The organism is Flavobacterium sp. LM4 (assembly GCF_002017935.1).
GTDB classification, from domain to species: domain Bacteria; phylum Bacteroidota; class Bacteroidia; order Flavobacteriales; family Flavobacteriaceae; genus Flavobacterium; species Flavobacterium chungangense.
On record NZ_MUFW01000003.1, the window covers coordinates 230,687 to 579,337 of the forward strand.

The 348,651-nt window shown below is 33.8% G+C and carries 301 protein-coding genes, 4 tRNA genes, 3 rRNA genes and 3 pseudogenes (1 of these 311 running past the window's edge); 196 read left to right on the plus strand and 115 right to left on the minus strand.

The genetic code is table 11. From position 1 onward, the window contains the following. The 5 genes from BXU10_RS18380 to BXU10_RS18400 form a co-directional block, all read left to right on the plus strand. Positions 1-1,184, plus strand: partial view of a type VI secretion system Vgr family protein gene (locus BXU10_RS18380; protein WP_078229006.1) — the 3' portion only. 619 nt of this gene lie to the left of the window's left edge; 1,184 of the gene's 1,803 nt are visible here — the last part of the coding sequence; its start codon lies beyond the left edge, outside the window; its stop codon occupies positions 1,182-1,184. Between the two features lie 2 nt (positions 1,185-1,186). Continuing rightward, positions 1,187-3,094 carry a hypothetical protein gene (locus BXU10_RS18385; protein ID WP_078229007.1) on the plus strand — a complete coding sequence of 636 codons (1,908 nt, stop codon included), beginning with the start codon at positions 1,187-1,189 and terminating at the stop codon, positions 3,092-3,094. Between the two features lie 12 nt (positions 3,095-3,106). Further along, the gene (locus tag BXU10_RS18390; protein ID WP_078229008.1) at positions 3,107-3,865 is read left to right on the plus strand and encodes a toxin-antitoxin system YwqK family antitoxin; all 759 of its coding nucleotides are present in this window, start codon (positions 3,107-3,109) and stop codon (positions 3,863-3,865) included. A 127-nt stretch (positions 3,866-3,992) separates the two neighbouring features. After that, on the plus strand, positions 3,993-4,595 hold the full coding sequence (locus BXU10_RS18395; protein WP_078229009.1) for a toxin-antitoxin system YwqK family antitoxin: 603 nt from the start codon (positions 3,993-3,995) through the stop codon (positions 4,593-4,595). A gap of 65 nt (positions 4,596-4,660) precedes the next feature. Beyond that, entirely contained in the window at positions 4,661-5,338 is a 678-nt protein-coding gene (locus tag BXU10_RS18400; protein WP_078229010.1) for a hypothetical protein, read from the plus strand. A 245-nt stretch (positions 5,339-5,583) separates the two neighbouring features. Here the strand turns inward: BXU10_RS18400 and BXU10_RS18405 are convergent, their stop codons facing one another. Next, positions 5,584-7,971: an outer membrane beta-barrel family protein gene (locus tag BXU10_RS18405; protein ID WP_078229011.1), complete on the minus strand. Its 2,388-nt coding sequence runs from the start codon at positions 7,969-7,971 to the stop codon at positions 5,584-5,586. Positions 7,972-8,208: 237 nt separating this feature from the next. On the opposite strand from BXU10_RS18405, the gene BXU10_RS18410 reads away from it, so the two are divergent. The 3 genes from BXU10_RS18410 to BXU10_RS18420 are packed head-to-tail and all read left to right on the plus strand — an operon-like array spanning position 8,209 to position 10,690. Further along, the gene (locus BXU10_RS18410; protein ID WP_078229012.1) at positions 8,209-9,573 is read left to right on the plus strand and encodes a sensor histidine kinase KdpD; all 1,365 of its coding nucleotides are present in this window, start codon (positions 8,209-8,211) and stop codon (positions 9,571-9,573) included. Next, a complete protein-coding gene (locus BXU10_RS18415) occupies positions 9,570-10,259 on the plus strand; it encodes a response regulator transcription factor (RefSeq protein ID WP_078229013.1) in 690 nt (229 codons plus the stop codon). The genes BXU10_RS18410 and BXU10_RS18415 overlap by 4 nt, the downstream gene beginning before the upstream one ends. 11 nt (positions 10,260-10,270) lie before the next feature. Beyond that, a complete protein-coding gene (locus tag BXU10_RS18420; RefSeq protein ID WP_078229014.1) occupies positions 10,271-10,690 on the plus strand; it encodes a hypothetical protein in 420 nt (139 codons plus the stop codon). Positions 10,691-10,748: 58 nt separating this feature from the next. On the opposite strand, the gene bioB is transcribed toward BXU10_RS18420, so the two are convergent. The 3 genes from bioB to BXU10_RS18435 form a co-directional block, all read right to left on the minus strand. Beyond that, on the minus strand, positions 10,749-11,837 hold the full coding sequence (bioB, locus tag BXU10_RS18425; RefSeq protein ID WP_078229015.1) for a biotin synthase BioB: 1,089 nt from the start codon (positions 11,835-11,837) through the stop codon (positions 10,749-10,751). Between the two features lie 172 nt (positions 11,838-12,009). After that, positions 12,010-12,447 carry a hypothetical protein gene (locus BXU10_RS18430; RefSeq protein WP_078229016.1) on the minus strand — a complete coding sequence of 146 codons (438 nt, stop codon included), beginning with the start codon at positions 12,445-12,447 and terminating at the stop codon, positions 12,010-12,012. Positions 12,448-12,650: 203 nt separating this feature from the next. Next, positions 12,651-13,580, minus strand: coding sequence for a bifunctional riboflavin kinase/FAD synthetase (locus tag BXU10_RS18435; protein WP_078229017.1), 930 nt, complete (start codon positions 13,578-13,580; stop codon positions 12,651-12,653). Between the two features lie 196 nt (positions 13,581-13,776). On the opposite strand from BXU10_RS18435, the gene BXU10_RS18440 reads away from it, so the two are divergent. Then, positions 13,777-16,446 (plus strand): reprolysin-like metallopeptidase, encoded by a 2,670-nt coding sequence (locus BXU10_RS18440; protein ID WP_078229018.1) that lies wholly within the window; start codon positions 13,777-13,779, stop codon positions 16,444-16,446. 4 nt (positions 16,447-16,450) lie between these two features. Here the strand turns inward: BXU10_RS18440 and BXU10_RS18445 are convergent, their stop codons facing one another. Continuing rightward, entirely contained in the window at positions 16,451-17,134 is a 684-nt protein-coding gene (locus tag BXU10_RS18445; RefSeq protein WP_223255508.1) for a ComF family protein, read from the minus strand. 233 nt (positions 17,135-17,367) lie between these two features. On the opposite strand from BXU10_RS18445, the gene BXU10_RS18450 reads away from it, so the two are divergent. Continuing rightward, on the plus strand, positions 17,368-18,564 hold the full coding sequence (locus BXU10_RS18450; protein WP_078225708.1) for an IS256 family transposase: 1,197 nt from the start codon (positions 17,368-17,370) through the stop codon (positions 18,562-18,564). Positions 18,565-19,116: 552 nt separating this feature from the next. On the opposite strand, the gene BXU10_RS18455 is transcribed toward BXU10_RS18450, so the two are convergent. Continuing rightward, positions 19,117-19,776 (minus strand): hypothetical protein, encoded by a 660-nt coding sequence (locus BXU10_RS18455; protein ID WP_123922049.1) that lies wholly within the window; start codon positions 19,774-19,776, stop codon positions 19,117-19,119. Between the two features lie 4 nt (positions 19,777-19,780). Continuing rightward, complete coding sequence (locus BXU10_RS18460; RefSeq protein ID WP_078229021.1) at positions 19,781-20,482, minus strand: hypothetical protein; 702 nt, start codon at positions 20,480-20,482, stop codon at positions 19,781-19,783. A 621-nt stretch (positions 20,483-21,103) separates the two neighbouring features. Here BXU10_RS18460 and BXU10_RS18465 point away from each other — a divergent pair. The 5 genes from BXU10_RS18465 to BXU10_RS18485 all read left to right on the plus strand — a co-directional run bounded on the left by BXU10_RS18465 (position 21,104) and on the right by BXU10_RS18485 (position 26,885). Next, positions 21,104-22,642, plus strand: a complete 1,539-nt coding sequence (locus BXU10_RS18465) for a glycine--tRNA ligase (protein WP_078229022.1) — start codon at positions 21,104-21,106, stop codon at positions 22,640-22,642. A gap of 187 nt (positions 22,643-22,829) precedes the next feature. Next, the gene (locus BXU10_RS18470) at positions 22,830-23,639 is read left to right on the plus strand and encodes a LytTR family DNA-binding domain-containing protein (RefSeq protein ID WP_078229257.1); all 810 of its coding nucleotides are present in this window, start codon (positions 22,830-22,832) and stop codon (positions 23,637-23,639) included. Positions 23,640-23,813: 174 nt separating this feature from the next. Beyond that, positions 23,814-24,047, plus strand: a complete 234-nt coding sequence (locus BXU10_RS18475; RefSeq protein WP_031455012.1) for a hypothetical protein — start codon at positions 23,814-23,816, stop codon at positions 24,045-24,047. 107 nt (positions 24,048-24,154) lie between these two features. Next, positions 24,155-26,200 (plus strand): ATP-binding protein, encoded by a 2,046-nt coding sequence (locus BXU10_RS18480; protein ID WP_078229023.1) that lies wholly within the window; start codon positions 24,155-24,157, stop codon positions 26,198-26,200. Continuing rightward, positions 26,190-26,885 (plus strand): response regulator transcription factor, encoded by a 696-nt coding sequence (locus BXU10_RS18485; protein ID WP_078229024.1) that lies wholly within the window; start codon positions 26,190-26,192, stop codon positions 26,883-26,885. Before BXU10_RS18480 ends, BXU10_RS18485 begins: the two co-directional genes overlap by 11 nt. Before the next feature lie 81 nt (positions 26,886-26,966). On the opposite strand, the gene thiL is transcribed toward BXU10_RS18485, so the two are convergent. The 11 genes from thiL to BXU10_RS18540 form a co-directional block, all read right to left on the minus strand. Next, entirely contained in the window at positions 26,967-28,013 is a 1,047-nt protein-coding gene (gene thiL, locus BXU10_RS18490; RefSeq protein ID WP_078229025.1) for a thiamine-phosphate kinase, read from the minus strand. Between the two features lie 239 nt (positions 28,014-28,252). Then, positions 28,253-28,798 (minus strand): hypothetical protein, encoded by a 546-nt coding sequence (locus BXU10_RS18495; RefSeq protein ID WP_078229026.1) that lies wholly within the window; start codon positions 28,796-28,798, stop codon positions 28,253-28,255. A 203-nt stretch (positions 28,799-29,001) separates the two neighbouring features. Continuing rightward, positions 29,002-29,712 (minus strand): hypothetical protein, encoded by a 711-nt coding sequence (locus BXU10_RS18500; protein WP_078229027.1) that lies wholly within the window; start codon positions 29,710-29,712, stop codon positions 29,002-29,004. A 176-nt stretch (positions 29,713-29,888) separates the two neighbouring features. Continuing rightward, entirely contained in the window at positions 29,889-30,260 is a 372-nt protein-coding gene (locus BXU10_RS18505) for a DUF1801 domain-containing protein (RefSeq protein ID WP_078229028.1), read from the minus strand. A 129-nt stretch (positions 30,261-30,389) separates the two neighbouring features. Beyond that, positions 30,390-30,902 (minus strand): DUF6210 family protein, encoded by a 513-nt coding sequence (locus tag BXU10_RS18510; protein ID WP_123922051.1) that lies wholly within the window; start codon positions 30,900-30,902, stop codon positions 30,390-30,392. 81 nt (positions 30,903-30,983) lie between these two features. After that, positions 30,984-31,430, minus strand: a complete 447-nt coding sequence (locus tag BXU10_RS18515) for a hypothetical protein (protein WP_078229030.1) — start codon at positions 31,428-31,430, stop codon at positions 30,984-30,986. 212 nt (positions 31,431-31,642) lie between these two features. Continuing rightward, positions 31,643-31,870: a hypothetical protein gene (locus tag BXU10_RS18520; RefSeq protein ID WP_123922052.1), complete on the minus strand. Its 228-nt coding sequence runs from the start codon at positions 31,868-31,870 to the stop codon at positions 31,643-31,645. Between the two features lie 229 nt (positions 31,871-32,099). Continuing rightward, positions 32,100-32,369 (minus strand): hypothetical protein, encoded by a 270-nt coding sequence (locus BXU10_RS24850; protein ID WP_123922053.1) that lies wholly within the window; start codon positions 32,367-32,369, stop codon positions 32,100-32,102. A 323-nt stretch (positions 32,370-32,692) separates the two neighbouring features. Next, positions 32,693-33,349 carry a hypothetical protein gene (locus BXU10_RS18530; protein ID WP_123922054.1) on the minus strand — a complete coding sequence of 219 codons (657 nt, stop codon included), beginning with the start codon at positions 33,347-33,349 and terminating at the stop codon, positions 32,693-32,695. Further along, positions 33,346-33,834, minus strand: coding sequence for a hypothetical protein (locus BXU10_RS18535; protein ID WP_078229034.1), 489 nt, complete (start codon positions 33,832-33,834; stop codon positions 33,346-33,348). The genes BXU10_RS18530 and BXU10_RS18535 overlap by 4 nt, the downstream gene beginning before the upstream one ends. Before the next feature lie 282 nt (positions 33,835-34,116). After that, complete coding sequence (locus BXU10_RS18540; protein ID WP_078229035.1) at positions 34,117-38,163, minus strand: T9SS type B sorting domain-containing protein; 4,047 nt, start codon at positions 38,161-38,163, stop codon at positions 34,117-34,119. 170 nt (positions 38,164-38,333) lie between these two features. Between BXU10_RS18540 and BXU10_RS18545 the strand changes: the two genes are divergently transcribed. Continuing rightward, on the plus strand, positions 38,334-39,266 hold the full coding sequence (locus BXU10_RS18545) for a 1-phosphofructokinase family hexose kinase (RefSeq protein ID WP_078229036.1): 933 nt from the start codon (positions 38,334-38,336) through the stop codon (positions 39,264-39,266). A 203-nt stretch (positions 39,267-39,469) separates the two neighbouring features. Beyond that, entirely contained in the window at positions 39,470-39,949 is a 480-nt protein-coding gene (locus BXU10_RS18550) for a DinB family protein (RefSeq protein WP_078229037.1), read from the plus strand. 53 nt (positions 39,950-40,002) lie between these two features. Here BXU10_RS18550 and BXU10_RS18555 read toward each other — a convergent pair whose 3' ends face one another. Further along, positions 40,003-40,959 carry a YafY family protein gene (locus BXU10_RS18555; RefSeq protein ID WP_078229038.1) on the minus strand — a complete coding sequence of 319 codons (957 nt, stop codon included), beginning with the start codon at positions 40,957-40,959 and terminating at the stop codon, positions 40,003-40,005. Between the two features lie 109 nt (positions 40,960-41,068). On the opposite strand from BXU10_RS18555, the gene BXU10_RS25340 reads away from it, so the two are divergent. From BXU10_RS25340 to BXU10_RS18570, 4 genes are read left to right on the plus strand one after another with little or no spacing between them, the layout of a single operon-like run. After that, positions 41,069-41,527, plus strand: coding sequence for a hypothetical protein (locus BXU10_RS25340; protein ID WP_223255509.1), 459 nt, complete (start codon positions 41,069-41,071; stop codon positions 41,525-41,527). Continuing rightward, the gene (locus tag BXU10_RS25345; protein WP_223255513.1) at positions 41,458-41,811 is read left to right on the plus strand and encodes a prolipoprotein diacylglyceryl transferase family protein; all 354 of its coding nucleotides are present in this window, start codon (positions 41,458-41,460) and stop codon (positions 41,809-41,811) included. Before BXU10_RS25340 ends, BXU10_RS25345 begins: the two co-directional genes overlap by 70 nt. After that, a complete protein-coding gene (locus BXU10_RS18565) occupies positions 41,801-43,192 on the plus strand; it encodes a radical SAM protein (protein ID WP_078229039.1) in 1,392 nt (463 codons plus the stop codon). The genes BXU10_RS25345 and BXU10_RS18565 overlap by 11 nt, the downstream gene beginning before the upstream one ends. A gap of 1 nt (position 43,193) precedes the next feature. Then, entirely contained in the window at positions 43,194-43,394 is a 201-nt protein-coding gene (locus BXU10_RS18570) for a hypothetical protein (protein WP_078229040.1), read from the plus strand. 61 nt (positions 43,395-43,455) lie between these two features. Here the strand turns inward: BXU10_RS18570 and BXU10_RS25640 are convergent, their stop codons facing one another. From BXU10_RS25640 to BXU10_RS18590, 5 genes are all read right to left on the minus strand, one after another. Beyond that, positions 43,456-43,590: a hypothetical protein gene (locus BXU10_RS25640; protein WP_255406176.1), complete on the minus strand. Its 135-nt coding sequence runs from the start codon at positions 43,588-43,590 to the stop codon at positions 43,456-43,458. A 26-nt stretch (positions 43,591-43,616) separates the two neighbouring features. After that, positions 43,617-45,071 (minus strand): hypothetical protein, encoded by a 1,455-nt coding sequence (locus BXU10_RS18575; protein WP_031455037.1) that lies wholly within the window; start codon positions 45,069-45,071, stop codon positions 43,617-43,619. A 96-nt stretch (positions 45,072-45,167) separates the two neighbouring features. After that, positions 45,168-46,964 (minus strand): translation elongation factor 4, encoded by a 1,797-nt coding sequence (lepA, locus tag BXU10_RS18580; protein ID WP_078229041.1) that lies wholly within the window; start codon positions 46,962-46,964, stop codon positions 45,168-45,170. A gap of 162 nt (positions 46,965-47,126) precedes the next feature. Next, positions 47,127-47,864, minus strand: coding sequence for an NUDIX domain-containing protein (locus tag BXU10_RS18585; RefSeq protein WP_078229042.1), 738 nt, complete (start codon positions 47,862-47,864; stop codon positions 47,127-47,129). A gap of 22 nt (positions 47,865-47,886) precedes the next feature. Next, complete coding sequence (locus BXU10_RS18590) at positions 47,887-48,603, minus strand: NUDIX domain-containing protein (protein ID WP_078229043.1); 717 nt, start codon at positions 48,601-48,603, stop codon at positions 47,887-47,889. 639 nt (positions 48,604-49,242) lie between these two features. Between BXU10_RS18590 and BXU10_RS18595 the strand changes: the two genes are divergently transcribed. From BXU10_RS18595 to BXU10_RS18660, 14 genes are all read left to right on the plus strand, one after another. Next, entirely contained in the window at positions 49,243-52,374 is a 3,132-nt protein-coding gene (locus BXU10_RS18595; protein ID WP_078229044.1) for a TonB-dependent receptor, read from the plus strand. An 11-nt stretch (positions 52,375-52,385) separates the two neighbouring features. Further along, positions 52,386-53,960, plus strand: a complete 1,575-nt coding sequence (locus BXU10_RS18600) for a RagB/SusD family nutrient uptake outer membrane protein (protein ID WP_078229045.1) — start codon at positions 52,386-52,388, stop codon at positions 53,958-53,960. 22 nt (positions 53,961-53,982) lie between these two features. Then, positions 53,983-55,392 (plus strand): hypothetical protein, encoded by a 1,410-nt coding sequence (locus BXU10_RS18605; RefSeq protein WP_078229046.1) that lies wholly within the window; start codon positions 53,983-53,985, stop codon positions 55,390-55,392. Between the two features lie 234 nt (positions 55,393-55,626). Next, the gene (locus BXU10_RS18610; RefSeq protein ID WP_078229047.1) at positions 55,627-58,101 is read left to right on the plus strand and encodes a glycoside hydrolase family 2 TIM barrel-domain containing protein; all 2,475 of its coding nucleotides are present in this window, start codon (positions 55,627-55,629) and stop codon (positions 58,099-58,101) included. 123 nt (positions 58,102-58,224) lie between these two features. Next, positions 58,225-60,624: an alpha-xylosidase gene (locus BXU10_RS18615; RefSeq protein ID WP_078229048.1), complete on the plus strand. Its 2,400-nt coding sequence runs from the start codon at positions 58,225-58,227 to the stop codon at positions 60,622-60,624. A gap of 78 nt (positions 60,625-60,702) precedes the next feature. Next, the gene (locus BXU10_RS18620) at positions 60,703-62,709 is read left to right on the plus strand and encodes a glycoside hydrolase family 97 protein (RefSeq protein WP_078229049.1); all 2,007 of its coding nucleotides are present in this window, start codon (positions 60,703-60,705) and stop codon (positions 62,707-62,709) included. 79 nt (positions 62,710-62,788) lie between these two features. After that, complete coding sequence (locus BXU10_RS18625; protein ID WP_078229050.1) at positions 62,789-64,345, plus strand: glycoside hydrolase; 1,557 nt, start codon at positions 62,789-62,791, stop codon at positions 64,343-64,345. A gap of 102 nt (positions 64,346-64,447) precedes the next feature. Beyond that, the gene (locus BXU10_RS18630) at positions 64,448-66,676 is read left to right on the plus strand and encodes a glycoside hydrolase family 3 C-terminal domain-containing protein (protein ID WP_078229051.1); all 2,229 of its coding nucleotides are present in this window, start codon (positions 64,448-64,450) and stop codon (positions 66,674-66,676) included. Between the two features lie 47 nt (positions 66,677-66,723). After that, a complete protein-coding gene (locus tag BXU10_RS18635; protein ID WP_078229052.1) occupies positions 66,724-68,220 on the plus strand; it encodes a cellulase family glycosylhydrolase in 1,497 nt (498 codons plus the stop codon). 206 nt (positions 68,221-68,426) lie between these two features. Then, positions 68,427-69,680, plus strand: a complete 1,254-nt coding sequence (locus BXU10_RS18640; protein WP_223255510.1) for a glycoside hydrolase family 5 protein — start codon at positions 68,427-68,429, stop codon at positions 69,678-69,680. A 23-nt stretch (positions 69,681-69,703) separates the two neighbouring features. Then, entirely contained in the window at positions 69,704-71,650 is a 1,947-nt protein-coding gene (locus BXU10_RS18645) for a sialate O-acetylesterase (protein ID WP_078229053.1), read from the plus strand. 404 nt (positions 71,651-72,054) lie between these two features. Then, positions 72,055-74,466: a glycoside hydrolase N-terminal domain-containing protein gene (locus tag BXU10_RS18650; RefSeq protein WP_078229054.1), complete on the plus strand. Its 2,412-nt coding sequence runs from the start codon at positions 72,055-72,057 to the stop codon at positions 74,464-74,466. A 129-nt stretch (positions 74,467-74,595) separates the two neighbouring features. Further along, positions 74,596-75,057 (plus strand): Panacea domain-containing protein, encoded by a 462-nt coding sequence (locus BXU10_RS18655; RefSeq protein WP_078229055.1) that lies wholly within the window; start codon positions 74,596-74,598, stop codon positions 75,055-75,057. Between the two features lies 1 nt (position 75,058). Beyond that, complete coding sequence (locus BXU10_RS18660) at positions 75,059-75,418, plus strand: hypothetical protein (protein ID WP_031455056.1); 360 nt, start codon at positions 75,059-75,061, stop codon at positions 75,416-75,418. A gap of 101 nt (positions 75,419-75,519) precedes the next feature. Here the strand turns inward: BXU10_RS18660 and BXU10_RS18665 are convergent, their stop codons facing one another. Continuing rightward, on the minus strand, positions 75,520-76,050 hold the full coding sequence (locus tag BXU10_RS18665; RefSeq protein ID WP_078229056.1) for a CvpA family protein: 531 nt from the start codon (positions 76,048-76,050) through the stop codon (positions 75,520-75,522). Positions 76,051-76,214: 164 nt separating this feature from the next. Here BXU10_RS18665 and BXU10_RS18670 point away from each other — a divergent pair, with 164 nt between their 5' ends. The 4 genes from BXU10_RS18670 (at position 76,215) to BXU10_RS18685 (ending at position 78,771) form a co-directional block, all read left to right on the plus strand. After that, complete coding sequence (locus BXU10_RS18670) at positions 76,215-76,571, plus strand: hypothetical protein (protein WP_031455058.1); 357 nt, start codon at positions 76,215-76,217, stop codon at positions 76,569-76,571. A 22-nt stretch (positions 76,572-76,593) separates the two neighbouring features. Then, positions 76,594-77,145: a hypothetical protein gene (locus BXU10_RS18675; protein WP_369803420.1), complete on the plus strand. Its 552-nt coding sequence runs from the start codon at positions 76,594-76,596 to the stop codon at positions 77,143-77,145. Between the two features lie 123 nt (positions 77,146-77,268). After that, entirely contained in the window at positions 77,269-78,288 is a 1,020-nt protein-coding gene (locus tag BXU10_RS18680) for a phenylalanine--tRNA ligase subunit alpha (RefSeq protein ID WP_078229259.1), read from the plus strand. A 75-nt stretch (positions 78,289-78,363) separates the two neighbouring features. After that, positions 78,364-78,771, plus strand: coding sequence for a hypothetical protein (locus BXU10_RS18685; RefSeq protein ID WP_078229058.1), 408 nt, complete (start codon positions 78,364-78,366; stop codon positions 78,769-78,771). Between the two features lie 14 nt (positions 78,772-78,785). Here BXU10_RS18685 and BXU10_RS18690 read toward each other — a convergent pair whose 3' ends face one another. From BXU10_RS18690 to BXU10_RS18700, 3 genes are read right to left on the minus strand one after another with little or no spacing between them, the layout of a single operon-like run. Then, positions 78,786-79,346 (minus strand): hypothetical protein, encoded by a 561-nt coding sequence (locus tag BXU10_RS18690; RefSeq protein ID WP_078229059.1) that lies wholly within the window; start codon positions 79,344-79,346, stop codon positions 78,786-78,788. A 43-nt stretch (positions 79,347-79,389) separates the two neighbouring features. Then, positions 79,390-79,959 (minus strand): 5-formyltetrahydrofolate cyclo-ligase, encoded by a 570-nt coding sequence (locus BXU10_RS18695; protein WP_078229260.1) that lies wholly within the window; start codon positions 79,957-79,959, stop codon positions 79,390-79,392. After that, positions 79,946-80,926, minus strand: a complete 981-nt coding sequence (locus BXU10_RS18700; protein ID WP_078229060.1) for a succinylglutamate desuccinylase/aspartoacylase family protein — start codon at positions 80,924-80,926, stop codon at positions 79,946-79,948. The genes BXU10_RS18695 and BXU10_RS18700 overlap by 14 nt, the downstream gene beginning before the upstream one ends. 134 nt (positions 80,927-81,060) lie before the next feature. Here BXU10_RS18700 and uvrC point away from each other — a divergent pair, with 134 nt between their 5' ends. The 14 genes and pseudogenes from uvrC (at position 81,061) to BXU10_RS18770 (ending at position 98,869) form a co-directional block, all read left to right on the plus strand. Then, a complete protein-coding gene (gene uvrC / locus BXU10_RS18705; RefSeq protein WP_078229061.1) occupies positions 81,061-82,854 on the plus strand; it encodes an excinuclease ABC subunit UvrC in 1,794 nt (597 codons plus the stop codon). A gap of 85 nt (positions 82,855-82,939) precedes the next feature. Beyond that, positions 82,940-85,219, plus strand: coding sequence for a patatin-like phospholipase family protein (locus tag BXU10_RS18710; protein ID WP_078229261.1), 2,280 nt, complete (start codon positions 82,940-82,942; stop codon positions 85,217-85,219). A gap of 215 nt (positions 85,220-85,434) precedes the next feature. Next, the gene (locus tag BXU10_RS18715; protein WP_078229062.1) at positions 85,435-86,595 is read left to right on the plus strand and encodes a homogentisate 1,2-dioxygenase; all 1,161 of its coding nucleotides are present in this window, start codon (positions 85,435-85,437) and stop codon (positions 86,593-86,595) included. A 139-nt stretch (positions 86,596-86,734) separates the two neighbouring features. Beyond that, positions 86,735-87,031: pseudogene (locus BXU10_RS18720) on the plus strand (four helix bundle protein). Positions 87,032-87,182: 151 nt separating this feature from the next. Then, positions 87,183-88,343, plus strand: coding sequence for a 4-hydroxyphenylpyruvate dioxygenase (gene hppD / locus BXU10_RS18725; RefSeq protein WP_078229063.1), 1,161 nt, complete (start codon positions 87,183-87,185; stop codon positions 88,341-88,343). A 294-nt stretch (positions 88,344-88,637) separates the two neighbouring features. After that, a complete protein-coding gene (locus tag BXU10_RS18730) occupies positions 88,638-89,408 on the plus strand; it encodes a DUF3108 domain-containing protein (RefSeq protein WP_031455070.1) in 771 nt (256 codons plus the stop codon). Continuing rightward, positions 89,408-90,349, plus strand: a complete 942-nt coding sequence (locus BXU10_RS18735; RefSeq protein WP_078229064.1) for a tryptophan 2,3-dioxygenase family protein — start codon at positions 89,408-89,410, stop codon at positions 90,347-90,349. The genes BXU10_RS18730 and BXU10_RS18735 overlap by 1 nt, the downstream gene beginning before the upstream one ends. Positions 90,350-90,370: 21 nt before the next feature. Further along, entirely contained in the window at positions 90,371-91,591 is a 1,221-nt protein-coding gene (locus tag BXU10_RS18740) for a peptidoglycan DD-metalloendopeptidase family protein (protein ID WP_078229065.1), read from the plus strand. Between the two features lie 24 nt (positions 91,592-91,615). Beyond that, positions 91,616-92,236: a hypothetical protein gene (locus BXU10_RS18745; RefSeq protein WP_078229066.1), complete on the plus strand. Its 621-nt coding sequence runs from the start codon at positions 91,616-91,618 to the stop codon at positions 92,234-92,236. A gap of 37 nt (positions 92,237-92,273) precedes the next feature. Further along, positions 92,274-92,930 carry a hypothetical protein gene (locus BXU10_RS18750; RefSeq protein ID WP_078229067.1) on the plus strand — a complete coding sequence of 219 codons (657 nt, stop codon included), beginning with the start codon at positions 92,274-92,276 and terminating at the stop codon, positions 92,928-92,930. A 92-nt stretch (positions 92,931-93,022) separates the two neighbouring features. After that, positions 93,023-94,660: a glucose-6-phosphate isomerase gene (gene pgi / locus BXU10_RS18755; protein ID WP_078229068.1), complete on the plus strand. Its 1,638-nt coding sequence runs from the start codon at positions 93,023-93,025 to the stop codon at positions 94,658-94,660. A 320-nt stretch (positions 94,661-94,980) separates the two neighbouring features. Further along, positions 94,981-97,767 (plus strand): TonB-dependent receptor domain-containing protein, encoded by a 2,787-nt coding sequence (locus tag BXU10_RS18760; protein WP_078229069.1) that lies wholly within the window; start codon positions 94,981-94,983, stop codon positions 97,765-97,767. A gap of 106 nt (positions 97,768-97,873) precedes the next feature. Then, positions 97,874-98,296: a hypothetical protein gene (locus BXU10_RS18765; RefSeq protein ID WP_078229070.1), complete on the plus strand. Its 423-nt coding sequence runs from the start codon at positions 97,874-97,876 to the stop codon at positions 98,294-98,296. Between the two features lie 87 nt (positions 98,297-98,383). Then, positions 98,384-98,869, plus strand: coding sequence for a septal ring lytic transglycosylase RlpA family protein (locus BXU10_RS18770; RefSeq protein WP_078229071.1), 486 nt, complete (start codon positions 98,384-98,386; stop codon positions 98,867-98,869). A 15-nt stretch (positions 98,870-98,884) separates the two neighbouring features. Here BXU10_RS18770 and BXU10_RS18775 read toward each other — a convergent pair whose 3' ends face one another. Continuing rightward, positions 98,885-99,340, minus strand: coding sequence for a DinB family protein (locus BXU10_RS18775; protein ID WP_078229072.1), 456 nt, complete (start codon positions 99,338-99,340; stop codon positions 98,885-98,887). Positions 99,341-99,413: 73 nt separating this feature from the next. Here BXU10_RS18775 and BXU10_RS18780 point away from each other — a divergent pair, with 73 nt between their 5' ends. After that, positions 99,414-99,770: an arsenate reductase family protein gene (locus BXU10_RS18780; RefSeq protein WP_078229073.1), complete on the plus strand. Its 357-nt coding sequence runs from the start codon at positions 99,414-99,416 to the stop codon at positions 99,768-99,770. Between the two features lie 332 nt (positions 99,771-100,102). Here BXU10_RS18780 and BXU10_RS18785 read toward each other — a convergent pair whose 3' ends face one another. Then, positions 100,103-101,005: an IS982 family transposase gene (locus BXU10_RS18785; protein WP_078227759.1), complete on the minus strand. Its 903-nt coding sequence runs from the start codon at positions 101,003-101,005 to the stop codon at positions 100,103-100,105. A 241-nt stretch (positions 101,006-101,246) separates the two neighbouring features. Here BXU10_RS18785 and BXU10_RS18790 point away from each other — a divergent pair, with 241 nt between their 5' ends. The 4 genes from BXU10_RS18790 to nadD all read left to right on the plus strand — a co-directional run bounded on the left by BXU10_RS18790 (position 101,247) and on the right by nadD (position 103,905). Then, on the plus strand, positions 101,247-102,107 hold the full coding sequence (locus BXU10_RS18790; RefSeq protein ID WP_078229074.1) for a YicC/YloC family endoribonuclease: 861 nt from the start codon (positions 101,247-101,249) through the stop codon (positions 102,105-102,107). Between the two features lie 64 nt (positions 102,108-102,171). Further along, on the plus strand, positions 102,172-102,744 hold the full coding sequence (gmk, locus tag BXU10_RS18795; RefSeq protein WP_078229075.1) for a guanylate kinase: 573 nt from the start codon (positions 102,172-102,174) through the stop codon (positions 102,742-102,744). Between the two features lie 121 nt (positions 102,745-102,865). Further along, complete coding sequence (locus tag BXU10_RS18800) at positions 102,866-103,231, plus strand: four helix bundle protein (RefSeq protein ID WP_078229076.1); 366 nt, start codon at positions 102,866-102,868, stop codon at positions 103,229-103,231. A gap of 92 nt (positions 103,232-103,323) precedes the next feature. Next, entirely contained in the window at positions 103,324-103,905 is a 582-nt protein-coding gene (gene nadD / locus BXU10_RS18805) for a nicotinate (nicotinamide) nucleotide adenylyltransferase (protein WP_078229077.1), read from the plus strand. Positions 103,906-104,103: 198 nt separating this feature from the next. Here nadD and BXU10_RS18815 read toward each other — a convergent pair whose 3' ends face one another. From BXU10_RS18815 to BXU10_RS18890, 16 genes are all read right to left on the minus strand, one after another. Next, positions 104,104-104,700: a rhodanese-like domain-containing protein gene (locus tag BXU10_RS18815; protein WP_078229079.1), complete on the minus strand. Its 597-nt coding sequence runs from the start codon at positions 104,698-104,700 to the stop codon at positions 104,104-104,106. A 47-nt stretch (positions 104,701-104,747) separates the two neighbouring features. After that, positions 104,748-106,217, minus strand: coding sequence for a nicotinate phosphoribosyltransferase (locus BXU10_RS18820; RefSeq protein WP_078229080.1), 1,470 nt, complete (start codon positions 106,215-106,217; stop codon positions 104,748-104,750). Positions 106,218-106,222: 5 nt separating this feature from the next. Continuing rightward, positions 106,223-106,537 carry a hypothetical protein gene (locus tag BXU10_RS18825; RefSeq protein WP_078229081.1) on the minus strand — a complete coding sequence of 105 codons (315 nt, stop codon included), beginning with the start codon at positions 106,535-106,537 and terminating at the stop codon, positions 106,223-106,225. Between the two features lie 24 nt (positions 106,538-106,561). Further along, positions 106,562-107,500 carry an ADP-ribosylglycohydrolase family protein gene (locus BXU10_RS18830; RefSeq protein WP_078229262.1) on the minus strand — a complete coding sequence of 313 codons (939 nt, stop codon included), beginning with the start codon at positions 107,498-107,500 and terminating at the stop codon, positions 106,562-106,564. A 1-nt stretch (position 107,501) separates the two neighbouring features. Then, on the minus strand, positions 107,502-108,233 hold the full coding sequence (locus BXU10_RS18835; protein ID WP_078229082.1) for a metallophosphoesterase family protein: 732 nt from the start codon (positions 108,231-108,233) through the stop codon (positions 107,502-107,504). 34 nt (positions 108,234-108,267) lie between these two features. Next, positions 108,268-108,870, minus strand: coding sequence for a macro domain-containing protein (locus BXU10_RS18840; protein ID WP_031455087.1), 603 nt, complete (start codon positions 108,868-108,870; stop codon positions 108,268-108,270). Between the two features lie 9 nt (positions 108,871-108,879). Continuing rightward, on the minus strand, positions 108,880-109,428 hold the full coding sequence (locus BXU10_RS18845) for an RNA 2'-phosphotransferase (protein WP_078229263.1): 549 nt from the start codon (positions 109,426-109,428) through the stop codon (positions 108,880-108,882). A gap of 1 nt (position 109,429) precedes the next feature. Beyond that, entirely contained in the window at positions 109,430-110,275 is an 846-nt protein-coding gene (locus BXU10_RS18850) for an RES domain-containing protein (protein WP_078229083.1), read from the minus strand. Positions 110,276-110,278: 3 nt separating this feature from the next. Beyond that, positions 110,279-110,812: an NADAR family protein gene (locus tag BXU10_RS18855; RefSeq protein ID WP_078229084.1), complete on the minus strand. Its 534-nt coding sequence runs from the start codon at positions 110,810-110,812 to the stop codon at positions 110,279-110,281. A 10-nt stretch (positions 110,813-110,822) separates the two neighbouring features. Continuing rightward, complete coding sequence (locus BXU10_RS18860) at positions 110,823-111,905, minus strand: adenylosuccinate synthetase (RefSeq protein WP_078229085.1); 1,083 nt, start codon at positions 111,903-111,905, stop codon at positions 110,823-110,825. A 149-nt stretch (positions 111,906-112,054) separates the two neighbouring features. After that, the gene (locus BXU10_RS18865; protein ID WP_078229086.1) at positions 112,055-112,924 is read right to left on the minus strand and encodes a hypothetical protein; all 870 of its coding nucleotides are present in this window, start codon (positions 112,922-112,924) and stop codon (positions 112,055-112,057) included. 2 nt (positions 112,925-112,926) lie between these two features. Then, positions 112,927-113,262, minus strand: coding sequence for a hypothetical protein (locus BXU10_RS18870; RefSeq protein ID WP_031455095.1), 336 nt, complete (start codon positions 113,260-113,262; stop codon positions 112,927-112,929). A gap of 90 nt (positions 113,263-113,352) precedes the next feature. Further along, positions 113,353-114,171 (minus strand): TIGR02452 family protein, encoded by an 819-nt coding sequence (locus BXU10_RS18875; protein WP_078229087.1) that lies wholly within the window; start codon positions 114,169-114,171, stop codon positions 113,353-113,355. Beyond that, positions 114,168-114,995, minus strand: coding sequence for a ribose-phosphate diphosphokinase (prs, locus tag BXU10_RS18880; protein ID WP_078229088.1), 828 nt, complete (start codon positions 114,993-114,995; stop codon positions 114,168-114,170). The genes BXU10_RS18875 and prs overlap by 4 nt, the downstream gene beginning before the upstream one ends. Before the next feature lie 74 nt (positions 114,996-115,069). Further along, complete coding sequence (locus tag BXU10_RS18885) at positions 115,070-115,762, minus strand: NUDIX domain-containing protein (RefSeq protein ID WP_078229089.1); 693 nt, start codon at positions 115,760-115,762, stop codon at positions 115,070-115,072. Positions 115,763-115,939: 177 nt separating this feature from the next. Further along, positions 115,940-116,839, minus strand: coding sequence for a LysR family transcriptional regulator (locus BXU10_RS18890; protein ID WP_078229090.1), 900 nt, complete (start codon positions 116,837-116,839; stop codon positions 115,940-115,942). 84 nt (positions 116,840-116,923) lie between these two features. On the opposite strand from BXU10_RS18890, the gene BXU10_RS18895 reads away from it, so the two are divergent. From BXU10_RS18895 to BXU10_RS18905, 3 genes are all read left to right on the plus strand, one after another. After that, positions 116,924-117,688 (plus strand): type 1 glutamine amidotransferase domain-containing protein, encoded by a 765-nt coding sequence (locus BXU10_RS18895; RefSeq protein ID WP_078229091.1) that lies wholly within the window; start codon positions 116,924-116,926, stop codon positions 117,686-117,688. A gap of 4 nt (positions 117,689-117,692) precedes the next feature. Next, positions 117,693-118,850 carry an iron-containing alcohol dehydrogenase gene (locus tag BXU10_RS18900; RefSeq protein ID WP_078229092.1) on the plus strand — a complete coding sequence of 386 codons (1,158 nt, stop codon included), beginning with the start codon at positions 117,693-117,695 and terminating at the stop codon, positions 118,848-118,850. Between the two features lie 411 nt (positions 118,851-119,261). Then, positions 119,262-120,257, plus strand: coding sequence for an NAD(P)H-dependent glycerol-3-phosphate dehydrogenase (locus BXU10_RS18905; RefSeq protein WP_078229093.1), 996 nt, complete (start codon positions 119,262-119,264; stop codon positions 120,255-120,257). A gap of 69 nt (positions 120,258-120,326) precedes the next feature. Here the strand turns inward: BXU10_RS18905 and BXU10_RS18910 are convergent, their stop codons facing one another. The 8 genes from BXU10_RS18910 to BXU10_RS18945 form a co-directional block, all read right to left on the minus strand. Continuing rightward, positions 120,327-121,073, minus strand: coding sequence for a tetratricopeptide repeat protein (locus tag BXU10_RS18910; RefSeq protein WP_078229094.1), 747 nt, complete (start codon positions 121,071-121,073; stop codon positions 120,327-120,329). An 84-nt stretch (positions 121,074-121,157) separates the two neighbouring features. Beyond that, a complete protein-coding gene (locus BXU10_RS18915) occupies positions 121,158-122,912 on the minus strand; it encodes a BatD family protein (protein WP_078229095.1) in 1,755 nt (584 codons plus the stop codon). 124 nt (positions 122,913-123,036) lie between these two features. After that, entirely contained in the window at positions 123,037-123,801 is a 765-nt protein-coding gene (locus BXU10_RS18920) for a tetratricopeptide repeat protein (RefSeq protein WP_078229096.1), read from the minus strand. 41 nt (positions 123,802-123,842) lie between these two features. Next, entirely contained in the window at positions 123,843-124,877 is a 1,035-nt protein-coding gene (locus BXU10_RS18925) for a VWA domain-containing protein (RefSeq protein ID WP_078229097.1), read from the minus strand. Between the two features lie 150 nt (positions 124,878-125,027). Further along, positions 125,028-126,029, minus strand: a complete 1,002-nt coding sequence (locus BXU10_RS18930; RefSeq protein ID WP_078229098.1) for a VWA domain-containing protein — start codon at positions 126,027-126,029, stop codon at positions 125,028-125,030. Further along, positions 126,029-127,663 (minus strand): hypothetical protein, encoded by a 1,635-nt coding sequence (locus BXU10_RS18935; RefSeq protein WP_078229099.1) that lies wholly within the window; start codon positions 127,661-127,663, stop codon positions 126,029-126,031. The genes BXU10_RS18930 and BXU10_RS18935 overlap by 1 nt, the downstream gene beginning before the upstream one ends. Positions 127,664-127,793: 130 nt before the next feature. Then, positions 127,794-128,657 carry a DUF58 domain-containing protein gene (locus BXU10_RS18940; protein ID WP_078229100.1) on the minus strand — a complete coding sequence of 288 codons (864 nt, stop codon included), beginning with the start codon at positions 128,655-128,657 and terminating at the stop codon, positions 127,794-127,796. An 80-nt stretch (positions 128,658-128,737) separates the two neighbouring features. Beyond that, positions 128,738-129,742, minus strand: coding sequence for a MoxR family ATPase (locus tag BXU10_RS18945; RefSeq protein WP_017497457.1), 1,005 nt, complete (start codon positions 129,740-129,742; stop codon positions 128,738-128,740). Between the two features lie 224 nt (positions 129,743-129,966). On the opposite strand from BXU10_RS18945, the gene BXU10_RS18950 reads away from it, so the two are divergent. The 3 genes from BXU10_RS18950 to BXU10_RS18960 all read left to right on the plus strand — a co-directional run bounded on the left by BXU10_RS18950 (position 129,967) and on the right by BXU10_RS18960 (position 132,989). Then, positions 129,967-130,839: an aldo/keto reductase family oxidoreductase gene (locus BXU10_RS18950; protein ID WP_078229101.1), complete on the plus strand. Its 873-nt coding sequence runs from the start codon at positions 129,967-129,969 to the stop codon at positions 130,837-130,839. A 128-nt stretch (positions 130,840-130,967) separates the two neighbouring features. Continuing rightward, the gene (locus BXU10_RS18955) at positions 130,968-131,720 is read left to right on the plus strand and encodes an SDR family NAD(P)-dependent oxidoreductase (protein WP_078229102.1); all 753 of its coding nucleotides are present in this window, start codon (positions 130,968-130,970) and stop codon (positions 131,718-131,720) included. 129 nt (positions 131,721-131,849) lie between these two features. Beyond that, the gene (locus BXU10_RS18960; protein ID WP_078229103.1) at positions 131,850-132,989 is read left to right on the plus strand and encodes an ATP-binding protein; all 1,140 of its coding nucleotides are present in this window, start codon (positions 131,850-131,852) and stop codon (positions 132,987-132,989) included. Between the two features lie 51 nt (positions 132,990-133,040). On the opposite strand, the gene BXU10_RS18965 is transcribed toward BXU10_RS18960, so the two are convergent. After that, positions 133,041-133,784: a DUF3298 and DUF4163 domain-containing protein gene (locus BXU10_RS18965; RefSeq protein ID WP_078229104.1), complete on the minus strand. Its 744-nt coding sequence runs from the start codon at positions 133,782-133,784 to the stop codon at positions 133,041-133,043. A gap of 105 nt (positions 133,785-133,889) precedes the next feature. Here BXU10_RS18965 and BXU10_RS18970 point away from each other — a divergent pair, with 105 nt between their 5' ends. Continuing rightward, complete coding sequence (locus BXU10_RS18970; RefSeq protein WP_078229105.1) at positions 133,890-135,032, plus strand: cystathionine gamma-synthase; 1,143 nt, start codon at positions 133,890-133,892, stop codon at positions 135,030-135,032. Between the two features lie 45 nt (positions 135,033-135,077). Here the strand turns inward: BXU10_RS18970 and BXU10_RS18975 are convergent, their stop codons facing one another. Continuing rightward, positions 135,078-135,863: a glutamate dehydrogenase gene (locus BXU10_RS18975; protein ID WP_078229106.1), complete on the minus strand. Its 786-nt coding sequence runs from the start codon at positions 135,861-135,863 to the stop codon at positions 135,078-135,080. A 323-nt stretch (positions 135,864-136,186) separates the two neighbouring features. Here BXU10_RS18975 and gdhA point away from each other — a divergent pair, with 323 nt between their 5' ends. From gdhA to BXU10_RS19030, 11 genes are all read left to right on the plus strand, one after another. After that, positions 136,187-137,530: an NADP-specific glutamate dehydrogenase gene (gene gdhA, locus BXU10_RS18980; protein ID WP_031455116.1), complete on the plus strand. Its 1,344-nt coding sequence runs from the start codon at positions 136,187-136,189 to the stop codon at positions 137,528-137,530. A gap of 158 nt (positions 137,531-137,688) precedes the next feature. Beyond that, positions 137,689-139,959 carry a T9SS type A sorting domain-containing protein gene (locus BXU10_RS18985; RefSeq protein WP_078229107.1) on the plus strand — a complete coding sequence of 757 codons (2,271 nt, stop codon included), beginning with the start codon at positions 137,689-137,691 and terminating at the stop codon, positions 139,957-139,959. A gap of 17 nt (positions 139,960-139,976) precedes the next feature. Beyond that, entirely contained in the window at positions 139,977-141,011 is a 1,035-nt protein-coding gene (locus BXU10_RS18990) for an acyltransferase (RefSeq protein WP_078229108.1), read from the plus strand. Then, a complete protein-coding gene (gene recO / locus BXU10_RS18995; protein ID WP_078229109.1) occupies positions 141,001-141,714 on the plus strand; it encodes a DNA repair protein RecO in 714 nt (237 codons plus the stop codon). Before BXU10_RS18990 ends, recO begins: the two co-directional genes overlap by 11 nt. A 78-nt stretch (positions 141,715-141,792) precedes the next feature. Next, the gene (gene ileS, locus BXU10_RS19000; RefSeq protein ID WP_078229110.1) at positions 141,793-145,194 is read left to right on the plus strand and encodes an isoleucine--tRNA ligase; all 3,402 of its coding nucleotides are present in this window, start codon (positions 141,793-141,795) and stop codon (positions 145,192-145,194) included. Positions 145,195-145,203: 9 nt separating this feature from the next. After that, positions 145,204-145,584: a TraR/DksA C4-type zinc finger protein gene (locus BXU10_RS19005; protein WP_031455121.1), complete on the plus strand. Its 381-nt coding sequence runs from the start codon at positions 145,204-145,206 to the stop codon at positions 145,582-145,584. A gap of 89 nt (positions 145,585-145,673) precedes the next feature. Continuing rightward, on the plus strand, positions 145,674-146,270 hold the full coding sequence (locus BXU10_RS19010; RefSeq protein ID WP_078229111.1) for a lipoprotein signal peptidase: 597 nt from the start codon (positions 145,674-145,676) through the stop codon (positions 146,268-146,270). An 83-nt stretch (positions 146,271-146,353) separates the two neighbouring features. Continuing rightward, positions 146,354-149,512 (plus strand): exodeoxyribonuclease V subunit beta, encoded by a 3,159-nt coding sequence (locus tag BXU10_RS19015; RefSeq protein WP_078229112.1) that lies wholly within the window; start codon positions 146,354-146,356, stop codon positions 149,510-149,512. Between the two features lie 81 nt (positions 149,513-149,593). Further along, positions 149,594-150,787 (plus strand): glycine C-acetyltransferase, encoded by a 1,194-nt coding sequence (gene kbl / locus BXU10_RS19020; protein WP_078229113.1) that lies wholly within the window; start codon positions 149,594-149,596, stop codon positions 150,785-150,787. A gap of 112 nt (positions 150,788-150,899) precedes the next feature. Continuing rightward, on the plus strand, positions 150,900-152,360 hold the full coding sequence (locus BXU10_RS19025) for an OmpA family protein (protein ID WP_078229114.1): 1,461 nt from the start codon (positions 150,900-150,902) through the stop codon (positions 152,358-152,360). 84 nt (positions 152,361-152,444) lie between these two features. Then, a complete protein-coding gene (locus tag BXU10_RS19030; protein WP_078229115.1) occupies positions 152,445-155,210 on the plus strand; it encodes a PD-(D/E)XK nuclease family protein in 2,766 nt (921 codons plus the stop codon). A gap of 547 nt (positions 155,211-155,757) precedes the next feature. Here BXU10_RS19030 and BXU10_RS19035 read toward each other — a convergent pair. Then, on the minus strand, positions 155,758-156,537 hold the full coding sequence (locus BXU10_RS19035) for an alpha/beta fold hydrolase (RefSeq protein ID WP_078229116.1): 780 nt from the start codon (positions 156,535-156,537) through the stop codon (positions 155,758-155,760). 524 nt (positions 156,538-157,061) lie between these two features. Between BXU10_RS19035 and BXU10_RS19040 the strand changes: the two genes are divergently transcribed. After that, positions 157,062-157,418 (plus strand): hypothetical protein, encoded by a 357-nt coding sequence (locus tag BXU10_RS19040; protein WP_031455128.1) that lies wholly within the window; start codon positions 157,062-157,064, stop codon positions 157,416-157,418. 89 nt (positions 157,419-157,507) lie between these two features. Then, the gene (locus BXU10_RS19045; RefSeq protein WP_031455129.1) at positions 157,508-158,026 is read left to right on the plus strand and encodes a ferritin; all 519 of its coding nucleotides are present in this window, start codon (positions 157,508-157,510) and stop codon (positions 158,024-158,026) included. A 62-nt stretch (positions 158,027-158,088) separates the two neighbouring features. On the opposite strand, the gene BXU10_RS19050 is transcribed toward BXU10_RS19045, so the two are convergent. The 3 genes from BXU10_RS19050 to BXU10_RS19060 form a co-directional block, all read right to left on the minus strand. Then, on the minus strand, positions 158,089-159,381 hold the full coding sequence (locus BXU10_RS19050) for an aminopeptidase P family protein (RefSeq protein WP_078229117.1): 1,293 nt from the start codon (positions 159,379-159,381) through the stop codon (positions 158,089-158,091). Positions 159,382-159,479: 98 nt separating this feature from the next. Continuing rightward, positions 159,480-159,878: a hypothetical protein gene (locus BXU10_RS19055; protein ID WP_078229118.1), complete on the minus strand. Its 399-nt coding sequence runs from the start codon at positions 159,876-159,878 to the stop codon at positions 159,480-159,482. A gap of 6 nt (positions 159,879-159,884) precedes the next feature. Continuing rightward, positions 159,885-160,778, minus strand: coding sequence for a hypothetical protein (locus tag BXU10_RS19060; protein WP_123922055.1), 894 nt, complete (start codon positions 160,776-160,778; stop codon positions 159,885-159,887). Between the two features lie 305 nt (positions 160,779-161,083). On the opposite strand from BXU10_RS19060, the gene BXU10_RS19065 reads away from it, so the two are divergent. The 9 genes from BXU10_RS19065 (at position 161,084) to BXU10_RS19105 (ending at position 166,967) form a co-directional block, all read left to right on the plus strand. Further along, on the plus strand, positions 161,084-161,689 hold the full coding sequence (locus tag BXU10_RS19065; protein WP_078229120.1) for a hypothetical protein: 606 nt from the start codon (positions 161,084-161,086) through the stop codon (positions 161,687-161,689). A 393-nt stretch (positions 161,690-162,082) separates the two neighbouring features. Beyond that, a complete protein-coding gene (locus BXU10_RS19070; protein WP_078229121.1) occupies positions 162,083-162,640 on the plus strand; it encodes a hypothetical protein in 558 nt (185 codons plus the stop codon). Between the two features lie 56 nt (positions 162,641-162,696). Further along, complete coding sequence (locus BXU10_RS19075; RefSeq protein ID WP_123922056.1) at positions 162,697-163,542, plus strand: tetratricopeptide repeat protein; 846 nt, start codon at positions 162,697-162,699, stop codon at positions 163,540-163,542. Positions 163,543-163,551: 9 nt separating this feature from the next. Next, positions 163,552-163,923: a hypothetical protein gene (locus BXU10_RS19080; protein WP_123922057.1), complete on the plus strand. Its 372-nt coding sequence runs from the start codon at positions 163,552-163,554 to the stop codon at positions 163,921-163,923. Between the two features lie 75 nt (positions 163,924-163,998). Beyond that, positions 163,999-164,178, plus strand: a complete 180-nt coding sequence (locus tag BXU10_RS19085) for a hypothetical protein (RefSeq protein WP_078229124.1) — start codon at positions 163,999-164,001, stop codon at positions 164,176-164,178. A 92-nt stretch (positions 164,179-164,270) separates the two neighbouring features. Continuing rightward, positions 164,271-165,044 carry an alpha/beta hydrolase gene (locus BXU10_RS19090; protein WP_123922058.1) on the plus strand — a complete coding sequence of 258 codons (774 nt, stop codon included), beginning with the start codon at positions 164,271-164,273 and terminating at the stop codon, positions 165,042-165,044. Between the two features lie 27 nt (positions 165,045-165,071). Next, positions 165,072-165,530, plus strand: coding sequence for an SRPBCC family protein (locus tag BXU10_RS19095; RefSeq protein ID WP_078229126.1), 459 nt, complete (start codon positions 165,072-165,074; stop codon positions 165,528-165,530). Between the two features lie 52 nt (positions 165,531-165,582). Beyond that, on the plus strand, positions 165,583-166,152 hold the full coding sequence (locus BXU10_RS19100; protein ID WP_078229127.1) for a Crp/Fnr family transcriptional regulator: 570 nt from the start codon (positions 165,583-165,585) through the stop codon (positions 166,150-166,152). 77 nt (positions 166,153-166,229) lie between these two features. Continuing rightward, entirely contained in the window at positions 166,230-166,967 is a 738-nt protein-coding gene (locus tag BXU10_RS19105; RefSeq protein ID WP_078229128.1) for an SDR family oxidoreductase, read from the plus strand. 80 nt (positions 166,968-167,047) lie between these two features. Here the strand turns inward: BXU10_RS19105 and BXU10_RS19110 are convergent, their stop codons facing one another. Beyond that, positions 167,048-168,409 carry a hydroxymethylglutaryl-CoA synthase family protein gene (locus BXU10_RS19110; protein ID WP_078229129.1) on the minus strand — a complete coding sequence of 454 codons (1,362 nt, stop codon included), beginning with the start codon at positions 168,407-168,409 and terminating at the stop codon, positions 167,048-167,050. A 362-nt stretch (positions 168,410-168,771) separates the two neighbouring features. Here BXU10_RS19110 and BXU10_RS19115 point away from each other — a divergent pair, with 362 nt between their 5' ends. From BXU10_RS19115 to BXU10_RS19145, 6 genes are all read left to right on the plus strand, one after another. Next, complete coding sequence (locus BXU10_RS19115; protein ID WP_078229130.1) at positions 168,772-169,437, plus strand: succinate dehydrogenase cytochrome b subunit; 666 nt, start codon at positions 168,772-168,774, stop codon at positions 169,435-169,437. Positions 169,438-169,448: 11 nt separating this feature from the next. Then, positions 169,449-171,449, plus strand: a complete 2,001-nt coding sequence (locus tag BXU10_RS19120) for a fumarate reductase/succinate dehydrogenase flavoprotein subunit (RefSeq protein ID WP_078229131.1) — start codon at positions 169,449-169,451, stop codon at positions 171,447-171,449. 91 nt (positions 171,450-171,540) lie between these two features. Continuing rightward, complete coding sequence (locus BXU10_RS19125; protein WP_031455145.1) at positions 171,541-172,287, plus strand: succinate dehydrogenase/fumarate reductase iron-sulfur subunit; 747 nt, start codon at positions 171,541-171,543, stop codon at positions 172,285-172,287. A 399-nt stretch (positions 172,288-172,686) separates the two neighbouring features. Next, complete coding sequence (locus tag BXU10_RS19135) at positions 172,687-173,289, plus strand: hypothetical protein (protein ID WP_078229133.1); 603 nt, start codon at positions 172,687-172,689, stop codon at positions 173,287-173,289. A gap of 131 nt (positions 173,290-173,420) precedes the next feature. Next, complete coding sequence (locus BXU10_RS19140) at positions 173,421-174,458, plus strand: hypothetical protein (protein ID WP_078229134.1); 1,038 nt, start codon at positions 173,421-173,423, stop codon at positions 174,456-174,458. Positions 174,459-174,528: 70 nt separating this feature from the next. Next, positions 174,529-175,296 (plus strand): amidohydrolase, encoded by a 768-nt coding sequence (locus tag BXU10_RS19145; RefSeq protein WP_078229135.1) that lies wholly within the window; start codon positions 174,529-174,531, stop codon positions 175,294-175,296. Here BXU10_RS19145 and BXU10_RS19150 read toward each other — a convergent pair. Beyond that, positions 175,293-176,984 carry an Ig-like domain-containing protein gene (locus BXU10_RS19150; RefSeq protein WP_078229136.1) on the minus strand — a complete coding sequence of 564 codons (1,692 nt, stop codon included), beginning with the start codon at positions 176,982-176,984 and terminating at the stop codon, positions 175,293-175,295. The two genes, BXU10_RS19145 and BXU10_RS19150, sit on opposite strands and share 4 nt — an antisense overlap. 183 nt (positions 176,985-177,167) lie before the next feature. Between BXU10_RS19150 and BXU10_RS19155 the strand changes: the two genes are divergently transcribed. From BXU10_RS19155 to BXU10_RS19175, 5 genes are all read left to right on the plus strand, one after another. After that, positions 177,168-178,172, plus strand: coding sequence for a hypothetical protein (locus BXU10_RS19155; protein ID WP_078229264.1), 1,005 nt, complete (start codon positions 177,168-177,170; stop codon positions 178,170-178,172). Continuing rightward, positions 178,132-180,453, plus strand: coding sequence for a hypothetical protein (locus BXU10_RS19160; protein ID WP_078229137.1), 2,322 nt, complete (start codon positions 178,132-178,134; stop codon positions 180,451-180,453). Before BXU10_RS19155 ends, BXU10_RS19160 begins: the two co-directional genes overlap by 41 nt. 33 nt (positions 180,454-180,486) lie before the next feature. Next, complete coding sequence (gene mce, locus BXU10_RS19165; protein ID WP_078229138.1) at positions 180,487-180,891, plus strand: methylmalonyl-CoA epimerase; 405 nt, start codon at positions 180,487-180,489, stop codon at positions 180,889-180,891. A 135-nt stretch (positions 180,892-181,026) separates the two neighbouring features. Next, positions 181,027-181,100, plus strand: a tRNA-Ile gene (locus BXU10_RS19170). A 164-nt stretch (positions 181,101-181,264) separates the two neighbouring features. Then, positions 181,265-181,501, plus strand: coding sequence for a hypothetical protein (locus tag BXU10_RS19175; RefSeq protein WP_078229139.1), 237 nt, complete (start codon positions 181,265-181,267; stop codon positions 181,499-181,501). A gap of 33 nt (positions 181,502-181,534) precedes the next feature. Here BXU10_RS19175 and BXU10_RS19180 read toward each other — a convergent pair whose 3' ends face one another. After that, complete coding sequence (locus tag BXU10_RS19180) at positions 181,535-182,125, minus strand: riboflavin synthase (protein ID WP_078229140.1); 591 nt, start codon at positions 182,123-182,125, stop codon at positions 181,535-181,537. A gap of 417 nt (positions 182,126-182,542) precedes the next feature. Here BXU10_RS19180 and BXU10_RS19185 point away from each other — a divergent pair, with 417 nt between their 5' ends. The 19 genes from BXU10_RS19185 to accC all read left to right on the plus strand — a co-directional run bounded on the left by BXU10_RS19185 (position 182,543) and on the right by accC (position 199,745). Further along, a complete protein-coding gene (locus BXU10_RS19185) occupies positions 182,543-183,208 on the plus strand; it encodes an HAD family hydrolase (RefSeq protein WP_078229141.1) in 666 nt (221 codons plus the stop codon). A gap of 2 nt (positions 183,209-183,210) precedes the next feature. Further along, positions 183,211-184,017 carry a phosphoribosyltransferase family protein gene (locus BXU10_RS19190; RefSeq protein ID WP_078229142.1) on the plus strand — a complete coding sequence of 269 codons (807 nt, stop codon included), beginning with the start codon at positions 183,211-183,213 and terminating at the stop codon, positions 184,015-184,017. 3 nt (positions 184,018-184,020) lie between these two features. After that, positions 184,021-184,575, plus strand: a complete 555-nt coding sequence (locus BXU10_RS19195) for a TerD family protein (RefSeq protein ID WP_031455157.1) — start codon at positions 184,021-184,023, stop codon at positions 184,573-184,575. A 3-nt stretch (positions 184,576-184,578) separates the two neighbouring features. After that, positions 184,579-185,187, plus strand: a complete 609-nt coding sequence (locus BXU10_RS19200; RefSeq protein ID WP_031455158.1) for a TerD family protein — start codon at positions 184,579-184,581, stop codon at positions 185,185-185,187. A gap of 2 nt (positions 185,188-185,189) precedes the next feature. Then, on the plus strand, positions 185,190-186,278 hold the full coding sequence (locus BXU10_RS19205) for a toxic anion resistance protein (protein WP_031455159.1): 1,089 nt from the start codon (positions 185,190-185,192) through the stop codon (positions 186,276-186,278). Positions 186,279-186,313: 35 nt separating this feature from the next. Further along, positions 186,314-187,282: a hypothetical protein gene (locus BXU10_RS19210; RefSeq protein ID WP_031455160.1), complete on the plus strand. Its 969-nt coding sequence runs from the start codon at positions 186,314-186,316 to the stop codon at positions 187,280-187,282. A gap of 9 nt (positions 187,283-187,291) precedes the next feature. Then, a complete protein-coding gene (locus BXU10_RS19215; protein ID WP_031455161.1) occupies positions 187,292-187,843 on the plus strand; it encodes a TerD family protein in 552 nt (183 codons plus the stop codon). 19 nt (positions 187,844-187,862) lie between these two features. Continuing rightward, positions 187,863-188,522, plus strand: coding sequence for a TerD family protein (locus BXU10_RS19220; RefSeq protein WP_078229143.1), 660 nt, complete (start codon positions 187,863-187,865; stop codon positions 188,520-188,522). A gap of 125 nt (positions 188,523-188,647) precedes the next feature. After that, a complete protein-coding gene (locus tag BXU10_RS19225) occupies positions 188,648-189,283 on the plus strand; it encodes a VWA domain-containing protein (protein WP_031455163.1) in 636 nt (211 codons plus the stop codon). A gap of 216 nt (positions 189,284-189,499) precedes the next feature. Continuing rightward, a complete protein-coding gene (locus BXU10_RS19230; RefSeq protein WP_078229144.1) occupies positions 189,500-190,552 on the plus strand; it encodes a TerY-C metal binding domain-containing protein in 1,053 nt (350 codons plus the stop codon). Positions 190,553-190,555: 3 nt separating this feature from the next. Next, entirely contained in the window at positions 190,556-191,965 is a 1,410-nt protein-coding gene (locus BXU10_RS19235) for a PP2C family serine/threonine-protein phosphatase (protein WP_078229145.1), read from the plus strand. Between the two features lie 2 nt (positions 191,966-191,967). Then, positions 191,968-193,479, plus strand: a complete 1,512-nt coding sequence (locus BXU10_RS19240) for a helix-hairpin-helix domain-containing protein (RefSeq protein WP_078229146.1) — start codon at positions 191,968-191,970, stop codon at positions 193,477-193,479. Positions 193,480-193,508: 29 nt separating this feature from the next. After that, positions 193,509-194,507: a TerC/Alx family metal homeostasis membrane protein gene (locus BXU10_RS19245; RefSeq protein ID WP_078229147.1), complete on the plus strand. Its 999-nt coding sequence runs from the start codon at positions 193,509-193,511 to the stop codon at positions 194,505-194,507. 186 nt (positions 194,508-194,693) lie between these two features. Continuing rightward, entirely contained in the window at positions 194,694-195,743 is a 1,050-nt protein-coding gene (gene pdxA, locus BXU10_RS19250; RefSeq protein WP_078229148.1) for a 4-hydroxythreonine-4-phosphate dehydrogenase PdxA, read from the plus strand. 106 nt (positions 195,744-195,849) lie between these two features. Further along, positions 195,850-196,419 (plus strand): DUF177 domain-containing protein, encoded by a 570-nt coding sequence (locus tag BXU10_RS19255; protein ID WP_078229149.1) that lies wholly within the window; start codon positions 195,850-195,852, stop codon positions 196,417-196,419. Between the two features lie 9 nt (positions 196,420-196,428). Beyond that, positions 196,429-196,623, plus strand: a complete 195-nt coding sequence (rpmF, locus tag BXU10_RS19260; RefSeq protein ID WP_031455170.1) for a 50S ribosomal protein L32 — start codon at positions 196,429-196,431, stop codon at positions 196,621-196,623. Between the two features lie 172 nt (positions 196,624-196,795). Continuing rightward, positions 196,796-197,794: a beta-ketoacyl-ACP synthase III gene (locus tag BXU10_RS19265; RefSeq protein WP_031455171.1), complete on the plus strand. Its 999-nt coding sequence runs from the start codon at positions 196,796-196,798 to the stop codon at positions 197,792-197,794. Positions 197,795-197,817: 23 nt separating this feature from the next. Further along, positions 197,818-198,303 (plus strand): acetyl-CoA carboxylase biotin carboxyl carrier protein, encoded by a 486-nt coding sequence (accB, locus tag BXU10_RS19270; RefSeq protein ID WP_031455172.1) that lies wholly within the window; start codon positions 197,818-197,820, stop codon positions 198,301-198,303. 95 nt (positions 198,304-198,398) lie between these two features. Continuing rightward, on the plus strand, positions 198,399-199,745 hold the full coding sequence (gene accC, locus BXU10_RS19275) for an acetyl-CoA carboxylase biotin carboxylase subunit (RefSeq protein WP_078229150.1): 1,347 nt from the start codon (positions 198,399-198,401) through the stop codon (positions 199,743-199,745). 361 nt (positions 199,746-200,106) lie between these two features. On the opposite strand, the gene BXU10_RS19280 is transcribed toward accC, so the two are convergent. Next, positions 200,107-201,363 carry an OmpA family protein gene (locus BXU10_RS19280; protein WP_031455174.1) on the minus strand — a complete coding sequence of 419 codons (1,257 nt, stop codon included), beginning with the start codon at positions 201,361-201,363 and terminating at the stop codon, positions 200,107-200,109. A gap of 558 nt (positions 201,364-201,921) precedes the next feature. Here BXU10_RS19280 and BXU10_RS19285 point away from each other — a divergent pair. The 5 genes from BXU10_RS19285 (at position 201,922) to BXU10_RS19305 (ending at position 204,628) form a co-directional block, all read left to right on the plus strand. After that, positions 201,922-202,218, plus strand: coding sequence for a hypothetical protein (locus BXU10_RS19285; RefSeq protein WP_078229151.1), 297 nt, complete (start codon positions 201,922-201,924; stop codon positions 202,216-202,218). A 26-nt stretch (positions 202,219-202,244) separates the two neighbouring features. Then, positions 202,245-202,535, plus strand: coding sequence for a hypothetical protein (locus BXU10_RS19290; RefSeq protein WP_078229152.1), 291 nt, complete (start codon positions 202,245-202,247; stop codon positions 202,533-202,535). A gap of 18 nt (positions 202,536-202,553) precedes the next feature. Continuing rightward, on the plus strand, positions 202,554-202,844 hold the full coding sequence (locus tag BXU10_RS19295) for a PepSY-like domain-containing protein (protein WP_078229153.1): 291 nt from the start codon (positions 202,554-202,556) through the stop codon (positions 202,842-202,844). Positions 202,845-202,865: 21 nt separating this feature from the next. Next, on the plus strand, positions 202,866-203,162 hold the full coding sequence (locus BXU10_RS19300; protein ID WP_078229154.1) for a hypothetical protein: 297 nt from the start codon (positions 202,866-202,868) through the stop codon (positions 203,160-203,162). Between the two features lie 125 nt (positions 203,163-203,287). Next, complete coding sequence (locus BXU10_RS19305; RefSeq protein ID WP_078229155.1) at positions 203,288-204,628, plus strand: sigma-54 dependent transcriptional regulator; 1,341 nt, start codon at positions 203,288-203,290, stop codon at positions 204,626-204,628. On the opposite strand, the gene BXU10_RS19310 is transcribed toward BXU10_RS19305, so the two are convergent. Together BXU10_RS19310 and BXU10_RS19315 are read right to left on the minus strand one after the other, a co-directional pair. Then, on the minus strand, positions 204,625-207,063 hold the full coding sequence (locus BXU10_RS19310; protein WP_078229156.1) for an ATP-binding protein: 2,439 nt from the start codon (positions 207,061-207,063) through the stop codon (positions 204,625-204,627). The genes BXU10_RS19305 and BXU10_RS19310 overlap by 4 nt on opposite strands. A 133-nt stretch (positions 207,064-207,196) precedes the next feature. Beyond that, the gene (locus BXU10_RS19315; RefSeq protein ID WP_078229157.1) at positions 207,197-209,098 is read right to left on the minus strand and encodes a S9 family peptidase; all 1,902 of its coding nucleotides are present in this window, start codon (positions 209,096-209,098) and stop codon (positions 207,197-207,199) included. Positions 209,099-209,348: 250 nt separating this feature from the next. Here BXU10_RS19315 and BXU10_RS19320 point away from each other — a divergent pair. The 5 genes and pseudogenes from BXU10_RS19320 to BXU10_RS19340 all read left to right on the plus strand — a co-directional run bounded on the left by BXU10_RS19320 (position 209,349) and on the right by BXU10_RS19340 (position 217,586). Beyond that, positions 209,349-210,461, plus strand: a pseudogene (locus tag BXU10_RS19320) (NAD(P)/FAD-dependent oxidoreductase). 40 nt (positions 210,462-210,501) lie between these two features. Next, positions 210,502-215,385, plus strand: coding sequence for a choice-of-anchor J domain-containing protein (locus BXU10_RS19325; RefSeq protein WP_078229158.1), 4,884 nt, complete (start codon positions 210,502-210,504; stop codon positions 215,383-215,385). 49 nt (positions 215,386-215,434) lie between these two features. Then, the gene (mtgA, locus tag BXU10_RS19330) at positions 215,435-216,202 is read left to right on the plus strand and encodes a monofunctional biosynthetic peptidoglycan transglycosylase (protein WP_078229159.1); all 768 of its coding nucleotides are present in this window, start codon (positions 215,435-215,437) and stop codon (positions 216,200-216,202) included. Beyond that, positions 216,168-217,148 (plus strand): lipid A deacylase LpxR family protein, encoded by a 981-nt coding sequence (locus BXU10_RS19335; protein ID WP_369803421.1) that lies wholly within the window; start codon positions 216,168-216,170, stop codon positions 217,146-217,148. Before mtgA ends, BXU10_RS19335 begins: the two co-directional genes overlap by 35 nt. A 108-nt stretch (positions 217,149-217,256) precedes the next feature. Then, positions 217,257-217,586: a YegP family protein gene (locus BXU10_RS19340; protein ID WP_078229160.1), complete on the plus strand. Its 330-nt coding sequence runs from the start codon at positions 217,257-217,259 to the stop codon at positions 217,584-217,586. Between the two features lie 210 nt (positions 217,587-217,796). On the opposite strand, the gene BXU10_RS19345 is transcribed toward BXU10_RS19340, so the two are convergent. Beyond that, entirely contained in the window at positions 217,797-218,360 is a 564-nt protein-coding gene (locus BXU10_RS19345; RefSeq protein ID WP_078229161.1) for a DUF6642 family protein, read from the minus strand. A 177-nt stretch (positions 218,361-218,537) separates the two neighbouring features. On the opposite strand from BXU10_RS19345, the gene BXU10_RS25065 reads away from it, so the two are divergent. Beyond that, on the plus strand, positions 218,538-218,711 hold the full coding sequence (locus tag BXU10_RS25065; protein ID WP_180908582.1) for a hypothetical protein: 174 nt from the start codon (positions 218,538-218,540) through the stop codon (positions 218,709-218,711). Positions 218,712-218,762: 51 nt separating this feature from the next. On the opposite strand, the gene BXU10_RS19350 is transcribed toward BXU10_RS25065, so the two are convergent. After that, positions 218,763-218,836, minus strand: a tRNA-Ala gene (locus BXU10_RS19350). Positions 218,837-218,940: 104 nt separating this feature from the next. On the opposite strand from BXU10_RS19350, the gene BXU10_RS19355 reads away from it, so the two are divergent. The 3 genes from BXU10_RS19355 to BXU10_RS19365 all read left to right on the plus strand — a co-directional run bounded on the left by BXU10_RS19355 (position 218,941) and on the right by BXU10_RS19365 (position 221,183). Continuing rightward, complete coding sequence (locus tag BXU10_RS19355; RefSeq protein ID WP_078229162.1) at positions 218,941-219,705, plus strand: enoyl-CoA hydratase/isomerase family protein; 765 nt, start codon at positions 218,941-218,943, stop codon at positions 219,703-219,705. Positions 219,706-219,877: 172 nt separating this feature from the next. After that, a complete protein-coding gene (locus BXU10_RS19360) occupies positions 219,878-220,330 on the plus strand; it encodes a 6-carboxytetrahydropterin synthase (protein ID WP_031455188.1) in 453 nt (150 codons plus the stop codon). 109 nt (positions 220,331-220,439) lie between these two features. Continuing rightward, positions 220,440-221,183, plus strand: a complete 744-nt coding sequence (locus BXU10_RS19365; RefSeq protein ID WP_078229163.1) for a UDP-2,3-diacylglucosamine diphosphatase — start codon at positions 220,440-220,442, stop codon at positions 221,181-221,183. Here the strand turns inward: BXU10_RS19365 and BXU10_RS19370 are convergent, their stop codons facing one another. The 5 genes from BXU10_RS19370 to recJ all read right to left on the minus strand — a co-directional run bounded on the left by BXU10_RS19370 (position 221,184) and on the right by recJ (position 226,869). Beyond that, positions 221,184-222,158: a cytochrome c3 family protein gene (locus BXU10_RS19370; protein ID WP_223255512.1), complete on the minus strand. Its 975-nt coding sequence runs from the start codon at positions 222,156-222,158 to the stop codon at positions 221,184-221,186. It lies immediately after the preceding gene. Positions 222,159-222,471: 313 nt separating this feature from the next. Further along, positions 222,472-222,828 (minus strand): hypothetical protein, encoded by a 357-nt coding sequence (locus BXU10_RS19375; RefSeq protein WP_078229165.1) that lies wholly within the window; start codon positions 222,826-222,828, stop codon positions 222,472-222,474. A 156-nt stretch (positions 222,829-222,984) separates the two neighbouring features. Then, the gene (locus BXU10_RS19380) at positions 222,985-223,899 is read right to left on the minus strand and encodes an alpha/beta fold hydrolase (RefSeq protein ID WP_078229166.1); all 915 of its coding nucleotides are present in this window, start codon (positions 223,897-223,899) and stop codon (positions 222,985-222,987) included. Next, positions 223,899-225,179, minus strand: coding sequence for an MFS transporter (locus BXU10_RS19385; RefSeq protein WP_031455193.1), 1,281 nt, complete (start codon positions 225,177-225,179; stop codon positions 223,899-223,901). Before BXU10_RS19385 ends, BXU10_RS19380 begins: the two co-directional genes overlap by 1 nt. Next, positions 225,169-226,869, minus strand: a complete 1,701-nt coding sequence (gene recJ / locus BXU10_RS19390; protein WP_078229167.1) for a single-stranded-DNA-specific exonuclease RecJ — start codon at positions 226,867-226,869, stop codon at positions 225,169-225,171. The genes BXU10_RS19385 and recJ overlap by 11 nt, the downstream gene beginning before the upstream one ends. Before the next feature lie 231 nt (positions 226,870-227,100). Here recJ and ade point away from each other — a divergent pair, with 231 nt between their 5' ends. Beyond that, positions 227,101-228,723: an adenine deaminase gene (gene ade, locus BXU10_RS19395; RefSeq protein ID WP_078229168.1), complete on the plus strand. Its 1,623-nt coding sequence runs from the start codon at positions 227,101-227,103 to the stop codon at positions 228,721-228,723. A 70-nt stretch (positions 228,724-228,793) separates the two neighbouring features. Here the strand turns inward: ade and BXU10_RS19400 are convergent, their stop codons facing one another. The 3 genes from BXU10_RS19400 to BXU10_RS19410 form a co-directional block, all read right to left on the minus strand. After that, on the minus strand, positions 228,794-229,141 hold the full coding sequence (locus tag BXU10_RS19400; protein ID WP_078229169.1) for a HopJ type III effector protein: 348 nt from the start codon (positions 229,139-229,141) through the stop codon (positions 228,794-228,796). 93 nt (positions 229,142-229,234) lie between these two features. Next, positions 229,235-229,954, minus strand: coding sequence for a 16S rRNA (cytidine(1402)-2'-O)-methyltransferase (gene rsmI / locus BXU10_RS19405; RefSeq protein WP_078229170.1), 720 nt, complete (start codon positions 229,952-229,954; stop codon positions 229,235-229,237). A gap of 38 nt (positions 229,955-229,992) precedes the next feature. Then, entirely contained in the window at positions 229,993-231,012 is a 1,020-nt protein-coding gene (locus tag BXU10_RS19410; RefSeq protein ID WP_078229171.1) for a hypothetical protein, read from the minus strand. A 229-nt stretch (positions 231,013-231,241) separates the two neighbouring features. On the opposite strand from BXU10_RS19410, the gene BXU10_RS19415 reads away from it, so the two are divergent. Further along, positions 231,242-231,832: a thymidine kinase gene (locus BXU10_RS19415; RefSeq protein WP_031455200.1), complete on the plus strand. Its 591-nt coding sequence runs from the start codon at positions 231,242-231,244 to the stop codon at positions 231,830-231,832. A 36-nt stretch (positions 231,833-231,868) separates the two neighbouring features. Then, on the plus strand, positions 231,869-232,288 hold the full coding sequence (locus BXU10_RS19420; RefSeq protein WP_078229172.1) for a hypothetical protein: 420 nt from the start codon (positions 231,869-231,871) through the stop codon (positions 232,286-232,288). 66 nt (positions 232,289-232,354) lie between these two features. Here the strand turns inward: BXU10_RS19420 and rpoN are convergent. The 4 genes and pseudogenes from rpoN to BXU10_RS19440 all read right to left on the minus strand — a co-directional run bounded on the left by rpoN (position 232,355) and on the right by BXU10_RS19440 (position 238,390). Beyond that, positions 232,355-233,814, minus strand: a pseudogene (rpoN, locus tag BXU10_RS19425) (RNA polymerase factor sigma-54). Between the two features lie 94 nt (positions 233,815-233,908). Next, the gene (gene asnS, locus BXU10_RS19430) at positions 233,909-235,354 is read right to left on the minus strand and encodes an asparagine--tRNA ligase (protein WP_078229266.1); all 1,446 of its coding nucleotides are present in this window, start codon (positions 235,352-235,354) and stop codon (positions 233,909-233,911) included. A 207-nt stretch (positions 235,355-235,561) separates the two neighbouring features. Then, positions 235,562-235,978 carry a hypothetical protein gene (locus BXU10_RS19435; RefSeq protein ID WP_078229173.1) on the minus strand — a complete coding sequence of 139 codons (417 nt, stop codon included), beginning with the start codon at positions 235,976-235,978 and terminating at the stop codon, positions 235,562-235,564. Between the two features lie 27 nt (positions 235,979-236,005). Continuing rightward, a complete protein-coding gene (locus tag BXU10_RS19440) occupies positions 236,006-238,390 on the minus strand; it encodes an RND family transporter (RefSeq protein WP_078229174.1) in 2,385 nt (794 codons plus the stop codon). Between the two features lie 178 nt (positions 238,391-238,568). On the opposite strand from BXU10_RS19440, the gene BXU10_RS19445 reads away from it, so the two are divergent. The 4 genes from BXU10_RS19445 to BXU10_RS19460 all read left to right on the plus strand — a co-directional run bounded on the left by BXU10_RS19445 (position 238,569) and on the right by BXU10_RS19460 (position 242,759). Then, positions 238,569-238,898, plus strand: coding sequence for a multidrug efflux SMR transporter (locus tag BXU10_RS19445; protein WP_078229175.1), 330 nt, complete (start codon positions 238,569-238,571; stop codon positions 238,896-238,898). A 35-nt stretch (positions 238,899-238,933) separates the two neighbouring features. Continuing rightward, the gene (locus BXU10_RS19450) at positions 238,934-239,695 is read left to right on the plus strand and encodes a sensor histidine kinase (protein WP_078229176.1); all 762 of its coding nucleotides are present in this window, start codon (positions 238,934-238,936) and stop codon (positions 239,693-239,695) included. Then, positions 239,658-240,377 (plus strand): LytTR family DNA-binding domain-containing protein, encoded by a 720-nt coding sequence (locus BXU10_RS19455; protein ID WP_078229177.1) that lies wholly within the window; start codon positions 239,658-239,660, stop codon positions 240,375-240,377. Before BXU10_RS19450 ends, BXU10_RS19455 begins: the two co-directional genes overlap by 38 nt. Positions 240,378-240,488: 111 nt before the next feature. Next, entirely contained in the window at positions 240,489-242,759 is a 2,271-nt protein-coding gene (locus BXU10_RS19460) for a cation:proton antiporter (protein WP_078229178.1), read from the plus strand. Positions 242,760-242,913: 154 nt separating this feature from the next. Here BXU10_RS19460 and BXU10_RS19465 read toward each other — a convergent pair whose 3' ends face one another. The 3 genes from BXU10_RS19465 to pyrH all read right to left on the minus strand — a co-directional run bounded on the left by BXU10_RS19465 (position 242,914) and on the right by pyrH (position 246,949). Further along, complete coding sequence (locus BXU10_RS19465; protein WP_078229179.1) at positions 242,914-245,409, minus strand: DUF5686 family protein; 2,496 nt, start codon at positions 245,407-245,409, stop codon at positions 242,914-242,916. Between the two features lie 118 nt (positions 245,410-245,527). Then, positions 245,528-246,091, minus strand: coding sequence for a ribosome recycling factor (gene frr / locus BXU10_RS19470; RefSeq protein ID WP_078229180.1), 564 nt, complete (start codon positions 246,089-246,091; stop codon positions 245,528-245,530). Between the two features lie 150 nt (positions 246,092-246,241). Continuing rightward, positions 246,242-246,949, minus strand: coding sequence for a UMP kinase (gene pyrH, locus BXU10_RS19475; RefSeq protein WP_026983543.1), 708 nt, complete (start codon positions 246,947-246,949; stop codon positions 246,242-246,244). A 205-nt stretch (positions 246,950-247,154) separates the two neighbouring features. Between pyrH and BXU10_RS19480 the strand changes: the two genes are divergently transcribed. Then, a complete protein-coding gene (locus tag BXU10_RS19480) occupies positions 247,155-248,378 on the plus strand; it encodes a DUF4272 domain-containing protein (protein ID WP_078229181.1) in 1,224 nt (407 codons plus the stop codon). A 139-nt stretch (positions 248,379-248,517) separates the two neighbouring features. Beyond that, positions 248,518-249,135 carry a thioredoxin family protein gene (locus BXU10_RS19485; protein WP_078229182.1) on the plus strand — a complete coding sequence of 206 codons (618 nt, stop codon included), beginning with the start codon at positions 248,518-248,520 and terminating at the stop codon, positions 249,133-249,135. Positions 249,136-249,503: 368 nt separating this feature from the next. Here BXU10_RS19485 and truB read toward each other — a convergent pair whose 3' ends face one another. From truB to BXU10_RS19505, 4 genes are all read right to left on the minus strand, one after another. Further along, positions 249,504-250,196 carry a tRNA pseudouridine(55) synthase TruB gene (gene truB / locus BXU10_RS19490; protein WP_189328110.1) on the minus strand — a complete coding sequence of 231 codons (693 nt, stop codon included), beginning with the start codon at positions 250,194-250,196 and terminating at the stop codon, positions 249,504-249,506. Next, entirely contained in the window at positions 250,196-251,005 is an 810-nt protein-coding gene (locus tag BXU10_RS19495; RefSeq protein ID WP_078229184.1) for an undecaprenyl-diphosphate phosphatase, read from the minus strand. The genes truB and BXU10_RS19495 overlap by 1 nt, the downstream gene beginning before the upstream one ends. A 102-nt stretch (positions 251,006-251,107) precedes the next feature. Then, positions 251,108-251,365: a DUF3098 domain-containing protein gene (locus BXU10_RS19500; protein ID WP_031455218.1), complete on the minus strand. Its 258-nt coding sequence runs from the start codon at positions 251,363-251,365 to the stop codon at positions 251,108-251,110. A gap of 58 nt (positions 251,366-251,423) precedes the next feature. Further along, positions 251,424-252,299, minus strand: coding sequence for an ABC transporter permease (locus BXU10_RS19505; protein WP_031455219.1), 876 nt, complete (start codon positions 252,297-252,299; stop codon positions 251,424-251,426). A 408-nt stretch (positions 252,300-252,707) separates the two neighbouring features. Here BXU10_RS19505 and BXU10_RS19510 point away from each other — a divergent pair, with 408 nt between their 5' ends. The 5 genes from BXU10_RS19510 to BXU10_RS19530 all read left to right on the plus strand — a co-directional run bounded on the left by BXU10_RS19510 (position 252,708) and on the right by BXU10_RS19530 (position 259,066). Then, positions 252,708-255,722: a leucine--tRNA ligase gene (locus BXU10_RS19510; RefSeq protein ID WP_078229185.1), complete on the plus strand. Its 3,015-nt coding sequence runs from the start codon at positions 252,708-252,710 to the stop codon at positions 255,720-255,722. 468 nt (positions 255,723-256,190) lie between these two features. After that, positions 256,191-257,036, plus strand: a complete 846-nt coding sequence (locus BXU10_RS19515) for an alpha/beta fold hydrolase (protein ID WP_078229186.1) — start codon at positions 256,191-256,193, stop codon at positions 257,034-257,036. Between the two features lies 1 nt (position 257,037). Beyond that, positions 257,038-257,511, plus strand: coding sequence for an RNA polymerase sigma factor (locus BXU10_RS19520; RefSeq protein ID WP_078229187.1), 474 nt, complete (start codon positions 257,038-257,040; stop codon positions 257,509-257,511). Continuing rightward, complete coding sequence (locus BXU10_RS19525) at positions 257,498-258,088, plus strand: hypothetical protein (RefSeq protein WP_078229188.1); 591 nt, start codon at positions 257,498-257,500, stop codon at positions 258,086-258,088. Before BXU10_RS19520 ends, BXU10_RS19525 begins: the two co-directional genes overlap by 14 nt. 291 nt (positions 258,089-258,379) lie before the next feature. Continuing rightward, positions 258,380-259,066: a zinc metallopeptidase gene (locus tag BXU10_RS19530; RefSeq protein ID WP_078229189.1), complete on the plus strand. Its 687-nt coding sequence runs from the start codon at positions 258,380-258,382 to the stop codon at positions 259,064-259,066. A gap of 117 nt (positions 259,067-259,183) precedes the next feature. On the opposite strand, the gene BXU10_RS19535 is transcribed toward BXU10_RS19530, so the two are convergent. The 3 genes from BXU10_RS19535 to BXU10_RS19545 all read right to left on the minus strand — a co-directional run bounded on the left by BXU10_RS19535 (position 259,184) and on the right by BXU10_RS19545 (position 261,235). Continuing rightward, positions 259,184-259,654 carry an Lrp/AsnC family transcriptional regulator gene (locus BXU10_RS19535; RefSeq protein ID WP_007811264.1) on the minus strand — a complete coding sequence of 157 codons (471 nt, stop codon included), beginning with the start codon at positions 259,652-259,654 and terminating at the stop codon, positions 259,184-259,186. 136 nt (positions 259,655-259,790) lie between these two features. Then, positions 259,791-260,537: a uroporphyrinogen-III synthase gene (locus BXU10_RS19540; protein WP_078229267.1), complete on the minus strand. Its 747-nt coding sequence runs from the start codon at positions 260,535-260,537 to the stop codon at positions 259,791-259,793. A 14-nt stretch (positions 260,538-260,551) separates the two neighbouring features. Then, positions 260,552-261,235 carry a DUF4271 domain-containing protein gene (locus BXU10_RS19545; RefSeq protein ID WP_078229190.1) on the minus strand — a complete coding sequence of 228 codons (684 nt, stop codon included), beginning with the start codon at positions 261,233-261,235 and terminating at the stop codon, positions 260,552-260,554. A 106-nt stretch (positions 261,236-261,341) separates the two neighbouring features. Here BXU10_RS19545 and BXU10_RS19550 point away from each other — a divergent pair, with 106 nt between their 5' ends. Genes BXU10_RS19550 through BXU10_RS19560 form a run of 3 tightly spaced genes read left to right on the plus strand, consistent with a single transcriptional unit; the run spans position 261,342 to position 263,940 of the window. After that, on the plus strand, positions 261,342-262,067 hold the full coding sequence (locus BXU10_RS19550) for a polyprenol monophosphomannose synthase (protein ID WP_031455230.1): 726 nt from the start codon (positions 261,342-261,344) through the stop codon (positions 262,065-262,067). A gap of 10 nt (positions 262,068-262,077) precedes the next feature. Beyond that, positions 262,078-263,418 carry a dihydroorotase gene (locus BXU10_RS19555; RefSeq protein ID WP_078229191.1) on the plus strand — a complete coding sequence of 447 codons (1,341 nt, stop codon included), beginning with the start codon at positions 262,078-262,080 and terminating at the stop codon, positions 263,416-263,418. 6 nt (positions 263,419-263,424) lie between these two features. Then, positions 263,425-263,940 (plus strand): DUF4296 domain-containing protein, encoded by a 516-nt coding sequence (locus BXU10_RS19560; protein ID WP_078229192.1) that lies wholly within the window; start codon positions 263,425-263,427, stop codon positions 263,938-263,940. Here the strand turns inward: BXU10_RS19560 and BXU10_RS19565 are convergent. Then, on the minus strand, positions 263,935-264,936 hold the full coding sequence (locus tag BXU10_RS19565; protein WP_078229193.1) for an NAD-dependent epimerase/dehydratase family protein: 1,002 nt from the start codon (positions 264,934-264,936) through the stop codon (positions 263,935-263,937). The two genes, BXU10_RS19560 and BXU10_RS19565, sit on opposite strands and share 6 nt — an antisense overlap. Before the next feature lie 186 nt (positions 264,937-265,122). Between BXU10_RS19565 and tyrS the strand changes: the two genes are divergently transcribed. Continuing rightward, on the plus strand, positions 265,123-266,418 hold the full coding sequence (gene tyrS / locus BXU10_RS19570; RefSeq protein WP_078229194.1) for a tyrosine--tRNA ligase: 1,296 nt from the start codon (positions 265,123-265,125) through the stop codon (positions 266,416-266,418). Positions 266,419-266,549: 131 nt separating this feature from the next. Further along, the gene (locus BXU10_RS19575) at positions 266,550-266,894 is read left to right on the plus strand and encodes a hypothetical protein (protein ID WP_078229195.1); all 345 of its coding nucleotides are present in this window, start codon (positions 266,550-266,552) and stop codon (positions 266,892-266,894) included. On the opposite strand, the gene BXU10_RS19580 is transcribed toward BXU10_RS19575, so the two are convergent. The 4 genes from BXU10_RS19580 to BXU10_RS19595 all read right to left on the minus strand — a co-directional run bounded on the left by BXU10_RS19580 (position 266,891) and on the right by BXU10_RS19595 (position 272,579). After that, positions 266,891-267,871, minus strand: a complete 981-nt coding sequence (locus BXU10_RS19580; RefSeq protein WP_078229196.1) for an acyl transferase — start codon at positions 267,869-267,871, stop codon at positions 266,891-266,893. The genes BXU10_RS19575 and BXU10_RS19580 overlap by 4 nt on opposite strands. 92 nt (positions 267,872-267,963) lie before the next feature. Beyond that, complete coding sequence (locus BXU10_RS19585; protein ID WP_078229197.1) at positions 267,964-268,302, minus strand: T9SS type A sorting domain-containing protein; 339 nt, start codon at positions 268,300-268,302, stop codon at positions 267,964-267,966. Between the two features lie 109 nt (positions 268,303-268,411). Next, positions 268,412-269,629 (minus strand): hypothetical protein, encoded by a 1,218-nt coding sequence (locus BXU10_RS19590; RefSeq protein WP_078229198.1) that lies wholly within the window; start codon positions 269,627-269,629, stop codon positions 268,412-268,414. Positions 269,630-269,762: 133 nt separating this feature from the next. Further along, the gene (locus tag BXU10_RS19595; RefSeq protein WP_078229199.1) at positions 269,763-272,579 is read right to left on the minus strand and encodes a TonB-dependent receptor; all 2,817 of its coding nucleotides are present in this window, start codon (positions 272,577-272,579) and stop codon (positions 269,763-269,765) included. A gap of 233 nt (positions 272,580-272,812) precedes the next feature. On the opposite strand from BXU10_RS19595, the gene BXU10_RS19600 reads away from it, so the two are divergent. From BXU10_RS19600 to BXU10_RS19610, 3 genes are all read left to right on the plus strand, one after another. After that, positions 272,813-273,496 carry a response regulator transcription factor gene (locus tag BXU10_RS19600; protein ID WP_031455240.1) on the plus strand — a complete coding sequence of 228 codons (684 nt, stop codon included), beginning with the start codon at positions 272,813-272,815 and terminating at the stop codon, positions 273,494-273,496. A gap of 127 nt (positions 273,497-273,623) precedes the next feature. Beyond that, the gene (locus BXU10_RS19605) at positions 273,624-274,703 is read left to right on the plus strand and encodes a cell wall metabolism sensor histidine kinase WalK (protein ID WP_078229200.1); all 1,080 of its coding nucleotides are present in this window, start codon (positions 273,624-273,626) and stop codon (positions 274,701-274,703) included. A 168-nt stretch (positions 274,704-274,871) separates the two neighbouring features. Next, positions 274,872-276,167: a porin gene (locus tag BXU10_RS19610; protein ID WP_078229201.1), complete on the plus strand. Its 1,296-nt coding sequence runs from the start codon at positions 274,872-274,874 to the stop codon at positions 276,165-276,167. Positions 276,168-276,169: 2 nt separating this feature from the next. Here the strand turns inward: BXU10_RS19610 and BXU10_RS19615 are convergent, their stop codons facing one another. The 6 genes from BXU10_RS19615 to BXU10_RS19640 all read right to left on the minus strand — a co-directional run bounded on the left by BXU10_RS19615 (position 276,170) and on the right by BXU10_RS19640 (position 283,844). After that, a complete protein-coding gene (locus BXU10_RS19615) occupies positions 276,170-277,240 on the minus strand; it encodes a glycosyltransferase (protein ID WP_078229202.1) in 1,071 nt (356 codons plus the stop codon). A gap of 271 nt (positions 277,241-277,511) precedes the next feature. Further along, positions 277,512-278,039, minus strand: coding sequence for a hypothetical protein (locus BXU10_RS19620; RefSeq protein WP_078229203.1), 528 nt, complete (start codon positions 278,037-278,039; stop codon positions 277,512-277,514). Between the two features lie 63 nt (positions 278,040-278,102). Continuing rightward, the gene (locus tag BXU10_RS19625) at positions 278,103-281,534 is read right to left on the minus strand and encodes a hypothetical protein (protein ID WP_078229204.1); all 3,432 of its coding nucleotides are present in this window, start codon (positions 281,532-281,534) and stop codon (positions 278,103-278,105) included. Positions 281,535-281,621: 87 nt separating this feature from the next. Continuing rightward, a complete protein-coding gene (locus BXU10_RS19630) occupies positions 281,622-281,849 on the minus strand; it encodes a DUF5808 domain-containing protein (protein WP_078229205.1) in 228 nt (75 codons plus the stop codon). Positions 281,850-282,001: 152 nt separating this feature from the next. After that, positions 282,002-283,261 (minus strand): aspartate kinase, encoded by a 1,260-nt coding sequence (locus BXU10_RS19635; RefSeq protein ID WP_078229206.1) that lies wholly within the window; start codon positions 283,259-283,261, stop codon positions 282,002-282,004. 106 nt (positions 283,262-283,367) lie between these two features. After that, entirely contained in the window at positions 283,368-283,844 is a 477-nt protein-coding gene (locus tag BXU10_RS19640) for a GNAT family N-acetyltransferase (protein ID WP_078229207.1), read from the minus strand. 172 nt (positions 283,845-284,016) lie between these two features. Here BXU10_RS19640 and fbp point away from each other — a divergent pair, with 172 nt between their 5' ends. Then, the gene (gene fbp / locus BXU10_RS19645; protein WP_031455249.1) at positions 284,017-285,024 is read left to right on the plus strand and encodes a class 1 fructose-bisphosphatase; all 1,008 of its coding nucleotides are present in this window, start codon (positions 284,017-284,019) and stop codon (positions 285,022-285,024) included. 64 nt (positions 285,025-285,088) lie between these two features. Beyond that, positions 285,089-285,463, plus strand: coding sequence for a hypothetical protein (locus BXU10_RS19650; RefSeq protein WP_078229208.1), 375 nt, complete (start codon positions 285,089-285,091; stop codon positions 285,461-285,463). Positions 285,464-285,612: 149 nt separating this feature from the next. Here the strand turns inward: BXU10_RS19650 and BXU10_RS19655 are convergent, their stop codons facing one another. Next, on the minus strand, positions 285,613-286,044 hold the full coding sequence (locus BXU10_RS19655) for a TerB family tellurite resistance protein (RefSeq protein ID WP_078229209.1): 432 nt from the start codon (positions 286,042-286,044) through the stop codon (positions 285,613-285,615). Positions 286,045-286,212: 168 nt separating this feature from the next. On the opposite strand from BXU10_RS19655, the gene BXU10_RS19660 reads away from it, so the two are divergent. From BXU10_RS19660 to BXU10_RS19680, 5 genes are read left to right on the plus strand one after another with little or no spacing between them, the layout of a single operon-like run. Further along, the gene (locus BXU10_RS19660) at positions 286,213-286,806 is read left to right on the plus strand and encodes a HupE/UreJ family protein (RefSeq protein WP_078229210.1); all 594 of its coding nucleotides are present in this window, start codon (positions 286,213-286,215) and stop codon (positions 286,804-286,806) included. 4 nt (positions 286,807-286,810) lie between these two features. Continuing rightward, positions 286,811-287,242, plus strand: coding sequence for a dCMP deaminase family protein (locus BXU10_RS19665; RefSeq protein ID WP_078229211.1), 432 nt, complete (start codon positions 286,811-286,813; stop codon positions 287,240-287,242). Next, positions 287,242-288,819 (plus strand): S41 family peptidase, encoded by a 1,578-nt coding sequence (locus tag BXU10_RS19670; protein WP_078229212.1) that lies wholly within the window; start codon positions 287,242-287,244, stop codon positions 288,817-288,819. The genes BXU10_RS19665 and BXU10_RS19670 overlap by 1 nt, the downstream gene beginning before the upstream one ends. A gap of 18 nt (positions 288,820-288,837) precedes the next feature. Further along, positions 288,838-289,203, plus strand: a complete 366-nt coding sequence (locus BXU10_RS19675; RefSeq protein ID WP_078229213.1) for a nuclear transport factor 2 family protein — start codon at positions 288,838-288,840, stop codon at positions 289,201-289,203. Positions 289,204-289,220: 17 nt separating this feature from the next. Beyond that, positions 289,221-289,532 carry a hypothetical protein gene (locus BXU10_RS19680; RefSeq protein WP_078229214.1) on the plus strand — a complete coding sequence of 104 codons (312 nt, stop codon included), beginning with the start codon at positions 289,221-289,223 and terminating at the stop codon, positions 289,530-289,532. 123 nt (positions 289,533-289,655) lie between these two features. Here BXU10_RS19680 and BXU10_RS19685 read toward each other — a convergent pair whose 3' ends face one another. The 3 genes from BXU10_RS19685 to BXU10_RS19695 all read right to left on the minus strand — a co-directional run bounded on the left by BXU10_RS19685 (position 289,656) and on the right by BXU10_RS19695 (position 291,144). Next, positions 289,656-290,261 (minus strand): FAD-dependent oxidoreductase, encoded by a 606-nt coding sequence (locus BXU10_RS19685; RefSeq protein WP_078229215.1) that lies wholly within the window; start codon positions 290,259-290,261, stop codon positions 289,656-289,658. Between the two features lies 1 nt (position 290,262). Next, a complete protein-coding gene (locus BXU10_RS19690) occupies positions 290,263-290,463 on the minus strand; it encodes a hypothetical protein (protein ID WP_031455258.1) in 201 nt (66 codons plus the stop codon). A 102-nt stretch (positions 290,464-290,565) separates the two neighbouring features. Next, positions 290,566-291,144, minus strand: a complete 579-nt coding sequence (locus tag BXU10_RS19695; protein ID WP_078229268.1) for a MarC family protein — start codon at positions 291,142-291,144, stop codon at positions 290,566-290,568. Positions 291,145-291,458: 314 nt separating this feature from the next. Here BXU10_RS19695 and BXU10_RS19700 point away from each other — a divergent pair, with 314 nt between their 5' ends. The 3 genes from BXU10_RS19700 (at position 291,459) to BXU10_RS19710 (ending at position 296,038) form a co-directional block, all read left to right on the plus strand. Beyond that, the gene (locus tag BXU10_RS19700) at positions 291,459-292,028 is read left to right on the plus strand and encodes a DUF3109 family protein (RefSeq protein ID WP_078229216.1); all 570 of its coding nucleotides are present in this window, start codon (positions 291,459-291,461) and stop codon (positions 292,026-292,028) included. Positions 292,029-292,409: 381 nt separating this feature from the next. Continuing rightward, a complete protein-coding gene (locus BXU10_RS19705; RefSeq protein ID WP_031455261.1) occupies positions 292,410-293,387 on the plus strand; it encodes a ribonucleotide-diphosphate reductase subunit beta in 978 nt (325 codons plus the stop codon). A gap of 260 nt (positions 293,388-293,647) precedes the next feature. Continuing rightward, on the plus strand, positions 293,648-296,038 hold the full coding sequence (locus BXU10_RS19710; RefSeq protein ID WP_078229217.1) for a ribonucleoside-diphosphate reductase subunit alpha: 2,391 nt from the start codon (positions 293,648-293,650) through the stop codon (positions 296,036-296,038). A 307-nt stretch (positions 296,039-296,345) separates the two neighbouring features. Here BXU10_RS19710 and BXU10_RS19715 read toward each other — a convergent pair whose 3' ends face one another. Continuing rightward, positions 296,346-296,660, minus strand: a complete 315-nt coding sequence (locus tag BXU10_RS19715) for a GIY-YIG nuclease family protein (protein WP_078229218.1) — start codon at positions 296,658-296,660, stop codon at positions 296,346-296,348. Positions 296,661-296,905: 245 nt separating this feature from the next. Here BXU10_RS19715 and BXU10_RS19720 point away from each other — a divergent pair, with 245 nt between their 5' ends. The 17 genes from BXU10_RS19720 (at position 296,906) to BXU10_RS19800 (ending at position 320,525) form a co-directional block, all read left to right on the plus strand. Then, the gene (locus tag BXU10_RS19720; protein WP_078229219.1) at positions 296,906-298,303 is read left to right on the plus strand and encodes a DUF1800 domain-containing protein; all 1,398 of its coding nucleotides are present in this window, start codon (positions 296,906-296,908) and stop codon (positions 298,301-298,303) included. Positions 298,304-298,315: 12 nt separating this feature from the next. Then, positions 298,316-299,479, plus strand: coding sequence for a DUF1501 domain-containing protein (locus BXU10_RS19725; RefSeq protein ID WP_078229220.1), 1,164 nt, complete (start codon positions 298,316-298,318; stop codon positions 299,477-299,479). A 384-nt stretch (positions 299,480-299,863) separates the two neighbouring features. Next, positions 299,864-300,703, plus strand: coding sequence for a prephenate dehydratase (locus BXU10_RS19730; RefSeq protein WP_078229221.1), 840 nt, complete (start codon positions 299,864-299,866; stop codon positions 300,701-300,703). 78 nt (positions 300,704-300,781) lie between these two features. Then, positions 300,782-301,927, plus strand: a complete 1,146-nt coding sequence (locus BXU10_RS19735) for a pyridoxal phosphate-dependent aminotransferase (RefSeq protein ID WP_078229222.1) — start codon at positions 300,782-300,784, stop codon at positions 301,925-301,927. Between the two features lie 181 nt (positions 301,928-302,108). Further along, positions 302,109-302,966: a prephenate dehydrogenase gene (locus BXU10_RS19740; protein ID WP_031455270.1), complete on the plus strand. Its 858-nt coding sequence runs from the start codon at positions 302,109-302,111 to the stop codon at positions 302,964-302,966. An 11-nt stretch (positions 302,967-302,977) separates the two neighbouring features. Beyond that, a complete protein-coding gene (locus tag BXU10_RS19745) occupies positions 302,978-304,060 on the plus strand; it encodes a bifunctional 3-deoxy-7-phosphoheptulonate synthase/chorismate mutase type II (protein ID WP_078229223.1) in 1,083 nt (360 codons plus the stop codon). A 221-nt stretch (positions 304,061-304,281) separates the two neighbouring features. Next, positions 304,282-307,620, plus strand: coding sequence for a VIT domain-containing protein (locus tag BXU10_RS19750; protein WP_078229224.1), 3,339 nt, complete (start codon positions 304,282-304,284; stop codon positions 307,618-307,620). Between the two features lie 117 nt (positions 307,621-307,737). Next, positions 307,738-308,721: a ribosome small subunit-dependent GTPase A gene (gene rsgA / locus BXU10_RS19755; protein WP_078229225.1), complete on the plus strand. Its 984-nt coding sequence runs from the start codon at positions 307,738-307,740 to the stop codon at positions 308,719-308,721. An 84-nt stretch (positions 308,722-308,805) separates the two neighbouring features. Beyond that, entirely contained in the window at positions 308,806-309,258 is a 453-nt protein-coding gene (gene dtd / locus BXU10_RS19760; RefSeq protein ID WP_078229226.1) for a D-aminoacyl-tRNA deacylase, read from the plus strand. Between the two features lie 62 nt (positions 309,259-309,320). Next, a complete protein-coding gene (locus BXU10_RS19765; RefSeq protein ID WP_078229227.1) occupies positions 309,321-311,228 on the plus strand; it encodes a DUF3857 domain-containing protein in 1,908 nt (635 codons plus the stop codon). Positions 311,229-311,253: 25 nt separating this feature from the next. After that, the gene (locus BXU10_RS19770) at positions 311,254-313,263 is read left to right on the plus strand and encodes a DUF3857 domain-containing protein (protein WP_078229228.1); all 2,010 of its coding nucleotides are present in this window, start codon (positions 311,254-311,256) and stop codon (positions 313,261-313,263) included. 2 nt (positions 313,264-313,265) lie between these two features. Further along, the gene (locus BXU10_RS19775) at positions 313,266-315,257 is read left to right on the plus strand and encodes a DUF3857 domain-containing protein (protein ID WP_078229229.1); all 1,992 of its coding nucleotides are present in this window, start codon (positions 313,266-313,268) and stop codon (positions 315,255-315,257) included. Positions 315,258-315,259: 2 nt separating this feature from the next. Next, a complete protein-coding gene (locus BXU10_RS19780) occupies positions 315,260-315,586 on the plus strand; it encodes a nucleotide pyrophosphohydrolase (RefSeq protein WP_078229230.1) in 327 nt (108 codons plus the stop codon). Between the two features lie 134 nt (positions 315,587-315,720). Next, positions 315,721-316,944, plus strand: a complete 1,224-nt coding sequence (gene aroA, locus BXU10_RS19785) for a 3-phosphoshikimate 1-carboxyvinyltransferase (RefSeq protein WP_078229231.1) — start codon at positions 315,721-315,723, stop codon at positions 316,942-316,944. 342 nt (positions 316,945-317,286) lie between these two features. Further along, positions 317,287-318,336: a tRNA preQ1(34) S-adenosylmethionine ribosyltransferase-isomerase QueA gene (gene queA, locus BXU10_RS19790; protein WP_078229232.1), complete on the plus strand. Its 1,050-nt coding sequence runs from the start codon at positions 317,287-317,289 to the stop codon at positions 318,334-318,336. A gap of 380 nt (positions 318,337-318,716) precedes the next feature. Continuing rightward, the gene (gene kynU / locus BXU10_RS19795) at positions 318,717-319,991 is read left to right on the plus strand and encodes a kynureninase (protein ID WP_078229269.1); all 1,275 of its coding nucleotides are present in this window, start codon (positions 318,717-318,719) and stop codon (positions 319,989-319,991) included. Between the two features lie 99 nt (positions 319,992-320,090). Further along, on the plus strand, positions 320,091-320,525 hold the full coding sequence (locus BXU10_RS19800; RefSeq protein WP_078229233.1) for a glycine zipper family protein: 435 nt from the start codon (positions 320,091-320,093) through the stop codon (positions 320,523-320,525). A 64-nt stretch (positions 320,526-320,589) separates the two neighbouring features. Here the strand turns inward: BXU10_RS19800 and BXU10_RS19805 are convergent, their stop codons facing one another. Together BXU10_RS19805 and BXU10_RS19810 are read right to left on the minus strand one after the other, a co-directional pair. After that, positions 320,590-322,401, minus strand: a complete 1,812-nt coding sequence (locus BXU10_RS19805; RefSeq protein ID WP_078229270.1) for a hypothetical protein — start codon at positions 322,399-322,401, stop codon at positions 320,590-320,592. A gap of 86 nt (positions 322,402-322,487) precedes the next feature. Then, entirely contained in the window at positions 322,488-324,044 is a 1,557-nt protein-coding gene (locus tag BXU10_RS19810) for a hypothetical protein (protein WP_078229234.1), read from the minus strand. A gap of 103 nt (positions 324,045-324,147) precedes the next feature. Between BXU10_RS19810 and BXU10_RS19815 the strand changes: the two genes are divergently transcribed. After that, a complete protein-coding gene (locus tag BXU10_RS19815) occupies positions 324,148-326,532 on the plus strand; it encodes a penicillin acylase family protein (protein WP_078229235.1) in 2,385 nt (794 codons plus the stop codon). A 47-nt stretch (positions 326,533-326,579) separates the two neighbouring features. On the opposite strand, the gene BXU10_RS19820 is transcribed toward BXU10_RS19815, so the two are convergent. The 4 genes from BXU10_RS19820 to BXU10_RS19835 form a co-directional block, all read right to left on the minus strand. Continuing rightward, on the minus strand, positions 326,580-327,005 hold the full coding sequence (locus BXU10_RS19820) for a VOC family protein (protein WP_078229236.1): 426 nt from the start codon (positions 327,003-327,005) through the stop codon (positions 326,580-326,582). A gap of 30 nt (positions 327,006-327,035) precedes the next feature. Continuing rightward, positions 327,036-327,776, minus strand: a complete 741-nt coding sequence (locus tag BXU10_RS19825; protein ID WP_078229237.1) for a DUF6597 domain-containing transcriptional factor — start codon at positions 327,774-327,776, stop codon at positions 327,036-327,038. A gap of 43 nt (positions 327,777-327,819) precedes the next feature. Next, positions 327,820-328,275, minus strand: coding sequence for a hypothetical protein (locus BXU10_RS19830; RefSeq protein WP_078229238.1), 456 nt, complete (start codon positions 328,273-328,275; stop codon positions 327,820-327,822). Between the two features lie 196 nt (positions 328,276-328,471). Beyond that, positions 328,472-328,888, minus strand: a complete 417-nt coding sequence (locus BXU10_RS19835; RefSeq protein ID WP_078229239.1) for a DUF6157 family protein — start codon at positions 328,886-328,888, stop codon at positions 328,472-328,474. A 529-nt stretch (positions 328,889-329,417) separates the two neighbouring features. Here BXU10_RS19835 and BXU10_RS19840 point away from each other — a divergent pair. Then, on the plus strand, positions 329,418-330,758 hold the full coding sequence (locus BXU10_RS19840; RefSeq protein ID WP_078229240.1) for an NAD(P)/FAD-dependent oxidoreductase: 1,341 nt from the start codon (positions 329,418-329,420) through the stop codon (positions 330,756-330,758). Between the two features lie 58 nt (positions 330,759-330,816). Here the strand turns inward: BXU10_RS19840 and BXU10_RS19845 are convergent, their stop codons facing one another. Continuing rightward, positions 330,817-332,334 carry a helicase HerA-like domain-containing protein gene (locus BXU10_RS19845; RefSeq protein ID WP_078229241.1) on the minus strand — a complete coding sequence of 506 codons (1,518 nt, stop codon included), beginning with the start codon at positions 332,332-332,334 and terminating at the stop codon, positions 330,817-330,819. A 388-nt stretch (positions 332,335-332,722) separates the two neighbouring features. Here BXU10_RS19845 and BXU10_RS19850 point away from each other — a divergent pair, with 388 nt between their 5' ends. From BXU10_RS19850 to BXU10_RS19885, 7 genes are all read left to right on the plus strand, one after another. Continuing rightward, a complete protein-coding gene (locus BXU10_RS19850; RefSeq protein WP_078229242.1) occupies positions 332,723-333,553 on the plus strand; it encodes a MotA/TolQ/ExbB proton channel family protein in 831 nt (276 codons plus the stop codon). Between the two features lie 57 nt (positions 333,554-333,610). Beyond that, a complete protein-coding gene (locus BXU10_RS19855; RefSeq protein WP_078229243.1) occupies positions 333,611-334,243 on the plus strand; it encodes a biopolymer transporter ExbD in 633 nt (210 codons plus the stop codon). An 18-nt stretch (positions 334,244-334,261) separates the two neighbouring features. Next, complete coding sequence (locus tag BXU10_RS19860; RefSeq protein ID WP_078229244.1) at positions 334,262-334,807, plus strand: biopolymer transporter ExbD; 546 nt, start codon at positions 334,262-334,264, stop codon at positions 334,805-334,807. Between the two features lie 35 nt (positions 334,808-334,842). Then, a complete protein-coding gene (locus BXU10_RS19865; protein ID WP_078229245.1) occupies positions 334,843-335,646 on the plus strand; it encodes an energy transducer TonB in 804 nt (267 codons plus the stop codon). Positions 335,647-335,878: 232 nt separating this feature from the next. Further along, positions 335,879-336,805, plus strand: coding sequence for a PstS family phosphate ABC transporter substrate-binding protein (locus BXU10_RS19875; protein ID WP_078229247.1), 927 nt, complete (start codon positions 335,879-335,881; stop codon positions 336,803-336,805). Between the two features lie 11 nt (positions 336,806-336,816). Beyond that, positions 336,817-338,484, plus strand: coding sequence for a tetratricopeptide repeat protein (locus tag BXU10_RS19880; RefSeq protein ID WP_078229248.1), 1,668 nt, complete (start codon positions 336,817-336,819; stop codon positions 338,482-338,484). 102 nt (positions 338,485-338,586) lie between these two features. Beyond that, positions 338,587-339,219, plus strand: coding sequence for a 7-carboxy-7-deazaguanine synthase QueE (locus tag BXU10_RS19885; RefSeq protein WP_078229249.1), 633 nt, complete (start codon positions 338,587-338,589; stop codon positions 339,217-339,219). 57 nt (positions 339,220-339,276) lie between these two features. Here BXU10_RS19885 and BXU10_RS19890 read toward each other — a convergent pair whose 3' ends face one another. Both BXU10_RS19890 and BXU10_RS19895 read right to left on the minus strand, forming a co-directional pair. Continuing rightward, positions 339,277-339,822, minus strand: a complete 546-nt coding sequence (locus BXU10_RS19890) for a YfiT family bacillithiol transferase (RefSeq protein ID WP_078229250.1) — start codon at positions 339,820-339,822, stop codon at positions 339,277-339,279. Positions 339,823-339,837: 15 nt separating this feature from the next. After that, positions 339,838-340,545, minus strand: coding sequence for a bifunctional 2-polyprenyl-6-hydroxyphenol methylase/3-demethylubiquinol 3-O-methyltransferase UbiG (locus BXU10_RS19895; protein ID WP_078229251.1), 708 nt, complete (start codon positions 340,543-340,545; stop codon positions 339,838-339,840). A gap of 74 nt (positions 340,546-340,619) precedes the next feature. Here BXU10_RS19895 and BXU10_RS19900 point away from each other — a divergent pair, with 74 nt between their 5' ends. From BXU10_RS19900 to rrf, 7 genes are all read left to right on the plus strand, one after another. Continuing rightward, a complete protein-coding gene (locus tag BXU10_RS19900; protein WP_031455300.1) occupies positions 340,620-341,114 on the plus strand; it encodes a YkgJ family cysteine cluster protein in 495 nt (164 codons plus the stop codon). Between the two features lie 112 nt (positions 341,115-341,226). Then, positions 341,227-342,462: an ABC transporter permease gene (locus tag BXU10_RS19905; protein ID WP_078229252.1), complete on the plus strand. Its 1,236-nt coding sequence runs from the start codon at positions 341,227-341,229 to the stop codon at positions 342,460-342,462. A gap of 905 nt (positions 342,463-343,367) precedes the next feature. Further along, positions 343,368-344,881: ribosomal RNA gene (locus BXU10_RS19910) — 16S ribosomal RNA — on the plus strand. 126 nt (positions 344,882-345,007) lie between these two features. After that, positions 345,008-345,081 (plus strand) — tRNA-Ile (locus BXU10_RS19915). A gap of 142 nt (positions 345,082-345,223) precedes the next feature. Further along, positions 345,224-345,297: transfer RNA gene (locus BXU10_RS19920), tRNA-Ala, on the plus strand. Between the two features lie 159 nt (positions 345,298-345,456). Beyond that, positions 345,457-348,331: ribosomal RNA gene (locus BXU10_RS19925) — 23S ribosomal RNA — on the plus strand. A gap of 181 nt (positions 348,332-348,512) precedes the next feature. Then, positions 348,513-348,622 (plus strand): 5S ribosomal RNA (gene rrf / locus BXU10_RS19930). Together the 16S, 23S and 5S rRNA genes with 2 tRNA genes alongside form the textbook arrangement of a ribosomal RNA operon. Positions 348,623-348,651: the final 29 nt, after the last annotated feature.

A 348,651-nucleotide genomic window follows, 5' to 3' on the forward strand; every position in this document is an offset into this window, starting at 1 on the left:
TCCAGACCAATATGGCTTCCCATAAAATTTCTTTGGGAGGGTATGATTACAATGGTGCATCCAATATTCGTAATTCGGCAGCAAGAACATCCTCAGGAAGTAAAGACAGTTTCTCTGCCGTTGTAGGACACAATCAGGGAACCGTTACCCAAAACGACTTAAGCAATGGAGCTTATACAACCAATGCTCAAAGCAGCGAAGAAATCGAAGAAATGGTCAAACTGCAAACAGCAGGAAGTGACGCCAATAGTGTGTATTACAGTGGAACCTCTTATTTTCCGTTAGGGCTTGGACAGGTTTTCAGCATCGTAAACCAGACTGTAGAGCACGAACTGATTGTGACAGAAGTGACACACCTTTCGCAAGTTCATGGAAACTATGCCTGTAATTTCAAAGCCATTCCGGCAGACGTTGCAGCACCACATTTTACAGACGTCAATGTATTTGCCAAAGCCGAAACACAGCCAGCCAAAGTAAAAGACAACAATGATCCGGAAGGATTGGGACGTGTAAAAGTGCAGTTCAACTGGGCAGGCGGAAACAATTCAAGTGAGTGGCTACGAATGATTCAGCCACACTCAGGTTCAGGAAAAGGATTTTATTTTATTCCCGAAATTGGTGAAGAGGTTTTAGTAGGCTTTGAAGGAAGCAATGCACAGAATCCGTATGTTTTGGGAGCACAATATAATGGCAGTGAAACCAGCGGTTATGCAGACGGTCAGAATAATGTTAAGGCGATTCACACGCGTTCAGGAATCAAATTTATTTTGAATGACGGAGATGGAAGTATTTTAATCGAAGACCCGAGTGGCAATACATGGAAAATGGATGGTCAGGGAAATATTGATGTGAATGCGCCAAAAACTTTTTCTGTGAATGCTGCAGATATTAATTTGTCAGCAAGTAAAAATATTAGTGTGAACGCCGGAATGAATATTTCTGAAAGTGCCGGAGGTGATAAATCTACCACTGTAGGTCTGATGCATACACTATCCATTGGAGTTGATTATATGGTAAATGTGACCGGTAAATTATTTGAAAATGTGATCGGAGAAAGAAAATCTCAATCTAAAAAAATTATAAATAACCACGAAAGCCACGAAATGAATATTGAGAAAAATAAAAATGTCCATACAGAAGGTGAGTTCAAAATCAATTCAACTGAAAAATCTAACATGTTTTAATTATGACCATCTACAGATCATCAGTCAAGAATACAGAAATTTGCGAGGAATATGTACTGTACACCAGAAACTATGTCGAAAATGTAGGCGGGAAATCGACTATTACAGCTAAGGGAGGTACAACTTTTGGTGATAAACCAGAAACTGCAAAACCTTTGGAAATAACAAATCTATATGTAAAAGTAAGATTAAATGACAATTACAATGGAGAATTCGGTTTTGATTGGGTCGATGTAGATCCAGAAACCAAACAGATAGAGAAAATACAAGGTGTACCTTTTTCAGAGGTAGAATATTTCTATAAAAAAGATCCAGCTAATCCAGATTTAGGAGATATTGTTGCAACAAGTACAGATCCGATAGGAGCAAAACATGCTATTCAGGATCATTATAATTTCAATCCTGTAAGTAAGCATATTGATATTCCATTTGCTTTAATTAAGTGTGATCAGGAAATAACATTAAGTGCCGAAATCATCCTTTGGCAAGGCGAGATAAAGGATGATGTAATTACGATAACCGGTGATGAATTTTATGAATTTGAAATCATTGGCGGAGAGAAAGAAGGTAAGACTGCCAAGATAAAAGTAACTAAGGCAGGAAAGATTGATTTCAAAGTAAAATGTTTGGAGGAAGGAAGTGAAAAAAAATATGAATTTAAACATAGTAATCCGGTTACAGGTTCTCACTCCGTGGGAGGTTTAACAATGATGGAAAACAACGAACTGAAATTGAAATTCAGGGTGATTGCTTTAGTATCCTCAGATGGCAACCCAAATGAAAAAGCGAAGGGTTTGTTTAGAAAGTTTAAAGATAACGATATTAAAAAATACCTGAATGAAAATTCTTTAAATCAGGCAGGTTATGAAGTGGAAATTGAGAATTTTGATACTATGGATAGTGCTGATGTAGATGATTATTTCTATGCTTTTGATAAAACAGATTGGACAAAAAAAGAGTTATTTAAAGTGGATCATGTTAAAACCAAAAAACATATCCTAATTTCATACTCACCTGATGGAAAAGAAATTAGCACCGAAACGGAAACAAAAGAAGTAAAAGACGTCGTAAGTGAGGGTACAATTGATTATAAAACAGTTGATTTTTATAATGAAAAATTGAAGTTAAAATCTAAAAGTTATAAGGGAGGGATTATCATTTTATCTGAGTATGAATCTCCTTCTGAAACTGGAGCTTTTAGTAGAACATCTCCCCTAAATCATTCTATTTTATTTATCTATTCAAATTCTGTTGAAAAAAAAGAAGACTATGCACACGAAATAGGACATATGCTTGGATTACCACACATTTTCTATAATCAAAAAGAAAAAAATGCGTTTAAGAATGCTAAAGAAAGTATTTTAGGTAATGGTGAATTAGAATTTATTTTTCAAAATTCTGTAAAAGTAAAAAACCCAAATTATAAATCAGGTATTAATAAAGATATTAGCGATGCAAATAATTACAACTATTATGATATGAATATTTTTAATTCTGATAAGAACACATTAACAAAATATCTAAATAATTTTATTAATGTATATCAAGTAAAATTGAATACTCTTAATTATTCAGAATTAAGTAAAAAAAATATTCAAAAACATATACTAGAAAATAAAAATGCATTAAAAATTATAGAAAACATTACAGATATTAGTTATAGAGAATACAATTTAACATGTCATTTTTTAACAACTGATTTCATTCTTCATTTGAAAAGATACAAAATGTATCTTACGGATATAATAGAACAAATTAAATCAAATTATTTGACTTTTAAACAAGGAAGTACTAACAACATAATGGATTACGATAATACAAAATTATACTATTTGCATAATCAAATAAAAACATTGAGAGATGACTCTAAAAATTATGTATCGGATATTTTGTCTACGAAAACCATTTAAAAATAATAAATAATGAAAAAAGCAATAATTTATACAGTCTTATTCTTACTTCTTATTTCTTGTCATTTATTTAAAAAGGGGTTTGAAGAAGCGCCAAGGGTAGGTCAAGGAATGGGACTTACTGAGACATCTAATGACACCTATGTATTTGAAGATTTTCCTAATGAAAATCTTGAGTCGGGAGTAAATTATGTTGAAGAAAATTTTATAGGACGTACCGTATATCCAAGATATGGAAGAGTATATAGCAGTGAGGAAGGTAATTTCAAAGAAGGGAAATGGTTAAGCGGGTACGCTGGATTTGATAAAAAAGGGGATGTATATGCAAAAGGGGGGATTAATAAAGAAGAATATTTTAAACAAGGACTACGAGATAGTGTTTTTAGATTATTTGATTCAAATCAAAAAGTTATTTATGAAACCACATTCAAAATGGGGACAGGTTTATGGAAAGAATTTCATTATAATGGTAAACTTTATTTTGAAGCATACACTAGAGATGGCTATTTTACAGATACATTAAAGTTATACAATCCGAAGGGAGAGTTAACACAAAAAAGGTTATATCAAAAAGATACTCTAATTTATATTATAGATTCCATTCGGTGTTTGAAATTTAGATATAAACCAAATAAAGCAAAATATCTTGAAATTGATAGTTTTAAACCTATTGCTTTAAAACAGGGCGAATTTATTGGTACCATAGACTTTAAAACTAAACAGGAATATGAAAATGATGTTTATACAAAATATACTTTAAAAAATCTTTAAATGAAATTATTGTTCATATATCTAGTTTCTACTGTTAGGGAAAAGAAAAACCAACTAAACATAATAGATTACTTTAATACGAAAGTATTTTTTTTAAGTCATCAAATTAAAATAATGAGAAACGATTATGAAAATTATTAGGAAAGTTTTGTGCTTATTTGTTTTATCTTTTTTTAGTTGTAAAATTAACAAAATTGATATTTCGGATACACCAGATAAAGGGATCTTTCTTGCTGGGAACTCAAATGTTTACAAAAATGGAGTTTATTTAAAGAATAATAAAGATTCATATTTTATCAGTCAAGATTTAATAATAAATAGAGAATTAATTGATGAGGATAATCCAAGTGAATATTTTATTTATCATGGTAAAAGAGAAGGATATGTTCACAATGGTAAACAAGAAGGGTTATGGAAATCTAAACGCAATTATTTTTTGAAAGACAAAGAAAACAAAGAATATATATTTCGTGAAGAATATTTCAAAAATGGTTTACGCGATAGTATTTATAAAATCTATGATAAGGAGGGAAAGATTATTTATTCTACTTATTTCAAAAATGGTACTGGCAAAGAAAAAGATTTTCATGAAAATGGGAAGCTCTATTATGAAATAGAAACAAAAGATGGGTATTTTGTAGATACTTTAAAGCTTTATAATGATAAAGGAGTTTTAATTGAAAAATTATTATACAAAAAGGATTCTCTGGTATATCGTAAAGTTTTTTAATCAATTATAAATATGGTAAGTGTTAGATTTTTTAAGCATCAAATTAGAATAATGAGAAAAGGATTATGAGAATTATTACTTGTACATCCATCGTAATTGCTTTAATTATATTGTTAGGGTGTAGATCGAGTCACCCAACTAAAATTTCAAAAATTGATTCTAAATTTCAAAAACATGATAGTTTAAAACAAGTTATTTATCAGGGAATAAACGCCGAGGTAAGTATTGAAAAAGTTATTTATGATTTACCTGATCAAACTAATTACTATATAAAATTTATGATTAAAAATATTAGCAAAAAGAAAATAGGAATTGATCTGACAAATTCGATAAAACAATTCTATCCAAATTATTGGTGCTTTTATTGTTCTACTAGCGAAGGTGTCAATGAAGGTGGTCGTGTTATTCAGTCAAATAATAATTATGAACAATTAAAAAATGATTTCAAGAAGGCTAAGATTACTATTATTAATGCAAATGAAGAATTTCACTACTATAGAAACATTTGTAAATACGATGATGAAATAATAAATTTTAGTGACATCAATGTACCCGAGAATTTTTTCAGAATTCGTTTAGATGGACAACTAATTATTACAAATGGCAAAGAAATAGAAGAATACAGATTAGACGATAAATCTGTAGAAAAAAGACTTATAATATTTAATTCCCCAATTTTAAAGAAACAAATATCAAAAGATGAAAAACAATTTGTATATAAAGTAATAGAATTAAGACCTTAGGGAATGGACCGATACTGTTCTATGTTTTTAAATTGACCTCAAAAACTTGATGGATTATTGTATTAAAAGAGAGTTTTTTTTTTAAGTAATCAAATTAAAGTAATGCGAAGTGATATTCAAAATTACATGGACATTGAAGTTTCAAAACCTACAGCTAAAAAAAAATGAAGCATTTAAAAATCTTATTTAAATTTTTAACTTGATTAAAACTTCAATACCTACATATATATAGAAATTGTCTTAAACTATAGTCTTTTTTGCTCTTCTGTTTGTTCTTTGTTTTTTTCGCTCAGTTTTTGATTTCCAATATTATATTTAAAACCTATTCTGAAATTTTGGCTATCACTGTAATCAGTAAAATAATTATACTGATTTGCATATTTACTGGTAACCGTTTGTTTTTCCCCGCGATAAACATCTGAAAAAATCGCAAAAAGCTCCCATTTGTCCTGAAATACCTTTTTTCGAAATGCAAAGTCTAAACTTGTAGATTGGCTAATAGTAAAAGTGCCCTGTACAGATCGGGAGTTGTAATAAAAATTGGCTTCGGCAGTAAAATCTTTTTTCTTGTTGAATGTAAATCGGTTATTAGTACTTCCATTATACTGCAAAAGTTTGTTTTGGTACAATTTTTCATCAACTCCCAAAAAAGTATCCTGAGTATAATTGACCCCGGTTTGAATTCCGGATTCCCACCAGTCAAAGAAAACCAGATTAGCATTGAATTCTAATCCTAAAGCAGTATTTTTTTCGATGTTGGTAAGATGATAGACAACCGTAGTCGTTTCATAATCCTGATATGAGATTTCCATTGAAGGATTTTTTTCGTGTCTGTAATACAAATCAAAATTGTATTTGTCTTTTAAAGTATAAGTCAAATCCAAATTATGAATGATGGTGGGTTGCAGTTTTGGATCCCCAACAAAATACGAATAGGAATTGTAATAAGATCGAAATGGGTTCATCCAGCTGTATTGCGGACGGCTAATTCGTTTTCCGTACGAAAATCCGATTTGATGATTTTCATTGGCTTTGTAAAGTGCATAGAAAGTGGGGAAAAATTTAAAATATTTTTGCTGGTTTATTTCAGTCACCGTAACCGAATTTCCTTTTAGCTGAGTATATTCTCCTCTTAATCCGGTTTTCAGCGTCCATTTTTCTATTTCTTTGTTATAGCTTGCGTAACCTGCAAAAATGGTTTCATCATATAAAAACTGGTTAGTTCTGGCTGTGTTTTCAATTAATTCGCCATTAATTTCATCTTTAAAAATGAGCTGGCTGTCTGCTTTTACTTTTCCAAATTTCATTCCCATCTCAATTCCGTTATTTTCATTCGCATAATCAGATTGTGCGGAAAAAAGCTGAATTTTTTGCGTGTTGTCGCTTACAAATCGAGTTTGTCGGTAAGGAGCATTGTCGGGTAATGAAAATGAAGAGAAAATATCCTGATTTTCATTGTAATAGTAATGTGTATAATCTGAAGAAAAAGAAAGTTTCTCTTTCTCCTTAAATTTATGATCGTAAGAGAAATTGTAATCATTATTTCGGGATGTTTTTTTTCTGTTGTTTTGAGTCACATACAGAGAATCCAGATTTCTGTTACGATCATAAATATAAGTTGGGACATTATAAAAACCATGAACATTTGGAGTCATAGAACCAGTGACCCCAAAAGAGATTGTATTTGAACTGTTTATTTCATATTCTGAATCCAGACGAAATGAATTTTGTGATGCCGATTTGTTTTTTCTTCTCATGATGCTTTCCCAAATCGAGTTGGTTTCGCCTGAATTATCCAAATAATGAATGAAATCTTCTCCTTCTCTTACATAAGTACCGCAGCCAAAAGTATAACGTCCCGACAATGAAAGTTTTTCTCCTTTGTAAATATGGCTTGTAGAAATATTTGCTTTTGCATAAATAGATTGTGTGTAAGAACCGCTCACCGTTCCTTTATAACCTAATTTTACATTTTTTTTCAACCTGATATTTAAAACTACTGCCCCTTGTGCCTCATATTTAGCAGGGGGATTTGTAATCACTTCAATTGATTTGACATCTTCACCGTTTGTGTTTTCTAAAAATTGCTTTAATTCATCACCCGTTAAATAGACTTTTTTGTCATTAATAGTGACCAGAATACTGTTGCTTCCACGAACAGTCAGATTGCCGTTGCTCATGGTAGTCACGCCTGGTGTTTTGCCCAGTATTTCCCAGGCATTATTAGTAGAAAGTGAAGAGTTTTCTACAGTAAATTCTATTCGGTCGATTTTTCTTTTTAGAATTGGTTTTGATGTTGTGATGGTAACATCATTTAGTATTTCCACATTTTGCTCCAGTGTAATCGGGGAGAGTTGGAGATCTGACTGTACATCAATATTGAGATATTTTTCAGGATATCCATAAGAGCTGATTTTCAAAATGTATTTTTCTTTTTCAACATTTATTATTTCAAAAAAACCTTTTTCATCTGTTTGAGTACTTTTATAAAATACAGAATCTTTTTGTTTTAATAGAGACACAGAGTTAAATTCTACGGGATTATTCTTAGAGTCCAAAATCGTTCCTGAAATTTTGTGCTGACCAATTCCGATAAGTGGAAGTAATACGATTAAAAAAATATAATGTTTCATGGTGTGATGATTTGTTAGGAGCAAATCTCTGAAACCTCTCTGGAGTATAGGGTTAATAGAGGGTTAATGATGGGTTAACGGGTTTTGTGTTATTTAGTTTCGAAAAAATGAAATAAGCTGAGCTCCCTATTTTTAAGACATTCATTTCAGCATTCGGTTAATAAAGGGTTAATCGGTTGTTTACTAAAAGCCGTAAAGAATTATTAAGGTAAATTTGTTTTTGTTAATTGTTACATCATGCAAAAAAAAAAGAAAATTGCGTATTTAATCGGGGCATGTATTTTTACGGTAATCGCATTGGCGGCTATTCAGGGTTATTTTATATACAATACTTATAAACTAAACGAAAGGGAAGTAAACACCAAAATCAGAAAGCAAATAACCGAGTTGGAAGACCATGCTGAATTCGATGCTATAAAAGACAGCTGGATGGGGCAAACAGGGAAATTGTCTGAAGGATATGTTTATAAAAAAATAGCAAAAAAAGAATATTTAAGACTTATTCAGAAAAATCAGGATTCCCTTTCCGATGCGATGAAACGATATATGGAAAAGTCTAAAAAACCGGGAGATTTTGAAATTGGTTACAGCGATTATTTAACGTCTCTGGTCATTATAAACAACAATAAAACGGATTCGGTTTACAATGGCAAGTTGTTGATTTTTGATAACAAAGTAAAAAGTAACAATGAAATTTCTTCTTCGACCGGAAAGTGGCAAAACACTAATGAATCAGAATCGGATAATCCGGGTGCTGTAAAAAGTAAATATGTGCTATCGTTAAAAACAGAACAATATTACAGTTTTGCAAGCTGGCAAAAAACGATTTTGGGTCAAATGGCAGGGTTGTTATTGTTTTCTCTGATCTTAATGTTTTTTGTTGTGTATCTGTATTATCTCTCTATTAAAAATTTAATTAACCAAAAACGGATTGCCGATATAAAAACAGATTTTGTAAACAACATTACACATGAATTTCAGACTCCTTTGGCCACAATGGATATTGCTGTAAAAACATTACAGCGAAAGGAAGATCAAATGTCGAAAGAAGAATATAAAACTACTTTATCTTTATTGGAAAGACAAAACAACAGGCTTCAGAAATTGTTTCAGCAGGTTGCGAATGTTTCAGTTAATCCAGTTGCTGATACAAGTTCTTCCATTGAAATAAGTTGTAAGGAAATTAAAGAAATAATAGACGATTTCAGACTTTCTAAACCTGATATTTTAATCTCCTGTCAGCAAATCAAAGAAATGATCACTTTAAAAATAGATCGTTTTCATCTCAATACAATTTTGATTAATTTTTTGGATAATGCTGTAAAATATGGTGCAACGCAAATAAATATTGAACTAAAAAGTATTGATAATAAATTTTTACTCAGTATAAAAGACAACGGAAAAGGGATTTCTCCAAAAGAACACATAGCTATTTTTGATAAGTTTTACAGAGTAGAAAAAGGAAATCTTCACAATACCAAAGGCCTTGGCTTGGGATTGTTTTATGTAAAACAATTAGTGGAAGCTTATCGTGGAGATGTAAAAGTAATTAGTGAAGAAAATAAAGGAGCTTTGTTTTTAATATCAATTCCGTTACAATGAAACATATTTTATTAGTTGAAGATGATTTTGATTACGCTTCAATTTTGAAACAGTATTTGGAGTTTTCAGGTTTTAAAGTATCCTGGAAAAAGAACGGTAAAGAAGCTTTGGAATCTCTTTTTTTGACTAAACCTGATATTTGTATTTTGGATGTAATGATGCCGCAAATGGATGGTTTTACTTTAGCAGAAAAGATAGTGGATCAATTTCCTGATACTCCTTTTGTTTTTTTAACGGCAAAATCACTGCAGCAAGACAAAATCAAAGGGTTGAAATTGGGAGCGGATGATTATATCGTAAAACCTTTTGAAGTAGAAGAATTAATTTTGAGAATAGGTAATATTTTAAAACGTTCTCAGAAAATTGAAGAAAAAATTGTTTTACAACAGAATTTCGCAATTGGCAGTTACATTTTTGATTATGAAAACTACTTACTCAAACACGAGACCATAACACATCGGATTACTGAGAAAGAAGCGCAATTAATCATTTTTTTACATGCGAACCGAAATAAACTTATTAAAAGGGAAGAAATTTTAAGGGAAATCTGGGGTAACGAAGATTTCTTTTCAGGCAGAAGCATGGATGTTTTTATCAGCAGGTTACGGAAATATTTTAGAGAAGATTCGACTATAAGTATTTCTAGTGTAAGAGGCCTGGGTTTTGAATTTAAGATTAACAATTAAATCAGAAGATTATGAAAATTATTATAGTACTTATATTTATGGCTATTAGTTTTTTAGCCAATTGCCAAAGTAAACCGACAGTGCCAAGTCCTCCAAAAATAAAAAAATCAGAAACAAAAACTACGAGTTCCAGTTCATCAGTATCGGTTCAGAATTCAGATTCATCTTATAGTTTTAAAGCCTCTTTTGGTTCTGATAAAAATGATAAAGTAAAAAGAATACTAATGGATCACCTGGATGAGAAATACTTGATTTCTAAAGGAGAAGTTTTGATTTGGAAAAAAATGGATGCAGATGAAATTGTCTATAGCGTCACTTTTAAAAAAGGCAGTTTAAAAATGCATGTTGACAAAGAATTAAGTTCCGGAAATGCGGTTAAAGAATTTGAAAAACTCGGAAATAAACTAAGAGAAACGATTTCAAATGATTAAAATAAAAAAATGCTTTTGACTCTTGTCAAAAGCATTTTTTTATGGATTAGAAGAAGTCTTAAACTTTTAGTTTTCCCGAAGCTTCAACGTTTCTTTCAATTGTATGCCCTGGTCTTGACCATTTTGGTTTTTCACCTAACGGAGCAAATTGAGAATCTGCTGCCTCAACCGTTTTAGGCTGTGATACTTTTGTAAAAGGTTTTTGCGGATTTAACCCCAATAACTCAAACATTTTCATGTCTTCATGTACATCAGGATTTGGCGTGGTAAGTAATTTGTCTCCTGCAAAAATAGAATTTGCACCGGCAAAAAAGCACATTGCCTGTCCTTCACGGCTCATATTGGTTCTTCCTGCTGATAAACGTACCTGTGTTTCCGGCATTACGATTCTGGTAGTGGCTACCATACGAATCATCTCCCAGATTTCAACCGGTTTTTCATCTTCCATAGGAGTTCCTTCTACAGCAACCAAAGCATTAATTGGCACAGATTCCGGTTGTGGGTTTAAAGTAGAAAGGGCAACAAGCATTCCGGCCCTGTCTTCGATGCTTTCTCCCATTCCGATAATTCCACCGCTGCAAACCGTAACATTGGTTTTACGAACATTTTCGATAGTATTTAAACGGTCTTCAAAAGCACGCGTAGAAATAACATCTTTATAATAATCTTCAGAAGTATCTAAATTGTGATTGTAAGCATATAATCCTGCTTCTGCCAGACGCTGCGCCTGATTTTCGGTAATCATACCCAAAGTACAGCAAACCTCCATATCCAGTTTGTTGATGGTACGAACCATTTCTAAAACCTGATCGAATTCTTCACCGTCTTTTACATTTCTCCAGGCAGCTCCCATACAAACACGCGATGATCCGCTTGATTTCGCACGCAAAGCCTGAGCTTTTACCTGACTTACACTCATTAAATCATTTCCTTCAACGCCTGTATTGTAACGGGCAGCCTGTGGGCAATAACCACAGTCCTCAGGACATCCTCCGGTTTTGATAGATAGTAATGTTGATACCTGAACTACGTTCGGATCATGTTTTTGTCTGTGAATGGTTGCTGCTTCATACAGCAAGTCCATCATAGGTTTATTATATATGGCGATTATTTCGTCTTTGGTCCAGTTGTGTTTTGTAATGCTCATTGCTACATTGTTTTTGAAGCTTCAAAAGTAGTTAAATTGTTCTAATCAACCAATGCTGATTTCTGTAAATGAATATTTGACAGTTATTTTCAAAAAAGAAACACCCTAAAATCATAGAATTGTACTTTTTTATGATTTTAGAGTGCTTAATGGCTCCTTTTATTTTCAAAAATTAATCGGCTATGTATTTGTTATTCCAGTATAACATCATCATCAAAGTAACAATTACAGAAGATGCCAGTCCTTCAAACAATAAACAAATACAATAAGTAGGTACCGAAGGGTTTCCTCCAAACATAAAAGTTTGTGATAAAGTTTCTACATAAGCGTCTCCGCCTCGTGCATAACTGTAAACCAGTAATCCAAAAACGCTCATCGATACTCCAACCACAGAGGTTGCCATAGCCGAAACAGCATTGGATACAAAATTAGTTTCTCCTTCGTGAAGGTTCATTTGCATGGTTCTGTTTACGCCATAAAAGATAAAAAATACATTTAGAGTACGTAAATAAAATAAATCTGCTAAGCCCAAAACATTCATGAGTAAAAAATAAATGCCTATTCCGAGGAATATTAAAGCCCCATTGGTTATTTCTTTAGGTAATTTCATGGTGGTTATTTTTAAAGAAGTTAATAGTAAATATTTGATAGACAGTAAAGTGTATTAAATTTACTAAAAATATAAATACGATGACTTAAAAATAACGAAAAGTATTTTTTTGAGTTTTCTGTATTTAGCAGAGTAATTTATGAATGGTTGTAAAAGAGGCTTTAAATGTTCTTGATTTATATTTAACTATTTGAAAAAACAGGCTATAAATTTTCTACAAATTCCAAGGCAGTTTTTTTGTCGAGATTCAATTGCTCTTTCAACAAATCAACCGAGCCAAATTTTTGTTCTTCGCGAAGATATTTTAACAATGAAATTTGAAGCTTTTCTCCATAAATAGCAGCATCGAAATCAAAAAGATTTACCTCGATTGTTTGTTTTTGCCCGTTTACAGTTGGATTGAAACCAATATTCATCATTCCGAAAACTTCTTTTTGATTAATAACAGTCTTTACAACATAAACACCATTTTTTGGAATCAGCTTGTAATCTTCTTCAATTTGAATGTTTGCCGTTGGGAAACCAATCGTTCTTCCTAATTGTTTTCCTTTTACCACTTCTCCGGTTAAAAAATAGGTGTATCCCAAATATTCATTGGCGAGAGCCATATTGCCATCCAGTAATGCTTTTCTGATTTTGGTTGAACTTACCGAAACATCCTGAATTTCCTGAGCAGAAATTTGTTCCACCTCAAAACCGTACTGAGCTCCAAAAGCAATTAAATTGTCAATATTAGCGGTTCTGTTTCGTCCAAAACGATGATCATAACCGATGATTATTTTTTGAATATGAAATTGATCTACTAAAATTGTGCTTACAAATTCTTCAGCAGTTAATCTCGAAAAACCTTCGTCAAAAGGGTGAATTACAAGATTTTCGATTTCTGTTTCTTTTAGAAGTCTCGATTTTTCAGAAATAGTATTTAAAAGTTTTATTTCTGATTTTTCCTGTAAAACCATTCTGGGATGCGGGAAAAAAGTCAGGACAAGACTTTCATATTTTCCGTTTTCAGTGTTTTGAGTAATTCTTTCCAGAATTTTTTTATGGCCAATGTGTACACCATCAAAAGTGCCAAGAGTTAAAATTGTTTTCTTGGTCGAGTGGAAATCGGTTATAGAATGAAAGAGCTTCAAAACAAATTATTTAAGATGCTGCAAATTTATACTATCTATTTGAAATCTGATAATAACCTGAATTGATTTTTTGAATTGATTTGGCTTGTTTTGTGAAAAAGGCCCACTTTGTCGATGTAAAATAAATATCTGTCGATAATAGATAAGATTCTGACTTAATTAATTTAATTTTGATTTCTTTAATAACTTTTTGATTATGAAAAAACAACTATCTTGTTTGCTGTTTCTTTTTTGTAGTATTACTATTCACGCTCAGACAAATATGCTTTGGGAGAAAGTTAATTCGCTTTCAGCTAAAAAAACAGATAATACTTCTTATCAGAATAAATTATATTATAAACTCAACATAAGCTTTCTGTCACAAAAGCTAGAAACCACTACGAATAAATCTTCAAAAAATGCAAATTCTGAGATCACTATCCCAAATGCAGATGGTGTTTTAGAACGCTTTATGGTTTGGGAGTCTTCTAATTTTGATCCTGTATTGCAGGCAAAATATCCAGATATAAGAGCTTACGAAGGAGCCGGATTAGATGATAAAACAGCAAAAATCCATTTTAGTGTGTCGCCAATAGGAGTTCAGACAATGGTACTTCGACCAGACAAGGCATCTGAATTTATAGAGCAAAATCCAGAAAATAAATCAGAATATGTTTTGTTTACATCAAAAAATAAGGATACTTCAAAATCGCTTATTTGTAAAACAAAAGAAGGAAATACCAACCGCATTTCTGTAAAAACTGCAAAAACAGCCTCTAATAATAAAGTATTCAAAACCCTTCGGCTGGCACTATCATGTACATGGGAGTATGCTGCTTTTTATGGAGGCACAAAAGCCGGGGCATTAGCCGGGATGAATGCCACTATGACAAGGGTTAATGCGGTTTTTAATAATGATTTGGCTGTAAAATTAATGATAATAGCGAATAATGAAGATGTTATTTATATCGATTCATCAGACCCTTATTCTCCAGCTGCAGCAGGTGCTAATGGAGCTTGGAACGTTGAGGTTCAAAAGACATTAACAAATGTTATTGGAAGCAATAATTATGATATTGGGCATTTATTTGGACGTTCAGGCGGTGGAGGAGATGCCGGATGTATTGGCTGTGTGTGCCAGGATCCTGTTTCATTGACTGATGAAAATGCAAAAGGGAGTGCTTTTTCATCTCCTTCAAATGCAATTCCACAAGGAGATACATTTGATATCGATTATGTAGCGCATGAAATGGGACATCAGTTAGGGGCAACCCATACTTTTTCTTACTCAATTGAAGGAACGGGGACAAATGTTGAGCCAGGCAGCGGCTCTACCATTATGGCGTATGCCGGAGTTACTGAGGATTATGATGTTCAAAGTAGTTCTGATGACTATTTCGCCTATGCCAGTATCCTGCAAATCCAGGATAATCTTGCTACCAAGACATGTCCCATAAGTACACCTGTAATTAATAATAATCCTCCAATTATAGCTGCCGGACAAGATTACACGATTCCATTGAGTACACCGTTTATTTTAACCGGAACAGGTTCTGATCCTGAGGGCGATAGCGTTACTTATTGTTGGGAACAAAATGACAGTGCTACGACAGCATCCGGAGATAATAGTATTGCCAAACCAACAAAAACAGATGGGCCATTGTTTCGTTCTCTTCCGCCAACCAGCTCAGCCGTTCGATATATGCCGAGTTTAAGTACAGTTCTTCAAAATAAATTAACTACAACATGGGAGTCGGTTTCATCTGTAGGAAGAAATCTGAATTTTTCTTTAACAGGAAGGGATAATGCTGCTTTAGCACCACCTCAGACTTATACAGATAATATGATTGTTACAGTTAACCCAACGATTGGGCCATTTGCAGTAACATCCCAAAATACAAGTGATATTGGATGGCAAAAAGGTTCTTTTCAGCCTGTCACTTGGAATGTTAACAGTACTAATACGTTGTCAGGCTCTGCAAATGTAAATATTAAATTGTCTATTGATGGAGGATTGACTTATCCAATTGTTTTGGCAGCTAATACTCCAAATGATGGTTCGCAGACAATTACTGTTCCATCAGATATTACCGCTACAAATTGCAGAATTTTAATTGAGCCAACGGGTAATATTTATTATGCAATAAATACAACTCCCTTCGCAGTAGGTTATACATCGGCTACGACTTGCACTTCTTATAATTTTGCCACTTCTTCTTTTAATATTCCTTTTGGGACAACTTTTACAACAAAAGCAGTAGTAGTACCAGCTTCATCAGGAATAGTTTCAGATGTAAATGTTGCAATAAACGTAACACATGCCCGCTTTTCAGATTTAGAAATTCAAATAGAGAATCCACAAGGCACAGTTGTGAAATTGTTTGATAAAGAATGTGCTTCCACTAATTCAACTTTAATACTTGGATATGATGATTCCGGAGCTAGTTTAGATTGTTCTCAAACAACGAGTCAGATTGTTTTACCGGCTGAATCATTAAGTGTTTTTAATGGGCAGAATCCACAGGGGACCTGGATTTTCAAAGTTCGTGATGCTGTTTCAGGAAGTTTCGGAACTATAAATTCAGCATCAGTAAATATTTGCACACAAACATTTACTTTAGACACATCTGAATTTGAAAAGACAGATTTTGCATTATATCCTAATCCAAACCAGGGTAATTTTACGATTGAATTTGATTGTGACTCTACTAAGGTCGTAGATGTAACTGTTCATAACATATTGGGTAAAAAAGTTTATAATAAAACGTTTGATAAAACAACTTATTTTTACCAAAATATTCAATTGCAAAATACGGTAGCAGGGTTATATTTGGTGACAGTAACAAATGGAGATAAAAAAATTGTTAAAAAGATAATCGTAAACTAAAAATTTACGAATTTGCCATCGCCATACAAACAATACTAATTTTTACTCCCGGAATTTTGAGCAAAGCTCTTGAGCAGGCTTCAAGTGTAGCACCTGTAGTAAGAACATCGTCAACGAGTAAAAAATGCTTGTTGCGATTTTGTTCTGAATAATTTACATCAAATACATTTTCTATCCCTTCTGACCGGCCCAGTAGATTTTTTTTGGATTGTGTTTTAGAATATTTTTTGCGAAACAAAATGGTATCATCATAGCCTATATTCAGCCCTTTAGCCAAAGCATTTCCAAAAGTGGTTACCTGATTGTAACCCCGTTCTCTGAATTTCTTTTGATGTAAAGGGACTGGTATTACAGCACTAAAAGGAGTTTTGAGTTGTATGTTTTTTAAGTCTTCAACATACCAGTTTCCCAGAACTGTTCCAATTTCTTCATTTCCTTTGTATTTCAAATTATGTATCAGTTCCTGAACCATTCCCTTTTTGTTAAAATATAAAAAAGCGGATGCATGTTCTATTTCAATTTTACCATAAAATTTCTTGACCGCTTCATTATTAGGGTCCAAATAATATTGTGTAAGAGGCATTTCATGGCGGCAGTTAGTACACAAAACGATTTCATTAGTCATTAAAAGAGAATGACATCCTGCACAAACTTTAGGGAAAAAAAGATTAATAAGGTAATTAAGCACTGTTGAATGATTTAGTTAAAAAACAGGAATACTATCATTTAAAGTCAGAGTATTATTATAGCGATAAAATACTATTGCCTTTTGAATAAATATAATTAAAATATTAGTTTTAATCAAAATATTTTTACAAGAAATGATTTTTTAGGTAGTGTCTCACTAACTGTGTAAGTAAAAAATAATGGGGTTTAATACCTCATTATTTTTTTGTTTAATTTTAAATTTTACACAGTCTTATGAAAAAAGAAGATTTATTATCCGCTGAATTTTTAAAACAATTCAAAACAGGTGAAGACCTAAATGGTTTTCTTGCAGAACTTCAAAAAAGAGGATTAGAAGCCATTCTTAATGGTGAATTAGATTCTCATTTAGGTTATGACAAACATGAAAAATCTAGTTCATCCAATTCTCGAAATGGTTTTTCCAATAAGAAAATAAAAACTTCATTTGGTGAGTCTCAGATTCAAATTCCCAGAGATAGGGAAGCTTCATTTAATCCTCTTATCGTTCCAAAACGTCATAGTATGATTGATGGTTTAGAGAATGTAATTGTTTCTCTTTATGCCAAAGGGATGAGCGTTAGTGATATTGAAGAACAGATTAAAGAAGTTTATAATTTTGATGTTTCTACATCTACTATTTCAAGAATCACTGAATCGGTTTCTAATGATATTATAGCCTGGCAAAATCGTCCTTTAGATGCTGTTTATTTAATAGTTTGGATGGATGGAATTGTCTTTAAAGTTCGAGAGAACTCAAAAGTGATTAACAAAACTATTTATCTGGCTGTTGGTCTGAACAGAGAAGGCAAGAAAGAAGTTTTAGGAATGTGGCTGGGTAAGAATGAAAGTGCCAGTTTTTGGTTAGGAGTTTTAACAGATTTAAAAGCCAGAGGTGTTGAAGATATATTAATTACAGCTACTGACAACTTAAATGGCTTTACTCAAACTATCAAAAATGTATTTCCAGAATCACAAACTCAAATCTGTGTAGTACATCAAATACGCAACTCAGCTCGTTATGTAGTCTGGAAAGATAAAAAAGAATTTTCCAAAGATATGAAGCAAATTTATGATGCTCCAACAAAAGATTCAGCTAAAGCTGCTCTTGAAGATTTTGCATCTAAGTGGAATCAGAAATATCCTTATGCCGTCAAATCTTGGCAGGAAAACTGGGAAGAACTCACTATCTTTTTTGACTTTCCGTTAGAAATTAGAAAAATCATTTACACAACAAATTTGATTGAAAATCTTAATGGAAAGATTAGAAAATACACTAAAAATAAATTGTCTTTCCCCACGGACGAAGCTGTTTTAAAATCGGTATATTTGGCTTTAAGAGAAGCTACTAAAAAATGGACAATGCCAATCCATAATTGGGGATTAATACTTAATCAGTTCTTAACTATATTTGAAAAAAGGGTTCAACTTTAATTAAAAAGCCAAACCCCGTTATTTTTAAACTTACACACTTTTTAGGACAGTGTCGATTTTTATTTTATAAGAACGTATCTAAAAACTTATTTCAAGTCAAAATTTATATGAAAAATATTTATAGGAGGAATTTCCAGATTTTGGGGTAATTGTTTTTTTTTAAATGTACGAATTGCAATAGAATTCTATTTCGGATCAAATGTTATAGTATTAAGACCTATCATATTTGTCTTGGGGGTAGATGAAAGATTTTAAGTTTGAAATTTATAATTTAAAAGGTTCTTCAACGTATTTCACTAATAAAAATATCAAAGTTTTCCGAGTCGCTTTGGGATTAGATATTCTTAATATTTCAAAAAAGATGAGCAATACTGCTTATCCTTAAATTATTTTACACTAATATTTACTCTATCTGACATGTTAGAAATGTAAAATCTCATATCACTAACGCTGAAACACTGTTAAAAAGGTGAATAATTTTGTTCACCTTTTTAATTTATTTTAGTTTCATGAATTGTTTAAAAGCCTTTTGAATGACAATGTTTTTTTAGATCATTGAAACTTATTCATTGCGCTTAATATTTCGTGGCTTTTAAGTGGTATAAATTTTTTTGTATAAATAAAAGATCCTTTATTCTCAGGATAAGTTATTATCATTTTGATGACTTCTGCTTTAAACTTGTCTTCAATCCCGGCAAACAAGACCAACGGTTTATTCTCTGTCACATTTTGGCGTAGAAATATCTCATACCTCTCGCCGTTTTTACTATTAGATATAACTTTTTTGATATTTTCCCCATTGTAAATGGTGTCTTTCATTTTATAATTTTCATTTTCAAGCCATTTATTGTGAAAATTAAATCCTAATTCTTTCTTTGCAAGCTGTATCCATGGAATATTTTTAGGATCTTTTTCTAGATTCTTTCCAATATCCTTATATTGTCTTTTTTTGAAGTCAATAAAATAATATGTGTCAACAGATTCTTTTACATCACTTTTATCATCAACAATAAATTCATCTAATCTCATTATTTTTTCAACAGCCAATTCCTTGTCAACAAAAATGCTGTCGTCGGGAAATGTGAAAGATTGAGCTCCTTGGCTTACAAGAGAGATCACATATACACCTTTTGTCTTTTCTCCGCTACGGCGATTTACAAAAAAAAGTACTAGGAGAATAACTGACACGATAGAGCAAGAAAATAATTTCATAGTATTAGTAATTTGTATATGCACCATTAGTATTTATCATCATGCTTACATTCACGTATTTGTTTGTACCATATTGAAATGATGATCCGTTCGGTATGCTTATGCGTCCGTTTACAAAAAAATAGGCACCCTCACTGCCTGCTACTACATTATGGTTGGTTTCTGTCCAGCTCAGAGGTCCTGAATTACCGCTCATATAACTAAAGCCGTGATATACACTTTTTATGCTGTACAACGTAAGATATTGTGTACTTGGACCAAGATTATAAACTTCAAAGTTTTCAAGCGAATACACACTAAACAATCCATTAATGTTGTATAGCATCGTCCATTGGAACTTCACTCTTGTAACGCTGGTCTGCCAATCTGATAATTCTACACTTGCGCCAAAATCAGCACTGTTTGTTGGAAATGGCGCAATTTGCATATAATCGCTCATTGTGTAGTCAGCCGTTTTAGCACTATTTTTAGAATTTACTACCGGCTCCTTTTTCGAAATATCTTCCCCCTTCAAATATTTGGAATCTTCAGGTTTTTCATCCAGATATTTCACAATTTTTTTCACCTGAGAAAGACTTAAAGTGCTTTTGTCAGGAACTTTCATAAGCCTGATAGCTTCAGCCTCTGCGGATTTGTTAGATTGCTCTCCGTCACTTGTACAGGATAAAAGCATACCTAAAATAAAAATAGAAATAATTTTCTTCATAGTTTTTAAATTAATTGGTTATTCAATAATTACACGATGTAATTTGTAAGTAAAAGTCTAATAACATCAAAATGGGTGGAAATATTTTTGTTAAAAAAAAACATAATTTCATAAGTTTTTATCTAATCATTTGTTTCCCAGTGAGTTGTTAGAGTTATAATTTTTAGCACTTTAAAATAAGTCAATATCAGATTGAAATTAAGAGATTCTTGGAGTACTGCTTTTACCGGAAGATAAATTTTAAGGCTACTTAAATAAAAATAAATATCTTAGAATTATAAAAAAACGAATTACAGTACTGAATTTAAATCATTAGCTGTCGATTAAGTTACCAGCGAGAAATGTATTCTGGTAGAGCGTATTTAAATGAAGTAACAAGGACGAGTCAAAAACTCATTCGCGCACAAATATCTGGGTATATTGTATGATGATTTGAATAAAAAAGATAAAGCCTTTTAATAATAATTAACTTTGAAAAGAAGTAATATTCGTGTAACAAGTGGAATAATTTCATTTATATTCGCCAAAAAATGTATTTATTAATAAAAAACTTCAAATAAAGGTTTCAATCTTAGTTGATTTTCTTTTTTTTAAACCTACTTTTTATATTTTTGCATCATTATGGCAAAACAAGAAGATTTATTTAAGAATGTGGTTTCGCACGCAAAGGAGTACGGATTTATTTTTCCGTCAAGCGAAGTATACGACGGATTAAGTGCAGTGTATGACTATGCACAAAATGGAGTCGAGTTAAAAAAGAATATCCGTGAATATTGGTGGAAATCAATGGTTCAGATGAATGAAAATATTGTAGGATTAGATGCTGCAATATTGATGCATCCAACAACCTGGAAAGCTTCAGGCCACGTTGATGCTTTCAACGATCCGTTAATTGATAATAAAGATTCAAAGAAAAGATACAGAGCTGATGTTTTAGTAGAAGATTATGCTGAAAAGTTAAATCAGAAAGCTCAAAAAGAAATCGAAAAAGCAAGAGCCCGATTTGGAGACGCTTTTAATGAAGAAGAATTTGTTAGTACAAATGCACGTGTTGTTGAATATCTTTCAAAAAAGAAAGAAATTTTAGCAAGGCTTGCAAAAGGTATGAGCGAAGATCTTCAGGATGTAAAAGCGCTGATTGATGAACTTGAAATTGCTGATCCTGAAACCGGATCAAGAAACTGGACAGATGTAAAGCAGTTCAATTTAATGTTCGGAACAAAACTTGGAGCTTCTGCAGATTCTGCAATGGATTTATATTTGCGTCCGGAAACGGCACAGGGTATTTTCGTTAACTTTTTAAATGTTCAGAAGTCTGGACGTATGAAAGTTCCTTTTGGAATTGCCCAAACCGGTAAGGCATTTAGAAATGAAATAGTTGCAAGACAATTCATTTTCCGTATGCGTGAATTTGAACAAATGGAAATGCAGTTTTTTGTACGTCCGGGTGAAGAAATGCAATGGTATGAACACTGGAAAACAACCCGTTTAAACTGGCATTTGTCTTTAGGATTAGGAAAAGAAAATTACCGTTTTCACGATCACGAAAAATTAGCGCATTACGCAAATGCAGCTGCCGATATTGAGTTTAACTTCCCATTCGGATTCAAAGAACTGGAAGGAATTCATTCCCGTACCGATTTTGATTTAAAAGCACACGAACAATACTCAGGTAGAAAACTACAATATTTTGATCCTGAACTGAATGAAAACTACGTGCCATACGTGGTTGAAACCTCTGTAGGTCTTGATCGTATGTTTCTGGCTGTTTTTGCAACATCGTTGCAGGAAGAAGTTTTAGAAGATGGATCAACAAGAACGGTGTTGAAATTACCGGCAGTTCTGGCGCCAACAAAAGCAGCTGTTTTACCCTTGATTAAAAGAGACGGATTGCCTGAAATTTCCAAAAAAATCATTGATGATTTAAAATGGGATTTCAATGTTTCTTATGATGAAAAAGATGCAGTTGGCCGTCGTTACAGAAGACAGGATGCTCTTGGAACTCCATTTTGTATCACTGTAGATCATCAGACTATCGAAGATCAAACGGTAACCATCCGTCATAGAGATACTATGAAGCAGGACCGTGTTGCGATAGCTGATTTAAAATCAATTATTGAAAACGAAGTTTCAATGAAAAATTGGTTAATGAAAATGTAATTTTTTCAATTTCAATATATTAAATCCCAAATTCTAAATTAAGAGTTTGGGATTTTTTTATACCCTACTTTAGGCTGTTTTTTTTGCAAATGAAGATATGGGTTTAGATATTTTTTATAACTTTAGATGTTTTATTTTGAAAAAAATCCCCGCAAATTAATTGATTAACCCCAAAATTAATCCAAAAATGAATTACACCTACATTATTTTAGATGATGACCCGGACAGTGTTGAAAAAACAAAGGCAATTGCAAAGGAGTTTTCAGAGTTAAATTTTATAGCCTCTGCTAATAACTACACAGATGGATTGAACCTGGTATTAAAACATATGCCAGATTTGGTTTTTTTAGAAATTGACCCCAAAGATAAGGCCAGTGGGCTTGCTTTGAATTTAATTAATGGATTATTAATGTATCTGAAAGAACTGCCTAAAATTATTGTTACAACAAAAAGCAAGGAGTTGGCGTTTGATTGTATACAATATGAAGTAAATGATTATTTCCTAAAACCCCTGGCGGCTATAGATTTTGTAAAATTGATTCATAAATTAAATAAATTGTCTAATGAAGATGAAGTGCTTTTGGTTCAGAAATTAAAACCAAAAGAAAAACAAGATGTTGAGGGTATTCAGATTAATAAAAATCGGAAATCTTTCATTCTGTGTGTAAAATCATATGGAGATCATCGTTACATAGATTCAAGTGAAATATGTTACTTTCAGGCCGATAATAATTCAACAGATATTCATTTGAAAAACGGTGAGATGATTACCGCTTTTAAGACTTTGAAACATTTTGAAACCGTTTTGTCAAATCCTTTTATCAGAATACACAACAGTTATATAGTAAACAGGAATTATATTTCGAGAATACATACTGGAAACTCTTTATGTTATATAAAAAAAACGACTATCAAACTGCCGTTTTCTAAATCTTATAAAGCAAATGTTGATTTTATAATTAGTGAGTTTGCCAATGAAAATTACATAGAAACTTAAAATAAAACCATCTGCCCTGATTTGCTATCCATTCACTCATGAACGGGTAGCATTGACCATAAACGCCTTTTTTTAAGGTGATTGTTGAGGTTTACTACTTAGTTTTACAAAAGAATTCCGAACGAAACGGAATCAAAAAATGTAAAAAAGTATAACAATATAAACTCAACAATCATGAAAAAATTAGCTTTAACAACAGGATTATTCTCTTTAGTAATGGTATTAACTTCATTTAATACAGCTGAAGCTTCAAATGATATTTTAGTAAACAATACAACAGTTGGAATTGATGGAAATCAATCAGCAGGACAAAGTAGAAAAGTAGATATGATGGGAACTGATTTATCAAACCAAAAAGTAAGTATTGATGGAAATCAGTCAGCAGGACAAAGTAGAAAAGTGGATTAATTAGCTGCAATTCATTTCAATATACAGAAGGTCGTCTAAATTAGACGGCCTTTTTGTTTATGCCTAATGTATAGTTTTGTATTTTTGAGTAAATTTTTAAGACAAAATTGAAAAAAAACTATCTGATATTACTTATATTTTTTATTGGTTGTACGAAGCAAAATGAAGGCACTCGTGTATCCAGTCAATCAAGAGATAGCCTGGATTTGTACTTGTCACTGGCTAATGAATACAAATTGCCGGTAGAGATAAAGCAAAAGTACAATCAAAAAGCTTTTGAAGTGATTATGAGCCAGCCCGATGATTCACTCAAAAGGGTAAATCTTTTTAAAGTTGCCAATCGTTATTTTAATATGAGGGATTGGAACAATTATAATAAAACGGTTAAAATTGTCTTAGAAAAGGCCCAAAAGGCAAAGGATTCGGTTTCAATGTCGAAAGCTTACATTTATTTAGGGGATTATTACAGTTCTCAGACTTCTTCAGACAGTGCATTTGCATTTTATTATAAAGCTGAAAAATTATATTTAGCTACTGATGATTTTTATAATTTAGCAAAGACAAGACTTAGCAAAGCATTATTGCAGTATAATGAAGGCGATTTTTATGGAAGTGAAAAAGCTATTTTTAATGCACTCAGAGTTGTTAAGGGCAAAAATAATAATGATATTTTATACGAAGCCTATAACCTGCTTGGAATTTTGTACAATGAATTAGGTGAATATGAAAAGGCAATCGAGTTTCATAACAAAGCAATTACCAGTATCGATGACAAAATTATTCCTGTTGAGTTCCAATCAAAAGCAACCTCATTAAATAATATAGGATTTGTTTATCAAAATCTCAGTGATTACAAAAAAGCTAATTTTTATTTTCAGGAAGGATTAAAGGAGAAAAACCTGTTTAACCAAAAGCCCGAATTATATGCCATTTTGCTGGATAATTTAGCTTATTCTCAGTTTAAGTTAAACGAGACCAGTCAACTTCCAAATTTATTTTACAAAGCACTTAAAATAAGGGATAGTTTGCAGTTAACTGCAGGTATAACAGCTAGTAAAATGCATTTGTCTGAGTATTTTGCGTCGGTAAAAGATACTGCGAAGGCGCTGCATTATTCAAATCAGGCATTGATAGTTTCAAGACGGACTAAAAATTTCCGTAATGTATTGGTGGCTTTGAAGCAGTTATCGTTAATTCAGCCTGAAAAAGCTTCAAAATTTTCAGAAGATTATATTAAGCTTAACGACAGTCTGCAAAAGGCTGAGCGTAAAATGGGAGACAAATTTACGCGGATAGAATATGAAACAAATGAAATAAAAAGCGAAAATTCGAGTTTAGAAATACAGAACAGGACTTTGGTATATGTTTTTAGTTTCTTTTTACTGATAGTTTTGTTTTTTTATATCTATAAAACACAACAGGCAAGAAACAGGGAATTGCTTTTTAAGCAGCAACAGCAAATTGCAAACGAGGATATTTATAATTTAATGATTTCGCAGCAAAATGCAATTGAAACCATGCGAATCAGAGAAAAGAAAAAAGTTGCACAGGAACTGCACGATGGCGTTTTAGGAAGGATGTTTGGTGTGAGGATAAGTTTGGACAGTCTTGATAAATTAGACGAAGAAACTGCAGCCGATAAGCGAAAAAAATATCTGCTCGAATTAAAGGAGATTGAACAGGATATTCGTGAAATTTCACATGATTTAAATAAAGAAAAATCAGGATTGATCAATAATTTTGTTGCGATTTTAGAAAAATTGTTTCAAAATCAAATCAATACATTTAGTGCTAAATTGATTTATAACATTGATTCAAATATCAAGTGGGATTTGGTAAGCAATGTTGTAAAAATTAATTTATACAGGATAATTCAGGAGGCCCTCCAAAACGCGAATAAATATGCAGAAGCAAAAACAATTACAGTTGAGTTTAAGAGTGAGATTAATTATTTAGTTTTATCAATATCTGATGATGGAGTAGGATTTAATACTCATAAAACAAAAAAAGGCATTGGGCTGCAAAATATTGTACAGAGAACGGCAGAGTGTAACGGAAATGTTGATATACATTCGGCTAAAAGTGAAGGGACATCTATTATCGTAAAGATACCAATTGACCAAAAAATAAATAAAATTCATAATGAAAGCTGATTCAACAACATCGTCGCTTAAACAAACAAGCAACATATTAATTGTAGACGACCATCCGTTTATTATTGAAGGTTATAAAAATGCTATAACACGTTATAATCCTGAAAGCCATGAGTTTTTGATCTCACAGGCAAAAGATTGCAAATCTGCTTATGAGATTATAACGAATCCTGAAATCTTACCTTTTGATATTGCCTTTTTAGATATAAGTATGCCTGCCTATGATGAAAAAGAAATTTTTTCAGGAGAAGATTTGGCAAAATTAATTCTCGAATACATGCCAAACTGCAAAATTATTTTGCTGACCATGTATACCGAATTACTAAAAATTAAAACCATCATCCGGACTATACAGCCCAATGGACTGATTATTAAAAATGATTTGACATTTGATGAATTGCTTTTTGCTTTTGATAAAGTGATAAAAAGCGATAAATATTACAGTCAGTCAGTTCAGAAAATGCTGAATCAATCACCTCATCATTCAATTGAAATCGATGAATTTGACAAACAGATTTTATTTCATTTGTCTAAAGGAACTTCTGAAGAAGAAATGCCGCATTATATTCCTATTTCTGTAAACGCAATAAAAAGACGAAAAAAAGGTCTTAAAGAACTGCTCAAAATAAAAACAGATTTAGATGATGATTTGGTAAAAGAAGCAAAAAGCAAAGGACTTTTTTGAGTTAAAACTCCAAAACAAAAAATCCAAATTCCAACGATATGATGAAGGGAATTTGGATTTTTTGTTTAGTTTTTTTAAAAATTATTCACTCAGGGCATCCCAGCCACGAGCTCTTAAGGCAATCTTAGTATTGGCGCGTGTTACGAGATGAATTCCTTCACTTTCATCAGCCATATGACCAATTATAGAAAAGTTTGGATTTCCTTTTATTTTGTCAAAATCGTTAATGTCAATGGTAAATAGCAATTCGTAATCTTCTCCGCCATTAATCGCAACGGTTGTACCGTCGATATTAAACTCTTCGCAAGTCGAAATAAATTGTGGGTCTAAAGGTAATTTATCTTCGTACAGATTACAACCCACCTTTGACTGCTTGCATAAATGAATAATTTCTGAAGAGAGTCCGTCAGAGATGTCAATCATCGAAGTTGGTTTTATTTCAAGAGCGTGTAGCAAAGTACGAACATCTTTTCTGGCTTCAGGTTTCAGTTGGCGTTCAATCAAATAAGTGTAAAGATCCAAATCCGGCTGATTATTTGGGTTTACCTGAAAAACTTGTTTTTCGCGTTCTAAAACTTGTAATCCCATGTAAGCGGCACCAATATCGCCGGTTACAACCAATAAATCAGTTTGTTTGGCTCCGTTTCTGTATACAATTTCATCAGCGTCGGCTTCACCAATTGCAGTAATACTGATGATTAACCCTTTTTGAGATGAAGTGGTGTCACCGCCAATAACATCTACTTTATACTCATTTGCAGCATGTGTAATTCCTTCAAATAATTCTTCTAAGGCTTCCAGAGGAAAACGATTAGAAACGGCTACAGAAACCGTTATTTGCGTTGGTTTAGCATTCATGGCGCAAATGTCAGAAACATTTACTACTACAGATTTGTATCCTAAATGTTTCAAAGGCATATAAGCCAGGTCAAAATGGACACCTTCAATTAATAAATCGGTCGAAACGACTACTTTTTTATCCTTAAAATCAAGAACAGCAGCATCATCGCCAATACTTTTTAAAGTCGATTCCTGTTTAACATCGAAATTTTTGGTTAAATGTTCTATTAAACCAAATTCGCCTAATTGCGCTATACTCGTACGTTGTGGGTTTTTATCTTCGATCATTTTGTCTCTTTATTGCTTTTTGGTTTTTACCAAGTTTGCAAAGGTACGAAGTTGAAGGTTTAATAACTATAAACGGAGTTCGATTATTATTTTGTAGCAGCATTTGGCAACATTGGTTCCACTTTCCGTTGCAAACAAAGTTTCCTGAACTCGATTAAAATCAAAAGGATTTTTACTTCAATCCGGGCTAATGCAAAAATATTTTTTATTTTGTCTTAAAATTTTTACAAGGTAAAACATTATGCTTGGTTTAATAAATTGACATACTTAATGTTTCTGGCCAGTAATTTATTAAAATAATCGTTTACACTATCTTTGAATTCTCTTTTAGGCTTATCTTTTTCATAGGCTTCTAAAAGTCCCTTCTCTTTTAATCTTTTAGTCAATGCCTTACTTTTAAACTTTTTAACAGGGCCTGAGATAGTTTCTGAATAATATTCAGGAGAGCTTGAAAATCCGGGAGTAACATAGAAACAAAATTCGCCATGTGCTAAAATTATGTAGCTTTTATTTTTATATCTTCTCCATAATTGATCCTCTTCAGGAGAGTAAAAATCAGCACAAAAATGAGAAATTCCAACTCTTTCTGTTCCATTTTCGGTTTTTATCAACAGGCTTTCTCCTGCAAAAATGACATAAAGAAAAGAATTTTGAACTATTTTATATCCAGGTATAAATTTATCGTTGGAGTAATCTTCAATGGTTTTGTAAAATCTAAAATTTGTTTGACTAAAGGAAAGATTGCTAATGAAAACTAATAAAAATACAAATTGAATTTTCTTCATTTTTTTGGATGGTTAATTGAGCTTAATAAATTAGGGGTAGTTTTTTATTTTAGAGTCCTTTTAAATTTATTATCATAAAATAAGGCAATTTTTTTAGAATAGTAGTCCTTAATTCTAAAAAATACGAGTTTATAGTCGAAAATCATCATAAAGCCAATAAATTTTAAAAAGACACTCTTTGGAAACAACACCCAGAGTTGATTTTATTGTTCGATATAGAGAATTTTCTCATCGGAATTGTAGTTTGTTTTGAGATTAAAGTATCGGCCAATTTTAGACAAATTAACGACAATGAAATCTTTGGAGGAAAAAACCGTTTTGCCAGGATATGGATTCGATTTAAAATAAAAAGCATGTTTCTCACAATTTTTCACGGCTGTTTTTTCCCCGGTACTTGAATTGACTGACCAAATAATTGGAAATTTTTTCTTCCCGTTTTCCAAAACCAATGAATTTTCAATTAGTTGAATTCCAATTTGTTTTGTTGATCTAATCCGTGTTTTTAAGTTGTTGGTGCTCATTGAATCTTGCGTAACGTATCCATCGACGCTAATGTCTTTGTAATCGTAGTATTTACAATTACCTGATAGCACACTACTGAAATTGCTGAGGTTCATTGGATCAAGGAAAATTTCGTCTCCATCTTTGTAGATCAATGTTGTTGCGATTACTGCCGGACTTCGTTTGTTTTTAATTGCATTTTCAACGATAAATTTACCCATGTTGGAATGGATGTACGATTTTCCATTCTTTTTCACAACGATATTTGCCATTTGGGGCGATGAATCGCTTAGTAGACTTTTTACCAAGAAAAAGATTCCAAAACCAAGTGGGATAATGGCGAAAAAAGGAATCCAGCCAACGATTTTACTTCTTTTCTTAATTTTTTTTTGACTTGTAGTAGCGTTTTGCATGCGAGTAATAATTGAAAACTTAGTGTAAATCTATAAAAGTTTATAGAATAATAGGATAATTAAGGAAATATTGCCTATGAACAATAAATTTAAGTGTTTAAAAAAATATTTAGTTTTCAGCACATGTGTACTAAGTTGAAGGTTTTGTTCTCGTTACTTATGTACTTTTCTCGTTGTTATTCTTTGATTTTTATTGTTCCGTTTCTGTATAAGTCTAACGCTTTTTGCAAAATGGTTTCTATTGTTTTTAACGGTAAGTCTTTGTTTGGATTAATTCTGAAAATCTTCATTCGGGAACGCGTACCTTCTTCCAGTTCAGGGTGATCAAGATATTTGCCTTCTACCATGAGAATATAAGGTTCGTTTGTTTTTTTATCTGTCCACAAATAGCAAAACATTTTCTTCTTATAACAAAAACAGGGCATTCCCCACTTTTTCGTTTCGGTAATATTTGTGTCCTGATCAAGAATAATGCTTCGCAATGCAAGCAGACAACTCCTGTTTGGTTCTTCCTTTTTCAGATAGTAATTATAAAGTTCGTCTAACATTGGTTACCTGTTTTACGGCAATTAAAAAGTCAATTTTTGCATCTTCTGTATTTTGAGTTTTTGCTTTAAAAACTTCAAAGTGTCTTGTAAATGTTTGTAAATTAGTTATTTGATTTTAGTTGAAGTAATTTAGTCACTATTATTCCACGTAATAACTCCGTTTAAAGAAGTTTTGTCGAAATTTTTTAAAAGTGAATTATTTTGTGAATCTACATTTATTTTTACCCATATCCAAGCTTCATGTGATTCACATAGTTTTGTATTATCAATACTTATAAAATCTTTTAAATTATACTTTTCGAGTATTGATTCAATTGCGTATACATCTTCAGGATCAATTCCATTCGTTGCACCAGTTCCTTGATATTTTGAAGAGAGAAAATATTTTGTTAGTTCGGTTTCTGGGCTATGAAGGATATTCGATTCAATAATAACTTCATTCCCAACAGGAATATAAATACCTTCCAGTTCTGCTTGTAAACATTTATTTCCTCCTGTTTGATTAGAGAAAGTTATACCAGTTGGTAAGTTAACTATCATCCCAAATCCAAGGCTATCATAAAGAGATATTCGCTTCATTATTTTTGTTGTTTTTAGCAGTTGGTTTTTTGCGATAGTCAACAGGCCCAGTAAATTATCCAAATACAAAACATTTTGCATTAAGCTAATTGCACAAATCGATTGTAGCTGTTAGAAGGTTTTTTTTTATTCAAGAAAAACAATTTATTTTTTGTAGTCATAAATTTCTAACGAACTAATACTGGTTTTCGGTTTTACTTTTATGCTTTTCAAAGTTGAATTTGGTATAAGTTTATTGTCCACATTTACATATCCATCTCCATTTTTTGAACGTTTTTTATTTTGATTGGTAGCCATAATCTTTAATCCGTCCATAAAAGATTTTGTCAATTTGGTGTTCAAGTTATCTGTTCCAATATAGAAAGCGTGTTCGCCTTCTTTTCCTAAACCGTGTTCTACAAAGATTTCAAATGGCTTCAATTTGTTTTTCTTTTCAAAATTTTTGACATAATCCATTATCGGTTTTTCTGATGGTGATCCGCAACAAATGCTGGAATAACCAACAATAATATAATTTTTGTCCTTTTGAGAAAAAGCAAAAACTGGAATAATTACTAAAGCAATAGTTATAAGTTTGAGTAGTTGTTTCACTTTTTATGGTTTTCTTTTGTGGTGGTAGGTTCAGTAAAATTACCGTCAACATTCTTCTTTTTGGTACTACAGTGAGCTTGCGACTAAAAGCACATTATTGTGCCTGGCCAGCGATAGCGAACAGGAGAAGCAATCATAAGAAATACAAAACCCAACTTTCCATAAGCCAATTACCTAAATTCGTTCTGGCTGTTATAAGGATTTTTCTATTGTCAGTCATCATTTTTTATAAACTTTCTTATACTTCCTTTTTTTAATTTATGACTTAAATTTCCGCATTCTATCTTAATCATTTCGTCATTGTATTTAGTTTTTCCAAATTCAATGAGAAAACAACCTGTTTCGCCTGAAACTACTAAAGAATCATTATTCCAATAAGCTTCTGTAACGTTACTAACAAAACCTTGGTGTTCATTATGCAAAGAAACTGAAGAATACATTTCCAAGTATTCAATTTTAAATTCATCATTGATTATCACTGAGTTCGTACACGATACCAATGTCATTAAAGTAAATAGTACTGAATATTTAAAAATTTTCATTTTAGACACTGTGTTTTAAAATTGCTTATAACGTTCTGTTGTTACAGAGAATTTGAAACTAAATTGAAAACCATTTTTTTATTAAGCTAATTTTCCAAATTCTTATTAGTGGCTTTGTGCGATTTTTTTATTTAAATACAGAGGAAATTTCTTTTTTCTCATTTAACTTAAACATATAAAGTATTTCAATATCATTTTTTTTAATTTCAGTTAAAAAAAAATCTTGTGCACCTTCTTTAGTTATTTCCATATATTTCATTTCTTCGGTTGAATAATCAAAATTCTTTGATAATATTAACGAATTGTTTGTTTTTGAAATACACTCAATTTCGTTACTAATTGTGTTTTCTTTGTTTTTTTGAACGAAATCAGAAAAAGACATAAAAGAGTTTTGCATCGATACACATTTGAAAATCAATACAGTTTTGTCATTTTCAATTTTTAGACTAACATTTTTTGCGTAAATAGTTGATTCTGTTTTTAAATCTGCTTCACAGTCGCAGGAGTTGTTGTTTTCAGAAATTTTAGCTTCGTTACAGCTTAAGAAACAGATAAAAAATATTAAAGAATAAAGTGTTTTCATTTTGTCTTTGCAAAATATCTCGTAACGTCTCGCCTGTAACCGTCAGTAGCGGATCAAAGCGGTCTGAGTTTTCTCTGCCAAGATAAACTTTCTTCGCGAAACGGCAACTTCCCGTTACCGAAATCTCGCGATTGCGGTTACCAGCTGTTTATTCGTTTTTTTTCTAATGTTTTAAAGAAATCAATGTATTCCTCTGATGGTACAAATGTTACTTCTTGAACAGTTGGAATGTTATACTCTTTTTTTGCTTTTTCACAATAATTGAAACCAAGATCACTAATGAAATGCAAAGCGGTATTAAAATTTGAGGAATTTGCTGTTTTAAAAATTACTTCCCCATTATCTAGTTTACCAAAGTTGTAAAATATTCCCGCAAGAAAGGATAATTTTTGATAGTTATAAATAAATTTATGCTCATCCAAAATAAGTTTGTGTACTTTGTAGGATTGCTGTGTCTTTTCATTATAATAATCCATTCCCTCGTCTAAATATTTCAAATAAAAATTATTGATTTGAGTTGCAATTTTTTCATTGAAGAATGAATTTTGCTTTTCTGTAATTTCTGATTTAGAAATTTTATAAACTTTACAAATCGAGTCTGAAAACATTCTGCTTAGTTCTGGTTTTGTACTTCCAATGTAACTTGCAGAGTCTTTGCTTTCAAAAGCTACAGTTCGCCCATTATAATCGTCCATTAAGCCTAATATAAAACTGTTTGTGTCAAATCTAAAATTAATCTGGCAATTTGCTTTTTCAAAGAGAATGAATGTCGCTATTAGAATGATTTTCTTCATAAAAATCGTATAAAGTAAAATAGGAGTAATGAGATTGTAAAAATCAATGTAATCGAATAAGAAATTATAAAAGCTCTAAAATGAAATTTTCCATCGGCTTCTTTTTGAAAACCAATTTTTAAATTGGACATATCGAAATTTGTGCTGTCGATATAGTAAGTTGCTTCTCTTAATGGTTTTACTGATCCGATGTAGTTATAGCTTTTATCATAAATTCTCATTGTCAAAGTTGGTCCTACTATGATGTCGTTTTCCACAGTTTTAAGAAATATTGTGTCATTTTGATAGTGAACATTATAAATGCCGGGTTTTTTATTATTTACAGTAAATATCGAGTAGCGTTCTGCTTCAAGAAATATTTTTGATTTTTTATATAAATCAAGTTCTACAATAGGCTCTTCATAAATGAACGTTATGAGTATCGAAAACAATAACGAAATCAAGGTTGCTGAGAGCAATATTTTTGAAGCAATATTTTTTTTCATTTAGGATTATGTCGTAATGTACAGTTTGAAATTGCAACTAATCGTATAACGCTGCTACAAAATAGCATTAACTGTTGATATAGGATGTATACACGAAGTTTTTACTTTTTCCAAATATAAAAAAATAATAATCTCAAACTTACAAAAATGTTCTTGTGTCCGCGTGAAGGATGGGAGCAGGTTACCGAAGTAACGCGGACAGCCTGACAGCATCTCGGTAAGAGGGCGAATAACCGTAAAGTAGTTTAGCCCTTTTGCCGGGATGGTGACACGCCCAAATGATTATCGTTTCATGCTAAAATGTGCCTTAAATACTTGTGTTGCCCCGTTTTTTGTGTAGGTTGCGTGAAACCAATAATCGGTGGTGGGAAGCGGGCTTCCGTTGTAATTTCCATCCCAACCCGGACCGGAAGGCTTGATCTGTATTAGTAATTTACCATAGCGATCGTAGATATTGATAACGGCATCTGGCTGAAAAGCAAGATCGGGGATATTCCACCTGTCATTAAAGCCGTCATTGTTTGGAGTGAAAAATTTGGGATATTTGAGCACATTAGCCGTTAAGGATAGATTTTGGCAATTTCCTTTGGTATCTCTTATTGTAACAATATGTTCTCCTGAATCAACATTGGAGAAGACATTACTGGTTTGAAAATCGCCACCATCCATTTGATATTCGTAGGTTCCAAAACCATTTGTGTTTACTATGATGTCTATATTTTCCTCAAAGTCATCCTCTACAGTTAATGAAGCAACCGCTGGGCTCGATTTGTCTACAATTATTGTTGCCGGTTTGTAACCACATTCATCAATTGTGGGTATTTTTTTGGTACTGACGACTGTGTAAGTTCCGTTTTTGGTTGCTGTATAATTGACTCCTGTACTTACTTTGTCTCCGTTCAGAAACCAGTCAATGGTGTAATCAGCAGAATTAAGTCCTGAACTCAATTGTACTGAATTGAGTGCTGTTCCTGTTTCGTAATCGACACAGATTATGGCATTTTTTAGTGTGAGATTTTTTAGTGGATAAATAGTAATATCAAAATCATCCTGTGCAGCACAATTGAAATTGGCAGGAGCCGAGGCATGGATGTACATTTTTTGGCTAAAGGTTATTTGTTCTCCCGCAAAATGAGGAGTTCCGGTTGCATTTGGGCCGCTATAATATTTTCCAACAGCTAAGGCAGGCAGTGTGTAGCTTTGACAAATGGCAACGTCTGCAGTACTGGCCAGTATAGGTGTAACAGAAATAGTAACTGTAAAACTTTTTTCGCTGGTACAAATCAATCGATTCCCTACAACAGCATATACATAAATAGTTTGTGAGGTTCGCAATATAGTCCCGCCCGGAATAACAGGGCCTTTTCCTCCGGGCTGTGAATAATAATTTCCTAAAGTTAAATTGGGGAGCGTATAGCTCTCGCAAACATTTATATTTTCGAAGTTTCCAACATCTATTCCGTTATAATTCACTTTAAAAAAAGTTTCATTACTGCAGTTTGCAAAATCAGCCCATTCATTATAGATATAAATAGTCTGGGTTGTGTTTATGAGTGTTCCTTCGGTAATTTGTATTCCCTGACCATGCGGGCCTCCGGTTGCCGTGTAGTATTTTCCGTTTTTCAATACAGGAAGTTTAAAAGCTGTACAGGTAACTACATCTGTAAAACTATCTACCAAAGGGCGTTTCCTGATTTCTACAATAAAACTATGTTCGTTGGTACACTCTGGTCCAACGGCATACACATAAATGGTCTGTGTTGTAGTGATGACCTCTCCGGCTTTTAATTGTTTTCCGCCGCCGTTGGTTTTGGTAAAATACTTTCCGTTTACTAAAGGAGGCAGGAAATAGCGCTCGCATTCCAATCTATTGGCAGGGGTACCTACCAAGGGCAGCGTTTTTATGGTAATTTCATATTTTAAGTTATCGGTACAATTAGGAGAAGTTGTGGTGACAGCATAATAGTAAACAGTCTGTGAAGCAGTAATGCTGGTTCCGGCAGTAATGTTTTGACCCTGTCCGGCCGGGGCAGTATAATAGCCCCCTACAGCAACAGGCGGTAAAATATAGTTTCCGCATTTTGAAATGGGAACAAAACCTGATACATTAATAATGTTAATTCTGAAAGAATGTTCATTGGTACATCTTCCATCATCTGCAAAAACATATAGCGTTCGATTGGTAGTGATATTGGCTCCTGCATTTAAACGGGTACCTAAGCCGCCAGATGAAGTATAATAATTTCCGTTTGTCAAAGGAGGAAGTGTGTAGGAATTGCAAGTCACTACATTAGCAGGCTTCTCTATTAGTGGTAATGGGTATACTACAAATGGCACAGCAATGTCACGACAAACTGCTCCGTTTATTGTGGCATAATAGTAAATAGTCTGATCTGTTATAAATATAGTCCCTGCCGCAATTGCCTTTCCTTTTCCACCAGCGGCAGTAAAAAAACCACCTGCAGGTACACGTGGAACTATATATTGTCCACAGGCTTCTTTTTTAAAAGTAATTTCATAAATCAGGACTACATTAAAGGAATTCTCATTGGTACAACTGTTTGTATTAGATTTATTAAAAATATAATAAACACCACTTTTGGTGATAATATCCCCGGCATTCAATTTGGTTCCTGTTCCGTTTGGTCCTGTATTGTATTCGCCAAATGTAATGGGGGGCAATGTGTAGCTGTAGCAGGCAACAACATTTGGAATATCATCTACTTGCGGGAGAGCGTAAATAATTATATTGAAATTTACTGTTGCATAACAAGTCGAACTTGAAATGTTTTCGACTCTTAACCAGATAGTTTGTGGTGATTGAGACAAGGAAGTGTTGAAAGCTTTTGGATTTGTTATGCTATTTGTCGCACTGTTTGCTTCTGTTTGGGTTTTGTAATATCTGATTTTATAGTCTAAAGGATTTAATCCATTAAGTATGGCGGTTTCCTGAAGAGTTAAATCAATACTTACTCCGGAATTATTATCACAAACACTCAGATCCGGTGGTTTTACAATGTTGATTGGAGCCGTCACAAGCAAATCAAATGCAAGTATAGTATTGCAATAGGTATTATTGTTGGAAACATGTACCACTTTTATGTATATCGTCTCATTACCGGCACTAGTGTAAGAAGTTAATTGATTATCAGGAATAGCCGGTCCGTTTGCATTGGCTGCTTGTAACGAATTGTAATAAAAAAGAGCATATTCTGCCGGATTCAGTTTCAATGCCGCCAAATTATTCTGAGTTAAGTTGTATTGATAAGCAGAGTTTCCGTTATAACATGTAGTTAGGTTTTTGGGAGCTGCAATGACTAAATTGCCAATACTAACTTCGTCTTTTATCACACAACCAGATAGTGTTGCTGTAACACCATAAGTTCCAGCTTTATTAAGTGTGAGAGAGCTGTTTGTTTCTCCGGGAATTACAGCTCCATCCAGAGTCCAGATATAATCGTAATTTCCCACAAGCCCCGACTGCAATGTAACATTTTCTCCCTCACAAATGATTCTGTCCGGTCCTAAATCCATTGTGGTTATAAAACTGCCTCCTTTTATAAAAACTGCCGAATCATAATTACTGTCGTTATAATCACCAATAGCCAGCTTTATACTATAAGTCCTGTTCGGGATTACGGTTGAAGAAGCTGTTAAAATTTTAGTTTCTCCTCTCATATTGATTGCTGAGCCTCCCGGATTGGTTACATTATAACGGTCAAATAAATTGGAATTGGCAGATAAGCAGGCAGAATTGTACTGCTGATCCCGAATATTTTTAACCGAAACAGGTGTTGTTGTTCCCGGAACTACGGCAAGATTTTTAGAAACCCCGGTCGTTAAATCCGTCAGAATAAAGGCAAAAACATCACTGAAACCACACTGAAATTCTCCATATTCATTGGAAGCAAAAAGAAAATCAAAACTAAAATTTCTCGACAAAGGCGTAAAATCAAACTGAAGATAACTCACATCAGTAATGGGTACAATTTGCCCGTTTTCATTACTTATATTCTGTAAATCATTGTCACTCGAGGTGTTTAACCGACTGCTTTCATTAATGCCGGTATAAGAACCTTCAGTATGTTTGGCAATACCATTCCGGATAATAATTCCGTGTGTAATTGGGAAATTAGGATTGGTATTGGTGAATTTTCCAATGCCCAGTCGTGATGAAAATTTAAAATTGCTTTCATTGGCACAGGCATTTTGCATTAACTCTTGTCGAACTAGTTCGGGTATGGCCAAAGTTGTAGTGTCAACTATGATTTCTTGTGATGAAGATATAGCCGAATAAAATAATAAAAGGAAAAATAGAGCAGATCTCATAATCCGGATTTTATTTGGGTACTTAAAGATACGAATGATTTTTATTTAATTCAATGGTTTTCAGTATTTTATGATTTAGTCTATTGTTTAAAGAAACGCGATTAGTAAAATTAATTTTTGTTAAATTGCATAAACAGTTTGATTTTAACCATTAATCCCAGTTTAGAAAAATGAAAACATTTGATATAATAACAGTAACAGTAAATCCTTCTGTAGATAAAAGCACACATTTTTCAGGATTGATTGCAGAACAAAAAATAAGATGTAAAGATCCATTGTTTGATGCCGGTGGTGGCGGAATAAATGTTTCTAAAGCTATTTCCCGTATGCACGGAAGCTCACTGGCAGTGTTTACAGCCGGTGGACCTGTTGGAGAAATGTTAAAGGATTTAGTAACCAAAGAAAAAATAGACTTTGAAGCCATTGAAACTAAAACCGCAACTCGAGAAAATTTCATCGCTGTTGATGATAATACCAATTCGCAATATCGTTTTGGATTTACAGGAGATATTTTAGCGGATTCAGAAGTTGAAAAGCTTTTGGAAACCATTTCGAATTTTAAACCAAAATACTTGGTAGCAAGCGGAAGTTTAAATGAAGGCCTATCATCCGATTTTTATCAGAAAGTAGCTGAAATTGCCAAAACATCCAATTCTAAATTAATCGTTGATACTTCGGGAGAGGCTTTAAAAAAAGTTTTAGAAACAGGTGCGTACCTGATCAAGCCCAATGTTGGAGAATTGGCCAAATTAGTTGGTGTAGAACGCTTAGAAATTGATGAGGTAAACGAAGCTGCTAAAAAAATTATAGCTGATCGAGGAGCTGAAATTGTTGTAGTTTCACTTGGGCCTCAAGGAGCCGTTTTGGTTACAAAAGACGAGTACGAATTTGTTCCGGCACCAAACGTTGCCAAAAAAAGTACCGTAGGAGCAGGTGATAGCATGGTGGGAGGAATGGTTTGGGCATTATCACAGAATAAAAGCCTGAAAGAAGTGATTCGATGGGGAGTAGCCTGCGGGTCAGCAGCGACTATGAACGAAGGAACTCAATTGTTTAAATTTGAAGATGCTAATCGTTTATTCGAATGGTTAAAAAACAAATAAAATTACAATATAGATTTTCTGTAGAGACACAGCAGTGTGTATAGCCTTAGGTGAATTGTCTGGTATTACTGGCTGTTAGATGCACAGCTGTGCATCTAACAGCAGGAAATAAAAATATATTTATTTTTTTATTTCCTGCTGACAAACTGTTGTCACCGACCCTCAATAATTTTGAAGTATCAACAAATTAAAACTTTAAAATCATGAAAACATTAGAAGCACAAGTAATCACTTCAGAAGATTTATTGAAACACTGGCAGGGGCACCGAGCATTAACGCGTCGTTTGATTGAACTTTTTCCGGAAAAAGATTTCTTCGAATTTTCAATTGGAGGAATGCGGCCTTTTGCAAAATTAGTCGATGAGCTTTTGGCAATTGCTGCTCCAGGGCTTAAAGCAATTGTAAACCGTGAAAGCCAGCCTTATAATGAAGCAGAAGAAAAATTGATTTTTAAAGCGCAATATCTTGAAAAATGGGACGAAGCGACAGCAGAAATCAATAAATACTGGGAACAATTAGCAGTCGAAGATTTCAGCGAAACTTTTAACCTTTTCGGGCAATATGAATTTCCGATTATTCAGAATATCTTATACTTTATAGATAATGAGGTCCACCATCGCGGTCAGGCTTATGTATATTTAAGAGCTTTAAATATTGAGCCGCCATTTTTTTGGGAAAGATAATTACTCATAAACAAAAAACTCCTAATGCAACTTAGTTTCTTTAGGAGTTTTTTCTATAAAAGCCTTTGTTTGTTGATTTCTAATAGTTCCAAAACTCTTGTTTTAAGACTTTCAGGCTCGAGAATTGTGGCGTAATCTCCAAACATCAAAAACCAACGAGAGAAACCATTATTGATATCACGACACATAAAAGTCATTTCGATTTGTCCGTCGACTTCTCTCTCAGAGATAAAGCCATGATATTTTCTTTCAGTAGATAAATAGCGCCCTATTTTTTTATCAATTAAGATTCGGACTTTTGTAGTCGGGCAGGTTTCTGTTTTAGTCAGATAGGTTTCCAGCGAATCATGTTCTATGGTAAAATCAGAATCAGTTTTTTTAATACACTGAATTCGGTCAGTTCTAAACTGTCGGTAATCTTTTCGTAAATGACAATATCCCAGAAAATACCAATTGTTATTGTCGTGAAATACACCTACAGGTTCTAAATTCCGTTGTGTAGTTTCGTCCTTGGCAAAAGTTTTGTACGTTAGCAGTATTTGCTTTTTCTCGGCAATTCCTTCAAAAAGAACGGCTAAAGTATTTGGGGAATTGTCGTTAAACAGCGGTTCGGCAGTTTGCATCATCACCCTCGATTCAATATTCGAAAGATAATCTTTATCGGTACTTCTCAAAACCGATTTCAATTTATACATCGCCGATGCATAGTGACTTCCCAAAGACGGATCGGTAAACTTCTGCATCAGTTTTTCGGCAGCGATGAAACTGCTCACTTCCTCGCGTGTAAACATCACCGGAGGTAATCGGTAACCTTCCATCAAAGCATAACCAACTCCGGCTTCACTGTAAATAGGAACTCCCGAAGCTTCAAGCGTTCTGATGTCCCGGTAAATGGTCCTCAGACTACATTCAAAACGATCCGCCAGTTCCTGCGCTTTTACAATTTTCTTAGATTGCAATTGAATCAGGATGGCGACAATTCGGTCAAATCGTTTTGGGGTTTCGTCCATTTTAAGCTTTTTTTCAAAGATAGTATTTATCGTAAAGAGTTAAAAACAATAAATTTTCGCATCTTTACAGAATTGTATTATTAAATCAAAATCCGAATAATAATTATAAATGAAGATTCCGTTTGAGCCCGTATGGTTTGGTTATGAAATTAATATTCATTTAGTTTTAGAATATTTAGCCTTTTTTATCGGGTATCGATACTATGCTTTTTTAAGAAAAAGAACTGCTGACAGGATCATCACAATCAATCGGTTATCTATTATTTTAGGAGCAGCTATCGGGGCTTTTCTGGGTTCCAGAATTATGGGTTTTTTAGAGAATCCTGTTTTTGTTTCAGATCTCAAATCCTTGCTTGATCTTTTCAACGTAAAAACGATTATGGGAGGTCTCTTTGGCGGACTTTTAGGCGTAGAAATCGCTAAAAAAATTATTGGTGAAAAAGAATCTTCCGGTGATTTGTTTACGTTTCCAATTATCCTGGGAATTTTTATCGGAGAATTGGATGCTTTTTATCCGGAACAAATGAATTCACATATGGAGAAGCTACTTCTTTTTTCCTGGGAATGAATCTTGGCGATAACCTAAAGCGGCATCCAATTGCTTTGTATGAATTGGTTTTTTTAGCTGTTCTGTTTTATTTCCTGAAGAAACTCCAAAGCAAAAATCTACCAAATGGCTTGTTATTTCAGTATTTTATGATTTCTTATTTTGCATTCCGATTTTTTATAGAATTTATAAAACCCAATCATTTTTTCGTGGCAGGAATAAGTTCCATCCAGATTTTATGTTTAATTTGTCTATTATATTATCACAAAACAATTTTAAATCTATTCGTAAAAAATGCCAGTTAGAAAGTATACTTATTATGATTTTACCTTAAGCCTTTGTCCCGAATGCTTAAAGCGTATTGATGCAAAAATTGTTTTTGAAGATGAGCATGTTTACATGCTCAAAAGATGTCCGGAACACGGAAGTTCAAAGGTATTAATTGCGGATGATATTCAATATTATAAAAATATCCGAAACTACAATAAGCCATCAGAGATGCCTTATACCTTTAATACCAAAACCCATTATGGCTGTCCGTATGATTGCGGTTTATGCCCGGATCACGAACAGCATTCCTGTCTGACTGTTGTTGAAGTTACAGACCGGTGTAATCTGACATGTCCGACTTGTTATGCGGGATCATCTCCTTCATACGGAAGACACAGAACGCTGGAAGAAATAAAAAGAATGCTGGATACGGTTGTTAAAAATGAAAAGGAACCTGATGTTGTGCAGATTAGCGGTGGCGAACCTACTATTCATCCTCAGTTTTTTGAGATTTTAGACTACGCAAAATCCCTTCCGATAAAGCATTTAATGTTGAATACCAATGGAATTAAAATTGCCAAAGACAAGGAATTTGCCAGACAGCTGAAAACCTATTCACCTGATTTTGAAATTTATCTTCAGTTTGACTCCTTCGAAGATCACGTGTTGCAGGAGTTACGCGGTGCCGATTTAAGCGAGATAAGAAAACAAGCGTTGGAGAATCTGAACGAAGTAAATTTGTCTACAACATTGGTGGTTACGCTTCAGAAAGGACTCAATGATAATGAAATTGGAAAAATAATTGAATTTGCGTTAAAACAAAAATGCATCAGAGGGGTTACTTTTCAGCCAACACAAATTGCCGGAAGACTGGAAAATTTTGACCCGGAAAAAGACAGGATGACATTAACCGAGGTCAGAAGGAAAATTTTGGAACAAACTTCCATTTTCAATTCAGATGATTTGCTACCCGTTCCTTGTAATCCTGATGCTTTGGTAATGGGATATGCCTTGAAATTGGGTGATGAGGTATTTCCGCTTACACGGTACATCAATCCAAATGACTTGTTAGACAATAGTAAAAACACCATCATTTACGAACAGGATGAAGTGCTTCGCGGAAAAATGATAGAATTATTCAGTACAGGAAATTCAGTAGAAGTCGCTGAAGAAAACCTGAAATCAATTCTCTGCTGCCTGCCCAATATTGATGCACCCAATTTGGGTTATGATAATTTGTTTCGCATCATCATTATGCAATTTATAGATGCCTATAATTTTGATGTAAGAGCTATAAAAAAATCATGTGTGCATATTGTCAATAAGGATAATAAAATAATTCCTTTTGAAACCATGAATTTGTTTTACAGAGACGATAAAATAGAAAGATTAGAACAACTTAGAACTAATATATAAAATGATGACAGCATTAGAAGTAGGGAATTTAGACGGATTGGTTGCATTTTTTGTTTCGATTATGCTGGGGCCACCTGTTTTATTTACAATCATTGGATTTGCGGTAAAAAGAAACAATCCAAGAACAGCAAAAGTGCTTTTTATTATGGGAGCGGTATACTTAATCGTAGGACTGGGAATTTGTGGAGGTCTTATTTCGTAAAAAAGGAAAACCCAATAGCTTGTAGGTTATTGGGTTAGTATTAATTACAAATCTGATTCAATTATAAATTTTTAGAAACTTCATCCCAGTCTAAAAGTCTTTCAGGGTTTATTTTGGCTTTTTCCATTCTGTCTAAAACAATTTCCTGATGCTCAATCGGGATTTCAGTACTAATGTTGAATTTTTTAGTTTCCATAATTATAAGGTTAATGAAAAAATGATTTACGCTTTAAATTTTCTGAAGGATTGGATCATTTCATAAATGCCGAAAGCAATTACAATTTTTCCAATTATAAAAATAAACCAACTTAATGGATTTGTTAGGTAAGTTCGATCATTTTCTAATGGGGTGTAAAAATCTGTAACTAAAAAGAATCTAAATGCACCGGAGATGAAGCGTTTCCAATTATTCCAGTCACATAATGTAATTTCATGATCATAATTTTCACAAATAAAGAAAAGAATGTAAATTATTGAACCAACTAGCAAAGTAAATTTCATTGCTCTTTTCCAGTCTGTTCCATATTCAGAAACAATATCACTGATATTTAAAATAAATAAATCTCTATTTAGTTGTTTTGGTTCTCTTGCTCTATGATTTAAATGATCTTTGTCTTTTTCAAATTCTTTTAATTTCTTTTTTATATCATCTCTGAAAGCGTTGAATTCATAAATTCTAAAGCGATTATAATCAATTTTATTTTCAGCTTTTTGCAATTGCAATTTAATGGTTCTAATAGTTCTTATATTGCATTTATATATTTGTTTAATTTGAATATCATCAAAATATACTTGCTTTTCAAAAATAGTTCTATCAATATCTACAATATCAAAATATGTTTCTTGTAAAGAAATGATATCAAAGAATTTTAAATTATTAAATGAGATTTTGTGGATTCTTGATTTATTGAAGCTTACTTGTTTTAAAAATTCACAGTCATCAAATTTCAATGTTGTTTTTATTTCATCACCAGTAGCTTCAAATTTTGCAATATTTAGAAATTTGCAATCAGAAAATTTTGTGTCAGAATTAAAAGTTGTTTTGAAAAAACTAGAATGATTGAACACACAATGATTAAATAATGCAGAATTTAAACTTGATGCGGTTTTGTTGCCAAAATATTCGAAATGACTTTTAAAATTACAGTGAGAAATAATGATGGAATTAAGAGTTGAACGAATAATTGAACAATTTTCTATAGAATCTAAATTTACAATTTTAAGATTTCCTTTTTCAAAATTTATATTTTCAATGTCAATAGAATTAATTTTACCTCCATTTATCTCAATTTCACCATTCTTTATGTTATTCGTTTTTACATTACGAATGTCATTAGTATTTTCCTTAAATGAAAGATAATTTATATTCGAATTTACAATAACTAAATATTTGCGTTGTATATCGCAGGAAATGAATGTTAGATCCTCAAATTCACAGGTGTCAAATTCTAACTCACAATTGAAAGTACAATCATAGAAATGAACATATAAATCTTCATGGGTGTAATTTTCAAAAATTAATTTTGAACAATTAAAAGTTTTATTTTTGAAAACCACAGATTGACCTCCTAAATCACCATTGTCAAAAACAATAATATCTCCAGAGAATGTAATTTCTGATTTGTCTTTTAGATCAGTATATTTTAATTTATTTAGGCTAATTCGATATTGATCCATTTAGTGTGATTTTTTGATTATAAATAAACAAAAAACCTGATAATTTTCATCATCAGGTTTTCTCTATATTCTTTTTTATTCTATTTTCTAAAAAAACTAGTCGTTAAGCTTCAAAACAGCCATAAACGCCTCTTGTGGAATCTCAACGTTTCCTACCTGGCGCATACGTTTTTTACCTTTTTTCTGTTTCTCCAAAAGTTTACGCTTACGCGAAATATCTCCACCGTAACATTTTGCGGTAACGTCTTTACGAAGTGCTTTAATCGTTTCACGAGCGATAATTTTTGCTCCAATTGCCGCCTGAATCGGAATGTCGAATTGTTGTCTTGGAATCAATTCACGCAGTTTTTCGGTCATTTTTTTACCGATGTTATATGCGTTGTCTTCGTGAATCAGAGCAGAAAGTGCATCAACTGTCTGAGCATTTAAAAGAACGTCAAGTTTTACCAATTTCGAAGTACGCATTCCAATTGGAGAATAGTCGAAAGAAGCATACCCTTTAGAAACTGTTTTCAAACGATCGTAAAAATCGAATACAATTTCGGCCAAAGGCATATCAAAATTCAATTCCACTCTTTCTGTTGTCAAGTACGTTTGATTGGTAATTTGGCCACGTTTTTCAATACAAAGACTCATTACGTTTCCAACAAAGTCAGCTTTTGTAATAATGGTTGCTTTAATATAAGGTTCTTCAACTCTGTCTAAACGTGAAGGTTCAGGCAAGTCAGAAGGATTGTTGACAACAAATGCAGTTTCAGGATCTTTTTTGGTGTAAGCCAAATACGAAACGTTAGGAACTGTAGTAATTACAGTCATATCGAACTCACGTTCAAGACGTTCCTGAATGATTTCCATGTGAAGCATTCCTAAGAATCCACAACGGAAACCAAATCCTAAAGCAGCAGAACTTTCAGGTGTAAAAACTAACGAAGCATCATTTAGTTGCAATTTCTCCATCGAAGAACGCAAATCTTCATAATCTTCTGTATCAACAGGATAAATTCCCGCAAATACCATTGGTTTTACGTCCTCGAAACCTGTAATCATATTGGTTGTTGGTGTCTTGGCATCTGTTAGAGTATCTCCCACTTTTACCTCTTTGGCTTCTTTAATTCCTGAAATCAAATATCCAACATCACCTGTAGAAATTACATTTTTCGGAACCTGATTTAGTTTTAAAGTTCCCACTTCATCGGCAAAATATTCATTGCCGGTAGCCATGAATTTAATTTTCTGCCCTTTTTTGATTTCACCATTCATCACTCTGAAGATTACCTCAATTCCACGAAATGGGTTGTAATGTGAATCAAAAATCAATGCCTGTAACGGTTCATCCACATTTCCTTTTGGAGCTGGTATTTTTTCGATAATAGCTGCAAGAATGTTCTCTACACCAAAACCTGTTTTTCCTGAAGCATGAATAATATCTTCTAATTTACATCCAAGTAAATCGATAATATCATCACTAACCTCTTCAGGATTAGCACTTGGTAAATCTACTTTATTTAAAACCGGAATAATTTCCAGGTCATTTTCTAAAGCCAAATATAAGTTTGAAATCGTTTGTGCCTGAATACTTTGTGCTGCATCCACAATCAAAAGTGCCCCTTCGCAGGCAGCAATCGAACGTGAAACTTCGTATGAAAAGTCAACGTGACCGGGAGTGTCAATTAAATTTAAAATATATTCTTCTCCTTTATAAGTGTATTCCATCTGAATGGCGTGACTTTTAATGGTGATTCCACGCTCACGTTCCAGATCCATGTTGTCAAGCAATTGTGCTTTTTCTTCACGTGCTGTAACGGTTTGTGTAGCGCCCAGTAATCGGTCTGCCAGTGTACTTTTACCGTGGTCAATGTGTGCAATAATGCAAAAGTTACGTATCTTCTTCATTTTAATATATCAATTCTCTAATTGAGTTTTAGTCTTTTTCGGGTATAAATTGCACTGCAGCAATTGCTTTAGCGCATAATATTAAGGCGCAAAGATAGCGCAAAGTTTTGGATTCTGGAATGTAGTTGTTGGATAGTTAGTTTTTGAAAACCAATTTCAGTCTTAAAATTCAAAATTGAACCCTTTTTCCGTCAGTTTTTTGTAGATTTCTGAATCAAATTTGTACAATTTAGCGGCTCTGTGGGACACGTCCTGCTGTTTTTCATCTAAGGCAACGAGCAGTTTCATATGCAGAATTTTTCTTCGGAAATTCGATTTATCCAGTTCAATTCCTAATATTTCTTCGTAGAGATGCATTAACTGCAATAAAGTGAACTTTTCAGGCAAAAGATTGAATCCGATGGGGGCCTGACGCACTCTGTTACGAAGTTGCATTAAGCTGAATTGTAAAATTTCCCTATGGTCAAAAATCAAATCCGGCAGTTCGTTAATTTTATGCCAGGTCGCTTCCATTAAGGTAAGGCCGGCTTTTACATTATAATCTTCGCGATTAACCAATGTGTAATAACCAATGGTCACAACTCTTCTTCCGGGTACACGATTGGGATCTGTAAATGCTTTTAACTGCTCCAGATAAATGTTGTCCAGACTGGTTAGTTCATACAAAATTCGTTGTGCTGCATAATCAGAACTTTCTTCTTTTTTGAGCCAGCCTCCAAGAAGCCCCCATTTTCCAATACTTTCTCCTTCGGCATGATGGGCTAGCAGCACTTCGATGTTTCCTTTGTTGAATCCAAATATGACACAGTCGATCGTAACTCCGTCGATGACCGGGTTTTGAATTGCAGGAGGTTCTCCGCTATACGTTTTGGAAGTTTTTTTAGAGTGTAAAAATGCCATTTGTTTGCTTTATAAGCTGATTTTAAAATTCAAAATTAAATCCTTTTTCAGTAAGTTTTGTATAAATCTCCGAATCAAATTTGTATAGTTTGGCTGCCCTGTGCGAAACATCCTGTTGTTTTTCATCCAATGCAACAAGTAATTTCATATGAAGAATTTTTCGTCTGAAATTTGATTTGTCCATTTCGATTCCTAATATTTCTTCATACAAATGCATCAATTGCAACAGTGTAAACTTTTCCGGCAAAAGATTAAATCCAATTGGCGCCTGACGAACTCTGTCCCGCAAATGTTTCAGACTATAAGTCAATATTTCATTGTGATCATAAATCAAGTCCGGAATTTCATTGATCTTATACCATTTGGCATCAGATGCCGTAAAACCAGCCTGAATATTGTAATCTTCTCTTTTAATTAAGGCATAGTAGCCAATTGTAATAACACGTCTCAGCGGAAATCGATCCGGATTTCCAAATGCTTTCAGTTGTTCGAGATAGATGTGATCTAATGCGGTCAGTTCATTTAACAGGCGGTGAGCAGCATTATCAGTGCTTTCTTTTTTATTAATCCATCCTCCCGGGAGTCCCCATCTTCCTTTGCTTATTCCTTCTGCGTGTTGAATTAGAAGTATTTCAAGGCTTCCCTTGTCAAAACCAAATATAACACAGTCAATAGTAATGGCATTCATCACTGAAGAATCATTTTTTACGATAATATCATCATCTAAATTATCAGCCATGCTTGTTAAAATTTTGACAAATTAAATAAATAAAAAGAATAGATGCTCTTAAAACTCAACATATTTTTAAAATGATTACAAAAAGATTAAAATTTTTAAACTTAATGATGTAAAAATGAATAAGTGGTTTTAAAATAGTAATAATATAATGTATTAAATGAATATTTATCAATAATTATTGCTTCTATTAAATTAAATAATGTGGTTATTCAATAAAAATAACTTCAAAATTATCTGAATAGTAAAAAAATGATGCTAATTTTTTGTTAATATAGAAAAATTGCGCTACACTTGTAGTCAAATTAACCATAAGATAAATTCTTTTTGACTATAAGTAAGCTGGTAACAAAAAACTATTAATTAAACCTCAAATTTTTTTTACAGGAAGTAATTCGGAAAGTCTCATGAAAACATCATTTAGATACCATATCAAAAAAAATTCTGCCTAAGAATTAATTGTTACAACATATTTAAATTAAGAATATAAAATTTCGGTCCATTGACGTAAAAACAGAACGTGCAAGCGGAGAACTTCATTGCTTAGAGGCAGACTAAAAATAGTGGAACAAATTATTTAGAAGATTCATTAATCAGATTAAAAACAACTAACAACAAAATTTAACCAAATTATTAATTATTATGAAAAGCAATTATTGTATTAAACCAACAATGCTCCAGTTTTACCTGATGCTGTTGCTTAGCGTACTTACGATGCAGTCGGGTTTTGCACAAGAGCAATCCCAATTTGTAATCGGAAATGTAAAATCGGCAGACGATGGTATGGGAATTCCCGGTGCTAGTGTAACAATTGAAGGAACAAAAAGAGGAACCTCTACAGATTTTGATGGAAATTTCAGGTTGGAAGCAAAAACAGGTGATGTCATTGCAATCAGTTTTATGGGATTTAAAACACAGCGTGTCACGGTTGGAACTCAAAAAACAATTAATGTAACCTTACAAACCGAAGCGGCAGATCTTAAAGAAGTTGTTGTTATTGGTTATGGTACTCAAAAAAGAACAGCCGTAATGACTGCTATTACGCAGGTTTCTGGTGAAAGTCTGGCTAAAACAAATACTATAAATGCACTCCAGGGACTGCAAGGGCAGGCAGCCGGACTTCAAATTACATCTACTTCCGGACAGCCGGGAGAAAAAATGAATGTGGTTATCAGAGGTTTGGGGACTACTGGAGGCAGCAACCCGCTTTATGTGGTAGATGGCATACTTACCGGAGATATTACCTATCTAAACAACTCTGATATTGAGTCAATTTCGGTTTTAAAAGATGCCGCTTCGTCTGCTATTTATGGATCACAAGCTGCGAACGGAGTCGTTTTGGTAACTACCAAAAAGGGAAAAAGAGGTTCTCCGGGAAAAATTACTTTTGATCAGTATTATGGCGTACAGTCTGTAGCCAGAAAAGTTGATTTGTTAGATGCTAAAGAATATGCTGTTATTTTAAATGAAGCTGCTGTAAACTCCGGTAAAAATCCTTATTTCACTAACGACCAGATTGCCGGATTAGGAAAAGGCACCAACTGGATGGATAAAATGCTCACGGATAATGCAGCTACTAAAAACTTTTCATTTGGTGCTTCGGGAGGTTCTGATACTTCTGTTTATTCTACTTCATTATCTTATCTGGGGCAGGAAGGAATTGTTGGAGGTAAAGACTTATCAAATTATGATCGTTACAATTTCAGATTTAATTCAGAACACAAACTGTATAAAGATGTGCTTACTTTGGGACAGAATTTAAGTTTTGCTTATGTAGATAAAAACGGTATTGGAGTTGGAAACCAATACAATAATTCTTTAAGAAGTGCATTTCAGACCACTCCATTATTACCAATGTATGATGCCGATGGTAATTATTTTGATACTACAAAGAGTACCGAACTATGGCTGTCAGGTGTAGCAAATCCTTATGCGATTATGGATTATAACAATCAAAACGAAAGTAATAATCAAAAGTTATTAGGGAATGTTTATTTACAGGTTGAACCAATAAAAAACCTAACATTTAAAACAACTTTAGGACTTGATTATTATGTGTCCGAAGGCCATTCTTACAAGCCTGTATATCACTTATCAATTTATGCAAATAATAATTATGATACGGTGAACCAAAATATGAGTAAAAACAGAAGTATTACCTGGGATAATTTATTAGGCTATAAATTTAATGTTGCCGAAAATCATCATTTTGAAGCCATGGCAGGAACATCTTATATTAATTACGCAGAAACTTCTGTAGAAGCAAACAATGCAGATTCTGTTTTTAATGATTTAGAACATGCCTGGATAGATACTACGACTAATAAGGACGGAACAAAAATAACCATTAAAGGTAAAAAAGAAGAAAATAGACTGATGTCTTATTTTGGAAGAGCAAACTATAATTATAAAGATACCTATTTCTTCAATGGAACTCTTAGGGCAGATGGTTCGTCAAAATTTGCTCAAGGAAATCAATGGGGATATTTTCCATCAGTATCTGCCGGTTGGGTTGCTTCAAATGAAGCATTTTTAAAAGATTCACAAGCTATAAATTTCCTTAAAGTAAGAGCGAGCTGGGGTCAGGTTGGTAATCAGAGTATTAGGTCATTCCAATATTTAGCCGAAATGAGATCCAAAAATACAAACTATATTTTCGGAGATAAAGAAGGCTCTCTTACACCAGGAACCTATCCGTATAGAGTTGCAAATCCTGATGCAAAATGGGAAACCTCAGAGCAGATAAACCTTGGTTTAGATGCCAGATTTTTAAGTAATGCCTTAAGTGTGACTTTTGATGTTTATCAAAAAACAAATAAGGACTGGTTAATTTTAGCACCTGTTTTTGCAACATTAGGAGCAGAGCCAGCTTATATTAATGGTGGTGATGTAGTAAATAAAGGGGTAGAATTGAGTTTGAATTATCAAAACAAAATTGGCGATTTCAATTATAGTGTGAGTGCAAACGGTGCTTATAATAAAAATACTGTTGGTAAGATACCAAGTAATGATGGTATAATTCATGGATTGAGTAATGAACTGTATGACAATGCAGGTGAATTTTACAGAGCAGAAAACGGATTTCCATTGGGTTATTTCTGGGGTTATAAAACAGGAGGCGTTTTCCAGAACCAGGAACAAATTAATAATTATAAATCGGCGAGTGGTGTAGTATTACAGCCAGGTGCAGCTCCGGGGGATATTATTTATCAAAACGTGAACGGAGATGATAAAATTGATGCCTCTGATAAAACCAGTATCGGAAATCCTAATCCGGACTTTACTTTTGGTTTCTCTTTATCTGCTAATTATAAAGCTTTTGACTTTTCAGTGATGGCAAATGGTGTTGCCGGAAACCAAATTGTACAATCGTATAGAAATCAATCAGGAGCTTTCGGAAACTATACATCTGCTATTTTAAACCGTTGGCATGGCGAGGGTTCTTCGAACTCAGTGCCAAGGGTAACGGAAGACAACAGAAACTTTACACAATTTTCTGATTTGTATGTTCAAAATGGTGATTTCTTAAGAATTAATACGGTTACATTAGGATTTGATTTAGCAAAAATGAATAAATCTAAAACATTCTTCGCAAGTCAGTTCAGACTTTACTTTTCAGTACTAAATCTTTACACGTTTACGAAATACAACGGTATGGATCCTGAGATTGGATTTGGTTCTTCAAATGATGATCAAAAATTTTCATCAGGAGTAGATGTAGGATACTATCCAAGACCAAGAACCTATATGTTGGGTTTAAATGTTAAACTTTAATAAATAAAACAATGAAAAATACCTATTTATATATTTTCTGTTTGAGTTTATTGTCTCTGGGTTCTTGTAGTTTAGAAACAGAACCATTGATAAATCAAACGGATACAAATTTTTACAAAACTACTGAGGATGCTTACAGTGCATTAGTTGGTTGTTATGATGGTTTACAGGTAGCTACGGGTGCTTCCGGATTGGGTGTTCCTGTAATAAGTGAAGTGATGTCAGATGATTGTTTTGGAGGAACCGGTGCTTCAGATGGGTACAATTATGCATTAATAGACGAATTTGATAAAAGTCGTTCCCCAGCAGACGTGGATCTTCTAAATGAAAACTGGAAAAATTATTATAAAGGAGTTCTACGATGCAATCTCTTTCTGTCTAAAATGGATCAGATTGAATGGAAAGGAGATACTGCTTTAAGAAATACCTATGAATCTGAAACTAAATTTATCAGAGCTTATTTGTATTTTGAAATGGTACGTTTGTGGGGGAATATACCACTATTAACAGCACCTTCTGAAGAGAATATCCCACAGGCAACTCCTGAAGAAGTTTATAAAGTAATAGCTGAAGATTTGGTTTTTGCAGCAAACAATTTACCAACAGCGGCATATAATTCTGTACCAAATGGAAGAATCACTAAATGGGCAGCAAAATCTTTACTAGGACGTGTTTATTTATATTACACCGGATATTATGGAAAAACAGATTTAGCCGGAGTAGTAACTAAAACACAGGCTTTAGGTCATTTAGAAGATGTTATTGCAGGAAGTGGTCACGGTTTGGTTGATGATTTTTCTACTTTATGGCCAGCCGCTTCGGTTGATCAATATGCAGGAGAGAGTAATAAAGAGTTCGTATTTTCTATAAAATATACTTACACCAGTGATTATAATGGAAATACGGATGGTAATGCCTGGTTAGTAATGTTTGGAATGAGAGAGTTTTCATCTTACCCTTATGCGCATGGATGGGGAGTAACGGTAAACTCAAAATTATGGGATGATTACGCTGCAAATGATACTAGACGCGGAGCAACTATAATTGGAATTGAAGAAGAAGATATAGCGTTCAACAAAATAAACAGTCAAAGAGAATATACAGGTTACTACAATAAAAAATACTGTCCAATGATTGATAAGGACGGAAAAGAACTTCCTATTGTTTTAGGTAGCCAGTTTTGGGACATTAGCCAGTTTCAGGATTATGTGGTATTGAGATATGCTGATGTTTTATTAATGGCAGCAGAATTAGGAAGCGGGAGCGCTCAGTCTTATTTTGACCAGGTGAGACAAAGAGCGTACAAAGCAAACTTTGCTTCATTACCCCCAACTCAGAAAAATATCATGGAAGAAAGACGTTTAGAATTTGCTCTTGAAGGTGTAAGATATTGGGATTTATTACGTCAGGGAATTGGTATAGCTTCGTTAAAAATTGCAGGAAATACAACTTTGTTAAGCGGTGGAGTTGCCACAACAAAAACAATATCGGCTGCTAAAATTCAGGAAACAAAAGGATTATCTCAAATTCCTAATACGCAGATTACATTGTCAGGAAATGTTTTAAAACAAAATGCCGGCTGGTAATTTTAACTAAAAACTAAAGAAAATGAAAAATATTAAAATAGTAATTACAACATTTTTGACGCTGGTACTCCTAATGTCATCTTGTTCACCAGATACCTATTCGTTAGATGCTGTGACTGATAAGTCGGATATTAATTATGAAATTACACAGGATTTTGCAGTAGATCCGGGAGGGAATACTGTAAAATTAACTAATAAAACTCCTGGAGTTGTGCTGACCTGGGATTACGTTACAGGAAAATCAAACAAAGCTACTGAAACGGTAAAATATGCCTTTAAAGGAAATTATACTATAAAAATTATAGCAGTAACAGGTGGTGGTATTGTAGAGTTGGATCCCTATACTGTGACCGTTACTCAGGATAATTTAAATTATGTAAACGACCCACTTTGGAATTTACTTACAGGTGGCGTTGGAAAATCTAAAACCTGGCTTTTGGATTTAAATGCAGATGGGGTTTCGAAATATTTTATTGGTCCAATGTACTTTTATGGTGCAGATAACGGATGGCTGGAAGGTGGAGATAATGGATGTTATGGTGCTAGTTGTTGGAATTGGCTTCCGGAATGGAAAGGAAACACATGGATTGCAGCTAAAGGTGATTACGGAAGCATGACATTTAGTTTGGAAGGTGGTCCATTTTTAAAAACAGATCACAAAATGATGCCAGGTTATGGTCAGGAATCAGGTACGTTTTTTTTAGATGCTGATGCAAAAACGTTAACTACCTCTAATGCTACCATTTTACATACCAATGAAAATGAAAATTGTGTGGATAATTGGCACTCTATGAAAATTATGTCACTAACAGAAAACACATTACAAGTTGGTGTTTTAAGAAAAGGAAGTTGTGATGGTGCTGCAACATTGGTTTTTAATTTTATCTCAAAAGACTATAGCGATAATTGGGTACCGAAAGATGTTCCGGATCCAAACCCGGCAATTGATTTAAATGGTGGAAGTGTCGATGATTTATTATCAACTACAACTACAACCACTAAGACATGGGCCTTAAGCAAAGACAGCCCTTTTAACTGGACAGATTTAACTGGAGCATTTTTAAATCCTTGGAATACTGTAGCTGATTATCCGGACTGGGCAGCATTTACAGCAGCAGATCAGGCAACTGTAGTGAAAAATAAAATCTCTTTTTCTGATGATGGAACTGTTAAAACCGTAAAGAGCGATGGTACTACAACTTCAGGGACTTATACAACAAGTACTGATGGAACAAATATTATCACTTTTGGCGGAATAAATCCTTCATTTGCGATAGGCAATTCCTGGGCAAGTGTATCTACTACTGCAAAAAACCAATGGAAAATTGTTAAAACAGCAAAAACGGGTAATGTAGTTACTGACATTTGGTTTGGAAAACGTGATGAGGTGAAAAGTGAGTATATGGTTTTCCACTTTGTATTAAGTAATTAATCATCTAAAACCACTTTTTTAAATAATAAAGTCATCTCTAAATACAATCTTATGTACTATTTTTTTGAAAGAGAGTGTTTAGGGATGTCTTATTATTTGTTGCTCTTTTTGACAAAATCAAATCGGTTTAAGATTAAAAAGTACAAGAATAAATACATGAAAAATAATAATTTACCCTCCAGTAATTAGTTGAAATAATTATCGGTAAATTTATTTGAACTAATCTAAAGAAAGATGAAATATTTGAATTTTTTAAAGACATTTACAATTTTGGGACTGTTTACAGTTTGTAGCTGTAATAAGAAAAATACTGATTTTGAAAACCGAAAAGTCTCTTTTAATTCAGATTGGAGTTTTCATCTAAATGACAGCCTTGTTGATAAAGATACTATAGGAACTTCTACAAAATGGAGAACTTTAGATGTTCCTCACGACTGGAGCATCGAAGGAAAATTTGATGAAAAAAGCCCGGCCGGATATGGAGGCGGATCGCTTACCGGAGGTTTAGGCTGGTACAAAAAAATATTTAAAGTCGCTGCAGAAGACAGCACAAAAATAACTTCAATCACTTTTGACGGTGTTTACAGAAACAGCGAAGTCTGGGTAAACGGACATTTTTTAGGAAAACGTCCAAACGGATATATTGGTTTTCAATATGAAATGACTCCATACTTAAATTACGGAGACAAAAACAACGAAATAATTGTTAAGGTTGACAATTCAAAACAACCCAATTCACGTTGGTATTCGGGTTCAGGAATTTTTAGAAATGTGTGGATCGAAACAACAGACAAACTTCGCGTTGGACAATGGGGAACTTACATTACAACTCCAAAAGTTACGTCTGAAAAAGCTTCAGTAAATATTGAAACAACGATTAAAAATCAATATAAAGAAGGTAAAAAGGTAAAATTAACGACAACTATTTTTAAAGAAGATACCAAAGTAACATCGGTTACTCAAGATATAACAATCAGTGCAAACGGAAATCAAATTGTAAAGCAATCGGCTGAAGTTGAAAATCCTGCATTATGGTCAGATCAAAAACCTGAACTGTACACAGCAGTTACCGAAATTTCGTCCGATGATAAAATCATTGATCAATATAAAACCACTTTCGGAATCAGAGATTTTAAATTCGATCTTAAGAAAGGTTTTATTCTCAATGGAAAACAAGTCAAAATAAAAGGAGTCTGTATGCACCATGATTTAGGGCCGTTAGGTGCTGCAATCAATACGCGTGCAATCGAACGTCAGTTAGAAATCCTGAAAGAAATGGGTGTTAATGGAATCAGAACTTCTCATAATCCTCCCGCTCCGGAACTTCTGGATCTTTGCGATAAAATGGGTTTCATTGTCATGGATGAAGCATTTGATATGTGGAAACAAAACAAAACCAAATACGATTATGCAAATGATTGGGACAAGTGGCACGAAAGAGATTTAGTTGATCAATTGCTTCGCGACCGTAATCATCCAAGTATTTTTATGTGGAGTATCGGAAACGAAATTCCGGAACAATGGAACGAAACCGGAATTGAAATTGCGAAGGAATTAGAAGCAATAGTACGTTTAAATGATAAAACACGACCGCTTACAGCAGGAATGAATCCGCCGGTAAATATGAATATTGATGCAGTGACTTTGCAATTCGAGAAAAAGAATGTTTCGATTAATCCGCTTGCCGGATCTGGTGTTTTAGATTTGATAGGATACAATTATGCGCATCAGACTTTCGAACATCATCAAAAAAACTTTCCAAATACACCTTTCATTGCAACAGAAACAACTTCAGGTTTACAGACAAGAGGATATTATGATGCGGTTTCAGATACCATCAAAAAATGGCCGGTTAGCTGGGATAAAAAATTTGAAGGAGGAAATCCGGGAAATACCGTTTCAGCTTACGATCAGGTGCAAACGCCTTGGGGATCTACGCATGAAGCAACCTGGAAAATTATAAAAAAACATGATTTCTTAGCCGGAATGTATGTTTGGACAGGTTTCGATTACATCGGAGAGCCAACTCCGTACGAATGGCCATCGGTAAGTTCGTATTTCGGAATTGTAGATTTAGCCGGTTTTCCGAAAGACGTGTATTATATGTACCAAAGCGAATGGACTAACAAAACGGTTCTTCACATTTTCCCACATTGGAACTGGAAAGCCGGACAAACTGTTGACGTTTGGGCCTACTACAATAATGCTGATGAGGTAGAACTTTTTGTAAACGGAAAATCAGTTGGAAAAAGAAGCAAAAAAGGAGATGATTTACATGTAATGTGGAGAATACCATTCGAAGCAGGAACGCTTAAAGCAGTTTCCCGTAAAGGTGGAAAAGTGGTTTTAGAAAAAGAAATCAAAACTGCCGGAAATCCTTCGCAATTAAAATTAACTGCCGACAGAAGCACCATCAAAGCAGATAAAAATGATTTGTCATTTGTAAACGTTGATATTTTGGATGCGAATAGAACTCTGGCTTCAAATGCCAATAACGAAATCCATTTTTCATTAAAAGGAAACGGAAAAATCGTAGGCGTTTGTAGTGGTGATCCGGTTAGTCATGAATCTTATAAAGGAACAAAACATACTGCTTTAGCCGGAAAATGTCTGGTCATTGTTCAGTCTGGAGATAAATCGGGAAGACTGGAACTGACCGCTAAAGCGAATGGATTAAAAAAAGCCACAATTGTAATTACAACTGAATAACGAGTCACCACTCCTGCAAGGTTTTTAAAACCTTGTAGGTATAAATTATAAGTTTCAAATAAATAAAAACCTACGAGGTTTTCAAAACCTCGCAGGAAAACTAACATCTAGAATTATTAACCAATGAAAAACTTACAACTAACCGCATTGTTTTCGGCCTTTATGTTTGGATGTGTTCTGACGCCAAAAGCATCAGCTCAAATTCAGAACGCAGACGTACTAAATGCACCAATAGATATCAGCAAAGATTTTCAGAATTATCTGAATACCTTTTATTTTGCGGATGAATTGGCCTCTTTTGATCCTGCAACTGGAAAAGGAACGATAAAATATTTGAGATACAACTACAAAACGCGTCAGGCTTTCAACAACATGATGATGAAACCTGATACAGAAAAACCAAATGAATTCCCGACAACAGAATATGAGGTTTCTCCGGTTTTGCCGTTCGAAATTCAGTTTGTTTCAGACAGAACAATTCGTATCAAAACGACTTCTGGTCCACAGTTTCACCCGCAAAAAGAATCTTTGATGCTGATTGACGGCGTTGCGCCGAATCATCCTGAATTATGGAAATATTCTAAAATCGAAGGCGGTCACAAATACACCAGCAAACATGGAGTTGTCGAAATTTTGACAAAACCATGGCACGTAAAAATTTACGATGAAAAAGGAAAATTGCTCACTAGCACACTTCACGATACCGACTTTAAAAATACGTACACACCAACACTTCCGTTTTCTTATGTTCGCAGAAACAGTGATTACTCCAGAAGTATGGGTGCAGCGTTCAGTTTAGAACCTGATGAAAAAATATTTGGTTGTGGAGAATCTTTCACGCAGTTCAATAAACGCGGTCAAAAAGTAGTTTTATGGACAGATGACGCCAACGGAATCCAAAATGAAACGATGTACAAACCGGTTCCTTTTTATATGAGCAGCCGTGGTTACGGAGTTTTCATGCATCATTCAACACCCATTACAGTTGATTTTGGAAAATACTTTGGAAGTGCCAACGAAATGTACATTGGCGATGACGAAGCTGATTTGTTTTTCTTCATCGGCGAACCAAAAGATATTTTAGATCAATACACCGATTTGACCGGAAAAGCTGCTATGCCGCCACTTTGGTCGTTTGGTTTCTGGATGAGCCGAATCACTTATTTCTCAGAAAAAGAAGGACGTCAAGTTGCTCAAGACTTACGTAAATATAAAATTCCAACCGATGTTATTCACTTTGATACCGGCTGGTTTGATGTAGACTGGAGAAACAATTACGAGTTTGCAAAATCCCGTTTTCCGGATGCTACAAAAATGATGTCTGATTTAAAAGACGATGGTTTTCATGTATGCCTTTGGCAATTGCCTTATTTCACTCCAAAAAACACATTGTTCAATGAAATCATGGACAAAAATCTGGCAGTAAAAGACCGTAAAGGAAATCTTCCGTATGAAGATGCTGTATTGGATTTCTCAAATCCGGAAACTATTTCATGGTATCAGGGAAAATTGAAAAAATTATTTGATGAAGGTGTTTCGGTTTTCAAAGTAGATTTTGGAGAAGCCGCTCCGCCGGACGGAATTTATCATTCAGGAAGAACAGGTTTCTACGAACACAATTTATATCCGTTACGTTATAATAAGGCTGTCGCCGAAATCACACAGAAAGAAAAAGGATACACTTTAATCTGGGCGAGAAGTACTTGGGCAGGAAGTCAGCGTTATCCTTTGCATTGGGGTGGTGATGCTGAAACAACAAACGGTGCCATGTCGGCAGAATTACGTGGCGGACTTTCATTAGGTCTTTCCGGTTTTAGTTTCTGGAGTCATGATGTGGGAGGATTTGCAACAAAATCTCCTGAAAATTTATACAGAAGATGGGCACCCTTCGGAATGTTTACTTCACATGTAAGAAGCCACGGTGAACCTCCTCGCGAACCTTGGTTATACAGTAAAGATTTTCTGGAAGGATTTAGAAAAGCAGATAATATGCGTTACGAATTAATGCCCTATATCTACGCTCAGGCAAAAGAAAGTTCTCAAAAAGGATTGCCAATGATGCGCGCTTTGTTCGTAGAATATCCAAATGACCCGGGAGCATGGTTGGTTGACAATGAATATTTATTCGGATCAAGTATGCTGGTTGCGCCTCTTTTTGAAGAAGTTGGAGAAAGAGACGTTTACCTTCCAGCAGGGACATGGATTGATTACCAGACAAAAAAAGTATATGAAGGTGGATGGCACAAAATTAAAGCAGGCGAAGTACCAATTGTAGTTTTGGTTAGAGACGGTGCAGCTATTCCACATATTGCACTGGCACAATCAACAAAAGATATGGATTGGAGCAAATTGACTCTGAAAGTATTCGCAAGTGACAAAACCACTTCGGCGAAAGCCCAAGTATTTTTACCAGATGGAGATACTGTTCAGGAAATTACAGTTACTAAAAAAGGAAATACTTTTGATGTAACACCAAATACCTTAAACGGAAAAACCACTTTTAAAACCGAGTGGCTAAAATAGGTTTTGTTAGAGTTAGTTTTATAAATCGGGTGAAATCTGCGTCACCCGATTTATTTATAAAAGATTAAATAAAATACCATGAAAAAATACCTTTTCCTTCCCGCTGTACTACTTTCAATAACTTTTGGATATAGTCAGAAAAATAAAAATGCTTACGAACTGGCATCGCCAAACGGAAAAAACAAAATCAAATTTGAGCTGGTAAAAAATGCTCCGAAATATGCCGTTTCTCACGGAAAAACAGAAGTGATTTCTCCATCTGAAATGGGATTTGTATTAAAAGGAAACGAAGACTTAAGTTCGAACTTTGAAATTAAAGGCGTCAATACATCTACGTTTGATGAAACCTGGGAACAGGTTTGGGGAGAAAAGAAAAACATCAGAAATCACTACAATCAGTTAATTGTTGATTTACAGCAAAAAACAGGAAACAAAAGAAAGTTGCAAATTCAGTTTCGTGCTTTTGATGACGGGGTTGCTTTTAGATATGTTTATCCAAAACAAAATGTAAAAGACAGTATTTTCATCACGGATGAAAAAACGACTTTCAACTTAAAAGAAGACGGAAAAGCATGGTGGATTCCGGCTAACAGAGAAAACCGCGACGAATATTTGTTTGAAGCGGCACTGGTCAGTAAATTAGATACGGTTCTGACACCGCTTACAATCGAAAGTAAAAGTGGATTGTCCTTAAGTTTTCATGAAGCAAATCTCATCGATTTTGCCAGTATGACTTTGGTAAATAATAAAGGAACAGAACTAAAATCAGATTTAGTGCCTTGGCCTGATGGCGTAAAAGTTCGTGTAAAAGATACCTTTACTTCATCCTGGAGAACGATCCAGATTGGAGAAAATCCTGGAGATTTAATTACTTCTTATTTGGTTTTAAATCTGAATGAACCAAACAAATTAAAAAATACAAACAGCTATTTCAAGCCGTATAAATATTTAGGAATCTGGTGGGGAATGCATATTGGGAAATATACGTTCTGGGAAAGCGACAAACAAGGCGCAACGACAAAACATGCTGAAGAATACATTGATTTTACAGCAAAAGAAGGTTTTAATCATTTACTAATAGAAGGCTGGAACAAAGGATGGACGCCGGGCTGGTACGAAAACCGTATGCACATGTTCAGCTTCACAAAAAATGCCGATAATTTCGACCTTGAAAAAGTGGTTGAATACGGAAAGAAAAAGAACATAGAATTAATCGGATATCACGAAACAGGTTCAAATTTAATTAACTATTTAAAAGAAGTTGACGAAGGTTTTGCTTTGTACAAAAAATTAGGAATCCACACCGTAAAAATTGGTCATGTAGGTTCTAAATTAAACATGAAACAAATGCACTTCGGACAATTTGGAGTGAACTATTTCAGATATATTTTAGAAAAAGCAGCACAATATGATCTAGCGGTTTTATATCATGAATCAATTAAAGATACCGGAGAAAGAAGAACTTTTCCAAACATGGTTTCAAGAGAAGCGGCAAGAGGTCAGGAATACAATGCCTGGAGTGAAGGAAATCCGCCAAATCACTTAAGCATTATTCCGTTTACAAGATTACTTTCCGGACCAATGGATTTTACACCTGGAATTTTCGATGTTGAGGTAAAACAAGGTTATCCGGGAAAAAGAATTCAGGGAACGGTGGGGCAGCAATTGGCATTGTATGTAGTACTTTATTCTCCAATTCAAATGCTAGCCGATCTTCCTGAAAATTACGAAGGAAAACCAGCTTTACAATTCCTAAAAGACGTTCCGACAGATTGGGAAGATACCAAAATCATAGAAGGTAAAATTGGTGAATACATTACCACAGCAAGAAAAGACAGAAACAGTGCCGACTGGTATTTAGGAACTTTAACAAATGAAAATCCAAGAAACGTAAATGTTTCATTATCATTTTTAGATCCAAATGCAACTTACGAAGCACAGATTTATGTTGATGCTGAAGGGACAGATCAAAAACACAATCCGGAAGCAGTAGCAATTTCGAAGAAAACAGTAAAATCTACAGACTCGCTGAAATTAAATTTAGGAGGAGCTGGAGGAGGTGTGGTGAGATTTAAAAAGTTGTAATCAATTCATTTTTCGTTATAGATACACAGCTAGAGACGCACAGCAGTGGGTCTAACATTCAGAATTAAAATATTTTTAGATGAAAAAGCTTCTTATAATAGCGGTTCTTATTAGTTCAATCCATTTGTTTGGACAAGACCGAACCATAAAAGTAGATTTCAACAAATCTTCGGGAAAAATAAACACCATGTTCAAAGAATGTATTGGTGCCGGAAGAGCAAATGAAGGATTACGTGCAGATTGGCAGCAGCAATTGGCAATGGCAAAAAAAGAATGTGATTTTAAATACATTCGTTTTCATGGTTTATTGTCTGATGACATGGCGGTTTACCGAGAAGATTCAAAAGGAAATCCGGAATACAACTATCAATATGTAGATGTTTTGTTTGATTTTATCGTGAGTCTTAAAATGAAACCTTTTGTTGAATTGGGTTTTATGCCTAACGCACTGGCAAGCGGAAGTGAAACGATTTTCTGGTGGAAAGGAAATGTGACACCTCCAAAAGATTATAAAAAATGGGAAGATTTGATTCGGAATCTAACAGCACATTTTACAGAAAGATACGGAGTCGAAGAAGTAAAGACCTGGTACTTTGAAGTTTGGAATGAACCGAATCTAACGCCCGGTTTCTGGACAGGTACACAGGCAGAATATTTTAAATTATACGATTATGCAGCCAGGGGTATCAAAGATGTAAATAAAGATTATAAAGTAGGCGGTCCGGCAACAGCCGGTGCTGGGTGGGTTCCGGAGACAATTGAATTTGCGGCTAAAAATAATGTTCCACTGGATTTTATTTCGACACATACTTATGGAGTAAATCAGGGTTATCTGGACGAATTTGGAACCTACGGAACTGTTTTGAGTCCAGACGTAAACAGCATTAGCGGAGATGTCATCAATTCGCGTAAGCAGATCACCAATTCGGTTAAACCAAATCTGGAATTACATTACACAGAATGGAGTTCATCTTATACACCGTCAGACCCTATTCACGACAGCTACCATTCGGCAGCGTATATTTTACAGAAATTAAAACAGGTTGGCAATGCGGCGAACTCAATGTCGTACTGGGTTTTTACGGATATTTTTGAAGAAGCAGGCCCTAGATTTACGCCTTTTCACGGAGGTTTTGGTTTGCTAAATACACAGGGGATTAAAAAACCGGCCTACTTCTCTTATTTATTATTAAACAAATTAGGAGAAACAGAACTTCAAAATACGGATAAAGCTTCATGGGCAGCTAAAAATGCAAAAGGAGATTTTCAGCTTTTATTTTGGGATTTTACCAATACACATCCGGGTGACAAAGTTTGGAATCAGACTTATTACGTCAAAGATTTGCCTTCAAAAGAAAAAGGAAAAGTAAAAATTGAAATTGAAGGACTGCAAAAAGGGAAATACATTCTGGAAATCTACAAAGTAGGCTATAAATCAAATGATGCTTATGCAGATTATTTGGCTATGAATAAACCAAATAAGCTGACACGTGATCAGGTAAATTCAATCAAAGTAAAAAATAACGGAGCCCCTGTTGCCACAGAAAAAATAAGCATCGATTCTAAAGGAACTTTCAGTAAAGAAATTAAAATCAATGAGAATGATGTTTTCCTGATGAATTTTGTAAAACAATAATTTGAAAATAAACATACAGCAAAAACATAAAAATAAATTTAAACACCACGATTTTAAAATTTTAGTAAGGATGAGATTTTAAATCTAATAATGAAATGATCTATGAAAAACAAAATTTTACAACTGTCAGCATTGATCGTATTTGCGGTTTTTACTACCGGTAAAAACTACGGACAGAATTTAACCCCTGCTCAAAAAGCATATGTTGGAAAAGAAATAGGGACAGGATTTGATGCAAAAATTGATAAGTTAATTTCTCAAATGACACTTGAGGAAAAAATTGGGATGCTGCATGGCAATAGTATGTTCACGTCCGGCGGTGTAAAGCGTTTGGGGATTCCGGAACTAAAAATGGCTGATGGACCGTTAGGGGTTCGTGAAGAAATTTCCCGTGATAATTGGTCTCCGGCTGGGTTAACCAATGATTTTGCAACCTATTATCCGGCCGGAGGCGGTTTGGCTGCAACGTGGAATGTAGAGATGGCGCACAAATTCGGAGCCAGTTTAGGTGAAGAATTGCGTGCCAGGGATAAAGACATGCTGCTTTCTCCAGCCATTAATATTGTAAGAACACCACTTGGCGGAAGGACTTATGAATACATGTCTGAAGATCCATTTTTAAATAAAAAAATTGCGGTGCCTTTAATCGTAGGTTTACAGGAAAAAGATGTTATGGCGTGTGTCAAACACTATGCAGCTAATAATCAGGAAACCAACCGTGATTTTGTAGATGTACAAATCGATGAACGAACACTTCGTGAAATTTATCTTCCGGCTTTTGAAGCTTCTGTAAAAGAAGGAAAAGCCTATAGTATAATGGGGGCTTACAACAAATTCAGAGGAGAATATTTGTGCGAGAATGATTATATGCTCAATAAAATCCTTCGCGATGAATGGGGATTCAAAGGTGTTGTAGTTTCAGATTGGGCTGCGGTACATTCTACCGCAAAAACTTTAAAAAATGGTTTAGATATTGAAATGGGAACACCAAAACCATTCAACGAATTTTTTCTTGCTGATAAATTAATTGCAGCAGTAAAGTCCGGAGAAGTTTCGGAAACAGAAATTAACCTGCATGTAAAACGTATTTTAAGAACCTTATTTCAGGTAAAAGCGATAGATGGGGGAAATCGTGCTAAAGGAAGTATTGCCACTGAGGCACATTATCAGGATGCATACAAAATTGCGGCTGAAGCAATAGTTTTACTTAAAAACGAAAACAATGCACTGCCTTTAAAATTAGACGGACTTAAATCTGTTGCCGTAATTGGAAACAATGCAACCAAGAAAAATGCACTGGGCGGATTTGGCGCAGGTGTAAAAACCAAAAGAGAAGTTACTCCTCTTGAGGGATTGCAAAACCGTCTGCCTTCATCAGTTAAAATTAATTATGCTGAAGGATACTTAGAACGTTACGAAGAAAAAAATAAAGGAAATTTAGGAAATATTACATCTAGTGGTCCGGTAACAATAGATCAATTAGATGAAGCTAAATTACAGGAAGCGGTAGAAGCTGCTAAAAATTCTGATGTGGCTATCATTTTTGCAGGTTCAAATCGTGATTATGAAACCGAAGCTTCAGACCGAAGCGATTTACACTTACCATTCGGACAAGAAGAATTAATCAAAAAAGTATTAGCCGTTAATCCTAAAACCATTGTGGTTATGATTGCCGGAGCTCCCTTTGATATTAATGAAGTAAGCAAAAAAACTTCGGCTTTAGTCTGGAGCTGGTTTAATGGTTCTGAAGGTGGAAATGCTTTGGCTGATGTACTGTTGGGGAAAGTAAATCCATCAGGAAAATTACCATGGACAATGCCCAAAAATCTTATGGACTCTCCTGCGCATGCAACAAACAGTTTTCCGGGTGACAAAGCAGTAAACTATGCTGAAGGAATTTTGGTAGGATATCGTTGGTTTGATACTAAAAAAATTGAACCGTTATATCCTTTTGGATACGGATTATCATATACCAGTTTTGCTTTTGAAAATGCTAAAGCAAATAAAACAGTATATGCTTCAGGTGAAACGATTTCTGTTTCAATTAATGTTAAAAATACGGGTAAGACAGATGGAAAAGAAGTTGTTCAGTTATATGCTTCAAAATCTGATTCAAAAGTAACGCGAGCTGCAAAAGAATTAAAAGGATTCAGAAAAGTATTTGTAAAAGTCGGCAGTTCTCAACCGGTAACGATTCAGGTTCCGGTTAAGGAACTTGCCTACTATGATGTCGCTTCAAATAAATGGATAGTAGAACCGGGAAAATATACACTGAGTCTGGGGAATTCTTCAAGAGACATCAAAAAAGAAATTGTAGTAAACATTAAATAAAAATTCAAATAACCGCCACTTTATTAACTTAAACAACCAAATTAACAATGAAAAAAATAATAAAAATGTACTTATTAAACACGATTTTGTGTTTATCTTTTTTGGGTATCCTCGCCTGTAGTTCCGATAAGGAAACTTCGGAGGAAACAGATCCAATAGTAAAAACCCTGACCGTAAATGTCAATAAAGTTGAGCTTGACAGTAAAGCTAACAGTGCAGATGTAATTGTTGCCACAAACAGCACAGGATGGTCAGTAAGTACATCAGATGCAACCTGGATAAAATTTTCTCCAGCTACGGGTGTAGCGGGCAGAACAACAGTTACGATTTCTGTTTTAGAAAACACCAGTTCTGTAACAAGAACGGCAGATGTTACTATCAGTTCCAGCGAAGTAGCTTCGGTAAAAATAACCGTTTCGCAAGCAGGAAAGACAGGTTTATATCCGAGCTATAATACGAATCCAATTGCAGCAGATGCTACAGGTATGAGCAGTACTGCTGTACAATTGGCCGCTAAAATGAAATTGGGCTGGAATATCGGAAACACTTTAGAAGCGACTGGAAGTGAAACGGCCTGGGGAAATCCAAAAGTTACAAAAGCACTAATCGATCTGGTTAAAGCAAACGGTTTTAATGCTATTAGAATTCCGTGTTCATGGAATCAATATGCTAATGCTACAACAGCAAAAATTAATACAATATGGCTGGACAGAGTTAAAGAAGTTGTTCAGTATTGTGTTGATAATGATATGTATGTAATTGTAAACATCCACTGGGATGGCGGATGGCTGGAAAGAAATGTTACCGAAGCCAAGCAATTAGAAAACAACGCTAAACAAAAAGCTTTTTGGGAGCAAATTGCAACACACCTACGCGGATTTGATGAGCATTTACTTTTTGCAAGCGCTAATGAACCAGATGTTGCGAATGCCACAGAAATGGCTGTACTTAAGTCCTATCATCAGACTTTTATTGATGCTGTTCGTTCAACAGGAGGGAAAAATGCATATCGTAATTTAATTGTTCAGGGGCCATCGACAGATATTGAAAAAACAAACCAATTGATGACTTCATTGCCTACAGATCCTGCTGCAAACCGTATGATGGCTGAGGTTCATTTTTATCCGTATCAGTTTACCCTGATGACCGAAGATGCTGACTGGGGTAAAATGTTTTATTATTGGGGAGCAGGAAACCATTCCACTACGGATACTTCACACAATCCAACCTGGGGAGAAGAAGCGGATGTAGATAAATTTTTTCTATTAATGAAAAACCAGTTTGTAGACAAAGGGATTCCGGTAATTTTAGGAGAGTTTGGAGCAATCAGACGTAATTTAACCGGTGAGGCATTAACCTTACATCTAAAATCAAGAGCAGCTTTTTATAAATATGTTGTTAAACAATCAAAAGCAAATGGTTTAGTTCCTTTTTACTGGGATGCAGGAAATCTGGGAGTAAACACAATGTCTTTATTTGACAGAAGCAATAATACCGTATACGATTCACAGGCATTAACAGCCTTACAGGACGGGTTGAAATAAAAAATTATTAAAAGCTCTACAGTTATTTACAAAACTAATGACTAATTAACTGTAGATTTCTTTTATCAATTTTAAAGGTTATTTTCTACACCAGATTTTTTTAAGCCATTATTTCTTTTTCTTTCAGATTGAAATAATGGCTTTTACTCCTTTAATAAAAAAATATTATACTTTAACTTATTCATTTAACGAAAAAATTAAATATCATGAAAAAAACATTTATGAATTGCCAAATTACATTTTTATTGTGTTTGGGGTTATTAGCAAATCTTTCCTGTAGTAATGATGTTCCTGAGCAAAAAATTACTGCAGAAACGAATTCAGCTGTATCAGTTTCAACTTCAAAATTACCAAATTATAATACAAATCCATTACCGGCTGATGCTTCAGGCATGGGGAGTGATGCCAAAACAATTGCTTCAAAAATTAAAATAGGCTGGAATATCGGTAATACGATGGAAGCTACCGGCGGTGAAACGGCTTGGGGAAACCCAAAAGTGACCAAAGCATTAATAGATTTAGTAAAAGCGAAAGGGTTTAATGCTGTAAGGATTCCATGTTCATGGAACCAATATTTGGCTAATTCGACAACTGCTCAAATAAAATCAGATTGGATGAACAGGGTTAAGGAAGTGGTAAAATATTGTAATGATAACGGAATGTATTGTATTGTAAACGTGCATTGGGACGGCGGATGGCTGGAGAACAACATTACAGTAGCAAAACAAGCAGAAAACAACGAAAAACAAAAAGCATTCTGGGAGCAAATTGCTACCAGTCTTAGAGATTTCAACGGATTATTACTTTTTGCAAGTGCTAACGAACCAAATGTAGACAATGCAGAACAAATGGCCGTACTTAAATCTTATCATCAGACTTTTATTGATGCGGTGCGTTCTACAGGAGGAAAAAATGCTTACAGAACCTTAATCATTCAGGGACCGGGAACAGATATTACAAAAACAAACCAATTAATGACTTCTTTACCTACAGATAAATTAGCAGGTCGAATGATGGTAGAAGTACATTATTATGCGCCATGGCAATTTGCCGGTCTGACTCAGGATGAGAGCTGGGGCAAAATGTTTTATTATTGGGGAAATGGATTTAAATCTACAACCGATACCGGCAGAAATGCAACCTGGGGAGAGGAATCTGCAGTAACAGCCGATTTTAAACTAATGAAAACACAGTTCGTAGACAAAGGAATTCCGGTAATTCTAGGAGAATTTGGAGCCATTAGACGTTCTACACTAACAGGGGATAATCTCACGAAACATTTGGCATCACGTGCTTATTATTTAAAATATGTAGTGCAACAGGCAAAGGCTAATGGTTTAGTACCTTTTTACTGGGATGAGGGAAGCATGACAAATAATGGTTTTGGAATCATCAACAGAACGAACAATACCGTTTTTGACACTAAAGCACTCAATGCTTTAATGGATGGTTTAAAGTAGAATCTGATTTATAAAAAATCAAAATGAAAAAAAACATAGTAACCTTTATATTGTTTTTTTCTTTGTTTGCAAGCGCCAATGTCAGAATGCCTTTGTTGTTTTCTGACGGAATGGTGCTGCAGCGCAATAAGGAAATTCCGGTTTGGGGCTGGGCAGATGCCAACGAAAAAGTAACGATTCATTTTAACAAACAAACCAAAACCATACAGGCTGATACAAACGGAAAATGGATGGTTAAACTAGCTGCAGAAAAAGCCGGAGGTCCTTTTGAATTATCCATTACAGGAAAAAATAAAATTACTATTAAAGATATTTTGGTGGGCGAAGTCTGGATTTGCAGCGGACAATCCAACATGGAATTCCAGATGTATAAATTGCCTGATTTTGAAACTCAAAAGAATCAGACTAATTATCCGATGATTCGTCAGTTTGTTGTGAATCAGGATTTAAGCGGAACTCCAAAAGAAGATTTAAAAGCAGGAAAATGGGCAGTTTCGAACAAAGAAAATATTCGCGATTTTACGGCAGCAGGTTTCTTTTTTGCTAAAAAGTTATATACCGAATTAAAAATTCCAATCGGAATTATCAATACATCATGGGGCGGAACCAATGTAGAAACCTGGACAAGTCACGAAGCATTTCAAAATAGTGATGAATTCAAATCGATAATTGCCGAAGTTCCAACTGTTGATATGGATGCTATTTTCGAAAGCTATAAGAAATCCATTTTGCAAAATCTCAAAAAAGTTCAGGGTTTTGATGTTTCCATGGAAAATGAAAACCAGTTTAAGGAATTCGGTTTTGATGATAAAAATTGGCCCGAAATAAAAGTCCCTTCACTTTGGGAAAATCAGCAAATAGGCAATATCGACGGAATTGTCTGGATGCGAAAAACGATTGTTTTAACTGCTGAACAAGCCAAAAATGAAGCCGTTTTACATCTGGCAAAAGTCGATGATGAAGATCAGACTTTTGTAAACGGAATCGAGATTGGTACTAACAAGATTTGGGACAAGCAAAGAATTTACAAAATTCCGGCAAATGTCTTAAAAGCAGGAACAAACGTAATCGCAGTCAGGATTACAGATTACAGTGGCGGCGGCGGAATTTACGGAGATCCTGCCGATTTGAAAATTCAATTTAAGGACAGTAATTTACCTCTCGAAGGATTCTGGAAATTCAATGTTGTTCAGGTAAAAATATCCGTTTCGCCAAACAGTTACCCTTCATTATTATACAATGCTATGGTAAATCCGCTGGTTCCGTATGCGATTCAGGGGGTTTTATGGTATCAGGGTGAAGCGAATGTCTGGAGAGCAAATCAATACAAAAAAGCATTTCCGTTAATGATTCAGGACTGGAGAACAAAATGGAATCAGGGCAATTTTCCTTTTTACTATGTACAGTTGTCAACTTTTGATGAATTTGGAGGGAATAGTAAAAAAGGAAGCCGTTGGGCAGAACTTCGCGAAGCACAATCGGAAACTTTAAAAGTACCCAATACCGGAATGGCCGTTACTACAGATATCGGAAACGCAAAAGACATTCACCCAACCAACAAACAAGATGTGGGACTTCGATTGGCAGCAATTGCACTGAATAATGTTTACGGTAAAAAGCAAGTTTTTAGCGGTCCTACTTATAAATCTCAGGAAATAAAAGAGAATCAGATTATTGTGACTTTCGAAAACATAGGAGGCGGATTATCAAAACCAAATAATTCCGAATTAAAAGGTTTCGAAATCGCCGGTGCCGACAAAGTTTTTTATTCTGCGAAAGCAATAATCAAAGACAACAAAATTATCGTTTCAAGTACTGAGGTTTCAAATCCCCTAGCAGTTCGTTATGGATGGGCGGATGATGATACGAATATCAATCTTTACAATAAAGAAAAATTTCCGGCATCGCCCTTTAGAACCGACAATTGGGAAATGATTACGGCAAATGAAAAATATAAAATCAGCAAATAAGACCTCAGATGAAAGAACAATTTTATTATGCATCTCCCTGTTTCGTTTCCCTGAAAACCTGAACTACGTTATTAATTAATTGGTTTATAGTTTTAGCTAAATTAATTAGAACTAAAAGGTCTAAAGAGACCATGCAGGATTTAGCTTATTCTTGTTTCTGACGATAAACAGTTAACGTGAAGGTTTGGTCACATAAATTAAAATGCGCCTGTCAGGATATATGCCCCAATTTATCCTTCATAATCATCATACTCTGCAGTCAGTTTTACTTTCCAATGAAAATTAATTATCAGTTGAAATATAAAATTCAGCAGGAATGATTAATATTGTAGGAACGGATTTTTATCCGTTAAAATGGTAATCATAATAGGTTCCATCGGAACGGCACATTTAAAACGGAATACATGAATTTAAACATCATAAAAAAAGCTTTTTTTATTGTACTTTTTACTTTTTTCTATGCAAAAATGACGGCCCAGTCCAGTCATGTTTTATGGTACAATCAGCCAGCCGAATTTTTTGAAGAAACACTGGTTTTAGGAAACGGAAAGATGGGGGCTACCGTTTTTGGCGGTGCCAATTCAGATAAAATTTATTTGAACGATGTCACGCTTTGGTCAGGTGAACCAGTAAATGCTAATATGAATCCCGAGGCCTATAAAAATGTACCGGCTATTAGAACAGCATTGAAAAATGAAGACTATAAGTTGGCTGATGAATTAAATAAAAAATTAGAAGGCTCTTATTCTCAGTCTTTTTCGCCACTTGGCACATTGCATATTTCGCATTTTAAAAAGGATAGTAAATCTACTAATTATTATAGAGAGTTAGATATAGAAAATGCTATTTCAAAAGTGAATTATGAAATTGATGGTGTAAAATATACTCGCGAATATTTTGTTTCAGCTCCTGATCAAATTATGGTTATTAAGATAACATCTAATAAAAAAAACAAGTTAAATTTTCTGATAGATTTTGAAAGCCTATTGAAATTTAAGAAGGATGTTAGTGAAAATGAATTAAAAATTAATGGTTATGCGCCGTATCATGCTGAGCCAAGTTATGTTAAAAGTGATAATCCCATTCTATTTGATGAAAATAGAGGGACTCGTTTTACAAGCTTAGTTCAAATTAAAAATACTGGTGGTGCAATTATTACTGACGAGAATAAAATTGGAGTAAAAAATGCAACTGAAGCTTTGATTTTTGTTTCTATAGCTACAAGTTTTAATGGTTTTGATAAAAACCCTAGTACAGAAGGTTTAGATAATAAGGCAATTGCAGCAGAAAATATGTCGAAAGCTATTTCTAAATCGTATAAGTCATTAAAAGAAGCTCATATTTCAGATTACCAAAAATTATTTAAACGTGTGCGTTTAGACTTAGGAAAGACCACTGCCCCTAATTTGCCCACTGACGAGCGTTTATTGCGTTATTCAGATGGTGAAGAAGATAAAAATTTAGAGACTCTGTATTTTCAATACGGACGATATTTACTAATAAGTAGTTCTAGGACATTAGGCGTCCCTGCTAATTTACAAGGTATATGGAATCCTTATATGCGTCCGCCCTGGAGTAGTAATTATACCACAAATATCAATGTTGAAGAGAATTACTGGCTAGCTGAAAACACAAATCTTTCTGAGCTACACCATCCTCTTTTGAGTTTTATAAAAAACATTTCTGAAACCGGTAAAATAACAGCAAAAACATTTTATGGAGTGGATGGCTGGGCGGTGGCTCATAATTCTGATATCTGGGCGATGAGTAATCCTGTTGGAAATTTTGGTGGCGGAGATCCTAACTGGGCTTGCTGGAATATGGGAGGTGCCTGGTTGAGTACACATATTTGGGAACATTATATGTTTTCTCAGGATTTAAATTATCTTAAAAATCAAGGTTATGATTTAATGCGTGGAGCAGCACAATTTTGTTTAGAATGGTTAGTTGAAGATAAAAATGGTTATTTAGTTACTTCTCCGTCTACTTCTCCCGAAAACCTGTACATTACCCCGAGCGGTTATGTGGGTGCTACTTTGTATGGCGGTGCTGCTGATTTAGCCATGATTAGACAGTGTTTCTCTAATGCAATTGAAGCTTCTAAAGTTTTAAAAACAGATGCAGAATTTAGAATAAAACTTGAAAAGGCACTTTCAAAATTATATCCTTACCAAATTGGTAAAGCCGGAAATTTACAAGAATGGTATTTTGACTGGAAAGATCAGGAACCGAAACACCGTCATCAATCTCATTTATTTGGATTGTTTCCGGGGAATCATATTTCGCCTTTAACAACACCTGAGTTAGCCAATGCTGCCAGAACAACTTTAGAAATAAAAGGTGATGAAACCACAGGTTGGTCAAAAGGATGGCGTATTAATCTATGGGCCAGGCTTCTTGACGGAAACAGAGCTTATAAAATGTATCGTGAATTACTTCGTTACGTTGATCCTGATGGGAAGAAAACAGAAAATCCGAGGAGAGGTGGAGGAACATATCCTAATTTGTTTGATGCCCATCCGCCATTTCAGATTGATGGGAATTTTGGAGGTGCCGCAGCAGTAGCCGAAATGCTGGTTCAGTCTGATGAAAACGAAATCCGATTACTTCCTGCTCTTCCAGATGTCTGGGAAACCGGTTCTGTAAAAGGGCTTTGCGCGCGGGGAGGATTCGAAATTGAAATAGAATGGAGTAATAAAACAGTAAGTAAAATTTCAGTTTCTTCTAAAAATGGAGGAAAAACAACTTTAATCAGTGGAGATAAAAAACAAAATATCACATTAAAAAAAGGACAGAAATTAGAGATAAACTGGTAAGAATAATAGAGGTAGCTAATTAACTGCCTCTATTTTTTTTAATAACTATTCTGATTAGCAAAACAATACAACCCATAATTGTAAAGCAATCTAATTTTAGCTAACTTTGATAAATAATATTCTATAATTATGTCTTATAACCCAACAACAGTCGCTAATTATTTCATAGATAAATATTCCAAAACAGGGAATCTTACTCCTATGAAAATAATCAAGCTTACTTATATTGCCTATGGCTGGTATTTGGCCCTGACAGATAAAAAAGAAAGGCTAATTGATGAAAACCCGATTGCCTGGGATTTTGGGCCGGTTTTCCCTTCATTGTATTATAGTATCAAACAGTATAAGAAAGAAAAAATTACTGAAAAAATTCCGAATGCTACTAAAAACGAAAAAATCAGAAGTGAAGATGAAAAGTTTTTAGATAAAATCTGGGACGTTTATGGAAGATTTGATGGAATATATTTGAGTGCTCTGACCCATATTGAAGGGACACCATGGCAAAAAGTATATCGTAAGGATTCTAATGCGGTTATTTCTGATGATGATATTTTTGAGCATTACAATAATTTAAAACCAATTTCTACTTAAGATGTCTTTACTCAATTTAAGCAATATTTCTATTGAAAATACTGCTGCAGTCAGACCTGTTGATATTGATAATGCCCGCATTCAAAACCAAATTCTGGAAGATAGACTGGGAAATGCAAAAGTGGGAAGGTTTTTAGAAGATACAATGCTAAGAAGATATCTTACTTATATTTTTTCGTTCATTATTTTTCTGTGGCTTGCAGCTGTTATCTCCATTTTGTATTTTAACCACAATCTGTTGGAACTGAATCTTTCAGAAAATGTACTGATAACTTTACTGACTACTTCATCAGTGAATGTCATTGGAATGATGTTGATTATTCTGAAAAATTTATTTCCTCAGGCGCCTAATCAGGGTTAATAAAAGTAAGGATTAATGATGTGTCAGGCTGAGCGGAGTCGAAGCCCATTAATATTTAAAAAGCCTTGACTCCGTTCAGGATGATAATGGTATTTATAGCACTATTCTTTTTCTGCAGACTTTTCAGCATTCGCTTTTTTCAATTTTTCATATCCTTTTTCAATCGAAGGATATACAAAAGCCGCTATTTTTTTAATCGGATTATAAAAAATATAATGGTCTAAAGTTTGTTTTTTGGCAAAAGTCTGGTTGAAGTTTATTTTTTCAAACAGTGAAATAAAAATACTTACGATCAAAACGGTTTTCAAAACTCTGAAAAAGCCTCCACCCAATTTGTTAATCCATCCCAAATAAGCAAAATCAGCTATTCCGGTTAAAATTTTGGCTAAGAAATAAACGCCTATTACCACTAAAATAAAAGTCAGGATAAAAGCTGTAACCTGAACCGTGTTCGGATTCCATGAAACATATTTTACAATAATGTTTTTTAGAAAAGAAGAGAATTTAATGGCTATATAAATTCCTAACAGTAAAGAAATAAAAGAAGCAACTTCTACAAAAAGACCATTTTTGATGCCCTTGTATAAACTGAAGGCCAAAAGTGCCCCTAAAAGCATATCGAAAAAACTCATAATTAACGTTATTTTAATGAGACGCAAATATAAAAGAATTTATCAGGGATGTGTTCTCAAATTTCAACTCCGTATCTTTGCAGCAATAATTTTAGAGTTTAAAACAGAATCAGATTTGAAACAATCTGAAATATGCAGTCTAAAATCACAAATCACAAATCATAATGTCCAGAGATACACAACTAAAAGAGCGCTGGGAAAAGCTCGTTAATATATTATCCAATCAGTTTTCGCAGGGAGAAGACTTAGATTTGGACGCCATAATTTACCTTATTGGAGTTCAGGAGCTGGGAAAAGTACACCGCGAATTCAAAAAAGATGAAAAACTGAACCTGATGCACATCGCCATTTGTCGATTATTAGAACCTTATGGGTTTTATGAATTCGAATATTTTGATGACGAAGGCTGGCCACATTACAAAGTAAAAGAAGAACTGCCGCCATTAAAAGCAGGTGAACAATCCGTTTTGATGAAAGAAGCGATTGTAAATTATTTTTTGGAAAGAGAATTGATTGAGTAAAAATTGATTTCAAATTGCAATTTTGGATCAAATAAAAGACCTGAGAATGTGTAGATATGGAATAACCCAGTATAAGCCTCATTATGTCTGCTTTAACTGTCGGAAAACATTCAAAAGAAGATTCAGAAAGGATGTAAAAAATGGAGAAAGCTTTGTTTTTGAAGCCAAATGCCCGGACTGTAGAGGATTAATGGCAGATATGGGACTTGATTTTGAATCACCAAAAAAGGACGATTTAAAAAAATGGAAACATTTGGAAAGTCTTTATTCAGTAGGAATTACATTTCATTCCTGTGGATGCAGTGGACCGGGATATATTCCAAATTCAAAAGAAAAACTAATAGAGTATTTTGAAGAGTTAAAACAAACTTATTTTAAAAATATCGATTTTTGGCGTACAAGAGTAGAACCATCAACTAAAAGTGAAAAAGATCGGGACTCGACTAAAAACTGGATTGAATTAAGTAAAGTTTCGTCTAATTATAACAAAGAGTCAGTTAAAAATCAAGAGGGAATAGATTACTGGATAAAACGAATTAAGGAAATAGAAGGGAAAATTAGTGTGATAAAATAGTGAGAAAAGAGCAATTTTGCATTAAGATTGAAGATATTCTTAAGCTTTAGAAATACTTCTGACTTCTCACACCTAATATCTGACTTTTTTCCTTAAATTTGTACCCTCAATTGTAGAATGGAAATGATAGACAAGATAAAAGAACATATCGAGGAAGCTAAAGCCTTTAATGATAAAAATAAAGAATCTTTAGAGAAGTTCCGTGTTAAATATTTAGGAAGTAAAGGTTTGGTACGAGAGCTTTTTAATGAGTTCAGAAATATTCCGAATGACCAGAAAAAAGATTTTGGTCAAGTGATGAATACCTTAAAATCGGTTGCTGAAGAAAGAGTAAAAGCGATTCAGGAAGAACTGGAAAGCAAAGAAGAGGTAAAAGGTTTTTTTGGCGATCTAACCCGTTCGCCTGAGCCTGTAATCATTGGTTCACGTCATCCTATTTCGATTGTTAAAAATCAAATTATAGATATTTTTGCCAACATTGGTTTCAACGTTTCTGAAGGTCCGGAAATCGAAGACGACTGGCATAATTTTACTGCACTGAACTTACCTGAATACCATCCGGCACGTGATATGCAGGATACTTTTTTCATTCAGACCAATCCTGATGTGCTGTTGCGTACGCATACATCATCTGTTCAGGTGCGTTACATGGAAAATCATAAACCGCCCATTCGTACCATTTCTCCGGGACGTGTGTTTCGTAACGAAGCGATTTCGTCACGTTCGCATTGTATTTTCCATCAGGTAGAAGGTTTGTACATTGACAAAGATGTTTCTTTTGCCGATTTAAAGCAGACTTTGCTTTATTTTACAAAAGAAATGTTCGGTAAATCTAAGATTCGTTTGCGTCCGTCATACTTTCCATTTACAGAACCAAGTGCCGAAATTGATATTTACTGGGGCTTAAAAACCGAAACGGATTACCGTATCACAAAAGGAACCGGCTGGCTGGAAATTGGTGGCTGTGGAATGGTAGATCCAAACGTTCTTAAAAATTGCGATATCAATCCTGACGAATTCAATGGTTTTGCTTTCGGAATGGGAGTAGAGCGTATTGCGATGCTGCTGTACCAAATTGGAGATATCCGTATGTTTTACGAAAATGATGTTCGTTTCTTAGAGCAATTCAAAGCAAATATATAATTAAGTCGAAAGTCAAAAGTCGAAAGTCTCAAAGTTTGGGACTTTCGACTTTTGACTTTATAACTTTTGACTAATATGAAAAAAGATATTACAATCCCCGAAGTAGAAAACGTATTCTTAGCCGCCGTTCAGGAATGGAGCGACGATTTTATGGAAAAAGTTTGGTACGCTTATCTGGTAAACGACAGCGACTTTAATTTAGACAGCGTGATGGTGGTTTCAAAAGCTTTTGGAACAATTGAAGGAGAAATGAAAAAAACGTCTATTTTACGTCATGCCTTTGTTGAGGTTCCTGCGGTTTCTGTAGTTAAAATCGAAATGGTTGAAAAAAGTCTTTTGGTTTTGAACAATGAATTTATGGTGACTTTCTTTATTGGGAACACTTTATACGATAAGAAATTCATTTTCAAATCGAACTTAATCAACGAAAACAATACCGAAGAAGTGCCGATTTTGTTTGTTGAAGGAATTATGGTGAAATAGATTAAAAACTGCTGTTAGCGGTAACGGTTGTTTTTTTCGTATTCTTTTTCTAGTTCATTCTGTTTGAACCAGAGTGGTATTCCAATAAGAGAGACAAATATTGAAGCCAAAAAAAGGAATATTCTTGTTCCAAAATTATCTAGTTCATTTATTTCGAATTTATACCGAATGTTATTATTGATTATTTCAAATGTCTTATCATTAGCTTTTTTTTCAATAATTGCATTTTTTACTATCTTATTTTTGTTTTTACTATTTATTAGATTTAAACGATATACTGAACCATCAATCAATTGAATAGCAAAATAAGTATTAAAACGAGTTTGTTTCATCGGAAGTATAATCGTATCAAAAATTATTTGTGGTTTAATTTTTGCCTTAATAAATTTTTCATTTTCTATATTATCTGATTTATAAGGGTCAGAATTTTTGGCAATGATTTGTCCAATTGTTACAACTATAATGATAGCAAAAATATAGTAGAATAATTTTTTTACACTTAACCTGTTGTCATCTTTGTTTTTTAAAAACTTATAAAAATCAGTTGAATATTTGCTTGGTTCTGTGTTATACATTTTTTTCTATAAATAACCGTTATTTGCTGGTTTCTCTCGGATTTCAAAACCTATAAATCTTTTCAGGCGTCACACAATAATCCAGTTTTATATCCGATTCAAATACATCATCAATCTGGCTTACAGCTTCAAAAAAGGAAAGGCCGATTTTGATGGTTTCAGGGTTACATTCGGCTAAAAATTTATCATAAAATCCCTTTCCGTAGCCAATACGGTTTCCAAAAATATCGAAAGCCAAAAGCGGTACAAAAACTACTTCAATAGTTTGAGAAGGAACAGACAAACCATTTACAGGTTCCGGAATATTGTATTGATTTTTTTTGATTTTGGTATTATCAGTAAGTAAAAAGTGCGACATGATTCGGGTGTCAAAATCACTTTTTGAAATTACTATTTCTTTATCTTTTCCGGAGAGCAGATGCAAAATATACTCAGTATTGACTTCTTTCTGTTCTTCAATAGGAAGAAAAACATGGTAATACGTTTTGTACCAAATTGGTAAGGAGATTAATTGATTGCTTATTTCAAGGCTTTTTTCTTCAATATTTTCCTCAGTAAGTTCTTTTCGGAGGTTTTTATAATGTAATCGCAGTTCTTTTTTAGTCGTCGGCATTTTCATCTACATTTTTAGAGATATGGTAAATCGCATCACCTTCATAAACAATTGGTGAATGATTGGCGTTAATAACAAAACCGTCATGAGGTGCTTTTACTTTTTGTTCGAATTTACCAAACGGATCAGTAATAATGGCTAAAATAGTTCCTTTAGTAACAAATTTACTGATCATATTATAATCGTGTAATAATCCGGACTGTTTTGCCCGTAACCAAACAGAATTTTTAATATAGATAGATGGGAAATCGGCTTTTTCAACTATGTTTTTTGGGTCGAGCATATTGAGATAATGAAGCAAACGTTTGACTCCTTTAATACCTTCATTAGCAATTGGATCATTGATGTCCAATGATTTTCCGCCTTCAAAAAGTAGCATTTTGACATTGGCTTTTTCAGAAGTATTTCTAAAAGAACCATTAATGTTTTTAGAATACAATGTAAACGGAGCATCAAAAACATCCGCCAAAAGCTTCAATTCGGGATTGTTTTCTGTAATTCTAATCTGAGGTGCGTTGAATCGACTTGCCCCTCCTGCATGAAAATCTACAGCATAATCAATAAGCGGCAACACCTGATTGGTGATATGAAAAGCAAACCGGCTGGCAAGAGAGCCTTTTTTGCTTCCGGGAAAAACACGGTTTAAATCTCGACCATCAGGGAATTCCCGTGATTTATTTACAAATCCGTAAATATTTATAATCGGAATACAGATAATAGTTCCCCGCGTTGGGCGATTGATTTTTTTACTGATGATTTGGCGGACAATTTCGACCCCATTTATTTCATCGCCATGAATTCCGGCAGAAAATAAAACTACGGGTCCGTCGATTTTAGAACGCCGAACTATAATCGGAATATTAAGTTTGGTTGTAGTATGTAATCTGGCGATTTCTACATTTATCGTTTTGTTTTCTCCGGGCAAAATCGATTCGCCAAAAAGAACCATTGGGGCATTGTTTTTCATGTCGAATTATAAAATCTAAATATAGAAATTATTCTTTTGATTTCGTAAATTTGAAAAGATTTCATTGTTAAGCTTTCCGATGTGAATCTGAATGATTTTTGACAACACTTTTTACATCTTCAGAAATAAATATAATGCAAATACCGTCTTTAGAACTTCAAATTCAAACCCTTCCGGACAACCCTGGAGTGTATCAATATTATGATAAAGAGGGAAAGATATTGTATGTTGGAAAAGCAAAAAACTTAAAGAAAAGGGTTTCTTCTTATTTTAATAAAATTCACGACACGAAGAAAACAAATGTACTGGTCAGGAAAATTGTAACTATCAAACATATCGTTGTTCCTACCGAAACAGATGCACTTTTATTAGAAAATAACCTGATCAAAACGTTACAGCCCCGTTATAATGTACTGCTTCGTGATGATAAAAGCTACCCTTGGATTTGTATTAAAAGAGAACCTTTTTCCAGAATATTTTTAACCCGAAGAATGATAAAAGATGGATCTGAATATTTTGGTCCGTACACGAATTTCAAAATGGTCTACACCATTCTGGATTTAATCAAAGAACTTTATCCGTTAAGGACTTGTAATTACGATTTGAGCGAATCAAATATCAATTCCGGTAAATTTAAAGTATGTCTGGAATATCATATTGGAAATTGCAAAGGGCCTTGTGAAGGAATAGAATCATTAGAAGATTATCAGAGACAAGTTGATGCAATCAGAGAAATTTTAAAAGGAAATTTCAAGGAAAGCATGAAGGATTTTAAGCGTTTAATGAACCAATATGCGCAGGATTTGCGTTTTGAGGAAGCACAGAAAATTAAGGAAAAAATAGAAATTCTGGAAAACTATCAATCGAGATCAACTATTGTAAATCCGAAAATTACCAACATCGATGTTTTTTCAATTGTATCTGACGAAAGTGCGGCTTATGTGAACTTTTTACAAATTTCTCATGGGTCGATTATTCGTTCGCATACTATGGAAATCAAGAAAAAACTGGACGAAACTGATGAAGAATTACTGGAACTGGCGATAATCGAACTTAGGGAGCGTTTTCAGTTATTATCAAAAGAAGTAATTGTTCCGTTTGATGTAGATTTAGGCGAAAATATAAAAGTTACCGTTCCGCAATTAGGCGACAAAAAACAAATTCTCGATTTGTCAGTCCGAAATGCCAAGTTTTATCGAATTGAACAATTGAAGCAATTGCAAATTGTTGATCCGGACAGACACGTTAACCGTATCATGGCGCAAATGCAAAAAGATCTGCGTTTGCAGGCTGAACCCAGACATATAGAATGTTTTGATAACTCAAATATTCAAGGAACCAATCCCGTTGCAGCCTGCGTTGTTTTTAAAGATGGAAAGCCAAGTAAGAAAGATTATCGACATTTTAATGTAAAAACCGTCGTAGGACCTGATGATTTTGCTTCAATGACCGAGATTGTATATCGCCGCTACAAAAGATTGTTAGACGAAAACGAACCGCTTCCACAACTGATTATCATAGACGGTGGAAAAGGACAGTTATCAGCTGCACTTAAAAGTATAGACGAACTTGGATTGCGCGGTAAAATTGCTATTATCGGAATTGCGAAACGACTAGAAGAACTGTTTTATCCCGGTGATTCGATTCCGTTATATTTAGATAAAAAATCCGAAACATTAAAAGTAATCCAGCAATTACGAAACGAAGCACACCGGTTCGGAATCACTTTTCATCGTGACAAGCGTAGCAAAGCGGCTCTTAATTCGTCAGTAGAGAGTATTCCGGGCATTGGCGAAAAAACGATGCTTACGTTAATTCAACATTTCAAAAGTGTTAAAAGATTAAAGTTGGCTACTGAAAAAGAAATATCTGATGTTGTGGGTGTATCAAAAGCCAAAAAAATTGTCGACTTTTACAAAATCAATTAGTTCCTTTTTTATGCGCCTAATCCAGCTGTACATTTCAAATACTCGGTCAAAAATCTTTTTTTCCAATGCAAAAAAAGGAGCTTTTATGGTCGCTCTTTTTTTACAGGAAAAAATAGCTTTTCGACTCTCGCAGTTTTCCATTCCCATCTGGGGCGTACAGACAGCTCTTTTTATACTTTTATTTTTCAGTCAGGAAAATTCTTTTTCACAGGAAAAAAAATCAGATAGTATAAAAAGACCAAAAATCGGTTTGGTTTTAAGTGGCGGTGGAGCAAAAGGATTTGCGCACATTGGAGTCCTAAAAGTTTTAGAAGAGGCAGGAATCAAAGTTGATTATATTGGCGGAACCAGCATGGGGGCCATCATCGGGGGGCTTTATGCTACAGGATATAATGCAGCACAAATTGACTCCATTTTCAAAAAAACTAATTTTGACGAATTAATTAATGACTATATCCCAAGATCTTCCAAAAATTTCTATGGTAAACGAAATGACGAATTGTATGCGATTGTATTGCCTTTTAGTAATTTAAGAGTTGGAATTCCGGAAGCACTTTCAAAAGGCATGTATAATTATAACTTGTTGAGCAGCCTCACCAGAAATGTGCGGCATGTTCGTGATTTTAATCAATTGCCAATTCCCTTTTTATGTATTGGAACTGATATAGAAACAGGTCAGGAAGTATTGCTGAATAAAGGTAATCTGGCTCAGGCTATGGTTGCAAGTGCCGCTTTTCCGTCATTATTTTCACCCGTTGAAGTAGATGGGAAATTGCTGGTTGACGGAGGTGTTGTCAATAATTACCCGATTCAGGAAGTTCGTGATTTAGGAGCAGATATCATAATCGGAGTCGATGTGCAGGATGATTTACTGAACCGTAAAGGCCTTAAAAATGCTACCCGTATTCTGGTTCAGATTACAAATCTCCAGTCGATTGAAAAAATGAAAGGAAAAAGGGCTGATACTGATATTTATATTAAACCGGATATTCGTGATTTCGGGGTTATTTCATTTGATCGTGGCGGGGAAATAATCAGAAGAGGAGAAGATGCCACATTTGAGGTTTATGAAAAAATTAAAACTTTGGCAGACGAACAACATTTTTATAAAAAACCCAAATTAAAAATAGCTTCGGATACTCTTGAAATAAAAAAAATAAACAATACAAAGCTAACGGATTATACGAAAGAATATATAACAAGTAAGCTCCGTTTTAAACCATCCAGTACGATAACGTATGAAGATCTTCGTGTAGGAATAAATAATATAGATGCAACACACAATTTTAGCGCAATTTCCTATTCGCTTGAGCCAAACGGAAATAAAGATGATTTAAATCTTGTCCTGAAAGAAAATCCTACGCATACCTATCTAAAGCTGGGACTGCACTATGACGGACTTTACAAAAGTGCTGTTTTAGTAAATCTGACTCATAGGAAGACATTTTTAAAAAATGATAATACTTCACTAGACATTATTCTGGGCGATAATTTTAGGTACGATTTTAATTATTATGTCGAAAATGGTTTTAATATCAGTTTTGGCTTTAACTCCCGACTTAATCAGTTTAATCGAAATGTAACAGAGAGTATCAGCAATCAAACTGTAGGAAATTTAAGTAACAATCTAATTAATGTAGATTTTATAGATATCTCTAATCAGGCTTATTTTCAAACTATTTTTGTGCAAAAATTCCTTATGGGTGGGGGATTGGAATATAAGTTTCTAAAAATAAAATCGCCTACATTAGATACCAATTCAACAATTGATGAAAGTAATTATTTTAGTGTTTTTGGATATTTAAAATACGACTCTTTTGATAACAAAAGCTTTCCCAGATCAGGCTGGTATTTCTCGGGTGATGTTCAAACTTATTTAGCTTCATCCAATTATACACATCAGTTTAATCCTTTTTCTACTGCAAAAGCCGAAATCGGAATTGCAAGAACCATTTTTAACAGAGCTACAATAAAATTCCAGTCAGATGCAGGCTTTACATTTGGGGATGACAGCGTTCCGTTTTTTGATTATATATTGGGAGGATATGGTTACAGCAAGGTAAATAACTTTAATTATTTTTATGGATATGATTTCCTGAGTATTTCCGGTAATAGCTATATAAAAGCAGGGATAACTTTTGATTATGAAATATTCAGAAAGAATCATCTTAATTTTTCTGCCAATTATGCCAATCTGGGTGACAATCTTTTTAGTACAGTAGACTGGATTGATATGCCTAAATATTCCGGTTATGCAGTGGGTTACGGTTTAGAAACCATTATTGGGCCTATAGAAATAAAGTATTCATGGTCACCGGAAAACCCAAAAGGCTATACTTGGTTTAATATTGGATTTTCGTTTTAATTTGTGATTTAAATCAATAAAAATTACGATATTTGTTGTAATGAAAACAAAATGGACAGGTTTATTAGAGTATCTTCAATTCCTTATCAAGAGAAATCCTGAGTAAAACGGCCGAATTGAGATAATTTGGATCATTCAAAAAATGATCAGATTATCTGTTCACACAATTCTAATTTTCGAATTATCTAATTTATAAATTATCTAATTGAAAAGCCATGCCATTATATCATAAACTCGGAGACTTTCCGCAAAAACGACACACCCAATTTGAAAAACCAAACGGAGGTTTTTACTACGAACAATTGTTTGGAACCGAAGGTTTTCACGGACATTCGTCATTGTCATATCACGTACACAGACCAACACAGGTTAAAGAAATTTTAAATTCCTATTCGGTTGAACCAAAAATTGCAATCGGAAAAAATATAAAATCTTTGCTTTTTAAAGGTTTCGAATTAAAGTCTGAAAACGACTTTTTAGATAGTCGAAAAGCAATGTTAGTCAACAAAGACTGTATTATTGGATTAGCTGCACCCAAACAATCACTTCGAAATTATTTCTACAAAAATGCAGATGCTGATGAAATGCTTTTCATTCATAAAGGAAAAGGTAAATTAAGAACCATGTTAGGGAATATTCCGTTTGTGTATGGCGATTATTTAATTATTCCCCGAGGCATTATTTATCAGATCGACTTCGAAACAGAAGAAAACCGATTATTTTACGTAGAATCCTATTCTCCTTTTTATACTCCAAAACGTTATAAAAATCAATCCGGCCAGCATTTAGAACATTCGCCATTTTGCGAGCGCGATTTTATTTTGCCAAACGAATTGGAAACACACGACGAAAAAGGTGATTTTTTAATTAAAATCAAAAAAGAAGGCATGATTCACGAGGTAGTTTATGCTACGCATCCTTTTGATGTTGTGGGCTGGGACGGATATAATTTTCCATACGGATTTTCGATCCATAATTTTGAACCTATAACCGGACGTGTCCATCAACCGCCACCGGTACATCAGACTTTTGAAACAGCAGCTTTTGTTGTTTGTTCTTTCTGCCCAAGACTTTACGATTATCACCCAAAAGCCATTCCGGCGCCATACAATCACAGCAATATAGATTCAGACGAAGTACTTTATTATGTAGACGGAGATTTTATGAGCCGTAATAATATCGAGCAGGGTCATATTACTTTACACCCAAAAGGAATTCCACACGGACCTGCACCTGGAGCAATGGAACGCAGTATTGGTCATAAAGAAACTCAGGAATTGGCCGTTATGGTTGATACTTTCAGACCGCTTATGGTTACTCAAGAAGCTATGGGATTGGATGATGGGCTGTACTACAAATCCTGGACTGAGTCTTAATTAGTAAATGTGGCAATTAGAAAATTAGATAATGTTCTTAAAAACGTATAAATGAAATATTTTAAATAATTATTGTAATTTTAAACTTACAAAATAAATTATCTCATTGACACATTTACAAATTATCTAATCAACAAAAATGACCTTTAACGAAAAATACAAAGACAACGTTCTTTTAATTAAAACTTTGAATTTCGCGTTAGACATAATTAATTATACGACTGAACTTCAAGAACAAAAAAAGTTTGTTATTGCTAATCAATTATTAAAAAGCGGAACATCAATTGGAGCCAATTCAAAAGAATCACAAAATGCCTAAAGTAAAGCAGATTTTATCCATAAATTAAAAATTGCAATCAAAGAAGCAGACGAAACAGAATATTGGTTGTTTTATGTGATGCTCATAAAGAGTATCCAAATTGTAAAGAAATTATAAATCAGTTATCAGAAATATTAAAAATTTTAAATAAAATAATAGCAACATCAAAATTTAAAAATTAGATAATTAGTCAATGTGTCAATTAGAAAATTATCACATTCGCTCATTTCAAAATTATCTAATTATCTAATTGACAAATTATCTAATTATGAGTAAAGAAATAAAATCAGTAGAATACGGATTAGAGAAAATATTTGAAGGAGCACAAGATTTCCTTCCATTATTAGGGACAGATTATGTCGAATTTTATGTAGGAAATGCAAAACAATCTGCGCATTATTACAAAACAGCTTTTGGATATCAGTCATTGGCTTACGCCGGATTAGAAACCGGAGTAAAAGACAGAGCATCTTATGTTTTAAAGCAGGACAAAATCAGAATTGTTTTGACAACACCTCTTACGGTAGATTCTCCAATAAACGAACATTTGAAAAAACACGGAGATGGCGTAAAGGTGGCGGCGCTTTGGGTTGAAGATGCTACAAAATCGTATGAGGAAACCATGAAAAGAGGCGCCCGCTCTTTTATGGAGCCAACGGTTGAGGAAGATGAATTTGGTCAGGTGGTTCGCTCCGGAATTTATACTTATGGCGAAACGGTTCATATTTTCGTTGAGAGAAAAAATTATAATGGCGTTTTCTTGCCAGGTTATAAAGAATGGAAATCCGATTATAATCCAGAACCAACAGGTTTGAAATATATTGATCACATGGTTGGAAATGTAGGCTGGAACGAAATGAATACCTGGGTGAAATTCTACGAAGACGTTATGGGATTCGTGAATTTCCTGTCTTTTGATGATAAACAAATCACCACAGAATATTCAGCATTGATGAGTAAAGTAATGTCTAACGGAAATGGAAGAATAAAATTCCCAATTAACGAACCTGCTGAAGGAAAGAAAAAATCTCAAATCGAAGAATATTTAGATTTTTATGGAGGACCAGGTATCCAGCATATTGCCATTGCAACAGACGATATAATTAAAACAGTATCCCAACTAAGAGCCAGAGGTGTTGAGTTTTTATCTGCGCCACCCCATACTTATTATCAGGCAATTCCGGAAAGATTAGGTGTGCACATGGAGATGATGAAAGAAGATTTAAACCAAATCGAAGAGTTAGCCATCATGGTCGATGCTGACGAAGATGGGTATTTGTTACAGATATTTACTAAGCCAGTGCAGGACAGACCGACACTTTTTTTCGAAATTATACAAAGAATGGGAGCAAAAGGCTTTGGTGCAGGTAACTTTAAAGCCCTTTTTGAATCTATTGAAAGAGAGCAGGAATTAAGAGGAACTTTGTGAAAACGCATTTTTTTTACATTATGTAAAAAAACACGCTATAAATTGATGATTTATATGCAAATGTTTTGTTAAACTCACTTTTTGCTATTTATTATTTAAACTTTGTGTCTATCTTTGCACTCGCAAATCGAGAAGGGGTGGTTTCCTTCCGAATTGATATAAATTTTCATAATTTATAGTTTTTTGGTTAGTTAATAGCATAAAAACTCAGTCATTCGTTGACTGAGTTTTTTTGTTTTGGTATATTTGGAATAAAATTTGCGTTTGTGGCAGTAAACGATCAAATATCTTACTATGAAAAAACTAGTTCTATTCATATTAATTCTCACCACACTAAGTTTTGATACCTTTAAAGAAGATTCCTTTGATGTGGGAGAATATTTCAGATTCAGGATTCATTACGGAATTGTAAATGCAGGCTATGCTACTCTTGAGGTTAAAGATGCTGTTGTAAATAACAAAAAAGTCTTTCATGCCGTGGGAAAAGGATATACAACCGGAATGTCAAAATTTTTCTTTAAAGTGGAAGATTTATACGAAAGCTATTTTGACAAAGAAACAAATCAGCCTTATCGATATGTTCGAAAAATTAATGAAGGAGGTTATACTAAAAATCAGGAAGGCTTTTTTAACCAGTCCCAAAATCGGGTTTTAGTAAAAGATTATAAGCGTAAAACCGAAAAAACAATTGTGGTTACAGAGGAGGTACAGGATATTATTTCGTCTTTTTATTATTTAAGAAATCACCCTAATATCGATAAATTAAAATCGGGCGAATCTATTACAATCGATATGTTTTTTGATGATGAGATCACAAAATTTAAGTTAAAATATATAGGTCGTCAGGATATTACAACTAAATTTGGCACCGTTGCAACAATGGTTTTTAAGCCTTTGGTACAGACAGGCCGCGTTTTTAAAGAAAAAGAAAGCGTAACGCTTTGGATAACAGATGATAATAATAAAGTTCCTGTTAGGATAAAAGCGGATCTTGCAGTAGGCTCACTTAAGGCTGATATTGACGAATATAAAGGATTAAAATATCCATTTAAAGTAAAAAAATAATGAATACCACAGATAATTCTGAATCAATCCTAAAAGAAATTGATCTTAAATTTCAAGCTATAAATCAAAAAACAGATGTTCAGCTTGAAGGCTTGCTTTGGTCAAAACCAATCACTTACTGGGATTATATTCAGACTGATGCTCTTTTAAATCTTCAAATACAAAGAACAACCCTGCCTGACGAAATGGTTTTTATTATGTACCATCAGGTCAATGAATTGATTTTTAAAATGATCCTTTGGGAAATTGATCAGATTGCAGATACAGAAAATATACAGGTTGATTTTTTTAGAGAAAGACTTTCCAGAATTACCCGCTATTTTGATATGTTGACGAATTCATTCAGTATTATGGAAAACGGGATGGAGGTAGATCAGTATATGAAATTTAGAAACACTTTGACTCCGGCAAGTGGTTTCCAGAGTGCTCAGTACAGAATGATCGAATTTGCTTCAACAGATGTTATCAATTTAACTGATAGAAGATATAAAGCTAATTTTGATGAAAACACCGATTTAGAAACTTCTTTCGAACATTTGTATTGGCAGGCCGCAGGCAAAGATTATCATACTGGTGAAAAATCATATTTGCTGCAGGAATTTGAGAAGAAATATAAAGGACAATTTCTGCGTCAGATAGCAGACTTCAAAACTAAAAATATCTGGAAAAAATTTACTCAGTTGCCGGTTGAAGATCAGCAAAATTCTGAATTGATCAAAGCAATGCGTCATTACGACCATACTGTAAATATTACCTGGGTAATGCAGCATTTAAATACAGCCATTAAATATATTCTGGAAAGCGGAAAAGGAAACGGAGAAGCAACAGGTGGAAGCGACTGGCAAAAATATATGCATCCAAAATACCAAAGACGCATCTTTTTTCCTAAATTGTGGAGCGAAGAAGAATTGTCTAATTGGGGAAATGAGCCAGGAGCTTAGTTTCTGAAAAAAAATAAAAATTTGAAAAAAGCATTCGTAATTATAATTCTCTTATTTTCAATTATTTCATGTGAAAAAACAGAAGAAAAAATTGAAACTAAAATTAGTAAACCAAAAACTAAAAAGGTTGAGTTTGGGTTTAATTACGCTGATTTTAATGTCGTCCATGATACAGTACAAAAAGGGGATTCTTTCGGGTCAATAATTCAGGGTCAAAATATAGGAGAAAAACAGGTTTATGATATTGTCGAGCAGGTAAAAGATTCTTTTAGTGTCAGAACTATTCGCTACAATAAGCCTTATACCATTCTTCGGTCCAAAAATAAAACCAATAAACTGCAGGTTTTTATTTATCAGCCAGATGCGCTTACTTATTATGTCGTAGATTTTAGAGATAGTATTGCAAAAGCTTATAAAAAAGTAAAACCTGTTACCCTAAAACGAAAAATTATAGGTGGTGTTTTAAAAAGCTCACTTTCAGAAACCTTAGGGAATAATAGTGTTGAGGCTGCTCTTGCCAGTAGAATTACCAAAGTTTTTTCCTGGTCTATCGATTTTTTTAAACTTAAAAAGGGCGATCGTTACGGACTAATTTTTACCGAACGTTTTATAAATGGTAAAACATACGATGGAGTGGAGGAACTCGAAGCTGCTTTTTTTGAATACAAAGGAAAAATTGTATACGCTTTTCCGTTTGTGAAAGATACCCTTTCAGGAAAAATTGAATATTATGACGATGAAGGAAAAACACTGAAAAACTTCTTCTTAAAAACACCAATCAAATTTAGCCGAATCACTTCAAGATTCACAATGAACAGATTTCATCCAGTACAACATACCTGGAAAGCACATAAAGGGACTGATTATGCGGCTCCCAGAGGAACTCCAATTTCGACAACCGCTTCCGGAACAGTGGAGCAAACAGGTTATACTGCCGGAAACGGAAATTTTGTAAAAGTAAAACACAACGGAACTTATTCGACTCAATATCTCCATATGTCTAAAATTTTGGTCCGCCGAGGTCAGCGTGTTAATCAGGGCCAAACGATAGGCCTTGTTGGAAGCACAGGTTTGGCTTCAGGACCACACGTTTGCTATCGATTCTGGAAAAACGGAATTCAGGTTGATGCCTTGCGACTTAATTTACCAACCGGCGAATCTCTGGCCGGCAATTATAAAGAGCGTTTCTTTAAACAAATCCAACCTTTAAAAAGAGAGTTAGACAGTATTGGTAATCTTTAGCAATTCTTAAAAGCAAGAGAAAAAATGAAGAATAAACGTATTAAAGAAACTCTTGATGAAACTTTTTCAGATTTGAAACTCTTTTACAGAGATACTAATCTGACTGATACCTTAATTGAGAATTATAAAGTTGGACAGATAATTAAGGAAAAAGGATTTACCGACATGACTTCTATAGGCGGTGGCCTTTCGGGAAATTTGAGGTATTTAATTGCCAGTGCAAATGCAAAAGATATTTCAAAATTTAATCCTGATTCTTCGAAAATTGGTCATTTTCTTTTGGATGAGATTTCGTTTTTTAAGGTTTTGTATATCCAAAAAAGCGAAAATAAGACACAGATTTTCCTGCTTCATATTCCGGATAATGCACTTTCACTTTTTAAGAATTCAACTTCCAATATTGAAGAAGAAATAATAGAAAAAGCGAAACAGAAATTTAATACAAAAATAAATTCGCCTTTAATTCCGGAATTGCAAACAGAAAACTGGAAGGAAAGGACAAAATCACCAATTGGGATGAGTGATAACGGTGAACTTTTTTTTGATGATTCAACTATAAAAACTGAAGAGCCAAAAAGAATAGAAATCAATAAGGCGCAGAAAACTATTGAAATTAATAAAAAACCCTGGTGGAAGATTTGGTAATTATATTGCCTTCTAAAACTTAAATACCTATATAATTATGACTGAAAATCTGACTGTTTTTCAAAGTTTTCCAACATTGAGTCAGGCTCGTGAAGTCGAGTCATTATTAAACGAAAACAATATAAAAACTGTTTTGGCAGATAACATTCCTCCATTGGATGTTACTTTTTCGGGAAGCACTTTGCAAAATCAATATGAAATAAAAATTGATTTATCAGATTTTGAAAAAGCCGGGGCTGTCATTGAAAAAGATGCCGAAAATATTCTTGATAAAATTGATCCGGACTATTATTTGTTAAGTTTTACCAATGAAGAATTATATGAAGTTCTTTTGAAATCTGATGAATGGAATATTTTTGATTATAAACTGGCTCAAAAAATCCTGAAGAGCAGAGGCAAATCGATTGATTCAGAAATGCTTGCTTCTTTAAAAAAGCAACGATTAGAAATTTTAGCAAAACCGGATGAAAATCAAAAACCCTGGATACTAGCAGGTTATTTGTTTTCGTTTTTAGGAGGAGGAATTGGAATTGTTATTGGATATTCATTGTGGACTTCAAAAAAAACGCTGCCAAATGGAGACAGAGTTTATTCCTATAATGAAACTGACAGAAAACATGGTAAAACTATATTTATAATAGGTCTTATCGTTTTTCCATTGGCACTTATTCTCAAAATACTAACCAATGTATAAATCGTTTTCGTAACTAATTGCCCCGTAAAGAAGTATTAAATAGTTATTTCAGTATTTTTGTATTTCTAAAAAAAAACTACAATTTTATAAAAATGGCTTTAAACACAACAAACCCAACCGGGACTGAAGCGTGGAAAAAACTGCAAAACCACTTTAACGCAATTCAGAACACTACAATACAGGAATTATTTCAGCAAGATGATAATCGTGTCGCAAAATTCAACTTGCAATGGAATGATTTTTTGGTCGATTATTCTAAAAACAACATTAGTGAGGAAACTATTTCGCTTTTGTTGGAATTAGCGAATACAATTGGCTTAAAAGACGCGATTGCTGATTATTTTGGAGGAGAAATCATCAATCAGACTGAAAACAGAGCGGTTTTGCATACAGCTTTACGTGCGCCTGAATCGGCAGTTATAAAAGTAGACGGAGAAAATGTAATTTCGGAAGTTTACGAAGTAAAAAATAAAATTAAAAACTTCACAAACGAGGTAATCTCAGGAGAAAGAAAAGGTTTTACCGGAAAAGCGTTTACAGATATCGTAAATATTGGTATTGGAGGTTCGGATCTTGGTCCTGTAATGGCAGTTGAAGCCCTGCAATTTTATAAAAATCACTTAAATGTACATTTCGTCTCTAATGTAGACGGTGACCATGTGAACGAGGTGATCAAAAAATTAAATCCTGAAACAACTTTATTTTTAATTGTTTCTAAAACATTTACTACTCAGGAAACATTATCGAACTCAGAAACCATAAAAGAATGGTTCCTGAAATCGGCTTCTCAGGAAGATATAGCCAAACATTTTGTGGCGGTTTCTACTAACATTCAAAAAGTAACCGAGTTTGGAATTAATCCTGACAATGTTTTTCCAATGTGGGACTGGGTTGGCGGAAGATTCTCTTTATGGAGTGCAGTTGGTTTAAGCATCGCTTTGGCAGTTGGTTTTGATAACTATAATAACTTACTAAAAGGTGCTAATGAAATGGACGAACATTTCAAATCGGCAGAATTTGATCAAAACATTCCGGTAATTTTAGCTTTGTTAAGCGTTTGGTACAATAACTTTTATGGTGCCGAAAGTGAGGCTTTGATTCCGTACACTCAATATTTGCAAAAACTGGCTCCATACCTGCAACAGGCAACAATGGAAAGCAACGGTAAAAGTGTTGGGCGTGACGGAAAACCGGTTAACTATCAAACCGGAACTATTATCTGGGGAGAGCCTGGAACAAATTCGCAGCATGCCTTTTTTCAGTTGATTCATCAGGGAACAAAATTAATTCCAACTGATTTTATCGGTTTCATAAAACCATTATACGGAAATAAAGATCATCACGATAAACTGATGTCTAACTTTTTTGCACAGACAGAAGCATTGCTGAACGGAAAAACTGCTGAGCAGGTACAGGCAGAGTTTGACAAACAAGGACTTGCTGCTGAAAAAGCGTCTTATTTGTTGCCATTTAAAGTTTTTACAGGAAATAAGCCAACCAATACAATCCTGATTGAAAAGCTGACTCCTAAAAGTTTAGGATCCCTGATTGCGTTGTATGAGCATAAGATTTTTGTACAAGGAGTAATTTGGAACATTTTTAGTTTTGACCAATGGGGAGTAGAACTAGGAAAACAATTGGCGAATTCAATTTTAGATGAAATTAATTCTAAAACGGTAAAAACTCACGATAGTTCGACAACTTTTTTACTTAACCATTTTTTAAAATAAAGAAATAGTTCCTGTTAATTTTTTAAAATACTAACGCCTTGATTTGAGCAAATCAAGGCGTTTTTTGGTTTAAAATGTAAGATTAATATAGTGTAAATGCTTGTTTTTGAAACTTTAACAGATTTGTGTGCTGTGTTTTTTTATGTTTTTAACAAAAATAAGCAGTTTAAATTTAAAAAATCATTCTTTTATTTATTGAAAAAATGAAAATTCGTTTTAATACTTAACAGAATAGACAAAACTCATGTTTCTTAACACTTTGATAACATTATCTGATTAAAATGTTATAATTTTGCCAAAAACAAATAACGAAACAACAAATGACGACAATGAAAAATTGGTTACTCACGGGACTATTGTTTATGGTAGTTTCAACCGTATTTTCTCAAGGAAAAGTTATCGGTACAATTACTGATGGAACAACTGGTTCTTTACCAGGAGCAAATGTGGTGATTAAAGGGTCTACTACAGCTACTTCAACAGATTTTGATGGTAAATTTACAATCGAATCTACAACTAACACAGGAGAAATAGTTATATCTTTTCTGGGTTATCAAAGCCAAACTGTTAAATTTTCAGTTTCAAATGGCTCAACTACAAATTTAGGAATCATTACTTTGATTTCAAACTCAAACGAATTGAGCGAGATTGTGGTTAAAAGTACTACAGTAGATATTGCTAAGGATAGAAAAACTCCTGTTGCTGTTTCTACAATTAGAGCTGCAGAAATTCAGGCAAAACTAGGAAACCAAGAGATTCCTGAAATGTTAAAAAGTACTCCGTCTGTTTACGTAACTAAATCTGGTGGTGGCTTTGGAGATTCAAGAATTACAGTTCGTGGATTTAGTCAAAACAATGTTGCTGTAATGGTAAACGGTATGCCGGTTAACGATATGGAAAACGGAGCCGTATATTGGAGTAACTGGGCTGGATTATCTGATGTTACTTCTTTCATACAGGTACAAAGAGGTCTGGGATCTTCAAAATTAGCTATTGCTTCTGTAGGGGGTACTATGAATTATGTAACTAAAGCTTCTGATTTGAAGGAAGGTGGTACAGTTGGTACTTCTTTTGGTAATGATAATTTCTTCAAATCAAACGTTTCTTACAATACAGGAAAATTAGACAGTGGATTGTCAGCGTCAATTTTATTTAGCCACACTCAAGGTGATGGATATGTTGACTCAACTAAATTTAACGGAGATAACTACTATGTAGCTCTTGGTTATGCTACAAAAAATAATAAGCACGATTTCCAATTTACATTTACTGGTGCTCCACAGTGGCACGATCAAAGGTCTACGTTTATAACTATAGCTCAATATCAAAAATACGGTACTACTGATGATCCAAACATTAAATATAATTCTGACTGGGGTTATAAAAATGGTGAATCTTTTAATATGGTAAGAAATTACTATCACAAACCTGTAGCTTCATTAAACTGGGATTTCAAAATTAATGAAACTTCAAAATTATCTACAGTAGCTTATGTTTCTTTCGGACGTGGAGGAGGATCTAGAGGTGCCGGTGGTGCTGGAAACAATAATTATGCTAGTGCTGTATTTAGAACAGCAGACGGTCTAGTTGATTATGATAAAATCGTACGTTGGAATACAGGTAACGAAGTTATCAGATTTAACAATACAAACAATACTCGTGCGACAAATGGTACAACTGGTCAATTCCAGAACAGTTCTAACACAGGAAGAACTGGATCAGGCACACCAACTTCTCCATATGTTTTCAATAATACTTCAGGTATTTCTCAAATTTCTTCTGTTAACTCACACAACTGGTACGGAGCAATTGTTAACTTCAACAAAAAATTATCTGATCACTTAACTTGGGATCTTGGAGTTGATGTAAGAGGATATAAAGGTCTTCACTATCAAAATGTAAACAACCTTTTAGGAGCAGATACATATATCGATAACTTTGATGTAAACAATCCAAACAGAGTTTTAACAAACACTTATTCTACATACGCTCCTTGGAATGTATTTAAAGATACTGACAAAGAAGAAAAAATCAACTTCAACAACGATGGTGATGTAAGATGGTATGGTGGATTTACTCAGTTAGAATATTCTACTGATAAATTTACTGCATTCGTTCAAGGTGCACTTTCTCAACAAGGATTTAAAAGAGTTGATTACTTTAAATACTTGTCTTCAAATCCATTATCTAGTACAGATTACGAAAACATCTTAGGTGGTAACGTAAAAGGTGGTGTTAACTACAACATCAACGAGCATCATAATGTTTTTGTTAACTCAGGATACTACTCAAAACAACCATTCTTTAACGCTGTTTACCCAAACAACGCTTCATTAGTAAATGGTAACTTAACAAATGAGAAAATCTTTGGTATTGAAGCTGGTTATGGTTTACGTACACAAATGTTTACTGCAAACTTAAACTTTTACCGTACTTCTTGGAAAGACAGATACCAAAGATCTAATGACGGAGCTGCTGACAACCCTGGAGGTTATTTTGATTTCGCTGGAATTACAGAAATTCACTCAGGTGTCGAGTTTGACGCTACTGCTAAATTAATTAATAAACTTACTCTTACTGCAATGTTTTCTGTTGGAGACTGGCAATATGAAGGAACAAGTACAAGTAACCGTTATGACTCAGGAAACAATCCTATCGGTGGAGGAACTCCTATAACATTATACCTTGATGGTGTAAGAGTTGGTGATGCTGCTCAAACTACAGCTGCTTTAGGTGCCGTTTACGAGATTTTACCACGTTTTACTGTTGATGCAAACTACAACTATAATGACAAATTATACGCTGCAATTTCTCCAGGAAACTTTACATCTGCAACTAACAGAGGTGCATTACAATTACCATCTTACGGTACAGCTGATGCTGGATTATCTTATAAATTGTTAGTGGGTAAAAACAAAGACAACTCTGTAGGTTTCAGATTAAACGTAAACAACGTTTTTGATTACACTTACATTGCTGAAGCAAAAACAAATATATTTGCAGCTGATGTTCCTACTGTTTCAACATACAAAGGTATTGCTACTACAAATCAAGTATACTTTGGTTTCGGTAGAACGTGGAACTTTGCATTACGTTACGATTTCTAAAAATTTAGAATCTAAATAAATAATTAAAAACGGCATTGACTTTTAGTTTAATGCCGTTTTTTTTTAACCTTTTTTGTTATATTTGTTTCAAACAAAATATTAATCTATGTATCATTTTATTCAAAAACTCCACTCCGGCTGGGCTTATTTGGCATTATTACTTTTATTAGTCGCTGTTGTAAATGCCATTCTAGGGTTTACTTCAAAAAAAGAATTTACAGCCAGGGATCGCAAAATTGCTTTATTTGCATTAATAGGTACTCATACACAATTGTTAATCGGATTGATACTTTATTTTGTGTCTCCGTTAGGGAAAGATTCTTTAGGACAAATGTCAAATGCAGCTCTTCGATTAACTTCATTAGAACATCCGTTAATCAATATCATTGCTATTATTCTAATTACAATAGGATGGTCAAAACATAAAAAATTAATCAATAGTGAAGCAAAATTTAAAACATTTTCTATATTTTACGGAATAGGTTTATTGCTTATTTTAACTAGAATTCCCTGGAACTTATGGTTCTAAAAAAACCAAAATAAGCCCTTATTCAGGGCTTTTTTTATCTCGGCATATTATTTGTACAAACTCCCCAAGTCTGAAAAAAAATAAATTATGAGGAATAAAAAAAACATTCTGCTCTCTATTCTTTCAGTAACTCTCTTTAGTTGCTTCACCTACGTTATGAGCCAGAGTAAGCCGGTTGAAAACAAGGTTTCTCAGGATACTTTAAAAACAGATAAATTAAAAATGCTGCCTTTAAGCGATTCTGTTTTTAGTATTGAAGGCTTAAAATTAAAAACCTATAAAAAATCGGCTCATGCTTCCTACTACCATGATCGGTTTAATGGGAAAAAAACTGCAGACGGCAGCAGATTTAATAATAATAAATATACAGCTGCCCACAAAAAACTCCCTTTTGGTACTAAAGTAAAAGTAACAAATGAAGCCAATGGAAAGTTTGTTATCGTTAAAATAACCGACAGAGGTCCTTTTGTAAAAACCAGAGAAATAGATTTGTCGAAAAGAGCTTTTATGGATATTACCAATAGAAAAGGAGCAGGAGCAATGACTGTAACAATAGAAACTATTGAGAATTAAAAAATCCGAAAGTTTCTAAACAAACTTTCGGATACTCATTATTATTCCGGTGTGGGTGCCCTCATGGTAATTGTTGAAAGATAAGGCATCTTCAACATTACGAAGTGTAAATCCCATACTTGTAGTATACTCTCTATAATTCACAAAAATTTTATCTGCATAATCTTTTTGGACCTGATGAAGTGTTTCTGAAAGTAACCGTCTGATTTCGTCCACTTCCGCTTGCGAAACATCGCCTTCCGGTTTGGTTCCTTTGCTGTATCGGGCAATAAAATCTTCTGAAACTTTTGACGGCAGTCCCGATAATTTATAGACTAAACTCTGTTGTGCAGCTATACAATGTGCGATATTCCAAATCAAATTATTGCTAAATCCTTCCGGAATTTTATTTAATTGTTCTAATGAATGATTGTCTAAAATCTTCAATAAAATTTCTCTGATTGTCTTTTGTACTTCGAAAACTGAATTCATAAATTTTTTTTAATAAAATTAGACAATTTTAAGTTGCAATGATTTTTCTTTGCACCGAAATAAACTAAAAATTATGAACAAAATATACTACTTAGCCTCCTGCGATACCTGCCGAAAAATTATCAAAAGCTTACCAAAAGACAATGATCTGGTTTTTCACGATATCAAGCAAAATCCGATTACTGAAACTGAGCTGGAAGAAATGTACCAACTGTCCGGAAGCTACGAAGCGTTATTCAGCAAGAAAGCACAACTGTACAAATCAATGGATTTAAAAAACAAATCACTAACCGAAGCTGATTTCAAAAAATACATTCTGGAGCATTATACTTTTTTAAGCCGTCCGGTTTTTATTATTGACGGTAAAATTTACATTGGGAACAGCCAGCAGAATATTCTGCAGGTTATGAAAGCTTTAGGAGAAAAATAAATCCGGAATTTTCTCAGGATTAGGGTTTGCGTTAGGAATTACTTCACATGATTTTTATTTTTTAATCAGTGAATTTTATTTAAAGTGGAAATCCTTTTTTGTGCTTTTCTGCCTGAAAAAAGATTACTTCGTCAGTTCGCTAGCGCTCGGACAATGTCATTTAGTTAAGGATTAAAAGATAAAATGATTGCTGAATTTTGATTTCTGATATAAAAAATCTCGCAAAAAGGACAGTCTAAATATTTAGTTACAACAAATCTGAAATCAAAAATCGTTAACCCTCAATCTAAAATCTCTTAACTTAATTAACGTGAGTTCGATGTAAACAATAATTAAGCTACAAGCCTGTTGTTTTCAAAATCAATATTTATAGAAGGCTTTTTAGGGAAGAAAGAATAGGCTATTAGTGCTGATAATAAATTAGTTATAAAGTTATCAAAACTTCTGTGTCTTGTATGTTCTATTTGACAAATATTTTTCAATTGATCATAAACAGTTTCAATTAATGAGCGCTTTCTTAGCATAATTTTATCTTGTAAAAGCATCATACTATTTTTCATGTTCTTTTTGATTTTAGTAATCAAATGCACACCATCTATAAAAAGCTGTTCAAACAAATCTTTTCCAATATATCCTTTGTCACCAAAAAGTTTTCCAAAAATTCTTTTGTGAAAGTTATTGCTTTTTAAAGGTTCTCTATCATCAACATTGGCTTGAGTAAAGATAAAATCAAGAATTTCTCCCTTATCATTTATAATTAAGTGTAATTTAAACCCAAAGAACCATCCCGTTGAAGTATGCCCTTTTGTAGCTAAATCTTTGAATGTTTTATGCTGTTTTTCCCGTCTAATATGGCATGCTCTCAAAGGGGTAGAGTCAATTATAGAAATTCCTGTGCATTGACCTAAACAGCAGGTTTTCAAAAATAGGGCCATTGGTACAGCGGTTCTTTTTTGAAGTTCCACAAATCTATTGTAAGACACAAGGTTTGGAAATTCGTTATTCAAATGTTTTCCTATATAAAACAAGTAAAAATGTTTTAAGTTTTTGAAACCCATAGTGTGAAATAGCACTAAAATGGTTATAACTTCACTATCTGACATAATAAATTTTCGGTTTCTTTTCTTTGGAGCCTCTTTTTCTTTTAAGCTATGAGCAGCTATAGTTTTATCAAATTCTTTACAGAATTCGTCTATAAGAAAGTAAATTTCAGTAATTTTATTCGCATCTAACATAGAGGTGGTTTTAAATGTAATTAATTGTTTGTCAGGCTTTAATATACATAAACCATCTCTATTTTTCAAATATATCCTTCCTTTTTTATGTCGAACTCACGTTAATTACATTGAGCGATCGTGTGCATTGGATAGCCCGGCCTTTGGGCAACCCCCAATAAATTTCAAAACTATATGTCATGAAACTAGAAACCTTCTCTGTAAAGTTTTTTAGTATCTTTGCGCCTTTATACTCAATTATATGATACAATCGATGACGGGTTTTGGTAAAGCTTCTTTGCAATTGCCAACGAAAAAAATTACTGTAGAAGTAAAATCTCTGAATAGTAAAGGTTTAGATCTGAATGTGAGAATGCCTTCGGTTTACCGTGAAATGGAATTGGGTTTGCGTACCCTGATTTCGACCAGACTGGAAAGAGGAAAAGTCGATTTTGCGATTTATGTCGAAAGTACATCTGAGCAGACTTCTACCAAAGTAAATGTACCGGTTGTAAAAAATTATATTGCCCAGTTAAGAGAAGTTTATCCGGATGCTGATGAAACCGAGCTGATGAAAATGGCAGTTCGTATGCCGGACGTTCTAAAAACAGAACGTGAGGAGATTGACGAAAACGACTGGGAGCAGATTCAGGTAATCATTCATGAGGCTTTACAAAATATTTTGAGTTTCAGAAAAGACGAAGGAGAATCGCTTGAGAAAGAATTCAATCTTAGAATAGGGAATATCCGTCAATACATGGAGGATGCTTTGGCATTAGATCCGGAAAGAGTTCAGGCTATAAAAGACCGTTTGCACACAGCAATTTCTGAATTGCAGGTTAATGTTGATGAAAATCGCTTCGAGCAGGAACTGATTTATTATTTGGAAAAACTGGATATTACAGAAGAAAAAGTTCGTTTAACCAATCATTTGGATTATTTTATTGAAACTTTAAACGGGAGTGAAGCAAATGGTCGTAAACTAGGCTTTATAACTCAGGAAATGGGTCGCGAAATCAACACAATGGGTTCAAAATCAAATCATGCCCAAATGCAGAAACTGGTGGTGATGATGAAAGATGAACTGGAAAAGATTAAAGAACAGGTACTAAACGTATTATAAAGTAATCAGTAAGTGAATACTAATTAGCTGTTCACTAATTACTAATTACTAATTACTAATAAAAATGAATAAAGGAAAATTAATTGTTTTCTCTGCACCATCAGGATCAGGAAAAACAACGATAGTAAAACATTTACTGAAACAGGAAGATTTAAATTTAGAATTTTCAATCTCAGCAGCTTCACGCGACCCACGCGGAGAAGAAGTCAACGGAAAAGATTACTATTTTATTTCGCTGGAAGAATTCAAAAAACACATCAAAGCTGAAGATTTCCTGGAATGGGAAGAAGTGTACCGCGATAACTTTTACGGTACTTTAAAATCGGAAATTGAAAGAATCTGGGCTTTGGGTAAAAATGTAATTTTCGATATTGATGTTGCCGGAGGATTGCGCATCAAACATAAATTTCCGGAACAGACTTTAGCCGTTTTTGTAAAACCACCAAGTGTTGACGAACTAAAACGCCGATTAAAAGAACGCTCTACAGAAAGCGAAGATAAAATCAATATGCGTATTGCAAAAGCTTCGGTTGAACTGGCTACTGCGCCACAATTTGATGTGATTATTAAAAACTATGATTTGGCTGTGGCTTTGGAAGAAGCGCATCAGTTGGTGAAGGATTTTGTTTCTAAATGAGTGCTTAGTCCTTAGTTTTTTAGTCCTTAGTCTGTTGTTGAAAGTACTGAGTTATTAAGTGGTGGATATTATATTCCTAAGTTCTTAGTCCTTAGTTTGTAATTAGAAGTTTAAAAAATATATGAGCGGAGTTAAATCGTATAAAGAATTACTTATTTGGCGAAAGGGAATCAGGATTGTTGTTCTGGTTTATAAATTAACAAGAGACTTTCCGAAAGAAGAAATATATGCTTTAACAAGCCAGTTAAAAAGAGCGAGTGTTTCAATTCCTTCAAATATTGCTGAAGGTTTTGGACGACAAACGGATAAATCCTTTAATCATTTTTTGAATATAGCCAGAGGCTCATTAAACGAAATAGAAACCCAATTAATTATCGCAAAAGAATTAGAATTCATTTCTAATGATATCTTGTTTAATGAAATTATGTTTTTAATTGAAGAAGAAAGCAAAATGATAAATGCTTTTTCAAAAAATCTAAAAGAATAATTTATCATTTTAGTCCTTAGTATTAATGATTAAGAAGAATACATTAAGTTTTAAAACTAAGGACTAACAACTAATAAACTAAGGACTAAACAATGAAAATAGGCCTCTACTTCGGAACATACAACCCCATTCACATTGGTCATTTGATTATTGCGAATCATATGGCTGAATTTGCCGGTTTAGATCAGGTTTGGATGGTGGTTACGCCTCATAATCCGTTAAAAAAGAAAGCTACTTTACTCGATGACCATCACCGTTTGCAAATGGTGTATCTGGCAACGGAGGATTTTCCGAAAATAAAACCTTCGGATATTGAGTTTAAATTGACCCAGCCGAATTATACGGTAAATACGCTGGCACATTTGCATGATAAATACCCCAATCATGAGTTTTCACTGATTATGGGAGAGGATAATTTGAAAACACTTCACAAGTGGAAAAACTATGAAGTACTTTTAAATAATCATGATATTTACGTTTACCCGCGTATTTCAGAAGAACCGGAAAATAGCGAACTAAAATCGCATCCAAAAGTTCATATTATTGATGCGCCTGTTGTAGAAATTTCGTCTACTTTTATTCGGAAGAATATCAAAGATGGAAAAAACATTCAGCCGCTTTTACCTTCAAAAGTCTGGGAATATATTGATCATAATAATTTTTATAAGAAATAATTTTCCATACAGTTTTACGCAATCTTGTCATTCCGACGAAGGAGGAATCTTCGTTGCTAGATCGACACAGATTGATATTCTTTGCGGAGCTACTTACGAAGATTCCTCGTTTATCAGAATGACAAACATAACGCAAAAAACAAGTCATAAAAAAAGCCTGAATGGATAAAATTCAGGCTTTCATTTTTATGATGTTTGTTATTTCACTTCAGTTCCTTCAAACGTTATTCTCGAATCATTTACATTGACCAGTTCATCCAGTTCATAGATATTTTTATATCCGTAGCCATAAAGGTTAATATGCGTTGGAATGTTTAATGCCAGCATAATGGGTTTTCTGTTGGACAGAATTTGGGTTTCTATATTGGTTTTTGGTTTCGCCATTTTAGAAGCAAAATCTATTGGATCCCCATCGAAATTATTATTACAGTAAATCAATATTCTGGTATTGGGATCCGGAATTAACTTTAAAAGGTTTTCCTGTGTAAAGTCAGTAAAATCCAGATGAATCGCACCTTTTAAATGTTTTCTGTTGAAACGAAAATCTGAACGGGAATCCAAAATTACGGTGTTTTCTTCCTTTGCCATTTTCAAAAAAACATCCAGACTCACTAAGTTTTTTTCTCGTTGCTTTTCTAATTCGGTTACCAGATTTTTAAAATCATCATAGTCAACCAGTGCTTTTGGATACTGTTCTTTCTCTGCCATCTTTTTTGTTTGATTTGATGTTTGTGAATGAGCAATTCCGGTTATAAAAAGGCTTCCTGCTAAAGTTATAAGAGATGTAATTTTCATAGTTTATATTTTTAAGGATGGACTTTTTTATAACCGGATTGTATTATTTATGCTTCGATACTGATTCCTGTACTAACACGGATTCTAATATCATTTAAAGACTGATCAATTAAAAGTTTCCCGTCTCTGAAAACTTCTTTCAGTTCACCTTGTTTTTCTTCTTCCCATGAAACATTGTCTGTTAAATGATAAACACCGTCAACCAAATCAATTTTCATCAGTCCTTTAGCTGATTTTTTAGTTCCGTCGTCTGTAATTGGATCTTTGAAGATCGCTCTTCCTTCGCCATCAACTTCTCCGTAAGTCGCTTTCATGGCAAAACCAAAAGTATCCCTTGTATTGTATTGATACGTGAAAGATCCAATTCCTAAAACCACATTAGTAGAAGCGAATCCTTTTGCTTTTAAACGCTCACAAATCTGAATCGCTCTGGCAACTGTAATACTGTCGCCGTAAATAGCACCAATTTGCGGAACTAATTCTTTAAAACCTTTCTCATTTATGCTTCCGCCAAAAACATCCCAGATAAGTTCGATAACACCTTTCTTTTCCTGTTCTGTTTTACCGTTCGGGTTTCCGCAGATGATATCCACCGGATCACCGCTGTCAGGACGAATAACTACTTTTCCTTCTCTTGAAATGATTTCTTCTTTTAAGCGCGGTAGATAATCGGTTAAAACTTTCCACAAATCCCAGGTATCAGAAACGATAGAAACAATTCCTTTTGGATATACTTCTGTAATTAATCTTTTGAAAGTTTCACATTCGCCTTCCGTAGTTCCCATACACATTACAGAATGCTCAGTTGCGGCAACAGAACCCGCGATTAATTCGGTATCTGAATTGGCGTTGTAATATTCTTCGAAGAAATCAATTGCCGGAATGGTATCAGATCCTGTAAAGCTCAGTAAATGTCCGGCTGCAGAGGTTAAAGCCGCTTCTATTCCACCCATTCCCCGCATAGAGAAATCATGTCCCTGCCAGTTGACAAAATCAGGAACTGATGATGTTTCATCAGCATATTTGTCTAATACTTTTCTATATTCCCTTGCAATGGTAGCAGAGTTACAAGGCAGCCAAATCACCGCAGAAAGCAAGGTTTCAAAATAATTGGTCAGCCAGAAAAAGTCCGGAATCGTATTGTACATCGTAAACATGGGTACTCTTAATGGCACACTCGCACCTTCCGGCAACGCTTTAAAAACCATTGGAATGTATCCTAAATCATGTAAATCCTCAATATGTTTGGTGCCTACCTGGTTTTCTCCCAAATAATTATTGATTCTTCGGGCGTATTTTTTAACCACTTCCTCTTTTGGCTGTTTAAAAAAATACGTATCAAAATCATGAATAATGTATTTTTTGATAAAATACTGCAATCCGAAAAACACAACTTCTTCAAGACCTTCGATTCTTGATTTTCTTGGTGTCCAGTTAGAATATACTAAAGTAGTTTTGTCCGGGTATTGCCTTCTGTGGTCAACTTTGTAACCGTCGGTTAATAATAGTGGGTTCATATGTTTTATTGTTGTTTTAAATGTTCATGTAATATGTCAAATTCTAAAGATAAATTCAGATATTCCTGGATCCAGTCATTTTGCATTGAGATTTCCTGAAAAGTTCCTGTGGGTGCAAATAAATATCCCAAATACTCTAAACCTTTTTTATCGTTATTTCTCAGCAAATTATCAATTTTATTTATTTCGGCAATTACTTCTTCTGCCGAATTATAATTTGTCCACAATAAATCTGTATCAGGTGTAATTTTAGATTTAATTACTTTCAATAGTTTTATTACAGTTTCCCAATCATCAAATCTATCTTTCTTTTTTATCATGTTCCTGACCAATCATTGTGTTTATTATATTAACTTTTCTGATAATCGTTTTGCTAAATTTTTTATGTCATTGGTTTTTACCAAATTTTCAATCCATTTTTTAGGGATATTTTCGATTCCATAATAAATTCCTGCCAGGCCTCCGGCAATAGCACCGGTTGTATCTGTGTCTTCGCCGAGATTAACTGCTTTTAAAACCGTTTCTTCATAAGAATCCGAATTCAGAAAGCACCAAATACTAGCTTCTAAACTATGTAGCACATAACCAGAAGAATGAATTTCGTCTTCCAAATATTCTGAAATATCATTTTTCAGAATTCTGTCAAATAACTGAATTTCTGCAGAATTAAACTTTTTATCTTTCAGAAATACCGAAACCGTATTTTTCATTTCGATATAAGCTTCGAATTTATCTTTCTCTTTTAAAATTTCCAAACAATAGATCACGTAAATAAAGCAGGCAAATATTGATCTGAAATGTGCATGCGTTATAGATGAAACTTCTTTGACTTTTTGGAAAATTACTTCAATATCATTTTCTTTTTGAAGATAAAAAACCAACGGCAAAATACGCATTAAGGATCCGTTTCCGTTATCACTTTCAGAAAATCCTCCGCACAAATCGGGTTGATGTCCCTTTGCGATATTAAGAATGGCATGTCTCGTTGCAATTCCGATATCGAAAACTTGTCCGTGTGGTGTCCATAATTCTGCTGTATACCATTTAACGAAGTTCCTTGCGATATCATTTAAATCATAGCCTGAACATAAACTTTCTGCCAAACAAAAAGCCAAAGAACTATCATCGCTCCAGGTTCCGATTGGCTGATGATGTGTTCCAAAACCAAACATTTCGGTAACCGGATTTTGTTTTAAATACGTTCTCGACTTAAATTCAACCGGAACTCCTAAAGCATCACCAACAGCTAAACCGAATAAACCTGATTCTATTGTGTTTTTCATTTTATTTATTTCTTCCTTTTTCATTTGGATAAAACGTCTGTACTACATCACTCTGCCAAAATTCTTTCGTTTCAACTTCAATACAAGTTAATTTTCCATAAAAACCTGCACCCGTATCAATATTCCAGACATTACAACCCTGCATTGGAATTTCTATATCATAATGGAGCGTTGGTGTGTGGCCGATATAAATGTCATTAAAAAGTAATAACCTTTTTGGGTATAAATTCGAATCTTTTTTAATTCGTTTATCCATTGTCAGCGCCATTTCCCACAACGTTCTGTCCCATGAAAAATTGGTTTGATAATGTTCTTTTTCTGGTCCGTGCATCGAGGAAAATCCGGCATGAATGAAAAGGTTGTTATTCTCATCAACAAAATAATCTTTCATTTGATTAAAGAATTCCAGATGTTTCTCCTTTTCAGAAATATCAATATTCTGATAACTTTCTATAGTCGATTTTCCGCCATGCAAAAACCAAATATCATTTATTACATCTTTTTCTAACCATTCCTGGCACCATGCATCATGATTTCCTTTTATAAAAATGCATTCCTGTTTTTGGGATAGCCTGATAAGAAATTCAATAACCTGTGCCGACTCGCTCCAGCCATCTACATAATCACCTAAGAAAATCAGGCGGTCAGTTTCAGATAAAGCGATTCGGTTCAGCAACTGAACCAAAGCTTTTAATCCTCCGTGGATGTCTCCAATAACTAAAGTTCTCATTATGTTTATTTATAAATGAAGTAATTGTCTTTGTTACTTAATAATCCCAAATTAGTCCTTTTTCGTTTAGTCTATATTGGTACTTTTGGGTATCGCCGAAAGTTTTATATTCTTTGTAATTTCTATTTATAATTTCATCATAAGCCAAAAACATTTGGTTAGAAGCAATATGAAAAGGCATTCTTCCGCATCCGGTACATAAACCCGGAATTGTGACTGTTTCTATTTTAGGATTATTTATACAAGCTATCAAAATTGCTTTCATAGCCAGAAAGGCATTTACTGAAGTTGCAATATTAAAGCTCATTGGAACTCGCATAGTTGGAGCTGAGATTAAAAAAGGAACCTCACTATCTCCTGTTTCTAATGTGATTGATCGTCCAATTAAGAGTTCTCTTTCATCAAGTTGAGCAATTTTTGCTTGTAGTTCATCCTGCAGATGCCATCCAAATCTTTCTGACAAATGCCAATCTAAACCGCCGTCCATGAATCCAAATGAATTTGCCGGACTTACAACTGCGTCAGATTTTATTTTTGTAATATCTCCTTTTATTATACTGAGATTCTCACATTCTGAAAAATCATTTCTCCATGAATTGCCAAGTTCATCTTCTAAGTAAACCAATTTTATATGCAGCATATTTTTAAATTAAAATTGAATGTATTTTGCCGGAACTTCATCTGTCAGCCAGACATTGTTTTCGGATAAATAAAATTTAAAACCGTCTCTATGCATTTCACCGGTTTTAATTTTAAGGATTTGAGGAACTCCTCTTCGGCTTCCTACTTTTACTGCAGTTTCTTTGTCTTTTGAAAGATGTACATGCTGACGGCTCATTTTTTTCAAACCTTCTTTGCGGATACTTTCCATAAACTTTCCAACTGTTCCATGATACAAATATTCAGAAGGTTCAGTTTCGGCCAAATTTAATTCAACTGAAATCGAATGTCCCTGACTTGCACGGATTTTGGTTTTATCATCGTTAAAAGCAAAACGCTTTTTATCGTTATTCTCTACAACGTAATCCAAAAGTTCAGCCGTCATTTTACTCTGGCTTCCCTTTTTATTACATTTTATGATTAATTCTTCTACATCTGCCCATCCGTTTTCGTCTAATTTTAATCCGATAGTTTCAGGCGAATGTCGCAGCACCAGACTTAAAAACTTGCTGACGCTTTTTGCTGTTTTTTCATTCATTTTACTTTTTCCATTTGATAATATTGTCATCAGAATTACTAATTTCTGATTCAATCTTTTCAACTTCTAAATATTTTTTATCCCCTATTCTCTGCATTTTTATCCGTTGTGCTGCATAAAACTTCATTTTTTTGTCTACAACTGTAGGTTTTAAAGCCAGATTGAATCCTTCAGTTGAATACATTGTGCTTGGATATAAAACACCTTCAACCTCCTCTATTGATAATGCATAATTCGTAAAAGCAGAGGTGATTTTATAATGGTTCGAGTTTTTTTTAATTGGTGCAGAAAATTCTGTTGACAAAAACTGAAGTAACTCTCTAACCATAAAAGCATTTTCATCATTCTGAGAGTCTATTAATTCTTCAAAACTTTTAACACACTGATCAAACTCTGCATGTTGCCCTTTTGTATTTTCATTAGTTAATAAATTAACTAACAGGATATCTTCAGTACAAATCCAAACACCAGAAGTAATATATTCAAAATCTTTTTCTTCATCCTCTCTTACTACAGAATTAGTTTCCGCAAATGATACTATTGCATTATCTGAACAATAAAATACGGATTGACCAGGTTCATTAGCTCGTCCAAATTTCTTAATATTCTGAATATCTTTGCGATAAGAAAGTTGATCAGAATTTTCAAAAAAATCTTCATTTTCTTTATGCACTCTGCTCCTAACAAATTTTGTTCCTTTACGATAAATTGTAACCGGAAGTGGAAATTCAATAGAATCTAGTATATTCTTAATATAAATATAGCTTTCAATTGATTCTTCTTCCTTTACAGATAATAACAATTTTAGCAAATTATCTAATTCTTTTTTATCTAAAACATCTTCCATAACTCAAATTATTTTCAATTCATCCCTAACTTCCATCAAAGCAAAACCCAAAAGATTCAAACCTCTCCATTTCTCCGGATTCATAACATCTTTATGATCGCCCGCCATTCCAATTCCCCAAATGGGATCTACCGGACTGGCTTCTACCAAAACTCTTTCTTTTGTATTTAATAAAAAGGTTTTCAAATCAGTATTTTGACTGAATTTGTGAAAGTTTCCTTCTTTTACAATTTTATATCGGTTTTCTAACCAGATTTTGTCATCGTAGTTTCTAACTTCTCTGCCTAATTTTTTGGCTTCTGCAGGAGAATCGGCATTGAGGATTTTTTCTAAAATTTCCTGATCTTCAAATAATTCAGCTTTCTTGGCCATCATCCAGTGTTCGGCAGTTTTATAAGTTACTTTTTCTACCTTAAAAGAACTTAACCACCATTGACTGAAACAGGTTTTGGTAATTTTTTCGTCTTTTTTTGGCTGATGTCCCCAGAAAAATAAAAACTTACTTTCCGGAGCTAGGGTATCTATAGTGTATTTCATTTTTCTCTTTTTATTGAAACAAAGAAGTAATCTCTTTAAAATCTTTTGAATCAGGTGAAAATGATCCGTAGATTTCATTGAATTCTGTTGTGAGACTTTCAAACTCATAATCCTGCTCCAGCTGATCCATACAGGTTACAACCAAATTTCGTTTTGCCATTGGGCTGTAAGCTGCATCGAGTTTTAGAGCATAATTTAAAAGTTCATAATTTAGACTTCCAAGACGTAAGTGTTTTTGGTATTCGTTAAAAACACAGGTTTCTTCTTCGTTGTTTTTTAATTTAATTTCTCCTTCATTCGTCATCCAACCTTTTCCGTGTCGGGTTGCATAACTTCGGGTTACGTAATAAATGGCTACATCTTCAATTTTTAGTTTGTTACAAATTTCAATCGCATTTTTTGAAGTTGTATTGGCATAGGTTACATTCGGAAAAATACCGTGATCCATGTCGAGCAGAATTCCCTGACTGCCTTCAAAAATCATATTCTCATATTTTGAAAGGAACGTGTAATCAACAATGTTCCATTGTATTTTATCGATTGCTTCCAGATATTGACCGACTTCTTCGTCAATTTCACTTTCGTTTAAAAAACCATAATAATAGGCGATTTGGTTTAGTTTTTCTAAAAGCATTTCACGGGGCGCAATCAAATCGATGGCAAACAATTTATACGGGCCTTCGTTTCTTTTCATGGTAGAACCAATGCCTTTTCCGCAGGTTCCGTTTTCGATGTTTCGCACATTTCCTCTGTTGTGCCAGACATCGAAAGGGGTTGTGATTTTTGCTAAAGGATGAATGTACAAATTCAGATTAGCGTCTTTTTCTTTTAATTCTTCTCTTTCATTATATAAAAAAAGCGGATGAATGGTGCAATGCTCGCTGTAATAAGACGGAAGTCCACGAAGTGCGCCGCTTGCAAAACTCGAATGCACATGTTTTTTATCACCAATCATTACGGTATGTGCTGCCTGTTGTCCTCCTGAAAACCGAATAACTATAGATTCAGGATTTTGCTTCGCCAGAAAATCTGTTGTTATGCCTTTTCCTTCATCACCAAATCCTAAACCTATAACTATTTGAGCTGTTTTCATTTTGTTCTTATTTTAATCTCGCAAAGTCGCGAAGCCGCAAAGTTCTTTTCAAACTTACTTTTTAATTAAAAATCTTTGCGCCTCTGCGTCTTTGCGAGTAAATTTATCCTTACTGAGAAAACTTTTAATCTTGCAAAGCCGCAGAGTTTTTAAAGCATTTGTATATTATCTAAACCTGTACTTGTTGCATCAGAAACTGGTATTGTTCCTAAGCCAGAACTTTTATGTTTATCACAAATTATCCTGGTAATGATATTTGGAATTTCCCTGTGATCTTCGATAGACAAACAATTTTGCCCCAGTAATTCTTTCCACGCCACATTGGCTCTTACTGCCTGATCAGAATGTAAAACGCTGATATGGTATACATCGTATCGTTTTTGTGCTTCCTGTAATAATTCAAGATGCGTGTATGTTTGCTGTTCGGCTCCCATAATTTCCTTTATGGCTGATGCGGGAAGTGTCGGCAAATTTGGCTCATCACCTACGGTAAACAACAATCCTTTTTGACCTCTTTTTTCGAAAGCATCGGTTTTAGTATGGAAAGCTGCAAAATACCAGGCAAGAAGATAACTTTCGCCGGCGTTTCCACCTCCTCCGGATTCAATATACGTTCTGGTTAACCACATGTCCAGCTCTTCGTCTCCAGATTCAAACTGACCAACCTGAAGCGGATATCTGTCGCATTCGTGATCGCCAATTCCTAAGAATAAAAGCGCCGGATCCGGAACGCCGCCCTGAATAATTCCGCCCATCAATTTTGGCAATCCTTCTTTGATCAGTTCGTGTGGAATGTGACCCATACTTCCCGTAACATCCAGTCCTAAAATAATCGGAACTGAATTGGGATGCACTTCAGAATCTCTGGCTTCCCGAAAAGTAATGCCATTCGGATTCATAGATTCATGCGCCATTCGTAAAGAATTCTGCGTAAAAATTTCACTTGCAGATTTTTTTCCATAACCTGCTGCTTCTGCTCTGCTCAAACGAGCTCCTAAATCATATCTTGTACCTCCCATGACTAAAATGTTTTACCAAATAAATATTCGAATCGTTTTTTTGTCACTTCAAACTGAATATTTAGATTTCTGATTGTTAATGATAATTCCATGTCTTTCTGAACAAAAGCTTCCGGCTGAAAATCGGCAAAAGTCAGACTGTTTTTATCCAGTGGACTAATATCAATTAATCCTTCTTGTTCTCTTTCGAGTCTTTTGATTTTTAATTCAATATCTTCGACTCTTCTTCTGTAAATTAATTCAGAATCCTCACCAATTGTTTTGGCTCTGTCTTCTCTAATCTGATCATTGTTTCTTTTTAAAGATTCAATAAATCTTGGTTTTAAATCGTCGCTCATTATCTTTTGGTTTATTGTTAATAGTTTGTTGTTTCAGGTTTTCTTTGTTTCAAGTTACTGTTTAGAACGTGAAACCTGAAACTTTTCAACTTAATTTAATATCTCTTCAAATTGTTTGAAATTGGATTTCTTTTCAGAATTGTCAAATATGGCAAAGATTATTTTTTTAAAAGCACCTGCATATTTTTCTGTAATAATTGCTTTGAATAAATGTGCTACATCTTTGGGTTCATTTCTAAAAACGCCACAACCCCAAGCTCCCAAAATAAGTGTATCGCTTTTTTGTTTTAAAGCTATTGCCAACACTTTAGCCATCCTTTTTTTGAAAATATCTTCTGTTTCAGCAATTTCTTCTTTTCTGTTATGTTGCTGCATCGCACCTTTGTTTGGTGCTGGTGCGGTAATCATATCTACAAGAAATGGTTTTTCAAAATAATTTCCATTGTCATCATTCCAAAACAAAACATTCGGACTATAAATCATGTAATCTGAATATAAAAACGAGGACTGATTTCTATTAAAATCGTACATCGTTTTGTCTTTGATTTGTGTTGCATAAAGGTTTGAAGATCTCGCCAGACTTTCTTCCTGAGCAGAAGCTCCTCCTAAGAACCCACCACCCGGATTTTTTGCAGAAGCAAAATTCAAAACGCAGATTTTACCATTTTTCTCCTTAACAATTGCTTCAATGGTTGAACAATTCTTTATAACAATTTCTGTTTCAAACTTATTTTCGATTGGTGTTTTTAAGATTTCATTCCAGTCATTTGGTGCAATTGTAAATGTATTTTGTATGGAATCTTTGAGTTCTTTTTCTACCGCAATCTTTTTTCCTTTATATTCATAAAAACCATTCTGTATGATTTCTAATGTTTTATTTGCTATTTCTACTCTATAATTTTTATTCATAATTCTAATTTTACGACCTGAACATTTTCACCTTCAAAATCTTTAAAAGAGTTTGTTGTAAAAATGACGTCGAAGCAATTTAAAACTTCAAAACCTTTATTAAAGATTCCGTGGCTTACTGCTAAGTATAGCTTTCCGGCGTTTTTCTTTTTAAGTTCTTCGGCTAATCCTACGAAAGTTCCTCCTCCGTCGCAGATATCATCTACAATTAAACAATCCATTCCTTGCAAATCATCATTGTAAACTTTAAACCCAGACAATTTTCCGGTTTTTACGTCACGGCTTTTACTGCATTCTACAACTTCAACTCCGCCTAAGAATTCAGAAACTTTATAGATTTTCTTCAAAGCGCCACCATCGGGAGAAATCAATTTTACGTTTTCGCCAATTACCTTTAAAACTTGTTGGATAAAAGTATGATTCGGAATGACTTCACAGTTGTTTACCAATGCCGGAGTAACTTCAGAGTGTGCATCAAAAACATAAACTTTATTTAATTGAAGCGTATTTATAATATCCGCATACACTTTTACAGATAAAGATTCTCCTTTTATCATCACACGATCTTGTCTTGCTGCCGGGAAATACGGAATAAAAAGATCAATGATTTTAACGTCCATTCTGCGTAAAGCATCAACAGTAATACACAACAAACCTAAATCGTTGAATGAATTTAACCGGTGTGTGATGGTTACTTTTTGATTGTGATCAAAATCAGGATTGATTTTAATATGTGGTTCTCCGCCAGAAAAGGTAAAACTTTGAAACTGTATTTCTTCCTGGTTAAGGATAGGAGCGAATTTTGGGTCTAAATTTAGTATCATAGTATTGTAGTTTGCGTTATTTATACGCAAATGTAGAGTTTAATTTTGAATAAACAATTTATTTTGTGTAAAAATTACGCAAACTTTATTTCGAAGTGAAAGCCTTTATTGGTTAATTCGTTATATTTCAATTTGTTAAACTTAAAAAGTTTTGCCGGACGTCCGCTTTTTGAGGATCCAAATTGTTCCGTTTCTTCAATGATTTCAAAGCTTAATATTTTTTTTCTGAAATTTCTCCTGTCAATTTCTTTCTCTAAAATGGTACAGTATAAGTTTTCAAGTTCAGAAAAAAGGAATTCTTTTGGCAGTAAGTCAAACCCAACCGGTTCATAAGTAAGTTTTGCTTTTAGGCGTTCAATAGCCTTTTTTAGAATACTGTTATGATCAAATGCTAAGCTTGGAACCTCATTAATTTTGAACCACTGTGCATGTTCGGCATCAGAATCTGCTTTGATGGTTAATTTGGAAGGATCAACCAGAGCAAAATAGGCCACAGAAATCACACGGTTTCTCGGATCACGATATACATCATCACCAAAAGTAAAGAGCTGTTCAAAATAAGTTACGGTAACATTGGTTTCTTCTTTTAATTCTCTTTTTACTGCATCCTGCAACGATTCGTCATTTTTGACCAAACCGCCAGGTAAAGCCCAATATGATTCCTGAGTACCAAATTTCTGCTGTATCAAAAGGACATACAATTGGTTGTGCTGGTAGCCAAATACAATTGCATCAACAGCTACTCTGATATTTTGAATGTTAGTCATATTCTAAATGCGTAAGATTTACACAAATATAAAGTTTTATATTTCTTACGCTGAGCAATTTAAATTTTAACCCATAAAAAAATTGGGATAAACCTGATTTTGCTATAGAACAAATTTAATGTGCAATAGAATATCCATGCTCATCATTTTTGATGATTTTTTTTGAAGCAATGATTTTTAAGTAGATAAGGCTATTCTAACTTCGTTGGCAATGGTGTCAAAAAAAGTCTTTAGGTTGTTGTTTTTAGCAGCCAGTAAATAGACATATTCTTCAGGTACGTGAAAACTATTCCAAACCAATTGTAGTTTGTTTTGCTGAATAAATTTTCTCGCATTGCAATTCCACGTTACGGCGACACCAGAATTTCTAGAGAGCATTTCCAGCATTTCATATTCTGACGGAATGATATAATTGGGAACCATTGAAGGTCTTTTTTTGTGAAAAGCATGCAGCCAGAATAGTTTTATATGTGGAATCCTGGCGTCATGAGAATACCATTTTTGTTCGTTTAGCCATTGTTCTGCTCCGGTAAAATCATCTGACTTGAGTTTCTGGCGAAATTCAGTAATATCTAAATTCGTTGGTCCAACCATCACCAGTTTAATTTTAGCAACCGTTTCTTGAATCGTATCAAACGTATCATATTTTTTAGAAACAATTGCAAAATCAAGTTTTTTAGAATCGACTAACGAAAAAAGAGTATCATCGTCGGCAAAAGTAAAATCGATTAAATCAAATTTTGCAATTAAACTATTTCCCACACTGCTGAAAAGATGTTTCGAAATACCAACAGAAATTAATCGTGTGGCATCTTCAGCTTTAGCCCTAAAGGTAGTTTCTACATTTTCAAGACGATCAAGTGCGTCTATTATTAAGTTATTCAGTAACTTAGCATACTCGGTTGGTTCTACCCCTTTAGACTTTCGAATAAATAATTTGTTTCCAACATGGGCTTCGAGCATAGAGATCTGCTGACTAACTGCCGGCTGACTCATAAATAATTCCTTTGCAGCGATAGAAAAGTTTCCATTTTTATAAACTGCTTTAAACGTTCTGTACCATTCCAGATTTACCATGATATAGTTTTATTTATAACAAACATAGTTTATTTTATTTTTACAAATATCACATAAGCCGTAAATTTGTTTAAAATTAATCAAATGAACAAAATAGCATTATTTGCGATAATCGCTTTCACAGCAGGTAGCATTTCGACTACTGCTCAAAAATTAAATAAAAAACAGATGAAAAAAGTATTATTTGTGCTTACGAGCCATGACAAATTAGGAGATACAGGTGAAAAAACAGGATTTTGGACAGAAGAATTTGCTGCTCCCTATTATACGCTGATAGATCAGGGATATATTGTAGAGATTGCAAGTCCTTTAGGTGGTCAGCCGCCAATTGATCCAAAAAGTAATGATCCGAGTGCTGCTACGGAAGACACTAAACGTTTTGATGCAGATTTAGCTTTACAGGAAAAGTTAAAACATACGCATAAAATTACAGATGTGAATCAGAAAGATTTTGATGCAGTTTTTTATCCGGGTGGTCACGGACCAATGTGGGATTTGGCTGTAGATCAAAATTCTATTGCTTTGATTGAATCTTTTTACAATCATAAAAAACCAGTAAGTTTTGTTTGTCATGCACCGGCAGCATTAAAAAATGTAAAGATTGATGGTTCTTATCTGGTTAAAGGCAAAAAAGTTACCGGATTTTCAAATACCGAAGAAGAAGGTGTTGGATTGACAAAAGTGGTTCCGTTTTTATTGGAAGATGCTTTGAAAGCCAATGGTGGTGAATATTCAAAAGGAGCTGATTGGGCACCTTATGCCTTAGAAGACGGTTTGTTGATTACAGGTCAAAATCCGGCTTCATCAAAACTGGTAGCTGAAAAATTAATGGCACAATTAAAAAAATAAGCAGATGTTAAACTTTGAATTATACAATCCGACGAATTTAATTTTCGGAAAAGGACAAATTGAAAAACTTTCGACTTTGGTTCCAAAAGATGCCAAAATATTATTGGCTTATGGCGGTGGAAGTATTTTTAAAAACGGAATTCACGAACAGGTAATTAATAACTTAAAAGGGTTTGATATTGTCGAATTTGGAGGCATTGAACCCAATCCACATTTTGAAACTTTGATGAAAGCGGTAGAAGTGATAAAAGCCGAAAAAATTGATTTTATCCTGGCTGTTGGTGGCGGATCTGTTATTGATGGAGTAAAATTTATTTCGGCTGCGGTTCATTTTGATGGGAATCCGATTGATATTTTGCAAAAGCGTTTGTTGATTAAAGAAAATGCAGTGCCTTTTGGAACTGTTTTGACATTGCCGGCAACAGGAAGTGAAATGAATTCAGGTTCTGTGGTTACGATTAAAGCAACCCAGGAAAAACTGGCTTTTGGCGGAAGCGCTATGTTTCCGAAGTTTTCTATTTGTGACCCAACTGTAATTGAATCTTTGCCAAAAAGACAAATTCAGAATGGGGTTGTAGACGCCTATACACATGTAATGGAACAATATCTAACGTATCCGCATGAAGGTTTTTTACAGGACCGGATTGCAGAAGGAATTCTGCAGACTTTAATTGAAATTGGTCCGGGAGTTGTTGAAAATCCAACCGATTATGCTTTGGCTTCGAATTTTATGTGGAGCTGTACGATGGCATTAAACGGATTAATCCAAAAAGGGGTTCCCTCAGATTGGGCAACACACATGATTGGTCACGAATTAACCGCTTTATACGGAATTGATCATGCGAGAACTTTGGCGATTATTGGCCCAAGTTTATATCATGTAATGTTTGAAACTAAGAAAGGAAAATTAGCGCAGTACGGAAGAAGAATTTTTAACTTAACAGGTTCTGATGATGAAGTTGCAAAAGAAGCTATCAATAAAACAGTAGAGTTTTTCCACACTATGGGAATGGATACTAAACTTTCTCAATACACAAATGACTATGACAAAACAGCTGATTTTATTGTAAATCGTTTTGACGAAAGAGGCTGGAAAGGTTTAGGAGAAAAACAACTGGTAACTTTGGATAAAGTAAAATCTATTGTTGAAATGAGTTACTAAAAAATAAAATTTCAAGTTTTTTTAAATTTCAAATTCCAACAGTAACCTAAATTATTGGAATTTGGAATTTTTGTTTGAAGTTGAAATATCTATTTAATATCAAGAAATAGAAATTGTTATTTGGAGCTTAAATTTTGGAATTTGAATTAAAAAAAAGGCGTTCTTAAATTTTTTAGGAACGCCTTTTAAAATACTAAAACAAAACTAACTAACTCAATTTTTACTAAATTCATTTAATGGTCTAATTAATAATAGTTTACAACGCAACTGTTTGTTTTTTATTGTATGAAGGAGATTTTTTTTAAAAATTCTTTAAAAACGTTGTGTTTAAAGCTGTTTTTAAAAATTCTTAAATCACATTTTGTGATATTACTGCATTATTAAGTACTTTTGCTTTAAATTAATAAAATAATGAGCCAAAATTTAAAATTTGCAGTAATTGGTGGTGGGAGCTGGGCAACAGCTATTGCAAAAATGTTGTGTGTGAACCTGGATGAAATTTCGTGGTATATGCGAAATGATGCAGCGATAGAACATATTCAGAAATATAAGCATAATCCAAATTATTTAAGTTCAGTTGAATTTGACACAACAAAACTTAAATTAACTAATAATATAAACGAAGCAGTTGAATATGCAGATTACTTAATTTTTGCTATTCCTTCGGCCTTTCTTAACGCAGAATTAGAACCGTTAACGGTTTCTTTAGAAAATAAAATTATCTTTTCGGCGATTAAAGGAATTGTTCCTGAAACAAGTTTAATAGTGGGTGAACATTTCCACATTCAATACGATATTCCATACTATAATATTGGCGTAATTACAGGTCCTTGCCATGCTGAAGAAGTAGCTTTGGAGAGGCTTTCTTATTTAACGATTGCCTGTGGTGATCCCGATAAAGCCTGTACTGTTGCCAAAAAATTATCGAGTAATTATATAAAAGCTAAAATTTCTGACGATATTATTGGAACCGAATATGCAGCAATGCTGAAAAATATTTATGCTATAGCTGCCGGAATTGCTCATGGTTTGGGGTATGGAGATAATTTTCAGTCGGTAATGATGAGCAACGGAATCCGCGAAATGCGAAAATTCATCAAGAAAGTACATAAAATGAAACGGGATATCAATGATTCAGCTTATTTAGGCGATTTATTGGTAACAGGATATTCGGTATTTTCAAGAAACAGAATGTTCGGTAATATGATTGGAAAAGGCTATACCGTAAAAAGTGCCATGATGGAAATGAGTATGGTTGCCGAAGGTTATTACGCGACGAAAAGTGCTTATAAACTAAATCAGGGTTATGGAGCCAAAACGCCTATTATTGATGCGGTTTATGCAGTATTATATGAAGGGAAAAATGCCAAAACTGTTTTCAAAAAACTAACAGAATCTTTAGATTAAATAACTTAATCACATAAAAAAAGTCCGTTTCTAAATTCAGAAACGGACTTTTTTTATGCTATAATTTTATTATTTAACTTCCCTGATAGCAGAGGCATCGATCCAGCCTTCTGTACCATCTGTCAATTCGATTTTTTTCCAGTTTTCTAAAGCCTCTTTTACATAAACTTTTGCGCCTTCATGTAATAAGAAAATGCTTGATCCTGCTTTTTGAGGTTCGCTTCGTACTTCTGTCATTTCGGCAAAAACTATCGCAGGACGATCATTATTATAGTGGTCTTTTTCAGTTATTCCTGCTGAAACGCTTAATAACAAAGCAAATAACAAAACAAACATTACTATAAAATATATTCTTTTTGAAAGCGTAAGCTGTGAAAAATAATAGCCAATAAAGCTCAGTAAAAAAGCAAATGCAATACCTACCGAAATCCAGGCCCAATTATTATAATTAAAAATACCTGTGAAATTCTGAATGAGTTTTGCGAAACCAACCTTTGGAACTTCTTTAATCTCATCAATGGTTAGTTTTTTGGCAAATTTCAGATTGTTTAAAGTTTCGGGATCATGTGGTTTCAAAACAAGAGCCTTTTCATAATTATAAATCGAAGGCGCGACTTTATTAAGTTTATAATAACAATTTCCTAAGTTAAAATACAATTCAGCCGAATGTTGCTTGTCTTCTTTAATTATACTTTCATAAGTTTGGGCTGCTTGCTGGTATTGTCCTTTTTGATATAAGGCATTACCTTTTTCAAAGCTGTTCTGAGCAAAGAAAACCTGAGAGATTAATAAAAAGAGATATAGTATGTTTTTCATTTTTCTATTTGTAATATTTTCAACTTTGCGAACTTTAATTCAGCGAAAGCTAAATCAATTCTTAGCGAACGTTGCGGTTAAAAACTAAATAATTTGTTTTTCTAATTCTGAAATAATTAAAACAGCTTTGTCATAATCCTGCTGAATTGATGCGCCTGATGCCGGTGCATATCTTGCAAACTCGCAGTTTTCAGTTAAATTAATAAAGCTTTGAACAGTTTCCGGATTTGCATTTCTGGATAACAATAATTCACGGATGTTGTCTTTGCTCATTTCTGAAGTTTCAATATGCAATTTAGCTTTCAGGAAATTATGCATTGCTTTTTCCAATGCAATATAAAATGGCTCTTTATTGTTAAGCTGTTTTTTTGCTTCAGATAAATATTTCTTCGCAAGCTTATTATTCATCTTAATTCTATTACCGGTGACATCACTGTCAATGGCTTCTTTTTTCTTTCTGGCAATTACAATAATTGGCAAAATAACAAAAGGCAGCAATAACAAGGTATAATATAAATCAGACCCGTAAAAATCATCTTTGGCTATAGCAACTAAAATAGTTTTTGGTTTAATATATTTAAATTGCTCCGATTTTGAAATCACATTTTTCGATTTATTTGATGCAACGGCTTCAGCCTGCATCGGGCCATCCAATACATCAATCATAATTTCCGGTGAAGTTATGGTTTTGTAGCTGCCTGAATTCAAATCGAAATAAGAGAATTCCATTGGTTTTATAGCATATTTTCCTTTATATTGAGGGATAATCGTATACTTGTCCGAAATTGTACCGGACATTCCTGCAAGTGATGTATTCACTTTTTCATCATGTACAGGATCATACATTTCTAATGCATTTGGAACAACAGGCTTAGGTAAAGTAAACAATTTCATGTTTCCTGTACCGGTAGCACTTACAACCAAATCAAGGCTCTCACCATTTTTTAAAGAAGTTTTTGATGGGGTTACTTTAAAATCAAGTTTACCAACAGCTCCTGTAAATCCAATTGGCTTATTTACTTCTGGTAGTGCTCTTACGTTGATCGTTTTGGCACCCGCAGAAACGGTTTTATTTCCATCATCAGTAACGATTCGTCCAAACATATCACGACCCCTTGGTACCTGAATACCGATGTCTAAAGAAAGCGGTTCAATAGTAAGATTTCCTGATTTTTGAGGGTATAGGATCGTTTTTTTAAGAACAACAAAATAACAGCGTTCCCCTTTATACAATCCTTCTTCAACTTGTAGTTGCTTGATATCGATGTTCTGATTCCAAAAGTCTTTGTATTTAGGTTTAGCCAGTTCTTTAAAGCCTGTTACACCAATACCATTAAAATATAATTTATAAACAACAGTTATGGGCTGATTTATATAAGGATTTGTTTTTGAAATTTCTGCTACCAAGTTTAAAACTTCATTTCCGTTTACGCCTCCTTGCTGTTGTTGCTGCACGTTTGGATCTCTTTCCTGAGCAACCGCATTGGTAACCGTTATTTTGATAGGAGATGTTTTATAAACCTGACCATTATATTCAATTGCAGCCTGTTTGATTATAAATGTACCTTTTTGATTTGGCAATAAATAATAAGAATAAACTTTCTGAAAAGAGCTTCTCCCATTTACCCAGGACTGACTTATTTGTTGACTTGGCCCTCCAACAATTCTGAAACCGTCAAATGAAGGCTGTTCAAAATTATCGCCATCGACATTCATGATAAAGTCAATTCGAAGTCTTTCGTTAACTCCAAGCGTATTTTTGCTTACTCTGGCCTCAAATTGAACCTGAGCCATAAGCCCCTGAAAAGTGAATAGTAATAGAATTAAATATCTTTTCATTACTTGTTTAATCGTTTTTTAAATCTTTTTAAATTAAAAATTTACATCGTTTATTATTTGTGAAGCTAAGGGAGTCAAAGCCATTCCTTTTTCAAAAAACCTGATATTTATTTAAAAATAAAATCTACCAGTCTTTTTCATTTTTTTTAGGACTTCCTTTTACTTTTTGGGCATTTACTTTGTCCTGAATTTTCTTTTCTTCATTATTTACCGCATCTAGTAAATTCTGGACACGATCTTTAGAAATTCCTCCGGGCATAGGTTTTGGCTCTCCGTTATTGTTAGATTTCTCATCTTTTTTCGGATCATTTTTTCCATCTTTTTTATTCTTGTCTTTATCGCCTTTGTCGTCTTTCTTTTGATCGTCCTTTCCGTCTTTCTTGTCTCCGTCCTTTTTTTGGTCGTCTTTTTTATCGTTTTTCTTGTCCTTATCCTTGTTGTCTTTTTTATCGTTTTTAGGAGGATTCTCTTTTAATTTTTGTTTTGCATATGCATAATTGTACCTTGTTTCATCATCGGTAGGGTCATTACGAAGTGCATTTTTATAGGCTTCAACTGCTTGAGAATAATCTTTCTCTTTCATAAACACGTTTCCTAAATTATGGAAAGCCTTGTGTTTTTCCGGTCTGGTTTTGGCATTTTTAATAGCTTTTGCATAAGCAAATTTTGCCTCTGACGCCTGATTTTGTTTGTATATAGTATTTCCTAAATTATAAGAAGCTATAGCCTTTTTAGGAAATTTTGATTGTGAAATTCTATAATTTGCCTCAGCATCAACAAATTTATTCTGTTTATATTCTTCATTGGCGTCTGGCAATGTTTTGTCTTTTTCCTGGGCGGAAACTGCCAAAGAAAAGGTTAGTAAAACATAAAGAAGTAAATTTTTCATTCTGTTTTTTATTTTTTTGTTTCCGTATTTATCCGAAACAATTATTTCTTTTCGTTAAATAAATTCAACTCGTTTATCCAGTTTGTTTTTCTTTCCAGTAGAAAGATGTCAAGGAATAATAGTAAGAAGGCAAAACCTAAAAACCATTGAAATTGAGATTGAAAGTCTGCCATTTGTGTAGCTTCAAATTCTGTTTTCTGAATATTATTCAATGCATTTTTTACGTATTCGAGGACTTCTTTAGTACTTCCTCCGTAAACATATCCGCCTTTGGTAGCTTTTGCAATCGCTTTTAAACCTTCCTGATTTAGTTTTGTAATAACAACTTCTCCGTTTTGATCTCTTTGAAAGCTTTTTACAACTCCATTTTCTTTTAATGGAATAGTTCCCCCTTTTTCTGTTCCTACACCAATTGTAATAATTTTCATTCCTAATTTGTTGGCTTCTTCCGCTGCTGCTGAAGCTCCTTCAGAATGATCTTCTCCGTCAGAAATCAAAATTAATAACTTGCTGGTTTTACTTTTTTCATCAAAATATTTTGAAGATAAAAGAATCGCTTCGTCTAATGAAGTTCCTTGAGATGATACCATATCAGGATTCATGCTTTGCAGGAACATTTTGGCTACACTATAATCTGTTGTAATGGGTAAAACCGGGAATGCACTTCCGGCGTAGGCCACAATTCCAATTCTGTCACTTCCTAAGTTATTGATGATTTGCGAAACCAACTGCTTGCTTTTTTCTAAACGGCTTGGTGCCACATCCTCGGCAAGCATGCTTTTTGAAACGTCAACTGCAAAAACAATATCAATTCCTTCACGTTTTACAGTTTCCATTTTGGTTCCAATTTTTGGATTAACCAAACCAATAATCAAACAGACCAATGCCAAAAGAAACAATACTAATTTTAAAGCAGGTTTAAAAACAGAACGTTCGGGGCTTAGTTTTTTTACCATTTCCAAGTCACCAAATTCACGCTGTTTTTTTCTTTTCCAATACATATTGAAAAGAAAAACACATACCACAATCGGGATAAGAAACAATAGATATAAATATTTTTTTTCGTCTAATTCCATAAATATTTTAAAATTCCAATCTCAATAATTGTTGAGATAAATTCCAAATTCCAAATTTTGCTTTCGTACTAAATTAATTCCCAAATTTTAAATTCATAATTCCAAGTTGGGAGTTGGAATTTAAAAATTGAAATTTTTTGATTTGAAAAATCAAATAAAGCTTCTGTAAACTGTATTTCTTAAACCAACCTCCAACAATAATAAAATCCCGGCGAGTAATACAAAAAACCTGTATTTTTCATCATAATCGTAGAATTTTAATTCCTGTATTTCAGTAGTTTCTAATTTATTGATTGCATTGTATATCTCCGCCAATTTATCATTACTGGTAGCTCTAAAATAAGTACCGTCTGTTTTTCTGGAGATGCTTTTCAGTAATTGTTCGTCAATTTCTACTTTTTGCATTTTGAATAAAAAACCGCCATTTGGAGCATATGCGTAAGGAAATTCAGCCATTCCGTTAGTTCCTATTCCAATGGTATATACTTTTATTCCGTATTGTTTTGCAATATCAGAAGCTGTTTCAGGCTCGATGAATCCTGCATTATTTACACCATCGGTAAGCAGAATAATTACCCTGCTTTTTGCTTTACTGTCCTTAAGTCGGTTTACGGCAGTTGCAAGACCCATTCCAATTCCGGTACCGTCTTGTAATACATTATCGTATTTGATTTCTTTTATAGCTTCCAAAATAATGGCCTTATCACTCGTTACAGGCGTTTTAGTGTAGGCTTCAGAGGCATACAATACTAATCCGATTCTGTCATTTGGTCTTTCGTTAACGAAATCAGCCGCAACCCTTTTTAGAGCTTCCATACGGTTGGGCTTTAAATCTTTGGCGAGCATACTTCCCGAAACGTCCATCGCCATTACAATGTCGATTCCTTTTGTTGTTTTAGTCTCATTACTGATGTCAACTGTTCTAGGCCTTGCCAAAGCAATAATCAAAGAACACAAAGCGATAATCCTGAAAATATATAAACAAGGTTTTAATTTTGTCAATAGAGATTCGCTATTTTTGAAACCCTGAGTTGAACTCATTTTTAAGGTAGCCGATTGCTGATTGCGTTTCCAGAAAAACCATCCTATTGCAATTGGGATTAGTAAAAAAAGCCAAAAAAATTCCGGATTTAAAAAAGTTATTTTTTCCATTAGTTGCTTGCTCTTTTAAGTTCTACCGAATTTAAAATTCTTTCCGAAATATCATTAGCATAGGTGTCTCCTTCTTCATGGAATATAGCTATTTGCTGTAATCCGCCCTCTTGTTTAAACATCAGGACTTCATAGTAAATTTTAGTGCTCGATTTCAAAGTGTCGTTAATAAGAGTAAAAGTTCCATAACCTTTTATACCAGTAATTCCTTCTTTGGTTTCAAAATCTTCCTGTTTCACAATCATATTTCTGGCTCCCTGAGTTTCGATAATTTTTAAATTACCTTCAAGTGCTTTTGATAAATCAATTTCTGTCTGGGCTTTAAATTTTGCTGTAGAAACCGTAATGTAGAAGTTATCCGTTAAACTTCCATAACCAAAAAGCTGCATTTCTTTAATAAGAGCCATCGCTTCTTTTGGGAGTACTTTTTGAGTATCCAGTCGTTTTAAAACTTTTGGAGTTTCAACTAAAATGCCCGGATTACCGTATTCGCTTTTTACCCATTCTCCTTCCAGTAATTCCTTAGTTGGATGGCCAATTAAGTTGTCTTTTACAAACTTGAATCCTTTTGTAACCACAAAATAAGTAGTAGTAGCAGTTATTAAAAATACTACTGTACCCACTGCAATTGCAATACGTTTGTTTTTTTGTTTCTTTAACTGAAGCTTAATTTGTTTCTGTTTTTGTGCTTCATTTAATAACTGATCTGCTTCCTCAACAGGAACTTCGGTCGGGATGGCATTATCCAGTGTTAAAATTGCTTTCTGAATTTTATTTCTGTCTTCTGTAATTTCAAACTCTAATGGTTTTGATTTTGCAAATTTCACTAAATCCGCCTGTCTTAAAACTCGTTCCAGATTTTCGACAGTTTCAGTAGTCAGGCTCATTTTCTTTTTGGCAGAAGCCGTTTTAAGTCCCTGAATCAATTCAGAAGTTGTGCTTTCCATAGCTGGAATCTGAATTGCTTCTTCAATATAATTTCGCGCAATATCAGTCAGTTCGCTATAATATTCTTTTACTTCACCTTTTTGCCAAAGCTCTTTTTTCTCTAATACGTTTAACAGGCTGGTTGCTTTTTCGATTGGTGTTTTATAGACTTCCTCTTCAATTTTTTTCTTTTGGTGTTTTTTCATGTACCAATAAACAAAAACACCAATTGCGATAATTAGAATTACAATCAAAAGATAAATCCACCAGTCTCCAATGCCATTTTCAACAGTTGAAATATCTTTAATGTCATACATTTTTTGCTGCAAAGTATCCACTTTCACACTGGCTACTTCAACAGTAACAGGATCGCTCAAATGTGGCTTTTTGTCAATCAGAATTTTAACCGGAGGAATAATATATCTTCCGGAATCAAATTGCGTTAAACCATATTTTTTAATAAGTTCATAAGTACCGTCTTTTTTAACGGTGTCAATCGGGTACGATTGAATAACTTCTAACGGACCAATGTTTTTTAGAGCAGGAAATACAACTTTGGATTTTGAACTCACCACCGTTTTAAGCATTAACTTAAACTCGGCACCAATTTTATTTTTTGTGTTATCAATACTGGTTTCTACTTGTTTTTGTTGTGCAAAAACAGCTGAAGTAAGTAAAAATAGAAATATGTAAAATTTTAATTTCATTTGATTTTTTGATTTCAGATTTTAGTCTAAAATGAATGCTTAAAACAGATTCAGCTTAAGCGATTTTATTTATAATTATTCTTCAAATTAATCTAATATTCTAACAATCTAAGATGTCTGATAATCTAAATTATCTCGATTTAAAATACCCCAATAATTTAGTTACGTAATTTTCGTCGACTCTTGTGTTTACGACACCGGCACCCGATTTACTAAAAATTTCCTTGAAATAATTAACTCTTTCCTGATAATGTTTTTCGTAATTCATTCGGACTTTTTTAGAGCCTGTGTCTACGAGCTGAATTTTTCCGGTTTCGGCATCGAGCATCGTTACCATTCCTAAATTTGGGATTTTTTCTTCACGGATATCGTAGACACGAACGCCTGTAATATCATGTTTTTTAGAAGCAATTTTTAAAGTATGCTCATAATTTTCAGACATGAAATCTGAAATCATAAAAACAATTGCTTTCTTTTTTTGAGTCCCTGATAAAAATTTTAAAGCTTCGGCAATGTCGGTTTTCTGGCTTTTTGGTTCAAATTCGATTAACTCACGAATTATTCTCAAAACATGCGAACGACCTTTTTTGGGCGGAATATACAATTCGACATTATCCGAAAACAATATTAAACCAATCTTGTCGTTATTTTGTGTAGCCGAAAAAGCCATCGTTGCAGCAATTTCGGTTACGATGTCTTTTTTAAACTGACTTTTTGAGCCAAAACCTTCAGAACCCGAAATATCGACCATTAAAACCATGGTGAGTTCGCGTTCTTCTTCAAAAACTTTTACGTGGGCTTCATTATAGCGTGCGGTTACATTCCAGTCGATGTTACGAATATCATCGCCATACTGGTACTGTCGTACCTCGCTAAAAGTCATCCCGCGCCCTTTAAATGAAGAATGGTATTCTCCCGAAAAGATATGATTGCTCAGTCTTTTGGTTTTGATTTCTATTTTCCGTACTTTTTTTAAAAGCTCTTTTGTATCCATTTTTTATTTGGTTTATGGTTATTGGTTGTTGGTTGATGGGGTATGTGCCATCAACCAAAAAACTATCAACCATCAACTTTTTAAGGTACTTCAATCTCGTTTACGATTTTGTTGATAATGTCTACAGAAGTAATGTTTTCAGCTTCAGCTTCATATGTTATTCCAACTCTGTGACGCAATACATCATGTACAACAGCACGAACATCTTCCGGGATTACATATCCACGGCGTTTGATGAATGCATAACATTTTGCCGCATTGGCTAAATTGATACTTCCACGTGGTGATGCTCCAAAACTGATAAGAGGTTTTAAGTCGGCTAGTTTGTACTTCTCTGGATAACGGGTAGCAAAGATGATATCTAAGATATATTTTTCGATTTTTTCGTCCATGTAAACTTCGCGAACCGCTTCCTGTGCGCGCAGAATTTGTTCTACAGAAACTACAGGGTTTACTTTTTCGTAAGATCCTTTTAGGTTTTGGCGAATTACAAAACGTTCTTCGTCAATTTTTGGATAATCAATTACGGTTTTCAGCATGAAACGGTCAACCTGCGCTTCAGGAAGCTGGTATGTTCCTTCCTGTTCAACAGGATTTTGAGTTGCCAATACTAAAAACGGACGATCAAGTTTGAAAGTTGTATCGCCAATTGTAACTTGTTTTTCCTGCATTGCCTCAAGTAAAGCTGACTGCACTTTTGCAGGAGCACGATTTATCTCATCAGCAAGTACAAAGTTGGCAAAAATTGGCCCTTTTTTAATAGAGAATTCGTTTGCTTTGATGTTGTAAATCATCGTTCCGATAACATCGGCAGGTAATAAATCCGGCGTAAACTGGATACGGCTGAAAGAACCTTGTACTGCCTGAGACAATGTATTTATCGCTAAAGTTTTGGCCAGACCCGGAACACCTTCGAGTAAAATATGCCCTTGTCCCAAAAGACCAATTAATAAACGTTCGACCATGTGTTTCTGGCCCACAATAACTTTGTTCATTTCCATTGTAAGAAGGTCTATAAAAGCACTTTCTCTCTCAATTTTTTCATTTATCGCTCTAATGTCTAAAGTCGTTGTATTTTCTTCCATATAAATATTTTTAAAAACCTTTTAAAACTCCTGATTTTTATACCTGATTTTTGAGAGTGCAAATTGAATATTTTTTGAGAAGTAGGATGTTAAAAAATGGTTAAAACTTCGACCAAGGACCTAATTTTAAGGACGAATTGTGAATCTATTTTTATATTTTTAAGAACTTTGATGATTATGCTATAAATAAGCATCATTATTACTAAAAATAATACAGCAAAACAATGAGCAAAACTTTATTATCGCCTGTAATTTCGGGTATTAGGAATTGGGGCGTTTGGGACAAAAATCTTACTTCAAAAGAAATGGAAAGTATGATACAGCTCTGTATCGAAAACAAAATTACAACATTTGACCACTCTGATATTTACGGAGATTACACCACCGAGGCAGAATTTGGAAAGGCTTTTAAAGACAGTAAAATTTCCCGCGAAAAATTGCAATTAATTACCAAATGCGGTATCCAGATGGTGACTGAAGACCGTCACAATAAAATAAGACATTATGAACATTCGAAAGAATACATTATCTGGTCTGCAGAAGAATCACTGAAGAAATTAAAAACAGATTATATTGATGTTTTTTTACTGCAAAGACCAAGTCCGTTAATGCAGGCTGAAGAAATTGCCGAAGCGGTTGAAAAATTAAAATCAGAAGGAAAGATTATTGATTTTGGAGTTGGAAATTTCAGCAATTCGCAAGTTGAATTAATTCGTCAGAAAACAGAAGTTAGTTATCATTCAGTTCAATTCTCGGCTACGAATTTTGAACCGATGACAGATGGGACTTTTGATTATGCACAAATTCATGGAATCAGTCCATTGGCATGGAATCCTCTTGGAACCGTTTTTAGGGAGGATACCAAACAAACACGCCGTTTGAAAAAATTGCTTTCGACATTGGTAGAAAAATATCATTTAGGCTCTGATACACTTTTACTGGCATGGATTTTAAAACACCCGGCTAAAGTAATTCCGGTTGCAGGAACTGTAAATGTTGCCAGAATTCAATCCTTGGTGAAGGCAGTTGAACTTGAAATGGATAAAGAAGATTGGTTTGCAATCTGGACAGAAAGCAGGGGAGAAGAGTTGCTTTAAAACAAATAGTTTACAAGCATAAAAAATTTTAAAATTCGCTTTAAGCGAAAAAACATTTGCCACAGATTAAAATTGGATTTTTCAATCTAGTAAGGTTTTTTAATTTGTGGCAAAATATAAGAGTCAAAATGAAAAAAACAGTTCTAATTACCGGAGCGACCAGTGGGATTGGTAAAGCAACCGCTCAAATATTTGCGCGCAATCATTATAAAATTATCGTTTGCGGAAGACGAAAAGATCGTCTGACTGAACTTGAAGAAGAACTTTCAGAATATACAGAAGTACATTCTTTGTCTTTTGATGTCAGGGATAAAAATGCTGTTTTTGAAAGCATAAATTCATTGCCGGAATATTTTTCTGCAATTGACGTTTTAATTAATAATGCAGGAAATGCACATGGATTAGATCCAATTCAGAATGGTGATATTGACGATTGGGATGCTATGATTGATATTAATGTGAAAGGGCTTTTGTATGTTTCGAAAGCTATTATTCCGCAAATGGTTGAAAGAGAATCAGGACACATCATCAACATCGGTTCAACAGCTGGAAAAGAGGTTTACGCCAACGGAAATGTATATTGTGGATCAAAACATGCGGTAGATGCTATTACGCAGGGAATGCGAATCGATTTGAACCCATACAAAATTAAAGTAAGCGGAATTCATCCTGGTTTGGTTGAAACAGAATTTAGCGAAGTGCGATTTAAAGGCGATACAGAAAGAGCTTCAAATGTATACAAAGGTTTCGATCCTTTAAAAGCAGAAGACATTGCTGATATTATTCATTTTGTGGTTTCACGACCGTACCATGTTAATATTGCCGATTTAATTGTCATGTCTACTGCGCAGGCATCATCGACGATTGTTAAAAAGGATTAATTAGATTTTAGAATGATTTAGACTTCTTAGATTTAGCTGTTTAAATAATCTGAAAGTTTTAAGTACAAGATATTAAAAGTCCAATCTAAAAAATCTAAAATTCTAAGTCAGTCTAACATCTAAAAAATAATGATCAATAAACGCCTTTTAATAAAAAATCTGCTTGCTCATAATGATGAGAGCAGTTTTTATGATAAAAAAAGGCAGCTGAATTTGCATTCACGTGAAGGAAAAGGAAAGTTTCTTAAACATATCTGCGCTTTGTCAAATTCAAATCCTGCCAATAATTCTTATATCGTTGTTGGTGTTGAAGATCATGATAACGAAATCGTGGGTGATGATTTTTTTGATGACAGCCGGATTCAGAATCTTGTTAATGCGTTTTTAGAAAACCCGCCTAAAATTCAGTATGAAAATGTGCCTTTTCCAAATCTTCCAAAAGACAAGGTAATAGGATTGGTTACCATTAAGCCTAAAAGCCAGATTTCGTTTTTCAAAAAGGGAATCCATACCATTGCGGCGAATAGTATTTTTGTCAGGCGCGGAAGTAATTCGGTCCCTGTAGAAGGCGAAGTCGAAAAAAATTATCAGAATACCGAAACTGTTATCGGAATCGAAAACAGTTCCCGAAACAGTATTCAGTATACACTTGACGGCGTATTCGATTTTATGAATTTCAGGCATAAAGACATGATGCCAAAATATCGTGTTTTTAAAGAATTGTTTGTGATTTGCTGGGCTGGAGTACCTAAAAAGTCAAGAGATAAAACCTTTCTTTCACGTGTTGATATTGAATTGATAAATGAACAGATCAAGCTTTTTTATTCGGCTCAGGACGTTGTTACGATTGTTTTTGATGATGATACTTTTACCATAACCGAATATGTTCCTCTTGGATTAAATGATAAAACAAGCTATTATCCGTTAGAAAAACAGACTATACATTTTTTTGATAACGGTTATTATAAAATTGACCGTCAAATGTTGTTTCAGCCTCCTGAATTCAATAAGAGAATGCTGTTTCATATTTATAATTCGAATATCGCATTGCTTCAAAAACTGCAGAAAGGTTTTGCTTTATCTGAACGTGAATTAAAAGATTTAGAAAACCTGCCCTCTACTTTTATGATTTGTTATTTGAATGGTTTTGATGAAGCCAAACAAAAACTGATCGATGCTAAATTACTTTTAAAGCCTTTTGGACAGATATATTTATCTTTTAAGGAAGCATTACGGGTTTTACGTAAAATGAAATATGATATTCAATGATTTTCTGTAGAGATACACAGCAGTGTATCTAAATTAATTTATATTTAAGAATTATAGAAGTTTCAAATATTTACTCACCTGTTCATACGGAAACAAGACCTCTTTTGGACCATCTGCATAAGAAGCCGCTTCGTAAGAGTTGTAATATAAAAGCAGGCCTTCATTCGTATAAAATATATTTTGTGGTAATTGAAATTTATCATTTTCAAACATTAATCCTGTTGCATTGATATTTGATTTCGATGGGATTTTATATTTGTTTCGAAACTCTTTTTCAGCAAAATCCTTAAACTCTTTTTCGTTTTTAAATAATTCATCGCAAAAAATAGTTTTTCCTGTATTTGGGTTAAATAGTAAAGAACGGTACCCCTGATAGCCATGAGCTCCGCCAGTAAATGTATAATGATCCAATTTGATGTTTAATATCTGATCTGATTGATATTCGACATTTCCTTTCACCTTTGCTTCCCAGCCTAATGTTTCAGTTGGAAATTTTTTATGCATTTCTTCATAAGAAGCAATAAAAGAATCAGCCAGACTATTGTAATCTTTTGCGTTTGATGGTTTTTCTCCAAAATAGAGAATTTCTTTTAAAACACTTAGTATTTTTTTATTAATGCTGTCTGCTACAACAGGAGCATTTCTTGCTACTGGTACATTTATTGTAATTTTAGGACAATCTTTTTTGCAGGGTATCTTTGATTCTTTTTCAATAATCTCGTTTTCAATAGTTAATGTTTTAGTGCAGCCATTAACTAATATAAGCACTATAACAAGAAGAGAGTAGTGTTTCATCTTAAAAAGTGTTAATTATATACAAAGGTAATAGGTTGAGTCAGGATTAAAATAAATTAAACGGTAAATTTGTGAAAGAATTAAGTTTTAAAAATTTGTAACTATATGAAATTCAATACTAAAGTAATACATGGAGGTCAGCATCATGACCCGAGTACAGGAGCCGTTATGCCTCCCGTATATCAAACTTCAACTTATATTCAGACAAGTCCCGGACAGCCTTTGGGTGATTATGAGTATAGCCGTGCTTCAAATCCTACCCGTACTGCGCTGGAAAATGCATTGGCTAGTATCGAAAATGGTACTCGTGGACTGGCTTTTTCATCAGGTTTGGCAGCGACCGATTGTATTTTAAGATCTTTTAAAGCAGGTGATGAAGTTATTGCTATGGATGATTTGTATGGAGGTACCTATAGAATGTTTTCAAGGATTTATAAAGATTCGGGTATTAAATTCCATTTTGTTGATATGACGGATGTTACAAAATTAAAGTCTTTGATTAATGAAAACACTAAATTGATCTGGGTTGAAACACCTACGAATCCTTTAATGAAACTTGCCGATATTGAGGAAATTGCCAAAATCACAAAAGAAAACAAAATCTGGCTGGCTGTAGACAATACGTTTGCAACACCTTATTTACAAAAACCACTTGATTTAGGTGCTGATATCGTGATGCACTCAGCAACTAAGTATTTAGGAGGTCACTCAGATGTTATTGCCGGTGCTTTAATCGTAAAAGATGAGGCTTTAGGCGAACAATTGCATTTTCAGCAATTTGCAACCGGGGCAACATTGGGGCCCATGGACAGTTTTTTGGTTTTAAGAGGAATAAAAACACTATCGTTAAGAGTTCAGAGACATTGTGAAAATGGAGAGAAAGTTGTGGCTTTTTTAAATAATCATCCAAAAATTAAAACGGTTTATTATCCAGGTTTGATAAGTCATCCGTTTCATGAAATCGCTAAAAAACAAATGAAGGCTTTTGGCGGAATGGTGTCTTTTACATTTGTTTCAGGTAAAAAAGAAGATTCAATCGCTTTTTTAGAGAAATTGAAAGTTTTTACATTAGCTGAATCTTTAGGAGGTGTTGAATCATTAGCTAATCATCCGGCTTTAATGACCCATGCTTCAATTCCGGCGGATAAAAGGGCTGAAGTTGGAATTACAGATGACCTAGTTCGTCTGAGTGTAGGGATCGAAGATGCCGAAGATTTAATAGCCGATTTAGAACAGGCTTTATCATAAAAAACAAAGCCCCAATTCTTTCGAGTTGGGGCTTTTTATATTTTTTTAGAATTCTAAATAATGGGAGTATCCAAAATTGAACCAGACTTGAGAATCTTTTGATTTGTTTTCTTTGTAAATATCTCTATTAGGATTTAATCCGTCAATCCAATCTGAATCAAAGCCCTGATAACGTACTTCAAATAGTAAATCATTCATCTCATCTAATTTATATTGAACTCCAACCCCAAGAAGGACAGAGAATGTTATGCCGCTTTCGCTTGAAAAACCGTATTGATGACCGTCTGAAGGTACTAAATATTTGTCAAAAGTTGTACCTGGTGTTCCTAATGGCCCTAGAGAAGAACTGGCAGTAGTACTGTAGTAACTCGCCATAGCGCCTACACTTAAATAGGGATAAAAACTGCCTACATATTTTTCAAACTCATGTATTGTTGTAAAAGGCGAAAAATTTAACTGAGTTCCAATGTTTAACATGCTTGTTTTTCCACTCATGGCTTTTAATTTTTCTTTTCCAGCTGATGGTTTACCTTCTATCCATTTTCCAAAATGCTGGAAATTGGTATGAGTGAAAGAAAGTTCAGAACGAACTTTAAAATGTTCGTTAAAATATTCGTTTCCATTTGCAGCTGATGAAAAGTTTATCCAATGCACCGCACCAATACCAAATCCTGTATTTCCGATGTTTGTTGATTGATCATGCCTTTGTCCATAATCAGACTGAAAAGCTACAGGACCACCTATGAATCCAATTTCGTAGGCTAATTGTGCATTTGATACCGAGGAAATACCAAATATTGTAAAAAAAGTTAAGGCTATTTGCTTGAGCATGAGTTTTTCGGCTTTCAAATGATTGCAAATATATAAAAAACATATTCCATTTAAAATAATTTAATTTCTTAATTAAAAAATAAGTAACAAAATGCTTAAAAAGATAATTATAATATTGAGGTTAGATTCTAAAAGAATAGTTGTAAATGCTAATTTTAAATTTGTTTGAAAAATATGCAATTATGATAAAAATGTTATAAAATTAATTTCTGGATTATGATTTTAATCTACCTTTGTTGTAATTACGAAAACGTTTTCTTAAGCATATTTTCTTATGTAATTAATACAAATAATGATTTATTTGAATAATTTATTTCAAAATGATGAAACAAAAAATAAATGAGTTTATGGCTCTGGTAGAGTCAAAAAATCCAAATGAGCCTGAATTTCTTCAGGCTGTCAGAGAGTTTGCTGAAACGGTAATTCCGTTTATTGCCGAACAAAAAAAATACGATGGAAAAAACTTACTTCTTAGAATTGCTGAGCCGGAGCGTTCTATAATATTTAGAGTTCCCTGGGTAGATGATAAAGGAGAAATTATTGTAAACAGAGGTTTTAGAATTCAGATGAATTCAGCTATTGGACCATACAAAGGCGGAATTAGATTTCATCATACTGTAAATCTTTCCGTTTTAAAATTTTTGGCTTTTGAACAGGTTTTTAAAAACAGTCTGACAACACTTCCTATGGGAGGTGGTAAAGGAGGCTCTGATTTTGATCCGGAAGGAAAATCAGATGCTGAGGTAATGCGTTTTTGTCAATCATTTATGACCGAATTATGCCGTCATATAGGCCCGGATCTGGATGTGCCTGCCGGAGATATTGGTGTTGGAGCCAGAGAAATTGGTTATTTGTTTGGGCAATATAAAAGAATTAGAAATGAGTTTACTGGTGTTTTAACCGGAAAAGGAATTGCATACGGTGGTTCTTTAATAAGACCTGAGGCTACAGGATATGGAGTTGTTTATTTTACAGAGCAAATGTTGCGTACTATTGGGCATGAAATAAAAGGCAAAACGGTCGCAGTTTCAGGTTTTGGAAATGTTGCCTGGGGGGTTGCTTTAAAAATAAATGAATTGGGAGGAAAAGTGGTAACTATTTCCGGTCCAGATGGCTATATTTATGATGAAGAGGGGATTTCAGGAGATAAAATTGACCATTTGCTCGAAATGAGAGCAAGCGGCGATAATCGTGCAGAACTTTATTTGAAGAAATATCCAAAAGCAATTTTTTATAAAGGGAAAAGTCCATGGGAAGTAAAAGTTGATATTGCAATTCCGTGCGCTACTCAAAATGAATTAAATGGAGAAGATGCTCAAAAACTCATTGATAATGGTGTTTTGTGTGTAACAGAGGCTGCAAACATGCCTTCTACATTAGATGCAATTAAATTATTTTTAGATAATAAAGTTTTATTTGCGCCTGGTAAAGCAGCAAATGCAGGTGGTGTAGCGGCATCCGGTTTAGAAATGACCCAAAACTCAATTCGTTTAAACTGGACAAGTGAAGAAGTAGATTTGAGGCTGAAAGATATAATGATTGGAATTCATAATCAATGTAAGAAATACGGTAAGGGCGAGGATGGTTATGTTAACTACGTCAAAGGAGCTAATATTGCCGGATTTGTTAAAGTTGCTGATGCCATGCTTGCTCAGGGAGTTGTATAGTGTTTTTTAAAATTTAAAAATGCCTTAATTCGTCTTTTAACAAGGGATAGAATTGAAGGCATTTTTGTTTGTTTTAAATTTTGAAAATAATAATTTAAAACAGAACAAAAATCAAATACTTTCGTTTGTATTATATTTGTGAATCTGAATTTGTCAAAATGAAAAAGAGTTTTCTGTATATTTTATTTTTAATAGTTTTTCCAAACTGCTTTTGCCAGGGGACTTTATCCTGGGAGAGCTATTTTTCATATTATGAAATTAATGACCTTTCTGTAAGTTCAACTTCAATAATAGCAGCTTCAGAAAACGCCTTGTTTTCAAAAAATTTAACTACAAATATTCTTAAAACAACTACAACTGTCGATGGGTTATCCGGTCAGACTATATCGTCAATATATCATAATGAGGTTTTAAATAAAACTTTGATAGGGTATGAAAATGGTTTGATGATTGTGATTAATGAAAAGGATGGAAGTATGCTCAAAGTGGTGGATATTATCAATAAACAATTGCCATCGGGTATAAAAAAAATCAATCATTTTATGGAATATAATGGATTGATTTATGTTTCTTGTGATTTTGGAATAGTGCAGTTTAATTTAGCCACTTCAAAATTTGGAGACACTTATTTTATTGGCGATACCGGTGCGGAAATTAGTGTAAAACAAACCGCCGTTTTTAATGGTTTTATATATGCAGCTACATCACTCGGAATTAGGCGTGCAAACAGTACCAGTACAAATTTGGTCGATTATAATCAGTGGTCAGTTGTAAATTCTGGAGACTGGTCTAGTGTTGAAACTTTGGATTCAAATTTGATTGCTGTTAATTCTGCAGGTTATATTCATAAATATAACTCAGGTTCTTTTATTGGTTTTTTGCAGCTTTCTCAGTCTTCTACAGATATGCGGTCCGTAAATCATAATTTATTTATTACGACGCCAAGCTCAGTTTATGTTTATAACAATCAGATGGCTCTTATTCGTCAGATTTCAAATACTCAGGTTTTAGATGGTAGTTTAAGTTTTACTTGTGCAACATCAAAGGGAGATGTTATTAGTATAGCTACTAAGGAAAATGGTTTATTTAATTCTTCGCTTTCTGCTTCAGCTTCTTTTGAAAATAGTATGCCGTCAGGACCATTACGAAATAGTATTTTCGCGTTTCAAGCAGGAGAAAATTCTTTATGGGCTGTCTATGGAGATTATGGAGGAGATTATAATCCTTATCCAAAGGATAGTTATGGGATTAGTAAATTTACTCAAAGTGGATGGCTAAATATACCTTATGAAAAAGTCTTAGATGCCAAATCCTTAATAAGGGTCGCTATTGATCCTAATGATGAAAATAAAGTTTATATTGGATCATTTGATACGGGGCTTTTGAAAGTAGAGAATGATGTGCCAACGTATTTATATGGTAAAGCAAATAGTTCTTTGGAACCTATTCCAAATACCCCAGATGTTTGGGTAAATGGACCTGTGTTTGATAAATCAGGAAATCTTTGGATGAATAATAGTCAGGTTGATAACGGAATAAAAGTTCTTAAAGCAAATGGCAGTTGGGAAATTTTTTCAACCAAATCGATAATAAATGATGTTTCAAGTTGCACTTTCGGTAGAATGTCAATTGATAAAAACGGAACTAAATGGATGGCAACCATTAATAATGGAATCATAGGTTTTAATGAAAAAGAAAATGTTTTCAAAAAAATAACGACTGGTACCGATACCGGGAATTTACCTACAGTTGATGCAAGGGTCGCCGTTCCAGATAATAATGGTCAATTATGGATAGGTACTACAAGAGGACTTAGAGTTTTAGCAAATGTGAATAGCTTTCAAACGGAAAACCAATTAACGACCAAACCGATTATTATTGTTGAAGATGGTTTGGCTCAAGAATTACTATACGAACAGTTTATTACAGATATAGTTGTAGATGGTGCTAATAATAAATGGATTGGCACTGCTGACTCCGGAGTCTTTTTGGTTTCTTCAAATGGTCAGGAAACAAAATATCATTTTACAATAAATAATTCACCATTGCCTAGCAATACTATAAATGACATAGAAATTAATAGTAGAACAGGCGAGGTATTCATAGCTACTGATAAAGGCATGATTTCTTTTAAGGGAACGGCCACTATTGCAAAAGAAAATTTGAATAATGTGTATGTATACCCTAATCCTGTGAGGCCAGAGTTTCTAGGAACGGTAAAAATTGCAGGCTTATTAAATAAAGCAAATGTAAAAATTACAGATATTGAAGGTAATTTAGTTTATGAAGCTATTTCAGAAGGAGGTACAATAGAATGGGATACAACTGCATTCGGAAGGTATAAAGTCGCTACAGGAGTTTATATGATTTTTGTTTCGGCCCAGGACGGTAGTGAAACCAAGGTTAAAAAAGTAATGATTGTTCGATAATTGTAGATAAATTAACCATGAATAACAAGAATTGTTTTGACTTTTTAAGGTTTTTCTTTGCTATAAATATTTTATTATCACATCTTTCAGAGCTTTCTCAAAATAAAAATTTGTTTTTTTTGTCTCATTTTTCTAATGCAGTTATTGGTGTAAAAGGGTTTTTTATAATAAGTGGTTTTTTAGTTGCTAAAAGTTATGTAAATACACCTTCCCTAAAACTTTATTTTATTAAGAGAATAAAGAGGATTTTGCCTGCATATTTCGTTTTGATTTTTCTTTCTACTCTAATTTTTTCGGTTTTTAGTACTTATGGAGTCTATGCTTATTTTTCAGATGTAAGTACTTATAAATATTTGTGGTGGAACTTAGTTTTTTTGAATTTTATGCATCCTTGTCTGCCTGGGCTTTTTGATAATAATCTTTTGTGTTCTGTTAATGGAGCATTATGGACTTTGAAAATTGAAGAAGGATTTTACATCGTTTTACCTTTGATTTTTTACGGAATAAAAAAAACACAAAAACCACTTTTAATACTCTCAGGTCTTTATCTTTTTTCATTAGGATATTGGTTTCTGCTAAATCATTTGGATCAGCCTTTGTTAGCAAAGCAATTGCCGGGTTATTTGTCTTATTTCGTAACAGGAATTTATCTGTTTTTAAGTTTTGATTATGTGATGAAGAATAAAAAAGTACTTTTGGGTTTATCTGTTGTGGTTCTAATTAGCTATTATTTTTTAAGTTTTCATGTTGATTTTTTATACCCTGCCGCTTTTGGTCTTATTGTGATAATTGCAGCATATAATATTCCTTTTTTTGATAATTTTGGGAAATATGGTGATTTTACATATGGCCTGTATATTTATCATTTTCCAATAATTCAGTTAATTAGGCAATATGATTTATTCGAAAAATACAATCCTTTTATTGTTGCAATAGGTGTGATTTTAATTTCATTGTTTTTTGCTGTATTGTCTTGGTTTGTGATTGAAAAAAGATTTTTAGACAGGTTTAAAAGCAATAATAAAAAGATAACTCCAGGTTATGTTGGTTAAAACCAAAGCAATCGTTATTTCGGCTTTAAAGTTTAAGGAAAAAAGCCTCGTCGTAAAATGTTTTACACTTTCAAACGGCTTGAAATCTTACTTTGTACGCGATGCTTTTTCGAATAGGAAAGCCAGTCAGAGAATTGCTTATTTTCAGCCTTTGTCTATTTTAGAGATCGAAGCAGTTCATAAAAACAAAGGAACTTTAGAAAATTTCAAAGAAATAAAAATAGCTGTCCCCTTTCAAAGTATTCATACTGATTTTGTAAAAAGTACAATGGTTATGTTTTTATCAGAAATGCTGTACTATTCAATACAGGAAGAAGAAAAAAACGAATCACTTTTTGTGTTTTTAGAAACTGCATTAACATGGCTGGACCATCATGACGAAATTTCTAATTTTCATTTGATTTTGCTTTTAGAAACAACAAAATATTTAGGTTTTTATCCTGATGTGTCGGATATTGATCTGCCTTATTTTGAAATGAATGGTGGTATTTTTACTCTTTTTCATGGAATGGGAAGTTTGACAGAACATGAAACAGGTTTACTAAAGAAGCTAATCGATTTAAAATTCGATAATGACCAAAAAATATTTCATGTTATTGAAAGACAAATGCTGTTAAAAATTCTGATTGATTATTACAGTTTTCATTTAGATGGATTCAAAAGACCTAAATCTTTAGATGTTTTAAGAGAAGTTTTTTCTTAATCTGCAACTTTTGACTTTCGACTTTCAACTTCTGACATAATTTTAGTATTTTCGCACCTCGATTAAGAAAAGGATAAAATGAGCACAAAATTTACTGAATACAAAGGACTTGACTTACCAACAGTAGCGTCAGAAGTTCTTGATTTTTGGAAGAAAGAAAATATATTTGAAAAGAGTGTAACTACTCGCGAAGGTGCTGAGCCTTACGTGTTTTTTGAAGGTCCGCCTTCAGCAAACGGATTACCGGGAATTCACCACGTGATGGCGCGTGCGATTAAGGATATTTTTTGCAGATATAAAACTCAAAAAGGTTTTCAGGTAAAAAGAAAAGCCGGATGGGATACACACGGATTGCCTGTAGAATTAGGTACCGAGAAAGAACTTGGAATTACAAAAGAAGATATTGGTAAAACAATTTCTATCGAAGAATATAACGAAGCGTGTAAAAAAACCGTAATGCGTTATACCGACGTATGGAATGATTTGACAGAAAAAATGGGTTATTGGGTAGATATGGAAGATCCATATGTGACTTATAAACCAAAATATATGGAGTCTGTTTGGTGGCTTTTGAAACAAATTTATGATAAAGGTTTGTTGTACAAAGGTTATACGATTCAGCCTTATTCTCCAAAAGCAGGAACAGGATTATCTTCTCATGAAGTAAATCAGCCTGGAGCATATCGCGATGTTACTGATACTACAATTGTAGCACAGTTTAAAACATTGCCCGAAACATTACCTTCGTTTTTACAAGGTTTTGGAGATATTCACATCTTAGCCTGGACGACTACGCCTTGGACATTGCCATCGAATACAGCTTTGACGGTTGGACCGAAAATTGATTATGTTTTAGTGAAAACATTCAATCAATATACTTTTGAGCCAATCAATGTTGTTTTGGCTAAAAATTTAGTTGGAAAACAATTCGGAAAAGGATTTTTTGCAAGTGAAGATGATGCTGATTTCGACAAAGTAAAAAATGGCGACAAGCAGCTTCCGTATAAAATCTTAGCAGAAGCAAAAGGTACTGATTTAGTAGAAATTCGTTACGAGCAATTATTGCCGTACGTATTGCCATATCAAAATCCTGAAAACGCATTTAGAGTAATTGCCGGAGATTTTGTTACTACAGAAGACGGAACAGGAGTTGTACATACTGCTCCAACTTTTGGTGCAGATGATGCTAAAGTAGCAAAAGAAGCAAAACCAGAAGTTCCGCCAATGTTGGTGTTAGACGAAAATGGTACAGCAGTTCCGTTGGTAGATTTACAGGGAAAATTCACTTCTCATGTAGGTGATTTAGCCGGTAAATATGTTAAAAACGAATATTATGATGCAGGTCAGGCACCAGAACGTTCTGTAGATGTTGAAATTGCTATTCGATTAAAAGAAGAAAATAAAGCCTTTAAGGTTGAAAAATACGTACATAGTTATCCACACAGCTGGAGAACGGATGAGCCGTTATTATATTATCCACTAGACTCTTGGTTCATTAAAGTAACCGATGTAAAAGATAGAATGTTCGACCTGAACGAAACTATCAATTGGAAGCCTAAGTCTACTGGTGAAGGACGTTTTGGGAATTGGTTGAAAAATGCCAACGACTGGAACTTATCTCGTTCTAGATATTGGGGTATTCCATTGCCAATTTGGAGAACTGAAGACAAAAAAGAAGAAATTCTTATTGGTTCTGTTGAAGAATTGTACAATGCGATTGAAAAATCTATCGAAGCTGGTTTTCAAAAAGAAAATCCATTTAAAGGTTTTGAAATCGGAAATATGTCTGAAACAAATTATGATTTAATCGACTTGCATAAAAATGTAGTGGATCAAATTACTTTAGTTTCGGCTTCAGGCCAGCCAATGAAGCGTGAGAGCGACTTAATTGATGTTTGGTTTGATTCAGGAGCAATGCCTTACGCCCAATGGCATTATCCTTTTGAGAATAAAGATAAAATTGACGAGAATAAAGATTTTCCTGCGAATTTCATTGCTGAAGGTGTCGATCAGACTCGTGGATGGTTTTATACTTTACACGCTATCGGAACTTTGGTTTTTGATAAAGTAGCGTATAAAAATGTGGTTTCAAATGGTTTGGTTCTGGATAAGAACGGACAAAAGATGTCTAAACGTTTAGGAAACGCAACAGATCCTTTTGAAACGATTAAAGAATATGGTCCTGATGCCACACGTTGGTATATGATTTCAAATGCAAATCCGTGGGATAACTTAAAATTTGATATTGAAGGAATTGCTGAGGTTCGCCGTAAATTCTTCGGAACTTTATATAACACTTATTCTTTCTTTTCGTTATATGCGAATATCGATGGATTTAAATACGCTGAAGCGGAAATTCTGTTAAACGAAAGACCTGAAATCGATCAATGGATTATTTCTGAATTACATTCTTTAATCAAATTTGTTGATGAATGTTATGAAGATTACGAGCCTACGAAAGCAGCAAGAGCTATTTCTGACTTCGTTCAGGAAAATTTAAGTAACTGGTACGTTCGTTTATGTCGTCGTCGTTTCTGGAAAGGAGAATATGCTCATGATAAAATTGCAGCTTATCAAACGCTCTATACTTGTTTATTAACCATAAGCAAATTAAGCGCTCCAATAGCTCCATTTTTCATGGATAAATTGTACCGAGATTTAACGAGTTCAACACAAACCGAGCAATATAGCAGTGTTCACTTGGCAGAATTTCCAAAATTTGTCGAAAACTTTGTTAATAAAACGTTGGAAAGCAAAATGCAAAAGGCGCAAACGATCTCTTCACTGGTTTTATCACTACGTAAAAAAGAGATGATCAAAGTGCGTCAACCGCTGCAAAAGGTAATGATTCCAGTACTTGACGAGTATCAGCGTGCTGAAATTGAAGCTATTTCTGACCTAGTGAAAGCTGAGGTAAACGTTAAAGAAGTGGAGCTTTTAGACGATGCTTCTGGTATTTTAGTTAAGCAGATTAAGCCTAATTTTAAAGCATTAGGTCCACGTTTTGGAAAAGATATGGGCTTGATTTCTAAAGAGATACAGTGTTTTTCTGCAGATCAGATTAATCAGTTAGATAAGGAAGGCTCGTTAGATATTGTTATTGCTGGAAATAGTGTAACTTTATCTCTGGAAGATGTCGAAATAACCTCTCAGGATATTGAAGGATGGCTGGTTGCAAATTCAAACGGAATAACAGTTGCACTTGATGTCACAATTTCTGAGGAATTAAAAAATGAAGGTATCGCGAGAGAATTGGTAAACAGAATTCAGAACATCCGTAAAGATTCAGGATTTGAAGTTACTGATAAGATTAAGGTACAAATAAAGAGAAACGGCATTTTAGAAGATGCAGTTTCAAAAAATGAAGACTATATTAAGTCTGAAACATTAACAGATAGCTTGACTTTTGCTGATACTTTAGAAAGCGGCACAGAAATTGAGTTTGACGATATTAAAACATTGATATTAATTTCAAAATAATAGAATACCATGATAGATGAAATTACAAGATACTCAGACGCTGATTTAGCGGAGTTCAAAGAAATAATACAAGCAAAAATACAAAAAGCACAAGCAGATCTTGATTTGATCAAAAGTGCCTATATGAATGATTTAAATAACGGAACGGACGATACATCTCCAACTTTCAAAGCATTTGAAGAAGGAAGTGAAACAATGTCTAAGGAAGCAAACTCTCAATTGGCTATCAGACAGGAGAAGTTTATCCGCGACTTAAAAAACGCTTTATTCCGTGTTGAAAATAAAACATATGGTATTTGCAAAGTAACAGGTAAATTAATAGGCAAGGAAAGGCTTAAAATCGTTCCGCATGCAACAATGAGTATCGAGGCTAAAAACATGCAGAGATAATCACCTTCAAATTACAAAAGAATTAACGCTCCATTAGGGGCGTTTTTTTTGATTTAATTGTTACTTTTGCCAACATTAAAATTCACAAGATGTCATTAAGAAAAGCGTATCTCCTTATATTTATAATATTATTGATTGATCAGGTTTCTAAAATCTATGTAAAAACTAATTTTATATTAGGTGATGAATATCCGGTTTTTAGCTGGTTTAAAATCCATTTTATAGAAAATGAGGGAATGGCTTGGGGAACCAAAATACCAGGTGAATATGGAAAATTAATTTTGACTGTGTTTAGGATTTTTGCTGTTTGCGGGATTGCGTATTGGTTGTATGATTCTGTAAAAAAGAATGCGTCGTCTTATTTGGTTGTAGCTATTGCACTTATTTTTGCCGGTGCTGCAGGGAACATTCTGGATTCTGTTTTTTACGGTGTTATTTTTGATGGCAGTTATAATAATTTAGCCACTCCTTTTTCTCCTGAACCTTATGGAACCTGGTTTCATGGTTTAGTTGTAGATATGTTTTATTTTCCGATATGGAAAGGAAATTTACCTGCTTGGGTGCCATTCTTTGGAGGAAAACCATTTGAGTTTTTTAATGCTATTTTCAATGTCGCTGATGTGGCAATTTCTACGGGTGTTGGAATTTTGCTTGTTTTTAATAAAAGGGTTTTTCCAAAACACTAAGGAATCTCAATTATTAATTTTCTGATTTTTGTAAAGTATTAGTTTAACAGAAATGTTATTTTTACCATACAAAAATTAAACTTATGCAAAGTCCGTCTTTTTCTATTTATGATGCTTCAGCCGGTTCAGGAAAGACTTATACTTTGGTTAAGGAATATCTCAAGATTGTTCTTTCTTCACCTAAAAATGATGCTTATCGAAATATTCTGGCGATAACTTTTACCAACAAAGCGGTTCATGAAATGAAAAGCCGAATTGTTGGAAGCTTATCTGAATTTACCAAAGACGATCCTTCGGCGAAAGCCATAGATTTAATGGAAGATTTGTCCCGGGAAACAGGACTTTCTCTAATTAAAATCAAAACAAAATCTCAAAATATCATCAAGCATCTTATCCATAATTATGCTGCTTTTGATATTTCTACCATCGATAAATTTACACATAAAGTAATTCGTGCTTTTGCTCATGATCTAAATTTGCCCATGACTTTTGAGGTAACTATGGATACTGAAAATTTATTGGTTGAAGCTGTAGATGCTATTATTGCACAAGCGGGCCAGGATGAAACACTAACAAAATTGCTGATTGATTTTACAATGGAAAAAACCGACGATGATAAAAGTTGGGATGTTTCGCGTGAAATTCTGGAAACAGGGAGATTGGTTTTAAATGAAAATAATCGAAATGAGATTTCACATTTTCATGATAAATCAATTGAAGAATTTGTTATCATAAAAAAGAAAATGTCGGTTTTATGTGCCGATTTAGAAAAAGAAAATGCTGGGTTGGCTGTTGAGCTTCTTGAATTGATTGATAAAAACGGAATAGATTTAAAATCATTTTCAAGAGGAACATTCCCCAATCATTTAGAAAGTATTCGTGACGTGAAATTTAATCCAAGAAATAAAACCTTTCATGAATTCGAAGATATTGCAATTAATAAAACAGCAAAAGACAAAGCTTTAATCGAAAATCTTATTCCTGAATTTCTTCAGGTGCTAAGTAAAATATATAAAAACTTTGAAAAAAGAGATTTTTACAAAGCATTCCTTAAAAATATAACCCCGCTTTCTTTACTGAATACTGTTAGTAATGAATTAGCAAAAATTCAATCTGAACAAAATATTTTATCAATTTCAGAATTCAACGCGATTATTCATCATGAAATCCAGAATCAGCCTGCTCCCTTTATTTATGAACGTCTGGGAGAGCGTTACCGTCATTTTTTTATTGATGAATTTCAGGATACTTCAGAAATGCAGTGGCAAAATTTAATTCCGCTTATTGATAATGCGCTGTCTGGTCAGGATGATTTTGGCAATAAAGGGACTTTGATGATTGTTGGAGACCCGAAACAATCAATTTATCGCTGGCGTGGAGGAAAAGCAGAACAGTTTATTGAATTAAGTAAAGACAATAATCCGTTTAGTAATAAGGATAAAAAGATTGAACATTTAGATACTAATTACCGTAGCTATAGTGAGGTAATTGATTTTAATAATGCCTTTTTTAAATTGATTTCAACTGAGTTCTCCAATGAAGATTATAAAAATCTATATGAAAATCACAGTTTTCAGAATACAAATTCTAAAAAAGGAGGATATGTCAATATTTCTTTTCTTCCAATAATTGAAAAAAATGATTTTGACGATGATGAAGAAGTGGTAGAAAAGTCAGATTTATATGTTTTGGCGACTTTAAATACAATTCAGAAAGTTATTCGTGAAGGTTTTGAATATAAAGACATCGCGATTTTAACCCGCAAAAGAGATCAGGGAATTGCTATTGCAAATTATCTGACAGAACAAAATATTCCGCTTTTATCATCAGAAACACTAATGATTCAAAATGCTACAGAAGTGAGAATGATTATTCATTTGCTAAAATATCTTAATAACAGTATTGATTTAGAGTCAAAAGCAAACTTTCTGCATTTTTTAGCTAACACAAAAGAAATTGAAATGCCAATTCACGATTTTATTGCTAAGGGAATGAAGCAAACCTTAGAAAGTGATTTTGAAAAATGGCTTTTAACTTTTGATGTTTTACTTTCGTTTGAAGATATTCGAAAAAAATCACTTTATGAGGCTGTGGAAATTATCATATCTAAATTTGTTCTTTCTTCAGACGGAAATGCTTATGTGCAATATTTTCTTGATATTGTGCTCGAACGGGATATTAGAAATCAGGCAGGAATAGCTGATTTTTTAACTTATTGGAATAAAAATGCTGAGAAATTCAGTATTCCATCTCCAGAGGGGAATAATGCGGTTCGAATTATGACCATCCATAAATCAAAAGGTTTAGAATTTCCGGTTGTGATTATGCCTTTTGCAGAAGAAGATTATAACAGAAAGCCAAAAGACAAATTATGGCTTGATGCTGAAGAAGCAAATTTAGGTGTTCCTAAAGCTTTAATTGATAATAGTAGTGCTGTGGAGGGTTTCGGAGAAAGTGCCTCAGCTATTTTTAATTTGAAAAAGCAAGAGGAACTGCTCGATAATATTAATGTTTTGTATGTAGCATTAACACGTGCCGAAGAACAGTTGTATGTAATTTCTCAATCGTTAAAAGAAAGAAAAGACGGAGAGTTTCCGAATAATATGGCTTCTTTTTTTATTAAATATTTAATGAATAAAGGCGTTTATGATTCAGATAAATTCGAATATGAATTTGGAAACTCGATGAAACTTTCTCCACCGGGTAAAACTTTAGATTTGGTAAAAACAATTCCGATTGTTTCCGAAGTTTTAAATCCGAAGAATATTAAAATTGCGCAACGCGAAGCTTTAATGTGGGGTACGCATCAGCAGGAAGCAATTTCATACGGAAATATAATTCATGAGATTTTGGCTTTTGTAAAAGATAAATCAGATATTGATTTAGCGATTACAAAAGCAATAGAAAATGGATTAATAACTTATAATCAAAAAGAAATAGTTTCGAATACGCTTCAGGAAATAGTAAATCATCCTGAAATAAGTATTTGTTTTGATGGTGAGAATGTTGTTTTAAATGAGCAGACAATTGTTCAGCAACAAGGAAAAACTTTAAAGCCAGACAGAATTGTGTTAACCAAAGATATGGAAGCCTATTTGTTGGATTATAAAACTGGTGCCAGAAATCCTAAATACGTACATCAAATTCAGGAATATCAAAAGGCAGTTGAAGATTTAGGATACAAAGTGTTAAAAAGGGTCTTGGTGTATATAGGAACCGAAATCGATGTAGTAAATTTGTGAAAAAATTAATCAGATGTTAAAGGATTTACGTAGCTTAAATTTGGCTAACGTATTAATTTTTAATGTTTTAAAAGGGTAAATATGTACGGAAGAATTAAAGAATATCTGCAAAATGAGCTGCAGATTATTGAAGAAAACGGTATTTTTAAAAAAGAACGTATTATAACTTCAGCACAAGATGCTGAAATTACTATTTCTACAGGAGAAAAGGTTTTGAATTTTTGTGCCAATAATTATTTAGGACTCTCTTCACATCCTGAAGTTGTTCAGGCGGCAAAAGACGCAATGGATACACATGGGTTCGGAATGTCATCTGTTCGTTTTATTTGTGGTACACAGGACATTCATAAAACATTAGAAAAAAAGATTGCTGATTTTTATGGTACCGAAGACACAATTCTTTATGCGGCTGCCTTTGATGCTAATGGAGGGGTTTTTGAGCCTCTATTGGGAGAAAATGATGCGATAATTTCAGATAGCCTAAATCATGCTTCGATTATCGATGGAGTTCGTTTGTGTAAAGCCGCTCGTTATCGTTATGAAAATAGTAATATGGAAGATTTAGAGCAGCAATTAATGAAAGCTAATGAGGCTGGAGCGCGTTTTAAGCTGATTGTTACCGATGGGGTCTTTTCTATGGACGGACTTGTAGCGCCTTTGGATAAAATTTGTGATCTGGCTGATAAATATGATGCAATGGTAATGGTGGATGAATGCCATGCTGCAGGATTTATTGGAGCAACCGGAAAAGGGACTCTTGAAGCAAAAGGCGTTATGGGCAGGGTTGATATTATAACCGGAACACTTGGAAAAGCTCTTGGTGGTGCTATGGGAGGATATACAACTGCTAAAAAAGAAATTATTGAATTGCTTCGTCAGCGCTCACGCCCATATTTGTTTTCAAATTCTTTAGCACCCGCAATAGTAGGGGCTTCGATAAAAGTGTTTGAATTATTGGAAAAAGATACTTCTTTAAGAGATAAATTAGAATGGAATACAAATTATTTTAAAGAAGGAATGAAAAAAGCAGGATTTGATATTATAGATGGAGATTCTGCAATTGTCCCTGTAATGCTTTATGATGCAAAATTATCTCAAACTATGGCAAATGAGCTGCTAAAGCAAGGAATTTACGTAATTGGGTTCTTTTTTCCTGTAGTTCCAAAGGAAAAAGCACGAATTAGGGTGCAATTATCTGCATCTCATTCTAAAGAACATTTAGACACCGCCATCAATGCTTTTGTGAATGTTGGTCAAATGTTAAAAGTTATATAATTACCATTTTAATCCATTTTTGTAGGTTTTTTTTAACATTACATTTTGTATTTAAAAAATTAGGTGTTACTTTTGTCTGTAATTAACTAAATTGTAATTAAAAAAAATTAGTATGAAACATCTTAACAAACTTTTAGTTGCTGTGATGATGGTGATGGGTTTAAGCTCTCACGCACAAGACAGTAACAATCCATGGGCGATCTCTTTTGGAGTGAACGCCGTTGATACTAGAACTAGTTCTGGTTCAGGAAGTGGGTTCTTTGATCAACACTTTTCTCAGCCATTCGCTGTGAAAGACAACTGGAATATCCTTCCTTCTTTATCTTACATTGGTGTGTCTAGATATGTAGGTAGTGGTTTCTCTCTTGGTTTACAAGGTTCTGTAAACAAAATAGATAAATATGTTACTTATGATCCGACTAACGCAGAAGCTGATTCAAGAGGTAATGTTGTTTCTAATCCAGGGGATTTAATGTACTACGGTATTGATGCTACTATCAAATATAGCTTCCAGGAATTAATTAAATCTAAAGTAATTGATCCTTCGTTATCTGTTGGTGGTGGTTACACTTTCTTCGGAGATAGTAGTTATGGAACACTTAATCCAGGTATTGGTTTAACTTTTTGGTTTACAGATGCTATTGGTCTTGAGTTAGCTTCAAGATACAAATGGGCGGTTGGTGCTGGTGATGAGGGTAGAGAGGATGCTGCTGGTGTTCCTGATGCTCCATCTCATTTCCAACACACAGCTGGTCTTGTTTTCAAATTTGGAGGTAAAGATACTGATGGTGATGGAATCTATGATAAAGATGATGCTTGTCCAGATGTTGCTGGTTTGAAGCAATTCAACGGATGTCCTGATACTGATGGAGACGGAATTGTTGATGGTAGTGATGCTTGCCCAGATGTATTTGGTTTAGCTGCTTTAAACGGTTGTCCTGATACTGACGGAGACGGAATTGCTGATAAAGATGATGCTTGTCCAGATGTTGCTGGTTTAGCTGCTTTAAAAGGTTGTCCTGATTCTGACGCAGACGGAATTGCTGATAAAGATGATAAATGTCCTACTGTTGCAGGTCCAAAAGAAAATGGCGGTTGCCCTTTCTTAGATGCTGATAAAGATGGTGTTTTAGATAAAGATGATGATTGTCCTACTGTAGCTGGTCCAGCTAGTAACAGAGGATGTCCAGAAATCACTTCTGAAGCTTTAGAAGAACTTAAAGTTCAGGCAAGAGCAGTATACTTTAATTCAGGTAAAGCTACTTTCAAAACAGGAGACAAAGAAACTCCAGCTAGATTAGATGCAATTAAAGAAATCCTTAAAAACTATCCAAATGCGAAATTCAGTATTGAAGGACACACAGATAGTGATGGTGCTGATAAATTGAATTTAAAACTTTCTGAAGATAGAGCTGCTGCAGTTAAGAATGCCTTAATTGAAAGAGGTGTAAATGCAGAAAACTTAGAGTCTAAAGGTTTTGGTGAAACTCAGCCAGTAGCAAGTAATAAAACTGCTGCAGGTAAAGCTCAAAACAGAAGAACAGAAATTAAACATATTGGTTCTAAGTTCTAAAATATTAAGGTAAATTATAATTTACTTTTCTAAATAATTTTAAAAAGCCATTCTTAATTGAATGGCTTTTTTTATTTTTATAATATGATAAATACTTCTTTTTTAGAAAAAATTGCTGCTACTATTCTTGAAGATTATTCTGATAGACTATTTGAAATTACTATTATTCTGCCTAATAAAAGAGCAAAGGTTTTTTTGATTGAAGCTTTGAGAAAACAAATTGACCAGACTATTCTTTCTCCAAATATTGTTCCAATTGAAGATTTTGTTCAAGAGGTTGCTTCTGTTCGTTCAATTGATCCAATTGAGTTGTTGTTTGAATTTTATGAAGTATATCTTTCGATTACAGAAAAACAGCATCAGCAATCATTTGAACTATTTGCAAATTGGGCAAAAACACTTCTTCAGGATTTTAATGAAATTGATCGTTATCTTCTGGAGCCATTACATGTTTTGTCCTACTTAAAAGATATTGAAGATATAAAAAGATGGGGAATTGAAGTTGAGAATAAAACAAAACTTCTTGAAAACTATATTGATTTCTGGAAGTTACTCCCACGATATTATGAGGCATTTTACAGTCACTTGGTAAATAAAGGTTTTGGTTATCAGGGATTAATTTACCGTGAGGCGGTAAATAATCTAAATCATTTTTCGAATACTATTACAAATAAAACGTATGTTTTCGCCGGTTTTAATGCTTTAAACGCAGCCGAAGAAAAAATTGTGCAACATCTTCTGGCTCTTGATCAGGCAAAAATTTTTTGGGATATAGATCAAACTTTTCTAAATGATCCTTATCATGATGCAGGTCTTTTTGTTCGACGATTTAAAGAAAGTTGGAAACATTACAAATCAAATCCCTTCGAGTGGATCGTAGATGATTTTTCTCAGTCAAAGAATATTCAGGTTATTGGAACTCCCAAAACAATTGGTCAGGCAAAACTTTCCGGGAGTATTATTGAAAATATAATTAAGGATAATACACGTTCTTCTCTTGATAAAGTGGCTGTAGTACTTGGAGAAGAAAATTTATTGATGCCAATCTTGTATTCGTTACCGGATTCCGTTGGAGCGCTCAATATTACTATGGGGTATTCGGGTAAAAACAATCCTTCACAAATTTTAATTGCAAAATTGTTTAAAATGCATACAAATGCAATTTCAAGAAATAGTACGAATTACGTTTTTTATTACAAGGATGTATTAGATATTTTGACACATCCACTAATTGAACCGCATGCGAAAACAAGTCAATTGGTTAAAATTATAAAAGAGAATAATTATACTTTTATTACGTATTCCAAATTAAACGAGCTCAATTTGAATTCATCTGATTTGTTTAATTTGTTGTTTCAAAAATGGGAGAATGGCTCTTTGGCTGTTCTCGAAAATATCTCAGCACTTTTGCTTTTAATAAAAGAAAATTTTAATAATGAAAACGAGGAAGAAAAAATTGCAAAAACTTTTGTGTTCTCCATTTTTAAAGTTATTAATAAATTAATCAATTATTATTCTCAACATAGCCATATAGATAATATTCAAACTTTATATGCAATTTATAAGCAAGTGATAGATATTGCGGAAGTTTCGTTTGAGGGGGAGCCTTTGAATGGTCTTCAGATTATGGGAGTTTTAGAAAGCCGTGTTTTGGATTTTGATACTGTAATTGTAACCTCGATGAATGAAGGGAAATTTCCTGCTGGGAAATCTCAAAATTCTTTTATTCCATACGATGTAAAAAAAGAGCTTGGTTTGCCAACTTTTAAGGAAAAGGATGCAATTTATACCTATCACTTTTATCACCTGCTGCAAAGAGCCAAAAATATTTATTTGATCTATAATACTGAAAATGATGGATTGGATGCTGGTGAACGCAGTCGTTTTATAACGCAGTTAGAAGTAGAAAAACAACCTAAACATAATTTAACTTTTGATATTTACAATCCTGTTCTGCCTGCGACAGCTTATAAGCCAATGGTGATTCCAAAATCGGATGCTATAATGGAACGTTTAAAAGAAATTGCCGAAACAGGATTTTCACCTTCTGCTTTGACAAGTTATATTCGGAATCCGATTGATTTTTATTTTCAAAAAATACTCCGTATCCGTGAAGTAGAAGAAGTGGAAGAGAATATTGCGTTGAATACACTTGGGACCATAATTCATGAAACATTAAAAACACTATATGATCCGTTGATTGATAAATTTGTTTCAGAAGAAGATCTTTTAAATTGTTTCAAATTATTAGATGATGAAGTTTTAAGACAGTTTAAATTGGTTTATAAGGAAGGAGAAATCAAAAAAGGACGTAATCTTTTAGCTTTTGAGGTGGCTAAACGAAATGTTTTCAATTTTTTGAAAATGGAATTAGATGCAATTAAAAATGGAGATACAATTAAAATCATTGCTTTAGAAAAAACTTTTGAGCGGGAACTTAATCATCCTAAGTTGCCATTTCCTGTTTTAATTAAAGGAAATGTGGATAGAATTGAGTTGCGCAACGGAAAAATACGAATCATCGATTATAAGACAGGAAAGGTAGAAAAAGCTAATGTAATCCTGAAATCATGGAATGGATTGACACAGGAGCTTAAAAATGACAAAATTATCCAGGTACTGGCATATGCTTTTATGTTTGAAAAAGTAGCGTGTGATATTCCTATGGAAGTTGGGATTATTTCGTTTAAAAATTTAAAGTCAGGTTTTTTGTCATTTGGATTTAAAGAAGATAAAGAATTAAATAGTACGGTTACAAAAGAAATTTTAAATGATTATTTAGATGAAGTTGTATTGCTGTTGAATGAGATCTTCAATGCCAATATTTCTTTCGAAGAAAAGATAAATTAAATATCAGAAAGCTATTAAACATATTGCACTCGTTTAGTTTTGATTAAAGATGGTAAAATCCATAATATTAATCAAATAGAAAATCTTGTTGAGAAAGGTTATTTATGAATAGCTATTTTTCTATAAAGGAGTTAATTATTTTACTCTCAAGAGCGACTTTTTTTTACTTTTTTAAAGAATTGTATAGCTTAATGGTTTCAAATAGCCCTAATTCCTAAATTAAGAATTAAACATCATTAATTTATCTGCTTGTTTTTTAATGAGATATAAATTATTTATTAAGATTTTTTACGCAGTTTATTTTAAAAATAAAGAATTAGTGTGTTATTAATAAAAGTAATTAAAAGCTCGTTTCAGGGTCTTTTTTTAACAGGAGTTGAATCAAAAGTTATATTTATTAGATATACCTTTGGCGCATCTAAAAAAAGATTTTTTTTAGAAACCTGACACAATATGTCAATTAAAATTGTTTAAAATTTTTGCCCCCGATAATTAGAGAAAGACCGTTTCAAATTCATGAGCGGTCTTTTTTTTTTGGAAGGCTTTTTTAGATATTAAAAAAAATCTCAAGGACCTTTTTCAATTCTTCTTTATTTTCAATTTGACTCATATGTCCGTCTTCAAAAGAAATAAGTTGTGCAGATGTATTATCAATTTGAGAAATACTTTCATTATAATTTAATACCGGATCCCTTTTTCCTAAAACTAATAAAATTGGAAAAATATTTTGTTTTAAAAGACTCTGTCTTTCTTTTCTGATTTTCATGCCTTCGAGAGAAGCAACAATTCCTTGTAAAGGCGTTTTTAATGCTTCTGTTTTTACGTTTTCAATTTCTTTTGAAAGCCTATCTCTGTTGTTTTCGCTGAATAAATTTGCGATTGCCAAACTAACAAAGTTGACATAGTTTTGCTTTACCGCTTTAATAGCTCGTGTTCTGTTTAGTTTCTTTTCGGCACTGTCTTCTTTGGAAGTTGAATTCAGTAAAACTAATTTCTGGATTTTTTTTGGATATAATTCGGCTAAAGCCAGACCAACATATCCGCCCATAGAGTGTCCTACAATAATAGCTTTTTGAATATATAACTCTTCTAAAACCTGGTGCACCACATTGGCATTAGTTTCCATCGAATGCACATAGCCAAAACAGTCTGATTCTCCATGACCTAATAAGTCAATAGTAATTACACGATAGTTTTCAGAGAATAAAGCAACATAATCCTGCCACATTTTTTTGTTTTCCAGAAAGCCGTGAAGAAATACAATGGTATTTCCGTCACCCGAATCAGTATAAGATATTTTGGTGTTTTTGTATAGAAGAGTTTTCAAAATAGAATTTTATAATATGAGAAGCAAAGATAAGAAACGTTAAACATATAAGGAATTTAAGTTCAAAGGAGATAATGTGACACATTTTGTTATAAGTTAAAGATATAACAAATGTTTTAATGATATAAATAAAACTATAATTGATTAATAAAAGCGGTTTCTGTTTGTTATCTCACAAGACAGTTAAAATTATTTATTACTATAAGCTCTTAGCATTGGCTCTAATCTAATTTACAAGTTCATTTAACATAACATTGTTCATGTCTTGTCATAAAAATTTAGTTTCCGCAAAAATGCCAATAACCTTAGTTTTTACTTCCAGTTTAGATGCTTTCCCTTTTTATGGAATTACTATAATAATCTGATGAATAAATACACGAAAGATGCTTCGAATATTACAGTTTTTAATGATCTTAAGCTATTTTTAAAAATATAAACTGTTTTTGTTATTTTAAATTAGTCTTAATTATGTGTTTATTTGGTGTAAATTATATATTTTTGCACCGTTATAAATTTATATCAGAATGGCATTAGTTAGCGATTTGACCACCAAAGTATTATTTGAAACCGAAAAAGGATACAGTTATCAGTGTGATTTGACTAATAGCATCATTATCAATTTTATTGATACGGTGTCAAGTTATAAAATTCATGATTTTTTGATTTTCCAAAGAAAGGTCAATAGTGTCGATATTTTAGATATGCTTTATGACTTGTCTGATCAGTCGGATGCACAGCTGATTGAAACTACTAAAAGAAATTTTTCCAGAAATCTTACCATCTGCGAAATAGTACAGCTTCGTGAATTATTAAACGGGACTAAATTTACCCTCAATTTACATTCTATGCTCTGCAACATTGTAAATGTTGAGCTTATTTAGAATCTTACTTAGATTAAATCCAAATTTTCAGACATTTAGGGCTGTTTTCTTTAATTTTAGTAATTTTACAGTTCTAAAAATTAAAGGTTATGAAAGATTTACTAAGAACAAGCACGTCATTAACTGAAGGCGTAGAAAATATATTGAATTTACAGGCAAAATTAGAAAGCGACGCTTCTAACAAATATTTAGCGATGGCTGCATGGCTGGATAGAAATGGTTTTGCAAATACAGCATCGTATTTGTATAAACAGGCGGAAGAAGAAAGAGAGCATTTTCTAAAAGTTTTCAAATATATTACAGATATGGGAGGGATTGCAATCACGCCATCTGTTCCTGAAGTTCAGCAGGAATTTGCTTCTTTGAGAGAAGTATTTGAAATTGCTTTGCAAAATGAAATTGCAGTTACTCAGGCAATCAATAAAGTAATCGCAAAATGCAGAGCTGAAAATGACTATGCTACAGAAGATTTTATGATGTGGTATGTGGCTGAACAAAGAGAAGAAGAGAAAAACGCAAGAAGAGCTTTAGAGCTTTTTGAACTAATCAACGAAAACGCAGCTGATGGCAAATTTCAATTGGATGTGCAAATAGCAAAAATCGGGTAATAACCGATTTATATAATTAAAAAAGCCCTTAATGATTTGAAATTATTAAGGGCTTTGTTTATTTAAGAATTCATCAGCGTTTCGATTTCGTCAACTTCAACCGGAATATTACGCATCAGGTTAAAAGGTTCTCCTTTTTCCTGAACCACAACATTATCCTCTAAACGAATTCCGAATTTCTCTGCCGGAATGTAGATTCCAGGTTCAACTGTGAAAACCATATTGGCTTTCATTGGCTCGTGAAGCAATCCGTAATCGTGTGTGTCCAATCCCATGTGGTGAGAGGTTCCGTGCATGAAATATTTTTTGTATGCCGGCCAATCCGGATTTTCGTTCTGAACATCGGCTTTGTCAATTAATCCCAAACCTAATAATTCAGAAGTCATAATTTTACCCACTTCAACATGGTATTGTTTCCAAAGCGTTCCTGGAGTCAGCATTTTTGTAGCTTCATTTTTCACTCTCAAAACGGCATTGTAAACCGCTTTTTGTCTGTCGGAGAATTTTCCCGAAACCGGAATCGTTCTTGTCATATCACTGGAGTAATTCGCATATTCTGCTGCAACGTCCAATAAGATCAAATCTCCGGCTTTACATTGCTGGTTGTTTTCGATATAATGTAAAACATTGGCATTGTTTCCCGAAGCAATAATCGGCGTATAGGCAAAACCTTTAGAACGATTACGAATGAATTCGTGCGCCAGTTCGGCTTCGATTTCGTATTCGGTAACATTTGGTTTTACGAATGATAACAATCTGCGGAAACCTTTCTCGGTAATATCACAGGCATGCTGAATTAAATCGATTTCTTCGCTTTCTTTTACAGAACGAATGCGCTGTAAAATCGGGTTGCTTTTCGCCACATTATGTGCCGGATATTTTTCTTTCCACCATTTTACAAAACGGGCTTCGCGAGTTTCTGTTTCAACAGCTGCGCGGTAATGCTCATTGGTATTGATATACATCGTATCGGCATACGTCATCATTTCATTCAAAATTTTATGAAAATCCTGTAACCAGTAAACCGTTCTGATTCCCGAAACCTGAAAAGCACGTTCTTTGGTCAGTTTTTCACCTTCCCAAATCGCGATATGTTCGCTGGTTTCTTTTAAAAAAAGAATCTCCTTTTGGCTTTCATAAGGCGCATCCGGAAACAAAAGCAAAATACTTTCTTCCTGATCCACACCACTCAGATAAAAAATATCCCTGTGTTGTGCAAATGGCAAAGTACTGTCGGCACTAATTGGGTAAATGTCGTTTGAATTGAAAACAGCAACGCTGTTCGGTTTCATTGCTTCCGTAAATTTTCTGCGGTTTTTTACAAAAAGATTGCTGTTTATTTGATGATATTTCATAATAACTTAGTTTTTGAACTTCGAATTTCAAAATTACATATTTTAAGTAATCAACGTAAAATTGATTTCTTAAAGTTTTATTATTTGTTTAGGAATTTTTATTTGACACTAAATACTCCCGCAATTGTTATATGAGTTATAAAAAACACCAAAAAAGGAGTGCTAAGTTCCAGCCAGTATGCTGTAAAAGAAAACTGTTGAAAATGATCTACAATCTCTATATCATTTAAAATGCAATAAAAAACAGAAGCAATACAACAAAATGAAAAAGGCACAGAGAAACGGCATACAAAGTTTGGAGCAATAACTTTTACCTGTTCCAGAAAAATGAGTACGAAACAATAGACAAACGTACCAATAAAAGTAATCGGAACCCCAATTATTATACCCATTGTCTGATTGAAAGACTCGCTTACTGATGAGGCGATTATGAAAAAGGTCAGGGTAGCTGCTATGGCACAAAATAAACTTTTCAGCATCGGATTTTGAACTTTCATAATCAATTACTTTTTAGGTTTAATGATGAGATTAGTACCTTCTATAATGCAGAATTCAGGATTAACAGGCGAGCAGGAATAAACCAAATCTGACCGGTCACTCCAGACTTCTCGTTTTATTTTCAAAGTATCATTTTTTATGATCAGATTGTAATAGGCATCCACTTGCAATAAATTAGCGCCATGCTGGCTTAGCTTGTGTGTGTAAACAGGGAGAATTGTTTTTTGTTCCTCATTTTGTTCTTCCGGTTCCGGATAAACATAGATTTTTTTGCCATAAAGAGCATACCATTTTTGGTCTATCAAAAAAATAGCTTTATCAAAAAACGCTTCCGTGTCCCCATTGTGTTTTGTAAAAACCGATTTAAAAAAATAAACTGAACTTGCTTTTTTCGACAATCGTTCAAACTCCTCAAATGTGCGATCAGTATCCCAGTCTGCCTTTGGGTTTAATTCGGTGTATTTATTGCGGGTGCTGTCATTGTCAATAATCCACGAGATATAATTATCTTTAGAAATTAAATATTTTTTACGGACTTTATAGTAATCAGAACTATTTACAATCAGGCTGTCAATTAGTTTTCCCTGAATGTTGAATTTATAATACAATCTAAGCGGATCGTGATCATAAGAAAAACCATTTTTGTTCGACTGTATAACCACCGTTTCAGACATTGGCGAAAAGTAGAAATTGGTGAGGTTTAAAAGGTCGTCCGGTAATTTTATAATCTCAAAGTGGTCTGATGCAGGCTTGTTTTCAAGGTTTTTATAAGTCAGGTATTCTTTTGGCAAGTCAGGCTGCGTGATAAAATTTCTAAAAAAATAACCATACAAAATGTAGCATACTGTCAGCAACAATGAAATGCATACAAAATACAGGTTTTTTCTATAAAGGCTCATAGATATAATGCTATTAATTTAAATCCAAATCTAAAACCTTTTTTGGATTATAAGGTAGTTTTTGTAGATAAAGAATTACAAATGTAATGGATATATAATTTGATTGAAGAATACTTTTAATCTTTTGGGCGTGTCCCAAGGACCGGGCTTTCGGCTATATCTTTTCTTCCGCTCTCGCTTCATAAAAGGATACCGCCTCTATCCCTCACGCGAGTTTTGGTTTTATGAGAAAATTTATTGTTCACAATTGCAAATGTATTTAACAGTGTGATTTTGTATATTGTCATGATTTTGATTTTATAAAAATGAAAGAACTGCTAATTGAAAGTAAAGGAATACGAACCGACCAATATTTTATACCGCCTTTTGAGTTAAGAGAAGGAGATTTGGTCTTAATTCATTTGGATTGCCATGTTGCTTCTTCATATGTCGAAGAAAAATTAATTGCTATTTTGGCGGGAAAAGAAAAACATAAAAATGTTAGGATTAACAAACCTCATACTTTTGTAAAACATTTTAGAGAATCAAGATTTAAAGACAGGTTTTTCCCCGCTACAGTAGGTGAATATTTATCTAAAAATGCTAATCTCAAAAGTGAATTTGCTAATAAGATCTATGAAATCGATTGGATTAATAAAGACATAAAAATAAAGACACTTGCTGGAAATCCTAGAAAATTAATTTCGTTGTATTCAGTATTATCAAAAACAAATAATATTATTTTTGATCTGGCGGCACAGGATTTTGAAGGTATTGAACATGCTGCTAAAATTGTAAAAGACGAAATAGGGAACAATGGATCAGCAGTATTGATTGAGCAGAATGATTATTTGAAAAAGTACAGCACAAAATATATAAAAATTCAATGGTTCATAGATTTAGATGAATATGAAAAGAAATTTAAATTTTAAATCCAAAATCCGATAGAGCAGATTTGTTATTCGTGTCCGAAACTATAATCAAACCAGAATATGATATAATTCTATGACAAAACGTTTAGTCACTATTTTTTTTGTAACAACAATATTGTTAGTTCTGCTTCATGGAGTTTTTAGAATATATGAAGTTTTTTATCCATCTTACTTTAATTAAAAAGAATATACTCAAATTGCATTTATTGAAAATGGGAAGATGCCTGATAAATATGAATTGCTATTTTACGGATTTACCAGTTTTGAAGTTTTGACTGTTAGCGTAATCCTGAGCCTGATTATTTGCAGTTTTAAATTAATAAAAAGGTAAAATAAAACTTCTATACTGTAACAAAACCCAACTTCACAAGTCTTTACAACAAACCAAAATCTATGAAACCAAAAACCATTTGCCTAATTGGCTTGTTCTTTTTTGTTCTGAGTTACATTATGTTTTCAAACAGTGCCGCTTTTGAGTATTTCAAAAAACCGGTCGATTTTGCGCATTGGTTTAATTTAATCGGGGCTTGTTTGCTGTTGTCATTCAATAATGTGTTTCCAAAAAACAGATTAAATTCGGTTGCTTCTGTCATCACGGCTTTAGGAGTTGTGGCTCACATTGGGCTTTGTACAATCGATTTTATCATGTGGAGTTATGGTGACAACGAAGCAGCAAAATCCATATTGAGCGAACATTTAAGCAATACGCCTTCCATTTTGTTTCCGTTTGTAATTGTGGGTCCGTCATTTCTTTTTGTAGGGTTGGCGGTACATGCTGCAAATTTTATCAAAACGCATACAATAAAAGCTTTAATGGTAATTGTTGGAGCACCTTTGGTGGGTGTTTCATTCTTCATATTAAAAAACGGAATTTTAATGTTGCTCAGCTGCCTTGTTTTTTCTTTAGGACTCACCTTGCTTATTTGTAAGAATGATAGTAGTGATTTATAATGAAATTGATATATTTGAATTTCTAACGACTATCACCTTAAACCCTGTAAATTAATATGAATAAGATTTGTACCTTTCTTTTTTTAGTTTTGACATTCAATTTATCAGCACAAAGTCAGCTTCAATTTGATAAAAAATACGTGCAATGCGAAGATAAATGGGTAGCATTTCCAGCAGACAGTACAGGGGTTTATAATTTCGGTTTTATATACATTGATGAGGCTGCAGGTTTGACTTTGGAGTATGGAGACACTTTTAAAATAGATGACAAGGGTAAATTTATTACCGAAAAAAAAGTAAAAACCAATTCCATGAAATATAGATTGCAGCCAAATAATAATTTGGTGGCACTTATTCCCGAATCAAAACTTAAGGAGTTATATGTAGATAAAGTTCCGGACTGGCTTAAAAATTATAAGCGTGATGAGAATTCAATCATACGGCTTTTTAGATGGGGTTTCATGTATAATGGCTGGAATGAATGCGAAAAAGCACTTGAGTATTTAGAAAAAGCAAATAAAATTGATCCAGATTATAAGGGGCTTCGGGTTGAATTAGCTTTTTCTTATAATTGTCTAAAGCAATATCAAAAAGCAGTTGATGTGCTTAAAATTGCTTTGAACAAAGATCCTCTTGATGCCTACACGAATAAGGAATTAATTTATGCTGAAACTAAAAATGGCAACATCGAGGAAGCGGAGAATGTATGCCGAAAAGTATTTAAAGAGTGCAAAGACAAGACTTATAATTCTGAAAATGCATATAATGTTTTGCAGGCTTATTATATCAGGAAAGATATTAAAAATTTCAATAATTGGTTTGCAGAGGCAAATTCATACTTGATGAGCCATGAAAAAATCAAATCGCTTTCCGAGCAAATGAAAACTGAATTAAAGCAATAATCTAATAAAGTGAATAAACATTTAAAACACCTGATTTCACTCATTCTGGCTTTGGTCGTGATGACAGGCGACGGTATTTTGTGTTCTCAGTCTAATGCTCCCGAATATTATCAGTCATCTTATCTTGATTCAGGAAAAGAAATTGATCTGAAGAATATTCGGTTATACGTTTTCAATCGTGTAAAATCATTCGGCAAAACTTTATTTCCGATACTTTTAAGTTACCTTGAATTTAAAGAAGTTTTCAGTCTTCAGACAAACATTCTTTTGCAGGTTTGCAACAATCTTCATCAAAACATAATTTCATTTATAAAGCAGTCTGTTTTTATAAACGAACATAGTATTTCAACCGACTTCAGAAAAAGTTTATACAACGCTTAAGGAATTTCTTCCTTAGCAATTATGCTATTCCAAGCATAAGATGATTTATAATGTCTAATCATTTATCATTTTACAATGTATAAACACAATCCTAAAAAAGGTTTAGCATCATCTAAACCACTTTTTCATTGGCTCAAAAGAAAAATTATCGTAATCCTAACTGCCTTCATGTTAGGAATGGCAAACGGAATGCATACCGAAGATACCAGAATTAAAGGCAATCAAAATTATACTGAACAGCACAAAAAAGATTGATTTCAGCTGTTCAGAATTTTAGAGAACAACCGAAGCAATTTCCGCTTCGGTTTTTTTATGGAGTTATTCAGAGAAATGCTAAATTTGAATGTTTGCATTTAGATTTACAACTCATTAAACATCAATTGAATATGGCAGGAAAAACATGGAAGTTGAAAAAAGTTTTAAAAACAATTTGGATTACAACAGGTGTATTGTTTACAATCTGGCTGTTTTATTCTTATGAATCGGATGGTGTGGACAAGTCTTTTTTGCAAAGCAATGATTTGGTAAATGTAGAAGATGCTTCTGATTATTATTTATTTACGCCGAAAAAAGAATTTAAAAATGTTGTGATTTTTTATCCCGGAGCTATGGTCGAAACACAAGGGTATGTTCCGCTTTGTCGAAAATTGGCTGATCAAAACATGAAGGTTTATTTAATCAAAATGCCATGGCGTCTTGCTTCAAAAGGCTATAACAAACCGAAAGATTTGCATCTTTTTGAAGATACTTCTAAAACATACATTTTGACCGGGCATTCGCAGGGCGGAAAAATGGCAGCACAATTTGTATATGAAAATCCTAAATTGATTGATAAATTGATTTTGATCGGAACTTCGCATCCAAGGGATATTTCTCTGGCAAGTGCTAAAATACCAATCTTAAAAATTTACGGTTCAAAAGATGGCGTGGCAGATGAAGGATCTATTTTGAAAAACAAATCAAAATTGCCTGAAACTACAAAATTTTTAAAGATAGAAGGAGCAAACCATTGTCAGTTTGGTTATTATGGTTTTCAACTTGGAGATGATAAAGCCACAATTAGCAGAGAGCAACAGCAAAAAGAAACTTTAAACGCAATGGTTTCCTTTATAAATGAATGATTTTGTGTTTAATTAAACAATAAAAATATGGCTTCAGAAAATATTTCAGCAAAACCGGAAAACGAAATCATATCCACAAGAATTATAAACTTTTCAAAAGAGCTTGTTTATTCGGCATGGACAGAGCCTGAACATTTAAAAAACTGGTGGGGCCCAAAAGGGTTTACCAATACGTTTAATGAATTTGATTTGCGTCCCGGCGGAAAATGGAGTTTCATTATGCACGGACCTGATAAAGGAAATTATGCCAATGAATGTGAATTTCTAAGAGTAGAAAAACCTGATTTTTTGAGATGGAAAAGATTTTCAAAACCGCTTTTTCAGGTGGCAGTATCATTTGAAAAGGTTTCAGATAATGAAACAAAAATTGTTTTTAAAATGATTTTTGATACGCCGGAAGAGTGTAATAAATTAAAACCATTTGTAGTCGATAAAAACGAGGAGAACTTTGATAAACTGGAAACTGAATTATCCAAAATGATCTGATTTTTTGCCAAATGACAAATCATGGAAAAACAACTTTGATTAACTTGCCATTATGAAAGCATTTATAGACTACATTTTGCAGTTTGGTGATTTAAACCAACAGCAAATTGACTTAATTACAAAAAAAGTAGAAATACTGGAACTTCCAAAAGAGGAGTATTTTTCGGAAGCAGGGAAAATTGCACAGCAGGTTGGTTTTGTTCTGGAAGGTGTTATTCGGGTTTGTTATTACAACAACAAAGGCGAAGAAATCACCAAATATTTTATTGACGAAAACAATCTGGTGGTCGATTTAGAGAGTTTTAACAATGATATTTGTTCAAACGCTTATGTACAGGCGGTTACGGATTGCAAACTTTTGGTTTTTTCTAAAAAAGACTGGAAAGAGCTGTTGGATATTATTATTCCGTGGCAGGCGATTGTAAATAAAATTGTTTCAAGAGTTTTAATACAAAAAGTAGAAAGAAGAAGTCCGTTGGTTTCAGAAGATGCTACGACGCGTTATTTGATGTTTCTAAAAATTTATCCGAACGTTGTCAATCGTGTTCCGCTTTCTTATATCGCTTCGTATTTAGGTATCACACAATCTTCTTTGAGCAGAATTAGAAAAAACATTCGATAAATTGCTTTTTGCCAAATGACAAATGATTTCATTTTTAAACGAATCACCTTTGTAGGGTTAATTTAAAACAGTAAAAAATGAAATCAGTATTAATAACAGGAGCCAATAGAAGTATTGGTTTGGAAGCAGCAAAACAGCTTTCGAAAAAAGGATTATTTGTCTATTTAGGAAGCCGTGATTTAGAAAAAGGAAATGAAGTTGCAGACGAGTTAAAAAAGAATGGATATGAAAACATCAAAGCCATTGAAATTGATGTTACCAATTCTAATTCAATTTTAGCAGCAAAAAAAGTTATTGAAAGCGAGCAGGGTAAATTGGATATTTTGATCAATAACGCCGGAATATTGGGGACAAATCCGCAACTGGCATCTGACACATCGATTGAAGAAATTCAAAAAGTATTCGATACCAATTTCTTTGGTGTAATAAACGTTACTCAGACTTTTTTAGAATTGCTTAAAAAATCCGAAAGCCCGCGAATCAGTAATATTACTTCCGGTTTGGGTTCCTTAACATTGCACAGCGACCCAAGCTGGAAATATTATGCGATTAAAACAGCCAGTTACGGGACGTCGAAAGCAGCTTTGAATGCGTATACTATTGCGTTGGCTTATGAGTTAAAAGAATTGTCTTTTAAAGTAAATGCAATTGATCCGGGCTATACCGCAACAGATTTCAATCACCATAGCGGACCCGGTACAGTTGAAAGTGCGGCGAGTTTTATCGTAAAACATACCTTAACGGAGGATGATGCGCCAACAGGAAAGTATTTCAGTAACGACATTGAAGATGAAACGGAAGAAAGTCCGTGGTAATAAAGTAATTTTAAAAATTCATTTCCTTAAATAAAATGAAAAACCCGAAACGGTTTAAAAATAGTTTCGGGTTTTGTTATTTAATCAATCCATTTGTAATAACGCGCTCCAATTAAAGTTGGAATTTCTGTTTCGATTCGGTCTAAAACCCATTCGTTTTTAGGAGCCCTTACACTTTGTTTTAGTTCTTTTTTGTGAAGGCTTTCGTAAGTCTCAAATCCAATTTCTGTACTTTCCTCCAGATTTTCAAAAAGTTTGGTTTTGGCTAAAGCCGATTGCCATTCCGGTTGAATTGTTCCTTCAAAAACTTTTGATTTCGATCCGCTTCCGTAAGCTAAGAAGCCGAATTTAGTTCCTGCAACTTCTTTGTTAGTATCATAAAAATGTGCCAGAGTCGACAATAATCCCATGAAGATAGATCCGGTGTAAAGATTTCCAATTAAAGAAGAAGCCAATTCAGCAGGCTGTAATTTTTCGGTAACAAAAGTTCTGTAATCTTCAGATTTTGCCACTTCTTTAATTTTTACCTGATAATCAGCAGGCGCAATATCATCCGCAATAATTTTTTCGGAACTGTCTAAAGTATAGATTTCAGACAACATTCTTCTTCCCTGGAAAGAATATGGCAAGTGCATTACGATACTATGCCAGGTATTGTATAAAGTTCCAGTAGCATTTTTTAGTTTCTTGAATGAAAAGTAAGCGTTACGCGTACGATCCATATAACACTGATTGGAATATTGTCCGTCAAAAACCGGCTGGTCTTTGTGGATTTCGATTTCGGCTTCTAAATTGTCAAACCAGGAGTCGTTATTTGCATTTTGTATAATGGCCTCTTTTGAAATCGTTCTGTACGGTTTAAAGAAATCAAAAACACCTTTTGTGCTGGTTGCCCAATTATTATCAAAAGCAATAATTTTTGGATCTGAAGTAATTAGCATGGCAAGAGCTCCTGCACCCTGAGTATATTCTCCGCCTGAATTTAAATCGTATTTTGCAAAATCCGTCGTTACGACAATCGCTTTTTTAGCCGGATTTAATTTTACAAAATCAAGACAGTTTTGTAAAGCGTCAACTCCGCCAATACACGCAAATGTGAAATCAACCACGTCACATTCTGCCAAAATATCTTCTCCAAACTTTTGCTCCATTAAACTAATCAAATAAGACGCAATTGGTTTCGAACTGTCAATACTGCTTTCGGTACCAACATAGATTCGGCTTATTTCGTTCAGGTTGATTTTATGGTCAATAATAAGTTTGGTTAAAGCATTTGCTCCAAAAACTACAGAGTCCTGGTGAAAGTCCGGGAAAGTCATTTTTAGTAATCCGAGACCTTTTTCCAGTTTTTCGGGTTCTATATTTCTGGCAGTCGCCAATGTTTTTATGGGTAAATGTATGTTGGCTACATCAAAAGAAATAGCATCAATTCCTGTTTTCATTCTCATTTTTTTTGAAGGCGGTAAAGGTAAAGTTATTAGAATGGAATGGCAATTTTTTGCTAGTATAAAATTCCGGCCCAAGGATACTTTTGTAGAAAAGAGGTCAAAAGTTGGAGTAAAATAATAATTTAGTAAACTTTTGTTATTTTTTTGCGGGATGCATATTTTCTGAAATAAATCGACTTAATTATATAATTGAAAATTTTTATAATAAATAAATGAGTAATTCATTTTTTTTATACGTAAAAGTACGTATACGTAGTCTATTTTAAAATCATTATAAATAACAACGAAATGGTTGTAGTTGATGTCTATTTGCGCTATTTTTGCTTAATTTTTTAAAACAAACTACTTAAACAATTATGGCACAATCTGCACTATTGAATGCTTCCATTTTAAAGAAAGTGGCTATGGCTCTTTCGGGAATATTCTTAATCACGTTTTTAGCGCTGCATGTTTCCTTAAATTTTATTTCTATTTTGAGTGAAAATGTCTTCAATGAAGCTTCTCACTTTATGGGTTACAATCCGCTGATTCAGTATGTAATGCAACCAGTTTTGGCAATCGGTGTAATTTTCCATTTTATTATGGGATTTGTACTGACTATCCAAAACAGAGCTGCAAGACCAATTCCGTATGCAAATTACAACGGAGCTGCAAATGCTTCATGGAGTTCTAGAAATATGATTATTTCTGGTTTGGTTATACTTGCTTTCTTAGGATTGCATTTTTATGATTTTTGGTTTCCAGAAGTTGCCTACAAATATATTGCAGGTAATGAGCCAGATGCTACAAGATACTACGGAGAGTTAGTTCATAAATTTCATGATCCAATTCGTACAGGATTATACTGTGTGTCTTTTATCCTTTTAGGATTTCACCTTTGGCACGGTTTCGCATCTTCTCTTCAATCTGTAGGGATGCATAATAAGTACTCTCGATTTTTAAGTAAAGTGGGTTACTGGTTCGCAGTTGTTGTACCGGCACTTTTCGTAATTATCGCATTATTTCATCATTTCAATAATTAATATCAATTATAATGGCATTAGATTCAAAAATTCCACATGGCCCAATTGCGGACAAATGGACAGATTATAAAGATCATATTAATTTAGTAAATCCTGCAAACAAACGTAATTTAGATATTATTATCGTTGGTACAGGTTTGGCTGGAGGTTCTGCAGCAGCTACTTTGGCTGAGTTAGGATATAACGTAAAAGCATTTTGTTTTCAGGATTCACCAAGACGTGCGCACTCAATTGCAGCACAAGGTGGTATCAATGCAGCAAAAAATTATAAAGGTGATGGTGACTCGGTTTACAGATTGTTTTACGATACTGTAAAAGGTGGTGACTACCGTGCCCGTGAAGCAAACGTTCACCGTTTGGCTGAAGTTTCGGCAAATATTATCGACCAGTGTGTGGCTCAAGGGGTACCATTGGCTCGTGAATATGGAGGACTTTTGGATAACCGTTCTTTTGGAGGAACTTTGGTTTCCCGTACTTTTTACGCACAGGGACAAACCGGTCAGCAATTATTGTTAGGAGCTTATTCTGCAATGAACCGTCAGATTGGCCGTGGAAAAGTAAAAATGTACAACCGTCACGAAATGCTTGATTTAGTAATCGTTGACGGAAAAGCAAGAGGTATTATCGCTCGTAATTTAATTACCGGAGAAATAGAAAGACATTCTGCTCATGCTGTAGTTATTGGTTCAGGAGGATACGGAAATGTATTTTTCCTTTCAACAAATGCTATGGGAAGTAATGCAACAGCAGCCTGGAAAATTCATAAAAAAGGAGCGTTTTTCGCCAATCCTTGTTACACACAAATTCACCCAACATGTATCCCGGTTTCAGGAGATCACCAGTCAAAACTGACTTTGATGTCTGAATCGTTGCGTAATGACGGTCGTATTTGGGTTCCTGCAAAATTAGAAGATGCTCAGGCAATTCGTGAAGGAAAGAAAAAAGCAACGGATTTATCTGAAGCTGAAAGAGATTATTTCTTAGAAAGAAGATACCCTGCTTTTGGTAACTTAGTGCCTCGTGACGTTGCATCTCGTGCTGCAAAAGAAAGATGTGATGCTGGTTTTGGAGTTAACAAAACAGGTGAAGCAGTTTATCTTGATTTTGCTGCTGCTATCGAGCGTTACGGAAAAGAAGCGGCTTATGTAAAGGGTTTAGATGCTAATGATAAAGCTTTAGTAACTAAATTAGGAGCTGACATCGTGAAAAGTAAATACGGAAACTTATTCCAAATGTATTACAAAATCGTTGACGAAGATCCATATACTACGCCAATGATGATTTACCCGGCGGTTCACTATACAATGGGTGGAACATGGGTTGATTATAACTTGATGACTACAATTCCGGGATGTTTCTCAATCGGGGAATCTAACTTCTCTGATCACGGAGCAAACCGACTTGGAGCTTCTGCCTTAATGCAAGGTTTGGCTGATGGATATTTCGTATTACCTTATACTATCGGAGATTATTTGGCTCCGGATATCAAAATGGGGTCAATTTCTACAGATTTACCGGAATTCGTTGAAGCTGAGAAAAATGTAAAAGATCAAATCGACAGATTTATCAATAATAACGGAACACATTCTGTAGATTATTTCCATAAGAAATTAGGAAAAATCATGTGGAATAAAGTGGGTATGGCTCGTAACGAAAAAGGATTAAACGAAGCTATTAATGAAATAGCTGCTTTACGTGAAGAATTTTACAGAGACGTAAAAGTTCCTGGAAGCGCTAACGAATTTAATCAGGAATTAGAGAAAGCAACTCGTGTTGCCGATTTTCTTGAATTAGGAGAATTGTTTGCGAAAGATGCTTTACACCGTAATGAATCTTGTGGAGGCCATTTCCGTGAGGAATACCAGACAGAAGAAGGAGAAGCACTTCGTGATGATGAAAACTTTGCATACGTAGCAGCCTGGGAGTACAAAGGAAAACCAAGTGATGCCGTATTACACAAAGAACCTCTGGTTTACGAAAACATTAAATTAGTACAGCGTAGTTACAAATAGCAATTAGTCAAAAGACAAAAGTCTTAAAGTCTAATGGCAATTGTCAAGTGACTTTCGACTTTCGGCTTTATGACCTTCAAACTAAAACAGTATGAAACTTACATTAAAAATATGGCGTCAGAAAAACGCCCAAGATAAAGGGGGAATTGTTGATTACCCAATCGACGGAATCGAACCGGATATGTCTTTCCTTGAAATGCTTGACGTTCTTAACGAACAATTAATCAATAAAGGAGAAGAGCCAGTTGCATTTGATCACGATTGTCGTGAAGGAATCTGCGGAATGTGTTCTTTATTCATCAATGGAGAAGCACACGGGCCAGACAGAGGAGTAACGACTTGTCAGTTACACATGCGTATGTTTAAAGATGGTGATACGATTTTTATCGAACCATTCAGAGCAAAAGCGTTCCCTGTAATTAAAGATTTAGTTGTTGACAGAAGCTCTTTCGACAGAATTCAGCATGCAGGAGGATTTATCTCGGTAAATACTTCAGGAAATACAATCGATGCTAATACAATTCCAATTAACAAAGACGATGCAGATAAATCATTTGATGCTGCAGCGTGTATTGGTTGTGGAGCTTGTGTTGCAACTTGTAAAAACTCATCAGCAATGTTGTTCGTGGGTGCAAAAGTATCTCAATATGCTTTGTTGCCACAAGGTAAAGTTGAGGCTACTGAACGTGTACTAAACATGGTTCACCAAATGGATTTAGAAGGTTTTGGTAACTGTACCAACACCGGAGCTTGTGAAGTAGAATGTCCTAAAGGAATTTCTCTTGAAAATATCGCGCGTATGAACCGTGAGTATTTAGCAGCAAGTTTAAAAGGATAATTGAATTTGCCTTTCAGGCTATTAATAATATAAAAACGCCGCGAGAAATCGGGGCGTTTTTTTGTAGTATAAATAATCTTAATATTTTGTTTATATTTGAAAAAAATGCTTTAGTATTTAATAAAAAAGCATCTGTAAAATCAATAAAAATATATGAAAAACAAATTACTATTATTGTTGCTAACTTCTTTTTTAATTGCTTGTTCAAGTGATTCATCATCAGATGATTCCTCAAATTCATCTTCTCACAAAATAAAAAAAATAGAAGAAATTTAAAACGGTGTCGTAATAAAAACAACAGATTATGAATACAATAGTACAGGAAACATTTCTAAAGTTACTGTAAAAGATCAGGCGAAATTTTACCAGACAACATTTAATTATGACTCGGGGAATAAAATGATTAGTTGGAATTTAAAACAATACTATATATCGAGTCCTTCTGATGTAATTGAGCAATTGAATTCGCTGGAATATACCAACGGACTGATTACTAATATTTGTATTGACCGAACAGAAAAAGAGTTGGGTTATGTAACAAATTCAGCTGATAGAATTAGTCAGAGCTATTCAGGTTCTAGTCTGACTTCTATAAAACATTATATCCAAATTACGGGAGGAGAGAACACATCATGTGATGAAGTTACAAATGTTGATAATGAGGAACTTTTTGAATACTCTAATGGAAATTTAATTCGTTATGAAGCACCAGGGTTAGGTTTCTTTGATGAGTATTATAAAATAGAATATGACGAAGGGAATAATTATTTATCAGGAGTAAAACCAGACGCATTTCGATACTGTTATGGAAGTCAGGTATCTGTCAATAATTTAAAAAAGATAAACATATATAATTCTGATACAGATAAACTCACGGCAACAGTTCAATTTGAAAACACTTATGATAAGAATAAAAACATTATAAAAGCTGTAGAAAAGTATTATTATACAGGCAGTTCAACTCCTTCTAATACAACAACGATTAATTATCATTATTACTAATCCAAAGTCAAAAACAGACTAAGGTTTATGTAGAAAAAATAACTGTTTTTAAAAGCGCATTCATTAATTTGGATGCGTTTTTTTGTACTATTTTTACATTCATTTAAATAATTGTAAACGAAATCATTTAAATGAAAAGTATTTTATTGGTAATAATGTTTGTTCTAAGTGTTGAAAATTATGCTCAGGTAGCGGTTACTCCATCAGAACGAGGGGCTAATGAAGAATTTAAAAAAGGGCAATTAGAAAATTTTAAAACAACAACAACAGTTTTTGTTTTACCTGAAACGTACAAAAAAGAAGAATATGAAAAAATTTTAAAAGAGGTTTGGACGGTTACCTCTTTTAAAGTGGTAGATTTTAAAGATTTTAAGCATTTAGATTTTGTTAACGGGAGTTACTCGTTTGCTGAAATTTTTGGTGACCTTTTAAGAACTTCAAGTGGAACGATGTACCTTCATACTAATTTAGGGATAAAAGTTTTAAGTAAAGAGAAGTTTGAAAAAGAGTTTCGAAAGCTCAAAACCGATGACAAAAATTATGATAAGAAATTAAGAGATGTTATTAATGAAAGTTTATCATATGTAGCAAGAATTCCACTTTGTCCTACTAATGAATTCTTAAGGAATGCTTTAGGGTCTTTGGATCTTATGAAATTAAAATTCCCCGAAGAAAAAATGGGAAAATTATATGGAGAAATGTATGCTAAAGTAAGTTTTACAAATGTGAACTTAGGAATGCTTAAAAATTATTTTCAACAAATTAATCAAATTATTACTAAAGGTGAACATTGTGGGCTTTATGAAGATTTTGTTAATGCGAAAATAAAAAACTTAAAGGAAAGTATACTTTATATTCCTGAAGTTTATATGATGAAATATGATGCATGGAGATTTAGTGAAACGCTTAGAGATGAAAAAGAGATTAAGAAACTTTTAGAAGATTATAAATATAAGTTTCAGTTTATAAAAGATGAAGATTTGGAGAAAAAAATTTTAGATAATGAAGATATTTATTATTTAAGATATGTTAGTATGAATGGAAATAAATACTTACAAATTGTAAATGCAAAGTCTGGTGATCCTGCATATTATATTTATGATGCGATGAGTTATAATTTAAAAGATGATGATTTTAAGAAAATTAATAAAGCTATAGAAGCTAAATGATTTTAACTGTAAAGAGGACGTATTCATTAATTTGGATGCGTTTTTTTATCTTTATATAAAATTAAGTATTATGAAAATTGCACTTATTCAATCCAGTCTTGTTTGGGAAAGTCCAAGTGATAACAGAATTAATCTTGAGGCTAAAATAACCGAAATAAAAGCTTCTGTTGATTTGATTGTGCTTCCGGAAATGTTTTCGACTGGATTTAGTATGAATGCCTCTAAAATAGCTGAAACTATGCAGGGAGAAACTGTTTTGTGGATGCAGACTTTAGCGAAAAGCCAAAATTGTGCGATTGCAGGAAGTCTGATTATTTCTGAGGAAGATAAATTCTATAATCGGTTATTGTTTGTTTTTCCGACTGGAGAAATCCAATATTATGATAAAAGACATTTGTTTACACTGGCAGGAGAAGATAAGATTTATACTGCTGGGGCGAAAAAGCAGATTATTGAGTATAAAGGCTGGAAAATTTGCCTGCAGATTTGTTATGATTTGCGTTTTCCTGTATTTGCCAGAAATGTAGAAAACTATGATTTACTCCTGTATGTCGCCAACTGGCCTAAGGTAAGGATAAATGCGTGGGACATTCTGATGAAAGCCCGTGCAGTAGAAAATCTTACTTACACAATTGGAGTCAACAGAATAGGTGTTGATGCGAATAATCATCAATATAATGGTCATTCGCAAGTTGTTGATTATTTGGGAAATTATATTTTAGAACCTCAGGAAAACGAAGGTGTTTTTATAGTTAAATTAGATACAAACAATATGCATGAAACCCGAAAAAAAATGGATTTCCTTAGGGATAAAGACAGGTTTGAAATTCAAGACTAAAAAGCAGTTTTCTTTCTCTTTTTTTCTGCCTTTTGCTTGTCCTCTTCCTTCTTTTTTTCTAGCTCAGGACTGTAAGGTATACTTAAATCCATGGATTCAATTTTGTCCCAATTGGCATGCAGATCAATTTCTTCCTGATAATAAAAAACTTCCTCAGCATATCTTTTCTCCAAATAATTACCAGGGTCATATCTTTTGTTGTTGTTATCATCATAAATTATTCGGACTGAATATACACTTGGTTCTAAAAGCAGAAAATCAAATTTAGTCTTGGATTCAGAATAATCACTGGCTAACACAATATCCCCTTTTTTATTGGTTAGTTCAACAATAATCGGGAAACGTTTTACATTTTGTAAATTCAGCGTAAGATTTCCGTACTCTTCTATTTCACGTGTGTTCAGCTTATAGGATAAAGTATCATTAGATTTTTCATTAAGATCGGTTAAAGCACCTGGTAAAAACGTGAAATTATATTTTTGTGCGTGTTCTTTTTTAAAATCGAAATATAGTTTTTGTTCAAACTCATCATATTCTGTTGTATAAGGAACTGCAGTTGAATCTTTATTAACTAATTGTATTTTGGACTTATCAAATTTGATAAGAGGAGTTGCAGTTTCAAGAGTAAATTTGTCTCTAAAATGTATCACACCATTTTGTAAAGCAGTAATATTCAGAGAGTCTTTTTTCTGGTTTTTGATTTTAAAATTAAACTTTTTCTCATAGTTATCTTTACTGATTTCAAGTGATAATGAATCTGCTTTTATTGGTTTGTACCAAACTTGTAGCGAATCCTTTTTTGGAAATTGCGTTATGATAGTTTCAAGAACTTCATTGCCGTTTTTAACTACAATTTTAGGTTTCGAATCTTTAAAATTTTGTTTCCCTTCATACGGAAGCAATAATCGGTTTCCGGATGCCTGGATTGGTTTGAAAGCCTTTAACGGAAGCTTTTCCTTAAATAATTCCAATTCAAAAACCGTATCATTAGGTATAGTTATAGGCTGTTTAAAAAAACCAATTTTATCATCCTTTGGGTTAAATTTATTGTTGTTTCCTTTGTCTTTTAAGGCTACTAAAAGATATTTTCCTGCTTTTAGATTTTCTAGTCTAAAAGTGGTTAAGCTGTCTAAAGTATTGGTTATATAACGTGGATTTTCTTTATAAATAACAGAATCTTTAAACTTATCGTTAACCTCATAAAGCATAACAGTTACAAAATTATCGACAGTTTTGTCGTATGAATCTTTGATTTTTCCGTTTAGGGCAAGAGAATCAATATAAGTTCCTGTTGAAAACACATATTTGAATTGATTATACGGATTTCCTTCGTTATTATCTGCAATACTTTGCCCGAAATTCAGACTGTAAGTTGTGTTAGGTTTTAAAGTATCTAAAATTTTTATATTGATAAATTTACTTGCATTTGTAGGTGTAATAACAGGCGGATTTTTCATTGGTGGAGAAATAATCAACTGTTTATTGGCATTTTTAAGTTTTACATATTCATCAAATGTCAGAATGATTTCATCGGCCTTAAAGTCAGTACTGAAATTTTTAGGAGAACTTGATTTTAAAATAGGAGCAAGTGTATCTTTTAAACCTCCGGTTATGCTGCCGCGCTTTGCGCAACTTATCATTAAAAATACCAATAAAAAAGTAAAATATTTTAAGTTGTTTTTCAACATAACGATTTGTGATTTAATTCCACAAAATAACAATTATATTTGCTTTAATCGAAATTTTTTATCATTTTATTAGGTTTTAGAAGTTTGCGTAATGTTGTTTTTAAATTTAATAAAAAGTTATATGTGCAAAATTACAAACGGCATATAATTTCTTACATTTGGCTTCAATTTAATTTACAGGTTTTGAAAAAGATTTTCTTTTTAGTATTGCTTTCCCTTTTGTTTATTTCGTGTAATGAAAATACTAAACCGACTGTTTCTTTTTACTATTGGAAAACCATTTTTAAATTATCTGAAACAGAAAAAGAAATTCTCCGGGGAAATAATGTCCGTAAAATTTATATTCGCTATTTTGACATTGATTTACATCCAAAAGATACAAATCCAATTCCTGTAACTCCAATTCGTTTTCAGGAAACAATGAATAATTTTGATGTTGTTCCGGTAATTTACATCAAAAATAAGGTAATGCTAAAACCGAACATTGATATTGAAGATTTAGCCAAGAAAACTGTTCGATTGATAAACGAAATCAATTCTAAAAATAAAATTTACAGTAAGGAAATTCAAATTGACTGCGATTGGACACTTACAAGTAAGGAAAATTATTTGAAGTTTATTAATATATTCAAGAAGTTTTCAGGAAAGAAACTTTCAGCAACAATAAGGCTTCATCAGATAAAGTATTTCAAAAAAACAAAGATTCCCAATGTAGATTCAGGAATTCTGATGTATTATAATATGGGAACCGTGGCTTCAGATTCTTTAAATTCTGTTTATGACAGGAAAATTGCTGAACGTTATCTTAAAAGTTTAAAAAAATATCCTCTACATCTTGATTTTGCTTTGCCAATATATTCCTGGGCTGTTCATATCAAAAATCATAGAGTAGTTGGATTACGGTCAAAATTAAATATTTCAGAACTTAAAAAAGATGGAAATTTCAAACAAATAAGCTCTGTTTTTTTTAAGGTTATACATTCTAATTATAAAAACGGCATATTTTATGAACAAAATGATGTGCTGAAAATAGAAGCCATTTCATCAGAGGATTTAATCGAAATGGCGGAAGATCTGAATGATAATAGCCCTCAAAAACCAAACGAAATTATTTTTTACGATTTAGACGAATTCAATATAAAAAACTATGAAAAGAATATTTTTAAACAAGTTGTTTCTTGTTTCTAGTGGCATTTTACTTTTTGCTTACAGTATTATTTACGCTTGCGCAGATGGTTATGACTGGGATTATTTTGGTTATAATTCAAATTTTACCCCGGAAACATTTGCAGATAAATCGTATTCGCCGCTTTTTTTATCAGGTGATATTTTCTACGGAATTAGGTTTGATAGTGAACACAATTCTCGTTTTAATGACAACATAAAATCAGATTGGGAAACGTTTTTAAAAGGAAAAGCAGATGCTCCAACAGTAAAATATTTCATGATTGGTCTGGATGACGAGAGATCGTATGAAAAACGAGATAAACGGCCAGAAAATAAAGTTGAGATTGAGCAGCTTCATGTTTTTTATAAAACAAAAAAAGAGAATAAAGCTTCGCTGAAATGGGGTAAAAAAATTAGTTTGAAAGATAATAAAATAAAGAGTTTTATTGAATTTCTATATTTAGCTCAAAAAATAGAAACTGTTTCTTTAGGCGATAGTTATTGGAGTTATGAGCCGGTTGTCGCCAAAACATTTGATGATGCAAAAATGATTCAGTCGATCGAGAATGTTTACAATACGACCTCAGATCCCTTTCTGAAAAACCGATACTGGTTTCTGACAATGAAGGCGCGTTTTTATAGTACGGACAAACAAAAAGCGATTTTGTTTTTTAATAAAACTGAAGCTAATGTTGTTAAAAATACCTTGTATTATCGTGCACTTGCTTATGTGGCAGGTATCAGTTATAAACAAAAAAAATATGCAGTTTCTAATTATTTGTATGCAAAGGTTTTTGATAAATGCCCAGAAATGAGAGTGGTGACGGCATATTGTTTTAATCCAAAAAGTGAATCCGATTGGAATAAATCATTGCTAATGGCTAAAAATAATAAAGAAAAAGCTGCTCTTTGGGCCATTCACGGTTATCATAAAGATGAAAAACAGGCTATTGAAAAGATTTACGAACTGGATCCGAAAAGTGAACACTTAAATTATCTCGTAACGCGATTGGTTAATAAACAGGAAGAAGGTATAAATAATTCCTTTAAGCAGAATGCCGGAGAAAATCTTCCGATGAAAGAACAGTCAATCGAAGAAAATAGAACTGAAAATTATGTAAAACTGGATAAAAATGCATTTGATTTAATTGCTAAAATTTCAGCAGCAGGAAATACAGAAAGACCTTATTTGTGGGATATTGCATTAGGGTATCTGCAAACATTAAAAGGAGATTTTGCAAATGCAGACAAGAATTTTGATAAAGCCGAAAAAACACTTCCAAAAACTGAACTGGCAGGTTATCAGTTAAGATTGTTAAGATTTGTAAATAATATGAGTAAAATTGATAAACTTACAGATAAAAATGAAAAAACAATTCTGGCTGATTTGAATTGGCTTTATAATGAACTTCCAAAAAAATATAGAGGACAGGAATTTCGTTATGAAAATGCAGTACAATGGAGCAAAAATTATTTAGCAGTTCTGTACAGCGCAAAAGCAAATCCTGTAATGGCTGAACTTTTTGGTTCTTCTAATTATGGATATTGGAGTTCGGGAAGCACTTTTTATAACAATGAAAAAGATTTGTTAGACATGAAAGCATTCCTGAGTAAATCCAATAAAACCGAAATGGAGAAAATTGCTGCCGGAATTTATCCTTTAAAATTAAAAGATATTAATAACTTTCAGGCAGTTCAGGCCACTTATAAGAATAAAATTCCTGAAGCTATTGTTTTTATGCAACAGGCAGATTCTGTTCAATACTTTACTTTTTCAGGAAATCCGTTTAATGGAAATATAAAAGACTGTCATGATTGTGATCATGCGGCCTATCAAAAAAAGAAATATACCCAAATCGAATTTTTGACTACCATAAAAGCGATGCAGGATAAAATAACTCAAAAGGAAGATGTTTACACCAATAGTTTGTTGTTAGGAAACGCATTTTATAATATTACTTATTTTGGAAACGGAAGAAACTTCTATGAAATTAGTATTTCAAGTGAAAATGCAGGGGCTTATTCTTGTGATGTTTCTAAAATGTATTATAAAAAAGCATTTGATGCAGCAACAACTAAAGAGCAGAAAGCAAAATGTATTTATATGATGGCAAAATGCGAACGAAATGAATACTACAATACCAAATATAAAAATGTTAGCTGGTGGGACAGACAGGATGATAAAGTGAATTTTATTGCCTGGGAAGGATTTAAGACATTAAAAAAAGACTATTCTGATACGAAATATTATGAGGATGTAATCGCTGAATGCGGTTATTTTAATACTTATGTCAATCAATAATTAAAAGTTTTTTTTACTCATGAATTTTATATTATGGTGAATAAAATTGAACATATAGGAATTGCGGTAAAAAATATAGATGAAGCCAATATTTTGTTTGAGAAATTATTGGGTGTTCCGTCTTATAAAACAGAAATTGTGGAGTCAGAAAATGTAGTGACTTCTTTTTTTCAAACCGGAACAAATAAAATTGAACTCTTAATGGCAACAGATCCCGAAAGTCCAATTGCAAAGTTTTTAGAAAAAAAAGGAGAGGGAATTCATCACATTGCTTTTGATGTTGAAGATATAGAATCAGAAATTGTAAGGTTAAAAAGTGAAGGTTTTGTTTTGATAAATGAGAATCCAAAGCCTGGAGCAGACAATAAAATAGTAGTTTTTCTGCACCCTAAAAGCACAAACGGCGTTTTAGTAGAGCTTTGTCAGGAAATCAAATGATTTTTAAGATTGAATAATTGGTTGATAATCAATTTAATTTTAAATAAGAATCGTTAATATTGAAATTAAGTGCAAATGATAGTCTAAAATATTTGGAGCAAATAAAAAATAGTAGTAATATTGCATCCTCAAACCGGTCCTATAGCTCAGCTGGTTAGAGCACCTGACTCATAATCAGGTGGTCCCTGGTTCGAGCCCAGGTGGGACCACTTAAAAAAAGCTTCATAATTATTTATGAAGCTTTTTTTTTAGACGCTATTTTTTTTGAATAAAAAGCAATACATTTGTTGCAGATTTAGTGGAAGAACCATGCTTTCATTAATTACAAAGAACATTTTTAAGTTTATACTAAGATCTAAAGTATTTGTTTCATATGAAAATGATAAGTAAAATTGTAATTGTGTTTCTGATGTTGTTTAGTGTAATAACTGTATTTGCTGCGCCAGAACCACCAAATCCATCTACTGCTAAGGCGGCTAGTACAACTGCGACCGATCCTTTTCCTGAAACAGATATAGATGATAATTTGATGTTATTAATGTTTTTTGGACTTTCCTTAGGTGCATTTGCAATATATAAACATAAATTAAAAACAAAAGCTTCAGTTTAAACTGAAGCTTTTGTTTTTAAAATCGTTTTATTACTATTTATTTATTGAATAGAGTCTCGAAATGTATTTTCCAACTACATCAAATTCTAAATTTATCTTCGTTCCTATTTCGAAATTTTTAAAATTTGTATTTTTAAAAGTATAAGGTATTATTGAAACACTAAATTCGTTTGTTTTAGAGTTTACTACCGTTAAGCTAACTCCATTTACGGTTATTGAGCCTTTTTCAATGGTTATGTTGTTCAGGTTCTTGTCATATTCAAAAGTATAATTCCAACTACCGTTGGCTTCTTCGATTTTAATACAAGTACCGGTTTGGTCTACATGACCTTGTACAATATGTCCGTCAAGCCTGTCGCCAAGTTTCATTCCTCGCTCAAGATTAACTACGTCGCCGGTTTTCCAGTCCCCAATATTTGTTTTTAAAATCGTTTCCGCGATTGCTGTTACAGTATAAAAAGAATCTTTTACAGCGACAACTGTGAGGCAGATTCCGTTATGAGATACACTTTGGTCAATTTTTAATTCGTTTGTAATAGAAGAATCAACTGTTATATGAAGATTATTTTGGTCTTTTTGTATTTCGTGAATCCTTCCTAAGGTTTCTATAATTCCTGTAAACATATTGCTTTTGTTTTACTAAATGTTAATTATAAGGCAAAGTTATAATTAAAAAGCGAAAGCAGATGTCAGGAAAACACATTTGCCGTCCTGGCTTCCTTCTTTGTTGATAAATATTTCTGTTTTCCAGAATTCCTCATTTATACTTAGTACGCTTTTTCGTATTATTGTAAGTTTTAAGATTTCAACAATAGTACTAGTTGTAAATTTTCAAAAGATCAAACAATTGACATCTGGTTGTCAAAAATGACTATTGGAAAAATCATTTTGTAAAGAGATTTGCGGAATTTGATTTATAGATAAAAAATATAAAATTTAAGATATTGCAGGAACTGATTTAAGTAAAATATTTTTTGAGTTTAAAAAAAAACAGGATTGATTTTACTCAACAGCATACTTGCCGACTAAAAATACATACCATTGAAAATAAATTATGAAAATTACAGTCACCTTTCTTTTGATCTGTGGCTTACATTAATAAAATCGAATCCTGAATTTAAGCAAAAAAGGAATTTATTGTTTCAGGATTTTTTTGAAATCGAACAACCAATTGAAAAAGTCACTGAAGTTGTACGATATTATGATGTTCTGTGTAATAATATAAATGAAAACACGGGATTAAATATAGAAACATTCGAAATATATTATTTAATTTTAGGAGCTCTAAATGTAAATCTCAGTAATTATGGAACCGAGAAGCTATCTCAGTTTTATAATCTCACAGAAGAATTGTTTTTAGAAAACAAACCGGTTTTAATTTTTACGGATATTCAAAAAATGTTTGATAAAGTTACCAGTGAAGGAAAATCGATCAGTGTTTTGAGTAATACGGGTTTTATTAAGGGTTTTACATTACGAAAATTATTAAAATATTACGATCTGCTTGATTATTTTAAGTTTCAGATTTACTCGGATGAAGTTGGGTTTTCTAAGCCGAATACAGAGATCTATCAATTGGTGTTTGATGAAATTAATAAATATAAAAAAATAGAGAAAAAAGATGTTTTACATATTGGCGATAATAGTGTTGCCGATTATAACGGAGCATTGAAATTTGGTTTTAACGCTCATCTCTTAAAAATATAACAGTGAATAAAAGTTACAGTTTACACAAAATAACAGAAAAAGAAAGCTGCCCATTTACGGAAGCAGAATACAGCAGGTTTAAATTTGGAGATAAGTTCTTTGCAGAGAAATTTGCAGAAGAACTCTTTGACGGATTTGTGGCACAATTTAAAGACGTAATCTTATCTGAAAAAGATATTGTAATCTTGCCCAGCCCTTATTTGTCTATTCCTACAGCATCCAATTTTTTATGCTACTATTTTAAAAAAGAACTTAATAGCTTCTTGTTTAAAAATGGTAAAAAAGCCTGCATTGAATCTAAAATTTACAGAAACCAAACCTATGTAACGGATTATGGAAATTTGGATTTTGAACAGCGTGTTAAATTAATTTCTAATGATACGTATTATATAGATCGTAATTTTATTGAAGGCAAACTTTGCATATTTGTTGATGATATCAAAATAACAGGAAGTCATGAACATACCGTAAATAAAATCCTGGACCAATATGAAGTAAAGGGAGATTTTGTGTTTGTGTATTTTGCAGAATTAATAAACAAAGACATTCATCCCAAAATAGAAAATCATTACAATTATTTTGCTGTTAAAAATGTAGAAGATATTGTTTCAATAGTAAATAGTGAAGATTTTCAATACAACACCCGAATCGTAAAATTTATTTTAAGCATGGATGATAAACAGTTTGCTTATTTGATCTCTAATATTTCAAGAAAGAAAAGCAACGAATTATTTCATCTTGCGATAAGTAATAATTACCATCAAATTTTAGAATATAAAAAGAATATTAACGTAATAAAAATAGATTAGACTATGGCTATCAATTTGCAAAAAGGACAAAGGGAAAATATAAATGCACCAAAATTTACTATTGGTTTAGGATGGGACACGAATAACAGCAGTACAGGTTCAGGTTTTGATCTTGATGCCTCTGTTTTTATTCTGGGTGATAACGGAAAAATTTTATCTGATTCACATTTTGTTTTTTACAATAATTTAAAATCACCGGATGAAGCTGTAATACATACGGGTGATAACCTGACAGGAGAAGGAGAGGGAGATGATGAACAGATTAAAATTGATTTAACAAAAATCAATCCGACAGTAAAGGAAATCTGCATTGTTGTAACCATTCATGATGCTGTAAGCAGAAAACAAAATTTTGGTCAGGTTCGAAATTCATTTATTAGAATTGTGGATGACAGTAATAATACAGAATTGGTTAAATATGAACTAGAAGAAGATTTTTCGATAGAAACAGCAGTTGAATTTGGAAGAATATACAATAAAGACGGACAATGGAAATTTGAAGCCATTGGAGTTGGTATGAAAGGCGGATTAGAGGATTACTTAAATAAATATAACTAAGATATGGCAATTAATTTAGAAAAAGGACAACGTATAAATCTTGAAAAAAGTAACGGTACAAAATTACAAAACATTTGTGTTGGAGTAAATTGGGGAGCAATTGAAAAAAAGGGATTCTTTGGGACAAAAAAAGAAGCAGTAGATTTAGATGCAAGCTGTGCAGTTTATGATGATAAAAAAAATCATATTGATTCAGTAAATTTTAGAAAACTGATTTCAAACGACCGCGCAATTAAACATAGTGGTGATGATTTGACAGGAGATTTAAATGGAGATGACGGATTAGATAACGAAGTTATAACCTTAGATTTTTCTCAATTAAGTCCGGCAGCTAATCACGTAGCGTTTTTTATAAATAGTTTTAGAGGTCAGGATTTTAAAGATATTCCATTTGCTTCTATTCGCATTTACGAAGGGACACCAACCAAGGTTAGTCAGGAATTTGCACGTTTTGATGTTGCAAACGATGCTACTTTTGCCGGAAACGTTTCTATGGTTTTAGGTGTTTTTTACAAGAGAAATGATGAATGGAAATTTAGTGCAGTTGGTGTACCAACAAACGATAAGAAACTAGAGCAGACAATCGTAACAATTCAACAGAATCACTTATAGTCATGTCAGAAAATCAATTAGTTACTCAGGAGAATTCTGCTTTAATTGATAAGGATGGAAATGTAAACTTAGCTTCGATTACAGAAGCTGATGTAAATAATTACAAATCTATTTCTAATCAGTTAAATGAGAATGATGCCAATTCAATTCTGAATTATGGTGCCGAAATTCAAAACTCTATTGCAAAGCAGAGTGATACTTTCTTAACAAATGTCAGAACTTATAATTCCGGCGAAGTAGGAACTCTTATCAATGATCTGCTTACTGAATTGAATTATGTAGATGTTGATCAATTAGATCAGGGGCCATTTAAGAGATTTATCTCTAAAATTCCTTTATTGAATAAGTTAATTACCGATGTAAAAAAATTATTCCAGGAATACGATCGAATTACTGTAAATATTGAAAAAATCAGTAATAAGGTAAAAGCCGGAATGATCAACTCTGTGAAAGATAACAGTGCACTTCAGACGATGTTTGATGGTAATGTGAATCTGATCAAAGAAATGGAAAAGCACATTATTGCAGGGCAAATTCGATTTAAGGAATTAAATGAAGAACTTGCTGTAATGGAAGGCAATAGTGCGCAATATCAGGATTATCAGATTTCGGATAAAAGAACTTTCATTAACAGACTGGACAAACGTCTTGCCGATATGAAAATTGTTCGTTTTATCATGTTGCAGTCTTTGGCGCAAATTAGAGTAGTTCAGAACAATAATACTTCTATAGCAGAAAAAGCACAGTCTATTTTGACTACAACAATGCCGGTTTGGAAAAACCAATTGACACTAGCGGTAGCATTGCAAAGACAAAAACAGAATATTGAAGTTCAGCGTAGAGTTTCTGAAACAACAAATACAATTTTGCAGAAAAATGCTGAAATGCTGAAACAAAACAGTATTGAAGTTGCCAGAGAAAACGAAAACACAATTGTTTCACTTGAAACGCTGAAAATGACAACCAAATCATTGATCGATACTTTGACAGAAGTAAAACAAATACACGATCAGGGTACAGAAACCAGAAGACAGCTGGACGCAGGTTTACAAAGTCTTGAGCAAGAATTAAAAAAAGGCGTTGTAAGCTAGAAAATTACAAAAATCGAATATTGGAAATTAGATAAATGCAGGAGGAAGAAGAAGAAAGATATCTTCAAATAATAAAAGATAGTAACAGAAAACTTGTGGTTTTAGAATTGTTATCCAATTTCTTTAACCACAAGGATCTTGTGGGGATTTTGGTAAGGACAAAAATTATTCATACTCTTTTTGAAAAAAACCGGATATTAGATATTAATAAATTAGAACTGTTTCACATTCAGTTTACAAGCAGTCTTATTGATTTGTTTCAAAAAATAAAAAAATCAAAAGAACAGCAATATGTTTTAATCAGTGATGAAATCTATATTAATGAAGATATTTTATCAAAATTAAAACAGGAAATAGGAGAGAGTAAGTTTGCCAAACAAATGCAGCTGCATGCTCAAAATATGTCCAAAAAGATAGAAGAACTCTATGAGTTATTTGTTTCAGAAAAAGATGTTTTTTTTAATTGGAATGATATAATGATTTTTTCTCAGAGTATTCAGGCCGAATATTACAGGGAGATTACAATTGATCAGTACGAAAAGCTTTCACAATTGAATAAAAGTGTATATGAAAATCCATATGCCAAATTTGAAAAAAAACTTTTAGGACGTTTGAATATTCTGAATTTTAAAATTAAGTTTTTGTGCGGACTGGTTTGTAATAATGAAATAATTGAGGTTTATGAATTTAGGGATTCTAATGATAAATTTGTTTTTGTAGCCAATGAAAAATCATTTTATTTTTTGAATGAAGAAAATACTAAGGATATTGATATTTCAAAAAACGGATCTGCAAAAGAAGAAATTATAATAGATCTGAAAAACAAAAATGCAGAATTGAAGAGAGAACTCAGTGTTGTAAAAACAACGCTGCCCGAAAATGTTTTAGAAGTACTAAAGGAATATCATGACAAAATTTCATCAGTAGATTTTCTGGAAGAACTTCAAAATGTTGATGAACAAACCAATATTTTAAAAACAATGTTGAATATAAATATTAATTAAAGAGATAAAATGGCAATTAACTTAGAAAAAGGACAAAGACAAAGTATAGATGCACCAAAGTTTACTGTAGGTCTTGGATGGGATAGTAACTCAAGCAATACCGGATCAAGTTTTGATGTGGATGCTTCAGTATTTTTAGTTGGTGCAAACGGAAAAATTCCGAATGACAACCATTTTGTTTATTACAATAATTTAAAATCGCCTGATGGAGCAGTAACTCATGCAGGAGATAATTTAACCGGTGATGGTGACGGAGATGATGAAAAAATCCAGATTGATTTATCTGTAATCTCTCCCGATGTGCACGAAATTTCTTTTGTAGTAACGATTCATCAGGCAGATACAAAAAGACAAAATTTTGGACAAATTAGAAATTCATTTATCAGAATTCTGGATCAGACAAACACAGAATTGGTTAAATATGAACTGGATGAAGATTTCTCTATTGAAACTGCAGTAGAATTTGGGAGAATTTACAAAAGAAACAACGAGTGGAAATTTGAAGCAGTAGGGATTGGTATGAAAGGTGGTTTGCAGGATTATTTAAATAAATATAACTAATTAAAACCTGATTAAAACTATGGCAATTAACTTAACCAAAGGACAAAAGATTGATTTAATAAAATCAAGCGGCGAGTCATTAACAAATTTTTGTGTTGGTGTAAACTGGGGAGCAATTGAAACGAAAGGATTTTTAGGATTATCAAAAAATGTAACAGAAGTTGACTTAGATTTAAGTTGTGTTTTAATTGATGACCAAAATAAACTTTGTGATCATTTATATTCTCCTTTATACAAAATTGAAGTCTTACAGCAATTTGGCCTTCCAAAAGGGAAGTTGTCGAGTGTAGATGGTGCCTTAAAACACACCGGTGATGATCTTGCCGGAGATAGTGGAGGTGATGATGGTTTGGATAATGAAATTATTACCGTAGACCTTTCTAAAGTTGATGCTAAAGTGAATCAGATATTTTTCTTTCTGAATAATGCAGGAAAAGAAGATTTCTCTCAAATCCCGTATGCAAAAATCAGAATGTACGAAGGTACTCCCACAAAAGTAGTTTCAGAATTTGCAGCTTACAATGTTTCTGCAGAAGCCCAATATGTAAATAAACGTTCCATCATTATGGGAAAATTATACAAGCGTAATGGTGAATGGAAATTTAGTGCCATTGGAGATCCTACAGATGATACTTTCTTAGGACAGACTATTCATAAAATTGTAGAGTCTTATCTGTAGAAGGTTAAATACTATTGGAGTGCTAAATAACAGGAATAACATGTCTCTGATATTCATGTGTGATATTTCGGGATATAATGGAGAAATTGGGTTAGATTAATTATTATGAAATTTTTTCACGTGATATGAGAAGACTACCGGTATATTTTTTATTAGACACTTCCGGTTCTATGTACGGAGAACCAATTCAGGCATTAAACAATGCTTTAAGCGGCATGGTCAATACTTTGCGTTCAGATGCTCAGGCCTTAGATTCACTCTGGATCAGTATTATTACTTATGATCGTGAAGTAAAAGAAATTGTTCCATTGACAGAACTGGTTCACTTTCAATTACCTGAGATAACCTGTCCGCAAAGTGGTCCTACAAATACAGGAGCAGCACTGGATTTTGTTATTCAAAAAGTAAATAAGGATGTTATAAAGGGTTCAGCTACCCAAAAAGGAGACTGGAAACCTTTACTTTTTGTATTTACTGATGGGAAACCTTCAGATATTCAGCTTTACAGACAAAAAACTCAGGAAATAAAAAGCCTAAGTTTTGGAGCTGTAGTTGGTTGCGCGGCCGGACATATGGCAAACGATGAAATTCTAAAAGAATTGACAGACCATGTGGTTCATCTGGCCTCTGCCGATAGTTCGACACTAAAACAATTTTTCAAATGGGTATCAGAAACCATCGAACAAGGCAATAAAAGTCAGGGAACTGGCGAAAGTGTTACGCTGCCTCCTCCACCAAGTGAAATAATTGTAGTGATTTAATTTGAACTACATATTGAGATATTAATCATTCTAAGTAGATGTAAAATAAATTGAATATTGACTTCATCTGTTTTGATTTTTTTGCGATCGTATTTCCTTATACATTTAATTTTATAAACTACTGATAAACCTTCTAAGTTTGGAGTTGGTTTATCTGTTAATATAACTCAGATTGTGCTTTCAATTATATTTTAATGATATTAAATTTCCTTTAAAATGAGAAGATTACCCATATATTTTTTAATCGATATTTCTGAGTCAATGGTTGGAGAGCCTATTCAGGAGGTTGAAGAAGGATTGGCTACTATTATTCAGGCATTAAAAACAGATCCTTATGCACTTGAAACCGTATTTGTATCAATTATAGTATTTGCCGGTCAGCCTAAAACATTGGTTCCTCTTCAGGAGATAGTGAGTTTTTATCCTCCTAAATTTCCAATTGGCAGCGGTACATCCTTAAGCAAAGGCTTAGGACATTTAATGTATGAATTGCGCAGTAATATTGTAAAAACAACATATGAAGTTAAAGGTGATTGGAAACCTATTGTTTTTTTATTTACTGATGGAGTTCCAACTGATGATACTAAAATGGCAATTAACGAATGGAAACGAAACTGGCAGCGAACAGCCAATTTAATTGCGATTTCTTTCGGAAACGAAACAGATACAAAATTATTAGGTGAACTTACAGACAATGTTTTGCATTTTAAAAATACAAATGTCCAGTCATACAAAGAGTTTTTTAAATGGGTAACAGATTCTATTAAGACCAGTAGTATAAGTGTCGAAAATAATTCTAGTGGTTTTGAATTGGCAAAATTAGACGGAGAAACACTTTCGAAAATAGACTTAACCAAAGAGGTGCCAAACCGTCAATATGTCGATGATAATTTTGTGGTTTTAAATGGTAAATGTCAAAATACTAAAAGGCCGTACTTAATGAAATATCGCAAAAGTATTGCGGAGTCTATTTACGCCGGAATTGAACTATCTTCTAAAAGTTATAAATTGGTCGGAGCCTATCAGGTCGATAATTCCTATTTCGAGTTGGCTGATTCTACAAATTTTAGCACTAAAGTAAATACAGATGAACTTATCGGAGGGCCAACGTGTCCCTGCTGTGGAAACCAAATAGCTTTTGCGGTTTGTGTTTGTGATAAAATACATTGTATTGGCGATGAAGAAATAAGTACTTGTCCATGGTGCAATAATCAGGGAAGTTACACTTCAGGAGAAGGCGGATTTGATGTGAGCAGAACACAAGGGTAATTCATGAAGGAAGTCAAAAGATATATTCAGTCTTTTTTATCCCAGCATAAAATAGACATTTCTTCAGATAAAGCAGCTCTCTTTGATGAGTTTATTTCCGATGAAAAAAATGTCAATGCAGTAAAAATAATTCAGGAAAACCAAAAAATGATTATGCAGAATTGGATATTGAAAAATAGAATTGATGATATTTTGACGCAGACTGTCTCAATTCCGAACGGCATCGTAAATAAAAAATATCAGGCAAAAATTGATTTCAATACTTTGGGTTGGAATGATTTTATTTCCTTTGAAATAAAGGGTTTAGAAAATACAGGACTTGAATTTAATGAGGCGGACGAAATGCTTTTTGGAATTCCGAAAATAAGCGGCGATTTAAAAATAAGCATATTATTTAAAATTGATGGTGAACCGGAAGATTCGGTTTTAAATAAAAAAACACTAACACTTATCATAAATCCTGATCCTAAATCCTTATGGAAAAATCTTGAAAGTGATAAAAATGATCCATTTTGGAAACTGGATAACGAAGCAGTTTTTTTGGGATTTTTGGATAAAAATATTGTAATATCTTCAAAAAGAGGACGAAGCCATGCAAATTCCGGATCTTTTAGAGAAGATGATTTTGTATTTAAAAATTTTGATCAAATTGATTGGAGTTTAGTAGCTGTTTCAGATGGAGCAGGTTCTGCGAAATTATCCCGTAAGGGATCAAGAATAGCGTGTGAGTCTGTAATTCAATATTTTGAAGAAAATTTGAACCCGGAAAACCTAAAAGAATTTGATGAGGTATTGGTCAATCATCATAATAAATTAAGTGACGTAACATCAAAAAAAATAAATCAGTTTGTTTATGAAAATCTTTCAAAAGCAGTACATTTTGCACATCAAAAACTAGAAGAGTTTACAATAAAAAACAAAACAGAATTAAAAGATTTACACACAACTTTAATTTTTGCCCTGGTTAAAAAATACGATTTTGGATATGCTATTCTAACTTTTGGAATTGGTGATTGTCCAATAGGATTGTTAAATAAAGAGCTCACAGAAATCAAATTAATGAACTGGCTTGACGTTGGTGATTATGGAGGCGGAACACGATTTATTACCATGCCTGAAATTTTTCAAGATGATAAATTTTCTTCAAGATTTGGTTTTAAATTAATAGATGACTTCTCTTATTTAATGCTGATGACAGACGGTATTTATGATCCTAAATTTGTTGTTGAAGCTAATTTGGAAAAAATTGAAAACTGGAGAGGATTTATTGATGATTTGAAAGGGAAAAATGAAGATGGAATCCAAGTTGAATTTGATAAAAATAATCCTGAAATTGCGAAGCAGCTTTCTGCCTGGATGGATTTTTGGAGTCCGGGAAATCATGATGACAGAACCCTTGCTATAATTTATTAAAAATGAATACGATTACAGTAAAATCAATCAATGATGCTGCAAAAACCTATCAGTTTGTTGATAATGATGAACCCATGCGTGGTGGTGTAAAGGATGTTTATTTTAGTCCCGACAAAAAATATGTTGTTGCATTATTTAGAGATAAATTAGATTTTAATCAAAAAGAAAGATTACAAAGAATAACCAATAAATATTTAGCACAGATTCAAAACGGCGATGCAGGCGATTACTATTTAAACGAAGTGTACAGATGGCCAACAGATGTTGTTGAATATAAAGGATTAACCGGAATCATAGTCCCGACTTACAATTCTAAGTTTTTCTTTAATAAAGGATATGAAACGAGCGATTTAATTCGGGGAAAAGAGAAAAACGGGAAATGGTTTGCAGGTGCTAAATTTAGAAATCCGCATTTTCCGCTACGTGTTGCAAAATCAGAGTTGGGCGACTGGCTAAGTTATTTTCAGGTTTGTGTTAATCTGACCCGCGGTGTAAAAAAGATGCATGCAATGGGATTGGCGCATTCTGATTTATCATACAATAACGTTTTGATTGATCCCGTCAATAAATCGGCTTGTATGATAGATTTGGACGGATTAGTGGTTCCGGGATTGTTTCCGGCAGAAGTAATTGGCACGGCAGAATTTATTGCTCCGGAAGTACTTTCGACCAAGCATCTCAATAAAACCGATCCAAACAGGAAATTGCCAAACCGATTAACCGACTTACATGCATTGCCGGTTTTAATTTATATGCTTTTATTGCACAGGCATCCATTAAAAGGAGGGAAGGTACATGATTTAGATACTGAAAAAGATGACTTGCTGTCAATGTGCGAAAAAGCAATGTTTATAGAGCATCCGACAGATCCAATGAATAGGCCAAAACTTAATCAGGTTTCGAAATGGGATTTACCCTGGGCAGATATTGTCAAATTGCCCTACACAATCACAGGGCCTTATTTAAAAAACCTGTTTGATAAAGTTTTTATTGATGGATTACACAATCCAATGCAAAGACCAAATGCCGAAGAATGGGAGGTAGCATTGCTGAAAACAACTGATTTAATGCAGAAATGTCAGAATGTCTCATGTGAGCAAAAATGGTATGTTTTTGATAATACAAATACGCCAATATGCCCGTTTTGTAATACTGCTCACAAAGGGACGCTGCCAATTTTAGACTTGTATTACCAGTTCGAGGAAACCGTTTGGAAACCTGAAAATCATAGGTTAATGGTTTATAATGATCAATACTTGTTTCAATGGCATGTTAATCGTAATATTGCCAGAAATGAGAAACTAACCCAGCTTCAAAAAGTGCCGGTTGGTTATTTTACTTTTTTTAATGATAAGTGGGTGTTTGTCAATCAAAAACTAACCTCATTAAAAGATGTTACAAACGACAAAGAAATTCCAATTGGATCAATGCTGGAACTTACCGATGGTAAAAAAATACTCTTATCAAAGGAAGAAGGCGGCCGGGTTTTAGTAGTTACAATGGCTAATAAATAATTTAAAATCTAACTTAATTAATATTTAAAATGAATCAACACCCTATTTTTTCAGAACATCCAGGACTTATAATAGTTTTTGCGGTCGCTGTACTAATCATGCTATTACTGGATTTGGGAATTTTCAACAAGAAGAGTCATGTTGTGACGAATAAAGAAGCGATTACCTGGTCATTAGTCTGGATAAGTTTAGCCATGATTTTTAGTGGTTTAATTTATCACTTTGCAGGTGCTGCTAAATTTTATGAGTTTCAGTCAGCATACTGGATCGAAAAGGCGCTTTCTGTAGATAATCTATTTGTTTTTATATTAGTTTTTAAGTTTTTTGATGTACAAAACGAAAACAAACACAAAGTTTTATTCTGGGGAATTATTGGAGCCCTTGTTTTAAGAGCGATTTTTATATTTTCGGGAGCTTTCTTAATAGAACTTACTTACTTAAATAAATTGCTAAATCTTGCTGGTTTAGAAGGGTTTAAATATGATATCAACCTTATTATGACCGCTTTTGGACTGTTTCTGGTGTATGCAGGAATCAAATCTTGGTCTGCGGGCGATGACGATGACGAAGAAGATTATAACAACACAAGAGGAGCAAGACTGATCAGAAAGTTTTTCAGCGTTTCTGATAAATACGATGGGGATAAATTCTTCACATACGAAAACGGAAAAAAATTAGCTACTCCGCTTTTAGTAGTTGTTGCGGTAATCGAATTTACGGATTTATTATTCGCAGTAGATTCTATTCCAGCAATTTTTGCTATTTCAAATGATCCGTTTATTCTTTATACGTCTAATATTTTTGCAATTTTAGGATTAAGAGCATTATTCTTTTTATTGGATAACTTTATTCACCTATTCAGTAAACTGCAATACGGGCTGGCAATTATCCTTTCTTTCATTGGTATAAAAATGATTATTGCTCCGTTTTATCACATCGAATCAATTTATTCGCTGATTGTTATTGGAGGAATCCTTATAATTTCAGTATTATTGTCAATTATGCTGCCAGAGAAGAAAGAAGTTTAAGTAAGAGCACTTATTATAATCTAATAATGAAAGGGCTGAAAATTAATTTAATTTTCAGCCCTTTCATGTAAAACTAATTCTTTTAAATGGATTGAATTTGAATTGATATGTTACCCGATTAGGCTATTTATAAGCTTAATTATTTATATCTTTGTACATTAATTTAGTAATAAATAATCTGAGCTCATGAATAAAAAAGCAGAAAATATAATTGTTGGAATTTCTATTGGAGATTTAAACGGTATTGGAAGCGAAGTTATATTAAAAACATTCGAAGATTCTCGTATGTTAGAATTATGTACGCCGGTTATTTTTGCCAATGCCAAAATACTTTCTTTCGTTAAAAAAAGCTTCACATCTACAGTTCAATTTCATGGAGTTGATAAATTAGATCAGGTTTTGCCAGGGAAATTGAATGTTCTCAATCTTTGGAGAGAAAGTGTTGACATAAATTTAGGCACAAATGATGAGAAAATAGGCGAGTATGCTATAAAATCGTTTGTCGCTGCGACAAAAGCCTTAAAGGATGGAGATGTAGATGTTTTGGTGACTGCCCCAATAAATAAATATAATATTCAATCAGAAGATTTTAAATTTCCTGGTCACACAGATTATTTGGATCAGGAGTTGGAAGGGAATGCATTAATGATGATGGTTCATGATGATTTAAGGGTTGGATTACTGACAGATCATGTTCCTTTAAGTGAAGTTTCTTCTCAGTTGACAGAAGAATTAATTACAAGAAAAATCGAAACAATCAGAAAATCATTAATTCAGGATTTTAGTATTGTAAAGCCAAAAATTGCTGTATTGAGCTTAAATCCGCATGCCGGTGATGGAGGTGTAATTGGGAAAGAAGATGATTTGGTATTAAAACCTGCTTTAAAGAAAATATTCGAAAAAGGAACTATGGTTTTTGGACCATTTCCTGCAGATGGTTTTTTTGGAAGCGGTCAGCATGAAAAATATGACGCTGTCGTGGCAACCTATCACGACCAGGGATTGATTCCATTTAAAACATTATCATTCGGAAAAGGAGTGAATTATTCAGCAGGTCTGAACAGAATCAGAACCTCGCCGGATCACGGTACAGCTTATGATATTGCCGGGAAAGATATGGCAGATTATAATTCATTTAAGGAAGCGGTTTATCTGGCAATTGATATTTTTCGTTCGCGTAATCTGTATGAAGAGATTAGCCAAAAACCTCTTAAAATAAAAGAAAAACAGTTATAAACAAAAAAAGGTGAATAAGATTATTAGTTTTATAATAATTTTATATCTTTGCACCCCAATTCAGGTATCTGAGTTTTAGATACTAATTGGACAAATTGATGTTGAAATGAGCAAAACAAAAGAATTTTTAATTCCTTTCGTGGGATTAAAACTAGGAAAACACCATTTTGAGTATCAAATAAGTAAGAAGTTCTTTGAGGACTTTGATTATGATGAATTTCAAGCTTCGGATATCAAAGTCAGTTTAGTTTTAGATAAAGGGAGCAACCTGTTAGAGTTAAATTTCAAACATAAAGGGACTGTAAATGTGCCATGTGATTTAACAAGCGAGGATTTTGATTTGCCTATAAAAGGAAAAATGAGACTCATCGTTCGTTTTGGAGATGAATTTAATAACGACAATGAGGAATTGCTTATTTTGCCACACGGTGAGTTTGAAATAGATGTAGCACAATACATCTATGAAATGATTGCATTGTCAGTTCCGCTTAAACGCGTTCACCCTGGTGTAAAGGATGGAAGTTTACAAACTGAAGCCCTGACAAAACTAAATGAATTAAAAGTCAAAGACTCGAGCGATAGCGAACAGGCGAAGCAAGTCAAAGAAGAGAGTAAACAAGAAGAAGATATTGACCCGCGTTGGGACAAATTAAAGAAACTATTAACGGATAAATAATATAGTAAAATGGCACATCCTAAGAGAAAAATCTCGAAAACAAGAAGAGATAAGAGAAGAACACATTATAAAGCTACTGTAGCTCAGATTGCTACATGTCCTATTACAGGTGAAGCACATTTATACCACAGAGCTTACTGGCATGAAGGTAAAATGTATTACAGAGGGCAAGTTGTTATCGATAAATCTGAAGCGGTTGCTTAATACGTTTTTGTAAATGATATGAGAACTCTCACTATGTGAGAGTTTTTTTTGTTTGTTATAACTTTCTTTTTTAAGGAAATTTACGACAATACGTTTAGAATTTTTTTTGTAATTTTCAAGTCTTTTAAGAATTTTTCAAATAGCAATATTTGAGAGGAAATAATAGAATATAATGAATACAATCACAGCCGCAATTACCGCTGTTGGAGGATACGTTCCTGATTTTGTGCTTTCTAACAAAGTGCTAGAAACAATGGTTGATACCAATGATGAATGGATTACTACCCGTACCGGAATAAAAGAAAGAAGAATTCTTAAAGATGCTGATAAAGGAACTTCCTACCTTGCAATAAAAGCAGCACAAGATTTAATAGCAAAAGCCAATATTGATCCTTTAGAAATTGATATGGTAATAATGGCAACAGCAACACCGGATATGATGGTGGCAGCCACAGGTGTCTATGTAGCCACAGAAATTGGAGCGACTAATGCATTTGCTTACGACCTGCAAGCAGCTTGTTCCAGTTTTTTATACGGAATGTCTACGGCAGCAGCTTATGTACAATCCGGACGTTACAAAAAAGTGTTATTAATTGGTGCCGATAAAATGTCATCAATTGTAGATTATACAGACAGATCGACCTGTATTATTTTTGGTGATGGAGCGGGAGCGGTTTTATTTGAACCAAATTATGAAGGTTTAGGTTTACAGGATGAGTACTTAAGAAGTGATGGTGTAGGACGCGATTTTCTTAAAATTCCTGCAGGAGGTTCTTTGATCCCTGCTTCTGAAGAAACCATTAAAAACAGACAGCATAATATTATGCAGGATGGTAAAACAGTTTTTAAATATGCTGTTACTAATATGGCTGATGCAAGTGAATTAATTTTACAAAGAAATAATTTAACAAAAGAAGATGTAAGCTGGTTAGTGCCACATCAGGCAAACAGGCGTATTATTGATGCTACTGCAGGCAGATTAGATCTTGATGAGTCTAAAGTGCTTGTAAATATCGAAAGATATGGTAATACAACTTCAGGAACCTTGCCATTAGTATTAGCTGACTTTGAGGACAAGTTTAAAAAAGGAGATAATGTTATTTTTGCCGCTTTTGGAGGTGGATTCACATGGGGATCTATTTATCTGAAATGGGCTTACGATAAGAAATAAATTAAAACTAAAAACGAATCATTATGGATTTAAAAGAAATTCAAAACCTAATCAAATTTGTAGCAAATTCGGGAGTTGCAGAGGTAAAGTTAGAAATGGATGATGTAAAAATCACCATTAGAACAACTTTAGAAACAAATGTAACTGAGGCTACTTATGTACAACAATTACCAGCTCAGGCGGCATTGCCACAAGCAGTTGCTCCTCAACAAGCACCGGTAGTTGTAAATGTAAATAGTGAAGCAGCAGCTCCAGCTGAGAATTCTAAATTCATTACTATAAAATCTCCAATTATCGGAACTTTTTATAGAAAACCATCTCCGGATAAACCAGTTTTTACAGAAGTAGGAAGTGTTATTTCAAAAGGTGATGTTCTTTGTGTAATTGAAGCAATGAAATTATTCAACGAAATTGAATCAGAAGTTTCAGGTAAAATAGTGAAAATTCTTGTTGACGATATGTCTCCTGTAGAATTTGACCAACCTTTATTCTTAGTTGATCCATCTTAATTTTAGATCTTAGATTTTTAGATTTTAACTTTTCGAAAGTGTCTAAATCTAATCATTCAATTATCTAATTATCCAAATTATCTAATTTTAAAAAGATGTTTAAAAAAATATTAATTGCGAATAGAGGGGAAATTGCACTTCGTGTAATCCGTACTTGTAAAGAGATGGGAATCAAAACTGTTGCAGTTTATTCTACAGCTGATGCAGAAAGTTTACATGTTAAATTTGCTGATGAAGCAGTTTGTATTGGTCCTCCTCCAAGTAACTTATCGTATTTGAAAATGTCAAATATAATTGCTGCTGCAGAAATTACTAATGCAGATGCAATACATCCGGGATACGGATTTCTTTCGGAGAATGCTAAATTCTCTAAAATTTGTCAGGAACATGGAATCAAATTTATTGGTGCTGCCCCTGAAATGATTGACAGAATGGGAGATAAAGCTTCTGCAAAAGCTACAATGAAAGCAGCAGGAGTTCCATGTGTACCAGGTTCTGACGGATTGTTGGAATCTTTCGAACAAACACAAAAATTAGCTAAAGAATTTGGTTACCCGGTAATGCTTAAAGCAACGGCCGGTGGTGGTGGAAAAGGAATGCGTGCTGTCTGGAAAGAAGAGGAACTGCTGAAAGCATGGGAAAGTGCGCGTCAGGAAGCTGCAGCAGCATTTGGAAATGACGGAATGTACATGGAGAAACTTATCGAAGAGCCACGTCATATTGAAATTCAGGTTGTTGGGGATTCATACGGAAAAGCATGTCATCTTTCTGAAAGAGATTGTTCGGTACAACGTCGTCACCAAAAACTAACTGAAGAAACACCTTCACCTTTCATGACCGATGAATTGCGTACTGCAATGGGAGAAGCTGCTGTAAAAGCTGCTGAATACATTAAATACGAAGGAGCCGGAACAGTAGAATTTTTGGTTGATAAACACAGAAATTTCTATTTCATGGAAATGAATACACGAATTCAGGTAGAACACCCAATCACAGAGCAGGTTATTGATTATGACCTGATTCGTGAGCAAATTATGGTAGCTGCCGGAATTCCAATTTCAGGAAGAAACTATTTGCCGGAATTACATGCTATAGAATGTCGTATTAATGCTGAAGATCCTTATAACGATTTTCGTCCTTCACCGGGAAAGATTACTACGCTTCATATGCCTGGAGGTCACGGAGTTCGTTTAGATACTCACGTTTATTCAGGGTATACTATTCCGCCAAATTACGATTCAATGATTGCCAAGTTGATTACGACTGCTCAATCACGTGAAGAAGCTATCAGTAAAATGCGAAGAGCTTTGGATGAATTTGTTATCGAGGGTGTTAAAACTACAATACCTTTTCACAGACAATTAATGGATGATCCAAGATATATTGCAGGAGATTATACAACTGCATTTATGGATACTTTTAAAATGAATCCAATCGAATAAATACTAAAACCTCATTGAAAAATGAGGTTTTTTTATGTCTTAACTTATCTAATTTATGTTTTCGAAACTTCTGATTCGCATTGATTGAAATTTCAGGAATATCGTTTATTGATTTTTTGGTTAAATAGGATTTTTTATTTAGCAGACTGACATTATATTATTCAAATTTAAAACTGGAATACTATAAAGACGATATTTTTGCCATTAAAAAAGCATGGAATCTGGTTTGTCTCTCTTTATTGCAGTTTTTATGGGATATGTAATACTCTTCGCTGAAAGAGATTTCTAATAAAAAAAGCTACATCTTATTTGATGTAGCTTTTGGTTTTTTAAGCAGTATTTTAAAACTTAGAATGTTATTTTAATTTTTTATTTTAAAAGTAACTCTTCTTGCCAGCTTTCTCGCTAAAGCAGATTCTTTATCTACAGAAGCATCTACACCGCCACTAGTAACATTTATTCTCTCAGAAGCAATCTTTGCTTTAAGAAGGATGTCTTTTACACTATTAGCTCTTTCATTAGCTAATTTTTCATTGTATGAAGCGTTACCAATTTCATCAGCATAACCTGTAATTTCAACAGAAGCTGAAGGATTGTTTCTTAAATAGTTGACTACAAAATTAATACCGTCAATAGAAGAGTCAGTAGGTGTAGATTTGTTAAAGTCGAAATATGCAGCAACATAACCTCCGTTAACTAATTTTGTAATTGATTCGCTATCGCTTATCGGATCATTACCGTTAATTTTGTTTGGGTAAGTTTTTGTTAAATAACTTTCTAACTCATCAGGTATGCCATTATTGTTTAAATCAACAGCTCTTCCTTTAGAATCTACCATAAGTCCTGCAATGGTATTAGGTTCAAGATCTAAATAATCTGCCACACCATCTTTATCACTATCGATTAACATTTTTTCAAGATTGTCAATTCTTTCTCTTTGCGCTAATGCATCTTTGTCAATAAGTGTAATCCAGTCAGCGTGTTTTTCGTTTTTGCCTAAGTATAAAGTTAGACCTATTGTACCATTAAATAATATTCCTGAAAAACCAGCTACCTTGTTCGTACTTGCTGCATCAAAAGAATAATCTTGACTGGCATTTAGAATTGTTGTTAAATCTCCAGTTATGGCTAATTTGTTTGATAATTTAATTTGGGCAGTAACTCCAGCAATAAAATTAAACATTTTGTCTTTTATTGGAGAATTTTGATCTTCGAAATGTGCAGCTCCAAAGCCTCCATGTCCTAACAAACCAATTGTATTTGTCCAGTTTTCAAAATTCATGATTCTTCCTAAATTTGCTACTCCCTGAAGACCAATTCTGTAATATTTTGTACTGAATTCAGGTGTATTTTTTCCCTCTTGAAAGCTGTTGTAACCAAAGTCAGCTTTTAAACCAAATTTATTATTGAACATGTAACGTGCTCCTAAATCAACAACGTAAAGGTTTGGAGTTGAAGTAGAAAATGTCATAGGCTTTTGCGGTTTATTAAATCCGCCTGCAAATTCGATAGACCATTTATTATAATTTCCATCTGTTAAACTTTCACCAGTGCTTGTCTGAGCAGTAACGTTCCCCAATGTCGCAATTAGGACAAGTAATAGTACTATTTTTTTCATTATTACAATTTTAAAATTTTGACACAAAATTACGACTTAAATGTTAATTAAAAGGGAAGATGAAGTAATTGTAATGCTATTGTTGATAATTATATGAAAAAAAAGGAGATGGGATGTTTTTTTTGATAATAAAGCTGTTTAAGCTGTCTTTTTTTGATTAAAATAAATCATGTAATTTTCTGTTTATCAAATATTTGATTCATTAAGTAAGGTTAATATGTCAAATTAAATAAATTTCAAATTTTCAGTAATTCTAAATTTCGAAATACCATAAAAACCGAATAATGTTTTAGAATGATTATTCATACAAAAGAGTGTTAGTCTAGTACATTTTGAAATAATTTGGATTTAGAAATCAAGTAACACATTCGTGTATATTTTTTACGCACTGTTTTTTAAAAATTACACACTATGTAGCTATTAAAAAAAAATGTTTATATTTACTAATTAATTGAAAAACAGTAATTTATTATTGATTGGCTGTCTTGTTTTTGTTTTGGCACAATAATTTCTTTATCTCATGTGTAAAACAACTATAAATAATTAAATATATACATTATGAAAAATTTATTTTTATCAGCCGCAATCATTTTGGGAGGTTTAACTTCATTTGCATCAACTTCTCCAATTTCAAATAGTATAGTGAAAACAATTTCTATACAGGATGAATATACAGAAATTAAATTAGAAGAAGTGCCGGCAGCAATTACCGAAGCTTTAAAAAAAGCATATCCTGATGCAGTACTTTCTAAAGCATATAAAAATGCAAAATCTGAATATAAACTAGATGTTGCTGTAGGTGACAAAGTTGGTAATCTGTTTGCGAATGCTGATGGAACCTGGATCAAAAAATGATTTAAATAATCCTTAAAACAATTATTATGAAAAAGTTAATCTTATCAGCAGCCATCGTTTTAGGAAGTTTGTCAATTCAGGCAGCGACATTTAATCAAACAAATACAACTGCCAATTCAGTAAATGTTCAGGACGAATATAAAGAAGTTGATTCTGTCCCGGCAGCTGTTAAAACGGGATTAGATAATGCTTATCCAGGTGTAAAACTTGACAAGGCATATGTAAATGACAAAAAAGAATATAAAATAGGGATAACAGTAAGAAACGAAAAATCTACTGTTTATACAGATGAAAAGGGAAACATCATCAAAAAATAATTTTTAAAAAAATATATTATGAGAAAATTAATCTTATCTGCAGTAATTATTTTAGGAGGTTTGTCAGTTCAGGCATCAATTCCTGCAGGAACGATGGTTAATTCAGTTATTATTCAGGATGAATATACTGAAGTCACAGCAGATTCGATACCGGCAGCTGTAAAATCCACAGTTGAAAAATCTTTTCCAAACACGAAACTTGAAAAGGCATATAAAAATGCTAAAAACGAGTACAAATTAGAAATTACAAATGGAGATAAAAAGTATACTATTTTTACTGATACATCAGGAAATATTATTAAAAAGTAACCCTTATAAAAAACAAATATCATGAAAAAATTAATCTTGTCAACGGCAGTAATTCTAGGAAGTTTGTCAATTTATGCATCGACAAATGTAAAAAATGAACCTGTAAAAATGGAAACGGCTTACCAAAGTGCATTCACTGAAATAGCAATTTCAGATGTGCCTGCTGCTGTAATAACAGCTTTAGAAGATTCTTACCCGGGCGCTGTAATTGTAAAAGCGTATATAAATGAAAATGGCGAATATCAGTTAGATATAGCAGTAGAAGACCAAACGGCTAGTGTCTATTCAGATGCTGAGGGTAACTGGTTGAAAATGTAATTAGGTGAATTAGATTTATGTTTTTGGTGAAAAAGAGATTGCTCATGGCAATCTCTTTTTTTTGCAAAATTTTGTGAAAATACTGTATTAATAGTGGTATTTTAGCAAAAAAGTCCCAAAAAGCGATGCTAAAGATATTATTAATCGAAGACGATATTTCATTCTGCAAATTATTAGAAAAATTTCTGATAAAGAGAGCATACGAGGTAACCATTGCTTTTTCAGCAGAGGAAGCGAGATTGTGTGTCAAAAAAGAATCCTTTGATTTAATTTTGATGGATCTTCGTTTACCTGATGCTGATGGTATTGTTTTGATGACCGAATTTAAGATTTCGCATCCTCAAATTCCTGTTGTGCTTATGACAGGCTATTCAGATGTAAATACAGCCGTAAAAGCAATAAAAAATGGAGCTTCTGATTACATCTCGAAGCCGTTTAATCCCGATGAGGTTTTACTGGTTATTACAAATGCATTGCAAACCGTACCGGCTCAAAAAGAAATAGTAAAAGAAAAAAGAATTCCAACAAAAGAGGTTTCTTCTGATAACGAATTTGTACGAGGAATTTCTGTTGCCTCAAAAAAATTGTTAGAACATATTAAATTGGTCAGTCCTACCGATATGTCTGTTTTAATTATTGGTGAAAGCGGAACCGGAAAAGAGATTATCGCTAAAAGTATCCATCAGCAAAGCCATCGTAAAAACAATAATTTCATCGCTGTTGACTGTGGTGCTATTCCGAAAGAGTTGGCTGCCAGTGAATTTTTTGGACATTTAAAAGGATCTTTTACAGGAGCAATCAGTGATAAAACCGGTTATTTTGAAGCAGCAAATGGAGGAACCCTTTTTTTGGACGAAATTGGAAATCTTTCTTATGAGAATCAGATTCAATTGCTGAGAGCACTTCAGGAAAGAAAAATAAAACCGGTTGGCAGCAATAAGGAAATCAATGTTGATATTCGAATTATTACAGCAACTAACGAGGATTTGCGTGAAGCTGTAAAAAATGGCGATTTCCGTGAAGATTTATATCACCGTATTAATGAATTTTCTATTCAGTCTCCTTCATTAACAGACAGAGGAGAAGATTTGATGGTTTTTGCAGATTATTTTTTAGACAAAGCAAATCATCAGTTAAACAAAGATATTATCGGATTCTCACCGGAAGTAGTGGCTATTTTTCAAAAATATAGCTGGCCTGGAAATCTCCGTGAACTTCAAAACTGCATCAAACGAGCCACACTTTTATCTCAGGGAGACTTCATTGAAAGTGATGTTTTGCCTATTGAGTTTTTTCAGATAGAAAAACAAAGTAATTCCGGTAGTTTTTCCTTATCAGATAATGAAAAAGAAGCTATCATTCATGCTTTATCCAGAACTCAAAACAATAAATCAGAAGCAGCAAAGCTTTTGAAAATAACCCGAAAAACACTTTACAATAAATTGAAACAATATAATATCGATTAAAAATTTTCCTTTTTTAAAGTTTCAAAAAGTAAATCGATTTTGACTTTTAAATTATTATAAAGAGAATCTAGTTCTGAATTATCTAAATTATTTTGTTCCAGTGTTTTTAAAATTTCTCCAATTTCATCTGCCTGAATCTGTCTGAACATAGGGGCTATCCGGTGTGCAATTGAATTTATTTCGGATATATTTTTTTCTTGCACGGCATTTTTCAAAGCGCTTAAATTGAGCTTTGTGCTTTCTATAAATGATTCTATAAACTCTTTCGAAGCATCATTATCATTTCCCAAAAACTCTTTTAAAGATGTTAAAGAATACGATTTTGAAGATAATTCCTTTTTAGTTTTTACAATTTTATCAGAAAGAATATTGTTGTCTAAAACACGCTGGATAGTTTCAAGCAGAATTTTTGGAGAATATGGTTTTTTTATCACAGTTGAAAAACCAGCTTTTGAATAGACATAAAAATCTAAATCTGTTCGTCCGGTTATAGCAATAATGGGTTGACCTTTATAAAATGAATTGGTTTCTTGTTTTAATTTTTCAATAAACAAAAAACCATCAACTTCGGGCATTTGAATATCAGTAATTATAAAATCAAAATCAGTGTTTTGAATTGATTCTAAAGCTTTTGTAGCATGTGTAAAGGAGAATACCTGATGATTTTGCTGTTTTAATACAGTACTGGTTAAATTCAATAAATTGATGTCGTCATCAACAACAATAAAAGTTAAGTTTTTAGAAATCGGAATAATTTCTTCTGATTTAGTTTCTGTTAAACTTACACTTGAATCGAATAACAGTGGAAGTGTAATTTTAAAAGTACTTCCTTCTCCAAACGTACTTTTAAGGTTTAATTTTCCACCTAAAATCGAAATTATTTTTTGACAAATAGCCAGTCCCAAACCAGTTCCGCCATATTTTTTTTCGATGTTTTCATTTGCCTGAGCAAATTCTTCAAAAACTAATTTCTGGTCTTCTTTCTCAATTCCAATTCCTGAATCTTCAATAGTAATTGTAAAAAAGTCATTACCTTCGGCTACATAAGCACTAATTTTTATAAAACCTTCTTCAGTAAATTTATAGGCATTCCCGATAATGTTGCTCAAAATTTGTTTTAAGCGAAACGGATCTCCAACGATTTTTGTGCTCAGTTTTTCATCAGCATTGATAATAAGGTCGATATTTTTTTGTTTGTAAACAGTCTGAATGTTTTTAGCCACTTCATCAATGATTTCAGGTAACAAAAAAGGAACTTTCTCAATTGTGATTTTTCCGGCTTCAATTTGAGAAAAATCCAATAGATCCTGGACCAATTGAGTAATATATTCAGAGGAATTCTTGATATTTTTGATAAAGTAGGATTGTTTGGTAGTAACATCAGAATTTCCCAAAAGTTCTGAATACCCTACAATGGTACTCAAAGGTGTTTTTAAATCATGACTTACTGTCGAGATTAGCTGTTCCCGGCTTTTAAGCAGGTTTTTGGTTTTAAAATTGGCAATTTCTAACTGCTTTTTATACAATTGCGATTTTGAATAATCGCTTACAATTATAATCGAGAAGACTACCGTAAGTAATAAACCGATAATGGCCGAAGCGGTAACAATTTCGTTCACTTTTTTAAGAGATTTTTCTTTTAGTGAATTGTTTTTTATTGAGTTGATGATAATTTCCCGCTCAATAATCCGAAGCACTTTTCGAAGTTGTTCAGAAATGGCAATTTCGTTTTTAAGCAGTTTGTTTTCTTCGAAATTTAAAGATTCTTTTTTCTTTTCGGCTTTTTGTTTTACATCGCTCAGAAGTTTTTTTGAATTGGCCAAAATCGAATCAGAAGCTTGTTTGCTTAAAGTATTCGTGCTGTCATCCGGAATATTCTGATTGAGGTAATCAACGTATTTTTGCAAAACATTTCGTTGATAACTCCCTAGATCATTCGGACTTTTGGTAAAATCCTGAAGTTCCAGTTTTCGTAGTTTAAACTCCATTTTGGTAATTTCATCAATAGCAGTGTTTACAGAAACTTCATCTTCGGCTTTGTTTTTTATGGTTTTTAATTGTCTGATGTTTTCTGTTTTTTCAGATAATAAGTAAGTTACGCTATCCAATAAAACTTTTTGATATTCTGTTGTAACAATTTGTTTTAGAGTGTCTATTCGGGAACGTAAAGAATCAGTTTCAATCAAATAACTTTTGAAATCTTTTTCAGAGTTGGTCTGAATTGTCTTTCGGGCCAAACTTTCTGTTTTATATACATTCGAAAAAAGTTTGCTTACCCGTAATATTTTGGTTTTTTCATGGGCAATTTTATTTTCTAATTTATTGTATACTACATTTTCAGAATATAAAAACCATCCTACGGTAACAACAAGTGCCAGTAATGCAGCATAACTAAAGAGAACCTTGATGGGCATGTAGCTTTTTTTACTTTCCATAAATTGTTAGTGTAGCTTTTTTGAAATGATTACTGCAATTTATTTAATATTATCTGTTTTAAAAAGCCAAACTTTCCTAAAAAAAAAGACCACAGACTATAAATCTGTGGCCAGTTCTAATTTAGTTTTTTAATTAAAGTGTTTCGTCTAACCATTTAAAAAATTCGTTTTGCCAAACCTGTGCATTCTGAGGCTTTAAGACCCAGTGGTTTTCATCAGGAAAATAGAGTAAACGGCTTTTTATGCCCCTTAACTGTGCTGCCTGAAAAGCCTCCTGACTTTGCCCGATTGGTACACGAAAATCTTTTCCGCCCTGAACAATTAAAATAGGCTTGTTCCAGTTTCCAACCAAAGTTGCCGGATTAAATGTTGTGTAGCTTTTTTGTGCAACCGCATTATCTTTTTCCCAGTAAGCACCGCCAAAATCCCAGTTATTAAAGAAAACTTCTTCGGTAGTGCCAAACATGCTTTGTGTATTAAAAACGCCATCGTGAGCAATGAATGTCTTAAATCGGTTTTTGTGAATTCCGGCTAAATAAAATACAGAATATCCTCCATAGCTTGCGCCCACACATCCTAAACGGCTTTTGTCAACGTAGTTTTCTTTGGCAACATCATCAATAGCAGACAGGTAATCATCCATAACCTGACCGCCCCAGTCTTTGCTGATCTGCTCGTTCCATTCTATACCATGACCCGGCATTCCACGACGGTTTGGCGCTACAACCACATAACCTTTCGCAGCCATTAAAGAGAAATTCCAACGGAAAGAATATGATTGTGTCAACGGACTTTGAGGTCCTCCCTGACAGAACAATAAAGTTGGATATTTTTTTGAAGCGTCAAAATTGGGAGGCAAAATTACCCAAACCAGCATTTTTTTACCGTCAGTTGTAATCACATAACGCTTTTCGGTTTTGCTCAGGGCTAACGTTTTGTATGTTTCTGTGTTAATGTTTGATAATTGCTTCCAGGTGTTTTTCTTCAAATTAAAAGAATAAATTTCAGAAGCGTGATTCATATCAGATCGCGTTGCAATAATGTCATCACCAGAGAAACCAACTAAGTCATTTACGTCAAAATCACCATTTGTCAATTGACGAACTGTAATTGCAATTCGGGTTACTCCCGGAAAATTGACAATAAAAAGCTGTTTGGTTCCATCAACCGGAGCTGTAAAATATACATTTTTACCATCCTTGCTCCAGATAAAATTATCTACAGTTCCATCCCAGTTTGCGGTTAAGTTTTGTTTGATTCCTTTAAACTCAACAATAATATCATTTTTATCAGACTCGTAACCGTCACGTTTCATTTGCAGCCACGATAAATTTCCTGTTGGAGAAAATTGCGGGGCCGTATCGTAACCCAAATTGTCCTCAGTTCTGTTTACTGTTTTTTGGGTTTCTAAATTGTACTCGTAAATATTTGTATTTGTAGAAATAGCATATTCAGTTCCGGCTTTTTTCTTGCACACATACAAAATGCTTTTGCTGTCCGGAGACCAGATATAATCTTCGTCACCTCCAAAAGGTTTTTGAGGGCTGTCAAAATTTTCACCTTTTAAAATGTCAATTCCTTTTGCGCCGTCTTTGTTTTCTTTATAAAAAACATGATTAAATTTCCCTTCGTTCCAGGTATCCCAATGGCGATAATCCAGGCCATTATAAATTTGGGCCTCCGCTTTGTCAAGATTTGGATAGAAATCTTTTCCTAACACTTTTTCCAGTTTTACTTCTTCATTATACACCAGATATTTTCCGTCTGGCGAAATGTTTTTGTCGGCCAGAATTTCTTTAGTGTCTTTAATTTCAGTTGCATTTCCTCCGTTTACCGGGAGAACATAAAATTTAGAATGTGATTTGTTTTCTTCGACAGAAGGGGTCGAAACCTTAAAAACAATATTTTTAGCATCTTTTGAAATTCCAAGTGGTGTTACTCTTCCTAATTTCCATAGTAATTCCTGCGACATTACATTTTGCCCGATAGCGTTTAAACTCATCATTATTAAGGTTATAAATAATACTTTTTTCATAATAAAAATTTTATTTTTTTATGGTGCTAAAAATACAACATTTCAGTTCCGATTAGTTAAATTTCAAATACTATATAATTGTTAAAGTTTAGGAGTTTAAATGCTGGTTCTTAAATTCAAATTTCAAAAAACTACAGTAAGAGTTTTTTTGTCATGAATAAATTTAAAATTAAGTTTGGGATTTGGAATTTCAGATTTGGAATTTATTTTTTGGCACAAAAAATCATTATTTTTATAAAAAATTGAGGTGATGGAATTAAGTTATTGGGAACTTAAAAATTGGTTTACGAACGTAGATTATACCATAGTTGGAAGCGGCATTGTAGGTTTGCATGCCGGATTGCGCTTACGCGAAAGATTCCCAACGGCAAAAATTCTCGTATTGGAAAAAGGAATGTTACCACAAGGAGCCAGTACCAAAAATGCAGGTTTTGCCTGTTTTGGAAGTATTTCTGAAATTATGGATGACTTAAAAACACATACAGAAGAAGATGTAGTACAGCTAATTCAAAAACGCTGACAGGGTTTGCAACTGCTTCGAAAAAGGCTTGGGGATGATGTAATAGATTTCAGGCCTTACGGTGGTTATGAATTGTTTTTGAAAGAGGATGAATTTGGTTTTAATGAATGCGTGAACAGATTGCCTTTTATTAATGAAATTTTAAAACCACTTTTTAAAGCAGAGGTTTTTACCAAAGAAGTAGACCGTTTTGGGTTTGAAAATATTCAGGAGTATTTAATTTTTAATCCTTTTGAAGCGCAGATTGATACTGGAAATATGATGCAGGAATTGCTAAAACAGGCTGTCGCTGCCAATATTTTAATCCTGAATCAGCAAACCGTAACTTCTTATACTGATGCCGGAAACCATGTTGAAGTTGTACTGAATGATTTTAGTTTTAGTTCTAAAAAAATACTTTTCGCTAATAATGGTTTTGCAGAATCTTTGACAAATGGAGCTGTAAGACCTGCTCGTGCTCAAGTTTTAATAACAAAACCAATTGAAGGCTTGGATATCAAGGGAACTTTTCATCTCGATCGGGGTTATTATTATTTTAGAAATATCGGAAATAGAATTTTATTAGGAGGTGGTAGAAATCTGGATTTTGCAGCAGAAAACACAACAGAATTTGGTCAGACAAAAATTATTCAAAATAAATTGGAGAATTTACTTATTAATGTAATTTTGCCACATCAAAATTTTCAAATTGAACATTGGTGGAGCGGTATAATGGGGATTGGAAATAGTAAGAATCCAATCGTTACGCAGTTATCAGAAAATGTCTTTTGCGGAGTGCGTTTGGGTGGAATGGGAGTAGCAATAGGAAGTTTGATAGGAACAGAATTAGCAGATTTAATATAACACGTTTAAACGAAACCACTAACTAAAAAAAATCCCAAACATGCAAAAAACTACACTTGTTGTTCTTTTTTCTATTTTTAACCTACTTTTTTTACGAGCAAACCCAATTGCCGAAACCAAAATTGCAGAACCTAATTTTAGTGTTACCGTTTCTTATACCGGAGATGTTGAGGTTACATTTAATGATTATGACTTTATGTCAACTTATGAATGGCAATTTGAATACGGTCCAATTGGTTTTAAATCCGGACAAGGTACCGTTAGAAGTGTTTCAGGCATTCACTTTTATAGATTTACCGTAAATCCTTTATATGGCTATGATTTTAGAGTCAGACAAAGATATTTAACCAACAATAATCTTGTGTGGACAGATTGGTCCTCGGTAAAAACAATTTTTCCAACAAGTGATAAATTTTTTTCAGTAGGATATACTACAAATTTTGATACTCAAAGTGAAACAAAATTAGAATGGAGGGGATTAATTTATAAAAATTCTTCCAGCACTGCAGGAATCTATCCGAGCCAGGACAATCATAGTGAGAGTAATAAACCAGGATTTTCAATGAGCATGACAAATTATAATTATGCTACTGGTTCTGAAATAGCTTTAGTATCTCCAAAATTTAATGATTTGGCAACTGACCGAAAAATAAAATTTTGGACTTATGGCTATGGTAGTGACAGCGAATTGCTCGTTGGAACAATGACAAACCCAAATGATCTAAGTACTTTTCATTTGCTTTCACGTCCAGAAACTACACAGGGCTATGGCTGGAATCAGAAAACAGTTTATTTTAATAATTATAAGGGCGATGATCAATATATTGTGTTTTTATTTAAAAGAAAATATTATGGTGCCAATGAGGAGATAACTATTGATGATTTTAGCTACGAAACGGCTTCGAATTGTTATGATCTGACTAATTTTTCGCTGACAAATGTAGAACAGAATTCGGCTCAGATAAATTTTGATTCTCAAAATCAAAATGATTATGAAATTAGTTTAACCAATGTTGCTCGTCGTACGACCGAAATTGTAAAGTTCCAGGGCAGTTCTTATACTTTAACAAATTTAATTGGGAATACAGATTATGAAATTAAAGTAAGGGCTCATTGTATTGATGATTTATATTCTAACTGGACAAAAACGATTAGTTTTAAAACTCCTTGTACAGTAATTTCCACATATTACAGTACTTCGTTTGAAGGTGCAAAATATGTTGATCCCTGCTGGAGTACAATTGAAAATAATTGCTTAGTAAGATCTAGCATGGAAAATTTGGGCGAAACACCAAAACTTATAGCTAAAACAGGTGAGGCAAGCATTAGAATGTCGAATTTTGTAGGGACTTTAAATGTAGACAAAGCTTATCTTATAACGCCATATATTGGAGATTTAGATGCTGATAAAAGAATAAAATTTAGTTTGATAACTTATAGTAGTGAGGAAACATATAACCGTACAAGTCTTACAATTGGGACAATGTCTGACCCTAAAGATGCCTCAACATTTGTAGCCTTAAAGTCGATTTTGCCTTCAGAAATGAATGAGCTTCAAAATGATAACAAATCTTCAGAATGGAAAGAGCATACCGTTTATTTAGATAATTATATAAAAAGCAATAATCATCATTACATTGCAATTAGGTATAATAATGAAGGTAAATCACAATTTAATATTGATGATTTTATATATGAGAAAGCTCCTTCTTGTAATGAACCCCTAAACCCAGCGACAGTCGATTTTGGATATGATTTTGCAATAGTAAAATGGGATAACTATAAACCAGCCTCAGAATGGCAGGTCGAATATGGACCAAAAGGTTTTGAGCATGGAAAAGGAACAATTGTTACGGCAACGGGTTATCCTTTTAAAATTACAGAATCGATATTAGGGGGAACTGATTATGACTTTTATGTGCGTTCTAAATGTGGGAGTAATTACAGCCCATGGTCAGATAGGGGATACTTTAGAACAAATTGTGAAGGTTTTACGGCCGGTTACACTGACGGTTTTGAAAATGTTTCTTTTGAAAAGACAGGATGCTGGACCAGAATAGTACCATACTTTAATCAAAGATGGTATAATAAAAATCGCTACATTTCTGAAATAAAGGGGAATGCGGGAACTTTGATACATAGTGGTACCAAATCTATTTGTGTGACCAACGAAACAGATGATCCTTTTCCGGCTGGTACAGGTGAGGATGCTGACCGTGTTGTATTAGTATCACCAAGGCTGAAAGATCTTGACCACTATAAAAAAATTGTTTTTTGGTTAAAAACCAGAGCAGTAATTTCAAAAAAACCAATAGAAGTTACCATCGGTACATTAGCTGATCCTAGAGATTATAATACGTTTACGACCTATAAGGTTTTAACTGTTCCTGTCGAAAATAATGATAAGTGGATCAAATATGAAATAGAGTTTTCAGATTACTACGGAACAGATAAGTTTGTTGGTTTCAAACATAGTTCCAAAAATCAGCGATTGGATTACTTTTATATTGATGATTTTGAATATGTTCAAAATGAATGCCCAAGATCAGGACTATTAGGTGCCAGACAATCAGGATCTGATAGCGCTTCTTTGGATTGGAGAGATAATAATACAAAAAAAGCATCAGAAAGCTGGGATATAGAATATGGACCAAAAGGTTTTGCAGATGGTCAGGGAACTCTTGTCAATGTAAATACTAACCCTTATAATTTGACAGGTTTAGCGCCAGGAATCTACGACTATCGGGTGCGGGCATATTGCGAAAAAGCAATAGTAAGTGAATGGTCAGATCGTTATACCTTTAAAATTGGATGCACAGAAAAAGCGCCGTTTATTGAGAATTTTGATCAATATCCGCTGTCTAATGAAATTCCTAATTTTTGCTGGACTAAAAATAGTTTTCTTGATACTCAGCTCTACGAATATTATTTACCAAATATAAATAGCGGACCAAATGTCTTTTATCTTCAAAACAATGAGGAAACTGCACTTTTGGTATCGCCTTATTTAGATGATTTTGATCAAAATAAAAAAATTAAATTTTGGCTTAATCAGCAAATAACTGCTGCCGATTTGAAATTTGCTAACTTAATTATTGGAACTATTAAGAACCCTATTGATATAAGTACTTTTGAACCTTATCAATATATTTCATTAGAAGAATTACGAAATCTCCCTGTATACGGAAAAGAGATAAACGTTGATTTTTCTGAATACAAAGGAGCTAATAAACAAATCGCTTTTCGATTTGTAGCCGAGAATTTAGAATTTCAAGGAACCAATCGGGTTTTAATTGACGATATTTATTACGATCAGACTTTGTCATGCAAGGATCCTGTTGATGTTGTGTTTTCAAATATAAATAGTGAATCATTGCAAATAAACTGGACTTCTAAAAATAAAACATCAGAAAAGGTCGAGATAGAATATGGCCTGACAGGTTTTATTCCCGGAACAGGTAAAATTGCTGTTGCCAATACAAATGAAATTAAGATTTCTAATTTAGAAGAAGGAACTTCCTATCAGTTTTATCTAAAAACAGTTTGTGATTCTGGAAATTCGATTGTGGTGGGACCAAAGAAAATTGAAACTACCTGCAAAGGTAAATCACTGCCGTGGATGGAAAACTTTAGCAATTTAGAAAATTATGGGGCAAATGTATTGCCGGACTGCTTTAAGCTCTTGTATGGAGATCTGACCTTAGAAAAGACTGCTGTTTCAGATAATTATTATAGTTATGGCCCAGATTATATACGTACCGGATATGATGATACAAGTTATTTGCATATAAGAGGGAGTCATCGCACAGAATTGATGACGCCAATGTTTTTTCTGACTGCCGGCACAACATATAAATTTAGTTTAAAAGCCAGAAATAGTTACGAGTACAGAACGCAGGGAGTCGGTCTTTCTGTGGGTAGAGGACAGAACGACTACAATATGGAGACAAATATATCAACATCGGGCTCAGGTAGACTTACAGAATATAATTATACTGATCTTTCCTATTACTTTACTCCTATGATTTCTGGTGATTACAGTTTTTTGATGAATTTTTCAAACCCCGGTGCTCCTAATTTAGTGGCAGATAAATTTGAATTAAAGGAGGGGTATAAAGCAGCTGTAGATGGAAATAAAGCATTAACTGTTTATGATTTTCAAAATGAAATTTCAGATGATGTAATTTTAGAAGAGACTACAAATTCTTATATCGATGTTGAATCTGATAGTCAATCCATCAATAATAAAATTGTTGTGATGAAAGGGAATAGCAGTTCTGATGAGTGGGTAACTGCTTCAAATAACTCTGTTTCCGGGAAAACAGCAGAAAATTCAGTTTCGGTTTGGGAATTAAACCAAAGGAGCATTACAAAAGTTAACACAAAAGTAGATGCTACAAAAGCTACTTCCTTGTTTATGAGTTTTGTGTTGAAACAGACTTTTGTTAACAGTAATACCGAATCGATGTTTAGGGTTGTTGTAAACGGTAACGTTTTAGGTGAAATAATAAAACCCGAAAAAAATAGTGGAGATAATTTTGAAAAATATTTGTTTGACTTAACTCCGTATGTAGGTTCAGAAATTAGAATTTCACTGCAGCATATCGGAAAATCTTATTTAGGTGATAATGCCTATTTAGACAATCTTAGCTTTGCTAAAACGGTTGAAAGTTTATCGGTTGATAAAAATATAACGACAGATTTTAAATATTATCCAAATCCAGTAGAAAATATTTTAAATATAGAAAGTAATTCAATAATTTCGAATTTAGAAGTTTATGATGTAAACGGACAATTGCTTTTTGAGAATAAATATTCAGATTCAAAAATATCGGTCGATTTTAAACGATTTTCAGCTGGTTTGTATTTAATTGTTTTAAAAAGTGAAGAAAAGAAAGAAATTTTTAAAGTGATAAAAAAATAATTGTAAGCTCTAGTTTGGATGGTGCAATTAATAAATAGAATTCAATATAATGGCAACCAAAAAACCAATACAAAAAAAAGCAACCACAGGTAAATCTAAACCGGTTTCTAAAAAGTCAAATCGTAATTTAGTGCAAAAAATAAAATGGTTTTTCATCAAAGCTGCTTTATGGTTTTTCGGGGTTTCGATTGCGTCAGTTGTTATTTTCAAATATGTCCCGGTGTTCTTTACACCACTTATGGTAATCCGGGTAATTGAAAATAAAATGGCAGATAAAGAAGTGTATTTTGATCATAATTGGGAACCAATTGAAAAAATTTCGAAGAATCTTCAAAAAGCAGTGATCGCCAGTGAAGACGGAACTTTTTTGTATCACAACGGATTTGATTTTAAGGCACTTCAAAAGGCTTATAAAAGTAATGAACGTGGCCGTAGAATTCGTGGAGGAAGTACGATTTCACAGCAAACAGCCAAAAACGTTTTTCTTTGGCAGGGAAAGAGTTATTTTCGTAAAGGTCTGGAAGCTTATTTTACAGTTCTAATTGAACTCATCTGGGGCAAAGAACGTATCATGGAGGTCTATCTGAACAGTATCGAAATGGGAGATGGCGTTTATGGCGCTTATGCAGCAACAGAATATTGGTACCGCCGTGATGCCTCGAGCTTAACACCAATTCAGGCTGCAGGAATTGCAGCAATTCTTCCAAATCCGAGAAAATTTAAAGCTACAGGATCGTCAAGTTATATTGTTAGAAGAAAAGAAAGAATTGTTCGTGAAATGCGTGCAGTTGGAAAAATCAATTATGATGGGAAGTAAAAAAGCTTTTTTTGCATTCCTGATAATGGGCACATCCTTAACTTTTGGGCAAGGAAAAACAAAAGAAATTGGGCTTATTACAGATAATGATTTGTATACTTCGTCTAAAAATGACATGTATTATACCAATGGACTAGAACTTTTTTATCGTTTTTTGTCAAAAAGCAGTAATGAGAAAATCAATAAAAAAATTACTGAACTCAGAATCGGGCAATACATTTATAATCCTAGATTTATTAATGAGGAAGCGGTTACGATAAATGACCGGCCTTTTACCGGATATCTTTTTGCAGAAGTTGGACGTAGCTTTTTTTACCAAAATGAATCAGTTTTAAAAACAGATTTTCAGCTGGGTTATATGGGACCTAATGCTTTTGGCGAAGAAACACAAAAAAGTTTTCATCATATTATAGGGTATAAAAAAGTGTATGGCTGGGAAAATCAACTCCATAATGCTTTGGCTGTACAAGCACATATTTTATATTCTAAAAAATTATTCGCCGGTAAGCATGATGATTTCATAGATTTTCATTTTCAGTCAGAAGCGAATTTGGGGACTATTTCTACAGGGGTTTCTACAGGATTTTTAGCCCGGTTTGGTTTTAAGAAGCTACTGCCGGTTTATGATTCTAATTTGCATGATGCATCGGTAAGTTTTGAACCACAGTATACTATTCGGGAGTTTTATTTTTATGCAATGCCAAGCGTGAATTATCAGTTTTATGATGCCACGATTCAGGGCAGTATGTTTAATGACTCAAGCCCGTTGACTTTTGATTTGGAACCCTTGCGTTTTAATGCTGAGGCAGGTTTTAAGTATCGTTATAATAATCTTAATTTATCTTACTCCTTTATTTATCGTGGAAGAGAATTAAAAGATCCTGTTCACAATACCAATACAGGTTATTTTTACGGATCGATTCGTTTAGGTATTTTACTAAAGTAGTTTATAAATTCAATAATTTATGGGAAACCATAAAATTCTATTTCTAAGTTTTGTAATTTTATAGAAGTACAATAAGAATATTTCTAAACTTAAACCAAAAAAATCAGCATGGGAAAATTTGTAATTACCAAGAGAGCCAACGGAGAATTTCAATTTAATCTAAAGGCCGGCAACGGTCAGACCATTTTAACAAGCGAAGGTTATTCAACAAAGTCAGCTTGTTTAAACGGAATAGAATCTGTAAAAACGAATTCGCAGGATGATTCAAAGTATGATAAAAAAGAGTCATCAAGCGGAAAACCGTATTTTAATTTAAAAGCATCAAACGGTCAAATCATCGGCGCAAGCGAAATGTACGAAAGCACTGCAGCCAGAGATAACGGTATTGCCTCTGTAAAAACTAATGCTCCGGAAGCTACAACTGATGATCAGGCTTAGGTTTGAATTTGAAACAATATAATTGAAAGCTCTCGTAAATGAGGGCTTTTTTATTGTAAATGTCTAAAGTTTCTTGAAAAATCGATTATCTCTAACTTAGCCCTGATGGGAGCGGTATCCTTTTTATGGCTTCTTTAGACAGAAAAAGATATAGCGGACAGCAGGACAAAATTTCTATTTGAAAACTTAAATAATCTGCTCCTGAAATATTCAATAATATAATCTAAAATCAAGCAGTTTACAAAGATCGTAATGCTTTTCGTAAAGGGTCTCTACAATTTCAATAAGATCGTCTTCTTCCTGGCATAATTTAAAAAAAGCTTTGTCGACAGAACCGGTACTGGTAAATTTATTAGACACTGTTCCGTAGCCGGAAATAGCTCTTGCGCCGGTAATATCCAGAAAATATTGCGCTTCCTCTTCGTTTAAATCCAGTATTTTTGAATTGGCAAAATGCAGAATTTTACCTTTCATTTTTCCTTCAAAAAGTTCTGCGATTTCTTCTAAACTATAATAATAGTCATGAAGGCAAATATTGTTAGGTTCGCCTTTCATCACGAGATAGATTATTTCGTAATCTTTAAAATTATGGTCGTCATATAACAAAGTATTCAGGCTTTCTTCGAGCCCTTCGATCGTGTCACAAGTTTTATAAATGCTGGAAATACCCTGATTAAAAGCCAGTTTTTCAAGACTTTTAACCACTTCAGTAGCCGTGTTGTTTTCTATATCTGAAACGCCTTCAAGGCAAAAAATAAATTTATCAGAATCCATGACGATTAATTTATGCAGTCAAAATACAATTTGTACTTTTAATCTTTGATAGCAATTTAATTATAATTGCCCAGATATAAAAGGCAACAAAAAACAGTTTAACACAATTATAATGTTTAACCTTTAGGTAATATAATGAAGTTTTAAAAACATTATTTTTATTTAAAAATTAAAGTAATGGAAATCAATTGGATAGTTTTAGGTATTGTAGCAGTAGTCGTTTTTGTTTTGATTGTGTTTATAAGTAAAAAAAATCAAAAAGAGAAAAAGAAATTAATGGAACTTTTAAATAATGACTTTAAAAAAGCGGATGAAGACGAACCGGATTTTGACAATGTCAGCGAAAGATGATTTTCTTAAAAGTAAAAAACCGTACTACAGTCGAGTAATACGGTTTTTTTGTGGAGAATATCGGATTCGAACCGACCACCTCTTGCCTGCCAGGCAAGCGCTCTAGCCAAATGAGCTAATCCCCCATAGCGAAAGCAAATAAAGTCAATTAATTTTCAAAAAACAAATTTAAGAGAGTTTCAGGCAAAATATTTTTCAAAACCGTAACTTTACTTTTAAAACTAATTTTATGAGTTCAGAAAATAGCAATGGAAGTTTAGAAACTTCCTTTCAAAATAAGGTAGCAACCATTCAGTTTGGACACCCGGCAAGCAATTCTTTTCCACGTGAATTATTGGATCGATTGACAGCCGAAATTAATTTGTTAAGCAGAAACGAAACCATTGCTGTAATTGTCCTGCAAAGCGAAGGTTCGAAAGTATTTTGTTCAGGCGCCTCCTTTGACGAACTTCTGACCGTACAAAATGAAGAACAGGGAACCGAATTTTTCTCCGGTTTTGCTCATTTGCTCAATGCAATGCGAAATTGTACAAAACTTATTATTGGCCGTGTTCAGGGAAAAGCCGTAGGGGGTGGTGTCGGAATTATTGCCACCTGCGATTATGTTCTGGCAACGCCGGAAAGTGCTGTGAAACTTTCGGAATTAGCTATCGGAATTGGCCCGTTTGTGATTGAGCCGGCCGTTTCCCGTAAAATTGGAAAAACAGCAATGACCGAAATGACTTTGGCTGCACACGAATGGAAACCGGCAAGCTGGGCCTTACAAAACGGACTTTTTGCGTCGCTTCATAACGCGGAAGATCTGGATACAGAAGTTCAAAATTTTGCTCAAAAACTAAGTTCATACAATCCTGAGGCTTTATTCGAAATGAAGAAAATTATTTGGGAAGGTACAGAGCAATGGGAATCCATTCTAATCGAGCGTGCTAAAATTACCGGAAAACTGGTTTTGTCAGATTTTACGAAAAAGGCTTTATTGCAATTTAAGAAGTAGTTTTTTCAGAAGCAATTTCCTGCTGTCTGCTATATCTTTTGTGCCGAACCCCGGCACAAAAGGTAATTGCAAGAGCAATTCGACCATCAGGGCTAAAACCCTAAATAAGACCTTTTTCTATTAAAAGACTTTTTCTCGCTTGTATTTGCTAAATTTGCAGAAAAAACAACCGATGAGTAATATCAGAATTACAAAACAATTTAGCTTCGAAACCGGACACGCTTTATACGGCTACGACGGAAAATGTAAAAACGTTCACGGACACAGTTATAAATTATCGGTAACGGTTATTGGTTCGCCAATTACAGACCGGTCAAATGTAAAATTCGGAATGGTAATCGATTTTTCGGATCTAAAGAAAATTGTAAAAGAAGAAATTGTCGATCAGTTTGACCATGCCACTGTATTTAACGAAACTACCCCACATATCGAATTGGCAAACGAACTGAAAAATCGTGGGCATCATGTAATTCTTGTCGATTATCAGCCAACCAGTGAAAATATGGTAATTGATTTTGCAGCCAGAATTGTAGCAAGATTACCTTCAGGAATTAAACTTTTCTCACTAAAACTTCAGGAAACCGACTCTTCATTTGCAGAATGGTACGCTTCTGATAATCTTTAAAATTCCAATTCTTAATTTCCAAATTCCAACCCTTCGACTTCGTTCAGAATGAAAATAGGACTGAATTATAAAATCTAAGAAGTCTAAGATCTAACAATCTAAAATCTAAATGAAAAAAATATATTTTGCTTCTGACCAGCATTTTGGAGCGCCGACTCCTGAATTGAGTTTGCCTCGTGAAAAGAAATTTGTAGCGTGGCTTGATGAGGTAAAAGAAGATGCAGAAGCTATTTTTTTATTAGGTGATTTATTCGATTTTTGGTTCGAATATAAAATGGTTGTTCCAAAAGGGTTTGTTCGTATTCTTGGAAAGCTGGCCGAAATTCGTGATAGCGGAATCCCAATTTTTTTCTTTGTTGGAAACCATGATTTATGGATGAATGATTATTTTGAAACCGAATTGAATATTCCGGTTTATCATGATAATAAAGAATTTACCTTTAACGGAAAGACTTTCTTAATTGGTCACGGCGACGGAAAAGGTCCCGGAGACAAAGGCTATAAGCGAATGAAAAAGGTCTTTACAAATCCGTTTTCTAAATGGTTTTTCCGTTGGCTGCATCCTGATGTTGGTGTGCGTTTGGCGCAATATTTATCAGTTAAAAACAAATTGATTTCCGGAGATGATGATGTTAAGTTTTTAGGTGAAGAGAACGAATGGCTGGTTTTGTACGCCAAACGTAAACTCGAAACCAAACATTATAATTATTTCATCTTCGGACACCGTCACCTACCTATGATTATTCCGGTTGGTAAAGACTCTGAATATGTAAATTTAGGCGATTGGATTGGCTATTTTACCTATGGTGTTTTTGATGGTGAAAAATTTGAACTTCAAAAGTTTGAGAAATAATTATTTTTTAGCTGCCGCATAAATAGCTATTTTGTGTGTTCTTAACGAGTAACTGGTAACAGCTGAACTATTTGATTGCTGAAAATGAATTGCTTTTGAATCTTGTTTTGGCATATGACATTCCACACAATTATTCGTTAACCTCAATTTTGAGATTGTTTTTAGGGTTACAGCATTGTGTTGTGCGTTTTGATGACAGCTCATACAAATTTTAGAATAAGACATGTAGCTTTTCGGTGAGTCCTGATGAGGATTATGGCAGGTAATACAATCCATAGTCTGGCTTTTCTGAAAACATTTGCTTCGAGAAAGCAAACCTAATTGATTACCATGGACATCATAATTTAAAGTGTCTTTTGAGCGTTGGTTCTCTTTAAAATAATCAGAAAGACTTTCTCCGGGTTTAAATTGAAATCTTGATTTTAGTTTAGTGTGATCACCACCTGAATGGCATAGTCCGCAAGCATCTATTCTTTGCTGCCTGTTTAGATTTCTAAAAGATACCATATTTTTAGTTTTCTTTAAATCAGGAAATTTTAAATGCGTCTGAACATGTTTTTTTGCCGGTCCATGGCAACGTTCGCAATCTATTCCGTAAAGTAAAGTGTTTTTGTTCATAAAGTCATCGACTTCCATCCCCATAAAAGTATAGGTTTCGGTGCTGGCTGTAGTCACATATTTGCTTGCGATATTGGAGCTGTGACATGCAAAACATTCTTTTATTATTTTTCTGTTAAAATCAGGTTTGGTGGCTGAATAATTAGGACTTGTTGCCCAGTTGTTTATAGATTTATAATAAGAAATCGGTAGCTCATAAAATCGGTGGTTTTTCCAGTAACCGCTGGTTTGTGCATGTTTGAACCCGAAAATAACGTCAAAGGGATATGCTTTAATTTCTTTACCGCTTTTGTATAATACCTGATAAAAGGAATCATTACGCTCCTCCATGACTACTTTAGTATTCTTGTCATACACAAAAGTATTTTTGCCATTTGCAAAATATCCTAGAATGTTTTCTTTAGTAGCAGGTAATGAGGCTTTAAAATGACCACTGTGAATAGCTGTTTGGTGTTGCTTTTGATGACACTGAACACAACTTTCAGAGCCCGCATAATCTGTTCCGCGTGGCTCTGTATAATCGTCCGATTCATTTTTGCAACCTGTTAAAAATATGCCGAAAATAAAAATGGTAAAAACAATACGTGCTTTCTTTATAATTTAAATTTACTTTTTTTAAATAAATATATTTAAATTATAAAAAAATAACTGTTAAAAAAAATGATACTTCTTAATTTAAGCCTGCCCCATATACATATTCATCCAGATCTAATCGAAATAAAGTTCCTTCGACCAAGTCCTTTATTGATTTTATTTCTTTCATCGAAACTGCTAAATCTACTTGTGGCAGAGGGGTTTTGAGTAAAAATTTATGGCAGCTGTTTTTTAGCTGACAGGATTCACAGCAAGTATTTTCAATAAGACTGTCCTCAATCAAATCACAAAACTGATTCAATTCGGCAACAGAAAGATAAAATCCGGTCTCTCTAAAAACCAATTGTACTTTATCTAATATCGTTTTGTTTTCCTTTTTCCAGTAAAAGGCAACTCCAAAGTTATTATGGTATATCTGTTCAATATCTTTCATCTATAAATCCTTTATTCAAACAAATATAAATATTATTTATATTAATTCTAAATAAAGAATCTTAAAAATTGTTATTTTTTTTGATTCCATAAGTAAAAATTAGTCCAGAGATTCATTCGTTATAAAAATTTTAATATCATTCGCAAAATATTAAAGCTAATGGAACCATTTTTTTATTTGATTTATAAATTCATCTTGTTGATCTACAAACAAATAGTGAGAACAATTTTCAATAAAAGCAAAATGATTGCTACCGGTTATATTTTTAAGCGAAGTAATTTGTACCAATGAAAAAATGCCGTCATCTTTTCCATAAATTCCAAAAACAGGAATACGGTTAGTTTTGATTTTTTTCAAAAAAGGCCGGCTGTCAATATTGTTTTGTTTTTCGTTTTGATAAAAAAGCAATGGTGCATTTTTATTTCGGATGTTTGTTTTGAAAAATTCTCCTGTTTCATATTCAGTGTATAAATTTTTAGAATAATCCGTAGGTTTTGGCATTTTGAAAAAATTGTTTTCTCCTGCAAGTTCAAAACATCCTTTTCGATATGCTGCAGACTTTTTGTCTAAATTTTCAACATAACTTATTCTCTTCAGTTGTTCAGCATCATTACTGTATTTTTTTTGAAGTGTATTTAAAATATGGTTATACGTTTCCTGCTGCGAAAATAAACCACCGGCAAGAACCAAAGCACTAACATGCTGTGGGTATTTATTAGTGTAAAGCGTCGCTACCAAACCACCAAAACTATGACTTAATAAAATAGCCTTTTTTAAATGATATTTTTTATAAATTGAATTTAAATCCTGAAATGCTTCATCGTAAGTAAACTTTGCATTTGGATCTGCAGATCTTCCTTCTCCTCTTCTGTCATAAATAATTACATAAAAACCAGTATCTGCCAGTTTTTGTGCTGTTGTTGCTTCAAACAAAGTTGCATTGCCTGCTGGACCTCCATGTATAAAAATTACTGCTTTGTTTGTTTGATTTCCGTATGTCTTAATATAAAGATTTTGTCCCTTTGCGAAAAGAGATATTGCTAAAAATAATGCTGTTAGTAATGATTTCATTATTCCATATTCTGATGATCTTCCATATCTTTTTGAAGATCTAAATTTCTAAAGGTTGGTGAAGCCGCTCCGAAGCCTAAAACGGTTAATAATGTCATACTTCCTCCAAAAATTACAGAAATCACGGGTGTCATTAATTTAGCTGTCAAACCGCTTTCAAAGGCACCTAACTCATTTGATGAACCAACAAACATTGAGTTTACGGCCGCTACACGCCCACGCATGTGATCGGGAGTTTTAAGCTGCAGAATAGTCTGGCGAATTACTACTGAAATTCCATCAGCAACTCCGCTCAAAAATAAGGCTGCGACTGAAAGCCAGAAAATAGTAGAGATTCCGAATAAAATTATACACAATCCGAAAACAAAAATGGCGATTAAAAGTTTCATTCCGGCTTTCTTATACAAAGGAACATAGGCAGAAATTAACATGGTAATAAAAGCACCAATAGCCGGAGCTGCCCTTAATACTCCAAATCCTTCTGGTCCTACTTTTAAAATATCCTGAGCAAAAACAGGTAATAAAGCAACTGCACCACCAAACAGAACCGCAACCATATCTAATGAAAGTACACCAAGGATGGTTTTATTGTTAAACACAAATTTGATTCCTTCTTTCAGGCTCTCCATTACTGGTTCACCAATTTTTGGATTTAAAATCGGTTTTTTCTCTATTTGTGATAAAGCAATTAAAGAGAAAACAGAAAATCCAACAACTGTACACATAGACCAGTGAACTCCAATGAAATTAATTGAAAAACCCGCTACAGCCGGTCCTAAAACTGCTCCTATCTGCCAGACAGAACTGCTCCAGGTAGCAGCATTTGGATATGCTTTTTTAGGTACGATTAATGACAAGAGAGAGAAAATTGTTGGTCCAAGAAAAGCACGAACCAGTCCTCCTAAAAAAACCAGGGCATAAATAGAATATAAAATTGTATCTGATGAGAATCCGTCTACAACTTTTGGCCAGGTTAGTAAAAAGAGCCCGAAGCTAATCACAGAGAATCCGAGGATACATTTTACCAATAATCCTTTTTTCTCACGCTGGTCGACCATGTGTCCGGCAAATAATGCCATCGAAACAGCCGGAATTACTTCCATTAAACCAATCATTCCCAAAGAAAGCGGATTCTTAGTTAAACTATAAACTTCCCATTCAATAACAATAAACTGCATTGACCAGGCAAAAACCATGGCGAAACGCAATAATAAAAAAACATTAAATTCTCTATAACGCAACGCCTGATAAGGGTCGTTTTTCTTTTCTTTATTCTTCATTTTTTCTAATATCTTTAAGCATAAGCTGAGTTGAAACAGTGTCATTCCACTCATTTTCAGCCAGTGAATAGGCTAACTGAAAAGTATTTTGATTTTTTGTGATTTCAATTTTTTTCCCAAGTCCAAAACCTATCGCCGCAATTCCGTCTGAATTATTTTGTTTTACAAAAAGTCTCAAATGTTCATCATCTGCACCTAAAGTTTTAGCGTAGCCCGTATCTTTTACGTTGGAAGACATAAAAACCGGTGTCATATTTTGTGGACCAAAAGGTTCAAATTGTTTTAAAATCCGAATGAGTTTTGGCGTTATATCTGAGAAATCAATTTCGGCATCAATTTCGATTTCCGGAGTACGCATTTCGGGATGAATAGTTTCTTCAACACATTTCTCAAAAGCGGTTTTGAAAGCCACATAATTTTCTGCTTTCAAAGTCATTCCTGCTGCGTACATGTGGCCTCCAAATTGCTCCAGATGTTCCGCACAGGCATCTAAGGCATTGTAAACATCAAAACCTTTTACAGATCGGGCAGAGGCTGCATATTTATCGCCACTTTTGGTAAAAACTAAAGTCGGACGATAATACGTTTCAATTAACCTTGAAGCTACAATTCCGATTACGCCTTTGTGCCAGTCTTCCTGAAAAACAACAGTTGAAAATCGTTCTTCTTCCTGATTTTCTATAATTTGCTGAAACGCTTCTTTCGTGATTTTTTTGTCTAAATCTTTTCGATCCGAATTGTATTGTTCGATTTCAGAAGCAAATTGCTGTGCCTGCTCAAAATTGAATTCGGTTAGCAATTCAACCGCATGATTGCCGTGCTTAATTCTTCCTGCGGCATTTATTCTGGGAGAAATGATAAAAACAACATCGGTAATGTCTAAAGTTTTCTTTTTTATCTGATGCACCAAAGCTTTAATTCCCGGTCTCGGATCGCTATTGATCACCTGCAATCCGAAATAAGCCAAAACTCTGTTTTCTCCCGTAATAGGGACAATATCTGCAGCAATTGCGGTAGCAACCAAATCCAGATACGAAACCAGATCTTCAATGGTTTCATTTCGATTCTGTCCTAAAGCCTGAATCAATTTAAAACCAACGCCGCAGCCGCACAATTCATCGTAAGGGTAGGAACAGTCTTCTCTTTTTGGATCTAAGACTGCAACAGCATTCGGGAGAATTTCTCCCGGTCTGTGGTGGTCACAAACAATAAAATCGATGTTTTTTTCTTTCGCGTAGGCGATATGATCGATTGATTTTATTCCACAGTCTAAAGCGATAATCAGTGAAAATCCGTTGTCTTCTGCAAAGTCAATTCCTTTAAACGAAATTCCGTACCCTTCATCATAACGATCAGGAATGTAAGTGGCAATATTTGGATAATGCGATTTTAGATAAGAAGAAACCAAAGAAACGGCCGTTGTACCATCTACATCATAATCACCAAATACCAAAATATTTTCCTGATTTTCAATTGCTGATTCTATTCGGGCAACCGCTTTGTCCATATCTTTCATCAGAAACGGATCGTGGAGATGTTCTAATGAAGGACGAAAGAAATTTTTAGCGTCTTCAAAAGTTTCAATTCCACGCTGAATCAAAAGTGTTGCTACAAAATCTTCTACATTTAAAGCGGCTGCAAGATGTTTTACCTTTGCTTCTGAAGGTTTTGATTTGATGGTCCAGCGCATAAATAATTATGAATTGAAAATTAAGAATTAGGGTTTTATGTGAGAGAACAAATTTAGTTTAAAATAGCGAATCATTTTAATCTTCTTCAATGCAAATTTTAATCAAATATAAACACCTTAAGTGATCTTATATGGTTATCTGTCTTAATAAGCTATATTAAGGTCATTTGAGAAAAGAAAAAACGAAAATTTGTTATTACTTTTGATTATATCATTTTTAAAACAAACAAAATGCAAATTCAGGGGCAAATTATTGATATCCGGAACCGACGTATTTATGCTGGGGAAATCACTGTCGAAAACAAAAAAATCATTTCGATAATGGAGAAAAACCACAATGTGAAAAATTACATTATGCCTGGATTTATTGACGCCCATATTCATATCGAAAGTTCGATGCTCGTTCCTTCCGAGTTTGCAAAAATAGCCGTACTTCACGGAACAGTTGCCACCATTTCTGACCCACACGAAATCGCAAATGTTTTAGGAACGGCAGGCGTTTATTATATGATTGAAAACAGCAAAAAAGTACCGTTGAAATTTCATTTTGGTGCACCGTCTTGTGTTCCTGCTACTTCTTTCGAAAGTGCTGGCGCTATCATAGATTCAGATGGGATTAAGGAATTATTGGCTTCTCCCGACATTTATTATTTGGCAGAAATGATGAATTATCCGGGTGTTTTATTAAATGAAGAAGAAGTTTTAAAGAAAATTCAATGGGCGAAACATTTCAACAAACCCGTTGATGGTCATGCGCCGGGATTAAGAGGTGAAGCGGTTCAAAAATATATTTCAGCCGGGATTTCTACCGACCACGAATGCTTTACTTTTGAAGAAGCCGAAGAAAAATTATCTCTGGGAATGAAGGTTATTATTCGGGAAGGAAGTGCTGCCAAAAATTTCGAAGCACTCATCGATTTACTTCCAAAACATTTCGAAAACATGATGTTTTGTTCAGACGATAAACATCCTGATGATTTAATCATAAACCATATTAATTCGCTTTGCGCACGTGCAGTTGCGAAAGGAATTGACATTTTTAAAGTCTTACAGGCAGCTTGTGTGAATCCTGTGAATCATTATAAAATGAATGTAGGTTTATTAAAAGTAAACGATCCTGCCGACTTTATCGTAGTTGAAGATTTGGTTGATTTTAAAGTGAAACAAACTTACATCAATGGCGAATTAGTTGCCCAAGATGGTGAGTCTTTTATAAAACATATTCCATTTGAAACGCCCAATAATTTCAATATCACTTCTAAAGAAATAAGCGATTTTAAAGTTTCAGGTTCGGGTTCAAAAATCAGAGTAATTGAAGCTTTGGAAGGACAATTAATTACCAATGAAATTCACCATCAATCCTTAATCGTTGATGGAAAAATCGTTTCAGATACCGAAAATGATATTCTGAAAATGGCTGTTGTGAATCGTTATCAGGATACCAAGCCTGCTATTGCCTTCATTAAGAATTTTGGTCTGAAAAAAGGCGCTATCGCCAGTTCTGTAGCACACGATTGTCATAATATTGTTGTATTGGGAACTTCTGACGAAGAAATTTGTAATGCTGTTAATCTGATTATTAAAAATACCGGTGGAGTTTGTGCCGTAAATGGTTCTGAAAGCAAAATGCTGCCGTTGCCAGTTGCCGGAATTATGAGTGACAAAAATGGTTGGGAAACAGGAAAATTATACCAGGAAATTGATGCAATGGCAAAAGAATTAGGAAGCAATCTGAAAGCGCCTTTTATGACGCTTTCGTTTATGGCTTTACTGGTTATTCCCGATTTAAAGTTATCTGATAAAGGATTATTTAGCGGAAATAGTTTTTCATTTGTTGATTTGGAAATTATTTAACCATAAAGGTTAAGAAGTAACTTATTTTCTCAGTAGTAGTGAAAATTCGTTTTATCTGTGGCCAAAATAGTTAAGATTTCAAAGTCAAAGCATCTCCTTCAAACTGGATTCCATCCCATCCTAAATTGATAAAATTTCTAATATTTTGATGGTTTGTTCCGTTTGGATCACCTAAAACTTCTTCAAAATAAAAAGCGCCGAAGCATGCTAAAGTTTCTTCTTTGCTTAAATTCTGCAATTTTGCAAAAGAAAACAATTTGCAGGAACCTGAATTTTCGCCTGCAGCGTTATGTTGTGTTCCATTTTGAAAAGCGGTTGGAGTAAAGTTGTAGTTTTCTTCAATTACTGCAATAGTTTCCGGAAATGTGATTTGTGTGGGTGTTTGTTTTACTTTTTCTAAAAAGGCTTGAATGCTCATGATTGGGATTTGTTTACTGCTTTAGTTTGTTTGCAACTGATTAAATGATTTCAAGGATTTCTAATCTGTTAAATCTATGGTTGAAATAATTTTTTATTCTTCATCATCCTTAGAAAATTTACTTTTCTTAGGTTCTTTGATTATTGTTTTTCCGGCAACCACCACAACAATTTCTCCTCTTGGAGCTGTTTTTTCAAAATGCGCTAAAACTTCTTTAGCAGTTCCTCGTACATTTTCTTCATGCAATTTTGATAATTCACGCGAGACGCAAACTTGTCTGTCTTCTCCAAAATACTGAATAAATTCGCTTAAAGTTTTAACCAGCTTATGTGGCGAAACGTACAAAATCATCGTTCTGGTTTCTTCGGCTAAAGCCAAAAAACGAGTCTGACGTCCTTTTTTATCAGGAAGAAAACCTTCAAAAACAAATTTGTCATTTGGGAGTCCGCTGTTTACTAAAGCGGGAACAAAAGCTGTTGCTCCAGGAAGACATTCTACTTCAATTTTATTTTCAACGCAGGCGCGGGTCAGTAAAAATCCGGGATCTGAAATGGCCGGAGTTCCGGCATCTGAAATTAAGGCGATGGTTTCACCAGCTTTCAGACGGGCGATTAGATTTTCGGTTGTTTTGTGTTCGTTGTGCATATGATGGCTGTGCATGTGCGTGCCAATTTCAAAATGCTTCAGGAGTTTACCGCTCGTTCTGGTGTCTTCGGCCAAAATCAGATCGACTTCTTTCAAAATGCGAATGGCTCTGAAAGTCATGTCTTCAAGATTGCCAATTGGTGTTGGAACGATATATAATTTAGACATAGTTTATTTGTGAAATGTAAAATGTGAAACGAAAAGGGTTATGAAAATTTCTTCTCAATAATTCCAAGAAAACGTTCTTCATAATCTTCTTTTCCCTGCCAGTCGCTGTAATCAGGTTTTACCATGGTTTCGATAAATTCTTTTGCTTCACTAAAACTGTCGAATGTCAATAACTGATTCAAAACACGGCTGTAATCTTCGGTATTATTTCCGAAAAGATTTTTGGTAAAGGCGATGCGATCATTTAGATCAATATGAAAACCTTTAGCCAGTTTTTCGTTTAACGGAACAGTTTTAGGTTTTACTGGTTCTGCAATTGTAGCCTGAACAGGTGCTTGCTTCTCTTGAAATTCATTTATTGATGCTGTAGGTGCAGGAGCGACATTTTTAAAATCATCTACCTTGACAAATTGTGCATCGGCATAATTAACACCCAGAATATCTTCAAACGAAATCGAAACAGCATCTGATTTTGCAGGAGTTGCTGCTTTTGGTTCTTCTGCTATTATTTCTTCTTTTTCTAATTCAAAAGCAGGTTTAAAATCCGGAATTGGTTTTAAATCGTTTACAGTTTTAAACGAAAGTTCTTCTGCAGGTTCTGTTTCCTTTTTGGTTTCAAAAATCGGTTCTTCAATTTTTTCAGCAATTTCCTCGACTACTTCTACAGGTACATCAATTATGATTTCTTGTTTTTTAGTCATTACTTCCGGAACTTCAGCAACTATTTCTGCCGGTGTTTTTTCAATGATTTCAGCTTCAGGAATAGTTTCGGCTTCAATTACAGTTTCTTCAACGGCAGTCGGAAGTGTTTCTTCAGCCTTTATTTCAGCCGGAAGATTTTCTTCTTTTTCAAAAACAGTTTCAACTTGAGATTCTATTTCACTATAACCGATAGTTGGTTTTAAATCGTCGAAATTCTCTTCGACAAATTTTAAAACCGCTAATTTTTCGTATAATTTCTGTGTTTCAAGATATAATTGATTGATATCGGATTTGTTTTTAAGTTTTAAAATTCGATGTGCAATGCTGATTAAATCGGCTTCCAATTTTTTTTTCATAACTGTTGAAATTATAGTGAATAGGGTATTTTAGTATATTTTGAATGTCTTTTTAATTCGCGAAAGAAATTCGCCTGATATTTATTTTCTGTTAATAAACGTGAGCGAATCTTCAGTTTGATAAAAATTCTCTATTTTTGAAAAAGTGTAAAACAACAATTTTCACATCGATTTATTACCAGTACAAAGTAATAAAAACTATTCATTTTTAAAGGTAGAAAAATACAAAATGTTTCTCGAAAATACAGTAAATCACAAAGAACAATTTGGTTGGATTGAAGTTATTTGTGGATCAATGTTTTCGGGTAAGACCGAGGAGTTAATCCGCAGATTAAAACGTGCTCAATTTGCCAAACAAAAAGTAGAAATCTTCAAACCTGCTATTGATACCCGCTATCATGATGAAATGGTAGTATCTCATGATTCCAATGAAATTCGCTCAACTCCAGTTCCGGCTGCTGCTAATATTGCAATATTAGCTCAGGGCTGCGATGTTATCGGTATTGATGAGGCTCAGTTTTTTGATGATGAAATTATTACAGTTTGTAACGATCTTGCGAATCAGGGAATTCGTGTGATTGTTGCCGGTCTGGATATGGATTTTAAAGGAAACCCTTTCGGTCCAATGCCCGGACTTATGGCAACTGCAGAGTATGTAACCAAAGTTCACGCAGTTTGTACCAGAACCGGAAACCTTGCCAATTACAGCTTCCGTAAAACCGATAATGATAAATTGGTAATGTTGGGTGAAACAGAAGAATACGAACCCTTGAGCCGTGCAGCATACTTTAATGCAATGAAAAAAAGTCAGGAGAAATAATGAATCCCTAATGTTTTATGCCTTAACACTACTAACATGAGAAAACAGAATATTTTATTTTTAGCAATCCTTGTAATTGCAATGGGCATAGCGGGTTATTTTTATTTTTTTATTGCTGAAAATACTGAAGAGATAAATATTCAAGCAACCCAATTGGTAGAAAAGTACAATAAAAATTGCCCGTTGACTATTCAGGAAGGAATTCGTTTAGATAGCGTAAGTTTACATGAAGAAAGGATTGTTAAGTACAATTTGACTTTGTTGAATGTTGTAAAAGAAACGGCTGAAGTAGATATAATAAAAAAGGAAATTGAAAAAAGTCTGATCAGTACAGCTAAAGCAAATACGGGATTTCAGGTTTTCAGGGATAATGATTATACTTTGGCGTACAGTTACAGTGATAAAAATAAAGCATTTTTGTTTGATGTGAAGATATTTCCGGATCAGTATAAATAAGCTTTTAATCTAAATAAAAACCCGACACAAATTTAAATTCTGTCGGGTTTTCTATTTTATAAAAAATTAAATCTTCTTTCTCATTCGGGCAACCGGAATATCAAGCTGTTCCCGGTATTTTGCAATAGTTCTTCTTGCAATTGGATACCCTTTTTCTTTTAAGATTTCAGCCAGTTGATCGTCCGGAAGCGGTTTCTTTTTATCTTCTTCTTCAATGGTATTTTTAAGAATTTTTTTGATTTCTAAAGTGGAAACATCTTCTCCCTGATCATTTTTCATTGCCTCAGAGAAAAATTCCTTAATTAGTTTTGTCCCGTATGGTGTTTCGACATATTTGCTGTTGGCTACACGCGAAATCGTTGAAATATCCAAACCAACCATATCGGCAATGTCTTTTAAGATCATGGGTTTTAGTTTGGTTTCGTCGCCGTCCAGAAAAAATTCTTCCTGATAATGCATAATCGCATTCATGGTCACAAAGAGTGTTTCCTGACGCTGTCTGATCGCATCGATAAACCATTTAGCCGAATCCAGTTTTTGTTTGATAAACTGAACCGCATCTTTCTGTGCCGTCGATTTATCACGAGAATCTTTATACGTCTGCATCATTTCCTGATAATCCTTAGAAACGTGCAGGGAAGGAGCATTTCGTCCGTTTAAAGTTAGTTCCAGTTCGCCATCAACAATTCTGATCGCAAAATCCGGAACTACATTTTCTGTAACTTTATTATTCCCTGTAAATGAACCGCCCGGTTTAGGATTCAGTCTTTCGATTTCGTGAATTGCTTTTTTAAGCTGTTCGTTAGAAACGCTGTATTTCTGTAATAATTTGTCGTAATGTTTCTTCGTAAAAGCATCAAACTGATTCTCTATAATATCAATCGCCAAATCAACATATTCTGTTGGTGTTTTATGTTTTAACTGAAGCAATAAACATTCTTGTAAATCACGTGCTCCAACCCCGAAGGTTCTAATTCGTGAATAACATGCAGCATTTTTTCGACCATTGTTTCATCAGTGTAAATTCCCTGAGTAAAAGCCATATCGTCTACAATATCCGGAATGCTTCTGCGAATGTAACCCATATCGTCAATACTTCCAACGAGGAATTCAGCGATTTCGCGCTCTTCATCATTCAAAATAAAAGTATTCAGCTGATTGATCAAATCCTGATGAAAACTTATTGGCGAAGCAAAAGGTGTTTCACGTTCTTCTTCGTCTCCATAATTATTAACCTGAGTCTTGTAATCAGGCGTATCGTCGTCACTTAAGTATTCGTCAATGTTAATGTCTTCCGCTTCGATTCTGTCAGATTCCGCATCATCATAATCGTCGTAGTCTTCATTGGCAAATTCATCGGCTTCATATTCATCTTCCTGTCCTGCCTCTAAAGCCGGATTTTCGTTCATTTCTTCCAATAAACGTTGTTCAAAAGCTTGCGTAGGCAATTGAATTAACTTCATCAGCTGAATTTGCTGTGGAGATAATTTTTGGGATAATTTTAAATTTAAAAATTGCTTTAGCATTATTATGTTTAATCGTTTATTTGTTTAATTGTCAATTTGTCAATTCGTGAAAATCGGTTAACCGAATGAACGATTAACCGATTAAATTTATTTCTTAAAATTCCGCGCTTCCAGGAGTTCTAGGGAAAGGAATTACGTCTCTAATGTTTGTCATTCCAGTTACAAACAATACCAGACGTTCAAATCCTAAACCGAAACCTGCGTGTGTTGCGGAACCAAATCTTCTGGTGTCTAAGTACCAGTATAATTCTTCTTCGTCGATTTCTAAGGCTTTCATTTTTTCAACCAAAACATCGTAACGCTCTTCTCTTTCAGAACCTCCGACGATTTCTCCAATTCCAGGGAAAAGGATGTCCATTGCACGAACCGTTTCTCTTCCTGGTTCGGTGTTGTCGTTCAAACGCATATAAAACGCTTTAATGTTTGCCGGGTAATCAAATAAAATTACCGGACATTTAAAGTGTTTTTCTACTAAATAACGCTCGTGTTCTGACTGTAAATCAGCGCCCCATTCGTTGATTAAATATTGGAATTTCTTCTTTTTATTTGGAGTTGAATCTCTTAAAATATCAATTGCTTCCGTATAAGAAACACGTTTGAAATTGTTTTCTAAAACAAAGTTCAGTTTCTCTAACAAAGCCATTTCGCTTCTTTCAGCCTGAGGTTTTGATTTTTCTTCTTCTAAAAGTCTTCCTTCCAAAAATTTCAAATCATCCTGACAATTATCTAAAGCATATTTAATTACGTACTGAATAAAATCTTCAGCCAAATCCATGTTGTCATCCAAATCGTTGAAAGCAACTTCCGGCTCGATCATCCAAAACTCTGCCAAGTGACGGGAAGTATTTGAATTTTCTGCTCTAAAAGTGGGTCCAAAAGTATAAATCTGACCCAAAGCCATTGCAAAAGTTTCTCCTTCTAATTGTCCCGAAACCGTTAAGTTAGTATGTTTTCCGAAGAAATCTTTTTTGAAATCAATGTTTCCTTCTTCATTTTTTGGAAGATTATCCAAAGGCAATGAAGTTACCTGAAACATTTCTCCGGCACCTTCAGCGTCAGCTCCGGTAATGATTGGTGTGTTTACATAAACAAAACCTTTATCCTGAAAATATTTGTGAACTGCAAATGACAATACAGAACGCACACGCATAATCGCACCAAAAGCATTTGTACGTACGCGCAAGTGAGCATTTTCACGTAAAAATTCTAAAGAGTGTTTTTTAGGCTGCATCGGGAATTTCTCCGCATCAGAATCTCCAAGAATTTCAAGTGTTTTAACCTGAATTTCATATTTCTGACCTGCTCCTTTGCTTTCAACCAAAGTTCCCGTTACAGAAACCGCAGCTCCGGTTGTGATTCTTTTTAAAGTTTCTTCCGGTGTATTTTCAAAATCAACAACACATTGTATATTATTAATGGTAGAACCGTCATTTAGTGCGATGAACTGATTATTTCTAAAAGTTCTCACCCATCCTTTTGCATTAACCTCCTGAAGCGTCGTCGTACTGTTTAATAAGTCTTTAACTTTTGTGTGTCTCATTTGTATATATAATGTTGAAATTAAATTATTTGTTGCGTAATAACTGCAAATATAAACGATAATTATTAAAATTAGAAGCTGTTTCCCGCTATCCGCTATATCTTTTAGGCAGATCATTTACGATAAACAAGATATTCCCGATTGCCTGAAAAGGATGTCGCTTCTATCGGGGGCTAGGGACTCGTTTTCAAAAGAATCAATTATTTTTCATTTTTGTATGGCCTTCTTAAATTTCTTAAATCCGGAAATATCTTTTCTTATTTCTTTCATCCATTTTTTTCCATATTTTAAATATAGAAATTCGAAGACTACTTGATTATAAATACTTTCAACGGCTTCACTTGGAGCTATGCAGCCATAATTGAAAAAGTATATCTTAAATTTTCTTTCAAATTCTTGGTCTGATGGCGAAATAAGTTGATTCATTCCTCCTCTTAAAAGTAAAAAGGGTGTGTGATTTTCTATATCAGATTTAGCTAATTTTCGAATTTCATCATCTCCATCTGCAAATTCTACTTTGCTGGCTCCACTTAAGTTTAATTGTTCGTCGCTCAATATGTTTTCTTGCCCATACGAAAGGATAGAAAATAAAATGCAGAATGATAATATTGTTTTTTTTATCATGTAAATGACATTAACTTATAATCCGTGCTAATTCGTGAAATTAGTGTTTCCTTCAAATCCTTCCAAATCCTCTTTCTTAGCTTTCTTCTTTTCAAAAGTCAAAACCAAAGCCGGTAAAACCAATAAATTGGCAAACATCGCAAACGCCAGTGTGCAGGAAATCAATGCACCAAGCGCTATTGTACCGCTAAAACTGGAAAGCGTGAAAGTAGCAAATCCTAAAATTAAAACTACAGAAGTATAAAAAGTACTAATTCCGGTTTCTCTCAAGGCACTGAAAACAGATTTTTTTACTTTCCCGTTGCTTTGTATCAGATCATGTTTGTATTTCGCCATAAACTGAATCGCATTATCAACCGAAATTCCAAATGCAATACTGAATACTAAAATCGTTGAAGGCTTAAGTGGAATTCCAAAATAACCCATCAATCCGGATGTAATGCAAAGCGGTAAAACATTCGTAATTACCGATGCAAAAACCATTTTGAACGATCGGAACAAATACAACATCAAAATAGCAATCACTAAAATGGCAAAAATCAGCGATTCAATTAAGTTGTCAACCAGATACGATGTTCCTTTTTGGAAAACCAAGGCTTTTCCGGTAACAGTAACTTCGTAACGGTCTTTTGGGAAAATCTCATCAATTTTTGAATGTAATTTTTTCTCGACTTTCGCCATTTCATCCGTACCAATATCTTTCATGAAAGTCGTGATTCTGGCATATTGTCCTGTCGAATCAACATAGGCTTTCATTAAATTGTCTTTGCTGTTTTTAGTCGCATTTTTAGCATAACCCAAAATAAAGGTCTGTTCCTGCGAAGTTGGTAATTGATAATATTCAGGATTTCCGTTATAGAAAGCCTGCTTTGAATATTTAACCAAATTCACAATCGAAACAGGTTTTGCCAATTCAGGCATTTCTGCAATTGTATTTTGCAGTTCATCCATTTTACGAATAGTTGAAGCCTTCATAACACCTTTTTTCTTTTTGGTGTCAATCATGATTTCAAGCGGCATGACACCGTTGAACTCTTTTTCGTAGAATAAAATATCTTTAAAAAAAGAAGCGCTTTTTGGCATTTCACCAATTAAACTCCCAGAAACCTTCATTTGAGCAACTCCAATAACACTGAAGACCAAAAGCAAGCCGTAAATCGTATAAATTACTTTTCGTTTGTTTCTGACCACATTTTCTACAAAATCCAATAAAGTCGAAATGTAGGTTTTCGTTAAATGATATAAATGTTTTTCTCCCGGAACAGGCATGAAACTGTACACAATCGGCACAATTAAAAGCGTCAATAAATAGACAGAAATAACGTTAATCGAAGTCACCAGACCAAACTCAAAAAGTAAATCATTTCCCGTAATCATAAACGTGGCAAAACCAATTGCAGTAGTTAGATTCGTCATTAAGGTCGAAACCCCAATTTTAGAAATAATACGCTGTAAAGCCTTTGCCTGATTGTTATGCAGTTTAATTTCCTGCTGGTATTTATTGATCAGGAAAATGCAATTCGTGATTCCAATTACAATAATTAAGGGTGGAATGATTGCCGTTAAAACTGTAATTTTATAATGAAATAATCCAAGCGTTCCAAACGACCAGATTACACCCACAATCAAAATACAGATTGAAATAAGCGTTGCTCTAAACGAACGGAAAAAGAAAAAGAAAATCAGCGAAACGGTTAGCAACGCCGCACCAATAAAAAGCCCGATTTCGCCTTTCATGTTATCAGCATTGATCGTTCTTATGTATGGCATTCCGGAAACACGCAAATCGATTCCGGTAGTTTTTTCGAATTTATCGATTTTTGGAACCAGGTTTTCCAAAATAAAAGTCTTTCTTTCGGCGGTATTAACCAGCGCTTTATTCATGTAAATGGCCGAACGGACGCTTCCGCTTTGTTTGTTAAAAAGCAATCCTTCGTAAAAAGGTAAATTATTAAACAAATCGTGCTGAACCGTTTTTAAATATTCCGGATCAACTGTTTTACTTTGATCAATAAAGGGACTAAGAACGAATTTTTCATTCACCGTGTCTTTCTCTAACTTTTTTAAATCATTTAGAGAAACCACCAAATCCACTTCTTTAGATTTTTTTAAACCTGTCATCAATTCGTTCCAGGCCGCGTAATTTTTTGGTGTAAAGAATTCTTTATCCTGAAACCCAATTACAATCAGGTTTCCTTCTTCACCAAATTTATCCAGAAATTTTTGATACTCTTTGTTTGCAATGTGATCTTTTGGAAGCAAATTGGCTTCGGTATAAGTCATCGATAGGTTTCTCCATTGAAAAGCGAGGAAAATTGTAACTGCAATAACAAAAACCAATATAATAATTCTATTTTTAAGTATGATTCGGGCTAATTTTTCCCAGAATCCAACTTGTATAGTGTTTTTCATAAAATTTGTAAAATGGATGCAAATGTAATGAAAAGTGCTATAAATGATTAATAAAGAGCTTTGTTTTTGCGATTTGTTAACATTAATTAACAGTATGTTTTTTTACGATATTCATTGTTTTCTGTCATTTGTATAATAGCTTTTCTCATCTTTGTATTCAATTTTAAAAAGAATAAAAATGAATTGGATTTTATTAATCATTGCCGGACTTTTTGAAGTGGGTTTTGCCTCTTGTTTAGGCAAAGCCAAAGAAACGACAGGGATTATCTCAACCTATTGGATGGTTGGTTTTTTTGTTTGCCTTTCAATAAGTATGCTTTTGCTTTATAAAGCCACACAGGTTTTGCCAATAGGTACTGCTTATGCTGTCTGGACAGGAATTGGTGCTGTTGGAACCGTTTTAGTTGGAATTTTGATTTTTAAAGAACCGGCAACTTTCTGGAGAATATTTTTTCTTTCAACATTAATCGCTTCAATTATTGGATTAAAGTTTGTTTCCAGTCATTAAAATATTTCAGATTAATTAAATAACCAATAAATACGATGCAGGAAAACAACACGATAACTTTTATTTTTTTAGCAATCATTTTATTGCTGATCATCATTATTGGTTTTATGGTGTATCAATTAATGCAGTCTAAAAAAGCAAAGGAAAATGCCGAAGAAAGTTTTTATGCTCTTGAAAGAAAAGTGAACGATCTGCAGTTAGAAAATTTAGAATCCAAACTGAATCCGCATTTGTTTAAGAATATTTTAAATTCTATTCAGTCGCATGCATATCAGACTTATTTTGCTTTGGATAAACTGGCGAATGTTCTGGATTATATTTTATACGAAAGCAAAAAGAAATTTGTCACGGCGAAAGAAGAGATTGATTTTGCATTGAATCTAATCGAAATCAACAAAATTAAAATCAGCCCGCTTTTTGAGCTAAAGATCAAAACGAATATCAACAAAGAAGATAAATTATACGATCAGCCTTTATTAGCACCGTTAATTTCAATAGATTTAATCGAAAATGCTTTTAAACATGCTGATCTGCAGAGTGCCGATGCTTTTATTTCGGTTGTTTTTGAGTTTAGAGACAATGCTTTTTTTATGACGGTTTCGAATAAAATATCGGATAAAAAAGTACTGAAAAAAGAACGAGGCGGTTTAGGAAATACAACTTTGGAACACCGTTTAAGAATCATCTACAAAAACAACTTCAAACTCGAAAGGTTTGTAGAAAACGATATTTATATTGCTCATCTAAAAATAGATTTACTTGAATACAAAACTGAAATGCTTGCTACTGGACGATGAGTTACCAGGATTAACGTACCTGAAAATGCTTTGTGAACAAATTCCCGAAGTAGAGATCGTAAAAACGTTTAATAATCCTGAAAAACTATCGGCCGAAATTTCGGATCTCGAATTTGATTTATTAATCTCAGATATCGAAATGCCCGGAATTGACGGTTTGCATCTGGCAGAAATGATTCAGAATAAATTAGTGATTTTTTGCACAGCATACAAAGATTATGCGGCCGAAGCTTTTAATATTGATGCCGTAGATTATATTACAAAACCGGTAAAACTGGAACGTTTGCAAAAAGCGATCTCAAAAGCTTTTGAGCGATTCAATAAACCCGAAACAGCTAAAAAATTCATTCAGCTGAATACCGACAAGGGAAAAACTTTGTTGTATTTTAATCAGATTCAGTACATTAAAACAGCTATCAGCGACAGTCGTGACAAAACAGTTATTTTGACAGATGGAAGTTTTTTGAATTTAAAAAACGTAAAATTTGATACACTTTTAAAAGAATTGCCGGAAACTGATTTTTGTCGAATTAATAAAAAAGAAATTGTAGCGGTAAAAGCAATAAAATTTTTTAATCATAACGAGATTGTGTTGCATCATTTAGAAAAGAATGACAAAAACAGTACATTAATTCTGAGTGAAACGTATCGTTCTGACTTTTTGAAAAAGGTCAAAATCTAACTTATTACAAAGTTTTTCGGACTTGTTACATAAATTGAAAATTAGCTGTAAATTTACTTTTTCACAACCTTTGCAGTACTGATATTTGCCCCATAATTTAAAATACGGGTTATGAATAATATTAAAAATTCTTTATTCTACGTTACTGTTATTGGTGGTTTTACTGCTCTGATATATTGGGTAATTTCAAAAGGTGCTTCACTTGAAGCAGGCCGTGGAATCATTCATAAAAAAATCGAAAGCAATCATTGGAATGACTTTTTAAATTCAATGATTGAGAACCTGCAGCATCCTCTGGCAATTTTACTGGCTCAAATTGTAACTATTATTTTAGCAGCACGGTTATTTGGCTGGATTTTCAGAAAAATTGGGCAGCCATCAGTAATAGGAGAAATGATTGCCGGAATTGTTTTAGGACCCTCTTTGGTCGGAATGTATTTTCCGGAATTCTCCGCAGCTTTATTTCCAAAAGAGTCTTTAGGGAACTTACAATTTCTAAGTCAGATTGGTTTAATACTTTTCATGTTCGTAATCGGAATGGAGCTGGATTTGAAAGTGCTAAAAAATAAAGCACATGAGTCTGTGGTAATCAGTCATGCAAGTATTGTGATTCCGTTTGCTTTAGGACTAAGTTTAGCTTATTTCATTTACGGTACTTTTGCGCCTGAAGGCGTAGAATTTGCTTCTTTTGGTTTGTTTATGGGTATTGCGATGAGTATCACGGCCTTTCCCGTTCTGGCCAGAATTGTTCAGGAACGGGGCATGCAAAAAACAAAACTCGGAACCATTGCCATAACCTGTGCCGCTGCCGATGATATTACGGCCTGGTGTATTCTGGCAGTTGTAATTGCAATTGTAAAAGCGGGTTCCTTTACAAGTGCTTTATATGTTATAGGACTGGCTATTTTGTATGTGATTGTCATGCTTAAGGTAGTGAGACCATTCCTGAAACGAGTAGGCGATTTAAATTCGACCCGCGAAAGTCTGAACAAACCCGTAGTTGCTATTTTCTTCATAACACTTTTGTTTTCTTCATATGCTTCTGAATTAATTGGAATTCATGCTTTGTTTGGGGCATTTTTAGCCGGAGCCATCATGCCGGAAAACAATAAATTCAGAAATATTTTTATTGAGAAAGTCGAAGACGTTTCTATTATCGTTTTATTACCCTTATTCTTTGTGTTTACAGGCTTGCGTACTCAGATTGGTTTGCTTAATGATCCTTATTTATGGAAAGTGACAGCGGTAATTATTGCAGTTGCGGTAGCAGGAAAATTCTTTGGAAGTGCTTTTGCAGCAAAATTCGTAGGACAAAACTGGAAAGACAGTTTGGCAATAGGAGCGTTGATGAACACGCGCGGTCTAATGGAATTGGTCGTTTTAAATATTGGTTATGACCTGGGAGTTTTATCAACGGAGATTTTTACGATGATGGTTATTATGGCTTTGGTTACTACTTTTATGACTGGTCCGGCCTTAGATTTTATTGGTTATATTTTTAAGGATAAACCAACAATAGTACCTCAGGAAATTGGAAACAAAAGCAAGTACAAAATTCTCCTTTCGTTTGCAACCCCGGAAAGAGGCAAAAAACTTTTGCAGATAGCCAATAGTTTAGTCAAAAAACAATCCGATAATTCGATTGTAACAGCGATGCATTTGTCTTTGAGTACCGAAATTCACTCTTTTGATGTCAAGGATCATGAACGCAAAATGCTGTTTCCGGTTATCGAAGAATCTGAGCGTTTGAACCAGAATATGGTAAGCGTTTTTAAAGTAACAAATGATATTGATACCGAAATTATAGACACTGCAAATCAGGGAGAATATGATTTGTTGTTGGTAGGGTTAGGGCAATCTATTTTTGAAGGAACTCTGCTTGGTAAAATATTAGGGTTTACATCGAGAATTGTAAATCCGGATCGTTTGATCGATAAGTTTACCGGAAAAGAAGGTCTGTTTGAAAACTCTCCCTTTGATGAAAGAACACGCCATATTATTGCCAAAACTAAAATGCCGGTTGGAATTTTTATTGACAAAGATCTGGAAGAAGTAGACCGCATTTTTATGCCTGTTTTTAGTAAAGAAGATTCTTTTTTGATTGATTATGCAAAGAAATTAATTAATAATAACGGTTCGCAAATTACAGTTCTCGATGCTAGTGGCGAAGTAAAAAGTACCCGGGACATGCAGGAAAGTATTCGTTCGATTGAACAGATTGCACCAAACCACATTATGATTATGCACGACAGAACCATAAAAAAAGAGTTTTTAGAAACTCAAAATTTAATGATTATAAGTTTAGACAGCTGGAAAAAACTGATTGAATCTCAAAGTATCTGGCTGAATAATACGCCATCAGTTTTAATTTTGAAACCATAAGTTTTTTTAATTCCAATATAAAAATCCCAAATTCCAATTTTATGATTGGGGTTTGGGATTTCATTTTATGAAAATGTTTTACCACGCTTTATTGTTTTATCAAGTGGAACTTCTTTTGGGTGGAATTTGGGATTTAAAAAGATTGGAATTTAATTTACAATCCCAAATCGATAACATAAGAAATTTTAACGGCAATGTTATCCTCGAATTTTGGTAATTGATTTGGTCCGTATCGGTAAAAACCGCCTAAACCAAAACCTTTGTAAATTTTGTTTAACTCAATCCCGGATTCAAAGAATCCTTTTTCCAGGGTTTTATAAGCTGGGCCAATATGCTGCTCAGGATTTTGCATGTGTCCCCAGGCCATTCGGGTTACTAACACCAATGAGGGACGGACTTTTTTCATTATTTTAATTCGGTTGAAACCGTGTTTGACTTGAAAAAAGGCATACTGATTAGAGAAAAACTCATTAAAATACATGGTTTCAAAACTGTTTCTTCCGGAAAAAGTAATACGCTGAATAATCGTTTCTTTATTAAGATTGTTTGGCATAGTGTTGTACAAATGGGTTATAGGTACATCGCCTGTAGCAAAGCCTCCCTGCAATAAAAAGCTGGTTTTCTGACCGTTCAGATATTTTTTTTCATATTCAGTTTTAAAATCTATTTTGCTGAATGTGAAATCATTATCTAAAACATTTGGCAAAGACTGTGTATATTGAAACGTAAATCTTGGAAATCGCTTTTCAGTTTCGTTTCTGCCTGTTGGTGTCTGCATAAAATCACTAAACGGTGCCCAAACTATCGAAAGCATTGTTGTGGTCATCACATAGCTTGAATATAATTTTCCGTTTAAATTAAAAAGATAATCAAATTTAGGTTCGATTTGATTTCTTGATATTTCTAAAACAGCTTCTGTTTTTGGAATAATTTTAGTTTGAAGATTAGTTTTCCAGCTAATATAATGGTAGAAAGTACTAATGTTAATAGGGCGTGGATCATAAATTTTAAAAACACGTTTGTCGACGGCAAAAAGAGTGCTCGCAATTTCCCTGACATCATCAGTATAAGATCCGTTTAGCCAGGTATTAGTGTTTTTGTCCAATAAAACTCCAAAGCCCAAATTGTATTTAAAGTTTCCATCTTTTGTACCATAGGCACCATAGCCTTCAATCCTGAAATATTTAGAAAAACGTTCGTTTGTAATGCCTCCAAGTCCAAGTCTGAAACCTTCATAGTTATTATAGCTGATGATTTTTTTCAAATCAAGATCTGCCGGTCCTATTGGATAAAAACCATTAATGATTTTCCTGCCTATTCCTAAGCGTTTTTCGATTCTGTTACGAACAGACAGGCTGTCTAGTAATAAATAGGTTTTCTGACCTTTCAAATCAAGACTTTCTTTTCGGTATTGGTTCCAGAAATCTTCTGTTTTTTTGCTGGCATCATCTTCAATTTCGATATAAAGCGATGGGTTATTTATTGGGGTAGTTGTATTGTAGTGGATGTCGAAATTATTGCTTTCAGAAAGTAAATAAGTAAAATCGGAAGCACTTTTTTCTCTAATTTCAAAACCTTCTTCTATATCTCCGTCAAACTGGATAGTGCCGCCTAAAATTTTAATATCATCGTCATTTTTCCCTTTTACAATTTTAAAAGTAGTATTGCCCGGGAACCAGATTTTTTCTTCGGGCACATATTCAAATTCATGGACTCCGCTAATGTCGAGAACCCCTTTTATACGCATGACTGCTTTGGCAATGGCATAATTTTCCTGATCAATATATAAAACACCTTCTAAGCCGGATGCTCTTCTTTTTTTCTTGTTCTTAAAATAGACCATAAAGGTGTTTCGGCCCTGAATAGCAACAGTATCTAATAATTTATAATTGTAATCTTTTAAAGCATCATTAGAAATAGGATTATTGTATTTGGTTTCAAAGAGTTCATATTTAGGATCATAAATAGAAATTGACTGTAAATTGAAAGCAATAATTTCGTAAACAGGCTGCTTAAAACCTGCCATCTTTGTACCCAGAATGGTTTCTTTGAGTTTTTTGTTTCCGAATTGATATTGTGATAGTTTTTCTGTTTGAAACAAATGCTGTTTGCTTATAAGTTCTTTAAATTTATAGTCAGAAGAGTCAACATTAATTCTTTTTTTCTTTAAATCTTTATAAGCCGCAGAAGAGTCAATTCTGCCTTTGATTGAGTCAGGATTTGCTGTTACAATCAGTTTGCTATATGTTTTATACTCAAAACTATTTAATTTTTTTTGCGGGTTATTATTGTTTTTATTGCTAATAACCTTTCTTAAAATTGCTAATGCAGGATTCTCATTCGAAATAATAACTTCTTTGAGATTGTCTGTTCTTTGCTTAAGCGAGATTGGATAAAACTTTTTATTGTCTGAAACGGTGATTGCTTTCGTTTGATAACCAATATACGAAACAGTAAAAGAAGTAATTTTTACTTTAGAAGAAAGTATAAATTTTCCATCAACATCCGTAATCGTATTGTTATTGTCTGAAGTAGTGATAGTAGCAAACGGAAGAGGTTTGTTTTTAGAGTCGTTTACAATTCCGTTTATTTGAAATTGCGCATGTAGAGTCAGCGTAAAAAACAAAGTTAAAAAACAGAATAGCTTCATATAGTGTAATATGGATTCAAAACGATAAGAATGTATTTTTGGTATGCAAAAATAAGAATAAAAAAATCCGTCTGGTATAATTTTAACCAAACGGATTCTTAATTTTGTGACAAATAAGTTACACTTTCATGATTTCGGCTTCTTTTGCGGCCAATAATTCATCAATTTTTTTGATGTAAGCATTCGTTAAGTTCTGAACTTCTTCTTCTGCAGATTTGCAAATATCTTCAGAAGTTCCTTCTTTTTCTAATTTTTTAATGTCGGTGTTGGCATCTTTACGAACATTACGTACACCAATCTTAGCATCTTCGGCTTCAGCTTTTGCCTGTTTTGCCAATTCTCTACGGCGATCTTCTGTCAAAGGCGGAACGCTGATTATTATTACATCCCCATTATTCATCGGATTGAAACCAATATTGGCAACCATAATTGCTTTTTCGATAACTTGCAGCATATTTTTTTCAAAAGGCTGCAGTGTGATTGTTCTTGCATCAGGAACACTGATTTTTGACACTTGAGAAAGAGGTGTTGCTGATCCGTAATATTCTACAAAAACACTTCCTAACATAGCTGGAGAAGCTTTTCCTGCACGGATATTAAGAAACTCTTTTTCTAAATGTGCAATAGAACCATTCATTGATTCTTCAGTACTTTCTAATATAAAATCAATTTCTTCACTCATTTTTTTAGATTTTTAGATTTTCGATGATTGAATTTTTAAACTAAAGTAAATCACCTTATGCTAACTAATATAATTTATTTTTAAAATTGTTATTCAAAATTAGAGACCTCAAAAGTCTGAATCATTGAACGTCTAACAATCTCCGATGTTTTAAATATTAACTACAGTTCCGATGTTTTCGCCCTCGCAGATTTTTAATAAGTTTCCAATTTTGTTCATATCAAAAACAACGATTGGTAGTTTATTTTCCTGGCTCAAAGTAAACGCAGTTGTGTCCATTACGTTTAATCCTTTTTTAAGGACATCATCAAACGAAATAAAATCAAATTTTACTGCCGAAGCATTTTTTTCAGGATCACAATCATAAACACCATCAACACGGGTTCCTTTTAGAATAACATCAGCATTAATTTCTATTCCTCTTAAAACAGCTGCTGTATCGGTAGTAAAATATGGGTTTCCGGTTCCGGCACCAAAAATTACTATTCTTCCTTTTTCAAGATGACGGTCGGCTCTTCTTTTGATGTAAGGTTCTGCGATAGACTCCATTTTTAAGGCAGTCTGCAGACGGGTTTTCATTCCTTTGTCTTCAAGTGCACCCTGTAAAGCCATTCCGTTAATAACAGTTGCCAGCATTCCCATATAATCACCTTGTACTCTATCCATACCGGCACTTGCTCCTGCAACTCCTCTAAAAATATTTCCACCTCCAATAACAATAGCAATTTCTACTCCCTTACTGTGAATTTGCTTAATTTCTTCGGCATATTCGGCTAATCTTTTAGGGTCAATTCCGTATTGTAAGTCTCCCATTAACGCTTCACCGCTTAGTTTTAGAAGAATTCTTTTATATTTCATGTGTGTTGCTTTTGTTTGTGCAAATATAGACATATTCTGTTTTTTAGAAATAATGTTTACAAAAATAATTTCTCTCTATATTTGAATGAAATTCTTTTGTTTTTGTAAGAATTGTTTTTGTTTTTTTGGTTTAAAATTAAGAAGCAGATGACTCTTCCTTTTAAAAAATAAATAAATATAATAACTTAAAACTAAGATAAAAATTATGATTTGTACACTTTATTCTCATCAAATTGGTTTTGATAAAATAGTTGAGGTACTCAGGAGCAGTTATCCCAAAGCTACTATTACAAGTACCAGTCAGGATGGATCTCAAATTGCTTCAATTGAAACTAAAGATGGTTTCTTTAGTTCCGGAAGCAAGCTAATAGTTCAATACAGAGAAAGAAAAGAACCATCTTATCAGCTGCCTGAAACTGATGATTCTCCTCTAACCGGAAATCTTAGAGGTTTATATGGATATGTAGATTCTTTAGACTCCAATAACGAAAAAGTAAAATCGTTATTTCTTCATAAAATTCAGACCTTGAATTCAGAGTTTTCAATTACTCAGCAAAAAGGGCAGACTAAGAGTTTAAAAGAATTGCTTCAAAAGCTAGCCAAAGATTTTGAAGCTGTATTATTTGTACAGCCCAAAACAATAATCAGTCAATCTAATGAACAGCATTTTCTGGATGAAAATTTAAATCTAATTCTGGATATTAATGGAAATTGTGAAATTGAAGGTTTAGAAGTAAAAATTAACAGCATTTATTATGACAAAGAACTTGTAGAAATAACTGAATTTCAGAAGGAATTGAAAACAAACAGCGAAAAAATTCTGCGGGAAAAGGATATCAAAATAAATAATTATCTGCCTTATATAGAGCCGGAGCAAGATGTTGTTCTCAGAACCCCAAAAGAAGTAGCAGTACGTGTTTGTGTTTTGGCTATCACTAATTTGGTGGCTTTTGATACTATCTCGAATGAAGAAGCGATCGAATATCTTCAGCATTATAATTTATGGGATTTTGTTACCCCAAATGAAAAAGACTTTTTAGCGAATCCGACGGAACAGAAAAAAAGTAATGAATCATGGAAATGTGAATGTATTTGGACTTTGATGTTCGCATTAAATAAGATTGAGGATTTAGGATTTCCCGATAAACTATGCAGTTTAAATGACATTCCGGCAGAGGAATACCCTGTAGCTCCGGATCGAGATCCGAATGATTTTATTAATTCTGTTTTTGAAACCAAAAGCAAATCAGAAATATTGAGATTAAACGATTTGTATTACAGATTAGACTGGGCGTGTGTGGATGCGAGGTTAAACGGAGAAGTGATGACTGCGATTCATCCGGGAGTGGTGTACGAACGGCACTATGCTTTAAACTGGCTGATAAATTATGGCGAAGCTGATTGGGATGATGTAACGTGTGATACCTAGAATTGTAATAACCGCTTTTCATTAAAAGTAAGAATTGCTAATGACTTTTGTTTAAGAGATTTATTCTCTTTATTATGACAAAAGTCATTATTTGGGCTTTATTAAATTGCTTAAATTTATCAGACCTAAAACAAAGAACATGAAAAGTATTGTAGCCAAAGCATTATTCCATAGTTATTCCTATGTTGAATATAGAAAATTAGTTACCGATTTATTATCAGAAGGGAAATCAACCGGAGATGAACAGTCTGAAAGTTTAAGGCATTATACTAGTTTGAATGAAGCCAGAATGAATCGTCTGGATAAAACCATTAAAATTTCCGAAGATGTAATTTCGAAACTGCAAAATTTAGACAAACATTATATTTGGATGGTTATTTCTGAAGGATGGTGTGGCGATGCTGCCCAAATACTTCCTGTCTTAAATAAGATGGCTCTAGCATCGGAGAAAAGAATTGACATTCGAATTGTTTTAAGAGATCAAAATGAGGAATTAATGGGCCAGTATTTAACAAATGGGGGCAAAGCAATCCCAAAAGTTATTGTAATCTGTAAAGAAGCCGGAATTGTGCGGACACACTGGGGACCGAGACCAAAAGGAGCGACAGAGCTGATGGCAAATTACAAAAGGGATTTTGGTGTTATCGATGAAAAAATCAAAACCGATTTGCAATTGTGGTATTTAGCAGATAAAGGAATTTCGGTTCAGGAAGAATTGCTCAATATTATGGAGAACATCAGGTATAATCGATTATAACCTTTATAAATATTATGAAACTCTAAAGTTTTAATTTGTTAATACGCTGAAAACAAACAATATAATGTTAAAAAAGTAGTAAAATATTTATTTTTTAAATTATATTTTTGTATCTTGCTGCCATAGATCCCATTTCTATTATTTGACTTGCTTTTTTTATAGGTGTCTTTACTAATTAACCATTAAAAAATTCACTATTATGAAGAAGTTATTCGAAAAGTTCTATGATTTATTTTCAAGATTTTTGTTTGGAGGAAAAAATATACCGCATTATTAACTGCGTGAAGTATGAAATAATATTATTTTTATCCAAAATTAGTTTAAGCACATTACTCCCGTCTTATTTGTAATGTGCTTTTTTTTATTCTTTAAATGCTTTCTTCAAACATCATAATATCAATAGCATCTTTAACATCGTAATCACCAATTTTAGTTCGGCGCAAAACGGTCAAATGGGAACCTGATCTAAGGGCTTTTCCAAAATCAAAAGCTAATGACCGAATATAAGTTCCTTTGCTGCAAACTACCCTAAAGTCAATTTCAGGCAATTCAATTCTTGTAATTTCAAATTCATGAATTGTGGTTTTTCTACTGGCAATTTCGACAGTTTCTCCCGCACGTGCATGCTCATACAAGCGAACCCCATCTTTTTTAATGGCTGAAAAAATAGGTGGTTTTTGATCGATTTCACCTAAAAACTGTTTTACCGTTTCATGAATTAAATCCTGATCAATATGATCTGTTGGAAAAGTCACGTCGATTTCAGTTTCCAGATCATATGATGGAGTAGTGGCTCCAATGTAAAACGTTCCGGTATATTCTTTTGCCTGCCCCTGAAGTTCAGATATTTTTTTTGTGAATTTCCCTGTACAGATTAATAAAAGTCCTGTAGCTAAAGGATCTAATGTTCCGGCGTGACCAATTTTAAATTTCTTTGGAAGTCCAACTTTATTAATTAAAAGGTATTTTAATTTGTTAACAGCCTGAAAAGAACTCCATTTTAAAGGTTTATCGATCAGTAAGACTTGTCCGTTTAAATATTCTTCGGGTGTTTTCAAAATTATTTATTTAAGGAAAAATAGGCCAATAAAAGTATTCCAGCCACAATTCTGTAATAACCCCATGGTTTAAAACCGTATTTTTTGATGATTCCAATGAAAGATTTTATAGCAATAATGGCTACTACAAATGCGATTACGTTTCCAATCAAAAATAATTTCAGATTGTCAGGGGATTGTGTCAATAATTCGTAACCTTTCAGTTGCGAAACTTCATAAGTTTTTAATAACAATGAATAGGTTGTAACTGCCAGCATTGTAGGAACGGCAAGAAAAAACGAAAATTCCGCAGCAGTCTGCCTGTCCAATCCTTGCTGCATTCCGCCAATTATAGAAGCGGCAGAACGGCTCGTTCCGGGCATCATAGCAAGGCACTGCCAAAAACCGATTGTTACGGCTTTTTTTATTGTAATATCTTCTTCGTTAATAATGGTTGGATTTTTGAATTGATTATCAATAAAAAGCAATACAATTCCGCCCAGAATTAAAACAATAGCTATCGGAACAGGATTTCCTAAAACAGCATCAATTTTGTCATCAAATAATTTTCCTAAAATCAATGCAGGAATAACAGCACAGGCCAGCTTAACATAAAAATTGATTTTACTGAAGTCAAAAAATTTCTTCCAATATAAAACAACAACGGCCAAAATAGCCCCAAACTGAATAGAAACCTGAAACAATTTTACAAAATCATCTTCCTGTATTCCGAAAAAAGAACTTGTGAAAATCATGTGTGCTGTAGAAGAAACAGGCAAATATTCTGTTAATCCTTCAACTATTGCAATAAGAATCGCTTGTAATGTATTCATTAATTTAGATTTTTAGATTTTTAGACATCTTAGATTTTAGACTTTTTTTTAAGATTAATCTAATAATCTAAAGATCTACAGTCTAAGAAATCTAAAAAAAGTCTATTTAGATTTCTTGAAGATAGAATAAATCGTGATTCCAAAACCAATTAAAACAGTTGTTGGAGCTAAACGAATACGTCTGAAACTAAAAACATCTTCATTGAAAACATTTGGATCAGTACTTCCTCCACCAGACATTAAAAAAAATCCAAGTGCGATAACGCCAATTCCAATCAATAAAATTTTGTAATTGATGCCGTCAAAAAGAAATTCTTGTTTTTGAGGTTGTTCTTGTTCTTCTTTAATATTATTTTTCATTATTATCTTTTTGTCACCCTAAGCGAGGTTTAAGGGTATTTTTTTATTAAATCTAAAATTAATAAAGATCGTCTGTTCTTAAATTCAGGAATCTTTGTGTAGCAAAATGTGTACTGACCCAGGTAATTAAAACGCCTAATCCAAAGACAGCTAATAGAACCAATCCTATTAAGGCTTTGTCTTCTAAAATTCCTAATCCCGGGAAATTAGTTTCAACATACATTAAAAGAGCAATCAGGGCAATGATAGCTAAACCAGCTCCCAACATTCCAAGTTTTACACTACGCACTACAAAAGGCTTACGAATAAAGGCTTTTGTCGCTCCAACCATTTGCATGGTTTTAATAATAAATCTATTTGAATGAATGGATAAACGCAAGGAACTGTTGATTAATAAAACCGCAATCACCGCAAGGAAACCGCTGATAATCAAAATCCACATACTTACTTTTTTGATATTGTCATTTACTAAGTTTACTAGTTGTTTGTCGTAAACAATGTCTTCGATCATCGTGTTTTTACGTAAATCGCTTTCAATTCTTGTGATACTGTCTCTTTCAACATAATCTGCTTTTAAATGAATATCGTAAGAATTCAATAATGGGTTTTCTCCTAAAAAGGTCAGGAAGTCTTCGCCAATGATATCTGTATGCTCTTTTGCCGCTTTTTCTTTTGTAACGTATACATACGATTTTGCAAAAGGAGCTCTTTTTAATTCGGTATCAAATGCCTTGGTAACACTATCTGTAGCTTCATTTTTAAAGAAAACCGTCATGGCAATTTTTTCTTTAAAATCATTGGCCAGTTTTTTTGAATTAATAATAAATAATCCCAGTACTCCCAAAAGGAATAAAACCAAGAATACACTTAATACTACCGAAAAATAAGAGGAAATTAACCTGCGCTTTTGAAATTTATCAAAGTTAGAACTCATAGTCTGCTTAAATTATGTGGTAAAAATAATAAAGAATTTCTTTATATGAAGTTAATAACGAACTTTTATACCATAAATGTACAATTAGATATTGAAATACGACACCAGAGAAATGTTTTGACCGCAAAGGCCGCAAAGATTTTTATATTTTGTTGCAGTAAAAACACAAAGTTCGCATTAATTTATACTGATTAAGCTTTTGCCAACTTTACGGAATAGCTGTAATCACACAGTACAATAGTACGTGTTTTTACTTAATTAAAATACGTAATTTGTTATTTTATTTGTTTGCCAATGAAATAGCTTTGGTACAATCTGTAATAAATGTAAATTTGCCAACTTATAATCCAGTCACAAAGAGAGGAAAGCCTTAGTATCTTTGCAACTTAGAACCTTAGTAACTTAGAAATGAAATACAATCCAAACGAAATAGACGCCAAATGGCAAAAGTATTGGGCAGAAAATCAAACTTTTGCAGCAAAAAATAACTCTGAAAGACCTAAACATTATGTTCTCGATATGTTTCCTTATCCATCTGGAGCAGGGCTTCATGTGGGGCATCCGCTGGGTTATATTGCTTCAGATGTGTATTCTCGCTTCAAAAGACATCAGGGATTTAATGTTTTGCATCCAATGGGTTACGACAGTTTTGGATTACCGGCTGAGCAATATGCAATTCAGACAGGTCAGCGTCCGGAAGATACTACCCGTGTAAATATTGACGGTGGAGTAGATAAAGAAGGAAAACAAATTGCCGGATACAGAAAACAATTAGATAAAATCGGATTTTCATTTGACTGGGCGCGTGAAGTGCGAACCTCAAATCCGGATTATTACAAACATACACAATGGATTTTTATTCAGTTATTCAATTCATGGTACAATAAAGATTCTGACAAAGCCGAAGACATTTCGACTCTGACCGCTATTTTTGAAAAAGAAGGAAATGCGAATGTAAATGCCGTTTCTGATGATAATATCCAAAGTTTTTCGTCAAGCGAATGGAATGCATTTTCAAAAGACGAGCAGGAAAAAATCCTTTTACAATATAGATTAACTTATTTGGCCGAAACTGAAGTAAACTGGTGTCCTGGCTTAGGAACAGTTCTGGCAAATGACGAAATTGTAAACGGAGTTTCGGAGCGTGGAGGCTTTCCTGTCATCAGAAAAAAAATGACACAATGGAGTATGCGAATTTCTGCTTATGCCGAACGCTTGCTTCAAGGTCTAAATGATATCGATTGGAGCGAGTCAATAAAAGAGTCTCAAAGAAACTGGATTGGAAAATCTGTGGGTGCAATGGTTTCTTTCAATGTGAAAAATCACAATGAAGTAATCGATGTATTTACGACAAGGCCTGATACTATTTTTGGAGTAACATTCATGACTTTGGCACCGGAACATGATTTGGTGGCTAAAATTACAACTACGGAACAAAAAGCGGCTGTTGAAGCGTATATCGAAAAAACTTCAAAACGTTCAGAGCGTGAGCGTATGGCTGATGTAAAAACGATTTCAGGTGTATTTACCGGAGCTTATGCAGAACATCCTTTTACAAAAGAAGCTATTCCGGTTTGGATTGGCGATTATGTTTTGGCAGGTTACGGAACAGGAGCGGTTATGGCGGTTCCTTGCGGAGACGAAAGAGATTATGCTTTTGCTAATTTCTTTAAAGGCCAAAACGGAATGCCGGAAATCAAAAATATTTTCGCCAATGTTGATATTTCTGAAGCCGCTTACGGATCAAAAGACAACGTTGAAATCGCCAATTCTGATTTCTTAAACGGATTAAATTACAAACAGGCTACTAAAAAAGCCATCGGAAAATTAGAAGAAATAGGTCAGGGAACCGGAAAAACAAATTACCGTTTACGTGATGCTGTTTTTTCTCGTCAGCGTTATTGGGGAGAACCTTTTCCGGTGTATTATGTAAACGGTTTGCCAAAAATGATTGCGGCAGAACATTTGCCAATTATTTTACCGGAAGTTGAGAAATATTTGCCAACCGAAGACGGATTGCCTCCGTTAGGAAACGCTGCGGTTTGGGCTTGGGATACCAATCAAAACAAAGTTGTTAATACCGATTTAGTTGACAATGTTTCTATTTTTCCTTTAGAATTGAATACCATGCCAGGCTGGGCAGGAAGTTCCTGGTATTGGATGCGTTATATGGATGCGCACAATGACGGAGAATTTGCCAGCAAAGAAACCTTGAAATATTGGGAAAGCGTTGATTTATATATTGGAGGAAGCGAACACGCAACCGGACATTTATTATATTCCCGTTTCTGGAACAAATTTTTAAAAGACAAAGGTTTTGCTCCAACAGAAGAACCATTCAAAAAACTGATCAATCAGGGAATGATTTTGGGGACTAGTGCTTTTGTTTATAGAGTTCACGGTGTAATAGAGTCTGATCCAAATGAAGGATTTAGTATATTAAACTCAGATATGCCTACTTTATTCATCACAAAATCGATATATGATAAAATTAAAAAGGGTGATGAAGATGAAAAAGAGAAGGTAAAAGAATTTTATTTAAATCAGATCAAATCTGCATTTCCAAATATTTATATTAATTTGGGGAACTTAGAGATATCTGAAATCCATGCGGATGTTTCGATGGTAAATTCTTCGGATGAGTTGGACATTGAAAAATTCAAAGAATGGAGAGAATATTACGCTAATGCAGAATTTCTTAAAGAAGAAAACGGAAAATACATTGTAGGCCGTGAAGTAGAAAAAATGTCGAAATCGAAATACAATGTTGTAACTCCGGATGATATCTGCGCAGAATACGGAGCAGATACATTGCGTTTATACGAAATGTTCTTAGGTCCTTTAGAACAGGCAAAACCTTGGAATACCGCTGGAATTTCGGGAGTTTTTGGTTTCTTGAAAAAATTATGGAGATTGTATTTTGATGATAACGGTTTAATCGTAAACAACGACGAACCAACAAAAGACAACTTAAAATCATTGCATAAAACGATTAAAAAAGTAGCAGAAGATATCGAGAATTTCTCTTTCAATACTTCGGTTTCTCAGTTTATGATTTGTGTAAACGAATTGTCTTCTCAAAACTGTCATTCCAGAGCGATTTTGGAGCCATTGGCTATTGTGATTTCGCCTTATGCACCACATATTGCTGAGGAATTATGGTCGCAGTTAGGACATACAACTTCAATTTCAGAAGTGGCTTTCCCAGTTTTTGAAGAAAAACATTTAGTGGAATCAGAAAAAGAATACCCGGTTTCTTTCAACGGAAAAATGCGTTTCACAATCAAATTGCCTTTGGATTTAACCGCGGCACAAATCGAAGAAATCATTATGAAAGACGAAAGAACCCAAAAACAATTAGAAGGAAGAACACCAAACAAAGTGATTATCGTTCCCGGGAAGATTATTAATTTGGTTGGCTAACCAAATAAATTACAAACATGAAAATTCCAAATCCCAATTTTTGTTGGGGTTTGGATTTTTTTTTGTGCGTGTTTTTTGCTACCAATTATACTAATTTTCACAGATTTTTTTCTAAAACACATAGTTTGTCATTCCGAGGGACGAGGAATCTTCGCGAGAAGCTCCGCAATCAATGTCGCCAATCTTTGTCGAGCTACTTGTGGAGATTGCTTCGCCAGTTCGCTATCACTCGTGTCCTCCTTCGTCGGAATGACAAAAATGCGAAGTTCTTGCGTAAAACCCTAGCAACACCCAGTTTGTCATTCCGACGAAGGAGGAATCTCCGCACGCAAATCACGTCAGAATTTCCGTTTCAATATTGGAATTTGGAATTTTTTTATTGAAATTTTAATTTCAGTTGTAACATTTTAATAGTTCTCGTATCCAAAGGGCGGATCCGATTAATTAACAATTTAAAACTATTAAAAAATGAAAAAATATATTTTGATTATCGCCCTTTTATTTTCTGTATTATGTTTCAATGTTTTTGCACAAACCAAATCATATCCGTTCGAAGTTTCTAAAACCGGAAAGGGAAAACAATCTATACTATTTATTCCGGGATTTGCTTCTTCCGGAGAAGTCTGGAACGAAACCAAAACCGCATTCGAAAAAGATTTTACTTGTTACACATTTACAATGGCTGGTTTCGCGGGAGTAAAACCACAGTTAAATCCATCATTTGAAAACTGGAAAACAGAAATTGCTAATTATATCCAAAACAATAAAATTGAAAAACCAATAATTATTGGACACAGTATGGGTGGTGGATTGGCGCTTGCTCTTGCGGCAGACTATCCGGAATTGATTGGGAAAATTGTTGTTGTGGATGCGCTTCCGTGTCTGGCAGCTTTGAGTGATTCTTCTTTCAAGTCAAAAGAAAACAATAATTGTTCTTCAACTGTAAACCAAATGACGGCGATGAATGAAACTCGGTTTTATGAGATGCAGAAACAAACCATGCCGAGACTTTTGCAGGATGCTACAAAACTGGAATTGGTTGTGGGTTGGAGTGTAAAATCAGACAGAACCACTTTCGGACAAATGTATTGTGATTTTTATAATACCGATTTGAGAAACAGGATTGCACAGATAAAATGTCCGTCGTTAATTTTATTAGAGTCTTATTTTATAAATTTAAAACCTATAATCGACGAACAATATAAAAACCTGAAAACAGCTGATTTTAAATACGCAAACAAAGGCCTGCATTTTATAATGTATGATGATACAGCATGGTATTTGGAACAATTAAATCATTTTTTAAAATCGTAAGATGGAATTCGAAGAAATCTACAAAACATATTGGGACAGGATTTTTAGGCTTTGCATGGGATTTGTAAATGATTATGATGCTGCTCAGGATCTCGCTCAGGAAACTTTTATCATTGTATGGCAGAAGCTGGAAACTTTTAGAAACGAATCGGCTATTGGAACCTGGATTTTCAGGATTGCTTCTAATACCTGTTTAAGGCAGATCGAGAAAGAAAAACGTTTTCCAAAATCAGACTTGCCTGTTCATCTTTCGGAAGAAAAGCAAACTTCAATTGAACCACAAATTCAGCTTCTCTATAAATGTATTGCTGAATTGCCCGAAACAGAGCGTATCATTATTTCACTGGAACTGGAAGATGTAAAGCAGGCAGAAATTGCAAAAATCGTTGGACTTTCTGAAGCTAATGTTAGAGTGAAAATTCACAGAATAAAAGAAAAACTGACTCAAAAATTCAAAGAAAATGGACAGCAATAATATAGATTTTAAAGATTTATGGAAAAAACAAACCGTAAATCAGCCCAATATAGAGGATTTGATGGCAAGGCTAAAACAATTCAAAAAAGCAGGTTTGAGAAGTTTATGGAAAACCAATATTCTGCTTTTTGCCACATCTGCTTTTATTATTTTTATTTGGTACTATTATCAGCCGCAATTTATTTCGACTAAAATCGGAATCGTTTTGGCAATCGTGGCAATGATAATGTATGTGGGATTTTACAATGGCTTATTGCGTATCTATAAAGATATTGATACAAACCAAACCAATCAGGAATATTTGCAAAAACTAATTTTAATTAAAAGAAAACAACAATTCATGCAGTCTACTATATTGAGTTGGTACTTTGTTTTACTTCTTGCGGGAATTTGTTTGTATATGTATGAATACGCTTCAAGGATGACTGTTTTTTATGCGCTGATTACATATGGCGTAACCTTGCTTTGGATTGGTTTTAACTGGTTTTATATGCGTCCGAAACAAATTAAAAAACAACAGGTAAAAATTAATGAACTGATTGTAAAGTTTGAAGATATAAATAAGCAATTGGATTAATAAAATCAATATTTTAAAATTGCTTCGCCTGTACGCTATCTCGAGTCCAAATTCCAATTTTACGATTGGGGTTTGGATTTTTGTTTCAATATAGTTTGTCATTCCGTAGGAATCTTAAGGTTCGATTGACTTAATGTTTAGATTTCTTTGGAGTAATAAGTTTGTGTTTAGTTTTTTGCGAAACAATTCATAATTAAAATCTAAAGTTGTGTGTCATTTTGACATTTTACAAAAATGGTTCGTAAATTGTTGTGATTTTACAAGACAAAACATAAACTAAAAAATATAAATATGGGAAGAGAATATTTAATTCTCGCCGGTGCGATAATGCTGATTAGCTGGCTGGTGAGTTCAAAGTTAAAGAGTAAGTTCGAGTTGTATTCGAAACTGCAATTGCAAAACGGAATGAGCGGAAAGGAAATTGCAGAAAAAATGCTGGCTGATAATGGTATTCGTGATGTTCGTGTAATTTCGACTCCGGGACAATTGACAGACCATTATAATCCGTCAGATAAAACGGTTAATTTAAGTGAAGCAGTTTACAATCACAGAAACGCGGCAGCGGCCGCTGTTGCAGCACACGAATGTGGTCACGCCGTACAGCATGCCATTGGTTATGAATGGCTGACAATGCGTTCAGCATTAGTTCCTATTGTTAGTGTAGCATCAAATTATGTACAATGGATTTTGCTGGCCGGAATCCTTATGATAAGAACTTTTCCGCAGTTATTGTTAGTGGGTATCGTGATTTTTGCAGCAACAACTTTATTTACTATTATAACATTGCCAGTTGAATATGATGCAAGTAATCGTGCGCTGGCTTGGTTGGAAAATAAACGAATGTTGACACAACAAGAACAGGCCGGTGCAAAAGATGCTTTAAAATGGGCTGCAAGAACTTATGTTGTAGCGGCTATTGGTTCTATTGCTACGCTATTGTATTATATTTCGATTTACTCAGGAAGCAGGAGGAATTAATTTTTAATGTGGCAATTTAGATAATTAGTCAATTAGATAATTTATAGAAAACCCGACAGATTTTTAAAAATCCGTCGGGTTTATAGTTTTATATGTAGTTTTTTTAAATTATCTAATTTACAATTGTATCTGTCTGTCAATCTGCTGATCCAGCGAAATAAACGTTTCAGTTCTCGAAACCCCTTCAATTGCCTGAATTTTGGTATTTAAAAGCTGCATCAAATGTTCGTTGTCTCTACAAATGATTTTAATCAAAACCGACCAGTTTCCTGTGGTGTAATGGCATTCCAGAACTTCAGGGATTTTTTTCAAATCTTTTACAGCTTCAGAGTTTCGGGAGGCTTTATCTAAGTAAACTCCAATAAAAGCCATCGTGTTATAGCCTAATACTTTAGGATTTACAGTAAATTTTGATCCTGAAATCACACCTGATTGTTCCAGTTTCTTTAACCGCTGATGAATCGCGGCTCCGGAAATGCCAATTTTGTTTGCAATTTGTAAAATAGGTTTTCGGGCATCATCCATTAAATAACGAAGGATTTCCTTGTCGATACCGTCAATTTCGATTAATAGCGAGTTGATTTTCATAACTTGTAATTTGAAACTAATCCTGCTAATTTGGTTTAGAATAGAAATCAAATGTAGTTAAAATGGGTGGAAATAAAAATTCCAAATTCCAACATAAAAAGTTGAAATTTGGAATCTAAGTTGTAAATAGTAAGGATTATTTTTTATTTGCCTCACTAATATATTTTTCTAAAGCCATTGTCATAGAAGGAGTTTCAGGAGTCGGGGCAAGAATATCAATTCTTAATCCGTGGTCTAATGCTTCTTTTTGAGTTGTGCTTCCAAAAACAGCAATTCTGGTATTGTTTTGTTTAAAATCAGGAAAGTTTTTAAACAAGGATTTTATTCCTGTTGGACTGAAAAACGCCAAAACATCATAATAAACATCAGCTAAATCTGATAAGTCGCTCATTACAGTTCTGTAAAAAATAGCTTGTGCCCAATCTACTTTTAATCCGTTTAATGTTACAGGAGCATCTGCGTTTAACTGATCAGAGGCTGGAAGCAGAAATTTTTCGTCTTTGTATTTTTTGATAAGTGGTGATAAATCTGCAAAATCTTTAGCACCCACGTATATTTTACGTTTTCTGTACACCACATATTTTTGCAGGTAAAATGCCACCGCTTCTGATTGACAAAAATATTTCAATCCTTCAGGAACTTTGTAGCGCATTTCTTCAGCTACCCTGAAAAAATGATCAACCGCATTTCGGCTCGTTAAAATGATCGCAGTATAATGATTAAGATCGATTTTTTGTAACCTAATCTCTTTTGCACTAACTCCCTCCACATGAATAAAAGGTCTGAAATCAATTTTTATTTTGTGTTTCTGTTGGAGCTCAAAGTAAGGGGAGTTTTCCACTTTAGGTTCAGGCTGTGACACCAAAATTGTTTTCACTTTCATATTATAAACATTTACTAAGCCACCTCTTTTGTAATCCAATAATAAAGGAAATAATAAGGGGCTATTTCAAGAGCGCAAAGATATAAAATAAAATAAAATAATTTGTTGATTATTGTATTTTGATAAGTTTTAATTGAAATAAAGTAGGAAAACATACTTATACATGCCGAAACCCCTATTATTGCTAGTGGTATACTCTTAGGGACATTGTTATTATAAAACAAAATTGCATTAACAGGGAGTATCAGAAGACCAATGTATGTTCTGTAAGTTGCTTTTTGCAGGTTAAAAAGATCAACAAACTCATCAATATTGAAGGCAGTTCCTATGATTTTTTCTATTAAATACTTCGCTAAGATAAAGTAGGTTAGTAAAGTAGCAATCTGTGTGAAAAGCATCCAGTCTGATTTTGTAGCATATCCTGATTCGGGAAATTTAAAAATATGCATCGTCAACTGTATAAAAAAAGCATACGAAATAATTTGTACAAAAAACAAACCTACAGTAAAACTGCTTTTTAAATGCGAAACGTCACGATAAATTTTTACATATTTATCTGAGAAAATAAGTTTTGTAAACTCACTAAATCTATTTTCATAAGCAGATTTAGTAATGGCAACAACGGCAAAAGCCAACACAAAGAAAAGTGTTGCCCAATCTTTGTTTTCTATAATTCTGGGATGAAGCTGTTCAATCATAACGATACAAAATTAGTAATTTTTTGTCTCAATACTTTTATTATACATTTATTATGAATCAAATGCTATAAAAAGTTTACTTTTGCGGTGAAATTACGCAGAAAAAATGAATGATTGTATTGTCATAATTCCTACTTACAACGAGATTGAAAATATTGAAAGCATAGTACGTGCGGTGCTTTCGCAACATAAATCATTTCACCTTTTAATCATTGATGACAATTCGCCGGATCATACCGCTGATAAGGTGGTAGCGCTTCAGGAAGAATTTCAGGAAAGACTGTTTCTTGAAAAAAGGGCAAAAAAATCAGGATTAGGGACGGCTTATGTTCACGGTTTCAGATGGGCTTTGGAACGTAAATATGATTTCATTTTTGAGATGGATGCCGATTTTTCACACAACCCGAATGATCTTGAAAAATTATATGATGCCTGTCATTTTGGAGGTGCAGCTTTAGCTGTAGGATCTCGATATGTTACAGGGGTGAATGTGGTAAACTGGCCTTTAAGTCGTGTACTGATGTCTTATTTTGCTTCGGTTTATGTGAAGTTTATTACCGGAATGAAAATTCACGATGCGACAGCAGGCTTCGTTTGTTATAAAAGGGAGGTTTTGGAAAAGATAAATCTCAATAAAATAAAATTTGTCGGGTATGCTTTTCAGATCGAAATGAAATATAGAACTTATTGTGCTAAATTTGAAATAACAGAAGTTCCGATTATTTTTACAGATCGTACCAAAGGAGTCTCGAAAATGAGCAATGCTATTATTAAGGAAGCGATACTTGGAGTTATTTCTCTTCGATTAAAAAAAATATTCAATACATTATAAAAGAACGGAGATGAACAGGATTTTAATTAAAAATGCTAAAATTGTAAACGAAGGATCAATTTTTGAAGGGGATGTTTTAATAGAAAACGACTTAATTGTTGAAGTTGCAGACAGCATCAGCCTAAAATCATCTGATTGTAAAGTGATAGATGCTGAAGGAAGTTATTTGATTCCGGGTGCAATTGACGATCAGGTACATTTTAGAGAACCGGGATTAACACATAAAGGAGATATTGAATCTGAGTCAAGAGCTGCGGTTGCAGGAGGAATTACTTCCTTTATCGAACAGCCCAATACGGTTCCGAATGCCGTTACGCAGGAAATTTTAGAAGAAAAATATCAAATTGCTGAGGTAAAATCATTTGCGAATTATTCGTTTATGATGGGAGCAACCAATGATAATCTGGAGGAAGTTTTAAAAACCAATCCTAAAAATGTGGCCGGAATTAAGATTTTTCTCGGTTCTTCAACCGGAAATATGCTGGTAGATAACGAAGCGACTTTAGAAAGAATATTTTCAAGCACACCAATGTTAATCGCCGTTCATTGTGAAGATGAAACTACAATTCAAAATAATCTTGCAGCTTACAAAGAACAATATGGGGATGAGGTTCCGGTAACGGCGCATCATTTAATCAGAAGTGCGGAAGCTTGTTATATCTCCTCTTCAAAAGCAGTGGCTTTGGCTAAAAAAACCGGAGCACGTTTGCATATTTTCCATCTTTCGACTGCGAAAGAAATGGAATTGTTTACGAATAAAATTCCGTTGGAAGATAAAAAAATCACAGCAGAGGTTTGTGTGCATCATCTTTGGTTTACCGATGAGGATTATAAAACAAAAGGGAATTTCATCAAATGGAATCCGGCTGTAAAAACGGCTAATGACAGAAAAGAACTTTGGAAAGCTTTAAATGATGGCCGTATCGATGTTATTGCAACGGATCATGCACCACATACAAAAGAAGAAAAAAGCCAGTCTTATTTAAATGCCCCGTCAGGTGGTCCTTTAGTGCAACATGCTGTTATAGCTATGTTTGAAGCGCATCATCAGGGTAAAATCAGCGTTGAGAAAATCGTTGAGAAAATGTGTCATAATCCGGCGAAGATTTTTAAAATCGAAAAAAGAGGTTTTGTAAAAGTAGGGTATTATGCTGATTTGGTTATTGTAAACCCAAGTTTGCCATGGAGCGTAAAACCGGATAATATTTTGTATAAATGTGGGTGGTCTCCGTTTGAGAATTTTACTTTTAAATCAAGAATTACACATACTTTTGTAAATGGCGAAATGGTTTATAACAACTTTAAAGTAAAAGATGTTCGTGCCGGAAAGCGACTATTATTTAACAGATAAACAGCAATGAAGAATTTTGTATTTATACTATTGGTTTTATTTCTTTCTGTAAGTTGTAAAAAAGAGCTGGTCAAAGAACCTGCTAAACTTATCGCGAAAGAAAAAATGATTGATATTATATATGATTTATCTCTTTTGGATGCTATAAAATACCAACAGCCTTTATCGCTGGATTCGGTTGAGTCCAACCCTAAGAAGTTTATTTTTAAAAAATACAAGGTTGATAGTCTTCAATTTGCTCAAAGCAACATCTATTATGCTGCTGACTATGATAACTATAAAGAAATGTTTGATGAAATAAATGCAAGGCTGGATAAAGAAAAAAAAGTTATCGAAAAAAAGATAAAAGCAGAAGAAAAAAAGGCTGCTAAAGCTAAAAAAATAGCAGAGGCAAAAAAGGCTGCTGAAGCAAAAAAGAAAAAATTAAAAGAAACTCCTAAAGATTCTGTAAAGAAAGTCATAAAAAAAATAAATGTCGACTCTGTAAAAAGAAAGAAACGAGTTCAGCATAAAGGATTATAATTTTGATACTTCGTTTATGTATTGATTTACATCTAAAAAAACCGTTCCCAGAGCGGTTTTTATTTTTTCATTAGAGTATAGGCTTTTAGAATAAGAGGCTTTTGCGGCTGCTTTTGTCAGGCTTCTTTTTTGAAAAAGTAAAGTTGATACTATTCTATCTGCAACACAAAGGAAATTCATAAATATTGGTTTTGCGTGAATTGTTGGTTTTTTTACCTTTAAAGCATCAGCAATTGTATTTAGAACATCCCTGAAAATAATATTATCTGCAATTAGCGTGAAACGTTCGTTTTTTATATTGCTTTTCATTAATTCAAATGCAATTTTTACGACATCATTTATAGCAATAAATCCGGTATTTCCAAGGGTGTAGAATGAAAGTCCTTTACTTACTTTTATATACAGTTCATTGCTTCCGTATTCGAAAATTGATTTTGTTGAAACGGGAGCTAAAATTACTCCGGGATTTATAATAATTACATCCAAACCTTCCTGAACGCCTCTCCAGGCTTCCATCTCTGCACCATATTTTGAAATAGCGTAGTCGCTGTGAGGCTTTTCCGGATTCCAGTCAGTTTCCTCGGTGATGTAAGTTTCGTGTGGCTGTAAATCTCCTAAAGCTGCAATTGAACTTACATAACAGAATTTTTTTACTCCTTTGGCTAAAGCAAAATTAACCATATTGGCTGTTCCTTCGATATTGGTTTTCCGAAGTGCATCTTCATCTTTTGGATTAAAAGAAATCAAGGCAGCACAATGGTAAACATATTCTATTCCGATAAAAGCAATCTCCAGAGAAGGAACGTCCAGAATATCGGCTTCAAGCCAATTGATTTTTTCAAATAAATCACCTTTTTTATACAATTCAAAAACAGATTTTGTTTTTTGGATATTGTTTTGGCTGCGGTAAATAGCCCGGACATTTTCTCCATTTTCAATTAAATGAAGCAATAAATGTGCGCCAACTAAACCAGTTCCTCCTGTTACTAATACCATTTTGTAAAGATAAGTTTTTGGCTGAAAGGTGCAAAGTTACAGAGGATCAAAGTTGCAAAGGTTTTTAATTGCTTTTTGAATTTGCCATTGAAATTTGCCATTGCCATTGCTTTTTGAGATTGTTATTGCCATTGCTTTTTGATTTTGATATTGACATTGATTACATTTGCGCAAAAATATTTTAAAATGAAGAATCTAGTTGAAGAATTAAAGTGGCGCGGTTTGTACCATGATAGCATGCCAGGAACGGAAGAACAATTGCTAAAAGAGGTAACATCGGCTTATATTGGTTTCGATCCAACGGCAGATTCGCTGCATATTGGCAGTATGGTTCAGATTATTTTGCTGGTTCATTTAAAGAATTTTGGTCATCAGCCTGTTGCTTTAGTGGGGGGTGCAACCGGAATGATTGGTGATCCATCCGGAAAATCTGATGAAAGAAATTTGCTGAACGAAGAAACTTTAGCTAAAAATGTTGCCGGAATCAAAAGCGTTCTATCTCGTTTTTTAGATTTTAATTCAAAAGAACCAAACGGGCCAATCATGGTGAATAACTATGACTGGATGAAAGAATTCTCGTTTATTGATTTTGCCCGTGAAGTTGGAAAACGTATTACGGTAAATTATATGATGGCGAAGGATTCTGTTAAAAAAAGAATCAACGGAGAAGGCGAAGGAATGTCTTTTACAGAATTCACCTATCAGTTAATTCAGGGATACGACTTTTATCATTTATATAAAAACAACAACTGCCTTTTGCAAATGGGAGGTTCTGACCAATGGGGAAATATTACTACAGGTACAGAATTAGTGCGCAGAATGGGTGGAGAAAATGCTAAAGCTTTTGCGTTAACAACACCTTTAATTACAAAAGCAGATGGTTCTAAATTCGGGAAATCTGAAGGAGGAAATGTATGGCTGGATGCGGATAAAACTTCGGTTTACAAGTTTTATCAGTTTTGGGTAAATACTACAGATGCTGATGCTGAGAAATACATTAAAATCTTTACTTTTTTAGATAGAGAAACAATTGAAGCCTTAATTGCAGAACATCAGGAGGCACCACATTTGAGAGTTTTACAAAAGAAATTAGCTGAAGAAATCACGATTTTTGTTCACAGTAAAGAAGAATTAGAAAAAGCGATTCAGGCTTCGAATATTTTGTTTGGAAATTCAACTGCGGAGGATTTAAAGAAATTAGATGAAAAAACTTTCTTAGAAGTTTTTGACGGAGTTCCTCAGGCAGAAATTGCAAAAGTAGATTTAGAAAACGGTTTGGAGATTATTACAGTTTTAAATGAAAAAACAGGGTTCTTTAAGTCAAACGGTGAAGCCAGACGTGCTTTAACTGCAAATTCTATTTCGGTAAACAGAGAGAAAATAAAAGAAGATTTTGTATTGACTGCAAATGACTTAATCAACAATCAGTTTGTTTTATTGCAAAGCGGTAAGAAAAATTATTTTGTGATTCGAGTGGTTTAATAGATACAGATTACAATTATTATAAAACGTCCCGATATCTCAAAAAGATATTGGGATTTTTATTTTTATAGCCGAAATAAAGTTTAAAAGCAATGACTATTTTTAGTAAGTTTATCCCTTAAAACAATATTATGATTGGAATTTTACTAATTTATTGGATTTGGAAAGCGTTTAGTAATTTAGCCATTGAGAACGATAAAAATAAATGGAAATATTTCTTTATTGGATTAGGATCGTACTACGGAATAACTTTTTTGGCGGCAATTCTGTATGTGATCATAATTGCTGTTATAAACGGAATTGACGCTTTGGATGATGAAAGTTATTATAACTCGGGACTAGATTTTGTGTTTGCTATTTTGGCAGGTCTGGGGTGTTATGGAGTCTATAAATTTTTAGAAAATAAAGGACTTGAGGAAAAAGAATTATTGAGAAAAGAAGGTATTGATAGTATTGGGCTAGCAGAAGAAAATTAAAGAACCATCAAATTACAGCCACGAATATCAGAATTATCAAAACGTCCCAATACCTCGAAAGAGTTGTTGGGATATTTTTTGCCTAAATCCTGCGTAGCGATAAAGGAACAAGAGTTGATATTGGCCAGATCAATAACATTGATTCCACCTGTTTTTCCGTCTTTCACGTATGTTAGAGCATCTTCCGGATCACGCATTAGAACATGCATCCACGAAGGGCATTCAAAAACGCCTTCGCCTAAAGAATAAGCCTGTGCTAAAAGTTCGGTCATACCATATTCTGAATGAATAGAAGAAACACCAAAACCTTTACAAAGCTGTTCATGGAGTTCTTCCCGAATCATTTCTTTGCGTTTGCCTTTCATTCCGCCGGTTTCCATAATAATGGTATTTTGAAGGCTGAACTGGTGTTTTTCGATCAAATCTAATAAAGCATACGTAACACCAATTAAAATCACATTCTGACCGGATTCATCCAAAGCAGTCAGTTTTTTGATTAAGTCATCGTGATTGTGTAAATAAAACCCGCTTTCAGACTGATTGGATAGTTTTATTAAGTCTTCAACCATATAAATTAACGAAGAGCCGTTGCGCTCCAGATAGGACGGCAAAAGGGCTAAAACAACGTAATCTTCGATATTGCCGTAAAACAGAGAAAATCCGTTGCGGTAACTTTCTTCGTAGAGGCAAACATCAGTAACTAAATGGCGGCTGGTGATCATTCCGGTAGTTCCGCTGCTGGTAAAAGTTACTTCCGCAAGGTCTGAATTCGAAACAACTTCGTGGCTTTTGAAAAACTGAATTGGCAAAAAAGGAATTTGATTTAATGATTTTACCTGTTGCGGATTTACTTTTAAGAAATCACAGAAATTACGATATACTTTATTATTCTCGTGCTGAAAACGAAACACTTTTAGCGCTGTTTTTTCAAATTGTTTCTGACTCGAAATGGTAAATATATCGTTGGCTGTAATCAAAACTTTTTTTGTGCAAAGGTATAAATAATTGTAGGATGTAAAAGCAATAAAAAAGCCCCAAATTATTGGAGCTTTATGTGAGTTTTTATGTTTTACCGAACAATTAACTTTCGTGTCGCCGAATTGTTCTGTTCGCTTATTTTGATGATATAAACTCCTGGGGTTAAATCAGGAATACTTAGTTCTTTTGTGGTTAAATGTGCCTGAAGAACCTTTTTACCTAAAACATCAAATATAATAATTTCTTTTTCTAAATCGTTTTTAGACGAAATATATACTTTTCCGTTTGTAATAGGGTTAGGGTACAAGCTAAGTCCCTCTATGGAAACTGCATCACGAGTTTTTGGCGGTTGTTTACTATCCTGAGCTGAGCTGCTAACAGTAAAGAAAAAAGCCAGTAAGAAAGTAATATAAAAGTAGTTTTTTGCCATCGCATGATTTTAGATATTGTAAATATACAAAAAAAAGTTTTCAAAAATTACCCCAAAAAAAAACATCCTAAATATTTAGGATGTTTTTAACAATTTATGTAAACTAAAATTAGTTAAGATTGCTCAATAAATTTACACCATCAACAGTAGCCCATGCACCAGAGGTTAAAGTAGCTCCTGTAGCTGTAGTACTAGTTGTCCAGTTTGTTCCAGGAATAAAACTAGCTGCAGTTACTGTGAATGAAGCAGGAACTCCTGAAATGAATGTAATAGGAGAGTTGGTGATTTTTACGTTGTTTAGTTTGATTTTTCCTGCAGCAACTTGGTGATCATATGTAATTTTGTCTAATATTTGAATCACACCGCCATCGAAAGCTTTCGGAGTTGTTTGGCTAACATAACCATCAATTACGATATTGCTGTAATCACCATTTCCTTCTTTTTTAAATTGAATAGCATCCAATTGAATTTCACTTTGTGATTCTGTAGTTGTACCAGTAGCTCTTTTTAGAGTGATATTAGTAACTTTTGGCCAGAATGCATTATCAACACTTTTAGATTCTACTTCTATGCCGTAGTTAGCAACGCCTGTTTGATATGCATACCAGTTTGTGTTGTCTTGACCTCTCCATCCATCTTGCCAGTCAAAAGAGTCATCACTATTTCCGTAAGAGATTGAGTTAGTTAAGCTTACAGTTCCTCCGTAAAATTCAAAACCGTCATCATTACCTTTGTAAGCAACCAAGTGATCTAATACAGTTCCTGTTCCAACAGAGTAGAATGAGAACCCATTATTTTCTTTACTGTTAGATGTGATTACTTGTCCAGCATATTCAACTCTTACATATTTTAATGAACCTCCATTGTGTGCTGCATTTGAACCTCCGTATGTTAATCCTAAACCATCTTCTGAGACTGCTGTTTGTGGAGCAGCAGCAGTTGCTGAGTTTACAATTGGAGCATCTCCATACATAATAATACCAGCCCAAGAACCTCCAATTTTTGATTTTTCAGTGAAAACAATTGGAGCATCTGCAGTACCATTAGCAATTAACTTTCCTCCTTTTAATATAATAAGACCATTTTGTCCAGTTGATTTATCACAAGTAATTGTAGAACCAGCTTCGAAAGTAAGAGTTACACCATCGTTAACTTTAATCATACCTTTTAAGGTGTAGTTACCATAAGCATAAGTTGTATTTGTTGTAATATCTGAAGATATTTCTCCGGTCACTGGTTGCTTTACGGGTGTATCATCTCCATTGTCACTTGAGCATCCTGTAAAAATACTTCCCAAGACTGCTAAGCAGAATACTAATTTTTTCATAAGTTTAATGTTTTATTTGATTTTAATCTTTTACAAATTTAATCTGAGTCTCTTTTAATCTATTTAAGAGAATGTTATCAAATCACCATTCGTTTTTTAAGTTTGTGTTTAGTAATTGTTAAGTGCTTTTTTTTTAAAATGTATAAGAGATATTCATAGAAAAGCCCATCCCTTTTTTATATTCTTTTACAGTTAAATCTTTTTCAGTGATTTCAAGTCTGCTCTTTTCGCCCATTTCTATTTTATAAGATGGGTTTAATATGTTGTCTACAGAAAGTTTAATATCAAATTTGTCTGAAATTTTGTTTTGCCAAATAAAATCAAGTTTACCAAACGGCATTTCATAATAATTGTCTAATTTATTTGTTCCCACAGCATAGATTCGTTTACTATAGATATTGTAAACCATAGTCATGGAGCTTTTCCATTTTTTACTAAATTCAGAATCGTATCTAAGATCAGCGTTTACTATCCAAGGCGATGCTCCTTGTAGTTTTCTTGAAGGATCAGCATCAGCTGCAATGGTTTCAGGATTGTTAACTCCGTTTTCAGAAACTTTTTCAATAGTTACTTTTGAATCCATTAATGAGGCATTTGCACCTAAAGAGAAATTAGATAATGATTTTGAAATCCTTTCTAATTGGAATAAGAATTCGAATTCAGCTCCATAAAGAATAGCTTGTTTAGAATTACCGTAGGTCATAATCTGCCCACCACTTCCGGCTGAGTTTGTAAATAATCTTTCAATAGGGTTTTCTATTACTTTAGTGAAAATTGTGGCAGAGACTAATTCCTTATTGGTTGGGAACAACTCGTATTTCAAATCAAAGTTATAATTATCACTATTGATTAATAGAGAGTTACCTTGTTCTATGGTGCCGTCTGGATTTACAAACTCAAGAGGATAAGACTCCATAATTACAGGTCTTGTAATTGTTTTTGAGGCTGCGAAACGTATATTTGAATTTTCACTTAAAATATATTTAGTATTTACAGAAGGCAAAATATCAGTTTTTTCAACTGTCTCTTTTGTAAATGGGTCATCAAAGCTTCCTGCTTTTTTATATGTTGTCTCTCTAAAAGTCTGTTCTGCTCTTACTCCTGCATTTAATTCTATTTTATCAGAAAATTTGAAGGCAAAGTCTAAGTATCCAGCGTTAATAAACTCCTCTAACATTGCTTTGTATGTTGGATTTGTTCCATCACTATAGGTGAAATTATTGTTTAAAATCTCATTTTTTAAAGTTGCATCAGGAGTATTAGTTGAGAAAGTAACACTATTTGAGTTTAGTCTTTGTGATACCAAAAATCTATATTCAGACCCCATTTTATTCATATAGCCACTATATCCTGCTGTAAGCTTGTGTGATTTGCTTAAATCTTCATTTCCAAATTTCCAACTATATTCAAGTAAACCAGAGATGTGGTGATCGCCTTTAACATCAAGATATTGTCTAACGATGCTATTTCCTGAATAGCTTATCGAAGTTGTTTTGTCGTCAATCTTAATACCACTGAAAGATTTTCTGTCAGGAAGTTCGTATTGTGTTGTAGAGTATGAAATTCCGGATTTTATAGTATGTCTTTCGTCCTCTGTTAATTTGTAATTACCAAATAATTGTGTGTTTAAAAAAGCTGACTCTTGCAATTGGTTCATTCTTATGAAGCCATTTGTTTGGGCTGCATTAGAATTCGTGTAGCCTAACTGATCTTGTATTGAATTTTCAGTCGATTTCAGGTAAGTAGTGTTTGATGTAAGGGAAAGTCTTTTTGTTTTGTAAGTGAAAGCTGCTAATGCAGAAGAGTTTGTTGTAAACTTGTACTGTGTTGTAACTAAATCATTGCTGTAGTTTCCTTGTCCTGGATTAAAAAATCTATCAGCACCGCTTCTTACTTGAAATTTATTATCGTAGTTAAGTGAAATCAAATATTGAAATACGTTGTCTTTTTTGCCTACATTGAATTTTTCTGAATGAAGAATTCCAAAACTTGTGTTCAAAGGAGATACATCGCTTTTAACGTCAAACCCAGAACCAAATCCGTTTGCGGCCTGATCTGTGGTTAATGTTTGAAAACTAGGGGTTTTATTTATTGCAGATGGTAAATCTCTTTCGTTGCCTGAAAACCCGAAAAAATCACCTGTTGAAGTTGCGTCTTGAGAAATAAGGAACTTTTTTAAGTTATTATTTATAGTATAACCAACTCCAAAATTAATTTTTGTTTGACTTTTTCCAGTGCTAGTTGTTACTATATTGAAAGTAGCTCCAGCAAAATCACCATATAAATTAGTATTGAAAGTTTTGTATGTTTCTAAAACACTTACAATATCGGTTGGAAAAATATCTAAAGGAATGATTTTTTTAAATGGATTGTTTGATGGGATAGCCAAGTCGTTTAGCAAAAGAGTGTTGTAACGATCTTCTAAACCTCTTACAAATAAACCTCTTCCTTCTACTTTTGAGATTCCGGTAATTTTTGTTAAACCTTCCTCAACGTCGCTAACTCCTTTTCTGGACATTTCCTGTGCTCCGATACTTTGTTTAATAACCACAGCATTTTTTTGTTCCAAAAGCAAAGCAGTTTCTTTTTCTCTGTTTCCTCCTGTTGATTTTACAACAACATCCTTAAGAGTATAGCCTCCGGCGGATAATACCTGGTTAACAGTGATAGTTTCGTTTTCTTTAACAGTAACAGGTTTTTCTACAGATTCATATCCAATAAAACTAAAGATAATAGTATAGTTTCCCGGATTTACAGATAAGGAATATTTTCCTTCAATGTCAGTGTTGGTACTAATGTTTGTTCCTTTAATTAAAATATTTGCAAAAGGAAGTGCTTCATTATTAGTTTCTTTGTCGGTTAATACTCCAGAAATTGTACCTTTGTTTTGTGCGACCGAAATGGTACAGATAAATAATGCAATTAATAGAAATTTTAAATTGAATTTCATTTCAGTGTTGTGTTTGATTTATTTTTGTGCAAAGAAATACACGCACTGTAAAGTTCATGTTAGGCACTTGTTATGTTTTTGTGTCTTGTAGATTATCAAATTGTTACCAAATTAAATTACCGTTAACACGACTTTTTAACCGTTGTTTTTATAGTATATTTACCATCGCAATTCAAAAACATCGGATATATTATACAGAAAATTTGATGTAAAAATTTCAACTTTTGCTATTTATGAAAAAAACACAAACCAAGATTTTACTAGTCGACGATGAACCGGATATCCTTGAAATTGTAGGCTATAACCTTGCTCAGGAAGGCTACCAGATTGTAACGGCTTCGAATGGAAGAGAAGCAATCACAAAAGCTCAAAAAGAATTGCCGGATCTTATTATAATGGATGTAATGATGGCAGAAATGGATGGTATGGAAGCGTGTGAGCATATTAGAAAAATCCCGGAATTAAATAACGTTATCATAACATTTTTAACAGCCAGAAGCGAAGACTATTCGCAGGTAGCTGGTTTTGATGCCGGTGCCGATGACTATATTACAAAACCAATTAAGCCAAAAGTACTGGTTAGTAAAGTAAAGGCTTTATTAAGAAGACTGAAAGAACAGGAAGTTGTTACGGATACCTTAAACGTAGGCGGAATAGAGATTAATCGTGAAGAATACAAAATCATCAAAGATAATATTGAAATTTCCCTTCCAAGAAAAGAATTCGAATTGTTTTATTTGTTAGCTTCAAAACCAGGGAAAGTATTTAAAAGAGACGAAATCCTGGATAAGGTTTGGGGAAATGAAGTAGTAGTTGGCGGAAGAACAATTGATGTACACATTAGAAAATTGCGTGAAAAAATTGGCGAAGACCTTTTTAAAACTATAAAAGGGGTTGGTTATAAATTTGAAGCGTAAAATTCTTAACTCTTTATAAAAGAATAAAATTTAAAAACCATTTAGAAATTTGTTTCATTAAGTCAAAAAAACTTAATGGGATTGATTTCTTAAATGGTTTATTGTTTAAAAAAATATCGCTGTTTCAATGAAAATTAATTTCAAAAAAACCTACAAATTCGCTATCAAATCAGCATTGTATATAAGTCTTTTCACAACGGGCTTTGTATTGCTGCTGATGAATATATTTTATAAAAATCAATTAAAATATCAGGTTGGGTTTGGAATAATTTTTATAATTTCTGTATATATCTTTTCTTTTTTAGTACTGCAATATCGTGTAGAACGATTTATTTACAGAAGAGTAAAAAAAATCTATGATGAGGTTTCACTGCTGCAATCGACTACACTTATCAATCAGCCGATAACTACCGATATGGAAACGCTTTCGAGAGAAGTGAAAAAATTTGCTACAGATAAAAAGCTCGAAATCGAAATGCTCGAAATCAGGGAGCAATACCGAAGAGAGTTTTTAGGAAACGTTTCGCACGAACTTAAAACACCTTTATTTACGGTTCAGGGTTACGTTTCAACTCTATTGGATGGAGCAATGGATGATAAGACAATCCGGAAAAAATATCTAAAACGTGCTGAAAAAGGAGTAGAAAGATTGATCTACATAGTTGAAGATCTTGATATGATTACCAAACTGGAGTCTGGAGATCTGGATTTAAATATTACCGAATTCAATATTGTCGAATTGCTTCAGAATGTTTTTGATTTGTTGGAAATGAAAGCCGATAAAAAGAAAATCAAACTGGCTTTCGAAAGTAAGAATCTGCAATCCTTATTAGTAAAGGGAGATAAAGACAGAATCCAGCAGGTCTTAGAGAATTTAATTGTCAATTCTATTAAATATGGGAGAGAAGGTGGCTTGACTGAAGTTGGAGTCGTTAATCTGACCAAGAAAAAGGTGCTAATCCGTATTAGTGATAATGGTGAAGGAGTTGAAAAACAAAACATTCCACGTCTCTTTGAACGTTTTTACAGAGTTGACAAAAGCGGTACACGATCTGAAGGAGGTTCCGGTTTAGGATTGGCTATTGTAAAACATATTATTGAAGCGCATAAGGAAAAAGTTTATGTAGAAAGTGAGTTCGGAATTGGATCTGAATTCTCTTTTACCCTCGAAAAAGCACAAAAACCTCAAAAACCTGAAGTTAAGTAATTGTAAGTAGCTATTGTGTCAAACACTGTACAATAAGGGTTTTAACAATAAATAAACTTTCCGGGTTTGTTCGTAACATTAAATTTTTATTATAATAACATCTGGTTAATGATTTCTTAACATAGGTGGTTACATCTTTGCATCCTGAAATTAAGGGCATTAGAAAAAATGATAAAAAGAGCAATAATTGCAGTTTTAGTACTGCTTACATGTGCTACAAAAGCACAGGAACTCAACAAACAGGATGTGAAAAACGAGGTAATGCGTATTTTAGATTCTATAAATAAGGCAAAACTACCTGATACTAAATCTGGAGGAGGCATAGAAGAACATTGGTATGACAGAATCTCACTAAGAGGTTATGCACAAATAAGATATAATGGTTTACTTTCTACAAACGATAAAGTTTCCTGCGACCAATGTGACAAATCCTGGGGGACAACATCTACAGCTCCGGATGCAAAAGCAAACAACGGACTTTTTATTCGCCGTGCACGTTTAGTATTTTCAGGTCAGGTGCATCCAAATGTGTTCTTTTATTTTCAACCGGATTTTGCGAGTTCACCAAGTAGCGGAATTCAAAATTTTGTTCAGATTAGGGATTTGTATTTTGACCTTTCTTTCGATAAAAAAAGAGAATATCGTCTTCGCGTGGGGCAGAGCAAAATTCCGTATGGGTTTGAGAACATGCAGTCCAGTTCACAACGTCTGACTTTAGACCGTGCAGATGGAATAAACAGCGCAATAGCAAATGAGCGTGATTTAGGGATGTTCTTTTACTGGGCACCTGCAGAAATCAGAGAACGTTTTGCAATGCTGGTAAACGATGGTTACAAAGGCTCTGGCGATTTTGGAGTTTTTGCTTTTGGAGTTTATAACGGTCAGATAGCAAATAAAATAGACGGAAACAGAGATTTGAATGTTGTAGCAAGGGTGACTTACCCGTTTGTTATTGGAAACCAGATTATAGAACCCGGAATTCAGGCGTATACAGGAAAATGGGCCTTTACAGGAGAAATTTCTTCAGGAGTTACGGTTAATGATCCACAATATATAAAGGACCAGAGAATAGGAGCGACTTTTGTTTTGTATCCAAAACCCTTCGGAATCCAAACGGAGTATAACTTTGGTACAGGACCACGATATAATACAGTAACCAAAAATGTTGACGTTACAGATTTGAACGGAGGTTATGTTTTATTAAATTATAAATGGGATATTAAAAAACAGCATATTTATCCTTTTGCCAAATTTCAATATTATGACGGTGGTAAAAAATATGAAAAAGATGCAAGAAGCTACATAGTAAGAGATTACCAAATTGGTGTTGAATGGCAGCCAATAAAAGCATTCGAGCTAACAGCAGAATATGTACTTGCCGACAGAACTTTTGAAGACAGCGCCCTGCCTGTTAACAGACAACAAGGAAATTTATTGAGACTTCAGGCACAGTTCAATTTTTAATCTTACTTCTCAAAAACAGTAAATAACGAATCCCAGTCGATATTAGTTTTAAATTGGGACAAACCTTTAAACGATTTTACTTTTGAAAGATCTTCAATAGTAAAGTCGTTTTGCGTTGCATAGGGTACTAAGTTTTCATCCTGAAGTTTTACGGCCAGATACTCCTGCTCATATTGTCCTGGAGTTGGGATAAAAAATGCTTTTTTTTCCAGCTTTGCCAAATCCATAACTGTAGTATAACCTGAGCGGCATAAAACCAAATCACTTTCGTTAAAAGTTTGTTCCAGCTGTTTGGTATTCATGAAATTGTAATAGGTAACGTTTTTAAATTGTTGCTTGGTTTGCGTTTTTTCGACAACTCCTTTTACAAAAACGACCTCTCCTGTGTATCGTGCAATTTCTGCATGTAATTTTTCTTCCAGCATGGTACGCTGTGGTTCCGGACCGGATAATATAATCATCAAATCATATTGTTTTGGCGTTTCTTTTTTGCGCATTCTGCTCAATGGGCCAATGTATTTCAGGGGTAAATTGTTGTCTTTCAGATGCCCAAGGTCTCCTGTTAAGTTAGGGGTTTCGTTAGTATCGGGAATCCAGCACTGATCGTATTTTTTGATAAAGTACTGATGGCATTTGCTGGTAAACTTTGTGGTATTTCCTGTCATCACATTCAATTGATGCGTGATAAAGACAGAAGGGACTTTTTTACTGAAAACTCCTAATCTATTATCCGAAATGATACCGTCGATATCATATTTTCTGATCCAGGAATTCACTATTTTCTTTTCGTCTAAAATAGCTGTAATCATTTTAGGTAAACTTTTAATCAGCTTCCATTTAAAGTTTTTGCCGTTTTTAGCATATTCAATATGGTAAGAAGGCAATTCTAAGGTTTGAATGTATGGAAACTCTTTTTGTAATAATGACAATGCAATACCATCAGATGCAATTATGGGTATATAATTGTTTTCCTGTAATGCCTTAATTATCGGAATACATCGGGTTGCATGACCTAATCCCCAGTTCAAAGGAGTTACTAAAATAGTTTTATTGGAAGTATATTCGATGCTCATATATGGCGATTTTTCAAACGAAGATACAGAAATACTCTTTTTTTGTTATTTCGGATACATTACTAAATCATTAACTCTGAAATTCAAGTTTCAACGAAAACGAATATTCAACAATAATTGAAACTAAAAAAGTGTCAGTTTGAGCAGAATCATAGCCATTTACAGTTAAAGCCTTTGATTCCATTCGGGATTACTTCCTCATAATAAATAAACTAAAAAAGCCCAGACTTCTCGTCGAAATCTGGACTTCTTTGGTCAGATAGAAAGTTTTTTAATCCTGAATATATGTTTTGTTTCCGTTTTTATTGATATAGTATTTTCCACCTTTTGGACCGGTATAGACTTTTTTGCCATTATACTCACCGGTAACCTTATCAGCTACTTTTGGTGCTTTTTCGTTTGTCTCTTTTATAGTCTTAGTGCCTTTAGCAGAAACGGTTTTTTTAGCTTTTACCGCTTCGTCCTTAGCTTTTGTAGCATCACTCTTTGCGCTGTTGGCTTCTTTTTTTGCTTTTTCGGCTTTTTTATCTGCTGCAGTTTTAGTATTGGCAGTTTCTTTTTTTGCCTCTTTTTTTGCATTAGCGGATTCCTTTTTTGCTTTTTCGGATGCTTCTGCTGCTTTATCAGAAGCTACTTTAGCTTTCTTAGCTTCTTTTTTGGCATCTGCTTTAGCTTTATCTGCGGCTTTTTTCTTTTGAGCTGCCGTTTCGGTTTTGGCTTTCGTAGTTTTTGTTGTTTCCTGTGCGTAAAAATGACCAGATAAAACAATCATTAAACAAAGCAATACTAATTTTTTCATAGTTTCAAAGGTTAAAATTTCAATTTAAAATTAATCAATTTATCATTACAATTTTATAATCTGTTAAAAATAAGCTCTTAACTGAATATTTCCTGTATGCACAGTTGCACCCGTTTCACTTTGACGGCCCTGATAATTTAAATTTACATCTAAAAATTGGGTTATATTTTTCTGTAAAAGTAATTTCCAGACTAAATTTTGTCCTGCCTGAAGGCCTTCCAGCATTTGAAATCCTACAGATGAAAATTCATCTCCTGTAAATTTGTTTTTATAAAAAGAGAACTCTCCGTTTACGGTCACTTTTTTATCTCCGGAATAGGAAAATGAAGTTCCCAAACGGTTTTGATTTAAGGTTTCAAAGTTTCCAATGAGGTTTTCTTTTCTCTGTAATTCATAAAAGAAATCTAAACTGGTGTTTTTAGAAAATAAATAACTGATTTTAGGAGCAACCTGATAGCCGGTTAAATCATAATTTTTAGCAGTAAAATCTTTCGAAGTTAATGAGGTCTGAATTGTTTTGGTAAATAAATTCAACAGCCAGCTTTTTTGATATAAATGCGTGTACTGCAATTGATGTGAATAGTTTTTTACAGATTGCGAACCAATCGAAAGCAGGTTTTTTCCATTATTAATCAGATAAGAATAAGTTACAGAATGCTTTTGTTTGCCCCGGTTATAAAACAAACTGTTTCTAAAACTCGAATTTAACCCTAACATATTTTCGTCAGAATCCTTAAACGGATTTATTTCAAAATTATCGCCATTACTTTTTACTTTCCGATCTTTTATAAAGGAGGTTTGATTATAAAAATAAGAAGCTATTTTTTTGAAACCTTTTTCGTTTTGCCACTGTAGCGGATTTAACGTAAGCGATAACGAAAATTTATTCTGATTGGTTTTGATGTAAACCTGATTAGGTAAAAAAATCCGAATGAATTTTGCCTGGTCTGGAAAAGAGGCTGTTTCAAATTCATCTAATTCCTTAATACCATTGTTGTTATAATCATTCCATGCATACACACCCTGACCTGCCGGAACTTCAATATAATTGTATTCCTGTTGTGCAATGGTTCCTGAACTGGTTTCGTAAGCAGTTCCTGTTTGAATAAACTGATTAAAGAAACGATCATTATATAAAACTCTTGAGTTCAGTGAAGGTTCACTTTTTCGATTGGCAGCTGTAAAATCAAGGTTTCTATAACTGGCATAAACAGCAAGGTCTGTTTTTTTGTTCTGAATCAGTTTAGATTTCAAAAAATAGGTTTGCGAATTGCTTACGTGCTCCAATAATCCATTTTGTAAACTATCGTTTTTTCGTCTTAAATAACCCAGTTCTACAAAAACTTTGGTGCTGTCTCCACGTCCTATAAAAACACCATATTCTGAAAAGCGCTGACTAATTGCCGAAAGTTGGTTTGTAGCTTTATCTCTTTCCTGATTGTCTTCGATCTGAATATTGCCGCCAACCCAGTTTTTTCCAAAATGATATTTGGTTTTGGTCAGGTTTCTAATAAATTTTGAAGTTGAAATTGTGGCATCACTTTTCAAAAAACTGCCCTGATTTTCGATAGTCCAGTTTTTTAATTTAAAGAAGGCTGTTGAAGTATGTCTGGTTCCTGAATAACTTTCTGTAAAATCTAATTTTTCAAACTGATAGTTGAATAAACCAATGCTGGAAGTTTTTTTCTTTGAAAATAAATCAAAATTCAGACCAGTTACCAAAAGACTCTGATTGCCTAAAAAAGTAGTACTTAAATTCCAATCCCTGTTAAATTCAATATTGTATAAACGTTCAACGGATTTAAAATTTTCTTCTACAAACTGATAATTGGCATACCCATCCAATGTCCAGTTTTTAGAAAAGAGTCGTTTTTTTGTATTCAATTTCAAAGCAACTCCGTTATTATCGTTATCATCATTATCCGAAAATAAATTTTTGTCGTTATTACTTATTGCAATTTCAAAATCAACCAGCGTTTTTTCATTAGGATTGTATTTTCCTAAAAAAGTGGAAGCCTGAAGTTTCATTGGTGCCACTAATTGTATGATAGGTTCGTAATTTCCCTGAAGTATTCCGTTTACAGGAGCAATATATTCATAAATCCGCTCAACTGAATTTGTATTCTGAATTACATAATTTCCGGAATTAACTCCAACTAGGCTAAATTTTACATTGTACAAAACATCTGCTGAGTTGTTTGAATATTCATAAATTTCGACTGAATTTTGAATTGTTTTTTTGTATAAAATTTTAGTGTTGGAATAAGTGTCTTCATAGGCAGATGGTGCTGTCATTAAAGTTGTGTCATCTCCTGCCTGACTTAAAACTTCAACTTGTTCCGAAGAAAGATTTTGCTGTAAAGGCTGATTTTTTAAATCATTTTCCGAATATAAATAACCGGCAAAACTCCAGCTTTTGTTTTCATGAGAAGCGCCGGCATAGGTTACCATTCGGTTATAATTTCTATCCGAATATTGATATTCAATATTGATTCGCATTTCGGAAGTAATCGTGAAAAGTGATGTAAAAACAATTTCTCCGGCATTGTAATCAATCACATAATCATTATTTTCGCCTCTTTTAAGCAAAATACCATTCACATAAACACGTTCAGATCCCGAAATAACCAAAACATACAATTCTCCATTTTGTCCTTTTAGTTTATAGGGTCCCTGATTGCCTTCCTGACCTGTAAAGGTACTTTTGGCATATTGTCCTTTTGCAAAAGCTACTGATGCAAATACATTGGTTTTATTATCCTCTCCTCCAAAATCAAAACTGGTCGAAAGTCCCTGCACTTTTTTGTTGAAACTCAAAAAATGTGTTTTTCTGTTTTCTAAAAAGACATCACCTGCCCGAATGTTCCATTCGTCACTGAATAATTCCATAAAGATATTATCGAACTGATCCAGTTTTTGCGAATAACCGCCATCCTGCAATGGTATGTTGCTGTCCTGAAGCGAAGCCCGCAGACTTATTTTATCTGAAATTTTTCCTGTAATCTGAAGATCTAAATTAGAGTTTAAAACCGTATTTTGGTTGTTTCCAATTGTAACACCACGAGTGATGCTCCCGGAGGTATTCAATCCGTCAAACGGGGTTGCTTTTTTAGCATTGGGATTTTCTATTTTATATAATTTTTCAGAACCAATATCATTACTCACTACCTGATTCGATTTGTAAAGGCTGTATTCTTTGGTTAGAAATTCAGGATATTTTAAATAATTAACAATAAGCGTATCGGAATCTGAAGTGAATTTTTCATTTAAAAGAAGTTTTCCTTTTTGAAAATCAATTTTATAAAATGTCGAATCTACAGGTTCATTTTTAGAATTTAAAAGCTGAAAAAAACCGGAATTGATACTCACATTTTCCAGATGAATAGTATCTCGTGTAGCAATTACTTTTTTGGTTTTATAGAGTAAATTTGTTTCCTGAGCCTGAAGCCCGGAAAACCAGATGAAAATCATTAAAAACAGTAATTTTTTCAGCATAAATACTTTAACTCTAAAAAGTCAAAAGTAGTATTTATAATCGGGAAATGTTGTGGCAGATATAGGTTTAGTTATTGGATAAAATGCTTAATTGAGGTGTCTTCCTATGACAATAAGAGTTATTATTAAGATGATCAATGCAAAAACAGAATGAGGATTCGCAAAATTAGTGGTGTATCCAAATTGCTTTATTTTTTTAGGAGGAAATAGTCTTTTATCTTTTGGGTTATAATAAAAAACACCCCAAATCCAATTATCAGGGTCATTTTCCCATTTGTTTTTGGTTTCTTCATCCGGGTCGTTATCGTAATCCATAATTTGGAAGATTAATAGAGTTGATTTTCTTAAACGAATATAAATTTAATGAATTGTTTTATAAGGTACTTCTAAAAGATTATAAAAAACAAAAGGCTTCACTTTTAAGTGAAACCTTTATTATCTTGAATTAAATATAACCTTTTCTAAGATTAATTGAGTTCTTTGGTTACAATCTGCATAGTCTCTCGGCTTACTTGCTTTAGTAAAACTTCTTTGTTTTCTTCAACCGTTTGTGCCGCTTCTTCACTAAAATGACGAATTGTATATAATGTTACATTGTCAGTAAAATCGACTTTGAATTTTTTCGAAAGAATCGCATTCAGTTCGTTGAAGTTTTCAAATTTATCTTCAACACAAACAGAAAAACTAATCGCTGAGTTCTGAATTAAATTTACCTTTAATTTAAATTCATGAAATAATCCAAAAATTTCACTGATATTTTCTTCCATGATAAAGGAGAAATCAATAGAAGAAAGCGAAATTAAAAGCTGGTTTCTTTTTACAATAAAACAAGGTAGATAAGGTTCTAAATCAACTCCTTTAGAAACTGAAGTTCCTTTTAATAGCGGGTTGATAAAAGATTTAACATATAACGGAATCTCTTTTTTCTGTAAGGGCTGTAATGTTTTCGGGTGAATAACCGTTGCACCGTAAAAAGCAAGTTCAATGGCTTCACGGTATGAAATCTGATTTAATAAACTCGCATTTTCAAAATAACGAGGATCTGCATTCATGACTCCCGGAACGTCTTTCCAGATGGTAACACTTTCAGCATTCAGGCAATAAGCAAAAATTCCGGCAGTATAGTCAGAACCTTCACGGCCTAAAGTGGTAGTGAAATTATTTTCATCAGCCCCTAAAAATCCCTGAGTGATGTTTAATATTTTTCTTGTTACATTTTTGCTGATGTTTTGCTGGGTAGTTTCCCAATCTACTTCTGCATCTCTGTAATTAGAATCTGTTTTTATAAAGTTACGAACATCAAGCCATTGCGTCTGAATTCCTCTGAAATTCATAAAATGACTTAGGATGTTTGTCGAAATCAATTCACCAAAACTCACAATCTGGTCGTAAACAAAATTGTAATTTGGAGATTTATTGTGTGCCAAAAAATATTCTAATTCTGAAAATTGCTCATTAATTGCAGCAAAAACTTCGTGTTTTTCGTCCTCAAATAAATCTAACAATATTTGGGTGTGATATTTTTTTATCTCTTGTACAGAAGAACTAAGTTCTGCTGATTTATCGAAATAGTTTTTAATAACGACTTCTAATGCATTTGTGGTTTTTCCCATAGCCGAAACTACTAAAATCACATCTTCATAACCCACTTTTTGTAAAACGTCATAAACGTTCTTAATTCCTTCAGCATCTTTTACCGATGCGCCACCAAATTTAAATACTCTCATCTTTAATTTGTATTGTTGAGACACACTGAAGTGCGTCTCTATCAGTTTTTTAAAATTTTAATATTTGACAGACCATCCTCCTTTTGTTCTGTCGCTTTTTGTTTGATTAGTTTATTTTTTCTAAGTACGAATTAATGCCTGCTTCATCCATTTGAACTACTCTCCATTCCTCGATAACTTTTGCGCCAGAGTTCTCGTAGAAATTTACGGCAGGAGTATTCCAGTTGAGAACATTCCATTCAATTCTTCGAACATTTTCTTTTTTTCCTTGTTTCATTATTTCAGAATAAAGTGCAGAACCTAAACCAGTACCACGCATTTTTTCTTTTACAATTAAATCTTCAAGGTGTATTGTTTTTCCTTTCCAGCTAGAATAACGATAATAAAACAATGCAATTCCAACAATTTCCTTATCAACATCTGCTACAAAAACATGAAACAATGGATTTTCTCCAAAACCATCACGAATCAAATCTTCTTCGGTTATTAAAACAGCATCGGGCTCTTTTTCGAATATTGCAAGCTCCTGAATCAGTGCTAAAACCGATTTCATATCTTCAGGTTTTCCTTTTCTAATATCCATAATTCATATTTTTAACCTGTTATTCTCTAATTAAATATTTTTTTAAATGAAAGTCTGTGCGTTTCATTAGCAAATATACAATAGTAGCAAACTAACGAAATAATTTTTGAATCATTCTCACAAAAAAAGCGATATTTGTGACTTATAACTAAAAACTACAACGATATAGCAAATGGAAGAACGCAATAAAACACTGGGAGAGTTTATTATTGAGAACCAAAAAGCATTTCAGTATTCATCCGGAGAATTATCCCGGATTATCAACTCTATACGTTTGGCGGCAAAAGTCGTAAACTATAAGGTAAACAAAGCTGGATTAGTGGATATAATTGGCGCAGTAGGCGAACAAAATATTCAGGGAGAAGAACAGCAAAAATTAGATGTGTATGCAAACGAAGTATTCATTCAGACGTTAATAAACCGTGAGATTGTCTGTGGTATCGCTTCAGAAGAAAACGACGAATATATTACTGTCAAGGGGAGCGACAACAGTAATAATAATAAGTACGTGATCTTAATGGATCCTCTTGACGGATCTTCAAACATTGAAGTAAATGTTTCTTTGGGAACAATTTTTTCTGTTTTTAGAAGAGTCACCCCAATTGGAACTCCGGTAACAAGCGAGGATTTTTTACAGCCGGGCATTAATCAGGTGGCAGCGGGATACGTAATTTACGGAACATCTACTATGCTGGTTTACACAACAGGACATGGTGTCAACGGATTTACTTTAAATCCTGCCATTGGTACATTTTATTTGTCACATCCAAACATGCAATTTCCTAAAGACGGGAATATTTATTCGGTAAACGAAGGGAATTATGTACACTTTCCGCAGGGTGTCAAAAATTATATTAAATATTGTCAGCGTGAAGAAGAAGACAGACCTTATACTTCAAGATATATTGGAAGTTTAGTGTCTGATTTTCATAGAAATATGATTAAAGGAGGGATTTATTTATATCCAACAAGTTCAAAAGCACCAAAAGGGAAATTACGTTTGATGTATGAGTGCAATCCGATGGCCTTCATTGCAGAACAAGCCGGTGGAAAAGCAACAGACGGTTTTGGAAGAATTATGGAAATCCAGCCAACCGAACTGCATCAAAGAGTTCCGTTTTTCTGTGGAAGCATTAACATGGTAGAAAAAGCAGAAGAGTTTATGGCAGAAGCACAATAGCCATAATTTTTTTCTAAACGCAACCTTTTTACATTTTCAATATCTTTTAAGTAAAATAAACCTTATGAAAAAAATATTGATTTTAGTTATCATGGTTCTGGCTCTATTTGGCTGTTCTAATGACGATTCGTCCGAATTAAGAATTCGATTATCGAATGCGAGTAAATTTAATTTTCAAAATATTACAGTAAATACTTCAACTGGAAATGTGAGTTTTGAGAATGTAAGTTCCGGGCAGAATACGACATACAAAATATTTGCAAAAGCATACAGTTATGCATTTGTTGAGTTAGAAATTGACGGAAAAACGTATACATTGCAGCCTATTGATTATGTTGGAGAAACACTTCTAAAAAAAGGAAATTATAAATATGAGATTACTGCAAATGACTCTCAGGAACGATACGGAAAATTGGGTTTGAAATTAATTAAAGATTAAAATACCAGAATTCATTTTTTATAAAATGAATTGTTGAAAATTAAAATACCAAATTATATTATATTTAATAATTCATGAATCTGGATTTAACAAAAAAACCCGACAAGTTTCAAATTTGTCGGGTTTTATAATTTAGTCTGAACTAAATATTATTTGTGCATGTGTTGCATTTCATAAACAAAAGTATCGCCATCTACTTTTTGATCGACTAGTGACAATGCTTTTGCAATAATATGATTTACATTGCCCGGAGTAAATCCTAAAGCAATTCCTAATTTTTTCAACATTACTTCCTGTTTGTCTTCAAGATGATGATCAACATGTACCATTCTGGTTAAATCGTATAAACGTTCTAATCGCTGAACATGTAAGTAAGGAGGGTTAATAGGGTATTTTAATGGATCGTTTAGTATTTCTTCATACTCAGTTTCTGAAATCTCTAAACGTGAAGCTAATTTATCCAAGAAATTTTTTTCTTCGGGATGTACAATTCCGTCTGCTAATGCTACACGAACAATAGCTGAAAAGTGACCTTTATTTCTTTGTTTGAATTCGCTATCAAATAAATCTGAAAATGACATAATTAAAAGGGTTTTATTAGGCAAAGATATATTTTATTTTAAATTATTAATTTTAAAGTTCTCATAAAATTTAACTTATTTTTATCCGTTCAATGAATAAGGGCTTTGTTTAATTTTCAAAATAAATCGTAAGTTTACAAGCCCAAATTAATTAATACAAGTAACCTCATGTCAGAATTTTGGATTTATTTTCAGATAGGTTTAAAGCATGTTTTAGATATTCATGCGTATGACCATGTGTTGTTTTTAATCGCTTTAACAACTCCGTATGCTTTTAAGGACTGGAAGAGGATTTTATTACTCGTTACGGTGTTTACGGTTGGTCATACATTAGCATTGTTGCTTTCTGTTTTTGGAATTATTGCAGTGAAAGCAAATCTCGTAGAATTTTTAATTCCAATTACAATTTTGGCAGCAGCAATGTTTAATCTCTTTACAGCCGGTAAATCCTCTAAAAACGAAAGTGTTAATTTAGTGTTTTTTCTGACCTTGTTTTTTGGGATTATACACGGACTTGGGTTTTCAAATTATTTTAAAACCATTTTAGGAGGAACTCCTTCTTCAAAATTAGTACCTTTATTGGAATTCGCTCTTGGAATCGAAGCTGCGCAACTGATAGTGGTTTTTGTGGTTTTGATACTGTCCTATATAGTACAGACAGTATTTCGTTTTTCAAAACGTGATTGGGCACTCGTGATGTCAGCTTTTATAATCGGTGTTGTAATTCCGATGATTGTAGAGAGTCCAATTTGGAACAGATAAAATAATGGAAATAAAAAAATTAAATAAATACGATAAAGCATATTTGCGAATTGCAAAAGAATGGGGTTCATTATCGTATTGTAAGCGTAAAAAGGTTGGTGCAATTATCGTAAAAGACAGAATGATTATTTCTGATGGTTACAATGGTACACCATCCGGATTTGAAAATTGCTGTGAAGATGAAGATGGATTAACACGCTGGGATGTTTTACACGCTGAAGCGAATGCTATTTTGAAAGTAGCCAGATCAACACAATCGTGTGAAGGAGCGACCTTATACATTACGCTTTCGCCCTGCAAAGAATGCAGTAAACTAATACATCAGTCTGGTATAAAAAGAGTAGTGTATCAGGATGGATATCGTGATGATTCCGGAATTCAGTTTTTAATAAAAGCCGGTGTAGAAGTAGAACATATTCCTTTTTTAGAAGAATAATGAAATTCAATCCAAAATATTTGCCAATTATTATCGGAGCAACTTTTGCTCTTGGAACAGTTCTCGGAAGCCTTATGAATGCTCCTGTTGAGGATCAGTTTTTGGCAAAAAATTACTCTAAAACCAAGCTGAATAAACTAATTGATTTTATCAATAATGAATATGTAGATAGTGTTAACACGGATTCGATTGTAAATTTGACTGTAGATAATATTTTGTCCAAATTAGACCCGCATTCTGTTTATATTCCGCCTAGTGAACAAGCAGAAGTTGCCGAAAGTATGAAAGGTGATTTTGTAGGTGTAGGAATTAATTTTTATATGTATAAAGATTCTGTAGCCATTATAAAACCTGTTGAAAACGGTCCTTCGGCAAAAGCCGGAATAAAATCTGGAGATCGGATTTTATATGCCGGAAAAACAAAATTATATGGCAGAAAATTGCCTTCTGATAGTTTGTTTTCTAAGTTAAAAGGGATAAAAGGTTCTGAAATCGAATTGACAATTTTTAGGAAATCTGAACAAAAGAAATTAAAGTTTAAAATCAAGAGAGATGTAATCCCGCTAAAAAGTGTTGATGCTTCTTTGTTGCTTGACAATAAAACAGGTTACATCAAAATCAATCGTTTTGCCGAAACAACTTATGATGAGTTTAAGGCTGGTTTATCAAGATTAAAACAAAAAGGCATTCAGTCGCTGGTAATCGATCTTCGTGATAACGGCGGTGGTTATATGGAAGAGGCTGTGGCTATTGCCGATGAGTTTTTGAAAGACAAACAGCTGATCGTGTTTACCAAAAACAAAAATGGGACTACCGAAAAAACATACGCAACCAAAAGTGGAAGTTTTGAAACCGGAAAAGTAACGGTTTTGATTAATGAAAACAGTGCTTCGGCAAGTGAGATTCTGGCTGGTGCTATTCAGGACAACGACCGTGGAACTATTGTAGGAAGACGTTCTTTTGGAAAAGGTTTAGTGCAGCGCGAAATGGATTTCAATGATGGTTCCGCTGTTCGGTTAACTGTGGCGAGGTATTACACCCCTACCGGAAGATCTATTCAAAAACCGTATGCTAAAGGAAACGAAGAATATTATAAAGAATCTGAGGCAAGAATAAAATCAGGTGAGTTATATGCAAAAGACAGTATAAAAGTGGCCGATTCTTTAAAATTTAAAACACCAAAAGGGAAAATAGTATACGGAGGTGGCGGAATCGTTCCTGATGTTTTTGTGCCAATGGAAGCAGAGCACGGCAATGAAAATGTAGCTTACTTGCTGCAAACAGGAGTTGTGGGCCATTTTGTCTTTGAAGAACTGGATAAAAACAGAAATGCTTTCGCAGGACTTCATTTTAATGCGTTTTTGGATAAAATGAAAAAGTCTGATGTTTATTTTAAGAAATTCAAAAACTACATTTTTATGACCGGCCTGGATCTTAAGTTAGATAAAACCAAATATTTGGTCAATCGTTATATTACTGCCGAGTTTGCACGACAATTATACGGAGAATTGTATTATTATGATGTAATTTTAAAAGAGGATGCCATGATTAAAAAGGTTCTGAATGTAAAGAAATAATCTTCTAATTTTTTTATAATGAAAACAGAAACTATTGTAAATGCTGAAATCGAACTTCTGACAGCTGTTAAAAAAGCGGATGTTTTAGTTTTAGAAAAGATGTTGCACGACGATTTGCTATTCAATTTGCCGGACGGAAATACCATTACTAAAGAATTCGATTTAGATTCCTATCGCTCAGGTAAAATAAAAATTGATTCACTGGAAGCTTCAGATCAAATTATCAATATAATTGGTGATACTGCTGTGGTTGCCGTGACCATTTCTTTAAAAGGAGCATTTAATAATAATCCAATAAGTGGTGTTTTTCGTTATGTCAGAGTCTGGAAACAATTTGATGAAAGTTTAAAAGTAATAGCAGGAAGCTGTGTAGCCTTACAATAAATAATAAAATAAAAAACATGAAAAATCTAATAAAAATAAGCTTTCTATTCGTTTTAATGACTTTTGTGGCTTCTTGTGCCTGTATGAAAGATAAAAAGACAGTTTCAGGAAAAGTTGAATCTATTGAGAATGGTAAGGACGGTTATACGGCTAAAATCAATACAGCTAAAAATGAAGTTTATTTTGCAACAGTTAGTATTGTGAATGTTGGCGGGCCGGAAAACTTCAAAAGTTTTAAAGAAGGAGATGAGGTTTCGGTACAAGGAGAAATCTGGAAAGCCGAAAATGAAAATCATATTAAGGTAGCTAGGATTATTTCGGTTAAATAAAATTTTAGAAACCTGGAGAAAAAAATAAAACCTTTAACAAATTAAGTTTATTTACCATTTTTGCTAAATAAACTTAATTTGTTAAAGGTTTGTAATTTTATAAAGAAACTTATTTTTGAAATTTTATCGAATACTGTCATGTGCATGAGTCTGCGCGCCATTATTCCATAAAGTAAGAATATCAGTGGCAACAGCAGCACCGCTTCCGGCAGCAATAGCCAGCTGACTTCTCCAGCCTGCCAAAGTTCCAATAACATAAATGCCATCGGCTACTTTATGATCGTCATTTTTAAGCTGGATACGTTGTTTTTCGGGTAAGGCTTTTTTGTGTGGTTCAACATATTGCATCAAACCTTCGATGTCAAAAGTATTCGCAGAGCCTATTCCTATTACAATGGTTTTTGTCTGGTAGCAGTTTTTATTTGTAGTTACCGTAAATTCAGGATACATACCCTCAATTTTAATTACTTTCTCATTTGGAATCTGAGAAATGTGTGGATATGTCTGAGTTAAATCTTCTGTGCTTTCAGATAATAATTCGGATCCTAATTTGCCTGGTTTTATGCCGTAAGCGTTGTAAAAAATAGCTTCTTGTAACGAAGAATTTTTTTGATGTGTAAAAATTCCGATTTTTTTATCGGTAACAAAAGCTTTGTTTTTAGCAGAACCTAATACGAGAGCACAGGACATGCCAGAAACCCCTCCGCCAATAATTAAAACATCAAACATATTATCTGCCGTTTGTTTTTTCTTCGATACTTTTCGAAATTCTAAAAATTAAAAGAATTAAAACGGCACAGAATGAAGCGGCAATTCCAATTAAAGCTACTGCGCTGTCTCCCTGAAAAGGATTTTGGAAATCAAGCTGCGTAATGTTAAACACAATTAAAGCTAATGCCAAAAGCACTAAGATGGAAGTAAAGATTTTCATAAGGCTGTTTGTTTGTCTAAAATAATAAAGAAGTCCCTTTTGGATAGAAAGCCTTTGGGCTGTATTTTAGAATTTTATGATGCAAATTTATGAAAATATCCTTTAGACAAACAAACCTTTAACATTAGCAGCGAATAATTTAACAGCTATTGCTAAGAGAATTACTCCAAATGTCTTGCGGACTACACCAAGTCCGTTTTCGCCCAGTAAAGTTTCAATTTTTTTTGATGATTTTAAAACAATATAAACCAGGATAATATTCAATAAAATCGCAATAATAATATTAATGGTATGAAATTGAGATCGTAACGAAAGTAAAGTAGTCATGGTTCCTGCTCCGGCAATTAACGGAAAAGCTAATGGAACGATTGATGCTGATCCAGGTTCTTCATCACGGTAAATTCTAATACCTAAAATCATTTCCAGTGCCAGAAAGAATAATACAAACGAACCTGCTACTGCAAACGAATGTACATCAATTCCTATTAGATTCAATAGCCCTTCTCCAACAAAAAGAAAAACAATCATTATAGTACCTGCAACAAGTGAAGCTTTTTCAGATTCGATATGGCCTACTTTAGCTCGTAAATTCACAATAATCGGAATGGAACCCACAATATCAATAACAGCAAAAAGCACCATGCTTATTGTGATGATTTCTTTTAAACTGATTTCTAACATATCGTTTTGATTTTTAGGGGTTAAAAACTTTGCAAAAGTAGTTAATAAAGTTAGGTGATTTTTTGACACTATGTATTTTTGTTACAAAAACATGTTTTCGTTGTTAAAAATGAAATATTTGTAACAATGATGATTTTTGTAACATAGTTTCGCAAAGATTTTGTGCAAAGATTCACGAAGTGTTATTTTAAACATCATAAATAATAATAAAACTTCAGTGAAAGTAGTATAAACCTTTGCGAATCTCCATGCTGGATTTTTTATGTCTTTTCTTTGACTATCTTTGCACTTTATAAATTCAGTATTTTATCATCATGTTTCAATTAGGAAAAACCATTATTTCAGAAGATATTCTTGAAAAAGAATTTGTGTGCAACTTATCAGCTTGTAAAGGAGCTTGCTGTGTTGACGGGGATGCAGGTGCTCCTTTAAGTGAAGCAGAGACAAAAATACTGGAAGAAATTTATCCGAAAGTAAAACCTTTTTTGCGTAAAGAAGGAATTGCTGCAATCGAAGCACAGGGAACCTGGGTAAAAGGAACCGATGGTGATCTTGAAACGCCATTAATTGATGAAAAAGATTGTGCTTATGTAATTTTTGATGGTAAAACCGCTCTTTGTGGAATCGAACAAGCCTACAATCAGGGAATCGTTGACTGGAAAAAACCTGTTTCCTGTCATTTGTATCCAATCCGTGTGAAAGATTTTACGGAGTTCGCTGCTGTTAATTATGACAAATGGGACATTTGTGATGATGCCTGTTCTTTAGGAAAGGAATTAGAAGTTCCGGTTTATAAATTTGTCAAAGAGGCACTAATTCGCCGTTTTGGAGAAGACTGGTATTTAGAACTTGAGAAAGTTGCTGAAGAGCTAAAAAAGAGCTAAAAAAGAGCTAAGAAATAGCTGAAAAAGGTAAAGAAATTTTTTAAAAAATATCGAATGCATAACGTGTATTTTTCACACCTATTTTGACTCAAAAAAATAAAAATTTCACTCAAAAAAAACTTTTTAAAAGAATTTAAAATACTTGCTTTTTATTCTAAAAATTCTATATTTTACGGGGGTTTAAGAGGGAATGACGGAGCCTAAGTATCTTATTTTCAAATAATTAAATAATTGTATGAAAATCATGTCATTTATCGTAGTTGTTAAAAACTATGTCAGATTGTGAATAAGTTTGAGTTTGATTTTTGACGACAAATGACAATCTTTGTAATCGTTTTGAATAAGGGGAAATTCATTATAAAAATTAAACAAAAAACAACAATGTCACAAGTTGAACCAATACTACAAGAAAACAAGAATCGTTTCGTTATTTTTCCAATTAAACATCATGATATTTGGGAATGGTATAAAAAAATGGAAGCTAGTTTTTGGACTGCCGAAGAAATTGATTTGCATCAGGACTTGACAGATTGGAACAATAAATTAAGTGACGACGAAAGATATTTCATTAAACATATTTTGGCATTTTTTGCTGCTTCTGATGGAATCGTAAATGAAAACCTGGCTGAGAACTTTGTAAATGAGGTACAATATGCCGAAGCTAAATTTTTCTACGGTTTCCAAATTATGATGGAGAATATCCACAGTGAGACTTATTCTTTATTAATTGATACTTATGTCAAAGACGAAGCAGAAAAAGCTGAATTGTTTAATGCCTTGGAAGTATTCCCTGCAATTGGTAAAAAAGCAGAATGGGCTTTAAAATGGATCGAGTCTGATTCATTTGCGGAAAGACTAATTGCTTTTGCTGCGGTTGAAGGAATTTTCTTTTCAGGAGCTTTTTGTTCTATTTATTGGTTAAAAAAACGTGGTTTAATGCCAGGTTTGACTTTTTCTAATGAATTGATTTCCCGCGACGAAGGTGTACATTGTGATTTTGCCGTTCACCTGCATAATCACCATTTGATTAACAAAGTTCCAAAAGAAAGAATTAAAGAAATCATTGTTGATGCTTTAAATATCGAAAGAGAATTTGTTACAGAATCTCTTCCGGTTAGTTTGATTGGAATGAATGCGACTTTAATGACACAATATTTAGAATTTGTTGCAGACAGATTATTAGTAGAATTAGGTTGTGAACGTGTTTATGGATCAGCTAATCCGTTTGATTTCATGGACATGATTTCTCTTCAGGGAAAAACCAATTTCTTTGAAAAACGTGTTGCAGAGTATCAAAAATCAGGTGTGATGAACACAGATAGTGATGCTCAGAAAATTTCATTCGATGCAGATTTTTAGACAACAAAAATATTTTAGTGTTTAACCCCAAAATAAACACTGATTAAGATTTTATAACAAAACATTTTTAGAATCTCTTTTCCCAAATCGAAGATTCAATAATTTTCAACGCTTTTTCGGTCTGATTTCAGATTGGAATAGGGTAGCTATTGAGAATGATGTAATTCTCAAAAAATAATTAAAAATCACACAATGTTTAAGTGCTGGAATTCGTTTTCCAGTGACTTTAATTTTTTCAATAACACTAAAAAAGTAAGCTTATGTATGTAGTAAAAAGAGATGGCCACAAAGAGCCGGTAATGTTTGATAAGATTACAGAAAGAATCAAAAAATTGTGTTACGGGCTTAATGAGCTTGTAGATCCTGTTAAGGTAGCCATGAGAGTTATCGAAGGATTGTATGACGGAGTTTCTACATCTGAACTTGATAATCTTGCGGCAGAAACAGCGGCTTCTATGACTATTGCACATCCTGATTATGCGCAATTGGCAGCTCGTGTGGCAATCTCAAACCTGCATTCAAATACTAAAAAATCGTTCTCAGAAACGATGAAAGATATGTATCACTACGTAAATCCAAGAAACGGTCAGGATGCACCATTAATTGCTGATGACGTATATAAAGTGATTCAGGAAAATGCAGCTTTCTTAGATTCTCATATCATTTATACCAGAGATTTCAATTACGATTATTTTGGTTTTAAAACCTTAGAGCGTTCGTATTTGTTGAAAATCAATGGAAAAATCGTTGAGCGTCCACAGCATATGTTGATGCGTGTTTCGGTAGGGATTCACTTAGATGATTTAAAATCGGTAATTGAGACTTACGATTTAATGTCTAAAAAATATTTCACGCATGCAACGCCAACGTTGTTCAATGCTGGAACTCCAAAACCACAAATGTCTTCTTGTTTCCTTTTGGCTATGCAGGATGACAGTATTGATGGTATTTACGATACTTTAAAACAAACAGCAAAAATCTCGCAATCAGCAGGAGGAATTGGTCTTTCTATTCATAACGTTCGTGCAACAGGATCTTACATTCGCGGTACAAACGGAACTTCAAACGGAATTGTTCCGATGTTGCGAGTATTCAATGATACAGCACGTTATGTAGATCAGGGTGGTGGAAAACGTAAAGGAAGCTTTGCGATTTACATCGAAACCTGGCATGCGGATATCTTTGATTTCTTAGATTTAAAGAAAAACACAGGAAAAGAAGAAATGCGGGCAAGAGATTTATTCTTTGCAATGTGGACATCTGATTTATTCATGAAACGTGTGCAGGAAGATGCATCATGGACTTTAATGTGCCCTAACGAATGTCCTGGATTATATGATGTTTACGGAGACGAATTCGAAGCCATGTACACGGATTACGAATTTAGAGGAAAAGGTAGAAAAACGATTCGTGCTCGTGAATTATGGGAGAAAATTTTGGAATCACAAATCGAAACTGGAACGCCTTACATGTTGTACAAAGATGCCGCCAACCGTAAATCAAACCACAAGAATTTAGGAACAATTCGTTCTTCAAACTTGTGTACGGAGATTATGGAGTACACATCAAAAGATGAAATCGCGGTTTGTAATTTAGCTTCAATCTCATTACCAATGTTTATTGAAAACGGAAAATTCGATCACGAAGCGCTTTACAATGTTACCAAACGTGTAACCCGTAACCTGAACAAAGTAATCGACAGAAACTACTATCCGGTAAAAGAAGCAGAAAACTCAAATATGCGTCACCGTCCCGTAGGATTGGGAGTGCAAGGTTTAGCAGATGCTTTTATCATGTTACGTATGCCTTTTACAAGTGATGAAGCTAAGGCATTAAATCAGGAAATTTTTGAAACCTTATACTTTGCAGCTGTAACCGCTTCTATGGAAATGGCGAAAGAAGAAGGCCCATATTCTACATTTGAAGGCTCTCCAATGTCAAAAGGGGAATTCCAATACAATATGTGGGGAATGAAAGATGAAGAGTTATCAGGCCGTTGGGACTGGGCTTCCTTAAGAAAAGAAGTGGTAGAACATGGAGTTCGTAATTCATTATTGGTTGCTCCAATGCCAACAGCTTCGACTTCTCAAATTTTAGGAAATAACGAAGCTTTCGAACCGTATACATCAAACATTTACACACGTCGTGTATTGTCTGGAGAATTCATTGTAGTAAACAAACACTTGCTTCATGATTTAGTGGACAGAGGTTTATGGAACGAGACTTTGAAACAAGAAATTATGCGTCATAACGGATCGGTTCAAAATATTGATGTGATTCCGCAAGACTTAAAAGAACTATACAAAACCGTTTGGGAAATGTCGATGAAAGACATTATCGATATGTCTCGTCAAAGAGGTTATTTCATTGACCAATCACAATCATTGAACTTGTTCATGCAGGATGCCAACTATTCTAAACTAACGTCAATGCATTTCTATGCATGGCAGTCAGGTTTAAAAACAGGTATGTATTACCTGAGAACAAAATCAGCAGTTGATGCGATTAAATTCACATTAAACAATGATAAAAAAGAAGAAACACCAGCTTTAGTTGCAGAAACTGAAGAAATCAATATTGAGGAATACAAAGCGATGTTGTTAAAAGCACAAGCAGCAGGTCCTGAGGATTGTGAGATGTGTGGGTCTTAATTTTTTTTTAGAATCAAGATGATAGAATAAAGAGTAAAGATTTATTCTTAGTAATAGAAAGCAGTTATTGTAATGATAGCTGCTTTTTTTTTTTACATCATTTTGTTTTTATTCGCAATCTTTGTCATTCCGAGGAATGAGGAATCTTCGCAAGAAACTCGACAAAGATTGATGATTTGTATTGCAGAGTTTCTTGTGAAGATCCTTCCTCCGTCAGGATGACAAAACGGTGAGAAAAATCATTAAGGATTAATAACTCCAAGTTTCACAAGTATTTTAAGATTGATAAACTTTGTAAATAGTAATTTTAATCAAACAAATTGTTCAAAAAATCCAAATCTGGATTAAGAGTTTTAATTAACGCAGTTTTTTTATTTCTACTCCAGCCTTTTATTTCTTTTTCACGACTAATAGCTTCTTGAATCCAAGTAAATTTTTCATAATACAATAAAAACTCAACTTTATATTTTGAAGCAAAACTTTTATTTCCATCAGTAATATTTTCTTTATGCTGAATTAAACGAATTTTTAAATTGTTGGTTACTCCAGTATAGAAAACAGTTTTTGATTTGTTTGTTATAATGTAGATGTAATAAGTATTGTAGCCTTCGTATATTAGCATGGTAAATTTTTTTAAGCACAAATAAAGAAAGATTTTTCTTGTTTTAAATGCGTTTTACTAAAAAATATGTGAACCATTGGTGCGGAGTCTCTTGCGAAGATTCCTCGTCCCTCGGAATGACAAGTTTCATGAGAAAATTTTGTTTTACAATAGTTAACAGCTTTTAAATCTTGATAATGCTTTAGGTTATTTGAATTAAACCTTTTCAAAAATCAAAAGTCTTACTTTAAACAAATCTCTTTGTTATGAAAAAAAGCAATCTTTGGTCGTTACGATTGGGCTTCTCAGGAAAAGAAGCTGCTAAAATTGAAAAAATAGGATTAGAAAAATTTCTAAAGAAATCTTATGATTCGAAATTTGATAGCCAATTTCCTGTTTTTTTACAAGACAGTCCCAAAACAATTGCTGAGTACAAAGAATTACGCCAATCCGCAAAAAATCTCGATCCCGAAGAGAAAAATAAAATTCAGAGAAAAGAAACCTTAACTGCAGCTGAATTAAAAAAATGGTGGGTTGCCAAAATGCAAAACGATGAATTTCCTTTACGTGAAAAAATGGTTTGTTTCTGGCACAATCATTTCGTGTCCACTTCGCAAAAAGTAAAAGTTAATTACTGGATTTACCAGCACAACATGATTTTGCGAGAGAATGCTTTTGGAAATTTCAAGGAAATGACCAAAAAGATCGTAAAATCGAATGCCATGATCAAATACCTGGATAATGTCGATAACAAAAAAGGCAAAATCAATGAAAATCTAAGCCGCGAATTACTGGAACTATTCACCATCGGAATCGGGAATTATACCGAAGAAGATATTAAAAACGGTGCAAGAGCCCTGGCAGGATTAAATTATGGCGATGAAGGTGGGGTTTACAGAAAAAACTTAGAAGATAGCAGCAATAAAACCTATTTTGGAAGAACAGGAAACTGGAAAGCAGATGATTTAGTTGATATTATTTTCGAACAAAAAAGCATTCCGTATTTAATTACACGAAAAATTCTGAAATGGTTTCTTTACGATACCCCATCAGAAGAATCGGTGCGATATTATGGGGATTATTTCAAAAAAGTAAATTTTGAAATAGCACCGTTGCTTACCAAAATCTTTATCGAAGAATATGCCAAGGATGTTTCGGGCAATAAAATCAAGGATCCTTTGGTTTATATTTCACAGCTTATTGACGAGTTACAACTGAAAGATTATGATGAGGCAATGATTGTTGCCTTTCTCAAACAGCAAGGAATGGATTTGTATAATCAGGTCAATGTAAAAGGCTGGGATGGAGGGAATTCATGGCTGACTTCGCAGGTTTATCTGCAGCGAAATAATACTTCGGACCTGCTTTGCAGCGGACGGAAGCTTTCAAAAAAAATACTCAATTCGATGACTAGTGAAAATCCGAAGCCTAAATTAGAATTGGAGAAAAGAGAGATAAAAGTTGAATTTGACGCCAACGGAAATAATAAAACCATCATAGCCGAATTGTCAAACAGATTGTTGTTTAATGTAAACGAATCCATGCAAAAAGATATGGAAAATCTGCTTAAATATGATTTTGATCCTAAAGAGCCCAATGCCAATTTTGCAGTAGTGCGTTTGTTTAATTGTATCACCAAATTACCAGAATACCAGTTAATTTAAAATGCTATCATCATGAACAGAAGAAATTTTCTAACCTTAACAGGGACATTTACCGGCGGAATGCTTGTGCTTCCAAGTTTTTTGCATGCATTTGGCGAACAAAGTAGTTTGGTAATCGGTGAACAGTGCCTGGTTTTTGTTCAGCTCAACGGAGGAAACGACGGACTGAATACTTTTATTCCTTACGATGATCCGTTGTATTACGAATACAGAACTAAAATTGCCCTGAATAAAGATATAGTGGTGGGCAAAAATAAAGGAATGGCATTTCATCCGGCATTAAAAGATTTTGCTCAGATGCAGCAAAACGGAGATTTAACCGTAATTCAGAATGTCGGTTATCCGGAACCGGTTCGTTCGCATTTCCGCAGTCAGGAAATTTGGCAGACTGCAGCAGATTCCAATAAATACATCAACGAAGGTTGGTTAGGACGTTACTTGGATCTGCAATGTCACGATCATCAGCCAACTGCCGGAATCAATCTCGATTCGATTGACAATCTGGCCTTGAAAGGTTTGGAGCCGAATGCAATTACTGTTAAAGATCCCGATCGTTTTAAGGTGAAATCAAATAAGGAAAATGAAAAACTATCCGATAATCCACAATTGGATTTTGTTCGTAAAATCGCCAATTCGGTTGTAGAAGGTTCAGATGATATTCAAAATGCCCTGAAACAATCGAAAACAGAAATCAGTTATCCTAAAACAGGATTGTCCAAAAATCTGGAATGGATTGCAAGGCTTGTAAAAGGAAACCTGAATTCGAAAGTGTATTATACTTCCCTTGGCGGATTTGACACGCATGACAATCAGCTTTCTCTTCATGAAAGAAAATTTACAGAACTGAATGATGCTTTATTTAGTTTTTATACGGATCTGAAGCAGGCAAAATTGCTTCAAAACGTTACAATCGTGGTGTTTTCTGAATTTGGAAGACGCGTAAAAGACAACGGAAGCGGAACCGATCACGGAACTGCGGCGCCAATGTTTGTGATTGGAGGAAATAACAAAGGAACAATTCTGGGCAATAATCCAAATTTAGCCGATTTGGATAACGGCGATTTAAAACACCAAATTGATTTTAGGTCGGTGTATGCCTCATTATTACAGCAAAAAATGGATTTTGATTATTCAAAAATTGGGATTAAGAATAGTCCTGTTTCAGGTTTGTTTTAGTTTTTTAGGATTAGGATTTTAAAATGAAACTTATTCAATATAATTTAAACACTTTAGAATCTTCCTCAAAACCAATTATATAAATCTCATTTTAAGCCTCATTTATTAAAATATCATACAAAACAAGCTAATTTTGTTAAGAAATCCTTTTTTGTTTCATAAAATGCATTTTTTTTTTTGGTGCAGTTAAAATAATTTATACATTCGCACAGAATTTAAAAAATAACACAAACAAAATGGCAACTAACCGTTTTTATTTTAGCAACAATTTTTATTTCTTCTTTAGTAGAAGTTAGGATTGTGCTATGGTTATTTGAAACAAATTAAAAGACAAATACAACTAATATACAATCCTGATGAAAATCAGGATTTTTTTTTGACTATATGACAGCTAAAATTGCAATACAAGGTATCAAAGGTTCTTTTCATCATCAGGTTGTTAAGGAATATTTTTCTGAAAACGTAGATATTGATGAATGTCTGTCTTTTGAGGAATTGGTTGACAGCCTTCTTGCGGGGAAATCAGATCAGGCAGTTATGGCAATTGAAAATTCGATTGCAGGACCAATTATTCCGAATTATGCTTTGATTGACAAGAATAATTTGCACATTATAGGAGAACATTATTTAAGTATTCACCAAAATTTAATGGCTTTGAAAGGTCAGAAAATTGAAGATATTAAAGAAGTTCATTCACACCCGATGGCATTATTGCAATGTATGGATTTCTTAAAACAATATCCAAACATCAAATTGGTAGAGGATAAAGATACAGCCGAAACAGCAAGAAGAATTCAGGAAAAACAGTTAACAGGAATTGCTGCAATAGGAAGTAAAGTAGCATCGGAAATGTATAATCTTGAAATTATAGCACCGGAGATTCAGACGATTAAAAATAATATGACGCGTTTCGTAATCATCAAAAAGCAAAATTCATTTTTGCCTGAAAACGAGATCAACAGAGCGTCTATCAAATTTGAACTCGATCATAAAAGAGGAAGTCTGGCAGCAGTTCTAAATGTAATGAGTGACTGCAAACTGAATTTGACAAAAATTCAGTCACTTCCAAAAATTGAAACACCATGGAAATATTCGTTTTTCGTAGATGTGACATTTGAAAATTATGAAGATTACTCGAAAGCCAAATCGTTACTCAATATTATGGCGGAATATTTTAAGGTGTTGGGAGAATATAAAAATACAAAGCCTTTAAGTCAGTCTTAAAGTTGGAAAGTCGAAAGTCATAAAGTCAAAAATAAAAAGAGCCTAAAGCTTACAGCTTAAAGCCTAAAGCAGAAAACAATGATTACAACAGCAAAAAGATTAGATACAGTTGAAGAATACTACTTTTCATCAAAATTGAGAGAAGTTCGTCAACTCATGTCTGAAGGAAAATCAATCATCAATATGGGAATCGGAAGCCCTGATTTGAGTCCGTCGAAAGCAGTAATTGAAGCGGTAGCCGCGGCAATTCAGGATGAAAACGGACATGGTTATCAAAGCTATCAGGGATTACCGGAAATGAGGCAGGCGATGGCAGATTTTTATCGGGATCAATTTGGTGTTGCAGTGAATCCAAATAACGAGATTTTACCATTGATGGGGTCAAAAGAAGGAATTATGCATATTTCGCTTGCATTTTTAAATCCGGGCGACCATGTTTTGATTCCGAATCCGGGTTATCCGACTTATACTTCGGTAACCAATTTGGTAGAAGCGGTTCCGGTTTATTATGATTTGAAAGAAGCAAACAGTTGGGAACCGGATTTTGAGGCTTTAGAGAAACTGGATCTTTCGAAAGTAAAAATTATGTGGCTGGGTTATCCGCACATGCCGACAGGAGCGAGAGGAAGTTTAGCGTTATTTGAAAAATTGGTTGCTTTTGCTAAAAAACACAACATATTACTGATCAATGACAATCCGTATAGTTTTGTTTTGAATGATAATCCGATGAGTTTGTTGCAGGTTGAAGGTGCGAAGGATGTGGCTTTAGAATTGAATTCACTGAGTAAAACATTCAATATGGCCGGCTGGAGAGTCGGGATGGTTTTAGGAAATCCTGAAATTATCGATGCAGTGTTAAAAGTAAAAAGCAACATGGACAGCGGTATGTTCTACGGAATTCAGAAAGGAGCAATTGCAGCTTTAAAATGTGATAAATCCTGGTTCGAAGATCAAAACAAAATTTACAGACGCCGTAGAGAATTAACCGAAAAGCTAGCAGAAAAATTAAACTGTAAAGTGTATAAAGAAGGGGTTGGACTTTTTGTCTGGGCAAAATTGCCGGAAGGAATCGAATCAGCAGAGAAGTTCATTGACGAAATATTATACGAGAAACATATTTTTATTACACCGGGAACTATTTTTGGAAGCAACGGCGAAGGGTATATCAGGTTCTCATTGTGTGTAAAAGAAGAAAAAGTACAGGAAGCGATAGATAGGTTTTAGTATTGAGACTTTAGAATTAAGTACTAAGATTTCCTGCAAGGTTTTCAAAACCTTTCAGGAAGTTTAAAGCTCTTATGAAAACATGAAGCCCTAGCCCTGATAGAAGCGGCATCCTTTTATGGTGGGGGTCACCATAAAAGATACAGCGGATAGCAGGAAACAGCTTCAAATAAAAAGAATTATGAAAGTATATGTAATAGGAATAGGATTAATAGGCGGTTCAATGGTGTTAGACATCAAAGGGCGTTATCCTGATGCTACTATTTTAGGAATCGATAGTAACGAGCAACATTTGCAGGAAGCAATTGATCTTGGAGTTATTGACGAAGCTGGAAGTTTTGAAGATTTACAAAAAGCAGATTTTGTAATTGTTTCGGTTCCTGTTGATGTTGCGCTTACCGTTTTACCTAAAGTTTTGGACGCCGTTGGAGATAAAACGATTGTTTTTGAAGTTGGATCGACTAAAAAACCAATTTGCGATGCAGTAGCAAACCATCCGAAGAGAAGAAATTTTATTGCTACGCACCCAATTGCAGGAACAGAGTTTTCGGGACCTTCGGCGGCAATAAGAGGTTTGTTTCAAGGAAAGACAAACATTATATGTGAAGTAGAAAAGACAGCTTTTAAACTGCAGGAGAAAGCATTGAATCTTTTCAGTTCGATCGGAATGAGAATTAGATACATGGATCCCGTTTCGCACGACAAACATATTGCTTATGTTTCGCATTTGTCGCACATTAGTTCGTTTATGCTCGGAAAAACAGTAATGAACAAAGAAAAAGACGAACAGGATATTTTTGACATGGCGGGCAGTGGATTTGAAAGTACAGTTCGTCTCGCAAAAAGTTCACCAGCGATGTGGACACCAATTTTTAAGCAGAACAAAGAGCATGTTATTGAAACATTAGAAGAGTATATTTCGAATCTAAGCAGGTTCAGGGATTTGTTGAAAGAAGAAAATTATAATGCCATTTTTGAAGAAATGGAAAGCACAAATAAAATAAAAGAGATATTAAACGGATTAACAATTAAAAAGTAAATTAGAATAAGATGGAAAATAAGAAAGAAATGAGAAAGTGGTTAGAAGATTTCAATTTAAATCACCCACTTGTGATAGCTGGACCATGTAGTGCAGAAACTGAAGATCAGGTTTTGAAAATTGCTCACGAATTGAAAGATTCAAAAGTTAGTGTATTCAGAGCAGGAATCTGGAAACCAAGAACGCGTCCGGGAGGATTTGAAGGTGTTGGAGAAATTGGTTTAAAATGGTTGCAAAAAGCAAAAGCTGAAACTGGTTTATTGATGGGTACTGAAGTTGCAACTGCAGCTCACTGTAAATTGGCTTTAGAGCATGATATTGACGTTTTATGGGTTGGTGCACGTACAACAGCAAACCCTTTCGCAGTTCAGGAAATTGCTGATACTTTGAAAGGAACTGATAAAATCGTTTTGGTTAAAAATCCAGTAAACCCTGATTTGGCTTTATGGTTAGGTGGTGTTGAGCGTTTACACATGGCAGGTATTGAGAAATTAGGTGTGATCCATAGAGGTTTTTCTACTTACGAAAAAACAAAATACAGAAATATCCCGGAATGGCAGATTGCTATCGAATTGCAAAATAAATTCCCCGATTTACCATTAATCATTGATCCATCTCACATTACAGGAGATCGTAAAATGATTTTCGAAGTTACTCAGGAAGCTTTAGATTTGAACTACGACGGTATGATCATCGAAACGCACTTCGACCCGGACAATGCATGGTCTGATGCTGCTCAGCAAGTTACTCCTGATGCTTTGAAACAAATCATCAAAGATTTGACTATCAGAAAAACAGATGATACTACAGATGAGTACAGTTCAAAAATGACTAAATTAAGAGCTAACATCGACGTTTTGGATGCTAACTTATTAGAGCTTTTAGGAAAACGTATGAAAGTAGCTGACGAAATTGGTCAGGTGAAAAAAGATGCAAACGTTGCAATTCTTCAAAACAGCCGTTGGAACGAAATCTTAGGAAAAATGATTCTGGAAGGCGAGAAAAAAGGTCTTACTGAAGAGTTTGTTTTGAAAATGTTCAAAGCAATCCACCAGGAAAGTATTGGTCATCAGGAAAAAGTATTGAATGCATAATTGAATTTGAACCATATAAGTGATATAAGATAATTTAAGTTTTTTAAAAGCTTGTTATTGATGAATGTTATGTCACAGATATGATTCAGATATTTAAAATAGAATCTCCATCCCTTTGACAAAAAGGGTTGGGGATTTTTTTATGAAATTAATTTACACTCCTCCCAACCTTTTCGTATTTTTTGTTCTCTATATCACTATACAACCTTAACTTTCGCGTTATGAAATCAAATATGTGTTTATCTCCGTCTAAAATTTTTCAGGTTAATCTGAAATTACTGTTTTGCGTTTTACTGTTTTCAGCCGTTAAAGTTTTTGCTCAAAGTCCTGAACTGAACGTAAAAGGAGAGGAAGCTGAAAAGGTCAAAATGAGTCAGCTGCTTGTTAATGTTAAGGTAATTGGAAATATTGCCTACACTACTGCCGAAATGCATTTTTTTAATTCGGGAACTCGTCAGATGGAAGCAGAACTTATTTTTCCGTTGCCGGAAAATGTCTCAGTTTCAAGATATGCAATTGATATTAACGGTAAAATGCGCGAAGCGGTTCCGGTAAATAAAAATAAAGGGAAACAGGTTTTTGAAGCCATTGAACATCGTCGGGTTGATCCGGGATTATTGGAAAAAGTGGATGGAAATAATTTTAGAACCCGAATTTATCCTTTAATGCCAAACGGAGAACGAATCGTAATTATTGGTTACGAAGAAGAGCTTTCTGCATTTGATAAAAGCAATCTGTCGTATCAGCTGGTGAGTCGTTATCCTAAAAAACTGGATAAATTTGAGATCAATGTTTCGGTTTTGGGAGCTTCTGCTTCACCAACTATTGCTGAAAATTCTGGTGATGCTATTGCTTTCTCGAACTGGAACCAATCATTTCAGACTTCACTAAAAAAAGAAAATTATCAGCCTTCTGAAAAAATGCTTTTCAAGATTCCAATTCAGCAGAATATTCCAAGTATCGTGATGCAGAATGTTGGAGGTCAGCATTATTTTTACGGAAATACTTTTATAGAAGGTAATAGAACAGCTAAAAAAGCACCGGCTTCAATTGGTCTGATTTGGGATAATTCTTTGAGCTGCCAGACGCGTGATTTGAAAAAGGAATTAAATTTATTAGACGCTTATTTTCAAAAGATAAAAAACACAAAAGTGACTTTGTATTTTCTAAATTACACTTTCGAAAAACAAAAAGAATTTGTGATTTCAAATGGAAACTGGTCTGAATTGAAAACCGTTTTGGAGAACACGAAATATGATGGAGGAACCCGTTTTTCACAAATCAATTTTGAAAATCAGGAGGAATATTTATTTTTCTCTGACGGATTATCTTCTTTGAGTGAGAATGTCTTGCCAAAAACGAAGAGAACAGTATATACAATTACATCTTCAGTTTCGGCAGATTTTGCTTTTTTGAATTATTCTTCGATGCAAAGAAGCGGAAATTTCATTAATCTGAATCAATTGAATGTTGAAAATGCTTTAGATAAATTGGTAAGTAACAATTTGAAGTTTTTAGGAATAAAGGAGAATTTTACGGTTACAGATTTGTTTCCGATGGAAGGGGTTTCGGTTTCGGGAAGCTTTAGTTTTTCTGGAATTTCATTGAATTCAAAAAATGAAATAACGCTTTTGTTTGGTTATAACAATGAAGCCGTTCAGGAAAGAAAAATAACCTTAGATGCTTCGGTTCAAAGCACGACTGATGTTAATATTGAAAAACTTTGGGCTCAGAAAAAAATAGCCAGCCTTGATTTGCAATATGCTAAAAATGCAGAAGAAATTGAATCTTTAGGAAAGAAATACGGCATTATAACCAAAAACACTTCACTGATTGTGTTAGAGGATATTCGGGATTATATTATGTATGATATTATTCCTCCGGCCGAATTACGAACTGAGTTTGACAGAATCAAAAAGCAGGAACATGATACCAATCTCGCTAAACAAAAAAACAACTGGGAAAATATAGACAGCTATTTTGAAGGATTAAATTCTTGGTGGGAAAAAGATATAAAATATGTGGTTCCAAAAGTTTTGCCAAAGTCTAAGAAAAAGAAAGGGGTGGTTTATGAAACGATTAAGAGTGATCCGGATGCTGTTTTGACTGTTGATGAACCAGTTGGATCGGGACCTGTTTCTGAGATTGTCCAAGATAATTCAGTTGCTTCGCCTCCTCCTGCTCCAAAAGTTGATCAGGTTTTATTTGTAGCACCTACGGTTGTGAAATCTGAAGAGGTTTACAGAGACGGTGATAAACAAACGAATGAATTAAAAGAAGTAGTTGTGATGGGTTATGCCTCAATGAAAAAATCAGACCTTACAGGTTCAGTACAATCAGTTTCTTACGTTCCGGAAAGAACTATAGCACCAGGACTTTCAAATAATGTAATACAAACACTTGCGGATAAAGTTGCCGGAGTTGAAGTAGAAGAGGCATCAAATAATAGTATAAGAATAAGAGGGAATTCCACAGTTGCAAATCAGCCTTTAATAATTGTAAATGGAGAAGTTTATCAAGGTAAAATAGAAGATCTAAATAAAGATGATATTGCTTCAATTAATGTTTTAAAAGATGCTTCTACAACTGCTATTTATGGGAGCAGGGCGTCAAATGGAGTGATAATGGTTACTACTAAAAATGGTAATACAATTCAAAACGAAACCAAAACATGGAACCCGGACAGATTATATTTAAAAGCTTTGGCATCGGCACCAAAACAAAAACAATATGATTTGTATTTCGAATTGAGAAAATCTCAGGAGAGAAACCCGAGTTTTTATTTTGACGTGGCGCACTTTTTCTATAATCAGGGAGATGTAAAAAAAGCACTGCAGGTAATCAGTAATATTGCAGATCTAGGATTAGAAAATCATCAGCTTTATAAAACATTAACCTATACTTTGCGCCAATGGAAGGATTTTGAAGATGCGTCATTTACAGCGAAACAAGTTGCTAAATGGAGAGCTCATGAACCTCAAAGTTTAAGAGATTATGCACTGGCTTTGGAAGATGCAGGTAACTATCAGGAAGCTTTTGATCAATTGGTAAAAACTTTGGAAGTGAATTATTATGGAGAAATGAGCGGACAATATCAAGGGGTTGAAGATATTATTTTGATGGATTTAAACCGAATGCTTATCGAACATACTGATTTGAAAACCGGAAAATTAGATAAAAAATATCTTGATAAAATGCCGGTCGATATTAGAATTATCATGAACTGGAACTTGATGGATGTTGATTTGGATTTGCATATTATTGAACCCACGGGTGAAGAATGTTATTATGGACATAAAGTAACAGAATCTGGGGCAAGCTTTTCAAAAGATTTTACACAAGGGTATGGTCCTGAACAATATCTGATTCGAAATGCAGTGAAAGGGAAATACCAAATAAAAAGTAACTATTTTGGAGAAAATGAATTAACAGAAAATGGCCCTGCGACGGTTATGGTTGAGATTTACACTACCAAATCCGGAAAGACCTCTAAAATTCTTAAAACAATTCAGCTTGGAAAAGTCAAAGAAAATGATGTTTTAGCCGAAATTATTTGGTAAACATATCCTATTAGGAGATTCATATTTATTTTTAAAAGGCGAAGTTTCGTTGTTGAATTCAAAAAACGTAATTTTGCCTTTTATTTTTTAAGAATAAATCTAAAACCTACAATTTGAATGACAGGACTCGTATATAAATCTACAGGAAGCTGGTACACTGTAAAATCTGAACAAGGCGATTTTATAGAATGCCGTATGAAAGGGAAGTTTAGGATGAAAGGCATCAAAAGCACTAATCCTATTGCTGTAGGTGATATTGTCGATTATGAATTGGAAGAAACTTCGGATGCCGTCACAGGTATGATTCATAATATTCACGAAAGAAAGAATTACATCGTTCGTAAATCAGTTAATCTGTCACATCAGATGCATATCATTGCATCCAATATAGACAGGGTATTTTTGCTGATTACAATTAATAACCCACCCACTACTTTTAATTTTATAGATCGCTTTCTGGTAACTGCCGAAGCTTACAATATAGAGACCATATTGGTTTTTAATAAAATTGACACTTTTGATGAAACAACTCTGGATGACCAATTGTATATGCAATATGTATATCAGCAAATTGGGTATAAATGCCTGCGTGTTTCATCTACAGAAATGAAAGGAGTTGATGAACTAAAAGAAATGATGATTGGTAAAGTAAGCATGTTTTCCGGACATTCCGGCGTAGGAAAATCGACTTTAGTAAATGCAATGGAACCATCACTTCATCTTAAAACTAAAAATATTTCGGAAGCCAGTAAACAAGGGCAGCACACTACAACTTTTGCAGAAATGTATGATTTGTCTTTTAATGCAAAAATCATTGATACTCCCGGAATTAAAGGGTTCGGAATTGTTGATATGGAAAAAGAAGAAATCAGCGGATATTTTCCTGAATTTTTTAAATTGAAAGATCAATGTAAATTCAATAATTGTCTGCATAAAGAAGAGCCTCATTGCGCCATAAAAGCAGCTTTGGAAAAAGATGAAATTACATGGTCACGCTACAACAGTTATCTTAAAATACTGGAAGGTGATGAGGAAAATTATCGCACCGACTCTTACGATGAAGACCGAAAAATCAGCGATGAAACCAGAAACCAGAAATAAATAATAGTCTAAAGTCAAATGTCTTAAGTCCAAAGTGAGATTTTAGATTTTCAACTTTATGACTTTCAAACTTTAGACTAAGATATGAAAGTTGTTCTTCAAAGAGTTTCTCAGGCATCTGTAACCGTTGATTCTAAAATTGTTGCAGATATTAAACAAGGACTATTAGTTTTGGTTGGTATAGAAGATATCGATACTCAGGATGATATTGACTGGCTCGTTGGGAAAATCATAAAAATGCGCATTTTTGGTGACGAAAATGGCGTAATGAATTGCTCAGTTCAGGACATTGATGGTGATATTATTGTAGTAAGTCAGTTTACACTCCATGCTTCAACTAAAAAAGGAAACCGTCCTTCATACATTAAAGCTTCAAAACCAGAGTTTGCAATTCCGATGTATGAGAATTTTGTGAGATGTTTAGAAAATGAATTTCAGAAGAAAATACAAACCGGAATATTTGGTGCAGACATGAAAGTCAGCCTTATAAATGACGGGCCTGTAACGATTTTAATTGATAGTAAAAACAAAGAATAAATAGCACAAATATTTGTTAAGGATTTCTAAAAATGCTATATATTTGACGAAAATACTTACTAATGAAAAATCAGGTTTTCGCATTAATTTTCTTCTTATTTTCCCTTGTTTCTAATGCTCAAAAGAGTGACTACTCGACTGCTAAAATTGCCGACAGTCTTAAAGAGAATGCCAATGCAGTTGTGCGACTAGATCAAATGGATATTATGATTGCTTCCCAAAGAAGTATGAATATCAAAACACAAAGGGTTGTATCAGTTTTTAATGAGAAAGGATTAAATGATATTGATGCTTATCAGCACTATGATAAAACAACTTCAATAAAAAACATCGAAGCGATTGTTTATGATGCATTTGGTAACGAAATAAAAAAGATTAAACGAAAAGATTTTAGAGACCAAAGCGCTGCAGGTGGAAGTACTCTTTTTTCAGATAACCGTGTCGTTTATTTAGATTATACACCAGTTTCATATCCTTTTACAATTGTTTATAAAAGTGAAACTGAAACTTCAAATACCGCTTTTATACCGCAATGGTATTTTTTGGGAGGATATTACGTAAGTGTCGAAAAATGTATACTAAATGTTACTTTTCCTAATAATCTTGGCTTTAAAAAGAAAGAGTTTTATTTTTCAGGATTTAATATTAAAAAAACAGCTGATACAGATACTAAGCTAAGTTACGAAGCTGTCAATATTTTAGCTCAGAAGGCAGAAGATCTTAGTCCCGCTTTTTCCGATTTATATCCAAAAGTATTGATGAGTCTGGAATATTTTAATCTGGAGGGAGTTGATGGCAATGCAAAAAATTGGAAAGAATATGGTAAATGGTTTTCGGACAAAATTTTAGCAGGAACAACATTGTTGCCGGAAGAAACAAAATTAAAAATTAAAACACTGATAGGTAATGAAACAGATCCTATAAAAAAAGCAAAAATTGTATACCAATTTGTACAGGAAAAATCCAGATACGTTAGTGTTCAGGTAGGGATTGGAGGATGGAAACCAATGTTTGCAAGTGATGTCGACAGATTAGGTTATGGTGATTGTAAAGCATTGTCTAATTATACCAGAGCATTATTAGATGTGGTTGGCGTTTCTTCCTTTTACACAGAATTATACGGTGATTTAGATTTAAGAGATATTGATGAAGATTTTTTTTCTATCCAGGGTAATCATGCGATTTTATGTGTTCCTGATAAAGATAAATACGTTTTTTTAGAATGCACAAGTCAGGATGACCCTTTTGGATATCAGGCAAATTTTACAGATAATAGAAAAGTAGTTGTAATTAAACCTGATGGAGGAGAAATAATCAGAACAAGAATTTATGATCCATTAAATAATGCGCAATTTAGCAAAGGAACTTATACAATAGATGAAAATGGCAGTTTTGCTGGAAAAATCAATATCCGGTCTGAAGGTTCACAATATGGAAGAAAAATGATTGTAGAGAAATTACAGCCTACAGAAAAAGAAGCACATTATAAAGAATATTGGGGTAATATAAATAATCTTAAATTAGGTAAAATCAATTTTACCAATGATAAAGAGAATATTCGTTTTACAGAAGATATTCAGATTACAGCAGTAAATTATGGAACAATTTCTGCCAATAAAATGATTTTTGTAATGGATGCCTTTAATCAGTATACAGGAAATGTTAAGCGTATAAGAAATCGTAAAAATCCATTTCAAATCCAGCGCGGTTATTTAGATACAGATGAAATTGAAATTAATCTTCCTGCAGATTTTTCAATCGAATTTCTACCTTCAAACTTCGAATTAAAAGGAAAGTTTGGGGAGTATAAAACAGAAATCATCAAAAATGAAAATAATAAACTCACATACAAACGTTCTATGTTTTTAAATAAAGGAAAATATTCAAACAAAGAATATGATGAATATCGCCTTTTTATGGAACAAGTTTCAAAAAATGATAATGCCAAAATCATTTTGACCAAGAACTAATCAAATCAACAAAAAAACAAACCCAATGAAATTCATTAAATTTTTTAGTTTCTTATCTCTGCTTTTTATTCTTTCCAAAACAACTGCACAAGAATTTAAATTAGGAAGAGTATCTATAGCTGAATTAGAAGAAAAAAAACACCCGAGAGATTCATCTGCAGCAGCGGCTATTTTATATAAAAAGGGTAAATCCAGTATTGAATATGATACTAATGATGGCTTTATTTTGGTTACTCAGGTAGATACACGAGTTAAAATATATAAAAAAGAAGGTTATGATTGGGCAAATCAAAATGTGTCCTATTACATTGGAAGCAATGAATCAAGAGAAAAAGTTGATTTTTCGAATGTTAATACTTTTAATTTAGTGAATGGAAAAATTGAGAAAACCAAACTTAAAAGTGATGGTGTTTTTAATGAAGAGGTTGATAAATACTATGCAAGAAAAAAAATCACAATGCCTAATGTAAAAGAAGGCTCAGTATTAGAATATAGTTATACAGTGAGAACACCTACTATTGGAATGATGAAAGGGTGGGCTTTTCAAAGTAGTATTCCAGTGAATTACTCAGAATACACAACTTATATACCAGAGTATTATACTTTTAATGCCAGACAAAAAGGATATATTTTTCCTAAAGTAACAACAGAAACGCGATCAAGATCAATCTTATTTACAAGCAAAGAAAGAGGACTTAATTCACATACAACATTTTCTACAGATACTGTTGATTACCTTGAAACACAAACTACCTATATTGCTGAGAATTTACCTGCAATGAAAGAGGAATCGTATGTTAATAATATAGATAATTATACGGCAAGTTTAGAACAAGAACTTTCAATGGTTAAGTATCCTAATAGTCCAATGAAAACTTTTTCTACAGATTGGAACTCGGTAGCAAGGACAATTTACGAATATGAAGATTTTGGCCCTGAATTAAATAAAACAGGATATTTTGAAGATGATTTAAAAGCTTTACTGGCAGGAGTAACAACACCCGAAGAAAAAATAGTACTTATTTTAAATCATGTTAAATCAAATGTGAAATGGAATAAATATCATGGCTACAGTTGTGATAAAGGTGTACGTAAAGCATATCAGGAAAAATCAGGAAATATTGCAGAGATAAATTTAATGCTGACAGCAATGTTACGTTATTCTGGTTTAACGGCAAATCCTGTTTTGGTTAGCACAAGGTCCAACGGAGTGGCATTTTTTCCTAACAGAACCGCCTATAATTATGTAATCACAGCAGTTGAAACTGAAAACGGCTACATATTATTAGATGCATCAGATAGATTTTCTGTTCCCAATGTTTTACCATTTAGAACTTTAAACTGGTATGGAAGATTGATACGAAAAGACGGGACTTCAGAACAAATCGATTTAATGCCTAAAAAAACATCAAATGATATTGTTTTTTTAACTTACAGTATTGACCCTGAAGGTAAAGTTACAGGACAAACAAGAAGACAATGCACAGATTATAATGCTATGATTACCAGAGAGAATATTTTTAGTACCAAAGAAGATGAGTATCTGGAAAAACTGGAAAATCAAAACAATAAAATAGAAATCAGCGATTATGCAAAGACAAACGAAAAAGAAATCCTGAAGCCTATTATAGAAACATATTCTTTTACAGGAAATAATTTATCCGAGGTAATTGGAGGAAAAATCTATGTTAGTCCAATGTTGTTTTTTACCAATGAAAAAAATCCTTTTAATCAGGAAACAAGAGAATACCCGGTTGATTTTGGATTTCCTTTTATGGATAAATATAACATAACAATAAAGATTCCGGATGGATTTGCAGTCGAAACAATACCTACACCCGCCGTAATAAATATGGAAGACAATTTAGGTTCTTTTAAATTTAATATAGCGGCAAACGAAAATACGCTTCAAATGACTATTTCTCACCAGATTAATAACGCTATTGTGTCGACACAACAATATGAAATGCTGAAAGAATATTACAAAGCAATGATTGCAAAAGAAAGCGAAAAAATTGTTTTAAAGAGAATTTAAAAATGAGATTGCGTACAATAGTTATTTCAATAGTATTCATTTTTGTTTTTATTAAGACAAAAGCCCAGAATTATGAGTTAGGAAAAGTTACCATTGCTGAATTGGAAGAAAAAGTGCATCCACAAGATTCTTCAGCAGTGGCAGCAATATTATTTAAAAAGGGGCGGACTTTTTTTACGTATAATCCAAAAAGCGGTTTTTCGGCAAATAATGTTTATGAATTTAAAATTAAAATTTATAAAAAAGAAGGACTCAGTTGGGCTAACCAAAAAGTACGATTTTATGTAGGATATGAAGATCTGGATAAGGATAAGGTAGAATTTTCTAATGCGGTAACGTACAATCTTGAAGAGGGATCAATTGTTAAAACAAAACTTAATAATCAGGGAGAGTTTAAGAAAAATGTAAATAAATACTGGAACGAAAGGATTATTACGCTCCCTAACGTTAAAGTTGGTTCTGTCATAGAATATAAATATATTCTAAAATCAGAGAATATTGTTAAACTTCCGGATTTTGATATTCAATACAGGATTCCTGTAAACTATTTCGAATATAAAACAGAAATTCCAGAGTATTATATTTATAAACCAATTTTAATTGGAAACCTGCCTATAGAATCAGATTTTAAATTAGCCAGCGGCAACCAAAATTATGAAAATGAGTATAACCAAAGTAGAACATTGACATATACTCAGATTAATTCCTATTATTCCGGCAGGGATATTCCGGCTTTGATTGATGAACCATATATAAATAATGTAGAGAATTACAGGGGGGCTATTACCCAGGAGCTGGAAAGGGTGCGCATGCCGGAACAGCCTGTTAAAGATTATTCGGTTACATGGGAAGGTGTTGCAACAACAATTTTTAAGGAACAAAAATTCGGAAAGGAACTTACCGAGTTTAATTTTTTAACAGAGGATGTAAAGCGTTTATTGACCAATGTAGCATCACAAAACGAAAAAGTGAATACTATTTTTCAATTCGTTCAAAACAAAATGAATTGGAATGAAGAAAACGGTTATTATACTGACGCAGGTGTTGTAAAAGCATATGCTGCTCAAACTGGTAATGTCGCCGAAATCAATTTTATTTTAATTAATATGTTGAAATTGTGCGGAATAGCTGCTAATCCGGTTTTGGTAAGTACATTAGAAAATGGTGTGCCTGTTTATCCAACAAGAACAGGTTTTAATTATGTTATTGCTGCAGCTGAAATTGATGGAAAGCAAATACTGCTGGATGCTTCTCATAAATTTACAACACCGGGAGTTTTGCCTTTAAATGTTTTAAACTGGAAAGGAAGACTTATTAAAAAAGACGGAACCTCAGAAGAAATAGATCTAAATCCTCAAAATGTATCAATTGAATCCTCAAATGTATTGGCAAAAATAGATAGTTCCGGAAAGATGAAAGGGACAATCAGGGTGAAGAAAACTAAATATGAGGCATACAATTTCAGGATTCTTAATGCCAATAAAAATGTCGAAAATTATCTTGAAACATTAGAGGAAAAATTAGGAGGATTAAAAATTTCAGACTATAGTGCAGAAAATAAAAATGCAAAATTTTCAGATCCGGTTCAGGAAACATTTAATTTTGTAACAGATAATCAATCTGAAATGATAGGAGGCAAAATATTTATTAATCCCTTATTGTTTTTTACAAAATCCAAAAATCCTTTTACTCAGGAAAAAAGACGAATGGCTATTTATTTTGGATATCCGTTACAGGAAAAAATCAATTTGAGCTTACAAATTCCTGATGGATATATGGTAGAATCAATGCCTAAGCCTTTACGTATCTCGTCTGAAGATAAACAAATAGTATTTGTATTGAATATTTCGAATGAGCAAAACAATATTCAAATTACCAGTTCAAGAGAAATAAACAAGAGTACTTTTGCAGCAGATGAATATGAAGTCTTGAAAAATCTTTTTCAGAAAGCGATTATAAGTCAAAACGAGAAAATTGTTCTTAAAAAAATATAACAATGGATTTGAAAAATGCACAACTTGACGTTGATACCTGGATAAAAGAACACGGTGTCCGCTATTTTAATGAATTAACCAATATGGCTCAGCTTACAGAAGAAGTAGGCGAAGTTGCCCGAATTATTGCCCGCAGATACGGCGAACAATCGGAAAAAGAAAGCGATAAAAACAAAGATTTGGGTGAAGAACTGGCTGATGTTGTTTTTGTAGTTTTATGTCTGGCCAATCAAACCGGTATCGATTTGCAGGCAGCATTTGAAAAAAAAATGGATTTAAAGTCGGTCAGGGATAAAGATCGTCATAAAAACAACGATAAATTGAAATAATTGTGAAATATCACTCATAAGTTTTGAATTATGAGTTTTGAATTTTGAATTATGAATGGGGAGTGGTAAATTGCGCGTCTGAATTACGTTTCTAATCATTCATAATTCAAAATTTACAACTTATAATTAAAAAAATGAATTTATTACTTCAAACCAATCATAAAAATTTACAAGGTCAAATTGCGGTTACAGGATCAAAAAGCGAAACCAATCGTTTGTTACTGTTAAAAGCATTATTCTCAAATATTACACTCGCAAATACTTCTAACTCTGATGATAGCGAGGTAATGCAAAAAGCCCTTGTTGGGAATGACGAGATTGTAGATATTCATCATGCAGGAACTGCAATGCGTTTTTTAACAGCTTATTTTGCAGTAAATGAAGGGCGCGAAGTTGTAATGACAGGTTCAAGCAGAATGCAGGAACGTCCGATAAAAATTTTAGTTGAAGCTTTGGCGCAATTGGGAGTTGAAATCTCTTATGAAAAAGAAGAGGGTTACCCGCCAATAAGAATCAAAGGAAAAAAAGTTACAGCTTCAAAAGTAAGCTTAGCGGCAAATGTCAGCAGTCAGTATATTTCGGCTCTTTTATTGGTTGCTTCAAAATTAGAAAATGGCTTAGAACTGACTTTAGAAGGTGAAATTACTTCAATTCCATACATCAAGATGACTTTGGCTTTGCTCAAAGATTTGGATATCCAAACCAGTTTTGAAGGAAACGTAATTAAAGTTTATCCAAAAGAAGCTGTTGCATCAAAAGAAATGGTAGTAGAATCTGACTGGAGTTCGGCTTCTTATTTCTTTAGTTTGGTTGCTTTGGCTGATGCGGCATCGATAACTTTGAGCAGTTATAAGGAAAATAGTTTGCAGGGAGACTCTGCTTTGGTTTCTATTTATGAAAAAATGGGAGTCAAAACTACTTTCGAAGGAAACAAAATGACGTTGGTAAAACAGCCTGATTTTAAATTTGAAACCGTAAATTTTGACTTGAATAATACACCTGATATTGCACAAACAATTGTGGTAACTTGTTTAGGTTTAGGAATCGGCTGTCATTTAACAGGTCTTCATACTTTAAAAATTAAAGAAACGGACAGACTTGAAGCACTTCGAATTGAACTTACAAAATTAGGAGCCAATATTTCGGTAACAAATGATAGTTTGACTTTAGGACTTTCTGAAACGATTAATCACAATGTAAAAATTGCAACTTATAACGATCACCGTATGGCGATGGCATTTGCTCCATTAGCATTGAAAGTGCCAATCATCATCGAAAATGCCGAAGTAGTTTCAAAATCATACCCGGATTTCTGGAATGATTTAAAACAATTAAACTTCGAAATCTCAGAACTGTAAAAGTTTTTAAACCATATAAGTGATATAAGTTCATTTAAATAAAATGAGCATAATTGAATAGCCTCCAATTTCGACTGGAGGTTTTTTTATGATTATTTTTTCGGAGTTAGCAAAACAAAAAACATGCACTAATTTTTAAGAATTCAAATTAAATGAACTTATATCACTTATATGGTGGAAAAAACGTTTTTCAATGTTCTCGAAACACCACTAAATCAACGACTTTTGAAAATAAACAGTAAAACACTTGACAACGCCTGTCTCACAATCGTATATTTGCACACGATTTACAATTTTAGATACAAAATCTAAAAGCTACATTTTAAAATCAACAATTCAAATATGAAATTATCACACTTCAGTTTCAATTTACCAAAAGAACTTTTAGCAGAATTCCCGGCAGAAAACAGAGATGAGTCTCGTTTGATGGTAATAGACCGTAAAAAACAAACTATAGAACACAAAATGTTTAAAGATGTTATCAATTATTTTGATGACGGAGACGTTTTGATACTTAACAATACAAAAGTTTTTCCTGCACGCTTGTACGGAAACAAAGAAAAAACAGGAGCAAGAATCGAAGTTTTCTTATTAAGAGAATTAAACTCAGAACAACGTCTTTGGGATGTTTTGGTTGATCCGGCCAGAAAAATCCGTATCGGAAACAAACTTTATTTTGGAGATGACGATTCGTTAGTTGCTGAGGTAATTGACAATACGACTTCTCGTGGTAGAACTTTACGTTTTTTATATGACGGTTCTTACGAAGAATTCAGAAATAAATTGACTGAACTAGGAGAAACTCCAATTCCAAAATACATCAGCCGTGAGGTAACTCCGGAAGACGCAGAAAGATACCAGACTATTTATGCAAAAGAAGAGGGAGCTGTAGCGGCACCAACTGCAGGTTTACACTTTTCAAAACACCTTTTGAAAAAACTGGAAATCAAAGGAGTAAATTTTGCTGAAGTAACCCTTCACGTTGGTCTTGGAACTTTTAATCCGGTTGAGGTTGAAGATTTATCGAAACACAAAATGGATTCTGAGGAATTGATCATCAAGCAAGAAGCTTGCGATATTGTGAATGAAGCAAAAGCAAAGAAAAAACGTATCTGTGCCGTTGGAACTACTTCAATGCGTGCTATCGAAAGTTCTGTGTCATCTCAAAGCACTTTAAATCCGTATGAAGGCTGGACAAATAAATTCATTTTCCCTCCTCACGATTTTAGTATTGCTAATTGCATGATTACCAATTTCCACACACCAAAATCAACATTATTAATGATGATTTCAGCATTTTGCGGACATGATTTAATGAAAAAAGCTTACGATGAGGCAATCAAAGAAGGATACAAATTTTATTCTTACGGAGATGCAATGTTAATCATCTAATTGGAAAACCTATAGATTTAAGAAAACCTGTCAGCAATGACGGGTTTTTTTATTTCAAATTTGGGCGTATTACAGGCTATTCATTTCAAGTTTTGCAATAAAAACCAAGTAATACAAGCACTGCGGGAGCTTCCGCTGGTCGCTTCCTCGTTGCAGTATTACTACGGTTTTCATCGCAAAAGCTTTCCATTTCTATCCCTAACGCAATTCCAATCCAAAAGAAAAATCCGGTTTTGAGCAGCGTTTTAGTTATAGTGAATCTGTTTTTATCAGTGTATTAATATTTTAATTTAGTAACACCGAATCTGAAATTTGAAACCTGAAACAAAAAACAACTTTTAGAGCATTTTTTGTTATTTTTACCGCACAAAACAAAAACAATGACTTTTCAAAATACACGCGAATTCGCAAAACAACTCGACTCACAAGACGCTTTAAATCACTATCAGGATCAGTTTATTTTTCCGAAAGTAAATGACAAACGTGTTATTTATTTCACAGGAAACTCTTTAGGATTACAGCCCAAAAGAACCAAATCCTATATTGATGAAATAATGAACGATTGGGCAAACCTTGCAGTAGAAGGTCATTTTTATGCTGAAAAACCATGGTGGGATTATCAGGAAAGATTCCCTGAACCTTTGAGTAAAATTGTTGGGGCATTGCCTTCAGAAGTAACAGTAATGAATACTTTGACTGTAAACCTGCATTTGTTAATGGTTTCTTTTTATCAGCCAACAGCAACCCGTTATAAGATTATCTGCGAAGAAAAAGCATTTCCTTCAGATCAGTATATGTTTCAGAGTCAGGTAGATTTTCACGGATATAAACCGGAAGATGCCATTGTCGAAATCAAACGTCGTGAGGGCGAACACAATATTCGTCTGGAAGATGTTTTAGCTAAAATTGAAGAAGTCGGTGATGAACTGGCTTTGGTCTTAATTGGTGGAGTAAATTATTATACCGGACAGGTTTTCGACATTAAAACCATTACTGCCGCCGGACAAAAAGAAGGTGCAAAAGTAGGCTGGGATTTAGCGCATGCAGCCGGAAATATTAAATTGGAACTTCACGACTGGAATGTTGATTTTGCTGCTTGGTGTAGTTACAAATACATGAATTCAGGACCGGGAAATGCTTCCGGTTGTTTTGTCCACGAAAAACACCATAATGCCAATTTACCAAGATTTGCAGGCTGGTGGGGACATAACAAAGAGCGCCGTTTTAAAATGGAGCCTAATTTTGATCCTGTAGATGGAGCAGGAGGCTGGCAAATCAGCAATTTGCCGGTACTTTCTTTGGCTCCTTATTTAGCTTCGGTAGAAATGTTTGCTGAAGTTGGAATGGATGCCTTAATTAAAAAAAGAGACAAAATCACCTCTTATTTAGAATTTATACTCCACGAAATAGATAAGGAAGTTGAGAGTAGTTTCGAAATTATCACGCCATCAAATCCTGAAGAAAGAGCTTCTCAATTATCTGTTTTTTTACACGGAGAAGGAAGAAGCTTATTCGATTATTTAATGAAAAACGGAGTGATTACAGACTGGCGCGAACCTAATGTTATTCGATTGGCACCTGTTCCTTTGTATTGTTCTTTTGAAGATATGTACGATTTTGGACAGATCTTAAAAAAAGGAATTTTAGGTAAATAAGTAATATCATTTAATTCTGTAAATTTTAAACAAAATCATGTAACACTTGTAATATATGTTCTCTTTTACTTTGTAGTGTACTAATTTAAATCTAAAATTATGAAAGGCTTATATATTTTATTAGCGGCTATACTTATTACTTCTTGTCAAAATCAAAGTAAGGAAGATCTAAATAAAGTGAAACAAGCGAGTATTGATTCAATGAAAGTTGAAATTGAAAAGCAAAGAGTAATTGATTCAATGAAAACGGAAATGGCTAATTTGCAAGAGGAAAAAGAAAAAGCTGAAGCAGAAAAGGCAGAGGCACAAAAAGTGGTAGTGGTACATCCGCAAGATAGAACAACTACTGCTGCACCCGCTAAAAAGAAAGGTTGGAGTTATACTGCAAAAGGTGCGGTAATTGGTGCCGGTGTTGGAGCAATAACAGGTGCTGCAGTCAGTAAGAAAAAAGGTGAAGGAGCCATTATTGGCGGTTTGGCCGGAGCTGGCGTTGGAGCAGGAACAGGTGCAATTATTGATAGCAAAAAGAAATAAAATATATTTTGAATTCTATTATAATAACAAACCCCGATTTTAGAAATAAATCGGGGTTTGTTATTTAGGATAGTTTTAATATCGGGATTTGAATTGAATCTAATTCAGATTTATAAAAATTGAATTGATTCCTGATTCGTTCTTCATCGTTTTTAAAATATGAATTCGAAGAAAACAGTGTTTGATAGTATTCGATTCCTTCTAAAATATTTGTTTTAAAGGTATTCCATTTTTTAAGCTGGTTAGAATTTATTTCTCCGGAAAGCGTAGCAATTTCATTTTTTAAATATTCGATGTACATTTTAAGTTCCTTCACAAATAAATTAGGCCGATTTTGAGTTCTCAAAACTGACTTATTTCCATAAATGTGCTGTAGCATATCTTTTAAAGAAACTTCCTGGTCAAAATAAGCCATATTTGGTCCGGGACAAATAACTACTCCTTGGGCTTGCCCTTTTATACTTATATCATTCTCTAAATAGGATGCGTTGGCCAAACCAACACACAAACAAGACTTCTCTGTAATTTTAGTTTTAGCGTTCTCAAAAGCATTTAGCGAAATAGTATTTTTTATGGCGTTCAGTTCTTTCAGTTTTATATCCTGGTATTTTTTTGAAGCAGTACAAATTCCGTGCGAATCATATTCCTTACTTAATGCCAGAAATTTTTTTGGACATGAACTCCCGGCTTTGTTTTCCTGAATTCGTTTTTGTTTCAGGATTTCATTTGTAGTCCCTTTCAAAGTATTAAACGGAACTCCTAAGGGAGAAATATGACTTAAATACAAATCTTCCTCCTTTGCGTTTATCAATAAATTTCGGGTATCACGATCTACTGATGTGGCTTCGGCAACCAACAAAAATGGCGATCCCCAACCAACAGAATCAACGTGATATTTATTTAATAAAAATTCATGTTCTTCAGCCGTTCCTACGCCTCCCTGAACTGTTATTTTTAGATCTAAAGGCTTATTTGGTATAATTGCATTTTTTTGCTGTAATGCTTTTACCATTAACTCATGTGCGGAATTCATTAATTGCTTTTTTTTGTGCTTGAATTCTTCCAGAATAGTACCTAATAAAAGTCCTTCAGTAGCAAAAGCATGTCCACCGCAATTTAATCCGGATTCAATTCGATATTCTGAAACCCAAAGCCCTTTTTTGGCTAAAAAATTCCCCTGAATCATAGCAGATCTAAAGTCACTGACTTTTAAAATAATTTTCTTTCTAAGCTGATTATTTTCATCCGGGAAAAAATCCTTGAAATTTTCAAAATAACTGTACAATCGCGGATTCATACCAGCCGAAAGTACAACCGAAGATTCAAGATTGCTGTTGGCAAAACCCCTTAAAGCAGCATGTGCATCATTAAATTCAGTAGGGAGCTGTTTGCTTTTAACAAAATTATCTTTGTCCAGTTTCGTCATGATGTTAACATCAATTTCTCCCGGAAAAAGATTGGATTCAATATAGCTTTGAATGTTTTCTTTAAAAGAAATTCCTTCTTCAAGTAAATTTTGAAAACCTTTTTTGATATCGGAGGTATTGGGAAGCATCGCGATAAAATTTTCTAAGGCAGTTTTGCTCTCGGCAATCTCTGTTTTAAAATTTTCGAATTTTTCTTTTACGATTTTGTCAACAAGATTCAGATAAGAAGTAATTCTTTCGGCCCGGTAATCATGGAATTTCTGAGATATTTCTTCATACGGAATATTGAATTTGGTACTGTAAAAATTACGCATCTTCTCGATCAAATCATCATCTGCAATTGATATTACAGACGAAATCCCGTACTGTGCCACCCGAATTGGGCTGTCAATTGTATAAGCAAGTCCCATTACCGGAATATGAAAAGTGTGTAAAGGCTTTTTTGTCATTTGTTTTTTGATTAAAATAAAAACAAAGGTTGAAAAAAACATTTTCTAAAAACCTGATAATTGTCAGGTTTGCAATAGATTGATAACTAGATTAAAATCTTTTTCAAAGATTCGGCAATGCTTCTCCATAAAAAATTGTAAAATGATTTTTCCTGAATTCTTTTTAGTTCGACATCGGCATTTTTGACTTTATCTTTCGAATCATTTTTGACTACCAGATTAACGATAGCACTTTTGAGTTTTGCTACTTTTTGGGGATTTTTCTTTTTATAAAGTTTCACTTTTAGATCATCATAATCTAAGGATGCATTTCCTTTTACAGCATCATCGTTCCCATAAAAATTAAAACGATATTTATTAAAAACTCCTGTAAATGAAGTATTCATATAAGGTTTGCTGAATCTTTCCATTGCCGCAACATCAAAGTTTGAGATTACACCCTGAATATGAAAACTGTCTTTTTTGTCTAAAACATTAAAACTCCAATCGACATCTAATGGAGAAGTTTTCATGAAAATACAATTCACTTTAATCTTAACATCATCAGTTTTTTTTAATCCAAAACCACTCTTTATATTGGTTGCCTGCAAATTAAATTTATCAAAATTTAAAACTCCCGGGCCTTTAGAAAAATCTTTCTCTTCTTCATAAACAAGTTTAGATTTAAGAACCTGCAGCGTGTCAATTTCAAGTGGAAATTTTATATTCCGTAATAAATGATTATATAGATATTTTTTGCTCAGATCGTCTGCTGGTATTTTGCCGCGATAAATGTTGGCGTCAAAATGGTTGATTACAATCGAGTTCGCCTTAAAGAAAAAACGGTCATTTTTGAATCCCCAATTCATTTTTGCTACTTGAGCCGAATCAAATTTCAGGATATTAATGTCTTTTTCTTTTTTTAACTGCTTTATAAAATCAGGACGATTAAATTGCGGTATATAGGAGAAATTATTAATTTTCAGAAAGTTCTTTCCAGTACTTATTTTGCCAATATTCAAATGATAAAAAGCACTTGTGCGAAAAAATAAGCTGTCAATTACTAAGGCATAACTTTTATATTGAATTGGAATTTTCTCTTTTAAAGTAGCGTCTGTCAACAAAATTCCTTCTAATTTAAGAATGATTTTTTTGATGCTTAAAATTGGTTTTTCAGAATCTAGAGAAACGACATCAGCGGTTCCGTCATTTAAATAAATATTTGAAACCGCAATTATTTTACGAAAAGGTTCAAGAATTTCACTTTTAATACTTTTGCTGTTGTTCAATAATTTTTCACCTTTTTTATATAATATTATTCGTGGTTTATTGATAATAATACTCTCTGCCTGTATAACATCGTTAAAAGCAAGATCCCAAATATTGAAATGCTCGATTGTGATGGATTCAATTTTAGAAAAGAGTCCGTTTTTGCTGTCTTTTGGCTGATTTTTAGGGCTTACTAATAACGTCTGTGCATAGATATTTCTTGACCAAAGCGAAACTTCTATTTTTTCATAATTGATATTATATACAGTGTTGTTTTTCTCATGAATAATAATAGGAAGCTGTTTTTTGATCCAGTAATTAAGACCAATGTCCAGAAATATACCTAGAAGGAATAAAGAAATTAGACCGATTGCTATTTTTTTTAATATTGACATTATCGTATTGGTATTAATTACATAAATTTAGATTTTTAAAATAACTGCTTTTTTACACGATTTTACTTTTAAGTTATAATATTACTTTTTCATTAGCTTTAATATGAAGATAATTAAAAAAATCCTGCTGATTATTTTGGTGCTGATTGTAGTTGCTGCAATAAGTTTATTTGCCTATATTTTTCATTTAAAACCGAGATATGAGGGCGAAATAGAATTAAAAAATCTCCAAAAAGAAACCAGCGTTTATTTTGATGATTTTGGAATTCCACATATTTACGCTGATTCCGAAAAAGATGCTATGACTGCATTGGGATATGTTCATGCTCAGGATAGGTTGTGGCAAATGGAATTACTTCGAAGAATTGCGCCTGGAAGATTATCAGAGATTTTTGGGGCTGTAGCATTAAAAAATGATATGTTTTTCTCTGGGATAGGCATTGAAGAAGCTTCTGCTAAAGCCATTGCAAAATTAGATAAAGATAGCCCGGGCTATCAATTGACATTAGCATATTTAGACGGCATTAACCAATATTTGGAAGAAGGAGTAACGCCAATTGAATTTACCCTGATTGGTGTCAAAAAAGAAAAATTCACTATAAAAGATGTTTATAATATTTTTGGATACATGTCTTTTAGTTTTGCCATGGCTCAAAAAACAGATCCTTTATTAACTGATATACGAAACAAATATGGAATGCAATATTTGAAAGATTTAGGAATTGAAGGAGAATTTAATACCACACAAATCAAAAGTTCAAAAGAGATTGAAGCGTATACCGAGATTGCAAAATCAGTTGCAGCATTGCTGGATAAATCACCAATTCCACCATTTGTAGGCAGCAACAGTTGGATTGCGGGTCCAAATAAAACAAAAAACGGGAAAGTTATTTTTGCAAATGATCCGCATATTGGGTTTTCGCAGCCTGCCACCTGGTATGAGGCGCATATAATAACACCAAATCATGAATTATATGGATGTTATCTGGCAGGAACCCCATTTCCGTTATTAGCGCACAATCGTGATTATGCTTATGGTTTAACCATGTTCGAGAACGATGATATCGATTTTTATCAGGAAAAAGACAAACCTGGAGATTCATCTCAATACCAGACGCCAACAGGTTTTGCCAACTATGAATCCAGAACAAAAACAATCAGTGTTAAAGATACTTCTGATGTAGTCCTGACCGTTAAATCAAGCCGTCATGGACCAATTATGAATAATTTGCTGGAGCGTTTAAAAAATAAAAATCCGGTAGCTATGTCATGGATTTATACGCAGCAGCCTATCCGGATTCTGGATGCCGTTTATGGGCTTTCACATGCTAAAAGCAAGAGTGATTTTAAAAAAGCAGTGCAATTAGTTGCAGCACCGGGATTGAATGTAATGTATGGCGACGCTAAAGGAAATGTTGCCTGGTGGGCTACAGGTACATTATATAAGCATAATAAGGGTGTGAATTCATTTTTTATTTTGGATGGTACTAGTGGAAAAGATGATATTGCAGAATATCTGGATTTTTCCAAAAATCCATCTGCAGAAAATCCAAAGTGGGGTTATGTGTATTCGGCGAATAACCAACCGGAAGCAATTGATGGTTATTTGTATCCGGGATACTATTTGCCGGAAGATCGCGCTAAAAGGATTTCGACATTAATGGATAAAAAATCGAATTGGGATAAAGAAGAAATCAGCAAAATGATTTATGATAATAGATCTGATGTCGCGGTCGAGGTTACCCGAAATTTAATTTCGAATATTGATTTCAATTCGATCTCATCAAAAGAAAAAGAAGCTGTAAATGTTTTAAAATCATGGAAAGGAACAACCAATCTGGAAGATCTTGGGCCAACGATTTACAACAAGTGCATTTATCTCTACCTCAAGAATACATTTGAAGATGAAATGGGAGTCGATAATTTCAATTTGTTCTTAGGAATTTCTGTCGGCAAGCAAGTGATAGCGCATCAAATTAAAAATGAAAATTCGGTTTGGTGGGATAACATTAAAACTAACAAAGTGAAAGAAACAAGAAAAGACATTATTTCAAAATCGTTTCATGAAACTATTGCTTCACTTCAAAAACAATTAGGAAATACAATTACTGACTGGAAATGGGGAGAAGTACACACTGTTGAGCACGAACATCCTTTAGGAAAAGTGGCTTTGCTTCGTGGCCTTTTTAATGTAGGGCCTTTTGCGGCTCCAGGATCAAACGAGGTAATTAACAATCAGTTTTTTGGCTTTAATGATGAAGGGAAATATTATGTAAAGGGAGGTCCTTCAACAAGAAGAGTTATCGATTTCTCAGACATTGAAAATAGCTGGAGTATTTTGCCAACAGGACAATCAGGAAATCCGTTTAGCAAACATTACAGCGATCAGGCCGAAATGTTTAATTCAGGAAAATTCAGAAAAATGAAGCTGAATAAAGAAGAAATTGTAAAAACTTCGACCAAATTGATTTTAAAGCCGAAGTTTTAATTAAAAAAAGCCAGAGCTAAAAGTTAGTTTTTTAAAAATTCACTTTACTAACTTTTAGCTTTTTCAGCTATTCCTAAAATATATCCATTATTGTCCCGGATGTAAAATTCCTTCATGCCGTACCATGCTTTCTTTAATGGAGTACTTTCAATTTTTTTGTTGCTGATTTCCTGATAAAAGCTATCAATTCCTTCTATTTCGATATAAAAAGAAACGGTCGCTCCAATGGCAATTCCTTTTGAAAAGATAATATCTTCTTTAAAAGAGTCTGTTCGTTGAAACATCAATTCTATATTATCTTTTGAAACCAAAGCATAGATATATTCTTTATTTTCATCAAAAGACGAATCAACTCCATCCTGAGTTTCGGGAACAGCCATAACTAAATGAAAGCCTAAAATATCCTGATAAAATTCGACAGTCTTTTTAATATTAGTTACTTCAAAATTGGGTGTTAGTTTGTTTGCTTTCATAAGTCTATAGTTTTAATTTAAAAGACAAACTTACTTTTTAATGAGAGTCGATAATTGTAAAAATCGGTCATTTTCATTTTTTGCTAATTCTCGTGGAGTAGATCCTGTATATTTTTTGATCTCTTTTATATAATGTGCCTGATCTGTATATTGATTCGTGTTATATAGTTTTTTGTTGGCGATTTCAGGATAGGTTTCATTGCATCGCATTATATTCAGAAGTGTTTTTAACGGAAATCCAAATTGTTTGTAAAAATACCTGTTAATTTGGCGACTGTTCCAAAAAGTGCTTTCTGACAATTGACTGACGTTGTAAATTTTCTTTTCGTATATGAGGTTAAAAAGAGAAATTTTCCTTTCATCAATTTTTTTGATATCGTTAATAGAAAAAATTATTTGATTCAAAAGATTAGCAGCAAATAGATCGAGGTCATCACTTTTTAAAGTGTCAATTCCCCAAAAGTTTATTGGCAAACATTGTGTTTTTTCCAGAATTGATTTTATCTCTTTTTGAAATATGTATTCTGCTGAAATAAGCTTAAATCGAATGGCAAATAATTTTGTTGATTTTGGTAGTGTTATATTTACGGGCTTTGTCCAAACGCCTGTAAGCTTTATTTGTGTTAGCTTTTCGTTCTCATATTCTGCAATTAAATCAAAACAACCATCTGGTATTATGCAATGTTGTATTTGTATCGTGTTTTCATATTCCCAAAAGCATTCGATAAAGTTTGATAGAAAGCCATCTGCTTTTATTTCTCTGTATTTCATTATCGAATAGATTTAGAACGGATATAGTTCAAATAGACATATTTTACTTGGCCCTAATATATTTTCCTGTAACAATATCTCTGGCATATATGTCAAGATTGATATTAAGCGCTTTATTCGTAGTCATTATATTTGTGGTCTGATATATTTTGTCCTTTTGATATGTTTTTAAAAGCGTTTCTAATTCTATTTCGTCGTGAAAAGCAAACAAATTATAAACGGCATCTCTGAAATTTCTAAAATTGATAGTTTCAGTTATTTCCATTGTTTTTTGTTCATTCCATTTTTCTTTGAAAGCAGTTTCGTTTATTTTGTTTAGACAATAATCGACGAAATAGGTTTTGTAATGGGTCGCTTCAATGATTTCATTGACAATAATTGCATTTTGTTGAGTAGGCATTTGTACTGGTGTAGAATAGGTTTGAGAAATACCAATATATGGAGCCAATATGAGGAGTAATAAAATCAAAAGAGAATGCTTTTTTTTAAAATTTTTCATAGGTTGTTTAAAGTTGTAAACCGTTTGGTTTTGCGTTTTAATATTGTTTTTTGGGTGGCGCTAAAATAGTATTTTTTGTTTTAAATATTCGATTGAATAAATGAGTTTTGAATAAAAAAAACCGATAACAAATTTTTAAAATTTGTTATCGGAGTAACTAAGATATCCATTACGATACTATTTGTTTTGAGAAAATTTATTTTCTTGAAGTGCGCATAGCTTTGACAACTTGAATATTTTTATCATTAGAAAGTTTTTTATATTCCGGGGTTTCCACTCCGTAAAGGGCAATTTTTCCGCTTTCGTCATTGTGTATTCCCCAGCCATAACGTTTTGTTAAAGGAGAGGCTCTGAGACATGCTTGTCCTTTCGAGAAAAATTGTTTCCTCGCTTCGGTATATTCTGATTTAGTCAAATCTTTTTTGTCAGCAAACACCTGAAACAAAACATCGTCCGAAGAATACTGATACGGATGTGTACTGATCATCTCAAACTCAATATTAGCAATTGTTTTGTTCTCGCCTTTTACCGGTGGAATTTCGCCACTCGTTAAAGGACAGTCTTCTGCAATTTCAATAAATGTATTTTGGTAGTTCGTAGTGTGGACTTTCATTTTTTTTGTTTGTTGATTTTAAAGTATTGAAAAATGAGTAGAATTTTGATTGACTGATTTTGTTTTTGATTGATGATTGAAACTTTAACGCGTAGATATACAGTGTGTTGTGTTTAAAATTACAAATTTTTATTGAAATTTAAATGTGATTATATGTTAGACGATTTTTTTGTCATTTGGTTTCATTCTTTTATAAAGTATTTTGTAAAGCTGAAACCAATTTTTTATGAAAACTAATGTCACATGATAGGTAGAGGCTAATATCATTAAGTTGAGGATTAAATGATAAAATGATTGCTGATTTTTGATTAACGATTTTTGATTTCAGATGTAAAAACCTTCTAAAATCATCAATCTAATATTTAGCCAAACCAAATCTGAAATCAAAAATCGTTAATCGTCAATCTAAAATCTCTTAACTTAATGTCATGACCAACTAAATATCAATGATAAGGAGGAAATATTTGGGTTATTTTAAAGCTGTTGTGTATTTATTACTTATTTTTACGGCCTTATATAGATTTTCTTGATGCAAACTTCACTAAAAATTGCTGTTGTTGGTTCCGGACTTGTAGGATCGCTGTTGGCAATTTATCTTAAAAAAGCAGGTCACATCGTTCATGTTTATGATCGTAGTCCGGATATTCGCAAAATAAATTTTTCAGGCCGTTCCATTAATCTGGCAATGTCAAACAGAGGCTGGAAAGCCCTTGATCGTGTTGAAGTTGGAGATTCAGTTCGTGAAATCGCTATTCCTATGGATAAGCGGGCGATTCATCTGGTCGATAAACTCAATTTTCAGAATTATGGACAAGAGGGTGAGTCAATTTATTCGATTTCAAGAGGAACACTAAACCGAAAAATGATTGATCTTGCCGAAGAAGCCGGAGCTGAGTTTTATTTTGAGGAAAAAATCTGGGATGTGACACTAAATGATGCTACTTTGCATATTGGTGAAACTGAAAGAGGAGAGTGGGAAGAGAGGAAATACGATATGGTTTTTGGTGCAGATGGTGCCTTTTCGAGAATCCGTCACAGAATGCAGCGTCAGAGCATGTTTAATTATTCGCAGGAATTTTTGAATATGGGCTATAAAGAATTAAATATTCCGGCCAACCCGAACGGATCACATAAACTGGATAAAAATTCTTTTCATATCTGGCCCAGAGGTGAATATATGCTGATTGCGCTTCCTAATCTTGACGGGAGTTTTACTTGTACTTTATTTATGCCTTTTGAAGGAGAAAATTCATTTGCTTCGCTAACAGACCGAAAAATGGTAGAAGATTTCTTTGAGAAAAACTTCCCGGATTCGATTGAAGTAATTCCGAAGCTCGCAGAAGATTTCTTTAAAAATCCAACAAGTACTCTGGTTACAATGAAATGTTTTCCGTGGACATATGAAGATAAAATTGCTTTAATTGGAGATGCGTGTCACGCTATAGTTCCTTTTTATGGACAAGGGATGAATGCTGGTTTTGAAGATATTACCATATTAAATGAAATGATTGAAAAGTATGGAAATGACTGGAAAAAAATCTTTTCAGAATATCAAATTTCCCGAAAGCCAAATGCTGATGCAATTGCGGAACTTTCGTATCGAAATTTTATGGAAATGAGTACTAAAACTGCCGATGAAAAATTTTTACTGCAAAAGAAAATAGAAAAAGTATTCTCAGATAAATACCCTGAAAAATGGATTCCGCTTTACAGTCGTGTAACTTTCAGCGATCGTCCGTATGCCGAAGCTCTGGCAATTGGAGACTTTCAGAACGGAATTATGGAAGAAGTATTACGAATGGATAACATTGAAAATATCTGGAACACTCCTGAAGTTGAAAATAAGATTTTGGAACTGCTTAAAAAATAATTGCATTAAAAACAATTACAATGTCAATCTGTTTTTTGACATTGTAATTGATTTGTTTTTATTTTTTAAATATTTTAGTTAGGACGCCAAAAACGCCACGAATAAATGTAGCACTCGTTACAACTTTCAAAACCGATTTTCCAACAACACTCGCCGTACTTGGTTCTGCTTTTGATGCTCTTGTCGGAGCCTGTTCTTCCTGTTCGGCAGCAGCCTGAGCAGCTTCATCAATTTTCTTGTTTAGGATTTCATAAGCACTTTCTCTGTCAATTTCTTCAGCGTATTTTTTAACTAATTTAGATTTATTGTTAATGTTGTCAATTTCATCTGATGTTAAAATATCCATTCGGCTTTGTGGAGCACGCATCATAGTCGCTACAAGAGGAGTAGGGACTCCTTTTTCGTTTAAAGCAGTTACGAGCGCTTCTCCTATGCCTAAGCTAGTAAGCAATTCGTCAGTTTTATAATATTCAGAAGTTGGGTAATTATCAGCTGTTTTTTTGATTGCTTGTCTGTCATTTGCTGTAAATGCCCTAAGCGCATGCTGAATTTTTAAACCTAATTGGGCCAAAACTCCACTCGGTACGTCCATTGGATTTTGTGTTATGAAATAAACACCAATACCTTTTGATCGAATCAATTTTACAATGGTTTCAATTTGGTCTAAAAGCGCTTTGCTGGCTTCGCTGAAAATCAAATGAGCTTCATCAATAAAAATAATCAGTTCTGGTTGTTCAGCATCTCCTTTTTCAGGCATTTGTTGATAAATTTCGGCCAATAAACTTAACATGAAAGTAGAGAATAATTTGGGTTTGTCCTGAATATCCGTCAGACGGATAATATTTATATACCCTTTTCCATTTTCATCTATTCGCATCAGATCATCAATTTCAAATGATAATTCTCCAAAGAACAAATCGCCTCCCTGTTGTTCGAGTTCAATGATTTTTCTTAAAATAGTTCCGGTCGTAGAAGTGGAGATTTTGCCGTAGTTTTCTTCAATTTCTTCTTTACCTTCTTCCGTAATATAATTGATGACTTTTTTGATGTCCTTCAAATCTAATAAAGGCATTTTATTATCATCGCAATATTTAAAAATAACAGCCACTACACCAGCTTGTGTGTCGTTTAAATCTAAAATTCTGGAAAATAATACAGGACCAAACTCAGAAACAGTTGCACGAAGCCGCACACCATTTTGTTTAGATAATGACATTAATTCAACCGGGAAAGAACTAACATTGTAAGGGATGTTTATTTTGGCATGACGTTCGGTAATAAAGTCTTCCTCTATTCCTTCTTTAGCAATACCGCTAAAATCACCTTTTATATCCATCATCAAAACAGGGATTCCGGCATTTGAAAGCTGTTCTGAAAAAACCTGAATCGTTTTTGTTTTACCCGTTCCGGTTGCACCCGCAATCAGACCATGTCGGTTTAAGGTTTTTAAAGGGATTTTTACATGTGCTTCTGCAATTGCATTTCCGTCAAGAATTGCACCTCCCAGTGTAATGCTGTCGCCTTTAGATGAATATCCATTGTTTATATCTTCAATGAAATTGTCTTTTTTATTCATATTTTAGTTGTAATTTAGATGATTATAAGAGAATTGCTTGGTTTTTTGGTTCTTTTCTTAACTTTTTATTGGTTTTTTTTAACAGGAAAACAGGCTTTTTTATTGAAAATAATATAAAAAATAATTTCGCAGGTTTTTAAGAAGATAACAAAGGAATATTTGAATATTTACTAAAACGTTGTAATTTTTCTATAAATCACGCATTTTTTTGGTTTATCAAAAAAAATACTCAGGCAATTTAATGAGATCTTTTGTAATTCCAAGTTAAATTTCATTCAATTAAATTAAAAAAAGTTTTTTTATTTAAACTAAAAATATAAATTTGCTCCTCTACAAGTTAAATATAACTAAAAATAAAAATTATTTAAAACTATTAAAATTAAAAAAAATGGCAAACGTTAAAGTTAAAAAAGAAAGCACTTCAAATGGAGGAGGGATGGTTTCAGGAATCATTATTGTAGCATGTGTTTTTGTTGGTTGGTTAATTTGGAAATTCGTTATGGGAGCTGAATCTAACTTTGAAGCAGGAAGCTTTAATACAGAGCATCCTCATCCAATCAATACTTTAGGAATGGTATACATGGGAGGATTTATTGTACCAATATTATTAGGTATGCTTTTAATGGTTGTTGTTTTTTCTATTGAAAGATTTATTGTTATCTCAAAAGCGGCTGGAAAAGCTAATTTAGATACATTTATGAAAAATGTTCAGGGAAATATTAAAGAAGGAAACATTGAGGCTGCTATCGCTTCTTGTGACAAACAACAAGGTTCAGTTGCAAATGCAATTAAATCTGCTTTGATTAAATACCAAGACGTTAAAAAAGAAGGATTCAACAGTGAAGAAGCTTCAGAAGTAATCCACAAAGAAATCGAAGAGGCAACTTCATTAGAAATGCCAATGTTAGAGAAAAACTTGACTATTATTTCTACTTTAGTATCATTAGGGACATTAGGAGGATTATTAGGAACTGTATCAGGGATGATTAAAGCGTTTGGTGCGTTAGCTTCTGCTGGAACTCCAGATCAGGCTGCTCTTGCAACAGGTATTTCTGAAGCACTTATTAACACTGCAACAGGTATCTCTACTTCAATCTTAGCAATTATCGCTTATAACTTCTTTACAGGTAAAATCGATGATTTAACTTATTCTATCGATGAGGCTGGTACTACAATCGTGAATACTTACAGAAGATTCAGAGGAAGTTTGAAACAATAATTAATTTTTGATATTTAAATAATTGAAATTAATTATATCAAAATAAAATAAAAGAGAATGGCTAAATTAAAAATGAAAAAAAAGTCGACATCGACAGATATGACTGCGATGTGTGATGTTGCATTCCTTTTGCTTACGTTCTTTATTTTGACCGCTACTGCTAAAGTGCCTGAAGCACTTCCAGTTGATACACCTTCATCTACTGTACTAACTAAATTGCCGGATTCAGATTTGGCTATTATTTCGGTAGGTAAAGACAAGGAAGGGAAAAGCAAAGTGTTTTTTGACCTAAAAGGAAGAGAGTTACGTAAACAGACTCTTACTGGTATGGGCGCAAAATTAGGTGTGCAATTTTCAGACGATGATCTAGAAAAATTTGCATTAATGGATGATTTTGGTGTGCCGTTGGAAAATTTACAACAAATAATCCAATTGAAAGCCGCTGATAGAACTAAGGCTCCTCAGCCTGGAATTCCAATTGATTCTTTAAATAATCAGCTAAAAGAATGGTTGTTGATTTCAAGAAGAGCAGCAATTGATTTAAGTGGTGGTGAAAAAGAATTGCAAATTGCAATAAAAGGTGATGCAAAGGAAGATTATCCGCAAATCAAAAAGATTATGGATATTCTGCAGGATCAGAAAATCAATTCCTTTAACTTGGTTACGGGGATGAGAGGTAAAGACTTTTAATTAAAAAATATACACTAAATGGCTGAATTAAATACCGGCGACAGTGGTGGCGGAAAAGGTGGCAAAGTAAGAAGTAAAAAGCAGAATTCAAAGGTCGATTTAACGGCTATGGTGGATTTGGCTTTCTTATTGATCACATTCTTTATGTTGACCACGACGTTGTCAAAACCTCAAGCAATGCCGCTAGGTTTGCCAGATAAAGACGAAAAAAAACCTGATGATGGGGTAAAAGTAGACGAGAAAAGAACCATGACTGTAATGATGGGTGAGAATAATAAACTCATCTATTATATGGGATTAATTGATAGTCCTATTGCTGGCCCTAAAGATATCTCTTATGGAAAAGATGGATTTCGTAAAATATTATTGGCTCGTAAAAAATCCGTAATAGAATATACTGGAAATAAAGATAAAGGAATTATTGTCATCATCAAGCCAGGTAAGAAATCTAAGTATAAGAATCTGGTTGACATTCTAGATGAAATGGCAATTTCAGGAGTTGAGACTTATGCTATTGTTAATGATTTTCTTCCTAAAGAAACAGAATTGTTAGAGAAAAAATAATTTTTATTTTTTTAATAACCTAATAATCAAGAAAAATGAAATTAGATATTATAAAAAATCAGTGGCTTGATATCGTATTCGAAGGACGTAATAAGATATATGGTGCATATGAGTTAAGAAAATCAAATACTAAAACTACGGTAAGAGCACTTATCATTGGTTCTATTGTTTTTAGCTTAGCTGTTGCTGCTCCTCTTATTGTGAGTTTGATACCTGATTCTGGCGATGAAGAGGTAGTGGCTGACAAAATAAAGCTTACTAAAATAAAACTCCCTCCTAAAAAAGAGGAAGTAAAGCCTAATACACCACCACCACCACCACCACCACCAAAAGTGGATCAGGTGAAGTTTGTGAAGCCTGTAGTCGCTAAAACCGAAGAGATTACTGAAGAACCACCAAAAATTGTGGATCTTGAGAAAAAGAAAATCGGTTCAGAAACTATTAAAGGAGATCCGGATGCAGTTTTAACTGTAGACGAACCAGTAGGAAAAGGTCCTGTTGCTGAAATCGTACAAGAAGATAACAATGTATATAATACGGCTGGTATCGAGGTGAAGCCTGATTTTCCTGGAGGAATGGAAAAATTCTACAAATTCGTAGGAAACAACTACAAAACTCCTGAAGAAGAAGGTTTAAAAGGAAAAGTATATGTTACATTCGTAGTTGAAAAAGATGGTTCATTAACTGATATTAAAGTTTTAAGAGATATCGGATACGGAACCGGAGCAGAAGCTATCAGGGTTTTGAAGAAATGCCCAAAATGGACTCCTGGAGAACAAAATGGTAAAAAAGTAAGGGTGCTTTATTCTCTTCCTATTACAATTCAATCTGCAGAGTAATGTTAAAGAATATATTGGATAATATTCAGAAGAAATCGCTCAAAGAGCGATTTCTTCTCGTTTTAGGAATATTGTTTTTTTTGATTTATCTTGTACTGGGTTTAATGATTATGTTTTGGGATAAATTACAATTTAGCATGAATCCTATTTACAGATATGCGTTTGGCATTTTATTAATAGTTTATTCCGGAATACGATTTTTAAGATTAATAAATTCTAAAACAGATTGAATATGTTAAAAAATGTTAAAATTTTGGGTTTGATTGTTTTTATCTTTTTGTTTGCGATGTGTAATCAAAAAAGTAAAAACGATTCAAACAAGGAAACAATTTTAAAAGGATCTGTGGACATTACAGTTGATGAAACAATTAAGCCAATTGTCGATGATCAGGTTGCTGTTTTTGAAGGAACATATTATGATGCTAAAGTTTCAATTAAAGCTAAATCTGAAGCCGAGTTAATTAATGATTTGTTGAGTGGTAAGTCAAAAGTAGTTATTACAGCAAGAGATTTAACTAAGAATGAAAATGATAAATTTGAAAAACTCAGAATAAATCCAAGAATTACTCCATTTGCTACGGATGCTATTGCTTTTATTTCAAACAAAAGCAATAATGACACTTTGATTGCGTTACAAACTGTAATTGATTTTATGAAAGGGATACCGAACTCTCGAATAAAGGGGTTGGTGTTTGATAACCCAAACTCGAGTACAGTAAGGTTTATGAAAGACCTAGCTAAAGTTAAGGATATACCGGTCGAGGGTGTTTTTTCATTTAAAACAAATGATGAAGTAATCAAGTTTGTATCTGAAAACGATGGAATGATTGGAGTAGTTGGCGTTAATTGGTTGTCTCAACCTTCTCCAGAGCTTCAGGATGTTGTTCATGATTTAAATGTATTGAGCGTTAAGGGATTAAATAGTAAAGAATATTACAGTCCTTCACAAAATGACATTGCAGAACAAAAATATCCTTTGGCACGTAAATTGTTTGTCATAAACTGTCAGGGATATGCAGGTTTAGGAATGGGCTTTGCTTCTTTTGTTGCCGGAGATATTGGACAGCGTATAGTTTTAAAATCGGGATTGATGCCAATTCGTACACCTGGTAGAAAACTGCAAATTAGAAATAAAATTATAAACGATAAAGAAAATTAATTACAATAGAGATGAATAAATTTAAAATTTTTAGTCTTGCCTTAGTTGCTTCAGCTTCTGTCGCAAAAGCGCAAGATATCAAAGAAGCTAAAAAAGCAATTGATGCAGAGCAATTTCAAAAAGCAAAATCATTGCTTAAATCTATCATCAAAGCTAAACCTTCTGATGGAGAAGCAAATTTTGTTTTAGGGAATATATATTTAAATGAAAGTGTTGTTGACTCTGCTAAAATCTATTATTTAAATGGATTAGAGGCAGCCGACAAAAAGAATTTAAATTATATAGGATTAGGACAAATAGATCTTGATGAGAAAAATACGGCAGCTGCTCAGGCAAACTTCGGTTTGGCAACAAAAGATATGAAACGTAAAAGTGTAGATGAATTTATTTACATTGGTAGAGCATATATAAATTCTGATAATCCGGATTATGCTAATGCTGTTGCTGTATTGCAACGTGCTTTGGCAGTTGAACCACAAAATGCAATTGCACTTTTAACAATAGGAGATGCTTATTATGGCGCAAATAACCAAAACGATGCTTATAAGGCTTACCGTGATGCATTTACTGCAGATCCAACACTTTTAAGAGCAAAAATGCAATTAGGGGTTTTATTGAAAGGTGCTAAATCATATGATGAAGCGATTAAATCGTTTAATGAGGTTATTGCTTTAAATTCTAATTATGGTCCTGTTTACAGAGAATTAGCAGAAACTTATTATAAGTGGGCCAGAAATAAGCCTTCTACAGCTAAAGTAAATTTACAAAATGCAATTACAAATTATGAGAAATACCTGAGTCTAACTGATTACTCTTTAGATTCTAAAATGCGTCATGCTGATTTCTTGATTTTAGTGAAAGATTATAAAAAACTTGAAGAAGTTGCGAACAAAATGATTGCAGAGAATAAAGTAAATCCTAGAATTTTTAGGTATTTAGGATATGCTGCTTACGAAAACGGCAATGCTGATGTAGCAATTAAATCTATAGAAGATTTTATTAAAACGCCTACAAACAAAGTGATTGGTAGAGATTATTTGTATTTAGGGTTATCTAAAATTAAAAAAGGAACAAGCGCAGAAGGTGTTGTTGACCCAGCTGCTTTTGATGCTGGATTAGCTGATATCAAAAAAGCGATTGAATTAGAACCATTAGTTGTAGAAGAACTTGCTGATTTTGGGAAAGCCTTATTTGGTAAAAAACAATATACTCAGGCGGCTGCTATTTTTGAACTTGGAGCAGCTAATACAGAATCTAAAAATTATTTAGATGATGCAGTTTATTATGGTATTTCTGTTTATTATGGTAATGCAAGTAAACCAGCTGAAGGTCGTGATAAAACAGCTTTGTCAAACGCAGATGCTACTTTTGATAAAATTTTAGTTGCTTCACCTACCTATGATGAGGCTTATTTATATAAAGGAAGAATTAACAGCTTATTAGACAAAGATGATTTAATTATTAAAAATTACACTGAGTATGCTAATAAAGCTACAGCTAAAGGACCAGAAGAATTGGCTAAGCCTGCTACTGTGAAGAAAGTTGTTGAATCTTACAATGCAATTGGTGCGGCTTATGCAAACACTGACAAAGCTAAAGCTATCGAGTATTTTAATAAAACTTTAGTTTTAGATCCTGCAAATACATATGCTGCTCAATCTGTTAAATCTTTGAAATAGTAAAGATTTTATATTACTAAATATAAACCGGTAGTTCTTTGAGCTATCGGTTTTTTTATGTTCCGTATTTAATTAACTATCTTTGCACTTTAAAATAAAATAATGTTATCAAAAGAAATACAATTAGAGGTAAATAGAGGAGCAATGTTGCCTTTAATGGAAGAATTTTATACGATTCAGGGTGAAGGTTTTCATACGGGAACAGCGGCTTACTTTATACGAATTGGAGGTTGCGATGTAGGCTGTCATTGGTGTGATGTGAAAGAAAGTTGGAATGCAGCATTGCATCCGCCTACGAGTATCGATTTAATTGTGAAAAATGCTTCAACTTATGCCGATACAGTTGTAATAACAGGAGGTGAACCGTTAATGTGGGATATGACTTTTTTAACTCAGGAATTGAAAAATAAAAACCTGAAAGTCCATATTGAAACTTCAGGAGCATATCCGCTTACAGGTACTTGGGATTGGATTTGTTTGTCGCCTAAAAAAAATAAATTACCCACTCAGACGGTTTACGCTAATGCGCATGAGTTAAAAGTAATTATTCATAATAAACACGATTTTATCTTTGCCGAAGAACAAGCTGAACTTGTAAATGATGGTGCGATTTTATTTCTTCAGCCAGAATGGAGTAAAAAAGAAGAAATGACTCCGCTAATTGTTGATTATGTAATGAACAATCCAAAATGGAGGGTTTCACTTCAAACTCATAAATATTTAAACATACCATAAAACAAAAAATCTCTTCAAATGAAGAGATTTTTTGTTTTAACTCATTGGAAATAATGTTTATACCCAGTTTTTATCTTTTTTTAAAGATGTGATATGCGATAAATGATGATTTCCGTGCCAGGCATATAATCCAATCATTTGATTTATACTGATTTCAGAATTACTCTCCGGATGAATAAAAGATTTTTTTAAATCAGTTTCAGATAAACTTTTAAGGATATAAGTTATTCTAAAATGCAAACCACTTAATAAATTCAGTGTAGGTTCGATAGGCATTTGTAAATTATCAGGCAGTTCGCTCCATAAAGTTTCATCGTAGGCTTTTATAACCGGATTATTTTCAGTCAATGCCCATTTAATTCTGATAAAACAATTCATATGGCTTTCTGCACAATGATGGATTACTTGACGAAGAGTCCATCCTGCTGGGCGATATGGAGTGTTCAGTTGGTCGTCGCTTAAATGAATGATTTCTTTTTTCAGTCTTTCAGGAAAAGTTGCTATTTCTTCAATTTTACTTGAAATATATCCGATGGTATATTTTGCAGGAACTTCAAATTTTCCTATTGGATATTTTAATTTTTCTAAATCAGATTCTTTCATCGAGTATTTTTAATGTTAAATAAAAAGTCTGGCTAAATAATCATAATGCTCACCTTCTAAAATCAATTCGCATTTAAGTCCATTTGCAATTGCAGCATTTTGAAGTGTGTTGTAATCTAAATAAAGCCAGTCAAAAGGCTCTTCTTTTTCTTCTTTGTAGGATATATTAAAAACAAGTTCACCATAATAATTATTATCTGAGGGAATCCATTTTCCTCCATCCTCATCTTCATCAAACATGTAGATGATATCTGAACTGTCGAGCAGGATTTGTCCGCCTTCATTTAAAAGTGATTTTAGTTTAGACAAATATTTGTTGCAGTTTTCTAATTTTCCAAAAATACCAACACCATTCATTAATAATATAATGGTGTCAAATTTTTCTCCCTCAAAATCTAATATGTTTTGAACTTTGGCATCTTTTACGCCTCTAAGTTTGCATGTTTCTATTGCTTTTTCAGAAATGTCAATCGAAATCACATCTAAATTGCGATCATTCTGTAGTGATAAGCTATGGCTTCCGGCTCCGCAGCCAACATCTAATATTTTTCCAGTGGCCAATTGTAGCGCTTTTTGTTCTATTTTAGGCATTTCGTTATAAGAACGAAATAAATAATCAATACTCATTTCATCTTCTTCTGAAATAGTGGTTTCGGTAATAATATCTTCAGGTGAATTATTGGTTTGAAAATCAAACATCGCTTTTCCAAAAAGATCTTTCATTGTAATTTAGTTCAAAGATTAAGGTTTCGAGTTTAAAGTTGTTTAATTTTGCAGATCAACTTTAAATAGTAAACTTGAAACAGATTTTAAACAACTTAAATAAGTTAGCCAAAGATAAGCATATCGAAAACAAAAAGTATTTTGATAAGCTGAAAAAGAAGCAACCTAAAAATTTAGATTATGTTATGCAGGATTTGCATGATGCCGAATTTAAAAAAACGGATTGTTTGCAATGTGCTAATTGTTGTAAGACAACCGGACCGTTATTTACTTTGGCTGATATTGAAAGGATTTCAAAATCTTTTAGGCAAAAACCACAGCAATTCATCGATCAATATCTTCGAATAGACGAAGATAAAGACTATGTTTTAAAAAGTGTTCCCTGTACTTTTCTTGACAATGAAAATTATTGTATGATTTATGATGTTCGTCCAAAGGCTTGTAGAGAATTTCCTCATACAGATCGGAAAAAGTTTCATCAAATTGCAGATCTTACCTTAAAAAATGTTGCCATTTGTCCGGCTGCATATAATATTGTTGAAGAAATGAAAAAGAAACTTCCTTTATAAGAATCTAAATAGGATCTAATTATTTTTAGGAACAATTCTTTTTTGGTTTTTTAGATGTACTTTTGAATTACACCAAATAAAATTATTAAATCAACATAAGACCAATCATAAATTGAATTTAGAATATTTTATAGCTAAAAGACTTATTGCTGCTAAAAATTATAAAAGCAGTATTTCGGCGCCAATTATCAAAATCGCTATTTCTGCTATTGCGATTGGTATTATTATGATGTTGGTTTCGGTAGCAACAGGAATTGGATTGCAGAAAAAAATACGCGATAAAGTTTCAGCTTTCAACGGCCAGGTGATTATTTCGAATTATGATAACAATAATTCTGAAGTAACATTGATTCCTATTTCTAAAAAACAAGATTTTTATCCCAATTTCAAATCAGTTCCAGATGTAAGTCATATTCAGGCTGTCGCAAGTAAAGCTGGAATAATTAGAACTGAAAAAGCTTTTGAAGGAATAATTTTTAAAGGAGTTGGGTCAGATTATGATTGGAATAATATAAAAGAATATTTAGTAGAAGGGAAATTACCTGATTTCTCTAAAAGTTTAAATGAAGAAGTTATAATTTCCAAATTTCTTGCTAATAGGCTTAATTTAAAAGTAGGCGATAACTTCAATACTTTTTTTATTAAAGAAGAGCAAGGCAAAATGCCAAATAGCCGCCGATTCAAAATTACAGGTGTTTTTAATTCAGGTTTTCAGGATTTCGATGCTACGTATATAATAGGAGACATTCGTCATATCCAAAGAATTAATAAATGGACTCCGGATCAGGTAGGAGCTTTTGAAGTTTTTGTAAAAGATTTTAATAACATCAAAACAACAGGTAATCAAATCTACGAGCAAACATCATCAAGTTTAGATACTAAAACTATAATTGAAAAATATAGTTATATTTTCGATTGGCTTCAGCTTTTCGATTTCAACATTATCGTTATTTTAGCCGTTATGATTTTGGTAGCAACAATAAACATGGTAGTTGCTTTATTAGTGCTAATTTTAGAACGTACACAAATGATTGGAATTCTAAAAGCACTGGGCGCGAATAACTGGACAGTGCGTAAAATATTTTTGTGCAATGCTTTTTATCTTATAATACGAGGACTGTTTTGGGGAAACTTAATAGGTATTTCAATATTGTTAATTCAACAGCAATTTGGAGTAGTTCAATTAAATCCCGAAAATTACTATGTTAATCAAGCGCCAGTTTATATAAATTGGGCTTATGTAGCCTTGTTGAATTTAATGACTATAGTGATTTGTTTCTTAGCATTATTAATTCCCTCCTATATTATAACCAAGATTTCTCCCGTAAAAGCTATTCGTTTTGATTAGCAAACTATAAGGAATGATATTGCGATTCCGATAGTTTTAACTTAGGTTTTTTATGCATATACTTGGTGTTTTAATTCTATTTAATCTTCGAGTTTTGCATTCAAGTTTAGTAGTTATTTCCCGCCGTCCTTCCAAATCTTTTGTTTTGAACCCCAAAACAAAAGGATTTTCCCTCCCATCGGGGCTAGGGGATGGTTTTTCAGAAGAATATTAGCGGAAATAGGATTTCAAAGGGTAATTAAAAGAGAAAAATCATGCGCCAAGACTGAAAAATCGGCAAAAACCAATACCAAAATAAGCCGAAAAACATTAAAACAGTACTTGAAGAAAGAAAAAACCTACTATAAACTTTTTTTATAAATTATAAACAAGCTGTTACCAGACAGTTAAGAAAAAGTTTTAAAAAAGGTTGAAATTTTATAATAAAAAGGCTTGGTAAAGTGGATAAAGGTTGTACTTTTGCACCCGCAACAGCGAAAGCGTTCATCGAAATACTGACAGGCAAACGAATTTAAAGGAAAAGAAATTTTCTAAAAAAAAAAGATTCAAAAAAGCTTGTGAGATTTGAAAATGCTTTTTACATTTGCACCCCGCAAAACACGGAAAGTTCATTGAGGTATTGGAAGGAAAATTAGAAAAAGGAAACGAAAAAAAAGTTTCAAAAATTTTTAAATTTTTCTTGCGAGAAACAAAAAGAAGTTTTACTTTTGCACCCGCTTTGAGAGATAAACGATAGGCGAAAAGAATAAAAAATATTACGTTCGTAGACATATTGAATTGACAGCCGCTTTAACAGAGATGTTAAGGCAAAAGAATAAGAGTAATAGAATCGGAAGATTCGATAAGAACCGATAGATACTGATTCGAATAACAATACGATTTGATGTAAATTAAATCAACAATATACGATGAAGAGTTTGATCCTGGCTCAGGATGAACGCTAGCGGCAGGCTTAACACATGCAAGTCGAGGGGTATTTATCTTCGGATAGAGAGACCGGCGCACGGGTGCGTAACGCGTATGCAATCTACCTTTTACAGAGGGATAGCCCAGAGAAATTTGGATTAATACCTCATAGTATTACGACCTGGCATCAGGATGTAATTAAAGTCACAACGGTAAAAGATGAGCATGCGTCCCATTAGCTAGTTGGTAAGGTAACGGCTTACCAAGGCTACGATGGGTAGGGGTCCTGAGAGGGAGATCCCCCACACTGGTACTGAGACACGGACCAGACTCCTACGGGAGGCAGCAGTGAGGAATATTGGACAATGGGCGCAAGCCTGATCCAGCCATGCCGCGTGCAGGATGACGGTCCTATGGATTGTAAACTGCTTTTGTACGAGAAGAAACACTCCTATGTATAGGAGCTTGACGGTATCGTAAGAATAAGGATCGGCTAACTCCGTGCCAGCAGCCGCGGTAATACGGAGGATCCAAGCGTTATCCGGAATCATTGGGTTTAAAGGGTCCGTAGGCGGTTTAGTAAGTCAGTGGTGAAAGCCCATCGCTCAACGGTGGAACGGCCATTGATACTGCTGAACTTGAATTATTAGGAAGTAACTAGAATATGTAGTGTAGCGGTGAAATGCTTAGAGATTACATGGAATACCAATTGCGAAGGCAGGTTACTACTAATTGATTGACGCTGATGGACGAAAGCGTGGGTAGCGAACAGGATTAGATACCCTGGTAGTCCACGCCGTAAACGATGGATACTAGCTGTTGGGGGCAACTTCAGTGGCTAAGCGAAAGTGATAAGTATCCCACCTGGGGAGTACGTTCGCAAGAATGAAACTCAAAGGAATTGACGGGGGCCCGCACAAGCGGTGGAGCATGTGGTTTAATTCGATGATACGCGAGGAACCTTACCAAGGCTTAAATGTAGTTTGACCGATTTGGAAACAGATCTTTCGCAAGACAAATTACAAGGTGCTGCATGGTTGTCGTCAGCTCGTGCCGTGAGGTGTCAGGTTAAGTCCTATAACGAGCGCAACCCCTGTTGTTAGTTGCCAGCGAGTCATGTCGGGAACTCTAACAAGACTGCCAGTGCAAACTGTGAGGAAGGTGGGGATGACGTCAAATCATCACGGCCCTTACGCCTTGGGCTACACACGTGCTACAATGGCCGGTACAGAGAGCAGCCACTGGGCGACCAGGAGCGAATCTATAAAACCGGTCACAGTTCGGATCGGAGTCTGCAACTCGACTCCGTGAAGCTGGAATCGCTAGTAATCGGATATCAGCCATGATCCGGTGAATACGTTCCCGGGCCTTGTACACACCGCCCGTCAAGCCATGGAAGCTGGGGGTGCCTGAAGTCGGTGACCGCAAGGAGCTGCCTAGGGTAAAACTGGTAACTAGGGCTAAGTCGTAACAAGGTAGCCGTACCGGAAGGTGCGGCTGGAACACCTCCTTTCTAGAGCCTTAGTGTTAGCATTTGTGCACGCTGAGGAAAAAAGATGAAGATCTTTAAAGTTCTGAATTGAAAGATTGTATTACTCTTGCTGTTAATTTAAAAAAAAATGAAAATTAAGTAAAACAGAGTCTCGTAGCTCAGCTGGTTAGAGTACTACACTGATAATGTAGGGGTCGGCAGTTCGAGTCTGCCCGGGACTACTTTTTAAAATCAAATTGACAATTATTAATTGACAATTGATAATTAAAAAGACTGATTAGCTTAATTAAAAGGAAATTTTAGAGGTTGAGTAACCGTTTTAAGTACTGTTAACTGAAAACTGTTAACTGACAACTAAAAAATGGGGGATTAGCTCAGCTGGCTAGAGCGCCTGCCTTGCACGCAGGAGGTCAACGGTTCGACTCCGTTATTCTCCACGAAATAATTGACAATTATCAATTGATAATTATTAATTGTTAAAGTTCATTGACATATTGAGATAAGAAATAATAAAAAGTAGAAAGCGTTTTTTGTTATAGTAGAGATACAAACAACAAGAAACAAAAAAAAACGGTCATATTAATTTATGATTGGTACAATAAGCAAAATAAGGGCGTATGGGGGATGCCTAGGCTCTCAGAGGCGATGAAGGGCGTGATAAGCTGCGAAAAGCTACGGGGATCGGCACACACGAATTGATCCGTAGATACCCGAATGGGGCAACCCACTATGTTGAAGACATAGTACACCGATAGGTGGGCAAACCCGCTGAACTGAAACATCTAAGTAGGCGGAGGAGAAGAAAACAAAAGTGATTCCGTAAGTAGTGGCGAGCGAACGCGGATTAGCCCAAACCAATGTTGTTACGGCAATGTTGGGGTTGTAGGACCACGATATTTTATGTACACGGAACCGGAACTGACTGGAAAGTCGGGCCATAGAGGGTGATAGCCCCGTATGGGTAACAAGTATAATAGATAGTGGTATCCTGAGTAGGGCGGGGCACGTGAAACCCTGTCTGAATTTGGCGGGACCATCCGCTAAGGCTAAATACTCCTGAGAGACCGATAGTGAACCAGTACCGTGAGGGAAAGGTGAAAAGAACCGTGAATAACGGAGTGAAATAGATCCTGAAACCATACGCTTACAAGCGGTCGGAGCCCTTTCGTGGGGTGACGGCGTGCCTTTTGCATAATGAGCCTACGAGTTAACGTTGCTGGCAAGGTTAAGTGGTTAAGCCACGGATCCGTAGCGAAAGCGAGTCTGAATAGGGCGCTTTAGTCAGTAGTGTTAGACGCGAAACCGTGTGATCTACCCATGGGCAGGATGAAGCGCTGGTAACACAGTGTGGAGGTCCGAACCGGTTGACGTTGAAAAGTCTTCGGATGACCTGTGGGTAGGGGTGAAAGGCCAATCAAACTCGGAAATAGCTCGTACTCCCCGAAATGCATTTAGGTGCAGCGCTGGCGATAGTTATATAGAGGTAGAGCTACTGATTGGATGCGGGGGCTTCACCGCCTACCAATTCCTGACAAACTCCGAATGCTATATAATGTTTCCCAGCAGTGAGGGCTTGGGTGCTAAGGTCCAAGTCCGAGAGGGAAAGAACCCAGACCATCAGCTAAGGTCCCCAAATATATGTTAAGTTGAAAGAACGAGGTTTGTCTGCCCAGACAGCTAGGATGTTGGCTTGGAAGCAGCCATTCATTTAAAGAGTGCGTAACAGCTCACTAGTCGAGCGGACGAGCATGGATAATAATCGGGCATAAACATATTACCGAAGCTATGGATTTACAAGCAATTGTAAGTGGTAGGGGAGCATTCTAACAGGGTTGAAGGTGTATCGTAAGGTATTCTGGACTGGTTAGAAAAGAAAATGTAGGCATAAGTAACGATAATGCGGGCGAGAAACCCGCACACCGAAAGACTAAGGTTTCCACAGCTATGCTAATCAGCTGTGGGTTAGTCGGGACCTAAGGCGAACCCGAAAGGGACAGTCGATGGCCAACGGGTTAATATTCCCGTACTACTGATTACTGTGATGGGGTGACGGAGTGATGAAAGCGCCGCGAACTGACGGAATAGTTCGTTGAAGTACCTACCTATAAGACCCGCAGGCAAATCCACGGGTTTTGGGGAAATACGATAGTACTCGGAGTCTTCGGACAAAGAGATAGTGCGCCTAAGGGCTTCCAAGAAAAACCTCTAAACTTCAGGTAATTAGTACCCGTACCGCAAACCGACACAGGTAGTCGAGGAGAGAATCCTAAGGTGCTCGAGAGATTCATGGCTAAGGAATTAGGCAAAATAGACCCGTAACTTCGGGAGAAGGGTCGCCAGCAGCAATGCTGGCCGCAGTGAAGAGGTCCAGGCGACTGTTTATCAAAAACACAGGGCTCTGCAAAATCGTAAGATGAAGTATAGGGCCTGACACCTGCCGGTGCTGGAAGGTTAAGAGGAGATGTTATCTTCGGAGAAGCATTGAATTGAAGCCCAGTAAACGGCGGCCGTAACTATAACGGTCCTAAGGTAGCGAAATTCCTTGTCGGGTAAGTTCCGACCTGCACGAATGGTGTAACGATCTGGACACTGTCTCAGCCATGAGCTCGGTGAAATTGTAGTAACGGTGAAGATGCCGTTTACCCGCAGTGGGACGAAAAGACCCTGTGCACCTTTACTATAGCTTAGTATTGACCTTGGATAAATGATGTGTAGGATAGGTTGGAGACTATGAAGCGGCGTCGCCAGGCGTTGTGGAGTCATTGTTGAAATACAACCCTTTGTTTATCTGAGGCCTAACCCCGCTTGTGGGGGACAGTGCTTGGTGGGTAGTTTGACTGGGGTGGTCGCCTCCAAAAGAGTAACGGAGGCTTCTAAAGGTTCCCTCAGTACGCTTGGTAACCGTGCGTAGAGTGCAATGGCATAAGGAGCTTGACTGAGAGACATACAGGTCGATCAGGTACGAAAGTAGAGCATAGTGATCCGGTGGTTCCGCATGGAAGGGCCATCGCTCAAAGGATAAAAGGTACGCCGGGGATAACAGGCTGATCTCCCCCAAGAGCTCATATCGACGGGGGGTTTGGCACCTCGATGTCGGCTCGTCACATCCTGGGGCTGGAGAAGGTCCAAGGGTTGGGCTGTTCGCCCATTAAAGTGGCACGCGAGCTGGGTTCAGAACGTCGTGAGACAGTTCGGTCTCTATCTACTGTGGGCGTTAGAAATTTGAGTGGATCTGATTCTAGTACGAGAGGACGAATTGGACTAACCTCTAGTGTATCTGTTGTCCCGCCAGGGGCACCGCAGAGTAGCTACGTTGGGAAGGGATAAGCGCTGAAAGCATATAAGCGCGAAACCCACCACAAGATGAGATTTCTTTTAAGGATCGTGGAAGATGACCACGTTGATAGGCTATAGATGTAAAGGCAGTAATGTCATAGTCGAGTAGTACTAATAATCCGTAAGCTTATGTACACCCTTTTCCTCCGGGTCAACCCGGAGGAAGAAACTTTCTAAAAATAGTAAATAAAAATATTTTTCTTTATCTCAGTATGTTAAGATATTTGCCCGTCGCGGGCAGTCTTAAAGACGAAAGTCCAGAGTCGTAAAGTGAAAACTTTTGACTTTATGACCTTAGACTTTAGACTAACAACCTTAAGGTGGTTATTGCGGCGGGGCTCACCTCTTCCCATCCCGAACAGAGTAGTTAAGCCCGCCTGCGCAGATGGTACTGCAGTTATGTGGGAGAGTATGTCGTCGCCTTTCTTTGAAAACCCTGTTTCTGATGAAACAGG

Excerpts from the sequence above, each read along its gene's own strand:
- BXU10_RS18385 (WP_078229007.1), top strand. The coding sequence starts at position 1,187 with ATGACCATCTACAGATCATCAGTCAAGAATACAGAAATTTGCGAGGAA.
- BXU10_RS18390 (WP_078229008.1), top strand. The coding sequence starts at position 3,107 with ATGAAAAAAGCAATAATTTATACAGTCTTATTCTTACTTCTTATTTCT.
- BXU10_RS18395 (WP_078229009.1), top strand. The coding sequence starts at position 3,993 with ATGAAAATTATTAGGAAAGTTTTGTGCTTATTTGTTTTATCTTTTTTT.
- BXU10_RS18400 (WP_078229010.1), top strand. The coding sequence starts at position 4,661 with ATGAGAATTATTACTTGTACATCCATCGTAATTGCTTTAATTATATTG.
- BXU10_RS18405 (WP_078229011.1), bottom strand. The coding sequence starts at position 7,971 with ATGAAACATTATATTTTTTTAATCGTATTACTTCCACTTATCGGAATT.
- BXU10_RS18410 (WP_078229012.1), top strand. The coding sequence starts at position 8,209 with ATGCAAAAAAAAAAGAAAATTGCGTATTTAATCGGGGCATGTATTTTT.
- BXU10_RS18415 (WP_078229013.1), top strand. The coding sequence starts at position 9,570 with ATGAAACATATTTTATTAGTTGAAGATGATTTTGATTACGCTTCAATT.
- BXU10_RS18420 (WP_078229014.1), top strand. The coding sequence starts at position 10,271 with ATGAAAATTATTATAGTACTTATATTTATGGCTATTAGTTTTTTAGCC.
- bioB (WP_078229015.1), bottom strand. The coding sequence starts at position 11,837 with ATGAGCATTACAAAACACAACTGGACCAAAGACGAAATAATCGCCATA.
- BXU10_RS18430 (WP_078229016.1), bottom strand. The coding sequence starts at position 12,447 with ATGAAATTACCTAAAGAAATAACCAATGGGGCTTTAATATTCCTCGGA.
- BXU10_RS18440 (WP_078229018.1), top strand. The coding sequence starts at position 13,777 with ATGAAAAAACAACTATCTTGTTTGCTGTTTCTTTTTTGTAGTATTACT.
- BXU10_RS18450 (WP_078225708.1), top strand. The coding sequence starts at position 17,368 with ATGAAAAAAGAAGATTTATTATCCGCTGAATTTTTAAAACAATTCAAA.
- BXU10_RS18455 (WP_123922049.1), bottom strand. The coding sequence starts at position 19,776 with ATGAAATTATTTTCTTGCTCTATCGTGTCAGTTATTCTCCTAGTACTT.
- BXU10_RS18460 (WP_078229021.1), bottom strand. The coding sequence starts at position 20,482 with ATGAAGAAAATTATTTCTATTTTTATTTTAGGTATGCTTTTATCCTGT.
- BXU10_RS18465 (WP_078229022.1), top strand. The coding sequence starts at position 21,104 with ATGGCAAAACAAGAAGATTTATTTAAGAATGTGGTTTCGCACGCAAAG.
- BXU10_RS18470 (WP_078229257.1), top strand. The coding sequence starts at position 22,830 with ATGAATTACACCTACATTATTTTAGATGATGACCCGGACAGTGTTGAA.
- BXU10_RS18475 (WP_031455012.1), top strand. The coding sequence starts at position 23,814 with ATGAAAAAATTAGCTTTAACAACAGGATTATTCTCTTTAGTAATGGTA.
- BXU10_RS18485 (WP_078229024.1), top strand. The coding sequence starts at position 26,190 with ATGAAAGCTGATTCAACAACATCGTCGCTTAAACAAACAAGCAACATA.
- thiL (WP_078229025.1), bottom strand. The coding sequence starts at position 28,013 with ATGATCGAAGATAAAAACCCACAACGTACGAGTATAGCGCAATTAGGC.
- BXU10_RS18495 (WP_078229026.1), bottom strand. The coding sequence starts at position 28,798 with ATGAAGAAAATTCAATTTGTATTTTTATTAGTTTTCATTAGCAATCTT.
- BXU10_RS18500 (WP_078229027.1), bottom strand. The coding sequence starts at position 29,712 with ATGCAAAACGCTACTACAAGTCAAAAAAAAATTAAGAAAAGAAGTAAA.
- BXU10_RS18505 (WP_078229028.1), bottom strand. The coding sequence starts at position 30,260 with ATGTTAGACGAACTTTATAATTACTATCTGAAAAAGGAAGAACCAAAC.
- BXU10_RS18520 (WP_123922052.1), bottom strand. The coding sequence starts at position 31,870 with ATGTATTCTTCAGTTTCTTTGCATAATGAACACCAAGGTTTTGTTAGT.
- BXU10_RS24850 (WP_123922053.1), bottom strand. The coding sequence starts at position 32,369 with ATGCAAAACTCTTTTATGTCTTTTTCTGATTTCGTTCAAAAAAACAAA.
- BXU10_RS18530 (WP_123922054.1), bottom strand. The coding sequence starts at position 33,349 with ATGAAGAAAATCATTCTAATAGCGACATTCATTCTCTTTGAAAAAGCA.
- BXU10_RS18535 (WP_078229034.1), bottom strand. The coding sequence starts at position 33,834 with ATGAAAAAAAATATTGCTTCAAAAATATTGCTCTCAGCAACCTTGATT.
- BXU10_RS18540 (WP_078229035.1), bottom strand. The coding sequence starts at position 38,163 with ATGAGATCTGCTCTATTTTTCCTTTTATTATTTTATTCGGCTATATCT.
- BXU10_RS18545 (WP_078229036.1), top strand. The coding sequence starts at position 38,334 with ATGAAAACATTTGATATAATAACAGTAACAGTAAATCCTTCTGTAGAT.
- BXU10_RS18550 (WP_078229037.1), top strand. The coding sequence starts at position 39,470 with ATGAAAACATTAGAAGCACAAGTAATCACTTCAGAAGATTTATTGAAA.
- BXU10_RS18555 (WP_078229038.1), bottom strand. The coding sequence starts at position 40,959 with ATGGACGAAACCCCAAAACGATTTGACCGAATTGTCGCCATCCTGATT.
- BXU10_RS25340 (WP_223255509.1), top strand. The coding sequence starts at position 41,069 with ATGAAGATTCCGTTTGAGCCCGTATGGTTTGGTTATGAAATTAATATT.
- BXU10_RS18565 (WP_078229039.1), top strand. The coding sequence starts at position 41,801 with ATGCCAGTTAGAAAGTATACTTATTATGATTTTACCTTAAGCCTTTGT.
- BXU10_RS18570 (WP_078229040.1), top strand. The coding sequence starts at position 43,194 with ATGATGACAGCATTAGAAGTAGGGAATTTAGACGGATTGGTTGCATTT.
- BXU10_RS25640 (WP_255406176.1), bottom strand. The coding sequence starts at position 43,590 with ATGGAAACTAAAAAATTCAACATTAGTACTGAAATCCCGATTGAGCAT.
- BXU10_RS18575 (WP_031455037.1), bottom strand. The coding sequence starts at position 45,071 with ATGGATCAATATCGAATTAGCCTAAATAAATTAAAATATACTGATCTA.
- lepA (WP_078229041.1), bottom strand. The coding sequence starts at position 46,964 with ATGAAGAAGATACGTAACTTTTGCATTATTGCACACATTGACCACGGT.
- BXU10_RS18585 (WP_078229042.1), bottom strand. The coding sequence starts at position 47,864 with ATGGCATTTTTACACTCTAAAAAAACTTCCAAAACGTATAGCGGAGAA.
- BXU10_RS18590 (WP_078229043.1), bottom strand. The coding sequence starts at position 48,603 with ATGGCTGATAATTTAGATGATGATATTATCGTAAAAAATGATTCTTCA.
- BXU10_RS18595 (WP_078229044.1), top strand. The coding sequence starts at position 49,243 with ATGAAAAGCAATTATTGTATTAAACCAACAATGCTCCAGTTTTACCTG.
- BXU10_RS18600 (WP_078229045.1), top strand. The coding sequence starts at position 52,386 with ATGAAAAATACCTATTTATATATTTTCTGTTTGAGTTTATTGTCTCTG.
- BXU10_RS18605 (WP_078229046.1), top strand. The coding sequence starts at position 53,983 with ATGAAAAATATTAAAATAGTAATTACAACATTTTTGACGCTGGTACTC.
- BXU10_RS18610 (WP_078229047.1), top strand. The coding sequence starts at position 55,627 with ATGAAATATTTGAATTTTTTAAAGACATTTACAATTTTGGGACTGTTT.
- BXU10_RS18615 (WP_078229048.1), top strand. The coding sequence starts at position 58,225 with ATGAAAAACTTACAACTAACCGCATTGTTTTCGGCCTTTATGTTTGGA.
- BXU10_RS18620 (WP_078229049.1), top strand. The coding sequence starts at position 60,703 with ATGAAAAAATACCTTTTCCTTCCCGCTGTACTACTTTCAATAACTTTT.
- BXU10_RS18625 (WP_078229050.1), top strand. The coding sequence starts at position 62,789 with ATGAAAAAGCTTCTTATAATAGCGGTTCTTATTAGTTCAATCCATTTG.
- BXU10_RS18630 (WP_078229051.1), top strand. The coding sequence starts at position 64,448 with ATGAAAAACAAAATTTTACAACTGTCAGCATTGATCGTATTTGCGGTT.
- BXU10_RS18635 (WP_078229052.1), top strand. The coding sequence starts at position 66,724 with ATGAAAAAAATAATAAAAATGTACTTATTAAACACGATTTTGTGTTTA.
- BXU10_RS18640 (WP_223255510.1), top strand. The coding sequence starts at position 68,427 with ATGAAAAAAACATTTATGAATTGCCAAATTACATTTTTATTGTGTTTG.
- BXU10_RS18645 (WP_078229053.1), top strand. The coding sequence starts at position 69,704 with ATGAAAAAAAACATAGTAACCTTTATATTGTTTTTTTCTTTGTTTGCA.
- BXU10_RS18650 (WP_078229054.1), top strand. The coding sequence starts at position 72,055 with ATGAATTTAAACATCATAAAAAAAGCTTTTTTTATTGTACTTTTTACT.
- BXU10_RS18655 (WP_078229055.1), top strand. The coding sequence starts at position 74,596 with ATGTCTTATAACCCAACAACAGTCGCTAATTATTTCATAGATAAATAT.
- BXU10_RS18660 (WP_031455056.1), top strand. The coding sequence starts at position 75,059 with ATGTCTTTACTCAATTTAAGCAATATTTCTATTGAAAATACTGCTGCA.
- BXU10_RS18665 (WP_078229056.1), bottom strand. The coding sequence starts at position 76,050 with ATGAGTTTTTTCGATATGCTTTTAGGGGCACTTTTGGCCTTCAGTTTA.
- BXU10_RS18670 (WP_031455058.1), top strand. The coding sequence starts at position 76,215 with ATGTCCAGAGATACACAACTAAAAGAGCGCTGGGAAAAGCTCGTTAAT.
- BXU10_RS18680 (WP_078229259.1), top strand. The coding sequence starts at position 77,269 with ATGATAGACAAGATAAAAGAACATATCGAGGAAGCTAAAGCCTTTAAT.
- BXU10_RS18685 (WP_078229058.1), top strand. The coding sequence starts at position 78,364 with ATGAAAAAAGATATTACAATCCCCGAAGTAGAAAACGTATTCTTAGCC.
- BXU10_RS18690 (WP_078229059.1), bottom strand. The coding sequence starts at position 79,346 with ATGTATAACACAGAACCAAGCAAATATTCAACTGATTTTTATAAGTTT.
- BXU10_RS18695 (WP_078229260.1), bottom strand. The coding sequence starts at position 79,959 with ATGCCGACGACTAAAAAAGAACTGCGATTACATTATAAAAACCTCCGA.
- BXU10_RS18700 (WP_078229060.1), bottom strand. The coding sequence starts at position 80,926 with ATGAAAAACAATGCCCCAATGGTTCTTTTTGGCGAATCGATTTTGCCC.
- uvrC (WP_078229061.1), top strand. The coding sequence starts at position 81,061 with ATGCAAATACCGTCTTTAGAACTTCAAATTCAAACCCTTCCGGACAAC.
- BXU10_RS18710 (WP_078229261.1), top strand. The coding sequence starts at position 82,940 with ATGGTCGCTCTTTTTTTACAGGAAAAAATAGCTTTTCGACTCTCGCAG.
- BXU10_RS18715 (WP_078229062.1), top strand. The coding sequence starts at position 85,435 with ATGCCATTATATCATAAACTCGGAGACTTTCCGCAAAAACGACACACC.
- hppD (WP_078229063.1), top strand. The coding sequence starts at position 87,183 with ATGAGTAAAGAAATAAAATCAGTAGAATACGGATTAGAGAAAATATTT.
- BXU10_RS18730 (WP_031455070.1), top strand. The coding sequence starts at position 88,638 with ATGAAAAAACTAGTTCTATTCATATTAATTCTCACCACACTAAGTTTT.
- BXU10_RS18735 (WP_078229064.1), top strand. The coding sequence starts at position 89,408 with ATGAATACCACAGATAATTCTGAATCAATCCTAAAAGAAATTGATCTT.
- BXU10_RS18745 (WP_078229066.1), top strand. The coding sequence starts at position 91,616 with ATGAAGAATAAACGTATTAAAGAAACTCTTGATGAAACTTTTTCAGAT.
- BXU10_RS18750 (WP_078229067.1), top strand. The coding sequence starts at position 92,274 with ATGACTGAAAATCTGACTGTTTTTCAAAGTTTTCCAACATTGAGTCAG.
- pgi (WP_078229068.1), top strand. The coding sequence starts at position 93,023 with ATGGCTTTAAACACAACAAACCCAACCGGGACTGAAGCGTGGAAAAAA.
- BXU10_RS18760 (WP_078229069.1), top strand. The coding sequence starts at position 94,981 with ATGACGACAATGAAAAATTGGTTACTCACGGGACTATTGTTTATGGTA.
- BXU10_RS18765 (WP_078229070.1), top strand. The coding sequence starts at position 97,874 with ATGTATCATTTTATTCAAAAACTCCACTCCGGCTGGGCTTATTTGGCA.
- BXU10_RS18770 (WP_078229071.1), top strand. The coding sequence starts at position 98,384 with ATGAGGAATAAAAAAAACATTCTGCTCTCTATTCTTTCAGTAACTCTC.
- BXU10_RS18775 (WP_078229072.1), bottom strand. The coding sequence starts at position 99,340 with ATGAATTCAGTTTTCGAAGTACAAAAGACAATCAGAGAAATTTTATTG.
- BXU10_RS18780 (WP_078229073.1), top strand. The coding sequence starts at position 99,414 with ATGAACAAAATATACTACTTAGCCTCCTGCGATACCTGCCGAAAAATT.
- BXU10_RS18785 (WP_078227759.1), bottom strand. The coding sequence starts at position 101,005 with ATGTTAGATGCGAATAAAATTACTGAAATTTACTTTCTTATAGACGAA.
- BXU10_RS18790 (WP_078229074.1), top strand. The coding sequence starts at position 101,247 with ATGATACAATCGATGACGGGTTTTGGTAAAGCTTCTTTGCAATTGCCA.
- gmk (WP_078229075.1), top strand. The coding sequence starts at position 102,172 with ATGAATAAAGGAAAATTAATTGTTTTCTCTGCACCATCAGGATCAGGA.
- BXU10_RS18800 (WP_078229076.1), top strand. The coding sequence starts at position 102,866 with ATGAGCGGAGTTAAATCGTATAAAGAATTACTTATTTGGCGAAAGGGA.
- nadD (WP_078229077.1), top strand. The coding sequence starts at position 103,324 with ATGAAAATAGGCCTCTACTTCGGAACATACAACCCCATTCACATTGGT.
- BXU10_RS18815 (WP_078229079.1), bottom strand. The coding sequence starts at position 104,700 with ATGAAAATTACATCTCTTATAACTTTAGCAGGAAGCCTTTTTATAACC.
- BXU10_RS18820 (WP_078229080.1), bottom strand. The coding sequence starts at position 106,217 with ATGAACCCACTATTATTAACCGACGGTTACAAAGTTGACCACAGAAGG.
- BXU10_RS18825 (WP_078229081.1), bottom strand. The coding sequence starts at position 106,537 with ATGATAAAAAAGAAAGATAGATTTGATGATTGGGAAACTGTAATAAAA.
- BXU10_RS18830 (WP_078229262.1), bottom strand. The coding sequence starts at position 107,500 with ATGAAAAACACAATAGAATCAGGTTTATTCGGTTTAGCTGTTGGTGAT.
- BXU10_RS18840 (WP_031455087.1), bottom strand. The coding sequence starts at position 108,870 with ATGCTGCATATAAAATTGGTTTACTTAGAAGATGAACTTGGCAATTCA.
- BXU10_RS18845 (WP_078229263.1), bottom strand. The coding sequence starts at position 109,428 with ATGAATGAAAAAACAGCAAAAAGCGTCAGCAAGTTTTTAAGTCTGGTG.
- BXU10_RS18850 (WP_078229083.1), bottom strand. The coding sequence starts at position 110,275 with ATGGAAGATGTTTTAGATAAAAAAGAATTAGATAATTTGCTAAAATTG.
- BXU10_RS18855 (WP_078229084.1), bottom strand. The coding sequence starts at position 110,812 with ATGAAATACACTATAGATACCCTAGCTCCGGAAAGTAAGTTTTTATTT.
- BXU10_RS18860 (WP_078229085.1), bottom strand. The coding sequence starts at position 111,905 with ATGAAAACAGCTCAAATAGTTATAGGTTTAGGATTTGGTGATGAAGGA.
- BXU10_RS18865 (WP_078229086.1), bottom strand. The coding sequence starts at position 112,924 with ATGGGAGGTACAAGATATGATTTAGGAGCTCGTTTGAGCAGAGCAGAA.
- BXU10_RS18870 (WP_031455095.1), bottom strand. The coding sequence starts at position 113,262 with ATGAGCGACGATTTAAAACCAAGATTTATTGAATCTTTAAAAAGAAAC.
- BXU10_RS18875 (WP_078229087.1), bottom strand. The coding sequence starts at position 114,171 with ATGAATAAAAATTATAGAGTAGAAATAGCAAATAAAACATTAGAAATC.
- prs (WP_078229088.1), bottom strand. The coding sequence starts at position 114,995 with ATGATACTAAATTTAGACCCAAAATTCGCTCCTATCCTTAACCAGGAA.
- BXU10_RS18885 (WP_078229089.1), bottom strand. The coding sequence starts at position 115,762 with ATGACTAACATTCAAAATATCAGAGTAGCTGTTGATGCAATTGTATTT.
- BXU10_RS18890 (WP_078229090.1), bottom strand. The coding sequence starts at position 116,839 with ATGGTAAATCTGGAATGGTACAGAACGTTTAAAGCAGTTTATAAAAAT.
- BXU10_RS18895 (WP_078229091.1), top strand. The coding sequence starts at position 116,924 with ATGAACAAAATAGCATTATTTGCGATAATCGCTTTCACAGCAGGTAGC.
- BXU10_RS18900 (WP_078229092.1), top strand. The coding sequence starts at position 117,693 with ATGTTAAACTTTGAATTATACAATCCGACGAATTTAATTTTCGGAAAA.
- BXU10_RS18905 (WP_078229093.1), top strand. The coding sequence starts at position 119,262 with ATGAGCCAAAATTTAAAATTTGCAGTAATTGGTGGTGGGAGCTGGGCA.
- BXU10_RS18910 (WP_078229094.1), bottom strand. The coding sequence starts at position 121,073 with ATGAAAAACATACTATATCTCTTTTTATTAATCTCTCAGGTTTTCTTT.
- BXU10_RS18915 (WP_078229095.1), bottom strand. The coding sequence starts at position 122,912 with ATGAAAAGATATTTAATTCTATTACTATTCACTTTTCAGGGGCTTATG.
- BXU10_RS18920 (WP_078229096.1), bottom strand. The coding sequence starts at position 123,801 with ATGAAAAATTTACTTCTTTATGTTTTACTAACCTTTTCTTTGGCAGTT.
- BXU10_RS18925 (WP_078229097.1), bottom strand. The coding sequence starts at position 124,877 with ATGGAATTAGACGAAAAAAAATATTTATATCTATTGTTTCTTATCCCG.
- BXU10_RS18930 (WP_078229098.1), bottom strand. The coding sequence starts at position 126,029 with ATGGAAAAAATAACTTTTTTAAATCCGGAATTTTTTTGGCTTTTTTTA.
- BXU10_RS18935 (WP_078229099.1), bottom strand. The coding sequence starts at position 127,663 with ATGAAATTAAAATTTTACATATTTCTATTTTTACTTACTTCAGCTGTT.
- BXU10_RS18940 (WP_078229100.1), bottom strand. The coding sequence starts at position 128,657 with ATGGATACAAAAGAGCTTTTAAAAAAAGTACGGAAAATAGAAATCAAA.
- BXU10_RS18945 (WP_017497457.1), bottom strand. The coding sequence starts at position 129,742 with ATGGAAGAAAATACAACGACTTTAGACATTAGAGCGATAAATGAAAAA.
- BXU10_RS18950 (WP_078229101.1), top strand. The coding sequence starts at position 129,967 with ATGAGCAAAACTTTATTATCGCCTGTAATTTCGGGTATTAGGAATTGG.
- BXU10_RS18955 (WP_078229102.1), top strand. The coding sequence starts at position 130,968 with ATGAAAAAAACAGTTCTAATTACCGGAGCGACCAGTGGGATTGGTAAA.
- BXU10_RS18960 (WP_078229103.1), top strand. The coding sequence starts at position 131,850 with ATGATCAATAAACGCCTTTTAATAAAAAATCTGCTTGCTCATAATGAT.
- BXU10_RS18965 (WP_078229104.1), bottom strand. The coding sequence starts at position 133,784 with ATGAAACACTACTCTCTTCTTGTTATAGTGCTTATATTAGTTAATGGC.
- BXU10_RS18970 (WP_078229105.1), top strand. The coding sequence starts at position 133,890 with ATGAAATTCAATACTAAAGTAATACATGGAGGTCAGCATCATGACCCG.
- BXU10_RS18975 (WP_078229106.1), bottom strand. The coding sequence starts at position 135,863 with ATGCTCAAGCAAATAGCCTTAACTTTTTTTACAATATTTGGTATTTCC.
- gdhA (WP_031455116.1), top strand. The coding sequence starts at position 136,187 with ATGAAACAAAAAATAAATGAGTTTATGGCTCTGGTAGAGTCAAAAAAT.
- BXU10_RS18985 (WP_078229107.1), top strand. The coding sequence starts at position 137,689 with ATGAAAAAGAGTTTTCTGTATATTTTATTTTTAATAGTTTTTCCAAAC.
- BXU10_RS18990 (WP_078229108.1), top strand. The coding sequence starts at position 139,977 with ATGAATAACAAGAATTGTTTTGACTTTTTAAGGTTTTTCTTTGCTATA.
- recO (WP_078229109.1), top strand. The coding sequence starts at position 141,001 with ATGTTGGTTAAAACCAAAGCAATCGTTATTTCGGCTTTAAAGTTTAAG.
- ileS (WP_078229110.1), top strand. The coding sequence starts at position 141,793 with ATGAGCACAAAATTTACTGAATACAAAGGACTTGACTTACCAACAGTA.
- BXU10_RS19005 (WP_031455121.1), top strand. The coding sequence starts at position 145,204 with ATGATAGATGAAATTACAAGATACTCAGACGCTGATTTAGCGGAGTTC.
- BXU10_RS19010 (WP_078229111.1), top strand. The coding sequence starts at position 145,674 with ATGTCATTAAGAAAAGCGTATCTCCTTATATTTATAATATTATTGATT.
- BXU10_RS19015 (WP_078229112.1), top strand. The coding sequence starts at position 146,354 with ATGCAAAGTCCGTCTTTTTCTATTTATGATGCTTCAGCCGGTTCAGGA.
- kbl (WP_078229113.1), top strand. The coding sequence starts at position 149,594 with ATGTACGGAAGAATTAAAGAATATCTGCAAAATGAGCTGCAGATTATT.
- BXU10_RS19025 (WP_078229114.1), top strand. The coding sequence starts at position 150,900 with ATGAAACATCTTAACAAACTTTTAGTTGCTGTGATGATGGTGATGGGT.
- BXU10_RS19030 (WP_078229115.1), top strand. The coding sequence starts at position 152,445 with ATGATAAATACTTCTTTTTTAGAAAAAATTGCTGCTACTATTCTTGAA.
- BXU10_RS19040 (WP_031455128.1), top strand. The coding sequence starts at position 157,062 with ATGGCATTAGTTAGCGATTTGACCACCAAAGTATTATTTGAAACCGAA.
- BXU10_RS19045 (WP_031455129.1), top strand. The coding sequence starts at position 157,508 with ATGAAAGATTTACTAAGAACAAGCACGTCATTAACTGAAGGCGTAGAA.
- BXU10_RS19050 (WP_078229117.1), bottom strand. The coding sequence starts at position 159,381 with ATGAAATATCATCAAATAAACAGCAATCTTTTTGTAAAAAACCGCAGA.
- BXU10_RS19055 (WP_078229118.1), bottom strand. The coding sequence starts at position 159,878 with ATGAAAGTTCAAAATCCGATGCTGAAAAGTTTATTTTGTGCCATAGCA.
- BXU10_RS19060 (WP_123922055.1), bottom strand. The coding sequence starts at position 160,778 with ATGAGCCTTTATAGAAAAAACCTGTATTTTGTATGCATTTCATTGTTG.
- BXU10_RS19065 (WP_078229120.1), top strand. The coding sequence starts at position 161,084 with ATGAAAGAACTGCTAATTGAAAGTAAAGGAATACGAACCGACCAATAT.
- BXU10_RS19070 (WP_078229121.1), top strand. The coding sequence starts at position 162,083 with ATGAAACCAAAAACCATTTGCCTAATTGGCTTGTTCTTTTTTGTTCTG.
- BXU10_RS19075 (WP_123922056.1), top strand. The coding sequence starts at position 162,697 with ATGAATAAGATTTGTACCTTTCTTTTTTTAGTTTTGACATTCAATTTA.
- BXU10_RS19085 (WP_078229124.1), top strand. The coding sequence starts at position 163,999 with ATGTATAAACACAATCCTAAAAAAGGTTTAGCATCATCTAAACCACTT.
- BXU10_RS19095 (WP_078229126.1), top strand. The coding sequence starts at position 165,072 with ATGGCTTCAGAAAATATTTCAGCAAAACCGGAAAACGAAATCATATCC.
- BXU10_RS19100 (WP_078229127.1), top strand. The coding sequence starts at position 165,583 with ATGAAAGCATTTATAGACTACATTTTGCAGTTTGGTGATTTAAACCAA.
- BXU10_RS19105 (WP_078229128.1), top strand. The coding sequence starts at position 166,230 with ATGAAATCAGTATTAATAACAGGAGCCAATAGAAGTATTGGTTTGGAA.
- BXU10_RS19110 (WP_078229129.1), bottom strand. The coding sequence starts at position 168,409 with ATGAAAACAGGAATTGATGCTATTTCTTTTGATGTAGCCAACATACAT.
- BXU10_RS19115 (WP_078229130.1), top strand. The coding sequence starts at position 168,772 with ATGGCACAATCTGCACTATTGAATGCTTCCATTTTAAAGAAAGTGGCT.
- BXU10_RS19120 (WP_078229131.1), top strand. The coding sequence starts at position 169,449 with ATGGCATTAGATTCAAAAATTCCACATGGCCCAATTGCGGACAAATGG.
- BXU10_RS19125 (WP_031455145.1), top strand. The coding sequence starts at position 171,541 with ATGAAACTTACATTAAAAATATGGCGTCAGAAAAACGCCCAAGATAAA.
- BXU10_RS19135 (WP_078229133.1), top strand. The coding sequence starts at position 172,687 with ATGATTAGTTGGAATTTAAAACAATACTATATATCGAGTCCTTCTGAT.
- BXU10_RS19140 (WP_078229134.1), top strand. The coding sequence starts at position 173,421 with ATGAAAAGTATTTTATTGGTAATAATGTTTGTTCTAAGTGTTGAAAAT.
- BXU10_RS19145 (WP_078229135.1), top strand. The coding sequence starts at position 174,529 with ATGAAAATTGCACTTATTCAATCCAGTCTTGTTTGGGAAAGTCCAAGT.
- BXU10_RS19150 (WP_078229136.1), bottom strand. The coding sequence starts at position 176,984 with ATGTTGAAAAACAACTTAAAATATTTTACTTTTTTATTGGTATTTTTA.
- BXU10_RS19160 (WP_078229137.1), top strand. The coding sequence starts at position 178,132 with ATGAAAAGAATATTTTTAAACAAGTTGTTTCTTGTTTCTAGTGGCATT.
- mce (WP_078229138.1), top strand. The coding sequence starts at position 180,487 with ATGGTGAATAAAATTGAACATATAGGAATTGCGGTAAAAAATATAGAT.
- BXU10_RS19175 (WP_078229139.1), top strand. The coding sequence starts at position 181,265 with ATGAAAATGATAAGTAAAATTGTAATTGTGTTTCTGATGTTGTTTAGT.
- BXU10_RS19180 (WP_078229140.1), bottom strand. The coding sequence starts at position 182,125 with ATGTTTACAGGAATTATAGAAACCTTAGGAAGGATTCACGAAATACAA.
- BXU10_RS19195 (WP_031455157.1), top strand. The coding sequence starts at position 184,021 with ATGGCTATCAATTTGCAAAAAGGACAAAGGGAAAATATAAATGCACCA.
- BXU10_RS19200 (WP_031455158.1), top strand. The coding sequence starts at position 184,579 with ATGGCAATTAATTTAGAAAAAGGACAACGTATAAATCTTGAAAAAAGT.
- BXU10_RS19205 (WP_031455159.1), top strand. The coding sequence starts at position 185,190 with ATGTCAGAAAATCAATTAGTTACTCAGGAGAATTCTGCTTTAATTGAT.
- BXU10_RS19210 (WP_031455160.1), top strand. The coding sequence starts at position 186,314 with ATGCAGGAGGAAGAAGAAGAAAGATATCTTCAAATAATAAAAGATAGT.
- BXU10_RS19215 (WP_031455161.1), top strand. The coding sequence starts at position 187,292 with ATGGCAATTAACTTAGAAAAAGGACAAAGACAAAGTATAGATGCACCA.
- BXU10_RS19220 (WP_078229143.1), top strand. The coding sequence starts at position 187,863 with ATGGCAATTAACTTAACCAAAGGACAAAAGATTGATTTAATAAAATCA.
- BXU10_RS19225 (WP_031455163.1), top strand. The coding sequence starts at position 188,648 with ATGAGAAGACTACCGGTATATTTTTTATTAGACACTTCCGGTTCTATG.
- BXU10_RS19230 (WP_078229144.1), top strand. The coding sequence starts at position 189,500 with ATGAGAAGATTACCCATATATTTTTTAATCGATATTTCTGAGTCAATG.
- BXU10_RS19235 (WP_078229145.1), top strand. The coding sequence starts at position 190,556 with ATGAAGGAAGTCAAAAGATATATTCAGTCTTTTTTATCCCAGCATAAA.
- BXU10_RS19240 (WP_078229146.1), top strand. The coding sequence starts at position 191,968 with ATGAATACGATTACAGTAAAATCAATCAATGATGCTGCAAAAACCTAT.
- BXU10_RS19245 (WP_078229147.1), top strand. The coding sequence starts at position 193,509 with ATGAATCAACACCCTATTTTTTCAGAACATCCAGGACTTATAATAGTT.
- pdxA (WP_078229148.1), top strand. The coding sequence starts at position 194,694 with ATGAATAAAAAAGCAGAAAATATAATTGTTGGAATTTCTATTGGAGAT.
- BXU10_RS19255 (WP_078229149.1), top strand. The coding sequence starts at position 195,850 with ATGAGCAAAACAAAAGAATTTTTAATTCCTTTCGTGGGATTAAAACTA.
- rpmF (WP_031455170.1), top strand. The coding sequence starts at position 196,429 with ATGGCACATCCTAAGAGAAAAATCTCGAAAACAAGAAGAGATAAGAGA.
- BXU10_RS19265 (WP_031455171.1), top strand. The coding sequence starts at position 196,796 with ATGAATACAATCACAGCCGCAATTACCGCTGTTGGAGGATACGTTCCT.
- accB (WP_031455172.1), top strand. The coding sequence starts at position 197,818 with ATGGATTTAAAAGAAATTCAAAACCTAATCAAATTTGTAGCAAATTCG.
- accC (WP_078229150.1), top strand. The coding sequence starts at position 198,399 with ATGTTTAAAAAAATATTAATTGCGAATAGAGGGGAAATTGCACTTCGT.
- BXU10_RS19280 (WP_031455174.1), bottom strand. The coding sequence starts at position 201,363 with ATGAAAAAAATAGTACTATTACTTGTCCTAATTGCGACATTGGGGAAC.
- BXU10_RS19285 (WP_078229151.1), top strand. The coding sequence starts at position 201,922 with ATGAAAAATTTATTTTTATCAGCCGCAATCATTTTGGGAGGTTTAACT.
- BXU10_RS19290 (WP_078229152.1), top strand. The coding sequence starts at position 202,245 with ATGAAAAAGTTAATCTTATCAGCAGCCATCGTTTTAGGAAGTTTGTCA.
- BXU10_RS19295 (WP_078229153.1), top strand. The coding sequence starts at position 202,554 with ATGAGAAAATTAATCTTATCTGCAGTAATTATTTTAGGAGGTTTGTCA.
- BXU10_RS19300 (WP_078229154.1), top strand. The coding sequence starts at position 202,866 with ATGAAAAAATTAATCTTGTCAACGGCAGTAATTCTAGGAAGTTTGTCA.
- BXU10_RS19305 (WP_078229155.1), top strand. The coding sequence starts at position 203,288 with ATGCTAAAGATATTATTAATCGAAGACGATATTTCATTCTGCAAATTA.
- BXU10_RS19310 (WP_078229156.1), bottom strand. The coding sequence starts at position 207,063 with ATGGAAAGTAAAAAAAGCTACATGCCCATCAAGGTTCTCTTTAGTTAT.
- BXU10_RS19315 (WP_078229157.1), bottom strand. The coding sequence starts at position 209,098 with ATGAAAAAAGTATTATTTATAACCTTAATAATGATGAGTTTAAACGCT.
- BXU10_RS19325 (WP_078229158.1), top strand. The coding sequence starts at position 210,502 with ATGCAAAAAACTACACTTGTTGTTCTTTTTTCTATTTTTAACCTACTT.
- mtgA (WP_078229159.1), top strand. The coding sequence starts at position 215,435 with ATGGCAACCAAAAAACCAATACAAAAAAAAGCAACCACAGGTAAATCT.
- BXU10_RS19340 (WP_078229160.1), top strand. The coding sequence starts at position 217,257 with ATGGGAAAATTTGTAATTACCAAGAGAGCCAACGGAGAATTTCAATTT.
- BXU10_RS19345 (WP_078229161.1), bottom strand. The coding sequence starts at position 218,360 with ATGGATTCTGATAAATTTATTTTTTGCCTTGAAGGCGTTTCAGATATA.
- BXU10_RS25065 (WP_180908582.1), top strand. The coding sequence starts at position 218,538 with ATGGAAATCAATTGGATAGTTTTAGGTATTGTAGCAGTAGTCGTTTTT.
- BXU10_RS19355 (WP_078229162.1), top strand. The coding sequence starts at position 218,941 with ATGAGTTCAGAAAATAGCAATGGAAGTTTAGAAACTTCCTTTCAAAAT.
- BXU10_RS19360 (WP_031455188.1), top strand. The coding sequence starts at position 219,878 with ATGAGTAATATCAGAATTACAAAACAATTTAGCTTCGAAACCGGACAC.
- BXU10_RS19365 (WP_078229163.1), top strand. The coding sequence starts at position 220,440 with ATGAAAAAAATATATTTTGCTTCTGACCAGCATTTTGGAGCGCCGACT.
- BXU10_RS19375 (WP_078229165.1), bottom strand. The coding sequence starts at position 222,828 with ATGAAAGATATTGAACAGATATACCATAATAACTTTGGAGTTGCCTTT.
- BXU10_RS19380 (WP_078229166.1), bottom strand. The coding sequence starts at position 223,899 with ATGAAATCATTACTAACAGCATTATTTTTAGCAATATCTCTTTTCGCA.
- BXU10_RS19385 (WP_031455193.1), bottom strand. The coding sequence starts at position 225,179 with ATGAAGAATAAAGAAAAGAAAAACGACCCTTATCAGGCGTTGCGTTAT.
- recJ (WP_078229167.1), bottom strand. The coding sequence starts at position 226,869 with ATGCGCTGGACCATCAAATCAAAACCTTCAGAAGCAAAGGTAAAACAT.
- ade (WP_078229168.1), top strand. The coding sequence starts at position 227,101 with ATGCAAATTCAGGGGCAAATTATTGATATCCGGAACCGACGTATTTAT.
- BXU10_RS19400 (WP_078229169.1), bottom strand. The coding sequence starts at position 229,141 with ATGAGCATTCAAGCCTTTTTAGAAAAAGTAAAACAAACACCCACACAA.
- rsmI (WP_078229170.1), bottom strand. The coding sequence starts at position 229,954 with ATGTCTAAATTATATATCGTTCCAACACCAATTGGCAATCTTGAAGAC.
- BXU10_RS19410 (WP_078229171.1), bottom strand. The coding sequence starts at position 231,012 with ATGAAAAAAAAATTGGAAGCCGATTTAATCAGCATTGCACATCGAATT.
- BXU10_RS19415 (WP_031455200.1), top strand. The coding sequence starts at position 231,242 with ATGTTTCTCGAAAATACAGTAAATCACAAAGAACAATTTGGTTGGATT.
- BXU10_RS19420 (WP_078229172.1), top strand. The coding sequence starts at position 231,869 with ATGAGAAAACAGAATATTTTATTTTTAGCAATCCTTGTAATTGCAATG.
- asnS (WP_078229266.1), bottom strand. The coding sequence starts at position 235,354 with ATGAGACACACAAAAGTTAAAGACTTATTAAACAGTACGACGACGCTT.
- BXU10_RS19435 (WP_078229173.1), bottom strand. The coding sequence starts at position 235,978 with ATGATAAAAAAAACAATATTATCATTCTGCATTTTATTTTCTATCCTT.
- BXU10_RS19440 (WP_078229174.1), bottom strand. The coding sequence starts at position 238,390 with ATGAAAAACACTATACAAGTTGGATTCTGGGAAAAATTAGCCCGAATC.
- BXU10_RS19445 (WP_078229175.1), top strand. The coding sequence starts at position 238,569 with ATGAATTGGATTTTATTAATCATTGCCGGACTTTTTGAAGTGGGTTTT.
- BXU10_RS19450 (WP_078229176.1), top strand. The coding sequence starts at position 238,934 with ATGCAGGAAAACAACACGATAACTTTTATTTTTTTAGCAATCATTTTA.
- BXU10_RS19460 (WP_078229178.1), top strand. The coding sequence starts at position 240,489 with ATGAATAATATTAAAAATTCTTTATTCTACGTTACTGTTATTGGTGGT.
- BXU10_RS19465 (WP_078229179.1), bottom strand. The coding sequence starts at position 245,409 with ATGAAGCTATTCTGTTTTTTAACTTTGTTTTTTACGCTGACTCTACAT.
- frr (WP_078229180.1), bottom strand. The coding sequence starts at position 246,091 with ATGAGTGAAGAAATTGATTTTATATTAGAAAGTACTGAAGAATCAATG.
- pyrH (WP_026983543.1), bottom strand. The coding sequence starts at position 246,949 with ATGAAATATAAAAGAATTCTTCTAAAACTAAGCGGTGAAGCGTTAATG.
- BXU10_RS19480 (WP_078229181.1), top strand. The coding sequence starts at position 247,155 with ATGATTTGTACACTTTATTCTCATCAAATTGGTTTTGATAAAATAGTT.
- BXU10_RS19485 (WP_078229182.1), top strand. The coding sequence starts at position 248,518 with ATGAAAAGTATTGTAGCCAAAGCATTATTCCATAGTTATTCCTATGTT.
- BXU10_RS19495 (WP_078229184.1), bottom strand. The coding sequence starts at position 251,005 with ATGAATACATTACAAGCGATTCTTATTGCAATAGTTGAAGGATTAACA.
- BXU10_RS19500 (WP_031455218.1), bottom strand. The coding sequence starts at position 251,365 with ATGAAAAATAATATTAAAGAAGAACAAGAACAACCTCAAAAACAAGAA.
- BXU10_RS19505 (WP_031455219.1), bottom strand. The coding sequence starts at position 252,299 with ATGAGTTCTAACTTTGATAAATTTCAAAAGCGCAGGTTAATTTCCTCT.
- BXU10_RS19510 (WP_078229185.1), top strand. The coding sequence starts at position 252,708 with ATGAAATACAATCCAAACGAAATAGACGCCAAATGGCAAAAGTATTGG.
- BXU10_RS19515 (WP_078229186.1), top strand. The coding sequence starts at position 256,191 with ATGAAAAAATATATTTTGATTATCGCCCTTTTATTTTCTGTATTATGT.
- BXU10_RS19520 (WP_078229187.1), top strand. The coding sequence starts at position 257,038 with ATGGAATTCGAAGAAATCTACAAAACATATTGGGACAGGATTTTTAGG.
- BXU10_RS19525 (WP_078229188.1), top strand. The coding sequence starts at position 257,498 with ATGGACAGCAATAATATAGATTTTAAAGATTTATGGAAAAAACAAACC.
- BXU10_RS19530 (WP_078229189.1), top strand. The coding sequence starts at position 258,380 with ATGGGAAGAGAATATTTAATTCTCGCCGGTGCGATAATGCTGATTAGC.
- BXU10_RS19535 (WP_007811264.1), bottom strand. The coding sequence starts at position 259,654 with ATGAAAATCAACTCGCTATTAATCGAAATTGACGGTATCGACAAGGAA.
- BXU10_RS19540 (WP_078229267.1), bottom strand. The coding sequence starts at position 260,537 with ATGAAAGTGAAAACAATTTTGGTGTCACAGCCTGAACCTAAAGTGGAA.
- BXU10_RS19545 (WP_078229190.1), bottom strand. The coding sequence starts at position 261,235 with ATGATTGAACAGCTTCATCCCAGAATTATAGAAAACAAAGATTGGGCA.
- BXU10_RS19550 (WP_031455230.1), top strand. The coding sequence starts at position 261,342 with ATGAATGATTGTATTGTCATAATTCCTACTTACAACGAGATTGAAAAT.
- BXU10_RS19555 (WP_078229191.1), top strand. The coding sequence starts at position 262,078 with ATGAACAGGATTTTAATTAAAAATGCTAAAATTGTAAACGAAGGATCA.
- BXU10_RS19560 (WP_078229192.1), top strand. The coding sequence starts at position 263,425 with ATGAAGAATTTTGTATTTATACTATTGGTTTTATTTCTTTCTGTAAGT.
- BXU10_RS19565 (WP_078229193.1), bottom strand. The coding sequence starts at position 264,936 with ATGGTATTAGTAACAGGAGGAACTGGTTTAGTTGGCGCACATTTATTG.
- tyrS (WP_078229194.1), top strand. The coding sequence starts at position 265,123 with ATGAAGAATCTAGTTGAAGAATTAAAGTGGCGCGGTTTGTACCATGAT.
- BXU10_RS19575 (WP_078229195.1), top strand. The coding sequence starts at position 266,550 with ATGATTGGAATTTTACTAATTTATTGGATTTGGAAAGCGTTTAGTAAT.
- BXU10_RS19585 (WP_078229197.1), bottom strand. The coding sequence starts at position 268,302 with ATGGCAAAAAACTACTTTTATATTACTTTCTTACTGGCTTTTTTCTTT.
- BXU10_RS19590 (WP_078229198.1), bottom strand. The coding sequence starts at position 269,629 with ATGAAAAAATTAGTATTCTGCTTAGCAGTCTTGGGAAGTATTTTTACA.
- BXU10_RS19595 (WP_078229199.1), bottom strand. The coding sequence starts at position 272,579 with ATGAAATTCAATTTAAAATTTCTATTAATTGCATTATTTATCTGTACC.
- BXU10_RS19600 (WP_031455240.1), top strand. The coding sequence starts at position 272,813 with ATGAAAAAAACACAAACCAAGATTTTACTAGTCGACGATGAACCGGAT.
- BXU10_RS19605 (WP_078229200.1), top strand. The coding sequence starts at position 273,624 with ATGAAAATTAATTTCAAAAAAACCTACAAATTCGCTATCAAATCAGCA.
- BXU10_RS19610 (WP_078229201.1), top strand. The coding sequence starts at position 274,872 with ATGATAAAAAGAGCAATAATTGCAGTTTTAGTACTGCTTACATGTGCT.
- BXU10_RS19615 (WP_078229202.1), bottom strand. The coding sequence starts at position 277,240 with ATGAGCATCGAATATACTTCCAATAAAACTATTTTAGTAACTCCTTTG.
- BXU10_RS19620 (WP_078229203.1), bottom strand. The coding sequence starts at position 278,039 with ATGAAAAAATTAGTATTGCTTTGTTTAATGATTGTTTTATCTGGTCAT.
- BXU10_RS19625 (WP_078229204.1), bottom strand. The coding sequence starts at position 281,534 with ATGCTGAAAAAATTACTGTTTTTAATGATTTTCATCTGGTTTTCCGGG.
- BXU10_RS19630 (WP_078229205.1), bottom strand. The coding sequence starts at position 281,849 with ATGGATTACGATAACGACCCGGATGAAGAAACCAAAAACAAATGGGAA.
- BXU10_RS19635 (WP_078229206.1), bottom strand. The coding sequence starts at position 283,261 with ATGAGAGTATTTAAATTTGGTGGCGCATCGGTAAAAGATGCTGAAGGA.
- BXU10_RS19640 (WP_078229207.1), bottom strand. The coding sequence starts at position 283,844 with ATGGATATTAGAAAAGGAAAACCTGAAGATATGAAATCGGTTTTAGCA.
- fbp (WP_031455249.1), top strand. The coding sequence starts at position 284,017 with ATGGAAGAACGCAATAAAACACTGGGAGAGTTTATTATTGAGAACCAA.
- BXU10_RS19650 (WP_078229208.1), top strand. The coding sequence starts at position 285,089 with ATGAAAAAAATATTGATTTTAGTTATCATGGTTCTGGCTCTATTTGGC.
- BXU10_RS19655 (WP_078229209.1), bottom strand. The coding sequence starts at position 286,044 with ATGTCATTTTCAGATTTATTTGATAGCGAATTCAAACAAAGAAATAAA.
- BXU10_RS19660 (WP_078229210.1), top strand. The coding sequence starts at position 286,213 with ATGTCAGAATTTTGGATTTATTTTCAGATAGGTTTAAAGCATGTTTTA.
- BXU10_RS19665 (WP_078229211.1), top strand. The coding sequence starts at position 286,811 with ATGGAAATAAAAAAATTAAATAAATACGATAAAGCATATTTGCGAATT.
- BXU10_RS19670 (WP_078229212.1), top strand. The coding sequence starts at position 287,242 with ATGAAATTCAATCCAAAATATTTGCCAATTATTATCGGAGCAACTTTT.
- BXU10_RS19675 (WP_078229213.1), top strand. The coding sequence starts at position 288,838 with ATGAAAACAGAAACTATTGTAAATGCTGAAATCGAACTTCTGACAGCT.
- BXU10_RS19680 (WP_078229214.1), top strand. The coding sequence starts at position 289,221 with ATGAAAAATCTAATAAAAATAAGCTTTCTATTCGTTTTAATGACTTTT.
- BXU10_RS19685 (WP_078229215.1), bottom strand. The coding sequence starts at position 290,261 with ATGTTTGATGTTTTAATTATTGGCGGAGGGGTTTCTGGCATGTCCTGT.
- BXU10_RS19690 (WP_031455258.1), bottom strand. The coding sequence starts at position 290,463 with ATGAAAATCTTTACTTCCATCTTAGTGCTTTTGGCATTAGCTTTAATT.
- BXU10_RS19695 (WP_078229268.1), bottom strand. The coding sequence starts at position 291,144 with ATGTTAGAAATCAGTTTAAAAGAAATCATCACAATAAGCATGGTGCTT.
- BXU10_RS19700 (WP_078229216.1), top strand. The coding sequence starts at position 291,459 with ATGTTTCAATTAGGAAAAACCATTATTTCAGAAGATATTCTTGAAAAA.
- BXU10_RS19705 (WP_031455261.1), top strand. The coding sequence starts at position 292,410 with ATGTCACAAGTTGAACCAATACTACAAGAAAACAAGAATCGTTTCGTT.
- BXU10_RS19710 (WP_078229217.1), top strand. The coding sequence starts at position 293,648 with ATGTATGTAGTAAAAAGAGATGGCCACAAAGAGCCGGTAATGTTTGAT.
- BXU10_RS19715 (WP_078229218.1), bottom strand. The coding sequence starts at position 296,660 with ATGCTAATATACGAAGGCTACAATACTTATTACATCTACATTATAACA.
- BXU10_RS19720 (WP_078229219.1), top strand. The coding sequence starts at position 296,906 with ATGAAAAAAAGCAATCTTTGGTCGTTACGATTGGGCTTCTCAGGAAAA.
- BXU10_RS19725 (WP_078229220.1), top strand. The coding sequence starts at position 298,316 with ATGAACAGAAGAAATTTTCTAACCTTAACAGGGACATTTACCGGCGGA.
- BXU10_RS19730 (WP_078229221.1), top strand. The coding sequence starts at position 299,864 with ATGACAGCTAAAATTGCAATACAAGGTATCAAAGGTTCTTTTCATCAT.
- BXU10_RS19735 (WP_078229222.1), top strand. The coding sequence starts at position 300,782 with ATGATTACAACAGCAAAAAGATTAGATACAGTTGAAGAATACTACTTT.
- BXU10_RS19740 (WP_031455270.1), top strand. The coding sequence starts at position 302,109 with ATGAAAGTATATGTAATAGGAATAGGATTAATAGGCGGTTCAATGGTG.
- BXU10_RS19745 (WP_078229223.1), top strand. The coding sequence starts at position 302,978 with ATGGAAAATAAGAAAGAAATGAGAAAGTGGTTAGAAGATTTCAATTTA.
- BXU10_RS19750 (WP_078229224.1), top strand. The coding sequence starts at position 304,282 with ATGAAATCAAATATGTGTTTATCTCCGTCTAAAATTTTTCAGGTTAAT.
- rsgA (WP_078229225.1), top strand. The coding sequence starts at position 307,738 with ATGACAGGACTCGTATATAAATCTACAGGAAGCTGGTACACTGTAAAA.
- dtd (WP_078229226.1), top strand. The coding sequence starts at position 308,806 with ATGAAAGTTGTTCTTCAAAGAGTTTCTCAGGCATCTGTAACCGTTGAT.
- BXU10_RS19765 (WP_078229227.1), top strand. The coding sequence starts at position 309,321 with ATGAAAAATCAGGTTTTCGCATTAATTTTCTTCTTATTTTCCCTTGTT.
- BXU10_RS19770 (WP_078229228.1), top strand. The coding sequence starts at position 311,254 with ATGAAATTCATTAAATTTTTTAGTTTCTTATCTCTGCTTTTTATTCTT.
- BXU10_RS19775 (WP_078229229.1), top strand. The coding sequence starts at position 313,266 with ATGAGATTGCGTACAATAGTTATTTCAATAGTATTCATTTTTGTTTTT.
- BXU10_RS19780 (WP_078229230.1), top strand. The coding sequence starts at position 315,260 with ATGGATTTGAAAAATGCACAACTTGACGTTGATACCTGGATAAAAGAA.
- aroA (WP_078229231.1), top strand. The coding sequence starts at position 315,721 with ATGAATTTATTACTTCAAACCAATCATAAAAATTTACAAGGTCAAATT.
- queA (WP_078229232.1), top strand. The coding sequence starts at position 317,287 with ATGAAATTATCACACTTCAGTTTCAATTTACCAAAAGAACTTTTAGCA.
- kynU (WP_078229269.1), top strand. The coding sequence starts at position 318,717 with ATGACTTTTCAAAATACACGCGAATTCGCAAAACAACTCGACTCACAA.
- BXU10_RS19800 (WP_078229233.1), top strand. The coding sequence starts at position 320,091 with ATGAAAGGCTTATATATTTTATTAGCGGCTATACTTATTACTTCTTGT.
- BXU10_RS19805 (WP_078229270.1), bottom strand. The coding sequence starts at position 322,401 with ATGACAAAAAAGCCTTTACACACTTTTCATATTCCGGTAATGGGACTT.
- BXU10_RS19810 (WP_078229234.1), bottom strand. The coding sequence starts at position 324,044 with ATGTCAATATTAAAAAAAATAGCAATCGGTCTAATTTCTTTATTCCTT.
- BXU10_RS19815 (WP_078229235.1), top strand. The coding sequence starts at position 324,148 with ATGAAGATAATTAAAAAAATCCTGCTGATTATTTTGGTGCTGATTGTA.
- BXU10_RS19820 (WP_078229236.1), bottom strand. The coding sequence starts at position 327,005 with ATGAAAGCAAACAAACTAACACCCAATTTTGAAGTAACTAATATTAAA.
- BXU10_RS19825 (WP_078229237.1), bottom strand. The coding sequence starts at position 327,776 with ATGAAATACAGAGAAATAAAAGCAGATGGCTTTCTATCAAACTTTATC.
- BXU10_RS19830 (WP_078229238.1), bottom strand. The coding sequence starts at position 328,275 with ATGAAAAATTTTAAAAAAAAGCATTCTCTTTTGATTTTATTACTCCTC.
- BXU10_RS19835 (WP_078229239.1), bottom strand. The coding sequence starts at position 328,888 with ATGAAAGTCCACACTACGAACTACCAAAATACATTTATTGAAATTGCA.
- BXU10_RS19840 (WP_078229240.1), top strand. The coding sequence starts at position 329,418 with ATGCAAACTTCACTAAAAATTGCTGTTGTTGGTTCCGGACTTGTAGGA.
- BXU10_RS19845 (WP_078229241.1), bottom strand. The coding sequence starts at position 332,334 with ATGAATAAAAAAGACAATTTCATTGAAGATATAAACAATGGATATTCA.
- BXU10_RS19850 (WP_078229242.1), top strand. The coding sequence starts at position 332,723 with ATGGCAAACGTTAAAGTTAAAAAAGAAAGCACTTCAAATGGAGGAGGG.
- BXU10_RS19855 (WP_078229243.1), top strand. The coding sequence starts at position 333,611 with ATGGCTAAATTAAAAATGAAAAAAAAGTCGACATCGACAGATATGACT.
- BXU10_RS19860 (WP_078229244.1), top strand. The coding sequence starts at position 334,262 with ATGGCTGAATTAAATACCGGCGACAGTGGTGGCGGAAAAGGTGGCAAA.
- BXU10_RS19865 (WP_078229245.1), top strand. The coding sequence starts at position 334,843 with ATGAAATTAGATATTATAAAAAATCAGTGGCTTGATATCGTATTCGAA.
- BXU10_RS19875 (WP_078229247.1), top strand. The coding sequence starts at position 335,879 with ATGTTAAAAAATGTTAAAATTTTGGGTTTGATTGTTTTTATCTTTTTG.
- BXU10_RS19880 (WP_078229248.1), top strand. The coding sequence starts at position 336,817 with ATGAATAAATTTAAAATTTTTAGTCTTGCCTTAGTTGCTTCAGCTTCT.
- BXU10_RS19885 (WP_078229249.1), top strand. The coding sequence starts at position 338,587 with ATGTTATCAAAAGAAATACAATTAGAGGTAAATAGAGGAGCAATGTTG.
- BXU10_RS19890 (WP_078229250.1), bottom strand. The coding sequence starts at position 339,822 with ATGAAAGAATCTGATTTAGAAAAATTAAAATATCCAATAGGAAAATTT.
- BXU10_RS19895 (WP_078229251.1), bottom strand. The coding sequence starts at position 340,545 with ATGAAAGATCTTTTTGGAAAAGCGATGTTTGATTTTCAAACCAATAAT.